We start from the raw sequence: 461,373 nt of genomic DNA on the forward strand, positions 1-461,373 counted from the left end.
GCAGGACTTTCTTTATTGCTGGAAGAGACTAATCCTCAAAACTCATCTGTGGAAACGGATTACTTTATCCGCAGGCATAAACGGCCTGTGCCAAGAGTAAGCGTCGGCAGATTATGCTCGAGTTTTAAACGGGCAGCTTTAAATGATGTTAGTGACGGATTGGCTAGTGAACTGAACGAGATTGCAGAAGCCAGCTGTGTTTCAATTGAAATTGATGAAAGCATGCTTCCAATTCATTCTGATTTGCCTAAGCTTCATCCTAACTGGAAAGAATGGGCTTTGTTTGGCGGTGAGGATTTTGAGCTGACAGGGACAGTTTCAAAAGAGGAGTGGGAAGTGTTGAAGCAGCAGTGCGCAGCACGTCAACTTCCCATTACAAAGATTGGCCATGTCAGGGAAAAAACAAAATCTAAAGTGATCCTAAAAACAGATCAAACATCAATGATCTTAGAGAAAAAGGGATATAATCATTTTAAATAAGACGGGTGACTCGTGTGAAGCAATTAAAATGGAGAACTGTAAATCCAGAAGAAACAAAAGCAATTGCCAAGCTTGCGGCAGCGTTTGCTAAACCGGGAGACGTCCTGACATTAGAGGGCGATTTAGGTGCAGGAAAAACGACTTTTACGAAAGGTTTTGCAGAAGGGCTGGGAATTACACGTGTTGTAAACAGTCCGACTTTTACAATTATAAAAGAATATAACGATGGCGTACTTCCTCTTTATCATATGGATGTGTATAGAATGGAAGATGAAAGTGAAGATTTGGGACTTGATGAATATTTTCACGGACAAGGTGTCTGTCTCGTTGAATGGGCTCATTTAATTGAAGAACAGCTGCCGCAGGAGCGACTGCAAATTGTCATCAAAAGAGCTGGTGATGATGAGCGGGAAATTACCTTTACTGCTGTCGGGAATCGGTATGAAATGCTTTGTGAGGAGTTAAGTAGACATGACAATATTAGCAATTGATACATCAAATTATACATTAGGCATTGCGCTGCTTCGAGAAGACACCGTTATAGCAGAATACATTACATATTTGAAAAAGAACCACTCTGTAAGAGCAATGCCTGCTGTTCATTCATTGCTGAATGATTGTGATATGGCACCGCAGGACCTTTCTAAAATTGTCGTTGCAAAAGGCCCTGGTTCATACACAGGAGTAAGAATAGGTGTGACGTTGGCCAAAACACTTGCCTGGTCTTTAGACATTCCAATAAGTGCTGTATCAAGTCTTGAGACGCTTGCTGCAAATGGCCGGCATTTTGACGGTCTGATCAGCCCAATCTTTGACGCTAGACGAGGACAGGTGTACACAGGTCTGTATCAATATAAAAATGGGCTTTTAGAGCAAGTTGTTCCAGATCAAAATGTGATGCTGGCAGATTGGCTGGAGAGGCTAAAAGAAAAGAATCGTCCTGTTTTGTTTTTAGGCCATGATACTTCTCTTCACAAGCAGATGATCGAGGATGTGCTTGGAACAAAAGGATTCATTGGAACTGCTGCCCAGCATAACCCGCGTCCTTCAGAATTGGCTTTTCTCGGGAAGGAAAAGGAAGCAGCTGATGTTCATGGGCTTGTCCCGGATTACTTGCGGCTGGCAGAAGCTGAAGCGAAATGGATTGAAAGTCAAAAGTAGGGTGATAGGATGAAAACAAAAGCAGCGGTCAGAAATATGCGGCTTGAAGATATAGATCACGTATACGAAATCGAAGCATCCTCCTTTACGTCTCCTTGGACGAAGGATTCGTTTTATCATGAGCTGCTGGAAAATCCGTATGCTCATTATCTCGTGATTGAAAAGGACGGCCATGTTGTTGGGTATTGCGGGATTTGGATTGTGATGGATGATGCCCAGATTACAAATATAGCGATAAAACCAGAGTATCGCGGCCAGTCTTTAGGAGAAACGCTTTTTCGCTCAGCTGTTGAACTGTGCAAAGAAAAAGACGCAAGGCGGCTTTCGCTTGAAGTGAGGGTTTCGAATCATCCTGCTCAAGGTTTATATAAGAAATTCGGGTTGCAGCCAGGCGGAATAAGAAAGAACTATTATACTGATAACGGGGAAGATGCGTTAATTATGTGGGTGACGATAAATGAGTGAGCAAAAAGACATGTACGTATTAGGAATTGAAACAAGCTGTGATGAGACTGCTGCAGCTATTGTGAAAAACGGGAGAGAGATCATTTCAAACGTAGTAGCCTCTCAAATTGAAAGCCATAAGCGCTTCGGAGGCGTTGTGCCGGAAATTGCTTCAAGACATCATGTTGAACAAATCACTTTGGTTATAGAAGAGGCGTTTCGCAAAGCTGGCATGACGTATAGTGATATTGATGCGATTGCAGTAACAGAAGGTCCGGGACTGGTGGGAGCGCTTCTTATCGGCGTGAATGCCGCTAAAGCATTGAGCTTTGCACATAACATTCCGTTAGTAGGCGTTCATCATATAGCCGGTCATATATACGCGAACCGTCTTGTAGAAGACATCGTGTTCCCGGCACTGGCATTGGTCGTTTCAGGAGGCCACACAGAACTGGTTTATATGAAGGAACATGGATCATTTGAAGTCATTGGGGAAACCCTTGATGATGCGGCAGGAGAAGCTTACGACAAAGTGGCGCGGACGATGGGATTGCCATATCCGGGTGGACCGCAAATTGACAAGCTAGCTGAAAAAGGGAATGACAATATTCCGCTTCCTCGCGCATGGCTTGAAGAAGGCTCTTACAACTTCAGCTTTAGCGGATTGAAGTCTGCGGTGATCAATACGCTTCATAATGCATCCCAAAAAGGGCAAGAGATTGCTCCGGAAGATTTGTCTGCCAGTTTCCAAAATAGTGTGATCGATGTCTTGGTAACCAAAACGGCGCGCGCGGCAAAGGAATATGATGTCAAACAGGTCCTTTTAGCCGGAGGAGTAGCTGCAAACAGAGGCCTCAGAGCTGCATTAGAAAAGGAATTTGCCCAGCATGAAGGGATTACGCTTGTCATTCCTCCATTAGCTTTATGCACGGATAATGCTGCGATGATTGCTGCTGCTGGTACAATTGCTTTTGAAAAGGGAATTCGCGGTGCATATGATATGAATGGCCAGCCCGGCCTCGAATTGACTTCTTATCAAAGTCTCACGAGATAATAGCGTGAGACTTTTTATCTGTTTGTTATTAACAGATAATTCACAATTTATCCACATGTCTGTGAGTAATTATAGAGATATAGATGGATAAAGGGCTGAAGTCGCTGTTAATAAAGTGGATAAATTCAGAATATTTTGTGGATAGTGTGTATAAAGCGCTTACTTTGTTTATTTATTAGGGGATGTTCTGTGGATAAAAAGCACCTCTAAAAAGAGGTGCTTGACTTTTTTAATCTCCTTCTGTGGATAGTTCTTCCCATTCGGACAAAAGAGATTCCAGCTCCTGATTAAGCTTCTCATTGTCTGCATGGATAGCTTGTACTTTTTCATGGTCCTGATAGACTTCTGGGTCACATAGCAATTCATCATTGCGGCTGATGTTCTCTTCAATGGTTTGAACAGTGGTTTCAATTTCTTCAATCCGACGGAGTCGTTGGCGCTCTTTCTTTTTCCATTCTTTTTCTTCCTCGTAGGAACGTTTGGAGTCAGACTTCACTGTAGCTGGCGTTTTTTCAGTTTCCTCTGGCTGATTTATTTTCTCCAATTCAAGCTGCTCTGTTTTTTTCTCTGTATAATAATCGTAATCTCCCAGATACTCCTCTATATGGCTTGAAGAAAGCTCCAATACTCTTGTGGCGATTCTGTTAATAAAATATCTGTCATGTGAGACAAATAACAGTGTGCCTGGATAATCAATCAGCGCGTTTTCGAGAACTTCTTTGCTGTCTAAATCCAGATGGTTCGTCGGTTCATCAAGGATGAGAAAGTTGGCTTTTTGAAGCATCAGCTTAGCTAGAGCCAATCTTGCTTTTTCGCCTCCGCTCAGTGAATGAACTGGTTTCAGCACATCATCTCCGGAGAATAAGAAATTTCCGAGACACGTTCTGATTTCTTTTTCTGGGAGCCCGGGGTACTCGTCCCACAGCTCATCAAGGACACGTTTAGAGGAAGTCAACTCAGCCTGTTCCTGATCATAATAGCCGACACTTACATTTGAGCCGTATGAGATCGTTCCTTGATCTGGTTTTAGGGTGTCTATTAATGTTTTCAGCAATGTCGATTTACCAATTCCGTTAGGGCCGACAAGCGCTGCGCTTTCTCCTCTTGTGAGCATGAATGACACTTCTGTTAAAAGCGGCGGCTGGTTTTCATAGCTGATTGTGAGATCCTGAACACGAAGGACTTCATTTCCGCTCTGTTTTGTAATATCAAAATGAAAGTTTGCGGATTTTTCATCGCCAAGCGGTTTTGACATGACTTCCATTCGCTCAAGCTGCTTTCTGCGGCTTTGCGCCCTTTTGGTGGTAGAGGCTCTCGCCAGATTTCGGTCTACGAAATCCTGCAGCTTTGCAATCTCGTCCTGCTGCTTTTCATACATTTTCAGATCTTTGTCATACTGCGCGGCTTTTTGGTCGAGATAAGCGCTGTAGTTGCCGTGATACTTTTTGCTTTCTGCTCTTGATACCTCGTATACCTGGTTTACTACTTTGTCCAAAAAGTAGCGGTCATGCGAAACGATGAGGATGGCGCCTGAATAGCCTTGCAAATAATGCTCAAGCCAGGTAAGCGTATCAATATCCAGATGGTTTGTCGGCTCATCGAGAATGAGCAAATCAGGCTGTGTTAACAGAAGCTTACCTAAAGCCAGTCTTGTTTTCTGGCCTCCGCTGAGGCTTTGAACCTGTGTAGAATCGTCAAAATGGCTGAAGCCGAGACCATGCAGCACAGATCTAACATCCGCTTCATATTGATAGCCGCCTTTATCTTTGAATTCCTGCTGAAGGCGGTCGTAGGTTTTCATGATGCTTTCTAATTCACCCGGGGCAGCTGCCGCCATTTTTTCTTCTATAGCCCGCATTTCCTTTTCCATTGCTTTTAAGTGGTCAAAAACAGTCAGCAGCTCTTCTTTTATGGTAAGCTTAGAATCCAAGCCAGTATGCTGGGCGAGATATCCCATTGTAATATCTTTCGGTTTAATAATTTCGCCCTTTTCATACGAAAGCTGGCCTGCGATAATTTTAAGGAGCGTGGATTTTCCGGCGCCATTTCTTCCTACAATGGCGATGCGATCACGATTTCTGACTTCCAGCTTTATATTGTTTAAAATAGTATCAGCACCAAACGATTTGGACAGCTGATTAACTTGTAAGATCATCATATTATTTCACCTCTGCTATAATAAGTTAAGTGTAGCTTATGAACCAGAAGTCAGCAAACAATACATTGGCCATATAAGACATAGAGAAGAAAATAGTGTATGATCTGTTTAAGGAGCGTTTTAATATGAATGGATTTTCTCATTTTAATGAACAGGGCAGAGCCCAGATGGTGGATATCAGCGAAAAATCTTCGACTGTCCGTACTGCGGCGGCTGTTTCAAGCGTACACATGAAGAATGAAGTGTACGAGAAAATACAAAGTCACGATATCGGCAAAGGAGATGTACTGGCTGTCGCGCAGGTGGCAGGCATTATGGCCGCAAAGCAAACGTCGAATATCATTCCGATGTGCCATCCGCTTTCATTGAGCGGGATAGATATATCGTTTGACTGGAAAATAAAAGAAGCAGAAGTTATACTTCATATAAAAGCACAGGTCAAAACGAAAGGGAGTACAGGTGTGGAAATGGAAGCGCTCACTTCTGCATCGGTGTGCGCTCTTACCGTTTACGATATGTGCAAGGCCCTTGATAAGGGGATGGTCATCGGCCCTACTTTCTTGCTGGAGAAGACAGGCGGGAAAAACGGTGACTTTAAAAGAGAACTATCCGAGTATAATTTGGAGGACCAAAAATGAATAAGGATCAATCAAAAATTCCGCAGGCGACGGCGAAACGGCTGCCGCTTTACTATCGCTTTTTAAAGAATCTGCATGCGTCAGGAAAACAGCGTGTATCATCCGCTGAACTCAGTGATGCCGTAAAGGTTGATTCTGCCACGATTCGGAGGGATTTTTCCTATTTTGGAGCTCTTGGCAAAAAAGGATACGGATATAATGTGGATTATTTGCTGTCTTTTTTCCGAAAAACGCTTGATCAGGATGAGATGACAGACGTCATCTTAATTGGTGTCGGGAACTTGGGAACAGCATTTCTTCACTATAATTTCACAAAAAATAATAACACAAAAATTTCTATGGCTTTTGATATAAATGAGAGTAAAATAGGAACTGAGGTAGGCGGCGTGCCCGTCTATAACCTTGATGACCTTGAACAACACGTAAAAGATGAATCAGTTGCCATTCTTACAGTGCCAGCAGTTGCCGCTCAATCCATTACAGACAGATTGGTCGCATTAGGAATCAAGGGAATCCTTAATTTTACGCCGGCCCGTTTGAATGTGCCGGAACACATTCGAATTCATCATATAGATTTAGCAGTTGAGCTTCAGTCACTGGTTTATTTTTTGAAGCATTACTCAGTTTTAGAGGAAATCGAATAGAGGGAAAGGAGGAGCCCAAATATGCCGATCGGTCCTGGAAGCCTTGCTGTTATCGCAATCGTTGCTCTGATTATCTTCGGTCCCAAAAAGCTGCCTGAATTGGGGAAAGCAGCGGGAGACACACTTCGTGAATTCAAAAACGCTACTAAAGGATTAACGAGTGATGAAGAGGAAAAAAAGAAAGAAGATCAGTAAGTTAGGATGACACGAATGAAAGTGAATCAAATGTCGCTGCTGGAGCATATTGCTGAGCTTCGAAAACGGTTGCTGATTGTAGCGCTGGCGTTTGTCGTTTTCTTTATTGCTGGATTTTTTTTAGCAAAGCCGATTATTGTGTATCTGCAAGAAACAGATGAAGCGAAGCAGCTTACGCTTAACGCGTTTAACCTGACAGACCCGCTTTATGTGTTTATGCAGTTTGCGTTTATCATCGGCATAGTCCTGACCTCGCCGGTTATTCTTTATCAGCTTTGGGCTTTTGTGAGCCCGGGTCTCTATGAGAAAGAGCGCAAAGTAACGCTCAGCTACATTCCGATCTCTATTTTGCTGTTTTTAGCGGGCTTATCTTTTTCATATTATATTTTATTTCCTTTTGTTGTTGATTTTATGAAGCGGATCTCTCATGACTTGAATGTCAATCAGGTGATCGGAATTAATGAATATTTTCATTTTCTTCTGCAGCTGACGATTCCGTTTGGACTGCTGTTTCAAATGCCGGTCATCCTCATGTTTTTGACCAGGCTCGGAATTGTGACACCGATGTTCTTGGCGAAAATCAGAAAGTATGCGTATTTTACGCTGCTGGTGATCGCAGCCCTGATTACACCGCCTGAGCTTCTGTCCCATATGATGGTCACAGTCCCGCTTTTGATTTTATATGAAATCAGTATCCTTATATCGAAGGCCGCCTATCGGAAAGCGCAGAAAAGCAGTGCTGCCGATCAGGACGTGTCTTCGGGGCAATAATAAAAAATCCATTTCTCATGAGAGAAATGGATTCAGCGTGTTGACAAACCCCCCGCATTCGTTGTCAAGCCTGTGCGTTGGTGCTCACGAATGAAAACATTCGCTCCGCTCCGATGCTCGCCTTTCCTAGACTTCAAGGGTTTTCAACCACGCTGAAAATGACAAAATCCTAAAACGAAAGCCGTTTTAGGATTTAATTTGAATCCATTTCTCATTCAGAAATGGATTTTCTTTATTTTTGGTTCTTTTTGATTTTAAATGAAAAGGCGAACATCTTAAAAGAAATGCTGATGTTGTAAGCGGCGAACACCATCAGCAGGATGGAGTAAAATGACCACATGCTGCCTGGCGAGCTTGCGGCAAGATAAGTAAAGATGCACCCTACGGCAAAGTAGATCATTCCCCAAACTACCGGGTTTCTCATAAAAATAATCCTCCAATAATCAATTGCATTTGTGTGCTCTGCTGTTCAAGGTAATTCCGAACAGGCTCAAGCTGCATGATGACGACGAATGTATTCATCATTAAATGGGCGAAAATCGGCACCCATATCCGTTTTGTTCTCGCATATAAAAATGCAAATGTAAAGCCCATTGCTGTATATAGAAGGAGATGCTTCAAATCAGCGTGAACAATACCGAAGATAACCGAGCTGATCAGTCCTGCAAAAAAGAAATTCGTTTTTTCGTACAGCGCGCCGAAAATGATTTTTCTGAAGATGATTTCTTCTAATATAGGCCCGACGATGGAAGAAACGATAATCATGAGCGGGACTGCCTGAATGACATCCAGAATCGCTTGTGTATTTTCTGATTCTCTTCCGATGCCAAAAACATAATATTCAATAGAGCCTGCTATTCCCTGAGAGAAAAGGGCAATGAAAAAACCGGCTATCGCCCAAAGGATAGAAAGTCCGATTGAGTCCTTCTGTCCGTTTCGCAGCGTTTCTTTCGGAACGGTTCTCAGAATGAGCAGAACAACAACGAGACAGGCGATAAAGCTGATAACGGACCATAATCCTTGTGCATGCAGCATATTTTCATCTGTAGGCTGTCCTCCGGCATAACCGAATTTAAATAACAAGGGAATCGCGATTAATGCGGAAAACTGCATGATGATATATGTCAAAATAATAAACCAATACTGTTTTCTCAAATGGTATGTACTCCTTTGTTAAGTGGGTTTCGTTCATCTACAGCTATTGTAACATAATCGGTACGGGGGTGAAAAAGCTAACGGAAAAGGGAGCGGAAAAGAATGATGTAAGCGTGAAAAATTTTTTATCTTATCACTTGAAATTGGAAGGGAGATTCTTTATTATAAGAATTGTGTTAGCACTCTTTAGTGCTGAGTGCTAAAATTACATATTCATACTATTGAGGAGGTTATTACATTGTTAAAGCCATTAGGTGATCGCGTTGTCATTGAACTCGTAGAATCTGAAGAAAAAACTGCCAGCGGAATTGTGTTGCCGGATTCTGCAAAAGAAAAACCGCAAGAAGGCAAAATCGTGGCAGCTGGTTCAGGTCGCGTGTTAGAAAGCGGAGAGCGCGTTGCTTTAGAAGTAAAAGAGGGCGACCGCATTATCTTCTCAAAATACGCAGGTACTGAAGTGAAATACGAAGGTACTGAATACTTAATCTTACGTGAAAGCGACATTTTAGCTGTTATCGGCTAATTCTTAAATAAACAATACTTAAAACATTTGAGGAGGTCTTGTAAACATGGCAAAAGAAATTAAGTTTAGTGAAGAAGCTCGCCGCGCAATGCTTCGCGGTGTCGATGCACTTGCTGATGCTGTTAAAGTAACTTTAGGACCAAAAGGACGCAACGTGGTTCTAGAGAAAAAATTCGGTTCTCCGTTAATCACAAATGACGGTGTAACAATCGCTAAAGAAATCGAGCTAGAAGACGCGTTTGAAAACATGGGTGCTAAGCTTGTTGCTGAAGTAGCCAGCAAAACAAACGACGTTGCCGGTGACGGTACAACAACTGCAACAGTTCTTGCGCAAGCAATGATCCGTGAAGGCCTTAAAAACGTAACAGCAGGCGCTAACCCTGTAGGCGTGCGTAAAGGTATGGAAAAAGCTGTAGCGGTTGCGATCGAAAACTTAAAAGAAATTTCTAAGCCAATCGAAGGCAAAGAGTCTATCGCTCAGGTTGCTGCGATCTCTGCTGCTGATGAGGAAGTCGGAAGCCTTATCGCTGAAGCAATGGAGCGCGTAGGAAACGACGGCGTTATCACAATCGAAGAGTCTAAAGGCTTCACAACTGAGCTTGAAGTTGTGGAAGGTATGCAATTCGACCGCGGATATGCGTCTCCTTACATGGTAACTGACTCTGATAAGATGGAAGCGGTTCTTGACAATCCTTACATCTTAATCACAGACAAAAAAATCACAAACATTCAAGAAATCCTACCTGTGCTTGAGCAGGTTGTTCAGCAAGGCAAACCATTGCTTCTGATCGCTGAAGACGTTGAAGGCGAAGCACTTGCAACACTTGTTGTGAACAAACTTCGCGGCACATTCAACGCAGTTGCTGTTAAAGCTCCTGGCTTCGGTGACCGCCGTAAAGCAATGCTTGAAGACATCGCTGTCCTTACTGGCGGAGAAGTCATCACAGAAGATCTTGGCCTTGACCTGAAATCTACTCAAATCGCTCAATTGGGACGCGCTTCTAAAGTTGTCGTTACTAAAGAAAACACAACAATCGTTGAAGGCGCTGGCGAAACAGACAAAATTTCTGCCCGCGTGACTCAAATCCGCGCTCAAGTGGAAGAAACAACTTCTGAGTTCGACAGAGAAAAATTACAAGAGCGTCTTGCGAAACTTGCTGGCGGCGTAGCTGTCATCAAAGTCGGCGCTGCGACTGAAACTGAGCTGAAAGAGCGTAAACTTCGCATCGAAGACGCCCTGAACTCAACTCGCGCAGCTGTTGAAGAAGGCATCGTATCCGGTGGTGGTACAGCGCTTGTAAACGTATATAACAAAGTCGCTGCAGTTGAAGCTGAAGGCGATGCTCAAACAGGTATCAACATCGTGCTTCGCGCGCTTGAAGAGCCAATCCGTCAAATCGCGCACAACGCTGGTCTTGAAGGATCTGTCATCGTTGAGCGCCTCAAAAACGAAGAAATCGGCGTAGGCTTCAACGCTGCAACTGGCGAATGGGTAAACATGATCGAAAAAGGTATCGTTGACCCAACGAAAGTTACACGCTCAGCTCTTCAAAACGCTGCGTCTGTAGCTGCAATGTTCTTAACAACTGAAGCCGTTGTCGCTGACAAGCCAGAAGAAAACGCTGGCGGCGGAATGCCTGACATGGGCGGCATGGGCGGTATGGGCGGCATGATGTAATCAAACGGCGAAAACCCTTGATATACCAAGGGTTTGAGCGTTTTTCATCACCCGTGCATAAATAACAAAAAGATAACATTCATTGAGGATGCTTCCAAAAGTCTACTGGACTTTAGAGGAAGCATCTTTTTTATTTATAAGGTGAAAAGTAGGTATATATTTTATTGTTGACTCCGCTTACTTCTTCAAAAATTGCAGGTATTAATTTAAAATGTCTTGCAAAAAAGCTTATTGATGAAGTTTGCCATATTATGATGAAACCCTTCTCAACTGAGAAGGGTTTTCTTGTCATACGCTTGCCACCTAGATATGAATACTATGAAAGAGGTGACCATAATGGATGAAGTGATTCAGAAAGTACAACTATGGGTAAATGCTGCTTATTCAGGAAAGCCTGGCTTCGTTCCAGCTCCTGAAAGTGGGAAAACTGGTTGGTCCACGATGTATGCTTTAACTAGGGCTTTGCAGATTGAACTTGGAATCTCTACACCTGCTGATAATTTTGGACCAGGAACTGAAGTGGCGTACAAATCATGGGGAGAAATGGAAATTGGGCGTGTGCCTACTGATGACAAAGGAAAAAGAATTGTACTAATTCTTCAAGGAGCAATGTATTGTAAAGGTTACAATCCAACTGGATTTACAGGAACTTTTGGAGAAGGGACTAAAGCTGCAGTAATTAAATTACAAACTGATGCGGGACTGCCTATTCGTGACGGGAAAGTTTATTCCTATATATTTAAAGCATTTTTAACTATGGATGCTTATGTGCTCACATCTGGTGGTAATTCTAGAATTAGAGAAATGCAAAGAGATCTTAATTCAAAATATTACAAAACATCTGGAGTCCAACCATGTGATGGTTACTACCAAAGAGGGACTAATAAAGCTTTAATATACGGTATTCAAACAGAAGAGGGAATTGCTCCCTCTCTACAAACGGGATCAATAGGGCCTTCTACGACCAACCTTTTACCAACCCTGAGCATAGGGAATACTAATGCAAACTTTGTTAAGCTCCTTCAATATGCATTATATGTAAATGATTTCAATCCAGGAGATTTCAATGGACAGTACAGCACACTATTAAAAAATGTAGTAAGTGAATTCCAACAGTTTGTTAAGTTGCCAGCCGATGGAGTTACAGGAAAACAAACTTGGCTTTCTTTGTTGCAGAGTAAAGGAGATCCTAATCGCAAGGGAACAGCTTGTGATTGTATAACAGAAGTTACGCCTGCTAGAGCTAAAGCTTTAAAAAATGCAGGCTATGAAACTATTGGTCGTTATCTTGTAGACATTCCAGGAGGATTGGAGAAAAAAATAAAACCTGGCGAATTAAAAACTATTTTTAATGCTGGTTTAACTGTTTTTCCGATATATCAAGCTTATGGGAATAATTCTAGACATTTCAGTGAAGCTCAAGGGAAAAGAGATGCTCAAGATGCTTTTACAGCTGCCAAAAATTATGGATTTAAAAATGGAACAACAATATATTTTGCCGTGGATTTTGACGCTTTAGGAGATGATATAACTAACAAAATTCTTCCACACTTTAAGGGTATTAATGAACAAATGAAATATCTGGGGAACCGTTACAAAGTTGGAATATATGGAGCCCGGAATGTTTGCAGTCAAGTATCGGAGAAAGGTTGGGCAACAACCAGTTTTGTAAGTGATATGTCCACGGGATTTAGTGCAAATTTAGGCTATCCATTGCCAAAAAATTGGGCATTCGATCAAATTTCAACTATTAGTGTTGGTTCAGAAGACAGTAAAATTGAAATAGACAATAATATTAAGTCGGGACTGGATAATGGGGCTTCAAGTCTTGATTTCTCAACTGATCTCAATCAAGAGCTATACAAGCAATTATATGAAATTCAACTTTTAGGACTTCAATTTACAAACAATGACATTAATCAAGCGAATAAGCTTACAACCAACTATTATCGCCGCAAAAGATATGAATCATTAATATGGACATTAACTTCTGGACAATTTGATAAAGACTTTGAGGAGTATGTTATTAATGCTGTAGGAGAAAATAGTTTTGTCTATGCAACTGATCCCGTTTCAAAATCTGAAGTTATTGATTTTCCTCATCTTATGGCTACATTATCTGCTTTATTGTATGCGAATCTTCCGTTAGTTGGAACTACACAGCAAGATTTAGCAGGGTGGGGTGGTGATTTATTTACTGTTGCTGCAGATGTATATAAAAATAGAGATAAGTATAGCGGCGACAATGAAACAAGAACATATAAAGCTGCTTACGACTTGATTGATACAAGAACATCGGCTGGTAACTTTGATAATTCGGATTTCCTTGGAGATATTGATGCTATTAACATCTCACAAATTTTATTTAATAATGACACTAAGCCAATTTTAAATGCAGTTCAAGAGTATTATAATAGTCTTGTTTTCTCAAGATATAAGCTATTTTATAAAAATAAATTTAATAGTAATGAAAATAATTTGAGACTGAATGCGAGTAATATCATGATTGGAGATAATCCTGATATTACAGCGGCAAGGGTAGCCCTAAGGGGTTCAATGCAAATGGAAGTCCCTTATTATACGAAAGAAGAGGGAGAAATTATTGCAAATGCTTTTGCTGATAAAATACTAGACCTTGTAGCAAGTGAATAGAAAACTTAGAGTAGAGTACCATATATCTCAAAAAATATGGTACTCTATATTTTAAGATCTTAAGAATATACAACAAATTATAAGTTAAAATTTCTTTTTGATTTAATGGAAGGAAAGAGAAAGGGGGAGACATGAGGAAATATTTAGGGATAGTGTCATTTATCATCCTGTTATTCACATTGTGTTTTCTACCCCACATCCATTGGGCGCTTGGAATTCTCGGAATAGTTGTGGGGAGTATTCTAGCATTCAAAGCACCTAAAGGGATTGCTAAGTATCTTTCTATTTTTATCCTAGCACTTTGTATTCTTTTACTCTTATTATTGATTGTAGCAGGCCTTTTGATGGCGGGTTTAGTGGGGAAGTAACGATATGTATAACCATACTACATTTGGTCATAACTAAAATTTAAGATGTATGCCAAAGCTATAAAAGATTACTAAAAGTAAGACTAAGCTCTCAAAAACTCGACAGCCCTTTTATTACTCAATGAAATATCCATTTTTAAAAAATAGTAGAATTCAAAGGTTGGTTTCTTTTTTAATATTAACACAAGAAATTCTTCCCGACATAAGCTGAATTTGATTTGCCTAAGCAAATCGTACAAAGAGGTTCACCTGTTTTATAAAAATTGATTGATACATAAATCTTTTTCATCATTATTAAGTTAAACCCTAATATGGTGAAATAAAGGAATCTGGGATTTCATTCAAATGATATTTACGGGTATCTTCATGGTATCCGTTTAGATAGACAGTCCTAAAGATAAATTTATTATAATAGGGCGTAACAGATGATTTCTTGAATTTGAATATCAACGACGATATAATATTCTGCACCGCTTACTATAAACTGGAAGAAATACACTATCTTTATAAAAATACAACCAACTTACAAGATGTTTTTGATAAAATTTTACTTTAGGCCATCAATCATAATATAATGGGCGGACATGTCTTCACTTATCTTAAAGCCAATGTCCAACAAGAGTAAATGCACAAGGTAAAAAATCGAAAAGATACACAAAAATCACATACACAATAACTGACCGAAAAGGCTATCGATGATATAGATCAATTCTAAAATATGTTCATAATACCCGCTGCTTTAGAACCGCACAAAGTCAAAGAACTGTCGAAAAGTCATCACCCAGCATGTATGAGAAGACCATAAGAAAAGAAGAGGTTGGAAAAAACCAATTTAAAGTCTCAGGAAAAAATTCTATGAAAAAATAGCGCGCATTTTGCAGGTGAAAACAATCACTTGTTCTTTATTACGAGCAGGCTAAAGAAATGTGTGCGAACAAATTCTTCCTCACCCGCCTAACGTGATTACTCACATCTCCCTAACCAAGCAGATCATAGTATATGGGAGCTTTTTTCTGTTTCAATTAAAGAAATCTTTATAAAACAAAAAGGCTTGTGGAGAAGTTGTTTCTATACAAGCTGAGTTTACCAATTTGGGTTTTATTGTACTAAGTTCCGTTTAATTGAATGACTCTAGATATACCGAAGTATGGCTGTTGATTTCATCCGAATGCTAAGATAACATTTATTCATGAATTTAGATACTTATATGTTTTAGGAATTCTTCTGTATTATTTTTTTAGCATGTATTTGCAATTTAATTTTGAAAGCAGGTACAAATCTGTTAAAATCCATTTTTGTTTAAAGATATTATTACAACTCAGAAATACTCTATATTAAGGTTCATGAAATATAAGAAACCTATAAATTTAATTTTTTCAATAGAGAGCATGAGGAAGTAGTGGGTAAATTTTCGAAATTTATAAAAGTTTATTTGTCTAGCACTTTCTTTTATTCGTGTATATGGATTTATTGGACACCTCGTCAAAGCTTTATAGATGATACTTCAAATTTTAAGCTTCATTTCAAATAGGTTAAAAGCAGATTTTGTTCAAAAAGAATCTTAAGTTTGCATTAAGATCGATATATTTCTATCAAACTTAATTATATCCTAGAAGAAAGATGTGGAAAAACCTTCGTTTTTTTAGAAAAATATGTTATTGTAAGTAGGGATTTAAAATAGTAAAAGAGAAGAGGAATTCTAAAGATGAAAAAGTTAGTAATGATCCTGTTTACAGCAGCTCTTTTAGGGGTTGTCATTTTTGCAGGTGGGTCAGAAGCATTAGCTATGGATTCGAAAGGTACAATCAAATTTAAAACAGATGCTAATACATATTCGAAAAGAGCTACTTCTATTGTGGTTACTGGTACTTTGGCTAGGGATTTAGATAATGGTTTTGCAGTAATTTTATCAAACAATAAAGGAAAAGAAATAACCAGAAAACAATTCTGGCATAGTATTGGTTCACGCAATTTTCGTGTGAGTTTTTCAACGAAAAATCTTCCAGCAGGAAAGTATGATGTGCATGTTGCACAAGATTGGGGTGGAAGATATTGGTCAGGTGAACTAAAACATTATATTACAGTACAGCATTAATGCTGATGTAATAAGTATTAACCTTTTGTTGTTAAAAAGTTCACTTTTGAATTTGTGTTCTATGAAATGTTTATTTATTCAAAAAAGGTAGCTTAATCAGTTGCTGTACTGATAAGATACCTTTTTTATCTTTAATAACAACCAGGACATGGGTATTTTTTAAAGCTCATACAACTAGCTACAATTTATTTATCTTTTAAAAGACAATATCCAATCGTTCCACCTCTCCCCGAATCCCAATCGCAGGCTCCCACGAATCAATCAAACGAATCGCTCTCTGATTAGCTTCCATCGCTTTCGTTTTCTCTCCTTTACGGTACAACAGCTGCGCCATCCCGTAAAAATAATAGATCAACTCAACCTGATTGGCGTTATGTTTGTCATAGAGCATTTGCTCAAAGGCTTCTTCCGCTTTCTCAAATTGACCACATTTCACGTAAGCGACACCCAGATTGAAATAGGCTTCTATCGTTTTTTCGCCGCCGTACGTGGAGCTTATCTCATTTGCCGCTTCGTATAATTGAATGGCTTCTACATGATAACCTCTCACAAAGCTTAAGTCACCGCGGACCAATAGAACTCTGTGTTGAATGGTAGGGGAAATCGGTTGATTTTCGATTTCGTTTAAAATGGTCTCTGCTTTTTCCTGTTGCCCGGCTTTTAAAAACAGCCTTGCTTTGAGTGCGTGTCCCCAAACCTTTAGATCATAGGCATCGTGAGCGTCTGATTGTTCAAGAATCTTCAGCCCGGCTTCTATTTGCTGAAGCGCTCCGTCTAAATCATTGACTTCCATCAATGCCCAGCCTGAGGTGTCGATTCGGAAGTACGCTTCTCGTGTGTGTTGGCCTAAGTGATGGGCGGCGTCGGCCGCTTTGCGTCCGTATTCGATTCGCAGGGGCAGGTTGATTCTGCTTAGAAAATGGCTAATGCGGGTGATGATTTCGATTAGGATTTCTTTTTGATCGGTTTCACTTGCCCATCTGATGACCTTTAAGATGTTTGGCCATTCTTGTTTCATTTGGTCTAAGTTCCGTCCCAGCAGATAGCTCCAATAGATAGAGTTGGGCTGTTCCCGCTTTAAATGGGTTTCGGCATAATCAACATAATAGTGCGCCCAGCGATTGCGGGCTTTTTTTTCATATTCGTGCTGTTCGGACAAGTGCTGTTCTCCGTAAGCGACAACGGTTTGGTGCGCTAAGTATTGTGTCCTTCCTTCGCTTCGTTCCGGCTGAATCACCGCATATGACCGCATTTGTTCCATAGCGTAATGAAAACGGCGGGCGTCTAATCCGGCGGCTGCCGCCAGGCTTTTTTCATCAGGCGGCTTGCTGAAAAAGCAAAGCGTCTGCCATAGCTTTCGCGTATCTTCATTGCATCTGTCCCAGGTGCGGCCAAAGAGGAATTCAAACAATTCCAGCAGTGAGTAGCCTGCTTTTCCAAGTTCATGTATCAGCTGCTGAGCGGGGATGTCATCGTCTGATATATAGGCGATGCTGAGTGCCATGGCTTTCGGGTTTCCGGCAGTCGCTGAAATGAATTCGTTTTTCAGGTCAGAAGATAGATGTATCAGCTGCTCCAGCTTTTCCCGTTTACGTGGGAGGTTGCATGTTTGTAAGCAGCGGTGCACTTCTTGCTGAAAAAATTCAAGGGCATCTGTTTGGTCAAGGCCGCTCAGCTGGATGGCCGTCATTTCTCCGAAGCTTTCTCGATAGGTTTGCTTTACGTTTTCCCGCGCTGTGAGGAGAACTTTCACGCCTTGCGGAAGGCTGGTGATAAATTCATGAATGTCACGTTCTGCAGTATCAATGCTGTCAACGATCAGCAGGATCGGTTTTTCTCTAGTGTAATTAGCTAACGCATTGCGGACGACGAATCGTTTTTCATTGATTGATTTATCGATTTGTTCTGTGCGTCCGAGCTGATAGGCGATCGTATTTAAAAAATCGCTAAAGCTCAATCCTTTCCAATCAGCGCTGACCCAAATGATACTGTTGAACACCGGCCAATCTGAAGTATCGTCGACACAGGAATAGGCGGCTTCAAGAGCGATTGTGGTTTTACCCATACCAGCCCAACCGGTGATTAAACAGATTGGTGACGGAGAAAGCATCCATTGCCGTATCGCTTCCATATCAAAGCTGCGTCCGATAAAGCGTCCGGACCAGCGTGAGGGTAAATTATGCGTGATAGGCTGTTCTGTAAGCGCATTCGTTTCATGGCCGGGTCTGTCATGAAACAGCCGTTTTACTACATTTTCAATTTCATCTTCACTCGGAGCCCCGAATGACCCGTCTTTTCGCAGTGTTTTTGCTTTTTTCAAACAAGACGCTGCCCATACAGGCAATGCGGGTTTGATGACTGGGATAGTGGTGGCTTCCAGCAAGTCGGTCAACCACTCGATATCCAAGTCGGTCTTTTCGAGAATGATCCAGATCATTCCGAACAGTTTTCCGTCGTCGATTCTTCCGGGAATGTAGTTTGCCCCCATCTGTCCGATCCAGCTTTTGATCGTGTTTGGGGAGACTCCCAGCTGGAGTGCGATTTTATCTATGTAAGACTGTCCTGTTTTTTCATTCTTTTTCCTTCTGACTTTATAATCAGGATGAAGTTTTAGCGTTTTGACGCCAGGTGCCAGCAGTTGTGCAAATTGTTTTCGGTTTTCAAGTTCAGCCATAAGCCTGCACCTCCTATTAGTACTATTTTATCAATCCAGCGTTTTTTGTATATGAAAAAATAAAAGTACAGTGTCGCTGTCCTTTTATACAGCAGGAAAGGCTGTTGAACGTCTTGAAAAGCAGATAAAATGGGGGCAGTAACAGAGAAAACAAAAATGTATGCACTTACATTTTATTTTCTAAAGAAAGGAACTTGCCAAATGACTCACACAGTACCTCAGAACATGAAAGCGGCTGTTATGAACAACACAAGAGAGATCAAAATCGAAACAGTGCCTGTGCCTGACATCAATCATGATGAAGTGTTGATTAAGGTGATGGCTGTCGGGATTTGCGGATCGGATCTGCATTACTATACAAATGGCCGAATAGGCAACTATGTAGTGGAGAAGCCATTTATCCTCGGACATGAGTGCGCGGGAGAAATTGCCGCTGTCGGATCAGCTGTCGATCAATTCAAAGTCGGTGACCGCGTTGCTGTTGAACCTGGTGTTACGTGCGGACGCTGTGAAGCGTGCAAAGAAGGGCGCTATAATCTTTGCCCGGATGTACAGTTTTTGGCTACACCGCCGGTAGACGGCGCGTTTGTCCAATATATTAAAATGCGTCAGGACTTTGTTTTTTTAATCCCAGACTCACTTTCTTATGAAGATGCTGCTTTGATCGAGCCGTTTTCTGTCGGCATCCATGCGGCGGCCAGAACGAAGCTTCAGCCCGGATCAACGATTGCGATTATGGGGATGGGCCCTGTTGGGTTAATGGCTGTTGCCGCAGCTAAAGCATTTGGGGCAGGCACAATTATCGCGACCGACTTAGAGCCGCTGCGGTTAGAGGCTGCGAAAAAAATGGGAGCGACTCATATTATTAATATACGTGAACAGGACGCACTTGAAGAGATTAAAACGATCACAAATGATAGAGGCGTTGATGTTGCTTGGGAAACAGCAGGGAATCCAGCGGCATTGCAATCCGCACTGGCTTCTGTGCGCCGGGGCGGAAAATTGGCGATTATCGGTTTGCCTTCACAGAACGAGATTCCGCTCAATGTGCCGTTTATTGCGGATAACGAGATTGATATTTACGGGATCTTCCGTTATGCCAATACGTATCCGAAGGGAATCGAATTTCTCGCTTCCGGCGTTGTGGACACGAAGCATCTAGTAACGGATCAATATTCGCTGGAGCAGACACAAGAGGCGATGGAGCGGGCGCTTCAATTTAAGAATGAATGTTTAAAAGTGATGGTGTATCCAAATCGCTGAGTGAACAGGGAGGATCTTCGTATTCTCCCTCTTGTTTACTGGAAATGAAAACGGATTCTTGGGGTGGGAAATATGATTGAAACAGAAAAAGTAACGGCAATGAAAGTGAAGCGTCAGTCAAAATCCAGCACCGGACTTTCCTGGTTTGAACGAATCGGCTATGGATTCGGCGATATGTCGTATAATATTATCTTTCAGTTTGTAAACGCATACTTATTATTCTATTATACAGACGTCGGCGGCATTCAGCCTGCGGTGATCGCAACTTTGTTTCTTGTTGTGCGTGTGCTGGATGCTATTTTTGACCCGATAATGGGACTGATTTTAGATAAAACAAATACAAGGTGGGGAAAAGCAAGGCCATATTTGCTGTGGGTGGCATTTCCTTTTGCGCTATTCACATTCTTATGTTTCACGACGCCTCATTTCGGTGAGACCGGAAATATGGTATATGCGTATATCACCTATATTCTGCTTGGGATGTCCTTTAGTATGCAAACGATTCCGGTGAACAGCTTAACGGGGCGGATGACGAATTCTGTGGAGGAACGGACGGTTCTGACCACAACCCGGATGATTTTGGTGTATATCGGCATTCTTTTATCCATTTCCTGTGCGACACCGCTTGCAACTGCTATCGGAGGAGAGGATCAGGCGTTTGGATTTCAAATGACGGCGCTCATCTACGCAGCGGTCAGCATTGTTTTGAATCTATTCAGTTTCTTTACTGTCCGGGAGCGGATTCAGCCTAAAAAGAGAAAAAAACAAGGGATCAAAAAGACGTTATCCGTTTTATTCCAAAACAAACCCTTGCTTATGTTAATTTCATCATTTTTGACTTTTGCGATCGGGTTTAATATTAAGCTCAGCACGATGGTGTATTATTTTACGTATAACGTAAACCATAAAGAGTTCGTGTTTATGGGCACCGTTTTATTTTTCGGAGCAGCGCTGATCAGCAATTTGTTTATTCCTTTCTTTTCTGAGAAGTGGGGCAGAAAACAAGTCATGATCATCACGGCAGCTCTATCGCTTATTTCTTATGCCGGCCTGCATTTTACGCCGTATTCTTCCATTACACTCATTTTCATTTGGCTTTTCGCTTCAGGATTTTTCACAACGCCTTTAAATACGCTTGCTTGGGGAATGGTTGCGGATTGTGTTGATTATGCGGAATGGAAAACCGGAATTCGCGCGGATGGTGTGGTGATTTCGAGCATGAGCTTTATTAATAAGCTGGGTGTTGCATTAGCCGGGTCATTTTCGGCCATTTATTTAGGGATCGCCGGGTATGTGGCGAATACAGACCAGACAGTTGCGTCATTGAATGCGATTAAAAATATGAATGCTTTGATTCCGGGATTTTTCATTTTGCTTTCTATTATTCTTATCGCCTTCTATCCTTTAACGGAAAAAAGATATAAACACATCATCTCTGAGCTGGAGCAAAGGTCTGCGAGATAAATATATGTAAAATTTTTAATATTCAATGTTGTATTTATGGCAGAAAGTAATATACTGAGACTGTAATCTAGACTTTATAAATGAGTGTGATAATATGCGTAGTCATTCTGTAGTTTGTATTGGGGAGTTGTTGATTGATTTCTTTTGTACCGATGTTGACGTTGATTTAATGGAAGGGCGCCAATTCTTGAAAAGTGCGGGCGGTGCACCGGCGAATGTGTCGGCAGCAATTGCCAAGCTGGGCGGAGACGCCGCTTTCAGCGGAAAAGTAGGAAAGGATCCGTTTGGGTATTTTCTGAAGCAAACATTGGACGCTGTACACGTCGATACCTCTATGCTGGTGATGGATGAGAAAGCGCCTACAACGCTTGCTTTTGTTTCATTAAAACAAAATGGAGAGCGTGACTTTGTTTTTAATAGAGGCGCGGACGCTTTGTTTACGCTGGAGGATATTGACCAGGAAAAACTAAACGGAGCGAAAATCCTTCATTTCGGCTCTGCGACGGCACTGTTATCGGATCCGTTTTGCTCAGCCTATTTACGGCTGATGTCGATTGCGAAAGACAATGGACAGTTTATTTCGTTTGACCCTAACTACCGTGAAGATTTATGGAGGGGAAGAGTCTCAGAGTTTGTAAGTGTTGCGAAAAAAGCGATCGCTGTAAGTGATTTTGTGAAAGTCAGTGACGAGGAGCTTGAGATTATAAGCGGTGTGAAGGATCATGAAAAGGGAGTTGCGATCCTTCATGAGATCGGAGCCAACATTGTCGCTGTGACACTTGGGAAAAGCGGAACGCTTCTTTCCAATGGAAAAGACCGTGAAATCATTCCAAGCATTCCGGTGACATCAATCGATTCAACAGGGGCGGGAGATGCTTTTGTCGGTGCGGCTTTATATCAATTGGCAAACACGGATCAGATTCAATCTGTAGATGCTGATTTTGTGAAACTGCGTGAGATTGTGGCATTTGCCAATAAGGTCGGAGCTCTTGTGTGCACTAAAATTGGAGCGATTGATGCACTGCCGAGCTTGGATGAGATTGAAGTTTCTTTGTAAACATTGAAGATGTTTCTTGAAAGTCTTTGGACTTTTGGAGGCATCTTTTTTTATTGTTTACATTTTTGTTCGGGTAAAAAGTTGTGTATTTTTTGTTTGGAATGTCATTTTTTATTAAAAAAGTGAAACTTTTAACGATAATAAATAGTATATGTAACAAGGGTTACCGAATTAGCTTTAGGAGGAACGATATAATGAGTATCATTGGAAGATTTAAAGATATTATGTCTGCGAATATCAATGCTTTATTGGACAAGGCTGAAAATCCGGAGAAAATGGTAGATCAATATTTAAGAAATATGAATAGCGATTTGGCTAAGGTTAAGGCAGAAACAGCAGCTGTTATGGCTGAGGAGCAGAGAGCAAAAAGAGAATATCACGAGTGCCAGGCGGATATGGAAAAGATGGAAAGCTATGCAATGAAGGCGCTGCAAGCCGGGAGTGAGAGCGATGCGAGAAAATTTCTTGAAAGAAAAACATCTTTGGAGTCAAAGCTTTCTGAGCTGCAGGCGGCCAATCAAATTGCTGCAACCAATGCCGCACAGATGAGAAAGATGCATGACAAATTGGTATCTGACATTGGAGAGCTGGAAGCACGTAAAAATATGATCAAGGCGAAGTGGGCAGTAGCGAAAACGCAAGAAAGAATGAACAAACTGGGCGCTTCTGTTTCAAGTACAAGCCAATCAATGTCTGCATTCGGCCGAATGGAGGACAAAGTAAATAAGGCACTTGATCAGGCCAATGCAATGGCTGAACTGAACAGCGCTCCGCAGGATGATATGGCTGATCTGACTGCAAAGTATGACACTGGCGGTTCAAGCCAGGTTGATGATGAACTTGCGGCGTTAAAAGCGAAAATGATGCTCGATAAGTAATACATAGGAGGCCGTAGCTTTCGGCTGCGGCGTCATTTTATCATAAGATGTGAGAGGGAACGGTAATGATAATATCTTATAAGTGTCCGAACTGCGGCAGTGATATGGCATTTGACAGTGAAACCGGCTCGTTATCCTGCGGCAGCTGCGGAAGACAGGACAATATTGAAAGCCTTCCGAAAGAAAACATTGCGGCACGGTTTTCTGATGATGAAGCAAAAGAATATCAATGTGAAAACTGCGGCGCCGTTTTGATCACGGAAGCTGAAACGACAGCAACGACGTGCAGCTTCTGCGGGGGTGCTGCAATACTTGCCGATCGATTATCAGGTCATTTGGCACCGGCGAAGGTCATCCCATTTACAATCAGTAAACAAGAAGCGGAGCAGGCATTTCGAAAGTGGTGCAAAAAAGGCCTTCTGACACCAAGAGGTTTCATGTCTGCCGATCGCATTAAAAGCATCACCGGCATGTATATTCCGTTTTGGATGTTTGATTTAAATAGTGAAGTACAGGTGAGAGCAAACTGTACCCGGGTCCACCGGTATGAAGAAGGGGATTATATTTGCACGGAAACAGAGCACTTTGAAGCGTTTCGTGATATCAATCTCGATTATTTGAAAATCCCTGTCGATGCCTCTGAAAAAATGAAAGACGAATTAATGGACAAATTGGAGCCTTATTCATACGAAGAGCTGAAGGACTTTCAAACGGCATATTTGGCCGGTTATATTGCGGAAAAGTACAATTATACCGATGAGGAGCTTTTTCCGAGGGCAAAAGAGAAAATCAGCAGTTATATAGATTCATACATCCATTCTACTTTTTCCGGATATACGTCAGTCAATGTGAGGGACAAACATATTCACACGAAAAACGTGAACAGCTTTTACGTTTTGCTTCCTGTTTGGATGGTCAGTTACGATTATGAAAGAGCGGAGCATATCTTTGCGATGAACGGGCAAACAGGAAAGGTTGTTGGAAAGCCGCCGATCAGTCGAGGAAAAGTGGCGGCATGGTTTAGCGGAATAGCAGGCGGGACATTTCTTGCGTTGAAGCTCGTCTCATTGATGATGGGAGGCGGATTTTGATGCGTGGATTTTTTGGGAAAGCGATCTTTGTTGTGCTGGCTGTTTTCATCATGATGCCCTTACTGGGTATCGAAGCGGCAAGAGCCTCTGAATCGCAGCAGCATGTGTACGATCGCGCTCATCTATTGTCAAAAGCGGAGATCGGAAAACTTGAATCTCTCTCAGCAGAGCTGGGTGCAAAGAGAGACACTGATTTCATCATTATTACGACCAAAAGCACAAACGGTGAAGATATTGCTGACTATACCGGCGATTTTTATGATCGTTACGGAAAAGGCAGTACAGCCATTCTGACCATTGATATGACAAACAGAGAAGTGTTTATCGCAGGCTTCAAAAAAGCCGAACAGTATTTGGACAACAGCAGGCTCAATAGCATCAGAAATACGATTTCATCTGATTTATCCAATGAAAATTATTTTAAAGCTTTTGAGACATATATTCAGCTTTCCTATAAAGATATGGGCATAAAACCGGGAGTAAACCCCGACAACATATTCTTTACATGGTGGTTTCAGCTGATTGCTGCCATCGCAGTCGGGGGAATCGCGGTTTCAATCATGCTTTATCATGCAGGCGGCAAAGTAACGGTTAATGGAAATACATATATGGATCAGCGTACGTCTGATGTGATTGATCAATACGACACTTATATTAGAACGACTGTAACAAGAGAAAGAAAACCATCAGATAAAGACAGCGGCAGCGATGGCGGTGTTACGAAAGGCGGCACGTCATACAGTGGGAGCCGGGGCAGTTTTTAAATGTAAGAAATAGAGAAAGGGAGAGGCGTAATGTCGTTTTTCAGAAATCAATTAGCGAATGTAGTAGAGTGGGAAGAATTTAGAGATGATATGATTTTTTATAAATGGAACAATCGTGAAATCAAAAAAGGGAGCCGTTTAATCATTCGTCCCGGACAGGATGCTGTCTTTTTGAACAATGGGCGGGTTGAAGGAGTCTTTCAAGATGATGGCGATTATGATATTGAATCAGAAATTATTCCATTCCTTTCAACGTTAAAGGGCTTTAAGTTTGGGTTTAACAGCGGCATGCGAGCTGAGGTGCTGTTTGTCAATACGAAGGAATTTACCGTAAGATGGGGAACAAAACAGGCGATAAATATTCCGGCAGCGGGAATGCCAGGCGGGATGCCCATTCGCGCAAACGGCACATTTAATTTCAAGGTGCAGGACTATATCAGCCTGATTGATAAAATCGCTGGCGTGAAAGATCAATATTTTGTACAGGATATTAAAACCCGTATCATTTCTATTCTGGATCAGCTTCTCATGAAGTGGATCACAAGAGAAGGGAAAGATATGTTTAATCTTCAAGCAAACGCTTTTGATATTGCCAAGGGAATTCAAGAGGACTTAGATATGCAATTAATAAGCGACGGGATGACGGTCACTCGTTTTCAAATCATGAGCTTTAATTATCCTCAAGAGGTTCAAGATATGATTACAAAGAACGCTTCCTACGGTATGGTTGGGGATGTGAACAGATACCAGCAAATATCAATGACGGATGGAATGGCATCCGGAAAGATGAGCGGAGGCGGAGCGGCTTCGGATATGGCTGGAATGATGATGGGAATGAATATGGCCAATCAGATGATGAACCAATCGAATCAGAATCATCAGGCACAGTCATCAGGCCCACAGTCAACTGGCAGCGGAAGCAAACCGAATTTCTGTCCAAACTGCGGAACAAAAACGGGCGAAGCTAATTTTTGCCCGAATTGCGGCCAGAAGCTTGTATAAGAATCATACAGTGAAAAGTCCGGAGTGATCAGACACTCCGGACTTTTTTATTTAGGAGAATAAGCGTTACCTATTGCTTGCTCCTGAACAGGCCATTTTCGAGCACCCGCTTGGATAATTCCCAGCAGCAATTGACGACGTTCCTTTATTGAATTGACGGCAATTTGAAATGTTTGCTTTGATAAAGCCGGTATGCCTGATTGTTGAAGCTTTGAGATGTCTGGTTCCGGCGGCGCTTGTTCTGCAGGGTGGATATAGGCAGTATGAACGGTATCCAGGTAGTTTTTGATACTTGAGCGCGCTTCTTTAATATGAAGCTGATTCGGCTGATATTGTTCAGGAATTCCGTATTTGAAAATGGTTAGAGCCTCATCCAATACAGCAACAGCTATAATGGATGATTCCTGATGCTGCGTGCTGTGGTAAAAATGAAGGATGGGGAAGGCGTTATGCTGAGCGGTCAGCTTTCCCAGTTCTGATGAGGCAGCGACAAGAAGAAAATCAATGTCGTGAAAATCTTTGCCATTCCATGCATTATGGACGATTTCTGTTCCGTCATGCCCTAGACTTAATACACTTTGGGCAAAGGAGCGTTTTTGATTAACAGCACTCAAGACGGAAATCAAATACGTGACAGAAAACGTGATGGTAAGCAGTCCTTGAGCTGTTTCAATAATCGTGACAAGCTTCCATAGGCCTCCGTTCGGAGCGAGGTCGCCATTTCCTAATGTAAACATGACATAGCCGGAAAAATAAATTCGGTCTGACCAGGAAGCCAGTTCTTTTGATTGAGTTTCCATAAGTGAGTGAGGGGCACTCGAGTAAATCAAAACCCACCCGCTCCAAAATAGACTGATCCATATCACTAACGTCAGGCATAACAGCAGAGGACCAGCCATACTTAGAACCTTTGCGTGGTCACCGCTGATTTTGCGGCAGCCCTTCCACAGCCAGGCAGACAGGCATCTTGTGATCGGACCTGCACCGCTCTCTAACCATAACGTGGTCCATAAAAAATCAATCATCCCCGCTGTCAATAATAAAAGGCCTGCAATGATATAACCCTCATTCATTTTGGTTGCCTCCCTTAAGTCAGCCTTCTTTTATTTTCTTCTCTATTTCCTTTTATCCTGAGTCTGAAACAATTGAACGAATGTTTGATTTTACAGAGAAAAACAGGAGAAGTTACCCAACACTTACTCATTTATCGATATGAACAGAAAATCACAGGATTTTTGACTTGATTCACACATTTTCATGAAGAAAAACGTTCATTTTCCCCTTGAATTGGTGATTTTCCTTTTATAGAGTAAAAATTTTCAGAAATTTATATTGACTGAAAGCGTTTTTATAATTATGATAATATCAGATGTAACAAAAATATCACTATAATATTACTACAATTGAACTATCAAGTGACTATTAAATGCCAAATGAACAAGGTTATGCACAAAGAAATGACCATTGTTCTTTTAGTGAGAAATGAAATCGCTTCCATTGTGACTGACATGCTGAGAAGAAGGGAAGGTTATGAGGTTATTGGATAAAAACATGAACAACTATTTTCTGAAGCCTGCTTACGAAATGTGAGGAAGGCAGCAGCCCTGGAATAAGTTTTTGACATACGCATTTTGAAAAAGACTGGGGGAAACAGTATGAATAAACAAGGCAATCAAATGTCATTTTTACGTACAATTATTTTAGTCTCGACTTTCGGCGGGCTTCTTTTTGGCTATGATACCGGTGTGCTCAATGGAGCTTTGCCGTATATGGGAGAGCCGGATCAGCTTAATCTCAATGCCTTCACAGAGGGCCTTGTCACCAGTTCACTTCTTTTTGGAGCCGCGCTAGGTGCTGTGTTTGGCGGCAGGATGTCTGATTTTAACGGCCGCCGCAAAAATATTTTGTTCCTCGCTGTTATATTTTTTATTTCAACGATCGGGTGTACGTTTGCACCAAATGTTACGGTCATGATTATTTCTCGTTTTGTGCTTGGTATTGCGGTAGGGGGTGCATCCGTAACGGTGCCTGCCTATTTAGCAGAGATGTCTCCTGTGGAAAGCAGGGGACGGATGGTGACGCAGAACGAATTGATGATTGTATCAGGACAGCTTTTGGCCTTTGTTTTTAATGCGATCCTTGGAACAACAATGGGAGACAACTCCCATGTGTGGAGATTTATGCTGGTCATTGCGTCACTTCCAGCCTTGTTCCTGTTTTTCGGCATGATCAGAATGCCCGAGAGTCCCCGCTGGCTTGTTTCTAAAGGAAGAAAAGAAGATGCTTTACGTGTATTGAAAAAAATCAGGGATGAAAAACGGGCAGCAGCTGAGCTGCAAGAAATTGAATTCGCTTTCAAAAAAGAAGATCAGCTTGAAAAAGCGACGTTTAAAGATCTTTCGGTCCCATGGGTGCGCCGTATTGTGTTTATTGGATTAGGGATTGCGATTGTACAGCAAATTACAGGTGTGAATTCGATTATGTATTATGGGACTGAAATTCTAAGAAATTCCGGTTTCCAAACGGAAGCCGCTTTAATCGGAAATATTGCGAATGGCGTGATTTCGGTATTGGCAACATTCGTCGGAATCTGGCTGCTGGGAAGAGTGGGGCGCCGGCCGATGCTGATGACAGGCTTGATCGGTACGACAACAGCATTATTGCTAATCGGGATATTCTCACTTGTACTTGAAGGATCACCGGCACTTCCATATGTAGTCCTTTCATTAACGGTCACATTTCTTGCTTTTCAGCAGGGCGCCATTTCACCAGTGACTTGGCTGATGCTATCTGAAATTTTCCCGCTTCGCCTTCGCGGACTGGGAATGGGTGTTACGGTATTCTGTCTGTGGATGGTGAATTTTGCAGTCAGTTTCACGTTTCCGATATTGCTGGCAGCCATTGGGCTGTCCACAACGTTCTTTATCTTCGTTGGATTAGGAATTTGCTCTGTCCTGTTTGTGAAGAAGTTTTTACCGGAAACGAAAGGACTTTCGCTTGAGCAGCTGGAGGAAAACTTCCGCGCTTATGATCACGGCGGGGCAAAGAAGGATTCTGGGGCTGAAGTGATTGGATAATTAAAAAAAGAATCCGCACCCGAGTGCGGATTCTTTTTGGTTTCAAATTAGTTAGGTCTGACAAGGATTTTGACCTGGTTTTTCTCTTTAATAAGAGCCCCGAAGCCTTCCTCGATCAAATCATCTAACACGATTTTTTTCGTTACGAGTTTGTCGGCTGAGAAATAGCCTTCTTTCATTAATGACAGTACAGCCGGGAAGATGTCGCGGTATCCGATAATCCCTTTTACTGAACGTTCTTTGATCACGATATCGTTCGGATGGATTTCAGCACCTTTTTCCCAAATGCTGACAATGACGGTTTCGCCGGCAATTGTAGTGGACTGGATGGCTTGTCGTAACACTACTGGGACACCAGTGACTTCGAATGCTACGTCAACACCGCCTCCTGTACGTTCTGCAATCTCAGCGACTACATCGTCTGTTTTAGACGGATCAACGATGATCGCGCCAAGCTCCTCAGCTTTTTGCTGGCGTTCAGGAGAAAGCTCAACAGCGTAAATATCAGTTGCACCGGCAGCCTTCAGCGCTTCAATGACAAGAAGTCCGATCGGGCCGCAGCCGAATACAGCCGCTTTGTCGCCTGCTTTGAGTTTGCTTGAGCGGACAGCGTATAGAGCAACTGCAGAAGGTTCAACGAGCGCGCCTTGTTCATATGATAATTCATCAGGAAGTTTGAACAAAAGCTCTTCATCTACAGAGACGTATTCAGAGAAACCGCCGCCTCCGCCGGCTAAGCCGAGGAATCCCATTTGTTCATCAAGGTTGTAGGCGCCTTGGTGGCCGTGTGTAGCAAAAATCGGCTCGACTACGACGCGGTCTCCAACTTTATAATTTTCAACGCCTTCTCCGACTTCGACAACTTCACCGGAGAATTCATGCCCCATTGTGACAGGTGCCGTTTCATTTGTTAATGGGTGCGGTTTGTCAACCGGAATAAAGATCGGGCCGCCTAGATATTCGTGTAAATCACTTCCGCAGATGCCGCACCATTTGACTTTGATCTTTACTTTTCCCGGCTCCGTTTTTGGCTCTTCGATATGTTCAATACGGATATCCTTTTGGTTATGCCATCTTGCTGCCTTCATGGATTACCACTCCTATAACTTTTGATGTGAGTAATTCCGCACCGGTCAATATGAACTGTTCACAAAATCGCCATTTTTAAAACCAAAAAAGAAATGAAATTTTTATATAATATAATCTACGTTTTTTTGAAAAAAGAAACTTTGAAGAAAAAAGGGTCTCGCACACTCTTTTTTCTTTATATGAGAGTATCAATCGTTTACATAGCTATGAATTTGGTTTGAACAATACGGTAATGGTTCGTTCATATTGAATGCGACAACTACTCTATCAATAATTATAACGCTAATACCGCTATTATAATAGGATAATCTTCCATGGTTTAATTTAGCAGAGGTAACTTTTTTGACTTTGTAACATTACTGTAAGGATATTGAAATAAAAAATAGCTGGTTGATCGTGTATAATCTTCCTAGATGTTAACAAACAGGGGGACGAAATGTTGAAGAAAGTCATTTTAGCCGCTTTTATCTTAGTAGGAAGTACTTTGGGAGCTTTTAGTTTTTCATCAGATGCCAGTGCGAAACATGTGAACGGAAATATTACTTGGTATAATGGAGTCGGGAAAAAAGGCTCTTCAGGTAAGAAACTTGGACATTGGGATTGTGCGACCAAAATCGGATTTGATGTTCCTAGAAACGGGACAAAAATCAGAGCTTATGCAAAAGCGAAGCCTAAAAAGGTGATTACGGTTTATAAAAATGATGTTGGCAGAATGCCTAATGCAGTGCTGGATGTTAGCCCTAAAGCGTTTAAAGCGCTTGGATATCCATTAAGCAAAGGTAAAGTAGCGGGGCATTACAGCTATTAATGTACATATATAATCTGGAAAGCAAGAAGTCACATTCTTGCTTTTTCTATTGGTGGAGATAAAAGATGAAAAAAATAATCATATTATTGTTAGCAGTGATGATAGCGGCAGCTGCCGCGGGGGTTGCGTTTTATGTTACAAAGGATAAAGGCCATGAAAAGGCTGCTGATGTTTCAGTCAATACCGAAAGCGGTGATGAGCTGCTGGTTTCAATTACAGATACGAAACTGCTGACAAAGTATTATGAAAATGACAAGGTGATCCATGAGGAGAAGCTGACCAGCTATCCGGCATTTGCCTTGGATCAAAAACAGCAGGTGCTCTATTATACGGGCAATAATGAACAGAATGAAATGAGGCTTTTTAAACTGGATCTAAAGTCTAATAAAAAGACGATGCTTTATAAAGGCGCGGAGAGTGCGGACAGTTTGTTTTTATCAAAGGACCGTTCAACCATCTATTTCCGCTTAGGAAAAGCGGACGAAAGCAATTTTCGGATCGCCGCTTTTGATCTAAAAACGAAAAAGTACAAAAATCTTTATCCTGCCGCTAATGATCAAGATGACACCGTCAGCAGCTTCTTTTATAACCAAAAAAACGATTCATTTGCATTGCTTCATTATTCTGTAGAAGAAGACTACAAGAAAACAGATGAAGCAAACGAAAAGGGCATCGACCCTGAACCGACAACGATTCATTTTGCGGAAGGCCGCCAAAATAAATTTAATGAGCTGAAAAGCCTGAACCAATTTATCAGCGATATTGCTGTTTCTGATGATGATAAACGTATTTTATTCACATCATATACGCAGAAAGGAACGGAGCAAACCGCTTCTATTCAAATGCTCAATGCGGATACGAAAAAATATGAAAGCATCATCTCAAATCAAAAATCATTTAAGCTGTTAATTGACGCACAGCCTCAGTTCTCTAAGGATGGGAAGAACATTTATTTTCTTGCCGAAGCCAAGGGGGCTAAAAAGCTGAAGGACGAAACAGGGCGTGAAGCTAAGGTGCGGACGATTTATTCCTATAGCCTTGAAGATAAGACCTTCAAAAAAGTATGGGAAAATCCGAACGGCATCATCAACAGCTTTTCGGTGATTAACTAATAAAAACCACTCGGCATAAGCTGAGTGGCTTTTTTAATGGATGAGGTGCAGGGCTAATGATCCGAGCCATTTAAAGATATGAATCAGAGGTACCGACAAAAACAGAAGTTCAACATACGAGTTCATTGCAACATTCAGCTTTTTGAACGCAGCTCTTTTTTTCAAGTCTTTTTGCTGCTGGTTTGAGATCACGTTATCACTCCTCTTTTATCCATATTATACCATTAAACAGACAAAAAGCCCTAAACGTTTACAGTTTTGGGCTTCTTTCTTCGTATTTGGCCTCTTGCAATGAGAGGCTTTTATTCTGAAATATAGAATTTTGTCTCCGTTCGGGGTTTGTTTGCTTGAAGGAGACTGCATTTGTTATAGGGAAGAACTAGCTTGTTTTCGTTTGGCTGTTGTTTTGGAGATTCACTAATGAACGGATGCCGTCGACCATTTTACTTCCGCACAAAGGGCACAATGGCGTATCACTGCTGGCGAAGTTTTTTCGGGTCCAGCCATTACAGTCTTCTTTTGTGCATTCCCAAGTACTCACATCTTCTTTTGGCAGCGGTTCTTGATTTCGTTTGTTATAGTAAGACATAAAGTCACTTCTTCCCTCATGTATTTTACTGCACATTTCTTATTGTCTCATACTTTTCCCTAATCTCCTAATTCCTTTTTCTTTATGACTTTCCAATAACCCCATCTAAAAAGGAGAGGAGTGTGCTGTTAAAAGCATCTGGCTCTTCTAAAAACGGGCAATGGCTGCTTTTAGAAAAGGTAACGAGTGTCGCGTTTGGAATATTGCTGCGCAAGTGTTCTCCAGCTGCTGTAGAGAAAAATTTCTTGTCTTCCCCGAAGCACAACAATGTCGGCACATTGATGTTTTGGAGGGTGCCCCGGTAATCAGCGGCCGTTTGGTTAAATAAAATCGTGCTAGAAATGGCAGCCGGCTGTTTGAGGATTTCTGCCAGCATCCATTCTGTTTCGGTCTCGGCAGGCGGTTCTGCGAACATATTCTGGATGAAGCTTCCGTAGAAAGGCAGCGGGTCAGTTTGAATGGCGTGCATCGCTGTTTTTAAGCCGTCAAAATCAAATGGACCGTGTTCCCAGCCCTCCCATTGATAGTCGGAAGCGGATTGATCGATGATCACAGCGGCTTGAATGTTATTATCATTCCCAAACTGATTGAGATAATCCCATACGACAAAAGCGCCCATTGACCAGCCGGCAAGAACGACATGGTCAAGCTCCATTGCATTTAGAAATTCCCTTATGTCACGGGCATATTGGGAAATGGTGTGCCCATGAAGCACTTTGTCAGATTCGCCGTGTCCTCTAAGATCAAGACGAATACATTGATAATTGGCAGAAAGCGCCGAAAATTGTTTGTGGAAAAATTGTCCGCTCATCAGCACCCCATGTATAAACAGGATCGGCGTCCCGTTCCCGTGTGTTTCATAGTAAAGGCGTGTCTGATCTTCTAATGTGATGTATGGCATGTTTCTCCTCCTTTAGTTTCCATCATGAGTATGGCTGGCTACTGTTGAGCTGATGATGGCAGCTGTCGCGGCTGCCTGCTGCGCTTGAATGGCTGTTTCGATAGCGGTGTATAGTCCTGATTCCATCAGCAGATTTTTCTCCATATGCTCACTGAGATAGAGGCTGACAGCAATTTTAAAATTCATTTCCTTTTGCCATTTAAAAGCTTTTTCCTGGTTTAATTCGTCAGTGATGCACAAAACGGTTTTGATATCTGGCTCCTCCAGAAAGGTGAGGAGAGCAAGGTCTGGATAATGATAATCCTTTGGTTTTTTGACAGATTCAGTGATCGATTGATATATCTGTTTGCAAGCGGAAACAAGCATTTCGGGCTCTTTTTCACTTTGCAAGGCCAGAATATGACTGACCTGATGTAAGTACTGTCCTTTTTTAAAGCCGTTGGCTGCCAGCAGCTGATAGCATGTTTCCGCCTTCTGTAGCGCCTGCAAACCTTCTCCGTTTTCTCCAAGCAGTACGGCAAGCGGAACATTCTGAGTTGAAGTGAGGAAATAATGATTTTTTTTCATCTGCTGATAAACAGCTAGCCCTATGTTCATCTGTTCTTTTTGGTTTGTCGTTTCAGATTTTCCGGTGAGCAAGATCAGAGCGGAAAGGTATGTGAACATATCCCGCTTATATCCTAGCTTCACCATTTCATTGTATACATCGATAAAAGTATGAAATGTTTGTTTTGCCTCATGCTGAAAATGAATGTCCAGAATAGATGCAACAGTAAAGCGGTGGTGTGAATTGAGTGTTGAGAAGCTGCCGATGTTTGATTTGATATAGCTGCTCAAATCATAAAAGCGCTGAAAATCAAACTCTCTTTTATTCACAATATATGCAGAAGAAATGAGCATTAATATCTGGTCTTGTGAAACTTTCCATTTTAATTTTGATTTTAATTCAGCATAAATGGAAATGTATTGCTTTATTTTTTCATGTAGGTCGTGTGTCAGCATAAAAAGCAGCTCCTTTTTGCTGTTTTTACGTAATACGATAAATAGGGCCGAAGGTTTCATAAAGAAAAAACTTGCCTGCTAGAGGCAAGTTTGTCGGATTATTTATGGGGATCTGTTATATCCATCGGTCTCATCATGTCATAGTCTTCATGCTCTAGAATATGGCAATGCCATACGTATCGTCCGCTGTACGGACCGAATGTCGCCGCGATTCTTAGGACTTCACCTGCATGCGCTTGAATGGTGTCTTTCCAGCCCTTTTCACTTGGCGGCGGCGGGACAGCCGGACCGGTATAGGACAATTCCCCGCTTTCTTGATAACGGGCGATATCAAACGGCCGCCGGTCTAATACACGGAAGGAGACTAGATGCAGGTGAATCGGATGTGTTCCGCGTGTTGGGTTGATAATGGACCATATTTCAGTTGTGCCGACTTTTGGTGCTTCTGTGACGGGATCGTGCCAGCGTTTGTTATTAAGCAGAAGGACGGGTCTGCCGTATTCGTCCTGGGTGCCTGCCAGTTTTAACGTTCTGATGTTTTGTATTCTTTCATGCTGTACCGAAGGGTATGAGGCGAGATACTTCGGCTTTCTGCTTTCGTCTTTTTGTGCCAATGGTTTTGTGACTCTGAATTGCATGATATTCGCATCTGTATCAGGATTGACGTCACCGCCGCAGCCCGCGCTGTTTGCCAAAATGATCGATTCTCCTTCATATGCTGTGAAGTCAATGATGATATCATAACGTTCAGCAGGCGCAAGGCTGAAAGAATTCAGTTTAACAGATCGCGGCAGGAGCCCTCCATCTGAACCAACCTGAATAAACTCTCCGCCATTATCGAGTGACAGGTTATAGGTTCTTGTATTGGAGGCGTTGATGACACGGAATCGGTATTTCCTCGGCTCGACCTCCAAGTATGGCCATACCTTCCCGTTGACGAGTATGGTTTCTCCGCAAAAAGCCGGAACGATTGAAGGATTAGGCAGTGACGGAGAAGGGTTTTCCGGTGCGCTCGGATAAAACAAAGAACCATCCTCATTGATCGTGCGGTCTGTGATAAGAAGCGGCACATCGTATTCGTCTGAAGGCAGTTTTAAGCGTTTTTCCTTTGGATCATGAATGATATAAGCACCGACAAGTCCGGCATAGACATTTAGCCTGGTGAGCGCCATGGCGTGATCGTGATACCACAATATAGCCCCGCGCTGCTGGTTTGGATAATGATAAACCTCTCTTTTGAAATAAGGTCCTGTTTGTTCAAAGTCTTTGGAAAACCAAGCCTCCGGATACCCGTCACTATCATCTGGCGTGACGCCGCCGTGTAAATGAACAACAGTCTTTACCTCGGGCTCTTCATGCTGGCTGTCACTGTGATGAATGGTGTGATCAATCGGAAGGAAATGCGTGGAAGGAAGATTGTTCATCCATTTTACATATACGTTTTCATTTCTTTTAACCTCAATGGTCGGCCCCGGAAATAAGCCGTTGTAGCCCCACAGGCGGGTTGGAGGGAGATCGCGATGGAGCTGATGAGTGCATTCCTCCATGGTGACTTCGTAGTATGTTTTTTCTTTTGATTGCTGTACTGGCTTTAGTGTATCTGGGATTGGGAGAGCATCCACAAATTTTTCAAGTGTCATTTTCATCTGTCCTTATCTAAATTTTCCAAATTGGTACTATAGTTAATGACAATAAGGACGTGATGGTTACAAAAAATCTTCGTGCTGCAGCCCGCCCGAAGAAGAAAATAACAAAATCCTAAACGGCAGGCCGTTTAGGATTTGATCAGCATTAAGGCAGGATATCGGGCTGCTGCTGTGTGACTGGGTTGGCAGCCGCTTTCTCGCTCACCTTGCGTTTTCTGAACACAAGGTAAGAAATCAGAACGATTCCCGTGATGACGCCTGTAAGCAGCAGCTCGTCTCTCATGGAATCAATAAACGCCATGGACACTAAAATTCCGCAAATGGCGATGATGGTCAAGTAGGTTAGGAAAGGGAAGAGCCACATTTTGATCTTCAATGCTTCTGGGTTTGTTTTTTCGAGTTTTTTCCGCATTTTCAGCTGGGAAACTGCGATGACTAGATAGACGAGTAAAGCGATTGCGCCTGATGAGTTGACTAAGAATAAAAAGACGGTATCCGGTGAAAAATAGTTCATTACGACCGCGATATAAGAGAAAAATGTCCCGGCCACAATGGCTTGTACGGGAACGCCTTTTTTGCTCAATTTCATAAAACGGCGCGGCGCTTCGTTTCTTTCTGCAAGTGAATACAGCATTCTGGATGTGGTATACAAACCTGAATTCAGGCAAGAGAGTACGGCTGTGAGGACGATAAAGTTCATAATCTGTGCGGCTGCGGGCACTCCTATATGCTCAAGTACAGCGACGAAAGGGCTTTCTAAAATATTTGCTGAATTCCATGGCAACAGCGCCACGACAATGGCGATTGAGCCCACGTAAAAGACGATGATGCGCCATACAACGGATCTGGTGGCTTTTGTCACAGATTCGATCGGGTTGGATGTTTCCCCTGCTGCAATGGCAACGATTTCAGTTCCCATAAAAGAGAAGATGACAACGACAATGCCGAGCAATACGGAGCTGATGCCCTCCGGGAAAAATCCGCCTTTGCCTGTAAGATTCGAAAAACCGACTGGCTCACTGCCCGGTGCAAAGCCAAAAATAAAGGCAAAACCAACGATTAGAAAAGCAATGATAGTCACAACTTTAATGAGGGAGAACCAATATTCAAACTCACCGAAAGACTTAACGGAGTAGACGTTTGTCAGGGTGAGCACAATGGTCAAGATCAAACTTGTCAGCCACAGCGGAATATCATGGAACCAGTATTGAATAATGCCAGCACCGGCAATGGCTTCGATCGCGATGACGATCACCCAGAAAAACCAGTACAGCCAGCCGATTGTAAATCCTGCCCACGGTCCGATGGCGTCGTGAGCGTATTGAGAAAACGATCCGCTCGTCGGGTTTACGGCAGACATCTCACCGAGCATTCTCATAATAAAAATCACCAATAATCCGGCTAACGCGTAAGAAACAACGGCACCCGGACCGGTCGAGTGAATCACTGAACCGCTGCCTACAAATAGGCCGGCTCCGATTACACCGGCAATCGAAATCATTGTCATATGGCGGGTCTTTAATTCCTTTTTTAATCCTGATTGAGACTGGTTCATAAGTTACCTCCTTTTAAAATGCAATCATTACTGAATATTATGATAATTGAAACTCTATCATAAATATACAGTTTGTCGAAAATTCGTGTAAGAAACATAAGATTTTATTTTAAATTGTTGGGTGCCGTGCTTTCGGCAGATAAACCTGTATAAAAATAGTTTTTTGGTGGATATTGTCTTGGATATTATGTTAGATTGCCAAAAGTATTGGCATCATTCGGATCGGAAGGCTATTTAGGAATGGAAAATAAAGTGATTTAAGGAAAAGTATTATATCATCGCGGTCTTGTTTTGTATTCTAATAATAGGAAATCGTGAATAGAGATATGACGAATTGAAAAAGGGACAATCCGGGGCTCCTTGCTACGGCTGCTGATAATGCATTTGTCAGTAGAGGCACGTTTATAGGAGTTATAGTTTTACACAGATAATTCGATAATTTCAGATATTTTCAATTGACAGAAACATTTTGTTAGGATAATCTATTATCTGTAAATACATTTAATTACAAGTATATAATTTAATGTATATTTGTAACTAAATTGCGTGATTATTCATGATTGTTTACCAATATCTAGAATAGGAAGGTGTAACAAATGAAGGTTGAAATTAAAAATTTAGAGACTAGGAAACTCGCTTATGAGGAAACTTATGCATGGACTTCAGCTCTTTTAAAGTCCTTGAGAAATTCAATGGACTTATTTAAGTTTGACGAAATTGTTCCAGCTCCCTTTTCAAGAAGATATGAGCCAGGTGCCAAGCATTCAGTTATCGTACTGGGGGATAAAACTTTACCCAACATTAGAGAAAATGGGGATCTTGCCCCATCTAACTCAAAAGTTGAGGTGGCGGGTGAACAGTATTATTACATGAGTGTTAGCCATGTTGTAGAAAAACAGATGGCAACAGAATATTTACCTAAGGTTTATTGCCTTGCCCCATGCCTTCGACTATTGATGGAAGGGGAAGAGCTATCTGCAAAACATATTTATTCCTTCTTTCAATTTGAAATTGAGTGGAGAACTGAGAAAATGGAAGAAGTTTTTGAATTAGGGGAGAAGATTCTTCATGAAGCAGGTAAAAAGATCTTATCTCTAATTAATAATAAAGATAATTTGACGGTAACACCTTTAGCGCAACGCAATGTAGAGAGCTTGGTGAAAGGTTCATATCCTAAAATAACATTTGAAGAAGCCTTAGAAAGAGTAGGACGATCTAAAGACTCAAAAGGGGATCTTACTTCTGAAGAAGACGCACTTCTCTCTAATCAATTCGACACACCTTTTTGGATTTATAACTATCCAGCAGGAGTCAGAGATTCAATTTATCACGAAAGTCCGAAAGGTGTTTTTCAAACTTACGATCTAATGTTACCTTTTGGCTATGGTGAACTAACCACTGGGGGTATCCGTCCAACTAGTGGAGAGGAGATTATTAACCAATCAAAAACTCTAGGCAATTCTTATCATCCAGAATATGCTCAATGGAAAGATAAATCACAAGTACAAACAGCTGGATTTGGAATTGGACTGGAGAGGTTATTAAAGTTTATCTCTGGTGCAGAAAGTATTTTAGATTTCATTCAATATCACGATGCGGGTCCAAACACGACTATTACACGTCCTATTACTCAAAAATAATAACTTCTAAAAAGGGGAAAGGGTAAGGAACTTACTTCTAACCCTCTTCTCTCTTTTGAGTCGTATAGAAGGGAGAATTAGAAAAAACGTGAAAACCCTATTTGTTATTGATTCTTCTGTTATTGGTCCAGAATACATTGTAAAAGCAGCAAAGGAAATGAATCTGAATGTTCTGTTCTTGACAAACTTAAATAGTCAGGAAGGAGATGCACTCTCTCAACTTACATCCTATAAGTTTATTAATTGTAATACTAATTCTTTTGAAGAGCTGTATGAAATCATAAAAACTTTTCCAAGAGAGGACATTGCAGGAGTTATCTCTTTTTTAGATAGCAAATTGGAAATTTGCACAAAATTATGCAGTGCTTTAAATATAAAGGGAATTGATCCAAAAATTGAATTACTTAAGGATAAGGCTTATGTCAATAAAATTATCCCGGAATTTACGCCTCTATCACTTTCTTTCAATACAGGAGCGATTCCTTATTCAGAGATAAAAAAAATGTTATCAACCTCACAGAATGGATTGATACTAAAACCAGCCTTTGCAGCTGGTGCTAAAGGTATAAGTGTATTAGAGGATGAAAGTGATATTGAGAATATAGAAAAATTATTTGATAATACCTTGCCTAAGCATCTACACCCTGACGAATATGTAGTTCAAGAAATAATAGACGGAGAACTTGTAAGCTTAGAGGGATACGTTTTAGAGAGTACAGTAATTCCAATTGGAGTAACCGGCAGAAGAAAAATGGAAAATTCAGAATCATCATTTATATTCCCTTATAATTCTATATCTCAGAAAGAATTGGGTAAGATTGTTCAAATTCTAGTGGAGAGAAGCGGGTATAGCAGAGGATTTTTTCATACTGAGTTTATTGTTTCAGAAAATCAAGCTAAACTAATAGATTGTAACTTTGGAAGGCCTGGTGGAGCAAATATTACTGAAATTATAGCTTGTTCATACGGAATTGAACCCCATAGCATTTACCGACAATCAATGGAGTTAGTTCTAAACGAAAAAGAGATAATTCCATCGGCTTTTTGGGGAGGAGAATGTAAGGATAGCTTAGGGATAGCTTACGGAATTCCTAATCAAGATAGAGTACTTGAAATTAAGTATGCGGAAAATATGAAATCTAAGCATACACAGGCCCAAAATTTAGGGGACGTAGTTTCTGCTATGGGAAGCAGTAATTGGAGTTGGCTAGGAATGCTTTCTGGACTAAAGGAAGATGTAATTAAAGATGTAGATTCTATAAGAGTAAAAACTCTACGTAACGGGTGGATAAAACCCGTGTACTATAATATGGGATTAAAGGAGCCTTTAGACTGCCTTGAAAAAGTCTAATAGTATCTATACATCTAAATTAATTTTGTTCCTTGGGTGTAGATTTGTATCAACAGTGTCCGAACAACTTCTGCTATTTGCTATCCCATTAATAATTTTTCAATACACCGGAGAGGCATCCAAATCAGGATTAGCCTTCCTTATAGAGTGGTTACCGGCAGTATTTTTACTCCCCTTTATAGGGGTGCTTGTAGACATATATAAAGAAAAGAAACTTTATATTATTGGTGATAGCCTGCGAGCATTAGTTTCCATATCAGGTTTCTTACTATTATTCTATATGCCAAGCCAAACATTTATAATACTCTCAGTTGCTGCATCTTTGTTTGCTATATTAAACTCATTAAACTTTGTCACCTTAGAAACAACTATCGGGAGGAATTTTGATAATAACGATATTCCTCGCATCCAATCGTTAATTCAAGGATTGGAGCTTAGCTCTCAAGTGATAGGACCAGCCTTGGCAAGTATATTGGTTCTATTTATAAAAGAGATGGATTTTCTTATTATTACTGGTATTGCATTTGCAATAACAGGTTTCGGAGTATTGGGTCTTCCCAATAAGGCTAAAAATATGGTTGTTAGGGAAACAAAGTCCTTTAAACGAGTTCTAGCTACAATTGGGGATGGGTTTAAGATTATAGCTAAAAATTTCTTTCTTCGATTGTTGGTGCTGGCAACAATGCTTATTAATCTTGTAATGGGGACTGTAATGGCTTTAAATCCAGCTGTAGCCCAAGGGGTTCTTGGTGCAACATCTAGAGAGTATTCATTATTGGCGATGTTTGGCGGGATCACGGGATCTATAGTAGTTTTGTTAATTCCTGTATTTTTGAAGAAAAGTAAGAATATTAATAATATAGGCATAGCATCTATTGTGTTATTAACATTATCTGGCGTTGTTTTGGGAATAGCCAATCAATTTTACATTTATGTTATCGGCTACGCTCTTTTGGTTTGTGGAATAGGAATTTTTAATGTATTTCTAAGAACAGAAAGAGTTAAGTTAATACCAAAACATCATTTAGGTAAGAGTATGGGAACTATTGTCTTCTTTAATCGCCTAAGCCTGCCCCTTGCTGGATTAATAACTGCTACCTTTACTAAAATCACAGGACCTCAAGAAGTAATATTGGGAGTTTCAATTTTTTGGATTATAGTAAACTCCACAATATTTACTTATTATTTTTATAATAAACGTCATGCTGCCCAAAAAGATGTTTTAGAATTGTAATTTTGAATAAAGGGGACAAGTATTATGACTAAACACATATGTATTATTAATCGCTGGTCAGTAGGATGGGATTCTGAAAAACCTAATTATGAAAAGATAATGAATCATAATGAATATAAAGTTAGTTATATTGTTGACGACGAAGGTAAGAAAGGTTTATCTCAAAATATTTTAAAGAACTCTATTATAGAGCTTGTTGAGGATATTAATTCTTTGGATAACATTCGTACAGCATTTGAAAAGATTGAAAAAATAGGCGGAAGTATAGATAGGTTAATAGCTTTGAGTGAATGGGATATCTTGAATTCAGGGAAAATAAGAGATGAAAAGAGATTAGAGGGGCTTTCTTTTGAACAGGCTTTAAATGCCAGAGATAAGGTGAAAATGAAAGAAATTGTTAGTCAATCCGGCTTAAGAACTCCTGAATTTAGTAAATGTGATAGTGTAGATGAGTTAGAACAATTTATTAAGCAAGTAGGTTTTCCTATTGTTATAAAGCCTAGGAGAATGGCTGCTAGTAAAGGAGTTCACATTCTTCATAATCAAAGGGATTATGAAGAAATATTGCCACACATAGAATTTAAGGACTTGGAATGCGAGGAATATTGTGATGGAACAGTATTTCACGTTGATGGATTAGTAAAGGATAATCAATTAAAATTTTGTATTCCATTTAGGTATATCAATCCACCAATAAAATTCTTTCAACAAAGCCCATTGGGATCGGTTTCTGTAGATAAGAATGAGACTATGTTATATGAGGGGCTCATCGACTTTACACAAAAGACAGTTAATGCCTTGGGAATAAACAATACTATGTTTCATCTCGAACTAATTGTAGATGAGAAAAGTGACAAGGTCGAACCCATTTTTATGGAGATTGGAGCCCGTATGGGAGGAGCAGATATACCAAGATGTGTAAGTTTATTGATTGGTAGAGATGCTGTAACTGAGCAGTTAAAAGTTGAATTAGGGGAAGAAGTTTCAGATGTGTGTATAGATGAAGGAGATTCTTCAGGCTATCTCTTAATTCCTTTCCCAGCAGAGCTACCTTGTTTAATGGAAAAAAACACCTCATTTAAAGGGAAATTGTCAACTCTAGTTGAAGAATATTTACGGGATAAAGGAGAAGTACTGGATGGGAGTGGCGGATATCTGAAAATTCCGGCTAGATATATTTTTAAAGGGGAATCAAATCAAGTTTATAAAGATGTAATGCAAGCTATAAGTGAACATCAGTATGAATATAAAAGCTTTGTAAAACAGTAATATTACAATAAAACGTAATTTTTATAAGTCAATTTATTATAAGCTGGAAGGAGAGAATTAAATTGTCAACTATACTTACCGAAGCGAAAAGTTCGTCTCCAGGTATGAGCGAAGGTGTAGTTTTAGAAATATCACAGAATGAAAAAGAACTAATTGAGGATTTAATAAAGGAAATTGATTTCAATCCAAATGTTATTAATAATTCTATCCTAAATAAATTACAGTTAGTGTCATATAATCTCCCAGACAGAGTAAAAAGTGCTCTAATTAATTTTAAGCGAAATTCTAACAGAGAAGGAACAATTTTATTTAAAAACTTACCCTTAGACGATATTTTACCTCAGACTCCTGATGATGGCAACCCTTCTTTAGATAAGATTTCTTATGTTAGTGAATTATGCCTAGTACTATTTATGCTTTATATGGGTGAGCCAATTGGGTATGCTGATGAAAAAAATGGACAACTCATTCATGATATTTGTCCAATTAAGGGGAAAGAAAGTGGTTTAGAGAACTCTGGATCTAAAGTTTTTTTTACTTATCATACTGAAGACGCCATACATCCATACAGACCTGATCATCTTGCTTTATATTGCTTACGATCAGACCATAAAAAAGAAGCACAAACAGAAACTGCTTCTATAGTAAATGCTTTAGAATTACTGCCAAGTTCAGCAGTATTAACATTAAGAGAGCCTCTATATAAATTAAGCCCGCCTGCTTCATTTAATTCGGATGACCTTTCAAAGATAGTGCCCGTGCTTTCAGGCAGCATTCAAGCACCAGAAATGGTTATACATTGTTCCTTAATGGAAGGAATAAATGAAGAAGCAAAATGGGCATTGGAATTATTAAAAGAAGCATTAAGTAAGGTTTCTATAAAAGTACCTCTTTGTCCCGGGGACCTTATTATTATTGATAATAGACTAGCAGCGCACGCACGCTCATCTTTTACCCCGCAATATGATGGGAATGATCGCTGGCTTCAAAGAATGTTTACAGTGAATGATCTAGGCCGATCTAGTTTTAGCAGAAGCCCCGGGAGTCATATATGCATACCCTTAAAATATGAACTCAGACTAAAGTAAATTATAGTTGTTTTATAATTGATAGCTCGCTTAATATAAGTTGCTTAAATCATACACTTAGATCAACGTTTATCGTTAACTAAGTGTATGGTTTATTTTAAATTGTTAACCTCTAAGATATTACAAAGGAGAGAACTAGAATGAATAAAAGTGAGATTTATAAAATTGGAATTCTTGCAGGGATGGGACCGAGATCAACAGGTCCATTTTTAGAATCTGTTCTGGATTACTGTGAAAGCTTATATGGAGCAAAGTTCGATAATGATTTTCCCCACATGATAATATATTCACTGCCAACACCTTTTCATCCTAAAAAGGCAATAGATGATGGCGAGATGTTAAAGGCACTAAAAGTCGGAATTGACTCGCTAAACAATTCTAACTGTTCGATTATAGCAATACCTTGTAACGTGGTTCATTCATATTACGAAGAATTGTGTAAAATGACTCATATACCTATATTAAATATTATTGATGAAACAGTAAACGAATTGGGGAATGAAGGGAATGAAGTCAGCTTACTTGCTACAAGAGGAACTGTGGAAAGTAATTTATATCAAGAAAAACTAAAGTTAAAAGGAAAAAATGTATTTTGGTACGATGAGTATCAAAAAAGAGTTGATGAATTAATTTTAAAAGCTAAAACATTAGGAGTTTGTTCAAAAGTAACGGATGAATGGAGAAATATAGAAGATATTCTTTTGACAGAAGGGATAAATGAAGTAGTTTGCGCTTGTACTGATTTATTTTTTTGTACTAATCATACTAAACTCAAGATATATGATTCTTCTCAGATACTAGCGAGAAGACTAGTAGAAAGATATATAAAAGAGGGTTTGGAGAGTGGGAAGAATGAATAGCACCTTGAAAGTAGGGGTTTCCTCTATTTCTAAAAATATCTCTCCTTTTAATATTTATTCATGTGATTATGAAATATGCAGAGCTCTTTTTCCCCCATTATTTAAGATGTCCAAAGAAGGGCAGTTATTGCCCAACCTTATTGAACAATGGGAAATTAACGATTGTGATAATGAATACCTCCTAGTACTTAGAAAAGATATTTCCTTTCACAATGGCAGAAAGGTTTTAGCTCGAGATATTGAGTTTTCTTTATGTAGAGGAATGATGAAGGGGGCAAGGTCCACCTTTTCAGAATTACTATCGGATATAGAAGGTTATGAAGAGGTAAGCAAGACAAATAAATATGTTCCAAATTTGTGTTCTGGCATAAAGGTTCTTAGTGATTACAAGCTAAAAATAAAATTAAAACATCTAAATTTGCTTTTTTTAAAGTACTTTACCCGAAGTGCCTTAAGTATTGTTCCTCGAGAAGAGTTTTTAGAAAATGATCTCTGGGTGTGGAAAGACAAGCCTATAGGAGCAGGAGCTTATTGCTATGAAAGCCTAAGTGAAGACGCTAAGGTTTTGACTTTAAAAAAGAATGAGAATTACTTTGAGGAAAGCATGAATTCTTTCGAGAAATTACAGTTTGTAGTATATACAGACATGAGTCAAGTTGATATGTTAACCGAAGTAGAAAACCAAACGGAAAATGAGTTTGAAATTTTAAAAAGCCCTATAAACGTCACGATAGCAATAGAATATTTTATTCTGCATGATGAAGATGATATGTGGAAGGAATTAAGAAGTTTAATTAACTTAGCTATAAACAAAGAAGATATATTATCTAGCATACCAAAAACGGAGAGGTCAATATATTCGCCTACTCATAGTTTTTTACCTGTAACTATTTTAGATGTTCCTAATAATGAAGAAGAATTAACAAATTTTCAAGTTGCTAAGGAAAATTTTCTTTTGAAATGGGGATATATTCCTCAATTAAGTATAATTATTTACGATAATTATACTGAACATTCTCATTTGCGTAAAATGCAGAATAAACTTTATAATTTATTGAGTGCAAAAGGCTTCGACGTAGTTAAAACAAGACTCTCTTCCTTAAATGAAAGCCTTTTAAATACTCAGCAGCATATATTAATTAGTTCCTCAAGTTTTAACTATAATGACCCGGAAGATTTATCTTTATTCTTTAGCAGTGATAAAGAAATCTATCGCGCTAATACTGCGACTCTTATTAATATTAGAGGTCTTCTAAAAGAGGCAAAAAAAGAAATTAATATTAAAAAGAGAAATAAAATGTATAGAGAGGTAGAGGGCTTAGTTATAGAAAATAGCTTAGTGTTTCCTATAGCTTTAACCTATGAATCTTACCTATTTCGTAAATCCAAAATGGACGGAAAAAGTTTTTTTCGTCAATTTTATCAGCCTGCATATGAATATATAAAACCATTAAAATTGGAAACTATATAATCCTAATGTGAAGAATAGAGTAACAAATAAAATCAAAAGCATATATTCTATTTGGCAGCGCTATTCCACCTTGCTTGGATTGATACGTTTTACGGCGTTTGTGATCGGTTTTCTCATTTACAAAAATGTCATGGGGTATTTTTGAAAAATCATCTCACTCATTGACAGATGGCTTCGACGTAAAGGACATTTCGGCTTATCAACAGACGATCGAAAAGATCTCGGGTGTGAGCCGGTTAAAAGACATTAAAGCAAGATACTTGGGCAGTACTGTCTATGTTGATGTGGCGGTTGAAGTATCCGCAGATTTAAATATTACGGAAAGCCACGATATAGTCAATGAAATTGAGCGGAGAATGAAGGAGGAGCATGCGATTGATTATTCGCATGTTCATATGGAGCCTTTAGAACACAAATAATTGAGCTTCCTGCCACAGGAAGCTTTTTTGTGTGTTTTGGCCAGCTTTATTGGAAACAATTTGCTAGAATCGTTTTTTTATACAGATCGCTTTTTGTGGTAAAGTTAGGTTACATTATGATGAATTTTGTAGATGACTAGGAGGAAAAGAATGTCATATCAAGAAGACCTGCATCCTTTGCTGGGGAAAGCAGTTGAACATATTAATAGAGTAATGGTTGGAAAACGAGACATCGCCATACTCAGCTTAGCAGCCCTTCTTGCCAAAGGGCATGTGCTGCTTGAGGATGTACCCGGAGTCGGAAAAACGATGATGGTCCGCGCGCTGGCAAAGTCTATCGGCGCCGATTTCAAAAGAATCCAATTCACTCCGGATTTGCTGCCATCTGATGTAACAGGGGTATCTATCTATAATGCGAAAACGATGGAATTTGAATATCGTCCCGGCCCGATTATGGGAAATATCGTGCTGGCCGATGAAATCAACCGTACCTCTCCGAAGACACAGTCGGCTTTGCTCGAAGCGATGGAAGAGGGAAGCGTCACGGTAGATGGCCATACGATGCAGCTTGCCGCTCCGTTTTTTGTGATGGCAACGCAAAACCCGGTCGAATATGAAGGAACCTATCCTTTGCCTGAAGCTCAGCTTGACCGTTTTTTATTCAAACTTCGGATGGGTTATCCGTCCTTTAATGAAGAGCTTGACGTCTTATCTCTTCAGGAAAAAAGCCATCCGATTGAGACGCTTGAGCCGGTCATTGCAAAAGAAGACTTCATCCGTTTACAGCGGGAAGTGCAAAATGTCCGTGCTGATGACAGCATTAAGGAATATATCGTTGAAATCGTGCAGAAAACGAGACAGCATCCTTCTGTTCAATTAGGCGTCAGTCCGCGCGGCTCAATCGCCCTCATGAAAGCGGCACAGGCATACGCGCTGCTGCATCATCGCGACTATGTCATCCCGGATGATATTCAATATTTAGCTCCTTTCACGCTGCCGCACCGGATGATGCTTCATCCTGAGGCAAAATTTGAAGGGATTCAGGCAGAAGCGATCGTAAGGGAGATCATGTCAGCTGTGAAGGTGCCGGTTCAAAGGTCGTCGGTCCGCTGATGAATAAGAAATGGCAATGGCTCGTATATGGTTGGAAGCTGATTATATTAACTTTATTGACGGCTGCTGTTTTTTCTTATGCGATGTTTCAGGGCGGCTTTGTCAGCTGGTTTTTGTTTTACGCGTTTCTCCCTTTTGTCTTGTATGCCGGGCTGCTGGCCTTGTATCCGCTCCGTTCTTTTCAGGCTTCAAGGCAAATGGATAGAACACAATTGCATGCGGGGGACAGGCTGGGCGTAACTGTTACGCTGAGAAGAAAGCTGCCGTTTCCGCTGATGTATATGGTAATTGAAGATTGCCTGCCAGAAGGAATTGAGTCCTTCAACCGAGACGGAGCCGCGGCCAAACGGCTCGTTTTTCCTTGGTTTAAACGGAGCATGACGATGTCGTATGAATTAGCTCGGGTACCGCGCGGAGAGCATCACTTTCATTCTGTCAGGGTGCGAACCGGGGATGTTCTTGGCTTGATTGAAAAAACAGCATTTTTTGAGCTGGATGATACCCTGTTTGTTTATCCATTCTTTCAGCGTTTTTCCTATCAGGTGAATGAGAGGCATCAGGAAGAGGGTGTAAGCGGTTCTTCTCCTATTCATCAGCACCATTCCTCAGTCGCAGCAAGTGTGCGGAATTATCAGCCGGGAGACCGGTTTGCTGCGTTAGATTGGAAGACTTCTGCACGGCGGAGCCAGCTGATGACGAAGGAATTTGAGCCTTCTCGCAGCAAAAATCTATTTCTGCTGATGGACCGTTTTTCCTCAGACGCATTCGAAGAGGTCGTTTCAGTGACAGCTTCGATTCTTCATTCTGTTTTAAAAAACGGCGCGGGCGCTGGCTTGGCTTCCATCGGAAAGGAAAAAAACATTTTCCCTATTCAGGAAGGGGATCAGCATTTTAAGCACATGCTTCGGCATTTAGCCATCGCTCATTGTGATGCGGCAGACCCGATAAGCCGATATGCACGGGAAGAGCTGGGAAAGCCATCTGTTCGCCAAGCTGATCAAGTTGTTGTCACGGGACAGTTAACGGAAGATATGCTGCACCTCGCAGAAATAGGAGGCGGCCGGGTTACGGTGATACTGGCAAAAGAGAAAGATGCTGAGCTCTCTCAAGCTGAAAATGTCATGATTGAACGCATGATGAAACGCCAAATCAGAGTTCGGGTCATGAGGGGCGGGCGAGTTTTGCGTGTTGTTTAGAAAGAGAGGTGACTGGTTCACATGCCGCACGATGATCACAAGGGAAGCCGTTTGAGCTTGCTGTTATTTTATTTTCTGGCTTTTTTATTGCTGTGGGAGTGGCTCAGGCCGCTGGACAGTTTTACTGAAACGAAACATACAGGCTTTTTTAGTGTCTTTATCGGCTTGACGTTTCTGCTGACTTTTTTCAGGATGAGGTGGTTTGTCACCGTTCCTTTTTGTGTCATATTTACATTGATCTCGATACACATCCTGTTCTATCAAGGATCTATATTCGACTTGAGCTGGGTCAGCTCTTTTTTGCAGGATGTCTATCTGAATATCACGCTGATTCAATCTGGGCAATGGAATGACATGATTCCTTCATTTCGGACCCTGCTGTTTTTTGTGCTGCTGTGGCTGCTGGTCTATCTCCTGCATTATTGGGTGATTTACCAGAGAAGAATTTTGTTTTTCTTTTTGATGACAGTAGCGTATATTACGATTCTTGATACCTTTACGCCATATGATGCCACTTTTGCCGTCATCCGTATCGTGCTGATCGGCTTCTTTATGCTGGGCCTTTTATACTTGGAACGCATTAAGCTGATGGAAAGAATCACACTGCCAAAAACATCTGTCCTGAAATGGTTTCTTCCTTTATCTGTATTGGTTTTGGCTGCAACGGGATTCGGACTCGCCGCTCCAAAATCAGAGCCGGCCTGGCCTGATCCGGTGCCTTTTCTTAAAAAAATCACTCATCAAGACCGCGTGTCTGCAGGGGAAAGCAAAATCGGATACGGGAATCATGATGAATCACTCGGCGGCCCGTTCCAGCAGGATGCTACACCTGTTTTTACATGGCAGGGAAAAGAGCGTACGTATTTCCGTGTGGAAACGAAGGACACGTATACCGGAAAAGGCTGGATTGAAACAGACACAGGCATGTCGTATCAGCTTAGCAATGGAAAAGTTGAAAATCTGTGGTTTGACCATAAGGTTGCGACAGAGCGCCGCACCGTCCGTGTAAAAATCGATAAGCACTACGGGTATAACCATTTGATGTATCCGATTGGTGCGGAAACCATTCAGCCAAAGCAGGCTGTCTCACTTGAAATGAACGGCAACACGGAGCAAATTTCTCCGATCAGTGAACAAGCCGGTGAAATCAGAAATATGGGGAATTATACTGTAACGTACAATTCCCCGGTCTATAAGCTGGATGAACTGAGAAAGGTAAAAGTGAGAAAAAACAGTGAGGAGTACACATTCAGCGATCGCTACATGCAGCTTCCAGATTCACTGCCAGAGCGGGTGAGAACCCTTGCGGTCAAACTGACTCAGGATCACGACAATATGTTTGATAAGGTGAAAGCGGTTGAGGACTATTTAGGGTCAAATGCGTTCACATATGAAACAGAAAACGTGACCATTCCTAAGAATGATGAAGATTATGTCGATCAATTTCTCTTTGAAACGAAAATGGGTTATTGTGATAACTTTTCTTCCGCCATGGTGGTGCTCTTGCGCTCGGCCGGGATTCCGGCCCGCTGGGTAAAGGGTTATACGTCCGGCGAATACAAAGAAGCAGGAAACAAAAATGGCAGCATCTACGAAGTGACAAATAACAATGCCCATTCCTGGGTAGAGGTGTATTTCCCGGAACAGGGCTGGGTTACATTTGAGCCGACTAAAGGGTTTACAAATCCGGCTGAATTTACTTCTTCTGACACAAAGGACTCCGGCAGCGATAACAGCAGCTCGCCGAAGAAAGCAAAAGAGAAACAGAAAGAAGAGAAAAAACAGCCGCAAAAAGAGGAAAAACAAAAGGAAAAGCGGGAGCCAGCTGTTTCTAAAAAGCCGTCCGCTTCGCATACCAATGCCGGTGCGGGCTTGTATGCAGCGCTTGCGGTTCTTGCAGTCCTCCTGGTGGCAGCTGTATTGCTGTATGTTTTCCGCTCGTTATGGATTCCTGTTTTCGCCGTGAGGAAATTGAAGCGGCGCAGCGATCAGCACGCGTTTTTTGAGGCATATGACGCGCTGCTGAAACAACTGAAGAGAAAAGGGCTGCCGAAACGAGGCAGTGAAACGCTGCGTGATTATGCAAAACGAATCGATGAAAAATACGACATAGAAGACATGTCAAAGCTGACATTAAGCTATGAAAGGGCGCTTTACAGAAATGAAGATTCTTCGGCGCTATGGAATGATTCGAGAGAGTTATGGGAAAATTTAATTAAAAGAAGATGGTCTTGACCACTTATCGACGTGTTGTTAGAATTAGTGAATATTATCGGAGTCTGGGAGCGAGTTGGCCTGACTCCGGCAAACGGCCTTGCCAAAGAGGACGGAGCGAGCTTCATATCTGTCCTCGTTTTTTTCTGTGTCAAAAAACTTAGAGGAGATTAGGTGACAACCATGACAAAGTTAGTGAATGAAATGATTCTTGTCCTTGATTTCGGCAGTCAGTATAACCAGCTGATTACACGCCGTATCCGTGAATTCGGTGTTTACAGCGAGCTGCATCCACATACATTGACGGCTGAAGAAATTAAAAAAATGAATCCAAAAGGAATTATTTTATCCGGCGGTCCAAACAGTGTGTATGATGAAAACTCTTTCCGCTGTGACGAGAAAATCTTCGAGCTTGATATTCCTGTTTTGGGAATTTGCTACGGCATGCAGCTGATGACTCATTACCTTGGCGGTAAAGTTGAAGCGGCAAGCCAGCGTGAATACGGAAAAGCAAACATCCGCATCGAAGGCACACCTGATTTGTTCAAAGATCTTCCAAACGAACAAGTGGTTTGGATGAGCCACGGCGATTTGGTTGTAGAAGTTCCTGAAGGTTTCACTGTTGACGCGACAAGCCATCACTGCCCGAACTCAGCAATGAGCAAAGCGGACAAAAAATGGTATGGCGTTCAGTTCCACCCGGAAGTGCGCCACTCTGAATACGGCAATGATCTTCTGAAAAACTTTGTATTCGGTGTTTGCGAATGCGAAGGCGAATGGTCAATGGAGAACTTTATCGAAATCGAAATGCAAAAAATCCGTGAAACGGTCGGAGACAAACAGGTTCTTTGCGCGCTAAGCGGCGGCGTTGATTCCTCTGTTGTTGCTGTTTTGATTCATAAAGCGATCGGCGACCAGCTGACTTGTATCTTTGTAGACCATGGTCTTCTCCGTAAAGGCGAAGCTGAGGGTGTTATGAAAACATTCAGCGAAGGCTTTAACATGAATGTGATTAAAGTAGACGCAAAAGATCGATTCTTAAACAAACTAAAAGGCGTTTCTGATCCTGAACAAAAACGCAAAATCATCGGTAATGAATTCATTTACGTGTTTGATGATGAAGCGGACAAGCTCAAAGGCATCGACTACCTTGCACAAGGTACGCTTTACACAGATATCATCGAGAGCGGTACAGCAACGGCGCAAACGATCAAATCTCACCACAATGTCGGCGGACTTCCTGAAGACATGCAGTTTGAGCTGATCGAGCCGTTAAACACGCTCTTCAAAGACGAAGTGCGCGCGCTTGGCACAGAGCTCGGCATTCCGGATGAAATCGTATGGCGTCAGCCGTTCCCAGGACCGGGCCTCGGAATCCGTGTTCTTGGCGAAGTAACAGAAGAAAAACTGGAAATCGTTCGTGAATCAGATGCAATCTTGCGTGAAGAAGTTGCAAATCACGGGTTAGAGCGTGATATCTGGCAATACTTCACTGTTCTACCTGACATCCGCAGCGTTGGTGTTATGGGTGACGCAAGAACATATGATTACACAATCGGAATCCGCGCCGTTACATCAATCGACGGCATGACATCTGACTGGGCGCGTATCCCGTGGGATGTGCTTGAAGTCATTTCGACACGTATCGTAAACGAAGTGAAGCACATTAACCGCGTGGTGTACGATATTACAAGTAAGCCGCCTGCGACGATTGAGTGGGAATAAGTAAATAACAAAGGAAAAACGTCCCTTTCAAAAGGGGCGTTTTTTTTGTTAACTTTTTGAAACCGTTTCGACAGTTTTCGTATCTAACAACATAGGAGGTGGATAAGGTGAAGGAAGAAAGATTGATTACAAAGGCGAGAAAAGGAAATGCTCGGGCCTTTGAAAAGCTTATGCTGGCACATCAGGAGACTTTATATAAAACAGCTTATCTCTATTTAAGAAATAAAGAAGATGCACTTGATGCTGTACAGGAAACAGCTTATAAAGCTTTTATCAGTATAGAAAAACTAAAAGAGCCAAAGTATTTTTTAACGTGGCTTACTCGAATATTGATCAATTCCATTTTTGCCATGAATAAAAAGAAAGGAGAATTGGTTCCGTTCGAGAAACATCACGATACTGGAATCGATCAAGGTAATATTGAGGAATATATAGACCTGCGAAATGCACTTGATACACTTGATGAACATGTTCAGCTCACGATTCAGCTCTATTATTTTCAAGATTATTCGATTTCAATGATAGCTGAACAAACAGGAATGGCAGAAGGCACAATTAAAACCCATTTACATAGAGCGAGAAAAGCATTGAAACAGGAGCTGGAAAAGGAGGATCAAAACAAATGGACAAACACCAAATGAAGCAGATGTATGATGACATAGCAGTGCCAAAGAAAGCACTCAAAAAGGCAATACATCAAGCTGTCGTTCGTGCTGAAAATGAAAGTAACACAAGGCGCCGTTTTAAATGGGCACGAACTATTACAAATGGAATGGCTATTGCTGCTGTGGTATGTATTTTGTATTTATCATCTGGTCTTTTTCTTCCCTCTGTAAACAAAGCGATGGGAAGCATACCCATTGTCGGACAAATTTATAAGGATTTTCAAGATAAAGTTGGTCTATCATTGTTTAAAAGCAATTTGGTCACAGCTTTAAATGAAAAAGCAGAGTCCAGGGGAATCACTGTTTCTGTAAACAGCTCCTATTACGATGCCGGACAGCTTGTTTATAACTTCACTGTTGATAACTTCCAGTCTGATGAAAAAGAGATCATGTATGATGTCGACGAAACGAGTTATAACGACAACTTTTCAATCAACTACGATTCCTTAATGCTTAAAAAATTAAATAACAAGCAATACGCAGGACAATTAAGGATTTATACAAATGGTACTGAAATAAAAAATGGGGAAACCGTGCCCTTTGTAATTACTCATATCAATGAAATACAGGGAAATTGGAGATTCAAACTGCCTATTACCAAAAAGAATGCGGGTTATTTAGAAAGCTCAAAAGTTATATCGGCTTATCATAATCGTTATCAATTTTCCAATATTCAAGTGGAAAACGGGAAACTTGGATCTGTCCTTCAATTTACAATCGATTATCAAGGCATAGCAAAGCATGATACGGTTGAAATTAACGAAGTTAAAGATGATTTAGGAAACACATATGAGATGTCAGAGTCAAACATCGAACTTGGAGATCGCATAAAGGTAAACGAGAGAACGGTAAGAGCAAAAGGACAAACACAGTTAGAATCACCAATTAATCCAAAGGCGAAAAAGCTAACATTAATTGCAGATATTAGATCTGAGGCTGAGGGTAGTGAAATAGTCCCGCTAAATGCAGGGATGCCGTATCGTCTTTCTGAAACAAAACATCAAAACATAGGGATTGAAATCGAGAACATTAAACAAGAAGGGAGGAAAGTATTGGTTCATTACCGCTTCACAGGAGTTGATACTTCAAGTATGTCAAAAGATGACTTAGTAAATATAGGTGAAATGATTGGCCTTGGTGATATGAAAAAAATGCAATCATGGTCTGATCCAATGGCCTATTATGAAGAAGGTTATTATTTGAAATGGAATAAAGCTGAAGTGCAAAATATGGACACAGCAGAAATGCTATCTACTTTTGAACTGGATGATGCCTATCTTGATAAGTTGTCTTTAAAGCATTTTGAGTTTAATGAATACGGTCTGTATATTGATAACGGCGTTTTAAATGACCTGATTCAACTAAAGCCATTCTCGTTTACTGTACCAGTGCATCAGGTGAGTCAGCCGACCGAAAAAAAATAATCATAAGTTGAAAAGCCGTATGTTGCCATACATACGGTTTTTATCATTGTTACCAATTTAGTCAATAGACGAATAAACCAATTTTTTTAATAAGTAATGTTCGTTGTTTATATTGTCAATTCAAAATGAACTTGGTACAATAGACACAGAAATCAAATAAGATGAATTCGTATAATCGCGGGAATATGGCTCGCAAGTCTCTACCAAGCTACCGTAAATGGCTTGACTACGTAAACATTTCTTTCGTTTGATATAAATAAAACACGTTTATTTATTCGAACTGAAATCCGTCTGTAGTCAAGCGTCCCAAAATTATTGGGGCGTTTTTTATTTGGCGATTTCAGGACAGAATAAATAGCAAAGAGTGAAGGGAGTCAAATAGCTTGAAAAAGTATTTTCAGTTTGATGAGCTGGGCACCAGCTATCGCAATGAAATCATTGGCGGATTAACGACTTTTTTATCTATGGCATATATATTGTTCGTCAATCCGATTACGCTTGCTTTGGACAGCGTGAAAGATTTTCCGGAGGCGCTGAGAATTGACCAGGGTGCGGTCTTTACGGCGACAGCGCTGGCGTCTGCAGCAGGCTGTATCTTAATGGGATTAATAGCGAGATATCCGATTGCCATCGCGCCGGGTATGGGGCTGAACGCGTTTTTTGCGTTTTCTGTTGTCCTTGGTATGGGCATTTCATGGCAGGCAGCTTTGTCTGGTGTTTTTATTTCAGGTCTTATTTTCGTTGCTCTTTCTTTAACAGGTTTTCGTGAAAAAATCATTAACGCCATTCCGCCTGAGCTGAAATTGGCAGTCGGTGCGGGGATCGGCCTGTTTATTACATTCGTTGGTTTGCAAGGCTCAGGAATCATTACTGCAAATCCTTCTACGCTCGTCACGATCGGAAATATTCACAGCGGTCCTGTGCTGTTAACGATTTTCGGTGTGATTGTCACGGTTATTTTAATGGTGCTTCGCGTGAACGCAGGCGTGTTTATCGGGATGCTGTTAACAGCGGTTGCCGGCATGATTTTCGGTTTGGTTCCGGTTCCGACTCAAATTGTCGGCAGTGTGCCGAGCCTTGCGCCGACTTTCGGACAAGCGTGGATTCACCTCCCGGATATTTTCTCCGTACAAATGCTGATCGTTATTTTAACATTCTTGTTTGTCGGATTTTTTGATACAGCTGGTACACTTGTTGCTGTGGCGACACAAGCTGGTTTAATGAAGGAAAATAAATTGCCGCGTGCGGGCCGTGCGCTTTTAGCTGATTCATCTTCTATTGTGATCGGTGCCGTGCTTGGTACGTCTACAACAACTTCTTATGTGGAATCAAGCTCAGGTGTCGCTGCTGGTGCCCGTTCAGGGTTTGCCGCAATTGTAACAGGGATTCTCTTTTTACTGGCTACGTTTTTCTCGCCGCTCCTATCAGTCGTTACATCAAATGTAACAGCTCCGGCGCTTATTATTGTTGGTGCATTGATGGTGGCGCCGCTTGGCAAAATCGCTTGGGATAAGTTCGAAGTGGCCGTTCCTGCTTTCCTTACCATGATCATGATGCCGTTAACGTACAGCATCGCGACTGGTATTGCCATCGGATTTATTTTCTATCCGATTACAATGGTGTGCAAAGGAAAAGCAAAAGAGGTTCATCCAATCATGTACGGGCTGTTTGTCGTATTTATCCTGTACTTTATCTTCTTAAAATAAGAATTGAAAAACCAGCTGCACCGGCAGCTGGTTTTTTTGTTGCAAAAGATAAAACCATTTCATACGATATACCGTCATGTAGATGTGCCGCCATGCTTTACTTAAATGGAAATGACTTGACTGTTCAGGAAGGCTTCGGTACCTTATATAAGTGTTTTATTTTCTTGCTGAATGGTATTCCGCCGTATTTTTTTGATAGGAGTTGCTGACATGACGGAAGAAAGAAAAGAAACGTTTGAAGAAGAAATTAACCAGAGTGAAAGAATAGATGCAGATGAAGAACCGCTATCGAGAATGTCCAGAAAGGCGAGCCGGCAAAGCAAGCAGAAGCAAAAACAAAAGCAGAAACCGCGCCAGGAACGCGGTGAATCAACTGTTAAAGACAAGCTTGCGTCTGTTTGGGCGGCCATCAACAGATATTGCGGTTTTGCGTTCTCGATTTTAAAATCACCGGCGAAAACTGTCGTAACGGATGGTTTTTCTCATTATAAGTACGGTCTGATTTCAATGCTTATATTCAGTATCATTTTTTCAATTGGGAATTGGTTTCAGTTAAAGGCAAGCTGGAATCGGCCGCTCGGTTTCGGAGAACGCCATCATGCTTTCTATGACGGGTTTTTAGTTGTTCTTGTGTATCTGCTGATCTTTTTCGCGGTAATGGTCTTTGCTATATGGGCTGTCTCCCGCTATATGATGAAGCAGAAGGTGACGTTCAGAGAAGCGGCTGCCGTATTGGGTTCATTGCTTGTACCGATAATTGCTGTTTCAATCCTTTGGCTGATCTTTGCGATCGTGAATGTCCCAATGCTGACAGTACTGTTTACGGTGCTGATCTTGTTTTCCATCTTTTTTATCATCGCGCTGTATGTACAGCGTGTGTACCAGGCGGCACAAGATGCACCAATTGATTATATCTATTGTGTATTTGCAGTGGTTGCGATAGCGCTGCTGTTTACTGCAGTGACTTGGCCGTTTATCTCTGAATATTTTACGGCGTCGCTGATTCCGCTTTAATGAAAAAACCGGCTAATCCTAGCCGGTTTTTTTATGTCACACTTTTTACAAATATATCTAAAAAACATAGTTGATTTGTAGGAATAACCCGTGTATGATGGGGAAAATGCTGAAAACGTCCAGCGCAAAAACCTTTATGTTTAAGGAGGATGATGGACATGGCTGATGTACTCCGCCGAGCAATTAAACAAAAGAAGCAATTTTTAAAAACCAAATTACTGCTCTCGGAATTTTATCAAGGAAGAGGGGAACAGCTTGCTGACTACACGCTGAGTGAGCTTGAGAAAGAATACAAGTCCCTTCAGAAAATGAAAAAAGAGATCTGACAATAGATATAAAGAGGTGAGTCTGCTGAAAAGCGGGCTTTTTTGTTTTGATTTTGAAAAGGCGAGAAAGAGGGTAAACTACTACTGTTCAACGCATAAAAGCATGTCGAAATATTTTGCTTAAGCTTACGGGCGAAGCTGATTGTAAACGGCTCATTTCTCTAGTAGAATATGAATGCTTTGTGCAAGCTGAAGAGTAGGGGGATGAATAAAATGATGCAAACCATCTTATCAAATGGGATAGCCATGGTTCTCATAATTCTCATTATTAATATTGTCTATGTGTCATTTTTTACGATAAGAATGATTTTAACGCTGAAAGGACAGCGTTATTTAGCGGCCGGCATCAGTACGATTGAAATACTGGTTTATGTGACAGGGCTGAGTCTGGTGCTCGATAACTTAGACCAGATTCAAAATGTGATCGCGTACGCGCTCGGTTACGGTCTTGGCGTAATTGTCGGCATGAAAATAGAAGAAAAATTGGCGCTTGGCTATATTATGGTCAATGTGATTACGAAGGAGCTCGATCTTGATCTTCCGAAGCAGCTCCGTGAAAAAGGCTACGGCGTGACAAATTGGGTGGCAGGCGGGCTTGAAGGCGACCGCACAGCCCTTCAGATCCTGACGCCGAGAAAATATGAACTCCAGCTATATGATACGATTAAAACACTTGATTCAAAAGCCTTTATTATTGCGTACGAACCAAAAACAATCCACGGCGGCTTCTGGGTCAAAGCGGTGAAGAAGAGGAGAATTAAAGAATAATGGCAAAGCCGAAGAAGAAAAAGTTTGAAGTGACAGAGCAGCAAACGATTGATGCGGTGCTTCAGCAAATGAAAGAAGAAGGATATCTGCCTGTAAGGCGAATGGAAGAGCCTATTTTTATGGAAAAAAAGGAAAATGGGTCAATTCAGATCGTTCCGTGCGGGAAAAAAATCGTATTTGAAGGGAAATTGATCTAAAACACGAACATTAGTAGAATGAATTTTTGTATCGTTCGATAATATCGTTGACATTATCCATGTCCGTTGTTAAGATAAACATGAAATCAAAACACGACCTCATATAATCTTGGGAATATGGCCCATAAGTTTCTACCCGGCAACCGTAAATTGCCGGACTATGCAGGAAAGTGATCGATAAAACTGACATGGATATATCGCAGAAGCGAACGACTGACGATACATGTACCATGCCCGGTTTGTATTGCTTCCTCATAAGTGCAATGCAGAGCGGGTATTTTTTATTTTCTGAAAACAAAAGCATTAGAAGGTGGGGAACAGAATGCAGCCGCTAGTAGGAATCATCATGGGAAGCACTTCCGATTGGGAGACAATGAAACACGCATGCGACATACTTGACGAACTCAATGTTCCGTACGAAAAAAAGGTCGTTTCCGCTCACCGGACGCCTGATTTCATGTTTGAATATGCTGAAACTGCTAGAGAAAGAGGCATCAAGGTGATCATTGCCGGTGCCGGAGGAGCGGCGCATCTGCCAGGGATGACGGCTGCGAAAACAACACTGCCAGTCATTGGAGTTCCGGTTCAGTCCAAGGCGCTGAACGGAATGGATTCACTTCTTTCCATCGTCCAAATGCCTGGAGGCGTGCCTGTTGCGACAACATCCATCGGCAAAGCGGGTGCTGTGAACGCAGGCCTGTTAGCGGCGCAAATTTTGTCAGCTTTTGACGAAGACCTTGCCCGTAAGCTGGATGAGAGAAGAGAAAATACAAAACAGACAGTGTTAGAAAGCAGTGATCAGCTTGTCTAAACAAATCATCTATCCGGGAGCTGTAATCGGCATTATCGGCGGCGGCCAGCTTGGGAAAATGATGGCTGTGTCCGCCAAACAAATGGGGTATAAAGTCGCGGTCGTTGATCCGGTGAAAGATTCGCCGTGCGGGCAGGTTGCGGATGTCGAAATTACCGCTCATTATAATGACCGTGAAGCGATTCGAAAATTGGCTGAAATCAGCGATATCATCACATATGAGTTTGAAAACATCGACTATGATGCGCTGCATTGGCTAAAAGATCATGCGTATCTCCCGCAAGGAAGTGAGCTGCTGCTCATTACCCAAAACCGTGAAACAGAGAAAAAAGCAATTCAAGCCGCGGGCTGTGAAGTCGCACCGTACAGCATCGTCAAAACAAAGGATGAACTGAAACAGGCGGTACAGGAGCTTGGGCTTCCGGCAGTGCTGAAAACATGCCGCGGCGGGTACGACGGCAAAGGCCAATTTGTGATAAAAGAAGCGGCGCAAATGGAGCAGGCAGCCGCTCTGTTAGAACACGGAACCTGCATTCTTGAAAGCTGGGTTTCTTTTAAAATGGAACTGTCGGTGATCGTCGTCAGATCGGTAAACGGTGAAATTTCAACATTTCCGACAGCTGAAAACATTCACCACAACAATATTCTTTTCCAAAGCATCGTGCCCGCACGGGTAGAGAAAGGGATTCAGCAGAAGGCTGCTGATCTCGCAGGTAAGCTTGCAGATGAGCTTAACCTTGTTGGACCGCTTGCTGTTGAGATGTTCCTGACAGAGGACGGAGAGCTTTTGGTCAATGAACTGGCGCCAAGACCGCACAATTCTGGGCATTATACGCTGGACCTTTGCGAGACGAGCCAGTTTGAGCAGCATATCAGAGCGGTATGCGGGCTTCCGCTTGGGAAGACAGATTTGCTGAAGCCGGGCATGATGGTGAATCTTCTCGGCGATGAAGTGAAGCTTGTTGAGGAAGACCCGGAGCTTTTAAAAGAGGCAAAGCTATATATATACGGAAAACATGAAATCAAAAAAGGCCGCAAAATGGGGCATATTACATTTATGAAGCAGCCTGAAGACGAATGGATTCAGGAGATCACAAATAAATGGATGAATAGAGACGGAGGACAAGCAGAATGATCGAACGTTATTCAAGACCTGAAATGTCCGCGATTTGGACGGATGAAAACAGATTTCAAGCATGGCTGGAGGTAGAGATTCTTGCCTGTGAAGCGTGGGCGGAGCTTGGCGTCATTCCAAAAGAAGACGTAAAGCTGATGCGCGAGAACGCGTCATTTGACATCAACCGCATTTTAGAAATCGAACAGGACACGCGCCATGACGTTGTCGCTTTTACACGCGCCGTTTCCGAATCACTGGGCGAAGAAAGAAAATGGGTGCACTACGGATTAACGTCAACTGACGTTGTTGATACGGCCCTTTCCTACTTATTAAAACAGGCAAACGATATTCTGCTCAAGGATCTTGAGAGATTTGTTGACATTATAAAAGAAAAAGCGAAAGAACATAAATACACAGTCATGATGGGGCGCACGCACGGCGTACACGCTGAGCCTACAACTTTCGGCTTAAAACTTGCGCTTTGGCATGAAGAAATGAAACGTAATCTTGAGCGCTTTAAACAAGCGAAAGCAGGCATTGAGGTTGGAAAGATTTCCGGCGCTGTCGGCACATATGCGAACATTGATCCATTTGTTGAGCAATATGTCTGTGAGAAGCTCGGATTGAAAGCTGCACCGATTTCCACTCAAACCCTTCAGCGTGACCGCCATGCTGACTATATGGCAACACTTGCTTTGATCGCGACAAGCATCGAGAAATTTGCTGTGGAAATCCGCGGACTGCAAAAGAGTGAAACACGTGAAGTTGAGGAATTTTTCGCGAAAGGGCAAAAGGGTTCATCTGCAATGCCGCATAAACGAAATCCGATTGGCTCTGAAAACATGACAGGCATGGCGCGCGTGATCCGCGGCTACATGATGACAGCTTACGAAAATGTTCCATTATGGCATGAGCGCGATATTTCTCACTCTTCAGCAGAACGGATTATTCTTCCGGATGCGACAATTGCGCTGAACTACATGCTGAACCGCTTCTCCAACATCGTGAAGAACTTAACGGTCTTCCCGGAAAACATGAAGCGCAACATGGACCGCACTCTCGGCCTTATCTATTCTCAGCGTGTGCTGCTTGCTTTGATTGACACAGGCCTTACACGTGAAGAAGCCTATGATACAGTTCAGCCGAAAGCAATGGAAGCGTGGGAAAAACAAGTGCCGTTCCGCGAGCTTGTGGAAGCGGAAGAGAAAATCACGTCACGTCTTTCTCCGGAAAAAATTGCTGACTGCTTTGATTACAATTACCATCTGAAAAATGTTGATCTGATCTTTGAACGTTTAGGTTTAGCATAGAAGAAGCTTTTAGCGGCTTCTTCTAAGCCGCCGCAGTTTGAAAATTCCCAACATTCGGGTTAGGAGGCCTTCCGTGAATATTGTGAAGAATGAACTTTTATACGAAGGAAAAGCAAAAAAGATCTACAAAACCGATGACGATAACACGCTGTATGTCGTGTATAAAGACTCCGCTACTGCCTTTAACGGCGAGAAAAAAGCAGAAATCAGCGGAAAAGGGCGCTTAAATAACGAGATTTCAAGCTTGATTTTCAAACATCTTCATGCAAAGGGCATTAACAATCATTTTATCGAGCGCATTTCTGAAACAGAACAGCTCATTAAAAAGGTAACGATCGTGCCGCTTGAAGTCGTCGTCAGAAATGTTGTGGCAGGAAGCATGTCCAAACGTCTCGGCATTCCAGAAGGCACGGAACTTGAACAGCCGATTATCGAGTTTTACTACAAAGATGACGCGCTGGGTGATCCGCTCATCACAGAAGATCATATTTGGCTTTTGAAGGCGGCGACTCCTGAGCAGGTAGAAACTATTAAGTCCATTACAAAAACAGTAAATGAAGAGCTTCAAAGCATCTTCGACGATTGTCATGTCAGATTAATAGATTTCAAGCTTGAATTCGGTTTAGATGCAGAAGGGCAAGTGCTTTTGGCGGATGAAATTTCTCCTGATACATGCCGCTTGTGGGATAAAGATACGAACGAAAAGCTGGATAAAGATTTATTCAGACGCAATCTGGGAAGCTTAACCGATGCATACGAAGAGATTTTCAAAAGACTGGGAGGCATTCATCATGTATAAAGTAAAAGTTTATGTCAGCTTAAAAGAAAGTGTACTAGATCCACAAGGGAGCGCTGTCCAGCATGCCTTGCACAGTATGACTTATAACGAAGTTCAAGATGTGCGCATCGGGAAATACATGGAGCTTACCATTGAAAAATCTGACCGTGATCTTGACGTGCTAGTGAAAGAAATGTGCGAAAAACTTCTTGCGAACACAGTGATTGAAGATTACAGATACGAGGTTGAGGAGGTAGTCGCACAGTGAAATTTGCGGTGATTGTGTTACCCGGCTCCAACTGTGATATCGATATGTATCATGCTGTAAAGGATGAGCTCGGCCATGAAGTGGAATACGTCTGGCATGAGGAAACAAGCCTTGACGGCTTCGACGGCGTGTTAATTCCGGGAGGATTTTCTTACGGCGACTACTTAAGATGCGGCGCTATCGCCCGATTTGCGAATATTATGCCAGCTGTCAAACAAGCAGCGGCTGAAGGAAAACCTGTTCTTGGCGTCTGCAACGGATTCCAGATTTTACAGGAGCTTGGCCTTTTGCCAGGCGCAATGAGACGCAACAAAGATTTGAAGTTCATTTGCCGTCAGGTTGAATTAATTGTTCAGAACGACGAAACCTTATTCACAGCTTCCTACGAAAAGGGACAATCGATTACAATCCCGGTTGCCCATGGTGAAGGGAATTTCTACTGTGATGACGAGACGCTTGCTTCATTAAAGGAAAACAATCAAATTGCTTTCACATACTGCTCTAATATTAATGGAAGTGTCAGCGACATTGCCGGTGTCGTGAATGAGAAAGGCAATGTATTAGGCATGATGCCTCACCCTGAGCGCGCGGTCGATGAACTGCTTGGAAGCGCCGACGGTCTTAAATTGTTCCAGTCTATCGTGAAAAATTGGAGGGAAACTCATGTCACTACTGCTTGAACCAAGTAAAGAACAAATAAAAGAAGAGAAACTGTATCAGCAAATGGGTGTCAGTGATGATGAGTTTGCATTGATAGAATCCATTCTTGGAAGATTGCCGAACTACACAGAAATCGGAATTTTTTCTGTCATGTGGTCTGAGCATTGCAGCTACAAAAACTCAAAGCCGATTCTGCGTAAATTCCCGACAAGCGGCGAGCGTGTGCTGCAGGGGCCGGGAGAAGGCGCTGGAATCGTTGATATCGGTGATAACCAAGCGGTTGTGTTCAAAATTGAATCACATAACCACCCATCAGCTATCGAGCCTTACCAAGGCGCTGCGACTGGCGTAGGCGGAATTATCCGTGATGTATTCTCAATGGGTGCACGTCCAATCGCTGTATTGAACTCTCTTCGATTTGGTGAACTGACTTCACCCCGCGTGAAGTACTTGTTTGAAGAAGTAGTAGCGGGTATCGCCGGATACGGCAACTGTATCGGCATTCCTACAGTCGGCGGAGAAGTGCAGTTTGACAGCAGCTATGAAGGAAATCCGCTCGTCAACGCAATGTGCGTCGGTTTAATCAACCATGAAGACATCAAAAAAGGCCAGGCAAAGGGTGTCGGCAACACAGTAATGTACGTAGGAGCGAAAACAGGGCGTGACGGCATCCACGGCGCTACGTTTGCTTCTGAAGAAATGTCAGACTCGTCTGAAGAAAAGCGTTCTGCTGTCCAAGTCGGCGATCCGTTTATGGAGAAGCTTTTGCTTGAAGCATGTCTGGAAGTCATCCAATGCGACGCCTTAGTCGGCATTCAGGATATGGGAGCTGCCGGTTTAACAAGCTCAAGTGCAGAAATGGCAAGTAAAGCCGGTTCTGGCATTGAAATGAACCTTGACCTGATTCCTCAGCGCGAAACAGGCATGACCGCGTATGAAATGATGCTTTCTGAATCACAAGAACGGATGCTTTTGGTTATTGAGCGCGGACGTGAGCAGGAAATCATCGATATTTTTGACAAGTACGATCTTGAAGCGGTTTCTGTCGGACATGTGACAGATGATAAAATGCTTCGCCTGACACACAAAGGAGAGGTTGTGTGCGAGCTGCCTGTTGATGCCTTGGCAGAAGAAGCACCGGTTTACCATAAGCCTTCTCAAGAGCCTGCTTACTATCGCGAGTTTTTGGAAACGGACGTTCCGGCTCCGCAAATTGAAGATGCGAATGAAACGCTGAAGGCCCTTCTTCAGCAGCCGACGATTGCGAGCAAAGAGTGGGTTTACGACCAGTATGACTACATGGTGCGCACGAATACAGTTGTCGCTCCTGGGTCTGATGCTGGTGTTCTCAGAATCCGCGGAACGAAAAAGGCGCTGGCGATGACGACAGACTGTAACGCGCGTTATCTCTATCTTGATCCTGAAGTCGGCGGGAAAATTGCTGTCGCTGAAGCAGCGCGCAACATCATTTGCTCAGGCGCAGAACCGCTTGCGGTCACAGATAACCTTAACTTCGGAAACCCTGAGAAGCCGGAAATCTTCTGGCAGATCGAAAAAGCGGCAGACGGCATAAGCGAAGCGTGCAATGTTCTCAGCACACCGGTTATCGGCGGTAACGTATCGCTTTATAACGAATCAAACGGCACGGCGATCTATCCGACACCTGTTATCGGCATGGTCGGCTTAATTGAAGATACAGCACACATTACAACACAGCATTTCAAACAAGCGGGAGATCTCGTATATGTGATCGGCGAAACAAAACCAGAGTTTGCCGGAAGCGAGCTGCAAAAAATGACAGAAGGCCGTATTTACGGCAAAGCGCCGCAAATCGATCTTGATGTAGAGCTGTCTCGTCAAAAAGCACTGCTTGACGCGATTAAAAAAGGCTTCGTTCAATCTGCGCATGATGTGTCTGAAGGCGGCTTAGGCGTAGCGATTGCGGAAAGTGTCATGACGACGGAAAACCTTGGCGCTATTGTGACTGTAGAAGGGGAAGCGGCATTATTATTCTCTGAATCTCAATCCCGCTTCGTCGTTTCAGTGAAAAAAGAACATCAAGCAGCGTTTGAAGCAGCTGTGAAAGATGCGGTTCATATTGGTGAGGTAACGGCTGACGGAATTCTGGCGATTCAAAACCAAGACGGACAACAAATGATTCATGCGCAAACGAAAGAGCTTGAACGCGTATGGAAAGGAGCTATCCCATGCTTGCTGAAATCAAAGGCTTAAATGAAGAATGCGGCGTTTTTGGGATTTGGGGACATGAAGAAGCCCCGCAGATCACGTATTACGGTCTCCACAGCCTTCAGCACCGAGGACAGGAGGGGGCGGGCATCGTAGCGACTGACGGTGAAAAGCTGACGGCTCACAAAGGCCAAGGGCTGATCACTGAAGTATTTCAAAATGGCGAACTCAGCAAAGTAAAGGGAAAAGGCGCTATCGGGCACGTTCGGTACGCAACGGCTGGAGGCGGCGGATACGAAAATGTTCAGCCGCTCCTCTTCCGTTCCCAAAACAACGGCAGCCTGGCGCTTGCTCATAACGGAAATCTTGTCAACGCCACTCAGCTGAAGCAGCAGCTCGAAAATCAAGGGAGCATCTTTCAAACCTCTTCGGATACAGAGGTTTTGGCTCACCTGATCAAAAGAAGCGGACACTTCACGCTGAAGGATCAAATTAAAAACTCGCTTTCTATGCTGAAAGGGGCCTACGCGTTCCTGATCATGACCGAAACAGAAATGATTGTCGCGCTTGATCCGAACGGGCTGAGACCGCTATCCATCGGCATGATGGGCGACGCTTATGTGGTCGCATCAGAAACATGCGCATTTGACGTCGTCGGCGCAACGTACCTTCGCGAGGTAGAGCCGGGGGAAATGCTGATCATTAATGATGAAGGCATGAAATCAGAGCGTTTTTCCATGAATATCAACCGTTCCATTTGCAGCATGGAGTACATTTATTTCTCCAGACCAGACAGTAATATTGACGGTATTAATGTGCACAGTGCCCGTAAAAACCTTGGAAAAATGCTGGCTCAGGAATCCGCAGTTGAAGCTGACGTCGTAACCGGGGTTCCGGATTCCAGTATTTCTGCGGCGATCGGCTATGCAGAGGCAACAGGCATTCCGTATGAGCTTGGCTTAATCAAAAACCGCTATGTCGGCAGAACATTTATTCAGCCGTCCCAAGCTCTGCGTGAGCAAGGCGTCAGAATGAAGCTGTCTGCGGTGCGCGGGGTTGTAGAAGGCAAACGCGTCGTGATGGTGGATGACTCTATCGTACGCGGAACAACTAGCCGCCGGATTGTGACGATGCTTAGAGAAGCAGGTGCGACAGAGGTGCATGTGAAAATCAGTTCACCGCCGATCGCTCATCCGTGCTTTTACGGCATTGATACTTCCACACATGAAGAATTAATCGCGTCTTCGCATTCTGTTGAAGAAATCCGTCAGGAAATCGGAGCCGATACCCTCTCATTTTTGAGTGTGGAAGGGCTGCTGAAAGGCATCGGCAGAAAATACGATGACTCGAATTGCGGACAGTGTCTCGCTTGCTTTACAGGAAAATATCCGACTGAAATTTACCAGGATACAGTGCTTCCTCACGTAAAAGAAGCAGTATTAACCAAATAAAACTTGAAAAATGACATAAAGGCAGCGCAGTTCGGCTGCCTTTCTCTTTCTGCCCTCGTTCGGGGAGATATTTTGAAAAGCGCCTTAAAGGAGTGAATAGGATGTCTGAAGCATATAAAAACGCAGGAGTTGACATCGAAGCCGGATATGAAGCTGTAAAACGAATGAAAAAACACGTGGAGCGCACGAAACGGCTTGGCGTTATGGGCAGCCTTGGCGGTTTTGGCGGCATGTTTGACCTGTCTGAGCTTTCTTATCAAAAACCAGTTCTCATTTCGGGAACGGACGGTGTCGGCACAAAATTAAAGCTCGCTTTTTCCATGGATAAACATGACACGATTGGCGTGGACGCTGTTGCAATGTGTGTCAATGACGTGCTGGCACAAGGTGCAGAGCCGCTGTTTTTCCTCGATTATTTAGCGGTCGGCAAAGCGGACCCTGTGAAAATTGAACAGATTGTACAAGGTGTGGCGGAAGGCTGTGAGCAGTCAGGTTCAGCCTTAGTCGGCGGTGAAACGGCTGAAATGCCGGGACTCTATACAGCTGATGAATACGATATTGCCGGTTTCTCAGTCGGAGTGGCAGAAAAGGACGAAATCGTGACTGGAGAAAACATCGAAGAGGGTCATCTGTTGATCGGCCTCAGCTCCAGCGGCCTTCACAGCAACGGCTTTTCCCTTGTCAGAAAAGTGCTTCTGGATGATGCGGAGCTGGACCTTGATACAACATATGAGCCGTTTGAACGCCCGCTTGGCGAGGAATTGCTTGAACCGACAAGGATTTACGTGAAGCCTGTGCTTGCCGCGGTCAAAAGCGGAAAAATCGACGGCATGGCGCACGTGACAGGCGGAGGATTTATTGAAAATATTCCGCGTATGCTTCCGGAAGGCTTAAGTGCGGAAATTGATCATGGCTCATGGCCGATTCCGCCAATTTTTTCTTTCTTGCAAGAGTACGGCAAGCTAAAGGAAGAAGACATGTTCAACGTCTTTAATATGGGTATCGGTTTTGTTTTGGCTGTCAAAGAAGAGCATCTGACAGATGTGATCGGAACGCTTGAAAGCCATGGCGAAAAAGCCTATTTAATCGGGCGTGTGAAAAAAGGTGAAGGCGTCACTTTCGGCGGTGCGGCACTTTCATGAAAAAGTTTGCGGTATTTGCATCAGGAAACGGTTCAAACTTCGAAGCCATCGTCACGCGTTTGAAGGAGGAGAACTGGGATGCGTCAGCAGCGCTCCTCGTTTGCGACAAACCGCAGGCGAAAGTCATCGAACGGGCGGAAGCATTCCACATTCCATCCTTTGCATTTGAGCCGAAGTCTTATGAAAACAAGGCTGCATTTGAAAAAGCCATTATTGAACAGCTTCGTCTTCACGAGGTTGAATTGATTGTTCTTGCCGGCTATATGAGGCTGATCGGTGATACGCTCCTTCAAGCATATGGAGGAAAAATCATTAACATTCACCCGTCGCTTCTTCCGGCGTTTCCTGGAATCGACGCAGTCGGACAGGCGTTCCGGGCGGGTGTGAAGGTGGCCGGAATCACCGTACATTATGTCGATGAAGGAATGGATACAGGTCCGATCATCGCTCAAAAGGCAATCGAAATTGATGAACATGATACATTGGAAACAATCGAACAGCGAATTCACAAGCTTGAGCATAAATGGTATCCGAGTGTGATTAAACAGCTATTAGGATTAAATAACAGAGGTGAAAAGGCATGACCATTAAACGTGCGTTAATCAGTGTTTCAGATAAAACAAATCTCGTTCCTTTCGTAAAAGAACTGACAGAGCTTGGCGTTGAAGTCATCTCCACAGGCGGAACGAAAAAGCTTCTTCAAGAAAACGGTGTGGATGTGATCGGAATTTCTGAAGTGACAGGCTTTCCTGAAATTATGGACGGCCGGTTAAAAACACTTCACCCGAATATTCACGGCGGTCTTCTGGCGGTTCGCGGCAATGAAGAGCATATGGCGCAGATCAATGAACACGGGATTCAGCCGATTGACCTCGTTGTTGTCAACCTCTATCCATTTAAAGAAACGATTTCTAAAGAAGACGTCACGTATGAAGAGGCGATCGAAAATATCGACATCGGCGGACCGGGCATGCTGCGTGCGGCATCAAAGAACCATCAGGATGTCACAGTTATTGTCGATCCGGCCGATTACAGCCCAGTGCTGAATCAAATCAAAGAAGAAGGCAGCGTATCTCTTCAGAAAAAACGCGAGCTCGCGGCAAAAGTATTCCGTCATACTGCGGCATATGATGCACTGATCGCTGACTATCTGACAAATGTTGTCGATGAAAAAGAACCAGAGCAATTCACTGTGACATTTGAGAAAAAACAATCGCTTCGCTATGGAGAAAACCCGCATCAGGAAGCAACTTTCTATCAAACAGCTCTTCCTGTCAAAGGCTCCATTGCGCAAGCAGAACAGCTTCACGGAAAAGAGCTTTCTTACAACAACATTAAAGACGCGGATGCGGCAGTTCAAATCGTTCGTGAATTCACTGAGCCGGCTGCGGTTGCTGTGAAGCATATGAATCCGTGCGGCGTAGGAACAGGAAAAACGATCGCAGAAGCGTTTGACAGAGCGTTTGAAGCGGATAAAACATCTATCTTCGGCGGCATTATCGCGCTGAACCGTGAAGTGGACAAGGCAACTGCCGAAGCGCTTCATAACATTTTCTTAGAAATCATCATTGCGCCTTCATTCAGCCAAGAAGCGCTCGACGTCCTGACTGCGAAGAAAAATCTCCGTCTGCTGACGCTTGACGTATCCGTCGCTGTTCAAAAGGAAAAACAGCTGACATCTGTTCAAGGCGGGCTGCTGATTCAAGATTTAGATATGCACGGCTTCGATGATGCTGAGATTAGCATTCCGACAAAAAGAGAGCCGAACGAGCAAGAGTGGGAAGACTTGAAGCTTGCTTGGAAAGTCGTGAAGCATGTGAAATCAAATGCGATTGTTCTCGCGAAGGACAACATGACAGTCGGCGTGGGAGCAGGCCAAATGAACCGCGTCGGATCGGCAAAAATCGCCATCGAACAAGCAGGGGAAAAAGCGAAGGGCAGCGCGCTCGGTTCGGATGCATATTTCCCAATGCCAGATACTGTCGAAGAAGCGGCAAAAGCGGGCGTTACAGCCATCATTCAGCCAGGCGGATCGATCCGTGATGAGGATTCCATCAAAAAAGCGGATGAATACGGCATTGCCATGGTATTCACCGGCATCAGACACTTCAAACATTAAGGGGATGAAAACGACGTGAATGTATTAATTATCGGTAAAGGCGGAAGAGAACATACGCTGGCGTGGAAGGCAGCGCAAAGCAGCCTCGTCGAGAATGTATTTGCCGCTCCCGGAAATGACGGCATGGAAGCTTCCGCACAGCTTGTAAACATTGAGGAAAGCGACCACGCAGGGCTTGTCTCGTTTGCAAAACAAAACCAGGTCGGCCTGACCATTGTCGGCCCTGAGGTTCCTTTAATCGAAGGTCTGGTGGATCAATTTGAAAAAGCGGGTCTGCGCGTGTTCGGCCCTTCAAAAGCCGCGGCGATCATCGAAGGAAGCAAACAGTTCGCTAAGGATTTAATGAAGAAATACGACATTCCGACCGCAGAATACGACACGTTTACATCCTTTGAAGAGGCGAAGGCATATGTGCAGGAAAAAGGTGCTCCGATTGTGATAAAAGCAGATGGACTTGCAGCTGGAAAAGGCGTTACTGTGGCTATGACAGAGGAAGAAGCAATTGCATGTCTGCATGACTTTCTTGAAGATGAAAAGTTCGGTGATGCGAGCGCGTCCGTTGTCATTGAAGAATATCTTTCTGGTGAAGAATTTTCTCTGATGGCCTTTGTCAAAGGGGAAAAGGTGTATCCAATGGTGATTGCCCAGGATCACAAGCGTGCGTTTGACGGAGACAAAGGCCCGAATACGGGCGGAATGGGCGCTTACTCTCCAGTTCCGCAAATTTCGGAAGAAACGGTCCGCCATGCTGTAGAAACGATCGTGAAGCCGGCCGCAAAAGCAATGGTACAAGAAGGCCGTTCCTTCACTGGCGTTTTGTACGCTGGATTGATGCTTACTGAAAACGGCTCGAAGGTCATTGAATTTAATGCCCGTTTCGGCGATCCGGAAACACAGGTCGTGCTTCCGCGCATGGAATCTGATCTGGTGCAGGTGCTTCTTGATCTTTTAGATGATAAGGAAGTTGACTTAAGATGGAAGGATACCGCTGCTGTTAGTGTGGTGCTTGCTTCTGAAGGATATCCGGAAAGCTACGCAAAAGGCACGCCGATCGGCAGCCTTGCTGCGGAAACTGAGCAGGTCGTGGTCTTCCATGCCGGAACGAAAGCAGAAGGCGGAGAGTTCGTTACAAACGGGGGGCGCGTCGCAAATGTGACGGCTTTTGATGAAACGTTTGAAGCGGCTAGAGACCGAGTGTACAAAGCGGTTGATGAAATTTTCAAACCGGGACTCTTTTTCAGAAAAGACATTGGGGCACGCGCTTTAAAGGCTGCCCAAAAATAAGTGAGGAAAACCCGCAGAATAGCTGCGGGTTTTTTGTTATCAAAAAGCGGGATGGCAGCTGGAAGAAGAAAGGACAACGAGCGTGGTTGGTTTTCCATGGGCCATCGAGGCGTCAATAAAATCCTCAAGCGTATGTACCGAATCAGTCACGACCTTTGTCACATAGCTGTACATCCCTGTGATGCGGTGATTTTCTGCTACATCAGGATGCGATGTTGCAAAGGCGGCGTAGTGCTTGCAGCTTTTTGGCTCCATGAGAATAAAAGCGGTGACATGCTTGTTTAGTTTTTCGTAACAGATATTCGCGCTGTAGCCGGTAATCACTCCTTTGTCTTCCAGCTTCCTGACACGCTCCGCCGCGCTTGGCGAGCTGAGTCCGACAAGCTTTCCCAGCTCAACCATCGTTAATCTGCCGTTTCGCTGCAAATGCGAGAGAATCTGAAGGTCTGTATCGTCCATTTGTCTGGCTCCTTTACATATTTAGGCGAATGAATGAAAATTCCTTTGATAGTAAGGTAATGCTGTTGATTTAACTTCATTGTAGCATATGGATGCCGTCTTATTTTTTCTATAATAAAGCCATCAATCAGAGAGGGGGCATCATGTTGCCAGAATTACAGCGCTCTATTACTTGGATACAAGGGACGGCGTTAACGATTGGGGCGGTTTTAGGATGCGGGATATTAATCCTGCCGTCTGTCACCGCGGACACGGCCGGCCCCGCTTCTTTATTTGTTTGGGTGTTCATGTCCTTCTTATCCTTTTTTCTTGTCGGCACGCTGGCCCGGCTTGTGAAAATAGCGCCTAGCGCGGGAGGAATCACGGCTTATGTGCAGCTGGCCTTTCAGAAAAAAGCCGGGGCTATTTTGGGCTGGATCATGTTAGGGTCCGTTCCGATCGGCGTTCCCATCATCGCTTTGACTGGCGCGCATTACGTCAGTTACGTCACAGAGGCGGCGGATTGGCAGGTTACATCGATTGCTGGTTGTATGCTGGCTATATCTATTTTGCTTCATATGAAAGGGATTCAACTATCAGCAAACATCAGTACACTCGTCATATGTGTCATCGTATTTCTGCTTGTCACTTCTATTGCTGTGTCATTGCCACACGTCACGATAGCAGAATTCAAGCCGTTTCTTCCGCATGGCTGGTCTGTTGCTGGATCTGTTTCTGTTATGATTTTTTTCTCTTTTGTAGGCTGGGAAATGATTACTCCATTGGCTGAGGAATTTCATCGCCCTGAAAAAGATGTCCCAATCAGCTTGTTCTTGGGAGCGTCTTGTGTGGCAGGGCTGTATATCATGCTGTCATTTGTGACGGTGGGAACTCATTCATACGGTGAGAATGGAGAAATTGCATCGCTTGCCATGCTCATCTCAAAAGGAGCAGGGGAAAGCGGTGTATATGTCACGGTATGTTTAGCGCTGTTTATTACATTCGCCACCATTCATGCCAATATTGCTGGTTTTTCCAGAATGGTGTACGCATTGGCGAGGGAGGGGCACATTCCCGTATATTTTGGAAAACTGAATGCGACAAAACGTACGCCTATTCGCGTTTTGACAGCGATGACTGCAGTGTTTGGTTTAGTGCTTGCAGCGCATGGCGTGTTTCAAATCGATTTGACAACTCTGTTGCAAGGGCCGAGCGCAGCTTTCATCGCATCTTACATATGTACAATGGCGGCAGCACTGAAAATCCTGAGCTGGAGAGATTTAGGCTGGTGGATGGCGCTCGGAGCGTTTGTGGCGTGCACAGTGATTTACTCATTCAGCGGCTGGGCACTTCTTTATCCGGCGGTGCTGGCAGCTGCAGGATATTTCTATATGAAAACAAAGGGTGGGCATAAAAAAAAGCTCGATCACGTTTCGTGATCAAGCTTTTTCATTTATCCGTTATGCTGGCCGTTATTTCCAGAATCGCTGTGTTGAAACATGTAGGTCACAGGGCAGAATCGAAGGATTCCCGAACCCGCTTTCATGGCCCCCATAAAGATGTAAAAGAGATGCATTCTGCACCAAGGTTTTTTCGTAAACTTTGCGCTGGCGGCTGACATAATCGTCAATCCGCAGGCGATTCTGAACACGGCATTGATGAGACTGATGTTTGGCTTCAAGGAAATCCGCTCCTTTTACTTAAAAAAGTTTTTTAATCGAACCTTCAAAAATTTGTAACGTTTTTATCGTGCGTGATGAGGAAGGATGTGATACCATGAGTCTAATACATGTAAAGGAGAGTATGTGAATGTCCGAACGCACCTTTAACTGGAAAAACAAAGACATCAGGGCACAGGTTGATGTTGTAGACTCAAAGCTGCTTCCAACGCTCCTTTTACGGAATGCTCTCGTCTTAAATCCATATGTAAAACAATGGCTGAAAAAAAACATTTGGATTTATCAGGACCGCATTGTTTATGTGGGTCATGAACTTCCGAATAGAGCCGAAGAAATTCATACAATTGATTGTGAAGGAAAATACATTGTGCCAGGTTATATTGAACCGCACGCACATCCTTTTCAAATATATAATCCCCAAACACTGGCGGAATATGTGTCTCAATACGGAACAACGACATTCGTGAATGATAACTTATTTTTGCTTTTGCAAAGCGGAAAAAAGAAAGCGCTTACGATTTTGAATGAACTCAAAAAACAGCCTGTCCAGTATTTTTGGTGGTCACGCTATGACCTCCAGACCGAGGTTTTGAACGAGGACCACGTCCTTCCGTTTGACGTCAGAAAACAGTGGATTGAACATCCGGATGTGATTCAAGGCGGAGAAATGACCGGATGGCCTCGCTTGGTAGATGGTGATGATTTAATGCTCCACTGCATGCAAGCTACAAAGAAACAGCGAAAACGCATTGAAGGGCATTTTCCCGGCGCTTCTGATAAAACGCTTACAAAAATGAAGCTGTTCGGTGCGGATTGTGATCATGAAGCGATGACAGGTGATGAAGTGATGAGAAGGCTGGAACTGGGCTATTATGTTTCCCTTCGGAACTCTTCCATTCGCCCCGATGTAAGAAAAATCTTGCAAGAACTGCATGAGAAGGGCTTCCGCTATTATGACCACTTCTTTTACACGACAGATGGCGCAACCCCGAATTTCTATAAAGGCGGCATGACAAACGAGCTGATTCGCATCGCGTTAGAAGAAGGCGTACCTGCAATCGATGCCTACAATATGGCATCATTTAATATCGCAAAGTATTACCAAATGGATGATTATTTAGGAGTTATCGGACCGGGTAGACTGGCATCGCTCAACATACTGGAAGATCCGTTAAATCCGAATCCCGTGACTGTTCTGTCAAAAGGGACCATTCTGCGTGAAGACGGCTGTAATTTGAAGGCGTTTACAAAGACGGACTGGCACAAAGGCGGTCTTGTCCCGCTTGAGCTTTCATATGATATGACGATGGATGACTTGCAGTTTTCTATGCCGATGGGCGTGAAAATGCGGAATGCGGTTATTATGGAGCCGTATATGATTGAGATCGACAATTCGATGGAACAGCTCTCGTTTGACCATGATGAAAGTTATTTGACGATGCTCGACAGACACGGGAAATGGCGCGTCAATACGATGATAAAAGGGTTTGCCTCAAGCGTGCAGGGATTTGTAAGCTCCTTTACGACGACGGGCGACATTGTCGCGATTGGAAAAAATAAAGCGGATATGCTGCTCGCTTTTGCCCGCATGAAAGAAATCGGAGGAGGAATTGTTTTAGCGGAGAACGGAAACATTCTGCATGAAATCCCGCTTGCGCTGTGCGGCTGCGCCTCTTCGGAAGCATATGAAGTCGTGCTTGAGAAGGAACAGAAGCTGAGAGATCTTTTGACTGAAAGAGGCTATGAGTTTTGCGATCCTATCTATACGCTGCTCTTTTTGCAAAGTACGCACCTTCCGTATATACGCATTACGCCAAGAGGAATCTTCGACGTCATGAAAAAAACTGTACTCTTTCCATCGATAATGCGTTAAAATATAAAAGAGCAGGGAGCCGACATATGAAAAAATGGATGACAGTTTGCGCGCTGTATTTCGTGTTTTTTCTGCTGGTATCCTGCCAGCAGAAGGATGCTGTCCCGGATACTGCAAAGAAGCTGAAAGCTCCTTTAACGGGGCTAAAGAGTGAACAGAAGGTGACTGAACGCCGGCCTGTTGCTGTTGTGGTGAACAATCACCCGAAGGCGAGGCCGCAGTCGGGTCTGTCTAAAGCCGACATTGTCATAGAAGCGCTAGCCGAAGGGCAAATCACAAGATTTCTGGCCATTTTCCAAAGCCAGATGCCTGAAACTGTCGGACCTGTGCGGAGCGCGCGGGAGTATTTCGTCACTCTCAGCAATGGCTTTGACAGCATATTTGTCCATCACGGCTGGAGTCCCGGCGCCAAAGAGCAGCTGGAATCCGGAGCTGCCGATTATATGAACGGATTGGATTTTGACGGAAGCTTATTTTGGAGAGCTGATTTCAGCAAACCGCCCCACAATTCCTATACGTCTTATGATTACATAAAAAAGGCGGCGGAACAAAAGGGATATGAGCTGAAGCAGGAAACAAATCCGCTGCTGTTTCAAACATCAGATGCAAAACCTGCAAATGAATCTTACAATGTTCGGGTAGATTATGGAACAAATAACGTTACAAATCTTGTCGAATACAACTATGATAAAAAAGCTGAATCTTATACAAGAAGCTCTGATGGTGTCATAACGACAGACCGGGAAACCGGAAAGCCGGTTGCAATGCAAAATATTTTCATTGTTGAAGCCAGCCATCATATTATTGATCAAGATGGAAGGCGGGACATCGACTTGGAATCAGGAGGAAAAGGTCTGTTGTTTCAGCACGGAAACGTCATTGAAACAGACTGGAAACAAGTGAATGGCAGAATTGTGCCGGTAAAAGACGGCAAGTGGCTTCCGTTTTTGCCAGGAAAGACTTGGATCAATATCGTACCTGATCTTGATGCGGCTTCCATTAGTAAAGGAGAAGGTGTGTAACGATGCAAATCGATAAATTACGCGGCAAAGAGCTGGACCAGTTATTTAACTCGATCTTATCGCTGAAAGACCTGGAGGAATGTTACCGATTCTTCGATGATCTATGCACAATTAACGAAATTCAATCGCTGGCTCAGCGCCTTGAAGTGGCGCGCATGCTTCGCGAAGGAAACACGTATCATAAGATTGAAACAGAAACAGGCGCTTCCACGGCTACGATTTCCCGTGTGAAACGCTGCTTAAATTACGGGAATGACGCTTATGAAATGGCGCTTGACCGTGTGAAGGAAACGGAAACTGAGTCTTCTTCAAAATAACATAGAACCGCCCTGCCGTTCGGCAAGGGCGGTTTCTTTATGAAACAAATTGATGGATCAGGTTGTCGATATCGATGAGACTGCCATCCTCTTTCCGATAGACAACATGCTCCTTGGAAAAGTGAATCGGCGAATTGATCCCTGCTGCGGCTGCGAGGTTAAACAGTCCCTCGCGCAGGGAAATGACGTAGTTGCAGACACGATGCTGTTTTTCCTCAACGCTCAACGCTTTTTGCAATTTCGGATCTGTCGTCGCCACACCTGCCGGGCAGGTGTTGGTGTGGCAGACGAGAGCGCGGATGCAGCCAACGGAAAACATCATGCCGCGTGCGATGTTGACAAAGTCAGCGCCGAGGGCTAAGGCGACCGCGATTTTATCAGGAGTCAGGAGCTTTCCGGAAGCAAAGATTTTCAGCTGGCTGCGCAAGCCGTACTGTTTAAGAAGCGTGTCAACAATAGGCAGCGCTGTCATAATCGGAAGGCCGACTGTATCCGCGAGCTCGTAAAAGGAAGCTCCGGTACCGCCTTCACTTCCGTCGATCGTGATAAAATCCGGATGCTTTCCGCTTTTCTGCATATGAGAGAAAAGCTCATGCAATTCTTCAGGATGCCCTGCGACCAGTTTGATGCCGACTGGCTTTTGTCCGACATCTCTAAGTTTTTCAATAAAGTCGAGCATTTCAGGAGGGTTTGAGAATTCATAAAAGCGGTTCGGGCTGTCAATCGACTTTCCAGGTTCGACATTCCGAATGTCTGCCACTTCCTCTGATACTTTGGCGCCGTCCACATGGCCGCCCCGGGTTTTCGCTCCTTGTGCCAGCTTTAGCTCAAACGCTTTAATCTGGTCAATCCTGCTTTTTCTTTTAAATTCCTCCCATGAAAATTCTCCGTTTCTTTTGCGCACGCCGAATAGGCCCGGACCGATTTGGCAAATGATATCGGCGCCGCCCTTTAAGTGATACTCAGACAATCCTCCTTCACCTGTATTCATCCAGGTTCCGCCTGCCTGATGGAGCCCTTTTGAGAGCGCCGTAACAGCCCGTTCTCCAAGAGAACCGTAGCTCATGGCAGACTGGCCGACTAATCCCTTCACATAAAATGGCTTCTCGCATGTATGCTCGCCAATCACCTGTACATCATCAGGATGGAGAAAATACGGGTCTGCCTTGATATGTTCGGCATGCTCCTTGCGTTTGAATAGATTGTCAGCATCCATTTTATAGATTTGGGTTTCAATTTTTGGCGTTTGATTTACGTGCATTTCTTCCCTTTGTTTTGGAAACATAGCGTTACGGATATAATAGCCAGGTTTATCAAAATCTCTTACAGATCCAAAGCCCATCATTCTGCTTTTGTATTTGCCGGAGATGACGGTTTGCTCATATTCCTTTCGTGAAAAAGGCTGCTCCTCATTGTCATTGCTGTATAAATACTGTCTGAGCTCCGGCCCGATTTTTTCAAGGATATACCGAAACCTTCCGATGACGGGATAGTTGCGAAGAATTGAGTGCTCCTGCTGTTTTTCATCCTTTATGTAGATCCAGGCAAACAAGACGATCGGGATAGCGATGATCCCTATGATAAATGCGATGAGTGCTATTATGATGGTTTCCATCTCTCAGCCTCCCTTTTTTATGTAACCATTTCCACAGTTGAACACTTTCCAAACAATAGCAGAAGGAATCTGGTGAAAAATGTGTGCTTCTGCCGATACAGGACTCCCATGCAGGTACTGCCATATGCTCTCTTTTTTTATGAAAATAGAATCAAAACACCTTTTTCAGTGAATAACGAGATTAACGGCTTTTTCCGTTTTTCCGCGCTATGTGAATTTGTTATAATGTTTAAATGGTAACAAACGAATGGAGGAACGTATGACGTGTACGATGTAACGGAGTGGAAGCATGTCTTTAAACTCGATCCAAATAAAGATTTGCCTGACGAACAGCTGGAGATTCTTTGCGAATCAGGAACGGATGCGGTCATCATCGGAGGAAGCGATGGTGTGACAGAGGATAATGTCCTGCGGATGATGTCTAAGGTAAGACGGTTTTTGGTGCCGTGTGTCCTTGAGGTATCAGCGATTGAAGCGATCGTTCCAGGCTTTGACTTATATTTTATTCCGAGTGTATTAAACAGCAAAAACGCGGATTGGATTGTCGGAATGCACCAGAAAGCCATGAAGGAATACGGAGAACTGATGTCTATGGAAGAAATCGTGGCGGAGGGCTACTGCATCGCAAATCCAGATTGCAAAGCCGCGGCACTGACTGAAGCGGACGCCGATCTGAATATGGATGATATTGTCGCCTATGCGCGTGTGTCGGAGCTGCTGCAACTGCCGATTTTTTATTTAGAATACAGCGGCATGCTTGGAGACATAGAAGCTGTCAAGAAAACGAAGGCTGTATTGGAAACGTCCACCTTGTTTTATGGCGGCGGCATCAAAGATGCGGAAACGGCCAAACAGTACGCAGAGCATGCGGACGTGATCGTTGTAGGCAATGCTGTGTATGAAGATTTCGACAGGGCTTTGAAAACAGTAGCGACTGTGAAAGGCGAGTAGTAAATTGTACGAATTTGGTTTATGATAGAACATATGTTTTGTATAGGCGGGTGAACAAATTTTGAATTATATTAGCAATCAATTACTAAGCGGTTTAAATCCCGTTCAGCAGGAAGCTGTCAAAACAACGGACGGGCCTCTTTTGCTGATGGCGGGAGCGGGAAGCGGAAAGACGCGTGTCCTGACACATAGAATTGCTTATTTAATGGCAGAAAAGCATGTGGCGCCGTGGAACATTCTGGCAATCACATTTACAAATAAAGCGGCACGCGAAATGAAAGAACGTGTGGAAAGCATCCTCGGACCCGGCGCGGACGATATCTGGATTTCCACATTCCACAGCATGTGCGTGCGGATCTTGCGCAGAGATATCGACCGGATTGGGATCAACCGAAATTTCTCCATTCTTGATACGGCTGACCAGCTTTCAGTGATCAAGGGGATTTTGAAGGAGCGCAATCTTGATCCGAAGAAGTTTGACCCGAGAAGCATCCTCGGTACGATCAGCAGTGCGAAAAACGAATTGACCGAACCGGAGGAATTCTCTAAAGTTGCCGGCGGCTACTACGATCAGGTGGTCAGCGATGTATATGCTGATTATCAGAAGAAGCTATTGAAAAACCAGTCGCTCGATTTTGACGATTTGATTATGACGACGATTAAACTGTTTGACCGAGTGCCGGAAGTGCTTGAATTTTATCAGCGCAAATTCCAGTACATCCATGTTGATGAGTATCAGGATACGAACAGGGCGCAATACATGCTCGTTAAGCAGCTTGCCGAGCGTTTCCAGAACCTTTGCGTTGTGGGGGATTCAGATCAGTCAATCTACAGATGGCGCGGCGCGGATATCACCAACATCCTTTCATTTGAAAAAGATTATCCGAATGCAAGCGTGATTTTGCTAGAACAAAACTATCGTTCAACGAAACGGATTTTGCGCGCGGCAAACGAGGTCATTAAAAACAACTCTAACCGCAAACCAAAAAATTTGTGGACGGAAAACGATGAAGGCATCAAAATTTCCTATTATCGCGGTGATAATGAATTCGGTGAAGGACAGTTTGTGGCCGGTAAAATTCATCAGCTTCACAGCTCAGGCAAGCGGAAGCTGTCTGATATCGCCATATTATACCGGACAAACGCGCAGTCCCGTGTGATCGAGGAAACGCTTCTCAAAGCGGGCTTGAACTATAACATTGTCGGCGGCACAAAGTTCTATGACAGAAAAGAAATTAAAGACATTCTTGCGTACCTGCGCCTCGTATCCAATCCGGATGACGATATCAGTTTCACGCGCATTGTCAATGTGCCGAAGCGCGGAGTCGGCGCGACATCACTTGAAAAAATCGCTTCGTATGCGGCCATAAACGGCTTGTCCTTTTTCCAAGCGATTCAGCAGGTTGATTTTATCGGCGTCAGTGCCAAAGCGGCAAACGCGCTTGACAGCTTTAGACAGATGATTGAAAACCTGACCAATATGCAGGATTACTTATCCATTACAGAGCTGACAGAAGAAATTCTTGATAAGACGGAATACAGAGAAATGCTGAAGGCTGAGAAATCGATCGAAGCCCAAAGCCGTTTAGAAAATATCGACGAGTTCCTGTCTGTTACGAAAAACTTTGAACAGAAAAGTGAAGACAAGACACTCGTTGCGTTCCTGACAGACTTGGCGTTGATCGCAGATATTGATCAGCTCGACCAGAAGGAGGAAGAGTCAGGCGGCAAGGATGCGATCACCCTGATGACACTGCACGCCGCGAAAGGACTGGAGTTCCCGGTTGTTTTCTTGATGGGGCTTGAAGAAGGCGTCTTCCCGCACAGCCGTTCACTCATGGAGGAAGCGGAAATGGAAGAAGAACGCCGCCTTGCGTACGTTGGGATTACAAGGGCGGAACAGGAGCTTTATCTGACCAATGCTAAAATGCGCACCTTGTTTGGCCGGACAAATATGAACCCGGAATCTCGCTTCATTGCTGAAATACCGGATGATTTATTGGAAAACCTAAATGAGAAAAAAGAAACAAGAGCGACGTCTGCGAGAAAAATGCAGCCGAGACGCGGCCCTGTTTCACGCCCGGTATCCTACGCCAGCAAAACAGGCGGCGACACCTTGAACTGGGCAGTCGGAGATAAGGCGGGCCATAAAAAATGGGGAACAGGAACTGTTGTCAGCGTGAAAGGCGAGGGAGAAGGGACGGAGCTCGATATTGCCTTCCCGAGCCCTGTCGGCGTGAAACGCCTGTTAGCAGCATTTGCTCCTATTGAAAAGCAGTAATTGAAGAGAGGAAAGGAAGAAGCAGATGGACAAAGAAACAGCGAAGCAGCGGGCAGAAGAACTGCGCCGCACCATCAACAAGTATAGCTATGAATATTACACCTTAGATGAACCGAGCGTCCCAGATGCCGAATACGACAGATTGATGCAGGAGCTGATTGCGATTGAGGAGGAGCACCCAGACCTCAGAACGCCTGACTCTCCTACGCAGCGCGTCGGCGGAGCCGTGCTTGAAGCGTTTCAGAAAGTCACCCACGGCACACCGATGCTCAGTCTGGGCAACGCCTTTAATGCTGATGATCTTCGTGATTTCGACCGCCGTGTGCGCCAAGCCGTCGGCGACGATGTGGCGTATAATGTGGAGCTGAAAATAGACGGTCTTGCTGTTTCTCTCCGTTATGAAGACGGCTATTTTGTCAGAGGGGCCACAAGAGGTGACGGAACGACGGGAGAGGATATTACGGAGAATCTGAAGACGATCCGCAATATCCCGCTCAAAATGAACCGTGAGCTGTCAATCGAAGTGCGCGGCGAGGCGTATATGCCGAAGCGTTCGTTTGAAGCTCTTAATGAGGAACGAATTAAAAATGAGGAAGAACCGTTCGCCAATCCGCGAAATGCCGCGGCGGGATCACTCAGGCAGCTCGATCCGAAAATTGCAGCGAAACGAAACCTCGATATCTTCGTCTACAGTATAGCGGAGCTTGACGAGATGGGTGTGGAGACGCAAAGCCAGGGGCTTGATTTTCTCGACGAACTCGGATTTAAAACGAATCAGGAACGAAAAAAATGCGGCGACATAGAAGAAGTCATTACGCTGATCGATGAGTTTCAGTCCAAACGCGCTGACCTGCCGTATGAAATAGACGGCATTGTCATTAAAGTCGATTCCCTCGATCAGCAGGAGGAGCTCGGTTTTACGGCGAAAAGCCCGCGCTGGGCCATCGCGTATAAGTTTCCTGCTGAAGAGGTCGTGACGAAGCTTCTCGATATCGAATTAAATGTCGGCAGAACGGGTGTGATCACGCCGACCGCGATTCTTGAGCCGGTAAAAGTTGCCGGCACAACGGTCTCAAGAGCATCCCTTCATAACGAAGATTTAATTAAAGAGAAGGACATTCGGATTTTGGATAAGGTTGTCGTCAAAAAAGCGGGCGATATCATCCCGGAAGTTGTGAATGTCCTCGTTGAACAGCGCACAGGAGAAGAAAAAGAATTCAGCATGCCGACGGAATGTCCTGAATGCGGCAGTGAGCTCGTCCGGATCGAAGGAGAAGTGGCGCTTCGCTGCATAAATCCTGAATGTCCGGCGCAAATCCGGGAAGGGCTGATCCATTTCGTTTCTCGCAATGCCATGAACATTGACGGGCTCGGCGAACGAGTGATCACACAGCTGTTTGAGGAAAACCTTGTCCGCAATGTGGCAGATTTATATAAGCTGACGAAGGAACGAGTCATCCAGCTCGAGCGCATGGGTGAAAAGTCCACTGAAAACCTGATCAGCTCCATCCAAAAATCAAAAGAAAATTCGTTAGAGCGTTTGCTGTTTGGGCTTGGCATCCGTTTTATCGGATCAAAGGCCGCAAAGACGCTTGCCATGCATTTTGAAAGCTTGGAGAACCTGAAAAAAGCCTCTAAAGAGGAACTTCTCGCGGTAGATGAAATCGGTGAAAAAATGGCTGATGCTGTGATCACCTATTTTCATAAAGAAGAAATGCTTGAACTCTTGAATGAACTTCAGGAGCTGGGCGTAAACACGCTCTACAAAGGCCCGAAAAAAGTAAAAGCAGAGGACAGCGACTCTTACTTTGCCGGTAAAACAATTGTTCTGACAGGAAAGCTGGAAGAGCTGTCAAGAAACGAAGCCAAAGCGCAAATCGAAGCGCTGGGCGGAAAGCTGACTGGAAGCGTCAGCAAAAACACAGACTTAGTCATCGCCGGAGAAGCGGCGGGAAGCAAGCTGACAAAAGCACAAGAGCTGAACATTGAAGTGTGGAATGAAGAACAGTTAATGGGAGAGCTAAAGAAATAAGAGGAGTGTTTTCTATTGAAAAAGACGTTGGCATTGGCGGCAACGGCGGCAGTATTAATGCTGTCTGCCTGCTCGTCAGGTTTCGGGGGGGAGAAGGAGGAAGAGATTACGCAAAAGACGGCGAAATCGTCAGAAAAAGCGATTGTCCCGAAATATAATATCTCTGACTCCTATTACAAAATGGTGCTGCCGTTTAAGGCAGGCAAAGCGCGCGGCTTAACAACGGAACAGCTGAACACAAGGCTGGACATTGACGAATTTGAAACAGGGCTGATGCGTCTTGCCCAAGATTCTTTCTCGACTGACGATTATCTGTTCCAAGAAGGACAATATTTAGATGAGGATACAGTATTAAGCTGGCTGGCCCGGAAAAAAACGGGCTCTGATTTGAAAAAAGCCGAAAAAGAAGATAAAAACTTCAAAAATGAAGGCTTGAACCCGGCGCTCCCGAGTTCTGGTTCAACAGAAGAAAAGAATGAAAGCAGCCCGATTTATTTAGCCTCCATGCTTGAGCACGATTATTTAGTCAGAAAAGACAAGAATTCTATCCAGCTTGGCGGCGTCATGATCGGACTGGCGTTAAACTCCGTGTATTACTATCGTGAAAAAACTGGCGACCCGCAAAAAGAAGTGGAGATTAAAGACAGCACGCTTCGCCAGCAGGGAGAAAAAATTGCACAGGAGGTTATTAACCGCCTCCGTAAAAAGGATAATTTGAAGAATGTGCCGATTACCGTCGCGCTCTACAAGCAGGCGTCAAAAACATCGATTGTGCCGGGGAACTTCATCGCCAAAACAGAGGTCAAAGCAGGCTCTACTGATATCTCAAATTGGGATGACATCAATGAAAAATATGTATTCTATCCGGCGGATACAACCACAGCAGAAAAGTACCCGGATGACACCGAGGTCTTTAAGCGGTTCAAAAATTCAATTGAAGAATATTTCCCGAACTATACAGGCGTTGTCGGTACAGCGCTGTATGAAAATGATGAAATGAAGAAAATGAAGATTGACATACCAATGCAATTCTACGGAAAAAGTGAAGTTGTCGCGTTTACCCAGTTTTTAACGGGTGAAGTGATGGACTACTACTCTAAGAGCTCAGTTGATGTCGAAGTCAATATCACGTCCTCAGACGGACAGGAAGCGGTCATTATCCGCAATGCTGGAGATAAAGAGCCGACTGTTCACATTTATAACTGATAGAAACCCCTTGTGCCATATTGGCACAAGGGTTTTTATGTTACAATTAACAGGAAAAGGGAAATCACTTTCGCTTCTGCCGAAACACAAATCAAGGGGAGGTATGTTGATGCTGGAAATCGTGTGAAAACAATCATTATCAAATCTATAGCAATGAAAGGATGTTAGACGTGCATAAAGATATCAAAAAAATATTTCATGAAGAGCAGGTTTTGGCAGAAGCTGCAGCGAGATACGGTTTCTCAAAAGATCAGGTGCGTTTTCTGGCTGATGCGGAAAACTATGTATATGAATGTATGAAAGACAATCAACCTTATATTTTAAAGATTACCCATACGATTCGGAGATCTTCTGATTATATAATGGGAGAGATGGAATGGCTCCGTCACCTTGCAATAGGGGGAATTTCAGTAGCCAAACCGCTCCCATCGCTGAACGGAAAAGACGTAGAAGCAGTGCCGGACGGAAACGGCGGGTCATTTTTATTGAGAGTGTATGAGAAAGCGCCGGGGCAAAAAGTGGATGAATCGGACTGGAATGAAACGCTATTTTATGAGCTTGGCAGATACACAGGCAGCATGCACAGCCTGACAAAAAGCTACAAATTGAGCAATCCCGCTTTCAAAAGACAGGAATGGGATGAAGAGGAGCAATTAAAGCTGAGAAAATATGTGCCTGAAGATCAGATAAAGGTGTTTCAGCAAGCCGATTCTTTGATGAATGAACTGCGGAGGCTCCCGAAAAGCCAGGACAACTACGGCTTGGTGCATGCGGATCTGCACCATGGCAATTTTAACTGGGATCATGGCAAAATCACGGCATTTGATTTTGATGATATCGGCTACAACTGGTTTGTTAACGATATTAGCATTCTTCTCTACAATGTCCTGTGGTATCCGGTTGTGCCATATGATGATAAAGCTGCGTTTACAGAAGAATTTATGACGCATTTTATGAAAGGGTACTGGGAGGAAAATGAGCTTGACCCTGCATGGCTGATGATAATACCTGATTTCCTCCGCCTTCGCCATATGCTGATTTACGGATTGCTGCATCAGATGTTTGACCTTAACACAATAGGAGAAGAAGAAAAAGAAATGCTGGCCGGTTTCAGAAGAGATATAGAGAATGGCACGCCGATTACAGCATTTGATTTTTCAGCACTGGTGTAGATAGAAGAAGCCAATGGGATTCCAGTCCCATTGGCTTTTATAATGTATCACACTTCACGCCGACTACGCCTTCAATGGCTTTAATGTCATAGTAGACATCGGTCGTGTATCTGTTTTTATGGACGCGGACCTTCACTTCCATAATTGGAAAATCCTTTTCGCCCAGGTCGTCGATCCGAACGGAGTGTGCTTTGATATCTCTTCTTTTCATTTCTTTTAAAATCTCTGTCATTTTGTCTTTATCAGAAAGTGACATTCTGATGCGGATGTCTTTTTCCTGCAGGCGGTCGGGGCCGATTTTTCTGACCACCCATGGGAGAAATTCCACGCTGATCAGGATGAACAGAAGACTGGCAAACGCTTCTTTATAAAAACCGGCTCCCGTAGCAAGCCCGAGCCCCGCTGCCCCCCAGATCATGGCCGATGTCGTCAGGCCGGAAATGACATCATTGCTTTTTCGCAGGATGACACCGGCGCCGATAAACCCGACGCCGGAGATGATTTGTGCCGGCAGACGAAGCGGATCCATCATGATGCGGTAGTATTTAGGGAAATGATATGCCGCATTAATACTGACGATCGTCAGCATGCATGAGCTGACTGCGATGACAATACAGGTTTTTAATCCGAGCGGCTTATTTTTTAATTCGCGTTCAAGCCCGATGACCATGCCAATCAATGTGGCAATGCCCAATTTCAATAAAATATCAGGATCAATATACCAGCTCAACAGCAAACTTCCCCCTTCTCTATGGTGTTTTTAAATAAATATGATTTTCTCACAGTATTTATAGCAAAACAAGGGCACAAAAGCCACCAAGCTGCGCTTGATGGCTTATTGCTTACTTTTTGCGTTTTAACAGCTTTTCCATGACACCGAATAATCGGTAAGAGGCTTTTGCAGGACGTTTTGTGATCATGCTGACAATGATGCCGGCAATCATACTGAGAATAAACCCAGGGATGATTTCGTACACACCGGTTGATTTTGCCAGGCCGGTTGTAATCCAGATCAACACGGTCGCAGCCCCGACAATCATGGCAGCAAGCGCGCCCCATTCGTTCATTCGCTTCCAATACAGACTGAGCAGAATCGCAGGTCCGAAAGCTGAACCGAAGCCGGCCCAAGCGTATCCGACCAAATCAAGAATGGTGCTGTTCGGGTTCAATGACAAGAGTACCGCGATAACGGCAATGATTAAGACGGACAATCGCCCGATCATGACCAATTCTTTATCAGAAGCTTTTCGTCTGAAAAATGACCGGTATAAATCCTCTGTAACAGCACTTGCTGTGACCAAGAGCTGTGAGGAAATCGAACTCATGATGGCAGCCAAAATAGCTGACAATAAGAACCCTGTAATTAATGGGTGGAACAAGATTTTAGAGAAGATAATGAAAATCATCTCCGGATCTTTTACAGCAACTCCGAATTTATGGGCGTATGCAACACCGATTAAACCCGTCAGCACGGAACCTAGAACTGTAATGATCATCCAGCTCATACCGATTCGGCGTGCAGGTTTTAAATCTTTAATGTCTTTAATGGCCATAAATCGGACGATGATATGAGGCTGGCCGTAGTAGCCCAACCCCCAGGCTAAATAGGAAATAATGCTAATGACGCTCGCGCCTTTAAAAATATCCAATAAATGTGGATTAACAGCGTCGATTTCATGGAAAGTCGGAGCAACGCCGCCCACATGGGTAAAAGCAACGATCGGCACAAGCACTAGTGCTGCAAACATGATCGCACCCTGCACGAAGTCAGTCAGACTGACAGCAAGGAAACCGCCAAACAGTGTGTATAATACGACAACTGCGGTGGTCAGAAACAAGCCTAATTTGTAATCCGCACCAAAAGCAGATTCAAACAGCCGTCCGCCAGATACCATACCGGAAGAGGTATACAATGTGAAAAAGATCATGATGATCAATGCAGATACGATTTTCAGCAGTGATGAAGAATGCTGGAATCGTTTATCAAAGAAATCAGGAATCGTAATCGCATCATCCGCCGCTTCTGTATAAGCACGCAGCCTTGGAGCCAGCAGCAAGTAATTTGAGTACGCCCCGATTGTAAGACCTAAAGCAAGCCATAAGGTGGACAGCCCTGTCGCAAACATCGCGCCGGGAACACCCATCAGCATCCATCCGCTCATATCGGCCGCGCCGGCAGACAAAGCAGTAACGAATGGTCCGAGGCCTCTTCCTCCAAGCATGTAATCATTGATGTCAGTGGTTTTCTTGAATGCATACCAGCCGATTAACAGCATGGCAATAAAGTAAATTCCTAAAGATATAATAATTTCAATACTCACGTTTTACCCTCTCTTCATTTCTAATAATGTTGCATCACCTCTCAAATTGATGGTGCCAGTTAAGCAGCCTGGCGTAAGTGCAAAACAAAAGAAATTCTTTTGCGGGTGCACTTGGTAACTTAACCTAACAAAGTATTCCCGGCCATTCAAGCGATGAAACATTGATCATAAGCTGGAAATACCGTTGCAAACCTAGAAGGGAATAAAGAATAAAACGCTTTCAAAAAATAATTAAAGTAAAAATATTCAGAAAAATATTTCGTTTCTCCTTCTCCTCATTTTAGTATAAAATATATAGGGTATTGTTTCGAAAACACAGGCCTGTCTCAAGGCGTTTTGTTGCTTTAAAGGGCTTGTTTTTGATATGATCAGTATTATATGACTTAACGGAGAAATATGTGGAGGTGGATCATATGTCACGAATTTCAATAGAAGAAGTAAAGCACGTTGCGCACCTTGCAAGACTTGCGATTACTGAAGAAGAAGCAAAAATGTTCACTGAACAGCTCGACAGTATCATTTCATTTGCCGAAGAGCTTAATGAGGTTAACACAGACAATGTGGAGCCTACAACTCACGTGCTGAAAATGAAAAATGTCATGAGAGAAGATGAAGCGGGTAAAGGTCTTCCGGTTGAGGATGTCATGAAAAATGCGCCTGACCATAAAGACGGCTATATTCGTGTGCCATCAATTCTGGACTAAAGGAGGGACACAAGAATGTCATTATTTGATCATAAAATCACAGAATTAAAACAGCTCATACATAAAAAAGAGATTAAGATTTCTGATCTGGTTGATGAATCTTATAAACGCATCCAAGCGGTTGATGATAAGGTACAAGCCTTTTTGGCATTAGATGAAGAAAGAGCGCGCGCATACGCGAAGGAGCTTGATGAGGCGGTTGACGGCCGTTCTGAGCACGGTCTTCTTTTCGGTATGCCGATCGGCGTAAAAGATAATATCGTAACAAAAGGGCTGCGCACAACATGCTCCAGCAAAATTCTCGAAAACTTTGATCCGATTTATGACGCTACTGTCGTTCAGCGCCTTCAAGACGCTGAAGCGGTCACAATCGGAAAACTGAACATGGACGAATTCGCCATGGGGTCATCTACCGAAAACTCTGCTTACAAGCTGACGAAAAACCCTTGGAACCTGGATACAGTTCCCGGCGGATCGAGCGGCGGATCTGCGGCTGCGGTTGCTGCGGGAGAAGTTCCGTTTTCTCTTGGATCTGACACAGGCGGCTCCATCCGTCAGCCGGCTTCTTTCTGTGGCGTTGTCGGATTAAAACCTACATACGGACGTGTATCTCGTTACGGACTGGTCGCATTTGCGTCTTCATTAGACCAAATCGGACCGATTACACGTACGGTTGAGGATAACGCGTTTTTACTTCAAGCGATTTCCGGCGTAGATAAAATGGACTCCACGAGTGCAAATGTGGACGTGCCTGATTTTCTTTCTTCATTAACTGGCGACATCAAAGGACTGAAAATCGCCGTTCCGAAAGAATACCTTGGTGAAGGTGTCGGCAAAGAAGCGAGAGAATCTGTCTTGGCAGCGCTGAAAGTCCTTGAAGGTCTCGGCGCTACATGGGAAGAAGTGTCTCTTCCGCACAGTAAATACGCGCTTGCGACATATTACCTGCTGTCATCTTCTGAAGCGTCAGCGAACCTTGCACGCTTTGACGGCATCCGCTACGGCTACCGCACAGACAACGCGGATAACCTGATCGACCTTTACAAGCAAACGCGCGCTGAAGGTTTTGGAAATGAAGTCAAACGCCGCATCATGCTCGGAACGTTTGCTTTAAGCTCAGGCTACTACGATGCGTACTACAAAAAAGCGCAAAAAGTGCGTACGTTGATTAAGAAGGATTTCGAGGACGTATTTGAAAAATATGATGTTATTGTTGGACCGACTACACCGACACCTGCGTTTAAAATCGGTGAAAACACGAAGGATCCGCTCACAATGTACGCAAACGATATCTTAACGATTCCGGTCAACCTTGCCGGCGTACCGGGAATCAGCGTGCCATGCGGATTAGCAGACGGTCTTCCGCTCGGCCTGCAAATCATCGGAAAACACTTTGATGAAAGCACTGTATACCGCGTTGCTCATGCATTTGAACAAGCGACAGACCATCATAAAGCAAAACCTGAACTGTAAGGGGTGAAAAGAATTGAACTTTGAAACGGTAATCGGACTTGAAGTCCACGTTGAGTTAAAAACAAAATCAAAAATTTTCTCAAGCTCTCCAACGCCATTCGGCGCGGAGGCGAATACGCAGACAAGCGTCATTGACCTCGGTTACCCGGGCGTCCTGCCTGTCCTGAACAAAGAAGCCGTTGAATTCGCAATGAAAGCCGCTATGGCGCTCAACTGTGAGATCGCAACGGATACGAAGTTTGACCGCAAAAACTATTTCTATCCTGACAACCCGAAAGCGTATCAGATTTCTCAATTTGATAAGCCAATCGGCGAAAACGGCTGGATCGAAATTGAAGTCGGCGGCAAAACAAAACGCATCGGCATCACGCGCCTTCACCTTGAAGAGGATGCCGGAAAGCTGACGCATACAGGCGACGGCTATTCTCTTGTTGACTTCAACCGTCAAGGAACGCCGCTTGTTGAGATCGTATCAGAGCCGGACATCCGCACGCCGGAAGAAGCGTACGCGTATCTTGAAAAGCTGAAATCCATCATCCAATATACAGGCGTTTCTGACTGTAAAATGGAAGAAGGCTCACTTCGCTGTGACGCCAATATCTCTCTTCGTCCGATCGGCCAAGAGGAATTCGGCACAAAAACAGAATTGAAAAACTTGAACTCCTTTGCGTTTGTTCAAAAAGGCCTTGAGCATGAAGAAAAACGCCAGGAGCAGGTTCTTCTTTCGGGCGGCGTCATCCAGCAAGAAACTCGCCGTTATGATGAAGCAACGAAGAAAACCATTCTTATGCGTGTCAAAGAGGGATCTGACGACTACCGTTACTTCCCAGAGCCAGATCTAGTCGAGCTCTACATTGATGATGAATGGAAGGAACGCGTAAAAGCAAGCATTCCCGAGCTTCCGGATGAGCGCCGCAAGCGTTATATCGAAGAGCTTGGCTTGCCTGCATATGACGCGATGGTTCTGACGCTGACAAAAGAAATGGCTGATTTCTTCGAAGAAACCGTTCAAAAAGGCGCTGAAGCCAAACAAGCGTCTAACTGGCTGATGGGTGAAGTGTCAGCTTACCTAAACGCTGAGCAAAAAGAGCTTGCCGAGGTTGCCCTGACACCTGAAGGCCTTGCCGGCATGATCAAATTGATTGAAAAAGGAACCATTTCTTCTAAGATCGCGAAGAAAGTGTTTAAAGAATTGATTGAAAAAGGCGGCGACGCTGAGAAGGTTGTGAAAGAGAAAGGCCTTGTTCAGATTTCTGACGAAGGTGTGCTTCTGAAGCTTGTCACTGAGGCGCTTGACAACAATCCTCAATCAATCGAAGACTTTAAAAACGGAAAAGACCGCGCGATCGGCTTCCTAGTCGGACAGATTATGAAAGCGTCCAAAGGACAAGCCAACCCGCCGATGGTCAACAAAATTCTGCTTGAAGAAATTAAAAAACGCTAATAAAAAAGCAGCCCGCAGAGGCTGCTTTTTTTATGGTCAAATTGAGATAAAGACTGAGATGAGGGCCCGGAGCCTTTCAACTTCTTTGTCGTTGGTTCCGGTCAAATTGAACAGCATGCCTTTAATAATCGGCTTGCGCGGTTTATCCTGAGTCAATTCTTCCTCGATAACATCAAGTGACACTGTGATATCCTCGGGCAGCGTGCTGTTTTCTTTCACTTTCTGAATGTCCTCAAGCAGCTGGTCCTTCCCCGCAGGCATCGGGTTGAAAATGTCTTTTGACACAATCGGATTGAGTGCAGAACGGCTCAGCCCCTGTACAAGATCATCCAGTCTCTCAATAATAAAGGCTGAGATTTCTTCTGCATCGATATTAAGCTCACCGTTAAATACCATCACGTTCATATAAGAATGCACAATGCCTCTTGCCATGATGGACAGATCTGCGACATACCGCTCGATTCCTTTGCCATAGGATACCAGCAAGGCGTTCCGGTACAGCTTATCCGTCTCCATGGTTACTTTGTAAAAGTATTGCTTGATTTCTTGATTTTCCGGAATGATATTTTCGGTAAGCAAAAGAACGATAAAATCTTTATGATCACGAAAATCCTCAAATTGTGCGCCAATTTGTTTTTTCAAAACTTCTTTAGGCGGCTTTCCTGCGAGATCTTCTTCTATATTTTTCATTTTGTTCATAGACATACCGATATAATATTCACAGGCAGATAACAGCAGCGCTTCTTTCGATTTGAAGTGCAAATAAAAAGCGCCCTTCGAAATGCCGCATTCACTGGCGATTTCTTGGATCGTCGTAGCTGCGAATCCTTTTTTCGCAAATAAACGAATGCTGGTTTTTATGATTCTCTCTTTTTTTTCATTCATGACGTGCTTCCCCTTAATCCTTGAAAAATTTAGTAAAATTTTCTGGTATATGAGTTGACGTTGTTGCGTTATAACGTTTAGTATTATATAGAATGACCAGTCAGTCAATAAAAAATGTAATGGAGGATATGATGAATCACGTTATTAATTTCGTTCTGAAAAACAAATTCGCCGTATGGCTGATGACGATTATTGTAACGGCAGCCGGCTTGTATGCGGGTATGAATATGAAGCAAGAGTCTATTCCTGACGTGAATATGCCTTACTTGACGATCAGCACGACATATCCGGGTGCGACACCAAGCCAAGTGGCTGATGAAGTGACCAAACCGGTTGAACAAGCCGTACAGAACTTGGACGGTGTCAGCGTTGTGACGTCGACGTCCTATGAAAACGCATCGTCGGTCATGATTGAATATGATTATGAGAAAGATATGGACAAAGCGAAAACAGAAGCAGCTGAAGCGTTAGAAAACGTCAGCCTGCCTGATGACGCGAAGGATCCGGAGATTTCACGCTACAGCTTGAACTCATTCCCGATTCTGACGCTGAGCGTGTCCAGTGATAAAGATAATCTGCAAGAGCTGACGAAACAAGTGGAGGACAGCCTCGTTTCTAAGCTTGAAGGCATAGAAGGCGTTGCGTCCGTCCAAGTATCAGGCCAGCAGGTGGAAGAGGTTGAATTCTCGTTCAAAGAAGACAAACTGAAGGAATACGGCCTTGATGAAGATACAGTCAAGCAAGTGATTCAAGGTTCAGATGTGACAACTCCGCTTGGATTGTACACATTCGGAAATGAAGAAAAATCTGTCGTCGTTAGCGGCGATATTGAAACAATTAAAGATTTGAAGAATATGAGAATCCCGACGGCATCTGCTTCAAGTGCAGGCAGCAGCGCAGCATCTCAAGCGGGTGCGCAGAGTGCTCAAACAGCTCAGAGCGCGCAAGCGGCAGCACAGGCGCAGCAAAGCGCAAGCACAGCAGTGCCGACGGTCAAACTTTCTGACATTGCTACAATTAAAGATGTGAAAAAAGCTGAATCCGTTTCACGCACAAATGGCAAAGACAGCATCGGCATCAACATCGTCAAAGCAAACGATGCGAATACGGTAGAGGTTGCCGACGATGTCAAAGCTGAGCTGAAGAAGTTCAAAGAAGACCATAAAGGCTTCAATTACAGCGCAACTCTCGACATGGCGGAGCCGATCACACAGTCAGTTGACACGATGTTAAGCAAAGCCATCTTCGGTGCTATTTTTGCGATTGTGATTATTCTCTTATTCTTAAGAGATATCAAATCAACATTAATTTCGGTAATTTCAATTCCATTATCATTGCTGATCGCACTCCTTGTGCTGCAGCAGCTTGATATCACATTGAATATTATGACGCTCGGCGCAATGACCGTTGCCATCGGACGTGTAGTCGATGACTCCATCGTTGTGATCGAGAACATTTATCGCCGAATGAGACTCAAAGACGAGCCGCTCCGCGGAAAAGCCTTGGTTCGTGAAGCGACGAAGGAAATGTTTAAACCGATCATGTCATCAACGATTGTGACAATCGCGGTATTCCTGCCGCTCGCACTTGTAGGCGGACAAATCGGTGAGTTGTTTATTCCGTTTGCCTTAACGATTGTTTTTGCGCTTGCCGCATCCCTGGTGATTTCGATCACGCTTGTGCCGATGCTCGCACACAGCCTGTTCAAAAAATCATTAACGGGCGCGCCGATTAAAGCGAAAGAACACAAACCTGGCAGACTTGCAAACATCTATAAAAAAGTATTGAACTGGGCGCTGAGCCACAAATGGATCACGTCTATCATCGCTGTTCTGATGCTCCTTGGAAGCTTGTTCCTCGTACCGTTAATCGGTGCCAGCTACCTGCCGTCCGAGGAAGAAAAAACGATGCAGCTCACATACAGCCCAGAACCGGGTGAAACGAAAAAAGAAGCCGAAAATGAAGCTGAAAAAGCGGAAAAAATCCTGCTTGACCGCAAGCATGTCGATACGGTTCAGTATTCATTAGGCTCTGGCAGCCCGCTTGCCGGAGGAGATTCTAACGGCGCGTTATTCTATATCAAATATGAAAGCGACACGCCTGACTTTGATAAAGAAAAAGATAACGTTCTGAAGGAAATCCAAAAGCAATCTGACCGCGGAGAATGGAAGTCACAGGACTTCAGTTCTTCAGGCAATAACAACGAATTAACATACTATGTGTATGGCGATTCTGAAAACGATATTAAAGACACGGTCAAAGACATTGAAAAAATCATGAAAGATGAAAAGGATCTGAAAAACGTAAACTCAGGCCTTTCCAGCACATATGATGAGTACACATTTGTCGCTGACCAAGAAAAACTAAGCAAACTCGGTTTAACCGCGTCTCAAATTTCTCAGGCCTTAATGTCACAAACATCGCAAGAACCGCTCACCACAGTGAAAAAAGACGGCAAAGAGCTTGATGTGAACATTAAGACAGAAAAAGACGAGTATAAGAGTGTGAAAGATTTAGAGAATAAAAAGATCACTTCAGCGACTGGCCAGGAAGTCAAAATCGGCGATGTGGCAAAAGTGAAAGAAGGATCAACATCAGATACCGTGTCAAAACGTGACGGAAAAGTCTATGCGGATGTCACAGGTGAGGTTACATCTGACAACGTCACAGCCGTATCAGCTGCTATCCAGAAGAAAATCGATAAGCTAGACCATCCTGATAACGTATCGATTGACACCGGCGGCGTATCAGCGGATATCGCTGATTCCTTCACGAAGCTCGGTTTAGCGATGCTGGCAGCAATAGCGATCGTTTACCTTGTGCTCGTGATTACCTTCGGCGGAGCGCTAGCGCCATTTGCGATTCTGTTCTCATTGCCGTTCACAGTCATCGGTGCCCTGGTCGGACTTTACGTATCAGGTGAAACGATCAGTCTGAACGCAATGATCGGTATGCTCATGCTGATCGGTATCGTTGTCACGAATGCCATTGTCTTAATTGACCGCGTGATTCATAAGGAAGCGGAAGGCCTGTCTACGAGAGAAGCGCTCCTGGAAGCCGGCTCTACACGACTCCGTCCGATCCTGATGACAGCCATTGCGACAATCGGCGCCTTGATTCCATTAGCACTCGGCTTCGAAGGCGGAAGCCAGGTCATTTCAAAAGGACTCGGCGTAACCGTTATCGGCGGTTTGATCAGTTCAACGCTTCTGACGCTCTTGATCGTGCCAATCGTATACGAAGTATTGGCGAAGTTCCGCAAGAAAAAACCGGGAACGGAAGAAGAGTAAAAAAAACAAAAAGCCTCAGCTCTGCTGGGGCTTTTGTGCGTTTTCACCTGTAAGATTATGTACATTTTGTTGCGATTTTTTTAACTCATAGTATAATTAAAGGTTGTTAGTGTAAAAATGGATCGGATACTCTTAAGTAGGATGATGAGATAATGAAACGTGCACGCATAATATACAATCCGACTTCAGGACGGGAGATCTTTAAAAAGCATCTTGCCCAGGTCCTGCAAAAATTTGAACAAGCCGGCTATGAAACCTCCACCCATGCGACGACATGCGCAGGAGACGCTACACACGCTGCCAAGGAAGCGGCATTGCGTGAGTTTGACCTGATCATTGCGGCAGGCGGAGACGGAACGATTAACGAGGTCGTCAACGGGCTTGCGCCTTTAGACAACCGTCCGACACTCGGTGTGATTCCAGTCGGCACAACAAACGACTTCGCCAGAGCGCTCGGCATTCCGCGCGAGGATATTTTAAAAGCGGCAGATACGGTCATTAACGGCGTTGCCCGCCCGATTGATATCGGACAGGTCAACGGCCAGTATTTTATCAATATCGCCGGAGGAGGCCGCCTAACGGAGCTGACGTACGACGTGCCAAGCAAACTCAAAACAATGCTCGGCCAGCTTGCTTATTATTTAAAAGGAATGGAAATGCTGCCTTCACTTCGTCCGACAGAAGTCGAGATTGAATATGACGGCAAGCTGTTTCAAGGTGAAATCATGCTGTTTTTGGTCACGCTGACAAACTCCGTCGGCGGGTTCGAAAAGCTCGCGCCGGATTCAAGCTTGAATGACGGCATGTTTGATTTGATGATACTAAAGAAAGCAAATCTTGCTGAATTTATCAGGGTCGCCACGATGGCGCTTCGCGGCGAACACATCAACGACCAGCACATTATTTATACAAAAGCGAACCGCGTGAAAGTCAATGTATCAGAAAAGATGCAGCTGAACCTGGACGGCGAGTACGGCGGCATGCTGCCGGGCGAATTCGTGAATCTGTACCGGCATATTCACGTCGTCATGCCGAAGGAGAAAGCGGAACAGCTGGATGACTAAAACTTGGCTTTGTAAGCCAAGTTTTTCTTTCGCTTAAAACAAGAGGTGAACATACATGAAAATGAAACCCCCAGTAGAAAAAAACGAATACTACGACGTGACATTTGAGGATTTGACCCACGAAGGAGCGGGCGTCGCAAAGGTGCAGGGCTTCCCGATCTTCGTGCCGAACGCCCTGCCGGAGGAAAAAGCCCAAATCAAAGTCACACGTGTCAAAAAAGGGTTCGCCTTCGGCCGCCTGATCGAGCTGAAGGAAGAAAGCCCGCATAGAACGGACGCCCCATGCCCGATTTACAAACAATGCGGCGGCTGCCAGCTTCAGCACATGACATACGAAGGCCAGCTCTTGTTTAAACAGAAACAAGTCAAAGACGTCTTAGAACGGATCGGCAAGCTGGACCTGTCAAACGTCACCGTGCACCCGACTCTCGGCATGGAAGACCCGTGGAACTATAGAAACAAAGCGCAGGTGCCGGTAGGAGAACGGGAAGGCGGACTCGTCGCCGGATTTTATCAGCAAAGAAGCCATGACATCATCGACATGAGCGCCTGCCTGATCCAGCAATCCAAAAACGACGAAGCCGTCCAAGCTGTCAAAGACATTTGCGCCAAATACGGCGTCAAAGCCTACAATGAAGAACGCCACAAAGGCTGGCTCCGCCACATCATGGTCAGATACGGCGTCGTGACGGGCGAAATGATGATCGTCTTCATCACAAGAACGAACGACTTCCCGCACAAAGCGAAGATCATCGAAGACATCACAGCAGCGTTCCCGCACGTCAAATCAATTGTGCAAAACATCAACCCAAACAAAACAAACGTCATTTTTGGCAACGAAACAAACGTCATCTGGGGCGAAGAATACATCTACGACCTCATCGGAGACGTCAAATTCGCCATTTCCGCCAGATCGTTCTATCAGGTCAACCCGGAGCAGACAAAAGTGCTCTACGACAAAGCGCTTGAGTACGCGGAGCTTCAAGGTGAAGAAACCGTCATCGACGCCTACTGCGGCATCGGAACGATTTCTCTATTTCTGGCGAAGAAGGCGAAAAAAGTGTACGGTGTAGAGATTGTGCCGGAAGCAATTGAGGACGCAAAGCGAAACGCAGAATTAAACGGCATCACAAACGCAGAATTTGCAGTCGGGGAAGCGGAAACCGTGATTCCAAAGTGGTATGAAGAAGGCATTACAGCTGATACGCTAGTCGTCGACCCGCCAAGAAAAGGCTGCGACGAAGCCCTCCTACGCACGATTGTAGAGATGAAACCGAAGCGGGTTGTGTACGTGTCCTGTAATCCTGGCACGCTTGCGAGAGACCTGCGGGTGCTTGAGGATGGCGGGTATCAGACGCTCGAAGTGCAGCCTGTGGATATGTTTCCGCATACGAATCATGTGGAGTGTGTGGCTGTGCTGAAAATCAGACAATGAAGTGGCTCTGTTAAGCACACAGACATAATAATAAAACAAACAAACCTTAGTTTATATAAACTAAGGTTTGTTTGTTTTTTGTAATCCTCTAAAGCTGTACCTACTGAAGTAATGTAGAGTATAAATGTAAACTAGCATAAAAGTAAAAGTTGACATATGCTCACAGGATGTATTTATTGAACAACGATATAATGATTTTAAGTTGTAGTATTTTTTTAGGTAAAGACTATAAGGTATATTATCCTCTTTATTGAAGTCTATTTGAACATAGGAATAGAAAAAGAGAGAATAGTTTCGTATTTTTTGAAGAAAATACAAAAAGTAATCTTGAAATTAAAATAATTATATGCAATAATAACCATTGTAAAATAAAAGGAGGAATTTAGATGAAAAAGAAAATTGTAGCTGGTGTTTTAGGATTAACATTATTAATGCCTCTTGGGGCTGGAGCTGCTTACAAAAGTTATACAGGATATGTTTTAGGAGGGAATAGTTCAAACAACTATACAGGATATCATTCAAAAGAAACTTCTAACCAACACATCATGAATACTGTTGAAAACTTCCAAAAAGCTTCCTCAGCCAATTTTTGGGCGCAACGAAGTGGTGCGGACACAGTATCTTCTAAATACAACCAGAAAAAAGGAAATACAACTAAAATCAAATTTGATGATACAGTTAATAAAGGGCAAAAAGTAAGATTGGCAATGGAAAATGCAAACTGGAAGCAATTCTCTAGAGCATTTGTAGCTGGAAGAGCGGATTTTAGATAAATAAAATATTAAAATAACATAAAGCACTTTATTTATAAAGTGCTTTATGTTATTTTGTTCTAAGAAAACTTTAACTTGAAAAAGAAGGAAGATAGGGATGAAAATATTATATGAGATTAAAAATTGTTTAGCTAGAAGAGAAATACATTTTATATTTAATTTGTTAATGATACTTTCTATTGTAGGTTTTTTAATGGAGTGTTTTGCAGTATATGATAAGAAGATGTCTTTTTTGAGATCTTCAGCAGAATCAAGTTTAATTCAGGGAACATATTCAGTATCAATAATGGGAACAATTTTAATTATGCTACCAATTTTGAGCGGTATTATTTTTTCTGATTCAATACATACTGAATTTAAATCTGGTGTTTATAAGATTATTTTAACTAGAGTGCCTAAGAAAATTTACGTATTAACAAAGGCAGTTGTAATTTTCGTTACTACATTTTTTGTATTTTTTATTCCTTTTATAATAAATCAGTTACTCTGTATCCTATTTTTTCCGAGCGAGGGCTATGACAATATTTATTCACTACCCCCTTATGATATAGGATTTCAAAATTTTCACTACGAGTATTTATTTGATTTCCTGAGAGTTCAACATCCAATTATATATGATTTATTTTTTGCTTTTTTAATTAGTCTTTTTGCTAGTTCTGTAGCTGTTTTAACATTTTCAGTCTACTTTTTTACTCTAGAAAAAAACCGAATGGTAGGAATTGTTTTAGTATTCGGAGCTTATATTGTATCTACTATTTTATTCAGTACTATAGGGCTTGATGGTTTCTCACTTTACGACCAAATTACACCTGGACACATAGGTGATTCGGTTGGATTAATACTTTGGTTCATTTTTTTATTAGTATTATCATCATTCTTAATTATCTCCAAGGGCGTAAGAAAAGAATGGGAGTTATAATTGGAGGTAAAAATGAATGAATGGATTCACTAAACAAATCATTATTAATTTTCTAAATAATAAAAAGAATTTAATGGTCTTTTTAGGTATTTTATTTTTGCAGCTATACAATACTATGAAAGTAAATCAAGAATATTACTCTTATGATTACCTTATTATACACCATTCTTTATTTAATAGTTCTCTATTACTTATTTTAATCTTACCAATATATATGTATTTTGTTATGGAATTATTCGGGGAATTTAACTACTTGTTGGTTTTCGTTAGATTTAAAAATGGTAAGCCATGGAGAGTTCAAAAAAGTATAGTTTTACTAGGTCTCTCTTTTTTGTTTACCCTCCTACTACACTCTGGAATGTTTCTATATTTAATCTTAAACAATTTTAATTCTTTGTTTAAATTAGAAGAAACTAGTTTAATTATTCTTGGTTTTGTTTTATGTACTATAGGTTTTTATTTAATAGGAGAGATTATACTTTTTCTTGAAATTATATTAAAAAACAAAATAATACTAATATCCAGTCTTTACATAGGTTTTTTAGTTCCAGAATTTATAAAAGGAATTTTTTATTTACCTGTATATAATTATTTTGATTTCATTTTCTACCTCAATATTAGTAATTATAAAAATATAGTTATGTGCTTAATTTTCAATTTAATATTAATAATAATATTAATAGTGAGTATTAGATTTATAATTTATTTTTTTGATAAAAAGAGAGATTTAATGAGATAGAAGGTGACCTAATATTAATGTTCCTTATAAAAATATATTTATGATACTTATTCTAAGTATACTAGTTAATCTATATCAATTGAATAGCTATCAATTTTATAGTTCTCCAACTAAAGATGTTGGTTTTTGGGTGTTATTAACATTCGGGTATTTAGAGCCGGATAACTTGCTAGAGATTATCCCTCTATTAGCTTGGTTTCTTCCTCAATTATTTTTAATCCTTAAACTTGGCAATTATATTGACCATGAAATGAATAGAAATGCTGTATACATATTCACAAGAACTAACAATAAAGTTGGTTGGCTTATAAAAAGGTATGTAGAAATTTTTATATATACTACTTTTTATTACTTTCTATTTTATTTATTTACTATTTTATTTAGCTTATCTATGCATTTGAATATACACCTGAATGATTTTGTTGTTATTTTGTTTTTATTCATTATGCAAATAATAACTATTTATTTCATTCTTGTAATTGTAAATACAATAACAGTATATCTTCCGACCAATTTGAGTTATGTGGTTTTTTTAGGAGGATATTTTATTCACATTTTAATAATTGGAACAGTTATCAATAAAATGCAAGATAAATTCGTTATCTCGAATATTTCACCTTTTATTAACTCGATGGTTGGTTGGCAAAACAATAGTATTATACATGACATACAAATAAAAAATTCTTTCTTTATTTTAAGAAGTTCAAATTCATATATTTTATTATCAATTATTGCAATTTTAAGTGTAATTATAATTTTAATAAGTGCTTTATTTTTTAGACGGAAAGATATACTTTAATTTAAAGGAGTACTAAAATTGATCGAATTAAATAATGTCAGTAAAATTATAAAAAAAAATAAAGTTTTAGATAATATTAATTTGAAAATTGAAAATAATAAAATTTACGGATTCTTAGGAAGTAATGGATCGGGAAAGACTATGCTATTCAGAGCTATATGTGGCCTTATACGTCCTACTACAGGTGAAATTAAAATCAATAATAAAATTCTGCATAAAGACATGGGAATTCCTGAAAGTTTAGGAGTTATAATTGAAACTGTTGGTTTTTGGGATAACTTAACTGGTTTTGAAAATTTGAAGTTGTTATCAAAAATTAAGAATAAGATAAATGATTCTGAAATAAAAAGTGCAATTACTAGAGTTGGGCTTAATATTGAAGATATAAGAACATATAAAAAATATTCCTTAGGGATGAAACAAAGATTAGCTGTTGCGCAGGCTATTATGGAAAAACCTAAATTATTAGTGTTAGACGAGCCTACCAATGCTTTAGATGAAGACGGTGTGGAACTAATAAGAAATATTATACGTCAAGAGAAAGAAAGGGGAGCAACAGTTTTAATTGCAAGTCATAATAAAGATGATATTAATTTACTTTCAGACAAAAAGTTCAGAGTGAAAGATGGACGATTAACTGAAATGGAAGGAAACATAAGTTAATGAAAACAGGTATTAAGATTTTATATTTATTTACTATTCTTTTGTTTGTTTCCAGTATTATATTCGGTTTAATTATGAAAAGTTCTTTAATTGATAATGTTAATATAAAAAAAGATTTACATGAGTTTGATGGATATACTGTGTCCCTAAATTATACACCTGAATATACAAATATATATTTTGATAATAATATCAATAATTTAAAAGAACTAATATCAAAATCTGATTTAGTAGTAGTAGGTACAGTCGGCGAAAATAGACAAAATTATAATCAAGCGCTCAAATCAAATTTTAAAGTTGAAAAAACAATAAAATCAAAGAGTAAAGATAATTTAAAGAATGTCGTGATATATGAACCGAGCAACTTTTCCTCTGGAACTTACAACGTTGAATCTGGATATAATGTTATGGAACCAAATAAAAAATATTTATTATTCCTAAAACACCTTAAAATTCCAAGCGGTTATAAATATAAAAATAATGAGGCATTGACATATATGCCTGTCTCAAGTTTTTATGGAAAGTATACTGTGAATGAAAATAAAGAACATACTAAACTAATTGATATTAATACAATTGAAACTAAAACTTATCATAATATAAAAGAATACGAGATCTTAACTGATGATAAAAATATTTTACAGAGGTTAAATGATTTAAAAGCTGAGATTAGTAAAGAAAAATTTCAGAGTAAGAATTGAAGTCTCTCATATTATCGAAAAGGGCTCTTAGGCTGTCAAGGAATATTTGACAGCCTATTTGAATTAATGTTAATTTTTATAGTTACTTTTTTGTGCGTGCTATACTTTTTGGTACGATTCTTCGATTGCCGCTGAAATGGCTTCATACGTTTTGATCAGGTGAGCCACAGCTCCTGTAATGGCTTCAACGGTTCCGCCCGGATCTGTGACCATATCCCACAGGCCTACGACCGCGTCTTTCCCGGAATCATAAAGGCCGACGGCAACCCCTTTGAAGCCTGCTTCAAGCTCACGGGTGTTTTCAATTTGGGTGAAGTATCTCTGTTGTTCTGCTGTCAGATTTTTATAGCCGATCGTTTTTGCCATTTCGTAGAATTCATCGGCATCTGCATAATCGTAGTTTTTCAGTCTTTCTTTCAGTTTTTCAATCTTGCGTTCCTTCGCTTCCTCTTTCTTAATCTTCAAGTAAGCATCCGTCCGCTTTTCAATGTCGCCTTTTTTCTTATGTATGTCACTCTCACGGTACGCCTTGGCGTTGTAGTGGATGGGTGTGGCGTTTTTGCCTTTGCCCGTTGCTTCTTGGAGCTTTTGGAAGTCGGATTTGATGAATTGTTCGTTTGGTTCTGACAGGGCGTATTCTGTCTTCAGGTCTTCGTCCAAGGCGTCCAATTTTTCCAGTGTTTTTTTGCGTTTGTCGTTGGCATCTGCCAGCTCGTCTTTGAAGGTTTCTGTTGAAAACAGGTCGAGCGGGAGGATGTCGTCGATATCGTTCAGGATGTCTTTCATGGCTTTTTTCTGTTCGGACATGATGGATTTTGATTTTTTATTGGCATTTTCCAGTTCGTGCTCCAGGAAGGATTCTTCGATGTATGCGTCTGAGAGGCCTTTGTCCTCGGCGGCTCCGGCGATGCTGTTGAAAAATGCGATTTTCATGTCGATGTAGTCGATCCATTGGTCGGTGACGCCAACGTGGTCATGATAGAAGGCTTTGATGTTGCTGGCGCCTTTTCCTGAAAATTCGCTGTCACTGAGATCAGCGACGCTTTTTAATGCTTTTCTCAAATTAACCATTTGCGTTCTTAGTTCTTTATACTCTTTTGCACGGTCTGTCGCTTCCGAAAGCAGTGTTTTCGCTTCAAATACTTTCATGACCATTTCCCTTCTTTTGTTCACTCAATATCAAAATTTTACCACGGGGTGGGATGATGGTGGGTGTGAGAGCGTGTTTTGGTGGAAAAATGAGTCATTTGGCATGTGTCTTTATTCGTGGAGGGATTGGCGGAAACATGGTCGAAATGTATTGTCGCTACACATTTTTTGGAAGTTTGTATTCTATATTGTTTTTAAGGAGCATGATGATGAAGAAAAAATGGATTACATTTGGTTTATTAGGGTTAATGGTATGCATCATCCTGTTTGTTCTGTATGTTCAGTTACGCAATAAAGACAGTATTCCTGTCCAATCTTCCGCCATCCACCCCGAAGAAGACCGCATCTTTTTTATTTACTCCAATCCTTTCATAAAAGAAAGCGTGCTGCTTTCAACCTCAACAGGCGAACGGTTTAACAGGCGTACGTTTAAGGTGGCGGATGTGCCTTATATTCAAACGAAATCTTATGCATCAACAGACCTTGTATTATTGGCGGAACACGAGCCTTTTTACTACACGCTGGAGAAGGATGTGATCAAAGAGCATCCGCTGTCAGATCCATTTGCGTTTTGGCATGAGGGGAAGGATGTGTCTGTTAAGGCCTATAATGTTGATACGACGGGGAATGAGATCCGCATAAATGATAAAAAAATGAAGAAGGAATATAGCTTTACCTTGCCTTCGCTTGTCACGATGGGTGCCAGTGATGAGAACTTTATTTATATCATTCAAAGCATGTCTATTTACGTGATTGAGAGAAAAACAGATGAAATCATTAAGACCCTGAGTTTAGCCTCATACGCTGATCAATTCGCAGATTCGGAGGAATTTATTGTCGCGAGCTCGGATCATAAATTGACTGTGATTGAAAAAGGGACATGGAAAACGACATATATTCCGTATCCTGATGATCTTGAATACGCTGATACCGTATACTATAACAAGGAAAGCGGCAGTTTTTACGTTGCGTACGAAGACAAAGAGGGGGAGGCGAACTTGCTGGAATATGGGGAGGATTTTTCTTTTCACACATACAGCTTGACATTCCCTTATATGGAGGGGAAGTTTAAGGGGAGTCAACTGTATGTTGTTGCCCAGGAAGAGCATAAAAAGGGCATTGGCGGGTATATGGGTGTGTTTGATATTCATTCTAAGAAGATGCTTTATCAGTTTGATTTGCCTGAGGAACAGGTGAAGGTGCAGGGTTTTGTTGTGGTTGAGTAAGCTCATTTCAGTCTCTTTCTGCTTCTGTAAAAATGAAATGTACAAACTGACAAAAGACCTATAAAATGAGAAAGCTACCATGAGAGAGCAGAAGGGTGAGAGAGACAATGAGTTATAAATTAGGTGCGATGCTTTTATCGATACTATTCCTATTATCGGCGTGTTCTGATAGCGGAGCTTCTGATAAAAATCAGGAAAAGCAAGCCGTGAAGAAAGCTAGCGTTGCGAAACTGACGGAGCAGGAAGTAAAATCAGCTTTGAAAAACGATATTGATTCGATCTTTAATGCATTTGATAAAGCGGGAAAAGAAAACGGCTGGAGCACGGCAAACAAGGCGGATTTCAACAAGCTGCGGCCTAGTGTGCTGCCTTATGCAACAGAAACGTTTGCAGATCAGACCTTAAAGGATTTGGCTGGGGAGTACTTTTGCGAGTGTGATGCTCCTTTTCAACCCGGCACTGATTTTGATGTGCGTTTTACATATGAACAGAACAAGAATAAGATAGAGGCTTCATCAATAGATCCGGCAACAGAATTAAACAACATGGGCACGTTATGGACGTTTGAATTGGTGAAGGAAGATGGCGATTGGAAGATCAACAAATGGGACAGCAAGTCGCTTCAAGGGGATGATATCAAGCTGACAAAAGAAGAAGCGAAAACGATTCTGTCGAGAAACGGTGAAACGGCAGAATTTGTGAAGTCCTATGAATCGAAGGCTGACGGCGGAACAGCTTATCTTTTCAATGTGAAAAGTTCAAATGGGGAAAGACAGGTGGCGATCAGCTCAAAGGATACCAGTCTGGTAAGTGATAATGAAAACGAGACTGAGACCCCGGAGCAAGAGACAGCTCAGAAGACTGCGGAAACCGCATCGCCCGATACAGCGGATACACAGAGCAGTGAGCACACAACAGGAAGCACAAAAGCAGATTATGCTGCCAAATTGTCAGCGACAGAACAGAAAGAAAAGCACAATGACTATCAAAGTGATTATCAGATGATTGAGGATTACGGCTACAATTATCAAATGTGGGACGGATTGCTGAACGAGATATACGGCGTGCTGCAAAAACAGCTTCCTGCTTCAGACATGGCGGCATTAAAAGTGAAACAGCGCCAATGGATAAAGGATAGGGATGCTGCGGCCCAGAAACGATATGATGAGGAGGGCGGCGGTTCATTATCCCGAGTCGTCCAAACAGAAGAGCTTGCCAAACAGACGAAAGAGCGCTGTTACGAGCTGGTGAATACGTATATGAAATAAGATTGACATGGACCCTTGTGTAAAGGGTTCTTTTTTACGAAAAAAAACAAATTGACAGGATGAAAAAACAATTTCTTCCTTCTGTATTGTTTTCAAAATTTGGGATTGATAGAATATGACATATCTCATAGAGAAGGAGGGAAGCCGTTGAGTCAAGCCATACCGTCTTCGCGTGTAGGTGTTAAGATTAATGAATGGTATAAAATGATTCGCCAGTTCAGTGTTCCGGATGCTGAGATTCTGAAAGCGGAGGTGGAGCAGGACATTCAGCAAATGGAAGAAGACCAGGATTTGCTGATCTATTATTCTCTGATGTGTTTTCGGCACCAGCTGATGCTTGATTATTTGGAGCCGGGACAAACATACGGGAATCGCCCTACCGTGACAGAGCTTCTTGAAACGATTGAGACCCCTCAGAAAAAACTCACAGGCCTTTTGCAATACTACTCTTTGTTTTTCCGCGGCATGTATGAATTTGATCAAAAAGAATATGTGGAAGCGATCGGGTATTATCGCGAGGCGGAGAAAGAACTGCCGTTTGTGTCAGATGAAATTGAGAAAGCGGAATTCCATTTTAAAGTGGCCGAAGCGTATTATCACATGAAGCAAACCCATGTGTCGATGCATCATATTCTTCAAGCCTTAGACATTTATCAAAAAAATCCCCTATACAGCATTAGAACGATACAAAGCTTGTTTGTGATCGCTGGCAACTATGATGATTTCAAACATTATGATAAAGCGCTCCCGCACTTAGAAGCGGCGCTGGATTTGGCAATGGACATTCAAAATGACAGGTTTATCGCTATTTCTCTATTGAACATCGCGAACAGCTATGACAGATCAGGAGACGATCAGATGGCTGTAGAACATTTCCAAAAAGCGGCGAAAGTAAGCAGAGAGAAAGTGCCTGATCTGCTTCCGAAAGTCTTGTTTGGATTAAGCTGGACATTATGTAAAGCTGGCCAAACACAGAAGGCGTTTCAGTTCATAGAGGAAGGATTAGACCATATCACAGCACGTTCTCACAAATTTTATAAAGAATTGTTTCTGTTCTTGCAGGCCGTGTACAAGGAGACTGTTGATGAACGAAAAATTCATGATCTTTTAAGCTATTTCGAAAAAAAGAACCTGCACGCTTACATTGAAGCATGTGCCCGGAGTGCTGCCGCTGTTTTTGAAAGCAGCTGTCACTTTGAACAAGCCGCTGCGTTTTATCGGAAAGTGCTGAAAGCCCAAGAAGATATTCTAAAAGGAGAGTGTTTATATGCCTATTAAGAAAAAAGTGATGATGTGCCTGGCTGTTACTCTAGTTTTCGGAAGCATGTCGTTTCCATTCCTGAAAAACTCCGGCGGATTTAAGGAATCAACAGATCGAAATACGACGTATATCGATCATTCCCCTTACAAACTTAGTGATCAGAAGAAAGCCCTTAGCTAGGGCTTTTTCTTGCTTTACGGAAGACGTTCCATTTTCCACATCGCGGCATTCCTTCTATTTCTAACGCAAGACACTCGAAACAACCAAACCATTTGAGGTATAATGGATAAAGTGAATAACAGTATTTAGATTGATATATTATGAAAGAGAGTGGAACATCATGGGCCGTAAGTGGAACAATATTAAAGAGAAGAAGGCGTCTAAGGACGCAAATACGAGTCGAATTTATGCGAAGTTTGGCCGTGAGATTTATGTGGCGGCGAAACAGGGCGAGCCTGATCCGGAATCCAACCAGGCGCTGAAGGTTGTGCTTGAGCGTGCGAAGACTTACAGCGTGCCGAAAAACATCATTGAACGTGCGATCGAGAAGGCGAAGGGCGGAGCGGAAGAGAATTACGATGAGCTTCGTTATGAGGGCTTCGGGCCGAACGGATCAATGATTATCGTTGATGCGCTGACGAATAATGTAAACCGGACGGCGCCGGAAGTGCGTGCGGCGTTCGGGAAAAACGGCGGAAACATGGGTGTGAGCGGATCTGTTGCTTACATGTTTGACGCGACGGCTGTAATCGGTGTGGAAGGCAAAACTGCTGACGAAGCGCTTGAAATCCTGATGGAAGCGGATGTTGATGTACGTGACATTTTAGAAGAGGATGACAGCGCGATCGTGTATGCCGAGCCTGATCAATTCCATGCGGTGCAAGAGGCGTTTAAAAACGCGGGTGTCGAGGAATTTACAGTAGCGGAGCTGACAATGCTTGCGCAAAGTGAAGTAACGCTTCCGGATGATGCAAAGGAACAGTTTGAAAAATTGATTGATGCATTAGAAGATTTGGAAGATGTTCAGCAGGTATATCATAACGTTGATTTAGGCGAGTAAGGAGTGAGCAGGCTGTTATGGCCTGCTTTTTTTGTCCTGGAAATTGTTTTAGCTGTATGTAGGCGGCCGCCTATACGATCAGTAAGATATTCTCATACTCTGGACTGTAACCTATGTGAAGGAGAGAGTGAATATGACTGATACAAGACATATGTATGGCGGACCTGGTTGTGGTCATTATCAGGGCTTTGGTATTGGCCACCCGGGCTATGGCATGCAAAGCACAGGCTATCCGGGCTATGGCATGTATGGAGGCCACCCGGGCTATGGCATGCAAGGCTACCCAGATCACGGCATACATGGAGGAGTCGGCGGCTATCCGGGATATGGTGGGTACGGCGGTTACCCAAGCGGCGGCTATGGAGGCTCTCCGGGAGCTGGAAGCTATCCGAGCATGCACCATGAAAATGATGGACATCACCACTATTATCACCATCATCATGATGGAAAAGATAATCTTCATCACCATCATCACCATGTTGGAAAGGATAATCATCACCATCATCATGATGGTCATTATGGCCACCATCACCACCATATGGGCCACTGGGGAAAAGACGGATATAAATAAAGAAGATGATGATAAAAAGAGGACACTCTTGCAGATCAAGAGTGTTTTTCACCTTTTTTCTTGACTGTTCAGTCTGGAAACTGGTAACATTTGTTTCAGGAGGTGACCGTTTTTTGGGGAGGAATAAAGAATTTGATACGGCGCTTGTTCTTCACAGGGCGATAGAGGTTTTCGGAGAGTATGGCTACGAAGGAACGTCTCTTCAGGATCTGCTCTCTCATTTAGGGATTGCGCGCCAAAGTTTGTATGATACGTATGGCACGAAGCGTGATTTGTTTTTGTCAGCTGTGAAAACGTATCTTGAAGGGAAAAACACTGCTGTTATGGAAAGGCTTGAAGCGCCAGGATCTGTAAAGGAAGCCATTCGTGATATTTTTCAAGAAGGTGTCAATGCTTTGAGGGATCCTGAACGGGCGAAGGCGTGCTATATCATTAACAGTGCGATTGAACAGATTCCGCATGACCCTGAGCTTGCCCGGTATTTTGAAAGACAATCCAAGCAGCTTGAGGACGCTTTTTATCAGGCGCTTTTAAGAGCGAAGGATCAAGGAGAATTGAATGGCGAAGATACTGATATATCTGCGCTTGCCCGGTACCTGAATCAAAGCAGGCTGTCTCTGACATTTGTTGCGAAAGTGACGGCTGATATGGATCGGCTTCAGGACCATGTTGACGTGAGTTTATCAGTGCTTGATTAACATGTGGTAAAGGATTCTTTGCCCATGTGTGTACTTTTTGGACTGAATAGTCTGGAAATAAAAATGAGGTGATGATGAATGTTGATGAATGAGTTTGAAAAAGCATGTGAAACATTGAGAAAGTTTATGGCTTATATGCTTGAGAAGGACATGAAGAGCTGGACGGAGCTTTGGGATGAGAATGCTGTATTTGAGTTTCCTTATGCGCCGGAGGGATCACCAAAAAGAATAGAAGGAAAAGCGGCCATTTACAATTATATTAAGGATTATCCTAAGCAGATCCATCTTTCTTCATTTACCACTCCGACAGTGTACCGTTCAGCAGACTCGAATACGGTGATTGCGGAGTTTCAATGTGACGGCCATGTGATTGAGACTGGACTGCCTTATCGCCAAAGCTATATCAGTGTCATCGAAACGAGAGACGGCCGCATTGTTCGTTATAAGGATTATTGGAATCCGCTTGTTGTAAAAGAGGCCTTTGGAGGATCATTTTTGCAAACAGAGGAGAGTGGAAAACGATGAAACAGAATCCGATTTTAATTACAGGCGGGACCGGCACAACCGGCAGCCGAATCGCCAGCCGTTTAATAGAGCTGGGGCACAGGGTGCGTATTGCGAGCCGGAAAAAGGGCGCGCTTGCTGATGCTGAGTATGTGTATTTTGATTGGAAGGACGCCTCCAGTTTTACGCCTGCTCTGGAACAGGTAAAACAGATCTATCTTGTTGCTCCGGTCGGTGTATTTGATCCGGCTCCCTGTGTGCTCCCCTTTTTAAAGGAGGCAAAGCGTCTCGGCGCAAAGCGGGTAGTGATGCAAAGTGCGTCTGTTGTCTCCGAGAACGGTCCCGTGTTTGGCGCGCTTCATCAGGCAGTGCGTGAGTTTCCAGAATGGACGGTGCTGCGGCCTTCATACTTTATGCAAAATTTCATCAATGTCCAGCATCGCATGTCGATTCAAACGGAGGGCCGCATCACAACGGCTTCGGGTGAAGGAAAACTTGGGTTTATTGACGCTGATGACATCGCAGAAACAGCCGTCAGGGCTTTGATTGATGATGTTCCTCATCAAACACATCATATTCTGACAGGACCCGAGGCGCTGAGCTATGCCGAAGCGGCAGAGATGATCGGTGCAGCGGCAGGACGCCGGGTGGAGCATGTCAGCATTTCTCGTTCCGAGCTGCAGCATAAAATGGAGGCAGGAGGTTTGCCCGCGGATTATGCCCATTTTATGGCGAAGCTTGATGAGGCAATCAGCCATGGTGCGGAACATCGGGTAACGGATACAGTGAAGCGTGTGACGGGAAAAGAACCTCGTTCGCTGTCAGAGTTTGCGGCTGCTCATGCTGCATATTGGAAACACTGACCTCATTTTGGACTGAATAGTCTAGAAAGACCTTCGGCTCTTCCGAAGGTCTTCTTATTGAAAAAGCTAAGCCGTGTTTCAGTCATAATCATGCCCCCTGCCTCATACCTATTAAGGTCATTGTTTTTGAGAAAGGAGGAGCCGGAATGAAGGATATGCAGCCGTTTACGCCTGTCAAATCATATACGCCCTTTCACAGCCGTTTTGATCCCTGTCCGCCTATAGGGAAGAAATATTACAGAACGCCCCCTAACCTTTATATGACCTTTCAGCCTGAGCACATGGAGCAGTTTTCGCCGATGGAGGCTTTGAGGAAAGGCACCCTTTGGAAGGATCTCTATGATTTTTATGAAAACCCTTATCGAGGGGGAGACGCACATGGCAAAAAAGGTTGATGCCGAATATTATCGTCAGCTAGAGCAAATACAGGCTGCTGATTTTGTGCTTGTTGAGCTGAGTCTTTATTTAAATACACATCCTCATGATGAAGATGCGCTGAAGCAATTCAATCAATATTCCGGCTATTCAAGGCACTTAAAAAGACAGTTCGAATCCTCTTACGGACCGCTTCTGCAGTTCGGCAACAGCCCCGCGGGCAAGGATTGGGATTGGGGAAAAGGGCCATGGCCGTGGCAAGTATAAGGAGGAATGCCTGAATGTGGGTGTATGAAAAGAAGCTGCAATACCCTGTCAAGGTCAGTACGTGCAACCCGACGCTGGCGAAGTATTTGATTGAGCAGTATGGCGGAGCGGACGGCGAGCTGGCCGCGGCTCTCCGGTATTTGAACCAGCGTTATACGATTCCTGATAAGGTCATCGGCCTTTTAACAGATATCGGCACGGAGGAGTTTGCCCATTTGGAAATGATTGCGACCATGGTCTATAAGTTAACGAAAGACGCTACACCGGAGCAGCTGCGTGAAGCGGGGCTTGGCGATCATTACGTCAATCACGACAGCGCGCTTTTTTATCATAATGCGGCGGGCGTGCCGTTTACCGCGAGCTATATCCAAGCGAAGGGCGATCCGATTGCCGATTTATACGAAGATATTGCCGCAGAAGAAAAGGCGCGGGCGACGTATCAATGGCTGATTGATATTTCGGATGATCCTGATTTAAACGATTCCCTGCGTTTTTTGCGTGAGCGTGAAATCGTACACTCTATGCGCTTCAGAGAAGCGGTTGAAATTTTAAAAGAAGAACGGGATAAAAAGAAGATTTTTTAATAGGCAGATTGGCCTCTCTTTCATACACCCTTTTACATACAGAGAAAATGGTCTGTTTTTGCAGTTTGGTCTGCATTATAATCAAGGGTGTGTGCAAGCTTACTTTTTGATTGGGAGGCCTTTATGTCAGCTTTTAAGATTGAGAACGAAACGATTGCAGATGAATTTTACGCGTGTCCGGCCGTCTATGAGGATGCAGAATCGATTACCGGGTTGCTCGTCCGAACAGCTGAATGGCTCCGAGATCGGGGTTCTAACCAATGGAGCGGACTTCTGAAAGGGCAAGATATACATGATATCACGGGGTCAATTGAAAAGGGACATGTGTTTGTGTTTAAAAAAGATGAAGAGCTTGCGGCTGTCGTGATGCTGCTGCCTGAACCGAGCGAGTGGGACCGGACGCTTTGGGGAGACGATGGGCATGAGGAGTCCATTTATTTGCACCGCCTCGCAGTAAGCCGCCGGTTTGCGGGACAGGGGCTTGGAGCCCGCGTCCTTCAGTGGGCGGAGACGGGCATACACTTTCCGGAAAAAACGCGGATCCGGCTTGACTGTGTCGCTGATAACGACGCCCTGCATTCCTTTTATCGGCGTATGGGATATGAATTCATGGGTGCTGATGCGTCCGGATATCATTTGTTTGAGAAAGAGATTACGGCAGAATAAGCGTCCTTTGCAGGGGGCTTTTTTGTCTTTTCTAAAAGGGAGGGCAGGCGATGTGTGGCCAATATTATTTGTGACAGGGATTGTGACGGCTTGTCTGCTGGCGTATCCGTTTTGATGCGGATGAGATTTCGTGACAAAAGTCGACCGGAATGGATGTTGGCCGTGCTGATCGTCCTTGGCATGTTTGCGATCTGGTACAGCCTCGTGTATGTACGCGGCTGGGAAGGGGCTACGCTCGGAATGCTTGGATTCAATGTCATTTTCGGGGCCATTGCCGGATATTTGGTCGATAAGGCCATCCGGCGTTACAGGAAAAGATAAAGCTGCTGCCGTCTCTCATCATGTCGAAATTTTCACAGAACGGCAGGAATTTTCTTTCGAAAGGAGAAATACATATTACTTTAAAATGAAAGCGTTTTCCGAAGCGGGAAGGTGATGTTGATGATACACAGTGTGACAAATGGGCTGAATCGTTTTTGTGCGTGGGTGATGAGACTGGCCTATTTGAATGTGCTTTGGATTTTGTTTTCTCTTGCAGGCCTGGTTGTGTTTGGGCTGATGCCCGCTACTGCCGCGATGTTTACAGTGGCGAGAGAATGGGCGAAGGGGAATACAGATGCCCCGGTGTTTTCTGTCTTTTTTCGGACGTTTAAAAAGGAATGGCGGGTATCACAGATCCTCGGGCTTATCGTTGTGACGGCTGCCCTGTTTCTGTTTGCGGATATGCGGATAGCGGCTCAAATGGACCAGCCTGTGCTCGTCAATGTATTCCTGAGCATCAGTTTGATTTTCGCGTTTATTGTGCTGTATGTGTTCCCGGTGTTTTCTCATTTTGATGTAAAAATCAGAGAGGTGCTGAGCATCAGCTTTTTGATTGCTTTCAGCCGTCCGGCGGTGACGCTTTTGATGGCAGCGGGCGCTGTCGGTGTGCTTTGTCTCGTTCTGTTTCATGTCACGTTTCTATTGTTTTTCAGCGGGAGTTTACTCAGCCTGATCTTAACGAAGCTGTCCTTTAAAGCGTTTCGGTCAATGGATCAGCGACAGGAGAAAGAAAAGGCGGCATGAAGAAAAGAGTTGCTGGCTGGTACAGGCGGATGAAGATTAAGGATAAGCTGTTTGTGTTTCTAACGTTGATTATGGCCGTATCCTTTCTGTTTGTATACAGCGGGGTCCAGTATGCCTTTCATGTGTATGATGAGCAGATTTACCGCAAGTCCTCGGAGGTGCTTCGGATGTCTTCTGAAAGGATCGAAGACGAGCTGAAGAAGATAGAGGATGTGTCATATGAAATCATTACAGACGAACAGATTCAGCGCATCCTGAGCATGCAAAATCGGGATGATACGTATGATCAATATCAAATGAAGCAGGAGCTGTGGGACCAGCTTGCGGGATATGCCAGCGATGAAAAGTACATCGATTCCATTCATTTGATTGATGCCCGCGGCTCAGAGTATTCAGCCGGAAGCAGTTCTTCAGATCTTTTGCAGCAGGAGCAGGAAGAGGTATTTAAGCGAGCGAAAGCGAAAAATGGAAGAAATCTTTGGATGACGCTCGGCGGTTCAGATCCTGTCTTGATTTCAGCACGGCAGATCAGGTCCTATCACCAGCTGAGTCTGAACGGGTTGGGCATGGTGCTGATCCAAGTCAATGTAAAACAGATGGTTCGTGATGTGCCGAAGGATTGGGGCGATTCAGTCGGAGACATTATGATTGCTGACCAAGGCGGGAATCTGGTGTATACGGCACATGCATCAGCGCATGTTCCTGAGGCAGCAAAAGAGACGCTGAAGCACCCCGGTTATGACTTGATAAAAAAGAATGGCAAACGTTACTTTATTTCTTATCTTCAATCATCCTACCAAAATTGGAGCTACTATAACGTTATCCCCTTTGATCAGATGTTCGCGAAAATTTCCTTTATGAAAACAGTGATCGGCACATGCTTTCTCCTCTTTTTCTGTGTGGTTTTGCTTTTCGGAAGGAAAATCGCCAACAGCATCACGGAGCCGATTGAACAGCTTGTGACCGCGATGAAATCGGTACAGCACGGCGGCATTGAAGCGAGTGTGTCGCTTTCTCTGCCGGAACATACACAGGATGAGGCCGGCATGCTGAACCGCCATTTTACTGTCATGATGAAACGGATTAATGAGCTGATGGAAGAAAATGTTGAAAAACAGCTCATTATTAAAGAAACCGAATTGAAAGCACTGCAAGCCCAGATCAATCCGCATTTTTTATATAACACGCTCGAGTCCATCAATTGGCTGGCAAAGGCGAATCAGCAAAAGCAAATCTCAAAAATGGTGGAATCGCTCGGTTTTCTTCTGCGAAACAGCATACATATGAAAAAGGATATCGTGACCATTCAGGAGGAGGCGGACATTGTACGTCACTATATGACCATTCAGCGATTTCGATTTGAAGAGCGCCTGAATTTCACGTTGGATATTGACGATGAGGTGAAGCATTGCCTCATTCCGAAACTGACGCTCCAGCCGCTTGCGGAAAATGCGATTCAATACGCGCTTGAACCCTTTACAAGACCGTGCGCCATCCGGATTCAGGCGAAAAAGGCGAAGGAATGTGTCTGTATTACGGTCGAAGATAACGGCCCTGGCATGGATGGACGGATTCTTGAATCAACGGGCGGAAGAGGAATCGGACTTTGGAATATTCGCGAGCGCATCAGCCTGACATTCGGAGAGCCATACGGATTGCGGATTCATAGTGAGCATGGAAAGGGGACGAGGATTGTGATCACAATACCGTGCCAAAATGAGGTGGTGTGATGTATAAAATTCTGCTGGCTGATGATGAGAGGATTATCCTTGATGGAATGGCAGGAATCATTGAGTGGGAGTCGCTTGGCGCCTCATTGATCGGTAAAGCGCAGAACGGACATGAAGCATATGAAAAGATTGTACATAAGCAGCCGCATATCGTCATCACAGACGTCAAAATGCCCGGCATGGACGGGCTTGAGCTGATCAAAAAGGTGTCAGCCGTCAGCCCGTCGGTGCAATTTATCGTCCTGTCCGGGTTTGGAGAGTTTGAGTACGCAAAGGAAGCCATGAAATATGGGGTGAAGCATTATTTGCTGAAGCCCTGCAATGAACAGCAGATTATCAGCTCGCTGGAGGAAATCATTGCTGAGCTGAAGCGGCAAGATGTGCACAAAAAGAAAACAGCCCATCTAAAACACGAGCTCGACCATATCCGTTCCTTTGCAGCCGATCAATACTTGGAAGGCTTGATCGCCGGTGTGGCCCAGCTGTCTCCGCCGCCTTCACTTGCCGGAAAAAAGATCCGCCTCTTGATCTTAAAAGGGGAACAATCTATTGATGCCACAGCCAGAGAGGCACTCGGGTCGGCACTGACAGCGGTTTGCAGCAGCGGAGAATGGACCGTGCTCGCCGTAGAGGAGAACGCCGCTGAAAAGGCGGCGGAGGTTTTTGCAACCCGCAAGCTGGCCATCAGTCAGGCGGGAGAACTCCGGCACGCGGGGCAGCTGTTTCGTGACACAGCTGAAGCGTCTGGTGACCTGCATGGGAGCGCAGTGATTTCAAAAATGATCAGGCTTATTGCCGACGAGCTCGGAAATCCGAATCTGTCCTTAAAATGGGCGGCGAAGGATATGCTGTTTATGAATCCTGATTATCTCGGGAAGTTATTTAAGCAGGAAACAGGCGAGAAATTTTCCCAATATGTTACACGAGTGCGTCTTGAACATGCGATGAAACAGATGAAAATGAGGCGGGATGCGAGTGTATCAGAAATTGCTGAAGAAATCGGGTTTGGCGATAATCCGAAGTATTTCAGTCTTGTTTTTAAAAAATATACCGGTCTGACACCGTCAGAATTCAGAAGAAAACAGGGAGGCGCTTCCGCAGGATAGCCATCTCTGTTTTTTTGACTTTCGCCACTGTTTTTTGAGTGTTTCGCCCTATCCGAACGCTTTAAAATAAAATGTAAGCACTTACATTAAAAGGGGGGATTGGTTTGAAGAAGATTTGTTACGTGCTGTTATCCCTTGTCTGCGTCTTTATTTTCAGCGGATGTTCAGCAGGTGAAGAGGCCTCGGGAAAAAAAGAAGACGTTACACTCAGAATCGCGTGGTGGGGCGGGCAGCCAAGGCATGATTATACAACAAAGGTAATTGAACTTTACGAAAAAAAGAATCCGCACGTCCATATTGAAGCGGAATTTGCGAACTGGGATGACTACTGGAAAAAGCTCGCGCCCATGTCTGCCGCCGGCCAGCTTCCGGATGTCATTCAAATGGATACCGCTTACTTAGCCCAATACGGAAAGAAGAACCAGCTGGAGGATTTAACGCCGTATACAAAGGATGGAACGATTGACGTCAGTTCAATCGACGAGAATATGCTGTCGGGCGGAAAAATCGACAATAAGCTATATGGATTTACGCTAGGTGTCAACGTGCTGTCTGTGATTGCCAATGAAGATTTGCTGAAAAAAGCCGGTGTGTCTATCAATCAGAAAAACTGGACGTGGGAGGATTACGAGAAGCTGGCGTATGATCTTCAGGAAAAAGCCGGTGTCTACGGTTCCAACGGAATGCATCCGCCTGATATTTTCTTCCCTTATTATTTGCGCACAAAGGGTGAGCGCTTTTATAAAGAAGACGGCACTGGCCTCGCGTATCAAGATGATCAGCTGTTTGTCGATTACTTTGAGCGGCAGCTGAGGCTGGTGAAAGCGAAAACGTCCCCAACACCTGATGAAAGCGCACAGATTAAAGGGATGGAAGACGATTTTATCGTCAAAGGCAAATCAGCGATTACATGGAACTACTCCAATCAATATTTGGGCTTTGCCCGGCTGACAGACTCGCCGCTGTCTCTCTATCTGCCGCCGGAGCAAATGAAGGAAAAGGCGCTGACACTGAAGCCGAGTATGCTGTTTTCCATTCCGAAAAGCTCTGAGCATAAAAAAGAGGCAGCGAAATTTATTAATTTCTTCGTGAATAATGAGGAAGCGAACCAGCTGATTAAAGGCGAGCGAGGCGTTCCAGTCTCCGACAAGGTGGCGGATGCGATTAAACCGAAGCTGAATGAGGAAGAAGCCAACATCGTGGAGTATGTAGAAACCGCGTCAAAAAACATCAGCAAAGCCGATCCGCCAGAGCCTGTGGGAAGCGCGGAGGTCATCAAGCTGCTGAAGGATACGTCAGATCAGATTCTGTATCAGAAGGTATCGCCGGAAAAAGCCGCCAAAACGTTCCGGAAAAAGGCCAATGAGATATTAGAGAGGAATAATTGACGGGAAATGGGGCTGACGCAATGAAAAAAAGCCGGAGTATAAGAAAAGACAATCTGGCGGGATATGCTTTTATTTCTCCGTTTATCATCGGGTTCCTATGCTTTACAGTAATTCCGATGGGGGCGTCCCTGTTTCTGTCCTTCACGAGCTATGACTTGTTTACGGCGCCGAAATGGATCGGGCTCGACAACTTTAAGGAAATGTTTACGGGTGACGAAAAGTATTGGCAGTCTCTGAAAGTGACGTTTACGTATGTGCTTGCCGGGGTTCCGCTCCGCCTCGGCTTCGCGCTTTTTATCGCTGTCATTTTAAACAATGCAGCAAAAGGAACGGCCATTTACAGAACGCTCTTTTATCTGCCTTCGATCATCGGCGGGAGCGTCGCCGTGGCGATTATGTGGCGCAATATTTTTGGCAATGACGGGGTCATCAATGCGCTGCTGTTTTTTGTCGGGATTGATCAAAAAATTCTTTGGTACCAGAATCCGACAAGTGCGCTGTGGACATTGATTCTGCTGTCCGTCTGGCAGTTCGGGTCGTCAATGCTGATTTTTCTGGCCGGGCTGAAAAACATTCCGTCTTCGTATTTGGAAGCGGCAAGTGTGGATGGGGCAAATCGGGTGCAGCGTTTCTTCAAGATCACACTTCCGATTCTTACACCGATTATTTTCTTTAATCTTGTGATGCAGACGATTTCTGCTTTTATGACATTTACACCTGCCTATATCATTTCGAAGGGCGAGGGCGGGCCGCTTGACGGGACACTTCTCTATTCGCTTTATTTGTTCCAGCGTGCGTTTAACTATTTTCAAATGGGCTACGCATCGGCGATGGCGTGGGTCATGCTTGTCATTGTCGGGCTGATTACGCTCATATTGTTTAAAACATCGTCATATTGGGTTCATTACGAGTCAAAGGAGGAATGACGGATGGAGCCGGTCAACGAGCCTGTCAGGAAAGCCCCGGTTTTTGAAAGAAAAAAAGCCGGGCGCGTCAGTCCCAAACGCATACTGTTCCATGTTTGTACAGGAACACTGGCGGTGTTACTGCTGTACCCGGTCATTTGGCTGTTTGTCAGCTCGTTTAAAGAAAGCGCCAGTATTTTTACAACCTCTCATTCACTCATTCCAGACCCTTTTATTCTCAGTAACTATGCTGAAGGGTGGAAGGGTATCGCGGGACAGCCGTTTCTGACGTTTATTAAAAACTCGGCGATCATTGTCGGACTGTCAACAATCGGTGCCGTCCTGTCATCGGCTGTCATTGCGTACGGATTTGCACGTATTCCATTTAAGGGAAAAAAGTTTTGGTTTGCGTGCATGATGGGGACGTTAATGCTGCCTCATGAAGTATTGATGATTCCGCAGTATATTATGTTTGCGAAATTAGACTGGCTGAATTCCTTTAAACCAATTGTCGTTCCGCAATTTTTCGGGCATGCGTTTTTTATCTTTCTGATGATCCAGTTTATCAGGACGATTCCCGAGGAGCTGGATGAAGCCGCGCGAATCGACGGATGTGGGCGCTTTGCCTGCTTTTGGCGGATCATTCTCCCGCTGATTGCCCCCGCGCTTGCGACGTCTGCGATTTTCTCCTTCTATTGGAAGTGGGAGGAGCTGATTCAGCCGCTCTTGTATTTGAATAAGCCGGAGCTTTACCCTGTTTCACTTGCGCTGAAGCTTTTTCTCGATACAGAGTCGGCTTCGAACTGGGGCGCGATGTTTGCCATGTCGGCCGTCTCGTTATTGCCTGTGATTCTTGTATTCTTTTTGTTTCAGAAATATATTGTTCAGGGCATCAGTACGACCGGATTAAAATAAAAAGGAGTGTTGCAGATGGCACAGCTTATTTTTGATGAAGAAAAGGTGACGTCGGTTATTGACCGGATCGTGAAACGGACATTTCAGATGGATTTTGCGTGGGATTGGCCGGGCGGCGTCGCGTTTTACGGCGTAGCGGAGGCCTATGAAGCGACAGAAAACGAGGAATATATCAATCTGTTAAAAACGTGGGTGGATGAACAGCTGGAGGATGGGCTGCCGCCGCTTTCGATCAACGGTGTTTCCATCGGGCATACGCTTTTGTTCCTTCACAAGGTGACGGGCGATGACGCGTATTTGGAAACAGCGGCCGAGATGGCGGAATATGTGCTGCATAAGGCGCCGCGCTTTGGCGAGGGTATCCTTCAGCATACGGTGAATGCGGCAGAATACGTATTCCCTGAACAGGCATGGGCGGATACGCTGATGATGGCTGGGCTGTTTATGCTGAGAATCGGGCGGGTCATGGAGCGTGAGGATTATTTTGAAGACGGCCTGCGCCAGTTTCACGGACATGAGGATGTGCTTCAGGACCCTGTCACGAATTTGTACTACCACGCCTGGGACAACAAAGCGAAAAATCATCTGTCGGGGATTTATTGGGGCAGGGCGAACGGCTGGGCGGCACTCACGATGGCAAAGGCGCTCCCGCTCATTGAGGTGACACATCCTTCCTTTATGATCATCGACGGATCGCTCAGAGACCAGCTGAGCGCGCTTGTCCGGCTTCAGGATGAATCAGGGCTGTGGCATACGATTTTGGATGATCCGGATTCTTATCTGGAGGTTTCGGCATCAGCGGGAATTGCTTCTGCTCTGATGTCGAGCGGAAAGCTGTATACAAAATATGTGCAGAAATCGCTTGCCGCCATTTTGGATGCGGTGGAAGAGGACGGACGGGTCAGCAAGGTATCGGCCGGGACAGCCGTCATGAAAAATGCCGAAGGATACAAACAGGTGCCTTACAAACGAATACAAGGATGGGGGCAGGGACTTGCGCTGACGTTTCTTGCTGATGTTTTGAAAACGAAAAAACGCGTGTATCAGTAAAGACAGCGGCGGGGGGAAAGGGATGAAAAAACAGCCTCAACAGAAGGAACGGGTTTCTCGCTGGAAGGGAACGTATTTCAAAAGAAACTTTGTCTTCATTTTGCTGATTGCCTGTATTCCCGGATTGCTGACTGGCGGCGCAATCTACTTTCTTTCAATCGACAAGGTGGAGAAAGAGCTGCAGAGATCGCATGAAACACAGGTGGCGCGTGAGGTCAGCCGAATGGATGAGAAGCTGGGAGTGCTTGAACTGGCACTCACCCAGATGGCCTACGATTCTTCACTGATGAACGGATTGGCCGAGAGGGATTTGGAGAAAGATTATACGTTCTCCTATCAATTAACGAAAAAGCTGTTTCTTTTGCGGGACCAGCAGCCGCTGATCGAGCAGGCTTCCATCTTTCTGAACAGCCCCCGGCCACTTGTGCTGAGCCCTGAATACAGCGCTTTGACAGAACAGGAGGCGCTTCGCAAGTATCGCTCGCTGCTTTCCTCAGACCACAGCATTTATTGGAAACGGTCGGGAAACCAAGCGATGCTGATCCAGCTCATTCCGGGCGCGGCGGAGAAACCGTTCGGCGCGATCATGCTGGCGGTTGATCCGAAAGAAATGGAATCAATCCTGCAAAGCTTGTCCCCCTATCCTGATGGCAGTGCGCTGCTTTTAGATCAAAATCGAGAGGTGCTGTTTCATGAGGGGGAAAAAGATTTTGAAAAGACTTTACTTCATGAGATAAAAAAACAGCCTGCTGAGAACGGCCATTTTCAGATGGAATGGGAAGGCAAGGTGTATTCTGTCTCCTTTGGAGAAATGAACCGGATGCATCAGCAATGGACCTTTGTGTCAGCGGCGCCTCTTTCAGCTATTACAGCGCCGATGGTGTTTTTATCAAAAGTGATCATCGTGATGCTGGTCATTTGCATCGGTTTGGCGGTATGCATGACATGGTATGCATCAAAAAAAATCTATCGTCCCATTCAGCATTTGCTTGGCTTGTTTACCGGAGGAGAGAAGAAAACATGGCAGGCGTCCGGGCAGGATGAATTCAAGTGGATTGAAAAGAGATGGCAGGATCTATCCCTTGAAAGCCGGAAGCTCCAAGAGCAGCTCCTGCGGCAGACGCCCCATATGAAAAAGAGTTTTTTGCAGCATCTCTTGCAGGGCGATTTTTACTATGACAACGAGGAAAGCCTCAGATTGCGGATGGAGGAGGCTGGCTGGAACATCGGCGGAAACGCGTTTCATGTGCTTGATCTACAGGTGACAGGGCTCCGTTGTGAAAAAAGCATCTTCCGTGAAGGTGATGAACAGCTTGCCGTGTTTACCCTGACCAATCTGGCTGAGGAATTGGCGGATAAACGCGTTTTTCAGCTCTCCATACTTGATATCGGCCGGCTTTCTGTCACCGTTCTTGTGATGAAAACAAACAGCTCTGATCTGAAGGCGTATATAACGGAGCTGGCACGCCAATTTGGGGATGTAACCGGACTATGCCTGACCTCGACATTGAGCAGCGAGACGGAGCGTGTCACGGAAATCCCTTCTTTATTTCAGAATGTGAAAAGCGGCAAATCCCGCAGGAAGTTTGCCAACCGGGATCAGGTCATTGATTTGCAGGCCGACTTCCCTCAGGAGGAGCAGTTCGCTCCTTATTACCCTTTTGAGCTGGAAAAACAAATTGTTCAGGCCATCCGGCTGGAAAGAAAACAGGAAGCCAAGGAACTGATAGATGGATGTATGAAGGAACTGTCGGAAAAAGCGGCCATAGACAGGCATGTGCACTCCGCCCTGATTCAGCTGTTTTCCCGCATTCAGGAGGATATTTTGCATTCCGGGCTCAATCCCAGCGAACTATTTCAGCATCGGAATCCGTTTCTTGATATTTCAGAATTGCGCGAACCTAATGAAGCGGCGGCCTGGCTAATGGATGCAGTGGTGACGCCTTACCTTTCCAAGCTTGAGGGCAGAAAAAACAGACAGCAAAAGCAGCTGGCAGAACGTGTGATTGCGATGATTCACGAACAGTATATGGCGGACATTTCATTGGAAAGCTGTGCCGATGCGCTTGGCATGAATTCATATACGTTAAGCAAGGCATTTAAGCAAGTGACCGGCATTAATTTTATCGATTATGTGACCCAGATCAGAATCGAAAAGGCGAAAGAACTGCTGGTCAATACGAATAAAAAAATTCATGACGTGTCAGAAGAAGTCGGCTACCGCCACAATTACTTCAACCGGATTTTCAAAAAACAGGTCGGCATGCCGCCGGGTGTCTTCAGGCAAATGTATCAGGAAACGCCGTGAAAGGAGAGAACATGTGATGAAGAAACCAATTCAAGTATTTTTAGCGGGAGATTCCACTGTGAGTGACTGCCCGCCTCGTGAAGCGCCGATGGCGGGGTGGGGGCAGGTATTCGGGCAATTGTTTTCAGAAGATGTGCTTGTCCGCAATCATGCCAAAGGTGGAGCGAGCACCAATTCTTTTGTGGAGGAAGGAAGGCTTCAAGCAATTGCCGAACGCATCACACAAGGCGATTATCTGTTGATTCAATTCGGCCACAATGACCAAAAACCGCGGGGGACGAAGCCGTACTCCACATTTCAGCAGTTTCTTACCTTGTTTGCAGATACGGCACGCGAAAAGGGCGCGCATCCTGTGTTCGTCACATCGGTGCAGCGCCGCCGCTTTGATGAAAACGGACGGATCGAGCATACGCTCGGTGAGTATCCCGATGCGATGAAAGCACTGGCGAAGGAGCTCGATGTACCTGTGATTGATCTGCTTGCGAAAACAAAGGTGCTGTATGAAGCATACGGGCCGGAGGAGTCGAAGCGATTGTTCGTTTGGTTTCAGCCGAATGAACATCCGAATTACCCGGACGGCATTGAGGACAATACGCATTTTTCGGAAGAAGGTGCAATGGAGGTTGCGAAGCTTGTGGCAGAAGGCATTGAAGAGCTCGGACTTCCGCTTAAGGACCACCTTGTGAGCCGGGAGGGGAAAGAACATGTATAAGGAAGGCGCGTGCCTGTACCACAATCCGCTCCGGTCAGTTAGTGATGTAAAGGACTGGCGGATGGAGGGAGGCGGACAGATCTCATTTGACGATCACAGCTTGCACCTGTCACATGTCCAGGACGAAGCGCACTTTGTCTTTTGGTGTCCGGAAACCTTTCCAGACGGCATCATTGTGACATGGGACTTCTCTCCGATCGAGCAGCCGGGATTGTGTATGCTGTTTTTTTCTGCTGCGGGAATGGGAGGCGAGGATTTGTTTGATCCAAGTCTCCAGAAAAGAACGGGAACATACCCCGAGTATCATTCGGGGGACATCAATGCGCTCCACCTGTCGTATTTCCGCAGAAAATACGCGGAGGAAAGAGCGTTCCGCACCTGCAATTTAAGAAAAAGCCGCGGTTTCCACCTCGCCGCAATGGGGGCCGATCCGCTGCCTTCTCCAGACGACGCTGATTCTCCGTATCGTATGAAGCTGATCAAAGACAAAGGCTATGTGCATTTTTCAATCAATGGTCTGCCCATTCTTGAGTGGATGGACGACGGCAGCACATATGGGCCTGTGTTAACAAAAGGAAAAATCGGGTTCCGGCAGATGGCCCCCATGAAAGCAGCTTACAGGGATTTTGCCGTACATCAAGCGGTGAGAAGATGAAGACGACTGTAACGGATGCGCTTTATGCAGGCTGCGAAGCGGTGGTGAAAATAGCATGGCTCAACGGGCTGTGGCTGTTGTTTACACTTTTGGGCGGCGTTCTTTTCGGATGGGCGCCGAGCACAGCCGCGATGTGTGCCGTTATAAGGAAATGGCTGATGGGGCAAAAGGATGTCCCAGTATTTCCGTTATTTTTCGATACCTATAAAAAAGAGTTTCTCAAGGTTAATGCGATCGGATTGGCGTTTTCGGCTCTTTTGCTCATATTGTCTGCCAACTATCATTATTTTTCTGCCAGTACGAATTGGCTGTCCTTTGCAGTAACAAGCTGCACGCTGCTTGCAGGGCTTTTGTATATCATCGCGCTGATGTATGTGTTTCCCCTTTATGTGCATTACCAGCTCCCGCTTCGCAAATATATTCCGCAGGCACTGCTGTTTGGCGCCATGAGGCCGCTGACAACCGGCTGTATGCTGATCGGGTGCGGATTTGTCCTTTATTTGCTGTATACGCTTCCTGGCCTGATTCCATTTTACGGCCCGTGTTTATTTGGGCTTGTGTTGATGTTTTTTGCTCTTAGGGGATTTCAAAAGACGGAGGCCCAGCATCATCAAGCCGGGTAACAAAAAAATGACAAATACGCAAAAAAGTGCAGTGTCCGAAATAGGCAGATGCAAAAAAGTGAAATTGAAGACAGCTCACACAGCGCATAAAATCCAATTTAAGTAAGCGCTTACAGATAAATGAGAAGGAGCTGTCTGATGATTACACGAAGGAAACGCATGTTTACCGCTGTTACGTTGCTGGTCTTGTTGATGATGGGAACCTCTGTATGTCCTGTGAAAGCTGAAGGGGCAGCGCGGCAGATGGAAGCGCTGAACCGGGGGCTTGTAGCGGTCAAGACGGACGGGGGCATTTTTGTCAGCTGGCGGTTTCTTGGAACCGAAAACGCATCTGTTTTGTTCAATGTGTACAGAGACGGGCAAAAACTGAATGCTTCGCCTGTCAAAACCACGAACTATGTGGATAAAAACGGATCGGCGGGCTCAACGTATACGGTTCGGGCTGTTGTAAACGGTACCGAACAGCAGGCTTCTGAAAAAGCCTCCGTATGGGCGCAGCCGTATCATTCCGTCCCGCTGGATAAACCGGCTGGCGGCACGACGCCAACGGGTGAAGCTTACACGTACAGCGCTAATGACGCAAGTGTTGGCGATGTGGATGGTGACGGGCAATACGAGCTGATCCTGAAATGGGACCCGTCTAACTCAAAAGACAATTCACAGGATGGCTATACGGGTGACGTGCTGATTGACGTGTATAAACTGGACGGCACAAAGTTATGGCGGATCAATCTCGGCAAAAACATCAGAGCGGGCGCGCACTATCCCCAGTTTATGGTGTATGACCTTGATGGTGACGGAAAAGCGGAAGTGGCAATGAAAACGGCAGACGGGACAAAAGACGGCACGGGCAAAGTAATTGGAAATGCCAATGCAGATTACAGAAATGAACAGGGGCGTGTGCTTTCAGGCCCTGAATATCTCACTGTGTTTCAAGGTTCAACCGGGAAAGAGCTTGTCACCGCAAATTTTGAACCGGCGCGCGGCAATGTGTCGGATTGGGGAGACAGCTACGGCAACCGTGTTGACCGTTTTCTCGCCGGCATTGCCTACCTTGATGGACAGCGGCCGAGCCTGATCATGACCAGAGGGTATTACGCTAAAACCATGCTAGTTGCCTATAACTTCAGGGACGGAAAGCTGTCAAAGCTTTGGACGCTGGACTCCTCAAAGTCAGGAAATGAAGCGTTTGCCGGACAGGGGAATCACAACCTGAGCATCGCGGATGTTGACGGGGATGGAAAAGATGAGATTATTTTCGGCTCAATGGCTGTTGATCATGACGGGAAAGGCATGTACTCGACCGGCTTAGGCCATGGGGATGCCCTCCATACAGGAGATCTTGATCCAGGCCGGCCGGGGCTTGAGGTGTTTCAAGTTCATGAGGACAAAAATGCAAAATACGGCTTATCTTTCCGGGATGCTGCAACCGGAAAAATCCTTTGGGGCGTTTATGCCGGCAAGGATGTAGGCCGGGGAATGGCTGCTGATATTGACCCGCGTTATCCGGGACAGGAGGTGTGGGCAAACGGTTCTCTTTACTCGGCGAAAGGGGTCAAAATCGGAAGCGGGGTTCCGTCCTCGACCAACTTCGGCATCTGGTGGGACGGCGATCTGCTCCGGGAGCAGCTGGACAGCAACCGAATTGATAAGTGGGATTATCAAAACGGCGTATCGAAAAATGTGCTGACTGCATCAGGCGCAGCTGCTAACAACGGCACAAAAGCAACACCGGCGCTTCAGGCTGATCTGCTCGGTGACTGGCGCGAGGAAGTCGTGTGGAGAACGGAGGACAGCAGTGCTCTGCGCATTTACACGACGACCATTCCGACTGAGCATAGGCTGTACACGCTGATGCACGATCCGGTGTACCGACTTGGCATCGCCTGGCAAAATGTCGCCTATAACCAGCCGCCGCACACAAGCTTCTTTTTAGGAGACGGCATGGCGGAACAGCCAAAACCAAATATGTATACGCCTTAACTGAAAGGGGGAAGGAACGGGCTGCGTGCAGCCCGTTCCCATCAAATGAAACCAAAAAAGAGGCAAATGGAATACTTGACCAGAGGTTTGATTGCAGTAAAGACAGAACAGGGCGTGTTTGTCAGCTGGCGTTTTCTCGGCACGGATCATGAGACGACGGCTTTTCACCTTTATCGGGATGGAAAGCGGATCACCCGCGATCCAATTGCTGAAAGCACCAATTTTCTCGATCAAAACGGAACGGCTGACTCTGTTTATCAAGTGGCGGCTGTCAATAAAGGACGGGAAGAAAAGCTTTCCAAGGAAGCTCTTGTTTGGCAGGAAAATGTTCTGGAGGTTCCGCTTGCCAGACCGGAAGGCGGTGTGACGCCGGACGGAAAGCCGTACACTTACAGCGCCAATGATGCCAGCGTCGGGGATGTGGACGGGGATGGAGAATATGAAATCATCCTGAAGTGGGACCCGTCCAATTCAAAAGACAACGCCCATGACGGGTATACCGGGGAGGTGCTCATAGATGCCTATAAACTGGACGGCACCTTTTTGTGGCGCATCAACCTTGGCAGAAACATCAGAGCGGGTGCTCATTACACACAATTTATGGTGTATGACCTTGACGGTGACGGAAAAGCAGAAATCGCCATGAAAACAGCTGACGGCACAACAGACGGGAAAGGACATATCATCGGTGATGAGCAGGCAGATTTTAGAAACGAACAGGGCAGAATTTTGTCCGGTCCGGAATATTTGACTGTGTTTAAAGGAGAAACCGGTGAGGCACTCACGACCGTGGAATATGAACCGCCCCGCGGCAAGCTGGAGGATTGGGGAGACGGATATGGAAACCGGATGGACCGTTTTCTCGCTGGAATCGCTTATTTGGATGGGGAGCGGCCGAGCCTTGTAATGGCACGCGGCTACTATACGAGAGCCGTGCTCGTGGCATACGATTTCAGAAACGGAAGGCTCAAAAAACGCTGGGTATTTGACTCCAACCAGCCGGGACATGAAGCGTACGCAGGACAGGGGAACCACAGCTTAAGCGTGGCGGATATCGACGGAGACGGAAAAGATGAAATCATATACGGCGCAATGGCTGTCGATCATGACGGAACCGGCCTGTACACAACGGGGCTCGGGCACGGAGACGCGATGCATGTAGGGGATCTGGACCCGTCACGAAAAGGGCTTGAAGTGTTCCAGGTGCATGAGGACGCCACAAAGCCGTACGGACTGTCGCTGCGAGATGCCGGAACCGGTGAGATATTATGGGGCGTCCATGCTGGAACTGACGTTGGCCGGGGCATGGCGGCTCATATTGATCCAAGCTACAAAGGGGCGCTCGTCTGGGGAATTGATCCGCCGGGCAATGATGGCAAGTCGTATGGGCTTTTCACGAGCAAAGGCGAAAAAATCAGCGACAAAGCGCCCCCTTCAGCCAATTTCGCCATCTGGTGGGACGGTGATTTGGTCAGAGAACTGCTTGATCATGACTGGGACGGAACGATCGGCAGGCCAAAGATTGAAAAATGGGATGCTGAAAACGGCTGTCTGAAGACGATATTTCAGCCGGCCGGCGTGCTGTCCAACAACGGCACGAAAGGAAACCCGGTTCTTCAGGCCAACCTGTTCGGAGACTGGCGGGAAGAAGTGATATGGAGAACGGAAGACAGCAGCGCGCTCCGTATCTATACAACGACACATCTCACCCGCCACCGCTTTTACACGCTGATGCATGATCCGGTTTACAGGCTCGGCATCGCCTGGCAGAATACCGCCTACAACCAGCCGCCGCACACGAGCTTTTACCTCGGAACGGGAATGAAAAAACCGCCGAAGCCCGCCCTGTACATAGCGGGAAGTAAAGCGGAGGCGCCGCTGTAGGAGGACTAAGGGATAAGACGTAAAGGCTGAACGCTACGACAAGATGATTAGAGAACGGGCAGGACGAACCAATGCACAAACGCTGTACGCACCGGTTTTTTCAAGGGAAGAGCTATCCGTGATGGAAGCTGTATAAAAAACGAGGGGGAATGAAAAATGGCAAATCATATTTATCTTGCCGGCGATTCGACTGTTCAAACGTATGGAGACAGCACAAATCAAGGGGGCTGGGGGCAGTTTCTCGGCTCGCATCTGCCGGAGCATATTCAAGTGATCAACAGAGCGATCGGGGGAAGAAGCTCGAAAACATTTGTGGAAGAGGGCAGGCTTCAGGCAATCCTTGATGTGATCGAGCCGGATGATTGGCTGTTCGTGCAGATGGGCCATAATGACGCGTCGAAAAATAAGCCGGAGCGCTACACCGAGCCCTACACGACCTATAAACAATATTTAAAGCAGTATATCGCAGGCGCGCGGGAAAAAGGCGCCCATCCGCTTCTCATTACCCCCGTAGCCCGCTTTCACTACGAAAACGGCGTGTTTTTGAACGATTTTCCTGATTACTGCATTGCCATGAAGCAGACGGCTGAAGAGGAGAATGTCCAGCTCATTGATCTGATGGAGAAAAGCCTTGCTTTCTTTACTGAGAAGGGCGAGGAAAAAGTGTACACCTATTTTATGATTTCAGAAGGGATTAATGATTACACGCATTTTACAAAAAAAGGCGCAAATGAAATGGCGAAACTTGTGGCAAAAGGCATAAAGGAGCTCGGCCTGCCATTGACAGAATCGATCATCAAAGAAAGGTGAAAATGGGATGAGAAAACTGTATCATGGTGCTTGCTATTATCCGGAATTATGGGATGAAGAGACGATTCAGCAGGACATTGACATCATGCGTGAAGTTGGCGTAAATGTTGTACGGATCGGTGAATTTGCCTGGTCTGTCATAGAACCGGAAGAAGGAAAAATTGACGTCGGTTTTTTCAAAGAAATCATCGCCCGGCTGTATGAAAGCGGGATCGAAACGATTATGTGCACGCCGACGCCTACCCCGCCAATTTGGTTCTCACACGGCCGGCCTGAACGCATGCATGTCAATGAAAAAAGAGAGATCATGGGGCATGGCTCCCGTCAGCATGCCTGTACGAACAACCCGTATTTCCGAAAAAAAGCCGCCATCATCACCACAGCCATCGCCAAGGAGCTTGGCCGGCTCCCGGGGCTGATCGGATGGCAGCTAGACAATGAGTTTAAATGCCATGTTGCAGAATGCATGTGTGAAACATGTTTGCGCTTATGGCATGACTGGCTCAAAAATCGCTACGGGGTGATTGAGCGCTTGAATGAAGCTTGGGTAACCGATGTTTGGAGCGAAACCTATCAGACGTTTGAGCAAGTCCCGCAGCCGGGACCGGCCCCGTTTCTGCATCACGCTTCCCTAAGCACCATGTATCAGCTGTTTTCGATGGAGATGATCGCTTCGTTTGCGGATGAACAGGCCAAAATCATCCGCTGCTATTCAGATGCGCCGATCACGCATAACGGATCAGTCATGTTCAGCGTGGACAATGAGCGAATGTTTCAGAATCTCGATTTTGCATCCTATGACACGTACGCTTCGCAGGAAAACGCCTCTGCCTTTTTATTGAACTGTGATTTATGGAGAAATCTGAAACAGGGGCGCCCGTTTTGGATTTTGGAAACGAGTCCGTCGTATGCCGCCTCGCTTGAAAGCTCCGCTTACCCGCACGCAGACGGGTATTTGCAGGCCGAAGCCGTATCGTCCTACGCCTTAGGAAGCCAGGGGTTTTGCTACTGGCTATGGCGACAGCAGCGTTCAGGCAGCGAGATTTCCCACGGTTCGGTTCTCAGCGCCTGGGGCGAACCTACCATCGGCTACCAAAATGTGCTGGCGGTTGAGCGGGCAAGAAAGGAAATCGAGCCTATTATTCTATCGACTGAACCCGTTCAAGCCGAGGCGGCGATGACTTACTCTGACAGAGCAAAAGCATTTATTAAAACTGAGCCTCACCGGGGACTCCGGCATCGTTCGCTTGTGACGCATTTTTATGAACGTATTCTCAACACGGGGATTCACCGTGACCTTATTCCGGAAGGCGCTCCGCTGGACGGCTACCGTTTGCTGTTTACGCCATTTGTGCCGTATTTGTCTTCTGAATTTATCAAAAAAGCTTCGGCATTCGCTGAAGCGGGCGGCATCTGGATCGCCGGTCCGCTGACAGGAGGGCGCACATGCGAGCATACCATTCATACCGCTTGCGGACTTGGCGAACTTGAGAAAACGTCAGGGATCAAAACACTGTTTACCTTTCCGATGAATGAGAACGTGAATACAGGAAAAGCGTTTGGCATCACGGCGCCGCTTGGGCTGTGGAGCGCGGTGTTTGACACAGAGAGCGGAAACACCCTTGGCACGGTTGAATCAGGACCGGGGGCGGGCCATGCTTTTCTGACGGAACGGAATTACGGCGAGGGGAAAATTGTCATGCTGGGCTCGCTTCCATCCGGGAAAGAAGGGGATGCGATGCTGGAAGCGCTCGTCAGGCATTACGCGGAGGAAGCTGTTATTTCCAGCCGGTCGGATGTTACGCCCGGCACGATCATTGCCCCGCGCAAAGGCGATAGCGGCCTTGTGTGGATCATCGTGAATATGGATGGAAAAGGAGGAAGTGTGACACTGCCGGAAGCGGGAGCAGATCTGTTGACGCACCGCTTGGAAAAGGCGGGGAGGCTGGCGGTCGGACCGCATGAATACCGTGTGATTCAATTTGACAATCACAGCTGATTCTTTGCATCGAATCAGCTTTTTTCTATGGAGGGAGAGACCGATGAAAAAGATCAAATGGTTATCAGGACAGCCAAAGGTGACAAGCGGCGTGACGTGGGGCGTGCCATGGAAAAAAGGAGAATTAAAAAAGGGTGACCGTCTGGCGCTTATGAATGAAAACGCGGAAACGCGATATGTGCAAAGCGAATCGTCGGCCTATTGGCCGGATGGGAGCATCAAGTGGACGAAGCACGCGGCGGTGTTTGGCGGTAAGGAAAACCAAAGCTTTATCGTGCAAAAAAGAGAAGTCCCGCAGCCAACTGAATCGCTCAGCATTCATGAGACAGAGCATGATATCCAAGTGGATACAGGAGCACTCGTTTGTACCATTCATAAAACAGGATCCGATTTCATTCAATCATTGCAGATCAACGGAAAGCCGATCGCCGCAGGTGGGAGGCTCGTTGCCATAAGAGAAACGAGAAACGAGTCGGCGGCGGAAACGGTTCTTTTGCATGAAAGGTCTGTCAGCTTTATCAAACGGTCGGCGATTGAGCAGAGTGGTCCTGTCAAAGCAGTAGTCAAAATCGAGGGAGTGCATGTGCTCCATAAAACGAATGAAGAATGGCTGCCGTTTGTCATCCGATTGGCGTTTTATGCCGGGCTGTCTGAGATCGGCCTTGTGCACACGCAGCTGATTGACAGGAACGGTAAACAAGAATTCATTAAGGGCCTTGGCATCGAATTTGCCCTTTTTTTGGAGGGGGAGCCGTACAACCGCCATTTCCGCTTTGCGGGAGAGAAAGGGATGTACAAAGAACCCGCCCAGCTGTTTGGCACACGTAAATTCAATGAACGATATCCGCTTTATGAAAAACAAATCAATGGCGAAATGCTGTCTCCAGATGAAGAGCATAAGGAATGGTTTGCACATGGCACACAGAATGCGGTTTGGGACGATGTGAAGCTTGTTCAGGATTCCAGCGATCATTACAGCCTCTCAAAACGGACCGGAAAAGATTATGCGTGGGTTGGAATGCTGCATGGCAGCCGGGCGAAGGGGCTCTGCTATGCGGGCGGCGAAAATGGCGGTGTGGCTCTTGGCCTGCGGTATTTCTTTGAGAAATATCCTTCAGCACTGGAAATCACAGGTCTTGCCGGCAGCCGCCCCAAAATGACTATCTGGCTTTGGCCTCCGGACGGCGAAGCGATGGATTTGCGGCATTATACAGGAAACACCCACGTGGCCAGCGCGTATGAAGGCTTTGATGAAATGCGCTCTGATCCGACAGGCATTGCGAACACAAATGAAATCAGCCTGGCGTGCTTTTCGCACATGCCGTCTGACGAAGTTCTCAATGCGCTCGCTGACAAATGGCAGGCGCCGCCGCTCATTGTATGCGAGCCGGACGTTTATTACGAATCAAAAGCACTCGGGGTTTGGAGCATCATTGACACATCCCATCCGCTCAAAAAAGAGCTGGAGGAACATCTCGATGCGGCCTTTCTGTTTTATAAAAAGGAAGTAGAGCAGCGCAGATGGTACGGATTTTGGCATTATGGCGATGTCATGCATACGTATGACCCGATCCGGCATATGTGGCGGTACGATCTCGGTGGATACGCATGGCAAAACAATGAGCTCGTTCCGGCCCTATGGCTGTGGCAGGCGTTTTTCCGCTCAGGCAGAGAGGATATGTTTCGCATGGCAGAAGCCATGACCCGCCATACGAGCGAAACGGACAGCTTTCACCTCGGTGAATACGCCGGGCTTGGTTCACGGCATAACGTTGTGCACTGGGGATGCGGCTGCAAGGAAGCGAGAATCAGCATGGCCGGGCTTTATAAATTCTATTATTATCTGACGGGTGATGAGCGGACGGGAGATCTTTTGACAGAAGTGAAGGATGCCGATTATGCCCTCGTCAAAACCGATCCGATGCGCGCTTTTTACGAGAAAGGCAAGCACCCGACTCACGCCAGAACGGGACCGGACTGGGCGGCGTTTTGCTCGAACTGGCTGGCGGAATGGGAGCGGACCGAAAATCCGGAATATCTCAAAAAAATCGAAACGGGAATCAACTGTCTGAAGCGGCTGCCGCTCCGCTTATTATCCGGCCCGACATTTGAATATGACCCGGCGACCTCGATGCTTCATCACATGGGAGACGGCATTGCGGGCGGATATCATATGATCATTGCCTTCGGCGCGCCGCAAGTGTGGATGGAGCTGGCTGAGCTTCTTGATGACCGGGAATGGGAGGATATGCTGAGTGAATTCGGCGAATTTTACACATTAAGTGATGAGGAAAAACGGAAAAAAAGCGGAGGCGCTCTTCATGACGGGCATTTTCACTGGCCGATGTTCGCCGCCGGTATGACAGCCTACGCCGCGAGAAAAAAGCAAGATCCTCATCTCGCCGCCAAAGCGTGGAATCTTTTGCTCGATGATAAGCTCAGCCATACGCCGCTTCCGATCAAACCGGAGCGCATCGAGACATGGACGCAGCTAGAGGAGCTTCCATGGGTGACAACGAACACTGTCTCTCAATGGTGTTTAAATGTCATAGCGGCGCTGGAACTGATCGGAGATTCCCTTCCGGCAAAAAAAGAAACATCGGGCAAAAAAGGATAACAGCCGGAATTTCATAGGAGAAATGGTGCAAAAAATGAAGATTGCAAGAATTTATGTAAGCGCTTTATATTGAGAGGGGCAAAGGGGAAATGCAAATTGAAAAAAGGGGGACTTACGCATCATGAAAATAAGAATGCGAAAAAAATGGATGGCCTTGCCGCTTGCTGCCATGATGATCGCCGGATGCAGCCATTCGGAAACTTCCAATTCAGCAAGCGGTTCGAAAGATACGATCAAAATTATGGCGCCGCTTTTATCGCCGGAAAGCCCGAGTGATAAGAGCCCTTCATTAAAAGCGCTCGAAAAATACACAGGCAAAGAGATTAAGGTCACATGGGTGCCTGATTCATCCTACAACGACAAATTCAACATCGTCATGGCTTCAGGAGAGATGCCTCACGCGATTGTTATTAAAGATAAGTCAGCCGGCTTTATCAAGTCTGTCAAAGCAGGGGCGTTTTGGGAACTGTCTCCTTATTTAAAAGACTACAAGAATGTAAGCCAGGCAGATGAAAAGATTTTGAAGAACAGCTCGGTGAACGGCGAGGTGTACGGAATCTACAGAACGAGGGACCTGATCAGGGCGTGTATGATTATCAGAACCGACTGGCTGAAAAATGTCGGTCTGGATATGCCGGAAACGCTTGATGATTTCTATGAAGTGCTGAAAGCCTTTAAGGAAAAAGATCCTGACGGAAACGGCAAGGATGATACGTACGGCATGGTCGTGCCGAAATGGATGGGACTCGGCAACGGAAGCCCATGGGATGTTCTGCAAATCTGGTTCGGCGCTCCGAACCGCTACGGTGTTGAAAACGGAAAGCTGATTCCGGATTTTACAACGAAGGAATACATGGATGCGCTCACGTTTTTTAAAAAGCTCTATGATGAGGGCTTGATCAATAAGGACTTTGCTGTCATGGATTCTGCGAAGTGGAATGATCCGGTTGTAAAAGGAAAAGCGGGTGTCATCGTTGATACAGGCTCAAGAGCGTCTCAAATCCAAAGCGCGATGGAGGAGGCGGATGAGTCGAACAAGGATATCATTGATATCGTCGGCTCGCTTGAGGGACCGAATGGCAAGCGCACCTTCCCGACATCTGGATATTCAGGCATGATCGCGATACCAAAATCAAGCGTCAAAACCGAAAAAGAGCTGAAAGAGGTGCTGTCCTTCCTCGATAAGATGAATGATAAGGAAGCGCAGATTCTCACGAACAACGGAGTGAAGGGCCGCAATTACGAGCTCAAGGACGGCGTATTCACCTCACTTGAAAAAAACAACAAATCTCTCCTGTATGAGCATGAAGGCTTGGCACAGTTCAGCATGTCGATTCCGAAAAGCGAGTATTACATCGAAGACCAGAAAACCAAGCTCTTCCAGCATCGCAAGGACATCATAACCGAAGGAGAAAAAATAGCGGTCTTTAACCCGGCTGAGTCGCTTGTATCTGATGTCTATACCCAAAAAGGAGCCCAGCTTGACAACATCATCCTCGACGCGAGAACACAATTTATCATTGGAGAAATTGATGAAAAAGGGTTCGATGATGCAGTGGAGCTTTGGAAAAAAAGCGGCGGCAATGACCTGATGAAGGACTTGAACAAATTGTATCAATCGTCAAAATAAACCGATGCGCCTGCCTTTCGGCGGGCGCCCCGGTACCACGAAAGGAGAACAGATATGGAAACAGTGCCGAAAAAGGGAGATGCACCTGTTCTCACCGCTGGAAAAGGCATCAGCTGGATGGCTGCGCTCAAACGGGACAAATGGCTTTATCTTCTTCTTATTCCCGGTCTGCTTTATTTCTTGATTTTCAAATACTTGCCGATGTGGGGCGTGCTGATCGCTTTTAAAGACTATTCGCCATATCTCGGCTTCTGGAAAAGCGAATGGGTCGGCTTTGATTATTTCAAAGACTTTTTTATGAATCCGGATTTTTTCCGGCTGCTGCGCAACACCCTCATGCTGGCGAGCCTGGATCTTTTGTTTGCCTTTCCCGCGCCTCTCATTTTGGCCCTGCTTTTGAATGAGGTAAGAAAGGCCGTGTATAAAAGATGTATCCAAACCTTTATTTACGTACCCCATTTTGTATCATGGACAATTGTGGTCAGCATCACCTTCGTTTTCTTTACTGTCGATACAGGTGTGATCAACAAATTGATTATGAATCTGACAGGTGAGCAGATTTCTTTCTTGTCGGATGCAGACTGGTTCCGGCCGATGATTGTGATGCAAAGCATTTGGAAGGAGACAGGCTGGGGAACGATTCTATTTTTGGCAGCGCTTGCTACGGTTGATCAAGAGCAGTATGAAGCGGCCATCATGGACGGAGCGGGGCGGTTCAGGAGAATGTGGCATATTACGATGCCGGCGATTAGAAGCACCATTATCGTTTTGTTGATTTTAAGAATCGGCAGCTTTTTGAATCTGGGCTTTGAACAGGTGTATTTGATGACGAACTCGCTCAACCGCAGTGTGGCTGACATCTTCGACACGTATGTGTACATGATGGGGATTACCCAAGGGGCGTATAGCTACAGCACGGCGGTCGGTTTGTTTAAATCAGTTGTCGGGATTATCTTGATTTTTGGCGCCAATTACATTGCGAAAAAGTTTGATCAGGAAGGATTGTTTTAGAGGAGGGGAGAGGTATGGCTGAAATTCATACGATGCACAACACCAAAGCCGGACGGGTGTTTGACGTCTGCAACATTCTGTTTCTCGGCGGTGTCGGCGCGATTACCATTTTGCCGTTTTTGTATATTATCGCCGGTTCCTTTGCGACAGAAGCGGAACTCGCCCAGCGGAGCTTCTTTATTTTCCCGAAAACCTTTACACTTGATGCTTACAAGTATGTGTTTTCGACACCGACGTTCCTTCGAAGCATGGGTGTGTCCATCTTCATCACCGTGGTCGGGACGGCTGTACAGCTGTTTTTCACCTTCACGATGGCGTATCCGCTGGCGAAGCGGCATGTGAAGGGACGGAATCTGCTGTTGAATCTGGTGATTTTCTCCATGCTGTTTTCAGGCGGCATGATTCCGACGTACCTTGTCGTAAAATCACTTGGCCTTTTGGATACGTATTGGGCATTGATTCTGCCGATGGCAATTAATCCGTTCAACCTTATTATTATCAAAAACTTCTTTCAGCAGCTGCCGCGCGAGCTGGAGGAATCAGCAAAAATTGACGGCTGTTCCGAAATCGGCGTCTTCTGGCGGATCGCCCTGCCACTGTCAAAGCCAGTTATTGCGACCTTTGCGCTGTTTTATGCGGTCGGGATTTGGAATGATTTCTTCCACGCTCTCTTATATATCAATGACAGTGCAAAATGGCCGCTGCAAATGGTGCTTCGCCAAGTCACAATTTTATCGGATTTAACGGCGACCAATGGTGATACGATGCAAAATGCAGTTCCGCCGGAGCAGGGAATTAAACTCGCTGTCATTGTCATTGCGACGCTGCCGATTTTGGCGGTCTATCCATTTTTACAAAAACACTTTGCAAAAGGAATGCTGATCGGTTCGGTGAAAGGCTGAGAAAGGGAGTGTTTCATATCAGTACATTAGATCAGATTAAGATTGCCTATATCGGCGGGGGGTCCCAAGGCTGGGCCAGAAGCCTGATGAGTGATTTGTCGATTGATGAACGGATGTCAGGCACGGTGGCGCTCTATGATCTTGATTTTGAAGCCGCTCAGAAAAATGAAGTGATCGGCAATCACAGCGGGAACGGCAGATGGAGATATGAGGCTGTTTCTACTTTGAAAAAGGCGTTATCAGCCGCTGATATCGTCATTATTTCCATTTTGCCGGGATCACTGGATGATATGGAAGTCGATGTCCACTTGCCTGAGCGCTGCGGTATTTATCAGTCTGTAGGTGATACTGTCGGGCCCGGAGGGATCATCAGGGGCTTGCGTGCTGTGCCGATATTTGCGGAAATTGCCCGGGCAATAAGAGACTACGCACCTGAATCATGGGTCATTAATTATACAAACCCGATGTCTGTCTGTACAAGAGTGCTGTATAAAGTGTTTCCCGGAATCAAAGCGATTGGCTGCTGCCACGAGGTATTTGGGACGCAAAAGCTATTGGTGGAAATGGTCACGGAAAGGCTGGGGATAGAGGTGCCGCGGCGTGAGGATATCCGCGTTAATGTGCTCGGCATTAACCATTTTACATGGATCACAAAAGCCTCTTACCGCCATATTGACCTGCTGCCTATATTCCGTGAATTCAGCGCGCACTATGGGGAATCAGGATATGAGCTGGAGGGGGAAAGCTGGAGGGACAGCGTCTTTTGTTCGGCACACCGTGTTGCGTTTGATTTATTTGAAACGTATGGCGCCATCCCTGCTGCAGGAGACAGGCATCTGGCAGAGTTTCTTCCCGGCCCATACCTCAAACAGCCTGAAGTATGGAGATTTCATCTCACACCTATATCATTCAGAAAACAAGACAGAGCTGAGAAACGACAAGAAACAGAACGGTTGATCGTGCAACAACGGGGCGTTGCTGAGAAAGCTTCGGGAGAAGAAGGCGTGAACATCATAGCGGCTCTTCTCGGATTGGGTGAACTCGTCACAAATGTAAATATGCCGAATCAAGGCCAGGTCTCAAACCTTCCTATACAAGCCATTGTCGAAACAAACGCATTCATCACAAGGAACCGTGTCCAGCCGATTTTTTCCGGAGCGCTTCCGAAAGGTGTGGAAATGCTGGCGGCTAGGCATATATCCAATCAAGAGGCAGTGTCGGAAGCAGGTCTAACAAAGGATACTGGCCTCGCGTTTCAAGCTTTCCTCAATGACCCGCTTGTCAGGATTGACCGCAGTGATGCAGAGCAGCTTTTCAATGACATGCTCCAATGCACCATGCAACGTTGAGCGGAGCTTTTCCGGTTTAGAAAAGAAACCATTGACCATACTGATAGTATAATCAAGAAGTAGGTGCTATCAATATGGGAGATTATTTAAGTGTTGCGGTAGAATTGGTCTGCGGTTTAGGCATTTTATTTATTATCTTAAAGCTTCTCGGGAAAACCCAATTTTCTCAAATTACGCCGTTTGACTTTATTTCTGCTTTAATTTTAGGAGAATTGGTCGGAAATGCCGTCTACGATCATGATATCAAAATAAAAGAAATCATTTTTGCTTCGCTGCTGTGGGGCGTGCTGATTTATGTTATTGAATTTATCACGCAAAAAATGAAATCATCGCGAAAGTTCTTGGAGGGTGAGCCGAATATCGTCATCCGCAAAGGAGAGCTTCAATATAAAGTAATGAAGAAAAATAAGATAGACATTAACCAGCTGCAAAGCCTATTGAGGCAAGCGGGGAGTTTTTCGATCCAAGAAGTAGAATATGCGATTCTTGAAACAAACGGGATGGTCAGCGTGCTTCCAAAATCAGACTTTGACAAACCGACAAATAAGGATTTGCAGATTCCTTCGAAGTCCGTTTCTCTGCCGATCACGTTAATCATAGATGGAGAGATTGTGCGGGATAATTTGAAGGAAGCAGGTGTGGGTGAACAGTGGCTGAAACAAGAATTGAAAAAGAAGAACATTGATAAGACAGAGGACGTGTTATTTGCAGAATGGCATAAAAATAAGCCGCTGTATACTGTAACGTACGAACAAAGCAGATCAACATGACTCTAAGAAAAAAGCTTGCAGCAAGGCGCAAGCTTTTTATTGATTGTATGTCCCTTGTTTGACAGCACGTACATGGTACATGCTCACTTCAGTGCTGATCAGATAGTCAGGCTTTGGTTTGCCTTTGTTTGCTTTATGGCCGGCGATATGCGCATCGCTTTTTTCCCATTGCTTCCAGTGATCCTCTGATTCCCAGCGAATCATGACAACAACTTCTTCATCACCGCGGCGCACATTTTTCTCAAGCACTGTCACATCAATTAAACCTTCTTGTTTTTCAATGATTCCTTCAGCGCTGAAACGTTCTATAACTTTATCTGCAAAGCCTTCTTTAACCGTCATTTTTCTCAACTGTACAAACATTTGTCTCACTCCAATCATTCTCACATATGAATAATTGTAAATGAAATTCATTCTCAATGTCAAAGAAAGCGCAGGGCGGAATCGAACCGCCGTGCGCAACAGTTTATTCTTTCAATAAAAACACATTTCCGTCTTCGTCCTTAAATTGAACGAAGGTGCCCCACTCCATTTGATTGGGCTCACCGAGAAATTCTACACCGTTTGTCTTCATTTTCTCGTATGTACCAAAGATGTCTTCGCATTCAAACACAATAGAAGCCTTCATTTGCTCTGAGCCTTTCATCATGGCTTTCGGGTAAATGACTAAACGAGTCTCGGCCCCTTTTGGCGCAACCTCCAGCCAGCTTGCTTCAGGTCCCATTGGGTGGTCCGCTGCAATATCAAAGCCTACCTTCTCTGTCCAAAATTGCTTCGCTTTCTGCTGGTCCTCGACATATACAGCAACAGTGCCAATTTGTTTGATCATAGGGAAACCTCCAAGTTGAAAAGATAATAATACTATAACCTGTTTACGGCCGAAGTAACATAAAAAAATCAGCCGGGAAACCGGCTGATTATTAAAATGAGCAGCTTACAACATCGATGTGATTTGTGTCTAAGGCGAAATAAACCCAGCGGCGCCGTGAGGAATCCCAATAAAAGCCGCCGACGGACCTTCTGCCAAGGATGATCGGGTAGAACCAAAATGAGCGGCCATTGGTTAACCAAACATAGGTAAATCGGAAAAGGCAAGGACGAATGGTGATTGGTTCAACTAACAAAACGGCTCCTTGAGACCCCTGCGGTTTTGGGGGTTTCGCTGGTATTTGGGAAGGAGGAGGTCCCTGCGGCGCACCGCCGAAGCCTGGGACGGCACCGCTGCCAATGCCAGGGCCGCCGCCGCCAAAGCCTGGAACAGCACCGCCGCCAATGCCAGGGCCGCCGCCAGAGCCCGGAACAGCACCGCTGCCAATGCCAGGCCATGGATATCGGTATTCATATTCAAAAGCAGGCCAAGGCTCATAAAAATGCCCCGCAAACATATAAGGATCAACATAATACATGTGATTACGTCCTTTCTCATTGTAAACTGTACATTGCAGTTTATGCGGGCGGACTCTTATTGGTGCATTCGCCTAAGGATATGAAGCTGGAATGCACTCAGAGAGCAGAATCATTTGATTTTTCCCTAGTCTTATTCACAATTCCGCTTTATCATTTTATAATGAAAGTGCTTCTATTACGAAAAAGGAGACAGACCGTGAATATCGATCAATTATTATATCAATATATCATAGACAACACTGCGGATATTACTGAGAAATGGTTCAGTTTGCGTTGCAAGCTAAAAGGCGAGCTATATTCCGCCAGCCATTTAAGTGAAGAAACGAAAACACTTTTAACCGAGCAGCATACATTTACCAATATAACAATCGCAAGCGCATTTCTGGAGGATCAAACCGATTTTCAAGAAAACATGACAAAATGGGCGGAAAACGTTGCGAAAAACAGGGTAGAGCAGGATGTTCAAGTTCATGAGGTCGTAGAAGCCATATCCAATTCAAGAATCTCATTCTGGGACGCAGTCGCCACATTTATAAAAGAGAATCAGGAGATTGTGACAAATGAGGATGCAGACCGATGGAACCGCATTGTGAATCAGTCGTTCGATAAGCTGATTATTGAATTCTCCGAGCAGTACCAAAAATTCATGCTGATGAGGCTCACATCTCAGCAGGAACTGATCTCAGAGCTTGGCTGCCCGGTCATTTCCATTGCCGATGGAATCGGAATATTGCCGCTTATTGGCTCCATTGATACAAAACGGGCACAGGTCATTTTAGAAACAGTGCCGGTTCGCTGTGTCGAGAGAAAAATCACAAGCCTCGTCGTTGATCTTTCGGGTGTTCCGATTGTGGATACTATGGTGGCTCAGCAATTGTACAACCTGTCTAAAACGCTTTTCTTATTAGGCGTCAAAGCCGTATTTTCAGGGATTCGCCCGGATGTGGCCCAAACATCGATTCAATTGGGGCTTGATTTTAGTGAATATGAAACGTACGGCACGCTGAAGCAGGCATTAGAAAATATGGGTGTCCGCTGTATTGTTGAGGAATTGGAAGAAAACAAATAGGAAGTTTCCAGGCATATGATTGTCCGTCACCGGGTGATCATATGCCTTTTTGATTTGAACAGAAATCACCATTGATTTATCAAAAAAAACATAATATTATAATTCTTATAAGAATACTGTGAATTGAATTAAAACCTATTCAACAGGGGGGAAGGTCTTTTGGTTTCAAAATCAACGATTGATCCGGAAGTGATTGAAAAAATAATCAGCTCGCTGGAAACACTCGATTTCGGCACCGTTCAGATTACGGTTCATGATTCTCAGATTACCCAAATTGAGAAAATAGAAAAGCACCGTTTTTCGCTGAAAAGGAAAGAATCAAAATGATAATGTAAAGGGCGTTTGTTTTCATTAAATTCTCCTTAAAACATATACATATTTCATCCAATTTTTATATAATAGACCTTTAAGATCATTTTTTAGGAGGATTTTTGACATGCAAGCTACGGTTCACGAGAGTAAGCAATCGATCATGCAACGCATTTTGACAGTCTTTGTCTTCACATTGCTGATCGCGACTGTCGGCCTTTTTATCGGCCAATTTGTTCCTGTCGCTTTGATGCTGCCGCTTTCTATTCTTGAAGTGGCGATGATTATTCTGGCCTTCTGGATGCGCAGAAGAAAAGCGGTCGGGTATGCGTTTGTATATACATTCGCGTTCGTTTCCGGCATTACCTTATTTCCGATCGTCAGCCATTACGCTTCCATCGCCGGCGCCTATGTCGTGCTTGAAGCCTTTGGTTCTACATTTGTCATTTTTGCCGTCTTGGGTACAATCGGCGCAAAAATGAAGAAGGATTTATCCTTCCTGTGGTCATTTCTGCTGGTTGCGGTGCTCGCACTCGCAGTGGTAGGGATTTTCAACATTTTCAGCCCGTTAAACTCAGCGGCGATGATGGCGTATTCCGTGATCGGAACCATCGTCTTTTCCCTTTACATTTTGTATGATTTGAATCAAATCAAACACCGCCACATTACGGAAGACTTGATTCCGGTTATGGCGTTATCGCTGTACCTTGACTTTATCAACTTATTCATCAACCTGCTCCGCTTCTTCGGCATTTTGAGCAGTGATGATTAATGAAAAAGCGCCTGTCATTGGATAGGCGCTTTTTGCTATACATAAAAAAGGCAGGTGGAGTGTTTATGAGTATCCTATCATTTTAAATACACTGGAGCAGGTCACAGTGCTGGAGCCATGGTACGAAGACCCGTCATCATCGGAGGAGACGCCGCCCACGCCGGCGCGCCGACCCTGGCGCAAGGAGCGGCAATGGCGATCGAGGATGCCATCGTCCTCGCCGAAGAACTCCAAAAACACGCCGACCACGAAACAGCATTACAGGCGTACTACAAAAGAAGAGCCCCACGAGCGCTCAAAGTCCAGAACCTATCATCGGAAATCGTACGCCGCGGGCTGAAAGGAGAGCCGGGAGCGGAAGAACTGATTGGGGAGTGCTATGCGGTGTTGAGGGAAGGGTATTAAATAGGAAAAGTCCAGAAAGTGATTTCTGGACTTTTTAGTCTTGCTCTGTTTTATTCCTTATCCGCTCAATCACCTCATGCAGCCCCTCAGGCTTATAAAACTCCACCGGTGAACTGCCTTTCTCAAACGAAATTGTCTCGGCTTCAATCAGCGCGACATAGCGTCCGTTTACTTTTGCGAGATGAATAGAATCGCCAAAATCCGCTAGCAATCCCCTAATCTCTGTTTCTCCGACTTTCATTTTCAGTTGGGCCTCTGGCGTGTGCTCGATGATTTGGGCGGAGGCTTTGATGACTTGATGGGTGTCGAGGCGCTCTTGGATTTCCCGTTTTTCGCTTGCTTCCCAAATCTCAATGTCGTGCTCGAACTGCTTGAGTTCTTCGCTGTTGTCTTCAAATGTCTCGTAGACGTGCTCCTGTACCATGTTCATGACCTGATTTTTCATGATTTCCGGCATCGATTCGCCGTACTCGACGAATTTCAGAAAGTCCTCAAAATAGCGGGCGTGTGAGGCCTGGTGGATTTTTAGCTCACCTTCCTCGACCATTCCTTCCTCTGGCATGTACGGGTATTGGATGCTTTTCATGTTTTTTGTCGTGATCGCCATTTCGACTTTTTTAATGAGAGAAGACGCGTCAGAGATGCGGGCGACCTTCGGCTCAAAGTCACATTTCATAATGAAGACAAATGACTCGTCAAAGTATTTTCTCGGCACGGCCGAAGCGACGAGAAACACGCCGCCGCGAACCGCGCTTGTGTCAAGGTACGTGCGGACGAACTGCTCGCTCAGCTCATTGAAGTCTTCTTTTGTTTCCGCCAGACGAGCGCGGTTGAACATGTTGTAGTTTGGGTTGGAATCGAGCTCGTGGCCGGGTTCGACGATAAAATGGCCGATTTTCGTCGGGACCTGCTCGGACTGCGGATGGCGGTCTGCTTTCCGTTTGACGATTTTTTTCAGTTCCCCGTCGAGAAAGTCCTTTAGCTCGCTTTCTTCAAATTCGCCCGTATCAAGGGTCTGGAAGTGCTTGAACTGTTTGTTCGCCTGCTCATCTTTGCCTTCCACCTGTATGACATAAAAGGATAAAAACCGAATTTCAAAATCCATATATAAACTCACCTTATTCGCGTATTGTACAGCTTCTCAAGTATAGAAAAAACAGCAATCATGCGTCAATTGGGAGAACGGAATAATCATGACCATGAAAGGGAAATGTAGTCAAATAGAAGGCATCTCATACGGAAAGGAATGGTTCGATGAAGGAAACAAGCCCGATTCCTCAGCCGAAGACGTTTGGGCCGCTAGGCAATTTGCCTTTAATCGATAAAGACAAGCCGACGCTTTCGCTGATCAAACTGGCGGAAGAACAGGGCCCGATTTTTCAAATCCATACACCCGCGGGCACGACCATTGTAGTGTCCGGCCACGAATTGGTGAAAGAGGTTTGTGATGAAGAACGGTTTGATAAAAGCATTGAAGGCGCCTTGGAAAAGGTTCGCGCATTTTCCGGTGACGGATTGTTTACGAGCTGGACGCATGAGCCTAACTGGAGAAAAGCGCACAACATTCTGATGCCGACGTTCAGCCAGCGGGCCATGAAGGACTATCATGAGAAAATGGTCGATATCGCTGTTCAGCTCATTCAAAAATGGGCCAGGCTCAATCCGAATGAAGCAGTCGATGTCCCGGGAGATATGACCCGGCTGACGCTCGACACCATTGGGCTATGCGGGTTTAACTACCGCTTTAACAGTTACTACAGAGAAACGCCCCACCCGTTTATCAACAGCATGGTGCGGGCGCTTGATGAAGCGATGCATCAAATGCAGCGGCTTGATGTTCAAGATAAGCTTATGGTCAGAACAAAGCGGCAATTCCGCCATGATATTCAAACGATGTTTTCGTTAGTCGACAGCATTATTGCAGAGCGCCGATCGAATGGAGACCAGGATGAAAAAGATTTGCTCGCCCGCATGCTGAATGTGGAAGATCCGGAAACGGGTGAAAAGCTCGACGACGAAAATATCCGCTTTCAGATCATTACGTTTTTGATTGCCGGCCATGAAACAACGAGCGGCCTGCTCTCCTTTGCGACCTACTTTTTATTGAAGCATCCTGACAAACTGAAAAAGGCGTATGAAGAGGTCGATCGGGTGCTGACGGATGCAGCGCCGACCTATAAACAAGTGCTGGAGCTTACATACATACGGATGATTTTAAATGAATCACTGCGCTTATGGCCGACAGCTCCGGCTTTCAGCCTTTATCCAAAAGAAGACACAGTCATTGGAGGAAAATTTCCGATCACGACGAATGACAGAATTTCTGTGCTGATTCCGCAGCTTCATCGTGATCGGGACGCTTGGGGAAAGGACGCCGAAGAATTCCGGCCGGAACGGTTCGAGCATCAGGACCAAGTGCCTCATCATGCGTACAAACCATTCGGAAATGGACAACGGGCCTGTATCGGCATGCAGTTTGCCCTTCATGAAGCCACACTTGTGTTAGGCATGATTCTAAAATATTTCACACTGATTGATCATGAGAATTATGAGCTTGATATCAAACAAACCTTAACACTTAAGCCGGGCGATTTTCACATCAGGGTTCAAAGCCGTAATCAGGAAGCCATTCATGCGGACGTCCAGGCAGCTGAAAAAGCCGTGTCTGATGAGCAAAAGGAGAAAACGGAAGCAAAGGGCGCATCGGTCATCGGTCTTAACAACCGCCCGCTTCTCTTACTGTACGGCTCTGATACCGGCACTGCAGAAGGCGTCGCCCGGGAGCTTGCTGATACTGCCAGTCTTCACGGCGTAAGGACAGAGACAGCACCTCTGAACGACCGAATTGGAAAGCTGCCGAAAGAGGGAGCGGTTGTCATTGTGACCTCGTCTTATAATGGAAAACCGCCAAGCAATGCCGGACAGTTCGTGCAGTGGCTTCAAGAAATCAAACCGGGTGAGCTTGAGGGCGTTCATTACGCGGTATTTGGCTGCGGCGACCACAACTGGGCGAGCACGTATCAATACGTGCCGAGATTCATTGATGAGCAGCTTGCGGAAAAAGGCGCGACTCGGTTTTCTGCGCGCGGAGAAGGTGATGTCAGCGGTGATTTTGAAGGGCAGCTTGACGAGTGGAAAAAAAGCATGTGGGCGGACGCCATTAAGGCATTCGGACTTGAGCTTAATGAAAACGCTGATAAGGAGCGAAGCACGCTGAGCCTTCAGTTTGTCAGAGGGCTGGGCGAGTCTCCGCTGGCTAGATCATACGAAGCCTCTCACGCATCCATTGCCGAAAATCGTGAACTCCAGTCTGCAGACAGCGATCGAAGCACTCGCCATATCGAAATTGCATTGCCGCCGGATGTTGAATATCAAGAGGGCGACCATCTTGGCGTATTGCCAAAAAACAGCCAAACCAATGTCAGCCGGATTCTCCACAGATTCGGTCTGAAGGGAACCGACCAAGTGACATTGTCGGCAAGCGGCCGCAGTGCGGGGCATCTGCCATTGGGCCGTCCTGTCAGCCTGCATGATCTTCTCAGCTACAGCGTCGAGGTGCAGGAAGCAGCCACAAGAGCGCAAATACGTGAACTGGCGGCATTTACAGTGTGTCCGCCGCATAGGCGTGAATTAGAAGAACTGTCAGCAGAGGGTGTTTATCAGGAGCAAATATTGAAAAAACGAATTTCCATGCTGGATCTGCTTGAAAAGTATGAAGCGTGTGACATGCCGTTTGAACGATTTTTAGAGCTTTTACGGCCGTTAAAACCGAGATATTATTCGATTTCAAGCTCTCCAAGAGTGAATCCACGGCAAGCATCAATCACAGTCGGTGTCGTGCGCGGCCCTGCGTGGAGCGGCCGTGGCGAATACAGGGGCGTGGCTTCAAATGATTTAGCTGAGCGTAAAGCCGGTGATGATGTCGTGATGTTTATCCGCACACCGGAATCCCGGTTTCAGCTTCCAGAAGACCCTGAAACGCCAATCATTATGGTCGGACCAGGCACAGGAGTAGCGCCATTCCGCGGTTTCCTTCAAGCCCGTGAAGTTTTAAAGCGGGAGGGGAAAACGCTCGGTGAAGCTCATCTCTATTTTGGATGCAGGAACGATCGTGATTTTATATACCGCGATGAGCTTGAGCAGTTTGAAAAAGACGGAATCGTCACTGTACACACAGCCTTTTCCCGCAAAGAAGGCATGCCGAAAACGTATGTCCAGCATCTCATGGCTGACCATGCAGAAACATTAATATCGATCCTTGACCGCGGAGGCAGGCTTTATGTATGCGGTGACGGCAGCAAAATGGCCCCGGATGTGGAGGCGGCCCTGCAAAATGCGTATCAGTCTGTCCATGGCACCGGGGAGCAAGAAGCGCAAAACTGGCTGAGACATCTGCAGGATACCGGTATGTACACCAAGGATGTCTGGGCAGGGATATAGATAATGAAGACTGGAGACATCCAGTCTTTTTTGTCCTTTCGAAAAAATGGTGATCGCGCTAAACATTGATGCATACAATAACTTCAGTCCGCCGGAAGGGCGGGCTGTCTGCAAAACCTATTTTTCGTTTTTGCTAGTTTATGTTATTCTTATACTCGGTATCTATTTCTTTTTTCAAAGGCACACATGACAAAAGAAATCCTTTTTTTATTTCCGAGAAAAAAATGTGAAACGAAATGAAGGTTTCTTTCGTCCAGTGATTGGTTTCCAAATGGTTGTAATAAAAATGATATGGTGCGAAACATAAATATTCCGGCTTGCCGCGGTGTATTTCTTGTTGTGTGATGCCTTGATTTTGTTTGGAAAGAAGGAATTGGAAGGCAGGATATAAAGAGCAGGTAAATATGAATGAAGAACTTAAAGTGTTTAAGAAAGTAGAGGTTGCCATGAAGAAACTTTTTTCTTACAAACTTAGCTTTTTTGTGCTGGCTGTTATACTGTTTTGGGCAAAAACGTATTTATCCTACAAGACTGAGTTTAATCTTGGGGTAAAAGGCACAACTCAGGAGATCCTCCTGATATTTAACCCATTCTCAAGCGCCGTCTTCTTTTTAGGACTGGCTTTGCTGGCGAAAGGGCGTAAATCAGCCATTATTATGCTGATTATCGATTTCTTGATGACATTTGTGTTATATGCAAATATTTTATTCTATCGTTTCTTTGACGATTTCTTGACGTTCCCGAACATTAAACAGTCCGGAAACGTTGGAAACATGGGAGACGGGATTTTCAGTATCATGGCCGGTCATGATATTTTCTATTTCTTAGATATTATCATTTTGATTGCGGTTTTGATCTGGAGACCTGAATTAAAAGAATACAAAATGAAAAAACGCTTTGCGTCTTTAGTGATCCTTTCTGGGGTCGCACTGTTTTTCATCAACCTGCACTATGCGGAAAAAGACCGTCCGCAGCTGCTGACAAGAACGTTTGACCGCAATTATATTGTGAAATATTTAGGTTTATACAACTACACCATTTATGACGGTGTACAGACGGCTCAAACAGAAACGCAACGGGCCTATGCAAGCAGCGATGATTTAACAAGCGTCGAGAATTACACGACGTCTCATTATGCGAAACCGAACGCCGAGTACTTCGGCTCTGCCAAAGGCAAAAATATCATTAAAATTCACCTCGAAAGCTTCCAGTCATTCCTGATTGACTACAAGCTAAACGGTGAAGAGGTGACGCCTTTCTTAAATAAACTTGCGCACGGCGGGGAAGATGTGACGTATTTTGATAACTTCTTCCATCAGACAGGCCAGGGAAAAACATCTGATGCCGAGCTGACAATGGATAACTCGATCTTCGGTCTTCCTGAAGGCTCCGCGTTTGTGACGAAAGGCGAAAACACTTACCAGTCGCTTCCTGCGATTTTAGACCAGAAGGAAGGCTATACAAGCGCCGTCCTTCATGGTGATTACAAATCGTTCTGGAACCGTGACCAGATTTACAAACATATCGGATATGACAAGTTCTTCGACGCAAGCACGTATGATATGTCAGATGAAAATGTGATTAATATGGGGCTTAAGGATAAGCCGTTCTTTACAGAATCGATTCCAAAGCTTGAATCTCTTAAACAGCCGTTTTATGCGCATTTGATTACATTGACAAACCATTATCCGTTTAACCTGGATGAAAAAGACGCGTCTCTTAAAAAAGCGACAACAGGCGATAACACAGTTGACAGCTACTTCCAGACAGCGCGTTACCTTGACGAAGCGCTTGAGCAATTCTTCAAGGAGCTGAAGGAAGCAGGCCTGTATGACAACTCAGTCATCATGATTTACGGTGACCATAACGGTATTTCTGAAAACCATAACCGAGCGATGAAAGAGATTCTTGGAAAAGAGATCACAGATTATCAAAACGCACAGAACCAGCGTGTGCCGCTGATGATCCGCGTTCCTGGCAAAAAAGGCGGAGTGAACCATACGTATGGCGGCGAAATTGACGTTATGCCGACACTTCTGCACTTAGAAGGAATTGATTCTCAGAAATATATCAACTTTGGTACTGATTTATTCTCTAAAGACCACGACGATACGGTGGCATTCAGAAACGGAGACTTCGTAACGCCGAAGTACACATCAGTCGACAATATCATTTACGATACGAAGACAGGTGAAAAACTGAAAGCGAATGAAGAAACGAAGAATCTGAAAACAAGAGTGAACCAGCAGCTGAGCCTTTCAGACAGTGTCCTGTACAAAGACTTGCTGAGGTTCCATAAACTAAGTGATTTCACAGCCGTTGATCCGTCTGACTATCATTACGGCAAGGAAAAAGAAATCAAATAAAGATGAGAAAGAGCCTTGAGCGGGCGCATTGCCTTCGCTCAAGGCTCTTTTTTTTGGTTATACAACCAACTTGAAAAAATAGATTCCATTTGGTCACCAAGGCTGGCTTTCTCTCATATCATTACAGTAGATTTTGAAACCGGTATTGAAATCGGACAAATTATCGGGGAAATGCCTTGATAGATTGTGAAGATGTACCAGGTTTCGAACTCAATATTCATAGAGATGAGGGGTAGAGATGAAAGCGGTCATTCTCTGCGGCGGAAAAGGAACGAGAATGAGTGAAGTCACGAATGACATTCCTAAACCGCTCGCCATGATAGGCGGCAAACCGATTCTATGGCATATTATGAAAATTTATCAGTACTACGGAGTAAACGAGTTTATTCTGCTGTTGGGCTATAAAGGAGAAAAAATCAAGGAATACTTTCTCGACTATGAATGGAAGCACAACAGCCTGACACTCGACAGCTCTACGGGAGAGGTACAGATCCTGGGGCAGCCTGAAACGTGGAAAATTACGTTTTTGGAGACTGGGGAAGATACGCTGACAGCCGGAAGAATCTTGCAGGCGAAAGACTATATCGGTGATGAAACATTTCTGCTCACCTATGGGGACGGGCTGGCCAATATCAATCTTTTCCATCTCATCAGCTATCATCAGACAAAAGGTGCTGCCGCGACTGTCACCGGCATTGACAAAGTCTCGCAGTTTGGCACCTTGACGGTTGAGGACGGCATGGCGAAAACATTTTCTGAGAAGACATCAAGTGACGGAATCATCAACGGCGGATTCTTCGTTTTCAGTCCCAAGGTTTTCGATTATTTGCCGAAGGACGGGAACACAATGTTCGAAGATGAACCGCTGAAGAACCTTGCCAAAGACGGGGAGCTTGCTGTGTACCGCCATTACGGATTTTGGACGGCCATCGATACGTATAAAAATCTCTTAGAAGTCAACAAAATGTGGAATCAAGGACAACAAGTATGGAAGGTATGGTGAATCGATTTGAGTTTCTGGAAAAATAAAAACGTATTTGTCACGGGATGTACAGGTCTTTTAGGAAGCTATTTGGTGAAAGAGCTGATCGAACAGGGCGCAAACGTGACAGGGCTTGTCAGGGATCATGTGCCTCAATCCAATCTTTATCAGGGAGAACATATCAAGAAAATGAACATCGTGCGGGGCTCTCTTGAGGACTTGGCTGTGATTGAACGCGCGCTTGGCGAGTATGAGATCGACACGGTCTTTCATCTCGCTGCACAAGCGATTGTCGGCGTGGCAAACCGCAACCCGATTTCTACCTTTGAAGCGAATATCCTCGGCACATGGAATATACTCGAAGCCTGCCGCAAGCATCCGTTAATTAAGCGGGTCATTGTCGCTTCAAGTGATAAAGCTTACGGCGATCAAGAAAACCTTCCATACGATGAAAACATGCCGCTGCAAGGCAAGCACCCGTACGACGTCTCAAAAAGCTGCGCAGATCTGATCAGCCACACCTATTTTCACACGTACGGGCTTCCGGTCTGCATTACGCGCTGCGGAAACTTATACGGCGGCGGAGATTTGAACTTCAATCGCATCATTCCTCAGACGATTCAGCTTGTGCTGAACGGGGAAGCGCCGGAAATCCGAAGCGACGGCACATTTGTACGGGACTATTTCTATATTGAAGACGCCGTTCAGGCTTATCTGCTTCTTGCAGAAAAAATGGAAGAAAACAATCTTGCCGGAGAGGCCTTTAACTTCAGCAATGAGATCCAGCTGACCGTACTTGAACTGGTAGAGAAAATATTAAAGAAAATGAACAGTAATCTGAAACCTAAGGTGCTGAATCAGGGAAGCAATGAAATCAAACATCAATATTTATCCGCGGAAAAAGCAAGAAAGCTGCTGAATTGGACACCGGCCTACACCATTGATGAGGGACTTGAAAAAACGATTGAGTGGTATACGGAATTCTTCAAAAAGTAATGTGAAACGAGGTGAACAAGACTGTGACCAGCGCGTATTGCACCGTTTTATCAAAAGGAAGATTATATCAGGCAGTCGCTTTGTTTAAGTCGTTAGAGCAAGTTGACCAAGACAGTCCCATTTTTATACTTTGCATGGATGAAGATACGCACCGCGTGTTACAGAAGCTGAAGATGAAGCAGCTGAACCTTGTGCCGGTGGCCGCTCTTGAAAATGAATTGCTATTGAAGCTGAAGGAAACTAGAGATCAAAGTGAGTATTGCTGGACGATGAAGCCGATCTTTCTGCAAGCTGTGCTGAACAGCAATCCTGAGCTGGAGCGTGTGACGTATATTGACGGGGATCTCTTTTTCTATGCAGATCCATCGCCGATTTTTGAAAACCAGCCGGACTGCTCGGTGCTGCTTTCACGGGGGGATATTGTAATCCCTTCTTTTGAGAAAGAGCAGATTGACATGCTGCAGCGTCTTTTAGGCAGATATAATTCCGGGTTTATCAGCTTCAAGCATGATGATGCAGGCACGGATTGCTTGGAGTGGTGGAAGGAACGCTGTCTTGAGGAATGCAAAAATGCACCGGGTGAAGGGAAATTCGGTGATCAAGGCTATTTGGATTATATGTCTGAGCTGTTTCCGAATGTGTGTGACATTACGACACCCGGCGTGAACATCGGCCATTGGAATTATGGGCAGCATACGTTTTCCTGGAAAGATGGCCGGATCGTGCTGGAGGATGGCAGTCCGCTGATCTTTTATCATTTCAGCGGATACCGAATCGTCAGCATCAATGAAATCAAACAGATTCATGAAACAACCCGCACAGATCTGCCGTTTGTGCATGAACTGTATCAAGAGACACTGCCGCATATCATTCAGCACATGAAAACGTTAGACCCTGAATTTAACGGTTTTGCTTCAAAAGATGACAACAAATAAATGAGTAAATACAGGAAGTGAAAATGAAGTGAAAGCAAGCGTTATTATTCCTGCATATAATTCAAAGGAGCGCCTTTACAACAGCCTTCTGTCATTAAACCAGCAGGAGTGCGATGAAGAATTCGAAGTCATTGTAGCGGACAATGGCTCTGAGGACGGGACGCTCTCGATGCTTGAGTCATTTCAAGCGGATTTTCCGCTGATCTTTACACGGATTAAAGAAAACAGGGGCATTGCGTACGGACGAAATCAGGCGCTTCGCAATGCCAGAGGAGACATCCTGATTTTCCATGACAGCGATATGCTTGCGGCAAAGGACCTTGTGGCAAAACATATTAAAGCCCATGAGAACGAAGAGAATCTCGTCGTGTGCGGGTTGTTTTGGAAACGGATCTACAGTTTTTATTATGAACGGTTTGAAGAAGAACATAAGGAACAGCTCGCAAAGCTCACAGATGAAATGCCGAAGAAAGACAAACAAAAGCTGCTGGAGGAAGCGGACATCAAAAACGGAAGCTTTCTTGATAAAAGCTTTGACCTCGATACCGACTTTATAGACGTGCTCAAGAAGATTTTAGATGAGTACGGCGATGACTTGATAGGCTATCATATGCCATGGCGCTTTTTTATCACGAATAATTCCTCTGTGAAACGCAAGCATGTGGTTGATCTCGGTTTATTTGACGAAGGCATTGTACGGTACGGGTTTGAGGATTATGACCTCGGGATCAGGCTTCATCAGGCCGGATTGACCTTCAGGCTTCGTCGCGATATTGTCAGTGTTCATCAGGAACATCCAAGCAATTGTAAGTCTGTAGACGATATTCGGGCAAACATTGCCTATATGTGCGATAAATACAATAACATCCGCTCCTTAGACGTTCATCTCGCATTTAATGGGCCGTTCCCGCCTGACATGACGAACAGAATCATGGCTGATATTCAAAAGCTGCTGGAATCACAGAAATATGATATGCTGCTGAATCTGTTTCTTGAGCTTCTACATGTTGTTAAAGAGCGCAACATTGATCCGGATTGGAGAAAGAAATCCCCAAGGGTGACGGCGAAAAGCTTTGATTTACAAACTGTCCGCAAGCTTCTGCCGAAAGCGAAGAAAAAGCTAGGCGTGAACGATTTTGCCAACGCACTGTATGCGCTTGTCAACGATTTGCTGCACGTGGATCTTAGATCATTGGATGTGGTATAAGTGAGTACATTTCATTTTTCAACGATAGTGTCAAGGACACATCTCTTTAAGCTCATGCCTATGATTCATTCTCTCCATGAGCATTGCGATGATTTTCATTTATATGTGCTGTGTGTCGACCGGAAAGCGTATGAATTGCTTCAGCACGTTCCATGGGAGCATGTAACCTTTGTGCAGCTGCATGAAATGGAAGACCCGGAGCTGCTGAAAGCGAAAAGCAACAGAACGTTTCATGAATATTGCTGGACGTTAAAGCCCGCCTTTTTGTTTCATGTGATGAGCAAGTGGGATGACGCTGAATACTTTGCCCATATGGATACGGATCTATTTTTCTTTTCTGATCCGGCACGTATTTTTGCAGAAAATCCAACGGCGTCTCTGTATTTGACTGATCATCGTAATTCGCCGCGCTTCATGTCCTACTACGACCGAACCGGACGCTTTAATACAGGCTTTGTCGGTGCCGGTAATACAAAGGAAGCATATGAAGCGGTGTGGCAGTGGAGACAGGACTGTATTGAATTTTGCACGGTCGAAATGGATACGGAACGAAAGACATATGGTGATCAAAGATATGTGGAGAAATGGCCGGCGCAGTTTAAAGGTGTTCATGTTGTCAAATCAATAGGAGCCAATACAGCGCTTTGGAATATCGAAAACTATAAGGTCGGGCAAAAGGACGGCCGCGTGCATATAGATGAAACGCCGCTGATTTTCTATCATTTCTCTGGGTTTACACTGGTGACAGAAAAAGAGTTTAATCTTTGCTGGTACTACCGGATTGAAGACGAAGCGACAATTGAGATGATTTATATGCCGTATATATTAAATCTGAAAAGATGGATTGATGAAATACAGTCGGCGTTTCCGGACTTTGCGGATGGCTTTATCCCGAAGCACGCAGTGCCTGACACTCATTTTATCCAGCTGGATTAAAAAACCCCTGCCGCCTGGCAGGGGTTTTTTCAGCTATGCCATTCTCTCAGCTTCTGGTCACTTGGCAATAGGAAGGCAAGGATGCCGAGAACAGGGAGAAAGGCAATGGCGATCATCGTCGGGGTCAGTCCCGCGGCGTCAATCAGAGCGCCCAGCGCCACAGCACCGATTGCGCCCATCCCGAAGGCAAGCCCGACGGTTAAACCGGACATTGTGCCAATTTTTCCAGGAACTAGCTCCTGTGCGTAGACGACCGTTACGGAAAAGCTCGACATCAGAACCAAGCCAATCAAGGCAAGCACGCCATAGGCGAGAACCGGGCCGGCAAATGGCAGCAAGATCGCCAGCGGCGCCGAGCATAACAGCGAACCGAGGATAACGAAGCGTTTTCCAAAACGGTCTGCAAGCGGGCCGCCGAGAAACGTGCCGATCGCGCCAAACAGCAAGAAGACAAAAATATAGCTTTGTGCCTGCTGAATGCTTACGTGATAGGTATCCATCGCGTAAAACGTGTAAAAGTTACCGATCGCACTCGTATACCAAGAACGAGCAAAAATGAGAAATATAATAATAATAAGAGCAGATACAACAGATTTGGTGATGGCCGTGTTTTCAGCCGTTTTCTTTTGCTTGCCTGATTTCTGGGCAAGGCTGCCGAGACGTGAGGCGTACCATTTCGCGATATACATGAGAAACATAACAGCAAGCGCGGCGACAAGCGTGAACCAAACAGCGCCGAATTGCCCGAGCGGCACAAGGATCAGCGCGGTGATCAGCGGGGCCATCGCCTGGCCTGAGTTTCCGCCCACCTGATAAATCGACTGGGCGAGCCCGCGTTTTGTGCCGGCGGCCATATACGCCACACGGGAGCCCTCCGGATGGAAAATGGCCGAGCCTAATCCAATGAAAAACACACAGCATAGGATCGTTATGAATGACGGGGCAAATGCAAGGCCCAAAATGCCAAGCATGCTGGCGGTCAAACCGACTGGCAGCGCATACGGCTGCGGCCGTTTATCGGTATACCAGCCGACAACAGGCTGCATGACGGATGACACCATGTTTAATGTGAAAGCGATGATGCCGAGCTGTGTAAACGTCAGGCTCATGGAGCGTTCCAAAATAGGGAACATGGCCGGAATCACAGCTTGAAGCGAATCGTTGAGCATATGGCAAATTCCGATAATAATCAAAATCGGATACACCGTGGTGCCTGGTTTTTGAATTGTTTTTTCTTTTACCGGGGCGGCGATAGCCAATTGAGTCTCCTCCTTACATATATAACCAAAGCATACCACCATATTATTCATAAGGTGAAGAATTTATCAAGAGGAAAAAAGACTCTTATAAAAGAAATACCGTCAGCCTGATTAGCAGCTGACGGTATTTTCGATATTCAAAATGTGATATAGCTCTTCAAGCTTACGAATCTCATAGGTTGGTATGATCTCTGGCACATTCGGCTTCATGTCAGGGTTCATCCAGCAAGTATCAAGCCCGGCGAGCTGTCCGCCTTTGATATCAGCAGTTAGTGAATCCCCGATGATTAATGTGTGCTCTGCTGAAAATTGAGGAATCCGTTCAAACACGTAATCGAAATATTCCTTCATCGGCTTTTGGAAGCCTGTGTCTTCAGAAACGAAAATGTCCTTGAAGAATGGAAATAATCCTGAATCACGGAGACGCTTATATTGTGTGTGAGACACGCCGTTTGTCACGATGTACAAATCAAACTGTTGCTGCAGATTTGAGATGAGATCAAATGCACCGTCAATAAGCTGATGTCCTTCTTCAAGAAAGCGGCGGTATTTTTGCTCAAGCAAAGCGCCGTCCGCCTCGTAACCGTACTCCTTGAGCAAAGCGGAGAAACGTGTGTTTACGACTTCATCCCGTGTCATCTTACCTTCTTCAAAGGCTCTCCAGAGACCTTGATTGATGGTTTTATACTGCGCCTTCATGTCATTTGTTAAAGGAATGTTCTGATTTTCAAACAGCAAACGCAGGGCTAAAGCTTCTGCCGCTTGAAAATCAAGGATGGTATCATCTACATCAAATAATAAAGTGCGGTATTGTTTCATCTGTGTGTCTCCCTTTCTCATGCGTACTCAAAGTATAGCACATAAAAAAAGGAAAAAGCCGGCGGGTGAGGCACCGCCGGCTAAAAAGAGATTATTTGTTTAATAAGCTGTGTTTTCTCGAATATAGGAAATAAACCAGCGTTCCGACAGCGATCCAGATGACAAATGAAAGCCATGTGACGCCGGGAAGGCTGTACATGAACCAAAGGCAGATGCCTGCGCTGATAATCGGCACAACCGGAACGAACGGCACTCTGAAGGACGCTTTGATTTCAGGATGTTTCTTTCTTAGCACAATGACAGCAATAGATATGACCGTAAACGCGGCAAGTGTTCCCATGTTCACCAGGTGGGCCAGCGTTCCGAGGTTAATAAAGCCGGCGATTCCCGCTGCAACGATCCCTGTCAGCCACGTGTTGCGGAACGGGGTTTTAAATGACGGATGAACCTTTGCGAACAATCCAGGCAGAAGGCCGTCTCTGCTCATGGCAAATGTCAAACGAACCTGAGCGTACAGCAAAGCGAGCATCACCGTCGTAATCCCGATAATCGCACCGACAGAAATAATTCCGGCAACAGCGTCCTGTCCGACAAATTTCAGCGCAAAGGATACAGGATCTCCGACATTCAATTTGGCATAAGGCATCATGCCTGTCAGCACAAGCGATACCGCGATGTACAGAACCGTACAGACGGCTAGAGCTGAAATAATGCCGACGGGCATGTTTTTTTGCGGATTTTTTACTTCCTCTGAGGCGTTAGAAACCGCGTCAAACCCAAGATACGCGAAGAATACAGTGGCAGCGCTAAGAATGACGCCTTTCATCCCGAATGGCATAAAAGGAGACCAGTTGTCCGGTTTCACATAGCCGATACCGACAATAATGAACAATAAAATGATCGCGATTTTCATCAGTACGATGACGTTGTTAAAGCGTGTGCTTTCCTTGACGCCTCTGCTGACAATCGCAGTGATGAGGAGAATGATCACCGCAGCCGGAAGATTAAATACGGCGCCCGCCGTGCTTCCCGGCGCTCCTGTCAGTGCAGCCGGAATATGAAGATTGAAGCCGGCAAGCAGTGATTGAAAGTATGAAGACCAGCCGGTGGCAACCGCTGACAGTGCAATGACATATTCAAGCATGAGATCCCATCCGATCAAAAAGGCGAGCAGCTCTCCAAGTGTCACGTATGAGTATGAGTACACGCTTCCCGAAATCGGAATGGAAGACGAAAACTCAGCATAACAGAAAGCAGCCAGCGCACAGGCGAGCCCCGCTAAAATAAACGATATGATGAGGGCGGGACCTGCACCGGTCGCTGCCACTGTTCCTGTAATGACAAAAATCCCTGTACCGATGACACAACCGATACCGAGCAAGGTTAAATCAAATGCGCTTAACGTACGGGCAAGGCTTTTTGACTTGCTCTGCGCACTCAATGTTTCAAGCGGTTTTTTTCTAAATAATGAACTCATCAAAAGTTCCTCCTGAAAATATTCAAAATATTCTAATCATTATATACAGTTCTTGTTGTATTATATTGTCGAAATTTGACGCAGTCAATAAAATATTTTTCTGCTTTAAATGATAGAAGCGAAACAGCGTTGTCGTATCATAGGATAGTAATTTTTACTAATCGTATATTCAATTTTATGCAAGATGAACCGATAGAAAAAATAGATTCGCCCATAATTTGATTTGCGGTTATAAAGGAGATGCTGACCATGTTTCAATATGAAGAGTTGAATAAACAGTTTATCGGCGGGAAATGGCAGGAGGGCAGCAGCCCAAATGTATTGGAAAACAAAAATCCTTATACTCAAAAAACATTCACAACATTCCGTAAAGCGACTGCTGACGATGTAGATGAAGCGTATCGGGCAGCGGCGCTGGCAAAGAAAAAATGGGATGCGGTCAACCCGTTTGAGAAAAGAACCATTTTAGAAAAAGCCGTCACGTATATTGAAGAAAATGAAGAAGCCATTATTTATTTGATTATGGAGGAGCTAGGCGGTACAAGGCTCAAAGCGGCTTTTGAAATCGGACTTGTCAAAAACATCATGAAAGAAGCGGCAACGTTCCCAATCCGCATGGAGGGGAAAATTCTTCCGTCCACAATAGATGGCAAGGAAAACAGATTATATCGCGTGCCGGCAGGCGTTGTCGGTGTCATCAGTCCGTTTAACTTCCCATTCTTTTTATCTATGAAATCAGTGGCGCCTGCACTCGGAGCCGGCAATGGCGTTGTGCTAAAGCCGCATGAGGAAACGCCGATTTGCGGCGGAACGCTGATTGCGAAAATTTTTGAGAACGCGGGAATTCCAGCGGGGCTGCTGAATGTTGTTGTCACAGACATTGCAGAAATCGGAGACAGCTTTGTTGAACACCCAGTGCCGCGGATCATTTCATTTACAGGTTCTACGAAAGTCGGCAGTTACATCGGCCAGCTTGCGATGAAGCATTTTAAAAAGCCGCTTCTTGAGCTTGGCGGGAACAGCGCCTTCATCGTACTTGAGGATGCAGATATAGAATATGCGGTCAATGCGGCGGTGTTCAGCCGATTTACACATCAAGGACAGATTTGCATGTCAGCCAACCGCGTGCTTGTTCATTCTTCTATTTATGACAAGTTCCTTGAGCTGTACCAGGCAAAAGTGGAATCGCTGAAAGTAGGCGACCCAATGGATCCTGATACGATTATCGGGCCATTAATCAACAGCAGACAGACGGACGGGCTGATGAAGTCTGTTGAGCAGGCAATTGAAGAAGGCGCTGTACCAGTGAAGCTTGGCGGATTTAACGGGACGATCGTGGAACCGACGATCTTAAAAGACGTCAAACCGTTCATGAGCATTGCCAAGGAAGAGCTGTTCGGACCAGTCGTCTCCTTTATGAAGTTTGATTCAGAAGACGAAGCGGTGGATATCGCAAACGAAACCCCGTTTGGCTTGAGCGGTGCCGTACATACGTCAAATCTTGAGCGCGGCGTGGCTTTTGCGAAACGCATTGAAACAGGCATGATTCACGTCAATGACACGACCATCAATGATGAACCGAATGTAGCCTTCGGCGGTGAAAAGCAATCGGGTCTCGGCCGTTTAAACGGTGAGTGGAGCCTCGAAGAATTTACAACGCTGAAATGGATTTCGGTCCAGCACGAAAAACGCAGCTTCCCTTATTAATGAAAAGGAGTGAATGGAATTGACCATAAATACGGAAAAAGAAACCGCAGATATTCTGGACGCATTTATCAAAGTAGCCCCTTATTTAAACAGCCTGGTTCAGGATGATATTACAATCGGCATTTATGATACGGAAAAACTGCTCGTGAATATACCGGCCAAAACCTTTTCGCTGAACGTAAAAGCCGGCGATCCGCTGCAGGAAGGGGATATCATCACAGATGCCATCCGCAGCAATCAGAAGAAGACGAGCATGGTTCCGAAAGAATTGTTCGGCTTCCCATTGATCGCGCGTGCCATCCCGCTGCACGACGAGAATGGAAGAGTCATTGGAGGCGTCGGCCTCGGAACGAGCCTTGAGGAGTCGTCAAAGCTGCATGATGTGGCGGAAAGCTTATCAGCTGTCGTTGAACAAACAGCCGCGGCTATTTCCGACATTTCTGAATCAATTAACGGGTTTTCAACTCAAATGTCGGGCATTTCCTCTCAGGCGAAAAAAGTAAGCGAAAGCGCCGGTGAAATCGCCGATATTTCAGTAACTGTTAAAGGCATCTCGGACCAAAGCAATCTGCTCGGCTTGAACGCCGCGATCGAAGCGGCAAGAGCAGGGGAGTCCGGAAAAGGCTTCTCTGTCGTCGCAGATGAGATCAGAAAGCTAGCAACGCATTCAAAAGAAAATGTCGGCCAAATTGACCAGATTACGAAAAAAATCCACAGCCTGCTGAAAGGGCTGGAGGAATCCATTGAGTCGATTAATCAGCATACAGACGGACAAGCCGCTGCCGTTGAACAAATTTCCGCCACAATGCAGGAGATTTCAGGAAGCGCGCAGCATCTTGCAAAAATGGCTGAAAAAGCGCTTGAGGAAGAGTAAGAGACCGGGGACAAATGTCCCCGGTCTTTTTCTATCCTGCATTTCCATGAAATTCGTCTGACGTTTTACTAGTTTTATTCCAGCGGCTGATTTAAAATGTACACATGAACTTACGTGAGGATTGATAGGAACCATGAGCATATTAAAAGCGGAAAATCTTTATAAAACATACGGAGATAAAACATTATTTGACCATATCTCCTTTCATATTGAAGAGAATGAGAGAATCGGATTAATCGGGCCGAACGGAACAGGAAAATCAACGTTGCTGAAAGTGATTGCCGGCTTGGAATCTATCGAAGAAGGAGAAATCACGAAATCCGGAAGCGTGCAGGTCGAATTTCTTCATCAAGACCCGGAGCTGCCTGCGGGGCAAACAGTGCTGGAGCATATCTATTCCGGTGAATCGGCTGTGATGAAAACCTTGCGTGAATATGAAAAAGCGCTGTATGAACTGGGGAAAGATCCCGAAAATGAACAGCGCCAGAAACACCTGCTGGCAACACAAGCGAAAATGGACGCAAACAATGCATGGGATGCAAACACCTTGGCAAAAACCGTATTGTCTAAGCTGGGCGTCAACGACGTAACAAAACCGGTCAATGAGCTTTCAGGCGGCCAGAAAAAACGGGTGGCCATTGCCAAAAACTTAATTCAGCCCGCTGATTTGCTCATTTTGGACGAGCCGACAAACCATTTGGATAATGAAACGATTGAGTGGCTTGAAGGGTATTTAAGCCAATATCCCGGCGCCGTCATGCTGGTGACGCACGATAGATATTTCTTAAACCGTGTCACCAACCGCATTTATGAGCTTGAAAGAGGCAGCCTCTACACGTACAAAGGCAACTATGAAGTGTTTTTAGAAAAACGCGCGGAACGGGAAGCGCAGGCTGAGCAAAAGGAAACGAAGCGGCAAAACCTGCTGCGCCGCGAGCTGGCCTGGCTCAGACGAGGAGCGAAAGCCCGCTCAACAAAACAAAAGGCGAGAATTGACCGGGTAGAGACGCTTAAAGAGCAGAAAGGCCCTCAGTCATCAGGTTCACTCGATTTTGCCATTGGCTCGCACCGTCTCGGAAAACAGGTTATTGAAGCGGAGAACGTCATGATCGCTTATGACGGCCGCATGCTCGTCGACCGTTTTAATGAACTTGTCATACCAGGTGAACGGATCGGGATCATCGGGCCGAACGGCATCGGGAAAACAACGCTGTTAAATGCCCTTGCCGGCCGTCATACGCCGGACGGAGGCGATATTACGATCGGACAGACGGTCAGAATCGGCTACTATACTCAGGATCATAGTGAAATGAACGGTGAGTTAAAGGTCATTGACTATATAAAAGAAACGGCGGAGGTCGTAAAAACGGCAGATGGCGATATGATTACAGCTGAACAAATGCTCGAGCGTTTCCTCTTCCCGCGTTCGATGCAGCAGACGTATATCCGCAAGCTGTCCGGCGGGGAAAAACGCCGTTTATACTTGCTTCAGGTTCTCATGCAGGAGCCGAATGTCCTGTTTCTCGATGAGCCGACGAACGATTTGGATACTGAAACATTAAGCGTTCTTGAGGATTATATTGACCAGTTCCCAGGCGTCGTCATCACCGTATCTCATGACCGCTATTTCCTTGACCGCGTCGTCGACCGTTTGATTGTATTTGAAGGAAATGGCGTCATTTCCCGCTTTCAAGGCTCCTACAGCGACTATATGGAGGAGTCAAAAGCGAAAAAAGCGGCCCCAAAACCGGCAGCTGAGGAAAAAACGGCTGAAGCCGAGCCGAAGAAAAAACGGAAAAAGCTTTCTTACAAAGACCAGCTGGAATGGGACGGCATCGAAGATAAAATTGCCCAGCTGGAAGAAAAGCATGAACAGCTTGAAGCTGACATCGCCGCAGCAGGCAGTGATTTTGGCAAAATCCAAGAGCTGATGGCCGAGCAGGCGAAAACTGCGGAAGAGCTTGAGGCTGCGATGGACCGCTGGACAGAATTGTCCCTCATGATCGAAGAACTGGAAAGCTAAAAAGCGTGGCCGCAGCAGGCCGCGCTTTTTTTCACATAATGGACAAAAACGAACCGGCCTGCTTATGTTAGGATAAAATTATGTGTCAGCGGCACATGGAAAACTAACGGAGATGATGAAGTATGACATGGGCGATCGTGATGTTAATTCTCATGAGTCTGGTGAAAATCGTATTAACCTGTCTTCCTACAGGCGTCATAGAATGGCTGCTCGGCAAATTTGAAGTGCACGCCAAGCTGAGTGACGAAAATGCGAGTCTCTCTCTAGATGGAAAACGCCTCGAGGGTGCAGAGAAGCAGAAAGTGATTGATCAATTTAACGAAGCTGTCTTCCTGGAAAAATATTATATCTATCCAGGTGATGAAGAGCGTTATTTACATCCGGAAAACGGCGGCACGCCGCTGGTAATAGATACAAAAAAAGGAAAAAAAGACGTGAAGCTGTTCGTGTACCGCTACGACGACCATATCGAAGTCGTGAAACAGTACAAGAAGAAAGTGATCGCGTATCGAGTGCTTTCTGAAAGCCTTCAAAAAGAGTCTCTGTCAGTGGCGGGAAGTTTAGCTTAAACAGGAAAGTGAAAGACGGGTGCTTTATGCTACTCGTCTTTTTTATTGTTTTTTAAAACTTAACGTTTACGTTAAGGTTCAAAAGGTGTATAATGGTAACAGAAACGGCGAAGGGGGATTTACCTTGGAATGGATGAAGATTGATCAAGTGGCCAAAAGAAGCGGACTGACAAAGCGGACCATCCGGTTTTATGAAGAAATCGGCTTGATTCCGGCGCCGAAACGGACAGACGGCGGCGTAAGGCTTTATTCAGAGGATGATATGGAGGAGCTTGAGAAAGTCATCAGCACAAAAGAGGTGCTCGGTTTTTCCCTTCAGGAGCTTCAGCATTTCATGGAAACAAGCCGCCAGCTAGAGTTAAACAAAGAGGGGTATTTGTTGTCACTGGATCCTAAGGAACGGAAAGAAAAACTGGAGGAAATTCAGGAAACCCTGAATCACCAGCTGAGTTTGATTGATGAGAAAATCCGCACATTCCAAAGCTTTAAAGAACGCCTGCAAGGCATGAAAGGCAAAGCGGAACGTGCCATTCAATCAATCGAATGAAAAGTTTGCCAAACGCTATTTTTGTAGCGTTTCTTTTAATGGAATAAAGATGGAGGTCAGGTCAAATGGATAAGACAACACAAGTGAATCAGAAAACAGGTTTGCTCAGCCAGCCGAAAGCGGTATGGGCTGTGGCGTTTGCCTGTGTGATTTCCTTTATGGGAATCGGGCTGGTTGATCCAATTCTTCCGGCCATTGCCGCACAATTACATGCTTCACCTAGTGAAGTATCACTCTTGTTTACAAGTTATTTGCTTGTAACCGGATTTATGATGTTTTTCTCAGGAGCCATTTCCAGCCGAATCGGCGCGAAATGGACATTAATTCTCGGACTTATTTTTATTATTGTGTTTGCGGGGCTTGGCGGCAGCTCAAGTTCAATCGCTCAGTTAGTCGGCTATCGCGGCGGCTGGGGGTTAGGGAATGCTTTGTTTATTTCAACAGCGCTTGCGGTCATCGTCGGTGTATCAGTCGGCGGCAGCGCCCAAGCGATTATTTTGTATGAGGCTGCGCTCGGTCTCGGGATTTCCGTCGGGCCGCTTGCAGGCGGAGAGCTTGGAAGCATTTCATGGCGCGCACCGTTTTTCGGAGTATCTGTCCTGATGTTTATTGCGTTAATCGCGATTTCTTTGATGCTTCCGAAGCTGCCGAAACCGGTGAAACGCGTCGGTGTGTTTGATGCGATGAAGGCGCTCAAATATAAAGGCCTTTTAACAATGGCGGTATCGGCATTCTTATACAACTTTGGATTTTTTATTTTGCTTGCTTATTCTCCGTTCGTTCTGGATTTAGATGAACACGGTCTTGGATATGTCTTCTTCGGCTGGGGCCTTCTGCTGGCGATTACGTCAGTCTTTACGGCGCCGCTCGTGCACAAAGCGCTGGGCACAGTGCGTTCGCTCGTCGTTCTCTTTATCGCCTTTGCGGCCATTCTCGTTATTATGGGGATCTGGACAGACCATCAGACTTTGATTATTACATGTATCGTTGTCGCTGGTGCTGTCCTCGGTATGGTGAATACGATCATGACAACCGCTGTGATGGGTTCTGCGCCGGTTGAACGTTCAATCGCGTCTTCAGCCTACAGCTCAGTCCGCTTCATCGGCGGCGCGCTCGCCCCGTGGATTGCAGGAATGCTGTCAGAACACTTTACTGCAAGCACACCATATACAGTAGGCGGAATCGTCGTTTTTGTCGGCATGCTTGTCCTTCTCATGGGACGTAAACATCTTGCTGGAATTAAGGCGGGACATTAATAACGAAAGACACTGCGAAGATGCAGTGTCTTTTTATTCGTTATAATGCATCATAATCGAATTGGTGAAGGAAAGGACAACCTTTATGACACAATTTTACTATTTTTCGGCTGAAAACTCCCTTTAGAAACCGGTTTTTTCGGTCAGCAAGAACGGCGTTCGCGGAAAGGGCATCCGCTTCGGTCAGACATTGATGCGGCTGGGATTTATCTTGCAGAAGCTGAGAATGTGTCCGTTCATTTACGATTGCCATTTCAAGTGATGGTTCATGCTGTAGAGGGGACGTTTGCCATGGATAAGGCAAAGCCAGACGAATATGATCAGAAATGTTTAGAAACGCTCTATCAATACATACACAGCGTCATGAAAAACAGCTTTTCGCCCAAGTGGTTTACCGCTTGGGCAGATGAGGAGGATTTTGAGCTGTCTGCCAAAAGAGAGCTGACACTTGATGAATTCACATCTCCATTGCAGCTCATTTTAAAAGACAGAGAGCTTTTGAGAATCGTTCAGAAAAATGGCAGTAAAAAACCCGCCCTTCATCAGGCGGGTTTTTTCGTAACATTAAAGCACTTTCGTCGTCCAAGACTCGCAGTTCCACGTTTCTGTCGCAATATCCATATAAAAGTCTGGCTCGTGGGAAATGAGCAGAATGGAGCCTTTATATTCTTTCAGGGCGCGCTTGAGCTCTTCCTTGGCATCGACATCCAAGTGGTTTGTCGGCTCATCGAGAACCAGCAGATTTGTTTCTGAGTTGATAAGCTTGCACAATCTGACTTTCGCTTTTTCGCCTCCGCTTAATACGGAGACGCGACTTTCGATATGCTTTGTCGTCAGTCCGCATTTTGCCAGAGCGGCACGGATTTCATACTGCGTATAAGAAGGGAATTCGCTCCATACTTCTTCGATGCACGTATTGTTGTTTGTTTCCTTGACCTCTTGCTCGAAATAGCCGGTATAGATGTGCTCACCGCGTTCTACAGAGCCTTCGAGCGGCTGGATTTCGCCAAGCAAACTTTTCAGCAACGTCGTTTTTCCGATCCCGTTTGCGCCGTAAAGGGCGATTTTTTGGCCGCGTTCCATGCGGAGGTTGAGCGGACGGGACAGCGGGGAATCGTAACCAATCACGAGATCCTTCGTCTCAAAAATCAGCTTGCCTGACGTTCTCGCCGGCTTGAAATGGAATTCCGGCTTTGGCTTTTCTGCCGCAAGCTCGATCATATCCATCTTATCGAGTTTCTTTTGGCGGGACATCGCCATGTTTCTCGTGCTGACGCGCGCTTTGTTGCGGGCGACGAAATCCTTCAGCTCTGCGACTTCCTGCTGCTGCTTTTTGTAGGCCGCTTCAAGCTGCTGTTTCTTCACCTCGTAGACTTCCATAAACTGATGGTAGTCGCCGACATAGCGTGTCAGCTCTTGATTTTCAACGTGATAAATCAGGTTGATGACACTATTCAAGAACGGAATATCGTGGGAAATCAGGATGAACGCGTTCTCGTATTCCTGCAGGTAGCGTTTCAGCCATTCAATATGCTGTTCATCAAGATAGTTGGTCGGCTCATCGAGAAGCAGAATTTCCGGCTTTTCAAGGAGAAGCTTAGCGAGAAGAACCTTTGTGCGCTGTCCGCCGCTCAAATCGGTGACATCTCGCTCTAATCCGATATCGCTCAAACCGAGACCGCGGGCAATTTCCTCCACCTTGGAATCAATGACATAAAAATCATTGTTTGTCAGCGCGTCTTGAATGACGCCGACTTCTTCAAGCAGCTTCTCGAGCTCGTCGGGATCAGCCTCGCCCATTTTGTTGTAAATCTCGTTCATTTCCTCTTCCATCGCAAATAAATAATGGAATGCGTCTTTCAGGACGTCGCGAATGGATTTTCCTTTTTCCAGCACGGTATGCTGATCCAGATAGCCGACACGGACATTTTTTGACCATTCGACTTTTCCCTCATCAGGTTCAAGCTTTCCGGTAATAATATTCATGAAGGTTGATTTTCCTTCACCGTTTGCGCCGATCAAGCCGACGTGCTCGCCTTTTAACAGGCGGAAGGAAACGTTATTAAAAATGGCCCGGTCCCCGAAGCCGTGGCTTAAATCCTTTACAGACAAAATACTCATGTTTACACCTCTATCGTTATCAAACACGCACAATCGGCGTGTAATATTCACCCTTTTGATTATAAAGGAGGATTCGGAATGTTGAAAGGTATAGGAAAGAAAAAGAAAAATTGCGTTCCGGGCGAGGTTTTGAGATACTATGGAATAGATTTCAGGAATTGAGGAGAACAAAATGACGCAAACTTGGCCATTTTTACATAATGCACAATCATTTATACAAGAGAATTGGAATGCTTCCGGCTTTCAAACGCCAACCCCTGTTCAGGAGCAGGCAGCCCAGCTGATCATGGACGGAAAGGATGTCATTGCAGAATCGCCGACAGGCACAGGGAAGACGCTGGCGTATGCGCTGCCGGTCTTGGAGCGGATCAAACCAGAGCAAAAGCATCCGCAGGCGGTGATTTTAGCGCCTTCCCGTGAGCTGGTGATGCAGATTTTTCAGGTGATTCAGGATTGGAAAGCGGGCTCAGAGCTGCGCGCGGCTTCCTTAATCGGCGGGGCGAATGTGAAGAAGCAGGTCGAAAAGCTGAAGAAACATCCGCATATCATTGTCGGCACGCCAGGCAGGGTATTTGAACTGATTAAAGCAAAGAAACTCAAAATGCATGAAGTGAAAACGATTGTACTTGATGAAGCGGATCAGCTTATCCTGCCGGAGCATCGCGAGACGATCAAACAAATTATTAAAACGACATTAAGAGACCGCCAGCTTCTATGTTTCTCTGCCACGCTTAAAAAGGAAACAGAGGATGTGCTCCGCGAATTGGCGCAAGAGCCTGAGGTGTTGAAGGTGCAGCGAAGCAAGGCGGAGGCAGGGAAAGTGAAGCATCAATACCTGATTTGCGACCAGCGCGACAAAGTGAAGCTGCTGCAAAAGCTGTCAAGGCTTGAAGGCATGCAGGCACTCGTATTTGTGAGAGACATTGGCAACCTGAGTGTATATGCGGAAAAACTGGCATATCACCACGTTGAACTCGGCGTTTTGCACAGTGAAGCGAAAAAAATGGAGCGAGCGAAAATCATTGCCGCATTCGAAGACGGAGAGTTCCCGCTTTTATTGGCGACTGACATTGCCGCACGCGGCTTAGACATTGAAAACCTGCCATACGTGATTCATGCTGATATTCCAGATGAAGATGGCTATGTCCACAGATCAGGACGAACAGGCCGGGCCGGAAAAGAAGGCAACGTGCTGAGCCTTGTGACGAAATTGGAGGAATCTAAGCTGAAAAAAATGGCGAAGAAGCTTGGTGTTGAACTGAGTGAAGCTGTGTATGCAGGCGGAAAACTGAAGACGAAATAAAAAGAAGGGCGAAAAGCCCTTTTTTTGTTGTAAAATAATAGAAAAAGTTTCGCGCAGGGGGTGGGAAGGTGGTTTCAATAGACAGGTTTCAAGCAGTGAAGGAGTCAGAGCTGAAAATTCTTGAACACTGGTTTGAGAATGAGGATACCAGACGGAGAATGGATGGGATGCTGCCATTAGATGAGTGGTATGCACGAGTAAATAATGATAAACACGATACTGTCATCATGGCGTATGATGGACAGCTGCCGGCAGGGGTGGTCGTTATTGAGTTCGGAGAGGAGCGGACGTATATTGGATTGATCGTCAATCCTTTGTACCGGCTTCAAGGATACGGAAAACGGATATTGCAAAAGCTGATGACCGAACCTGATTTTACTAGCGTGCGGGAATGGGTGGCATGCATTGAAGAAGACAATCGAATCAGTTTAGCTTGCTTTCAAGCAGCAGGATTCACTTTGGAAGATACGGAACCTGATGAAGATGGTTTTCTTACGCTGATTCTTCGCAGCTGATCTCATCGAAACACAAAAGGAGGGCAAAAAGCCCTCCCGTTTTCATCTTCATTCAGCTCGGATCACTGACCTTGATCAGCTGTTTCCCTTTATTTTCTCCCTTAAATAAACCGAGAAACGCGTCAGGAATGTTTTCGAAGCCTTCTGTGATGGTTTCCTCGTAATGGAGTTTACCAGCCTTCAGCCATTCGGCCAGCTGTTTTGCTCCCTCAGAAAAACGATCGGAGTAGTCGCTTACGATAAAGCCTTGCATCAGTGACTTCGTTTTAATGAGTTTTGATTGGACACGAGGGCCCATGTCATCTGCTTCGCTTTCTGCGTTATAGGAAGAAATGGCGCCGCACACCGGAATGCGGGCAAATTCATTGAGCAGATTCATCACCGCGTCTGAAATCGGTCCGCCGACATTGTCAAAATACACATCGACACCGTCAGGACAAGCGTTTTGAAGCGCTTTTTGGATATCATCCGCTGTTTTGTAATTGATGGCTTCGTCAAACTGAAGCTCCTGTTTTAAATAGTCGATTTTTTCATCAGAACCCGCGATACCGACAACTCGCGCGCCTTTGATTTTGGCAATTTGCCCGACTGTTGAACCGACGGCTCCGGCAGCTCCGGAGACAACCACGGTTTCGCCTTCCTTCGGGCGTCCGATGTCCAGCAATCCGAAGTATGCTGTTAAGCCGGTCATTCCCAAAATGCCGAGATAGGCCGAAGCGGGAGCAAGGCTTGTATCAATTTTTCGCAAGGCAGACTCGCTCACAGCGGAAAATTCCTGCCAGCTGAGATTTCCGATGACGATATCGCCTTTTTTCAGATGATTCCCGTCTGAAACAACTTCAGCGATAACCCCGCCAGAAAGCGCTTCATTTAAAGCGAACGGCTCAACATATGACTTCGTATCCTGCATACGGCCGCGCATATAAGGGTCAACCGAAACATAAAGCGTTTTGACAAGCACTTCCCCTTGCTTGGGTTCAGGAACCGGAATGGTTTCAAAGCGAAAGTCTTCATGAACAGGAATACCTTGTGGACGTCTTGCTAATTGAATTTGCTGCTGAGATGCTGTCATTTTCATCCTCCTATCACTTGGTTGACACCACTGTAACATGGACAGGAGAGGAAATACAAAAGGTAAGCCGGCATACAAAAAAGGAGAGGGGGCTCCTCTCCTTTTCATTTCGCCCGTAATTTCGGACACAGTCCCGTCGGCAGGCACATTGGCTTCTGGTCGATCGGGCTTCTCATGATGCAGCATTCCAAGCCGAAGACTTCACGGAAAAATGGCTGGGTGAACACATCTTCCGGTGTTCCGGCGTTGTATATTTTTCCGTCCAGCACACTGATTAGATAGTCAGCATATTGAGCAGCTTGGTTTAAATCATGGAGCACCATGACAACAGTGCGGCCATGGTCGCGGTTCAGCTTTTTCAGCAGTTCAAGTACTTCAATCTGGTGTGAGATGTCTAAATACGTGGTCGGCTCATCAAGCAAAAGCAAATCAGTGCCTTGTGCAAGTGCCATGGAAATCCAGGCTCTTTGTCTTTGGCCGCCTGAGAGGGCATCAAGTGTCCGATCCTTCAGTTCAATCATGCCCGTTGCTTCCAGCGCCCACTCTACCATGTCATGATCCTCTTGGGTATGCTTGGATAACAGCTTTTTGTGAGGATGTCTGCCAAAATAGCATAATTCCTCTACCGTCAATCCTTCAGGAGCCTGAGGAGATTGTGGAAGAATGGCCAGTTTTTTTGCGACTTCTTTTGATGGCTGGCGGTGGATGTCTTTTCCTTCTAGTAGCACTGTACCGCTTTTCGGAGCCATCAGCCTGGCGAGCGATTTGAGGATTGTTGATTTACCGCAGCCATTAGCGCCGATGAGCGCAGTGATTTTTCCTTCTTCTATCTTTAAGTCGACTCCGTCAATAATCACTGTACTGTCATATGAAAGAGTGAGCTGGTCTGCAGCCAGTTTTCCCATGGTATCCTCTCCCTACTGTTTCCTCGCTTCGAATTTCAATAAATATAAGAAATAAGGCGCGCCGATCACGGCTGTCAGTATTCCGGCAGGTATTTCAACCGGAGGCATGATGCCACGCCCTAACGTATCTGCAATTAATAATATAATAGCACCAATCAATGCCGATGCAGGCAGTAAATATTTAGCTTTTTCTCCGGTAAGCCGTCTGGCGATATGCGGAGCAAGCAAGCCGATAAAACCGATTGAGCCGACGACGGCTACACAGCTTCCCGCCAGCGCCACCGCGATGAAAATCAGAATGAATCTCAGCCGGTTTGCGTTTTCCCCGAGACCCTGCGCAAGCTCATCACCGAGTGACATAAGATCCAGCTTCGGTATGAGAATGCAGACGATCGGAAAAAGAATCAAAAGCCATGGCGCAAGCAGCTTGACTTCTTCCCAGTTTCTTCCCCAGAGGCTGCCTGTCAGCCAAATGAGTGCAGCATTCACGTCGCCCGGAAACTTGACCATCATATATTGCATTCCGGCGTGGCAGACCGCGCCTAAGGCAATGCCTGATAAAGCCAGTGAAGAGGGCTGAATGCTCTTTTTTCGGGCTATCATTAATAATAGTACAGCAATAATGGCGGCTCCGGCAAATGCGGAGAACGGAAGCACGTATACCGGCGACTCAGGAAAGATGAGAATCACAGCCATCGCCGCAAGTCCGGAGCCTTTTGAAATGCCGACAACGTCCGGGGAAGCGAGCGGATTTCGGATCACACCCTGTAAAATCGCTCCGGCAGCGGCAAGCCCAGCTCCGGCCAAAATCGCTAATATGATGCGGGGCAGACGATATTGCTGGATGATAAATTCAAAGGAATGATCCAGTCCCAGCAGATTCGTCACTACCGCATCAGGTGAAATGTATAATGCACCGATTCCAATGCTGATGACGGACAGAACGATCAAAATCACGGCCAATATGAGTATCGCCAGCAAGGGGCGTTTTTGTTTTCTGGTTGTTTTCTTCATTTCAGATGTCGCCCTTTCCTTGCCAAATATAAGAAAAACGGCGTTCCGATAATCGCGGTGACAATGCCGACCGGTGATTCATAAGGAAATGCAATCCATCTGGCCAGAACATCTGCGTACACCAGCAAAATGGCACCGAACAGTGCCGAAAACGGAAGCACGTATTGATAATGTTCTCCGATCAGCTTGCGGACAATATGCGGGACGAGCAGCCCGACAAAGCCAATCGGCCCGGCGACGGCTACGGAAGCGCCGGAAAGGATTAAAATAATCAAACTGATCAGAATCCGGATGCCGTTCATATTTTGTCCAAGCCCTTTTGCTGTTTCGTCTCCGAGACCGAGAACAGAAACAGAACCGGAAAATACGAGGGCAAGCCCGATGCCAATGACAGAAAACGGAGCGATGGTTATGACGTCCTGCCAGTTGCTGCCGTCGATTGCGCCTGTCATCCAGTACAGAACATCCTCACCTGACTCATTTAAAATAATGATGGCCTGTGTCATAGAGGAAAGGAACAAGTGCACGGCCATTCCTGACAGCGCCAGCTTGACAGGTGTCATTCCGCCGGATGAGGCAATCATATATACAATCGCGCCGCCTGCTGCCGCACCCGCAAAAGCGAATATAACAGATGAATAGGGCGATGCCGGCAGAATGACGAGAGAAGCAACGACAAAAAGCGATGCACCCGCATTCACACCGAAAATTTGGGGTGAAGCCAGAGGATTTCTGGTCATAGCCTGCATCAGCGCCCCTGCTACAGCTAGGCTGGCGCCGACAAAAACGCCGATTAATGTGCGGGGAAGGCGAAGAGTAGAGATGATGAGCTGTTCCTTTGAACCGTCCCATACAAAAAGATATTTCAATGAATCTATGATGCCGATGTCTGAGGCTCCTACTGAAAGATTCAGCCCAAGCCCAAATATAAAAATAATCAGTGCAATGATGAACATCATCAGTCTTGATGATGAGCGCCGTTTGGCTGAATGATACAACAGTCTCACTTCCTTACTGCGTCTGGTTGCAAAAACGAAGAAGCAAGGATTTCCCCTCGCTTCTCATTTGTCCTATTTATTATACACTTTTTTAAGCACATCTTTGGCGCTTGTTTCACTAGACTTGATGCCTCTGAATCTTGTCCAAGTGTCACGGTCCGCATCATAGACTTGTCCATTTTTCACCGCTTTGAGATTTTTCCAGAGCGGGTTCGTTTTCCACTCGTCTACAATGGTTTTGCCTTCGTTGGCTGAGATGAACAAAATATCAGGATCGATTTTGCTCAATTGCTCGAGGCTGACCTCTTGATAGGCGTTATCTGACTTCACAGCGTGTGTAAAGCCTAGCATTTTAAAGATTTCTCCGTCATAGGATGATGATGTATGAAGCTGGAAGGAATCCGCTCTTGCAACGCCGAGAACGATGTTGCGGTTTTCATCTTTCGGAAGTTCGGCTTTTAGATCGTTGATGACTTTTTTGTGCTCAGCAAGCTTTTCTTTTCCTTCATCTTCTTTATTTAATGCTTTAGCAATGGTCGTAAAGCTGTCGATCGTTTCGTCATATGTCGCTTCACGGCTTTTTAATTCAATCGTCGGGGCGATTTGTTTCAGCTGTTTATAAATGTTTTTATGGCGCTCAGCGTCAGCGATGATTAAATCAGGCTTCAAGGAACTGATGACCTCAAGATTGGGTTCGCTGCGTGTGCCTACAGATGTGTAATCAATGGAGCTGCCGACAAGCTTTTTAATCATATCTTTTTTGTTGTCATCGGCGATGCCCACCGGCGTAATGCCGAGATTGTGAACGGCATCCAAGAATGAAAGCTCAAGCACCACCACCCGCTTAGGTGTGCCGCTTACTGTCGTTTTTCCTTCTTCGTCATGGATCACTCTGGAATCCTTAGACTTGCTTTCGCCGCTTCCGTTGTTATTCTGGTTTGATGAACAGCCGGATACAATGAGGCAGGCGAGCAATAAAACACTCATGATGGCAATCAACTTGTTAGAATAGGTGCGCATGTCATTCTTCCTTTTTTTAGATTTAGTAATGAGAATCATTATCACATGTAACACTATAATAGCATGGCTTATCATGTCAATATTTTTTTAGTAAAGAAAGCTGCGTTTTTTACTGCTTTCTCATGAAAGCATCATCAGACACAAATAAGTGGTATGCAGCGTTACCGTGTCTTCGAGACAAAAACGCATGGGCGTTGGCTTTAGAGGTTTCGAACATATCAGCAGTGACATAAGGAAGGAGAGTGCTGAGATAACCGGACAATTTCTTTTCTATTTCATCTGTTAGTGCAAATTCAATGTCGCCGATATTCATGATAATCGAGAAAACAAAGTCGATATCGATATGAAAATGTTCCTCGGCAAAAACCGCAAGCTCGTGAATTCCTGGTGAACATCCGGCACGCTTATGGAAAATCTGTTTGACTAAATCACTCACAATCCAAGCATTGTATTGCTGTTCTGGTGAAAAGTATTGCATTAGACATACCTCCTGCTCGTACGGATAAAGGCAGCATTTCATGGTCGTGTGCTCCGTGCAGCGGCTTCTCTTTAATTTTGATTTTTCTGAAAATAGGTCCCGTTCCTATCACTTTACCATGGACGGAAAACAAATAGCTACTACCATTCCTCCTGTTTTTCTCTTTAATGTTCTGGAATCTGTTTCAGGTACAGACGATCGGGTATGAAAGAAATATAGAAAACATGAAGGAGGAATATCGACATGAAACCAGTTGTAAAAGAGTATACAAATGACGAACAGCTCATGAAGGATGTAGAGGAATTACAGAAAATGGGTGTTGCGAAAGAGGATGTATACGTCTTAGCTCACGACGATGACAGAACGGAACGCCTGGCAGACAACACGAATGCCAATACGATCGGAGCCAAAGAAACAGGTTTCAAGCACGCGGTGGGAAATATCTTCAATAAAAAAGGAGATGAGCTCCGCAATAAAATTCACGAAATCGGTTTTTCTGAAGATGAAGCCGCTCAATTTGAAAAACGATTAGATGAAGGAAAAGTGCTTCTCTTTGTGACAGATAACGAAAAAGTGAAAGCTTGGGCATAAAGCAAGGAAAAAACCAAAAGGCTATGACGGCCTTTTGGTTTTTTTGCGGTCTTTGCGGTGACATTTTGCAGAATGCCGCAATAGGATAGCGGAACATTTTCGGTTCTGAATGTCCCTCAATTTGCTATTATATTTTTGTGATAAATTGGAATAAAATCTCACAAAATAGAAAATGGGGGTACATAGTGGATGAAAAAAGTGATGTTAGCTACGGCTTTGTTTTTAGGATTGACTCCAGCTGGCGCGAACGCAGCTGATTTAGGCCACCAGACGTTGGGATCCAATGATGGATGGGGCGCGTACTCGACCGGCACGACAGGCGGATCAAAAGCATCGTCCTCAAATGTGTATACCGTCAGCAACAGAAACCAGCTTGTCTCGGCATTAGGGAAGGAAACGAACACAACGCCAAAAATCATTTATATCAAGGGAACGATTGACATGAACGTGGATGACAATCTGAAGCCGCTTGGTCTAAATGACTATAAAGATCCGGAGTATGATTTGGACAAATATTTGAAAGCCTATGATCCTAGCACATGGGGCAAAAAAGAGCCGTCGGGAACACAAGAAGAAGCGAGAGCACGCTCTCAGAAAAACCAAAAAGCACGGGTCATGGTGGATATTCCTGCAAACACGACGATCGTCGGTTCAGGGACTAACGCTAAAGTCGTGGGCGGAAACTTCCAAATCAAGAGTGATAACGTTATTATTCGCAACATTGAATTCCAGGATGCCTATGACTATTTTCCGCAATGGGATCCGACTGACGGAAGCTCAGGGAACTGGAACTCACAATACGACAACATCACGATAAACGGCGGCACACACATCTGGATTGATCACTGTACATTTAATGACGGTTCGCGTCCGGACAGCACATCGCCGAAATATTATGGAAGAAAATATCAGCACCATGACGGCCAAACGGATGCTTCCAACGGTGCTAACTATATCACGATGTCTTACAACTATTATCACGATCATGATAAAAGCTCCATTTTCGGATCAAGTGACAGCAAAACCTCCGATGACGGCAAATTAAAAATTACGCTGCATCATAACCGCTATAAAAATATTGTCCAGCGCGCGCCGAGAGTCCGCTTCGGGCAAGTGCACGTATACAACAACTATTATGAAGGAAGCACAAGCTCTTCAAGTTATCCTTTCAGCTATGCATGGGGAATCGGAAAGTCATCTAAAATCTATGCCCAAAACAATGTCATTGACGTACCGGGACTGTCAGCTGCTAAAACGATCAGCGTATTCAGCGGGGGAACGGCTTTATATGACTCCGGCACGTTGCTGAACGGCACACAGATCAACGCATCGGCTGCAAACGGGCTGAGCTCTTCTGTCGGCTGGACGCCGTCTCTGCATGGATCGATTGATGCTTCTGCTAATGTGAAATCAAATGTTATAAATCAAGCGGGTGCGGGTAAATTAAATTAAGAAAGTGAAAAACACAAAGGGTGCTAACCTTTGTGTTTTTTAATTAATTAAAATGTTTATTAACTTAGTTAAGGAGTAGAATGGAAAAGGGGATCGGAAAACAAGTATATAGGAGGAGACCTATTTATGGCTTCAGAAAAAGACGCAGGAAAACAGTCAGCAGTAAAGCTTGTTCCATTGCTTATTACTGTCGCTGTGGGACTAATCATCTGGTTTATTCCCGCTCCGTCCGGACTTGAACCTAAAGCTTGGCATTTGTTTGCGATTTTTGTCGCGACAATTATCGGCTTTATCTCCAAGCCCTTGCCAATGGGTGCAATTGCAATTTTTGCATTGGCGGTTACTGCACTAACTGGAACACTATCAATTGAGGATACATTAAGCGGATTCGGGAATAAGACCATTTGGCTTATCGTTATCGCATTCTTTATTTCCCGGGGATTTATCAAAACCGGGCTCGGTGCGAGAATTTCGTATGTATTCGTTCAGAAATTCGGGAAAAAAACCCTTAGACTTTCTTATTCACTGCTATTCAGTGATTTAATACTTTCACCTGCTATTCCAAGTAATACGGCGCGTGCAGGAGGCATTATATTTCCTATTATCAGATCATTATCCGAAACATTCGGATCAAGCCCGGCAAATGGAACAGAGAGAAAAATCGGTGCATTCTTATTAAAAACCGGTTTTCAGGGGAATCTGATCACATCTGCTATGTTCCTGACAGCGATGGCGGCGAACCCGCTGATTGCCAAGCTGGCCCATGATGTCGCAGGGGTGGACTTAACATGGACAAGCTGGGCAATTGCCGCGATTGTACCGGGACTTGTAAGCTTAATCATCACGCCGCTTGTGATTTACAAGCTGTATCCGCCGGAAATCAAAGAAACACCGGATGCGGCGAAAATCGCAACAGAAAAACTGAAAGAAATGGGACCATTCAAAAAATCAGAGCTTTCCATGGTTATCGTGTTTCTTTTGGTGCTTGTGCTGTGGATTTTTGGCGGCAGCTTCAACATCGACGCAACCACAACCGCATTGATCGGTTTGTCCGTTCTCTTATTATCACAGGTTCTGACTTGGGATGATATCAAGAAAGAACAGGGCGCTTGGGATACGCTCACTTGGTTTGCGGCGCTTGTCATGCTCGCCAACTTCTTGAATGAATTAGGCATGGTGTCTTGGTTCAGTAATGCCATGAAATCATCCGTATCAGGGTTCTCTTGGATTGTGGCATTCATCATTTTAATTGTTGTGTATTATTACTCTCACTATTTCTTTGCAAGTGCGACAGCCCACATCAGTGCGATGTATTCAGCATTTTTGGCTGTCGTCGTGGCAGCGGGCGCACCGCCGCTTTTAGCAGCGCTGAGCCTCGCGTTCATCAGCAACCTGTTCGGGTCAACGACTCACTACGGTTCTGGAGCGGCTCCGGTCTTCTTCGGAGCAGGCTACATCCCGCAAGGCAAATGGTGGTCCATCGGATTTATTCTGTCGATTGTTCATATCATCGTATGGCTTGTGATCGGCGGATTATGGTGGAAAGTACTAGGAATATGGTAGAAAGAAAAAGGCAGACGCGGTCTGCCTTTTTTTTATTTTCACTCCTTCGTAAGAAAACGGATTTTGAAAAATGAGAAAATTCCCTATAAAAATGATATGATCTAGGTAGAAAGGACGGCTGGTGCTGTGGTGAAAAAGCGGTTCCATTTTTCCCTGCAAACAAAAATAATGGGGCTGATTGCGGCTCTGCTGGTCTTTGTCATTGGTGTGCTGACTATTACGTTAGCCGTTCAGCATACACAGGGAGAACGGAGACAGGCAGAGCAGCTGGCGGTTCAAACGGCGAGAACCATTTCCTATATGCCGCCGGTTAAAGAGCTCATTGAGAGAAAAGGCGGACATGCGGCTGAGACGCAAGAGGTCATTGAACAAATGAAAGAACAGACTGGCGCGTTTGCCATTTATGTTTTGGACGAAAAAGGAGACATTCGCAGCGCCTCTGGAAAAAGCGGATTAAAGAAACTGGAGCGCAGCAGAGAAATTTTGTTTGGCGGTTCGCATGTTTCTGAAACAAAAGCGGATGGACGAAGAGTGATCAGAGGGAGCGCGCCGATTATAAAAGAACAAAAGGGATACAGCCAAGTGATCGGCAGCGTATCTGTTGATTTTCTGCAAACGGAGACAGAGCAAAGCATCAAAAAGCATTTGAGAAATTTGAGTGTGATTGCTGTGCTTGTGTTGCTGCTCGGATTTATTGGCGCCGCCGTGCTGGCGAAAAGCATCAGAAAGGATACGCTTGGGCTTGAACCGCATGAGATCGCGGCTCTATATCGTGAGAGGAACGCAATGCTTTTCGCGATTCGAGAAGGGATTATTGCCACCAATCGTGAAGGCGTCGTCACCATGATGAACGTATCGGCGGCCGAGATGCTGAAGCTGCCCGAGCCTGTGATCCATCTTCCTATAGATGACGTCATGCCGGGAGCAGGGCTGATGTCTGTGCTTGAACAAGGAGAAATGCTGCCGAACCAAGAGGTAAGCGTCAACGATCAAGTGTTTATTATCAATACGAAAGTGATGAATCAAGGCGGGCAGGCATATGGGATTGTCGTCAGCTTCAGGGAGAAAACAGAGCTGAAGAAGCTGATCGACACATTGACTGAGGTTCGCAAATATTCTGAGGATCTCAGGGCGCAGACTCATGAATTTTCAAATAAGCTTTATGCGATTTTAGGGCTGCTTGAACTTGGGGAGTATGATGAAGCCATTGATCTGATTAAAGAGGAATATGCGATACAAAATGAACAGCATGATCTTTTATTCCATAACATCCATTCGCAGCAGGTTCAGGCCATTTTGTTAGGGAAAATAAGCAAGGCATCGGAAAAGAAGGTCAAGCTGATGATTGATGAGAACAGCTCACTCGCGCCTCTTCCTGCACATATCGGCTTGTCCCATCTTATTACAATTATCGGCAATTTAATTGATAACGCTTTCGAAGCTGTAGCGGAGCAAAGCGTGAAGGAAGTTTTGTTTTTTATCACGGATATGGGCCATGACATTGTCATTGAAGTATCAGACACAGGGCCCGGTGTGCCGCCAGATAAGATGGAAGAAGTGTTTGAGAGAGGCTATTCTTCAAAGGGGATGAGGAGAGGCTACGGTCTGGCCAATGTGAAAGACTCAGTGCGTGAACTGGGCGGCTGGATCGAACTGGCGAATCAAAAAACTGGCGGGGCGGTATTCACTGTGTTTATACCGAAGGAGAAACAAAGGGGGAATCCATTTGATTCACATCGCGATTGCGGAGGATGATTTTCGAGTTGCGCAGATCCATGAGAGATTGATTAAACAGCTTGATGGATTCAAGATTATCGGCAAGGCGGCTAACGCAAAAGAGACATTGGCGCTTTTGAAGGAACACAAGGCTGATTTGCTTCTGCTGGATATTTATATGCCGGACGAGCTTGGGACCGCGTTGATTCCTGATATACGAAGCCGATTTCCTGAAGTGGACATTATGATTATCACAGCGGCAACAGAAACCCGGCATTTGCAGGAAGCGCTAAGAGCGGGGATTGCCCACTATTTGATCAAACCCGTAACGGCTGACAAGTTCAGGCAGGTGCTGCTTCAGTATAAAGAAAAAAGGAAGCTGCTCATGTCTCAGCCGGAGGTCAGCCAATCCATGATCGACCATATTTTTGGGAACGGTGTGAAGACAGCTTTGCCGGCAGAGGATTTGCCGACTGGCATTAATTCGATTACACTGCGAAAAATTAAGGAAGCGCTTCAGACTGCGTCAGAAGGATTGACAGCGGAGGAACTTGGGGAAAAAATGGGGGCGTCACGAACAACTGCCCGCCGTTATGCCGAGTACCTTGTGTCAAAGGAAGAAGCAAGAGCCGAGCTTGAATACGGGATTATCGGCAGGCCGGAGAGAAAATATTATTTGGCGGCGGATTAGATATGAAAAAATCTATAATCCTATTGATTATTCTATTGATCTTTATGCAGGGTGATATCAGGCAGGCGGCTGCGCCGCGCCTGCCGGACGGGCCGATAGAAATTGTCGTCCCTGCCGAACCTTCTGGCGGTTGGGATGTCACAGCGCAGGCGATCCAATCAGTTTTGAGGCAGAAGCAGATCGTGAAGGGTGATGTTCATATCGTCTATAAATCCGGCGGCGGGGGAGAGAAAGGCTGGAAATATGTCAACAAAAGCAGCAAACAAACCATCAGCATGACGTCCAGCCTAATATTGAGCAATGATCTTCTCGGGCAAAGTAAATTAAAAATGGCCGATTTTACGCCGCTCGCCATTCTCTCCAAGGAATGGCAGACGGTTGCATTGCCAAAAGGATCAGCGTTAACAAATGGCAAGGATGTGCTGAATGAGATCAACATGCATCCTGGCAAGGTGAGAATCGGCTTTGCCCCGGGGTTTGGCAATGATGATCAGCTCTCGTTCGTCAGAGCGGCAGATATGTACGGCATTGACGCGTTTGACATTCAATTCTCACAGTATGACAGCAGTGAACAGCTCATTCAGGCGCTGATCAGACATGAGATAGAAGCGGCTTCCATGACACTTTCTGAAGCGAAACCATATGAACGAAACGGCGATATCACGTTAGCCGCTGTAACGTCTGATAAAAGACTTCCCGGTTTTCCAAATGTACCGACGTGGAAGGAGCAGGGAATCCCGTTTGTTTTTTCTCATTGGAGAGGGATTTTGGGCCCGAAAAATATGTCTGAGGAAGAGATTTCTTACTGGGATCAAGCGCTAAAGGAGGTCACCTCTTCACCTGAATGGAAGCGGAAAATAAACGAACAGGACTGGGAAAGCTTTTATTTAAACAGCAGGGAAACGAAACGGTTTTTAGAAGAGCAATCTGCTTTTTATCAAAGCATCATGACAGGAAATTAAGATCCCGGCATCCCGGGATTTTTTTCATGCCGAAAATTGATCAAAAAGAACAAAACGGTTTTAAAAAATTAAAAATACAAAAAAACCAAATTATTTACTTGCGATTTGTTTTCCCATACGATGGCAAAAAGGCAAGACAAAAAGGGGAGTAAGGGAGAAAAATGTAAGCGGATTCATTAAGGGGGAATGGATGTGTTAGCAATCTTAGGCTTTCTCATGATGCTTGTGTTTATGGCATTGATCATGACAAAACGGCTTTCTGTTTTAACAGCATTGGTTTTGACGCCGATTGTGTTTGCGCTTATCGCCGGATTTGGATTTACTGAAGTTGGGGACATGATGATTTCGGGGATTCAGCAAGTCGCGCCGACTGCGGTCATGATTATGTTTGCGATCTTATATTTTGGAATTATGATTGATACAGGCCTGTTTGATCCGATGGTTGGCAAAATTTTAAGCATGGTCAAAGGAGACCCTTTAAAAATTGTTGTCGGGACAGCGGTTCTTACAATGCTCGTCGCCTTGGACGGAGATGGCTCGACAACGTACATGATTACGACAAGCGCCATGCTTCCGCTCTATTTGCTGCTAGGCATCCGGCCAATTATCTTGGCGGGAATCGCGGGAGTCGGCATGGGAATCATGAACACAATTCCATGGGGTGGTGCGACGCCGAGGGCGGCGAGTGCGCTGGGGGTTGATCCAGCTGAGCTTACAGGGCCGATGATTCCTGTCATTGCAAGCGGGATGCTTTGTATGGTGGCGGTTGCGTATGTGCTTGGAAAAGCGGAACGAAAGCGCCTTGGTGTGATTGAACTGAAACAGCCGGCCAATGCCAATGAACCGGCTGCTGCGGTTGAAGATGAGTGGAAGCGGCCGAAGCTTTGGTGGTTCAATTTATTGTTAACGCTTTCTTTAATAGGATGTTTAGTATCGGGTAAAGTCAGTTTAACCGTACTGTTTGTCATTGCGTTTTGTATTGCGCTGATTGTGAATTATCCCAATCTCGAGCATCAGAGGCAGCGCATCGCGGCGCATTCCAGCAACGTGCTGGCTATCGGTTCAATGATTTTTGCCGCGGGGGTGTTCACGGGGATTTTGACAGGCACGAAAATGGTTGATGAAATGGCGATCTCGCTCGTGTCCATGATACCGGAACAAATGGGCGGATTGATCCCGGCGATTGTTGCTTTAACAAGCGGCATTTTCACATTCTTGATGCCGAATGACGCGTATTTCTACGGGGTGCTGCCGATTTTATCAGAAACAGCTGTCGCATACGGTGTGGATAAAGTGGAAATTGCCAGAGCCTCTATTATCGGCCAGCCGATTCATATGCTGAGTCCGCTTGTGCCATCCACTCATTTGCTTGTCGGACTCGTCGGAGTTTCTATTGATGACCATCAAAAATTCGCATTGAAATGGGCGGTTCTCGCAGTGATCGTCATGACGGCTATCGCTCTATTGATCGGTGCGATCTCTATTTCCGTATGATAATTCAGGCGTAATGACACACACTAACGGCATACAACATTCCGGAGGTGTCATTATGAGTGATCCTTATATGCCGCTGACTTCAGTCAGAAGCGGAACGGGGTTCGAAGCGGCAAAAGGTGTGCACGGCCTGACTGTGCAAATTGCGAATGTTTATTTTATTCAGCTGCCTTCTGAACCTCACTCATTTGTTTTAATTGATGCCGGCATGCCTCAATCAGCCGGCATGATTGTCAATGAAGCCAAACAAAGATTCGGTGAAGGGTTTCAGCTGAAGGCGATTATCCTCACACACGGGCACTTTGACCATATTGGGGCAATCGAAGAGATCCTTGAACATTGGGATGTACCTGTTTATGTCCATTCTCGGGAAATGCCCTATGTAACAGGTAAAGAAGATTATCCTCCGGCTCGTCCTGACAGCAAGAGCGGGCTGGTCGCCAAGCTGTCGCCGCTGTTTCCGCGGCACTCCATCGATATTTCCTCACATGTCCAGGCACTGCCGGAAGACGGTTCAGTCCCCTTTCTTGACGAGTGGATGTGGATTGCGACACCAGGACACACGCCGGGCCATATTTCGTTATTCCGCGATGACGGCCGCGTGCTTGTGGCAGGTGATGCTGTTATTACAGTGGAACAGGAGAAAATGGCTGACGTCTTGATACAAAAACAGGAGCTTCACGGTCCGCCGGCTTATTTCACGCCTGACACAGAGACGGCCGCGGAGTCCATTCTAAAGCTGGCCGGTCTTGAACCGGAAGCGTTATTGACCGGGCACGGCATACCGATGACCGGCAAAAACTTTCGAAGTGACTTAACTGAATTGGCAAATCGGTTATCGTCTATTTGACACCCGCACCACGCGGGTGTTTTTTATTGTTTTCCAGGAAGTTGCAGAAAAATCATTTGTCTTGCCGCTTAAAAACGATACAATGAAAAGCATGAAGTGATGTGAAGGGGAGAGTTTGTTGGAAGAAAAAGAAATACTCTGGAACGAAGCGAAAGAGTTTATTGCCGCATGCTATCAGGAATTGGGAAAGGAGGAGGAAGTGAAAGACCGTCTCGAGGACATTAAAAGCGAAATTGACCTGACCGGAAGCTATGTACATACGAAGGAAGAGCTGGAGCACGGAGCGAAAATGGCTTGGAGAAACAGCAACCGCTGCATCGGCAGATTGTTCTGGAATTCGCTGAATGTTATCGACAGACGAGACGTCCGGACGAAGGAGGAGGTGCGTGATGCCCTCTTTCACCATATTGAAACCGCCACCAATAACGGGAAAATCAGACCGACCATTACGATTTTCCCTCCGGAAGAGAAGGGTGAAAAGCAAGTCGAGATCTGGAATCATCAACTGATCCGGTACGCTGGATATGAGTCAGACGGAGAAAGAATCGGAGACCCGGCTTCCTGTTCCTTGACAGCAGCCTGCGAAGAGCTCGGTTGGCGCGGAGAACGAACGGATTTTGACCTTCTGCCGCTCATTTTTCGCATGAAAGGCGACAAACAGCCTGTCTGGTATGAGCTGCCGCGTTCACTTGTGATCGAGGTTCCAATCACACATCCGGACATCGAGGCGTTTTCTGATTTGGAGCTGAAGTGGTACGGCGTGCCTATCATCTCTGATATGAAGCTTGAGGTCGGGGGCATTCATTATAATGCCGCGCCATTTAACGGCTGGTATATGGGCACGGAGATCGGAGCGAGAAACCTCGCAGATGAAAAGCGGTACGACAAGCTCAAAAAAGTAGCGTCCGTGATCGGCATCGCCGCTGATTACAATACGGATTTATGGAAGGATCAAGCGCTAGTTGAATTGAATAAAGCTGTGCTGTACTCGTATAAAAAGCAGGGTGTCAGCATCGTTGACCATCATACAGCGGCAAGCCAGTTTAAACGGTTTGAAGAACAGGAGGAAGAAGCGGGCAGAAAGCTGACGGGGGATTGGACGTGGCTGATTCCGCCAATTTCACCCGCTGCCACTCATATCTTCCACCGATCCTATGATAACTCAATCGTTAAGCCGAATTACTTTTATCAAGATAAGCCTTATGAGTAAACAATAGAAAATCGCTGATGGCCTTCAAGGCTGCGGGATTCAGTCACAGAGATGTCGGTAACCTTTGAGAAAGGGCTTCCGTTCTTTACAGCCTCAACAAACGATTGCAGGGCGTTTTCCGGACCCTCTGCCAAAATCTCGACACGCCCGTCATCACGGTTTTTGACCCAGCCGGCCAGTTTTCGCTTATCAGCTTCCATTTGAACAAAATAGCGAAAGCCCACACCTTGAACCCGGCCGTTTACAATGATTCGGTATTGAAGCATGTAAAAACCACCTTTTCTTTTTATGATAATCAATCATTTTACAACCTGTAAAGGGGATGTGTTTGTATGAAACCAGAGCGCTATTCAGTTCTTTCTCTTAATCTGGGAAAACCGCAGACGCTCGAATATGACGGAAAGAAAATCGAAACCGGCATCATGAAGCGGCCGGCTGAATCAGCCGTCATGCTGTATCGGGAGAATTTTGAAGGAGACGGACAGGCGGACCTCGTCAACCACGGCGGACCTGATAAGGCTGTCTGTGTCTATCCCGCGGAGCACTATCCGTTTTGGACGGAGTTTCTCTCCAGATCGCTCCCGGACGCCGCGTTTGGTGAAAATCTCACGGTGCAAGGCCTGACTGAGGAGGACGTTTGCGTAGGAGATGTCTTTCAGCTGGATGATGCCGTTGTTCAGGTCAGCCAGCCGCGTCAGCCGTGTATAAAACTGGCCAAAAAGTTTGGTGTGAAGGATATGGTGCTGAAAGTTCAGCAAACCGGATATACAGGATTTTATTTTCGCGTGCTGGAAGAGGGCAGGGTCGCTCCGGATGCAAAGCTCGAACTGCTGTCCAGAGGCGAAAAAGGCATATCCGTCCAATTCGCAAACCATATCAAATACCATGACACAAAAAATCTCACTGCCATTGAACGGATGTTAAGTGAAGAAGCATTGTCTGAAAGCTGGAGATCTTCCTTTATCAAAAAACGGGACAGGCTGCTTTCGATTCAATAAAAAAGCCGCGCATCTAAACGTGCGCGGCTTCACCATGTCAGGATTGTTTTTTCTTTGTTTCAAGCAGGTTGGCAAGAAAATAGGTTTTATAGCTTTGAAGCTTTCTTCCCTCATGGTGCGTGATCCCCTGCTTTTTTAGTTCTGCCACATACCAGCCTTTACTGCCGTAATGCATGTCAGAAAACTCCTTTCCCTATCTGATTTCGAAACGATTGGCATTGTAACATCTATAAAAAGATGCTGAAAAGAGATGCGGGGAAAACTGAGCCTTTCGCACTAGATGTACGAATGTTCTTCTGTATGTATATGCGGAGCAAAAGCCGAATATGATTTAATGGCCGGTTAGTTTGATCATGACAACGCCAAATGTCATAATGGCGAAAACAATGCCGATATATGTGAGCATCCCGTTTTTTTTCTTAACGCCGTAAACGGTCATAATGATGCCTTCAATGAAAAAAATGATGCCGAAAATAATAAACCACATGCAGATAAAGGCTCCTTTCACAGACATAATAGTAGTGTAGCATATCTGAATAGAGCCGGGCTGTGACAATATCAAGAAAGCCGGGCGCATATCGCCCGGCTCATGTTTTATTGTTTATCAACCAATTTGACCAGAAGCTGTGCCAAATGTTCTTTCTCATCTTCGTCCGCAACGCTCCAAAGCTCTTGCAGCAGCATTTCTTCACCGTTTTGCGGCTCTTCATGCTTTGCGAGGTAGTCTCCCAGGATCGCAGCGCTTTTTACAAGCTTGCCGTCATTCAATCCAAGCTTTTTGCCTCGGTTGACTTGTTTTTTCAGGTAGCCTTTAAATTCTTCAAAGTCTTTTAAAATGTCTTCTTTTATTGTGCCATGCATCGCGTTCATTTCGTTTTCAATTTGGATTTTTTCTTGATCTCTGTTCATTGCAAGACCTCCTCGTGCAGAATAATGATGTTTTACCTGCTATTGGAGGAGGTTAAACCTGCCGGAAGTCCGGAATGTGTTCTACAGTTTCGTCAAGATAATCGGTTCATCTTTTGTGATGACGATCGTGTGTTCAACTTGGGCAACCATGCTTTTATCCGGCGTCTTGAACGTCCAGCCGTCTCCAGCTTCAACAATCGTTTCTGCTTTCGTTGAAATAAACGGTTCAAGCGCGATGACTGTGCCATTTTTGAACAGTGCGTTATCAAACGGATCATAATAGTTCATGATGTGGTTCGGCGCTTCATGCAGGCTTCGGCCGATTCCGTGGCCGGTCAGGGTTTTGATGACGGTAAAGCCTTGAGAGCGTGCTTCATGATAAACGGCTCTTCCGATCTGGTTTTGGCGCTTGCCCGCTTTTGCCTGCTGAAGCCCCTTTTGAAAAGCGTTTTCCGCGCATTGGCAAAGCTTATGAAGGCGTTCTTCTCCTTCACCGAGCACAAATGAGATGCCTGTGTCGGAATAGAAGCCGCCAAATTCAGCGGAGATGTCGATGTTGACAAGGTCCCCTGTTTTTAAAATTTTGGATGTGCTTGGTATGCCGTGAGCCACTTCATCATTTACGCTGATGCATGTCACGCCTGGAAAATCATATTCCTTCTCAGGAGCTGAAACGGCGCCGTGCTCATCAAGCACAGCTTTTCCGATAAGGTCAAGGTCTTTTGTGCTCATGCCGGGCTCTGCCTTCCGCTTCATTTCTTCACGCGCAAGCGCGACGATTCTTCCGATTTTTTTCAGGCTTTCTAATTCTTGATCGTTTGTTACAATCATCTGTCATTCCCGCTTTCTTTTTAAATAATCTAGATTAAGCTTACCACAACTGTCTTAAAAATAGGAAACACACGGACCTGGGAAAAAAGAAATACCCCCGGGAAAATTGGTATAGATCACTAGATATCTTATATGGTATATTTGAAAAAAAAGGGTATGAGGGGGATGGGTATGCTTTCATTTTTACAAAAACTCGGGAAGTCATTTATGCTCCCGATTGCGGTTCTGCCTGCGGTTGGAATTATCCTTGCGCTTGGCAGAGAGGATGTATTTAATATCCCGTTTGTCTATCAGGCGGGGACGGCGGTTTTTGATCATCTGCCGCTTATTTTTGCGATCGGAATTGCCATCGGCATTTCAAAAGACAGCAATGGGGCCGCGGGTTTATCAGGGGCGATATCGTATCTGATGCTTGACGCGGCAACAAAGACAATTGATAAAACAAATAACATGGCGGTGTTTGGGGGAATTATTGCCGGTTTAATTGCCGGTTACACCTATAACCGCTTCAAGGATACCAAGCTGCCTGAATATCTCGGATTCTTCAGCGGCAGACGGCTTGTGCCGATTATAACAGCCATTATTACGATCATTTTAGCGGGCATATTCGGAGTCGTCTGGCCGCCGATTCAATCGTGTATAAACTCGTTTGGAGAGTGGATGCTCGGGCTCGGCGGTATCGGGGCAGGCATATTCGGCCTATTCAACAGGCTGTTAATTCCGCTTGGCCTTCACCATGTGCTGAACAATATTTTCTGGTTCCAATTCGGAGAATATAACGGAGTGACAGGGGATCTGGCGCGCTTTTTCGCGAAAGATCCGACAGCGGGCACATATATGACCGGATTCTTCCCAATCATGATGTTCGGTCTTCCGGCGGCGTGTCTGGCTATGGTTGTGACTGCGAAGTCGTCTAAACGGAAAGCGACGGCTGGAATGATGATTGGGTTTGCTTTAACGGCGTTTATCACAGGGATTACGGAGCCGATTGAGTTTGCATTTATGTTTTTATCTCCGCTTTTATACGCTGTTCACGCGGTCTTAACTGGGTTATCTTTATTTATCGTCAACTGGCTCGGCATCCGCTCAGGCTTCTCTTTTTCAGCCGGTGCTATCGATTATGTGCTCAGCTATGGAATCGCAGAAAAACCGCTGCTTCTGCTTTTGGTAGGTATATGCTATGCGGCAGTATACTTTATCGTGTTTTATGTACTGATTAAGGCTTTGAATTTAAAAACGCCTGGACGGGAAGACGATGATGTGGATGAAGTGCTGGATGAAAATACTGTTCAGGATGTAAATGAAAACATCATGCTGAAAGGGCTCGGCGGAAAAGAAAACCTTCAAACCATTGATCATTGCGCCACAAGGCTGCGACTGACTGTGAAGGATACCGCTTTGGTGGATGAAGCGCTGCTAAAGAAAGCAGGCGCAAAAGGGGTTGTCAAATCGGGCGGGCAATCGGTTCAAGTCATTATTGGCCCGAATGTGGAATTTGCGGCGGAAGAATTGAGAGCTGCTGTCAAATAAAAAAAGCGGAGAGGGCAACCTCTCCGCTTTTTCTTATTTATCTTCGTTATCCGTTGACGTTTCGGAAGAATCTTCGCCATGTTTTGTGTAATCATAATCGGAAGGATTCACCTTCTTAAAACCTTTCGGCTCGTAGAACCGCAGCAGGTCTCCGTTTATGATTTTATCGGACATTTCAAGTTCCTTCTTGACGAGCGAGTCTTCTGACTTGTCGACTTCGGATTCATCGAGTTCTTTTCCGGTTTTCGTGTCGTAATACTTACCGGATATTTTCGTGTACTTCGGTGAAATAAAGTCTCCGTTGCGGAACGGAATCACTTCACGGTGTTCTTTCGATAAAATATCAGAACCGGACATCAGATAGTCCTTCGTATCCACTCCGAGCAGATGCAGAATGGTAGGAGCCACATCAACGTCTCCGGCATATTTATGAACTTTCTCGCCCTTCACGCCGGCAGCGTGGATAAAGAGCGGCACCCGTTGAAGCTGGGCGTTGTCGTAATCAGTGATTTCATCCTTGCCAAGCACTTTCGCCATCGCTTTATTGTGGTTTTCAGAGATGCCGTAGTGGTCTCCGTACATCACAATAATCGATTTATCATATAACCCGTCTTTTTTCAGATCATTGAAGAATTGTTCAATGGACTGATCAAGGTAATGGGCTGACTGGAAGTAGTTATCGACGACAGAGTCACCAAAGTCTCCAGCCGGGAAGTCTGTATCCCCCTCATCCATTCCGAATGGGAAGTGGTTAGACAGGGTAATGAACTTCGTATAGAACGGCTGCGGCAGGCTTTCCAGCAGCGGCATTGATTCTTTAAAGAACGGTTTGTCTTTCATGCCGTAGTTTTTCGTGTTTTCTTCGTTCATGTCATAGTAAGCAGAATCAAAGAATTTATCAATGCCTTCCGCTTTGTACATTTCGTTACGGTTCCAGAACGTCTGCGTGTTCCCGTGGAAAGTAGCAGATGTGTAATTCTTAGACTTCAGAATCGCCGGAACGGATTGCAGCGTGTTTTGCGCTTTGTTTACGAAAACTGAACCTTGAGCCAGCGGGTACAGAGAGTTTTCCATCATAAATTCAGCATCCGATGTTTTACCTTGTCCCGTTTGGTGGAAAAAGTTATCAAAGTAGAACGTTTCGTTATCATGTGCCAGTTTATTTAAGAACGGTGTCACTTCTTTGCCGTCAATTTTATAGTCGATGATAAATGACTGCAAAGATTCAAGTGAAACGTAAATGACGTTTTTTCCTTCCGCTTTGCCGAAATACACGTTATTCGGCACATCGTAATTGGCTTTCATGTAGTTTTCTACTTCCGTCACGTCGCTGGAATCGGCAAGCGCGCGCTGGCTGTTGGACTTGATATTCTGTACAGCGTCATAAATCGTGAAATTGTATGTTCCCAAGTATTTCACAAGATAGTTCCGGTCGAATGATCTTGTCAGCAATTCAGGACGGTCTGATTCCGCAACTGCCAGGTTGATCAAGAACACAAGAATTGAAGACGCAAAAATAATTCGGAACGATTTTTTGCTTGACGTTTCGGCAGGCTTGTTTACTTTGATCGCCAAGATGATCAGGATGATCGTATCGATAAAGTAAAAGGCGTCAGTCGGTCTCATCAGCGAAAATGCGCTGTCACCGAGTTGGCCGCCGTTTGTTTTAGCCTGCATAATGACCGGAATTGTAATAAAATCATTGAAAAATCTGTAGTACACAATGTTGGCGTACAGTAAAAAAGACATTAAAAAATGAATCACTATAATGGCTGTCTGCTGTAATTTTTTCTTGAACAAGAGTCCAAAGCCAAGAAAGAACAAGCTTGAGCTAAGAGGATTCACAAAAAGCAATATTTTTTGTATCGTGTTGTCTATTCCTAAGTTGAAGTTCAGGACATAACCGACATACGTTTTGATCCATAACAGGACGACCGCAATTAAGAAGAAGGCCAGTCCTCTTTCTTTTATAAATGTTTTCATTGTTACACTCCTTTTTTCCGATCCAGTTCGAGCGAAACGATAGAAAAAACGAACGTATCCAATATAACACGAATCAGCAGATTAGAAAAGTGAAAATCGTATGATGGAGAAAGTGGCGAAAAACGCCGTCGAATCAACGTTTCGCTTTGATATTACCAAATGTAAAATAAGGTATCTTTCTAGAAATAAAGGAATAAAATGGTACATTGATAATTGTATGATAAAATATAAGGTATAGATAAAAAGAGGTGAAATGATGGATTTTTCCCATATTGTGTCTGAAGATAAAATTAAGCGCGCCATCAAAGACGGGGACTTTCAAAACCTCCCGGGAATGGGGAAGCCGCTGCCGAAGGATGACGCGGCACACTTGCCGGAATCGCTGCGCATGGGCTATCGTATTTTGAAAAACGCGGGAATGGCAGAGGACGAGGGCGCGCTCAAAAAAGAGCTTATGACCATCGACCATTTAATCGAAAAGTGCTATGACGAAAAAGAACGCGAGCAATTAATCAGAAAAAAATCTGAAAAGCAATTGCTGCTTGATAAGCTTGTCGACAAAAAAGGCATGTTTTCAAAGCCAGCATCCGCTTTTTATAAGAATAAAGTATATGACCGGCTTGGACGAAACAGACCTTCTTCCAGCTGATTTGTCTTGTCTGCAGGATGGCGATTGATAAAAGCCATCCTTTTTATGTTCCAAGTTCTATGTCAAAAGGTTTATGTTTTTCCATCTATGGGAAATGACCCATAAACGAAAAAAGGGTGATGGGATGGAACGACTATTGGTATGGATAGAGCATATATCTGATTGGCTGTGGGGGCCGCCGCTGATCATCCTGCTGACGGGGACGGGGGTGTATTTCACTATTTTGCTGAAAGGTTTTCAATTTCGCTATCCTTTATACATTTTCAAACAGACAATCGGCAGCGTAGGAAAAAAGCCGAAGGGAGAGGGCACAGTCACACCGCTTCAGGCATTGACCTCAGCCCTCAGTTCAACGATCGGTGCAGCGAACATTGTCGGTGTGCCCGCCGCTATTATGTTTGGAGGACCAGGAGCGGTTTTTTGGATGTGGCTTATTGCCTTATTTGCCATGGCGATTAAGTTTTCTGAAAGTGTTCTTGCTGTTCATTACAGAGAAAAAAATGAGCAGGGTGAATACGTCGGGGGACCGATGTATTACATAACAAAAGGGCTGCGCATGAAATGGCTCGGCGTATTCTTCTCTGTTGCGCTGATTGTGGAGCTGATCCCCAGCATTATGGTTCAGGGAAATTCGGTTTCAGTCTCGCTTGCCGAGACGTTTTCTTTCAATAAAATATACGCAGGAATCGGAATTGCATTTTTGATTGGGTTAGTGGTGATAGGAGGGGTAAAGCGGATCGGAAAAGTAACAGAGTTTGTCGTGCCTCTTATGGCAGGGGCATACGCGGGTGCCGGTCTCCTGATTGTTCTCATGAATCTATCATCAGTGCCGGCGTTTTTCTCTCTCGTCTTTTCAAATGCGTTTACCTCTTCTTCAGCAGTTGGAGGGTTCGCAGGTGCTGCGTTGGCGGAAACCGTTCGCTGGGGATTTGCCCGCGGGCTTTATTCTAATGAAGCCGGAATGGGAACAGCCCCGATTGCACATGCGGCAGCAATGACTGATCATCCTGTGCGGCAAGGGTTTTGGTCTGTGATCGGCATTGTCATTGACACCTTGATCATCTGCACGACCACCGCTTTTGTCGTTCTTGCATCTGGTGTCTGGACAGGGAAGAACGCCTCAAATGACCCGGCAGCACTGACGACGGCTGCATTTCAGCATTATTTCGGTTCTGGCGGAGGGTACTTCGTTTCGGTTTCCCTAGTCTTCTTTGTCGTATCAACCATTATGGTTGTCATTTTTTACGGCGTAAAGCAAGCTGAATTTCTGTTCGGGCGGCTGGCAGGACACGTAATCAAATTCGTTTATTTAGCGGCTATTATCATTGGTGCCGCAGGCGGAGCAAAAGCCATTTGGGGCTTTTTGGACTTAGCATTGGCTTTTATTCTCGTTCCAAATGTGATTGCGCTGTTGTTATTGAGCAGAAAGGTAAAAGCGCTGTACACCGAATTCTTTACATCTGAACAGTACTATTTGAAAGATATAAGAAAAACAAAACAGAATCCTGTTTATCAAACAAAAGAAGCTAAAAATTCCTAGTGTTTAGCTTTGGCGCCGAACAACGCTTTGCTTTTTATGATCAAATAAATGAGTAAAGGCAGCAAAAGAGAAATCACTACATTAATGATTGGTTTGATTCTGTTAAAGTCGATTAGCTGATTTGTATTTAAAAAGAACCAAAAGCCGCATACGACTGAGAACATGCCGGTTGGTGTATACATGGCTTTCGGGTCGATTTTTGAGTGTAAAAACGAAAGGCCGTATACCACGATATATAGGGAACCTGCTATCTTCACCATAATGACCGGAATCCAAAAGGCCGCGATGATCAGGTCTGAGCGATCCAGAAAATCCGTAATGCGGATCTGCCTGATGACCATATAAGCAGGATCAAAGAAAGTAGATGTCAGGTTGGGACCAAAGACAGAAATTGAAGAAAATAACATCACGGCCAGCAATAAAGCGCCCAACAGTATTGCGAAAATGGTGTATTTTAGCGGGACACTCCGGTTTGAGAAGAGAAGCGGAAGGATAATCAATTCCCCCATTGTCCCAAACGCGTAATAGCCTGATTGAAGGTATGGGATTAGACCTTCAAAAACAGGCGTCAAGTTTTGAAGCTCAATTTGTGTGGCCAGCGTAAATGGAAGGAACAAGACCAGGATGCCGAATGGAAATAGGAATATCTGCGCCATTCTGGTCAATGTTTCTTTTCCCTCTCTGGCAATACAGATCGCCACAAAGATAATAACACCGCCAAGAACAGCCATTGGTGTTCTCGGGAGAAATAAAATGTTAATCAAATTGATGAAAAAACGTAAATCATGAGCATTGATTAACAGGAAATACAAAGAAAACAGTAAAATGATAATCCGTCCTGCGATTGGTGAGGAATCGCTCAGCAGCTCATAGATATTTTTATCCTGATGCTTTTTCATCAGCCTATGCATGAGCCAGAGTGCCGGAATCACGATGACAACGCCGAGGATGTAGCTGTGCCAGGCATTTTGTTTTGCTGATTCGATCATGAGAATCGGAGCATGCTTTAATCCGACCGCTAACGTATACAGAGCTCCGAAAAATAATCCTTGGTATGCAGAGGTCTTGTCCATAAAGCACATCCTTTCTGTCATGTTCAAAACGGAATATATTTAAACAGGTGTCCCAGCCGCGGAAGCAGGGGATTCACTCTCATATAAATCCATAGAAAAGCACTTCCTGCAATCAGCAGGCTGAAGGCCCATTTTGTTAGATTGTTAGCGGAACGAAAATTCTTCCATTCATATGCGTATATGGCAATGCACACAATCAATGTCTGTACGATATAGCTGATCATGCTGACGCACCTCCATTAATGGCTGATCGTTTTGTATAGGACACCGCCCTGCTCAATCGTCACAATTGGGACGACGTGAACCTCCATATCCTTATATACCTCTTCCCATTCCTTTTTCAGCAGATTCTTCGTGGTTGCCGTGCTTCTGATGGTCCTGTCTTGAAAGCCGGCCGGGTCCGCCTTTAGCTTTTGCAAACGATGAACGGTGCTGATCACGTCCTTCTTTATGGTTCTGTTTAATGCTTTTTGAATGATGTAATACTGGTCATTTTCTCTCGTCTCATAGGTTGATTGGTTTTCCATAATAATTCCTTTGGCTCTGATCTCGATTGTCATTGACAGCTTTCCGTTTTTTTCAGCGGCATGAAAGGATGCATTGGACTTTTGAAGCTGAATGGATGCTTGTCCCATTTGATTCGGCAGGTCTACTATGAATTCTGGCTGGCGGGCTTGATTCACCAACATTAGGGCTGCTGTCATGTGTTCATCTTTGAAAATATCCATCAATCTGTCCTTTTTAAAGATCGCAAGCCCGTCAATTTTCAAATTAGATTTGCCTTTCCCTCCAGGTTTTGTTTTAGATGCAGAGATGACCGGTGCATACGGATCACTGCCTATTTCTACTAGATCAGACATGAATCTGCTTAAGAAAACGGGGCGGCTCGTTGCGATAATGGCCAACTCCCGAATCATTTCCGCCGGAAACTGTTCAAGCTGAACATCGGTGTTTAAAATGTCCCGCGCTTCTCCCCGGCTGACTAAAATGAGCGCCGTTAATCTGTTCTGCGGATTTCGCGTTAAAATATCAAAGACTGGGGCAACGCCGTCTCTCGCCATATCCTCTCCAATAATGACTGTACGTCTGTGGGACGTATTGATTGTCCGTGACAAGGAGGTTTGCAGCTTGTTGTTCGCTTCTCTGATCGTAGTGCCGGAAGCTGAATCAACATACCATGTTTTTGAACCGGCAGTTCCGCCTCCGCCTCCTGTTTGTCCGCCTAATTGGCCGACCAAGGGAATCTGCATGGCCACTCGATACTGATCTTTTTTCTTATCAATGGCTGAGCTGACAACAAATGCAATGTCATTGATTTCTGTCCGGTCCCAGCACCCTGTTAGAAGGATACAAATGAGAAGCGGCACAACACACTTATATATTGTTTTCTTCATCTTTTGGGTCCTCTCTTTTCGCTCCCTTCTGTCCGTTGCCGCGCGAATACGTGCCCGGCCTTCTGGTCATCGTCCACCAAGGCGCCCTGACAAAAATATCTTTTACTTCATCTCGTTTAAACGGAGAAATGCCGGATAAATAAGGAATACCGAAAGATTGCAGCTTGCATAAATGGAGTACTAAGATAATCGTGCCGAGCATAATGCCGAAAATCCCGAAAATACTCGCCAAAAACATAAGCGGGAAACGAAGCATCCTGATGGAGATAGCTAAGTTAAATCGCGGAATTGTAAATGACGCGATCCCTGTTAACGATACGATGATCACCATGGGGGCAGACACAATTCCCGCTTCAACAGCGGCTGTCCCAATGACAAGGGCCCCGAGAATACTGACGGTCTGGCCGATGGTTTTCGGCAGGCGCACTCCCGCCTCACGGAGAGCCTCAAAAGAAATTTCCATAATCAATGCTTCTATGATGGCGGGGAAAGGAATCGGTTCACGCGCGGAGGCCACACTGAACATTAAGTTTGTCGGCATTAAGTCCTGATGGTATGTAATAACGGCAACATAAATAGCCGGCAAATATAAAGCAACGAATAAAAACATATAGCGAAGCCAGCGGATTAAGTTAGACATCAAATAACGCTCATAGTAATCTTCACTGGCCTGCATAAGCTGCCAAAACGTAATCGGGCCTGTTAAGACAAAGGGCGTATTATCTGTGAAAATGGCAAATCGGCCTTCGAGAAGCTGGGCGGCGACGGTGTCCGGCCTTTCTGTGTATTGCAGCTGGGGGAATGGCGAGTACGTGTCGTCTTCGATAAATTCTTCAATATATCCGCTTTCTAAGACAGCATCAATCTTTATCTTTTTGATTCTTTTTTTTGCTTTGTCAATGACCTTTGGATCGGCAAGCCCGTCAATATAGGCCAAGACAACATCGGTTTTGGTTTTTGTGCCGATTTTAAATGAGATCATTTTAAGCTGAAACGTTTTGACGCGAAACCGCACAAGAGCGGTATTGACCCTGAGGCTTTCAGTGAAGCCCTCTCTTGACCCTCTGATGGTCGATTCTGTTATCGGCTCTTCAATGCTTCTTCTTTGTCCGCCTTTTATATTTAAGATCAGGCCTTTTGAGTGCCCGTCGGCAAATAAAACCGCGTTCCCCTCAATGATGGATGCAGCCACTTTACTCATACTCGTTTCTATTGCAACACTTGAAATTGATAGAGTATTTTGCAGCGCCTCTTCATGTTCATCTATTTGATCCGTCAAATGCATTAAGAAAGGGCGGAGGGCGTGATCCTGAATATGTTCAGATTTTACAATTCCTTCGATATAAACAATAAATCCGCACAGCCCGTTTCCAAAGTCAAATTGTCTAAATACGATGTCTGAGCAGCCTTCTGTTAATAAGGTCAGATTATCGAGGTTTTCCTTCAAATTGGGAGAGATCGGTCTGTCCTGATTGTCTTCAAGCTCTTTGATGAGCTGAAGCGCTTTGTCGCGTTTATTCATAGAGACTCACCCTGCTTTTTAATGTCACAATAAGTGCTTGTGACTTTTAGGGTAACCTTGTCTGTTTCATATATTCCAGACTAGGATGAAAGCGCTATAAAAAAGTGTTGACTACCTGTATATACAGGAATACAATATGATTATAAGTTGTATATACAAGTTATAAAAACGGATACGGAGGGGTTGGCATGGGGGAACTGAACAAATCGGCACGTCAGATTGTCGAAGCAGTCGGCGGTGCTGAAAATATTGCAGCGGCAACTCATTGTGTTACACGTTTGCGTTTTGCTTTAATAGATGAAAGCAAGGTTGACCAAGAGATGCTTGATCAAATTGATGTGGTAAAGGGATCATTCTCGACAAACGGACAGTTTCAGGTCGTAATCGGCCAGGGAACTGTCAATAAAGTATATGCTGAACTGGTCAAGGAAACGGGAATTGGCGAGTCAACAAAGGATGAAGTGAAGAAGGCCTCAGAAAAAAATATGAATCCTTTGCAGCGTGCTGTGAAAACGCTTGCAGATATTTTTATTCCAATATTGCCTGCGATTGTCACGGCGGGTCTTTTAATGGGGATCAATAACATTTTAACGGCGGAAGGCATTTTCTTCAGCACAAAATCGATTGTGCAGGTTTATCCGCAGTGGGCGGATCTTGCTAATATGATTAACCTGATTGCAGGCACGGCCTTTACGTTTTTGCCTGCGTTAATCGGATGGTCTGCCGTCAAGCGGTTCGGCGGCAATCCGCTTCTCGGCATTGTGCTCGGAGTTATGCTCGTGCATCCTGATTTGCTGAATGCGTGGGGATATGGCGCGGCAGAACAAAGCGGAGAGATCCCGGTATGGAATCTATTCGGCCTAGAGGTGCAGAAAGTCGGCTATCAGGGCCAGGTGCTCCCAATTTTGCTTGCTTCTTATATGCTGGCGAAGATTGAGGTATTTTTAACAAAACGCACACCTGAGGGCATACAGCTGCTCGTTGTCGCACCAATTACGCTTCTCTTAACAGGATTTGCCTCTTTTATCATTATCGGCCCGATTACATTTGCGATCGGTAATGTACTGACTTCAGGGCTTATCTCGGTGTTTGGTTCTTTTGCCGCACTGGGCGGTCTGTTATATGGCGGTTTCTACTCAGCGCTCGTGATTACCGGTATGCATCACACGTTTCTTGCAGTCGACCTGCAGCTCATCGGTTCAAAGCTCGGCGGCACCTTTTTATGGCCGATGCTGGCGCTTTCTAATATCGCACAAGGTTCGGCCGCTCTGGCCATGATGTTTATCGTGAAGGATGAGAAACAAAAAGGCCTCTCCCTCACATCAGGGATTTCTGCTTATCTTGGCATTACAGAGCCTGCCATCTTTGGGGTGAATCTGCGATACAGATTCCCGTTTATCATTGCAATGGTCAGCTCTGGCCTGGCCGGAATGTATATTTCTTCTCAAGGTGTGCTGGCAAGCTCCGTCGGTGTCGGCGGCGTGCCGGGGATTTTCTCAATCATGAGCCAGTACTGGGGCGCGTTTGCAATCGGGATGGCTATTGTATTGATCGTGCCGTTTGCCGGAACATACGCGTATGCGAGATTCAAACATAAATAACAAATGGGGAGCGGGACGTGTTGAACGTTCCCTTTTCCCGTTTTCAATTTAAATATGGTGGTGGAAACAGATGAAAACAGAACAAACGCCATGGTGGAAAAAAGCTGTGGTTTATCAAATTTATCCGAAAAGCTTTAACGATACGACAGGAAATGGTGTCGGCGATCTGAACGGCATTATTGAAAAGCTTGATTACTTAAAAACACTTCAGGTGGATGTGCTTTGGCTGACGCCGATTTATGATTCTCCTCAGCATGATAATGGGTACGATATTCGTGATTATTACTCGATTTATCCTGAATATGGTACGATGGAGGATTTTGAGCGGCTAGTGTCCGAAGCACATAAAAGAGACCTGAAAGTCGTCATGGACCTTGTTGTCAATCATACGTCAACAGAGCACAAATGGTTTCGCGAGGCGATCTCTTCAATAGACAGCCCGTACCGTGATTTTTATATATGGAAAGACCCGCAGGAAAACGGTTCTCTTCCGACAAACTGGGAATCGAAATTCGGCGGCTCGGCATGGGAGCTTGACGAAGCGTCGGGCCAATACTATTTGCATCTGTTTGATGTGACGCAGGCTGATTTGAATTGGGAAAATGAAGAGGTCAGAAAGCATGTCTATGACATGATGCATTTTTGGTTTGAAAAGGGAATAGATGGCTTCAGGCTTGATGTCATCAACCTGATTTCTAAAGATCAGCGCTTTCCGAATGCGGAGGACGGCGGCGACGGCCGCTCTTTTTACACTGATGGGCCGCGTGTGCACGAATTTCTGCATGAAATGAACGAAAAGGTGTTTTCGCATTACGACAGCATGACGGTCGGTGAGATGTCTTCAACAACCGTAGACCACTGTATCCGGTATACGAATCCTGACAATAAAGAACTTGATATGACATTCAGCTTCCATCATCTCAAGGTTGACTATCCCAACGGCGAAAAATGGGCTTTGGCGCCGTTTGACTTTTTGAAGCTGAAGGAGATCCTATCCGACTGGCAAACGGGGATGCACGCAGGAGGGGGATGGAACGCTCTGTTCTGGTGCAATCATGATCAGCCGCGCATTGTATCAAGATATGGAGATGATGGCGCATATAGGGTGAAATCGGCGAAAATGCTTGCTACGGCCATTCATATGATGCAGGGCACGCCTTATATTTATCAGGGCGAGGAGCTGGGGATGACGAATCCGAAGTTTACTGACATCAGCTCCTATCGGGATGTCGAATCGCTGAACATGTATCACGCCTTTAAGGACAAAGGAATGGCTGATCAAGAGATCACAGCCATTTTACAGGCGAAATCCCGTGACAATTCCAGAACCCCCGTTCAGTGGGATGCTACGGAGAATGGCGGTTTTACAACGGGCACACCATGGATACCGGTTTCAGGAAATTACTGGGAAATCAATGCTGAAGCGGCGCTGAGGGATCAAAATTCGGTGTTTTACCATTATCAAAAATTGATTCAGATTCGCAAAATGTATGACATTGTGACAGAGGGAACGTATGAGTTAATCGCAAAGGATGACCCGAACATTTTTGCGTATCTCAGACACGGCAGCAATGAAAAGCTGCTCGTGATCAATAATTTTTACGGGACAGAGGCGGCCTTTACACTGCCGGACTCTTTAGCGCCTGACGAATGGAAGGCAGAGGTGCTGTTGACGAACGATGAAGCAAGGGAAGGGCTTCAGAACATGACGCTTCGCCCGTATGAGTCCATTGTTTATCGTTTAACGAAACCGTGTTAAACTAAGCTGGGTGGTTCAAAATGAAGGTGAATAAATTCATCACAATTTATAAAGACATCGCACAGCAAATTGAAGGCGGCCGATGGAAAGCGGAGGAGATTCTTCCGTCTGAACATGAGTTGACCGCACAGTACGGTACATCAAGAGAAACGGTCCGAAAGGCGCTTCATATGCTCGCGCAAAACGGTTATATCCAGAAAATCAGGGGAAAAGGCTCCGTCGTGCTCAATCGTGAAAAAATGCAGTTTCCCGTTTCGGGCCTTGTCAGCTTCAAGGAGCTCGCGCAAACGCTTGGCAAAGAAACGAAAACAACTGTACACAAATTCGGGCTGGAGCCTCCGTCAGAGCTGATCCAAAAACAGCTCCGGGCCAATCTGGATGACGACATCTGGGAAGTCATCAGGTCTAGAAAGATTGACGGAGAACATGTGATTTTGGACAAGGATTACTTTTTCAGAAAGCATGTCCCTCACCTGACGAAAGAAATTTGTGAAAACTCCATATATGAATATATAGAAGGAGAGCTCGGTCTTTCGATCAGTTACGCCCAAAAAGAAATTGTCGCCGAGCCGTGTACGGACGAGGACAGAGAGCTGCTCGATTTACGCGGCTATGACCATATGGTCGTGGTGAGAAACTACGTCTTTTTGGAGGATACCAGTTTGTTTCAATATACGGAAAGCAGACACCGTCTCGACAAATTCCGATTTGTTGATTTTGCGCGGCGGGGGAAATGAGAGAGGCGCCTGCCTGCGGCAGCGCGCTTTTTTGTTTGGTATCAAAATTGATACTATCCAACAAAAATGTGCGTACTTTTACTTTTTATCATAATGGCTACAATAGAGATGAGAGTAACCTAAAGGAGAGGTGTTTTACATGGCAGATCTAAAGAAACAAATTCTGGATGCATACAATTTCAGGCATGCGACTAAGGAATTTGACCCGAATAAAAAAGTGTCAGACAGCGATTTTGAATTTATTTTAGAAACAGGAAGACTGTCTCCGAGCTCACTCGGCCTTGAGCCTTGGAAATTTGTCGTCGTCCAAAATCCGGAGTTCCGCGAGAAGCTTCGTGAATACACATGGGGCGCGCAAAAGCAGCTGCCGACCGCAAGCCATTTCGTCCTGATTCTTGCGCGTACAGCGAAGGATATCAAATATAATGCGGACTACATCAAACGTCATTTAAAAGAAGTAAAACAAATGCCGCAAGACGTGTACGAAGGCTATTTAAGCAAAACAGAAGAATTCCAGAAAAACGATTTGCATTTGCTTGAAAGTGACAGAACATTGTTTGACTGGGCATCAAAACAAACCTATATCGCGCTTGGCAACATGATGACTGCCGCTGCGCAAATCGGTGTTGATTCCTGCCCGATAGAAGGCTTCCAGTACGATCACATTCACCGTATTCTTGAAGAAGAAGGCCTTCTGGAAAACGGAAGCTTCGATATTTCTGTGATGGTGGCATTTGGCTACCGAGTGAGAGACCCTCGTCCGAAAACAAGATCTGCTGTTGAAGATGTGGTGAAGTGGGTTTAAATAAAGAAAGCTGCTCGCTTAGCGAGCAGCTCTTTTTTATGCCTGATTCGCTCTATTCTGTTTTCTCCTCTGATGTAAGTACATTGCGGTGCCGAGTGCGCTGATCAGAAATCCGGCCAACAGGATCGAGTACATGGATGTGGCTGTGTCCGGAAGCAGGCCGCCAGCCGGACCGTCTGTTCCTGATCCGCCCGAACCGTTTCCTCCAGAGCCGTTAGTCGGTTGAGTGCCGGGAGGCGTATCATTTCCTCCGTTCCCGTCAGTTGGCTGTTTTCCGCCTGGTTTGTCGGAGCCGCCGCCATGATTGCCGTCATCACCGCCTGTCGGTTGATCTGACGGGAATGCAGGCGGTTTGTTGTTCTCTCCGGAATTTAAGATCGTGTATTCGCTGAAGTGGTTTGTATATCCTGTCACCATATCATCGTCAACTGATCCGTTATCTGTCTTTATGAAAGCTTTCTTTTTCCTGTCGACATGATAAATGGCAGGGTTATGGGCTTCTTCAATATCAAACATGCGAAGCGAAAGCTGAACGGGCTCCTTGAATGATTTTATTTCTTTTCCTTTTTGCTTCACTGTAAAGTCATATACATCTGCCAGTGACACATCCAATTCTCCCGTCGACTTGATTCCGATTGCAGTGTCTGCTGATTTAAGGTTCGCCATTGGCATCTTCATGCTGTACCAGTAGTTGAACACCGTCAATGAAGGATCTGATTCTCTTTCTTTCAAAAGTTTGACCTGATCTTTTTTCATTTTAAGATTGATAGGCTTCTCTTGAGATCCTTCATGTGTTCCATAATAGACAAATGGCGTGTTGGCATTTTTAGCGTAAATCGCAAATTTGTCTTCATCAAGTGTCCAGCTGCCGTCCTTCTGCTTTGTCGGCAGGAATACTTCTTTGATCCGTCCTTCAAGCTTAGGAGAGACCTTGTTTCCTAGTTTTTTCAGCTGTTCGGTGAAAATCTCATAATCAACGTAGCCAAGGTCTTCACCATGGGAGGCTTCTGTAAAGACAGAATATCCGTCTCCTCCGGCACCGACAAAATTATTTGTTGCCACGCGGTAGGTATCATCCGTATTTATAGCAACTTTGTCTCCGTTAGGCGATTCAATTTTCACTTCTAACACACGGTGTCCAGGTTTGTTGTTTAATGTAAAGGTATATTCGATTCCGGCCACCTGAGGGAAAGCGCCGCCGCCATTTTCCACATTGCTTAGGCCTTGTTCAAGGGCTTCTTTAATTTGTTTTCCGGTTAAATCGGCCACGTAAAGCGTATTGCCGAACGGCATCACGTTAAGTACCTCGCCGAGTGTGATATCACCTTTGTCAATGCCGGCTCTGATGCCGCCGCCATTTGTTATTGCTATTCTGGCGCCGGCTGCTTCTTTTGCTTTTGCCAGCATGCCGTCCGCAATGAAGTTTCCGAGATTGGTTTCCTTCGTGCGCACATGCTCACGCTGGCCGTCAAGCGCCACATCCGTATAGCCGACTTTTTCATTTTTCACGTCTTCTAATTCACTTTTGAACTGATCAAGCTCTTGTTTTGCTTCTGCGTTTTCTTCTGTATGCTCATCAATTGGCAGCACGCTCAGATTTGATTTGTCTGTTTGCACAACGCCATTTTCATCAAACGCGACATCAACGCGCCCCAAGAATTGGCCGTATTCTTTTGCCTGCGCCACGATCGTCGGTTCTTCGTTGTTTACGACCTCCATTTTGTCAACGAGGGTGTGAGTGTGTCCGCCGATGATCAAGTCAATGCCTTTTACTTTTTTGGCTAGCTCAAGATCACGGTTATGACCGATATGGGTTAAAGCAATAATTTTATTTACCTGTTCTTCTTCCTGAATCGCTTTGACGGTGTTTTGTGCTGTTTCAAAGGCATCATTGAATACGATGCTTTTGCCCGGGCTTGATGTGGTGGCCGTATCTTCCGTTGTCAGGCCGAATACGGCGACTTTCTCCCCGTCAACGTCTAACAGAATGTAAGGATGGATGCCGGCCTCTTTCTTTTCACCTGCGGTAAAGGTTTGCGGCTTTTTGACAAATGATTTCAGTTTGGGCTCATTTGACACATCTACGTTTGCGCTGACAATCGGAAATTCCGGCGCTTCAAAGTGATAGCGGTTCGCCGGATCAACGGTCGCGCTGTTTCCGCTTAGAAAATCAGAAAGCACTGTCGGGCCTTTGTCAAATTCATGATTTCCGAAGGTCATGGCGTCATAGCCCATCATGTTCATCATTTTCAGATCGGCCAAACCGTTCCATTTTGTAAAATACAGATCGCCGGAAAACACATCTCCCGCATCAAGGAGAATGTTGTGATTTGTTTCGCTGCGTACTTCGTTGATTTTCGTCATTCGTCTCGCTGCATCATCGAGATGTGCGTGCGTATCATTGGTGTGCATGACGGTCAGATCCCACAGTCCGTCTTTAGGAGGATCTGGATTTGAATCATCATCGAATTGCAGCTTATACACACCATAGCCTTCATTCGCAGACTTGCCTACATAAGCGACATCGTCTGCTTTATCGGCAAATGGCTTGGCCAAAAGCGAGGATTCAAACGTCAGATTCGTGCCGGAAACAGGCGCGATTGACCAGTTGTTGTCTGCCTTTGGATTGACTGTTTTTTGTTCAATAATGTAATCCATCAGCACCTGCCTATTTTCAACTGCAGAGCCGTGGACAATTTTATCGCTTGTCAGATGAGGGAACCCGCCGCCTCCGGACGCACGATAGTTATTGGTGACTACGAGAAATTCCTGGCTTGGGCTGATCGGCTTGCCTTCATAGGAAAGGTTGATGATCCGGGATGAATCCGCATTGATCACTTTTCCGTTCTCATTGTATTTAGCCGGTTTTGTCACATCGACCTGATATGTGACACCGTCAATCACGTCAAAATTATAGGAGCGGAAATTCTCGTTCAGCAAGGCCTGATCGCCGCCTTTGGCTGGATCAATTTGGTTGAATTGGCCTGCTGACATCTCCAGCCAGTCCTTCACTTCGCTGCCTGTCAGCTTGACGATTTGAACAGTATTATCGTAAAGGTACAAGTCACCGACATTTTTAATCGCAAGATCTCCGGCTGGAATGTTTGTATAGTAATTGGCTCCGTTTCTGCCGCCTGCTTTAAACGGCGCTCCAGCGGATAAAATCGGCAGGTCCTTGTACTCAGTATCCTTCATTTCTTTTTGGGCATACCATTTTTGCGCGTCAGTCACGATCTGAATGGAAGGATCATCTTTGACCTGTGCAAAGAAGCTGTTAATATCTGCTTCGGTTTTGCCGACTGGCTTTCGGACATACTCCAGTGTGTTTTGGTGTGTTTGCTGAATGGTGTTTGTAACGGTCTCGTTTCTTGATGTGACGTTGCCAGCAATAGATTCAATACTTCCTTTGGAATCTGCTACCTTCCATGAGCCGTCCGCCTTTTCAAGCTTGAGGTCAATCACGCCTAAATATTTGCCCCAGCTGCTTGGCATGACGACAGGAATGCCGTTTATTGTTCCCTTTTCCACATTGAACTGAGCAACACCCGCATACTCGGCGGAAGGAAAGAGTCCGTGCTGATGGCCCGAGATAATCGCGTCAATGCCTTTCGTTTTGGTGGCAAGGTCAAACACGGCGTTTTCTGCACCTGATGATTGTGACTGCTTTTCAATGCCGGTGTGGGCGAGGGCAATAATGACATCTGCGCCTTCCGCCTTCATTTTCGGGATCGTTTCATTGGCGGATTCTACGATATCCTGCACCTGCACCTGCCCCTCGAGATTCTTTTTGTCCCATGTCATGATTTGCGGCGGGACAAAGCCTATGTAGCCGACTTTTACTTTTTGCTCATTACCGTTTTCATCAATGAGGGTTTTTTCATTAATCACATACGGCGTATAACGGTTTTCACCGCTAGTTGTTTTGACGTTGGCATTTACAATCGGGAAATCGGCTCCTTTGATTGTGCCGTCGAGAAAGTCGAGCCCGTAGTTGAATTCATGATTGCCAAGCGTTCCGGCGTCGTATTTCAGCGCATTCATGACGCTGATAATCGGATGGGTTTTCGTGCCGGAGATAATGTCGTCTTTTTGATATTTCACCGCGTATTCACCCAGCGGATTCCCTTGAATCAAGTCGCCGTTATCCACAAGCAGGGTGTTAGGGTTTTGCTCGCGGTGCTTTTGGATCAATTGCGCTGTTCTCGCCAGACCGAAATCCGCCGTTTCTTTGTCGCTGTAGTAATCGTAATCCATCATGTTGGCATGAATATCAGTCGTAGCCAAAATATTCAGATGCACCTGAGGAGCCGCGCTTTCTTCTGCATGAATGGGTGGTGTTGGGAGGATTAGGCTAAGTATCATAATTGGGGGCAAAAGAATACGGAGAATGTTTTCGACGTGTGTTCGTCTTTTCTGTATTCTCACCAGTTCTCCACCTTTCAACGAAATTTGTATTACAGCTCCTATTGTAAGAATATTTTGTAACTATTTGTAGGTGTTTCTTTATGATTATTGTAAAAGGGAGAAAAATGAGTATTATGTAGCAGTATCAAACGACAAATACTGGGTACTTATGCTTATCGTTTGTCACAATCGCGGAATGTTTATTTTAGTGTGGCTGGGGTAGAGTGTTTTATGTAGACATATAAAGCGGGAGGTTATGAATCATGGGGAAAAAAATTGCAGTTGTTTTGACAGATTATTTTGAGGACAGCGAGTACACTGAGCCTGCGAAAGCCTTTAAAGAAGCGGGACATGAACTGACTGTCATTGAAAATGAGAAAGGAAAAACAGTAAAAGGCAAGCAGGGAAATGCTGAAGTGACGGTTGACGCGTCCATTGACGACGTAAACCCTTCAGACTTTGATGCGCTTTTGATTCCCGGAGGATTTTCACCAGACCAGCTTCGCGCTGACGATCGTTTCGTCCAATTTGCAAAAGCGTTTATGACTGACAAAAAGCCGGTATTCGCTATTTGCCATGGCCCGCAGCTTTTAATCAATGCGAAAGCGCTCGATGGCCGAAAAGCGACAGGCTATACGTCCATTCGTGTTGACATGGAAAACGCCGGTGCCGACGTTGTGGACAAGGAAGTGGTTGTTTGCCAGGATCAATTGGTCACTAGCCGGACACCTGACGATATACCGGCATTTAACCGCGAGTCATTGGCATTGCTTGAGAAATAAGAAAAAACGGACGCTCTTGGGCGTCCGTTTTTTTGTTGCTTAGGCTTGAGCACCTGTCAGTTTCTTGTACCTGTAATACAAGAAAGCAGCTGCAGCCGTTCCGATGACCGCAATGCCGAAGTCGAATATGAAAATATGGGCGATGCCCCCCGCTTTTGCGATAAGCCCTGTTGCAATCGGCAGCAGAATCGATGCAAGGCTTGAAGCGGTCGCTACAATTCCGGTAACGGTTCCTTTTCGCTTCCAGAAAAGCTCTGTCATTAACGTAATGGTAATTTGAAACACACCCGCAGTTGAAAAGCCTAAGAAAAAGGCAGTGATGTCCAGCACAACTGGGATATGAACGGTCAGCATAACTGCGAGTGTACATAAAGTAATAATAGGATATAAGAGCGTTATGAAGACAGGTTTGACCCATCTGTTCAGCAAAACGGCTAATAATAAAACAGATGCCAGAGATCCTATACTATAATAGCTCAGCAATTGAACGGATGCTGATTCAGCTAAACCGGCTGCCTTTTGCGCGTAGCTCGGGAGCCAGATTTGAGAAACCGTAAATAAAGCCGTGGATGTAAAACCGATGATAATCAGTGCGGTGCCTTCTTTCTGAAAAACGGGTTCAGACAAGAAAACGGGAGATTCCTGTTGGCCGCTATTCGTTGGTTTCTTATGTTTTTTAGGAAACGAAAGCGTTGATAAATAAATAATATTCAGGAGATAGACCGCTGCCGGCAGATAAAAAGCAAATCCGTAAAACATGCTGTGGTCTGCTAAAAATGTGATCAAAAGCGGCAAAAGTGCGGCCCCGACAGACATAAAGGCTTTGACCAAGACATTCGCCGAACCGGAAGCAGACGGAAAGAGCTCGGTTAGGGCCGGATATGTTCCGGCATCCATCGCTGAATTTGCGACTCCGGCTAATAAGGCGAACACAAACGCCAGCTCATAGCTCGGTGATAAAGGAATACCGACTAAAAAGACGGCCATAATTCCCGCAGAAGCGACAACAAGCGGCTTTCTGCCGATTTTATCTGATAGAACGCCGGAAATGCCGTATGTCAGCAGTTTGCCAAACCCAATAGCGGCAATGACATAACTGATGCCGGTCGGATCGGTATTCCACTGTTTTGTTAATGAAGACATATTGGATGCGAGAATGATGTTGACCATCCCCAGAAAGAAGTAGTTGATATACATTCCGGATGCTGTTTTGATAGATGTCGTTTGCATGCTTGTACTCCTTCAAATCTTATTCGAACACTTTGCTGTTTACTGTTCTAAGGAAAATTGGTTTGGGGAAATGATAAAAAAGACTCGCCGAGTTTCCGGCCAGTCTCCATTATTTACGAAGCGAGGCTAATTCTTGAGCAATCGCCTGCATTTCACTTGGGCTGAATGATTCTTTTCTCATCACCATTCTGTGAAGGTACGTGAGGTCTTCAATCTTCTCATCACTGAAATCCTCCGCTTTGATTACGCCGACGTTCAGCATGTTCAGCTTTTGGGAAATCTCTTCAATCATTTGAGTTAATGTTTCTGTATTTGGGCTGGACAAATGGTTCCATCCTTTCTATGCGCAATATAGGTATGTTTTATTCTAACAGAATTCCATCAGAAAAAAACCCTATTCTAAAAGCAGGCTGTTCATTCCAAAAAAGTGAAGACATCAGTTGAAAAGGAAATGAACATCCTACTAAGATATTGATGAAGGTTTCTTTTTAGAGAAATAGGGGCAAAGAATAGGGAGGTTGGACAACATGATAAGCGTGTTATTTGTTTGTTTAGGAAACATTTGCCGGTCTCCGATGGCGGAAGCGATTTTTCGGGACCTGGCAGCCAAAAAAGGATTAGAGGAGAAAATCAAGGCGGACTCAGCGGGAATCGGCGGCTGGCACATCGGCAATCCGCCGCATGAGGGAACGCAGGAGATATTGCGCAGAGAAGGAATCAGCTTTGATGGCATGCTGGCGCGTCAAGTCAGCGAACAGGATCTGGACGATTTTGATTACATCATTGCAATGGATGCAGAAAATATCGGAAGTCTCAGAAGCATGGCGGGATTTAAAAACACCTCGCATATCAAAAGGCTTTTGGACTATGTTGAAGATTCAGATCTTGCCGACGTTCCCGATCCTTACTACACAGGGAATTTTGAAGAAGTCTGCCAATTAATCAAATCGGGCTGTGAGCATCTGCTTGCGTCTATTCAAAAAGAAAAACAATTGTGAGTGAAAGGAGAATTTGCATGAACAACGAACGTTTAATGCTGAAAGGGATATTTCTCGGAGCTGCGGCAGGCGCGGCGTTATCACTGCTCCATAAGCCGACAAGACAGGCGTGCGGCATGAGATGGCTGACATGCAAGCATAAACTTTCACTGTATAAAAGCAATCCGGAGCTGTTAAAAAACACTGTCATCACAAAAGTGGATGAGGCCAAAAAGCTCGCCCAAACGCTTTCAAAGGAAGTCGACTTTGTGAACCAGCAGGTGAAAGAACTGAAGAAAACAACGCCGCAAGTGATGGAACTCGTGCAAGAAACGAAAGAGCATTTTTCAAAAAAATGATCAAACATGCGAGGTGAGACGACATGAGTTTTTTGAAAGAGCTTTTCAGCAGATATACCCTTCATGAAGGACAAAGTAAATCAGCGGAGCTGGCGTATTTTTTTCTGTTGTCACTGTTTCCGTTTTTGATTTTTATGCTGACGCTCACCGCGTATCTTCCGCTTTCTACCGATGATGTTTTAGGAGTCATAGAACAATATGCTCCCGCCAGTGCGATGTCTCTCGTTGAATCCATTACCCATCAAACCTTAAATAATCGAAATGGCGGTTTGCTGTCATTCGGGATTATCGCCGCATTATGGTCTGCGTCTAATGGAATGAACGCGATCGTCCGGTCGCTGAACCACGCGTATGATGTGGAAGAAAACCGCTCTTTTATCATTGTTCGTCTAACCTCAATTTTTTTGACGATTGCCATGGTATTTACGATTTTAGTGGCTTTGCTTCTGCCGGTATTTGGCCGGGAGATTGGAAGGCTCGCTTCTGACTTTGTCGGCGCGTCGGATCTGTTTTTATCCGTCTGGGCCGCCATTCGCTGGGGTGTCAGCCCGCTTGTGCTTTTGATTGTTTTTTCCGCGCTGTATGTGATTGCGCCGAACAAAAAGCTGTCTCTCCGGTTTGTCATGCCGGGTGCGGTCTTTGCGACCATCGGCTGGATCGTTGTCAGCACATTGTTTTCATTTTACGTCAGCACGTTTGCGAACTATAGCGCCACTTACGGGAGCATCGGGGGAATCATCGTTCTGATGATTTGGTTTTACTTGAGCGGCATTTTAATTATCCTAGGCGGAGAAATCAACGCTCTTTTACATAAACGTAAAAAGCTTCCTGATGAAAATCCCTACCATTAGCGCACCCTATAAACGAACTTCGGTTCAAAAAGAAGTCGGGGGGATATCGTGATGACCAAGCATACGAAAAAAGGCGGAAGCCATAACAAACAAAATTCGAAAAGCAAATCGAGCCATAAAACAAGCGGAAGCGCCAACGGACAAAACGGCTACCATTAGCATAAAAGCCTCCTGACATGATGTCAGGAGGCTTTTTGATTAAGAAGATGAAGAATAGGTTTCAGCCGGTGACCAGCTTTTCGGTTTTCCCAGCACAAGGGCCAGCCACACAGCGCTAAGCGTGAGAGTAATGAAGTAGAACAAGTTTGCGCTTTCAAATGTCTGCATATACCAGCCGCCGGCAACCGGGCCGAGGATGCTGCCGAGACTGAATGTAATGCCGCAAAGCAGGTTTCCTGCCGGCAGGAGATGAGGTGGAAGAAGATCTGTCATATAGCTGATGCCAAGTGTAAAGGTTGATCCGACTGCCATTCCTGCAATAAAAAAGCAGCCGCCGATCACGTAAGGCGAAGGAAATACACCGGCGATGAAAAAGCAAAGAGCCCCAGTCAGTAAAATCACCAGCAGCACATTCCGCCTGCCGTATCTATCGCTGAGGATGCCGAGCGGAAACTGAAAGATAATGCTTCCAATCGCAAATGCGGGAAGGATGATCGCTACTGCGTCTACTGATATCCCCAAACGGAGCGCGTACACCGGAAAGCTTCCGTTCAGCGCCGTTTCCAGAAAGCCATAGCCAAATGTAGGCATAAAGGCAACCCACCCAAACAGCATGGCCTGATAAAATCGCCTGAAACTATTGTCTGATTTGGTTTCATGAGGACTGGTTTCCGGGTATGCATTTTGTAGAAAGAAAACAAAAAGCCACGCAAACAGACTGATGCAGCCGGACACGATAAAAGGAAGCGACGGACTCAGTTTGACAAGCGGCACCATGAACGGGCCTGCGGCAAAGCCAAGGCCAAAGGAAAGCCCGTAAATAGACAGGTTTCTTCCGCGATTTTGTTTTGATGACATGGAGGTCACCCACGTTTGCGTAGAAAAGTGAAGCATGTGGTCGCCGATTCCAATGAACAGGCGAAGCAGGAACCAGACCCAAACTGACTGAAGCCAAATAAATCCGAATAAGCTTAAAATGACAATGCTTCCGCCCATGACGATCAGCGGCTTGAACCCGAGCTTTCTGAGCGGCGCTTCCATAAACGGCGAAGCCAAAAGCACACCGATATACAGCCCGGTCGCGTGCAGGCCGTTGATAGCAGCGGATTCTCCATTTGTTTCAAAAATGATTGAAATGACAGGCAGCAGCATGCCTTGTGAAAACCCGGAAATGGATACGAGCAAGACAAGGATAAAGAAATGAAATCGTGACATCGTGTCAGTTCTCCTTATGTGGAATCTATGTTGATCGTACAATGTTTTCCAAAAGCAGGCAACCTGAAAAAAGCCTATATCACGCTATACATTTGCCCTCGTGTAATCATGAAGGTTTTTGTGAAGAATAAAAATAAAACAAGTCATAAAAAAGGAGCTATTTCACCATGAATCGTATCTTTTTTATTTTAGTGGCGGCCGGTGTTCCGCTTTCTGTGATTGGCAGTTTGATGCATTGGCCTTCCGCGGTTCTATTTGCCGTTTATTGTGTGACGATTATCGCGCTTGCAAGCTATATGGGGAGGGCGACAGAATCACTGTCCATCATTGCAGGACCGCGTATCGGCGGTTTGTTGAATGCCACCTTCGGGAATGCGGTGGAGCTGATTATTTCCCTTTTTGCATTAAAAGAAGGCCTGACAGGAATCGTGCTTGCCTCTTTAACCGGTTCAGTGCTGGGGAACCTGTTGCTGGTAGCGGGACTATCGTTTTTTGTCGGCGGTTTAAAATATAAGCGGCAGGAATTTAATATCCATGATGCCCGCCATAATTCCGGGCTTCTGATTTTTGCCATCATTGTCGCCTTTGTGATTCCGGAGGTATTCTCTGTTGGTATGGGAAACGCCAGCAAGCTCAATTTAAGCATCGGCATCAGCATCATTATGATTCTGTTATATGTGGCGGCGCTGTACTTTAAACTTGTCACGCATCGGGGCGTTTATCAGCCGAATAATGCCGCTCAGACTGAAGAAGAGGAAGAGCCGGAATGGTCAGGGAAGGTTGCGACGATTGTCTTGTTTGCGGCAACAATTGTTGTTGCATACATATCCGAAAACCTGGTCCATACCTTTCACTCGGTGGCTGAACAGTTCGGGTGGAGCGAGCTGTTTATCGGGGTCATCATCGTGGCGATTGTAGGAAATGCGGCGGAGCACGCGTCAGCGATTATTATGGCCTTCAAAAATAAAATGGACATTGCGGTTGAAATTGCAGTCGGCTCTACGCTGCAGATCGCTATGTTTGTCGCACCGGTTCTCGTTATCTGTTCTATCTTTTTTCCGACAAGCATGCCGCTTGTATTTACATTGCCTGAGCTTGTCGCGATGGTATCAGCGGTTCTCTTGATGATCGCGATTTCGAATGACGGGGATTCCAACTGGTTTGAAGGGGCGACACTGCTTGCTGCATATGTCATTATGGCGATCGGCTTTTTCCTTCTTTAACCTGAAAAAATGATGGATAACAACAAAGCGGGATGAAAAGACTAAGGGAAAATGCCATAGAAAGAGTGATATGATGAAAAAGCTATTTCATTCCACACTTATCGTGTTGTTATTCTTTAGTTTTTTCGGCGTTCAGCCCATCCACGCGAAAAAGCAGTTTAAGGTTCCTAATTCTGTCGCAAGCATTTCAAAGGAAAACACGTATCCGAATGCTTCACAGGATCAGCCAATGCTTCAGCCGAGCAAGCTGGCAAAGGAATTGCTCGATCATTCTGAGGTGAAGATTGAAAATCCGCACCTCATCAAAATGCTGAATGAATCCAACATATCCGGCACACCGCTTGCAGTAGGGTACCGGGCGACAATATTTCTCGGGAAATGGGCGCTCGGCTATGAATCAAATGAAACAGTCGCAAACTGGGAATATAAAAAAATCAATACAAACCGTGCGGATAACCGCGGCGGGAAAGAAACGGCTGAAATGCATTATGCCCAGGAACAGCAGTACAGAGTGAAGGGCGGCCTGACAGCTAAAGTTCCAAATGCGGAAGATGTCAAAAGCATGATGATGCAAAAAGCAATGAAGAAAACGAACCTTCCGCTTGCATTTGAGACGGTCATTGGGGCTGGCACAAAACGGGATCAGATTTATAAAGTCGCTCCTAAAAAAATCGGTTATCTACATGCATATGCACCGGCTGTGAATGAAAAAGGAAAAGTGACTTATGGAGAAGTGTACTTAGTGCTGAAAGGGAATAAACGAAAACTCGTCGTGAAAAATGTCACGTCACAGGGAATCGGCGCGTGGATTCCGGTTCAAGATCATGTCACGTTTGGCTTTCAGCTTTCCTCACTGCCAAGATAAATAAAAAACTGATTCCAACTCGGAATCAGTTTTTTTCTTTATTGGGTTCTCTCAATTCGGACCGCTTCCTCAAGCATTTGCACATTGTTTTGGTAGAGCTGGCGAACGAGAACCCGTCTTACTGCAAGGCTGGCACTGAAATAATCATCATCTTTCACCATGCCTTTAACCGTAAATTCGACGCCGCGATTGATTTTATTCAATGCGGTGATGCCGTGGATTTGAAACGGTTCTGTCGGATTGCCGAATTCATCCCGCTTCAATGAATCACGAAGCTCTTCATTCAGCATGTCACATGCCTCTTCCAACACGCTGTACACGCGGTCCGGATCTTCTTTAAAGCTGATAAGAAAGGATTCGGTAATCCGCATAAAATCAATATTATAGTTCTCTATTTGTCTGACCTCGCCGTTGCTGATGGTGAGCAGCTTCCCGCTCCATTCCCGGATTTGCAGCGAGCGGAGGCCGATTTCCTCCACTGTCCCGTTGAACAAGTTGTTGACGGTGACATAATCGCCTTTGTGCAGCTGGCGTTCATATATTAAGAACACACCAGCCAGCACATCTTTGATCAGCGATTGGGCGCCAAAACCGATCACGATACCTGCTACGCCCGCCCCGGCCAATATCTTGCCGAAATCATGCACAAATAAAGAAATAACGTAAAAGATAAAACCAATTGTCGCCGTATACTGGGTGACAGAACGGACAAGGCTTTCAATCGTTTTTTCCTTTTTTTCTTCAATAAAATCCGTCCGTTTAAAAAATAGCTGTACCAGCCGGTTGATGATAAAGACACCGATCCAAAGGATAACGGCAACGAGGAGAATATCGACGATTTTATTTTGAAAAATCTCCGTAAGTGTTTCTTTCATCCGCATCTAACTCCTGGCTTGACGTTTTGTGAAGTCTGTATCCTGATAATAACTGTTTTTAACAAGAACATTCGGTCCGAGGCACCGGACATTCGGGCAGTGGCAACTTAGTTCTTTCGCAAGCTTGGTCTCTCTCCACTTTTCATAGACGGAAGGGAGGCTGTCCGTCTGAATGTTGCCAAGCGGCGGGGTATCACCGAAATCGGTCACGATAATGTTTCCGTCGAAAATGTTCACATTCAGGCGGGACCGGCCGTCAGGGTCATTTCGCACTGTGACGTTTTTCGCCGCGCGAAGCCGGCGAAGCAGCTTTTGGTCGTCTTCGTCCGGACTGCAGGCATAAAACGGCAGCGTTCCGAACAGCATCCACGTATTTTCATCACGAATATCCAGCAAGCGGTGAATGGCCTGTCTCATCTCTTTGAGGCTGAGGGATTCAAGAGCGCTTGCGAAATCGCTTGGATACATTGGGTGGACCTCGTGACGCTGACATTTCATATCTTCTGTGATTTGGCGGTGAATATGCTCAATATGCGGAAGTGTTCGTTTGTTCAGCATCGTTTCCGCAGATACCATTACTCCGGCATCCACGAGCGTGCGGCTGTTTTCGATCATTTTTTCAAAATAGCGCGCGCGCTGTTCGAAGGTCGGTTTTCTGTCCATCATGGCAAAGCCGATTTCAGCAAAATCTTCAACTGTACCCCAGTTATGAGAAATATGTAGCACATCGAGATACGGAATGATCCATTCGTACCGCTCGATGTCGAGGGTCAGATTTGAATTAATTTGTGTCCGCACACCCCGTTCATGGGCATATTTCAATAAAGGAACAACATATTCTTTTACTGATTTCAACGAAAGCATCGGCTCTCCGCCTGTGATGCTGATGGATCTGAGGCGCGGGATTTCCTCCAGCCGTTTTAACAGAAGATCTATTGGCAGAGCATTCGGGTCTTTAGGCTGCAATGTATAGCCTACAGCACAATGCTCGCATCTCATATTGCACAGTGTCGTCGTTGTGAATTCAACGTTTGTCAGCTGCATGTCTCCGTATTGGTCAACATCCATATAGGCTTCCCAAGGGTCAAACTCGGGCGTAATCGGACGCAGCTTCGTGTTTTGTGTCATGACTATCTAACTCCTTTATAAATGGGCATACTAACGCTGCCAACAGTTAATTTTAGACCTGATTTGCCAAGATCGCAAGTAGCGCGGCGATTGAAAAACGGCAAAAAATGAGCTACCATAATAAAAAATGAATGGAGGAACAGAATGGGGAACGCCGTAAACAATAAAGATCAGCAGATTGATTATTTAAAGAACAGACTTGACATGTTTATGAACGTCATCGATTCATTAGACCCTGAAGCAACCGACGTTGAAGATATAGACAGGCTTATCAGCATGCTTGATGACCTGGAAGCCAAATACGAACGTTTTAAAAAAGATTGGGAATAAAACCGCGCGCCCGCCGCGGTTTTTTTATTGGCATAAAGCAACAGTATAAAACAAAGTCTCTATCTGTAAAATAAGAAAAAATGCAGAAGGAGCGCTGGCCATGAAGTGGATGTGTTCAATATGCTGCGCCGCCGTATTGCTTGCCGGAGGTGCAGCACAGGCGGAAGCGGTGCCGAATGAGCCGATTAATTGGGGCTTTAAACGAAGTGTCAATCATCAGCCGCCAGATGCCGGGAAGCAGCTGAACAGTTTAATTGAAAAATATGACGCGTTTTATTTAGGGAATACAAAGGAAAAAACGATTTACTTAACGTTTGATAACGGATATGAAAATGGCTATACGCCAAAAGTGCTTGATGTCTTAAAAAAACATCGCGTAACAGGAACGTTTTTTGTCACCGGGCATTTCGTAAAGGACCAGCCTCAGCTGATCAAACGAATGTCAGATGAGGGCCATATTATCGGCAACCATTCCTTTCACCATCCGGATTTAACGACAAAAACAGCTGATCAGATTCAGGATGAACTTGATTCAGTCAACGAAGAGGTTTATAAAATTACGGGAAAGCAGGACAATCTGTACTTGCGTCCGCCGCGCGGCGTGTTCAGTGAGTATGTACTGAAAGAAACGAAACGCCTCGGCTATCAAACCGTTTTCTGGTCGGTCGCTTTTGTTGATTGGAAAATCAACAACCAAAAGGGAAAGAAATATGCCTACGATCATATGATCAAACAGGCGCACCCGGGAGCCATTTACCTGCTTCACACCGTATCGAGGGACAATGCTGAAGCGCTGGATGACGCGATTACAGATCTGAAAAAACAGGGCTACACATTTAAAAGCATTGATGATCTGATGTTTGAGAAAGAAATGAGGCTGCCGTCTTTGTAAAAAAGAAAAACCTCTCCTTAAACGGGACTGACCCCATAAGATGAGACAAATAAAAACACCTTCAAGTTTGAAAACGGATGATTGTTATCCGAAATTAGACTTGGAGGTGTTTTTTCTATGGGGACAAGAGTGAGTTATCCGGTTGAAGTTAAACAGAAGGCTGTAGAAATGAGATTGGCAGGCGTGCCTATGAAAGAGATCATGCAGAAATTGAATATTAAGAATAAGACACAGGTTCAGACATGGGTTAGATGGCATAAGGCTGGGGATACACATCGATTCGAACAGCCTGTTGGAAAGCAATACACTTACGGAAAAGGTCCGGAGTATTCTTCCGAATTAGAGAAACTGCAGGCAGAGAATCGTTATCTGAGACAACAGAATGAAGTTTTAAAAAAGTACAACGAATTGGAAAGGAAGTTGATAGCGAAACGTCAGTCGAACTTGTAGAAGTATTGCACAGCACAATGACCGTGCAGGATATCTGTGTTCATTTAGGTATCTCACGTGCGTCTTATTATCGTTGGAAGAAGAATCTGACGAAAGATCATCCCAAGCGCCATTTGGAAAAACAAATCGGCACGTTGTGCCGAGAGCACAAGTATCGATATGGATATCGGAAAATCACAGCCATATTAAAAAAGGGAATGTGTATCAACCATAAAACGGTTCAACGTATTATGCAGGAAAATCAGTGGCAGTGCCGAGTTAAGGTGAAAAAGCGTAAGAAGAATGGGCAGCCATATGCCGTAGTCGATAATATATTGGATCGGAACTTTCAGTCTGATCGCCCTCTTGAAAAACTAGTAACGGACATCACTTATTTGCCTTATGGACAGAAACAATTGTACCTTTCCAGTATATTGGATTTATACAATGGAGAAGTGATTGCTTTTACGATTGGAGATAAACAGGACACAGATTTTGTTCTAAATACACTTGATCAGCTGCCAACACTTCCCGAGAACTGCGTGTTATATAGTGACCAAGGATCTGTGTATACATCTTACGAGTATCAGAAAGCTGTTAAAACAAAAGGCATTACCATGAGCATGTCCCGCAAAGGGACGCCCGCTGATAATGCCACCATCGAATCGTTTCATTCCTCATTAAAGTCTGAAACGTTCTATCTGAACAGCATTGATCGTACTACGACCGCCATCGTAGAACGCACTGTCACAGAATACATTCATTATTATAACAATATTCGTATTCAAACGAAACTAAACAACCAATCACCGATAAACTATCGGCAATTGGCTGTTTAAAAGGTGTTTTGATCCCTGTCTCAAAAACGGGGGTCAGTCCCAACGGAGAGGCTTTTCTTTATTTTATACATTTAATCAGTGCGGCCCAGTCCAGATCCCCGAAGCCTTTCTCAATCCCGCTTTCAAAATGGCTCTTGGCCAGCTCGGCAAGAGGAAGATTAGCAGAAACCCGTTTTGCGGCGGCGAGTGCCAGGTTGGTATCCTTCAGCCCTAAAGACATTTTGAAGCCGGCCGGCTCAAATTTCTGCTCGGCCATAATGGTTCCGTAATTTTGATAGACTGGAGAACCAAAGAGCGCGCTGGCGATTTCTAAAAATTGTTTTTGTTCTAAGCCGTATTTCTCCATCATTAAAAAGGATTCAGATAACGCCTCCAGCATGGACACAAGCAAGAAATTGATGCTGATTTTGGCTGCATTTGCCGTCTTGCTTTCTTCGCCGACATCAAATACCTGCTGGCTCAGGCTGTCGAGCAGAGGCTTGGCAGCTTGCTTTGCTTCTGCCGGTCCGGCTGTTATGATACGGAGCGCGGCTTTGGCTGCGGCATCCGGTCTGCCAAGAACAGGAGCGGCGAGAAAAAAATGTCCTTTCTCTGCATGAGCTGCTGCGAGCTTTTCTGAAAACTCAACACTGATTGTGCTCATCGAGATGTGAATGCCGTTCTCTGCTAATCCTTCAAGCAGCCCGTCTTCTCCGAATGTCACGGCGCTGACAGAATCATCATCTGCAAGCATTGTGATGACAATATCAGCGGACTTTGCCGCCAGCCGCGGCGTGTCAGCTGCCTGTGCGCCTTCTGTGACAAGGTCTTCCGTCTTTTGCTTCGTCCGGTTATAGACAGTCAATTCGTAGCCTGCTTGAAGAACATTTCGGGCAATGGGCTGTCCCATATTGCCGAGTCCGATGACAGCAATTTTCAATCTGATCACTCCCTGAATATTTTTTCCATTATAAACAATATGAACAGAATATGCATAGCGATCGGCTTACAACAAAAAAGAACAGCTGCTCGCTGTCCTCATTTAAAAATATTGAACCATCCTTTATGTACAAACCAAATCAGCATTCCAATCACAAGCGCGGCCATCAGGCCAAGTACAGCGAAATATCCGTATTTCCAATGCAGCTCCGGCATAAAGTCGAAGTTCATACCGTATACACCGGCAATAAAGGTGAGCGGGATGAAAATGGTTGATACGATCGTCAGTGTCATCATAATCGCATTCATCCGGTTTGAGTTTAGCGTCACGTAGCTGTCACGCAAGTCGGACGTCATGTCACGGTTGGATTCCACAATTTCAGACAACTTTAACAAATGATCATATATGTCGCTGAAATAGGCTTTCGTTTCCCGCTGCTCTTTCACATGGTCAAGGCTTAAAATCCGGTAGAGCAAATCACGCATCGGGATAATTGTCCGTCTCAAATGCAATAGGTCTGTTCTGAGATCAAACACCTCGTTCATCAGCGTCCCATACGTTTTGTGGGGACGGCTTTCTTCAATTTCATTCAGCCGGTCTTCAATTTTATACACGAGAGGAAAATATTCATCAACAAGCTGATCCATGATCATATAAGAAATATGCCCGGGCCCTTTTTTCAATATGTCCGGTGAAGCATACAAACGCTCCCGGACTTTAGCGATACCGGGCGTTTCGTGTAAATGAAAGGTGACGACAAATTTTTCGCCTTGAAAGATATCGACTTCCTCCATCTCAAGTGTTTCCTTATTCAGCGCATGAATCACGTAAAAACGATAGCCGTCATAATGGTCAAGCTTGGGCCGCTGCATATGCTGGAAGCAATCCTCAATGGCAAGCGGGTGAAAATGAAAAAAATCTCTCAATAACGCCGTTTCCGTATCCTCCGGGCCGTAAAAATCAACCCAGTACCATGCAATATCAGGCTGTTCCACTCGTTCGATCGGTATATTTTTCAGCAGCTGATGCTCTGTTGTGATTGCGGTAATGTTGATCATAAACAACCCTCCACCTGCCATTATATCATGCGGTCTTTATGAGAAAAGTATACGGTACTCTCTGCCTAATTCCAGCGGCATGTTATACTGAACAAAAACGGAAAAAAGGGTGGATCTCATGTGGAAGGAAAAAGTATCTGTCACGCCTCCGTATCATTTTGACCGCGTGCTGGACAGGCTGTCTTTAGACCCCCTCAATGCTGTTGATCGAGAGGCGAGGGAAGTCCGTGTGCCAATCAGAAATCAAGCGGGGACTGTATGTATTGTAAAGGTACAGGCGTTAGGCCATGCGGGCGAGCCTGAGTTCCTCGTCAGCGGGGAAACGGATCAGGGAGAAATGATGAAGGAAATCAAGCGGATTTTTCAATGGGAAAATCATTTGCAGCACGTTCTGGATCACTTTTCAAAAACGAGCCTGTCCGCCATTTTTGAAGAGCATGCCGGGACGCCGCTTGTTCTGGACTATAGCGTGTACAACTGCATGATGAAATGCATTATCCACCAGCAGCTTAATCTATCCTTCGCTTACACGCTAACAGAACGATTTGTTCATGCGTTTGGCGAGCAGAAGGATGGCGTGTGGTGCTATCCAAAGCCGGAAACGATTGCGGAACTCGATTATCAGGATCTGCGTGATCTGCAATTCAGCATGAGAAAAGCGGAATACACCATTGATACATCAAGGATGATCGCAGAAGGCACACTCAGCTTGTCAGAGCTGCCGCATATGGCGGATGAAGACATTATGAAGAAACTGATCAAAATCAGGGGTATCGGCCCGTGGACCGTGCAAAACGTCCTCATGTTCGGACTTGGCCGTCCCAATTTATTCCCGCTTGCCGATATCGGCCTCCAGAATGCCATCAAACGCCATTTTCAGCTGAACGATAAGCCGGCAAAGGATGTCATGCTGGCGATGAGCAAGGAGTGGGAGCCTTATTTAAGCTATGCGTCTTTGTATTTGTGGAGGAGTATAGAATAATTCGTCTGACAATGAAGGAAATCCTGCAAACGTGTTATACTAGAAAGATGTGAAAAAACCATTTCACTTTCTGCCTTCTGCAGAAAGCTTCATATAGAAACGGAGAGAACAACGTGAACCAACAAAAGAAACAGGCGCCCGTCGAACTGAAGGTCGGACAAACCTTTCCGCTGACGATTAAGCGTCTCGGCATTAACGGAGAAGGTGTCGGCTATTTTAAGAAAAAAGTCGTCTTCGTGCCCGGCGCGCTTCCTGGCGAAGAAGTTGTTGTGCAGGCCACAAAGGTCCAGCCGAAGTTTTCGGAGGGCCGCATTAAGAAAATCCGCAAGGCATCTGAGCACCGAGTGGCACCGCCTTGCCCTGTTTATGAACAATGCGGCGGCTGTCAGCTTCAGCACCTTGCATACAGCCAGCAGCTTCGGGAAAAACGCGATATCGTCATTCAGTCTCTTGAACGCCATACGAAGTTTAAAGTTGAAAACATGGAAATCAAAGAAACGATTGGCATGGACAACCCATGGAATTACCGCAATAAAAGCCAATTCCAGATCGGGCGCTCGCAAAGCGGCAGCATCATCGCCGGCTTATACGGCCTTGATTCTCATGACATCGTGCCGATTAAAGACTGTATCGTTCAGCATCCGGCAACGAACAAAACAACAGGCATCGTCCGCCGCATATTAGAGGACTTCGATGTGTCTGTTTATAATGAAAGAAAACGAAAAGGCGACGTTCGCACGATCGTGACGAGAGTCGGCTTTGAAACAGGTGAAGTGCAGGTCGTGCTTGTAACCGCAAAAGAAACGCTTCCGCACAAGGAAGAAATCGTCAAAGCGATTCAAAAGCGATTGCCAGAGGTCACATCCATTATTCAGAATGTAAACGGGGCGAAAACTTCAGTGATTTTTGGTGAGAAAACAAAACAGCTCGCCGGAAAAACAGTAATTCAAGAAGTGCTCGGCGACGTATCTTTTGAATTGAGCGCCCGCGCTTTCTTCCAGCTCAATCCGGAACAGACCGTCAAGCTGTATGATGAAGTGAAAAAAGCGGCGCAGCTGACCGGAAAAGAAAAAGTCGTTGATGCGTATTGCGGCGTCGGCACGATCGGCATGTGGGTGGCGGACGGAGCGAAGGAAGTCCGCGGCATGGACGTCATCAAGGAATCAATTGACGATGCCAAGAAAAACGCCAAAAAACACGGCATGGCAAATGCCACATACGTAACAGGAACAGCCGAGCACTGGCTCCCGAAATGGACGAAAGAAGGCTTCCGCCCGGACGTCGTCATCGTAGACCCGCCAAGAACGGGCTGTGACAGCACGTTCCTGGACACGATCAAAAAAGTCAAACCGAAACGCTTCGTCTACGTTTCCTGCAATCCATCCACGCTTGCGAAGGATTTGCAGACGCTGTCGAAGGACTATCGCGTGGACTATATTCAGCCTGTCGATATGTTTCCGCAGACGGCGCATGTTGAAGCAGTGGCGAGACTTGTATTGAAATCGTCTAACTAAAATAAGAAATACCTAATCAGACCTGGATTTCGGTAAAATAAACAATTCCGATTTCCGGGTCTTTTTCATGTGCAGCCCTTGTCCTGACTGTCTTTTCCCAATTTTATCTTCCTTCTATTCGCGGAGATCTTTATTTTAACTAGCGAAAAGAGTTGAAAAAACGTGTTGAAAAGCGGGTGAAAAACAGCGTTATTTAACCGGAAAAATTTCCTTCCAGTATGATTAAAATACATGAGTAGAATGATGTAAAATCATAGATATTTTTTCATAATTTGTAAAATTATATATTGACTTGCAGTTATGACGTGTGAAATATTGATTATAGGAATATAAGGAAAGGTATGGCGTATATCATTTCAAGAGTCATTCGATTTAAAAAGTTGAAACATTGTAATAAACGAAAGAGGTGAAAATGATGGCCAACCCCATTTTAAAATGAATAACGTATGAGCACTACAACAAATAAATAATAGTGCCGAGACGATAACAACTATTACAGTAATACCTACAATGGTTATATCCTTGCGACAATCATGCTTCATAATATAAATTTTAGATTGACACTTGGCTAAAAAGTATTGCAGAGAAGGAAATGGATAACTAAATGGATAAAGTATATAAAAAACGACCGTTATATAAAAGAAGTTGGTTTCAAACATTTTTGGCATTTTTAGTATCTCAGCTTTATTTTAATTTTGTAGAATTAACGGGATGGGGTCCTAATTATAGAGAAATGAATGGGTTCCCAGCAAACATAGTTGAACTGGATTTCTATCAAACATATCTTTCATTCTATGATAATCCATGGTTTAATATTATTACTGTTTTCTTGGGAGTTTTCACTATTATACAAATAATTACAGGTATAACAAAGGATATTCGAAATTAAAGCAATAACTTCTGATGACTTATTAATGATGAAAGAAAATGAACGCTTTCTTAATTATCTTATGAGTGAAGACTGCGACACTTAGTCAGCAGTCTATTTTATTGGTTCTGGATCAGGATTACCGAATTATAACCCTATACAAATATATAGTAGGTTGCCACTTGCTGCGTTGGTTATTTTCTAAATCATGAGCAAATCCCAAATGATTCAGATTGAAGTTCTTGAATTCTTTTAAATAAGGGTTTATTTTCTCTTCTCATCCTCTGTACTCCATGTGATTCACAAGTGGTAGCAGCTTAAGTAGTTTTTTTCATTCTCTCGAGTACTCAGTTATACCACCCCCAACTCAATTTGCTTAATCAAAGTTTATCTCTTGAAATTAGTTTTTCCGCAAATATGATATAGAGATACGGATATGGTGTAGTGTTAAATATCTTATCTTCAATAACAGGGCAATTATTTTGCGTTGGTAATATGGAGAACTCATATGATATTCTATTTAGGTTGGAATTCTTTTTATCCAAAAAGTTCAAAAGTAAGGCCACTGAGAAAGACGAAGGTCAGCGCCAGTGTTAACCACAATATATGGTGTAGATAATCATCCCACGTGAAATGTTCAAAATTTACTATAGATTGATAAGAAATGCTTTCGCATGCGATAAGTGTAAAAAGAAAGCATGGTCAGTTTTTTAATATTGGAGATACAGGTATAGCCGTACCCCCTAATGAAAGGATTTGATTTTTGTTATGACAGAAAATTTCTGGCGTGAACTACCACGGCCATTTTTTGTACTGGCACCAATGGAAGATGTGACAGATGTTGTTTTCCGGCATGTAGTAAGTGAAGCAGGCAGACCGGATGTGTTTTTTACAGAGTTCACAAACTCAGAGAGCTATTGCCACCCGGATGGGAAAGATAGCGTGCGCGGCCGTTTGACTTTTACAGAGGATGAACAGCCAATGGTGGCCCATATATGGGGAGATAAGCCTGAAAACTTTCGTAAAATGAGTATTGGCATGGCAGAGTTAGGATTTAAAGGGCTAGATATCAATATGGGCTGTCCTGTGCCTAATGTGACACAGAACGGTAAGGGAAGCGGTCTTATCCGCCGGCCGGAAGTTGCAGCAGAATTAATACAAGCTGCAAAAGCAGGGGGATTGCCCGTAAGCGTAAAAACAAGACTTGGTTTCACGGATGTAGACGAATGGCGCGAGTGGCTGACACACATTTTGAAACAGGATATTGCCAATCTTTCTATTCATCTGCGTACAAGAGCAGAAATGAGCAAAGTAGATGCGCATTGGGAGCTCATCCCAGAGATTAAGAAACTTCGTGATGAGGTGGCACCAGATACACTTTTGACGATCAATGGTGATATCCCTGACCGCCAAACTGGCTTAAAACTTGCTGAACAATACGGTGTTGATGGAATTATGATTGGGCGTGGTATTTTTACAAATCCATTTGCCTTTGAAAAGGAGCCGAAAGAGCATAACAGCAAGGAATTGCTTGATCTCTTAAGGCTGCATCTGGATCTTCATGATAAATATTCAGCATTAGAAGCCCGTCCGTACAAGCCTCTTCCTCGCTTTTTCAAAATTTATCTCCGCGGGTTCCGAGGGGCAAGTGAATTAAGAAATCAATGCATGAACACAAAGTCAACAGATGAAGTGCGTGCATTGCTCGACGACTTTGAGAGAAAGTATCTTGATGGGATAGAGTAACAGCAGTGCTTGATTCAAAAAAGGCTAACAAAATAAAGGGATTTTTACACCATTCTTGACTAAAATAAACCTGGATTTTCGGTAAAATAAACAATTCCGATTTCCGGGTCTTTTTTGTACGCAGCTTTTACTCAGCCTGTCTTTTCTCTAATTTATTGTCAGAAAATAATGGTATATTTAGTAGAGATATCTTATAAAGGGGGAGAGAAAAATGAAACGGCTATGCATCATCCCCTGCGGCAAGAAAAAATTCTGGGACGTCCAGCCTGATGCCGGGCCGGTAAGAGCAGAGTACGCTTATCTCAGCCCGTTTCATCAGGCGTGCGAGCGGTATGCGAAAGCATTTTTCGATGAGTGGGTGATTTTGTCGGCGAAGCATGGCTTTCTTCGCCCTGATGATCTCGTTTCGGGAAATTACGATGTCACTTTTGGCACCGGTCATCCGGAAATCATGACAGCGGACGAGCTGCGCCGCCAATTTCACGAAAAAGGCTTTTCTGATATCGAAGAGCTAGTCATGCTTGGCGGAAAAAAATATCGAAGCGTTCTAAACGCCGTCATCGGAGAGCACCAGCATATCAGCTGGCCGCTATCATCATACAAAGGCATAGGCTACATGCTCCAAGCGCTGAACCGGGCTGTAGAAGAAAAGCATGAACTGTAGCACGTACATATGTGGAAAAGAGTGGGAACATGAAAAAACTTGTGTGCCAGCGGGTTATCAAAAACAGATGCCGCAAAGATGGCGGAAACGGTCAGAAAAACGCTTAATGAAAAGGGATATACATACTCAAACGGCACGATAGACTGTATGCAGAAGGACGGGAACGGCGGTATTGGATATGTCAAATATTCAATTGATTTTCTTTCAAAAGCAGCTATTCAGTCAAACGATGCAGAGGAACTAGGAAGTTAAAAAGATTTCCAAGGAAATAAATACGTCGATCATTGTCAAAGGCCGGGTGATATCCGGTCTTTTTTTGCATGCTGTAAAACGAGACAAATGAATCAGTTTGAGACAAAACGAGACACACGTCTCAAACTGTCTCCAAAGTGAAGACGAGAAGACTGGTTTTACGGGCTCAAAAGACTGGCACACTTCTTGCATTTATAATGGTGAACCCTAAATAGAAGGAGGCGCACAAAATGGAATTGTTAAAACGAGAAGGCTTGTCATTAACTGAGGAAAAAGCGCTGTGGATGTACCAAAAGATGCTGGAGATCAGGGGCTTTGAAGACAAAGTGCATGAACTGTTCGCCCAGGGAGTGCTTCCCGGATTCGTTCATTTATATGCCGGTGAGGAAGCTGTGGCTGTAGGGGTGTGCGCTCATTTACATGATGGCGACAGCATTACAAGCACCCACAGGGGACATGGACATTGTATCGCCAAAGGCTGTGATTTGGACGGCATGATGGCGGAAATTTTCGGAAAAGCGACCGGATTGTGCAAAGGCAAGGGCGGTTCTATGCACATTGCGGATCTTGATAAAGGCATGTTAGGCGCAAATGGAATCGTCGGGGGCGGCTTTACGCTCGCATGCGGATCGGCGCTCACGGCTAAATATAAACAGACTAAAAATGTAAGCGTTTGCTTTTTCGGGGACGGGGCAAATAACCAAGGCACCTTCCACGAAGGGCTGAATTTAGCGGCTGTATGGAACCTTCCTGTCGTGTTTGTTGCTGAAAACAACGGCTATGGCGAAGCTACCCCATTTGAGTACGCATCAGCCTGTGATTCAATCGCCGATCGGGCGGCTGCTTATAACATGCCGGGGGTTACAGTTGACGGCAAAGATATTTTAGCAGTTTACCAGGCAGCCGAGGAAGCGATAGAAAGAGCAAGAAACGGCGGCGGCCCGTCTTTGATTGAATGTATGACCTACAGAAACTACGGCCATTTCGAAGGAGATGCCCAAACCTATAAAACGAAGGATGAAAGAGTTGAGCACCTTGAAGAAAAAGATGCCATTCAAGGTTTTAAAAACTACCTTTTAAAAGAAACAGATGCTAATAAGCTGTCAGACATTGAACAGCGTGTCAGCGAATCGATTGAAAAAGCCGTTTCGTTCAGCGAAGACAGTCCATATCCAAAAGATTCGGAGCTGCTGACAGATGTGTACGTGTCATATGAAAAAGGAGGAATGTAAGAGATGGCGAGAGTCATAAGCATGTCAGACGCGATCAATGAAGCAATGAAGCTTGCGATGAGAAAAGACGAAAATGTGCTTTTGATCGGTGAGGATGTCGCCGGGGGAGCGGCGGTCGATCATTTGCAGGATGATGAAGCATGGGGCGGTGTATTAGGGGTCACAAAGGGACTCGTACAGGAATTCGGGCGTACAAGAGTGCTGGACACTCCGATTTCTGAGGCGGGCTATATGGGTGCGGCTATGGCTGCGGCATCAACCGGTTTGAGACCAATTGCCGAGCTGATGTTTAACGATTTTATCGGCACGTGCTTTGATCAGGTGATCAACCAAGGGGCGAAATTCCGTTATATGTTTGGCGGAAAAGCGCAAGTGCCGATTACCGTCCGCACCACATACGGAGCAGGGTTCCGGGCCGCTGCCCAGCATTCGCAAGCGCTGTATGGCCTTTTCACGAGCATCCCTGGACTGAAGACGGTTGTTCCATCCAATCCGTATGATGCCAAAGGTCTTCTGCTTGCAGCAATAGAAGATAATGATCCGGTGTTCTTCTTTGAAGACAAAACGTCCTACAACATGAAGGGCGAGGTGCCGGAAGATTATTATACAATTCCCCTCGGAAAGGCGGACATCAAACGTGAAGGCAAGGATGTCACGCTATTTGCAGTCGGCAAGCAGGTCAATACCGCGCTTGAAGCGGCTGCACAGCTTTCAGAGAGGGGCATCGAAGCCGAGGTGCTTGATCCCCGCAGTCTGTCTCCTCTGGATGAGGATGCGATTTTCACATCGTTAGAAAAAACAAACCGGCTGATCATCATTGATGAAGCCAATCCGCGATGCAGCATTGCCACGGATATTGCTGCGCTTGTTGCTGACAAGGGCTTTGATTTGCTTGATGCGCCGATTAAACGGATTACAGCGCCGCATACACCGGTTCCGTTTTCACCAGTGCTTGAAGATCAATATTTGCCGACACCAGATAAAATTGTCAGCGTCACGCTTGAATTGCTTGGCGAGCCGGCAATGAATTAAAGGGGGGACACAAATGGCGGTAAAAGTAGTGATGCCAAAATTGGGAATGGCCATGAAACAAGGGGAAGTATCGATATGGAATAAAAAAGTAGGCGACCCGGTTGAAAAGGGAGAAAGCATTGCCAGCATTCAATCGGAGAAAATTGAAATGGAGATCGAAGCGCCTGAAAAAGGAACGCTGATCGATATCAAAGTGAAAGAGGGAGAAGAGGTTCCGCCCGGCACAGCAATCTGCTATATCGGGGACGCCAATGAGTCGGTGCAGGAAGAGGCGAGCGCGCCTGTTGCTGAAGACAGTGTGCCGCAAGCCGTTCAGCCCGTCAAACAAGAAAACAAACCCGCAGCCTCCAAAAAAGATCGAATGAAAATATCTCCAGTCGCCAGGAAAATAGCAGAAAAAGCAGGATTAGACCTAAAACAGCTGAAAGGAACTGGACCAGGCGGACGAATCGTGAAGGATGACGTGACAAAGGCCCTTGCTGAACAGAAAAAAGATCAGGCAAAGCCTGTGTCGGAGCAGAATGCGCAGGAAATCCCGGTGACAGGCATGAGAAAGGTCATCGCTGTCCGAATGCAGGAAAGCTTAGCAAACAGCGCGCAGCTGACGATCACGATGAAAGCTGATATCACCAAGCTTGCCACTCTTCAAAAACAACTTTCACCAACTGCTGAAGAGAGATACGGCACAAAACTGACGATCACTCATTTTGTCTCAAGAGCCGCCGTTCTCGCTCTGCAAGCTCACCCTGTGCTGAACAGCTTTTATCAAAATGAGCGCATCATCACACATCCCCATGTACACCTTGGTATGGCTGTAGCCTTGGAAAATGGCTTAGTGGTGCCTGTAATCCGCCATGCTGAAAAGCTACCGCTGATAGAACTGGCTCAATCCATCTCAGAAAATGCCAAAAAAGCACGCGAGGGACGTGCGGGAAGCGAAGAACTGCAAGGCTCTACCTTCTCCATTACAAACCTTGGCTCGTTTGGAGTTGAGCATTTCACACCGATACTAAATCCGCCGGAAACAGGCATTCTCGGCATCGGAGCAAGCTATGACACGCCGGTGTATCAAGGGGAGGAGATCGTCAGAAGCACGATCCTGCCGCTCAGCCTGACATTTGATCACAGAGCGTGTGACGGCGCCCCAGCCGCTGCATTCCTGAAGGCGATGAAAACATATTTGGAAGAACCCGCAGCATTAATTTTATAGGAAAAGCAGGTGAAAACGACATGACATTAGCCATTATCGGCGGCGGACCTGCAGGCTATGCGGCTGCGGTTTCCGCGGCACAGCAGGGCAGAAACGTGCTGCTCATTGACAAAGGCAAGCTTGGGGGGACCTGCTTGAATGAAGGCTGCATCCCGACAAAGTCTTTGTTAGAAAGCGCAAACGTTCTTGATAAAATCAAGCATGCCGACAGCTTTGGAATCGAACTTCCGGCAGGTGCGATATCAGTCGATTGGAGTAAAATGCAAAGCCGAAAACAACAGGTTGTCAGTCAGCTTGTCCAAGGCGTTCAGTACCTAATGAAGAAAAATCAAATACAGGTTGTAAAGGGAACAGCCTCCTTTCTTTCTGAAAGAAAGCTTTTGATCGAAGGAGAAAACGGAAAAGAAATCAGAGAGGCGGACCAAGTATTGATTGCCTCCGGATCAGAGCCAATCGAGCTGCCTTTCGCCCCGTTTGACGGCGAATGGATCATCGACAGCAAAGACGCGCTTTCTCTTTCCGAGATTCCGTCTTCACTAGTCATTGTCGGCGGCGGTGTCATCGGGTGTGAGTATGCAGGGCTGTTCGCCAGATTGGGATCGAAGGTGACCATCATTGAAACAGCGGACCAGCTGATCCCGGCTGAAGACGAAGATATTGCCCGTCTTTTTCAGGAGAAACTTGAGGAAGACGGTGTCGAAGTGCATACCTCATCCAGATTAGAGCGGGTGGATCGGACGGCCAAAACGGCAATATGGAAAAGCGGTCAGCGAGAGTTTAAAACGAAGGCCGATTATGTGCTGGTGGCTATCGGCAGAAAACCCCGTCTTGACGGATTACAGCTTGAACAGGCCGAAGTTGATTTTTCTCCAAAGGGCATTCCGGTGAATGGGCACATGCAAACGAACGTGCCTCATATTTACGCGTGCGGAGATGCTATAGGGGGCATTCAGCTGGCGCATGCCGCTTTTCATGAGGGCATCATCGCTGCTTCTCATGCTTCCGGAAGGGATGTCAAAATCAATGAGAAACATGTGCCGCGCTGCATCTATACGTCCCCGGAAATCGCGTGTATCGGAATGACAGAACGTCAGGCAAGAAGCATATACGGCGATGTGAAAATTGGCGAATTTCCTTTTTCCGCAAACGGCAAGGCGCTCATTAAACAGCAAGCGGAAGGAAAGGTCAAATTCGTGGCTGAACCGGAATTCGGCGAAATCGTAGGTGTCTCGATGATTGGCCCGGACGTAACCGAGCTCATCGGCCAAGCGGCAGCGATCATGAATGGTGAGATGACGGCAGATATGGCGGAGCATTTTATCGCCGCGCATCCGACTTTATCGGAAACATTGCATGAGGCGCTGTTAAGCACGATCGGGCTTGCAGTACATGCATAATAAAGGAAAAAGCAGGTGCATGGATATAAGGCGCCTGCTTTTTTATTGTTGAAAGCGCTTTATTTTTCCCCTACAATAGATGAAAACGGCGTGTAAGGGAGGAGCGATCAAGGAAATGAATTCGGTCCCAAACGATTTGCAAACCTGGAAACGTTTTGTGAAAGACGGTGTGCTTGACGAAGCCCGATTAAGAAAACGGATTGCCGAGTCATGGCATCGCTGCAAAAAAGCTGAGGTCAATCCTTATTTAGAAAAAGGCCCGAAGGTTTTACAGCAAACGGAGCTGGATCAGCAGTCAAAAAAACATTCATTCTTCTTGACGACCGCAAAGCCTTACCTCGAAAAACTGCTGCCTGCCATAAAAGAAATGGAAATGATGGCGCTGCTAATTGATTCAGACGGTGTTGTTCTGGCATTGGACGGCCATTCCCGCGCGCTCTATGAAGCCAAACGCATCAACTTTGTCGAAGGGGCATGCTGGACGGAAACGGCTGTCGGAACAAATGCGATTGGCACGGCGCTCCACATTAGCGAGCCGGTTGCGATACAAGGATCAGAGCATTACTCCATTGCTTCCCATCTTTGGAACTGTTCAGCCGCTCCGATTCACCATGAGGATGGCAGCCTTGCGGGTGTGATTGACATATCGTGTCCGGCTGCAGGCGCGCATCCTCATATGCTAGGTATTGCCACTGCGATCGCCTATGCAGCTGAACGGGAACTCGCAGCTAAAAGCCGTGAGAAAGAGCTCGAGCTGATCAGCCGTTTTGGAGAGAGGGCTGCATCCAGTGTGCCGATGGTGCTATGCAATATCAAGCAGCACATCATCAGTGCGAGCATACCGATTCGAACCTCTATGCCGGATTGGCAGGGCCGGCACCTGTATGAGTTGAAGGAACGGGGCTACTCAATCGAAAAAGCTGTCACCATAGGAGATGGCGGCACTTGTTTTTATCTTTCGGAACAAAAGAAAAAGAAGGTGTTTCGATTCAATGGAGTGATCGGGAAAAGCGGCCGATCGCAAGCGATGCTGATGAACCTTGAACGTGCAGCTGCGGCAGATGCAACGGTCTGTTTGTCGGGCGAAACTGGTACGGGAAAGGAAGTCGCGGCTCGCGCGCTTCATGAGAACAGTGAGAGACGGCACGGTCCGTTTGTTGCTGTCAATTGCGGAGCGATTCCGTCTGATTTGATTGAAAGCGAACTGTTCGGATATGCAGAGGGCGCTTTTACGGGAGCGAAACGAAATGGCTATAAGGGCGCCTTTCAAAAAGCGAATCAAGGCACATTATTTTTAGATGAAATCGGAGAAATTTCCCACTCGATGCAGGTTGCACTTTTACGGGTGCTTCAGGAACGCAAGATAACGCCAATCGGCGGGACGAAAGAAATTCCGGTTGATATCAGAGTTATTGCCGCCACACATTGTGATTTACGCGAGCTTGCCGAAAACGGAAAAATCAGAGAGGACTTGTTTTACCGTCTTCATGTCTATCCAATTGAACTCCCTCCATTACGCGATCGCACCGAGGATATCCCGGATCTCTTTGAGTACTACAAACAGAAGAATCATTGGCCAGGCGAACTTCCTTCTGATTTTTGTAATGTGCTGAAGCAATGGAAGTGGCCGGGAAATATTCGCGAGCTGTTTAATGTATTTGAACGTCTTTCTATCAGATTTCCGGACGGCCGGCTGAGGGATGAATCGCTTCCTGCTTTACTGGAAGCCGCTGGATTGCCGGCCAGCTCTGCAGAAAAAAAGCCAACTGCTGCCGGCGTGCTTACTTTTCGTGAGCAAATCCAAAAGGATATGATGATCAAAGCGCTTGAATCTGCAAAAGGAAACGTCTCTCAAGCCGCAAAAATCAGCGGGATCCCCCGAAGCACTTTCTACAAACGCCTAAAAAAATTCAACTTGTCCGCTGAATCATAAAGCATACTTCCTTCAGGAAATGGAAACGTTATGTATTGAAGGAGGGTGTTACGATGAATATTCAAAGGGCGAAAGAAATTGTAGAATCTCCCGACATGAAGAAAGTAACATATAACGGCGTTCCTATATACATTCAGCACGTGAATGAAGAAAACGGAACAGCAAGAATTTATCCGCTTGACGAACCGCAAGAGGAGCATGAAGTGCAGCTGACTAACTTAAAAGAGGATTAAACAAAAATGGCCCGCTTCATAAGCAGGCCATTTTGTTATCCGCGCGGCGCAAATAAAATAACACAGACACCGATGAGACAAATGAATGCGCCGATCCAGTCATACAGATCAGGTGTTTTCCGGTCAACAAGCCATCCCCACAGGATCGCAAGCACGATGAATACTCCGCCATAAGCGGCGTATACACGGCCGAAGGATGGGAAGGACTGAAACGTAGGAAGAATGCCGTATACAATGAGGATCAGCGCCCCGGCGATTCCGTAGCCGGCTGGCTTTGCCTCTCTCAGCCATAGCCAAACCAGATATCCGCCGCCAATTTCGGCAAGCCCTGCCGCGAGAAATAAAAGAATGGTAATCAGCATCATGAGCACTCCTCAATTTGCATTTATCTTTCATTATAGAGGAGGAGAGCTTTTAAAGCTTCGGATGATTCTCAAATTCCTTCAAATACGCTTTTCGCTGAACCTCTGTAAATTGGCTGATCCAATTGTTTTGAGCCTCTTCATTCAAATGGGGAAGGATATAGCGTTCAACCGCTTCGAAAAACAACGGATTCGGAATGATGTTCCAAGTGGGAATGCGAATGGTCTTCTGATCAACGGTTTGGATCAATATATCTTCCTGGAAAATTTCTTTTAGACTAAATTTATGGCGGCTCATCTCAATTTTCTTGATATCAGTAAACGTAACAGACACTTTGTCAGTGAACACTTCTCCATTTTTTCCTGTCTTGATGCGGAAAATGGTATTTCCCCGCGGGGTGAAAGCCGGAAAGAAGATGATAAATAAATATAAACAAAACAAGGTGAACAGAAAGCCAGCAGGAATGGCTAATAGGTAATATTTCGTTTGAAACGTAATACCCATATAAAAGAGCCACAAACATGCTAATCCCATACCGGCAGATCCGACAAAAGCCCATATTCTCAGGAACATTTTGCTTTTGACTTCAATGATTTCTTGGTTTTTCAATGCTTTTCTCCTTTTGTTAATTCAATTCTTATCATTTTGAAATGATTTGATTTACAACATCCTTATGAGCAGGGAGGATAGAAAATTCATTCTGGGTGATGCCTGTGACAAGCCAAGTATGGTGGGCCCCCGGCAGGACAAATGCCATGTCAGCCACTTCAGGAGTGTTATCTTTGCCATATGCCAGACGCATAAGTGTATCCATTTTCCCTTTCCGCAAAGCCAGATCATTTGCAAATCGGGTAACGTCCTCTTGGTGGTCATGTTTTTCAAGGAACTCTTTTAGATATGAAGGGTTGTCTGAAGCGCCCTCCAAGAGTTTTTCAAATTCATTTGATGTCAATGTCACAATCGATTCTCTTTTATCCTCTGTATCTATTATATGTAAAAACTCATCTGTCTTAGCAAGTAACCCTTCACTTGATTCCATTTTTGTAATGCGATGGACTTGTTCATCAAAAAGGAGTTCGTGAGAGTAGGTGCCGAATTTTGATACATGGCAGGACACATTCTGTTCGGCGCCTTGCCCGTTAAATTTAGAAAGCTTCACTGTATAGTCAGCGTCGTTTAATACATGGATAAACGGACAGTACTCGTCCTTTAACCGATATTGATGGTTCCGATATTCCGCTGCATCCTTAGCTAAGAGTGAGCGGCAAGCTGCTTCGAACAAAGCGCCGAGCTGTTCATCTTCTATTTCCGGAAAATAGGCCTGCTTCAAGGCCATCCCCTGTTCAAAAAACCCTTCGCTGTAAAAGCAAAACAAGAGTTCTTCTATGCTAATTGTAAACTGCTTCATTGTTTATTCTCCTATCCAAATGAAAATTTCCCTTTAAGGAAATGGGTTGCGCCGTGTATAAGCGAATCCGCTGTTTTCTTTGCTTTTTCCATTCCTTTTTTCGCGCTGTCTATCCCTTTATGTATCGATTTATTCGCCGCATCGATGCCGTCATTCACTGATTTGACGACTTTGCCGGCTGATTCCAGCCCTTTTTTGGCTGTATCAACGACAGCATGGATCGGTTCTTTCAGCTTTAAGGCTGCTTTTTCGGCAAAACCGGCTGTATATTTGGCGATTTGTTCTCCGACGACTCCGCCAATGTATGAACCTGCTGCCCCAAGAAGGACAGTACCCACAGGTCCTGCAAAGCTTCCAATTGCACCGCCGATGACAGCACCAGCTGTGGCACCGCCGGCAACAAAAATCGTATTATTCACAGCATTCCCGACAGCCTTGGCGTTTTCACGCTTGAGAACTTCGGGTTTGTCCTGGTATTTTGCATAATTTTCAGCAATTTTCACGCCTGCTCCGAATGTTTCGGTCGCACCGGTAATCAGTGTGGCGGTAATGGCATTTCCTTTCGCGAATCTCAAGCCCGTTTTTCCCACATCCTTCAAAGTGGAGCGTACGCCGGCTTCATTAAGGAATCCTTTTGTGTAGCTTCTGACGCTGTTTGAAAAATCCACCGTGTCCTGAGGGAAGTATTTTGTAAACTTTTTATGTACCAAATCTGAAAATGGACGGTTTGTCTTTTTCAACAAATATTTAGGATTCAAAAGCACTCTTGCCGCTTTTTGATAACGTGAGCTGTCAACAGCCCTGGAAATATCCAAGAGCAGTTTTGAGTGCTGGGCTGTATGCAAGCCGCTTGGCTGTTTCACAAATTTTGTAAGCCCTAATCCGTAATATTTTCCCTGTGTCAGCATAAGAGCGGTTAAGCTTGTCATCGTACCGTATTTGTCGTAGGCATTGTAGAGCTTTCGCAAAATATCATCTTGTTCCACAAATTTATCGCCCGTTTTTCTGATGAAAATCTCATTGTCACTTAGCTTAGTGACGAGCGCTTTTCCTGAGCTCCACGCATCGCCGACTCCGGAAAAACAGCTGCTGTAGCGGGGATCGCATTGCAAAATCATCTGCCCCAGCTCCACATGCAGGTCCTTATATTTGTTTTCCATATCAGTTAATTCAGTGACTACATCATTTGCAAGCTGTTCGAGCTTATCCGGATCAACTGCAATGTTTCCTGACACACCGTTCACCTCCCGAGTTTATGTCTTTCCTCTCTTGCTTTACGCTCCAGTTCTTCCATTCTGGCAATTTCAGCTTTTCGTTCTTCTATTTTGACAGCGGCAGCCTTCAGCTCTTGGCTTGTTTCAAGCAGCTCCTGTTCGAATTGATCGTAGGCGGCTTTCGTTTCCTCGAAATCCTGGTCAAATGAATCTCTTGCTTTTCCCTGCCAAGCATCTCCCAATGCAGATAACCGGGATTCAAGCAGCATTTTGGAGCTTCTGACCTCTTCTGCGGCCGCACTGTACTTGTTTGCCAGCTCAATGACTTTATATGAGTCCAACTTTTGTCCCCTGCCTTTTCTAAATTCACGCACAATTGGATGTTTTATATAAATGATTATAAATAATTCGGCATGTATCCGAATCGTACAAAAGAACCTTTTCATAAGAATTGGAAGGGCGTATATTCACTTAAAATTCACAGTTGGTGAGACTTTAAGATTACAAAAAAGGTAAAAAAAACAAATCCCTCAGACATAAGGCAAATGAGAAATTTCCCGCTCTATGGGAAAAAACACTAAAGTTGATCAAATGACCTAAGTGCGCCAAACGTGTTACAGGACGCGCTTTCTCATGGTATAAATGAAATTGTAAACGTTATCAAGGAGGTCGTCATATGAAGAAAAAATCATCCTCAATCGTAATAGCGGGCGGAGGGAGCACTTTCACTCCAGGGATCGTACTGATGCTCTTGGACCATTTGGAGGAGTTTCCGATCAGAAAGCTGAAGCTGTATGATAATGATAAGGAGAGACAGGATCGAATTGCAGGCGCCTGTGACGTTTTTATCAGAGAAAAAGCGCCTGATATTGAATTTGCAGCGACGACTGACCCGGAAGAAGCTTTTACAGATGTCGATTTTGTTATGGCGCACATCAGAGTAGGGAAATACGCGATGCGTGCGCTTGATGAGCAAATTCCGTTGAAGTACGGAGTTGTCGGCCAGGAGACGTGCGGGTCGGGCGGGATCGCATACGGTATGCGTTCGATTGGCGGTGTGCTTGAAATATTAGATTACATGGAAAAATACTCGCCTGATGCGTGGATGCTCAATTATTCCAATCCGGCGGCGATTGTGGCTGAAGCTACGAGACGCCTTAGACCAAATTCTAAAATTCTCAATATCTGTGATATGCCGGTTGGGATCGAAGACCGGATGGCGCAAATTCTTGGCTTATCCTCAAGAAAAGAAATGAAGGTCCGCTATTACGGATTAAATCACTTCGGCTGGTGGACATCAATTCAGGATCAAGAGGGCAACGATTTAATGCCGAAGCTGAAGGAGCATGTATCTCAATACGGCTATATTCCGAAAACAGAGGCTGAAGCGGTGGAGGCGAGCTGGAATGACACATTCGCCAAAGCGCGTGACGTGCAGGCCGCAGATCCTGACACACTGCCGAATACGTATTTGCAATATTATTTGTTCCCGGATGATATGGTGAAAAAATCAAATCCGAATCATACGCGGGCAAATGAAGTGATGGAAGGGCGCGAAGCTTTTATTTTCAGCCAATGTGACATGATTACACGTGAGCAGTCCACGGAAAACAGCGAAATCAAAATCGATGACCACGCATCATATATCGTTGATCTTGCCCGGGCGATTGCCTACAACACAGGTGAAAGAATGCTGTTGATTGTTGAAAATAACGGCGCAATTGCGAACTTTGACCCGACTGCGATGGTCGAGGTGCCATGCATTGTCGGCTCAAATGGGCCTGAACCGATTACCGTCGGCACCATTCCGCAATTCCAAAAAGGGCTTATGGAGCAGCAGGTATCCGTTGAGAAGCTGACTGTTGAAGCGTGGGCGGAGAAATCGTTCCAAAAGCTGTGGCAGGCGCTAATTTTGTCAAAAACAGTGCCGAACGCGCGTGTGGCAAGACTCATTCTCGAGGATTTAATGGAGGCCAACAAAGACTTCTGGCCTGAGCTTGATCAAAGTCCGACCCGCATATCATAACTGAAATTCCCCCATTTTCGAATCTGTAATTGTATATAATAGAAAGAAAATGGGGGGATCTGATATGCAGCTCGAAGAACTGATCAATCAGCACTACAGCAAATTGAATGACAACGATTTTCATATTTTAAAATATATATTGAATCATAAGCACACATGCTATCACCTTGGAATCGACGCGCTGGCCAAAGCTTGCAGTGTATCGCGTTCCTCAATTTTACGGCTTGCCCAAAAGCTCGGTTTCAGCGGTTACAGTGAATTTCGCGTCTTTTTAAAGTGGGAAGATCAGCCGGAAGAAGGCGAGAGTATGAGTTTTCAAAAGCTGCTTGATGATATTGAAGCAAATTTGAAGTTCTTACGGACAAAGGACATGACGGACATGTGCCAGCTGATTGATGCAGCGGACCGCATTTTCGTCTACGGTTCAGGAAATGCGCAAAAGATATGCGCCCGCGACCTGCAAAGAATGTTTATTCCGCGCCATCGCTATCTTATTTTAATTGAAGACACAAATGAATTTAATTTGATGCGCGATGATTTTAAAGTAAACGATCTGTTTATCGTCATTTCTCTTTCCGGAGAAACACCGGAGCTGATTCCTCAGGCAAGAATGCTTTCTGCAAAGGGTATTCCCTTTATTTCCATTACGAATTTAAAAAACAATGTCCTCGCCCAGCTGACTCCGCATAATCTTTATGCGACAAGCAAACCTGTGACATTAAGCGATAAAACGGAAATTGTCGCTTTTGCACCGTTTTTTCTCGTTGGCGAAGCATTGTTCCGCGCATATGTTGATTACAAAGAGGCAGAAAAAAATGACAATGAGTAGCAGGGGGTTCTGGTATGATGCAAAAAATTCAGCGCTTTGGAAGCGCGATGTTTGTGCCTGTTTTATTATTCGCGTTCGCCGGCATTATCGTCGGTATCAGCACGCTCTTTAAAAATAAAACCCTCATGGGCCCGCTCGCCGATCCTGACGGTTTTTGGTATCAGTGCTGGTATATCATTGAGCAGGGCGGCTGGACTGTCTTTAACCAAATGCCGCTCTTATTCGCCATTGGCATCCCGGTTGCTTTGGCGAAGAAAGCTCAGGCACGCGCTTGTTTGGAAGCGCTTACTGTTTACCTGACATTCAACTATTTTGTCAGCGCGATATTGACGGTATGGGGAGGAGCATTTGGCGTCGACATGAACCAAGAGGTCGGCGGAACGAGCGGGTTAACGATGATTGCAGGCATTAAAACGCTCGACACCAACATTATCGGGGCCATCTTTATTTCTTCGATTGTCGTCTTTTTGCATAATCGCTATTTTGATAAAAAACTGCCCGATTTTCTCGGCATCTTTCAAGGCTCAACATATATCGTGATGATTTCCTTCTTTATTATGATTCCGATTGCCTTGGCTGTGTCTTATATTTGGCCGATGGTTCAATCGGGAATCGGCTCGCTTCAAAGCTTCCTGGTTGCTTCTGGGGCGGTGGGCGTTTGGATATACACGTTTTTGGAACGGATTTTAATTCCAACTGGCCTTCATCACTTTATTTACACGCCGTTTATTTATGGCCCGGCTGTAGCGGAAGGCGGGATCGTCACGTATTGGGCACAGCATCTTGGCGAATATTCGCAAAGCGCCAAACCGCTGAAGGAGCTCTTTCCGCAAGGCGGATTCGCGCTTCACGGCAACTCGAAAATCTTCGGTATTCCGGGTATCGCTCTGGCTTTTTATGTGACAGCCAAAAAGGAAAAGAAAAAACTCGTCGCAGGGCTGCTGATTCCTGTCACACTGACAGCGATTGTCGCCGGGATTACAGAGCCGATTGAGTTTACGTTCTTATTCATTTCACCTTTCTTATTTGCGGTTCACGCCGTGCTTGCCGCCACAATGTCGACAGTTATGTATATGGCCGGCGTCGTAGGAAATATGGGAGGCGGGCTGATTGAGGCGGTAACCTTGAACTGGATTCCGCTCTTTGGCAGCCACGGTATGACATATGTGTATCAAATTTTGATCGGGCTCTCGTTTACAGCAATTTATTTTTTCGTCTTCAGATTTTTAATCCTCAAATTCAATATCGCTACACCAGGACGGGAAAAGGATGAACAGCAGGAAACAAAGCTATATTCGAAAAAGGAATATAGAGAACGAAAAAACAAGGAGGAAACGGCCTCCGCTGCTGAAACGGCTGATGACACCGCTTTTCTGTATATTGAAGCGCTGGGCGGAAAAGACAACATCACTGAAGTCACAAACTGCGCCACCCGCCTCAGAGTCAGTGTCAAGGATGAAACAAAGGTTGAACCCGACAGCGTATTCCGCGCGCTGGGCGCACACGGCGTTGTCAGGAACGGGAAGGCGTTTCAGGTAATTATCGGATTAAGCGTACCGCAGATGCGGGAGCGTGTGGAAAAATTACTAAATGAATAGGTGAAATTATTTGATCAGTGCGCTGTTTAAAGACAGCGCTTTTTTGTTTGTCATACGTTTGCCACTTATAAGTGCAAGGGATGTTATGTTTCTTAAAAACTGAAACCAATAGGGGGAGTAAAAATGGAAAATTATACAACGTTTTTAGGTCTTTACAAACCTGAAAGCACAGAAAGTATTGAGATTGATTCCAAGCTTGCCGAGAATTTCGAAACGATTGATAGTAAAATTGGGATTGCATTAAGTAATGGAATAACAACTTTTGAAAACTTAAATGAAAGACTCAAAATGTATGAGAACAGATTTGAGTACCTTGATGAACGAAACGTAATGGATTATGGAGCTAAAGGAGACGGGGTCACAGATGATACGCAAGCATTTCATGATGCGATGGCCGAAGGCGGTTATCTCATAAAAGTTCCTGCAGGCGTATTTAGGGTATCTGGCTTGCTCGTTCCTTCGAATACAATGCTGGTTGGAGCGGGTAAAAAAAGGACCATCATCAAGTTATTAGACGATACGCCAGTTGGTCACTCTGTACTCACCAATAGTGATCATACAAATGGTAATGAAAATATCTACATTGGACATTTGACACTGGACTGGAATAAAGATACGCGTCCTGCTGGATGGAAGATCCCTAAGGGGCCCACTTCAAGCTGCTTGCTTTTTGCAAATGTGGATTACTCTTTTGTAGAGCATGTTTTTGCAAAAAATGCCGGCCTTCACGGGTTTGATGCTACAAGCCCTAATTATAACAGACACGGAGAAAATGATGATCCTACCTTTTATCAGCCTGGTGGCTGCAACTTTGTAACCTTCTCATATTGCGAAGCAACAGGCTCTGGCGATGATAATTTCACATGTCACTTTGGAAAGCATACGACTTTCAGTCATTGTCTTTCTTACCATCCGATGGGGTTAAATGATGGGTCTTCAAATACAAACTGTTTTGAAATCGATGATGGCTCTCAGGATGTAATGGTTGATAGCTGCATCGCAATTGGAGGAGTTCGAGGATTTGAAATTAAAGCTCATGATTATGCTCCGGCTGCAAAAAGAGTTCAACTTGTGAACTGCCGTGCCTATGAAAATGCAATTAGTTTTTGCATTCGGCATATAGGACACCACACAGCAAGTGATCCTCAATCAGCATCAGCTCATGACGTTCAGCTGGCTAACTGTATCGCATATAACCCTAAGCCAAGTGATCTGTACAAAGGGGCAGGGCCGAATGCATTGCAAATTTCAGGTTACGATGGCGTCAATGTGGTTAATTTTCATGCTATATGCGATGATTCCTCCATTAACTATAAGGGAAATTCAGTCGTAAGCGTGTATTATAAAGGGCGTCTAATCAATTTAAAGAATATAACGATTCGAGGATTTAAAACTGCTGATAATGATCTTTATATTGTAGGTGGCGACAATTCTGTCGGCAAGGTAATGATTGATGGTGTCACATTGATCGATTCAGCCGAAAAGGGTGTTGTTTTTGGGAGCGGTATGTACGAGTCTGTAGTTAGTAATGTATGGGGGCAAAGATCGCCTAAAAATAACAGTGGTACAGTTGGGATTTTTTCTGTTGACCCTGATCTTAATGTTTCTAATTGTGACTTTTCAGGCTACGAAACAGATTTTAAGATTGGCGGCGTCGTGACGCCGTACTTTTTGTTTAAACATAAAGGAAGCGGGATTATTGGCTCTCGTGATTCCCACGCTACTGGAAATAATAATTTTGTAGCTGGATCTGTTCGAAGCAGAGCAACTGGGGCTGCTCAATCTTCTGTGATAGCCTCATATAATACGATCAATCCGAACTCAGACTCTGTTGCTCTAGGATGGGCAAGTGGGAGCACACCATCCTCATCAAACAGAAAGATAGAATTTCATGCAAAAGATGGAACGATTAAGGCTTCAGGAAGCATAAAAAGTTCCCAAACGTTCTCGGATTACGCTGAATATTTTGAGAGCCTAAGCGGTGAAAAAATTCCGGCAGGAACCCTAGTTACTTTGGAGGGTGATAAAATTAGACCTGCAAAAAAAGGTGACTTTATGCTTGGAGTTATTTCTGAAACAGCTGGTGTGATACTTGGTGAGTCAAGCTTCCATTGGTCTGGAAGATACCTGAAGAATGATTTTGGCGGGTATATTTATGAAAAACAGAAAGGTGCCAATGGCCAAATCGTCATGGCGCCTATGGAAAACCCTGATTATAAGCCAGATAAGAACTATGCCTCTAGGGAAGAGAGGGATGAATGGAATGTTGTGGGCCTTGTAGGACAGGTTTATGTAAGATGCGACAGCACAGTAGAAGCCGGAGACTTTATTCAAGCGCATAACAACGGAATTGCTACAAAAACGGTATCTCCTAAACAAAGGTGGCAGGTCATGAGAGTCATCAAAGAGTTCGACAAAAGTAAGGGATATGGAGTGGTTTTAGTTTTTATTCGGTAACATTAAAATGTACAGATTCTAAATAGAGTGCTTAACAATGCACTCTATTTAGAGTTTTAATTAGATTTTAGAAATTTTTCACCGCATTTTTATGAGATTATATTCCTCGCAAAAAGGTCTTCATTTTAAAATTCATCTTTTTCATTATTCCTACGGTTCCAGCAATCTTCCTAATTTATCTAAGTCTATCCAGCACCTCAACTTGAGTAGAGTAAAATCTTTGATATTTTTTAATGAACGCAGATCAGCAGTGAATAGCTCTTGACTAAAAGATAAAGTGATTTTGGTTATCGATAAATTCAGTGCTTTTCTATGCTTTCATAACACTTCATGACAGTAAAATTCTTTCATCAAGCCCTATAAACAATTAAAATAAAAAGTACATATTGCTAAAAGGGGTTTGGAGGCTTTTACATGCAAAAGGCTTTGTCGTTTTTAAAACCATATTCATTGCTGGCGGGAATTGCTCTGATTCTTATGCTGACGGAGCTTGCAGTTGAACTGATGCAGCCTTTATTGATCGCAAAAATCATCGACGATGGGATATTGAAGCAAGATCTGCGGCATGTATGGATATGGGGCGCGGTCATGATCGGGCTGACCGTGTTATCCTTTGCGGCGGGGATGCTGAATTCCTTTTATGCCGCCCATGTCAGCCAAAGCTTTTCCTATGATACGAGAAAAGGGCTTTTTCAAAAAATCCAGTCCTTCTCCTATTCCACATTTGGACAGTTTTCGTCCTCTTCTTATATTACAAGGCTGACAAACGACGTCACACAGGTTCAAAATATGATTTTTATGAGTTTGCGGTTTATGCTGCGGGCTCCCTTAATGATTGCAGGAGGCATTGTGCTGTCGCTTGCCGTTAATGTGAAACTCGGCTTTTTTCTGCTTGTGACCATTCCGATCCTGATCTTGTTTTTGCTATGGGTATTAAGGAAAGGCGGGGCACTGTTCCGCTCAGTGCAGAAAAGGCTGGATCAAGTGAACACCATCATGCAGGAAAATTTAATCGCAATCAAGCTGATCAAAGCGCTGCTTCGCGGCAGCCACGAAGTCAAACGATTTATCAAAGCCAACACAAGGCTGATGGAAAAAACGGTTTCGGCCTTTCAGCTTGTGGAATTCACGATGCCTGTACTGATGCTGATGATGAATCTCTGCATCCTTTTGATTTTGTGGGCGGGGTCCTACAGTATTACGAGCGGAAGCACTCAGGTTGGCGATGTTGTTGCGATAATTAACTACGCAACACGAATTACAGGTGCGCTTTCGATGTTTCCGTTTTTGATTATGATTTTCACCAGGGCGAAGGCTTCAGGGGATAGAATCGGTGAGGTGCTTGAAACAGAAGGCGACGAGCGGGAGGAAGGCATCATATCTGATCGTTTGTCAGGACGGATTGAGTTTCAGCATGTATCCTTTCGCTATCCTGAAATGGACAGAGAAGCGCTCAGGAATGTCTCATTTTCCGCAAAGCCAAGAGAAACGATCGCGATTCTCGGTGCGACGGGCTCGGGCAAGTCCACGCTTTTTCAGCTCATTCCGCGGCTTTATCAGCCGGATTCAGGCCGCATTTACATAGATGAAAAGCCGGTTCAAGATTTTCCGGCTGAAGGGCTGCGCAGGCAAATTGGATATGTACCTCAGGAAGTCCTCTTGTTTTCCGGCACAATCAAAGAAAACATCGCTTGGGGCAAAGAAAATGCTTCACTAGATGAAATAATGGATGCGGCCAAACATGCGCAAATTCATGAAACGATTTTGAAGCTCCCAAATGGATATGACACTGTTTTGGGGCAAAGAGGCGTCAACCTGTCCGGCGGCCAAAAACAGCGAATTTCCATTGCGCGGGCACTGATTCGAAAACCGGCTATCCTTCTATTAGATGACAGCACAAGCGCGCTTGATCTGCAAACGGAGGCGAAGCTGCTTGAAGCAATCAGCACATACCATTGCACAACTTTGATCATTACACAAAAAATAACCACGGCGATGAAAGCTGATCAGATTTTGCTGCTTGAGGACGGCGAACTGATTGAAAAAGGCACTCACAGTGAGCTGCTTTCTGAATCTCAGTTATACAAGCGCATTTACGAGTCACAATTCGGAAGGGAGGGGAGCGAGTCATGCTAAAAGACATCCGCAAGCCATTCCAATATCCCAAACTGCCAATTGACAAAAAAGAAGGCGCGAAAAAGCGGGCGAAAGCAAAGGATACAAAGGGCACACTGAGACGAATCTGGTCTTACTTGGCTGAAAGAAAAGGACTGCTGATCCTTGTCATGCTGATGGTTGTCATCAGCGCGATATTCGGGCTCCTTGGCCCCTTTGTGATTGGAAAGGCCATCGACCATTTTATCGTCGGGAAAACGGTCAGCGGCTTGATTCCCGTTTTGCTTCTTCTGCTCGCTATCTATATCATTCAGTCTCTGTCGCTTTGGTTTCAAAACTATTGGATGATTACGATCTCGCAGGGCACGGTTTTCAGAATGAGAAGCGAATTGTTCACCCATCTGCATGAGCTGCCGATTCCATTTTTTGATAAACAGCGGCACGGCGAGCTGATGAGCCGGGTGACGAATGACATCGAAAATGTCAGTTCTACCTTAAACACGTCAGTCATTCAAATTTTGTCAAGCGTGATCACCTTTGTCGGGACGATTGCGGTGATGCTGTACATGAGCCCGCTCCTTACATTGATTACGCTGACCATTATTCCGGTGATGGCAGCGAGCCTGAAATGGATCACCAACCGAACGGGAAAGCTGTTTAAAGAACAGCAGAAAAACCTTGGTGATCTGAATGGGTATATTGAGGAATCTGTTTCAGGCGCAAAGGTCATCAAAGCATATTCACGTGAGAAGCAGATTACTGCTGAATTCCTCGAAAAAAACGCTGCACTCAAAACTTCGGGCTTTTGGGCGCAGACGATTTCCGGGTTTATTCCGAAGGTCATGAACTCTTTGAATAACTTAAGTTTTACAATGATTGCGGCAATCGGCGGTTTGTTTGCGCTGAAAGGCTGGATCTCGATCGGCTCCATCGTCGTCTTTGCCGAGTATTCAAGACAATTTACACGCCCTTTAAACGATCTGGCCAACCAGTTTAATACGATGCTGTCCGCAATCGCCGGCGCTGAACGGGTGTTTGACGTGCTTGATGAAAAAGAAGAGCGCGAGGATGAAAAGAACGCCGTGCATCAGCCCATCCAAACAGGCAGCATTGAATTCCGGGATGTGTCCTTCGGTTACGATAAAGGGCAGCAGACACTGAAGCATTTACAGTTTACCGTGCCTGCGGGGCAGTCCATTGCGTTTGTCGGACCGACGGGGGCGGGGAAGACAACCGTCACCAACCTTCTCGCCCGTTTTTACGAGCCTAACGAAGGAAAAATTTTAATCGACGGTACAGATATTAAAACCCTTACTAGAGCGAGCCTGAGAAAAAACATGGGGTTTGTTCTTCAGGATTCTTTCTTATTTCAGGGAACGATCAGAGAAAACATTCGCTACGGCAGGCTTGATGCTTCTGATCAGGAAGTCGAAGCCGCTGCAAAAACAGCGAATGCCCATAGTTTTATTGAAAGGCTGCCAAAAGGGTATGACACCGTGCTGACGCAAAACGGTTCGGGCATCAGTCAAGGACAGAAGCAGTTGATTTCTATAGCGAGGGCGGTGCTTGCCGATCCGGTTCTTCTCATTTTGGATGAAGCGACAAGCAACATTGATACCGTTACAGAAGTCAACATTCAAGAAGCGCTCGCCCGTTTAATGGAAGGAAGAACAAGCGTCATCATTGCCCACAGGCTGAACACCATTCAAAGAGCGGACCAGATTGTGGTGCTTAAAGACGGTGAAATGATTGAAAAAGGCAGCCATGTCGAGCTGATTCGGCAAAAAGGATTTTACAGTGACTTATATGAAAGCCAATTTGAGAAATAGACCTTTGTCCTGCACAGAGGTCTTTTTTGTTACAGTTTTATAGTACTTTTATTTCATTTTCGTAAAATGTAACAAAATTACTTGACGTAAACAAGTTATGTATATATACTAGCTTACATTAAGTAAGTGATAACATTTATCAAGGAGGATAAAATGAATAAATCATTTGAAATTGGCACATTACTTTTAAGAGTTATTACAGGTATTATCTTTTTTGTTCACGGTTTATCAAAGTTTCAGGGGATGGAGGGCACCATCCAATTTTTCGGCAGCATAGGCCTTCCAAGCTTTATGGCGTATGTCATCGCAGCGATTGAACTCATTGGCGGAGTGCTTGTCTTCTTCGGATTGGCTACACGTATTGTCGGTGTCCTGTTCGCTCTTACACTGATCGGCGCCATCATCACTGTTAAGCTGAAAGCGCCATTCATGGGCAATGCAGAATTTGATTACCTTCTGCTTTTGACATCCATTCACCTGGCGCTTACTGGAAGTCGATTCCTGGCGCTGGACCCATTTGTGTTTAAAGGAAAAAAGAACGAAAACGTTTCAGCATAAGAAAAGAGGCATGCAGCATGACCAGCATTCATGAGGATACACACATTGGCTATGCCAAACTCACAATTCGCAGTCTGAAGCGTTCGCTTCAGTTCTACTGTAACGTTATCGGTTTTCAAGTCTTAAAAAAGACGGATCGCCAAGCTGAATTAACGGCTGACGGGAAACGCGTCCTGCTTATTCTTGAAGAAAATCCGAGCGCTGTCGTCTTGCCTGAACGGTCTGTGACAGGCCTTTATCACTTTGCGATTCTTCTTCCGGACAGGAAAGAACTTGGGATCGCGCTCGCCCGCCTGATTGAACACGGCATTGCTATCGGACATGGAGACCATGCTGTCAGCGAAGCGCTCTACCTGTCTGATCCTGACGGAAACGGCATTGAAATGTACGCTGACCGCCCCCGCAGCACGTGGCAGCGTGATCTGGAAGGAAACTACGTCATGACGACAACCGCTGTTGACATTGAGGGCCTTCTGGAAGAGGCAGGAGATGAGCGGAAAACATCGCTTCCGAACGATACAATCATCGGACACATTCATCTGCATGTCAGTGATTTGAAAGAAGCAAAGGCGTTTTATACAGATGTACTGGGTTTTGACATTGTCGGAAACTATGCGGGCATGTCCGCCCTCTTCGTTTCAGCCGGGGGGTACCACCATCATATCGGCTTAAACATTTGGGCGGGAAGAAATGCGCCGCCTAAACCGACAAATGCCAGCGGACTAGACTATTACACTGTTGTCCTGCCTCACCAAGAGGAGCTGGACTTAGTGGCAAACCGAGTCAAACATGCCGGGTATTCGATTGAAGAGTCGGAAAACAGCTTTCGTGTGAAAGACCCTGTTTCCGGCGCCTATATTACATTTGTGATTTAACTGCAATCCCCTTGCCGAAAAAACGGCAGGGGGATTTTTTATTTTTGTCCGCCTTGTTATGATGAGAGAACCACCAACTTGTTAGGAGGCGTTTACATGGAACTCGACCACCTTGTCACAGGCAAAATCGCTTTAAATCAGTATGTGCATCGCTTAGAGCAAAAGGATGTTTCATTTTACGTCCATTATTGGGGAGCAATGACGAACCACTATAACACACTGCTTCATAAGCATTCCTTTTATGAAATTTGTTACGTGGTAAGAGGTGAAGGATATTACCTTGAAGGCGATCGTACATATCCGCTTCGGGAACAGACGATTTTTTTGTCAAAGCCGGATCATTTGCACCAAATCAAAAGTGAAACAGGACTGTTCATTTTTTATGTCGCTTTTGAGCTGAGCGAGGATCAATCAAGCGCTGAATGGATCAACGTGATGGAAGAAGTGAAACAAAGCCCCCTTGTCACAGTGCAAATAAAAGATGGCGAACCTCCGGGCATTCTTTGGAAAACGTTAATGCTGCAAGCATCTCAGCCAGTCAATGCTTTTGACAAAGAGATCCTATCCCAATTGTCGCACGCATTGATCCTGTCATTAATCCAAACCTTTCTCCCGTCCGCCCGCCGCCCGAAAAACAAGCAGTTCATTCAAAGCTCATCTGCTTTGCTGACGGAGGTCAAACTGCACATTAAAGACAATCTGTCACAGTCTTTAAAGCTGACGGATGTTGCCGGCCATTTTCATATCTCAGGCAGGCACTTATCACGTTTATTTGCAGCAGAACTGGGTGTCAGCTACTCTGAGTTTGTCCAAAATGAAAAAATCAATAAAGCCGCCGCCCTGCTGAAGTCAACGAATCTATCGATAAAGGAAATAGCGGAAGAAATAGGATTCTCTGTACATTATTTTACACGCGTATTTTCTGCCAAAATCGGCAGCTCTCCAGGACTTTTCCGTTCCCTTTATAAAGACTCAAAAATGACCACATTTCAAATCAATAAACCTTTTCAAAAAATTGAACAGGCCAAGCCGCACGAATAAGATGTCCTGAAATGACAAAATAATGTCTCCATATGATAAAGACGCAAGAAATCTCGTTGTCTTATAATTTTTTAAGAAAGCGGTTTCTGTTTGAAAGCCGTCTTTTCTTAACATTTCTGTCCCATGTACATGATCGAATTGACATCGGTAATTTGCTGTACGATCGCGGATTCCTATCCCAATGAATAGACTGCGCCTGATCTACAGCTCTTGAAAATCTTTTAAAATATGTGCCTGAAACAAAAGGGCGGTCACTTGAACAGCTTGAGCATTCATTCCGCCAGTATGGCCGCCAAGCTGATCAGGACATGCCGACTCAATCGACTCACTTATCGTAATCTGCAGATATGAGGAGGAATCTATCAATGAAACTATCTTATGTAACAGACAGCCTAGGGCATTTGCCTTTTGAAGACATGCTCGATTTTGCCGCAAAGCTTGGGATCGATACACTTGAAATGACAACCGGGGGCTGGTCGCCTGCGCCTCACTTGAATCTTGATGAACTGCTGCAAAGCAGCCACAAAAGAGAAGAGTTTTCAGCAGCGCTGGAAAAGCGGAATATGACACTTTGCGCTTTAAACTGCTCGGGGAATCCTTTAGATCCAGGCGAACTGGGCAAATTGCACAGAGAAGTAACGGACAAAACGATGGAGCTGGCTGGATTATTAGGTGTCAAAAAAGTGATCATGATGAGCGGCCTGCCAGCCGGCGGCCCGGACGACAAAGTGCCGAACTGGATCACATACACAGTGAGCTGGCCTCCCGTTTTAAAAGATATCCTCAACTATCAATGGGAAGACGTTGCGATTCCGTATTGGAAGGAACTTGTCAAAAAAGCGGAAGCCTGCGGAGTTGAAAAAATCGCGCTTGAGAACTTCAGCTCTCAATTAGTCTATAATCCTGAGACACTCTTTCGACTCAGAAAAGCGGTCGGCCCGATGGTCGGTTTGAATCTTGATCCGAGCCACTTATTATGGATGGGTGCAGACCCGATCATCGCAGCAAGGGATCTCGGCGAAGCCATTCACCATGTTCATGGAAAAGATGTCAGAATTGAAAGATATTTAGCTGCGGTAAATGGGTTTTTAGAAACAAAAGAAGTGACAGATCCTGCGAACCGGGCATGGAATTACGTAGCAGTCGGCTGCGGACAGGATTTACAGTGGTGGAAGGAATTTTTTTCAGTTGTAAAAATGATGGGATATGATGATGAGGTTTCTTTAGAAATGGAGGATCTGACGATGTCACCTGAAGCGGGCATCCGCACTTCTGTAGAAGCATTAAAACAAACCATCAGCCAATAGGAGGTTTTCATGATGCTAAATGGAGAAAGAATCATCTCCAAGCCGCTGCGCTGGGCAATGGTAGGCGGAGGACGGCTTAGCCAGGTTGGGTATAAACATCGTACTGGAGCGCTAAGAGACAATACTGCTTTTCAATTAACTGCCGGCGCTTTTGATATCGATGCCGAAAGAGGAAAAGACTTCGGGATGAACCTTGGAGTGGATGCGGAACGCTGTTATCCCGACTATCAAACAATGTTTGCGGAGGAAGCGAAAAGACAGGATGGCATAGAGGTTGTATCGATTGCCACTCCGAACGGCACTCATTATGAGATCTGTAAGGCGGCGCTTGAAGCAGATCTGCATGTGATTTGTGAAAAACCGCTGTTCCTCACTTCAGAAGAGGGCTATGAAATCAAAGCGCTCGCAGAGAAAAAAGGGAAAATTGTCGGCGTGACGTATGGTTTTTCAGGCAATCAAATGCTTCTTCAAATGCGTGCGATGATTGAACAAGGAATGATCGGCGATATTCGCGTGGTTGACTTGCAGTACACACACGGTTTTTGTTCAGCAGATGAGGGCGAGAACATAAGCGCTGCACAGAAATGGCGTGTCGACCCTGCGATCGCCGGGCCAAGTTTTGTACTAGGCGATTTATCTACCCACACGTATTATATGTCACAGCTTATTCTGCCTAAGATGAAAATTAAAGAGCTACTGTGTGATCGACAGAGCTTCGTCGGCAGCCGCGCACCGCTGGAGGATAATGCCCATGTGCTGATGCATTATGAAAATGGAGCGGTTGGAACAATGTGGACATCGTCAATCAATGCCGGATGTATGGATGGCCATAGAATCCGGATTGTCGGCTCAAAGGCAAGCATTGAGTGGTGGGACAGCATGCCAAATGAACTGACGTATGAAGTGCAGGGAGAGCCGAGCCAGACACTCGTTCGCGGCATGCCGTATTTAGATGATGTTTGCAGCGCCGATGAACGACTAGGCGCCTTACACAGCGAAGGGCTGTCTGAAGCATGGGCCAATATTTATCTTAAATTTGCCATTGCGATAGACGCCAAAAACCGTGAAGAGGAAGAAATCTTGAATAACTTGGTTTATCCTGACATTGATGCAGGGATTGAGGGCATTCGCTGGATTGAGAACTGCGTGCGCTCGGCAAACCAAGGGTCAGTTTGGGTTGAATTTAAATAAATGAGGGGATGCGCCGCATATGACATAAAGTTCATATGCGGTTTTTATTTTCCAGAAACTCCTGTCAAAAATGCCCTGAGGCAGGTATGATAAGAAGGGAATTGGGTAACGGGAGTGATGAGCGTGAAGGCTCTTTTTTTTACGAGAATGTTCACCTTGATGGTGAGCTGTTTAATGTATCTGTCCATTGTGAAAGAGGATAACTGGTTTGGATATGTATTTATAGCAGCAGGTGCTGCCATGTATGCAGCCAATCATGTTTTGCTGACAAAAGAGACAAATGCCATCTGGTTCTGCCTGATTGATATTGCAATCGGCTTTTCGTTCGGATTTATCTTTCCCGGCACAGGTTTGTTCATTATTATGCTTTGTCCGGTTGCGGTCGCCTTTTTTCTGCGGGGGTTTCCTAAAAGAACAGCATGGTCTGTCTTATGTCTTTCCTCTATTTTATTTTTGACGGTCCTCATCCGTACATATGCGATGTTCGGCAATGAATTTGTCATTGATCATTTAACTAGCATGACATTCGTTGTCTTCTGCGGTGTCGTGGGCAAATTAATCCGCAAGCTGACGGATGCGCAGGAAACGGCAAAACAGCAGTACCGGGAACTGACAGAATCCCACTTGGCGCTGTCTTCCGCACATCAGGAGCTACATTTATATGCGAAGCAGGTTGAAGAGCTGACCGCCATTTACGAGCGGAACAGAATGGCAAGGGAAATCCATGATACAGTGGGGCATAAAATGACGGCCCTTCTCGTCCAGCTGCAGCTTTTGCGTGAATGGCAAAAAAGAGACAGCCAAAAAGCGGATGAGACAGTAGGTGTCTGTGAAACACTTGCCCGTGAAGCGCTTGATGATGTCCGCTTATCAGTACGCACTCTGCAAACTGAAAACGATCCTTCGCTAATCGAATCGCTGAAACAGCTGACAGAGGACTTTTGCAAAAATGCAGGAGTCACAACAGAATTTGCGGTCAGCGGTGATCCTGCAATTATCCCGCTGTCTCTCCATCCGACCCTGATCAGAACGGTGCAGGAAGCACTGACCAATGCCAAACGGCACGGCGGCGCCGCAGGTTGTTCGATACAGCTTGCCTGCACAACGGACAGCATCAGCCTTGTCATTAAGGATGACGGAAAAGGCAATCCCGAGGCAGCACTTGGATTTGGTCTCTTGAATATGAAAAAGCGGGCAGCGGAACATGGCGGTATGATCCGCTTTGAAAGCGAACGGGATCAAGGATTTACTGTAATCGCCGAATTTTCACTTGCCAATAAAAAATGGAGCTTCAGACCCGTGCAGCAAAAGGAGAGTTTATCATGATTAAGATCATCATTACCGACGATCAGGATATCGTCAGAGAAGGGCTGGCATCCTTGCTTCAGCTCCGAGAAGAGCTCGATGTGATCGCAACGGCGCGAAACGGACAGGAAGCCTTCGAAAAGGCGAAAGAGCTGGAGCCGGATATCGTGTTAATGGACATCCGCATGCCGGTCTCCAATGGTGTCGAAGGAACAAAATTGATTACAAGCTCTTTGCCCGGCGTAAAGGTTTTGATGCTGACAACCTTCAAGGACTCAGAGCTGATTGCTGAAGCGCTTGAAGAAGGAGCAAGCGGGTACCTATTGAAGGATATGTCGGCAGATACGATTGTAAAAGCGGTGATGACTGTTCATTCTGGCGGAATGGTGCTTCCTCCGGAATTGACTGCCCAAATGCTGAACGAATGGAAACGTGAAAAACAGCTGAAAGGAATAAATGAGATAGAAAAACCTAAGGAGCTGCTCGACTTGACCGAGCGCGAATTCGAAGTTCTGGCTGAGCTGGGGTACGGGCTGAATAACAAAGAAATTGCCGAAAAGCTTTACATTACAGAAGGCACAGTCAAAAATCATGTTTCAAATATCATCAGCAAGCTGGCTGTCAGGGACAGAACCCAAGCAGCCATTTACTCGGTCAGATATGGTGTATCTGTCTTTTGACATATGACGTTTTGCATATACGCTTCTCTGAAAAGGCCTTTTACAGGCCTTTTTTTCATGCCCTATGTTCTATCTGCCGCTACATGCCGCACGCCTTTCTTTCTTCTACAATGGCAATGGATCAAAAAAAGGAGTGAGACGACGTGCTGCAAGCAGAAAACATCAAAAAGGCATACGGAAAAAAAACAATCGTGAAAGGCATTTCTTTTTCCCTCAAAAAGGGGGAGTCGTTCGGTCTGCTCGGGCCAAACGGTGCGGGGAAGTCCACAACCATCTCGATGATTTCCGGCCTTGTGCCGCATGACAGCGGGAACATCACGGTGGGCGGCTATGTCATCGGAAAAGAAACGGCCAAAGCGAAACAAAAAATCGGCATTGTTCCGCAGGAAATTGCATTATATCCGACGCTGACGGCTCATGAGAATCTTATGTTTTGGGGGAAAATGTACGGACTTACGCAGGGTGAGGCCAAAAAAAGATCAGCTGAGGTCCTTGAATATGTCGGTCTGGCTGAGCGGGCTAAAGATAAGATTGAAACGTTCTCCGGGGGGATGAAACGAAGAATCAACATCGGTGCGGCTTTAATGCATAAGCCCGAGCTGCTGATTATGGATGAACCGACTGTCGGTATTGACCCTCAATCGAGAAATCACATTTTAGAAACGGTCAAACAGCTCAACGAAACGGGTATGACGGTGATCTATACGAGTCATTACATGGAAGAGGTTGAGTTTTTATGCGATCGGATCGGAATTATTGATCAGGGGGAAATGATTGCGATTGGCACAAAAACTGATTTGTGCAGCCGCCTTGGAGGCGATACCATCATTCAGCTCACGGTCAGCGGAATCGATGAAGCCTTTCTTTTGGCGATCCGTTCCCTGGCTCATGTGAATGATGTAACAGTCCAGGAGTCAGAGCTCAAAATTGACATTTCTCCGGCCCATCATGAGAAAGTCGTCACAAGTCTTCTTGCTGAAGCCGCTGCTCATCATATAAACCTGCTGTCTCTTCAGGTGCAGGAACCGAATCTGGAGCGCCTGTTTTTGAATCTGACCGGCCGCACGTTGCGGGATTAGGAGGGACGGCCATGAAAAAAAGCATATGGATCGCATGGAAAGATGTCAAAATCAGAATCACGGACAGAAAAGGGTTTATGATGCTTATCCTAATGCCGCTGATCCTAACCTGTATTTTAGGCGCGGCGCTCGGATCAGTTGTTGACGGAGGCAGCCGGATTGATGACATCAAAGTCGGCTACATTCCATCAGACCAGTCAGATGCAGCAAACATGTTTACAAAAGATGTTCTCAAAAAAATGAAGTCGATAAAGGTCACAAAAGCCAGCAGCGAAGACAAGATGAAAAAGCTGATTGATGAAAAGAAAATCGATGTAGGCATCGTCATCCTAAAAAATTGGGAAGCCGGCAAAACCTCAGCTGTTGTTAATGCCGCTCCTGATCAAACATTGAAAAGTTCCATCATTGAAACAGCTGCAAGCTCATTTATAGAGCAATATAAAGCGGTAAAGGAAGCCGCGTCAGGCTCAATGGACTACATCAGTAAAACGGAAGCTGTAAAGCAAGGAAAACTTGACCCTGCACAGTTTGCAGAAAAGCTGGCAAAGACGCTAGAAAAAGAAACAGGTGACAAGCTTACTATTGCGGAAAAATCTGTGGGCAGCAAAGCCGTTACCAGTTTTCAATACTATTCGGCGGCAATGCTTTGCATGTTTATGCTGTTTCATATCACAGTCGGGGCGAAATCATTTTTACAGGAAAAGGATACGGAGACGCTTGCCAGAATGATGATGACGCCTGCGCAAAAATCCGTCATTCTCTTCGGAAAATGGCTTGGGACGTATCTGTTTGCCATCATACAATTTTTCATATTTCTGATCGTCACAATCAATGTATTTGGTGTGGACTGGGGCGGTAATCTGCTGTTCGTGAGTGTACTCGGGCTTTCTTACGCCGCAGCTGTATCTGGTATTTCAATGCTGCTTGCGTCGTGCATCAGCGAAATGAAAACTGCAGATGCGATAGGCGGCTTCGGCATTCAATTGCTAGCGGTTCTCGGCGGGTCCATGCTGCCGCTGTACCAATTTCCGGACGTCTTGCAGTCTGTATCCAAAGCGGTGCCAAATCGCTGGGCGCTTGACGGCTTTCTTTCTTTAATGGAAGGGGGAGGCTGGGCTGACCTTCAAAAGCCTGTGCTTCTTTTTGCGGCGATCGGCTTTTGTTCACTTGTAATTGGTATCAGACGGCTTCATACAAGATAAGGAGGTACACTAGGGTGAAAAAAATCATAGCCATTTGCGGCATTGAGCTTTCTCTCATTTTTAAGAAGCCACAGAACTATTTGATCATGTTTGCTGCCCCGCTTTTGCTTACCTTTGTATTTGGGAGTATGCTCAGCGGCAATGATGATAAGGTGCGGCTTGCAATCGTTGATCAGGACGATACGATTCTCTCACAGCATTATATTCGGCAGCTGAAGGCACACGATGATATGTATGTATTCGAAAACATGTCTGAAAGCAAAGCGTCAGAAAAGCTGAAACAAAAGAAAATTGCCGGGATCATCGTCATTTCCCGCTCGTTCCAGACACAGCTGGAAAAAAGCAAAAACCCTGAGCTGATTTTCCGTCACGGCCCTGAGCTGTCGGAAGCGCCGATGGTCAAACAATATGCAGAAAGCACATTGGCAACGCTCAATATTCAGGTGACCGCGGCAAAAACGGCATCTCAGACAGCGGGAGAGAACTGGAAGGCGGCGTATAAAACGGTTTTCGCCAAAAAACATGAAGATACAGTTCCGGCTGTAAAACGGCAGACGCTCAGTGATAAAAAAGAGGGTGCGGAAGCAAGTGACACAGCCTCCAGAGCAGCAGGTTTTTCCATCCTGTTTGTCATGCTGACCATGATGGGAGCGGCTGGAACCATTTTAGAAGCAAGAAAAAACGGCGTCTGGTCCAGATTGCTTACAGCCTCTGTCAGCCGAGCTGAAATCGGTGCTGGGTATGTGCTTTCCTTCTTTGTCATTGGCTGGATTCAATTTGGCATATTGCTTCTTTCCACCCATTGGCTGTTTGGCATCAACTGGGGGAATCCGGCTGCGGTTATTGTATTAGTGTCACTTTTTCTATTGACCGTTGTCGGCATTGGATTGATGATAGCGGCCAATGTCAGAACGCCGGAACAGCAGCTTGCATTCGGTAACTTGTTCGTCATCGCAACATGTATGGTGAGCGGGATGTATTGGCCGATCGACATTGAACCGAAATTGATGCAATCCATCGCTGAATTTCTTCCGCAAAAGTGGGCGATGAGCGGGCTGACGGAGATTATCGCTAACGGCGCCCGCGTCACAGATATTCTCGGAATCTGCGGCAGCTTGCTTGTTTTTGCAGCAATCACTTTCGCAGCGGGGCTTAAGGCGCTCCGAGCCTAAAAAACATCTGCCGTTTAGGCAGATGTTTTTTTGCATGTGGGTACATTCGTATGGGTGCAGCCTGAACTGCGGTTATTCCTTATCGATCATAGCTAAAATTGATTCCAGCCAAGAAACGTAATTTTTCTCCCGCTCCAGCGCTTTCGTCAGCACAAGATAGTGGCCGAAGTCCGGTGAAGAAAATGACATCGGCTCTGCTGAAGCCATAAGCTTTTCATAGCTTCCCTGTAAGTCAGAAAGCTTGGCCTGGCGTTTTTGCAGCTGGTCTTTGAACAAATCAGAAGCCTCCTGGCGCGATAGACAAGAAATGAAATAAGCCTTCAGCATAAATTCATCTTTTACCGTCTCGGGTATCGGCTGGTGGCGGATCAGCCAGTCATGCAGCTCCTGCTTTCCGCAGTCTGTCAGGGTGTACATCTTTTTCTCCAGCCTTGTGCCCTGAATCGTTGTCCGGAACGTGATAAACCCTTCATCCGTCAGCTTTTTGAGCTCAGGGTAAATCTGGCTGTGCTTGGCGCTCCAAAATTGGCCGAGCTCCTCTTTAAAATAACTCGTAATATCATATCCGCTCAATTCGCCTTTTCGCAAAAGCCCTAATATGGCGTATTTTAATACTCTCATGCGATCCTCCATGTCTATGGCTGTTTCACAAAAAAGATGAGACCGTGCTCATCTGTGATCCTAACTGCCTATTCCCCTTATTATAGAAAAGGGAGAAAGGGAACACAACCGGGCTCTTTGGAAATGAAAATAAAATTTTTGTCAGAAGGTATTCGATTTATCTCCGTCAATGATATAAAAGAGATTTAAATTTAATTTTCAGAAAAAATATTAACTATATTGATTTTTTATGTATAATAGGAAATTGGTGGTATCAACATTTTAAGGGGGAATAAACGTGAAAAAAGTACTTATGTCATTCATTATTTGTTTATCGCTGATTCTATCTGTTTTAGCCGCTCCGCCGTCAAGTGCAAAAGCTGAATCAGTACATAATCCTGTCGTTCTTGTTCATGGAATAAGCGGGGCATCATACAACTTTTTCGCTATTAAAAACTACTTAATTTCTCAAGGCTGGCAAAGCAACAAACTGTACGCAATTGATTTTTATGATAAAACAGGAAACAACCTAAATAACGGCCCGCAGCTTGCTTCATATGTTGACCGTGTTTTAAAAGAGACGGGGGCCAAAAAAGTAGATATTGTGGCTCATAGTATGGGAGGCGCCAATACGCTGTACTATATTAAATATTTAGGCGGGGGCAATAAGATTCAAAATGTCGTAACGCTTGGAGGGGCTAATGGTTTAGTATCATCAACCGCGCTGCCGGGTACAGATCCTAATCAAAAGATCCTCTATACATCTATTTACAGTCTCAATGATCAAATTGTCATCAATAGCTTGTCTCGGTTACAAGGAGCGCGAAACATCCAGCTTTATGGCATCGGTCATATTGGCTTGCTCTCTAATAGCCAAGTGAACGGCTATATCAAAGAAGGGCTGAATGGCGGAGGCCTCAATACAAATTAATATCTTCATAAAAAACCTGCAGTCTATGTTACGGCAGGTTTTTTGCATTTTTCTAGCAATCTCGTCTGAGAAAGATACATCAAAAAGCCAGAGGGGTTTATGACCTTAGTCTATCATGCATACGTCAATTTATGACATCAGGCACTTTTTCAAATAGAACAGACATGTTAAGGTACAACCATCGATTTCTATCAATTTGAAATAAAAGGAGCGCTGTTATGCAAATTAAAGAAATTTTTATGATCCGCTGCATTTCGTGCTTAAGTGTCGTCTTGCTCCATATCATTTCAATGGTCCTGATGCTTCAGGCAGAAGCTCTTGCAGATATTTCTCACACTGTTGATTCTTTCCGCACACTCCTGATGTTCAGCACGCCCGCTTTTATTTTCATCTCTGAATTTTTACTGGCCCGTTCTTATCCTGATGGGGTGCCTGACGGTTTTTTAAAGAAGCGGGGAAAAGTGATTTTTGTTCCTTTTTTATTTATCGCGGCCATCGATGCGCTGCTGATGACCAGTGCGGTGGGGGGAGGGGTAACCTTTCTCGCGTTTGTGCAAAAATATCTGGCGAACGTATTCTTAGGAAACTTTATCGGATACTTCATTCTCGTCATCTTTCAATTTTACATTCTGCATATGATGTTTCATGAGTATTTGAAAAAAGCATCGCCGAAATGGGTGCTGTCTATCTCATTTGTGGTGACAGCCGCTTATTTAGGCTATTTCTCCGCAGCCAGCCCGGCTCCTGCTTCTGAAGAGGGAGGGGCATTTCCGTTCTTCTGGGTTCCGTTCGCAGGCTGGCTTTTCTACTTTTGTCTAGCCTACTATTGCGGAAAAGAATACAAGCGTTTTTTAGCGTTGCTGAACCAATACCGCTGGGTGGTGTACGGCGCCGCAATTGCTTCTGGGGCGCTGGTTGTCACTGTTTCTTATGTGGGTGAAATCGGCATGATCAGCTCGAAGCGGCCTGATATCATGCTGTATTCAACAAGCATGATTTTTCTGTGTTTTCACTTGTTCTCCAAAATGAAGCATGTGCCGAAAATCATGATGTTTATCAGCAACTATTCCTTTTCGATTTATCTGCTTCATGCTTATTTTATGATTATAGGCTACGTGTTGCTTTTGAATATGCCCGAAATTCCTGCCGTACCGGCTGTTCTCCTGTTGTTTGCCGTGTGCACAGCCGGCCCGATTCTGACCTCATGGGCACTGAATAAGTTCAAATATGGGTATTTATTTGTGGGGAAAATTTATCAGCCGAAACAGAAGAAGGTAACAGTCGAAGTGCGTGATCACGCAGGATGAAAAGCAAGCGGCAGGAGGGCTCCTGCCGCGTTTCTTTACTTCTCATCCGCTTGCAGAACTGTTTTTAAATATAGTTTTGCAGACTCAGCAAGTCCAGATACATCAGCTTTTTCTTCATCGAAATACAGGGCGTTTTGAATGATGCCGTCATTCATATTGAGGAAAAACTTGGCGATAGTCGCAAGAGGCTGAAGCGGCTGAAACTCTCCCTGATCGATCCCTTTTTGCAATAGCTTTGAAAATCTTTCCACAAAAAGATCATACCTTTTCTCCAAATACTGCCTACGTTCCTCATTCCGCCAAGCTGTCACTAAATATTCAAATTGCACCGGCGCCAGCGTATCTGCTACATCACGCAGGCCCTCAGTCAGTTCATCCAAATAGATTGAAATGGCGGACCAAACACTTTGGTGTTCAGCTGATTTATCAAGCTTTCGGAGTCCTTCATCCAGCCCTGTTTCAATAATGCGGCGAAACATCTCCTCAGTGCTTGAAAAATAAAGATAGACACCGCCCCGGCTGAAACCTGACTCTTCTACAACGTCCTTCATCGTCGTTAATTCGAATCCTTTACGTTTAAAAACCGTTTTGGCAGCCTCTAAAATCTTTGCCTGTCGTTTATCCTTGTGCTCCTTTGTTACTTTTGGTGACAAGATATCGCCTGCTTTCTGAAACTTTCTTACCTACAAGTGTAATCAACCCAATCAAGATCAGCAAGCAGCCACAGACAAGAAAAGCAAGTGAAACACCGATCCATTCCGCCAGCATGCCTCCGCCCGCCATGCCGAGGATGGAGGCGAGGGTTGTCGCGCTCTGAATGGCGCCAAACACCCTGCCGCTGTAATCAACCGGCACTGTTGTTTGCACGAGAATTTGAAATGGAATATGGACCAGACCAAAAGCCGCTCCCATGATGAAAAAAGCGAAAATAAAAAGAGCAATGCCGGCAATTCCCATTCCGCTCAGAAATGGCACACCTCCAGTTGCTAGTCCAAGCAGAAAGGTCCCAGCTGAGAAATAAAGAAAATAAGAGGTGATTCGCCGTCTGCCGGCAATTGCCGCCGTAAGGAGCATGCCGGCTCCGCTGACGGCCATGCACCAGCCTGCAAGCTCAGGCGGAGCGCCTGAAAAAGAACGGATAAGAATGATAGCCTGGGAATCACCAATCTGCAAAACAAAGAGAACGACGCAAGCTGTGAGGTGAGTAAGCCTATTAAAAGAAGCGGCATCCGTTTCAAATACTGAAGGCCTTCTTTAATAGAAGCAAGTGCTGATGTTTTTTCTTGAGGTGTATTGGCTTTTTGTAAAAAAGCATCTTTGGGGAGGAAAAACAAAATGACAGCGGAAAGAAGAAAGGCGCCGGCGTTAATATAGAAAACAGAATGTATAGAGACAGCAGCGATCAGCATGCCGCCAAGGGCAGGGCCGAAGATTTTTGCACTGTTATCAATGATGCTGCTGGCGGAAACAGCCTGCTGAATGTGTGCTTCCGGAGCCAATTCCTTAAGCTTTCCGTTTTTAGCAGGTGAAAAAAGTGAAGAAAAACAGCTCTGAAGGCATAGCAATACGTAAAGCTGCCAAAGCTCACTGACATAAACGCAGCTGATAACGGTGAGGGCACGTCCGATTTCAGACAGAAACATGATCGTTTTTCTGTCAAAACGGTCGGCAAGCAGACCCGATACAGGTCCGAGTACAATGACAGGCAAAGCAAACGACATCATTAAAAGCGACATATCTAATGGAGAAGCATGAAGCTGAAAAGCGGCTAATGTTAGCACGGCCAAAATGTGAAGCCAGTCTCCAAGTGAAGAAATGGTTTGCGAGGCTAACAGTGTCATCAGTCCTTTTTGATTGCGAAACAACGGTTTTTCCATGATTCATCCTCCTGATCATTAAAATGACACTTGTGTCGTTTTTATTGTATGGGAAAAAGACACAATACACAATCTTTTTCTTGTAAAATAAAGGAGAAGAGTGAAAAGAAGGGGGAACATGCATGACAACAGACAACCTAAGCTACCCAATAGGAGAATACAAGCCGAGAGAATTCATATCGAAGGAGCAAAAAGATGAATGGATTCAAGCGCTTGAAAAAGTGCCGGCCAAACTGAAGAAAGCCGTTGAAGGCATGACGGAAAGCCAGCTTGACACACCGTACCGGGACGGTGGATGGACCGTTCGGCAAGTTATTCATCATCTGGCTGACAGTCATATGAACAGCTATATTCGTTTTAAATTGAGCTTGACGGAAGAGACACCGGCTATCCGTCCGTATGATGAAAAAGCATGGTCGGAGCTAAAAGACTCGAAAACGGCAGATCCGAGCGGCTCACTCGCGCTTTTGCAGGAGCTTCACGGAAGATGGACGGCTCTGCTCCGCACTCTGACGGATCAGCAATTTAAGCGCGGATTTTATCACCCTGATACAAAGGAAATCATTAATCTGGAGAACGCGCTCGGCCTGTATGTCTGGCACTCACATCATCATATCGCTCATATTACGGAGCTTTCCAGACGGATGGGGTGGACTTAACGCTTTTGCCGGCGGAACACCGGAATACTGATAGCCGCAATCACCAGAAGTGAGATCACAGCAGCCGCTGCATATAAATGATCATAGCCGCTGGCGACACTCGCATGAATGGCGTCGCTTATCGCGGTTTTGACTTCAGGAACGGGAATGCGTTCGATTTGTTCTTGTAAAGAAGAAACATCAGAACTGTCGATCTCCGGAATCATCTGCATCGCCTTTTCTGAATATCCGCTGTCCGATAAGCGGCTGCTGATCTCATCACCTATTTGGTCAAACCCGGCTGTGATAAAACCTGCATAAAGAGTAGGCGCCAAGGTCAGTCCAATTTGCCTTACTAATGAAAGCGTGCCAAGAGCTGTACCCTTATTTGTTTTTGCCGCTTCTGATACAAGGACGTTCAGCGGAGCGCCTAACAGGAAGCCAAAACCGATCCCAGCTGCCACACTTGCGATCACAAACTCCCATTTTTCCGTCACCCAGAGCGGAAATAAAGCAAACCCCGCACATGAGATGATTCCCGAAAGAATAACGGTTTTTACAGGACCTTTTTTGTCGGTAAGCGCTCCGCCAAGCCAAGCGCCGATTCCGGAAGCCAACGCAAGCGGTGTCATCCAATAGCCTGCTTTTGCGGCAGGGACACCCAAATACTGTTCGACATATGACGGGATAAAAATGACTGCCGCCAAGAGCCCCCCGGATAACAAACCGATGATAAGCGTGCGCTGAAACATATGGTTTCGCAGCAGAGAATACGCCAAAATGGGATCGCCTCCTCGCATTTCAACTCTCTTTTCATACGAGATAAGCGCTGCAAAACAAAGTATGCCAAAAATCATACATCCATAAACCTCCGGATTCCCCAAGCTGTGTAAGAGATTTGCCCCGTCAAGGTTCGTCATGCCGTACATCACGGCTAAAATCGACAGGGATAGAAGGAAGATTCCGGCCGCGTCGAGGCGCTTAGCTTCAGGTGCTTTTGTTTCCGCGATAAAATATGCGCCGAAAACAACCAATAGCACGGCAATCGGCAAATTAATCAAAAATAGCCAATGCCAAGACCCGGTCCAATCAAGGAGAAAGCTTCCGATATTTGGCCCGAGCACAGCGGCCATCCCGTTCATTGCGCCAAGCAGCCCAAGCGCCTTCCCCTGTTTTTCTTTTGGAAGGGTCGCGAGAATGTGAGAGCTGCCGATGATGAAAATCCCGCCGCCTCCAAGCGCCTGAATCAGCCGCGATATCAGAAAGAGCGGGAAGCTTTGGCTCAAAGCAACAAGCAAAGAACCAAGTCCGAACAGGCAAACCTCAATGAGAAAGAGTTTTTTTCTGCCGTAGCGGTCGGAAAGCTTTCCGACGATTGGCACACTGACGCTAAGACCAAGCGTATAAAGGGTAATGCCCCATGATCCCCAGGAAGGAGAAACGGAAAACGACTCGTTTATCGTTGTTAAGGCAGCTGAAATAATTCCGTTATCTAGCGCAGCCATAAATACACCAATCGTAAACAGGCTGATCGCCCACTTTTGGCCTTTCTGCTCTGTTAATGCTTCAGACATATTCATCAACCCCTTTTTTATTCACTCGAAGTATATTATTCATTTTAAATGAACTAAATGTCAAATAAAAAAAGCCTGCTCCCGCAGTTTGCGGATGACAGACTTACAGATTTATTCTTTTTTCGCTTTTTCTAATGCTCTTGAAAGGATAGACAGCCCTTCGGAAACAGCCTGCTTTTCTTCAGGGGACAGCAGCTCTAATGAACGCTTCAATTTCAGGTGGCCTTTTTCATACAAACCCCGAAAAATCTTTTTCGCATTCTCTGTCAACTGAACAACCACAGAGCGGCGGTCCTCTTCAGAATGTGAGCGTTTGACAAATCCTGATTTTTCAAGCCGGTCAAGCAGCCCAGTTGTATTGGACAGGGAAGCCCCCATTTTTTCAGCAATGTCGCTCACTTTCAATGTTCCATGGTTGTTTAATAGCATCAGCACCTTCATTTGCGGCATGCTCATATCCAGCTTCATCCACTCGGACACATCACCGAGCCCGGCGGAAGTTAAGACTTTCATATAGAGCACCCATATTTCCCGTTCTTCCGATGAAAGAATGTTTTCGTTTAATACTGTTGTATCGTGTAAATTATATTCCATTTCATCACTTCCTCATCATTCACTCCTCTTACCATATTACTCGATTTTCATACCTGAAAGAAAGTGAGCAGAAACCGCATGCGGGACTTTGTCCGAAAAATAACGGTAGTGTATAATGAGTTGGAGATTATTGGGGGAGAGGATCGAACTAGAATATGATTGGAGAGACCATTGCTGATTAAAAAGAATGCTATATCAATATTAAAAATCGTTTTTCCTATTGCTGTTTTGCTATTTGTTATTTATCAATCGAAAAAAGAACTGACAAATCTGTCATTCAAACGTACGCTCATGGTCATCAACGGACTGGAACGAACGGACTTATTCATGCTTGTGTTGATCGGCTTGCTGGCTGTTGCGGCCATGTCGCTGTATGATTACGTCCTGAAATACTCACTGCGCCTATCGATCACAAACGGAAAAGTATTCAGGGTTTCCTGGATCGCCAATTCATTTAATAATGTGCTGGGCTTCGGCGGTTTAGCCGGCGTCGGGTTAAGAATGATGTTCTATAAGGAGCATACGAAAGACCATAAGGCACTCGTGAAAGGAATCGCCTGGCTCACATCATCTATGCTACTCGGATTATCTGTTTTCAGCATTTTCGTTGCTGCGAGAGTGCTGCCAGTTGATGAAGTGATTCATGAGAAGCCTTGGCTGTGGGCGGTCGTTATCGGTTTTGCACTGATATTGCCGTTATCTTTAGCGGTGTCCAAAATAAAAGACCGCAAAGCTGGGGACGAAGAGAATGCGGACAAAGTGAAAAATCCGATTTTCGCATATATTGGAGCTTCAGTTGTTGAATGGCTCATGGCCGGGATCGTCATCTATTTTGCTTTGTTCGCTATGGGCATTCATGCAGATATCAGGTATGTGTTCGGGGTGTTCGTCATTGCGGCGATCGGAGGAATGATCAGCCTCGTGCCGGGCGGCTTCGGCTCGTTTGACCTTTTATTTTTGCTGGGGATGGAGCAGCTTGGCTATCATCAGGAGGCCATCGTTACTTCTATTGTGCTGTACAGGCTCGCCTATTCATTTATCCCATTTATCTTGGGACTGTTCTTTGCCGCAGGCGACCTGACGGAAAATACAATGAAGCGGCTCGAAACGAACCCGCGCATCGCACCGGCAATTGAGACGACAAACGTTCTGCTTGTTGTTCAGCGTGCGGTATTAGTGAGAATTTTGCAAGGCTCGCTTTCCCTTATTGTGTTCGTAGCAGGCCTGATTGTCTTGGCCTCAGTTTCCTTGCCGATTGACAGGCTGACGGTTATACCGCACATTCCGCGCCCGGCGCTTTTGCTGTTCAACGGCCTGTCCTTAAGCTCAGCGCTCATTCTGCTAATTTTGCCGATCGAGCTTTATAAACGGACAAAACGTTCCTATACGATGGCCATTACAGCGCTTGTCGGCGGCTTTGTGTTCAGCTTTTTAAAAGGGCTTAACATCAGCGCGATATTCGTACTGCCGATGATTATCGTATTGCTTGTGCTATTGAAAAAACAATTTGTCCGCGAACAGGCATCCTATACACTGGGACAATTGATATTCGCTGTGGCGCTGTTTATTGTGGCGCTCTTTAACTACAATCTGATCGCGGGCTTTATTTGGGACCGGATGAAGAAGGTGCTGCGTCACGAATATTTCGTCCACAGCACCTCGCATATTACACATGCAACCATCATGGCGATCATCATTGTGCCACTGTTCTTCTTGATATTTACAGTGGTCTATCATAAGAGAACGAAACCGATCGGAGAGAAAGCTGACCCTGAGCGTCTTGCTGCGTTTCTCAATGAAAAAGGCGGCAACGCGCTGAGCCATCTTGGTTTTCTTGGAGATAAGCGGTTTTATTTTTCTAGTGATGGGAATGCACTGCTTCTATTTGGGAAAATCGCCAGAAGGCTGGTCGTGCTCGGCGATCCATCTGGCCAAAGAGAATCATTCCCGCTCGTGCTGGAAGAATTTCTGAATGAAGCGCATCAGAAGGGATTCAGTGTTTTGTTCTATCAAATTGAACGAGAGGACATGGCGCTGTATCACGATTTTGGCTACAACTTCTTTAAATTGGGCGAGGAAGCATATGTAGATTTAAATACATTTACCTTGACTGGGAAGAAAAAAGCCGGCCTTCGGGCAATCAATAACCGCTTTGAGCGGGAGGAGTATACTTTCCATGTGGATCATCCCCCATTTTCTGATGCGTTTTTGGAGGAGCTGAAGCAAATCTCAGACGAATGGCTCGGTTCGAAAAAAGAGAAGGGATTCTCGCTCGGATTTTTTGATCCTTCCTATTTACAGAAAGCGCCGATCGCCTATATGAAAAATGCAGAAGGAGAGATCGTTGCATTCGCAAATGTCATGCCGATGTACCAGGAAGGAGAGATATCAGTTGATCTGATGCGCTATCGCGGCGACGCTCCAAATGGCATTATGGACGCATTGTTTATCCGTATGTTTTTATGGGCAAAGGAAGAGGGCTGCACGTCATTTAATATGGGGATGGCACCCTTGGCCAATGTCGGCACTGCCTTTACATCCTTCTGGTCCGAAAGGTTTGCCGCTGTCATTTTTAATAATGTCAGATACATGTACAGTTTCAGCGGCCTAAGAGCCTTTAAAGAAAAATACAAACCGGAGTGGCGAGGGAAATACTTGGCGTATCGGAAAAACAGATCTCTTTCTGTCACCATGTTCCTCGTTACACGTCTAATTGGCAAAAGCAAAAAAGACTCCGTCTAATAAGACGGAGTCTTTTTTTTATTTCGTTTTTAAAAAATAGGTTTCAATATCATCAAGCAGGTAGTTTGCGGCTTTAATTCCGCCTGCGGTTGTCCACACGACGTCATCGACTTCATGTGCATTACCTGATTTCACGGCCTTTAGGTTTTTCCATAGTGAACTGCTTGTCCACTGATTGGCCCATTTTTCATTTTCCTTTGCATTATCGGCTTTATAAGTGAAATAAAACAGCACATCAGCATCCATATCAGGAATAGATTCTTTACTGTCGGTTGAGAACGTAAATTGGTCCTTTTGTTTCTTGAACAGTTCTACTTGTTTTTCAGGGCGTTTGAAGCCAAGCTGGTCTAAAATAATCCCAGGGAATGAATCGGTATAATAGATTCTTGACTCACCGGATAAAAAGCGTACGACAGAAACGGTTTTGTTTGTCTGGTCGCCCAGCTTGTTTTTTAAATCAGAAACGCGTTTATCAAAATCGGCAATGACTTCCTTGCCTTTGTCCGCCTTATTCACCGCGTTGGCGTATAGAGTCAGGTTATCCTTCCAGTTCCCGGCCAAAGATTCAGCGAAAACAGTCGGCGCAATCGCATTTAACTGATCATAAATTTTTTCCTGGCGCACTTTGTTTCCAATAATCAAATCAGGCTTTAATTCTGCGATGGCTTCTACATTCGGTTCCGTTTCAAGACCGACGTTTTTAACGCCTTTCATGTCATCTTTCAGATAGTCATACCACGGGTCGCCCTTCCATGACTTTACGGCTCCGACCGGCTTAATGCCAAGCGCTAAGAGCGCCTCTGTTCCTTCATTAGTTAAAACAACAATCCGTTTTGGATTGGCGGGAATGTTGTCTGATGTCCCCATTGCATGTTTGACCGTTCTTGTTTTGCTGCTTGACCCCTCGCTGTTACTTGAACTTTCTGAACTATTACAGGCAGAAAGTACTATAACGGCCATTAAAAATACGAATAGCATGCTGATATGCTTTTTCATCTTTTTCCTCCCAATATTGAAATTCATTATCATTTAGATCATAATAAGCAGTGTTAAGAGTGTCAATCCCTAATTGAGGATTATTCTCAAAAACAAACATTACATAGTAAATAACTAGGAGAATTAGATCATGATCTGCAAAAAGGCATCTTCAAAATGGATTGTGTTAGTATGTCTGATTTTCATTTTACTGACGGCTGTCTGCGCAAGCGTCGTGTACGGCTATACAGGTACGTCATGGAGACAGGTCTATCAGGCGTTTACTTCCTTCAACGGAACAAATGAGCATGTCATCATCAAGGATGTCAGGCTTCCGCGCGCTTTGGTTGCGACAGTCGTCGGCGCCTCGCTGGCAGCCGCGGGCGCTCTCATGCAGGCGCTCACAAAAAATCCGCTTGCGTCACCGGGGATTTTCGGGATTAACGCCGGTGCAGGTTTTTTTATTGTTGCCGGATCGTTTTTTCTGCATATTCAGTCACCTCAGGCATTAGTATGGAGCTCGTTTCTGGGGGCAGCATTTACCGCCGCGATCGTCTATGCAGCAGGCTCGCTTGGGAGGGAAGGGCTGACGCCAATCAAACTGACGCTGGCGGGAGCTGCCATGGCAGCCATGTTTTCTTCTCTGACACAGGGCTTGCTGTCTGTCAACGAACTCGAGCTTGCCCAGGTGCTTTTTTGGCTGACTGGCTCTGTGCAGGGCCGGAGTCTGGATCTGTTGATGACGATGTTTCCATATGCAGCGGCAGCGCTTGTGATCTGCTTCTTTCTCGGCCAAAAAATTAATCTCCTCGTTATGGGAGAAGATGTGGCAAAAGGACTCGGCCAAAAAACAGGCCTGCTGAAATTTGTGATGGCGCTTTGTGTTGTCATGCTTGCAGGGTCCGCTGTCGCCATTGCCGGGCCGATTTCTTTTATCGGCATCATTATCCCGCATTTTGCCCGCTTTGTCGTTGGTAATGATTATCGCTGGGTTCTGCCATTTTCCGCTGTTTTGGGTGCCATTTTGCTTGTTTGCGCGGATATCGGTGCGCGATATATCATTATGCCTCAGGAGGTTCCTGTCGGGGTCATGACCGCCATCATCGGAATGCCTGTGTTTGTGTACATCGCAAGAAGGGGGGCGAAGCTATGAAACTTCGTTTTGGCGTTACTGCGGCTGAAAAGAAAGCATGGATCGTCTTTTTAATTTTACTGGGGTTAACAGCTGCTGTACTCATCATAAGCGCAGGTCTCGGACAAAGGTTTATTCCTCCCTGGGATGTAGCAAAAACATTCTTTGGTGCAGGTTCCAAGCTGGATGAACTGATGATCATGTCGTTCCGCATGCCAAGAATTTTGACGGCTTTATGCGCCGGTGTCTGCTTGGCAGCGGCAGGCGCGATATTGCAGGGGCTCGTCAGAAACCCTCTCGCATCTCCGGATATTATCGGAATAACAGGAGGAGCGGCGGTAGCGGTCGTGCTTTTAATGATGTTCTTCTCAGACCGCAGCAGTTCACTTACGATCAGTCTGTCATGGCTTCCAGCAGCCGCATTTATCGGCGCATCGGCTGTCGGGCTCATCGTCTATTTACTGGCATACAAAAATGGCGCCTCCACATTTCGGCTGGTGCTTATCGGAATCGGATTTTCAATGTCGGCGCAGGCGATGACTACCCTGTTGATGATCAAAGGCCCGATTTACCGGGCATCACAAGCCAATGTATATATCACTGGGTCAGTTTATGGGTCAAACTGGCAGCATGTAAAAATAGCTATTATCTTATCTGTCATTCTCTTATTCATTTGTTTTGTCGCGCTAAAAAATATGAATATACAGGTGCTGGGTGAAGATATTGCGGCGGGTGCAGGAAGCGCTGTGCAGCGAAATCGTTTTTTCTTGCTACTTTTGAGTACGGCTCTTACTGGTTGTGCAGTTTCAGTTGCCGGCACAATCGGTTTTGTCGGGCTGATGGCGCCCCATATTGCAAGACGGCTTGTCGGCTCATCTTATGGCGCGCTGCTCCCAGCGTCGGCACTTATTGGAGCTCTGCTCGTTTTAACAGCTGATATCGTCGGCAGAACCTTATTTGCTCCGGTGGAAGTGCCGGCCGGCGTCTTTACAGCGGCTATCGGCGCCCCTTATTTTATTTATTTGCTCTATAAAACAAGAAATTCTTGATCGTTACACCCATTTTCTTAAAAAAGAAAATGGGTTTTTTGATAATGACTGAAGATTCGTAATTATTTTTGCTATACTGACAGAGACATTGATAAAGAAAGGGCGGCAGATGAATGAAAGAAGCAGAGGTATTAAAATATGAAGCATTTACAAGCAGTCCCGGCAAAGGAAACCCCGCAGGCGTCGTTTTGCAGGGAGACGATTATACGGAAGTTGAGATGCAGATCATAGCTGAGCGTGCCGGGTATTCAGAAACCTCCTTTATCCGAAAAAGCGAGTCGGCCGATCTTGAACTCCGTTACTTTACACCTGGACACGAAATGAATTTGTGCGGTCATGCGATAGTTGCGTCTCTTTACGCATTATGGGAGAAAGGAATGCTGGAGAGCGGTAAAACGTACAGCATCCAAACGAAAGCGGGTATCCTGCCTGTGAAGATTTCTGAAAAAGATGGCCGTATTCATATCTCGCTTGAACAGGCCTCTCCGCAATTCAAACCATTTACAGGCGATCGGAAAAAACTTGCGGACGCACTGGGTATCACCGAAGAGGATTTTCATGAAGACCTTCCGATTGTGTTTGGCAGCACTGGCATATGGACAGCCATCGTTCCGCTTAAATCATTGGAGGCTTCCAAAAAAATGGTGCCAGATAACAAACAATTTCCGGAAGTGTTAATTGATCTGCCAAAAGCTTCAGTCCATCCGTTTACCTTTGAAACCGTTCATCCCGACAGCGACCTGCACGGACGCCACTTTTCATCCCCGTATTCGGGAACGATTGAAGACCCCGTGACCGGCACAGCATCCGGCGTGATGGGGGCTTATATGAAACATTATGGCAATGCCGAGCAGCATAAATTTATCATTGAACAAGGGCAGGAAATTGGAAAAGACGGAAAAGTGGAGATCGAAATAAACGAAGCCGGCGGCCATGTGAAAGTGAACATGACAGGAACAGCCGTTTACTCAGAAACCCGTATTCTTAAAATCTAATACGGATGATGGTTTACAAAAAGATGCACTTTCCGTTATCATTATGAAATGATAATCATTTTCAATTGCATAGGAAGGTGAGACGGTATGCCTCAAACCGAACAAATACATCAGCATTCAGTACTGCGGGACATCATACGCAGCAGAAGATCGATTCGAAAGTTTAAACAAGAGCCAGTACCTTCAGCAGTCATTCTTGACATGCTTGAAACGGCAAAATATGCGCCAAATCACAGAGTGACAGAGCCATGGAGATTTATTTACGTTTCCAGTGAGACAGGTAAAGCGAACCTCATCAATACATTTGCAGCGTTCTCTAAGAAATCCAAGCCGGATATGACAGAGGAAAAGCTTCAAAATTTCAAAAACACACTTGGGCGCGTTCCGGGATTTCTCCTCGTCGTGTTTCAGGAAGATGAAAACGAAAGAGCGCGGGACGACGATTTTGCGGCAACAAGCTCGTTGATTCAAAATCTTCAGCTTCTTGCTTGGGAAAAAGGAATCGGCATGGTTTGGAAAAGCGGAAAAATCCTTTATGACAAAGAAGTCCATCAGGCCTTTGGTTTGCAGGATAATGAGCGTTTCGCCGCCATCATACAAACAGGTTATCCTGACGAGGCGCCGGAAGTGAAAAAACGCACACCGATCCGCGACCGGTTCACTGAAATGTAAAAAACCCCTTGTCTCAAACGGAGACAAGGGGTTTTTCATTAACGAGATTTCTTTTTCGCTCTGTTGTCGGCTGCTTTCGCACGCTCTTGCGCTTCGCGGTCATCTGCATCAGCAAGCTCGGTTGAATATTCTTCGTAAACGCCGTCAGTTTCCCTTTTTAATGCATCGGGAACTTGTGGAAGCTTTTGTTTGTTTTTATCACGGTTTTTGTGGATATGATTTCTGCCCATATCAAATTCCCCCTAAAAAGTGATATCAAACAAATATAGTATTTGGTTTTAAGGGGCTATGTATTCCTACTTCCGCTTAGCAGCTTTTTCCGCTTTTTTAAATTCGCCTGAATAAAGAACTTCCTGCATTTTTTTCAGGTTGGCGCCTTGCTGATGCTTCTCCCTCTTTTTTTCCATAAAAAGGACCTCCTTCAACCATGTTATTCTTAAGGTTGACCCTTCCTGCTGTTTTTATACAGTCTTTCGGTCTGCTATCAGCTGTGAGAGTGCAAATTCAAGATCCGAATATGTAAAACGAAATCCAGAGGTTATCGCTTTTTTAGGAAGAGCGCGCTGTCCTTTCACAATCAAAAGACTCATTTCACCCAATGCTTTTGATAAAAAGAATTCCGGGACGGGGAGCCAGTGCGGGCGGTGCTTCACCCGTGCAATCGCTTTTCCGAATTGCTTCATGTCCGCAGGATTGGGCGCGGTGACATTCATTGGGCCTGAGATGCAGGCGTTTTCCACCGCATATCGGATCATCTGGGCCGCATCCTCGACATGAATCCATGACAGCCACTGCCTTCCCGTTCCGATCGTTCCGCCGGCCAGAAACTTATAGGGGAGAATCATAAGCGGGAGAGCGCCTTTTTCTCCAAGCATCACGCCAAATCTTGCATAAACCGTCCGGATGCCCATCGCCTCAATATGCTGTCCTTCCTTTTCCCACAGGTGTGCAGTATGGCTGAGAAAATCCTCATCTGATGTTGCAGAATTCTCTGTGAAAGTTTTCTCAAGGCTTGTGCCGTAAATACCCACGGCACTGGCTTGGATCAATGTCTTCGGCTTCTCCTTCTGTTTCTGAATAAGCCTCTGCACTTCACGCGTTGCATTGATACGGCTGGAGAGAATGTGCTGCTTTGTTTTATTTGTCCAGCGGCCAAAAATCGATTTTCCCGCAAGATTTATCCAGACATCAATATGAGGAAGTTCCTGCTCCGGGGCGGCTCCTTCCGACAGCCATTGGACATATGTCATATTTTTTTGTTCAGTTTCCCTTGCGTTTCTTGATAAAATATAAACATGGTGTCCCTGGCGGGTAAGAACGCCTGTCAGATGCTGGCCGAGAAAACCGGTTCCGCCCGTCATTGCGATATTCATGAACATCTCTCCTCATCGTTCTAATAAATATACTTTACCTCATTGTAATAAAAGAAAACGCGTTTCAGGCCTGAGAAGGGAGATTAAGATGCCGTTTATTACAAAAATATCAACGCAAAAAAAGAATACGGAACGCTTCAATATTTTTCTGGATGATAAATACGCCTTCAGCGTGGACGCGGATGTGCTCGTGAAATTTGAGCTCAAGAAGGGAAAAGAACTCGATGATCTTGACATCATTGAGATTCAATACGGCGATGAAGTGAAGAAAGGCTTCAACCGTGCACTTGACTTTTTATCCTATCGAATGCGGTCGACGAAAGAGGTCGAGGACCACTTAAAGAAAAAAGAAACCTCGCCCCCCGTCATTGCGGAAGTCATCCATAGGCTTAACGATTACAAGTACTTAAACGACCAGGAATTTGCCGCAGCCTATGTCAGCACTCACAAAAAAACAAACGGAAAAGGCCCTGATGTTTTGTTCAGAGAGCTAAGAGCGAAGGGAATTGATGACGATACAATTAAGGAGGCGCTAAGTTCCTTTTCCTTTGAAGATCAGACAAGGGAAGCGGTCAAGCATGTTGAAAAGCTTCTCAAAAAAGATAAAAAGCTTTCGACGAAAGAACTCAAACAGCGCGCCCAGCTGCAGCTTCAGCGCAAGGGCTTCTCATTTGATGTTATCAGCGCGGCGATGGATCAGATTGAATATGAAAATGATGAAGACACAGAGAAAGAAGCGCTGCGCCTTCACGCGGAAAAAGCGTTTAGAAAATACCGCTATGACGGCTCATATGAAAGCGCCATGAAGGTCAAACAATTTTTATTCCGCAAAGGATTCTCACTCGATTTAATCGAGCAATTACTGCAGGAAGAGGAGTACTGAAATGGAGAAACGATACAGTCAAATGACACCTCACGAACTCAATACCGAAATCGCATTACTTTCTGAAAAAGCAAGAAAAGCCGAACAGCATGGAATCATAAACGAACTGGCAGTGCTCGAACGGAAAATTACGATGGCAAAAGCATATTTACTGAACCCGGAAGATTACTCACCGGGAGAAACATATCGTGTGGGAGATACTGAGGACGAGTTTACCATCAGTTATTTAAATGGCGTTTTCGCATGGGGATACAGAACCTCTTCCCCTCAGCAAGAGGAAGCGCTGCCAATCTCAGTATTGCAAGAAAAAGAATAAAGCGTAACAGGAGGCTGATGATCAGCCTCTTTTTGTTTGCAGCACATTTACACGAATTCTTAAAGAAAAAATCATTGAATTCACTTGAAAAATCTTTTAAGATGAAACTCGTTGTTTTTTAAAATCAAAGGAGGCGATGACGTTGAGTATCAAAAACCCATCTGTAAAATTTATTATATTTGTTCTTATGATTTGTACATTTTCAATCGGCTATACAGAATACGCGGTGATGGGTATTTTGACGTCGATTGCCAATGACTTTCATATACAGGTTTCATCCGCAGGGCTTCTTGTCACGGCTTATGCGGCAAGCGTTTGTTTGACAGGACCGCTCGTCACCATCATTTCCGTCAAGCTTCCGAGAAAGCCTGTGCTTCTTGGGCTGATGGCGATATTTATCCTTTCAAACCTGATGAGCGCACTGGCGCCGAATTTTACGGTATTGGCCATTTCAAGAATTTTATCTGCATCCATTCACGGCGCTTTCTTCGCGATTGCCATGGTATTCGCAAGTGAAATGGTTCCGCCGGAAAAGCGTGCTGCAGCTGCTGCTTCAATGAACGGCGGACTGACAGTGGCTCTAATGCTTGGTGTTCCATTCGGCTCTTATCTCGGAGATGTCCTGAATTGGAGAGCGGTGTTTTCCATCATTACGGCACTTGGTGTCATCGGATTTTTAGGCCTTATGGCTGCCGTGCCGAACAGAAAACCAAAAGTGATCCCAATGCTTATGAATGAGTGGGGGGTTTTTAAACACAAACAAGTGCTGTTTTCCTTCGCGATTACCATTTTAGGCTATTCCGGTGTCTTTATCGCCTACACCTTTATTGAACCCATTTTGAGGCATTCAGCCGGATTCAGCACGGTTGGCATTACAGGTGCTCTCTTTGCGTATGGATTGGGAGGCGTTGCCGGGAATTTCTTTGCTGGAAAAGTACCGCTGCCTTTGCTGACTCGGACGATGATCGGCGTAATGATCGGTTTAATCGGTGTTCTGGCTGTATTTCCTTACATCGCCATTTACCCGGCTGCAGCCATTGTGGCAACGTTCCTATTCGGGGCATGCGCATTCGGCACGCCGCCTCTTCTGCAAACAAAGGTCATTTCCTCATCTGAGGGCGGCACAACCATTGCCGCAGCTGTCAGCGTATCAGCATTTAACCTTGCCAATGCCCTTGGTGCATGGATCGGCGGAATGATTTTAAACGGAACAGGCTCTTATTCCTGGCTGTTTGCAGGAGGTGCGCTTATGACTGCATGCGGACTTGTGCTTTCTACCTTCGCACACTTATCAGAAAAGAAGAGCGTCTACGAATATCAAGTCAATAAAGGGTAAAAACAGCTGCAGTGTATGCAGCTGTTCTTCTTTACCGTTTGCCTGAGGCTCTCATTCTTTCTTGAGGATGCTGATTGATAGATCCGTCAGCACGCTTTGAAGCATAGTCGTCCTTTGCTCTCGGTTCACCCTGAAATTTGTTTTCGTTTTCGTAAGGAAATCCTTTTTCTTTATTTCGGACCATGTCATATCCCCCTAGGTTCGAGATCAAAAAGTTGCGTCTTTCCAGATGAAGACGTAAGGTTAGTATATGGAGAACACCACGTAATAAAGCGTTATTTTTTTCCTGAAGAAAGGAGACTGCACACATGAATATGTACATTGAGAAACTGACTAATCTGCTTCTGGAAAAGAACGAGATGATCAGCTATATACAGGCAAAAACGTGGGTGGAATTGTTATGGAGCGATTTCGAAGCAACCTATGCAAAAGCCGGACACGCCTATCAAGGTGAAAAAATGACTGAAAAAATCGTCACACAATGGATTGAAAACTATGGCGGCCAGCTCCACCTTTTTCAAAGCTCCCGTAACGACGTGAATGATTACTTAAATCAAAGCAGAGGCCTTTTGCATTAAAAACCTGCCGTTAACGACCGGCAGGTTTTTTCATTTTCTTAAAATTACCTTAACAGGAAGAAATCATAAACAAAACATGTTTCACCAGCCTGTCAATCAGGGAATACCACTTATATCTTGTCAAAATGCGAGGAGGAGCTTTATATGAAAAAGAAACAAGTAATGCTCGCTTTAACAGCTGCCGCAGGACTGGGTTTGACAGCACTTCATTCCGCTCCCGCAGCAAAAGCTGCGCCCCTTCACGACATATCTGTCAGCATGCCATCATCCGATTCTTACATCATAAAAACAGGAAAGCTGAATGTCCGGACTGAGCCAAATCATAAGGGTGACATTCTCGGCACTGTATCATCAGAACAAAAAGTAAAAGTCTATGGATTTGTAAATGCCGATTGGGCTCAAATTCATTTCAAAGGAAAAAAAGCGTATATTTCAACCCACTTTTTAATGAAAACCGCAAGCCAAGCGAAAACAATGAAACAGACAGCCTTCTATGCACCGACGCCCGAAAATGGAAAAGCTAAACAGCTCTCATCTGGAACAGAGGTGACAATACTTGGGTGGGGATTCAGTGAAAATGGAGGATTTGACTTCACTTGGGCGTTCGTCGATTATGGCGGAGTTAAAGGCTATATTCACACAAAGGATTTACAAATGCGATAAAAAGGCAGGCCGAGGCTTGTCTTTTTGCCTATGCATGAAACATTTCTCCTTTCTGCACGTAACAATGAGAAAGGAGATGATGATATGACGGGTTTAGTCGGCGGAGGGCTTATGATCATTGCGGGCATACTGATCAAACTGTTTCCTCCCAAATCGATCAACAGTGTGTACGGATACAGAACGAGACGATCAATGTCAGATCAAAGATTATGGAATGAAGCGAACCGTTACAGTGCATCATTAATGATCCTGTCAGGCTTGGTGATTGCGGGAATGGGTTTGCTGCTGGGATCAAACTTGTTTATTCTTCAGCTTATCCTGCTGATTGCCGCCTGTGTCGTAACATTTATGCTGACGGAGAAAAGGCTGAAAATCATGACGCACAGTCAAGGAGGAGATAGAAGTGGACGGAGTTAAATGCCAGTTTGTCAATACGAACGGAATCACGCTCCACGTTGCAGCCGCAGGACCGGAAGATGGCCCGTTAATTGTCCTGCTCCATGGATTTCCTGAGTTTTGGTACGGCTGGAAATATCAAATCAAACCGCTTGTTGATGCGGGTTACCGGGTCATTGCTCCTGATCAGCGGGGCTACAATCTCAGTGACAAACCGGAAGGAATTGATTCGTATCGGATTGATACATTAAGAGATGATATCATCGGGCTTATTACGCAATTCACTGATGAAAAAGCAATTGTCATCGGGCATGACTGGGGAGGGGCTGTTGCATGGCATTTGGCTTCCACACGCCCGGAATATCTTGAAAAACTGATCGCGATCAATATCCCGCACCCGCACGTCATGAAAACCGTAACGCCGCTTTATCCGCCGCAATGGCTGAAAAGCTCGTATATCGCATACTTCCAGCTCCCCGATATACCGGAGGCATCACTAAGGGAAAATGATTATGAAACATTAGACAAAGCGATTGGATTATCCGACCGTCCCGCGCTTTTTACATCCGAGGATGTCAGCAGGTACAAAGAAGCGTGGAAACAGCCGGGCGCACTGACAGCTATGCTGAACTGGTACAGAGCCCTCAGAAAAGGAAGCTTGGCAGAGAAACCCTCTTACGAAACAGTACCTTACCGAATGATCTGGGGAATGGAAGACCGCTTTTTGAGCAGAAAGCTTGCGAAAGAGACGGAAAGGCATTGCCCGAATGGACATCTCATCTTTGTTGATGAAGCTTCCCATTGGATTAACCACGAAAAGCCAGCCATCGTCAATCAGCTGATTTTGGAATATCTTAAGAACCAATAAGCCAAAATTTCTCTCATCCGTCTGTCATAATGGCAGACTTTTTCTGTGCGTTTTTTTTCATAGTCTGTTTTAAACATGACAAAATAACATTAAAAATCATGAATGTCACCATAAAATTGTAACAAAAAACAGGTTTAAACGACTTTAAAAAAAGGAATAGCCTTACTGAAGATTTGTGTAAAACTCCCCTAAGGCAATACTTAAAAAGAATAATAAAAAGAAGGTGCCTTAATGAAGCAAGGATTAATCTCGATTATTATCCCGTCTTACAATGAAGGGTATAATGTCAAACTCATTCATGAATCTTTAAAAAAGGAATTTAAAAACATTCATTATGACTATGAAATATTCTTCATAAACGACGGAAGTGTTGATGACACGCTTCAGCAGATCAAAGACTTGGCAACGACGTGCAGCCGGGTAAAATATATATCTTTTTCTCGAAACTTTGGAAAAGAAGCCGCAATTTTGGCGGGCTTTGAGCATGTTCAGGGCGAGGCGGTTATTGTAATGGATGCCGATCTGCAGCATCCGACATATTTGCTGAAGGAATTTATCAAAGGCTACGAAGAAGGGTATGACCAAGTCATTGCCCAAAGGAACAGAAAAGGGGACAGCTTTGTCCGCTCACTCTTATCATCAATGTATTACAAGTTCATTAATAAAGCGGTGGAAGTCGATTTGCGTGACGGTGTCGGTGACTTCAGATTGTTAAGCCGCCAAGCTGTGAATGCACTTTTGAAGCTGAGCGAAGGAAACCGCTTTTCAAAAGGCCTTTTTTGCTGGATTGGCTTTGATCAGAAAATTGTATTTTATGAAAATGTCGAACGAAAAAACGGCACCTCCAAATGGTCGTTCAGCAGTCTGTTTAACTACGGAATGGACGGCGTCGTTTCATTTAATCATAAGCCGCTGAGATTATGTTTTTATACAGGCATTTTCATCCTGCTGCTTTCCATCATTTATATCATTGCCACATTCGTTAAAATTCTGACTAACGGTATTTCTGTGCCTGGGTATTTTACCATTATCTCAGCAGTGTTATTTCTTGGCGGAGTACAGCTTTTAAGCCTCGGAATTATAGGCGAATATATCGGCCGAATCTATTATGAAACAAAAAAACGCCCGCATTATTTGATCAAAGAAGCGAATATCCCGAACAAAGACCTGCCTGAAACGAACGAATTAAAAAGCATGCGGCGTCTGACAAAAATGCACTGAAAATACCAAGCGCCATTGGCAGTGCTTTTTTTGCGTGTTTATTATCTTAAAAGCAAGACTGGAGAATTCATATGAAAAGAAAACATATCATGATCTATGCGGCCAGTTTGCTGGTGTCCGTTCTGGCACACGCTTTTTTTGTGAAAGAATGGGCGGAAGGCAGGTATATGACAGGTCCGGGTGACGGGCTTGCGCAAATGATCGTATTTAAAAAATTATTATTTGACCAATATACAAACGGGAATCTTTTCTACAATTATTCATTCGGACTTGGCGGCGGCACATTCAGTCAGCTCGGCTATTATTTTTCTGCTTCTTTTCTTTTTATTGCTGCGTCCGCCGCTGTTTGGCTGCTTCAAGCCGTCCAGCTGATCGGAGAAGCGGATACGCTTTTTTGGGCTGAGTCAGCTGTTTTTATCAGTATTTTCAAATTGAGTTTGATCATCTTTACGTCCGCTTCTGTTTTTCATTATCTTCTCAAGCACAGGGCGGCATCGTTCACGGGAGCTGTGTTATACGGCGTCTCAATTATTTATTTCCGTCACGAAGCATATTGGGAATTTTTTACCGATACAATGGTTTGGCTTCCGCTGCTTGTGCTTGGCGCAGAAAAAATTATTAGAGAGCGGCGCCCGGCGTGGTTTATCGTTGCGTGTTCGCTGACGTTAATCAATAATTTTTACTTTGCATACATAAACCTTATATTCATCGGAATCTATGTGCTGTTCAGATGGCTGATCCGTTTGGAACCACATGAAGAGAAAAGATGGATTCAAATCAGATTATTTCTGGTTTCAGGCTTCATTTCTTTTGGCATCAGTGCGGCGGCGTTTGTGCCGGTGGTATACGGTTATTTAAACAACCTGCGCCCTCCATACAGCCAGAAAATAGAGTGGCTCAATTTCGATGATAATATCTTATTTTCGAGCCGGATCATCATTGTGCCGGCCGCTTTTCTGCTGTTTTTGTTTATTATTTCTTTTTACAAAAACCGTGTGTTTCGTCTCTTTGCCGGATTGAGCCTGCTGTTTATTCTTTTTCATTTCAGTCCGTATGCGGCAAGCGTCTTTAACGGCTTTTCCGCCCCGCAAAACCGGTTTGAATATGTTCTGGCCTTTACCATTGCGGGAGCAGCTGCGGCTGGTTTGTCACAGCTGTCTGAATTGAAACGGAAAGAACTGCTCCCGGCCGCAGCTGTCGTCCTGCTTCTTTACTTGTATCATATTCAAAGGTATAAGCTCGATATATGGAAGCCTGCGAATGAAAGTATTCTATTGCTCTTACTCATGACAATCGCAGCCTTGTTTGCTGCAGCTTTTGCGAAAAAACGGGCAAAAATGGCTGTGTACGGTATAATCATTCTTTCTTCACTGTTTGTCGCCAACTCCTATCAAAAATACGCACTCTCAGAAGGCGGCGATTTGGACAGTGTGACAAAAGAATATCTTACAAGTGAGGAATACAGAGGGCGGGAATCATCTGAGCTCATTAGACGTTTACAGAAGGAAGACGATGATCCGCTCATGAGAATCGACTGGATGAACGGGGTCCGCAATAATACGCCAATCATTTACGGGTTTAATGGCTTCAGCGCGTATTCCAGCATTTTAAACAAAGATCTGCTGGCCTTCTATTGGAATGATTTAAGTATCGATATGGGCAGGGAAAGCGTTAGCCGTTACGCGTCATTGGGAGACAGGGCGAATTTATACAGCCTGCTTTACGGCAAATATTATATGACCGAAAAAACAAACGAAGCCAGCGTCCCGTACGGCTTCAAAAAGCATTTAGAAACAGAGCATTATGCAGTTTATGAGAATCAGTACATGCTTCCATTCGTCAAAACAGCCGATGCCATATACAGCGAAAGTGAGCTGGACCGATTGCCCGCTCTTGCGAAAGAACAGGCGATGCTGAAAGGAATCATATTAAAAGATCCATCAGGAAAAACGGAGCAGACACCAAAACCGTCCAATTTGATCACCAAGTCGGACATTACCGCAAAACAAGCCCAGTATCAAAACGGGCTGCTAACCGTAACTGGAGAAAACGGAGGAGAGCTGATCATCACCCCGAAACAGCCATCATCCGCTCAGGGAGACTACTATGTCAGCTTTTATTTGAAAAGCAAAGCAAAAGACAAAGGATTTACGTTAAAGGTAAATGATTATGTCACAACAAGGAAATCGAACAAATCGATATATAAAACCGGAGTAAATAATATAACGGTAAGAGTGCCTAAATCAGGACATATCTCAATCCATCTTCCGAAAGGAACCTATGAGCTGAGAAACATAGCGCTCTATGAAGAAAATTACCAAACGCTGAAAAACGCTGTAATGCAAAATAAAACAGAGACAGCAGACAAACTGAATTGGAACAAAAATCGACTGACCTTTGCATATCATCTGTCAAAAGACCAGTACATCATGCTTCCGATCCCATATGAAAAAGGCTGGGAGCTGAAGATCAACGGAAAAACACAGAAGATCGAAAAAGCGGATTATGCTTTTATAGGCTTCAAGGCGCAAAAGGGAGACAATCACATTGAGCTGACTTACTATCCGCCATACTTCAAAATATCGGCGCTCATATCTCTCGTCAGTCTGCTGCTTGCTGTTTTCTATATAAGACGTAAAAAGCCCGGCTCTATATAGAGCCGAGCTTTAATTTTTTCTGAAGTTTTTCTTCGCTGAATATCCATCCCGTATAGGACGAACGAATCGTGAGATCATGGCCGATGTGAACAATTGCGACAAACGGATAATGGCCTTTGCTCCGATAGCGCAGGTCGATAAATCTCACCTCATAATGATCTTTAAACGTATCCACTTCCCACCGGTAAACCGGAGAAAATGACAGAAACGCCGCGATGTTATCATCCTGCTTTGCCGCATGCATTACATCGGTTTCAGGAACAGGCACCCGATTAAATGTATCCAGAATCACGACATGTCCTTCCATGCTTCTTCCTACATAGAAAGCATGTGCTGTCGTCACTGCGATTCGCCATTGCCTGAATTTCATCGTTGGAGAAATAATAATGCTTTCGATCTCATCATGAATCATCTCATGAAGCTTCCGTTTAATTCTCAGCTGCATGATCAGGCGCACCAAGTAGTAGCCTGCCAATATGATATATAAGCTGAGAAACGTGATGCCGGGACTCCCGCCTGCATACCAAATCGCGATAGCTGCCAGATGGCTGATAAAAATAAACGGATCAAACGTATTAATCAGCCCGAGCGCAACCCATTTTTTCGAAAACGGACGAATGGCTTGTGTTCCATAGGCGTTGAATATATCAACAAAGACATGCAGAACGACTGCCAGCAGTGTCCACAGCCACAGGTGCAGAAAATCGGCCTGAGGATAAAATAAATACAGAATCGCCGGGATGATGACAGACCAAAACAAAACGGCGGGAATTGAATGGGTAAATCCTCTGTGATTCCTTATATAAACAGCATTGTTTTTAAGCTTTAACACAGTATCAATATCCGGAGCCTGAGAGCCCGCAAGCGTTGCGATCATAACAGCGTGAGCCATTGCCGGATCTGATCCGACAACAGGATCAAGCGTCGCAATACCGCCCAGTGCGATGCCCATAACGACATGTGTGCCCGTATCCATAGGTGACCTCCTTGCAGGATGATCCTGCACATTCACTTTGTAAGAAATTCCCCATTTTCATATACCCAATTTTTAAACTGATTCAATCGTTCTCATATGTTTCCGCTTTTTCTTTATTACTATTTAATGTAACATATTATCGTACTGTGCCCTTAGTGTACAACAAAAAACAGTCTAAAGAAAAGCGGGGCGCGAAAGACTGGGGAGAAACACATATGAACGTACTTGAAGACAAATTAAAACAAAAAGACATACAGCAATTTCGCGATGATTTAATCTCATGGTTTGAACGAGAGCAGCGCGTTTTGCCGTGGAGAGAGGACCAAGATCCTTATAAGGTGTGGGTATCTGAAGTGATGCTGCAGCAAACGAGAGTAGAGACAGTGATTCCTTACTTTCTCCGGTTTGTGGAACAATTCCCGACAGTGGAAGCGCTCGCTGATGCTGATGAAGAAAAGGTGCTGAAAGCATGGGAAGGGCTCGGCTATTATTCGCGAGTCAGAAACCTGCAAAGCGCGGTAAAAGAAGTGAAACAGGAATACGGCGGCATTGTCCCTCCAGACGAGAAAGATTTTGGCGGGTTAAAAGGCGTCGGTCCTTATACAAAGGGAGCGGTGCTCAGCATTGCCTACAATAAACCCATTCCCGCGGTTGACGGAAATGTGATGCGTGTCATGTCCAGAATTCTTTCTATTTGGGATGATATTGCCAAACCAAAAACAAGAACGATCTTTGAAGACGCCATACGGGCTTTTATTTCCAAAGAAAAACCATCTGAATTTAATCAGGGCTTGATGGAGCTTGGAGCCTTGATCTGTACGCCAAAATCACCCTCATGCCTGCTATGCCCGGTTCAGCAGCATTGCTCAGCATTTGAAGAAGGCACTGAACGGGAGCTTCCGGTAAAAAGCAAAAAGAAAAAGCCCGGGATCAAAACCATGGCTGCGATCGTACTGACTGATGAAGACGGACAAGTGTATATCCACAAACGGCCGTCTAAAGGTTTGCTCGCCAACCTGTGGGAATTCCCTAATCTTGAAACACAAAAAGGGATCAAAACTGAGCGTGAACAGCTCATTGCTTTCTTAGAAAACGAATATGGAATACAAGCTGATATCAGTGATCTGCAAGGTGTAGTCGAGCATGTTTTCACCCACCTGGTATGGAATATTTCAGTGTTTTTCGGTAAAGTAAAACAAGTGTCGGATACCAGCGAGCTGAAAATAGTAACGAAAGAAGAGCTCGAACAATTTGCGTTCCCGGTGTCACATCAAAAAATCTGGAAGATGGCAGTAGAAGCAGCCGCTATCTCGGCTGCTCCGTAAACCATTCTTAATCGTAAGAGACGCGCGTGCCGTGGCTGTAGTCCGCTTCATTGCGCTTCATTCCGCCGCGCGCTTCAATTTCTTGCGTTAATTCCCGGTATTTTGATTGGCCTTCTTCGTTCAAATAAGGCATAATTTGCTGAAAGGCATGATGAAAATAAGCGAGTTCACTGTTCTTCCAATCTTTTTTGGAAACCATGTTCAACTCGCTCATATCACGTCCGACATACATAACAGAAGACCCCCTTTAAAGTTCTTGCCATTATTGTTTGTGGAAATAAAAGAACTATACGCTACAAGGAGATGAGGAAAAATGGAACAAAATAAATGTGCACTCGTAACAGGAAGCAGCCGCGGTGTCGGAAAAGCGGCCGCGATCAGACTTGCTGAGAACGGCTATAACATCGTCATTAACTATGCACGCAGCAAAAAAGCAGCATTAGAAACAGCGGAAGAAATCGAAAAGCTTGGCGTTAAAGTGCTTGTCGTAAAAGCAAACGTAGGACAGCCTGCAAAAATCAAAGAAATGTTTCAGCAAATTGATGAAACGTTCGGCAGACTTGATGTTTTTGTCAATAATGCCGCTTCAGGAGTACTAAGGCCTGTCATGGAATTAGAAGAAACACACTGGGACTGGACGATGAACATTAATGCGAAAGCATTGCTTTTCTGCGCTCAGGAAGCTGCAAAGCTAATGGAGAAGAACGGAGGCGGGCATATTGTCAGCATCAGTTCATTAGGCTCTATCCGCTATCTTGAAAACTACACCACGGTCGGTGTATCAAAAGCAGCGTTAGAGGCTTTAACCCGTTATCTTGCGGTTGAGCTTTCACCAAAACAAATTATCGTCAATGCTGTTTCAGGCGGAGCGATCGACACAGATGCGCTGAAACACTTCCCGAATAGAGAAGATCTGCTTGAGGATGCGCGCCAAAACACGCCGGCGGGACGCATGGTCGAAATTAAAGACATGGTTGATACTGTTGAGTTTCTAGTGTCTTCCAAGGCTGACATGATCCGCGGACAGACAATTATCGTTGACGGCGGACGCTCACTGCTGGTTTAAAAATTTTTAAAAAAGAGGAATAGCTATACGATCACCTGCACATTCTAATGACCGTGGAGGTGATAACAATGGCTAACTCAAATAACTTCAGCAAAACAAACGCTCAACAAGTTAGAAAACAAAACCAACAATCAGCTGCTGGTCAAGGTCAATTTGGCACTGAATTTGCTAGCGAAACAAACGCTCAGCAAGTCAGAAAACAAAACCAGCAATCAGCTGGACAACAAGGTCAATTCGGCACTGAATTCGCTAGTGAAACTGACGTACAGCAGGTAAGACAGCAAAACCAATCTGCTGAACAAAACAAACAACAAAACAGCTAATCACTGAAACAGAAAAAAGCACTTCATCTTCGGGTGGAAGTGCTTTTTTCTGTTTGAAAAACGACAAAACTTGTGGAAGGTCTACAGAATGAGTCAAAGGGTTTGCTTTATGGAGATCGAAATGATTAAAGGAGGAAACGTTTATACTTTCATCAGGCTGAAGGAGGAACCGATGACGGAATTTGAAAAGCTGGTAAGTGAACAGATGAAAACGATGGATAAGCTTCTCGATCTCCAATCAGAGCTCGACCGCTGCAAACAAATTGAGGCGGAACTCCGGCATTTGGAAAGGGATGCAAGGCTGCGTGGGATTCAGGCTGAAATTGCGGTAAAACGGAAACACCTTGCCGATATACAGGATATGTTTCAAAAGCAGACAGAGCAGGTCATTCGTTCATATCGCAGCTCAGAAAAGCCGTCTTCCTTTGTGTAGTGCAGGAATGTGCCATTCCCCGGCCGGAATGGCTCTTTTATTTTCATTTTTCAATTTGTAACGTTATAATAGGTAAAAGACGTTGTCGGTAAGCAAATTTGGACATACTAACTGTAGGGCTTTATAGAAAGTAGGGGAGAAATATGGGCTATCCCAAGGAAGGAGAAACCATTCAAATTCACAGCTATAAGCACAACGGGCTGATTCATAGAATTTGGAATGAGACAACAATCTTAAAAAGTACAGAAATGTGTGTCATCGGAGCCAATGACCGGACGATGGTAACCGAATCAGACGGCCGGACATGGATAACCAGAGAGCCCGCAATCTGTTATTTTCACGCAAGACAATGGTTTAATGTCATCGGGATGCTGAGGGAAGACGGGGTTCATTATTATTGCAACATCAGTTCTCCGTTTGCCTATGATGGCGAAGCAATTAAATATATTGATTATGACTTAGATGTTAAGGTTTTTCCTGACATGACCTACAATATTCTCGATGAAGACGAATATGATGATCATCGGAAAGCCATGAATTATCCAAAAGAAATCGACAGTATTTTAAGAGACTACTTAAATACGCTGCTCCATTGGATTCACCAGCGTCAGGGACCGTTTGCGCCCGAGTTTGTCGATATGTGGTATGAACGGTATTTGCGCTATACAAAATAATGGTTACGTAAAAACCTGTTGCGGGGTACAACAGGTTTTTCACATGGGCTCACACACATCATGATAAAGAGAGAGGGGGAATCAACGTGGGGGTTATGAAACGCTACATGCAATTCGTCAAACCTTATAAGAAGCAAATTTTCGTTACAGTGTTAATCGGGATCGTAAAATTTTCCATTCCGCTTGCTCTCCCATTGCTTCTGAAGTACGTAGTTGACGACATTATTCAAGGAGGCGGCACGGCCAGTGACAAAACCACGTCATTGTTCACGATTATGGCGATCATGTTCGCCTTATTTTTAATTTTGCGCCCGCCTGTTGAATATTATCGGCAATATTTTGCCCAGTGGACTGCCAGCAAGGTGCTTTATGATATAAGAGCTAAGCTGTTTGACCATATACAAAAACTGAGCCTTCGTTTTTACGCGAATACAAGAACAGGGGAAGTCATTTCCCGAGTGATTAATGATGTAGAACAAACAAAGGATTTCGTCATCACAGGGCTGATGAATATATGGCTCGATATGCTGACGATTTTGATTGTAATCTCTATCATGCTCACACTGGACGTTAAATTAACGCTGATCTCTATCGTATTATTCCCATTATACGGAATCTCAGTGAAGTATTTTTACGGCCGTTTACGAAAGCTGACAAGGGAGCGCTCACAGGCTCTTGCTCAAGTGCAGGGGCATTTGCACGAACGCATTCAAGGCATGCCTGTCATCAGAAGCTTTGCGATAGAAGATCATGAACAGGCTCAATTTAATGAGAAAAACAGCCATTTCTTAGATAAAGCCATCCGCCACACGAATTGGAACGCCAAAACCTTTGCGGTCGTTAATACCATTACAGATTTGGCGCCGCTCATCGTCATAGCGTGCGCCGGGTATTTTGTCATTAATGGACCGCTGACAGTCGGAACAATGGTCGCGTTTGTCGGATATATTGACAGAATGTACAACCCTGTTAGAAGGCTGATCAATTCCTCTACAACTTTGACACAGTCAATCGCATCAATGGACAGGGTGTTTGAATTTATTGACGAGCCCTATGAACTCACTGACAAACCAAATGCGATAAAGGCCGATCAGATTCGCGGAGGAGTGGAGTTTCAAAACGTTTCGTTTCAATATGAGAAGGACAAAGAAAATATTCTTCATGATGTATCCTTAAAAGTAAATAGAGGAGAAACTGTAGCTCTCGTCGGCATGAGCGGAGGAGGAAAATCAACGCTCGTCAGCCTGATCCCAAGATTTTATGATGTAACAAGCGGCAGACTGCTGATTGATGGGACGGATATTCGCGATTATGAAGCAAGAAGCCTTCGCAACCAGGTTGGTATGGTGCTTCAGGATACCTTTTTATTTAGTGAAACGATTCGGGAAAATATCGCGATCGGCAAGCCTGATGCCACACTTGAAGAGATAATCGAAGCCGCCAAAGCTGCAAATGCCCATGAATTTATCATGAGTTTTCCAGAAGGATATGAGACCCGGGTGGGAGAACGAGGCGTTAAGCTTTCAGGCGGACAAAAGCAGCGGATCTCAATTGCGCGGGTATTCCTGAAAAATCCGCCGCTCCTCATTTTAGATGAAGCTACATCAGCTCTGGATTTGGAAAGTGAGCATTACATTCAAGAAGCGATGGACAAACTGGCGAAGGATAGAACAACTTTTGTTGTCGCCCACCGTTTATCGACAATCACCCATGCGGATAAGATTGTTGTCATGGAAAACGGCACAATCATTGAAATCGGAACCCATGATGAACTCATGGACTATGAGAGCCAGTACAAGCACTTATTTACCATTCAAAATTTGAACTAAAACATCAATCTTATATCCTTTTAACGAAGGATATAAGATTTTTTTGTATATAAAAAAACCCGGCTGTTTAACCGGGTTACTCTTCTGTTTCTATTTCGCAGTCTTTCGGATGATACGTTTGAAAACTTGTGATAAGTGTTTCCAAATGTTCAAGCTGCTCGCGATATTCTACGGCACTTGCCATAATATTAAGCATGTTGTAATCAATAAGCTCCTCATCCGTATTCTGCTGATTTTTTAAAAATGACTTTGTTAAAAGCTGCTTATATCGAATGCCTTCTTCATCTGCGTCATCATGCGGCTTGATTTTGCCGACAAACCTCATCAAAATCAGTTCATGCCAGTAAAGCAGGTAATCAAGCTCTTCAGTCAGTGTTTCCTGAAACTCTTCCGGCATATGATAGATCTCGTTTTCCAAACGATGCAGTTTCTTCAATGTATCAAGCGCCCGATTTGCAGTAATAATGGCCTGTCTGAACAAGACAAGCTTTCTTGATTTTACATAAGTCGTTTTCTTAAAGTAGCTTCTCTCTTCTTTATATAGCAGATATGTCTGATCAAGCTTGATCATTTTTTCTTTCAGTTTTTCAATATCCTCTTTCAAAATCGAATGCTCTGTTGACTGCCGCATGGACAGCCTTATCCACTTCATAATTTCTTCGGTGTTTTCGACGGTATTATGAATCAGCTTTGTTTCGTACTTAGGAGGCAAAAACACAAGGTTGACGATAAAGGAAGAAAGCACCCCTAAGATCACAGTGCTTGTTCTGATCAGCGCGAACATTAAAAAGTCGTCACCGGCGGATTCTAAAATCGCAATAACTGTTACAAGAGCAATCGAAATTGTATGTTCAATTTTAAGTTTCAGCATGATTGTAATGACAATAACTGCTGTTAACCCGATCATAATCGGGCTGGGTCCGAAAATAAGGCCGAACACTGTGGCAATCACAGCTCCGATGATATTTGCCTGAACCTGGTCAATAATAATGAGAAAAGAGCGGTAAATCGACGGCTGGATCGCAAATATCGCTGCAATCCCAGCGAAAATCGGCGCGGGAAGCCCGATCCACGAAGCCAAATAAAGGGCAAGTGTAATCGCAATCCCGGTTTTGAAAATGCGGGCACCAAGTTTCATTGGTTTGTGCGTGCATTCCTTTCTATAGTAAATTGTGTAACATAGCAAATGGCTAATCCTTAAAATTCCCGGTAAGTTTATTTGCTAAACAATTAAGTAATATACAGGGATCAACACAAATATTCAAGCTATTTTTCTAGAAAAAGACCAAAATCTTACACACTGTTTGAATCCATAAAAAAACAGGAGCTCAATGCTCCTGTCCAAGTTGTCTGATTCTAGTTTTTAAGGTGTTTAAAAGCATCCTCGACCGCTGCAAGCGTGTCTTTAATATCCTGCTCTGTATGTGCTGTTGTAATAAACCAGGCTTCATATTTAGAAGGTGCTAAATTAATTCCGCGTTCCAGCATCAGTTTGAAAAACGTCGCGAACGTTTCTCCGTCACTACGTTCAGCCTGCTCGTAATTTTCGACTTTCTCATCAGAGAAATAAATCGTGAGTGCGCCTTTTAACCGGTTGACAGTAATCGTGATGCCGTGTGTTTCTGCATGCTGTAATATGCCTTCCTCCAGCATAGCGCCAAGGTGATCAAGCTTTTCATACACGCCTTCCTCTTTGAGCACTTCCAGACAAGCGATGCCTGATAGGATGGAAGCTGGGTTCCCTGCCATTGTTCCTGCCTGATAAGCAGGCCCTAGCGGAGCTACCTGTTCCATGATTTCTTGTTTGCCGCCATAGGCGCCAATTGGAAGTCCGCCGCCGATAATTTTTCCGAGTGCTGTTAAATCCGGTTTCACCTGTAAGAGATCCTGCGCGCCGCCATACATAAAGCGGAAAGCCGTAATGACTTCATCGTAAATAACGAGAGCGCCTGCATTGTGTGTCAATTCATTTACTTTTTCTAAGAAGCCCTTTTTCGGCTCGACGATACCGAAGTTGCCGACAATCGGTTCAACGAGAACCGCCGCGATTTCACTGCCCCATTTATCAAGAGCCGCTTTATAGCTATCGATATCATTAAATGGAACTGTGATCACTTCGTTTGCAATGCTTTTCGGTACACCGGCTGAGTCTGGTGTGCCGAGAGTGGACGGGCCAGAGCCTGCGGCGACAAGCACAAGGTCCGAATGCCCGTGATAGCAGCCCGCAAATTTAATAATTTTTGTCCGGCCTGTATATGCGCGAGCCACGCGGATGGTCGTCATAACGGCTTCTGTTCCCGAATTGACGAATCTTACTTTGTCCATAGCGGGAATGGCTTCTTTGAGCATCTTTGCAAATGTAACCTCATGTTTCGTTGGTGTTCCATACAATACACCGTTCTCTGCCGCTTTTTTAATCGCTTCTGTAATATGCGGGTGGGCATGTCCTGTAATAATCGGACCGTACGCCGCTAAATAATCGATGTATTTGTTGCCGTCCACATCCCAAAAATAAGCGCCGCTTGCTTTCTCCATTGCAACAGGAGAACCGCCGCCGACTGCTTTATATGATCTAGACGGGCTGTTTACACCGCCGACAATGTGCTGTAATGCCTCATTGTGAAGTTCAATTGATTTTGTATGCAAGAATAAAAACCTCCTATATCTCCATGCGTCCTTTCTATTGTAGCATGCTTCCGAACAAGAACAATGGCTTCGGGATTCAGATTCAGCTGAGATAGTTGTAATCTGGACAAGAATTGGATACGCTTAATAAAAAAACATCCGGAGGTAACGTAATGACTATAGAAATCGGACAAAAAGCGCCTGATCTTGAGTTAAAAGGCGATCATGGGGAAACAGTAAAATTATCGGATTATAAAGGAAAGTACATCGTGCTTTATTTTTATCCAAAAGACATGACACCGGGATGTACAACTGAAGCATGCGATTTTCGGGACAGTCACGAAAGCTTCGCCGAACTGGATGCCGTCATTATCGGCGTCAGCCCGGACAGCCAGGAAAAACACGGAAAATTTAAAGAGAAGCATAACCTGCCATTTCGGCTTCTTGTTGATGACGAGCATAAGCTGGCAGAAGCGTTTGATGTGTGGAAGCTGAAGAAAAACTTCGGAAAAGAGTATATGGGAATCGAGCGTTCCACTTTTTTAATTGATAAAGAAGGCCGGGTCATTAAAGAATGGAGAAAGGTAAAAGTAAAGGACCATGTAGCCGAAGCGCTTCAAACCCTCAAAGATATGTCGGAAAAGTAAATCTCTATGAGCCTATGCTTACTTTTACCCTGATATCAATTGACAAATTATCGTAGGAAGAGTTACACTAATTATAAACATTACAATGTAAGAATTTTTTTTAGAAGAGAGGTGCATGACGGATGGCTGCACATGAACTAAAAGAAGCCTTAGAAACGTTGAAGGAAACCGGAGTTCGCATTACTCCTCAACGTCATGCGATTCTGGAATATCTCGTTAACTCTATGGCTCATCCAACAGCGGACGATATATATAAAGCTCTGGAAGGGAAATTTCCTAACATGAGCGTAGCGACAGTATATAACAATTTGCGTGTGTTCCGGGAATCAGGTTTGGTAAAAGAGCTCACATACGGTGATGCTTCCAGCAGATTCGATTTTGTGACATCCGATCACTATCACGCGATTTGCGAAAACTGCGGTAAAATTGTGGACTTCCACTACCCGGGCCTTGATGAAGTGGAACAGCTCGCTGCCCACGTCACGGGCTTCAAGGTAAGCCACCACCGTTTAGAAATTTACGGCGTCTGCCAAGAGTGTTCGAAAAAAGAAAATCATTAAAAATAAGCTGACCGCACGAGACGGTCAGCTTATTTTATTTCGACATTTTCTTTTTATTATAAGACTCATCAAATTCTTTTCCTTCTAATCCCTTATCTAAAGTCAGCGGCTCTCGGCAATGCATGCACATATCGACTCTTCCTAAAACCTTTGTCTCTTTTTCACAGCCCGGACAAATGACGCGAACCGCTTTGGTCGAAAGCATTCCGATCCAAAAGTAAACAACCGTGCTGAGACCAATGGATAAAAGTCCAAGTATCATAAACAAACTAGATAGCAAAACTGACTCTTTAAAAAAGATCCCGATGTACATAATGATAAACCCAACGAAAACCAAACTTAACGCAAATGTTCTGATTTTATTAATTTTGCTGGAGTATTTCGCCATGTCCATCCCCCTCTGATTTAACTATAGCACAAACCCGATGGGATTTTCTTCATGTTTTCGGGTGAACTGGAATTTATATATGGAGAGTTACTGTGAAATTGTTTATAATAGTTCAATGTGTTTAGAAAAAAGGAATTTCGTTTTAACCATAGAATTGAATCAAATAGAGAATAAAAAATTTGAACAATTGTATTGGAGGAATAGTGATGGAAAATCTTCTCCGTCCAATTTACCAAGAAAGAGCAAGTCATCCCAACACATTGGCTGTCATTATGATTGAGAGAAGAAACAAAACATCTTCCTTAACAGATAACTTTGATGCAGCTTTGCTGGTGATTGTAAAGGATGCTGATGAGCCAGTTTTTATAAAGCATTATGAATTTGATCATCAAACAGCTTCTTTGCATGTGGTAACAGATTCTCAGATTCAAGAATGGATTTTGCTCGGAACAAATAGAAGAATCATAGATTGGATTGTAAATGGCAGAGTTTTGTTTGACCGTAATGAATACGTAGTTGAACTGATTGACAGGCTGAATACATTTCCGTTTGCCGAACGTAAACTGAAGATCGGACTCGAATACGGTAAATTAATCAGAAGGTATGTTGAAGGGAAAGCTTTTTTTGAAGCCAATCAATTTTTAGATGCCTACAACGCCGTTGTTCATGCGCTGCATCATTTAGCACGTATTGAAGTAATCGACAGAGGATTCCATCCCGAAACCACGGTGTGGAGCCAAGTGCGCCAGATGGAGCCGCAAGTGTACAAGTTATATTCCGAGCTGATTGAAAGTCACGAGAGCCTGGAAAAAAGACTTGAATTATTATTCTTAGCAAATGATTTTCTCATCCATTCCAAAGCCGAGATCGGTTCGGCGCATCTTTTCGAAGTAATGAAAGAAAAAGACATTTGGCAATTCGGTGAGCTTCTTCAACATCATGACCTAAAGCACTTTACCCAAGATCTTGGCGTTATGCTTGATTACTTGACAGAAAAGGGACTTATCAACGTCTGCCAGATAGAAACGAAAGGACAGGCTGTCTATCACCGAGGATATTCTTTTAAAAAAGGTGTTGACTCTGATTCTTGACCGTGTTATATTATTAAACGTCGCTGATGCGCTTCTGAGAAAACAAGCTCACAGCGGCGGGAAAACAAATCAAAAAAACATTTGACAAAAGAAAGTCAAAATGTTATATTAGTAAAGTCGCTTCAACAAGAAGTGAAAATGATCTTTGAAAACTAAACAAGACAAAACGTACCTGTTAATTCAGTTTTTAAAAAAAACGCACAGCGATGTGCGTAGTCAGTCAAACTAGGGCCTGCACGACGCAGGTCACACAGGTGTCGCCGCAGGATGCGGTGAACTTAACTTGTGATCCATTTATCGGAGAGTTTGATCCTGGCTCAGGACGAACGCTGGCGGCGTGCCTAATACATGCAAGTCGAGCGGACAGATGGGAGCTTGCTCCCTGATGTTAGCGGCGGACGGGTGAGTAACACGTGGGTAACCTGCCTGTAAGACTGGGATAACTCCGGGAAACCGGGGCTAATACCGGATGGTTGTTTGAACCGCATGGTTCAAACATAAAAGGTGGCTTCGGCTACCACTTACAGATGGACCCGCGGCGCATTAGCTAGTTGGTGAGGTAACGGCTCACCAAGGCAACGATGCGTAGCCGACCTGAGAGGGTGATCGGCCACACTGGGACTGAGACACGGCCCAGACTCCTACGGGAGGCAGCAGTAGGGAATCTTCCGCAATGGACGAAAGTCTGACGGAGCAACGCCGCGTGAGTGATGAAGGTTTTCGGATCGTAAAGCTCTGTTGTTAGGGAAGAACAAGTGCCGTTCGAATAGGGCGGTACCTTGACGGTACCTAACCAGAAAGCCACGGCTAACTACGTGCCAGCAGCCGCGGTAATACGTAGGTGGCAAGCGTTGTCCGGAATTATTGGGCGTAAAGGGCTCGCAGGCGGTTTCTTAAGTCTGATGTGAAAGCCCCCGGCTCAACCGGGGAGGGTCATTGGAAACTGGGGAACTTGAGTGCAGAAGAGGAGAGTGGAATTCCACGTGTAGCGGTGAAATGCGTAGAGATGTGGAGGAACACCAGTGGCGAAGGCGACTCTCTGGTCTGTAACTGACGCTGAGGAGCGAAAGCGTGGGGAGCGAACAGGATTAGATACCCTGGTAGTCCACGCCGTAAACGATGAGTGCTAAGTGTTAGGGGGTTTCCGCCCCTTAGTGCTGCAGCTAACGCATTAAGCACTCCGCCTGGGGAGTACGGTCGCAAGACTGAAACTCAAAGGAATTGACGGGGGCCCGCACAAGCGGTGGAGCATGTGGTTTAATTCGAAGCAACGCGAAGAACCTTACCAGGTCTTGACATCCTCTGACAATCCTAGAGATAGGACGTCCCCTTCGGGGGCAGAGTGACAGGTGGTGCATGGTTGTCGTCAGCTCGTGTCGTGAGATGTTGGGTTAAGTCCCGCAACGAGCGCAACCCTTGATCTTAGTTGCCAGCATTCAGTTGGGCACTCTAAGGTGACTGCCGGTGACAAACCGGAGGAAGGTGGGGATGACGTCAAATCATCATGCCCCTTATGACCTGGGCTACACACGTGCTACAATGGACAGAACAAAGGGCAGCGAAACCGCGAGGTTAAGCCAATCCCACAAATCTGTTCTCAGTTCGGATCGCAGTCTGCAACTCGACTGCGTGAAGCTGGAATCGCTAGTAATCGCGGATCAGCATGCCGCGGTGAATACGTTCCCGGGCCTTGTACACACCGCCCGTCACACCACGAGAGTTTGTAACACCCGAAGTCGGTGAGGTAACCTTTTAGGAGCCAGCCGCCGAAGGTGGGACAGATGATTGGGGTGAAGTCGTAACAAGGTAGCCGTATCGGAAGGTGCGGCTGGATCACCTCCTTTCTAAGGATATTATACGGAATATAAGACCTTGGGTCTTATAAACAGAACGTTCCCTGTCTTGTTTAGTTTTGAAGGATCATTCCTTCGAAACGTGTTCTTTGAAAACTAGATAACAGTAGACATCACATTCAATTAGTAATACAAGATATCACATAGTGATTCTTTTTAACGGTTAAGTTAGAAAGGGCGCACGGTGGATGCCTTGGCACTAGGAGCCGATGAAGGACGGGACGAACACCGATATGCTTCGGGGAGCTGTAAGCAAGCTTTGATCCGGAGATTTCCGAATGGGGAAACCCACCACTCGTAATGGAGTGGTATCCATATCTGAATTCATAGGATATGAGAAGGCAGACCCGGGGAACTGAAACATCTAAGTACCCGGAGGAAGAGAAAGCAAATGCGATTCCCTGAGTAGCGGCGAGCGAAACGGGATTAGCCCAAACCAAGAGGCTTGCCTCTTGGGGTTGTAGGACACTCTGTACGGAGTTACAAAAGAACGAGGTAGATGAAGAGGTCTGGAAAGGCCCGCCATAGGAGGTAACAGCCCTGTAGTCAAAACTTCGTTCTCTCCTGAGTGGATCCTGAGTACGGCGGAACACGTGAAATTCCGTCGGAATCCGGGAGGACCATCTCCCAAGGCTAAATACTCCCTAGTGACCGATAGTGAACCAGTACCGTGAGGGAAAGGTGAAAAGCACCCCGGAAGGGGAGTGAAAGAGATCCTGAAACCGTGTGCCTACAAGTAGTCAGAGCCCGTTAACGGGTGATGGCGTGCCTTTTGTAGAATGAACCGGCGAGTTACGATCCCGTGCAAGGTTAAGCAGAAGATGCGGAGCCGCAGCGAAAGCGAGTCTGAATAGGGCGCATGAGTACGTGGTCGTAGACCCGAAACCAGGTGATCTACCCATGTCCAGGGTGAAGTTCAGGTAACACTGAATGGAGGCCCGAACCCACGCACGTTGAAAAGTGCGGGGATGAGGTGTGGGTAGGGGTGAAATGCCAATCGAACCTGGAGATAGCTGGTTCTCTCCGAAATAGCTTTAGGGCTAGCCTCAAGGTAAGAGTCTTGGAGGTAGAGCACTGATTGGACTAGGGGCCCCTACCGGGTTACCGAATTCAGTCAAACTCCGAATGCCAATGACTTATCCTTGGGAGTCAGACTGCGAGTGATAAGATCCGTAGTCGAAAGGGAAACAGCCCAGACCGCCAGCTAAGGTCCCAAAGTATACGTTAAGTGGAAAAGGATGTGGAGTTGCTTAGACAACCAGGATGTTGGCTTAGAAGCAGCCACCATTTAAAGAGTGCGTAATAGCTCACTGGTCGAGTGACTCTGCGCCGAAAATGTACCGGGGCTAAACGTATCACCGAAGCTGCGGACTGTTCTTCGAACAGTGGTAGGAGAGCGTTCTAAGGGCTGTGAAGCCAGACCGGAAGGACTGGTGGAGCGCTTAGAAGTGAGAATGCCGGTATGAGTAGCGAAAGAGGGGTGAGAATCCCCTCCACCGAATGCCTAAGGTTTCCTGAGGAAGGCTCGTCCGCTCAGGGTTAGTCGGGACCTAAGCCGAGGCCGAAAGGCGTAGGCGATGGACAACAGGTTGATATTCCTGTACCACCTCCTCACCATTTGAGCAATGGGGGGACGCAGGAGGATAGGGTAAGCGCGGTATTGGATATCCGCGTCCAAGCAGTTAGGCTGGGAAATAGGCAAATCCGTTTCCCATAAGGCTGAGCTGTGATGGCGAGCGAAATATAGTAGCGAAGTTCCTGATTCCACACTGCCAAGAAAAGCCTCTAGCGAGGTGAGAGGTGCCCGTACCGCAAACCGACACAGGTAGGCGAGGAGAGAATCCTAAGGTGATCGAGAGAACTCTCGTTAAGGAACTCGGCAAAATGACCCCGTAACTTCGGGAGAAGGGGTGCTCTGTTAGGGTGCAAGCCCGAGAGAGCCGCAGTGAATAGGCCCAGGCGACTGTTTAGCAAAAACACAGGTCTCTGCGAAGCCGTAAGGCGAAGTATAGGGGCTGACGCCTGCCCGGTGCTGGAAGGTTAAGAGGAGCGCTTAGCGTAAGCGAAGGTGCGAATTGAAGCCCCAGTAAACGGCGGCCGTAACTATAACGGTCCTAAGGTAGCGAAATTCCTTGTCGGGTAAGTTCCGACCCGCACGAAAGGCGCAACGATCTGGGCACTGTCTCAACGAGAGACTCGGTGAAATTATAGTACCTGTGAAGATGCAGGTTACCCGCGACAGGACGGAAAGACCCCGTGGAGCTTTACTGCAGCCTGATATTGAATGTTGGTACAGCTTGTACAGGATAGGTAGGAGCCTTGGAAACCGGAGCGCCAGCTTCGGTGGAGGCATCGGTGGGATACTACCCTGGCTGTATTGACCTTCTAACCCGCCGCCCTTATCGGGCGGGGAGACAGTGTCAGGTGGGCAGTTTGACTGGGGCGGTCGCCTCCTAAAAGGTAACGGAGGCGCCCAAAGGTTCCCTCAGAATGGTTGGAAATCATTCGCAGAGTGTAAAGGCACAAGGGAGCTTGACTGCGAGACCTACAAGTCGAGCAGGGACGAAAGTCGGGCTTAGTGATCCGGTGGTTCCGCATGGAAGGGCCATCGCTCAACGGATAAAAGCTACCCCGGGGATAACAGGCTTATCTCCCCCAAGAGTCCACATCGACGGGGAGGTTTGGCACCTCGATGTCGGCTCATCGCATCCTGGGGCTGTAGTCGGTCCCAAGGGTTGGGCTGTTCGCCCATTAAAGCGGTACGCGAGCTGGGTTCAGAACGTCGTGAGACAGTTCGGTCCCTATCCGTCGCGGGCGCAGGAAATTTGAGAGGAGCTGTCCTTAGTACGAGAGGACCGGGATGGACGCACCGCTGGTGTACCAGTTGTTCTGCCAAGGGCATCGCTGGGTAGCTATGTGCGGACGGGATAAGTGCTGAAAGCATCTAAGCATGAAGCCCCCCTCAAGATGAGATTTCCCATTCCGCAAGGAAGTAAGATCCCTGAAAGATGATCAGGTTGATAGGTCTGAGGTGGAAGTGTGGCGACACATGGAGCTGACAGATACTAATCGATCGAGGACTTAACCATATTTTTGAATGATGTCACACCTGTTATCTAGTTTTGAGAGAATAAGTTTTTTTAAAAAACACTTGATTTTCTCAAGAATACATAGTATAATGTTAAATGTCACTGAAAATGTCTGGTGATGATGGCGAAGAGGTCACACCCGTTCCCATACCGAACACGGAAGTTAAGCTCTTCAGCGCCGATGGTAGTCGGGGGTTTCCCCCTGTGAGAGTAGGACATCGCCAGGCAGACTTCATTCCGCAGTAGCTCAGTGGTAGAGCTATCGGCTGTTAACCGATCGGTCGTAGGTTCGAATCCTACCTGCGGAGCCATTATTGGAGAGCTGTCCGAGTGGTCGAAGGAGCACGATTGGAAATCGTGTAGGCGGTCAACTCCGTCTCAAGGGTTCGAATCCCTTGCTCTCCGCCACTGATACTTATACATAATTACAATTGAAAGTCTGGGCCCGTTGGTCAAGCGGTTAAGACACCGCCCTTTCACGGCGGTAACACGGGTTCGAATCCCGTACGGGTCATTATATGATGGAGGATTAGCTCAGCTGGGAGAGCATCTGCCTTACAAGCAGAGGGTCGGCGGTTCGAGCCCGTCATCCTCCACCATTATATCATCGCGGGGTGGAGCAGTTCGGTAGCTCGTCGGGCTCATAACCCGAAGGTCGCAGGTTCAAATCCTGCCCCCGCAACCAAATTTTAAAATGGTCCGGTAGTTCAGTTGGTTAGAATGCCTGCCTGTCACGCAGGAGGTCGCGGGTTCGAGTCCCGTCCGGACCGCCATTTAAATACTTAGGCTCGGTAGCTCAGTTGGTAGAGCAACGGACTGAAAATCCGTGTGTCGGCGGTTCGATTCCGTCCCGAGCCACCACCTATGCCGGTGTAGCTCAATTGGTAGAGCAACTGACTTGTAATCAGTAGGTTGGGGGTTCAAGTCCTCTTGCCGGCACTGTTTTTTTCAAAATTTAATGTGGAGGGGTAGCGAAGTGGCTAAACGCGGCGGACTGTAAATCCGCTCCCTCAGGGTTCGGCAGTTCGAATCTGCCCCCCTCCACCATTTATAGGGGCATAGTTTAACGGTAGAACAGAGGTCTCCAAAACCTCCGGTGTGGGTTCGATTCCTACTGCCCCTGCCAAATTTATGACATCTTGAGATTATGGCGGTTGTGGCGAAGTGGTTAACGCACCAGATTGTGGCTCTGGCACTCGTGGGTTCGATTCCCATCAATCGCCCCATATTATCATTGGGCTATAGCCAAGCGGTAAGGCAACGGACTTTGACTCCGTCATGCGTTGGTTCGAATCCAGCTAGCCCAGTCTCACTTTTTATATCAACTGCATATAATGTATTAAGTCCATTAAAAATGCGGAAGTAGTTCAGTGGTAGAACACCACCTTGCCAAGGTGGGGGTCGCGGGTTCGAATCCCGTCTTCCGCTCCAATTACGGCGGCATAGCCAAGTGGTAAGGCAGAGGTCTGCAAAACCTTTATCCCCGGTTCGAATCCGGGTGTCGCCTTCTTATTGCCGGGGTGGTGGAATTGGCAGACACACAGGACTTAAAATCCTGCGGTAGGTGACTACCGTGCCGGTTCAAGTCCGGCCCTCGGCACCAATTTTACTTACATGGTAAGTTGAATTGGTGTTTGTATTTTATCATTATAACTAATCATATTAATGATCTACATAAGTAGATCATTTTTTTAATGCTTTGATTTATCATAACAAGTTAAGTTCCGAGGCCTATTATAAAGCGGCTGTTTAGCTAGTCTTTCAACACTTTTATTTTATATTTCCAAAAAAACTTTTTTGAAATACGTTGACACTTTATGAGATCCATGATATATTTATATTCGTCGGTTAGATACGACGTAAAACTTGCCGGTGTGGCGGAATTGGCAGACGCGCACGACTCAAAATCGTGTTCCTTCTGGAGTGTCGGTTCGACCCCGACCACCGGTATACTGAAAAACCCGTTTCTTAACAGAAACGGGTTTTTATTTTTTATTAAAGAAAAGGAGCCTCAGCTCCTTTTTTTATTTACTCAGCGTATTGGTCTAGGATCTCTTCTAGCACCTCTTCTAGCTCTTCTGTATCTTCAAGCTCTGATTGGCTGAAACGGACGCGTACAAGCTGTTCTCCGTCATTATACATCTCTTCCAGCCACCCTCGGAGTCCTCTAGCTCTGCGGTCGACTTCGAAAATGATTTCCAAACCGTCTTCGTCTAAAAGGAAAATGAGCTCTAATTCATCAAGCATCTGACGATAATATCCGGAAGTCGGAACGAATTCGAATTCTTGAACGAACGGAAGACGACGCTGGAAGTAGGGCGCTTGTTCGCAGTCTGCTTCGTTAAGACGGAAGCCCAGGTTTTCGATTGCTTCAAGCACATTTTCAATCCAAGGGTGCGCTTCAACAAAAATGCGGTCATGATCGGATTTATCGATACCGCCTTGAATGTCAAGGTCTGTCACCACGGCAACCTCTACTTTCCCTACAGTGATCGGCGTATCTAGAGGCAGAGTGAATGTGAACGGAAATTGATGCTCTTCACCAGGCTGTATGGTAAATGAACCAGTGACCCGGAAAGAATGAATTGTAGCGTATTTCCGGTGCTCTTCATCGTCTTTTACAATGACATACCGTGTGCTAAGCTGTAAATCGATATACCGGATGTCCTGAGCGATTTTTCCGCCTTTGACATGTACCGTTCCCTGTACTTCTTCTCCTGGAAAATATGCGTCTTTTTCTAAAATTGTATCTACTTTTGCAGCTCCAATTCCGGCACTTGCCGCAAGCTTCTTAAAAAATGACATGTTAGATCTTCCCCTTTTTCTTTTTTCTCAACAGATATACGTAAGAAGGAGGAAAAAAGATTCGTTTGATTCATACTTTTTTCCTATTATTCGTCTCGGCCCAGGGACAGACTAAGAATAATATTGAAAATAAAGGAGTGGATGGAAGTGAATAAAGAAAGTTTGGTTGCAGATGAATTACACAGAATGTTTTTGGCTGGTGAGCTGCAAATCACAGTAGAGGAGGATATAAACAATATTTCCGAAAGGCTGAGAAACGGCGATCTCAGTTTAGACCGATTAAGCGGTGAAGACGCGTTTATAAAAGAAACGGTAAACGAGGCTTTAAGAAGAGTGGAGCAATAAAAAAGAGGCGGCATCTCATCTTTGAGATCCCGTCTCTTTTGGTGGTCTTTGCTGTAAGATAAAAGCGAATCGATTTGAAATTGCTCACCCGAGCCACCCCTTTTCTAACAGAAAATCTGACAGTTCATCTTGGAGATGAATGGCTGTATCTAATTGATCATGCAACGCTCTTCTGATGTGGGGATTTTCGGCTTCTGTTATTGCGACAGTGTATTTGTTAATGCTGGTTTTTATTGTTGTTAACAAATCAAGAATATCTTTGGGACAAAGACTTTGTTCAATGGGAAACCACCTCCTTTGTTTTTTTAGCAGCTCCTGATAAGAAAGTATTTGGCTTTGTTTCTTGCTTCTATACAAAATGCTATAATAAGCAACAAATTTGTTGGGGGGTGTGATGATGAAGCAGATTATTGCGATGGGGGGCGGGGGTTTTTCGATGGAGCCGGATAATTTGTCCCTCGATCAATATATCCTCAATCAATCAAAACGAGAGCAGCCTCGTATTTGTTTTTTGCCGACGGCGAGCGGAGATTCCCAAAACTATATTCAGCGGTTTTATCATGCATTTCAAACACTGGTTTGTGTGCCGTCTCATTTATCTTTGTTTAAGCCGCCATCAACAGATTTAGCTTCTTTTGTTATGGAAATGGACGTGATTTATGTTGGCGGGGGAAATACGCGGAATTTACTTGTGTTATGGAAAGAGTGGGGGCTGGACCATATTCTCAGGGAAGCATGGAAGAACGGTGTGGTCCTAGCTGGATTAAGTGCCGGTGCGATCTGCTGGTTTGAAGAAGGGGTGACAGATTCAGCCGGACCGCTGACAGGTTTGAAAAGTTTAGGTTTTTTGCAAGGGAGCTTTTTTCCCCATTATGACGGGGAAAAGGATCGGAGACCGGCATACCACCAGTTGATATCTAACAAGTTCTTATGCAGTGGCTATGCAGCGGATGATGGGGCTGCTCTCCATCTCATAAATGATCAGCTGTTTCAGACCGTGAGTTCAAGAGCGGGTGCAAAGGCATATCGGGTGATAATGGGGGAACATGAAGTATCTGAAATCCCGTTGCCGGTCAAATATTTGGGATGAATTAGCTGAATATTTTCTATATTCCTCTTTTTTTCAGATTGGTTTTATGTTAAGATGAGGGCGAAATCAATAGTTACTGGGGGTGCCCGCTTTCGGGCTGAGAGAGAAGGTAAGCTTCTTAACCCTTTGGACCTGATCTGGTTCGTACCAGCGTGGGGAAGTAGAGGAATAGTTTTTGTTATTGTCGTGCTGGGCAATAATATGTTTCTTTCTGACTGTAACCGGGTTCATTTATATGAATCCGGTTTTTTGTGCTGGTTATGGGCTTGATTTTGTCCTTTCAAACGTAGAGAGGGGAAGGAAAAGTAATGCAAAACAATTCAGTGCAGCAAGCCAACATTTCCATTATGTCAAGTTTTTCAGGTAGCAAGAAGGTATACGTGGAGGGTTCTTCTTCGGACATCCAAGTGCCGATGAGGGAGATCCTATTGAGTCCGACGACGGGATCGTTCGGCGAAGAGGAAAACGCACCTGTGCGTGTCTATGATACAAGCGGACCGTATACGGACCCTGAAGTAACCATTAATATTCAAGAAGGATTAAAGCCGCTCCGCCAAAAATGGATCACAGAGCGCGGTGACGTGGAAGAGTATGAAGGTCGGGCTATAAAACCAGAAGATAACGGTTATAAAAAAGCAAATCCAAACGTAAGCTACCCAGGATTAAAGCGGAAACCGCTGAGGGCGAAGGCAGGTCAAAATGTTACTCAAATGCACTATGCAAAAAAGGGGATCATTACACCTGAGATGGAATTTATCGCCATTCGTGAGCATGTGTCTCCTGAATTCGTCAGAGACGAGGTAGCCAGCGGCCGGGCGATTATTCCTTCAAACATTAATCACCCTGAAAGTGAGCCAATGATTATCGGCCGGAATTTTCATGTGAAGATTAATGCAAATATCGGGAATTCAGCGGTTACGTCATCCATTGAAGAAGAAGTGGAAAAAATGACGTGGGCCATCCGCTGGGGAGCAGATACAATGATGGATCTCTCTACCGGAAAAGATATTCATACGACGCGTGAATGGATTATCCGCAATTGCCCCGTGCCTGTGGGAACTGTTCCGATTTATCAGGCGCTTGAAAAAGTAAACGGCGTAGCGGAGGATTTAACGTGGGAGATTTATCGTGATACGCTAATCGAGCAGGCAGAGCAGGGAGTGGATTATTTTACGATTCACGCGGGTGTTTTGCTTAGGTATGTACCGCTGACTGCCAAACGGACAACTGGTATTGTGTCACGCGGGGGAGCGATTATGGCGCAGTGGTGTCTGGCTCATCATCAAGAAAGCTTTTTATACACACATTTTGAAGAAATATGTGAGATTATGAAAACGTATGATATTGCTTTCTCTCTTGGGGATGGTTTGCGTCCCGGATCAATTGCTGATGCCAATGACGAAGCGCAGTTTGCTGAATTAGAGACGCTTGGAGAGCTGACGCAAATTGCCTGGAAGCATGATGTTCAGGTGATGATTGAGGGTCCTGGACATGTTCCGATGCATAAAATCAAAGAGAACGTCGATAAACAAATGGACATTTGTAAAGAAGCGCCTTTTTACACATTGGGGCCGCTGACAACGGATATTGCCCCGGGATATGACCATATTACTTCAGCGATCGGAGCGGCGATGATCGGTTGGTACGGGACAGCAATGCTTTGTTATGTAACGCCGAAGGAGCATTTAGGGCTGCCAAACCGTGATGATGTTCGTGAAGGAGTCATTACATATAAGATTGCTGCGCACGCTGCAGACCTTGCAAAAGGGCATCCTGGGGCGCAAATCCGGGATGATGCGTTATCGAAAGCCCGTTTTGAATTCCGTTGGCGGGATCAGTTTAATCTATCTCTTGATCCGGAGAGAGCGCTTGAATACCATGATGAAACCTTGCCTGCTGAAGGAGCAAAAACCGCTCACTTTTGTTCCATGTGCGGTCCGAAATTTTGCAGCATGAGAATTTCACAGGATATTCGGGATTATGCGAAGAAAAACGATCTCAGTGAAGCAGAAGCCATAAATAAAGGATTAAAAGAAAAAGCAAAAGAGTTTGTCGATACGGGAAGCAATTTATATCAATAAAAAAGATGAAGATGGAGAATGCTCCATCTTCATTTTTTTTTAGAAAAACAGAGAGCGTCGAAGCGGCGGAATACTCTGTTCAAAGCGGAAAACATTTTCTGTATCATATTTCGTTTTGACACGGCGGAGTCGTTCAACGTTTTCGCCGTAATATGTTCTTGGCCAGTTTCTGATTTCGATATCTGGCCAATTTACGTAGTCTCCCATCGTTTCTCTCGATAGTCCGGATCATCCCGTGTTACGATACGTCCGGTCAATTTTGTCTTTTCCACACTCCCACCTCTCTTTCTCTCGTATTCTAGTTTCTCTAGCTTATGCGTTAGGGGAAAAGAGTGTATAAGGAAAAAGCGGGGATGCAATCTGATACAGTGTCAACACTCTCAAAAAATAGTTGACAGGTCGGTATTGTATGAATTAACATGGTCAGTACAAATTTTTCAAATTTATCGCGCTGATCGGAACACCGAAGGCTCTTATCGTTTAGATAAGGGCCTTTTTTGTATGAAAAAGGAGGGATTATTGATGGGAGTCAAAAAAGAAAAGGGGAGAAAACGATTCAGGAAGCGAAAAACCTACGGGAATCAGATTTTGCCGCTTGAGCTGCTGATTGAAAAAAACAAACGAGAGATTATAAACAGCGCGGAGCTAATGGAAGAAATTTATATGAAGATTGATGAGAAGCATACGCAATGTGTAACTAAATATAAAAAAACCCGCTGATTACAGCGGGTTTTTGCATTTCTACATTAAGCATCTTTTTTAATCGGCAATCCAAGGCCTTCTGCCACGCGTTTTCCGTATTCAGGATCCGCTTTGTAGAAGTGTTCGGTTTGGCGCAGCTTGATTTCTTCTTTTTCTACCGGCTTCATAGCATTAACGATATTTTCAACAAGGCGGGTACGTTCATCTTCACTCATTAAACGATACAGATCACCGGCTTGAGTGTAGTGATCGTTGTGATCGTAGCTTACGCTGTCAGCGATACCTTGTACCGGATATGCTGCTTGCTTATCCTCAGGTGACTCTTTTGGACCGCCGAAGCTGTTAGGCTCGTAATACACAGATCCGCCGCCGTTATCGTCAAAGCGCATTTGTCCATCACGCTGATAATTGTTTACTTTGTTGCGTGCGCGGTTGATTGGCAGCGCTTGATGGTTTGCACCGACACGGTAGCGGTGTGCATCATGATAAGCAAACAGTCGGCCTTGAAGCATTTTATCCGGTGAAACATCAATACCGGGCACGAGTGTTCCAGGTGAAAATGTCGCTTGTTCTACCTCTGCAAAGTAGTTTTCCGGATTTCTGTCTAGAACCATGCGTCCGACCTCGATTAACGGATAGTCTTTCTGAGACCAAACTTTTGTGACATCAAACGGATCGAAACGGTACGTGTTTGCATCTTCTAAAGGCATGATTTGCACATATAGTTTCCATGCAGGATAATCACCGTTTTCGATTGCATTGAAAAGGTCTTCTGTATGGTAATCAGGGTTTTCACCGGCAATTTTTGCTGCCGTATTGACATCAAGGTTTTTCACGCCTTGTTCCGTTTTAAAGTGATATTTAATCCATACGCCTTCGCCTTCGGCATTTGTCCATTTGAATGTATGGCTTCCGAAGCCGTGCATGTGGCGAAGTGTTGCAGGAATTCCGCGGTCAGACATCAGGATTGTCACTTGGTGAAGTGACTCTGGTGAAAGTGACCAGAAATCCCATACAGCCGTAGGATTTTTCAGGTGTGTTTTTGGATCTCTTTTTTGTGTATGGATGAAATCAGGGAACTTAATCGCATCGCGGATAAAGAATACAGGCGTATTGTTGCCGACGATGTCGTAGTTTCCTTCTTCAGTATAAAATTTAACAGCAAATCCGCGCGGGTCGCGAACTGTGTCAGCAGAGCCAAGTTCACCGGCAACTGTTGAGAAACGGATGAACAACGGTGTGCGTTTGCCGACTTCAGAAAGGAAAGCGGCTTTCGTGTATTTTGTTACGTCGTTTGTCACTTCAAAATATCCGTGTGCGCCTGCTCCTTTGGCGTGAACAACACGTTCAGGAACACGTTCTCGGTTGAAATGGGCCAATTTTTCGAGTAAATGTACATCTTGAATTAAAGTTGGTCCGCGAGAACCGGCAGTCATTGAGTTTTGATTATCTCCAACCGGAGCGCCCCAGCTAGTTGTCAGTTTATTTGAACTCATGTTATCACCTCTTGGAATTTATAAGAACATAATATCATCTCTAAGTAAAAAGTCAATATTATTTTATAATTATTATAAAATAGTTATCTCTATTAATCGATATCTAGTATCGAAATTGTTGAAAAACCTTGTTGTAACAGCTTTTTATGACACTTAATAATTTTTGGAGAAATAATTTTTCCTTCTCTATTTGCGAAACAAGCAGAGTAAGTGATAAACAAGGATATCAAAAATCATATTTAAAAAAGAGTTGACATATCGGAATAATTTGAATTAACATGTTATTCAAACAAAAAAACAATTGGGCAGCTGATCGGACCGCCGAAGGCTCTCATCTCTACAAGAACAGAGATGGGGGCCTTTTTGTTTTTTTTGAAGGCGGGGTTGGCAGAAAGAGAGGGATAAAAGTGGCTGTGACCATCAGCATCAAAGAAAAGGCATTTGTTCAAGAGGGCCGCAAAAACACGGTCTTAGAGAACATAGAATTATCAATCGCACCAGGCGAATTTCTAACGCTTATCGGACCGAGCGGGTGCGGAAAAAGCACCCTGTTAAAGATTATTGCAGGGCTTGATTCTGAATATGACGGGAGTGTTGAAATTAACGGCCGCAGCGTAACAGCTCCGGGTATTCAGCAAGGATTTATTTTTCAGGAACACCGCCTCTTTCCTTGGCTGACTGTTGAGCAGAATATTGCAGCCGACTTGAATTTGAAGGACCCAAAAGTCAAACAAAAGGTGGATGAACTGATCGAGATTGTCAGATTGAAAGGATCGGAAAAAGCATATCCGCGCGAGCTGTCAGGCGGCATGTCACAAAGAGTAGCCATCGCCCGGGCCCTTCTGCGGGAGCCTGAGGTGCTGCTTTTAGATGAACCGTTTGGTGCACTCGACGCTTTTACAAGAAAACACCTGCAGGACGTGCTGCTGGATATATGGAGGAGGAAAAAAACAACGATGATTCTCGTCACTCATGATATAGATGAATCTGTTTATTTAGGAAATGAGCTTGCGATCCTTAAGGCCAAACCTGGGAAAATCCATAAGCTGATGCCTATTCACCTGGCGTATCCGCGGAACCGGACGACTCCGGATTTCCAAGCGATCAGACAGAGAGTGCTGTCGGAATTCGAGAAAACAGAAGATTTGGAGTACGCAGAAGGATCAGGGATATAGAAAGGGCGGAAGCGGAAATGAAAAAAGGACTCATTGTATTGGTTGCCGTTATTTTTCTGCTCGCAGGCTGTGGAGCAAATGGAGCCAGCGGTGACCACAAACAATTGAAGGAAATTCGTATTGGTATTCAGCAAAGCTTAAGCCCGCTTTTGATCGCAAAGGAAAAAGGCTGGTTCGAAGATGCATTTGAAAAAGAAGGCATCAAAGTGAAATGGGTGGAGTTTCAAAGCGGTCCGCCCCAATTTGAAGGCCTTGCGGCAGACAAACTTGATTTTTCTCAAGTCGGTAATTCGCCTGTGATCGCTGGACAGGCGGCAGGCATTGACTTTAAAGAAATCGGTTTGTCTCAGGACGGCTTGAAAGCAAACGGCATCCTTGTCAATCAAAACAGCGGCATTCAAGACGTTAAGGACTTAAAGGGGACGAAAATTGCAGTCGCCAAAGGCAGCAGCGGGTTTGATTTTTTGTATAAAGCGCTTGATCAAGTGGGGTTGTCAGCTAACGATGTGACAATTATTCAGCTTCAGCCTGATGAAGCAGCTTCCGCATTTGAAAACGGATCTGTTGATGCCTGGTCCATTTGGGAGCCGTACTTGTCCTTAGAAACAATAAAACACGGAGCAAAAATCCTTGTGAACGGAGAAAGCACAGATTTATATTCACCGGGTTTTACTTTAGTAAGAACAAAGTTTTCAGAAGAGCATCCAGACGAAGTGGTCCGTTTTCTGAAGGTGTTTAATAAAGCCGTTGTATGGCAAAAGGAACATCTGGATGAAGCAGCGGACTTATATTCTGACATTAAAGATCTCGATAAAAAGGTCGTCGAAAATGTGCTGAAAAATACTGAACCTCTGAATGAGGTCATCAGTGACGACATTGTGAAAGCGCAGCAGGAAACAGCAGATTTTCAATTTCGAACAAAGGCGATAGATAAGAAGATTGATGTGAAGGATGTTGTCGATAACACTTTTATCAAAAAAGCATTAAAGGAACATTCCTCAGGAGGTGATCAATGATGAAAGCAGAGGCTGCGGGCTCGCTGCCCAAAACGAATGCGGAAGCGGTGCGAAAAAAGCCCGGAAGGAAGAGATACGGCTGGATGAAGGGGCTTTTACTGCCCGCTGTCATCATTGCCATATGGCAGGTCATCGGCGGGCTGGGGGTTGTGTCCGCTACAGTGCTGCCTACACCTGTTACGATTGTTCTGACCTTTAAGGAGCTTATTTTGTCCGGCGAGCTGTTCGGCCATCTGCAAATCAGCATTTATCGGGCGGCGCTTGGTTTTTTGCTTGGCACGGGACTTGGATTGATGATCGGGATTTTGGTCGGGTTCTCCAAACGGACGGAGCTGTATCTTGATCCGTCGTTGCAAATGCTTAGAACCGTACCTCATCTGGCCGTCACGCCGCTGTTTATTTTATGGTTCGGATTTGACGAAGTATCTAAAATTTTGCTGATTGCGCTCGGTGCCTTCTTTCCTGTCTATATCAATACGTTTAATGGCATCCGCGGGGTTGACGCGAAGTTATTTGAAGTCGCCCGGGTGCTTGAATTTAAATGGCATCAGCAGATATCCAAAGTGATATTGCCGGCAGCCCTGCCCAATATATTGCTAGGCATTCGATTATCGCTCGGCATTGCATGGCTCGGGCTCGTTGTGGCAGAGCTGATGGGCTCAAGCTCGGGAGTCGGCTATATGATCATGGATGCGAGACAGTTTTCACAAACGAATAAAGTCTTTGCAGGGATTATCATTTTTGCAGTGGTTGGAAAGCTGACGGATTCCTTTGTCAGGCTGCTTGAACGAAAGCTGTTAAAGTGGAGAAACAGCTACGAAGGATAAAAGATATAAAGGGGAGATGAATATGGAAATTCTTTGGTTTATACCGACTCATGGAGACGCGAGATATTTAGGATCTGAAAGTGATGGACGGACTGCGGATCATCTTTACTTTAAACAAGTCGCACAGGCGGCAGACAGGCTGGGATATACAGGAGTTCTTCTGCCAACGGGAAGATCGTGCGAGGACCCGTGGCTTACAGCGTCGGCACTGGCAGGAGAAACAAAGGACTTAAAGTTTTTAGTCGCGGTAAGACCTGGTTTAATGCAGCCTTCTTTAGCAGCCAGAATGACATCCACCCTAGACCGCATTTCAGACGGCCGGCTGCTGATCAACGTTGTGGCTGGGGGCGATCCGTATGAGCTGGCAGGCGATGGCCTGTTTATCAGCCATGATGAGCGCTACGAGGCAACAGACGAATTTTTAACCGTTTGGCGGAGACTTTTGCAGGGAGAAACGGTTTCCTATGAAGGAAAGCATATAAAAGTGGAAAACAGCAATCTGCTTTTCCCGCCGCAGCAAGAGCCGCATCCGCCCATCTATTTCGGTGGTTCGTCACAGGCTGGAATTGAAGCTGCCGCAAAGCATACAGACGTGTACTTGACATGGGGTGAGCCGCCTGAACAAGTAAAAGAAAAGATAGAGAGAGTCAAAAAGCAAGCGGAAAAAGAAGGGAGGTCCGTTCGATTTGGCATTAGGCTGCATGTCATTGCTCGTGAAACTGAACAAGAGGCATGGGAAGCGGCAGAGCGCTTGATCAGCCACTTGGATGATGACACCATTGCCAAAGCGCAGGCAGCTTTGAGCCGTTACGACTCTTCAGGCCAGCAGCGGATGGCCGTCCTTCATCAAGGCGATCGGACGAAGCTTGAAATCAGCCCGAATCTGTGGGCGGGGATCGGCCTGGTCAGAGGAGGGGCAGGAACAGCTCTTGTCGGTGATCCGCAGACGATTGCCGACCGGATAGCGGAGTACCAGGCACTCGGCATAGAATCGTTTATATTCTCAGGCTATCCGCATTTAGAAGAAGCGTATTATTTTGCAGAGCTTGTATTTCCGCTTTTGCCGTTTGAAAATGATCGGACGAGAAAGCTTCAGAACAAAAGGGGAGAAGCGGTAGGAAACACTTATTTTGTCAAAGAGAAAAATGTATGAGTTTAACTAAAATACAGCCCCCGAACATGGTATGATATTCAAAAAAAGGGGGCTTTTTTTCTGAAAACATTGAGAAGCGCGGCAGTCATTTGTCTCATAGCTATGCTGTCAGCATGCGGACATTCAAAACAGATGGAAATCAAAGCGGCGGACATATCAGATCTTGAAAAAAACAGAATGGATGTCGCAGCTTCACAGGCATTCACTGCCGAAGCCGTCAATATCGGTGAAGGTATTTCTTCAGCTGACATGTACATCGAACATTATCAAAAGGGAAAGCTTGTTGAGAGGTTTGGACCGGTTCGTGCAGATTATTCAGAGGAAAAAACCGATACCATACAATTTGTTTATTTTGAGAATGAAGAGGGGGAAGGAAAGAATAAACATACCACCATTCATTTTGGCATTGTAGATAAACAGGGAAATATAGCGGCTGATTCATCGGTGAAACGCGACGATAGCAGAACACAGGAAATGACTCAGAATATTTCATCGCCGGAACCAATTACTTTCGAGAAGCCTGCTTTGATCGGCAGCAGTATTAGAGGGACTGACGAGACAATGCACACCTCTGAACATAAAAAAGAGCTCATTAAGCATCAAGATGCGTTACTGTATTATGTGGAATTGCATCATTAGAATGGGCGGCTTCAGGCCGTCTGTTTTACAAAGCGGTATGCTTGCTTTTTTGAATGGTGCATGATACATTTTAAATCGTAACAATTTCGATTTAAAAGGGAGGCTATGTGACTTGGCTAAAAAATCAAAAGTGGCAAAAGAGTTAAAACGCCAACAGCTTGTTGAGCAATACGCTGGTATTAGAAGCGAGTTGAAGGAAAAAGGAGATTACGAGGCACTCAGCAAGCTGCCAAGAGATTCAGCACCGGGAAGGCTTCACAACCGCTGCATGGTAACGGGGCGCCCGAGAGCATATATGAGGAAGTTTAAAATGTCCAGAATCGCTTTCAGGGAGCTGGCCCATAAAGGCCAGATTCCCGGTGTGAAAAAAGCAAGCTGGTAAAAAAAACTCCGGCCGATTACAGCGCGCCGGAGTTTTTTTCGTTTTTCTTGAAAGAGATGACGTAGGAAAGGTGCTGGATGATCATGATGATAAACACAATAATAATAGGGAAAAACGGAATACGTGATTGAAATAGCGGATAAAAAATGAGAAGAACCGCTGCGGCAGGCAGCGAGAAGTATACAGCGATATATGACGCGCGACATGCTTTTGCCGTCATCATCTGCTCTCTTTCATCCTGCTCTTCAAACTCATCAGGCAGAAGAAGCTGCTTTCTGGCAGGGCGGCTTTTTTTCTGTAAGTACAAATAAACCGCAGACGCCGCAACAAACAGAATAAAGGGGGTGAGGTTTAATTCAAATACCATCCCGCCGCTCTTTGTGCGAAAAAAAGATGCAATGCCTTCTGACGCTTCAAAGTATGCAATCAGCGTCCAGCATGCAAGGCCAAATAACACAAGTTGAAAAGCTGCTTTTGTTTTCATGCTCATCTTAGTTTTCCTCCTCTAACCAAAAGACATCCTCCATTTTCATGGAGAAGGTTTTGCAGATTTTCAGTGCTAACAGCAGTGAGGGAACATAATCGCCTTTTTCGATAGCAGCCACAGTCTGTCTTGTGACGCCGACTGTTTCTCCTAGTTTTTCCTGAGAATAGCCGAAGCGTGCCCTCAGCTCTTTTACTTTATTTTTCATCATGACGTCTGTCCCCTTCACAATCTCGATTGATTATATTGTATAGTATACTTAACATTATGTAAATGGAACTTAACAACTTTACAAAAAGATAACTTTTTTTCGACAAAATTTTTATATTCCCTTGACGAAAAATAAATAAACATGTAATATAAAAAAAGTCAGAGCGGTACTGTTACTGACAACCACAAATGCGGGTGTAGTTTAGTGGTAAAACCTCAGCCTTCCAAGCTGATGTCGTGAGTTCGATTCTCATCACCCGCTCCATACATACGTTATTAACGCAGTGTTTCGTTTCTCAGATAAACGAAGTATTGCGTTTTTTTATGTAAAAAAGAACACGGTATTCGTGTTCTTTTACGTAAGCCAATGTACTGTATGGGTGCCGCCGTGAATTTGTTCAAACATTTTCGTTAATGATGATAAGAGGTTAACAGCGCTGCTTTTCTCAATCGATGGCGGGAAAAAAATGATTTGCAGCATATTCTTAGTCTCGTTTGAAACGGGATAGTGGTTGACGTTGTTTTTGAAATCGCCAAATACGCCGTTTTCATCAGAGAAAATCAATATGTTTTCTTTTTCTCCCAATGAGATCCGGACTTGCTCGTGAAGCTTGCCGGCATCATAAATCATAATGGGCAGAGAATATTTTAATGCGAAAAAATTGATTGTGTCATGGGCCGAGTCTTTACTTTCCATGAATTGTTCCTTGGATATCGGGACCAGCATGTCCTCCATTGGGGTTGTTTCTCCCTCAAATGAAGGGTTAAGCTGTTTAAAGAGTTCCTGCCATTCCTTGACGAAGGATTCATCGGATATACCGCAGTCCGCATAGTCGAAAAACAAGGATTCTTGAAACAGGCGGAGTCTGCCTTTCAGCATTTGCGGTGAGGAGCCGACTTCGATATTCTCATAAATGACAGCAGCTGCATGTAAGCCGGCCGCACGTTCAGTAATAACAGAATCAAGTTTGATATTCACTAGCATTCACTCCAGTTACGTGATATCAACCTATTATAAACGCTGTGTCGTTTTATCACAAAGAAAGGAGGCTGTGCAAAACATGAACGTTTATCAGCTCAAAGAAGAATTAATTGAATACGCGAAAAGCATTGGCGTGGACAAGATTGGTTTTACGACCGCTGATACTTTTGACAGTTTAAAAGACCGTTTGATTCTTCAAGAATCGCTCGGCTATCTCTCCGGCTTTGAAGAGCCGGATATCGAAAAAAGGGTGACGCCAAAGCTTCTTTTGCCGAAAGCGAAATCAATAGTGGCAATTGCTCTCGCATATCCTTCCAGAATGAAGGATGCGCCGAGAAGCACGAGAACTGAGCGCAGGGGCATTTTTTGCAGAGCCTCCTGGGGAAAAGACTATCATGATGTGTTGAGGGAAAAGCTTGATCTGCTGGAGGATTTTCTAAAAAGCAAGCATGAGGATATCAGAACGAAGTCAATGGTTGATACAGGTGAATTGTCTGATCGCGCCGTTGCGGAACGTGCCGGAATCGGATTCAGTGCGAAAAACTGTATGATCACAACACCCGAGTATGGCTCTTATGTGTATTTGGCGGAAATGATCACAAATATCCCTTTTGAGCCTGATGTGCCGATTGAAGATATGTGCGGGTCCTGCACGAAATGCTTGGATGCCTGTCCGACGGGAGCCCTGGTTAATCCCGGGCAGCTTAATGCGCAGCGCTGCATCTCTTTTCTAACCCAGACAAAAGGATTTTTACCTGATGAATTCCGGACAAAAATCGGAAACCGCCTGTACGGGTGCGATACGTGCCAAACGGTATGCCCTCTCAATAAAGGGAAGGATTTTCATCTTCATCCGGAAATGGAGCCTGATCCTGAGATTGCCAAACCGTTATTGAAGCCGCTTTTGACCATCAGCAATCGGGAATTTAAGGAGAAATTCGGGCATGTCTCAGGTTCTTGGCGCGGGAAAAAACCGATTCAGCGAAACGCCATTCTCGCGCTTGCGCATTTTAAGGATGCTTCCGCACTGCCTGAATTGGCGGAATTGATGCACAAGGATCCGCGTCCTGTCATCAGAGGCACAGCCGCATGGGCAATCGGAAAAATCGGAGACCCCGCATACGCGGAAGAGCTTGAAAAAGCGCTGGAAAAAGAGAAGGATGAAGAGGCAAAGCTGGAAATTGAAAAAGGAATTGAGTTGCTAAAAGCTTCAGGCATGACTAAACAAGGCCTGTCCTGACATACGTATAGAGCAGAAGGAAAAAACACTTGAGATCATCCAAGTGTTTTTTCTCTATAAAAAAGTATGGCGGGTGGGGTGAGCTTGAAGCACATTTTAGAACAATTAGCGGAGGAGCGGCTGGGCTTTCTGGTTAACGGGCATGCTATGAGACAGGAGTCTCAAGTCGGAGACCTTAAAGTCATGGAGCGTAAGAAAAAGCTTCTGGAAAAACGTAAAGTTGACATCATAAAAGCGAAAGCAAAGGCCGTGATTAATCATGTGCGGGTTGAGGATGACGGAACGACCTGCCTTTCGTATACCATCCATTACGAATACGTGTGTAAGGAACAAGATGACAGCTTGTATATAGAAGAGCACATAGAGGAGCGAATGGCTTTCCTGTATGATCACATTTTGATTAGTGATCAGGAAATTGCGAAAAAGCCGGCTGGATTTCATGAAGGGACCAGTATTATTGACTATTCTGAAGCTGAAGAGGAAAGAGAAGCGTTTGGCAGGGCTTTTCAATACGATCGTCTCGGCGCTGTCCAATATGCCGAGAAATTTTGGAACAAGCGCAATCCTGCTTATAAAAATTTCAGCGATAACTGTACAAATTTTATTTCTCAGTGTCTTCATGCAGGAGGCGCGCCGATGCGCGGTCATCCGAACAGGGGATCAGGCTGGTGGATGAAACAAAGCTCATGGAGCTACAGCTGGACGGTGGCTCACTCTATGAAAATGTATTTGTCGAATTCAAAGGCCGGACTGCGTGCGGTGCGGGTGAAATCAGCGGAAGAACTGATGCCGGGCGATGTGATTTGCTATGACTTCGAAGGAGACGGCCGGTTTAATCATACAACGATTGTCGTCGCAAAGGACAAAGGCAATATGCCGCTTGTCAACGCCCAGACTTATGACAGCCGGATGAGGTATTGGTCATATGAGGATTCTACGGCATACACGCCGTCAATACGATATGCCTTTTTTCATATCGTTGATGATACGACAAAAGAGTAATTAATGTTATAATGATGGGCGGATAAGAAAAACAGAGGTGAACATTGTGGCATTACATGTCGTTTTATATCAACCAGAAATTCCCGCTAACACAGGGAATATTGCACGTACTTGTGCAGCAACCAATACAACGCTACACCTGATTCGTCCGCTCGGCTTTTCAACGGATGATAAAATGCTGAAGCGTGCCGGACTCGATTATTGGGAGTTTGTTAACGTTGTGTATCATGATTCGTTAGAAGAATTGTTTGAGGCATATGAAAAAGGCCAGTTTTTCTTTATTACAAAATTTGGCCAGCAGCCTCATACATCATTTGATTACACTGATCTTGACGAGGATTATTTCTTCGTGTTCGGAAGAGAAACAAGCGGTTTGCCAAAGGATTTAATTCAAAATAATATGGACCGCTGCCTGCGTCTTCCGATGACAGAGCACGTCAGATCGTTAAATCTGTCCAATACTGCCGCGATTCTTGTTTATGAAGCGCTGCGCCAGCAAAATTACCGTGATTTAAAATAGTGAAAAAACCCGCTCATCGATGATGGGCGGGTTTTTTTGCGGATGTTGAAATGCTTTGTTTCGTTTTTGGGCTTAACAACGTAACAGTGTTATGTTACAATGTACCCATCAAAGGAGCTGGACTTATGGAAGAACAATTAATCTCTAAAAAAGAATTACTTGAAAGAACATCGATTTCATACGGTCAGCTGTATCGATGGAAGCGGAAAAACTTAATACCTGAGGAATGGTTTATTCGTAAATCCACATTTACAGGGCAAGAGACGTTTTTTCCGAGAGAGGAGATTTTAAAACGTATATCAATGATTCAAAAGATGAAAGAAAATTTGTCTTTGGATGAAATGAGGGAAATGCTGTCGCCGAAAATGAAGGATGTCAGCATGACCGCTGATGAATTGCTTCATAAAGGTTTGGTTTCAAGGCCTGCTCTTGAAGCCTATTCAGAAGACGGAGAAAGTCGGGTTTTTTCATCCAGCGATTTGCTTTCGCTGTATGTGCTTGAGGGACTGCTGCAGTCTGGAAATGTCAGCCTTGCAGAAGCAAAAATGGCTGCAGAGGTATTAAAGAAGCATGATACTGAAGAGATTGAAAAACAGACGGAGCTGATTGTGCTCCGCAAGCTCGGTGTCACAACTTGTTTTATAGCGGCTGCGGCGGACAGCATTTTGTTTGAATCATCCGTAAAGGTTGTGGAACGGATAGATTTATTAAAAGCTTCAGAGGAATTAAAAACAACATTTATGCAGGAGGGCCATCAATGGATGTAGTGGAAAAGCTGGTGATAAACGGATCAGGAAGTTCAAAGGGAGGAACATTTCAATCTGTTGAGATTAATGGCAGCGGGACAGTGGCCGGGGACGTGGAGTGTGACACTTTTTCTTTTAATGGAAACGGAAAAGCGGACGGCAGCGTCAAAGCGAAAGCGGTAACCATCAGCGGTTCAGGAAAGATACATGGAGACGTTGAAGCAGAATCTATCCGGATGAATGGCACTGGTTTTATTCAAGGAGAGGTATCTGCAAAACAATTGAAAATCGCTGGATCATCAACATTTGGCGGCACTGTCAAGGCTGATGCCATTGACATTAGCGGAAAAGCTGTCATGGAAGCAGATTGTGAAACAGAAACCTTTCAATCAGAAGGGAAATGCAAAATCAGCGGGCTTTTAAATGCAGACCAGGTGATCATTAAGCTTTCTGCAGGGGAAAGCTATGCGCGGGAGATCGGCTGCCGCCATCTTCAAGTGACCTGCAGAAAAGGAATGCTGACATTGCTCAGATTGATGCCGCAGCCTGTTCTAACAGCAGAGCTGATCGAAGGTGACGTGATTGAATTGACAAATACAAAGGCGAAAACCGTGCGCGGAAATAAAGTGGTCATCGGCCCGGATTGCCAGATTGAAACTGTCGAATACAGCGGGGACTATACCTGTGACCCAAGCGCATCGGTTGAAACATCTACAAAGTTGTAAGGAGGATCGTAATGGAGACAACAAAACTGGGAAATTTAAAATTATATGGCGCTGGGCATGCCGCAGGAGGCGCGTATCACAATGTCAGCATCAAAGGAGAAGGTGTAGTTGGAGAAGGGCTGTCTGCTGTAGGCTGCCGCATATACGGAACGGGCCTTTTTCTCGGAAAAGCAGAGACTGAGCGGCTGCGTGTGCTCGGAGAAAGTGAATGTAAAGGCGATCTGACAGCCGGCAAAATCAATATATATGGGACAATGAAAGTCAGCGGCTCACTTCAATTTGATCGATTCAATCTGAAAGGCCAGACTGAAATTGGCGGGAATATGACTGGAGAATCCTGCGATGTGAAAGGGAAGCTTAGCGTAAAAGGTGATTGTGAAACAGAAATGTTCCATGTCACAGGCTGTGTTGATGTATCGGGGTTATTAAATTCGGGTGAGATCAAGCTGGGATTGAGCCATGATATAAGCCATGTGCAGGAAATCGGCGGAACAACAATTACAGTGAAAAGACGCGCGAGTTTTTTTAACCGGAAGAAAGGGAAGCTGATCGCCGATGTCATAGAAGGCGATCGGGTTTATTTGGAGAATACCGAAGCGGCAGTCGTCAGGGGAAAAGAAGTGATCATCGGGCCAGGATGCAGCATCGGAACAATTGAGTACGAAAACAAATATGAATGCAATCCGCATTCACAGATTAAAGAAAAAACAAAACTATAAAACATTGTTCTGTTATATAAAAAGGGTGCTCTTTCAGGAGCACCCTTTTTTATTCTTTTCCAGGCTTGCTTTCGTATCCTGCGGTAAAAATTGATACTAAAAAAGTGACAATGACACCCATCATGATGATTGTTTTCACCGTCTCTCCCCCTCTTCAATTTTTCCGTGCTGTCCGAGTCTGGATGATTCTGTATTTTTCTTTATTATGAACGGTCGAAGTCTGCCTTGTCAACGATGTATAAGTATCTTTATTTTTAAGAAACCAAAGCATGTATCACGAGATGGCGGCATAGATTGTAACAAAGTACCTTATTTGCATAGTGTATCAAACATGATAGAGGAGGTCCTTATGGATATATTAAAGAAAATTGAACAGTACAGAGAGGAAGAGCAGCGGCTGAAATGGGAAGGAACTTTCGCCGATTATTTGGAGATTATTAAAGAAAATCCGATGGTCGCGCAATCTGCTCATTCTCGAGTTTTTAATATGATAAAAGACAGCGGGATAGAGGAGATTGACGGACGCAAGAAGTACAGTTTTTTTGACCGCGAGCTGTTCGGGCTTGAAGAATCTCTGGAGCGTCTTGTGGAAGAGTATTTTCATCCGGCTGCCAAACGTCTAGATGTCAGAAAGCGGATTCTATTGCTGATGGGGCCTGTGAGCGGCGGTAAATCCACGCTGGTCACGATGCTCAAAAAAGGTCTCGAAGCGTACACGCTGACAGATAATGGCGCTGTATATGCGATTAAAGGCTGCCCGATGCACGAGGACCCTCTACATTTAATCCCCCATCATTTACGCGATGACTTTTACAGGGAATACGGCATTAGAATAGAAGGAAGTCTTTCTCCTTTAAATGTCATGAGGCTGGAGGAAGAGTACGGAGGAAGAATTGAGGATGTGAAGGTGGAGCGCATCTTCTTTTCAGAAGATAAGCGTACGGGAATTGGAACATTCAGTCCCTCTGATCCGAAGTCTCAGGATATTGCCGATTTGACGGGGAGTATTGATTTCTCAACAATCGCCGAGTACGGTTCAGAATCGGATCCGCGCGCTTACCGGTTTGACGGAGAGCTGAATAAAGCGAACCGCGGGATGATGGAGTTTCAGGAGATGCTGAAATGTGATGAGAAATTTCTCTGGCATTTGCTTTCCTTGACACAGGAAGGGAATTTTAAAGCTGGGCGGTTTGCGTTAATTTCTGCTGATGAGCTGATCGTGGCTCACACGAATGAAACGGAGTATCGCTCATTTATTGCTAATAAGAAGAATGAAGCCCTGCACTCAAGAATCATCGTGATGCCGGTTCCTTATAATTTAAAAGTGTCTGAGGAAGAGAGAATTTATGAAAAAATGATCGCTGAGAGCGATGTGGCGGATGTTCATATTGCCCCGCATACGTTGAAGGTCGCCGCGATGTTCTCAATCCTTACCCGGTTAAAAGAGCCGAAGCGGTCGGATATTGATCTGGTCAAGAAAATGAGACTGTATGATGGAGAAAGTGTGGAAGGATATAATTCTGTCGACGTTGAGGATATGAAAAAAGAATATAATGATGAAGGCATGAGCGGCATTGATCCGCGGTACGTGATCAACCGGATTTCTTCAACGATTATCAGAAAAAATATGGAATCGATTAATTCTCTCGATGTCCTTCGCTCCTTAAAAGAAGGTCTTGATCAGCACCCATCAATTTCAAGCGAGGACAGGGAGCGGTATTTGAATTTTATTTCTGCCGCCCGCAAGGAATATGACGACATTGCGAAAAAGGAAGTTCAAAAAGCGTTTGTGTATTCGTATGAAGAATCAGCAAAAACACTTATGGACAATTACCTCGATAACGTAGAGGCCTATTGCAATAAAAACAAGCTTCGTGATCCTTTGACTGGAGAGGAAATGAACCCTGACGAAAAGCTGATGAGATCCATCGAAGAGCAGATCGGCATTTCGGAAAACGCCAAAAAAGCGTTCCGCGAAGAAATTTTAATCCGCATCTCGGCCTATGCGAGAAAAGGCAAGCGGTTTGATTACAATTCCCATGAAAGACTGCGTGAAGCTATCCAGAAAAAGCTGTTTGCTGATCTGAAGGATGTCGTTAAAATTACGACTTCAACAAAAACGCCGGATGAGCAGCAGCTGAAAAAGGTAAACGAAGTCGTGGCCCGTTTAATTGATGAGCACGGCTACAACTCGACGAGCGCCAATGAGCTGCTGAAATATGTCGGCAGCCTGCTGAACCGATAAGCAACGTGACCCGTCCGAATAGGGCGGGTTATTTTGTCCCATTTTCTAAATAGTTTGTCAATTAAATGTGCTTTTATGCATATGATGAATATAAATCTTTTCGAAAGACTTGTTTCATAATCTGGCACAAGCCGGAATACGTATGTATCACGACCACAAATGGTTAAGGAGGGGAATTCATGTCCCAAAATGACAGCGGCCATTTTTTGATTTCTGAGGAAAACTGGTCCCTCCATCGCAAAGGCTTCGATGACCAGCAGCGCCACCAGAAAAAAGTGCAGGAAGCGATCAAAAACAATCTTCCGGACCTCGTAACTGAGGAAAGCATTATTATGTCTAATGGAAAAGATGTAGTGAAGATCCCAATCCGTTCACTTGATGAGTATAAAATCCGTTATAACTATGATAAAAATAAACATGTAGGGCAAGGAGACGGCGAGAGCCAGGTTGGAGATGTTGTGGCCCGGGATGGTTCAGACAAAAAACAAGGGCCTGGAAAAGGGCAGGGTGCCGGTGATCAGGCAGGCGAGGATTATTATGAAGCGGAAGTTTCATTAATGGATTTAGAAGAAGCGCTTTTTAAAGAATTAGAGCTTCCGAATCTCCAGCAAAAAGAGCGGGACAATATCATTCATACAGATATCGAGTTTAATGATATCCGTAAAACAGGGTTAACCGGTAATATTGATAAGAAAAGAACGATGATGTCAGCCTTTAAACGAAACGCAATGTCAGGAAAACCGTCGTTCTACCCAATTTATCCGGAGGACCTGAAATATAAGACGTGGAATGACATCACAAAGCCCGAATCAAAAGCGGTCGTTTTAGCCATGATGGATACAAGCGGCAGTATGGGGGTTTGGGAAAAATACATGGCCAGAAGCTTCTTTTTCTGGATGACCCGTTTTTTGCGGACAAAATACGAGACTGTGGAAATTGAATTTATTGCCCATCATACAGAAGCAAGAGTGGTCTCGGAGGAGGATTTTTTCTCAAAGGGAGAAAGCGGCGGAACCATTTGTTCTTCCGTATATCGGAAGTCGCTTGAGCTTATTGATGAAAAGTACAATCCCGCCCGCTATAACATTTACCCGTTTCATTTTTCTGACGGTGACAACCTGACATCTGATAACGCGCGCTGTGTGAAGCTGGTCAATGATATTATGAAGAAGGCCAATCTGTTTTGCTACGGCGAGGTCAATCAGTACAACAGGCATTCAACGTTAATGTCTGCATATAAAAATGTAAAAGATGAGAAATTTAAGTACTATATTTTAAAACAGAAATCTGATGTTTTTCAGGCTCTTAAGAATTTTTTCAGAAATGAAGAGTCTGGTGTAAGCCATCAATTTTCGTAATGAAAAGCCCATTTCAGGGCTTTTTTTTATTTAATAAAAGCAAGAAAACGTTTGCGAAAAAAATACGGGAGAAAAAGAAATTTTTCCTTTGACAAATCTTCTTTCATTTATTAATATTTTATCTTGTGAACTATTATTGAGGAATGAGGTGAAAAGGAGTTGACTGAATCAGAACGTGCTTTGCTCACTTTTGAACAGCTCTTCGATACGTCTCGGGCGATATATAAAAAACAGAAGAAGATATTGGAGATTGTGCTTGAGCCTTTTGATATTACAGTCCTTCAATATTTGCTGATGTTTAAAATTCATCAAAGCGGAAGCACCCCGCTAAGCAAGCTGGCAATGTCGCTTGATCTTAAGCCTGCTTCTGTGACGCGGATGACAGATATTCTGTATAAGCGCCAATTGATGAATCGATATGACAGTCCGGATGACCGCCGTATCGTCATGATTCAGTTAACCGAAGAGGGGGAAGAACTGATAGAAAAAGCCGCTGTGCAATATGCAAAAATGGGTGCTGGCTTGTACCAAAAGCTTGATACCTCCCAGCTGCAGTATTTGCGCAAACTAGCCGGAAGCTTAACGAAGCTTGCTGAAGGCTGTTCAGAAAAAAGCGGTAATTAAAAACTTCTCACATATTTTCACCAGCTTTCCGCAAAATGATAGAGGATGAAACGAAAGGAGAAAACAAAATGAACAGAGGACGTTTAATTCTGACCAACATTATCGGTTTGATTGTTGTTCTTGCAATTATAGCTGGAGGTGCTTACTACTATTATCAAAGCACAAACTATGTAAAAACAGATGAAGCAAAAGTAGCGGGCGATATGGCTGCTATTACTGCTCCAGCAGCAGGTAAAGTATCTGACTGGGATCTGGACGAAGGAAAAACAGTGAAAAAAGGCGACACAGTTGCAAAAATCAAAGGTGAACAAACTGTTGACGTAAAATCCATTATGGATGGAACAATTGTGAAAAACGAAGTGAAAAACGGACAAACCGTACAAGCTGGTACAACAATTGCACAAACGATTGACATGGACAACCTATACATCACAGCAAATATTAAAGAAACAGATATTGCGGATATTGAAGTAGGAAATAGTGTAGACGTAGTAGTTGACGGAGACCCTGATACTACATTTGACGGTACTGTAGAAGAAATTGGTTATGCGACTAACTCAACTTTTGATATGCTTCCTTCTACAAATTCAAGCGGAAACTACACAAAAGTAACACAAAAAATTCCTGTGAAAATTTCAATCAAAAACCCATCTGATAAGGTGCTTCCTGGAATGAATGCATCTGTTAAAATTTCTGAGTAAAACAGATCAGTCATCAAACCATGAAAGGAGGTTGTCTTAGATGGCTACAGGCAAAGAAAAAAATGCAAAAAACCCTATGTCATTGCTGATTGTGCTAATGGCGGGTTTATTTTTGGCAATTCTAAACCAAACACTGCTTAATGTTGCAATGCCGCACTTAATGACTGAATTTGGCGTAAGTGCAACGACGATTCAGTGGCTGACAACAGGTTACATGCTTGTTAACGGTGTATTGATTCCGTTATCTGCTTTCCTGATTACACGATTTGGCCAGCGGAGTCTCTTTCTCGTCGCGATGTTTTGTTTTACGCTCGGTACGTTAGTCTGCGGTATCGCACCTAACTTCTCTACAATGCTGATCGGCCGTTTGATTCAGGCCGTGGGCGGAGGTATCTTGCAGCCGCTCGTTATGACAACCATTCTGTTAATTTTCCCGCCTGAAAGCAGGGGGAAAGGAATGGGGATTTTCGGGCTAGCGATGATGTTTGCTCCAGCGGTCGGCCCGACTCTTTCCGGGTGGATTATTGAGCATTATACATGGCGCATTATGTTTTACGGACTTGTGCCGATCGGCGCAATTGTTATCATTGTGGCTTTCTTCATCTTTAAAAATATGGTGGAGCCGCAAAAAATCAAACTCGATACTCTTGGCGCAATCCTCTCGATTGTCGGATTCGCCTCCTTATTATACGGAGTCAGTGAAGCCGGATCTGACGGCTGGACCGACCCGATTGTATTGTCTACAGTTATTATCGGAGCCATTGCAATTGTTGCTTTTGTTGTTCAGCAATTGCGCCATGATGATCCGATGCTTGATTTCAGAGTGTTTAAATATGACATTTTCTCACTCTCGAGTGTCATTAATATCATTATTACAGTGGCACTTTACACTGGTATGTTCCTTTTACCGATCTATCTGCAAAACCTGGTCGGCTTTACGGCGCTTCAATCCGGTCTGCTTCTGCTTCCAGGTGCGATCGTCATGCTGATCATGTCACCGATCTCAGGTATTTTGTTTGATAAATTCGGTCCGAGACCGCTTGCGATTATCGGGCTTCTCGTTACAGTGGTGACAACATATCAATATACGCAATTAACGATTGATACACCATATACACACATCATGCTGATCTACTCAATCCGTGCATTCGGTATGTCACTCTTAATGATGCCGGTTATGACAGCGGGTATGAACCAGCTTCCTGCCCGTCTGAACAGCCACGGTACGGCGATGAGCAACACGCTTCGCCAAATCAGCGGATCAATTGGTACAAGCTTAATTACGACGATTTATACAAACCGTACGACGTTCCATTATTCACAAATTGCAGATAAAACAAGCACGGCGGACCCGAACTTCCTCCATGCGTTCCAAAATGCAGTTTCGAATTTAATGGTGAATATGAATGTGTCTTATGATACGGCGAAAACATATGTGTACTCACATATTTATAAACACGCGTCACTCGATTCCAATGTCATGGGGATAAATGATGCCTTTATGTGGGCAACCTTATTCTGTGTAGCAGGTCTGATTTTAAGTATCTTCCTGCGTGACGTCAGAAAAGATAAATTGCGTAAGAAGAAAAAAGAGGAGCTTTCATTACTTCCTGCTCCAAAAGAAGCTAAGGAATCTTAATCTGTACAGGGAGGTTTCCTGAATGAAAATTTATGTAGTGTATGATAGTGAAGGCGAACATACTAAAGTGCTTGCAGAAGCAATCGCTGAAGGCGCGAGAGAAAACGACGCGGCTGAAGTGTTCATCGACCATGTAGATCAGGCTGATATCCGCAAGCTTAAAGATATGGATGCGATTATTTGGGGATGCCCAGGGCATTTCGGAACAATCAGCTCCGGTCTTAAAACTTGGATCGACAGACTCGGCTACTTGTGGGCTGAAGGCGAGCTGATCAACAAAGTCGGTGCTGTCTTCTGCACAACGGCAACAACACACGGCGGCTTGGAAATGACAATGCACAATTTAATCACGCCGATGTTCCACCAAGGCATGATTGTTGTCGGACTGCCTGGCAACGTGCCTGAAAACGCACTTTATGGCTCTTATTACGGAGCAGGTGTCACTTGTCCGGTAGACAGTGATGAGTTAATGTCTGAGGAAGGTATTCAGCTTGGACGCGCGTTGGGAAGACGTGTCAGCCAAGTCACAGGAAACCTAACAGCAGGACAGTAAGGAGAGGTTGAAATGGCCATTATTATAGCAATAATTGCTGCTGTCATTGTCATTGCGGCCCTTATTACATTTAACGTCCGCAACGCCTCACCTGGACCTGAGAAGCAAGAAGCAACCGATAGAATCGCACCTCCAGAAGAGGAAAAAAACGAAGCGCATTACCCTGCTGAAGCAAGGGCTGCCGAGCATACGCCATCCGTTGTCAAAAACGATTCTCCAAAAGAGAAGCGTGACACAATGGGTGATGATATTTACAGGCAGGCGCTGCAAAAGTTTAAGCATTCTGATGAAGCTCATGCAGAAGAAGAGGTCACTGAGGAAAGTGACAAAATGCAGGACCGCAGCTATCGTGATGCGCTGCTCTCTATGAAAAATAAGAAAAAGTAATGAAAAAGGCAAATCCGTTTACTCATGCGGGTTTGCCTTTTTTGCTGTTTCCATCAATTATGTTTTTATCAAATAAATCCATGGAATATGTTGTATTCCATCTTGATCTAGTGTACTATGTTACTCATACACCGAGGGTTTTTTCCGGGAGGTAAAGACATGAATTCTTTTTTAGGTTTATTAAAGAAAGATATCAAGCTTTCAAGAATGTGGCTGCTAGTATGGATATGCGGAATCATTTTCTTATTGGGAACAGGCCATATTATAGCTTCACGCACGAAAGAACCTCTAGTCATTTTTGGTTTTTTTGTTGCAGTTGCTTTTTTTCTGCTTTTCTTATCTCCTGTTTTTGTGTTTTATCACCTTCGCAAGGAAGGGAAATCACAGCTTTGGCTGTACAATCCAAATGGCGGCTTATGGCTGTTTTCTTCTAAATTGGCAGCATCTTTGCTCTATCAATTTGTGATTCAGTTGGCATTAACAGCCTATGGCATATGGATGTATCATATGCTCTCTGTAAAAAATCTGCTGGAGCATCAAGTTGATATAACGAGTACAGTGGCTTTGCTGAATATGTATGGGCTTATTTCTTCGTTAGATATGTCAGTAACAGTCATTGTGTTTTGGACTGTTTTTCACTCTCTCAGAAATTGGCGCGGAATGCGGTGGGCTGCGATGGTTCTGTTGGTCGCAATGTGGTTATTCTTCGATGAATACATCATAAGCCCTTTGGTTGAATCTCAAAAGCATTTCTGGCCTGTAACAGTCTATTGCAATTTTGATTTCCACTTCCACAATGTTTGGAGATTGGAATTAAAACCTATCCATCTGTCTGTGCTAGGGTTTCCTATTGCTATAGTCATCACGTTCTTGCTGCTCATTATGGCTTCAAAACTGCTTGATCGTAAAGTAGAGGTGTAAATATGGACAATCAATTCCAATCCTCGAAACCGATTTATCTGCAGATCGCTGATCAGATCTTTTATAGGCTGGTCAGGAAGGAGCTGCTCCCAGGAGACAAGCTTCCTTCAGTAAGAGAAATGGCGATTCAAACTAAGGTAAATCCCAATACAATTCAAAGAACTTACAGTGAGATGGAAAGGCTGGGTATTGTGGAGACAAGAAGAGGTCAAGGGACGTTTATTGCGGAAAAAGCAGAAATCGTAGACGAGCTGAAAGACAAGCTGACACGAGAGGTGCTGGAAGGCTTTGTCAAGCAAATGAAAGAGCTGGGGCTAACGAAAGAGGAAATGGTAGAAGGGATTAAAACATTCACAGAGGGAGGCTAAAATGGAAATCAAGCTAGAACATGTATCAAAAAAATACGGCCGCCATACGGCCGTCAATGATGTGTCAATCACCCTATCATCCGGACGGATTTATGGCCTGATCGGACCGAACGGCAGCGGCAAGTCAACGACCCTGAAAATGATGGCTGGCCTTCTGTTTCCGACTTCAGGATTTGTGAAAGTTGATGAAGAGCAGGTTACGAGAGAAATGGTGCGTCAAACGGCTTATCTTACTGAGCTTGATATGTTTTATCCGCATTTCACTGTTAAAGATATGGTGAATTTTTATCAGTCGCAGTTTACTGATTTTCAAACAGAACAGGCTTATAAGCTATTGAATGAGATGCAGCTGAATCCGGAAAAAAAGATCAAAAAGCTATCAAAAGGAAATCGGGGCCGGCTGAAAATCGTTCTTGCTTTAGCGAGACGGGCAGACGTCATCTTGCTTGATGAACCTTTTTCCGGGCTTGATCCGATGGTCAGGGATTCCATCGTAAACAGCCTTGTGTCGTACATTGATTTTGAGCAGCAGATTGTCGTGATTGCGACACATGAAATTGATGAAATTGAGACTTTGTTAGACGAAGTAATCATCCTCGCCAATGGAGAAAAAGTTGCGCAGCGTGAAGTAGAAGATATTCGTGAACAGGAAGGCATGTCTGTTTTGCAATGGTTTAAATCAAAAATAGAAGTTTGCTAGAAAGAGGAGGAATATGATGAAAACAGTGTTGGAATTGAAAAACGTGACTAAAAACATCAGAGGCCGAACGATCATTGATGATCTCAGTTTTACGATTCGTGAAGGCGAGGTATTCGGTTTTTTGGGACCAAACGGAGCGGGGAAAACGACAACCATCCGGATGATGGTGGGGTTAATGAAGCTGTCGAAAGGTGATGTCCTCATTTGCGGCCAATCAATTACGAAAGAATATGCCAAGGCGATTAAGCATATTGGAGCGATCGTTGAGAATCCCGAGCTGTATAAATTTTTGAGCGGATATAAAAACCTCCAGCAATACGCAAGGATGGTCAAGGGTGTCACGAAGGAAAAAATTGATGAAGTTGTTGAACTGGTCGGTTTAACAGACAGAATCCACGACAAGGTGAAAACATATTCTCTGGGGATGAGACAGCGTCTTGGCTTGGCACAATGCCTTCTGCACGATCCGAAAGTGCTAATTTTGGATGAACCGACAAACGGCCTTGATCCGGCGGGGATCAGAGAAATCAGGGATCATTTAAAGAAGCTGACCCGAGAAAGAGGAATGGCTGTCATCGTTTCAAGCCACCTGCTGTCAGAGATGGAACTGATGTGTGATCGAATTGCGATTCTGCAAAAAGGAAAGCTGATCGATATTCAAAATGTAAAAGATGAAAACATTGATGAGAACGATACATATTTCTTCCAGGTTGAGCAGCCGAATGAAGCCGCTATTGTTTTAAATCAGTACGATTTGGTGAGTAAGACAAATGGTGTAGAAATCAAACTGGTTAAAGAGGAAGTCCCTGCGGTTATTGAATTGCTGGTGATGCAGCAAATCCGTATTTATGAGGTCAAGGTCATAACAAAATCATTAGAGGACCGTTTCTTAGAAATGACAGGTGAAACAAAAGAGGAGGTTCAGCATGCTTAATTTGATTTATAATGAGTGGCTCAAAATTTTCAGCCGTGCCGGAACATGGGTGATGATCGGAATTCTGGGGCTGACAATGGTTGGATTTGCATTTTTGGCGAATCATTTTTCTGCTGGTGAATCAAATTCTCATTGGAAACAAGAACTTCAAGCACAAAACGCCGAATTAAAGAAAGAAATCAAAGAAGATCCTTCACTGAAAGATGGATATAAAGAAACAATCACACTCAACAACTATCGCATAGAGCATAATATCCCTAGTGACACAGGCTATACGGCATGGTCTTTTGTAACGGATTCAGCAGGTTTTACCATCCTTACCGGACTGTTTACCATTATCATCGCAGCCGGAATTGTCGCGAACGAATTTAATTGGGGAACGATTAAGCTATTAATGATTCGGCCGCTCAGCCGTTTTCAGATTTTGCTGTCCAAATATATTACGGTTCTCCTGTTTGGGCTCCTATTGCTGTTGATTTTATTTATCGGTTCTACTTTATTAGGGTTGATCTTCTTCGGGACGGGTGGTGAAACCGCCGCGAATATTCATTTAATCTATAAGGATGGCCATGTCATTGAGCAAAACATGATGGGGCATTTGGCCACAACGTATCTTTCTGAATCCGTCTCGGCTTTAATGGTGGCGACGATGGCGTTTATGCTGTCTGCGGTATTCAGAAACAGCTCTCTTGCGGTTGGTTTTTCCATCTTCTTGTTGGTTGCCGGTACGACTGCAACTGCATTTATTGCAGCGAAATTTGACTGGGCAAAGTATATATTGTTTGCTAATGTCGACTTGACTCAGTATGTGGATGGCACACCGTTAATAAAAGGGATGACTATGACGTTTTCTATCGTCATGCTGGCGATCTACTTTATCATCTTCCTGTTGCTTGCTTTCGGAATCTTCATGAAGCGGGATATTGCAAACTAATAAAGAAAGCTGTTTTGCTTATGCAAAACAGCTTTTTTGTCAAAATAAAAACTGCAGGTTTGCACCTGCAGTTTTTCATATCAATTTATGCTTACGCTTCTTTAGTAACGTTAGCAGCTTGTGGTCCGCGGTTTCCTTCAACGATTTCAAAAGAAACAGCTTGGCCTTCTTCTAAAGTTTTGAAGCCTTCGCCTTGAATAGCAGAGAAATGAACGAATACATCGTCTTGACCTTCTACTTCGATGAATCCGAAACCTTTTTCAGAGTTGAACCATTTTACTTTACCTTCTAACATGAAATTTCCTCCTAAAGCGATCATAACGCTTAAATTCACTATTCTTGCTCTTAACAAACTTTCAAGACGAAAACTCTTACAAAACTTTCTTCTTAAAGATAGTTCGAACAAAAATAATTACCTTTACTCTACCAGTAATCTTCAGAAAAAACAACTGCTTATTGAAACTTTTTTCGGAAAATACCATATTTATTTTTCAATTTGATATTTATTTGCGGAAATTCATCTGCTTTCTCGATATGTGATCATACGTTTGCCTTAGTATTCTTCATTTTGGGAAGATAGGTAATAGGAATTGACAACCTTATTGGATATGAGTAAGGTAAAAGTTAATCAATATTACAAATGACAACGTTTATCAACTAAGAGAGCGTATGATTTTTATGTCTGATATTGCTTGCATGCTCTAATACATAGATAGGAGTATGGTCACAATGAAAAAGTGGCTTATATGCAGTTTCGCCCTTGTTCTTCTCGTTTCATTTACTGCATGTTCACCGTCTGCAGAACATGAATCGATAAAAATCGGGATTGCTGAGTCTGACGGGGCAATATGGAACTATATTGCTCAAAAGGCTGAAGAGGCTGGGCTGGATATTCAACTGATCCCTTTTTCTGATTATGCGGAGTCTGATATCGCACTTGCTAACAAAGAAATTGATGCCAACGCCTTTCAAACCATTTCATATTTTCAGTCGTTCACTCAAAAATACAAACTTAATTTGGCACCGCTCGGGACGACATACATAACGCCCGTGGGCATTTATTCAAAACGATATGACCGAATCCGAGATATACCGCGGGGAGCTGTCGTTTCTGTTCCGGATAAAGCGTTCGATTTTGGCAGGGCGCTTACGGTGCTCCAGGAAGCGGGTTTGCTAACGCTGAAAAACGGATTTAACGGAACAGGTTCAGTTGATATGATTAAAGATAATCCGAGACACCTGAAATTAAAAGCTGTCCGGCAACAGGATGCAGTGAGCGGTGCCGACGTGTTTGTCATGAAACCATCAGAAGCAAAAAAAGCGGGCCTGAACCCGAAAAAGCATACGCTAAAGAGCGGCGGACTCATGTCTGAGGAAGAGATGAATTTGATTGTTGTCAGAGCGGAGGATCAAGATCGGGAAGCGCTGCAAACCATTCTTGAGCTTTATCAAGCTGATGATACAGCGGCATTTATAGAAAAAGAATATCAGGGAGATCTTGTTCCCGCTTTTCTGCCTTTGAAACGTCTTTCAGATTGGAAGAATGAATTCGTACATTGAATTCATTCTTTTTTTTCTGAAAAACACACTCTGTTCCGTCCCGTTTCTTTCGCTTTGTAAAGCATTTGATCGGCAAGAATGGGCAAGGATCCTGGCTGTTCCGTATTATTGGGGTAATGAGCGGCCCCTAGTGATATCGTAACTGAAAGCTCTTCGCCGTTTGTTAATACAATCGGTGCATCACTTACAGTGCTCCTGATCCGTTCAGCGATCCGGGCTGCTTTATCAAGAGAACAGTTCGGCAGGAGCACGGCAAATTCTTCACCGCCGATCCGAGCGGCAGGATCAGTATTTCGGATGCTCTGCTTCAGACGTAACCCCAGCTCTTTGAGCACCTGATCTCCTTCATGATGGCCATATTGGTCATTGATGGTCTTAAAATGATCGATATCCATATAAATCAGTGCAAATTGAAAATGCGGGGTATCGGCCGCCTGCTGATACAGAGCTTTTGTGGTTTCTTCAAACTTTCTTCGGTTATACACGCCTGTTAAAAAGTCAAAGTGCGCCTGAAACTTATATTGTTTAAAAAGAAGATGTGCATTTGTTTCATGATCAATAATATATAAACTGAGCATGCCGCCCGCTATTGATATGATCCAAAAATACAAATGAAGTTCGTATGAATGTAAATCTATAAGAAAATAAAAGGAAAAGGAGATCAAGCTATTTGTGATGATTAAAAGATAGAAAGCATGTTTTAGTTGAACTTTTTTTCTTCTAGAAACAATGAGTGACGGAATGGCAGCGATACAAATGATAATAACCGAGTATAGTGCAGATGTGTTCATCGTAATCAGCAAGCGGCCTGCAGTGATCATGGCCAGAGCCGTTGCCGTTGAAACCCAGCCTCCATAAAGAGCGGCAATCATAATAGGGATATTTCGAAGATCAATAATTGAATGCTGATAGGTAAATCCAAAAACCATCAGAATAACCCCGAGCAAACCGCAGGCCAGTCCTTTAACAGCTTGAAAAGATATGCTGTCTTTTTTATGTACTAGCCTTTCTTTAAACAGGTGGGTGAAGAGATAATTAAATGTGATTAAAATGGTCAAATTTACAAACAGTTCTTTCAGCAAATATTATCACCCTTATATAAGGTACTAAAGATGGAAGGGAAAGAAAAGAACAAAAAAGGCATTATATAAGGTTTTTTTACTTGAATTGATAAGTTGAAATAATTCGCACTTGACCCATCGGAATTAGTGTAATATAGTAAATGAGAAAATTTGAAGGGAGAGTTTACCTGCTTTGGAGACTTTACTGGTTGTATTACATGTATTTATTTTATTTTTACTTATCTTAGGGCTCTTTGTTATGCAGAAAAAACATGTTTCCTTCTCTAAACGTGTATTTACTGCGCTGGGGCTGGGGATTGTATTCGGATTTGCGCTTCAGCTGATTTACGGCCCGACTTCAAATATAGTCATTCAAACAGCCGACTGGTTTAATATTGCCGGGGGCGGATATGTCAAATTGCTTCAGATGGTTGTCATGCCGCTCGTCTTTATTTCGATTCTCGGTGCATTTACAAAGCTGAAGCTGACAAAAAATCTTGGGAAAATCAGCGGTTTGATTATCGGGATTTTAGTAGCAACAACAGCAGTTGCTGCAGCTGTCGGTATCGCGTCCGCGCTTTCATTTGATCTGCAGGCGATTCAGGTTGACCAAGGAAGTACAGAGCTTTCACGGGGACAGGAGCTTCAGCAGAAATCAGAGGATATGACAGCGAAAACGCTGCCGCAGCAGATTGTTGAACTGCTGCCTGGAAACCCGTTTTTAGATTTTACGGGAGCTAGACCGACTTCAACGATCGCTGTCGTTATTTTTGCCGCTTTTCTTGGAGTGGCATTCCTCGGCGTAAAACACAAACAGCCGGAACAGGCAGAAACATTTAAAAAATTGGTTGATGCCGTTTATGCCATTGTCATGCGTGTTGTCACACTCATTTTGAGACTGACGCCTTATGGGGTGCTGGCCATCATGACAAAAACAATTGCAACGAGTGATCTTGACAGTATTCTAAAACTGGGCATGTTCGTGATTGCTTCATATGCCGCGTTAATCACTATGTTTATCATTCATTTGCTGCTGCTGACGTTCAGCGGCTTGAATCCGGTGATTTATTTGAAAAAAGCGGTGCCTGTACTTGTATTTGCATTTACGTCAAGGTCTAGCGCAGGTGCTTTACCGCTGAATATTAAAACACAGAGAAGCATGGGTGTACCGGAGGGAATCGCAAACTTTGCCGGTTCGTTCGGTCTTTCGATCGGCCAAAATGGATGTGCCGGCATTTATCCTGCGATGCTGGCGATGATGATTGCTCCGACTGTCGGCCAAAATCCATTTGACCCGGTGTTTATTATCACTGTTATCGCAGTCGTTGCCATCAGCTCCTTCGGTGTTGCCGGAGTCGGCGGCGGAGCGACATTCGCGGCGCTTCTTGTTTTATCATCATTAAACATGCCTGTCGCGCTCGCCGGTTTATTAATCTCAATTGAACCGTTAATCGACATGGGGCGTACTGCTTTGAATGTCAGCGGAAGCATGACATCCGGTCTTATTACAAGTAAGGTCACAAAGGAAATTGATCAAGGGGCATTTCATGATCAATCCAGAGTGATTGAAGCTGAAGAAGCGTAACATATGAAAACGTGTAATCCGACAGGGGATTACACGTTAATAAGACCCATGGACCTTGTAATATAAAGGTTTCATGGGTTTCTTTTTCTTATTTTTTTGGGAAGATCAGCCGGCATTGCTGATCAATGGATTGATTTAATTGAAATGAAAATTGCTTTTTTAACGAGTATTCATGGTATCTTGGAAGACGCTAACTTATCTGAGGCACACATAAAAGATTCCTGCTAGAAGATGAGTATCCAAATCAAATTCAATCGTGCTTCATTGAATTAAAAAAGTTCATAATGAACCTCTTCGCATTATTTTCCTATTAACATTGAATACTTTCGATACACTTTATAGAAACTGGTGGCAAAGAAAACAACCATAAGGGCGGGAAGCGACCTCAAAAGAGCAAATGGAGTTTCAAATAAAAATGCTTTCCAAAACCATTCACCTTTCATACTCCAAAGACCTTCAGTTAAATATAAACCTGAATCCTTATAGATCATATAAGAAAAAAACAAACACATGAAACCTAAACCAGAAGAATAATTCATCAATCTTTTATAATAATTACTCTTTGATTGGCGATCCGAGAAGATTTCATTTTGACCATCATCTTCTTTTTGCCAATATCGAATTCCACTAAGCCAGGGGCCATTTATATAAATCCAACCGAAGTCTTCATATATCCCTTTGTAATCTTTGAACTTTTTCTTTGGTAAAATATCTTGGTAATCCAGTCGGATCACATATCTCTTGTCGGTTTTTTCGAAAGTGTATATTCCTAATCCACTAATATTTGTACAACGATAGCCTTTCTGTAATTGCTCGTTCAGCCATTGTTCCTCTTTTTCAATATCAAAAAACATCTTAAATTTCTTCATTCGATTCACTTCCTTCGTACAAGGATAAAATATGCAATAACCTGTTTTGTTCCATTTTTAAAATGGCGCTTCCTTCTTCAGTTATCATGTAAACTTTTCTCCGGCCTGACTCTCCAACAGGTTCAATCCAACCATGCTTATTCAAGTTTTCAATTGCACCGTATAATGTACCCGCTGCTAAAATAACAGTACCCTTACTTATCTTTTCTATCTTCTGCATTACGGCATAGCCATGGAGCGGCTCACGGAGAGCTAATAAAATATAATGCATGGTTTCAGACAACGGTAATAATTTGTGTTTCATATCTGCACCCTCTATTCAGTTTGACTATATAGTTCAACTTAATAATAATGTAATACAGTTCAACTGAATAGTCAACAGTATTTTCCAACGCTCGAGAAAATTCTAAATGTTGAGTGTTGAAGCAAGAAACAAAATGAATAGTGTTCTGTCCTTTTCAGCTTGATGAGGGAGCTAATAATGAATCGATAAAGATTGCTTCGGATAGAGTGGCAGCATAAACAAAAAAATCCTTCAAACGTTCTCATTGAACGAAAGAAGGATTTTTTTAGCTCATCAATTGCACTCCAAAACAGGCGGGGAAATATAGAAAATTTAAAAGGGAAAAACCACCTTAAAGGGCAATATAATTAACTATTTGAGCCCTTATGCAATCCAACAGGATTACACGTTTTTTTAACGGCCGGGTTCTAAGTCCTCCAGCATTTCCATCATCGTGTTGTCGTCCATGACATTCATTGCGCTTTGTTCAAAATGAATGGGTTCAGCATAATGCGGCTGTCTTTTTTTCGCGGCTGTCTCAGTTTGCCTAGTTTGAGACTGTGTATGCTGATTCTGTGGTTGCTGCAGTCCTGCGTGCTGGTGCTGACGGCCATTTTGCCGCTGGCTTTGATGTTGCGAACGGTCTTGGTTATCACCGCTGCCGCCGCCAAATGCTTGTTTGACCATGTTTCCTACATTAGAAGCATCAAACGTGCTATTTTCTGAATTTCGTCTGTTCATTTGTCCTGTGATAAACCCGCTGATTCTTTGGCGGATCTGAGGTGATAATGCAGCAATAAGCATAGTTGATCCTATGATCAATGCTGCGGGGCTGATTCCTCTTCGCTGGTTGAACAACATGATCCCTCCTTTGCAGTGTATTCATATTTTCCCCCTCGTTAGACAAATTAACCGTTATATTTCCCGGGAAAGCATTTCCTCCAGATTTGCATGCATAATTAAAGCCAGTTAGAAAAACCTATAAGTAAAGTGATAAAGGAGGAATTCACATGTTTGGAAAAAAACAAGTCCTTGCGTCTATGCTTCTTATCCCTTTGCTTATGACTGGCTGCGGTGTGGCCGACCAAGGTGAGGGCAGACGTGATAATAATGATGTAAGAAACGTAAATTATCGAAATCCGGCCAATGACGATATGCGCAATGTAAACAATCGGGATAACGTTGACAACAATGTTAATGATAATGTCAATAACAATCGTGTAAATGACGATAATAACAACGACCGAAAACTTGAGGTTGCTGATGAAGCAGCTGATAAAGTAACAGACCTAAAAGAAGTAAAGCATGCCGATATCATTGTGGCTGGAAATCAAGCCTACGTTGCAGTCGTTTTAACCAATGGAAATAAAGGTGCAGTAGAAGACAATTTGAAGAAAAAAATAGCCAAAAAGGTAAGATCTACTGACAAAAACATTGATAATGTTTACGTTTCAGCTAACCCTGATTTTGTAGAGCGTATGCAAGGATATGGAAAGCGTATTCAAAATGGTGACCCAATCGCCGGATTATTTGATGAATTTACACAAACTGTACAGCGCGTATTCCCTAACGCTGAATAAATGAAAAAAGCCGCACAAATTGTGCGGCTTTTTCTTTGCGTTAATGACACACTGCGAACTCAGGCTGCATAGAGTAAAAATAAAAAGGTACAAGACGGACCGGCTCAGGGAGGGAGACGTTTGCGGGATGGCATAGGAAAGCGTGCGGCATCCGCTCTATTCCTGTGCGGAGTCCTTGTGATGCTGGCTGTAAGCTCAGCCATCGTATCAAGCGCGATGTATATCCTGTCTTTTCCAGGTCAGGCATCTGGAATAACAAAAGAACAAGTGACGAAGCACATGAAGAAAGAGTCATTCAAACAGGCCGATATTTATTACACTTCTAAGGAAAAGTCCTTACTGCCATTGACGAAAGAAACGCTTGAATATGCGGTCAGTATTAATCAGATTATGATTGGATATTCGAATCAAAAGCCTATTGACATTATTTTTTTTCCTAATGAAAAACAGATGGAGGCTTACTCCGGTTTATTGGATGTAGTTGGTTTTTATTCTGAACGGGAGCAGCTGATCGGATTGTTGCCTGAAGAGAAAAAGAAACTGTTAGAAGGGGACGAGGTAGCGGTTTATTTGTACCAGAGATTGTTGATTCATGAATACTCGCACCATGCATTTCACCAGAAATTGAAGGAGCTTGAGACGGATCCCGATGAGTTTCCGTTATGGTTTCATGAAGGGTTAAGCGAGTGGATTGCGAACTATGAATTGCTCATAGATCCGATCACGTTTTCTGTCGTGCCCTTTGACCGTTTGCAGACTGATCGAGACTGGCAGGAAGCCAGAGCCGAATATAACACTGATGTCTATTTGCAAAGCTTTTATATGATCGATGAGCTGACGGACAAATACGGGAAAGACGTTATTTCAGAAATGATTAAGGAAACAGCAAAAAAAGGGGACTTTGAAAAAGGGTTTAAATCAGCAACAAAGGAAAGTCTTGATCAATTTGAAAAAGATTTTAAGAAAAAATTTGAAAAAAACAGTGCGGCATTGGATAGTATCTATCCAATGCCTTTGTTATTAGTGAAGTCCTTGCTGGCCCATTCCGCCTTGTGTCGGAGGCATTTGTCCTTGGGCAGGGGCGAATGAATTTCTCAGCTGTTCCATATCCTGCGCATCAAGCTGAGGAACCTGGTAATAGCCGTGTTTGTTTTGGTATAGGAAAATTTCAAATGCCATTTCAACATACTCCTGAATTTGCGCAGACAGTACGCGTCTTACGGCCGGATTTGTCATTTCCAGAGAAGCCATCGTCAGCATAGAAGCTTGTGCTTTAATCGCGCAAAGCATTTGTCGGCTGATGATGCTGTCATCAATATCATTCATGGATTGAACAGGTTTTTTAGGCTGTGACGGCTGCATGCCGTAAACAGTCTGGTTGTCTTCCTTCATCATATAAGTTGCTGTTTTTTGTGAAGGTTCGCTTCCTGTTTTGAAGCATTCTGCAGTTATATTGTATTGAGATGTGATGAATTGATGTTGACGATCAAGGATGTTTAATAATTCTTGATCCTTACAGAATTGTCTTAGCATCATAAACTGATCTAGCACAGTAAGTGTTCCGGAAAGCACCTCATGCATATCAAACATTTCATGTCCGCCGTGGTTTTTATGCGGTTTGCCAGGAATACCTTTGTTCATTTGGGATTGCTGCTGCTGATTGAACTGATCCAAACCGAATTCCTCCTTTTTTTTTCAGATCAGCTGTATTTTGTGTCAGTCTGCCGTGTATTATGCAGAAGCCTGAAAGGAATTATATGCTGTCTGTCGAAATGATAAGCAGACAAAATCGTTGTCATTATGTGTATATTAAGGGAGGAAATATGATGAGGCGTATTCTGCATATTGTGTTGATCACGGCATTGATGTTCTTAAATGTAATGTACACGTTCGAAGCTGTAAAGGCAGCTGAACCGCAACAGCCTATATCGATTGAGAAGGCAATACAGCAAAAAGAAGGACAGGCGCTTGTCGAAGGATATGCAGTCGGCCAGGCTGTTTCCCCGCAGCATTATAAGCTGACAAGCCCTTTTTCAAATGATTATAATGTCGCGCTGGCAGACCGTAAAAACGAGACATCGCCCGAACGCATCCTTCCTGTGCAAATCCCCTCCGCTTTCAGAAGCCAATTTGGGCTGCAAACCAATCCGCTTCTTCTTGGGAAAAAGATAACGGTTCAAGGAAAGCTTGAAAATTACTTTAATGCGACAGGACTTAAAAACGTTCAGTCGATGAACGTAACCGATGACACGAAAACTCCGCCGGCTGAACAGCCAGTGACCATAAATGAAGCACGGGGAAGGCTGAATGAAGAAGTAACGATAAAAGGGATCATTACAGCTGATCAAAACGCAATCGGAGGCGGGAAGCTGTCGACCTTTTTGCAAGATGAAACCGGAGGCATTAACATTTATTCGCCATCCCCTGAACAATTTCCCGAATTAAAAGAGGGTATGGATGTCACGGTGACAGGGAAAATCACGTCTTACCAGGGGCTGAAAGAAATCGTTCCAAGCTCATCAGGCATCAAAATCAACCAGTCAAACCAATCCCTCCCCGCCCCCAAACACTTAACAATCAATGAACTCATTAACGGCAGCCTAGGTGATCAGTATGAAGGACGCCTTGTGAAACTAACCGCTTTTGTTTCCTCAATTCCAAGTTCTCCTGCCGGCGGCGGTTACAATGTAACAATGATTGATGACGACCATCATGCAATAACGCTCCGGGTTATGAATGAAACAGGGGTGATAGACGAGCTTGATGAGGGCAAATGGTATGACTTTACCGGTGTGTTAAGCAGGTACCAAACCTTTCAGCTGCTTCCGCGAAAATCGGCTGACCTGAAGCTGCTTGAAGAGCAGCCTGCACCTCCGTCTGCGGAGGGAGAATATGAAGGGATTGTTGACCGGGTAGTTGACGGCGATACCATTCATCTTAAATCTCCGGTGCTTGGAACAACAAAAATCCGGTTTGTAAATGTAGATACACCCGAAACATATCACACGCCAAAAAATGACGCAGATGAAAATCAATTAAGATTTGGCAAAAAAGCATCTGACTATCTAAAAACGGTTCTGTCCCCGGGTGATAAAATTACTGTCAAGGTCGGAAGTGAAGTCAAGGACAGCTATGGCAGATTGCTCGGACAAGTCATAACCGAATCAGGTTCAAACGTGAACTTAGAGCTTGTGAAAAATGGCTATGCTCCGACGTATTTTATTTGGCCGGTTGACAATGAAGAGGATTATCAGCAGTTTCAGGCCGCAGTAGCCACTGCAAAAAAAGGCCAAAAAGGAATCTGGAATGAAAACGATCCGCTCATGGAAATGCCGTTTGAATTCAGAGCCAGAGAGCAAGGGAAAGGCTTGACAAGATATGTAGGGGATTCGTCGAATCAAACATATGTCCAGCCAGCTGACTGGAAGAAGGTAGCTGTGGAAAACAGAATTTTCTTCGCTTCAGCAAGTGAAGCGGAGAGCGCGGGATATAAAAAAAGGCAAACGGCACCTCAAGAACATGTGCCGCTTAGAATTCTCAGCATGAATGATTTGCATGGCAAAATCGATCAGCAATATGAGCTTGATCTTGATGGAAATGGAACTGCAGACGGCACGTTTGGACGCATGGATTATGCCGCCGCATATTTAAAAGAAAAAAAGGCTGAAAAGAAAAACTCGCTGATTGTGCACGCTGGAGATATGATCGGCGGAAGCTCTCCAGTTTCCTCTCTTCTTCAGGATGAACCGACTGTAGAACTGATGGAGGACATCGGATTTGATGTCGGAACCGTGGGAAACCACGAATTTGATGAAGGCACGGATGAACTGCTGAGGATCTTAAATGGCGGTGATCATCCGAAAGGCACAAGCGGATATGATGGACAGAACTTTCCCCTTGTATGTGCCAATTGTAAAATGAAATCAACTGGAGAGCCCTTTTTGCCGGCTTATGACATCATAAATGTGGAGGGCGTACCCGTTGCTTTTATCGGGGTTGTCACACAGTCGGCAGCTGGCATGGTTATGCCTGAAGGAATAAAAAATATCGAGTTTACAGATGAAGCAACAGCGGTGAATAAGGCGGCCAAAGAGCTGAAGAAAAAAGGCGTGAAGGCCATCGCGGTTCTCGCACATATGTCAGCTGAACAAAACGGCAACGCCATTTCCGGTGAGTCTGCTGATCTTGCAAACAAAACAGATTCTGAAATTGACGTGATTTTTGCCGCGCATAATCATAAGGTTGTTAACGGTGAAGTGAATGGAAAACTGATTGTTCAAGCGTTTGAATATGGAAAAGCGATAGGTGTCGTTGATGTAGAGATCGATAAAACGACAAAAGACATTGTCAAAAAGTCCGCGGAAATCGTATATGTTGATCAAAGTAAAATCGAACCGGATGTCAGCGCGTCAGCCATTTTAAAGAAATACGAAACAATTGCGGAACCGATTATCAGCGAGGTAGTCGGCGAAGCCGCTGTTGATATGGAAGGGGGGTATTCAAATGCCGGCGATACACCTCTTGGAAACCTGATTGCGGATGGTATGAAAGCTGCCATGAAAACGGATTTTGCCCTTATGAATGGCGGCGGCATACGTGAAGCGCTGAAGAAGGGCCCGATTACGTGGGGAGATCTTTACAATATTCAGCCGTTTGGAAATGTGTTAACGAAGCTTGAGATTAAAGGAAAAGATTTAAGAGAGATTATCAATGCTCAAATCTCACCGGTTTTTGGGCCTGACTACAGCATCAGCGGGTTTACGTATACGTGGGATAAAGAAACCGGAAAAGCAGTTGATTTGAAAACTGCAGATGGCACCGAGATCCAGCCCGATGCCACATATACATTGACCGTCAACAACTTTATGGCGACGGCGACAGGAACCAAATATCAGCCAATCGGACTGCTGGGAAAAAATCCGGTGACAGGGCCTGAGGATTTGGAAGCGACAGTTGAGTACGTGAAGAGTTTTGATGAGCCAATTGCGTATACAAAAGAGGGAAGAATTAAGCTTGCTGAAGTCAGTGATATTGAAGACCCTGTAACAGAAGACCCGATTACGGAAGAGCCTGGAGATGATCCGGGGACGGAGGATCCGATTAAAGAGGATCCAAGGCCAGGTGAAGATTTGCCTGATATAAAAGAAACTCCGGGAACAGCACCGGTTCATCAGCTGCCGCCTTCAGCCATTTCGAGATTCAATGAAATACCAATCAACAACACAAAAACCGCTGATACTGCTAATAGCATCAGCACATTGCCGTTACAAACCGAGACTGCGGAAAGCGGGTCTGATCATCCGCTTCCGGATACGTCAGCGGGCTACTATAACTTTATGGTAATCGGTGCGGCGGTGACATTGTCAGGAACTTATCTATATGTCAGAAGAAAAAGGAGCGCCTCCAGAACGTGAAAAAAGTTATTCCACTATTCATCATTGCTGCCGGCCTAGTGATCGCAGGCTATGGAGGCTTTAAATTGATCGATACGAATATGAAAACGGAACAGACATTAAAAGAAGCAAAACTGGCGGCTGAAAAGCCGCAGGAACCTTTGGGGACGAAAAATAGCACAGATCAAGCAAAGAACAAAGCATCATTTAAGCCTGAGACCGGCCAAGCGAGCGGCATTTTGGAAATACCGAAAATCAAGGCAGAGCTTCCGATCGTGGAGGGCACCGATGCTGATGATTTAGAAAAAGGTGTCGGGCATTACAAGGACAGCTATTATCCTGATGAAAACGGACAAATTGTGCTGTCGGGGCATCGAGATACCGTGTTTCGCCGGACGGGAGAGCTGGAAAAGGGGGATCGGCTCCGCATTCTCCTGTCATATGGAGAATTCACATATGAAATTGTAAAAACAAAAATTGTCGATAAGGATGACACATCTATTATCACGCTCCAGCATGAAAAGGAAGAGCTGATTCTGACGACCTGTTATCCGTTTTCATACGTCGGAAATGCCCCGAAGCGCTATATTATATATGGAAAGCGAGTGACTTAAAAAGCCGAGGCAGTGCCTGCGGCTTTTCTTCATGAAAAATATGTGCGGCAAAGGTTTTTCATATCAGCAGGGAAAGGGGCTTCAGCAACTATGAGCTCGTCTGTTATCGGGTGAACCGCTTGTACTTTATTGGCGTGCAGTGCCTGCCTGTTTAGCAGCTTGCTTCCGCCTCCGTAAAGCGAGTCTCCTGTCAACGGATGGCCGAGGCTCGCCAGATGAACACGGATTTGGTGTGTTCTGCCTGTTTCCAGCTCTAATTCAACGAGCGACAGCCGTTCTTTCGCATTGCTGGCCATTACCTTGAAATGAGTGACGGCTGTTTGCCCGCCTGGTGAAACCCGGCGTCTTGTCGGGTGTGATCGGTCTCTGCCGATTGGTGAATTAATTGTCCCTTTTTTCGTCCGTAGCTTACCTTCAGCGATGGCGGTATACGTACGCTTCAGCGTCTTTTTCTCTAACTGCTGGTCTAAGATGGCGTGTGCCAAACGATGCTTGGCAAAAACGATAGCGCCAGATGTATCCTGATCAAGACGATGGACGTGGCGCACCTTACATGTTTCGCCATTTATCTGATAATGATAAGCGATCAAATTAGCCAGTGTGCCGGTTTGCCCATCCTCATTCGGATGCGTCGCGATGCCAGCGGGTTTATTGACGATGAGCATATGATTGTCCTCATATAAAATATCAAGCTCGCCATACTCCGGAATGACCGAAGATGCTTCACTTTCCTGAAGATCAATGAACACACGGTCTCCCTTTTTTACAATCATATTGTTTAAGACGGATTCGTGATTGACCTTTATCTGTTGATGGGACATCCAGTCTTGTATCACTGGTTTAGAAGCTTTGAGCGCTGTTTTGAGTACGGAAAACAGCCATTGGCCGTCCTGTTTTTCATTGATGAGGATCTCAAGCCCTCTGCCTTTTTGGTTCATGTTAAATGGCTCCTTTTCGAAGCGGAAGGCTGCTGTTTCTCATAGGAAACACTTACCTTAGCTTTCGCGTTTTTTTCTGTGCTATTCTTGAGTAAGACTTAGGATATTCGATGGCAAGAAAGGTGATTGACGTGAGAATTGTGAACGCAGCAACTGCAGAACAGGAGAGCTTTATCAAGGAGCTGTCTATGGAGCTGATCCATGATGTATTTCCTCTTTATTTCTCCGAACTGGACATTCAGCGCTTTAAAAAGAAAGGCGTTCTGTCTTTAAATAACCATTATTACCAAGGAACATTAAAAGAAGCATTTCAAATTATGGCTTGTCTGCAAATGATACATATTATCCTGACCAAGCCTTCGCCGCACTCTGATTTGAGTGATCAGGCGATTTTTGAAAAAAACAGCAAGATGCTGAATGATTTTGGGATTTATTTTCCGTTTGCTTTTTCTGACTTTCAAAAGAAGACTAACAAAGCCTTTTTCGGTCAAAGAAGGCTGATATAATCATGCGGCAAGAGCTTTTCTATTTTTAGAAAAGCTCTTTTTTGTATCAGAGAAATCATATCATAAAACCTTTCCTCTAACTCCCTTTTTAAACGGCTCGTGTCTGAACATACTAATGATTGAAAGGGGTGCTGACAATGAGTTCAGTTAAAGATACAATGACAACGCAGGTGGCAACCGTTTCTCCGAATCAAACGATTCAGGAAGCGGCTTCTCTAATGAAACAGCATAACGTCGGGGCGATCCCCGTTGTAGAGCAAGGTGTTTTAAAAGGAATGCTGACTGACCGTGACATTGCATTAAGAACTACAGCTCAGGGCCGTGATGGCCAGACACCCGTTTCAGAAGTGATGTCAACAGAACTCGTATCAGGAAACCCTAATATGAGTCTGGAAGACGCGTCGCAGCTGATGGCCCAGCACCAAATCCGCCGCCTTCCTATTGTAGATCAAAACAATCTAGTCGGGATCGTTGCGCTTGGAGACCTGGCAGTCAATCAGATGTCGAACGAGTCTGCGGGATCAGCGCTGACAAACATTTCTCACCAAAACATTCATTAATAAGAAAGAGCTTGCAGTGTGCAGGCTCTTTCTTCACATAAAACCTTACTTTTTGAAAGCAGACTTGTTTCGGGGTATAGTGAGTGTATACATATGTCTCAATTCGGACTAAAGGAGTTGTACCCAGTGATTAAAGCGTTAATTTTTGATTTTGACGGGCTTATTCTAGATACAGAAACACACGAATATGAGGTTCTTCAGGAAATATTTGAAGAGCACGGCTCAGTGCTGCCGCTATCTGTCTGGGGAAAGGTCATCGGAACTGCTGCGGGTTTCCGGCCTTTTGACTATTTAGAAGAGCAGATCGGGGAAAAGCTGAACCATGAAGAGCTCACAAAATTGAGAAGAGAGCGGTTCGCCAAACGCATGGAAACAGAAAAAGCGAGACCTGGTGTCGAAGCGTATTTGAATGCGGCAAAGGATTTAGGCTTAAAAATAGGCCTTGCCTCCAGCTCTGATTATAAATGGGTGTCCGGCCATTTGAAGCAAATCGGCCTGTTTGATGATTTTGAAGTTATTCAAACGGCTGATGATGTGGAAGAGGTGAAGCCGAATCCTGAACTCTATTTATTGGCGGCAAAAAACCTCGGGGTATCGCCAGCGGAATGTCTCGCGTTTGAGGATTCTGTCAATGGTTCGATTGCTGCGAAACGTGCAGGTATGAAGTGTGTCATTGTCCCGAATAAAGTAACGGGTACCTTGATGTTTGAAGACTATGATCACAGGCTTGAATCAATGGCGGAGATGGAGCTCGCCCTATTGCTTGATCATCTGAACTCACAAAACTAGAAAGGAGCGAGTAGGTTGTCTGAGAAATTAGATTTGACCCGGTTTGAAAAGAAAATGGTTATCCGCAATATCGAAGAAAAAGACATCGACAAGATTATCGATCTTCAAAAGGACTGCTTTCCAGGAATGGAGCCTTGGAAGCGGGAGCATTTAATCAGCCATTTGGAGCATTTTCCAGAAGGACAGTTTTGTGCAGAATTCGAAGGTGAAATTATCGGTTCGTGCTCAAGTCTCCTGATTAACTTTGATGAATATGATGACCGTCATACGTGGCAGGACATTACAGATGACGGTTATATCACCAACCATAATCCTGACGGCTTGAATATGTACGGAATTGAAGTCATGGTGCACCCGAAATACAGACGAATGAAGATCGGCCACCGTTTGTACGAGGCGAGAAAGGACTTAGCCAGACGCTTAAACCTGAAAAGCATCATCATAGGCGGACGGATTCCAAACTATCACAAATATGCAGAGGAAATGACAGCGAGAGAGTATGTTGAACAGGTGACACGCCACCAAATTTACGATCCGGTTCTTTCTTTTCAGCTGATGAACGGCTTTACCCTTATGCGAATTAACCCGAACTATCTCCCGGATGATACAGCTTCGATCAAGTATGCGACGCTGATGGAATGGAATAATGTCGATTATCTACCGCAGCAGACAAAACGCTATTATAAATCGGCGTTCCCTGTTAGAATTTGTGTGATCCAATACGAAATGAAGAAAATTTATTCCTTTGAGGAATTTGCGAATCAAGTAGAATACTATGTCGATGTTGCTTCCGACGCAAGATCTGATTTTGCGGTGTTCCCGGAAATTTTCACAACCCAGCTGATGTCTTTCCTTGAGGAACGGTCACCGAGCTTGGCGGTGCAGAGAATTACCGAGTATACAGAAGATTACATCAGCCTGTTTACTGACTTGGCTGTGAAGTATAACGTCAACATTATCGGCGGATCTCATTTCGTCGAAGAGGAAGGCAAGATCTATAATATCGCTTACCTGTTCAGACGGGACGGAACAATCGAAAAGCAATACAAACTCCATATTACGCCGAATGAACGCAAATGGTGGGGGATCAGCGCAGGAGACCAGGTTCGCGTGTTTGATACGGACTGCGGAAAAATCGCGATCCAGATCTGTTATGACATTGAATTTCCTGAGCTTGCCCGGATTGCGGCTGATAAAGGAGCCAAAATCATCTTTACGCCATTTTGTACAGAAGACCGTCAAGGCTATCTGCGTGTCAGATACTGTTCGCAGGCTAGAGCGGTTGAAAATCAAATTTATACGGTTATCTCGGGAACGGTCGGAAACCTTCCGCAAACGGAAAACATGGATATCCAATACGCCCAGTCAGGCATCTTTGCCCCGTCTGATTTTGAATTCGCCCGAGACGGCATTGTCGGCGAAACAAACCCGAATATTGAAATGGTCGTCATCGGCGATGTTGACCTGGAAATTCTCAGAAGACAGCGCCAAAACGGTACAGTGCGCCAGCTAAAAGACAGACGGCGTGATATTTATCATATTCAATATAAAAAATAATCCCGAAAAAACCCGCCTGCATTGGCGGGTTTTTTTAAACAAAAGCGGAATTGTTTAGGTTTTCTTTAAATTAAAAGTAAATTGTATAGTGGAAAAGAAGGTGCCTTATGGAGTTTCTGTATTTTCGCCATTTCCTATATCATACAGAAAACGGCTAGGCTTCACATTGCTATTGCAATGGCTGTCCAAGTCGTTTCGAGTGCGACCTTTATCAGTACGATGCTGAGCATTGTCACTTTGCCTGTTTTGCTTTGGATGCTGCATCCTCTTTCTTCTTGAGAAAGAGGATGTTTTATTATTTACACGGTTTATTGACTCTGACCCGGTCTGGCTTTATATTGAAGGCAGGGAAATCATCACCAAGACATCACATAAAGAGAAGGTCTGTTTCAATTGAATTGGCATTATAGGGAACGCTAATGAAATGGAGATGATGGGGATGGAAAACATTCAGCAAAATCAGGGATTAAAGCAAAAAGATGAGCAATTTGTGTGGCATGCCATGAAGGGAGCGCATCAAGCGGACAGCCTGATAGCCCAGAAGGCCGAAGGAGCCTGGGTAACCGACATAGACGGACGCCGCTATTTGGATGCGATGTCCGGTTTGTGGTGCGTCAACATTGGTTACGGCAGAAAGGAGCTTGCGGAGGCTGCCTATGAGCAACTAAAGGAGCTGCCTTACTACCCGTTAACGCAAAGTCACGCACCCGCAATTCAACTGGCGGAAAAGCTGAATGAATGGCTTGGCGGCGATTATGTTATCTTTTTTTCCAACAGCGGATCGGAAGCAAACGAAACTGCTTTTAAAATTGCCCGCCAGTACCATCTGCAAAACGGCGACCACAGCCGTTATAAATTCATCTCAAGATATCGGGCATACCACGGCAATACATTGGGAGCGCTCTCAGCTACCGGACAGGCGCAGCGCAAATATAAATACGAGCCTTTGAGCCAAGGATTTCTGCATGCAGCTCCGCCAGATATATACCGGAATCCTGATGATGCAGACACGCTTGAAAGCGCAAATGAAATCGACCGCATCATGACATGGGAATTAAGCGAAACGATTGCCGGGGTCATTATGGAGCCCATCATTACAGGCGGGGGCATCCTAATGCCGCCGGACGGATATATGAAAAAGGTGGAGGACATTTGCCGGCGCCACGGAGCCCTTTTGATTTGCGATGAAGTGATCTGCGGGTTTGGACGGACAGGCGAGCCGTTCGGGTTTATGCACTACGGTGTGAAGCCTGATATCATTACGATGGCAAAGGGAATCACAAGCGCGTATCTGCCATTGTCAGCGACTGCTGTTAAACGGGACATTTTCGAAGCGTATCAGGGGGAAGCTCCTTATGACCGTTTCCGCCACGTGAACACGTTCGGCGGAAGCCCGGCAGCCTGTGCCTTGGCGTTGAAAAACCTGCAAATTATGGAGGACGAACAGCTGATTCAGCGATCCCGCGATCTTGGAGCAAAGCTTTTAGGTGAGCTTCAAGCTCTGAGAGAACACCCGGCAGTCGGGGATGTTAGAGGAAAAGGGCTGCTGATCGGAATCGAACTCGTCAAAGATAAATTGACTAAAGAGCCGGCTGATGCCGCCAAAGTAAACCAAGTGGTTGCGGCATGCAAAGAAAAAGGGCTGATCATCGGCAAAAACGGCGATACAGTCGCCGGTTACAACAACGTCATCCAGCTCGCGCCGCCATTTTGCCTGACAGAAGAGGACCTTTCCTTTATCGTGAAAACGGTGAAAGAAAGCTTTCAAACGATATAATATAAAAGTGATTTATTAAAGGAGAACATGATGAGTTTTCACAACCAGCCGATCTTACCGGCTATTCGCAATATGAAGCAATTTGATGAGTTTTTGAACAGTTCGTTCTCTTACGGTGTTATTCTTGATATTCATCTCGGCCAGCTGAAGGGCGTGATCAAAGAAGCGCAAAAGCACGGAAAGAACATGATGGTGCACGTCGATCTCATTCAAGGGATTAAGCATGACGAATACGGTGCGGAATTTATATGTCAGGATATCAAGCCCGCTGGGATTATTTCCACAAGATCGAACGTGATTGCCAAAGCGAAGCAGAAGAAAATTTATGCCATTCAGCGCCTGTTTTTGCTTGATACAAGCGCGATGGAGAAAAGCATGGAGTTTATCGGCAAGCATAAGCCTGACTTCATCGAAGTGCTTCCCGGCATCGTTCCGTCACTCATTCAGGAAATAAAAGAGAAAACAGGGATTCCCATCTTTGCCGGGGGTTTCATCCGTACGGAAGAGGATGTAGAGCAGGCATTGAAAGCGGGGGCTGTAGCTGTCACAACATCTAATGCCAAATTATGGAAAAAATATGAAAACTTTTTGACGGAAAGTGATTGACACCGCTTTCATGCACTGATACAATTGCACTAGGTTAATACATTGTGATGGAGAACTCGGAGACCACAGCAGCTCTTTACGGCAAATGTTTATGCACCCGTAAAGCGGTTTGTTGTGGTTTTTTTATTCTCTTCTTCTCTATCATGCTTTTTAATCGTGACTTTAGGAGGAATGTGCTATGACAGCATTTTGGGGAGAAGTCATCGGTACGATGCTGCTTATCATTTTTGGTGCAGGTGTTTGTGCAGGTGTCAATTTAAAGAAATCGCTTTCATTCCAGTCTGGCTGGATTGTTGTTGTATTTGGATGGGGATTGGGTGTTGCCATGGCGGCATACGCGGTTGGCGGCATCAGCGGCGCCCATTTGAATCCGGCGCTAACGATAGCGCTTGCATTTGTAGGAGATTTTCCATGGAAAGAGGTTCCGGTTTATATTGCGGCGCAAATGATCGGAGCGATCATCGGTGCGGTGATTATTTATCTGCATTACCTCCCGCACTGGAAGTCAACGGATGATCCCGCTGCCAAGCTGGGTGTTTTCTCAACAGGGCCCAGCATTCCGCATACATTTGCAAACGTTTTAAGCGAAGTGATTGGGACATTTGTCCTTGTGCTTGGAATCTTGGCCATTGGGGCAAATCAATTTACAGAAGGACTTAATCCTTTAATCGTCGGTTTCCTCATTGTAGCAATCGGTATTTCTCTGGGAGGCACCACCGGCTATGCTATTAATCCTGCGCGTGACTTAGGTCCGCGGATAGCCCACGCTTTTCTTCCGATTCCGGGGAAGGGCTCATCAAACTGGAAATACGCATGGGTTCCGGTAGTCGGCCCGATTTTAGGCGGATCATTCGGCGGCGTATTTTACAACGCTGCATTTAAAGGGCACATCACAAGCAGCTTCTGGATTGTAAGCGTTATATTGGTTGTGGTATTGTTAGGACTCTATGTTTATACGAAATCACATTCTGCTAAAACATTATCAAATTCTAAATATATTTAATCAAAGGGGAGACATCTTATGGAAACGTACATTTTATCCTTAGATCAGGGGACGACAAGTTCAAGAGCGATTCTGTTTAATAAAGAAGGCAAAATTGTCCACTCTGCTCAAAAGGAATTTACACAATACTTCCCGCATCCTGGCTGGGTTGAGCATAATGCCAATGAAATTTGGGGCTCTGTCCTCGCGGTTATCGCCTCAGTCATCTCTGAATCAGGAATCAGCGCTTCTCAAATTGCCGGCATCGGCATCACGAACCAGCGCGAGACGACGGTTGTGTGGGATAAAGATACAGGAAGTCCTGTCTATAATGCAATCGTTTGGCAGTCCAGACAGACGTCCGGCATTTGTGAGGAACTTCGTGAAAAAGGATATAATGATAAATTCAGAGAAAAAACCGGGCTTTTAATCGATCCATACTTCTCCGGCACGAAGGTGAAGTGGATTTTAGACAATGTGGAAGGCGCAAGAGAAAAAGCGGAAAAAGGCGAGCTGCTGTTTGGAACGATTGATACGTGGCTCATTTGGAAAATGTCAGGCGGAAAAGCGCATGTGACCGATTACTCCAATGCCTCAAGAACACTGATGTTTAATATTTACGATTTAAAATGGGACGATGAACTGCTCGACATTCTAGGCGTACCGAAATCCATGCTCCCTGAAGTGAAGCCGTCTTCCCATGTGTATGCGGAGACTGTTGATTATCACTTCTTCGGAAAAAATATTCCGATTGCGGGAGCGGCAGGAGACCAGCAGTCCGCATTGTTCGGCCAGGCATGCTTTGAAGAAGGCATGGGGAAAAACACATACGGCACTGGATGTTTCATGCTGATGAATACAGGGGAAAAAGCAATTAAGTCCGAACATGGGCTTTTGACAACAATTGCTTGGGGCATTGACGGAAAAGTTAACTATGCGTTAGAAGGAAGCATTTTTGTCGCTGGCTCTGCCATCCAGTGGCTTAGAGACGGATTGAGAATGTTCCAGGACTCTTCGCTTAGCGAATCTTATGCAGAGAAAGTGGATTCAACTGACGGCGTATATGTCGTTCCGGCCTTTGTCGGACTGGGAACGCCTTACTGGGACAGCGATGTGCGCGGTTCGGTTTTCGGCCTGACAAGAGGGACAACAAAAGAGCACTTTATCCGTGCGACACTGGAGTCATTGGCTTATCAGACAAAAGATGTGCTTGACGCAATGGAAGCAGATTCAAACATTTCATTAAAGACGCTTCGTGTAGACGGAGGAGCTGTAAAAAACAATTTCCTAATGCAGTTCCAAGGAGACCTGTTGAATGTTCCTGTGGAGCGTCCGGAAATTAATGAAACGACTGCACTTGGCGCGGCTTATTTGGCAGGTATCGCTGTGGGATTCTGGAAGGACCGTTCTGAAATCGCGAACCAGTGGAATCTGGATAAACGGTTTGAACCTGAATTAGAAGAAGAAAAACGAAATGAGCTGTATAAAGGCTGGCAAAAAGCCGTGAAAGCAGCTATGGCTTTTAAATAAAGTAATACTATGGTATAATGGTTACAAGTTAATAAGAACGGTCCTGAGATGAGGAGAGACCACAGCACCAAAGTGTAAGCATGCACTTTGGCTGTTGTGGTCTCTTTTTCTATTTACCGTGACAACAAGGAGGAAACGTAATGATGAAACATCAATTTTCAAGTCTTGAAAGAGATCGCATGCTGACAGACATGACGAAAAAAACATATGACCTATTTATTATCGGAGGAGGAATTACAGGAGCCGGAACAGCTCTTGACGCGGCATCAAGGGGAATGAAGGTCGCACTAAGCGAAATGCAGGACTTTGCGGCGGGAACATCAAGCCGATCAACAAAGCTGGTACATGGCGGCTTGCGCTATTTAAAACAATTTGAAGTGAAAATGGTCGCTGAGGTAGGAAAAGAGCGGGCGATTGTGTATGAAAACGGCCCGCATGTCACTACACCGGAATGGATGCTGCTTCCGTTTCATAAAGGCGGCACATTCGGTTCATTTACAACATCTATCGGGTTAAGAGTTTATGACTTCCTTGCAGGTGTGAAAAAGTCAGAACGAAGAAGCATGCTTTCAGCAAAAGAAACGCTGCAAAAAGAGCCTTTGGTGAAAAAAGACGGCTTAAAAGGCGGCGGGTATTATGTGGAATACCGCACTGACGATGCGAGACTGACCATCGAAGTCATGAAGGAAGCGGTGAAATTCGGGGCAGAGCCTGTGAATTACTCCAAAGTGAAGGAGCTTCTTTACGAAAAAGGCAAAGCCGTCGGCGTATTAATTGAAGATGTGCTGACAAAGAAAGAATATAAAGTGTATGCGAAAAAAATTGTCAATGCTACAGGCCCTTGGGTCGATCAGCTCAGAGAAAAAGACCATTCGAAAAACGGAAAGCATTTGCAGCATACAAAAGGCATTCACCTTGTATTTGACCAGTCTGTCTTTCCGCTGAAACAGGCTGTATATTTCGATACACCTGATGGCCGGATGGTATTTGCGATTCCTCGTGAAGGCAAAACATACGTGGGAACAACAGACACTGTTTACAAAGAGGCGCTGGAGCATCCTCGGATGACAACGGAGGATCGTGATTATGTCATCAAATCAATCAATTACATGTTCCCGGAACTGAATATCACTGCGAATGACATCGAATCCAGCTGGGCGGGGCTGCGTCCGCTGATTCATGAAGAAGGCAAAGATCCTTCTGAAATTTCACGGAAAGACGAGATTTGGACATCTGACTCAGGCCTGATCACCATTGCCGGCGGAAAACTGACTGGATACAGAAAAATGGCGGAGCACATCGTTGATCTTGTCCGTGATCGCTTAAAAGAAGAGGGCGAAAAGGATTTTGGACCATGTAAAACGAAAAACATGCCAATCTCTGGCGGGCACGTCGGCGGTTCGAAAAATCTCATGTCCTTCGTTACCACGAAAACAAAAGAAGGAATTGCAGCCGGTTTATCAGAAAAAGACGCAAAACAGCTGGCGATCAGATACGGCTCTAACGTAGATCGCGTCTTTGACCGGGTAGAAGCGCTGAAAGATGAAGCCGCGAAACGCAACATTCCGGTTCATATTCTTGCTGAGGCAGAATACAGTATAGAAGAAGAGATGACTGCAACCCCTGCTGACTTCTTTGTCCGCAGAACGGGACGTTTATTTTTTGATATCAATTGGGTAAGAACATATAAAGATGCCGTTATTGATTTTATGAGCGAGCGATTCCAATGGGATGAGCAGGCGAAAAACAAACATACAGAAAACCTCAACAAGCTTTTACACGATGCGGTCGTACCGCTTGAGCAATAAATCATAACGGGCTGTCTGCAGCCCGTTATTTCTTTTTACGTGGAAAGGGCCAGATCTCAGGTTATCAAGTGACAGAGGCACCCGCTTCATATAAAATAATGGCATAAGCTGATACATAGGAGGACGAATATGACTTGGAGAAAGAGCTATGAACGCTGGAAACAGACAGAACATTTAGATCCGGAATTAAAAGAGCGCCTTATTGAATTAGAGGGAGATGAACAGGCCCTTGAGGACTGTTTCTATAAAGACCTTGAATTCGGTACCGGCGGAATGCGCGGGGAAATCGGCGCCGGGACAAATCGGATGAATATTTACACTGTGCGCAAAGCATCGGCCGGGTTTGCGGCATACATCTCGAAGCAAGGTGAGGAAGCGAAAAAACGGGGCGTTGTCATTGCTTATGATTCCCGCCATAAATCTCCGGAGTTCGCGATGGAAGCGGCAAAAACACTTGCGACACAAGGCATCCAAACATACGTGTTTGATGAGCTTCGCCCGACGCCAGAGCTGTCATTCGCTGTCAGACAGCTGAACGCTTATGGTGGAATTGTGGTAACGGCAAGCCATAACCCGCCTGAATATAACGGCTACAAAGTATATGGGGATGATGGCGGTCAGCTGCCTCCAAAGGAAGCGGACATTGTCATTGAGCAGGTAAACGCGATTGAAAATGAGCTGACGATCACAGTAGACGAAGAAAATAAGTTAAAAGAAAAAGGCTTAATTAAAATCATCGGTGAAGATATTGATAAAGTTTATACAGAAAAACTGGCGTCGATTTCTGTACATCCTGAATTATCGGAAGAAGTAGATGTAAAGGTTGTTTTCACACCGCTGCATGGAACTGCAAATAAACCGGTCAGACGCGGTCTTGAAGCACTCGGCTACAAAAATGTAACGGTTGTCAAAGAACAGGAACTGCCGGATTCAAACTTCTCCACTGTTACATCGCCGAACCCGGAAGAGCATGCGGCATTCGAATATGCCATTAAGCTTGGGGAGGAGCAGAATGCAGATATTCTCATCGCGACAGACCCTGATGCTGACCGCCTCGGCATCGCGGTGAAAAACGATCAAGGCAAATATACAGTGCTGACAGGAAACCAAACCGGAGCGCTGCTGCTTCATTACCTACTTTCTGAAAAGAAAAAACAAGGCATCCTGCCTGATAACGGTGTTGTTCTCAAAACGATCGTCACAAGCGAAATCGGCCGTGCTGTAGCTTCTTCATTCGGCCTTGATACGATTGATACGCTGACAGGCTTTAAGTTTATCGGTGAAAAGATTAAGGAATACGAAGCATCAGGCCAGTATACCTTCCAATTTGGTTATGAAGAGAGCTACGGTTATTTAATCGGGGATTTTGCCCGCGATAAGGACGCCATTCAGGCTGCGCTTTTGGCAGTTGAAGTTTGCGCGTTTTATAAAAAACAGGGAATGTCATTGTATGAGGCGCTCATCAATCTCTTTAACGAATATGGTTTTTATCGTGAAGGGCTGAAATCCCTGACGCTGAAAGGCAAACAAGGAGCAGAGCAAATTGAAGCGATTCTTGCTTCCTTCAGACAAAATCCACCGCAGAAAATGGCGGGTAAACAGGTTGTCACAGCAGAAGATTACGCTGTAAGCAAACGGACGCTTCTGACTGAAAACAAAGAAGAAGCCATCGACTTGCCAAAATCAAATGTATTGAAATACTTCCTGGAAGACGGGTCTTGGTTCTGTCTTCGTCCTTCTGGAACTGAGCCGAAGGTGAAATTTTATTTCGCCGTAAAAGGGTCATCTTTGGAAGACAGTGAAAAGCGACTTGCCGTCCTTTCTGAAGATGTAATGAAGACGGTTGATGAAATTGTTGAGTCGACAGCAAAATAATTCAAGTATGAGCTGGGTCATTGTAAATGATCCGGCTTTTTCTTTTTCTCATCCAAAAGTCTGAAAGAAAATCATCCTACAAGTGAAGTAATGAAATACAAAAAACTGGTATAATCTTAAATACAAGATCAATGCCGGAGTGAGAAACGTGAGCAAAACGAGGATGGAAAAATTAAAAACGCTTAAAATGATTGCGGAAACCTTAAATCAAGGGCACGATATCAAAGCAACACTGGATGAGGTTTTAAAAGAGTTGCTGAGTCTGACAAACCTTCAATCCGGATGGATTTTTCTGATCGAAGAAGATGGAACTTATACGTTAGCGGCCGATGCGTATCTGCCTCCGGCTTTAAGCCGCAAGGAAAAAGTGCTGATGTGCGAAGGGGAGTGTTACTGCCTGACGAAATTCAATAACGGAGGGCTTAGAAAGGCTGCAAATATCATGAACTGCAAACGCATCGAATCAGCAGAAAACCTGCATTGTTTTGACACAGAAGGGATTACGCATCATGCAACTGTGCCTTTAGAAGATGGGGACAGAAGATTCGGATTGTTAAATGTAGCGGCGGCCGGAAAAACCATGTTTGATGAGGAAGAGCTGCATTTACTCGAGTCTGTCGCTTTTCAGATCGGAACGGCAATTCAGCGTATGAGGCTTTCTGAATATCAACAAAAAAATGCTCTTTTAATGGAGCGTAACCGCCTCGCTCAGGAGCTTCACGATTCAGTCAATCAAATGCTGTTTTCCGTCAGTTTAACTGCCAAAGCTGCGAAGACACTAACAAAAGATGAAAATTTACAGCAGATGATTGATTTCATCCAAAACCTATCACAGGACGCGCTCGCAGAAATGAAAGCGTTAATTTGGCAGCTTCGCCCCGGAGGATTGGAAAAAGGGCTGGCTGAAGCCATTAAAAGCTATGGTGCGCTCATTGGATTGAAGATCATTTTTACACAAAAAGGCTGTCCTGTTCTGACTGATGAGCAGGAGCATATGCTATGGCGTGTCGTACAGGAAGCTTTAAATAACTGCAAAAAGCATGCCGGAACGGATACGGCGTATGTTAGTCTGACTGCTTCTTTGTGCCATGCGGAGCTGGATATAATCGATCATGGGGCAGGATTTCGCTATGAAGCGCATGCCGGTCTGCCTTCACTTGGCATCAAGGGTATGAAAGAACGGGCGGAAAAAGCCGGCGCTAAGTTTTGGATTGAGTCAGCGCTTGGAACTGGAACAAAGCTGTCCATCAGGCTTCCGCTAAAAAGCCGAAAAGGAGGGGCGGTATGAAAATTGTCATTGCTGATGATCATCATGTTGTCAGAAAGGGTCTGCGTTTTTTCTTTGCCACCCAGGATGATATTGAAGTTGTCGGAGAAGCTGCAACCGGAATAGAAGCTCTCCGTATCATCGAAGAGACAAAGCCGGATCTTGTGCTAATGGATCTGTCTATGCCCGAGATGGACGGCATTCAAGCCATTAAAAAAGCAATACAGCAATTCCCGGAGACGAATATCATTGTGCTGACGAGCTACTCTGATCAGGAGCACGTCATCCCCGCGCTTCAGGCAGGCGCGAAGGCGTATCAATTAAAGGATACGGAGCCCGAGGAATTGGTGAAAACACTAAGACAAGTGCATGCTGGCGAATACAAGCTTTCTACAGCTATTATGCCCCATGTGCTGACACATATGAAAAATCAGCACGACCCGGAAAAAGAAAAATACTATCAATTAACAAGAAGGGAAAAAGACGTTCTGACTGAAATAGCGAACGGGAAAAGCAATAAAGAAATCGCAGCAGCCTTGTTTATTTCAGAAAAAACAGTAAAAACCCATGTATCGAATCTTTTAGCAAAACTTGAAGTGGCTGATCGTACGCAAGCAGCGCTTTTCGCAGTGAAATATAACCTGAATGGAGAGATCTCGAAATGAACATGTTAGTCATAAATGGCACGCCTAGAAAACATGGCAGGACAAGAATTGCAGCATCCTATATTTCAGCACTGTATCACACGGATTTGATTGATCTAAGTGAGTTTGTATTGCCGATTTTTAACGGTGAAGCGGATCAATCTGAACTGTTGAAGGTACAGGAGCTTAAACAACGCGTTACTAAAGCGGAAGCGATTGTATTATTATCGCCTGAATATCACAGCGGCATGAGCGGCGCTTTAAAAAATGCCTTGGATTTTCTAAGCAACGAACAATTCAAATATAAGCCCGTTGCATTATTGGCAGTAGCGGGAGGCGGAAAAGGCGGCATCAATGCGCTGAACAATATGAGAACTGTGATGCGGGGTTTCTACGCCAATGTCATCCCAAAGCAGCTGGTGCTTGATCCGGTGCATATTGATGTTGAAAATGCTACAGTGGCTGAAAACATTAAGGAAAGCTTAAAAGAGCTTGTCGAAGAACTCAGCATGTTCGCAAAAACAGGAAATCCCGGCGTCTAAACGCCGGGATTTGTTTATGTGAGAAGGGCTATTTGATCTTCATAAGTCAGCTCTGTGGCATGATCAATATAACGGAGAAGGGAATACAGCATCTTTTCTAAAACGGCGTAATCCTGTTCAAAATGATACGCATGCAGAAAATGCTCAATTCGTTTTGATAACAAATCGTCCTCTGTACGCACCATTAAAATTAATAAATTATCCCATTGAGAACGATGGGTGTAATAAAGCGCTTTATCGTAATCGGCATAATCCATGAATCGCTTCTCCTTTCTTGGGTGAGAAGTTCATGATTAGTTTATGCCGCATCCTCTGTTATTGACGGGGCAAAACTTGCCGTCTGCGTCAGTAAAGGGGTAGCAATATGAGGGAGACATAAAATCAAAATGCCTGAATGAAGATATCGCTTTTGGTAAACCTATGAGGGAACATATTCTGGGTACAGGAGACTGAAAAAATGAAATCTCTGCCGTATACCATTGCGCTTCTTTTTTGCGGATTGATTATCGTGTCAATGGCTGCAAAAGGTCATTCAACGGACACAAACGAGTCCGTTCAAAAGTGGGAACAGCTTGCCTGGAGCAAAATTCAGGATGAATATAAGGGCGCTTCATTTTCTGATTATGCTTATATGGGGCGTACAGAGGTGAATGATCAGCAGACGAAAGATGTCTTTCGGGTGACAGTCAGACAAAAAGATGACACTTTTTCTGTTCGGGCCGAAGTCTATTTTCATCCGGTGACAAATCATATGATCAGCATCAACGTCTTTAGGCTCTAATAAAAAACTGTACAGCCGTTAAGGCCGCACAGTTTCTGTTTTTAGAAATATCGTTTTGCACCGAGATAGCGCTGTTTCCAGTAAGAGTTATTCATATTGGAAATGACAACTCCGGAATCGTTGGCATTTATGAATTCCCCGTTGCCTAGGTAAATTCCGACGTGGGAAGGGCCGGCTTTATATGTTGTAAAGAAAACGAAATCTCCGACAGCAGGCTGGCTAACTGATTTCATTGTGTTCCAATATCCCGCTGCCGTTAATCTAGATACGGATGTGACTTTGTTCAGTACATAATAAATGAATCCGCTGCAGTCAAACCCGGACGGTGTCGTGCCTCCCCAGCGATACGGAACCCCAAGCTGCGCTTTAGCGGCCGAAATCATTGTGTTAATCTTCGCACTCGTTGAGCTGGTGGTGTTTGAAGAACCGGATGAAGACGATGATGAAGCTTTTCCGGAAATGACCAGCTTTTGGCCAACCTGCAAGACATCCGTTTTTAAATTGTTTTTCTCACGAATCTGCTGAGCTGTTACATTAAATTTTTGTGCAATCACCCATAAGGAATCACCGCTTTTCACCGTGTATGTAGTCGTCGTGCCGGAGCTTGCATTTGACGAAGAAGACGACGATGATGAAGAGCCTGAAGATGCTTTACCTGTCAGCTTCAATACTTGTCCAACGTAAAGCACATCTGATTTCAGATTGTTGATATTTCGGATTTGCTGTACAGTCAGGTTATAGTTGTTTGCGATTTTCCAAAGTGAATCACCGCTTTTAACGGTATATTTAGTTGTTGCTGAAGATTGGTTCGATTTGGATGAATTGTCTTTAGAAGACGTATCAGAGCCGCTTGATTTTGTTTTCAACACCTGATTCACGTAAATGGTGTCTGATTTTAAGTTGTTCAAGACCTTCAATTCAGCGATGGACATATTGACTTTGTTTGCAATTTTCCAAAGTGAATCTCCAAGCTGCACCTTATATGTTCCCGTAGAAGATGAAGAACTTGAACTCTTATTAGAACTGCTTTTTGAACTGGAGCTTGAACTCTTATTAGAGTTGCTTTTTTTACTGGAACTAGAGCTTGAAGAAACAGTACCGGACACCTTTAATTTCTGCCCAGCACGAATTAAATCGCTGCTTAGTCCGTTTAATTTTTTCAGTTCCTGTACCGTCATTTTAAACTCATTTGCGATCAGCCAAAGTGAATCTCCGCTTTTCACTGTGTAAACAGAACTTCCGCTCTTCTTGGTTGTTGAGCTTGAAGTAGATGAAGAAGTGCTGGATTTGCTGCCTGGAATAGTAAGCGTCTGGCCGATCGACAGAACAGTAGTCGAAAGATGATTGGCGGATGTGAGGGCCGCCACACTTGTGTTATAGGTTTGGGCCAGTTTCCATAAAGAATCTCCGCTTTTGACCTTAATCGTTGCTGCTTCAGCTGGTGTCACTACTAAAGTTGTGCCGACAATCGCAGATGCTGTCAGCCCTGCTGCTAATTTCTTTTTCATCTTAGCTCTCCTTTTTCCCCCAATGATTTTGCATTTGCTGTTTCTTTTTTATATCGGCACATTTGTCTCATCGTTTTGCCTTTTTATAAAAATAGCCAAATTATCTTAACAATAAGGGGGAAAAAGGGCATAAAAAAAGAAGGAATCTTAATCTATTCCTTCATTTTTAAAAGCTTCATGATATCTTCTTTGTTTTTGACGAGGTCGCGCAGTGTGTATTTGTCTAAAACTGCGAGGTAGGCTAAAAGCGCTTCATTCAGCACATGTTTTAAGCCGCAAACCGGGGAAATAACACAGAGATTCTTGTTCGCATCAAAACATTCAACAATATTAAAATCGTCCTCCGTTTTTCTGACAACCTCACCGATGTTGATGTCTTCAGGTTCCATGCCTAATCGTATGCCGCCGCCCCGTCCGCGTATCGTTTCTACGTAGCCGAGCTGGCCGAGCCTGTATATGACTTTCATGAGATGATTTTTTGAAATAGAATACGTTTCGGCAATCTGTTTTATATTTGAAAGTTCTCCGGGACGCTCTGCAGCCAGAAAAATCAACACTCTTAATGAATAATCTGTATAATTGGTTAACTTCATAATAAGACCTCAGAATAAGACATTTTCTATATCTTATCATAATCGATTGAAAAATGAAAAAAAAGGAATTGAAAAAACATGCACCCAGCTGGGTGCATGTTTTTTGCTTACATGTCATTCGGCGGATTTTGGTTTTTACGGTTTTTTTCGATTTCTGTGTTTTGCATTTTGCGTTCAAATGTAGACAGATAACGTGATGCAAAATCCTTACCGCCAAGGCCGAAGGATAAACCAAAAGCAAGTGCGAAGCCGCTAAGAACGATGATGAACGCGGAATTGACGATTGTCGCAGCGACACCAAGCTGATCCAGGGCCATAAAGAAAGCAAGTGCGATAATCGTATATTTAGCAATAGGTGCTAAAGACTTGAATTCCTGACCTTTTATCATGCTTGCGAGCACTTTTCTCACCAATTCTCCTGCGTAAAGGCCGAGTCCGAGAATGAATACGGCGACAAGGACATTCGGCAGATACGCGATGATGCCGGTGGCAACTTCTACGAGGAAGTGCAGCCGAACAATTTGAAGCGCCTCAGCTGTAAAGAGCAGAATGACAATGATTTGCGCAATCATACCGACAACTTGAGACAAGGACAGCTTTGCAGGCGTTCCGGCTTCCATGCCCATTTTCCCTAAGACAGAATCAAAGCCTGCGCGATGGAGCAGTCCGGACACCATGGATTTCACCCATTTTCCTGCCCAGATACCCGCTAAAACAAGCACGATGGCAATTATGATGTTCGGAAGCATGTTTAAAATCGTATTCAGCATAGAGACAGCTGGTTTTGAAATGCCGGCGACATCCAGCTGATCAAGCGCTGAAATGACCACCGGAATCATAATCAGCACATAAGCGATTGTTCCGATGACTGCTGAAAGGCTTGTGTCTTTTAAGTAAATTGATAAACCCATACGTGCCGCGAATCTTTCCGTGCCGATGCTTGCAAGGAAATTCGTAATGATATCACGGACAAGGCGGGCAACAAGCCAGCCGATTAATACGATAAGCGCCGCTGCAAATAATTTCGGCAGAAAAGCGAGCACGCTTTCCATCATATTTGTAAAAGGACCTGAAATGCCGCTGATTTTCAAAGAAGATAAGACCCCTGGCAGAAAAACAAGCAGCACGAGATAAAAGACAATTTGTGAAGCGGTATTGACAGCCTGGTGAATATCTTTTCCTTCAGACACCAAATTCCACTTGCGCAGTTTGTCACTCGTGTTCAGCTTCATCCCGATTTTTTTGACAAGGAAGCTCAAAACAGAGGCTGCAGCCCATCCTAACAGCAGAATGAGTCCGGCTTTCAGCACGCTTGGGATCGCAGCTGCAATCGCCGAAAGCATACTGACAAACGGCGATGCCACTGTTGTCAGGTGCAAAATGTTAAAGAATAAAATAAAGACGATGATCAGTGCGATAAAATAAACGACCTTGCTTATGACTTTTTCCGAGGAATAGCGTGAAGGCTTTTTCCCAGCAAAGAGCTTGTCGTCGATTTTTGTTTTGCTGAGTCCTTTGTATACCGCTTTTTCAATGATTTTAGCAATAGCCCAGCCGATTAATAAGACGAGTAAAGCAATGATTACGTTTGGCAGCTTACTGAGATAAGAAGAAAGCACGTCTGCTACATTCAATTGGTATCGCTCCTTTTTCGTAGTATGGTGTGTGTTTACCCACTGATCCAATAAGCAAACAGATGAATGTGCCGGAGGAATTTTTTCTTGCCCGAGTGAGACTATCATCTTTTGTCTGGCGGGCTCATACATTATAGATAAGTCCAAGTAGGGGGGATTCGGTTGAACGCGGAGGAGAAGAAGGGATTACAGCGGGCAATTGAGGAAATTACCGAAATTGCAAAAGGATTCGGCCTTGATTTCTACCCGATGAGATATGAAATCTGCCCGGCTGAAATTATTTATACATTTGGCGCGTACGGGATGCCGACAAGATTCAGCCACTGGAGCTTCGGCAAGCAGTTTCATAAGATGAAGCTGCACTATGATCTAGGGTTAAGTAAGATCTATGAGCTGGTCATTAACTCAGATCCATGCTACGCTTTTTTGCTGGACAGCAACTCACTGATCCAAAATAAATTGATTGTCGCACACGTTCTTGCCCATTGCGATTTCTTCAAAAACAACTGCCGTTTCCAAAACACGAAGCGCGATATGGTGGAAAGCATGGCGGCAACAGCTGAACGGATAAAACACTATGAACAGGTTCACGGGATAAAAGAAGTCGAATCTTTTTTAGATGCGATCCTTTCGATTCAGGAGCATATCGATCCGTCGTTGGTCCGACCAAAGCTCCAATGGAGTGTGGATGATGAGGAAGAGGAGATTGAAGAGGCAGCCACGCCTTACGATGATCTATGGTCTTTGGATGAAAAGAAACCGAAAAAACAAGTGAAAAAATCGAAAAAACCGTTCCCGCCGCGGCCTGAAAAAGATATCCTGCTTTTTATCGAGGAGCATTCCCGGGAGCTGGAGCCATGGCAGCGTGATATATTAACGATGATGAGAGAGGAAATGCTTTATTTCTGGCCTCAGCTGGAAACCAAGATTATGAATGAGGGCTGGGCTTCCTATTGGCACCAGCGAATTATACGTGAGCTTGATTTAACCTCTGATGAAGCGATCGAGTTCGCCAAGCTGAATGCAGGTGTCGTTCAGCCGTCCAAAACAGGCATTAATCCTTATTATTTAGGGCTAAAAATATTTGAAGACATTGAGGAGAGGTACAACAACCCGACGGAGGAAATGAAGAAAATGGGCGTGCAGCCTGACTCCGGCCGGGAGAAAATGTTTGAGGTCAGGGAGATTGAATCCGATATCTCTTTCATCCGCAATTATTTAACCAAAGAATTAGTCATGCGCGAGGATCTTTATTTATTTCAAAAACAGGGCCGAGATTATAAAATCATCGATAAACAGTGGAAGTCGGTGCGCGACCAGCTCGTAAGCATGCGGGTAAATGGCGGTTTTCCATATTTGACAGTAAACGACGGCGATTATATGAAAAATAACGAGCTCTATATTAAGCATTGGTATGAGGGAATAGAGTTAGATTTGAAATATTTGGAGAAAGTGCTCCCTTATTTATTCCAGCTTTGGGGAAGAAGCGTGCACATTGAGTCTGTGCTTGAGGATAAGGAAGTCATGTTTTCGTACGACGGAAAAGGTGTTCACCGCAGATATTTATAAAAAAGAGGATGCAGCGTTCTGCATCCTTTTTATTTTCCAGTTTTTAAAATCTTAAATATGATGTTTGCCTGGTCCGTATTGTTAATCAATCCGCGGAATTTTTCTTTTCCGGGGCCGTACGCGTATACCGGTACTTCTTCGCCGGTATGATCGGTACTCGTCCATCCGCTGTTGGAGCGGGTATTAAAAATCTTGATGATAGCTTTGTAGGCCCCTTTGCTTTTGTCAGCCTGTGCAGCTGCTTCAACGCTTTTGATTTCTTCAGATGTGAATTTCAGATTGGCATAGCGGGCGAGCACATCTTTAACCGGCTTGCCTTTACTGATTTTTTTGGCCATGAATTCAGGTGTTTTCTTAGCGGAGAGAATCGGTTCTGCGTGCCAATTCTTTTCCCCGTTCGCGCCAATGGTAAAGCCGCCGGTTGTATGGTCAGCAGCTGCAATCACAAGTGTATGTTTGTCTTTTTTCGCAAATTCAATCGCGGCTTTATAGGCCTGTTCAAAATCTTTAACCTCGCTCATGGCTCCTACGGTATCATTGTCATGGGCCGCCCAGTCAATCTGGCTCCCTTCGACCATCAAGAAAAATCCTTTTTTATTTTGGTTCAGGCGATCAATTGCTGAAACCGTCATGTCTTTGAGAGACGGTGTTTTACTGTCACGGTCGAGCGCTTTAGCAAGCCCTCCATCTGCGAAAAGCCCGAGCACCTGCTGATCTTTATTTTTTTTCAATGCTTGTTTCGTTGTCACATAGCTGTAGCCGGCTTGTTTGAATTCCTTTGTCAAGTTTCTATCCTTGCGGTTAAAATAAGATTTTCCGCCGCCGAGCAGCACGTCTATTTTATGTTTGCCTTTTATTTTGTCATCCATATAGCTGTTGGCGATTTGGTCCATATTTTTCCGTGATTCATTGTGGGCGCCATATGCGGCTGGAGTGGCGTGGTTAATTTCAGACGTGGCGACAAGCCCTGTTGACTTGCCTTGCTGTTTGGCCTCTTCAAGTACAGATTTCACTTTTTTTCCGTTTTTATCGACGCCAATTGCATTGTTATATGTCTTAACGCCTGTTGCTAATGCTGTTCCGGCTGCTGCTGAATCTGTAATATTATAGTCAGGGTCATCCGGATGCGTCATCATCATGCCTGTCAGGTTCCGGTCAAATTCTGTTAACTTCGGGTTATTCGGTGTGTCACCGTTATTTTTCATGGAACGGTAGGCTCTTATGTAAGGCGTCCCCATGCCGTCGCCTATCATCACAATGACATTTCTGATCTCAGCTTTGTCTTGTTTTTTGGCGCTGGCCTTTTCTGTTTGCTGCAGCTCAGCTCCGGCAAAAATTCCAGCTGTAAGGACAGAAACAGCGGCGATTGGCAGAAATTTTGATTTCATTTTTTGAAACAAATTCATTTTTTTCATGCCTCCTTTAATGTATTCCGTTTATCATGTTAGGAAAATTTTGTTAAATATGGCTGTTGATCATGTAAACAATAAGTAAAGCCTTGTAAGGAAATGAAAAAACACTTTTCGTTATCTTGCCTTATTTGATGTAAAGCATTCATTTTTCAGAAAAATCTTTACCTCTCTGTCTTTGCATGATATGTTTGTTTAAATAAAAAAACTGCGGATAACCGCAGCTCTCCTCGAATATTCTTTATCACTCATTTACCGGTATGTGAGCCGACCCCGAAAGTTTTTCATTTATTTCCTTTATGTTGAAAAACATCCCATAAAACATGACAAAAGCACTCATTTTTTGTCACCTTTGCAACGAAAATGAAATATTTAATACCCTTAAAAACTTTTTTTTAGAACGAATAATTAAGAAATTTGTCACATGAAGTCAAGACTATTTCTGATGGGAATCTATCCTTATAATAGAAATCAATAAGAATAATTAAAAAAAAGAGATACATATATAGAGAGTTAACATTTGGGGAGGAAAATATGAAAAAGCAAATCATTACAGCTACGACAGCAGTTGTTTTAGGATCGACGTTATTTGCAGGAGCGGCATCTGCACAAAGCATTAAGGTGAAAAAAGGCGACACGTTATGGGATCTTTCAAGAAAATACGACACAACGATCAGTAAAATTAAATCAGAGAACCACCTTCGTTCAGACATTATTTATGTGGGACAAACTTTATCGATTAACGGCAAATCTACAAGTTCAAAAAGCAGCAGTTCTTCTACCTCTTCTTCTACATACAAAGTAAAGAGCGGGGACAGCCTTTGGAAAATTTCAAAAAAATACGGCATGACAATCAATGAACTGAAGAAGCTGAATGGCTTAAAATCAGATTTGCTTCGTGTTGGACAAGTCCTGAAACTGAAAGGTTCAACTAGTTCAAGCAGCTCCAGCTCATCAAAAGTGTCATCGTCTTCCACTTCTACTTATAAAGTGAAGAGCGGAGACAGCCTTTCTAAAATTGCGAGCAAATACGGCACTACGGTTAGCAAATTAAAAAGCTTAAACGGCTTAAAATCAGATGTAATCTATGTCAACCAAGTATTGAAGGTGAAAGGAACAAGCACAAGCAGCTCAAAACCTGCTTCATCTTCATCATCTTCAAGCAGCAAAACGTCATCTACATCACTTAATGTGAGCAAACTGGTTTCTGATGCAAAAGCGTTAGTCGGAACGCCATATAAATGGGGCGGAACGACAACTTCCGGCTTTGACTGCAGCGGATTCATTTGGTACGTACTGAATAAACAAACAAGTGTGGGCAGAACAAGCACTGCAGGATACTGGAGTTCTATGAAGAGCATTGCCAGCCCGTCTGTTGGTGATTTCGTCTTCTTCACAACATATAAATCCGGCCCTTCTCACATGGGGATTTACATTGGAAACAACAGTTTCATTCATGCAGGGTCTGACGGCGTACAAGTCAGCAGCCTGAACAACAGCTACTGGAAGCCTCGTTACCTCGGTGCGAAAAGATTCTAATTTTTAGAGAAAACCCGTTCATTGGAACGGGTTTTTTTCATTAGACGGAGCACAGGCGTTTTGGTTGCTCCTAAAAATGAAAATGTGATAAAAAATCCAAGAATTTTTTTTCTTTCTTATTTTCATAAAGGGCAATCGCGTAAGCGCCTGCATAGGGCAGCTGTACAGACTGATAAGGAATTCTGATCATCTGTTTCTCTGCTAACTCACGCTTTACTGTAGATAAAGGCAGAAATGAAACTCCGAGTCCTTCCTTGATAAACCGTTTCGTTATATGTGTTTGAGTGACCTTCATTGTTCTCACAAATGGAAAAGTCATTCTGACTTGACGGAGCAAGTCGTCCCAGTAATCAGGATGATTGTGGGTCAAAAGCAGGTATTGTTCGAGCACCTCTTTGGCATCAATTTCGTTGTCTTCTATGAAACGCTTATCGGGCGGGGCAACAAGGACGACAGGGTCTTTGTATAAGCAGTGGCAGCTTAAAGAAGAAGACTGTACCTTTAAACAGCTTAGTCCGATATCTGCTTCCCCGGCTTTAATCAGTGACGCGATTTCCGCTGATTCGAAAATCGTAACCGCCATTTCTGTTTCCGTATTCATTGCTGTGTACCGCTTCATGACAGAAGGAAGCACTGTATCTGCAATAAGTGGAGAAACCGCGAGCTGTAAGGTTTGAGAGTAGCCTTGTCTCACTCTGTGAAGCTCTGCCATGCTGTTTTCATAATCATCAAGAAGCCTGAGCGCATACGGCAAATACGCCCTGCCTTCATCAGTCAGCTGGATTTGCCTGCCTTTACGCTCGAACAGCTTGCAGCTGATTTCTTTTTCTAATTGCTTGATATGTACGGTCACAGTGGGCTGAGATAAGAAAAGCGTTTCCGCTGTTTTTCGGAAGTTCTCATATTTTGCAGCGGTCACAAAGGTGTGAAGCCATTTGAAATCCATTTCTATTCTCCCTCTGATTAATATTTTTAATTAATTCCCTTTAAAATATTCATTATTTTTTAAATATTATATTTACTATAATAACAGAAAAGGATAGGGGGAATACAAATGGTACATTACGGATTAAAGGGAATTACATGTGTGGAAACATCCATCAGCCATATTGATGGTGAAAAAGGGCGTCTGATTTACAGAGGACATCATGCAAAAGACATCGCACTGAATCACAGCTTTGAAGAAGCGGCTTATTTGATTTTATTTGGAAAACTGCCTTCAACTGAAGAATTGCAGGTATTTAAAGATAAGCTGGCTGCGGAACGGAATCTTCCGGAACATATTGAGCGCTTGATTCAATCACTGCCAAACAACATGGACGATATGTCGGTGCTGAGAACGGTTGTTTCAGCATTGGGGGAAAATACGTACACATTCCATCCGAAAACAGAAGAAGCAATCAGGCTGATTGCAATCACGCCTTCCATCATTGCATACAGAAAAAGATGGACGCGCGGTGAACAAGCAATTGCACCTTCTTCCCAGTACGGACATGTCGAAAACTACTATTATATGCTCACAGGTGAACAGCCTTCAGAGGCAAAAAAGAAAGCGCTTGAAACCTATATGATTCTGGCCATGGAGCACGGCATGAACGCATCCACTTTTTCGGCACGAGTCACGTTATCAACAGAGAGTGATTTAGTGTCAGCCGTCACGGCTGCTCTCGGCACGATGAAAGGTCCGCTGCACGGAGGCGCTCCTTCTGCGGTGACAAAAATGCTTGAAGACATTGGAGAAAAAGAACATGCTGAAGCATATCTAAAAGAAAAACTCGAAAAAGGAGAGCGCTTGATGGGATTCGGCCACAGGGTGTACAAAACAAAAGACCCGCGGGCAGAAGCTTTGAGACAGAAAGCAGAACAGGTGGCCGGCAATGACCGTGATCTTGATCTTGCGCTGCATGTAGAAGCAGAAGCGATTCGTTTGCTAGAAATCTACAAACCGGGACGAAAGCTGTACACAAATGTTGAATTTTACGCGGCTGCAGTGATGAAGGCCATCGATTTTGACGATGAATTGTTTACTCCGACCTTTTCAGCAAGCCGAATGGTAGGGTGGTGCGCCCATGTGCTGGAACAAGCAGAAAACAACATGATTTTCCGCCCGTCAGCGAAATATACCGGTGCCATTCCCGAGGAAGTTCTTTCATAACATATTTTGGCGTTTATTCATTTCTGTCGTGTGGTAACGTTCAGTATCAACCACATGTCTAGGAGTGATGAATGTGAACCCAATGGACAGACAAACAGAAGGACAAGAACCGCAGCATCAGGACAGACAGCCGGGCATTGAGTCAAAAATGAATCCGCTGCCGCTGTCAGAGGACGAGGATTATCGTGGAAGCGGAAAACTGAAAGGAAAAGTCGCAATCATTACTGGAGGCGACAGCGGAATAGGGAGAGCAGCAGCTATTGCCTTTGCTAAAGAGGGGGCTGATATCTCCATTCTATACTTAGACGAGCATTCGGACGCAGAGGAAACACGTAAACGGATCGAAAAGGAGAATGTCCGCTGCCTGCTTATCCCGGGAGATGTCGGGGACGAGAACCATTGTGAACAAGCTGTGCGGCAAACAGTGGACCATTTTGGTAAACTCGATATCTTAGTGAACAACGCCGCTGAACAGCATCCCCAGGACAGCATTCTCAATATTTCAACAGAACAGCTGGAAAAAACCTTTCGCACAAATATTTTTTCCATGTTTCATATGACGAAGAAAGCTTTGCCTCACCTGCAAGAGGGGAGTGCCATTATTAATACGACATCGATTACCGCTTATGAAGGGGATACGGCGTTAATTGATTATTCCAGCACAAAGGGTGCGATTGTCTCCTTTACGCGTTCCATGGCGAAGTCGCTTGCAGATAAAGGCATCAGAGTGAATGCGGTGGCGCCCGGTCCGATTTGGACACCGCTTATTCCGGCGACATTCCCTGAGGAAAAAGTGAAACAGCATGGCTTGGATACCCCAATGGGAAGACCGGGACAGCCGGTTGAGCATGCAGGCGCCTATGTTCTGCTGGCGTCTGACGAATCTTCCTATATGACAGGGCAGACCATTCATGTGAATGGCGGCCGTTTTATTTCAACGTAATCAACGAAAAACCAGCTCCAGAGCTGGTTTTTTTGTATGGTAAAAAATTTCAAAATAAAAAATTTGTCGATTTTTCTAACAATTTTGTTTTCATTTTTGCAATTTTATATATAATATTGAGTAGGAGAAAGGAATGATTCGCGACCAGTACAAATATAGTAGAAAAAAAGAAAAATGACCATTGTTGCTCATGAATTCAGAAAATTCAAATAAAATATATAAAAATAGATGATCGGGAGTTGAAGGGGAATGAAAGGGAGCGTTTTTAGGAAGAAAAGCATTCAGGATTTAATCGCTGCGACGAGCGGGGAAAAATCTTTAAAAAGAGAATTAGGGGCATTTGATTTAACGTTGCTTGGAATCGGCGCCATTATTGGCACAGGGATTTTTGTTCTGACGGGAACAGGTGCAGTCACGGCCGGTCCCGGACTGACCATTTCATTTGTTGTGGCGGCGCTGGCTTGTTTATTCGCCGCCCTGTCTTACGCGGAATTTGCGTCAAGTGTTCCTGTTTCAGGTTCGGTGTATACATTCACTTATGCGACATTGGGAGAGCTTATGGCCTTTATTATCGGGTGGGATTTAATTTTAGAATACATGCTGGCGGTAAGTGCAGTGTCGGTCGGCTGGTCTGGTTATTTCCAATCGTTTTTATCTGGGCTCGGCATTCATCTTCCGGTTGCTTTAACAGCGGCACCGGGCGCAGTGAAAGGCACCTTTACCCTGTTTAATCTTCCTGCATTCGTCATTGTAATGGCGATCACATATTTGCTTTATTTAGGCATCAAAGAATCAAAAAGAGTCAACAATATCATGGTTATCTTGAAGATACTGGTTGTTCTGCTGTTTATCGCGGTGGCAGCCGTTTACGTGAAGCCGCACAACTGGCAGCCGTTTATGCCAATGGGCTTTGGCGGCGTATTCAGTGCAGCGGCGCTCGTATTCTTTGCTTTTATCGGATTTGACGCTGTTTCCTCTGCTGCGGAAGAGACGAAAAACCCCGCGAAAGATCTGCCAAAAGGCATTATTTTCTCTTTATTGGTTTGCACGATTTTATATGTCACTGTATCAGCAATCATGACTGGGGTTATCCCGTTTGCTCAATTTGCGGGTGTGGATCATCCGGTTTCTCTAGTTCTTCAAAGCGCAGGACAAAACTGGGTGGCTGGCATCATTGATATTGGCGCCGTGCTGGGAATGACAACAGTTATGCTCGTGATGCTTTACGGGCAGACACGCGTCATGTTTGCCATGTCGCGTGACGGACTTGTGCCAGGCTCACTTTCTAAAGTGCATCCAAAGCACAAAACACCTTATGTAGCCACTTGGTTTTTCGGAACGATGTCGGCGCTTCTCGGCTCACTTGTTCCGCTGGATGAACTTGCAAAGCTGGTAAACATCGGGACGCTGTCGGCATTTGTCCTGATTTCTGTGGCAGTTATCGTTTTGAGAAAGAAGCAGCCCGATCTTCCGAGAGCCTTTAAATGCCCGGGAGTTCCCGTGATCCCAGGCCTGGCGATTCTGTTCTGCCTGTTCTTGATTTTAAATCTGGGATGGGTGACGATTGTCCGCTTCCTAGTGTGGCTGTTAATCGGCTTGGTAATTTATTTCCTGTATTCAAGAAAGCATTCAAAATTAAATCAATAAATAACCTTTTGATAAAGAGAGCGGTCATACAGGCCGCTCTCTTTTCTGTTCTTGGCAAATGAATCTATAGAAATGAAGACAAAAATAAGAGATAATATAGGCTGGAAAGGAAGTGACGTTTATTGTCTGAGCAAAAACCAGTCCAATGGGCTTCGAAAATCGGTTTCGTCATGGCAGCGGCCGGCTCGGCTATCGGCTTGGGCGCGATTTGGAAGTTCCCTTACGTAGCGGGGACCAATGGGGGAGGAGCCTTTTTTCTTATCTTTGTGTTATTTACCATCCTCTTAGGCTATCCGCTTTTGGTGGGGGAATTTATTTTTGGAAGACGGAACCAGATGAATGCCATTGATGCATATAAAAAAGAAGCGCCACGATCAGCTTGGTTTCTTACGGGGTGGATCGGCGTAGCCGCGTGTTTCTTAGTGCTGTCGTTTTACAGTGTAATTGGGGGATGGATTTTGCTGTATATCGTAAAAACGGCGTCAGGCTCACTGTCCGGGCTTTCTCAAGCACAGTATGGCGATCTTTTTGCTTCTATTATCCAAAATCCGGTGCAGACGCTCGCGGCTCAGCTTGTCTTTATGGTACTTACTGTCATCGTTGTCGCAAGAGGGGTTCAAAAAGGGATTGAACGGGTAAGCGCGGTGATGATGCCGATTTTGTTTTTATTGTTTATTCTGCTCGTTCTTCGGTCTCTTACGCTTAATGGTGCGATGGAAGGCGTAAAGTTTCTGCTTGTGCCTCATTTCGGCGATCTGACTCCGGAATCCATATTATTCGCGCTGGGACAGGCCTTCTTTACGTTAACACTGGGGGTTTCGGTGATGGTGACCTACAGCTCTTATTTGCCGAAAACACAAAATATCCCTCGTTCGGCAGCCTCCATTGTCTTGATGAATATCATTGTGACACTCTTGGCAGGTTTGGCTATTTTTCCGGCGGTTTTCTCATTCGGTTTTCAGCCAAATGAAGGACCGACACTGCTGTTTACAGTGCTTCCGGCCGTTTTTGAACAGCTTCCGTTCGGCACGTTGTTTTTTATCGGCTTTCTCGTTGCATTTTTATTTGCAGCCTTAACCTCAGCATTTTCTATGGTTGAAATTATCGTTGCCACAATCGGAAAAGGGGACGAAAAGAAGAGAAAAAAACTGTCATGGACGAGCGGGCTTTTGATCTTTTTGGTCGGAATCCCATGCTGCTTGTCTTATGGCGTATTGAGTGATGTGCACCTATTTGGCAAAACATTTTTTGATATTGCCGATTTTACCGTCAGCAATGTTTTAATGCCTTCAGGCGCTCTGTTAATTTCTCTATTTATCCCGCTGAAAATTTCGAAAAGCGAACTCTTATCTGAAATGCGAAATGGATCAAATGCAGGTAAAGCATTCTTTTACACGTGGTTTTATTTGCTTCGTTTTATCGTGCCGCTTGCCATTATTATCGTGTTCTTAAATTTAATCGGGAATTTTATCATTTTAAAAAAACAGGCTCCGTTTCTGGGGCCTGTTTTTTATTTAATAAGATGATATCAATGGTGCCCATGCCGTTTTCAGTTTTTGGATGCCGAGCCTGATGTCCTCTTCTGACAAACCGCCATAACCGATTAAGACAGAAGCAAAAGGCGTCTGTTCTTTATATGAGGGAGACACGGGATAGATGGTTACACCGTGGTCTGCGGCTGCTTGTATTGCTTCTTCCTCACTTGCTGGAAACAAAAGGCGCAGCAGAATGTGAAGCCCCGAGTTCTTACCGAGAATCTCAACGGTGTTTCCCAGTTCAGAGCGAATGGCTTCTAACAGGATAGCGTGTTTTTTTCGGTATAAGCTTCTCATTCTATTTATGTGTTTTTGCCACTCTCCGGTTTCGATGAAGTCTGCCAGTGCCAATTGCGAGTGAACAGAGACGGTCTGCTTCATTAACTGAGCACTGTTTTTAATCGGTTCCATGAGTTCAGGGGGCACAATCATGAAGCTGAGCCGCAAAGAAGGCAGAAGTGACTTTGAAAAAGTGCCCAGATATATGACTCTGCCATTCGGATCAAGACCCTGTAAAGACGGAATGGGATGGCCGCTGTAGCGAAATTCTCCATCGTAATCATCTTCTATAATGAATGAATTTGTTCCTGCCGCCCATGCCAGCAGCTCCTGTCTGCGGGTAATCGTCATAATGGTCCCAATCGGAAACTGATGCGAAGGAGTCGTATACATGAGATAAGGATTCTGACGGTAGAGCTCATCCGGCAGGACGCCTTCTGCATCAGAACAAATCGGAGTGACATCCATGTGATTTGCTTCAAACATCCTTCTTGAACGGTGAAAGCCTGGTTCTTCAAAACCGATTTTTGTACCTGGCTTTAGCGAAAGGCAAAGAATTTGCAGAAGCACGGTGGTTCCTGCGCCGATGATAATCTGGCCGGGTTCGCAATTTACTCCCCGAGACAGCCTGACGAATCGGGCAATCATGTGCCTGAGTTCGTATTCTCCTTGAGGGTCGCCAGAGGTGTGAAACGATCCGGAATAGCGATCAAGACTTTTTACTATGCTTTTTCTCCATGCGTTAAAGGGAAAGAGGGTCGGATCAACGCTGCCCTGATGGAAGTCAATAGCAGGTGCGTTCTTTTCAGGTAATCCCGGCTGTACAGACTGCTGAAAATGGTCAGGAGCTGTCGGGAATCCTGGTTCTACTTCCGCCGCGAACCAGCCGATTTTCGGCTTGCTTTTGACATAGCCCTCAGCAGTTAATTGCTCATAAGCTCGTTCTATAGTTGCCGTGCTGACATCGAGCAAGCTGGAGAGCCTGCGTTTTGACGGAAGTCTTGTTCCCTTTGTGATTCGCGCATGTGAAATTTCTTGTTTAAAAAAGGTATAAAGCTGCTCATACAGCGGTGTTTTGCTCTTTTTATCAAGAAACGGCGTAATATCCATCTCATGTCTCCTTTGTAGCTGGCATGGTCATTTTTTCTGATATTGGCTATTTGGCAAATGCCATTTATTAGCTATGATCATTGTAACGAAAGGAAAGGGGATTGAGAAGATGATCCATATGAAACAATTAACCTCGAAAGAAGAATGGGCTGAGTCGTATCCGATTATGAGTGAATTGAGAACAGAACTGGATATAGAGACGTATTTACAAAGGCTTGAAGCCTGTGTGCAGAAAGAATCGTATATGCTGTTTGCCTTATATGAAAATACAGCAATCAGAGCGCTGTGCGGGGCTCTGCCGAGAGTTTCCATTCATAAAGGAGAGCACTTGTGGATTGCGGATCTTGTTACAACGGCACCTTGCCGATCAAAGGGATACGGCAAAATGCTTTTGGATTATACCTCAGACTGGGCGAGAAAAGCCGGACTCGGTTTTGTCAGTCTTTCATCTGGCCTTCAGCGTAAAGACGCACATCGATTTTATACAGATAAAATGGGTTTTACTATAGAAAGTTATTTGTTCCGAAAACCGGTATAACGAAAAAAAGACGCCTGAAAAGGCGTCTTTTTTAAAAGCCAAACTGTAAATTCGTATCTACAGATACAATGGTATACACACAAATAATCACAAAGAGATTAAGGATGACGCCGAGCAGGCCGGGGCCTGTGCGCCCTCTCTTGATGAAGAGTTCAACAACGCCAAACGGAACGGCAGCCATGGCGAATGGAAGCATTTGATAGGAATAAAACGTGACGTTGCTGATAATGGCCAAATTCAGCAACAGCAGGGACAGAACCGCTGTCCCGACAGAGATCCAGCCGAATACATTGTGTTCTTTAAAAATTCTTACCAGTTCCATAATTCCACCTCGCCGACATTCGCTGATTTTACAGATTTATTTTTCAGCATGCGCTGGATTTCCTTGGTTGGCCCTGTAACGACCGAACCGTATACATTGACACCGTTTTTCTCTACATAATCTAATCGGTTATCTACATTCAGGTCTTTCCGTTTTGAAATGACCTGAGCCCATTTTTCGTGTTTGGACATGAATTTCAGGGCGTTGATAAACTGATCGCCATTCGACTTGCCTTTTGTATTAAGGGCGGCCAAGAACTTTGAATCCTTCCCAGGATAGCCAAGAGGTTCTGTGGAAGCTGTCTTATTTGTGTTTTTCTCTGTTTCGATTGCGTTCCACAAAAAGCTCACATCATAGCCTTTGAATTTGTTATACACGTCTTTTGTCGGATATGCACGGTCATATGAAAGGTAGACCTCTGATACCGTTCCTTCGGGCAATGTGCTTAACGTTTTTTCTGCTTTTGCGGTCGTTTGTTCAGACTTGTTTGAAGGATGTGTAAAGTAATGGCCGGTTTTATTCACTTCTAAGTCATAGTAGTTTACTGCCGGCGCTTTTACTTTGTTATAAAACATTTCAACCCGTTCATTCCCTACGGCAGCCGTCTTCGTGCCAATCTGCTTTTGCAGCGGGAATTCCGTATTCATTCCAAATAGTTTCACTTGGCTTTTCAGTCCGGAAGTATCAACAAGAACATTCGGCATGGTCAGGGCTACAGTGACTGCGGCAGTTTCCATAAACTCATTGCCGGTGCTGTGTTTTCCACCCATTCCGTAATAGAGGTAGCTTCCCAGCGTACAAAGCGGCAAAATCATCAATGTCGAAATGACGGCAAGCACAGAAATTCGCAAATAAGACTTGCGTTTGCCGTAGGCTAAAATCGCTTTTTGTTTTTCAGGACTGATGCTGAGATCCCAATCGTTATCGTCCTCTAGTTCGCTGTCAATCAGTTCCTGATATACTTCGAGCTTCTCAAGTTCTTCCTCAAATGCAGTCATTTCCTGGTCGCTCATTTCCCCATTTTTATATTGATCAAAACGCTTTTTAAATTCTTCATTCATCATTAACACCTCTATTATAAAGTGCTTTCAGCCGCTGTCTGGCACGAAATAAAACACTTTTAAAATTCGCCTCTGAAATATTCATAATATGGGATGCTTCTTTGTAGTTTAACTCTTTTAAATAATATAGCGTTAAGGCCTCCCGATAATTATCGGGGAGCTCGGACATATAACCAGTCAGCACTTCCTTTATCTCTACCTGATGGGCAGGACTTTGAACAGCATTTTGAAAGAGGCTTCCGATTAAGTCATCAGAAATGGTTACTTCTTTCTTATGCTTTCTGACGTAATCAATGAAGGCGTTTCGCGCCACTTGAAAAAGCCAGGGCTTTACTTTGCTGTGATCATAGGAGTGAATGTGTATGTATGCCCGCATAAAGGTTTCCTGCAGCAAGTCTTCAGCAAGATGCTTGTCTTTTGTCATGGAGAGCAGGAACCTGTAAACATCATTCATGTACATTTGGTAAATTTCATCGATCGTCACTGCCTTTTCTCCCCTCTATGTTATACACGCATAAGAAAGGTTTAAAGTTGCACATTACATGCAAACGGCTTTTTTATACCTAATCAAACACCATTACTATATAGTACCCAAAAATGGCCCCAAAAGATAGTGCGGAGAAATGTTTAACATTTTTTCCAGAGGGGAAAAGATAGTGAAAAAGTGAAGGAGTGGCAAAATGGAATATACCAGTATAGCAGATACAGGAATAGAAGCCTCCAGAATCGGCCTCGGCACATGGGCCATTGGCGGAACGATGTGGGGAGGCACTGACGAAAAAACATCGATTGAAACAATCCGCGCCGCTCTTGATCAGGGGATTACACTGATTGACACCGCGCCGGCTTACGGCTTCGGGCAGTCCGAGGAAATTGTCGGAAAGGCAATCAAAGAGTACGGCAAAAGAGACCAGGTGATTCTCGCAACGAAAACGGCTCTGGACTGGAAGAACAACCAGCTGTTCCGCCATGCGAACAGAGCGAGAATTGTAGAGGAAGTTGAGAATTCTTTGAAGCGGCTTCAAACAGACTATATTGATCTTTATCAGGTGCATTGGCCCGATCCGCTTGTGCCAATTGAAGAAACGGCTGAAGTCATGAAGGAATTATATGATGCGGGAAAAATCCGGGCGATTGGCGTCAGCAATTTTTCAATTGAGCAAATGGATACATTTCGCGCCGTCGCACCTCTCCATACGATTCAGCCTCCATATAATCTGTTTGAAAGAGAGATGGAAGAGAGTGTTCTTCCTTATGCGAAAGATAACAAGATAACAACATTATTATACGGCAGTTTATGCAGAGGGCTGTTAACAGGAAAAATGACCGAAGAGTATACATTTGAGGGCGATGATCTGCGTAATCACGATCCAAAATTCCAGAAGCCCCGCTTTAAAGAGTATCTTTCTGCTGTCAATCAATTGGATAAGCTGGCGAAGACACGTTATGGAAAATCAGTGATTCACATTGCTGTCAGATGGATCTTAGATCAGCCGGGAGCGGATATCGCTCTTTGGGGAGCAAGAAAGCCTGGGCAGCTTGAGGCCCTATCTGAGATTACAGGCTGGACGCTGAACAGTGAAGATCAGAAAGATATCAATACTATATTGGAAAATACGATATCAGACCCTGTCGGACCGGAGTTTATGGCCCCGGCGACCAGAGAGGAAATATAACAAAAGCTGAGGATGAATCCTCAGCTTTTTGGCGTTTTAACGGGAGAAATCTTAAAAATTAGTACCAGGTAATAAAAAATGTTGTTATAATAGATGACAGAAAGAATCATTGATTACGACAAAGGAAGTGCGATATGTATAAGTTTTGTGCAAATGCTTTAAAAGTTATTCTTTCTCTTCGCGGAGGAGTGAAGGTGTATAACAAAGAAAACCTTCCGGCCGATTCAGGTTTTGTCATCGCGTGTACACATTCCGGCTGGGTTGATGTGATTACACTCGGAGTCGGGATTCTTCCTTATCAAATACACTACATGGCGAAAAAAGAGCTTTTTCAAAATAAATGGATCGGTTCGTTTCTGAAGAAAATTCATGCCTTTCCGGTAGATCGGGAAAATCCCGGGCCAAGCAGTATTAAAACGCCGATTAAGCTGCTGAAAGAAGGAGAGATCGTCGGTATCTTCCCAAGCGGAACAAGAACCTCTGAGGATGTGCCTTTGAAAAGAGGTGCGGTGACGATTGCGCAAATGGGGAAAGCGCCGCTTGTCCCCGCTGCATATCAGGGCCCCTCAAGCGGAAAAGAATTATTCAAAAAAGGAAAAATGAAGCTGATTATCGGTGAGCCTCTTCACCAGGCTGATTTTGCCCACCTGCCTTCAAAGGAAAGACTTGCAGCAATGACAGAGGCTTTGAATCAGCGTATTAAAGAACTAGAGAATAAACTTGATCAGCTATAAGGCGTTCTGAGAGATTGCCCTGAAACTGTGAAAATAAGAAAAGCACCTTATACAAGGTGCTTTTCTTATTATGCTTCCTGCTGGTTAGCTGTCTCCAGAAGTTCTTCTTCTTGAAGCTTTTTCACTTCAATATATGCGACGTGGTGGCCGTCAATTTCATTAATGATGAATTCGCAGCCCTCTTCGATGATGGAATCATCTTTTTCAACATCGTATTTTTGAGTAAGGAACCAGCCGCCGATTGTATCGACTTCTTCGTTCTCTAAATGAATGCCTAGCAGGTCGTTTACTTGGTCAATTAACACTTTTCCGTCAAGAATATAATGGCCTTCGCCGATTTTGCGGATTTCGCTAATTTCATCAATATCAAATTCGTCGCGGATTTCACCGACAATTTCCTCAATGATGTCCTCAACCGTCACAAGCCCGGCAGTACCGCCGTATTCATCAGACAATATGGCCATGTGGACCCTCTCTTTTTGCATTTTGACAAGCAGGTCTTGGATCGGCGCAGATTCAATGACATGAATGATCGGGTTGACGAATTGAGAAATGGTGGAATCAACAGATACCTCACCGCTGATGCAGGCGGTCAGCACTTCTTTAATGTTAATAACCCCGATAATGTTATCTTTATCGCCCTCTTCCACAGGGTAGCGGGTATATTTTTCAATCTGAATGATGTCCATCATTTCAGAAATCTTGATATCATGCGGAAGGCTGACAATTTCGGTCCGCGGAATCATAATTTCTTTCGCAAGCCTGTCGTCAAATTCAAAGATTTTATTCACATATTTAAACTCTGATTGGTTGATTTCACCGCTTTTATAGCTTTCAGACAAAATGATTCGCAGCTCTTCTTCTGAGTGAGCCAGTTCGTTTTCTGAAACGGTCTCCAGGCCAAAGGCTTTGGTCAATAACCGTGCGGAATTGTTCAAAAGCCAAATGAATGGGAACGCGATGCGGTAAAACCAAATCAGCGGTTTCGCAAACAGCATAGACACTGCTTCCGCCTTTTGGATAGCGACTGTCTTAGGTGCAAGTTCTCCGACAACAACGTGTAAGAACGTGATAATGGCATACGCAAAAATAAACGATATGACATGTGAAAGGGAACCTGGAACGTTCATTTGTACGAAAAGCGGGTGAAGCAGCCTTTCGATCGTTGATTCACCTAAAACCCCTAATCCGATGGAAGTCAATGTAATTCCGAGCTGACACGCAGATAAATATTCATCAAGATGCGTGGTCACTTTTTTTACGGCTATTGCTGCTTTATTTCCTTCCGCGATCAGCTGATCGATCCGTGAGCCTCTGATTCTGATAATGGCAAACTCAGATGCCACGAAAAATGCCGTCAGGGCGATTAAAACAGCAACTAAAATCAAATTCACTATGTCCAATTAGAACCTTCACTCTAGCAATGAGAATGAAGGTAACACCTCCTGTTAGATAAAATGGTTTTAACTTAACAGCAGCATAAATGATTGGAACACGGCGAGCTTTTCAGGCGGGAGTTTGCTTTTCAGCTTGTCACGATCCTCGGGCTTCAGCCGTTCAAACCGATGCAAGATTCCGGAGATGTTTTGATTCATATGATCAATTTCTAATGCCAGATTTCCAATTTCATCATCAAGTTTAGCTGAAGAGGGAAACTGGTTCTCCAGTCGATCTTTAATATCGGACAGGGCCAATCGCTGCTTCTTGCAATCTACAATAAATATAAGTCGTTTGAGTGCATTTTCGTCGTAGTAACGGTAATTTGAACAGGATCTGGCCGGCGTAAGCAGACCGAGATTCGTATAATAATCAACTGTCCGTTTCGTTACTCCGGCGAGTGCCGCTAGTTCACTGATGCGATAAGTCTCAGCCCCATCTATATCCCTCCCAACCATCACGTTATAGTTATGAGAATAGTTTAATATATGAACGGTGTCTTGCACAAGTTTATTGTTTTTTTCGGACCGGAATTGGAAGTTGTGGAATTCATCATCTGATTGAAGTAACATAGGAAGATAGAATTTTCAAATTTTTATATGCGGAAGGGACAGATGAAATTGGCTGGGTTATCCCGGGAAGTTGAAGAAAACTTAAATAAAGGATCATGGATTCGCAAGCTGTTTGATGAAGGTGCAAGGCTGAAGAAGGAGTTCGGGGAAGACCAGGTATTTGATTTTTCACTCGGCAACCCGATTGTTGAACCGCCTGAAGCTTTTAAGAGAGCGTTAATAGAGGAAGCTGAAAAAGGCAGCCACGGATACATACAAAACCAAGGGCTTCCTGCAGCCAGAGAAAAAGTCGCGCAATTTCTGGGGTCGCGTTTTGAAGCTGATTTCTCAGCGGAGCGTATCGTCATGACGGTGGGCGCGGGAGGCGCTTTGAATGTTGCGTTAAAAAGCATCGTAAACCCTGGGGAAGAGGTCATTATTCTCGCACCTTATTTTGCCGAATATAAGTTGTATATTGAGAACTACGGGGGAAAGCCCGTCAGCTGCCCGTTGACAGGCCGGTTTGAGATCGACATTGAAGCGGTAAGGCAATCGATCACTCCACAGACGAAAGGGCTGATCCTCAATACACCGCATAACCCCACAGGCACGGTTCTCAGCCAGAAAAATATAGACGATTTAGGCGCTTTATTAAAAGAAATAGAAGAGAAGAGCGGCCAGACGATTTATGTGCTGTTTGATGAACCGTACAGTCAATTAATCTATGATGAAGAGCTGGCAAATCCGTTTCAATCGTACCATCGTGTGATATTGGCCAGCTCATTCAGTAAAGATCTCGGCATAGCCGGGGAGCGGCTCGGGTATATCGGATTGGACAGCCGAATGCCGGATGCGGACCTTTTGATCAACGCTTTTGTGTATTGTAATCGAACGCTTGGATTTGTGAATGCCCCTGTCATGATGCAGCGGGCTGTGGCACGAATGGATGATTTAAGAGTAGACGCGAGCGCTTATAAAGAGCGCCGGGATTTAATGGTAGACATTTTAAAAGAAGCCGGTTTTGAATTTGAAATGCCAAAGGGAGGTTTCTTTGTTTTTCCGAGATCGCCGATTGAAGATGAAGTTGCATTTTGCGTGCATGCCGCCCAAAAATACAAATTATTAATTGTGCCGAGCAGCGGTTTTGGAATGAGCGGGCATTTCCGATTATCCTTCAGTGTGCCGATCGAGCAGATTAAAAACTCACGGGACATTTTCATTTCTTTATATAAAGATTTTGCTTAAGAAGGCAAAGAAAAGAAAACAGTTTTCAAGGCTGTTTTCTTTTTATATCCGCAAAATCCTTCCTCTTCCAATCCAGACAGGCGCAGAATTGACCATGATAAAAGTCTAAAAATTAAAAATCATTTTTGGAATGAGTTGTGTTACAATAAAATATACAATTTATAATCAAACTTTGACTTTTGGAGGTGGTATGATGGGGCCCTCTGCTTAGGCAACAATACACCGCGTACCTCAATGTTAAGGAAAAATGATTATATCAGGAGGTGACTCCTTATCCTTTGTTGAGAGGATAGGGTTAAATGGACGATATTGACAGTCTGATTTTAATTGGCGTGCTCATTGCTTTAACCGCGTTTTTCGTTGCAAGCGAGTTTGCGATTGTTAGAGTAAGGAGATCCAGAATAGATCAGCTTATCACAGAAGGAAACAAACGGGCGATACTCGCAAGGCGTGTCATTACAGATTTGGATGAATATTTATCCGCATCCCAGCTAGGCATTACATTGACATCAATCGGGCTTGGCGTACTGGGTGAGCCGGCCTTTGAACGGCTGCTGCATCCACTGTTTGAACCGCTCGGCTTGCCGGAATCGGTTTCACATGCAGTCTCTTTTGCAGTCGCGTACGGCTTGATCACGTTCCTGCACGTTGTTGTAGGTGAACTGGCCCCGAAAACGGTCGCGATTCAAAAGGCAGAACAGCTGACTTTACTGATAGCGGGCCCTTTGCGTTTATTCTATTTGCTCCTGTTTCCGTTTATTTGGATCCTCAATGGATCGGCGCGGCTTTTATGCGGGATGTTCGGTTTGAAGCCTGCGTCAGAACATGATGGTTCCCATTCTGAGGAAGAACTCAGGATGCTGTTATCTGAGAGTTTAAAAAACGGAGAGATTAATCCGTCTGAATATAAATATGTGAATAAGATTTTTGAATTTGATAATCGGATCGCCAAAGAAATTATGATACCGCGGAAGGAAATGGCTGCTGTGTCAACTGAGATGACGATGGCCGAGATGCTTGAAGTCATGCTGAAGGAAAAATACACGCGCTGGCCAGTCACAGATGGAGACAAAGACAGTGTGATCGGTTTGGTCAATACGAAGCATTTGTTTTCTGATTTGCTGTTTATGACAGAAGAAGAACGAATGAAGATGACGATCCATCCGTATGTGAGGCCGGTCATCGAAGTGATTGAAACGATCCCGGTTCATGACTTGCTGATTAAAATGCAGCGCGAGCGCATTCATATGGCTATATTGTCGGATGAATACGGAGGAACCTCGGGACTTGTGACGACAGAGGATATTCTTGAGGAAATTGTCGGAGAGATCAGAGATGAATTTGATGAAGATGAACAGCCGCTGATCCAAAAGCTTGGCGACGGCCATTATGTGATGGATGGAAAGGTTCGGATCGATCAGGTGAACAGCCTTCTTGGCGCATCGATTCAAGAAGACGTCGATACGATCGGCGGGCTGATATTAAAAGAAAACATCGATATTGAGGCTGGCGAATCCATTCGCATCGGTTCATATACGATAAAGGTGCTGAAGATGGATGGCCGATTAATCAAGCAAATCGATATAAAAGAAGAAGCCGGCAACACAACCGGGATTACGGCGCACCACAAGCTGCCGCTGCCTGAGCCTGTGATGCTGAACAGTGCAACCTTGAGCGAGAAATAAGCTCAAGGTTTTTTTACATTGTGATTGTCCAGCCGCACCAAAATGCCAAAAGCGACCCGCAAAGTGTCAGGGCGATGTACAAGATGCTTTCTATTACACGTTTGGCCATAAGGAGTTGAATACTTTCAACGCTGAAAGTGGAAAAGGTCGTAAAGGCGCCAAAAAACCCCGTGCCGATGATAAGCGAGACCGAAGCATTTGCAACGTGAAGTCCTGTAAATATTCCGAGCCCGAGAGCTCCGAGAATATTGACTGTCAGTATGCCAATGGGCAGGCTGAGACCTTTGGTTTTGGCGGTTATGACATTGCCAAGCCAGAAGCGAAGCATTGCGCCAAGTCCGCCCCCTATGAAAATACCCGCTAGTGTCATCTTTCCTGCAGCCCCTTTCTTTGCTGAATGCCTGCTATGCGCCGTCCCGCAAAAACACCAATCAGTGCAAATATGATCCCTGATATCAATGAGGCTGCCACATATAAAAGAGCCAATGAGGGTTGTTCTTGCAAAAGCATCACTGTTTCCTTAGAAAACGTGGACATTGTTGTGAAGCCTCCGCAAAAGCCGGTGCCTAAAAAAGCCGACAGCAGAGGCCGTTTTGCCCCGATCATAAAAAATCCGGTCAAAATGCCTAATAGAAGGCTGCCTGCCGCATTTTCCAGCCAGGTTGACGCCGGGAACTGACCGGTGTGTATCCATAAGTTTAATCCGTATCGGAGGCAGGCGCCAAGCGCGCCTCCGATAAAAACCGCGCTATATATTTTCATGTTTGCCATCCTTTATGACGAAATCCGGGTAATCTGTAACGATGCCGTCCACGCCCATGGCTTGTAATTTTGCCGCTGTCTTTTGATTGTTGACAGTCCATGCAAATATGGTTAAGCCATTTTTATGGACGGAGCCGATCATCAGACGGTTGAGCCGTGTGTATTTTATATTGACATAGTTTGCAAAAGAGCGGAAGGCCTTCATCTGATTTCTGGACAGCATGCCAAAGTTGGGCCTTGTAATGATGGCTGTCGGAATCGATGGATAAAGCTCGCGGAATCTTTGGACGGAGCGGAACTGAAAGGATTGAACAATATTATTGATAGAAAAAGAAAATTGCCCTAATAGCTGCCCCACCTCTTCTTCAATTCCGACTTGAGACGGATGGCCTTTTAGTTCAATTAAAAGGCCGATTTTTTTGTGGTAGCGCTTGAGCACCGCTTCCAGGGTCGGAATACGCTCTCCTTGAAAAGCGGGGCCGTACCAGCTTCCTGCATCGAGTTTTTGCAATTCCTCCAAGGTAAAATCCTTAACAAAGCCCGATCCGTTTGTTGTTCGGTCAACCCTGTCATCGTGTATCACAACAATCTGCCTGTCTTTTGTAAGCTGAACATCCAGTTCGATCATATCTGCATTCATTTTCACCGCAAGGTCAAATGCGGCAATCGTATTTTCCGGAGCGTAGCCGGATGCTCCGCGATGGGCAATGATGTACAAGCTAAGTCAGCTCCTCGTATGGGCATTTCTGTTATTGTATCAAATCCATATATGCACCGCGATACAAACTGGTGAATTTTTTCTGCCATATCGGAATGGTCCGGGCTGAGGAATGCGTATAACTAAAAAAAGACACTCAGCGTATCAGAACACATTTCGTCAGAAAATTAGGTCTTTCGACATGTTCACAACAAAATATGATCCTTTATAATAGCAAAAAAGGAGGCGAGATCATGGGAAAAGGGAGAATCAGAGTGGAGGAAAGAATTAAAGCCGAAACGGATGCTGAAATGCAAAAAGCAACTCTCCTTGATCAGACACAAACGAAAAAAGGTAAGTGACTGTCCCTATTGAATCTGGCTGATAGATGAATTGAGAAATGACCCCGGCGTTTCGCCGGGGTTTTGTGCTACAAAAGACATTTAAATGAACATCCTTACGAATATTTTAGTATAATAAACAATTGATTGGGATAGAGGGGAGACAGTCATGCCGGATTATCTGCAACAGTATTTTACGCTTGATATCATCATTCAAATCGGCATCAGCTTGGCGATTTTGCTGGTGTTTCTTATACTTAGAAAATTATTCACAAGATATTTCTTTAACCTGCTTTTTAATTTGACAAACCGGCCGAAAACAGAAATCTTTAAACAGGTGGTTCTGGCGTTTGATAAGCCGGCCAGATGGTTTTTTGTTGCCCTTGGGCTGTTTTTGGCGATCCGGTATTCACCGTTTTTAGATGAGCAAATGCCGGTCATCAGCAAAATATACCGCTCACTGATTGTGGCGCTCTTGTGCTGGGGTCTTTGTAATTTGACCGCAACATCGTCGTTTATCTTCCATAAGGTGAATCAGCGCTTCGAGCTTGACATGGATGACATTCTAGCCCCGTTTTTATCCAAATTGCTCCGTTTTGTAATCATTGCGCTCAGTGTCAGTGTGATCGCTCAGGAATTCAATTATGATGTCAACGGATTTGTAGCGGGCCTTGGTCTTGGCGGACTGGCTTTTGCGCTTGCCGCGAAGGATACCATCAGCAACTTCTTCGGCGGTATTATTATTATTACTGAAAAGCCGTTTACAATTGGTGACTGGGTGGAGACGTCGACAGTAACAGGATCAGTCGAGGATATTACCTTTAGGAGCACGAGATTCAGAACAGCACAGGGGGCACTTGTAACGGTGCCGAACTCTACGCTGTCGATGGAAGCGATCACGAACTGGACAAGAATGACCAAACGCCAGATTACGTTTTCCATCCATGTGTCCTACGCTACGCCGATTGAGAACCTTGAACGCTCCATTCATTCTCTCAGAACAATGCTCTTAGAGCATGAGGGCGTTGATAATGAAACAATCATGGTCAACTTCGATACGTTTGCCGACAGCTACTACAATTTATTTTTTAACTTCTATACAAAAACGACAGTTTGGGCTGAAAACCTTAATATTAGAGAGGATATCAACTATAAAATTATTGAGATTTTAGGTGCAGAAGGTGTCCAGTTTGCATATCCCGGCCAAATGGTTGTTGTCAAGCAAAAGCACGAAAGCGACCCATTCCAGGTGAATCTAAATAAAGAGGAAAAGGAACGGGCTTAAAAGAGAGACTTCGTCTGACAGAGGCGGAGTCTTTTTCATGGTAAAATAAGAGAAAAAGGCGGTGTTGAGTTGGAAGCATTCAAAAGTATTCTACATGAAGCACAGAGAATTGTTGTGCTGACCGGAGCGGGAATGAGCACAGAATCAGGGATTCCCGACTTTCGTTCAGCAGGTGGCATTTGGACGGAAGATGCCTCAAGAATGGAAGCGATGAGCCTTGATTATTTTTTAAGTCATCCGCGTCTGTTTTGGCCCAAATTCAAAGAATTGTTTCAGATGAAAATGAGCGGCAGCTTTGAACCGAATGAAGGACACTTGCTTTTAGCTGAGCTGGAGAAGCAAGGGAAGCAGGTCGATATTTTTACGCAAAACATTGACGGTCTTCATAAAAAAGCGGGGAGCAGGCATGTATACGAACTGCATGGTTCTATCCAGACAGCAGCTTGTCCGGCATGCGGCGCCCGATATGATCTTCCCCATTTGCTGGAGCGGGAGGTGCCGGAGTGCACGGCGGCCGGAAACAATGGGGACATTTGCGGAACGGTATTAAAAACCGATGTTGTTCTCTTTGGCGACGCCGTCATGCACTTTGACACCCTTTATGAAAAGCTGGATCAAGCAGATCTTTTATTGGTTATCGGCACGTCTCTCGAAGTGGCTCCGGCTAGATTTGTGCCTGAGGATGCAAGTCTGATTCCCGGCATGAAGAAAGTCATCATAAACCTTGAACCAACGTATTGCGACAGCTTGTTTGACATGGTCATCCATCAAAAAATCGGCGAGTTTGCCCGAAGTTTGGGCATAAAAAAGTGAGCCGCCTTATGCGCCTCACTTTTTTATTCATGAACAGGAACCATTGTGTCCTCTAACACTCCGAAGGAATATCCTTTTTCTTTTAATTTATTGATTAGTACCGGCAGCGCGTTTACGGTAGCGGGAAGATCATGCATGAGAATCACATTCGGGCGGCCTGAAGAGCTGTGTTCCATATTTTCAAGCTGCTCTAACACGGCCGTCACATACTTTGAATTTCGGTATTTCCAGTCCATGCTGTCAATCGTCCAATCCCAGTACACAAAACCGTCTTTCTCAAGATTGCGGATTTGTGAGGGGGTTAGTGACGGCTTGCTTCCGTAGGGCGTTCTGACAAGAGCGGTTTTATAACCTGTAATGTCCTGCAGCGTGTCACGCGCCTCCTGCATTTCTTTTAGCGGAGATGTCGGTGTTTGATAGAACAATCTGTTATTGTGGGTAACGCCATGTAAACCGAGTGCGTGGCCTTCCTTTTCTGCTCTTTTCACAGCTTGTTTGAATTCGTTCATCCGCGGTGACAGCATAAAAAACGTCGCTTTTACATCAGCGCTTTTCAGTACATCGAGCAAGCGGTTTGTAAAGGCTGACGGGCCGTCATCGAAGGTTAAGTAAACCGTTTTATCTCCCATGTCCTGCTTTGTCTGCAGATGTTTTATCAGCAGATCGGGGGAGTCGTTTTTCAGCTTAAGGCTTTCCTTCTCATCTCGAAGCTGTCCGTTAATTGTGACAGTGACTTCCTTTGCTTTCGTTGAACTGTTGGAATAACCCAAAATCACCATAAGCAAAAGCAGCACACATAAAACTGTTAAACTTGCAAATTTAAAAGCAAGCGAAACTGCAGAAGGAGAAGCCTCTCCTCTCGTTTGTCGCATAACAATCTCTCCATTGGCATAAAATCTCTACATAATGCTGTACAGCAGGCAGCTTATGAAGATGCCTTATGTTTACAACCTATGTATTACCAGTCAAGTATACAGGAATAAAACTGGAAAGCACATAGAAAATTTGTCGAAATGTCAGATTTTAAGGAAAAAATAAACTCCTTTCCGCTATAGATCTCTTGATCTTTCTGTTTTTCAGCTTGTCCAATATGGTAGAATTAGTGACAATGACAGCTTGAATTACATCAGGGACATCTCGAAAAGGGAGGGCTTTTATGAAGGTTTTAGTCAATGGCCGGCTGATTGGGCGCAGTGAAGCATCAATCGATTTGGAAGATCGCGGTTATCAGTTTGGTGACGGCATCTATGAAGTGATCAGGGTGTACAAAGGAGTATTGTTTGGCTTACGTGAGCATGCTGAGCGTTTTTTCAGAAGTGCTGCTGAAATCGGAATTTCACTGCCATTCAGTATAGAAGATCTCGAGTGGGACCTGCAAAAGCTTGTACAGGAAAATGCGGTCAGTGAGGGAGCGGTATACATTCAGACAACAAGAGGTGTGGCCCCGCGAAAACACCAGTATGAAGCCGGCCTCGAGCCGCAGACTACTGCTTATACGTTTACGGTGAAAAAACCGGAGCAAGAGCAGGCATACGGAGTGGCGGCCATTACAGATGAGGATCTTCGCTGGCTAAGATGTGATATCAAAAGTCTGAATTTACTGTATAATGTCATGACAAAGCAAAAGGCCTATGAAGCGGGAGCATTTGAAGCCATTTTACTTAGGGACGGCGTTGTTACGGAGGGTACATCCTCTAACGTTTATGCCATTATCAACGGCACGGTGCGAACACATCCGGCTAACCGCCTCATTCTCAATGGAATTACACGAATGAATATTTTAGGACTGATTGAGAAGAATGGGATTAAACTGGATGAGACTCCTGTCAGTGAAGAAGAGTTGAAACAGGCGGAAGAGATCTTTATTTCGTCAACGACGGCAGAAATTATTCCGGTTGTGACGCTCGATGGACAATCGGTCGGAAGCGGGAAACCCGGACCGGTGACCAAACAGCTTCAGGCTGCTTTTCAAGAAAGCATTCAACAGGCTGCTAGCATTTCATAAATGAACGAAGAAAAGAGCCCGCTTTTTACGGGACTGACCCCATAAGATGAGACAAATAAAAACACCTTCAAGTTTGAAAACGGATGATTGTTATCCGAAATTAGACTTGGAGGTGTTTTTTCTATGGGGACAAGAGTGAGTTATCCGGTTGAAGTTAAACAGAAGGCTGTAGAAATGAGATTGGCAGGCGTGCCTATGAAAGAGATCATGCAGAAATTGAATATTAAGAATAAGACACAGGTTCAGACATGGGTTAGATGGCATAAGGCTGGGGATACACATCGATTCGAACAGCCTGTTGGAAAGCAATACACTTACGGAAAAGGTCCGGAGTATTCTTCCGAATTAGAGAAACTGCAGGCAGAGAATCGTTATCTGAGACAACAGAATGAAGTTTTAAAAAAGTACAACGAATTGGAAAGGAAGTTGATAGCGAAACGTCAGTCGAACTTGTAGAAGTATTGCACAGCACAATGACCGTGCAGGATATCTGTGTTCATTTAGGTATCTCACGTGCGTCTTATTATCGTTGGAAGAAGAATCTGACGAAAGATCATCCCAAGCGCCATTTGGAAAAACAAATCGGCACGTTGTGCCGAGAGCACAAGTATCGATATGGATATCGGAAAATCACAGCCATATTAAAAAAGGGAATGTGTATCAACCATAAAACGGTTCAACGTATTATGCAGGAAAATCAGTGGCAGTGCCGAGTTAAGGTGAAAAAGCGTAAGAAGAATGGGCAGCCATATGCCGTAGTCGATAATATATTGGATCGGAACTTTCAGTCTGATCGCCCTCTTGAAAAACTAGTAACGGACATCACTTATTTGCCTTATGGACAGAAACAATTGTACCTTTCCAGTATATTGGATTTATACAATGGAGAAGTGATTGCTTTTACGATTGGAGATAAACAGGACACAGATTTTGTTCTAAATACACTTGATCAGCTGCCAACACTTCCCGAGAACTGCGTGTTACATAGTGACCAAGGATCTGTGTATACATCTTACGAGTATCAGAAAGCTGTTAAAACAAAAGGCATTACCATGAGCATGTCCCGCAAAGGGACGCCCGCTGATAATGCCACCATCGAATCGTTTCATTCCTCATTAAAGTCTGAAACGTTCTATCTGAACAGCATTGATCGTACTACGACCGCCATCGTAGAACGCACTGTCACAGAATACATTCATTATTATAACAATATTCGTATTCAAACGAAACTAAACAACCAATCACCGATAAACTATCGGCAATTGGCTGTTTAAAAGGTGTTTTGATCCCTGTCTCAAAAACGGGGGTCAGTCCCTTACAGCGGGGCTCTTTTTATTTTTTAACAAATCCAATCAAAATGGAGATCATCGGCGATATATAGAGGAAGAACGTAAACGGGATGTAGTCTATGACTGGAACATCAAGTGCGCTCGCCATAAATGCGCCGCTGACGCCCCAAGGAATCAATGGGTTAATTAATGTTCCGCCGTCCTCTAATGACCTTGTCAGAAATTTTCGCTGGATGTTTTGTTTGTCATATAAGGATTTAAATGATTGTCCCGGTATTAATATCGATAAATACTGTTCGCCGGTTGCCAAGTTGACGCCGATGCTTGAGCAGACAGTTGCTGCAACAAGACGGCCTTTTGAGCGGATGCCTTTCATGACGCCTTCCAATAGTGCAGAAATCAATCCGATTTTCTCCATCAATCCGCCAAGTGCAAAAGCAATCATAATGAGAGAGACAGAGCCCATCATGGATTGCAGTCCGCCTCTGTTGATAATTTTAGCGGCTGCCTCATTGTCAGTTTCGAAAGTTGTGCCATTTTGCAAAGCTGTCATAAACGCCTGCAGGCTGCTGTCGGGTACAAAAATAGCAGTCAAAATTCCCGAGGAAATAATTCCGGCAGTCAGAACGGGGATTACTGATACCCGTTTAATTGCCAGCAAAACGACTAAGAGCGGAGAAAGAAGGGCCCACGGTGTCACGTTTGCAGCATCTTTTATTCCGGTTATGACCTGCTGAATATTATCGGTTGAAGCAGCGTCCGCTGACACTGATGAACCGAGAAAGTAAAACAGAACGACAGTGATGAGCAAAGCTGGAATGGTTGTGCCCATCATATGGCGAATGTGTTCAAAGATCGGTATTTCGCCTATCCCGGCTGCAAAGTTGGTTGTGTCCGACATCGGCGACATTTTATCCCCAAAACAAGCGCCGCATATGACTGCGCCTGCTGTCCATTCAAGCGGAACGCCAGCCGCGCTCGCCACGCCAATCAGCGCTACTCCGATTGTGCTTACAGTTGTCAGGCTTGAGCCAACAAGTGTGCTGATGATCATACATGAAAACAAAGCAGTCAACAGAAGGTGGCTTGGTTCAATAAAGGCTAGGGCATAAACTGTCACAGTCGGTATTGCGCCGCTGTACATCCAGGCGCCGATTAAGATGCCGATCAGCGCTAGAACAATAATCGGCTGTACGCCGTTTTTGATCCCGTCTACAATCCCTTTTTCAATACTCTTCCAGGAAAATCCAAACCATAAAGCTGCTGCTGAAAGCATGACAACACTTAAAAACAGCGGGATATGAGGTTCTACATGAAGCAAGAATAAGCAAGAAATAATAATGCATAACATGAATATAAATAAACCGACGGCTAACGGAAACGTCAGCTTTTTTTGAGAATCCAAAATAACACCCCATATTTATCTTTAATGCTTTTGTGCTTTTGGGCACGAAAGCATTATAACAGAAAAAAACGAAAATCTATGTTTTTTCACAATTATGAATATAAAAGAAGTGAGCACAGGGCGTGCTCACTTTACAATCAGGACGGGTATATCCGATTTTGCTGAAAGCTTTTCACTTACACTTCCGAATATTAGCTTTTTCAGCCTGTTTTGGTCTCTGCTTCCGGTTACGATCATATCGGCAGAAATGCGGTTTGCATGCTCGATAATTGATTCAGCCGGATCGCCTTCTAATATATCGATATCTCCATCTGCCTGCTGTTCATTCAGCATCATTCTGGCTTCGGCGATGACTTCTTCCGTACGGTCTTCATAGATCATTGGCTCAGGTGATGTTACACCGATATCAGTGGATCAGGAACACTTGTCACGCCTCCGCTGATATAGCTTGCCTCAGCTGCGGGTCTGGGCGGGTCGATGACGGTCTGATTGTCTTTCATATCATGTGAATGGGCGACGGTAATAGTGGCATTTACGGTTTTAGCAAGATCAATGGCTGTCTGAAGCGCTTTCTTACTATTTTCACTTCCGTCAAACGCAACAATGATACGGTCAGCATGGAACATCCTTCTCACCCTTTCAAAGCGTCTTACAACACTACTACCCGAATTTGAGCACAATTAACCTTTTCCTATTCAAGTAATGATTGACAATAAAAGGTTTTGTTTATATGATGATAAAAAGATGAAATCAGAATGGAAGGAGGGTTTGCTATGCCAAGGAATTTGCATGTTTATCAAACAGTTTCATATTGGCGCGGCAAACCTTTTGTTCTGTTTTCGTGAACGGTTTTTTAGGTCGGACCGCGCGCTGAAAAGCGCTGTGCGTAACATATCGGTTAAAAAAGGCATGGAGCTGACGCTTCATGCCTTTTTTATATACAAAATCTATGGAAAGACAGGTGTATGGGATGTGAAGACAAATACAGAGGCGAGGGCTGTTCGTGCCAAATTGGATGAAAAAAGCTGCAAGGAAAAAATAGAAGGCGGCTGATGAGGAGATGGGGATAGATGTTTTCAGTTTTGAAAAAGCTTGGCTGGTTTTTTAAGGCGTACTGGCTGCGCTATACGATTGCGATTGTCCTTTTATTAGCAGTCAATATCATTGAAATGTTTCCGCCTAAGCTCTTGGGGAACGCCATAGATGATATGAAAGCAGGGGCGTTTACTGCGGAAGGGCTGCTGTTTTATATCGGTATCTTTTTTGTGCTGACGGCGGCCGTGTATATCATGTCTTATTTTTGGATGCATCAGCTGTTTGGCGGAGCGAATCTGATGGAGAAAATTCTTCGTACGAAGCTGATGGGGCATTTGCTGACTATGTCGCCGCCGTTTTATGAAAAAAACCGGACAGGCGATTTAATGGCACGAGGGACAAATGATCTTCAGGCCGTCAGTTTAACGACAGGGTTTGGCATCTTGACGTTAGTCGATTCTACGATGTTTATGATGACGATCTTTTTGACGATGGGGTTTTTGATCAGCTGGAAGCTGACCTTTGCCGCCATTATCCCGCTTCCAGTCATGGCGATTGCAATCAGTCTATATGGAAGTAAAATTCATGAGCGGTTTACTGAGGCCCAAAACGCGTTCGGGGCGCTGAATGACAGAGTGCTGGAATCTGTTTCAGGCGTGCGGGTGATTCGCGCGTATGTTCAGGAAACAAACGATGTTCGCCGGTTTAATGAAATGACCGCTGATGTTTATCAGAAAAATATGAAAGTGGCTTTTATTGATTCCCTGTTTGAGCCGACGGTGAAACTGCTTGTCGGCGCAAGCTATCTGATTGGGCTCGGCTACGGAGCGTTTCTTGTATTCCGGAACGAGCTGACGCTTGGAGAGTTAGTGTCCTTTAACGTTTATCTAGGCATGATGATTTGGCCGATGTTTGCAATCGGTGAACTCATTAACGTGATGCAGCGCGGCAATGCGTCATTAGACCGGGTAAATGAAACTCTTTCTTATGAAACGGATGTGACAGATCCAAAACAGCCCGCTGATCTTAAAGAGCCTGGAGATATCGTTTTCAGTCATGTCAGCTTTACATATCCAAGCTCAACAAGTGACAATCTTCAGGATATTTCATTTACGGTGCGAAAAGGGCAGACTGTCGGGATTGCAGGTAAAACCGGGAGCGGAAAAACGACAATTATTAAGCAGCTTTTGCGCCAGTATCCTCCAGGTGAAGGGAGCATTACATTTTCAGGCGTACCGATTCAGCAAATCCCTCTTGACCGGCTCCGCGGGTGGATCGGATATGTGCCTCAGGATCATTTACTGTTTTCACGGACTGTAAAAGAAAATATTTTATACGGAAAACAGGATGCAAGTGATAAAGAGGTTCAGCAAGCCATTGCCGAAGCACATTTTGAAAAAGATTTGCACATGCTTCCGTCCGGTCTGGAGACAATGGTCGGTGAAAAAGGCGTAGCACTGTCAGGCGGGCAGAAACAAAGAATTTCGATTGCGAGAGCACTCATGGCAAATCCGGAAATCTTGATCCTGGATGATTCGCTTTCCGCTGTAGATGCCAAAACAGAGGCTGCAATTATCAAGAACATCAGAGAAAACCGCAAAGGAAAAACGACAATGATTTTGACGCACCGATTATCCGCGGTAGAGCACGCCGACCTGATCCTTGTGATGGACGGCGGCGTCATTGCTGAGAGAGGCACGCATCAAGAACTGTTGGCCAATAATGGGTGGTACCGGGAACAATATGAAAGACAGCAGCTGTTCACTGCGGAAGAAGGGGGAGCAGGGGCATGAAAATAGGAAAAACGTTATGGAGATACGCACTTCTTTATCGAAAATTGCTGATCACAGCCGTCCTTTTGCTAGCTGTTGCCGTCGGTGCAGAACTGACTGGGCCCTTTATTGGCAAAAAAATGATAGACGACCATATCCTCGGCATTGAGAAAACATGGTATGAAGTTGCGGAAAAAGATAAAAATGCCGTTCAGTTTCACGGCGTCTCATATGTCAGAGAGGACCGCTTGCAGGAGCCTGTTTCAAAAGCAAAAGAAGCGCATATTTATCAAGTGGGAATGGCGTTCTATTTTGTTGATCAGGCTGTCAGCTTCGACGGGCATAGAACGGTTTCTGACGGGAAACTGACGATCACAAACGGAGACAAGAGCCGGGCATATGCTGCCGAAAAGCTGACTAAGCAGGAACTTTTCCAGTTCTATCAGCCGGAAATAAAGGGAATGGTGTTACTGATCTGCCTGTATGGGGGCTTGCTTGTGTTTTCGGTATTCTTTCAATACGGACAGCATTATCTGCTGCAGATGAGTGCCAATCGGATTATTCAAAAGATGAGGCAGGACGTGTTTTCGCACATACAGAAAATGCCGATTCGCTATTTTGACAACCTTCCGGCCGGAAAAGTCGTTGCGCGGATTACCAATGATACGGAGGCTATCAGGGATTTATATGTCACAGTGCTTTCAACATTTGTGACAAGCGGAATCTATATGTTCGGGATATTCACGGCTTTGTTTCTGCTTGATGTGAAGCTTGCGTTTGTATGTCTGGCAATTGTGCCGATTATCTGGCTGTGGTCGGTCATATACCGGAGATATGCGTCATATTACAACCAAAAAATCCGCTCGATCAACAGTGACATTAACGCAAAAATGAATGAGTCAATTCAAGGCATGACCATTATTCAGGCTTTCCGCCATCAAAAGGAAACAATGAGAGAATTTGAGGAATTAAATGAATCACATTTTTATTTCCAAAACAGGATGCTGAATTTAAACTCCTTAATGTCCCATAATCTGGTCAATGTCATCCGCAATCTTGCGTTCGTCTGTCTGATCTGGCATTTTGGCGGTGCGAGCCTGAATGCGGCCGGGATTGTTTCTATCGGTGTGCTGTACGCGTTTGTCGATTATTTGAACCGGTTATTTCAGCCGATCACAGGCATCGTCAATCAGTTTTCAAAGCTGGAGCTTGCAAGGGTCTCCGCCGGGCGTGTTTTTGAACTGCTTGAAGAAAAGAATACGGAAGAAGCGGGTGAACCGGCGAAGGAGCGTGCGCTGGGGCGGGTTGAATTTCGTGATGTGTCATTTGCGTATCAAGATGGTGAGGAGGTACTAAAGCATATTTCCTTTACCGCGCAAAAAAGTGAAACCGTAGCGCTCGTCGGCCATACTGGATCAGGAAAAAGCTCGATTTTGAATCTTCTGTTTCGTTTTTATGATGCGCAAAAAGGTGATGTCTTAATTGATGGAAAAAGCATTTACAACATGTCAAGACAGGAACTCAGGTCCCATATGGGCATTGTGCTTCAGGATCCGTACTTATTCTCGGGTACAATCGGATCTAACGTAAGTCTGGATGACGAAAGAATGACTGAAGAAGAAATAAAAAATGCACTGCGGCAAGTTGGTGCTGAGCCTCTTCTAAAGAAGCTTCCGAAGGGCATTAATGAGCCCGTGATTGAAAAAGGCAGCACGCTATCCTCGGGAGAGCGGCAGTTAATTTCTTTCGCTAGAGCTTTGGCGTTTGATCCCGCGATCTTGATTTTAGATGAAGCTACAGCGCATATTGATACAGAGACAGAGGCCGTAATCCAGAAGGCGCTTGATGTCGTCAAACAAGGACGCACCACCTTTGTCATCGCTCACCGGCTTTCAACAATCAGAAATGCTGATCAGATTTTGGTTCTTGATAAAGGAGAAATTGTTGAGAGAGGGAACCACGAGGAACTGATGGCATTAGAAGGCCAATATTATCAAATGTATGAACTGCAAAAGGGACAGAAACATTCCATTGCATAACGCTCAAAAAACCCAAAACAATCGTGTTTTGGGTTTTTGGTTTATGTAGTCAATAAGCCAGTCCGACACGGTATCCGACATACTTACCTGTAACGAGCTCACGATATAAAAAGTCCGCAGTATCGCCGACCGAAATGCTTGTGCCGCCCTCAGGCAAAACGTTACGCTCCGTACGATATACGCCGGTTGCTGTTCCGTCCGGGAGGTAAGTGGGGCAGATGATTGTCCAGTCTAATGATGATTCTTTAAGCATTTCGTATACTTTTGTATGCTCCTTGGCTGCGCGGGTCTGCTTTCGTTTCGATTCATTTGTTTCAAACCGGTATTTTCCCGGTTCATATCGGGAATCTAGGATCCCTGCGGTGCCGATCGTAATAAGCCGTTTGATATGCTGTTCCTCCATAGCGGAGAGAATGTGTGCCATAGCAGTTGACAAGGTATCATCACGATCTGTGCCTAGACAGCTGATCACGATTTCAGCATTCTCCATTATTTTTTTCACATCTTCTAAGCGGCGGGCGTTCCCCATGACGGTTCTGTCTTTTGAAAGGGGAAGATCAGCATGTTGAGATCTGATCAGAGCGAAAATATCAAATCTTTCATCTGCTGCAGCTTGTGTTAAAAAGGCCTGTCCGACGCGGCCGCTGGCTCCTAATAAAGCGATTTTCATCAAAAAACCTCCTCGCCTTTCATTATAAAAGGATGTTCTCAGTTTGAACAGCGCGGGAAAGAATACCTGTACAAATAAACAGAACGATGGGAAACATATTCATGAATCATGGATACACTTACGAACTGAACCAGCTCCCAATTCACAATGGTGATGAATGACACCCCGATTCCCTCCCTTTTTTTCTAGGATATGTGGAGCAGGAAAAAAGGGTGACAAAATAAAGAGAGCGCGGAAACCGCGCCCTCTATAGCCATATATTGAATTGTTATTGAACTCTGCCGCCCATTTGCTGCTGAGCGAAAGATACTAAACGTTTTGTGATTTCTCCTCCGACAGAACCGTTAGCGCGAGAAGTAGTGTCCGCTCCAAGGTTAACGCCGAATTCAGAAGCGATTTCAAGTTTCATTTGATCGATAGCCTGAGCTGCGCCAGGAACTAGTAAGTCATTTGAAGAGTTTTGGTTAGCCATGTGTAAAATCTCCTTTTTATTTAGTATGGTTGGGTTAACTGGAGTTGCACCAGATCTGTGAACCCTTATCGGGTGTCACTGCCGCCTCGGCGTAACCCAATGCTTTGCCGGCTTGTTACTACGTATTATGTTAAAATGGCCGGAAACTCATGCGGAGAATTGTGTGGTAAATCTTGAGAAAGCAAAAAAAGCTTAGCCGTTTAGGCTAAGCTAGTCATAAATATGAAAAAGCATCAGTTCATGTATCTCGTTTGTAAGAGCAGGCTCGTCAGCGCGGGCGGGAAACAAGTCTCCCCATTCAATCTCACCGCTCTTATGATAGATGCCTTCATAATGGGTCCCTTTATAATAAAATGATATTTTCCAACCGGGCAGCTTTTCTTTTGGGAACAACGGTTTCCAGCTGAAATGAGAAATCATAACGGCCACGCTCCTTACATTTGGTATCAATTGACCTGAATATAAACGGCTTATGTTCATTGTATCATTGTTCCAGAACATCATTGAAGAGGCCTTAATATGCAGTTTGTCCCAGCCTTGGATAAAGATAAGCCCGCTTTATTAAAAAAGCGGACAGGTTACGAAGGCCACAATGCTTCAGGAGATGTGATTGCCTTCTCAGATAAATAGGACGCGTATTCAAAGCTTCTTCGTTTTGTAAGAGAATCAACATGATGCAAATTTGGATGAGAAAAAATGCTTCGGCCCGGGCGCGAATTCGCTTCAAACATCCATACTTTACCGTTCTGATCAATGCCAAAATCGAAACCGATCTCCCCGATAAACCCCTCGATATGATCATGAAGGACATGGCTTGCCGTCAGTGCCGCTGCAGAAAGCTTTTTAATGACCTCAACTCTTTCAGCGGGATCATCGTATACTTCCGCAAGTGTCTTTACAGTGCCGCCGTTAGAAAGATGTGTTGTAATGCTGTTCTTTCCGGAAATTTTTACGGCAATTGCTGTCACTGTCCATTTTCCTTTTCTGTTTTTATTGGTATGGACACGGAAATCCGCTGGTTTGCCTTGAAATTCGATGAGATCAACACCTTGCTGAATGAGAAAGTCGGACGGGTTGTGCTGTTTTTGAAATTCTGCAAGGAATGAGGCGGCATCGGAATAATCAATCGAAGTAAATGTTTTGGCGTCATTCGTATGCTTTACCGTCAGGCCGCCATCTGTTCTTGTCAGCTGATAAATGCCGGTGCCGAGTGCTCCATTTGCCGGTTTGATATAGACTTTTTTGTATGCGCCACAGAGCTCATCTATCAGCTCCACAGATGGTGTCAGCTCGGATCTAGGCAAAAAGGGTGCCGTTCTCGGATCTTTTTCGAGCAATTGATGAACGTTCCATTTATTGAAAAACGTTTTATTAAACCATGGGATCTGATATTCATCGATCAGCCTCTTTTTTGTATGTTGCAAGAGAAGTGAATCTTCAATTTTTCGGTTCGGCAAACGATCATAAACGACGTTCGGCAATGGAACGATTTTTTTCTCCCAGCCGTTTTCCCTGTAAAGGAGGCCTTCAATCGTGCCTTCCTCCCAATTGATTTGGTGCGCGCCAAAAACGAAGCAGTAGCCTCCGGCTTGCTCGTGTAACGTGACAAGCTTAGAAAAAAAGAGGGAACGATCCTTAAATGGACGTTCAAGAGATACAGTAAACCCTGCCGTAAAGATGCCGACTAACGGCCCGATATGCACTGTATGATCATGAATCAGTATATCAGCCCTGCTTCGGTGGGGAAGCAAAAGCTCATGAAACAGATTTTCAGAGAGAAGCACGGTTTGTTCCAGATGCCGTCTGTAAGCAACGTGGCATCTGACAACCTTCGTTCCGAATGCGGCATGCAAAAGTCCGTCTTGCTTCAGCGAAGAGGGCAGAAACAGGGTGTTTTCACTGGTTTTGTCTATGCCGATCAAAAACCGTTTAGGATTCACGCGGAAGAACTCCTTTCTGGCTTTGCTCAGAAAACAGATATTGGCAGCGCTTTAGGGGACAAGTGTACAGCTGTTCTTTTTGCTCGGGAGAGACACGCAGGATTGACTTCCTGCCCGGTTTGGAATTGATATCTAAAATCCAAATTCTCCCGTCCTTTGCAAGACATATATCAAGACCGAGTTCAAACAACGGCCCGTAGCGCTCGTCAAGATAATACGGAACCGATTGGGTAATTGAAAACACATCATCTAGTAAAACCACTTGCTGTTTTTTCGGTATATCTTCAAACCAGGAGTCAAATGTCAGCGCATCAGATCCGCCTGACAAATTGGCCAGCAGCCCGTGTTTGTATCCGCGTCTTACTGCCTTTCCGACTGTATTCCATTCACCTGCTTCGTTTTTTTCCATAAACAGACGAATATCACAAGGGTATTGTTCCTTATCTTGAATGTTTAAGTAAGGCTGAAGCAAATATTGATGCTGAAGCACTTTTTTGCACCATGTTTTAAAAGAAGTCTGGTTGGAAAACGTTTTTGTCTGCTTATCCTTTCCGATGTGATAAGTAGCAGTGATGTTTTTCTTGCCCAGCTTCAAAAGAATCACGCCTCTGCCTCCCGCGCCGAATGCCGGTTTAAGGATGCAGGCTTTTTCTTTGGATAAAAAGGAGTGAATTTGTTCGTAGCGGTTCACCTTTATCGTTTCGGGAATATAGGGATTGATTACAGAGTGCTGCTGCAAATCGTGAAGGACGGTCCACTTATCGGGAAGACCCCGCCCGATAAATTCCGTTTTCGGATATTTTTTGAGCCACTCAACGATTGGTTTTGCTTTTTGGGAATGTGAATCCTTGCCGTAAAAACAGCGATCATAAATATAATCTGGAATCGCCATTTCAGTTTCGTTCCATGTGCTGCTGGCCGAATGATAGACCGATGCTTTGACACGCAGAGTGTCAGGTGAAATATCAAATGGTGTAAACCGGATGAAACGTATGCCGAATTCGGGTGCTCTTTTGGCCAGTTCTGCGGAATAATCCGCTTCATGCTGGCGGGATAAGGACATAAAACCGAGTGTTATCATGGTGAGACTCCCCCTTTTATTCAAAAGCTGCCGGCGGGTGTCCGCAGCTTTACACTAAATACATGTAAGACGAACGCAGCTGACGGTATTCTACTTTACAGAATACGATTCTCCACCTTGCCCTATTCCAAAAGAACAAGCTGATTTTCTAAGAATAGGAATTTGTCTCCTCGTTTGCTAAGTGATTGCATGAGCCTCTATAATACGTATAGGTACATAATCTATATGAAAAAAGCTGAAGCACAGATGGAGGAAGATGAATAGGAATGGGTATTGCAGGAACCTTTATTTTTATGATCGTGATCGGCGCTGCCATTGGAGCGGTGACCAATCATTTAGCAATTCAAATGCTGTTTAGGCCGTATAAAGCGTACTATTTGTTTGGGAAGCGAGTTCCTTTTACGCCCGGGCTGATTCCAAGACGGCGAGATGAACTTGCAAAACAAATGGGACTGATGGTAGTCAATCATCTCTTAACCCCTGAAGGCATTAAAAAGCGGCTCGTCTCTGATGCAGCCAAAACGCAGGCTCTTCGAGTGGGGGAACAGCTGATTCAAAAGCTGTCACTTTCTGAAGTGACAGTAAAAGAAGCGCTTGAAAAAGCCGGGATGAAGCGCCCCGAAAAAGCTGCTGATGCATGGATCAGCAGCTGGACCGATGATAAGCTGAATGAGCTTTTCCGCCAATACGGGGACCAATCGTTAAAAGAGCTGGTGCCTATAGAGGTGCAGGAAAAGCTTGAGGAAAAAATTCCGATGATTTCAGGATATATATTGTCACGGAGTGTCCGTTATTTTGAAAGTGATGAAGGAAAAATCCGTCTTGGCAATATGATTGATGACTTTTTAAAAGAGCGCGGCATGCTTGGAAGCATGGTGCAAATGTTTCTCGGCAATTCAAGCCTTGCGGATCGCGTGCTGCCGGAGCTGCTGAAATTCTTGCGGAATGAGGAAACAAATAAATTGCTTTCTGATCTCTTAAAAAACGAATGGGGCAAGCTGAGGGAGTATACGTTTAATGAAGCAGATGAAAAATGGAATGCAAAGGCGCTCATTTTCAGTTTGAAACGAAGAGTGCTGCAAGCATTTTCTACTGCCCCTTTCTTCGACAATACGATTGGCACGCTTACCGTCCGCTATGAATCTGAGCTGACCCAGCAAATGCTGCCGGCACTGTTAGACAAATTGCTTGAAGGGATTTCGTCCAACCTTGAAAGTGTCTTAAAACGGTTGCGTCTTGAGGAAATCGTCAAGGAGCAGGTGGATCAGTTCCCGGTGGAGCGTCTTGAAGAAATGGTGCTGTCCATTTCAAAAAAAGAATTTAAAATGATTACCTATTTGGGGGGCCTTCTCGGCGGAATGATAGGCGCGATTCAAGCACTGTTTGTCATCCTTTTTTAAGAAGAAATGGTTTTTGATTAATGAAAGGAGCTCCATAGTCTGTTATAGTGGAGTGGTATGTCAAACGGCAATGATGAAAGGAGCTATTTACAATGGCTGTTAATTTTTATGATGTAGCGTATGATCTGGAAAATGCATTACGCGGGAGCGAAGAGTTCACCCGTTTAAAAAACCTTTACGACGAAGTTAACGCAGATGAATCAGCGAAGCGCATGTTCGAAAACTTCCGTGATGTACAGCTTAGACTCCAGCAAAAACAAATGGCAGGAGAAGAGATTACACAAGAAGAAGTGACGCAGGCTCAAAAAACAGTTGCGCTTGTACAGCAGCACGAAAAAATTTCTCAGCTGATGGAAGCGGAGCAGCGCATGAGCATGCTGATTGGTGAATTGAACAAAATCATTATGAAGCCTTTAGAAGAGCTTTACGGCAGTGTTGAAGGCTAATCAGCAAAATCCCTTCTTGGATAAGAAGGGATTTTTTACTTATTCAGCAAACTTGGAAATCCAATGAATCTTTTACCTCTCCATTGATGATGACTGATAATGTATGAATTCCTTTGTAATGCTTTCTGGTGGTTAAATCCTTAAAGGATTGGATTCTTGTGTATGACTTTGTTTCGTTTTTTCGTATATTTGTTTCTGTTATTTTAAATACTTTCTGATGACGCTGGCCTCTTGCTTTTACAAAATCAATTGCGTACTCAATTCTTACTTTTTGATCCCTGTCTGAATGAATATAGAAAGAAAATTCAAGGCTTTCGCCAATAACTATACGTTTGGGCTGACATGTTAAATCATGTAGTTGTATCGAATCAGCATTTTCATAACCAAAAAGCGCTAAGGCCTGTTTATCACCCTTTTTTAATAGGGTCCGATAGGCATGTTTGATAATCCAGTCTGTATGGGGATGTGTTCCGTACCATTGATCTGCGACTTTTCTCAGTAAATGAGGATGCGTTTTTGATATATCATTAAGGTTGTTGGCCACGCTTTTCCTTACATATAAGGACTCGTCCTGCATCAGCTTTTCAAGGATCGGCAATACGGGGGAAGGGTCCGATTTCAAAGCCGGTATCGATTTTCCCCACGGCAGGCGGGGCCTGCTGCCTTCGCTCGCAAGTCTTCTCACGTGTTCATTTTTATGCTCAGACCATGCAAGCAATTGTGCAATCATCTTTTCTTGATCTAACAGCAAAAAAGGCCTTACAGCAAATTCTGAGGTGGAATATTGCGTAAAGTATTCCAATGCCTTTATTGATTCTTCCCAATGCGCTAACCCGTACTGTTCCACATAATCTGGAAATAAAATTCCGCTGAGTCCTTTAAAATGAGGGGCTGTATCCCGTAAAATTGCGAGCGCTTCAACGTATTGTTTTGGCAAAGTTTCGTATAAAGAAACTGTCACGCGGCGCATCCGCTCTTTTAAAGTGAGTTCAGGCCAGTCCTCCAGCCGTAATGTATCCAAGAATCTGTTTTTGTTAAAATCAGGATAGGATGACCTTACATGATGGATCAACTGAGATATCAGTTCTTCATTATATATTTCTTTTAAATCAGCCATATAAACACCGCTTTTTCGTTTATTATTTATATTGTATGGGAATGTACGTTCTGAATCAAGTGTATAGTCCTAAAAATTAACAACTGATCCTACCACGGATATACAAAAGTTGGTTACTTTTTTTAGTTAAAAAAACCCTTGTCATCGGAAAGGAAAACTGAGATAATAACATTGAAAGCGCCTACACTTACCTATTTCAAATGGATACGGTCGCATATCATGCCGTTATATAGAGGGGATAAGCAACAGAGAGTAAGTGTTCGGAGCGCATCATTGGTCAAACAAGGGGTTCCTGATACATGATTTTTCGTAAATCGAAATAACGATATTAGGGAGAATGGCTGCTTCGATCGTATCCTATCAACAAGCCATACATAAAGTCTGCTGAGCCAGGCTTTTTTTGCTTTAAGAAAAGGTTGTTCTAAACACAGAGACAGGGTCATATCCTATACACAAGTACAGTCATCAAGGAGGGGGACATCTCTGTGTCAAAACAATTGCTTGCCTTAAATATAGATGGAGCGCTGCTTCGGTCGAACGGGAAGATTCATCAGGCAACGAAAGACGCGATTGAATATGTAAAGAAAAAAGGGATTTACGTCACACTTGTGACCAACCGTCATTTTCGCTCAGCACAGAAAATAGCGAAATCGCTAAAGCTTGATGCCAAGCTGATCACCCATAGCGGGGCATATATCGCTGAGAAAATTGACGCCCCGTTTTTTGAAAAAAGAATTTCTGATGATCATACTTTTAACATTGTTCAAGTGCTGGAGAGCTATCAATGCAATATTCGGCTTCTTCACGAAAAGTATTCTATCGGAAACAAGAAAAAGGTGAATTCGAATTTATTGGGGAAAGCACTCATTCATCCGTCTGACCCGATCTTTTATCCAGTCCAGTTCGTTGAATCATTAAGCGATCTCCTCATGGATGAGCCGGTGAGTGCACCCGTCATCGAGGTGTACACGGAGCACGACATTCAGCATGACATTACAGAAACGATTACAAAAGCCTTCCCTGCGGTGGACGTGATTCGCGTAAACGATGAGAAGCTGAATATCGTCCCGAAAGGTGTCTCGAAGGAAGCGGGGTTGGCCCTCGTCGCTTCAGAGCTGGGCCTGAGTATGGATGATGTCGTGGCCATTGGGCATCAGTATGACGATCTGCCGATGATCGAACTTGCAGGTCTTGGGGTAGCGATGGGGAATGCCGTTCCGGAAATTAAGAGAAAGGCAGATTGGGTTACAAGGTCCAATGACGAGCAAGGTGTCGCTTATATGATGAAGGAATATTTCCGAATGCAGCAGCGAAAAGGATTTCTTGATAAGTTCCACATGAAACGTGTGTAAAAAAGCCGCTCGCACCCTGACAGGTGCGGCGGCTTTTTTGCCGGATTGATTTTAGCAGTTTATTTCTGTACACTAAAGAAAGTTTTGAATCTGATAAATTAGGTGATGAAGTTGCAAATTAAAATAGAAGGCATACATGATGACCGCCTGCATCGGCCTCTGCAAAATATTGCAAATTTGTTTTATGAAGAGTGCGAGCTTGCGTATGGCGGAGAGGAGCCCGCAGATTTTGTCATTTCTTTAGCGTTGTCACAAACGGATGAGCATGTGACGGTTTCGGGAGAAGTGAAGGGTACTGGCATAAAGGAACAGCATACAAAAATTTTTTCTCCCGGCATGACTGAAAAAGAAGCTTTTAAGCAAGTGAAAAACACAATTTCTTATGTGTATCTCAATCTTCTTCAGGCGCATACGGGCATTACGCAGAAGTGGGGAATCCTGACAGGAATCCGGCCCACAAAGCTGCTTCATAAAAAACTGCAAAGCGGAATGTCCAAGGAGCAAGCGCATGCTGAGTTGAAAAAAGACTATTTAATTCATGATGAAAAAATCATGCTAATGCAGGAAATTGTTGACCGTCAGCTGGCGGCAGTTCCGGATTTGTACCGAGTAAAGGATGAAGTCAGCATTTATATCGGCATTCCGTTCTGCCCGACAAAATGCGCGTATTGCACATTCCCTGCGTATGCCATCCAGGGACAGGCGGGCAGAGTCGGTTCATTCCTATGGGGACTGCATTACGAAATGCAGAAAATCGGTGAATGGCTGAAGGAGCATGATGTTAAGGTTACAACCATTTACTTTGGCGGCGGGACGCCGACAAGCATTACAGCGGAGGAGATGGATCTGCTGTATGAAGAAATGGTCCGCTCCTTCCCGGATGTGAAAAACATTCGTGAGATTACGGTGGAGGCCGGTCGTCCTGACACGATTACAGAAGAAAAACTCGCCGTTTTAAACAAATATGACATTGATCGGATCAGCATCAATCCGCAATCCTATGAAAACGAAACGCTAAAGGCGATCGGACGGCACCATACGGTTGAAGAGACCATTGAGAAATATCATCTGTCACGCCAGCACGGCATGAATAATATCAACATGGACTTGATTATTGGTTTGCCTGGGGAAGGCGTGAAGGAGTTCAGGCACAGTCTTTCAGAAACAGAAAAACTGATGCCGGAATCCCTTACCGTTCATACTCTTTCATTTAAACGGGCGTCAGAAATGACGAGAAACAAGCATAAGTACAAAGTTGCCGGCAGGGAAGAGGTTTCTCAAATGATGGAAGACGCGGTAGCCTGGACGAAAGAGCATGGGTACGTGCCTTATTATTTATACCGCCAGAAAAACATTCTTGGAAACCTTGAAAACGTCGGATACTCTTTGCCGGGACAAGAAAGCATCTACAACATTATGATTATGGAAGAGGTGCAGACGATTATCGGCATCGGCTGCGGCGCTGCTAGTAAATTTATTGATCGGGATACAGGGAAAATCACGCATTTTGCGAATCCAAAAGATCCGAAATCGTACAATGAGCGCTTCGAGCACTACACGGACGAAAAAATCAAATATTTAGAGCAGATTTTTGAAAAAACGACAAAGCAGCACTGATCACAGTGCTGCTTTTTTTTATCCCTGTTTTTTTGCGGGCTGAACCTCAGGCTTCCATTTAAATACCTTGTTCAGCAAGCGGTAAATTCGTTTTGATTCCTTTGTGACAAGCGGTCCCAAAATCGCCAGAATGAGGACATATAATGCGGCAAACGGCTTTAATGTGGCCGACAGTCCGCCTGCTATTCCGAGATTCGCAACGATAATCGAAAATTCTCCCCGCGATACGATCGTCAGCCCGATATTCGATGAAGCCTTATGAGAAAGCCCTGCGCGTCGTCCTGCCACCATTCCGGCGATAAAATTTCCCAGAATGGTCAAAATCACTGCACCCAACGCAAGCCAAACCGCTTCACCGAGCGAAAACGGATCGATGCTGAGGCCGAAGCTGAAAAAGAACATCGCACCGAAGAAGTCGCGAAACGGAACGACGAGGTGTTCAATCCTATCGGAATGCTCTGTTTCTGAAAAGACCAAACCGAGCAACAGCGCGCCGATTGCTTCCGCTACATGAATCGTCTCGGAAAACCCGGCGATAAAAAAGAGTGCTGCGAAAATGACGATAATAAACACTTCGTTTGAGCGAATGTCCAACAGTCTGTTCAACAGCGGCGGGAGTTTTCTTGCTGCGATAAAAAACAGCAGCATATAACCGAAGGCGATCAAAATGGACAAGAGCGCACTCCCTACGGATGTCGCATCACCTAGCACAAGGCCGGAAACAACGGACAGATATACGGCAAGGAAAATATCTTCAAACATGATGATGCCGAGAATCAATTCGGTTTCCGGATTGGCGGTTCTTTTTAAATCAACGAGCACTTTTGCGACAATCGCACTTGACGAGATTGTGATGACGCCTGCGAGGATGAGGACTTCCAGAAAGGAAAATCCGGTGATAAACCCGTAAAGCAGTCCGAGGCTGAAGTTAATCAAAATATAAATCGTCCCGCCGACCGCGATTGATTTTCCAGATTTGATTAACTTCCCGACAGAGAATTCGAGTCCGAGATAGAAGAGGAGGAACAGTACGCCCATTCGCCCGAAAAACTCGATGATTTCACTGCTTTGAATAAATGTTAGATCAATAATCCCTATTTTCGGCGCGTGCGGTCCAACAAGCATTCCCAGCACAATCAGAAACGGAATAATCGAAAATTTAATTTTATTGGCGATCACACTGGCGATTGCCACAAGGACAAGTGCAGTTCCGACTTCAAATACAAGATGGTCCATCGGGGCTCACACGCCCTCTCCAGAAAGAAAATCGTGAATCAGTTTCTTCAGATGCTTTCTCTCACCTGAGAGGACAAGGGTGTCATTTTCTTCAATAATCGAATCGGCTCCGGGATTTAGGAGCTTTTCCTGGTTGTGTTTGATAATGGCAATCACAGTGACATCGTAATTCTGGCGAACATCAAGCTCTCCGAGTGTGCGTCCGATCGATTTGGCGCCTTTTTCGACCTTAAACCATTCAATAATAAGATCGCTGAAGGCCATCTCGATGGACTCCAGAGCTTGCGGTTTATAGACCATACCCCCGAGAATAGCTGCAATTTGCCTTGCTTCAGTATCATCCAATGAAATATTTGAAAGAAGCTCATCCGGGTCCCGGTCATTAAACCGGTAAATTTCCCTTCTTCCGTCATCATGAATGATAATCGTCATTTTTTCGTGGCTTCTTGTTTCGATTTCAAACTTTTTGCCGATGCCCGGCAGATCGTTTTCTTTAATATTCAATGAAAATCCCTCCGAATGTAGTGTTGGCAGTATGGGGTGAGTTACAAATAAAACTTGAGCAAATTATATTCGGAGGTAATTAGACTGGTATTTGACAGGGACGGCCCAAGCCTTTTCCAGCCTGTTTATCAGCGGTTCGTCAAGTGGTTTGACAGAGAGCTGCCTGACAGACTGCGCCAGCGGGCTGTACTCTTTGATCAGCTCAGCCGGGTGCATGCTGCCCGGCGATGGCGTTTTTGCCGATTGTGTTTCCTGCGGATATGAGGACATAGGCACATAGCTGTCAGTGCTTGCTTCAAACTGGGAAGGCAGAACCACGTCCGAAGGGGGAAAGTACACCATAAATAAACTTAAAAGAAAACTGATCAGCAATTTATCCATGTTCCTTTCCTCCCTTCTCATCAAGATATCCCTTCTATTTCACTATATAAAACTTTATGTTTCCATTCAAACAATATGCATTTTTCAGTATCTATTGACCTTGAAAAATAAAAAGGTTTATTTGAGGATGGCGGGGAATGTATAGGAGAAAGAAAAAAGCAAGCGCATACATGGAGGTGCTTCATATGGAGTTTGTTCAATATGCATGTAATGGGGCCGTTGCAGAGATTATCCTGAATCGGCCTGATGCCCATCACGCCCTGAATGAACAGATGCTGTCTGAATTGAAGGAGGCAGTCGAAATGGCGGCTGCAAGCGAGGCGCTCATCGTTCTCCTGAGAGGAAGCGGGAAAGGCTTTTCGGCCGGCGGTGATATCAGGATGATGACGTCAGAGCATGACTCTGATCAATTTAAACGGCTGATGGATACGATTGAGGCTGTCACCCTGAATTTATATCAGATGAAGAAAGTGACAATTGCAGCCATTCATGGCGCTGCTGCGGGACTGGGCCTGAGTTTGGCGCTTTGTGCGGACATTGTGCTCGCTGAAAAAAACGCCGTCCTCGCGATGAATTTTATCGGCATTGGGCTTGTTCCGGACGGCGGAGGACATTATTTGCTGAAGAAAAGAATCGGTGAAGCAAAAGCGAAAAAACTGATTTGGAGCGGAAAAAAACTATCTGCCTCGGAAGCTGACGATATGGGGCTTCTTGATGGGACATTTGCCGGAGACCCTGCCGAAGGCGCAAGACCCATTATCGAAACCCTGTTGGCCTCCCCTCTTTTGGCGATGATCGAAACGAAAGCTATTTTTCAAAGCCTCCAAATTGAAGAACTGAAAAAAGTGCTATTCCTTGAGCGCAGCGCCCAAGAGAGAATGAGAAGGACCAAGGATCACCAAGAAGGAATCCGTGCCTTTTTAGAAAAACGGGAGCCGAAGTTTCAAGCGTAACAGATCAGCCGGAAAGCTGATCATCTGTGAAACAAAATCAGCTTTCCGGCTGCATTGACTAAACGATGAGTATGACTATGAAGCTCTTTTTCTTTTAAGAGGGCTTCACCATGCGTTTTTGCCGCTTCTTCATGTTCTGCCTCGAATTGCTCGTTTACCAGCGTGTTCCCCGAAGGATCAAATACGGTAAGGAAATAATCAGCCATCATGTTTCTCCTCCATTTTAAGGTTTATCAGTCTTTCTCCATTTATATTCTAAATAGGAAATCAAAATCCTTTATTATGCTTAATCCAAAATTAGTATATAATGGGTCAGGGAAGGAGGAGATTCAGTGCTTACAATTGATCACGTAACGAAGACATTTGGAGATTATAAAGCCGTTGACGGATTGGACTTAGATATTCCGGAACAGCAAATGTTCGGTCTATTAGGCGCAAACGGAGCGGGAAAAACAACGACGTTTCGCATGATCCTAGGATTATTAAGCATTACGGAGGGCTCAATCAGCTGGAAGGGCCGTCTTGTGAATTATCATATCAGCAACAAAATCGGTTATCTGCCGGAAGAACGGGGCCTTTATCCGAAAATGAAGGTAAGGGATCAGCTCGTCTATCTTGCCAGATTAAAAGGGATGGAGAAGCGGGAGGCTGTAAAAGAGCTCGGGACATGGCTTGAACGCTTCAATATCACAGATTACGAGAATAAGAAGGTGGAAGAGCTTTCAAAAGGGAATCAGCAGAAAATCCAATTCATTTCGGCAGTTTTGCATAAGCCGGAGCTCCTGATTCTAGATGAACCATTCAGCGGCTTGGACCCTGTCAATGTTGAGCTGTTAAAAGAGGCTGTGATCTCGCTGAAAAACAGCGGTGTTTCTATTTTATTTTCAAGCCATCGGATGGAACATGTGGAGGAGCTTTGTGAGAACCTTTGCATATTGCAGAAAGGAAAACCGGTTGTACAAGGCAAGCTGAAGGAGATCAAGCGTTCTTTCGGTAAAAAGAATGTTACCATTCACTCCGATGACGATTTGCGCTTTTTGCAGTCTCATGAAGGCATTCTTCAATGGAAGGAAACGGCAGACGGCGTCAAGCTGCAGATTGCCAATGAAGACATTTCTCAAGAGATTTTTGCGATGCTCCAAGGAAAAGGGTTTATCAGAAAGTTTGAGCTTGAAGAGCCGTCACTGCATGATATTTTTATAGAAAAGGTGGGGGCCGTCTATGAATAAATTTTGGATCATGCTTTCTCATACATACAAAAATAAGATTATGGCAAAATCCTTTATTATATCGACTGTCATCACGGTGCTGCTTGTTTTAGTTGTAACGAATCTGGAGTCGATCATTTCTTTGTTTCAAGGTGACGATGCGAAAGAAAAAATTGCCGTTGTTGATGAAACAAACGAATTATATCCGGTTTTTTCAAAGCAGCTGAAAGCGGTGGATACAGATGGCGATCTTGATGTGAAGCTGTCGAAGCAATCGGAGGATGAGGTCACAAAGCAAGTCAAAGATGAATCACTCGATGGCATGCTCATCATCAAACGAGATGAAAAAGGGACCATTTCAGGAACATATAAAGCGTTAACGATTTCTGATGAAAGCACGTATCAAACGCTGCAGCAGGCGCTGACGCAAACCAAAACAGCTGTCGGAACAGCGGAGCTCGGCGTGTCGCAGGAAACGATCAGCAGCCTTTATGCGCCCGTTACTGTGGGGCAGAAGGCGCTGAAAGAAGGGGCAAAGTCTGAGGAAGAGCTTGGTCAGACAGTAGGGCTTGTTTACATTATGCTGTTCGTCATTTATTTTTCGGTGATTATGTATGCCAGCATGATAGCGATGGAGGTCGCAACCGAAAAATCTTCGCGAGTTATGGAAATCCTGATCTCAAGTATGCCGCCGATCCAGCAAATGTTTGCAAAGCTGCTTGGTATCGGGCTTGTCGGGATCACACAGCTTGCTATTATTATAGGAGCCGGCTCTCTGTCGCTTAAGCTGAACGAAAAGAGCGAAACGGCTTCATCTGTCGGCGGATTCCTTAATTTGACCGATGTATCTGCAACCACTGTCATCTATGCTGTCATTTTCTTTTTGCTCGGATACTTTTTGTACGCGACACTTGCCGCGTTTCTCGGCAGTGTCGTCAGCAGAATAGAGGACGTGCAGCAAACGATCACGCCGATGACGCTTTTGGTTGTCGCCGGTTTTATGATCGCGATGTTCGGTTTGAATGCGCCTGACGCAGGATTTATCACGGTAACTTCGTTTATTCCGTTCTTTACGCCAATGATTATGTTCCTGCGCGTCGGCATGCTTGATATTCCGTTCTGGCAGGCGGCTGTCGGAATCGGAATCACACTGCTCACCATTGTCATACTGGCCGTTATCGGCGCCAGAATTTATAAAGGCGGTGTATTAATTTACGGCAATTCAAGCGCGTTCAAAGCGATCAAACAAGCGCTACGTTTAGCGAAAAACTGATTGGAAAACAGCCTGGGGATTCTCAGGCTGTTTCTTTATTGACAGAACGTGCATTCGCAAGAATTCGGTGCTAAAATAAGGGTACTTCATCCTGGAAAGGAGCAGAATGTTGACTGATCTAACCTTTATTCATGCGGCAGATCTTCATCTTGACAGCCCGTTTTACGGGATATCGCATCTGCCGGAGCCGATTTTTGCCCGGATTAAAGAAAGCACGTTTGCAAGCGTGAGACATATGATAGACGCCGCAGTGAGAGAACACGTTGATTTCATTTTGCTGGCGGGAGATCTGTTTGATGAAGCCAATCGAAGCTTAAAGGCTCAGCTCTTTTTGAAAAAACAGTTTGAAAGACTCAGAGAGTGCGGGATTTCGGTATACGTCATCTTTGGGAATCACGATCATCTTGGCGGGGAGTGGACGCCGATTGAATGGCCTGAGAATGTCCATATTTTTTCGTCCGCTGTTCCAGAAGAAAAATCGTTTTTTAAAGAAGGCAGGCGCATAGCAAGCATTTACGGCTTCAGCTATCAAGCCAGAGCAGTGACGGAAAACCAAGCTGCCCGCTATCGGAGATCAACTGACGCACCGTTTCATATCGGCATGCTCCACGGCACGCTGTCTGGATCTGAAGGACACGATCCGTATTGCCCGTTTACACATGACGACCTCGTGAAAAGCGGGATGGATTATTGGGCGCTTGGCCATATACATAAACGCCAAGTTCTATCTGCCGAGCACCCGGCAGTCATTTACCCGGGAAACACGCAAGCACGCCATATGAAGGAGACGGGAGATAAAGGCTATTATCTCGTTCGTGTGACTAACGGAGATATTTCTTATGAATTTCAGAGAGCGCATGATGTCCTGTGGGAAAAAGCGGCAGTTGATGTGACGGGGGCAAAGAATATGACCGCCCTCTTCCAAATGGTGGAGAACACGTTTTCGAAGCTGCGGCAAAAGGGGAGCCCTGTTTGTGTAAGGCTTGTTTTACAAGGGACGGCGCCGGAATGGCTGCTGGAGGCGCCAAAAGGCACCTTGGATGAGTTTCTTGAAGCTCTTCAGGAACAAGAAGCGGAAGAGGAACATTTCGTTTGGCCTCTTAGATTGGATGATGAGACTGAAAACGAAGCAAACCTAACAAACCTTGATCCTTTTTTTGGCGGTTTATTTGGAGACATTGATCGCAGCGATCTGTCAGACGTGCTGGAAGGGCTTGAGCGGCATCCAGTGTATAGAAGGCACGCGGACCGGTTTAGACAAGAGGAGGTAAAGGAAATAAAAGAGCAGGCACAGATATTATTGAAAAAACAGCTTAAGGTGCTTGATACATGAGGCGGTGACAGCTTTGCGAATTATATCTTTACATATCTACCAATACGGAAAATTTTCTAATCGGACCTTTCGCTTTTCCGCCTCTCCTGTCCAAGTCATCTACGGATTAAATGAGGCAGGAAAAACGACGATGATGTCATTTATTGAAAGCATGCTGTTCGGTTTTCCGAAAACGAAAAAATATGAACCGAAAACAGGCGGTGTCTACGGCGGTGTTCTAGAAGCTGAACATCCTGAGTATGGGGTGCTGAAGATCGAACGGACGAAAGGGACTGCCGAAAAACTAAGCGTGTACACAGAAAAGGGCGAAGTAAAGCAGGGAGATGTTTTAAAGCAGCTGTTCCAGGGCACAGACAGGTCGTTGTACAAAGCCATTTATTCGTTTGACGTATTTGGGCTGCAGGAAATTCACGCCTTTAATCGGGACAAGATAGGGGAATTTTTGCTCTTTTCCAGCTTGTTTGGTGCTGAAGCCGTATCAAAGCTTGATACAAGGCTGACGAAGGAAAGCGAAAGGCTCTATAAACCAAATGGGCGAAACCCTCAATTGAATCAGGAGCTGGAAACGCTTAAGCAGCTGGCAGTGAAGCTAAAACAGGCTGAAGCAGAGGAAGCGGGCTATCATCAGCTTCTCGAGGAAAAACGAACGCTTGAAGCCCGCCTTGCAGCCGCGGAAATCGAATTGAAAGAGACGGCAGGACATATCCGAATGATTGAGGGGGCGATTGAGCGAAAGCCGCTGCTAAATGAAAAAGCGACACTCGAACAGGTAATTGCAGAATGTCAGGAACATGCAGGACAATTTCCTGCTGACGGACTGCATCAGCTGGAAAAATATGAATCCCATCTTCACCCGAAATCAGCACAGCTTGAGGCGCTTCGGGTGAAGATGGCGGAGTTGGACAAACAGAGGCAAAAGCTTATCCCCGATAAAGAACTATTGGCGAAAGAAACGCTGATACAAGAGCTTTCGGCAGCGTTTCATATGTACCAATCCTGGGGAGAACAGCTGGCAGCCATTCAGGCACAGCTGCGCCAGGCGTCTGCGCAGACAGCGGCAGGGCTGGAACAGCTCAATAAAACGGATGAAAATGAGCTCCTGAATATGAACACCTCATATGATTATGAATGGCAGCTTCAGCAAGCGGTGCAGCAATATGTACAGGCAAGAGACAGAAAACGGCAGCTTGACGAGACGTTTGAACTTGCCCGGCATGAGCTGGAAGACGCGGAAAAGGCCGTTCGTGCCGCTTCGTCCGCGATTCTTGAAAACAGCCAAAGAAAAGATAAAGAAGCAGCTCTTAGAGCATATGATGAAACACAGGGGCAGCACCAAGAGCAAGCGAAGCTCAGAGAACAGCTAACGTTTTTTGAAAGACAGCAGGCTAAACAGAAAAAGACTGTCATTGCAGCTGGTATGTTGTTTATCGTTCTCTTTTCTCTGCTGCAGCAATGGATTCCTGCCATAAGTTTCGGCGCTGCACTTATTGTGTATTGGCTTGTATCAGGAAAACCGTCTTCTCGAAACAGCCGAGAGACAAGACAACCCATGACGGATATTTCACCAGCAGAAGCTGAAATGCTTAGAGAAGCGTTATGGGAGGATGACCGCAATAAGCAGCACCTTCTCACACAGCGTGCAGCGCTCCAGCAAAAGGAGGCGGCGTATGAAAGGGTCATCCAGCAGTTTGAACAGTGGGAAGCCGAAATGGCGCCGTCCTTTACACAGGTTGAGCGTTTTATGAATGAGCTCGGATTTAAGGAAGATCCATCATTTTTGCTTGAGGCATACAGCTTAATGAAGGATGTTAAAAAAGAAGTGAAGAAAAAGCATGAGCTGACCATTGAAGCAGGCAGGCTGAAAAAGCACCGGAGAACATTCGAAGAACGCGTCAGTATGCTTCGTCCCGTGAATCAGAGTCAGGATATCTCCATTTCGGACGCCCTTCACACATTGCGGAAAAACATTGAACGTGAAAAAGAAATTGAGAAGCAAAAAAAGGAAATTGAAACAGATATTCATTATACAAAGGAACAGATGCTTGAACTTGAGCAAGAAATACAGTATTTCCACGCACAGATCAAACAGTTATTTGCCGCGGCTGCTGCAAAAGACAGAGATGCGTTTTTTGCCATAGCCGACATCAGCAGGCAATTGAAGGATACGGAGAACAAGCTTCATCACGTAAACGCACAGCTTCAAGGCGGGCACCCGGAGGAACTTGAACTGGCGGATTCCAATACGCTTTCTGAATTGAAAGATAAGCAATTTGTTGAGAATGAAAGAAAAGAGCGGCTGACTGAGGAGATCGAGCAGCTCCGCAGCCAAATCGCACTGCTCTCAGTCAAACAGGAACAATTAGAGGCTTCGGGATTGGTCTCAGACCTCAAGCTTCAAACCGAAATGCAAAAAGAACGTGTAAAAGAAACGGCTAAAAAATGGGCCTCGATACAAATGGTCAAACAGGTGATCAAAAACAAATTGGAGCGGCATAAAAAAATCGAGCTTCCGCGCCTTCTGGAGACGGCAGGAGAATTCTTCCGCCCTCTGACTGACGGTAACTACCAAACCATTTATTTTTCCGAAACGGATGATTCGATCATGGTTATGCATCGCGATGGAACTGTCTATCATGCGGAAGAGCTGTCACAAGGGACATGTGAACAGCTGTATACAGCGATCCGATTTGCTTTGGCCGTTACGCGCCAGGGTGGGTCAAAGCTTCCGTTCCAGCTTGACGACAGTTTTGTTCATTTTGATCAGGAAAGGCTGAAACGTGTATTACATGTTCTGTATGATTTATCCGAAGGCGGTAGGCAGATTTTGTATTTTACATGCCATGAGCACGTAAAAGATGCATTTCATAGCAGCCAAATCATCCATTTGGTGTCATAAAAGAGGTTCTATAGCTGAAAATCGGTATGTGATATACTGGTATTATGTAAGATACGGAGGGAGCTTTAATAGAATGGCTAAAGGGATTATGCTACATGAGGTTGGCGAACAGGTGGACCAGTATCTATTGATTAAATCCTCGACGAAAGGGATTGCAAGCAATGGAAAACCGTTTTTGACGCTGATGCTGCAAGACCAGTCAGGCGATATTGAAGCGAAGCTGTGGGATGCCAAGCAAAGTGATGAAGTGACCTATGCGCCGCAGACGATTGTCAAGGTCGTCGGCGATGTTCATCATTATCGCGGACGCACCCAGCTGAAGCTAAGAAATATCAGACCGGTAAGCGAGCAAGAAAACGTCAATATTGATGATTTTTTAGAAACCGCGCCGATTCCGAAAAATGAAATGATGGACACCATCACTCAATATATATTTGAAATGAAAAATCCGAATATCCAGCGAATCACAAGGTTCTTGGTTAAAAAACACGAAGCTGAGTTTATGGATTATCCGGCGGCTACGAAAAACCACCATGAGTTTGTCTCAGGTTTGGCGTATCATGTTGTCTCTATGCTGAACCTGGCGAAAGCAATAGCAGATTTATATCCGTCTCTTGATCGTGATCTGCTTTACGCCGGTGTCATCCTGCATGATCTTGGAAAAGTGAAGGAGCTGTCCGGCCCTGTTTCCACTTCGTACACGGTTGAAGGCAATTTGCTCGGCCATATTTCCATCATGGTGACAGAGCTTTCAAAAGCGGCTGAGGAGCTTCAAATCGATTCTGAAGAGGTGTTAATTCTTCAGCATTTGATTTTGAGTCACCACGGCAAAGCAGAATGGGGCAGCCCGAAACCGCCGATGGTGAAAGAAGCGGAAATTCTTCACTATATAGACAATCTGGATGCAAAAATGAATATGATGGACAGAGCGCTTGAGCGCGTGAAGCCGGGCGAGTATACTGAACGCGTATTTGCACTGGAAAACCGTTCCTTTTATAAACCGACATTTCATAAATAACTTAAAAAGGACTGATGCTGACATATTCAGCTCAGTCCTTTTTGATGCGTCTTTCCCGCACATAACTCGTCTCATTCCCGCATATGGTTAAGAATAAAGAATCTATGCAAAGGGGGAGGAGCCCGTGTTATTTTTTCCATGGTGGGTGTATCTTTGTATTGTAGGCATCATTTTCAGCGCATATAAACTTGTGGCGGCAGCCAAAGAGGAAGAAAAAGTAGACCAGGCTTTTATTGAAAAAGAAGGGCAGATTTATATGGAGAGGATGGAAAAGGAGCGAGAACGCCGCAGTTCTCAGCAGCATGAAGAAGAAAATCAAAACCATTCCATCGCATAAAAAAAGCTGTGCGGCTCATTGAGCCTGCACAGCTTTTTTATTATTTAGAACTGCTTGAAGGTGAAGAAGTGCTGTTGCTTGTTGAAGATGTATTAAATGTGTCTTTCAGATCTTTATCTTTTACTTCGATGTCAGCTTTCTTCATGACTTTTTGAACAGCTTCCTGAACAGCTGCGTTGTCATTTAATTTTTGTTCAAGCACTTCAGATTTCAGTTCTTTTTTCATATCATCGTATTTGCCGCGTTCTTCTGTCTTTTTAATGATATGGTAGCCGTATTGCGTTTTGACAGGGTCACTGACTTCACCTGTTTTTAATTTGAATGCAGCTTTGCTGAATGTTTCGTCCATTTGGCCTTCTTTTGCAAACCAGCCTAGATCTCCGCCTTGTGAAGCAGAGCTGTCTGTTGAGTATTCTTTCGCAAGATCTTCAAACTTCTCGCCTTTTTTCAGCTTTTTCTCTACTTCTTCAGCTGTCTTTTTATCAGCAACAAGGATGTGGCTTGCACGGATTTTGCCTTTTAAGCCTTCCCAGTATTCTTTGATATCGGCGTCTGTAACTTTGATGTTATCTTTAGCCGCTTTTTGTGTCAGCAATTCATATTTTACTTGTTCTTTCAGGTAATCCTTGCCATATTGCTTTTCGAGGGCAGTATATTGATCGCCAAGCTGCGTTTTGTATTCTTTCAGCTTGTTGTCAATTTCTTTATCCGAAACTTTATACTTCTTGTCCAATACTTTTTCTTGCACTAGCTGTGTCAGTACGCTTGCGCCAGCTGTTTTCTTCATGTTTGTGTAAAGCTCGCCTTTTGTGACATCGCCTGCGTCTGTTTTTGCGATAACTTCTTTGTCGCCGCTGCTGCAAGCACTGAGAGCGAGGATGCTTGTAGCAGTGATAGCTGCTATTGCGATTTTCTTCATTGGTTTCAAACACTCCTAATCATTCCAAATTAAATTACCTATGCGTATCATAACATATTGTGGCTTTCTGTAAAAAGATTTTAAATAAAGGGCATTCGTCTAGTCAAACTTTTGCTGACGACATACTTATATATTGATCAAGAAAAGGAGGTATGTAACATGAGCGGAGGATACTCTAACGGATTCGCGTTGCTCGTAGTACTGTTCATTTTGCTTATCATCGTAGGTGCAGCTTACATCTACTAAGCAGCCCGAGGATCGCTTGCAACATAAGCGATCCTTTATTTTCACTAGCGCCTAATCGTTTCAAACATGAATTGCATAACATGTAATTGGTAAATAAAGCTTATTACAGGAGGTGCTTTTTAAGATGGGTGAAGTATTTGCAGGCGGATTCGCTTTATTGGTTGTGTTATTTATTTTATTGATTATCATCGGCGCTTCTTGGCTGTACTAATCAACATAAAAAAGCATAGCTGCTTAATCAGCAGCTATGCTTTCTTTCGTATTTACACTGTAAAGGAGATCTCCACAAACGAAGAGATCAGTAAAATTAATATAGATACATTAATAAATCGGAATACCTTATCTTGCCGCTCTTCAGGAATCTCTCTGACAAGGCATAATGTATTGGTGAGCCTGTTTATGAAATATAAAATAAACACGGCAGCCACGATAAAATAGAATAAAATGATGGGAGATTCCCCCTCTCTCTGAACTGTCCCATATTACATTACCAAATATTTATTAAAAAAGATAGAATGCAAATTGAAAAATCGCCACCAGCACCAGGGGTTGACTACTTTTCAACAAGAATATCCAAGCCGTCTGCTTCCTGATCAATAAAAGCGGTTTTCGGTGCTTTTATCAGCTTGAGAGCCAGCAGGAAATCAGGCAGACAGTAGCCGGCGTGAATGCCCGAGATCATGCAGAAATAATGAGCATGATTCGGAAATGCCAGTGCTGCGTAAAACAATACCGGTGTAATCAGCAAGAACGGGCTGACCAGTGAAATGAGCATTGTTGTTTTTGGTATACGTTTCCATGTGCGCATGCGCAATATGTAAAACTTTTTTTCTATTTTTCTTTTTTTGCAGATGATTGGCAGGACATGGATGACTTTATGTACAAATAAAATAACGACGAGCAAACCGCCGAATAAAGATACATATTCATCGCTTAAGCTTGTGCCAGGCCGCAGCAGCTCAAAAGCTAAAAAGGTAGATATAAAAACCAAAATCATAAAACATACAGCAGTTAATATTATGCGAACGGCGCCATAATCCTTCATGAGATTTATGGTCTTCCAGCAATTCATCAAAGTCATCCTTCCATACATCTTGAATAGAATCTCAAAATAATTTACTCCTCCCAAGAGAAAAAATCAATGCTTTTTTAAGAAAAAATATCATCCGGCAGGTATTTTTTTGAAACAAGCAAACAAACTGCGAAATATGGGGTTAGAACTTTCTTCTCAGTGAATTATCAGCTAAAATAAGATTAAAGATAGAAAGAAGTGGTGTGGATGGATTCGATGGATCATCGCATTGAGCGATTAGAATATTACATACAATTATTAGTGAAAACAGTAGATATGGACAGGTACCCCTTCTATGCGCTTCTCATTGACAAAGGGCTGAGCAAGGAAGAAGGGGAAGCGGTTATGAGGATATGCGATGAATTGTCGGAAGAGCTGGCAACACAAAAAGCGCAAGGATTTGTAACCTTTGATAAGCTCCTTGCGCTTTTTGCCGGACAGCTGAATGAAAAATTAGATGTTCATGAAACGATTTTTGCCCTGTATGAGCAGGGGCTTTATCAAGAGCTGATGGAAGTCTTTATCGACATCATGAAGCATTTTGATTAACTGTTTACAGGTTCGAGCTCTTCAGCCGGTTCATCCGCCGCACTGTCCTTTGCTTTTTTCTTCAGTTTTCCGTTTGCGCTTTCAAAGTCATTGTCAATATTGGTGAGTGACGTTTCGAAAATTTCCATAAAATCATCGCCGTAGATATGGCGTATCATACACATCATTTCTGCCACTTCAGGAAATTTTCCGAATAAATGATACAAAGGCTGTGACCCTTTAAAAACAGCGTTGCGTGTCGGATCAAATTCCTCAAGCAAGCTCCAGAATACCTCGGTACCTTCCTCAGTCAATTGGACATATGTGTTCCGTTTATCATTCAGCCGTTTGGAGAACTTTAAATATCCCCGTTCTTCCAGCTTTTTTGAAAAGTTGAATGCGGTTGATACGTGCATGACCCCGAATTTCGCGATTTCAGAAATGGAAGCTCCATTCAATTGATACGCAATCCATAAAATATGATGCTCATTAATATTCAGGTCATACGGTTTGAGCCATTGCTGCCAATCCTTCTCGATCGATTTCCAAAGAGCCTTGCTAAGCTGAGCCATTTTCTGGGTGAAGACCAGAGCTTCTTTCACATCATAGGGCGGTTCCACTCGATTCATTACGTCACCTGCTTCTCTTTTTCTTTTTCTCTATTATGCCAATAAAATAAAGATTAATAAAGATGAAAATGTAAGAATTTTTTAATAAATTCACAAACCATTGCGGCGGAAGGGTTTTTCGGCCAAAAAAAATACGGGTCCAATTTTGGCCCGCATTTTTTTCTTTTGAATAGGATATTAGTTTTGTAAGGTTTTCTCCAGCTGTCTGATTTTCTCTTCGATATCGGCAATTTCTTTTTGCAAATCCTGCTGGTGAGGCTTGATCTCTTCCTGCCATTTTTTAATTGACGTTTGGAGCTCGCCGCCCACGTCTTTAATAACATCCGTGCTTTCTTTTGCCGCTTTGATCAGCTGGTCTTTTAATGCAAGCCCGTCTGACTTTAAGCGTTTGATTGTTTCTTCAAAAGAATCATAATTGGTTTTCATTTTTTCACGCAGCTGCTTTCCTGAGGAAGGTGCAGTAAGAAGAACCGCTGCTCCTCCGATGATGCCGCCTACGAATAGTCCTGTTAATAGAGAACGTCCGCTCGCCATTACAATCACCCCGTCTTTTTCTTCAAATAGGATTCATTCAGCATTTTTCATTTTTGTTGAAAGCCTGAACTTCTATACATAGCTTGCTTTATTTTAGCATATTTTTTAAGTGAAAAGGAGGGAGAAGGTTGTCTGTCTTTTTAATTGTGTTATCCTGCATCACCCTTGCCTTCGCTTCAGGCGCTGTTTACTATATCAGACTTCTCAGCCAGGCTGCTTCTTATCCGCCCAAGAAAGTCATCCGGCAGAAAGCGCTTGTTTGTTCAACCGGAACCGCCTTTACACTATGTCTTATCTTTTTCACAAAACTCCTCGCTTAAAACATGCTGACATGCTGCGAGCGCTATGTTCAAAAAAACCTCTCCCGGAAGCGGAAGAGGTTTTGTGTGACAATTATTTAGCAGCTTCCATAAAGCTTGAACGTCTTAAAATGGTTTGCACAATCGGATAAATAATGATCATTGAGATTGTATTCAGCACAGCGGCCGGCAGAACAACAGCCGCGAACAATGCGGCGAAACCGCCCGGCAAACCGACGATCAATAAAGCTGACGATAGAAACACAATTCCTGATAAGATGGTCCCGATCACTGTCAGCACAGCGGCTGCACCTGTTTTTCGGCTCTTTCTGAACAAGAGAAACAGGGAGAAGAACAGAAACGCTGATACGGGTTTATCAATGATGTTAGGGATCTGTCCAGCTGGAAACGCGGTTGTAAGCGCGGAAATGATTCCGGTCACAATCCCGATGACGAGTACATTTTGCACCCGCGGGAACAGCAGAATGCCCATGAACATCATGATCAGCATCATATCTGGTTTCATGCCGCCTAAAAAGGGCGGAATAATGGAATGAAGCGCTGCGCCGATTGCGGCAAACAGAGCCATAATGACTAACTCTTTTGTTTTCATAACTATGCTCTCCTCTGCTAAGCTTTTTGCCCTCCAATAATATGCTCATCATTTATTGCGAAGGCTTTACAGAATGTGTTATGTAAACAGTATACCAAACGGACGGTTTACATAGCCAGACTTTTTACTCATTTTCCTGCTGGAATTTCTTCATGAACGCAGCTAATTTTTCACAGTCTTCGAGAGAGACCGCGTTATAAATAGAAGCGCGGCAGCCTCCCACCGAACGGTGTCCGCCAAGGCCGATCATCTTCGCATCTTTTGCTTTCTGAACGAATGTTTTCGTTAATTCGTCATCCCGAAGCGTGAAGGTGACATTCATGTGTGAGCGGCTGTCTTTTCTGGCATGTCCTTTATAGAAGCCGTTGCTTTCATCAATACAGCTGTAGAGAACCTGCGCTTTTTGTTCATTGCGCTGTTCAACAGCTTCCACACCGCCGTTTTCCTTGAGCCATTCCAGAACAAGGCTCAGCATATAAATCGCAAATGTCGGCGGAGTGTTGTAGAGTGAATCCGCTTTGACATGCGTGGAATATTTCAGGATTTTTGGGACGTTCGCATTTTCATTTTTCAGCCAGTTTTTTTTCATGATGACTACAGTCACGCCGGAAGGGCCGAGGTTCTTTTGGGCGCCACCGTAGATCACATCAAATTTAGACACATCGATTTTTCTGCTTAAAATATCGCTGGACATGTCGGCTACGAGCGGAATTGGAGAATTCGGAAACTCCTGCCACTGAGTGCCGAAAATTGTATTGTTGGATGTGATATGTAAATATGCGCCGTCTTTTACATTTGTAAGGTCAACCTCTGGAATATAGCTGTAATTGTCTGTTTCACTAGTAGCGATGATAGACGTGTTCCCGAACAGTTTCGTTTCTGCCAGTGCTTTTTCAGACCAAGCGCCTGTCATGACAAAATGTGCGGTTTTTTCAGGTGTTAAAAAGTTCATCGGAAGCATTGAGAATTGAAGGCTTGCCCCGCCTTGAAGAAACAAGATATCGTAATCTTCCGGAATGCCCATCAGTTCAATTAAGAGGCTTTTCGCTTTTTGGTGCACCGCTTCATACTCTTTGCTGCGGTGGGAAAGCTCCATAACAGACATGCCGGATTCGTTAAAATCAATAAATTCTTTCTGTGCTTTTTGCAGAACTTCCAGTGGCAGCGCTGCAGGACCTGCGTTAAAATTCGTTGTACGTTCCATTATGATCTCTCCCTGTTTTCCACGTTAATGTATAAAATAATACAATTATCCTATCACAAAAATTCAGTTTTTTGATAAAAAATTAGAATTATCAAAAGAAATTGACGGATGTTTGCGAAATGTTCACAAAATAAAATAACCTCATCTTATGATGAGGCCAGGCGTTTTGCGATAGAGGAAGAGATGTTCTGCAGATCCTCCGGTTTATAATCATCAGCATGCGTTTTCCAAACCGCTCCGAAACCATCTCCTTTTCCGTAGCGAGGGATAATATGCATATGGTAGTGGAACACAGATTGTCCAGCTTTTTCGCCGTTATTGTTCAGCGTATTTAAGCCGATCGGTTCAAATTCATCCCGGATAGCGCGGGCGATTTTCGGAACAGCATGGAAATATTGTTTTGCTAATTCATCTGTAAATTCATATACATTCTCAATATGTGTTTTCGGAATGACAAGCGTATGGCCTTTTGTCACTTGGCTGATATCAAGAAAGGCAAGTACATGTTCATCTTCATACACCTTTGCGGATGGAATGTCGCCGGCGATAATTTTACAAAAGATACAATTCTCTGCACAATGCATGAGGGTTCCTCCTTATGAAATTGTTTAGTATGTATACACTCATCGTACCACAGAAATGCAGAAAATAGAAAACAGGATGAACGGCGAGCGTTCACCCTGAATGCAGAGGAAGAGCTTATATGAAGAAAATGTGTTATGCCTTTGGTAAGCACCTCATTTGTCAATAAAATGAAGACTTGTTTAATGCCTAACGATTCCTGCGATAAACACCTCATTTGACAATTTGCTTCATACATGAAGAATTCATCAATTCAGTGAAGAGAAATGGTTTGAGCATTGGACATGTTTATTTTCTATCCAACTGTTTCTAAGACGTCTTTGACAAACACCTCATTTTTCAGTTGATATGCTTTTCCTCTACAACTATTAAGATGTCCAGAACCCTGTCTCTTTATGACAGCAAATTCATCATTTGTTAAAAGGGAATTGTTTCAAATCAGGCCTTGTTTTTGGTACTATGAAGAAAAACACTATAAGGGGAGAAACTATGTCTCTGCTATCGGTAAAAGACTTGACCGGCGGATATACAAGGAATCCGGTTTTAAAAAACGTATCATTCACCCTTGAACCGAATCAAATTGTCGGATTAATCGGGCTGAATGGTGCTGGTAAAAGTACAACAATCAGACACATCATCGGGCTGATGGACCCGCATAAAGGTTCAATCGAATTAAACGGTAAAACGTTTGCTGAGGATCCGGAAGGCTACCGTTCACAATTTACCTATATACCTGAAACACCTGTTTTATACGAAGAATTGACGCTGATGGAGCATCTTGAACTAACAGCCATGGCATATGGACTGTCAAAAGAAACGATGGAGAAAAGGCTGCCTCCGCTACTAAAGGAATTCCGAATGGAAAAGAGGCTGAAGTGGTTCCCGGCCCATTTTTCTAAAGGAATGAAGCAGAAGGTTATGATTATGTGCGCATTTTTGGCAGAGCCTGCGCTCTACATTATTGATGAGCCTTTTCTAGGGCTTGATCCGCTTGCCATTAACGCGCTGCTTGAACGGATGAATGAAGCGAAAAAAGGCGGGGCGAGCGTACTGATGTCAACACACATTTTGGCAACGGCAGAACGCTATTGCGATTCGTTTATTATTTTACATAACGGCGAGGTGCGGGCGCGCGGCACGCTGTCAGAGCTCAGAGAGCAGTTTGGAATGAAGGACGCGGCGCTGGACGATTTGTATCTTGAGCTTACAAAGGAAGACGCTGGCCATGAATAATATGCTTGATATTTGGCAGTCGCGGCTGCAGGAGCATATCAAAGAAACAAGAACATACATGAAATATATGCTCAACGATCACCTCGTCATTGTTTTGATTTTTTTTCTAGCGGGCGCTGCAAGCTGGTACAGCAAATGGATACGGGACATTCCCGCTCACTTTCCGTCCTTTTGGGTGATGGCTGTGCTGTTTTCGCTCGTGTTGACAAGCTCTTATGTGCGAACGCTTTTGAAGGAGGCTGACCTTGTTTTCTTATTGCCACTTGAAGCAAAAATGGAGCCTTACTTGAAGCAGGCGTTTGTCTACAGCTATGTGTCTCAGCTGTTTCCGCTTATTGCGCTGAGCATCGTTGCGATGCCGCTTTATTTCGCAGTCACACCGGGGGCTTCGCTCGTATCGTATGCCGCGGTCTTTGTCCAACTGTTGCTGCTGAAAGCGTGGAATCAGGTAATGGAATGGCGCACGACTTTCCAAAACGACCGCAGCATGAAACGGATGGACGTCATCATTCGCTTTGCGGCGAATACACTCGTTCTTTATTTTGTTTTCCAATCTGTTTATATGTATGCGCTTCTCGTCTATGTCATTATGGCTGTTCTTTATCTGTATATGTCTTCCGCAGCAAAACGGAAAACTTTTAAATGGGAAAGCCATATTGAGTCCGAATTGAGACGAAAGCAGCGTTTCTATCGGATTGCCAACCTGTTTACTGATGTGCCGCATTTGCGAAAGCAAGCCAAACGCAGAGCTTATCTCGACTTTTTGCTGCGGCTTGTGCCGTTTGAACAGCGCAAAACATTTGCCTATATGTTCACCCGCGCCTTTTTGCGTTCGAGTGATTATTTGGGCATTCTTGTAAGATTAACGATCGTTTTCGCGCTGATCATTATGTATGTCTCAGCTAGCCCACTGATTGCAGCGGTTTTGACTGTATTTGCCATTTTCATTACGGGCATTCAGCTTCTGCCGCTCTTCGGCCACTTTGACCATCTGGCGCTTCAAGAGCTGTACCCTGTGAAAAAAGAAACAAAGCTGAAAAGCTATTTCTCTCTATTAAAAACTGCACTTAGTATTCAAGCGCTGCTGATGTCTGTTGCATCTGCCTATGCAGCCGGCTTGACCGGTTTTCTGTACGCGCTGATCGGTTCTGCCGTTCTGATTTTTGTTGTTTTGCCTGCTTATATGACAACCAGGCTGAAAAAGCACGGAAAGCTGTGAACTGAAAAGAGGTAATCAAATGACAGATAATCAGCTGCTGATGCAGGAAGCTTTGCAATGGAAAATGCATTTTTTGCGAAAGGGTTCCATGTTTGAACGCTTTTCGAAGCGTGTGCAGACGAAGGTGAATGAACGGATTCCTGAAAAAATCCATACGGTCGTCACCGAGAGTGTGAAAAAAATGGTAGAAGCGACAATGGCCGGCTCCAATATCATCACTTATAAAAAGGATACAAGCGCACTGTCGCTCAGTGAAAAAAACGAATTGGCGAAAAAAACGATTGTTTCTTATCAGAAAGTGGCAGCTGCTGAGGGAGTCGGCACCGGAGCGGGCGGCATTTTTTTAGGCATTGCTGATTTTCCGCTGCTGCTTTCAATTAAGATGAAGTGTTTATTTACCTTGTCTTCCATTTACGGCTTTGATGTCAAGGATGCACAAGAAAGGATGTTTTTGCTGCTCGTATTTCAGCTTGCATTTTCGAGTGACGATGGCCGTAAATCGCTTTTTTCTGTCATCGAAAATTGGGAGACGGAGAAAAAGAGCATCGACTGGAGAGTGTTCCAGCAGGAATATCGCGATTATATCGACGTCGTGAAGCTTTTTCAGCTTTTGCCGGGCGTAGGAGCGGCAGTCGGCGGAATTGCCAATTATAAGCTGCTTGCTCAGCTTGGAGAAACGGCAAGACATGTTTTTCATCTGAGGATATTAAAGGAAACAGCCGGAGAATAAACACTCCGGCTGTTTTTTTATAGCTGATGATAGGTGATCGCAGCGCCGGCAAGGACCTTGGCCGCTGTCAGCATTGCTTTTTCGTTGATATCAAATTTCGGATGGTGGTGGGAAAAGACTCGCTCTGGCTGTTCAGGAGCGGCACCTGTAAAGAAAAAAGTGCCTTTCACGTTTTGTAAGTAATAAGCAAAATCCTCGCCGCCCATTTGCGGTTCACCGTCAATGACCTGCTGAACGCCCTCGGTATTCTTTGCGGTGCTCACCAAGTGGCTCGTTTCGGCAGGATGGTTCACAACCGCCGGATAACCCTGTTCATAGGTGTACTCATAGGACGCGCCGTGCATGCTGCATATTCCTTTTACAACCGCTTCAATTTCTTTCTCCAGAATGTCCCGGACATTTTCATCAAAAGAACGCGCTGTGCCGATGAGTACTGCTTGGTCTGCGATGACATTAAACGGATTGTCAGCGATGAAGGAGCCTGTCGAAATGACGGCGGATTGAATCGGATTGACTTTGCGGCTGACAATGTGCTGCAAAGAGGAAACGATTTGCGAACCGATCAGGACGGCGTCTTTTGTATCATGCGGATGAGCGCCGTGGCCGCCCTTTCCGAAAACTTTAATCGTAAATCGGTCCGCCGCCGCCATTACGGCGCCGGGGCGGCAGAGAATAGTTCCGAGCGGCTCAGTTGCCCAAAGATGAGTGCCGAATATCACATCCGCGTTTTCGAGGCAGCCGTCATCGATCATTGGCTTTGCGCCTCCCGGATAATATTCTTCTGCATGCTGGTGGATCATCACAAATGTTCCCTTCAGTTCATGTCTGTTTTGGTGAAGGACCTTGGCCACTGCGAGAAGAGCTGCGGTGTGGCCGTCGTGGCCGCATGCATGCATGACACCAGGCACTTTGGAGGCGTAAGGGACATCTTTTTCATCTTGAATGGGGAGAGCGTCAAAGTCGGCCCTCAAAGCGACTGTAGGGCCGGATTCGCTTCCTTCTATATATGCTAAAACCCCTCTGCCGCCAACGTTTGTGCGGATTGGGACTCCTAACGATTCATAATAGGAAGCAATAAATGCGGCGGTTTTTTCTTCTTGAAATGAAAGCTCAGGATACATATGAAAATGGCGCCTGATCTCAACCATTTCTTCAAAACAGCCGTCGAGCTGTTTGTTTATCTCTTTCTGCAGTGTGGATATGGACAAAGCCGCTTCCCCCTTTTCTATGTTTTCCATGATTGTATAGAAAAAGTCTGAATATTTCAACTCATGCTGTTTTAAAGCATCATCACAGCTGCGAGGGTTGTCACCAAAAGGCCAATCGCGACGGGAATGAAGTTTTTTCTGGCAAGCTCAAAAGGATCAACTTTGCAAATGGCCGCCGCGGGAATCAACGCCCATGGGACCAGTGTTCCTCCGCCCACCCAGATGGCAGAGATTTGTCCGAGCGCGGTCAGAATGGCGGGATCGGCATGGAGAGCGGACGAAAAGAGCTTTGCGATGGAGCCGGCGAGAGAAATGCCAGAAAATCCTGAGCCGTCAAGGCCTGTTATGGCTCCAGCGGCAGTTAATGCAGCGGCGGCAAGCTCCTTTGACATAGGCATCATATGGGATAAAGCAATGCCAAGATCGTTGACAATGCCGTGGGAACCTTTAGGGAGTGAAGTGCCCAGTATGCTCTCATAGCCTGAGTCGCCAAGATAAAAGAAAGCGGCAATCGGGATGACGGGGCCGAAAACCTTAAAACCAAACTTAAATCCGTCAATAAAATAGCCGGTGATTTTTTCAAGCCCTTGATGCTTATACACGAAAAAATGAACGGTAAGGAGGATACAGATTGCAGACCCGCCAATTAACGCGGTGGCATCATTTCCTTGTAGGTTAAACAAGAGCATGCAGGCGATATCTGCAAGAAAGGCAAGCGGAATCAAAAAAGCCAGTATGGACCGCAGGCGTTTTGGCAAGTACAGCGAGTTGTCTTGTTCGCCGGAAAGAACGGGGGAAAAAGAAGCGGGATGCTCCTGTTTTTTGCGTTCGCGCTGAATCATGATAAAGGCAGCGGTTGTTGTGGTCACACCCATAATCAGCACAAGCGGAATGCTGGCCGAGACGACATCACCGACTGGAATGCCTGCTGCATCCGCAGTCAGCTTTGGCGCCGCCTGAATGACAAAGTCTCCTGACAGGGCAAAACCGTGTCCGAATAAGTTCATGGCCATGGCCGCGGCAAGAGGCGTCAAACCGGCACGTGCGGCTGCGGGGAGCAGGACGGCGCCGATTAAAGCGACACCCGGAGAAGGCCAGAAGAAGAGAGAAATGGCGAACATCAGGCCTCCAATCAGCCAATAGGCAGTCACAGGCCCTCTCACAAGGCTTGCAAAGGGAGAAATCATCGCTTCATTTATCCCTGTTTTTGTTAACAAATCACTCATCGAAACGATAAAGCAAATGATGAAAATCGTGGGCAGCAGTTCGCCGGCCGCATAGATAAAGCTGTGGAATAAACTGCTGACAGAAGCTGAAAGTGAATGGCTGGCCCATAGCGATATGATAAAAATGCCGAATAGAGAAATAAATGTCGTGTCTTTTCTCAGCAGCATAAATAGGATAATTGCACCGATAAAAAACACATACAGAACATGGACAGACAAAATCCCGACTTCCATCATCGATCACTCCTTCCGCTTACAGATTATTCATAGGCGGGCGGAAGGTGCCGGGACAGAGGGGAGGGTTATGATGGAAGATGAACATTGATTTGTTTCAGCTGCTCAATCAGATGATGCCTTAATACTCTATTCGCTTTTTGCTGATGTTTTGGGAAGCATTCAGGAGAAAAAATGATGCACAATTCAGCAAGCCAGTTTTTTCTATAGGCGATGATGCTTTCCGATGGCTCTACATATGAACCATCCTCGTGCTGCATCTCGTACTCATCAAATCCGAACTGAAAACCGCAGCACGGGCAGATTTCATGAGAATGATTGCCTTCATGATCATATGGCGGTTCAGCCAATCCCTTAAACCCGCAGACTGGGCAAGTATGCTTCATTTTGCTTTCCTCCCAATAAAATAAGCTGCCGGACATGCCGGCAGCTATTCGACAGCGAAATATGTGGTGACATAGGAAGGCCGGGAGAAGATGGACGTTGTGTCAATTCCGGCAGATGTATCGCGTTTTTTGTGGGCTTCTTTGTAAGAACCGGACTGCTGCCAGTCTTGAAAGGCGCTTTCCGTTTCCCACAAGGTCAGAATGACATAGGTGTCACTGTCAAGCGGACGGAGCACTCGAATGGCTTCAAAGCCAGGCTCGTTTTCGACTTTTCCCGCTCTGTTTTTAAATCTGTTTTCAAACAGCGGACGCCCTTCCTGAGTGACGGCAATATTGTTCAATACTGCAAAACCGGGATGCATAATCTCTCCGACTTGGTCAATGACTTCATAAGCGTGTGGTGCCTGGAAAACGGTATCTCCGTTTGTTTCATGAATCAAAATGGCGTTTTCCTGCCCCTGCATCAAAAGGATATTTTCTGAGGGATGCTTCTCTACGATCGTTTTTAAAAAATCGGCTGTCCCATATGTAATATAAACCTTCATATCAGCCACCTCCTGCTTGCTAGTATATCAAAACAATGGTATAAGTTTCTATTGGCGAGTGCTTCGAACATAATTCCAAACAATTTTTCCCATACTACCTTTAGAAAGGCGAGGTGAGTTCATGTTTAAGATAAAGAAAAAGAAACTTTTTATACCTATCATTATTTTAGTGTTAACTGCTTTTCTCGCTTTAATAGGATATATTTCAATTATTTTTCTCGGCCATTATGTCATAGATGAAAAAAAGCTTATTCTTCATGCTTCTTCAAAAATTGTTGATCAAAACGGAGATGAGGTTGCAAGCCTGTATACAGAAAATCGCGAGCCGGTCTCGATCAATGAGATTCCAAAGCAGGTCAGAGAAGCGTTTATCGCTGTTGAGGATAAAAGGTTCTATGAGCATCACGGCATTGATGCAAAATCTGTCGGAAGGGCAGTGTATCGCGATATATTAGCAGGCGGAAAGGTGGAAGGCGGAAGCACGATCACCCAGCAGCTTGCCAAAAATATTTTTCTGACACATGACAAAACATTTCTAAGAAAAACAAAAGAAGTGATCATTGCGATCAATCTTGAACGGGATTACAGCAAGGACAAGCTGCTTGAAATGTATTTGAACCAGCTTTACTTCGGACACGGGGTCTACGGCATACAAGCGGCGTCCCACTATTATTTTAATAAAGAAGTAAAAGATTTGACTGTATCTGAAGGCGCTGTTTTGGCCGCTATTCCGAAGGCGCCTTCTACGTACTCTCCGATTTTGCACCCTGATAAAAATAAGGAGCGGCGTGATACAATTCTAGGTATGATGAATGACCAAGGCTATATCAGTGCGAAAGAGGCTGTCACCGCACAGGGCCGAACGCTTGGACTGCACGTGAAGAAACAGTCGGAAACACCTTGGTTTGACAGCTACATTGACCTTGTGATCAAAGAGGCGGAAGACAAGTATTCCATTTCCGGAGAGCAGCTTCTTCAAGGCGGATACACGATCAAGGTGCCGCTCGATTCGAAGCTGCAGAAGACGGCTTACCAGGTGATGAAAGAGGGAAGCTATTATCCCGGAACAGATCAGAATGCCGAGGGAAGCGCGGTCTTTATTAATAACAAGACAGGCGGTGTAGAAGCGGCCATCGGCGGAAGGGATTACACATCCAAAGGATATAACCGTGTCACAGCTGTCCGCCAGCCGGGTTCCACATTTAAGCCGCTTGCCGTATACGGACCGGCGATGCAGGAAAAGAAATTTAAGCCATATTCTCTATTGAAGGATGACTTGCAGTCCTACGGAGATTATACGCCGAAAAACTACGACAGCCGGTATGAGGGCGAAGTCACTATGTCTGACGCCATTACGTACAGCAAAAACGCGCCGGCTGTCTGGACGCTGAATGAGATCGGCGTCGAAACAGGAAAATCTTATTTGAAAGCAAATGGCATTGATATCCCTGATGAAGGCCTTGCTCTTGCTCTAGGCGGCTTGGAAAAAGGCGTTTCGCCGCTCCAGCTTGCCGGCGCGTTTCATACATTTGCCGCGAATGGAACGTATACTGAACCCTTCTTTATCTCGAGCATAATAGATGAAGACGGAGAAACAATAGCCGATCATAAAGAGGAAGGAAAGCGGGTTTTCAGCAAGCAGACGTCTTGGAATATGACGAGAATGCTGCAGCAGGTAGTCAAAAAGGGAACGGCCACGTCCGGCACCTATCACGGGGACCTGGCGGGAAAAACAGGTTCTACATCTTATACAGGCGTCTCCGGCGCGACAAAGGACGCCTGGTTTGCAGGCTATACGCCGAAAATAACCGGGGCAGTCTGGATGGGCTATGACAAAACGGATCAAAGCCATTATTTGAAAGCCGGGAGCTCATACCCGACGCGGCTGTTTAAGGATATTTTGACACAGGCAGGAGAAACCGGTTATGTGTTCACAAAGCCTAAAAACGTTAAAGAACTGGAAAGCCCGATTGAGCTGAAGCCGGTCAAAACACTCACAGCCGATTACACATTTAAAGCAGCGGGGCTCTTTACTATTGAATTAAAGTGGGACGCTCAAGAGGATGATCGGGCCGTATACAGAATTTATGTAAACAAGGACGGCAAGGAGACGCTTCTTGATTCGGTTGAAGGGAAGGGAAGCTATGAAATTCCTTATGCCAACTTATTTTCGGGCGCGTCTTATAAAATTGTGCCTTATAATACACAGACAAAAAGAGAAGGGGAAGGAACCGATTACGTTCAGCCAAAATTGTTTTCCTCTTAATGGAATTCGGCGATTTTTTGAACTTTGAGCTACATTTCTATACCATTTGCCTAAAACAAGGTATAGTGTAATAAGTCAAGAAATACGAACGTATGGTTGCCGTATGAAAGGTGGAAATCAGATGAGTAAACGAGAAACGTTTAACGAGACGTTTTTAAAAGCTGCGCGGGGAGAAAAAGCGGATCACACGCCTGTGTGGTATATGAGGCAAGCAGGGCGCTCACAGCCGGAATACCGCAAGCTGAAGGAAAAGTACGGATTGTTTGAGATCACCCATCAGCCCGAACTTTGTGCGTATGTCACAAGACTGCCGGTTGAGCAATACGGAGTCGATGCTGCAATCCTTTATAAAGATATCATGACGCCGCTGCCGTCAATTGGTGTGGATGTTGAAATCAAAAACGGGATCGGTCCTGTGATTGATCAGCCAATCCTGTCTCTGGCGGACATTGAAAAACTCGGCCAAATTGATCCGAAACAGGACGTGCCGTACGTGCTTGAGACAATTAAACTGCTTGTCAATGAGCAGCTGAACGTCCCGCTCATCGGTTTCTCAGGTGCGCCTTTTACGCTTGCAAGCTATATGATCGAAGGCGGCCCGTCGAAAAACTACAATAAAACAAAAGCCTTCATGTACAGCATGCCGGATGCATGGAATCTGCTGATGTCCAAGCTTGCCGACATGATCATCGTGTACGTGAAAGCGCAGATTGAGGCAGGCGCAAAAGCGATTCAAATCTTTGATTCGTGGGTCGGCGCATTGAATCAGGCAGATTACAGAACATACATCAAACCCGTAATGAACCGGATTTTTTCAGAGCTCGCAAAGGAGAATGTGCCGCTGATCATGTTTGGCGTTGGCGCAAGCCATCTTGCAGGTGATTGGCATGACCTTCCTCTCGATGTTGTCGGGCTTGACTGGAGACTCGGCATTGATGAAGCCAGATCAAAAGGAATTACTAAAACAGTGCAGGGCAACCTGGACCCGTCCATTTTGCTTGCGCCATGGGAAGTCATTGAGAAGAAAACAAAGGAAATACTTGATCAGGGTATGAAATCAGACGGCTTCATTTTCAATCTTGGCCATGGGGTATTTCCTGACGTCAGTCCCGAGGTTTTGAAAAAACTGACAGCATTTGTCCATGAATATTCACAAAACAAAAAAATGGGTCAATATTCCTAAGCATATCTTTTGGTATCTTAATGATATCCTGTCAAAATGTTTGTATCAGATCATTAAAGAGGGTGTAAACAGTGAGTAGAAAGAAAATGGGGCTTCTCGTGATGGCGTACGGCACGCCTTATAAGGAAGAAGATATTGAACGTTATTATACACATATCAGAAGAGGCAGAAAGCCTGAACCTGAAATGCTTCAAGATTTGAAAGACAGATACGAAGCGATTGGCGGCATTTCACCGCTTGCCAAAATCACAGAAGAGCAGGCGCATAATCTGGAACAGCACTTGAATGAAATTCAGGATGAGATTACGTTTAAAGCGTATATCGGACTGAAGCATATCGAGCCGTTTATTGAAGACGCCGTAGCAGAGATGCATAAGGATGGCATTACAGAAGCAGTCAGCATCGTGCTGGCGCCACATTTCTCCACGTTCAGCGTTCAGTCCTACAACAAACGTGCCAAAGAAGAGGCTGAAAAACTCGGCGGCTTAACGATTACGTCAGTTGAAAGCTGGTACGATGAACCGAAGTTCGTGACATATTGGGTTGACCGAGTGAAGGAAACATATGCGTCAATGCCTGAGGATGAAAGAGAAAACGCAATGCTTATCGTATCCGCACACAGCCTGCCAGAAAAAATCAAAGAATTTGGAGACCCGTACCCGGACCAGCTGCATGAATCGGCGAAATTGATTGCTGAAGGCGCAGGCGTTTCCGAATATGCTGTCGGCTGGCAAAGTGAAGGGAACACGCCTGATCCTTGGCTCGGACCCGATGTTCAGGATTTAACACGTGATTTATTCGAACAAAAAGGCTATCAAGCATTTGTATATGTTCCTGTTGGATTTGTCGCGGATCACTTAGAAGTGCTTTATGATAATGATTATGAATGCAAAGTGGTTACTGACGATATCGGCGCAAGCTATTACCGGCCGGAAATGCCAAATGCCAAGCCTGAATTTATTGATGCTTTGGCAACAGTCGTATTAAAAAAATTAGGATGTTAAAGAAGGCGATGAACATGAGTGACGGCAAAAAACATGTAGTCATCATCGGCGGCGGCATTACCGGTTTAGCCGCCGCCTTCTATATGGAAAAAGAAATCAAAGAAAAGAATCTGCCGCTTGAGCTGACACTTGTTGAGGCAAGTCCGAGAGTCGGCGGGAAAATCCAGACTGTCAAGAAAGACGGCTATATCATCGAAAGAGGGCCAGACTCATTTCTGGAACGAAAGAAAAGCGCCCCGCAGCTTGTTAAAGACTTAGGTCTTGAGCATTTGCTTGTCAACAATGCGACTGGACAATCCTATGTGCTTGTAAACCGCACCCTGCATCCAATGCCGAAGGGCGCTGTAATGGGGATACCGACAAAAATTGCGCCGTTTGTTTCTACGGGTCTGTTTTCCTTGTCCGGGAAGGCGAGAGCTGCTATGGATTTCATCCTGCCTGCAAGCAAAACAAAGGATGATCAGTCATTGGGAGAATTCTTCCGCAGACGTGTCGGAGATGAAGTGGTCGAGAACTTAATCGAGCCGCTTCTCTCAGGGATCTACGCAGGCGACATTGACAAGCTCAGCCTGATGTCGACATTCCCGCAATTTTACCAGACGGAACAAAAACATAGAAGCCTGATTCTCGGCATGAAAAAAACAAGGCCTCAAGGCTCAGGCCAGCAGCTGACGGCAAAAAAACAAGGGCAGTTCCAGACTCTGTCAACCGGTTTGCAGACCCTCGTAGAAGAGATCGAAAAGCAGTTAGAGTTGACGAAGGTGTATAAAGGCACAAAAGTGACCAAACTCAGCCATAGCGGCTCTGGCTATTCGCTCGAACTGGATAACGGCGTCACACTTGATGCTGATTCAGTAATTGTGACTGCTCCGCATAAAGCGGCTGCGGGAATGCTTTCTGAGCTTCCTGCCATTTCTCATTTGAAAAATATGCACTCCACATCCGTGGCAAACGTCGCTTTAGGTTTCCCTGAAGGCTCCGTCCAAATGGAGCATGAGGGCACGGGTTTTGTCATTTCAAGAAACAGTGACTTTGCGATCACAGCCTGTACGTGGACGAATAAAAAATGGCCGCACGCAGCGCCGGAAGGCAAAACGCTGCTTCGGGCATATGTCGGAAAAGCCGGAGACGAATCCATTGTCGATCTATCAGATAATGACATTATCAACATTGTGTTAGAAGACTTAAAGAAAGTCATGAACATAAACGGCGAGGCGGAAATGACATGTGTCACCCGATGGCATGAAAGCATGCCGCAGTACCATGTCGGCCATAAGCAGCGTATCAAGGAGCTGCGTGAAGCACTTGCATCTGCGTATCCGGGTGTTTATATGACAGGCGCTTCTTTCGAAGGTGTCGGCATTCCCGACTGCATTGATCAAGGAAAAGCTGCCGTGTCTGACGCGCTTACCTATTTATTCAGCTAAAACCTCCGCTTTATCGCGGAGGTTTTTTGATGTGCAATGGCAATATTGTGTAAAAAAATGATTGAATTGAACGGAAGGTTATGATACATTTGCATATGTACTTAATGACTAAAATGTTCAAACGGTCAGTTTCGAGGTGAATACAATGTCAATAGATCGAAAAAAGCTCATTTTGGAGGCGGCTACAAAGTCTTTCACGCAGTTCGGGTATAAAGCGACGACAATGGATCTTGTCGCAAAACTTGCGAACGTGGGGAAGGGAACCATTTATACTTTTTTCAAAAACAAAGAAGAGCTGTTTGACGAGATTTTCACTACTTTATTAAAGGAAATGAAGCAAAAAGCGGATGAAGCGATGGAGCCGAACCTTCCGTTCCATGAAAATGTGCACAGAGCGCTGTTTGCCATTCTGGAGTTCAGGAAAACACATCAGCTGACGATTAAAATTTTCCAAGAGAATGCCGAGATTGGTACAATGGCTGTTCAGGAAGTGATCCAGAAAATGGAGCGAGCCATACTGTCTTATATCAAAAGTAAGATTGAAGACGGGATCAAAAGCGGCGCAATCAAGCCGTGCGACCCTGAGCTGACAGCCTTTGTGATGCTGAAGCTTTATATCGCGCTCATTTTTGACTGGGAAAAACAACACCCCCCGCTTGATAAAGAGACAATTGCGGGACTGCTTGAATTGTATGTTGTCAAAGGATTGTCAGCGAACTAGATAATCCTTTCTCTTTGCAAGAAAATGACCATTTTTCATGATGAGTCAGTTTTAGAATGGAGGCATCAGGATGAACACAATACGAAGTCAGTGGAAAGACATCGTAACAAGTAAAAAATTATTGATTCCCATCATTGCCATTTTGTTTGTCCCGCTTATTTACAGCGGCGTATTCTTAAAGGCTTATTGGGACCCGTACGGCACAGTTGACCAGCTGCCTGTCGTTGTCGTCAACCAAGACAAGGGAGCAACGTATGAAGGAGAAAAACTTCAAATCGGTGATGATCTGGTCAAAGAATTAAAGGATAATAACAACTTTGATTGGCATTTTTCCAATGATCTCGACCAATCGTTAAAGGACTTATTGAATCAAAAATATTATTTAGTTGTCGAGATTCCTGAGGATTTTTCTAAGAATGCCAGCACTGTATTAGACAAAAATCCGAAAAAATTGGATCTGAAATACCACACAAATGCAGGTTCTAACTATGTAGGGGCAACGATCGGCGAAAAAGCGATTGATAAACTGAAAGCCTCTGTTTCAAAAGAAGTAACCGAGCAATATACGAAAGTTATCTTTGATAACTTTAAAGATATCGCAAAAGGTTTGAGCGACGCGAGCAGCGGCGCGAAAAAAATTGATGACGGCACAAAGGATGCGAAAAACGGAAGCGCCCAGCTGAAAGAAAATCTGGCGAAGCTGAAGGAAAGCACCGCTACCATCAGTGACAAAACAGCGCAGCTTGCAGATGGAGCGGCTCAGGTGACGAGCGGCATCCAATCACTTGACAGCTCGCTCGGTAAATTCCAAGACAGCAGCAACCAGATTTATGATAAATCTGGTCAGCTTGCAGCAGGATCAGGCAAGATAACGGGCAAGCTAAATGAACTGAATGCCGGCCTTCAAAAGGTGCAGCAGGGCTTGCCTAATCTGACAAACGGGCTGGATCAGCTCAACAGTAAAGCGCAAGAAGAGTCGGAAAAAGCAGCAAAAGCGGAAAAACTCATAAATACGCTCGATTTAACACAGCTTGAAACAGCTGTGAACAATCTGGAAAAGTCAGAAACAGCGATGAAGGAATTTAAAAAACAGCTGTCTGACTTTGAAAACAGCTTAAAAAACCGTGATCAGGCATTCAAAAATCTCATCAACTCGAGTGATTTCTTAACAGCGGAGCAAAAAAGCCAGTTGATCAATTCTGTTGAAAAGCAGCTTCCGAAAGTTGATGCGCCTGATTTTGATGAAATTTTAAGTGGGCTTCCTTCAGCTGATCAGCTGCCTGACATCGCAACGATAAAAAGCTCATTGGAAGATGTGAAAGCGGAGGTTGCCCAGGTGAAGGCATTGCCGGAAGCTACCTCTAAGCTTTATAACGGCGCAAAAGCCACTCAAGATGCGATTGACAAATTAACTGCTGGATCTGAGAAGATATACAATGGTTCACAGCAGCTGACAGAAAACCAAAATAAACTGACAGCGGGCATCGGTGAATATAATAAGCAGTTCGCAAAAGCAAAAGCGGGCTCAGAGCAATTGGTGACAGGAAGCAGCCAAGTATCCGGCGGATTGTTTAAGCTGTTAGACGGGTCTAAACAGGTCCAAAGCGGATCATCAAAACTTGCAGACGGATCTGCATCACTTGATACAGGTTTAGGCAAGCTATTGGACGGCACAGGAGAGCTGTCTAGTAAGCTGAAGGATGCGGCTGACCAAACAGGAGATATCGATGCTGATGATCAAACATATGGCATGTTTGCGGATCCGGTTAAAACCAAAGATGATGCCATTCATTCCGTTCCTAACTATGGAACAGGGCTGACACCTTATATCCTGTCAATGGGCTTGTATGTCGGCGGCATCATGCTGACGGTTGTCTTCCCGCTGAAGGAAGCGTCAGGACGTCCGAGAAACGGTTTTGAGTGGTTCTTCAGCAAATTCAATGTCATGATGCTTGTAGGAATCATTCAATCATTGATTGTGGCGACGGTTCTTCTATTGGGAATTGGTCTCGAGGTAGAGAGCACGTGGAGATTTTACGTGTTTACGATCATTACGAGTCTCGCTTTCCTGGCGATGATTCAATTTTTGGCTACCACGATGGGCAACCCGGGGCGATTTATCGCAGTCATTATTTTAGTGCTGCAGCTGGGAGCGAGCGGAGGAACCTTCCCGCTTGAATTGCTTCCGAATTTCTATCAGGTCATCCACGGCGCATTGCCGATGACCTACAGCATTAACGGATTCAGAGCAGTCATTTCAAACGGTGACTTTGGCTACATGTGGCAGATGGCCGGCGTCTTAATCGGCATCGCCCTCGTCATGATTGCACTAAGCATTACTTACTTTACAATGTTAAGCCGGAAGGAAGAATCATCAGAAGAACAGCCGGCTTCATAAAGAAAAAGAACTTGTTTCCTTGGGGGACTGACCCCATAAGATGAGACAAATAAAAACACCTTCAAGTTTGAAAACGGATGATTGTTATCCGAAATTAGACTTGGAGGTGTTTTTTCTATGGGGACAAGAGTGAGTTATCCGGTTGAAGTTAAACAGAAGGCTGTAGAAATGAGATTGGCAGGCGTGCCTATGAAAGAGATCATGCAGAAATTGAATATTAAGAATAAGACACAGGTTCAGACATGGGTTAGATGGCATAAGGCTGGGGATACACATCGATTCGAACAGCCTGTTGGAAAGCAATACACTTACGGAAAAGGTCCGGAGTATTCTTCCGAATTAGAGAAACTGCAGGCAGAGAATCGTTATCTGAGACAACAGAATGAAGTTTTAAAAAAGTACAACGAATTGGAAAGGAAGTTGATAGCGAAACGTCAGTCGAACTTGTAGAAGTATTGCACAGCACAATGACCGTGCAGGATATCTGTGTTCATTTAGGTATCTCACGTGCGTCTTATTATCGTTGGAAGAAGAATCTGACGAAAGATCATCCCAAGCGCCATTTGGAAAAACAAATCGGCACGTTGTGCCGAGAGCACAAGTATCGATATGGATATCGGAAAATCACAGCCATATTAAAAAAGGGAATGTGTATCAACCATAAAACGGTTCAACGTATTATGCAGGAAAATCAGTGGCAGTGCCGAGTTAAGGTGAAAAAGCGTAAGAAGAATGGGCAGCCATATGCCGTAGTCGATAATATATTGGATCGGAACTTTCAGTCTGATCGCCCTCTTGAAAAACTAGTAACGGACATCACTTATTTGCCTTATGGACAGAAACAATTGTACCTTTCCAGTATATTGGATTTATACAATGGAGAAGTGATTGCTTTTACGATTGGAGATAAACAGGACACAGATTTTGTTCTAAATACACTTGATCAGCTGCCAACACTTCCCGAGAACTGCGTGTTATATAGTGACCAAGGATCTGTGTATACATCTTACGAGTATCAGAAAGCTGTTAAAACAAAAGGCATTACCATGAGCATGTCCCGCAAAGGGACGCCCGCTGATAATGCCACCATCGAATCGTTTCATTCCTCATTAAAGTCTGAAACGTTCTATCTGAACAGCATTGATCGTACTACGACCGCCATCGTAGAACGCACTGTCACAGAATACATTCATTATTATAACAATATTCGTATTCAAACGAAACTAAACAACCAATCACCGATAAACTATCGGCAATTGGCTGTTTAAAAGGTGTTTTGATCCCTGTCTCAAAAACGGGGGTCAGTCCCTTGGAAACAAGTTCTTTTTTTGTTACATTCCCCATTTAATAAGCAATCCTGTATAGGTTAATCCGCCGCCAAATCCGAAAAGCAAAACGATTTGATCTTTTTTCAGCTTCCCGGCTTTCACTGCGAGATCGAGCGCCAAAACAATTGAAACCGAAGACGTGTTTCCATAGTGCTCAACACTAGTGAGCGTTTTTTCAATCGGGAACGGTGTTTTTTCACAAATTGACTCGATCATGCGCAAGTTGGCGCTGTGAGGAACAAACCAATCGAGATCATCAGAGCTGAGTCCTGCTTTATGTAAAAGCCGTTCAAATTCGCCAGGGACGGTTCTTGCGGCCCATTTATATACCTCGCGTCCGTTTTGCACCATTTTTCCAGAACCGACGAGCTGCACACCGTTTATTTCATTTCGCAGTCCGGCACGATACAAAATATCGCCGCCGTTCCCGCTTGTTCCTTGTACAGACGCAAGAAATCCCGGCGTCTCTTCATCTCGTTCCACTAACAGCGCACCCGCCGCATCGCCGAACAGAACGCATGTCGTTCGATCGGTATAATCCGTTACCTTTGATAACGTCTCTCCGGCGATCACGAGAATTTTTTGATGAAGGCCAGATGTGATCAATCCATTTGCCAAATGGAGGCCGTAAGTCAGCCCGGCGCATGTCGCATTAATATCCAGCGCGCCGGTGCTTTCCCAGCCGAAATATTCCTGTACGCGGCATGCCGTACTCGGAAAGGCGTAATCGGATGTGGTTGTGGCAACGAGGATCATATCGACATCATCAAGTGTTCCTTTATAACGGCTCTTGAGATTCTTCACCGCTTCTATGCATAAATCAGAGGTAAATTGATGTTCATCCGCAATCCGGCGTTCTCTCATTCCTGTGCGCTGAACGATCCATTCATCAGAGGTATCAACGATCTTTTCTAAATCTACATTGGTTAAACGTCTGCTCGGCGCATAGGTGCCGATAGCTGTAATTTTTGCTTTTGACATATGAATCACTCCTTATGGTCAGATTATAACACTAGATATTAGTATCTGGTACTAAAAAGAAGGTTTTTTTACAAAAAAAGAGAAGTGTAGAATAGGGAATCTATGAAAAAGAAAAAGGAGGCTGAAAAATGGTCAGTCAAGAAGCAGTAGTCTTTTTGGCATTATCCGGGGCTATTGCGTTTCTGTTGCCAATCGGGCTGATTGTATGGTTTAAGCGAAAGTATGGCGCCTCGCTTAAAGTGTTTTTTATTGGCGCTCTCACGTTTTTTGTCTTCGCTCAGCTGCTGGAAGGCGGCGTTCATGTTTATGTACTGCAAGTGAATGAAATGACGAAAGAAGCGATGCAACATCCATTATGGTATGGCATTTACGGCTGCTTGATGGCCGGAATTTTTGAGGAGTGCGGAAGGTATATGATGATGCGATTTTTTATGAAGCGCCATCATACCTGGGCGGATGGTCTGGCTTTCGGGGCAGGCCATGGCGGGCTTGAAGCCATCCTGATTACAGGTTTGTCCTCTATCTCACTTATTGTATACGCATTTGCAATCAATAGCGGGACGTTTGAACAGCTTTTAGTCAATGGCGACGTCAAACAGGCGCTTTTGCCGATACAGGAGCAGCTGCTGCATACTCCTTCGTATGAATGGCTGCTGGGCGGAATAGAAAGAATCAGTGCCATTGCCGTCCAGATTGGTCTGTCTCTGCTTGTTTTGTACGCGGTTAAAAGCCGCCGGCCGTTGTTTTTGTTGTATTCTATTCTTTTACATGCACTGTTTAATGTACCGGCGGTTTTATATCAGAGAGGAATCATAGAGCATGCTGCAGCTGTTGAAATCATTATTGCTCTTATAGCGGCTTTATCAGTTTATTGGATTGTAAAAGCAAAAAGGGTGTTTCAATAAAAGGTCCAAGCAGCAGCAATGCCCGCTTGGAAAAATGTGAATGGAAATATTCATTAAGCATGGGTCATCAGAATATTTCTGATTCAGTCTTTAGCAATGACAGCAAGAATGTCTGTGTTTTTTACAAGAGAAACAATGGTGTTTCTTTTTCTTCTTCTTCTCGCAAGGGTCATGGCATTCTTTCTTTTTCTTGCAATGGTCGTGGAAATCTTTATCGAACCACTCGTCAAAGAACCAAAAATCATCGAACCAATCGTGACAACGACATTTCTGTTCATGTGAATGACGACAGCACATAGATATCCCTCCTCTTCCCATGCTCTCTACAGCATATGAGAGATTGATAGGAAAAGATTGGACGGGTCCCTCGGGAAAAGAGTATATTTTAAGTAGAAAATAAAAGGAGGAATGCCCTATGACGTCCGTACGTAAAACGATGGAGCTCATTAAAGAACTTGTATCGATCCCAAGTCCGACAGGAAATACATATGAGGTGATCAATTATATTGAAAGCCTTTTAAAAGAATGGAAGGTAGAAACGGTTCGGAACCACAAGGGCGGCTTAATTGCAACGCTTCCAGGACGCGACACATCCCGGCATCGTATGCTGACAGCGCACGTTGACACCCTCGGCGCTATGGTGAAGGAGATTAAAGCGGACGGCCGGCTGAAAATCGACTTAATCGGCGGGTTCCGCTACAACTCGATTGAGGGGGAGTATTGCCAAATTGAAACCGCCTCGGGAAAAACATACACAGGCACAATTTTAATGCATCAAACGTCTGTGCACGTATACAAAGACGCGGGAAAGGCTGAGCGGAATCAAGAGAATATGGAGATCCGCCTAGATGAACCTGTTCACTGCCGGAAAGATACGGAGGAGCTTGGCATTGGCGTCGGAGACTTTGTGTCGTTCGATCCACGTGTCGAGATCACATCAAGCGGATTTATTAAATCGCGCCATTTGGATGACAAAGCAAGCGTCGCCTTATTGCTCCGCTTAATTCATCAAATTCAAACAGAAGACATTGAGCTGCCGTATACAACCCATTTTCTTATTTCCAATAATGAAGAAATCGGTTACGGCGGAAATTCGAATATTCCTCCTGAAACAGTTGAATATTTGGCGGTTGATATGGGGGCTATCGGTGACGGGCAGGCGACTGATGAATATTCAGTATCAATCTGTGTGAAGGATGCGAGCGGGCCGTATCATTATCAGCTCAGAAAGCATTTAGTTCAATTAGCCGAGAAGCATCATATCGACTATAAGCTTGATATATATCCGTACTACGGGTCTGATGCGTCAGCAGCGATCAAATCAGGGCATGATATTGTGCATGGCCTCATAGGGCCGGGAATTGATGCTTCCCATGCATTTGAACGCACCCATAAATCATCTCTTCGCCATACCGCTAAGCTTCTGTATTACTATGTACAGTCACCAATGGTATAAGGGGGAGGACCAATGAAGATTTATAAGCTGAAAAGCACATTCGGCTGGGAAGGTGATGACGGGTTGGGAGAACAGCTGATTCAGCAGATCCTTGCCGGAGAAAAAACCGCCACGTGCGCGCCGAAATCATTGTATTCAAAAGATGAATTGAGGGACGTTTATCAAACAGCGGGTCAGCTTGTTACCGTTTATGATAAACATGACAATCCAAGATGCAATATAAAAGTAACAGATGTCTTTGAAACCACCTTTGGTGCGCCTGATATGAGGTTAGTCAAAGGAGAGGGCAATGGAGACCGAATTGAGGAGTTTCAAGAGGATCATCAGATGGCATGGGCGGAACTGATCAAAAGCGGTGAACTGGAGCTGAATGAGGATACTGTTTTGATTACAGAACTGTTTGTGCTTGTTAAAGATTAAAAAAACCTGCGGGGCAAGAACCCCGCAGGCTTTTCATTAACCAGAAATGGTTGCGTTTTGTTCTGTTTTCGATTGGGACATAACAGTTTCTGCTTTCGCAGGATTAAACATGCCTTCCCATTTAGACATCACAACGGCAGCAAGCGCGTTACCAGTCAGGTTGACAACTGTACGTGCCATATCCATGATGCGGTCTACGCCGGCAATAAAGGCAAGTCCTTCAGCCGGAACGCCGATGGTGCCAAGCGTTGCAAGCAAGACAACAAAAGAAGTACCAGGCACGGCAGCCATCCCTTTAGATGTCACCATTAAGACGAGCACAAGCGTAATTTGGTGCCAAATCGTCAAATCAATGCCATATACCTGTGCTAAAAAGAGTGCGGCAATAGATTGATAGAGAACGGAACCGTCTAAGTTAAACGTGTAACCGATCGGAATGACAAATGAAACAATGCCTTTCGGACATCCGATTTTCTCCATTTTTTCCATGATACGCGGAAGAACCGTTTCAGAGCTGGACGTACTGAACGCCAGTAAGATCTCGTCCTTCATGTAAGCAAGAAACTTGAAGATACTGATGCCGGCAATTTTTGCGACAATCCCGAAAATAACAATTAAGAAGAAAGCAAGCGCGACATAAACCAATCCGACGAGCTTTCCGAGAGAGATAAGAGAACCGAGTCCGAATTTAGACACAGTCACACCGATAAGAGCGAAAACGCCGAATGGCGCCACTTTCATCACAAGGTTTACAACGTGGAACATGGCATGGGATACACCTTCAAAAAAGGCTAATACAGGCTTGCCTCTTTCACCGATCGCGGAAATACCCAATGCAAATAGTACTGTAAAGCAGATGATGGCTAGAAGATCCCCTTCGACCAATGACTGGAAGAAGTTTGTCGGCACAATATGGAGGAACGTTTCCGCCACTGATTTATTACTTTGTTCTTTTTCAGTTTCAACATATTGACTGATGTCCGATTTTTGAGCTTCGTGTATATTAACTCCTGTACCCGGATGGAAGATGTTTGCAAGGGCTAGTCCGAGAATAATGGCAAAAGTCGTGATGATCTCGAAGTACAGAATCGTTCTGAAGCCTAATTTACCGACTTGCTTTCCATTTCCTGCACCGGCTACACCGATGATTAAGCTGGAGACAACAATAGGAATCACTATCATTTTGATTAAGCGTAAAAAGAGATCCCCGATTGGCTGCAGGTAAGTAGGCAATGCTGGGTTGCCATACCAAATGACGCCAACAATGACACCTAGAATAAGTCCAACGAATATTTGTGTGGCTAATCCAAACTTAATTCTTTTCATAGATTACCTCCCAAAAAACAAAGTATCAACATATATCATGAATAGACATATATTTAATCTCACTATTAGATCAAATTATAATAGATAAGAAATCAATTCGTCTATAGTAAATTATATTTCGAAAATAAAGAATATTCAATGACATAATGATAATCACCAGAATTATCTAAAAACAGGTGAGCTTTGACCTAACCTGACTATTATTTCAAAATTAAGAGATATGTGAAAAAATAAGAAAATCCCACGCGTAAGGCGCGGGATTTTCGCTCATTACAAATCGTTTACTTTTATACAGTCATTGCAGATATTACCATAGCACTCATGCTGCTCTTCTATCTTTTTTCCGCATTCCGCACACTTTTTCGAAGGCAGGTTTCTAAAAAATTCTGTGATTTTCCCCAGCATAACCAATCCCTCTTTCCCCTTTGTAGTGATTTCATTGTAATATAACAGATTGAAAAAATCAATAACTGTTTTGATACAATGTTTAAAACATGCTTTTTTCAAGAAAAATGGGTATATTGAAGGAGGATCAATTTTTTTGAAAAGATAGGAGGACATTATGAAAGTTACAGTTATCGGATGCTATGGCGGTTTTCCGGCCGCAAATGAAGCGACGTCAGGCTATTTGTTTCAATCAGGTGATTACTCTCTGCTTGTTGATTGCGGCAGTGCCGTATTGTCTAAGCTGTTCGGATATGTGCCGGCGGAAAAGCTGGATGCGGTCGTTCTGTCTCATTATCACCATGACCATATCGCTGATATCGGGCCGCTTCAATTTGCCAAGCAAGTCGGTTCGTTTCTCGGCAAAGGAGAGCATACGCTTCCGATTTACGCACATGATGCTGATATAGAACAGTTTCAAAAGCTTACATATAAAACACATACAAAAGGGATCGCCTATCAGCCGGATCAGCCGCTGACTGCCGGTCCGTTTACGATCACCTTTTTAAAAACGATTCACCCGGTGACGTGCTATGCCATGCGGATTACTGACGGCAGCCACACTGTCGTTTATACTGCTGATTCCAGCTATCAGGATTCATTTATACCGTTTTCGAAAGATGCTGATTTATTGATCTCGGAATGCAATTTTTATGCCGATCAAGACGGAACAAGTGCAGGCCATATGAACAGCCTGGAAGCCGGGCGCATTGCAAACGAAGCGGGAGCGGGAGAACTGCTGCTGACACATTTGCCGCATTTTGGCGTGCATGACAACCTTCGCAAAGAAGCGAAAACCGTTTTTAACGGAGAAGTGAATATTGCGAAATCAGGTTTTGTGTGGGAAGGATAAAGGAGGAGCACCATGTTATTTATAGACAATCAAAATATCAATGATCCGCGGATCAATCTTGCTATCGAGGAGTACTGTGTCAAGCATTTAGACCCTGAACAGCAATATTTGCTCTTTTATGTGAATCAACCGTCTATTATCATTGGGAAAAACCAAAATACAATAGAAGAAATCAATACAAAATATGTTGAGGAAAACGGGATTATCGTCGTCCGCCGTTTATCAGGCGGGGGCGCTGTGTACCATGATCTGGGGAACTTGAACTTCAGCTTTATTACCAAGGATGACGGGGACAGCTTTCATAACTTTAAAAAATTCACTGAGCCGGTGATTCAGGCGTTACATCAGCTTGGGGTTGAAGCCGAATTAAGCGGCCGGAACGACATTGTAGTAGATGGCCGGAAAATATCCGGAAACGCTCAGTTTGCAACGAAAGGCCGTATTTTCAGCCACGGCACCCTCATGTTTGATTCAGCCATTGATCATGTTGTATCAGCATTAAAGGTGAAAAAGGATAAAATTGAATCAAAAGGCATCAAATCGATCAGAAGCCGAGTAGCAAACATTAGTGAGTTTCTCGATGATAAAATGACCACCGAAGAATTCCGCAGCCATTTGCTTCGCCATATTTTTAACACAAACGACATTGGAAACGTGCCGGAGTATAAGCTGACGGAAAAAGATTGGGAGACCATTCATCAAATTTCGAAAGAGCGCTATCAGAATTGGGATTGGAACTACGGCCGCTCGCCAAAATTTAACCTTAATCATTCGAAGCGTTATCCGGTTGGATCGATCGATTTGCGCCTGGAAGTCAAGAAAGGCAAAATCGAGGACTGCAAAATCTTCGGAGATTTCTTCGGTGTCGGTGATGTATCTGAAATTGAAAACCTGCTGGTCGGAAAACAATACGAACGCAGCGTCATCGCTGATGTGCTCGAAGGTGTGAATCTCAAGCATTACTTTGGGAACATTACGAAAGAGGATTTCCTTGATCTGATTTATTAAGGCAAAACACATCGTTTGAAAGAGCGGTTGTGTTTTTGAAATAATGGAGGCAGGAGGGATTCACATGAAAGTGTTTTTAATCGGAGCGAACGGACAAATCGGGCAAAGACTCGTCTCTTTATTCCAAGATAATCCTGATCATTCCATCAGAGCGATGGTCAGAAAAGAAGAACAGAAAGCGTCTCTTGAAGCTGCCGGTGCAGAAGCTGTGCTTGCGAATCTGGAGGGCAGCCCGGAAGAAATCGCCGCTGCGGCAAAAGGCTGTGACGTGATCATTTTCACAGCCGGTTCCGGCGGCAGCACAGGCTATGATAAAACGCTGCTGGTGGATCTTGATGGAGCGGCAAAAGCCATTGAAGCTGCGGACATTGCCGGAATCAAACGGTTTATTATGGTCAGCGCCCTGCAAGCCCATAACCGTGAAAATTGGAATGAGGCACTCAAACCTTATTATGTGGCCAAGCATTATGCTGATAAAATTCTGGTAGCGAGCGGTTTAACCTATACGATTATCCGTCCGGGAGGCCTTCGCAATGAGCCTGGAACGGGAACTGTTTCAGCAGCGAAGGATCTGGAGCGGGGATTTATTTCCCGTGATGACGTTGCAAAAACGGTCATTGCCTCTTTAGATGAGAAGAATACGGAAAATCGGGCCTTTGATCTGACAGAAGGAGATACGCCGATTGCCGAAGCATTGAAGAAACTATGACAGTACTGACACTCAGGGCTTTTTGCTCTTGAGTGTTTTTTTCTGTTTCTCTATAATGGAGGAGAAAGCTTGGCTTCAACAATGAATGACTATTCATTCACTTTAAGGGGTGGGAGAATGAATCTTGTTTCAAAATTGGAAGAAACAGCATCTGAGAAGCCCGACAGCATCGCATGCAGGTTTAAAGATCACAAGATGACGTATCAAGAGCTGAATGAACATATTCAGCGATTTGCGGACGGCCTTCAGGAAGCCGGTATGGAGAAAGGGGACCATCTAGCTTTGCTGCTTGGCAATTCGCCTGATTTTATCATCGCGTTTTTTGGCGCTTTAAAAGCTGGGATCGTGGTTGTTCCCATCAATCCGTTGTACACGCCGACAGAAATTGGTTATATGCTGACAAATGGTGATGTAAAGGCGATCGTGGGCGTTAGCCAGCTTTTGCCGCTTTATGAGAGCATGCATGAATCGCTGCCAAAGGTTGAGCTCGTCATTTTATGCCAGACGGGAGAGGCCGAGCCGGAAGCTGCGGACCCAGAGGTCAGGATGAAAATGACAACGTTTGCAAAAATATTGCGGCCGACATCTGCCGTTAAACAAAACCAAGAACCTGTCCCTGATGATACCGCGGTTATTTTATATACGTCAGGAACGACTGGAAAACCGAAAGGCGCGATGCTGACTCATCAGAATTTGTACAGCAATGCCAACGATGTCGCAGGCTATTTGGGAATGGATGAGAGGGACAATGTGGTCTGCGCTCTTCCCATGTTTCACGTGTTTTGTTTAACCGTCTGCATGAATGCACCGCTGATGAGCGGCGCAACTGTCTTGATTGAGCCTCAATTCAGTCCGGCATCTGTTTTTAAGCTTGTTAAGCAGCAGCAGGCGACCATTTTTGCCGGTGTACCTACGATGTATAATTACTTGTTTCAGCATGAAAACGGAAAGAAAGATGATTTTTCTTCCATCCGGCTGTGCATTTCGGGAGGCGCGGCCATGCCAGTCGCGTTGCTGACGGCGTTTGAAGAAAAATTCGGTGTTACCATTTTGGAAGGCTACGGGCTCTCGGAAGCATCACCCGTCACGTGCTTTAACCCGTTTGACAGGGGCAGAAAGCCGGGCTCCATAGGGACAAGTATCTTACATGTCGAAAACAAGGTCGTAGATCCGCTCGGACGCGAGCTGCCTGCTCACCAGGTCGGCGAATTGATCGTGAAAGGCCCCAATGTGATGAAGGGCTATTATAAAATGCCGATGGAAACAGAGCATGCCTTAAAAGACGGCTGGCTTTATACGGGGGACTTGGCAAGACGGGATGAGGACGGCTATTTTTACATTGTTGACCGGAAAAAAGACATGATCATTGTAGGAGGATACAATGTGTATCCGCGGGAGGTGGAGGAGGTGCTGTACAGCCATCCGGACGTCAAGGAGGCGGTTGTCATCGGCGTGCCGGACCCCCAAAGCGGGGAAGCGGTAAAGGGATATGTGGTGCCGAAACGCTTTGGGGTAACAGAAGAGGACATCATGAAGCACTGTGAAAAGCATCTGGCAAAATACAAGCGGCCTGCCGCCATTACGTTTCTTGACGATATTCCGAAAAATGCGACGGGGAAAATGCTCAGACGGGCACTGAGAGATATTTTGCCCCAATAAAATGAAAAAGCGAAGCGGTTAGCTTCGCTTTTTCATTTTCAATCCTTTGCTTCTTTTTTAATAATATTTAGCAGCGCCTTTGTATCATTTTTGCTTAATTTGTAGTATGTGCCATCCTTCAAAAAAACGGCTTGCTGGCTGCCGTCAATCCATAGTCTGAATGAGTCATACCGGTCTTTATGAAACTTGATTGTCCCTTCGTAATCAGGGGCTGATGTTTTTTCTGTCTTCACCTGTTTTCCCTGATTCATAATATCCAGCATATCTTTGACGTGCTGTCTTTTTTCAATCTCGATATCTTCCTGGCCGCTTGAAGACAGTGTGATCAAATCCGCGTCTACCGATTGATACACATCGCCTGATCGGCTGTAAAGATAGAAAAATGCTATAAACACAAGACCGATTACCACGATGGCTGCCACTATTTTTTTCATTTTCATCACTCCAAACATTGTTAGTTTTCCCAGCGATCGGGCTTTCCATGCTTAAAAGGGTGGAAAAGTGCGGAACACAGCTTGGTTCTAAGAATTTGAATTTATGATTAGAATAGAAGTAACGGGTTGATGTGAGGAGTGAGGCGTTATGCGCAAGTGGATTGCGGCAGCAGGACTTGCTTACGTGCTGTACGGGCTGTTTTTTTATTGGTATTTTTTCCTGTCGGGTGATTCCGCAATACCGGAAGCCGTGAAAGGGACGCAGGCTGATCCGGCTTCTTTCATGAAGCCGTCTGAGTTGGCAGTGGCCGAGCAGTATTCGAATGTCAAGAATTTTTTATTTTTTATCGGGGTACCACTTGATTGGTTTCTGTTTTTTGTTCTGCTGGTCAGCGGTGTTTCAAAGAAAATCAAGAAATGGATGGAAGCGGCCGTGTCTTTTCGGTTTTTGCAGACCGTTGGTTTTGTCTTTGTGCTTTTGCTGATTACAACATTGGTGACGCTGCCTTTAGATTGGATAGGCTATCAAGTATCGCTTGACTATAACATTTCCACACAGACAACGGCCAGCTGGGCTAAGGATCAGGTTATCAGCTTTTGGATCAGCTTTCCAATCTTTGCGCTTTGCGTTCTCGTTTTTTATTGGCTGATCAAAAGGCATGAAAAAAAATGGTGGTTATACGCCTGGCTGTTAACAGTGCCGTTTTCGCTTTTTCTGTTTTTTATTCAGCCGGTCATTATCGATCCTTTATACAATGATTTTTATCCGCTGAAAAACAAAGAGCTTGAAAGCAAAATTTTAGAGCTGGCAGATGAAGCCAATATTCCGGCTGATCATGTATATGAAGTGAACATGTCAGAAAAAACAAATGCGCTGAATGCCTATGTTACAGGAATTGGGGCCAACAAACGGATTGTATTGTGGGATACGACGCTGAACAAACTTGACGATTCAGAAATTCTGTTTATTATGGGCCACGAAATGGGCCATTATGTCATGAAGCACGTCTATATCGGACTGGCCGGCTATTTGCTCGTGTCGCTCGCTGGATTTTATGTCATTGATAAGCTTTACAAGCGGACGGTTCGCCTAACCCGCAGCATGTTTCATTTAGAAGGGCGGCATGATCTTGCGGCACTTCCGCTGTTATTGCTTTTGTTTTCTGTTTTGAGCTTTGCGGTGACGCCTTTTTCTAATGCTGTCTCGCGTTATCAGGAGAATAAGGCTGACCAGTATGGGATCAAGTTGACAGAGAACAGAGAAGCCGCTGTTAAAACGTTTCAGGATTTGGCCGTGACGGGGCTGAGCCAGGTTGATCCTCCGGTGCTTGTGAAGATTTTCAGAGGCAGCCATCCGTCGATCATGGAACGGATTCAACATGCGGAGAAAGAAGAGAATGCGTCGGAACATTAGGATGCTGACAAATAAAAAGAAGCAGGTATGGAGGAACCTGCTTCTTTTTACTATTATTGTGCAGCTGCTTGTACGTTGATTAACCCTTTTCCATAGTAGAAAGAGTTTCCAAGATATGTTGCAGTGCTTTCTAAACGATCACGGACTTGCGCGTTTGTCCAAGTCGGATGCTTAGAAAGAATTAGCGCTGCTGCTCCGGCAACGTGAGGAGTCGCCATTGACGTTCCGTTGTAAGCACCGTAAGTGCCTCCAGGAAGTGTGCTTTGGATGGACACGCCAGGAGCCATTACATCAAGCTCAGAACCTGCGCTTGAGAATGAAGCTCTTTGGTTGCTGCTGTTTACCGCACCTACCGCAATGGTAGAAGGATATTTTGCAGGGTAGCCGACTGTGCTTGTGCTGCCCGATGAACCTTCGTTTCCGGCAGCGGCAGCAACGACGATACCGCTGGAAACTGCTTTATCAACGACTGTTTTCAGAGCTGTAGATCCAGAAGGTCCGCCAAGGCTCATGTTGATAACATCCATATTGTTGGAAATAGCCCACTCAATGCCGTTAATAATCCAGCTGTATTGGCCGCTTCCTGTTGAGTCAAGAACTTTTACTGCATATAACGATGCGTTTGGCGCTACGCCCAGAACACCGATTGTGTTATTAAGAGCGGCAATCGTACCGGCTACATGTGTGCCGTGAGAACTGCCGTCCTGGTATGGGTTTGTTTCAGAAGGTACGAAGCTTGCTCCGCCTCTGACGTTTAAGTCAGGATGAGAAGAGTCAATTCCGCTGTCGATAACAGCTACTTTTACGTTAGAGCCTGTGTAGCCTTGAGAGTGAAGAGCCGGCGCTTTAATTTGAGAAATGCCGTAAGGAACAGATTGCGCATATTCATGTGCAATATGATCTTCTTCCACATATGCAACGCTCGGATCTTGTTTCAATTCTTTTACAGCTTTTTCATCCAATGTTGCTGCGGCTGCGTTAACATACTTAAACTGCTTTTGAACCTTTCCGCCTTTTTCAGAAATAACATCCTTTTTCTTGGCGGAACTCATGGCACTCATTGTCTGTTTAAATCCAACAATGTATTTCTTTTCTGTACTGCTTTTTCCGGCAGCCTGCGCAGACATGTTGCTG

General features: G+C 44.6%; 434 protein-coding genes, 17 tRNA genes, 3 rRNA genes, 15 pseudogenes and 3 riboswitches (2 of these 472 cut by a window edge). Of the genes and pseudogenes, 337 read left to right on the top strand and 132 right to left on the bottom strand.

The annotated features are described in order from the left end of the window. The 5 genes in view from thiL to tsaD are tightly spaced (at most 14 nt apart) and all read left to right on the top strand, a layout consistent with a single transcriptional unit that may run on beyond the window. Positions 1 to 480, top strand: partial view of a thiamine-phosphate kinase gene (thiL, locus tag NYE49_RS03300; RefSeq protein WP_047182178.1) — the 3' end only. 498 nt of this gene lie to the left of the window's left edge; only the last 480 of its 978 coding nucleotides appear in the window; the start codon falls outside the window, past its left edge; the stop codon is at positions 478 to 480. Positions 481 to 494: 14 nt separating this feature from the next. Further along, positions 495 to 971: a tRNA (adenosine(37)-N6)-threonylcarbamoyltransferase complex ATPase subunit type 1 TsaE gene (tsaE, locus tag NYE49_RS03305; protein ID WP_015382920.1), complete on the top strand. Its 477-nt coding sequence runs from the start codon at positions 495 to 497 to the stop codon at positions 969 to 971. Then, the gene (gene tsaB / locus NYE49_RS03310; protein ID WP_015382921.1) at positions 952 to 1,641 is read left to right on the top strand and encodes a tRNA (adenosine(37)-N6)-threonylcarbamoyltransferase complex dimerization subunit type 1 TsaB; all 690 of its coding nucleotides are present in this window, start codon (positions 952 to 954) and stop codon (positions 1,639 to 1,641) included. The genes tsaE and tsaB overlap by 20 nt, the downstream gene beginning before the upstream one ends. A 9-nt stretch (positions 1,642 to 1,650) precedes the next feature. After that, positions 1,651 to 2,106, top strand: a complete 456-nt coding sequence (gene rimI / locus NYE49_RS03315; RefSeq protein WP_047182179.1) for a ribosomal protein S18-alanine N-acetyltransferase — start codon at positions 1,651 to 1,653, stop codon at positions 2,104 to 2,106. Further along, positions 2,099 to 3,139, top strand: coding sequence for a tRNA (adenosine(37)-N6)-threonylcarbamoyltransferase complex transferase subunit TsaD (gene tsaD, locus NYE49_RS03320; RefSeq protein WP_015382922.1), 1,041 nt, complete (start codon positions 2,099 to 2,101; stop codon positions 3,137 to 3,139). The genes rimI and tsaD overlap by 8 nt, the downstream gene beginning before the upstream one ends. A gap of 229 nt (positions 3,140 to 3,368) precedes the next feature. On the opposite strand, the gene NYE49_RS03325 is transcribed toward tsaD, so the two are convergent. Then, positions 3,369 to 5,297 (bottom strand): ABC-F family ATP-binding cassette domain-containing protein, encoded by a 1,929-nt coding sequence (locus NYE49_RS03325; protein WP_047182180.1) that lies wholly within the window; start codon positions 5,295 to 5,297, stop codon positions 3,369 to 3,371. Between the two features lie 125 nt (positions 5,298 to 5,422). Here NYE49_RS03325 and moaC point away from each other — a divergent pair, with 125 nt between their 5' ends. The 4 genes from moaC to tatC are packed head-to-tail and all read left to right on the top strand — an operon-like array spanning position 5,423 to position 7,545. After that, positions 5,423 to 5,935 (top strand): cyclic pyranopterin monophosphate synthase MoaC, encoded by a 513-nt coding sequence (gene moaC / locus NYE49_RS03330; protein ID WP_047182181.1) that lies wholly within the window; start codon positions 5,423 to 5,425, stop codon positions 5,933 to 5,935. Then, entirely contained in the window at positions 5,932 to 6,579 is a 648-nt protein-coding gene (locus tag NYE49_RS03335; RefSeq protein ID WP_003234073.1) for a redox-sensing transcriptional repressor Rex, read from the top strand. Before moaC ends, NYE49_RS03335 begins: the two co-directional genes overlap by 4 nt. Positions 6,580 to 6,600: 21 nt before the next feature. Next, positions 6,601 to 6,774, top strand: a complete 174-nt coding sequence (tatAY, locus tag NYE49_RS03340; protein ID WP_003234072.1) for a sec-independent protein translocase protein TatAY — start codon at positions 6,601 to 6,603, stop codon at positions 6,772 to 6,774. A 6-nt stretch (positions 6,775 to 6,780) separates the two neighbouring features. Further along, on the top strand, positions 6,781 to 7,545 hold the full coding sequence (gene tatC, locus NYE49_RS03345; protein ID WP_080344162.1) for a twin-arginine translocase subunit TatC: 765 nt from the start codon (positions 6,781 to 6,783) through the stop codon (positions 7,543 to 7,545). 232 nt (positions 7,546 to 7,777) lie between these two features. Here the strand turns inward: tatC and NYE49_RS03350 are convergent, their stop codons facing one another. Continuing rightward, on the bottom strand, positions 7,778 to 7,969 hold the full coding sequence (locus NYE49_RS03350) for a YdiK family protein (protein WP_003225680.1): 192 nt from the start codon (positions 7,967 to 7,969) through the stop codon (positions 7,778 to 7,780). Next, on the bottom strand, positions 7,966 to 8,700 hold the full coding sequence (locus NYE49_RS03355) for a type II CAAX endopeptidase family protein (RefSeq protein ID WP_003234069.1): 735 nt from the start codon (positions 8,698 to 8,700) through the stop codon (positions 7,966 to 7,968). The genes NYE49_RS03350 and NYE49_RS03355 overlap by 4 nt, the downstream gene beginning before the upstream one ends. 238 nt (positions 8,701 to 8,938) lie before the next feature. On the opposite strand from NYE49_RS03355, the gene groES reads away from it, so the two are divergent. The 4 genes from groES to NYE49_RS03375 all read left to right on the top strand — a co-directional run bounded on the left by groES (position 8,939) and on the right by NYE49_RS03375 (position 16,016). Next, positions 8,939 to 9,223 carry a co-chaperone GroES gene (gene groES, locus NYE49_RS03360; RefSeq protein WP_003155970.1) on the top strand — a complete coding sequence of 95 codons (285 nt, stop codon included), beginning with the start codon at positions 8,939 to 8,941 and terminating at the stop codon, positions 9,221 to 9,223. A gap of 46 nt (positions 9,224 to 9,269) precedes the next feature. Next, positions 9,270 to 10,901: a chaperonin GroEL gene (groL, locus tag NYE49_RS03365; protein WP_015382926.1), complete on the top strand. Its 1,632-nt coding sequence runs from the start codon at positions 9,270 to 9,272 to the stop codon at positions 10,899 to 10,901. Between the two features lie 336 nt (positions 10,902 to 11,237). Beyond that, positions 11,238 to 13,553 (top strand): glycoside hydrolase domain-containing protein, encoded by a 2,316-nt coding sequence (locus NYE49_RS03370; protein ID WP_047182183.1) that lies wholly within the window; start codon positions 11,238 to 11,240, stop codon positions 13,551 to 13,553. A 2,073-nt stretch (positions 13,554 to 15,626) separates the two neighbouring features. Then, entirely contained in the window at positions 15,627 to 16,016 is a 390-nt protein-coding gene (locus tag NYE49_RS03375; RefSeq protein WP_047182184.1) for a hypothetical protein, read from the top strand. A 196-nt stretch (positions 16,017 to 16,212) separates the two neighbouring features. Here the strand turns inward: NYE49_RS03375 and gutR are convergent, their stop codons facing one another. Further along, positions 16,213 to 18,690, bottom strand: a complete 2,478-nt coding sequence (gene gutR / locus NYE49_RS03380; RefSeq protein WP_174616615.1) for a glucitol operon transcriptional regulator GutR — start codon at positions 18,688 to 18,690, stop codon at positions 16,213 to 16,215. A 201-nt stretch (positions 18,691 to 18,891) separates the two neighbouring features. Here gutR and gutB point away from each other — a divergent pair, with 201 nt between their 5' ends. The 7 genes from gutB to NYE49_RS03415 all read left to right on the top strand — a co-directional run bounded on the left by gutB (position 18,892) and on the right by NYE49_RS03415 (position 26,209). Beyond that, positions 18,892 to 19,953, top strand: a complete 1,062-nt coding sequence (gene gutB / locus NYE49_RS03385) for a sorbitol dehydrogenase (RefSeq protein WP_047183537.1) — start codon at positions 18,892 to 18,894, stop codon at positions 19,951 to 19,953. A 72-nt stretch (positions 19,954 to 20,025) separates the two neighbouring features. Further along, positions 20,026 to 21,417, top strand: coding sequence for an MFS transporter (locus NYE49_RS03390; RefSeq protein ID WP_342410924.1), 1,392 nt, complete (start codon positions 20,026 to 20,028; stop codon positions 21,415 to 21,417). A gap of 94 nt (positions 21,418 to 21,511) precedes the next feature. Further along, positions 21,512 to 22,474 (top strand): carbohydrate kinase, encoded by a 963-nt coding sequence (locus NYE49_RS03395; RefSeq protein ID WP_342410925.1) that lies wholly within the window; start codon positions 21,512 to 21,514, stop codon positions 22,472 to 22,474. A gap of 194 nt (positions 22,475 to 22,668) precedes the next feature. Continuing rightward, positions 22,669 to 23,352, top strand: coding sequence for a PspA/IM30 family protein (locus tag NYE49_RS03400; RefSeq protein ID WP_047182188.1), 684 nt, complete (start codon positions 22,669 to 22,671; stop codon positions 23,350 to 23,352). A 65-nt stretch (positions 23,353 to 23,417) separates the two neighbouring features. Beyond that, positions 23,418 to 24,443: a TFIIB-type zinc ribbon-containing protein gene (locus tag NYE49_RS03405; protein WP_047182189.1), complete on the top strand. Its 1,026-nt coding sequence runs from the start codon at positions 23,418 to 23,420 to the stop codon at positions 24,441 to 24,443. Beyond that, entirely contained in the window at positions 24,443 to 25,207 is a 765-nt protein-coding gene (locus tag NYE49_RS03410; RefSeq protein WP_015252670.1) for a YgcG family protein, read from the top strand. The genes NYE49_RS03405 and NYE49_RS03410 overlap by 1 nt, the downstream gene beginning before the upstream one ends. Before the next feature lie 30 nt (positions 25,208 to 25,237). Next, complete coding sequence (locus NYE49_RS03415) at positions 25,238 to 26,209, top strand: SPFH domain-containing protein (RefSeq protein ID WP_047182190.1); 972 nt, start codon at positions 25,238 to 25,240, stop codon at positions 26,207 to 26,209. Between the two features lie 47 nt (positions 26,210 to 26,256). Here NYE49_RS03415 and NYE49_RS03420 read toward each other — a convergent pair whose 3' ends face one another. Beyond that, positions 26,257 to 27,282 (bottom strand): potassium channel family protein, encoded by a 1,026-nt coding sequence (locus NYE49_RS03420; protein ID WP_047182191.1) that lies wholly within the window; start codon positions 27,280 to 27,282, stop codon positions 26,257 to 26,259. Positions 27,283 to 27,864: 582 nt separating this feature from the next. On the opposite strand from NYE49_RS03420, the gene iolT reads away from it, so the two are divergent. Next, complete coding sequence (gene iolT, locus NYE49_RS03425; protein ID WP_019712787.1) at positions 27,865 to 29,286, top strand: myo-inositol transporter IolT; 1,422 nt, start codon at positions 27,865 to 27,867, stop codon at positions 29,284 to 29,286. A gap of 47 nt (positions 29,287 to 29,333) precedes the next feature. Here the strand turns inward: iolT and bdhA are convergent, their stop codons facing one another. Continuing rightward, a complete protein-coding gene (gene bdhA, locus NYE49_RS03430; RefSeq protein ID WP_029946299.1) occupies positions 29,334 to 30,374 on the bottom strand; it encodes a (R,R)-butanediol dehydrogenase in 1,041 nt (346 codons plus the stop codon). 437 nt (positions 30,375 to 30,811) lie between these two features. Between bdhA and walM the strand changes: the two genes are divergently transcribed. Both walM and NYE49_RS03440 read left to right on the top strand, forming a co-directional pair. After that, complete coding sequence (gene walM, locus NYE49_RS03435; RefSeq protein WP_003234013.1) at positions 30,812 to 31,183, top strand: cell wall metabolism protein WalM; 372 nt, start codon at positions 30,812 to 30,814, stop codon at positions 31,181 to 31,183. A gap of 65 nt (positions 31,184 to 31,248) precedes the next feature. Further along, a complete protein-coding gene (locus tag NYE49_RS03440) occupies positions 31,249 to 32,295 on the top strand; it encodes a PD40 domain-containing protein (RefSeq protein WP_047182192.1) in 1,047 nt (348 codons plus the stop codon). 33 nt (positions 32,296 to 32,328) lie between these two features. On the opposite strand, the gene NYE49_RS03445 is transcribed toward NYE49_RS03440, so the two are convergent. From NYE49_RS03445 to gabP, 6 genes are all read right to left on the bottom strand, one after another. Further along, complete coding sequence (locus NYE49_RS03445) at positions 32,329 to 32,487, bottom strand: hypothetical protein (protein WP_003243985.1); 159 nt, start codon at positions 32,485 to 32,487, stop codon at positions 32,329 to 32,331. A gap of 187 nt (positions 32,488 to 32,674) precedes the next feature. Beyond that, entirely contained in the window at positions 32,675 to 32,884 is a 210-nt protein-coding gene (locus NYE49_RS03450) for a cold-shock protein (RefSeq protein WP_003234008.1), read from the bottom strand. Between the two features lie 82 nt (positions 32,885 to 32,966). Next, entirely contained in the window at positions 32,967 to 33,785 is an 819-nt protein-coding gene (locus NYE49_RS03455) for an alpha/beta hydrolase (RefSeq protein ID WP_047182193.1), read from the bottom strand. A gap of 12 nt (positions 33,786 to 33,797) precedes the next feature. Next, the gene (locus tag NYE49_RS03460) at positions 33,798 to 34,787 is read right to left on the bottom strand and encodes a DUF4003 domain-containing protein (RefSeq protein WP_047183538.1); all 990 of its coding nucleotides are present in this window, start codon (positions 34,785 to 34,787) and stop codon (positions 33,798 to 33,800) included. Positions 34,788 to 34,885: 98 nt separating this feature from the next. After that, on the bottom strand, positions 34,886 to 36,427 hold the full coding sequence (cotA, locus tag NYE49_RS03465) for an outer spore coat copper-dependent laccase CotA (RefSeq protein WP_047183539.1): 1,542 nt from the start codon (positions 36,425 to 36,427) through the stop codon (positions 34,886 to 34,888). Between the two features lie 151 nt (positions 36,428 to 36,578). Then, positions 36,579 to 37,988, bottom strand: a complete 1,410-nt coding sequence (gene gabP, locus NYE49_RS03470; protein ID WP_003233998.1) for a GABA permease — start codon at positions 37,986 to 37,988, stop codon at positions 36,579 to 36,581. A 596-nt stretch (positions 37,989 to 38,584) separates the two neighbouring features. Here gabP and NYE49_RS03475 point away from each other — a divergent pair. The 31 genes and pseudogenes from NYE49_RS03475 (at position 38,585) to purD (ending at position 72,795) form a co-directional block, all read left to right on the top strand. Beyond that, positions 38,585 to 39,628 carry an amino acid--tRNA ligase-related protein gene (locus NYE49_RS03475; RefSeq protein ID WP_047182194.1) on the top strand — a complete coding sequence of 348 codons (1,044 nt, stop codon included), beginning with the start codon at positions 38,585 to 38,587 and terminating at the stop codon, positions 39,626 to 39,628. A gap of 88 nt (positions 39,629 to 39,716) precedes the next feature. Further along, positions 39,717 to 40,979 carry an ATP-grasp domain-containing protein gene (locus NYE49_RS03480; protein WP_047182195.1) on the top strand — a complete coding sequence of 421 codons (1,263 nt, stop codon included), beginning with the start codon at positions 39,717 to 39,719 and terminating at the stop codon, positions 40,977 to 40,979. Continuing rightward, a complete protein-coding gene (locus NYE49_RS03485) occupies positions 40,966 to 42,213 on the top strand; it encodes an MFS transporter (protein ID WP_047182196.1) in 1,248 nt (415 codons plus the stop codon). Before NYE49_RS03480 ends, NYE49_RS03485 begins: the two co-directional genes overlap by 14 nt. Before the next feature lie 24 nt (positions 42,214 to 42,237). Further along, on the top strand, positions 42,238 to 43,482 hold the full coding sequence (locus NYE49_RS03490) for an ATP-grasp domain-containing protein (protein ID WP_047182197.1): 1,245 nt from the start codon (positions 42,238 to 42,240) through the stop codon (positions 43,480 to 43,482). Between the two features lie 62 nt (positions 43,483 to 43,544). Then, complete coding sequence (locus NYE49_RS03495; protein WP_047182198.1) at positions 43,545 to 44,570, top strand: TauD/TfdA family dioxygenase; 1,026 nt, start codon at positions 43,545 to 43,547, stop codon at positions 44,568 to 44,570. A 140-nt stretch (positions 44,571 to 44,710) separates the two neighbouring features. Continuing rightward, positions 44,711 to 45,430: an amino acid racemase gene (locus tag NYE49_RS03500; RefSeq protein WP_047182199.1), complete on the top strand. Its 720-nt coding sequence runs from the start codon at positions 44,711 to 44,713 to the stop codon at positions 45,428 to 45,430. Next, the gene (locus NYE49_RS03505) at positions 45,423 to 46,901 is read left to right on the top strand and encodes an ABC transporter substrate-binding protein (RefSeq protein ID WP_047182200.1); all 1,479 of its coding nucleotides are present in this window, start codon (positions 45,423 to 45,425) and stop codon (positions 46,899 to 46,901) included. Before NYE49_RS03500 ends, NYE49_RS03505 begins: the two co-directional genes overlap by 8 nt. A gap of 51 nt (positions 46,902 to 46,952) precedes the next feature. Then, a pseudogene (locus tag NYE49_RS03510) lies at positions 46,953 to 47,320 on the top strand (cation diffusion facilitator family transporter); the annotation flags it as partial. Between the two features lie 150 nt (positions 47,321 to 47,470). Next, a complete protein-coding gene (locus NYE49_RS03515; protein ID WP_041333563.1) occupies positions 47,471 to 48,433 on the top strand; it encodes a MoxR family ATPase in 963 nt (320 codons plus the stop codon). Beyond that, positions 48,433 to 49,629, top strand: a complete 1,197-nt coding sequence (locus tag NYE49_RS03520) for a DUF58 domain-containing protein (protein WP_047182201.1) — start codon at positions 48,433 to 48,435, stop codon at positions 49,627 to 49,629. Before NYE49_RS03515 ends, NYE49_RS03520 begins: the two co-directional genes overlap by 1 nt. A gap of 21 nt (positions 49,630 to 49,650) precedes the next feature. Beyond that, complete coding sequence (locus NYE49_RS03525) at positions 49,651 to 51,864, top strand: DUF4129 domain-containing transglutaminase family protein (protein WP_047182202.1); 2,214 nt, start codon at positions 49,651 to 49,653, stop codon at positions 51,862 to 51,864. Positions 51,865 to 52,026: 162 nt separating this feature from the next. After that, positions 52,027 to 53,568, top strand: a complete 1,542-nt coding sequence (gene guaA, locus NYE49_RS03530) for a glutamine-hydrolyzing GMP synthase (protein ID WP_031315522.1) — start codon at positions 52,027 to 52,029, stop codon at positions 53,566 to 53,568. 107 nt (positions 53,569 to 53,675) lie between these two features. Next, positions 53,676 to 54,209 (top strand): sigma-70 family RNA polymerase sigma factor, encoded by a 534-nt coding sequence (locus tag NYE49_RS03535; RefSeq protein ID WP_015482893.1) that lies wholly within the window; start codon positions 53,676 to 53,678, stop codon positions 54,207 to 54,209. After that, positions 54,191 to 55,657: a DUF4179 domain-containing protein gene (locus NYE49_RS03540; RefSeq protein WP_047182203.1), complete on the top strand. Its 1,467-nt coding sequence runs from the start codon at positions 54,191 to 54,193 to the stop codon at positions 55,655 to 55,657. The genes NYE49_RS03535 and NYE49_RS03540 overlap by 19 nt, the downstream gene beginning before the upstream one ends. A 147-nt stretch (positions 55,658 to 55,804) precedes the next feature. Continuing rightward, positions 55,805 to 55,906, top strand: a riboswitch (purine riboswitch). Positions 55,907 to 56,040: 134 nt separating this feature from the next. Beyond that, positions 56,041 to 57,363: a hypoxanthine/guanine permease PbuG gene (gene pbuG, locus NYE49_RS03545; protein WP_015252659.1), complete on the top strand. Its 1,323-nt coding sequence runs from the start codon at positions 56,041 to 56,043 to the stop codon at positions 57,361 to 57,363. 210 nt (positions 57,364 to 57,573) lie between these two features. Next, entirely contained in the window at positions 57,574 to 58,377 is an 804-nt protein-coding gene (locus NYE49_RS03550; RefSeq protein ID WP_047182204.1) for a hypothetical protein, read from the top strand. Between the two features lie 158 nt (positions 58,378 to 58,535). After that, positions 58,536 to 58,703, top strand: a complete 168-nt coding sequence (locus NYE49_RS03555; RefSeq protein WP_015482895.1) for a Fur-regulated basic protein FbpA — start codon at positions 58,536 to 58,538, stop codon at positions 58,701 to 58,703. A gap of 213 nt (positions 58,704 to 58,916) precedes the next feature. Next, positions 58,917 to 59,471 (top strand): DUF5698 domain-containing protein, encoded by a 555-nt coding sequence (locus NYE49_RS03560; protein WP_015482896.1) that lies wholly within the window; start codon positions 58,917 to 58,919, stop codon positions 59,469 to 59,471. Continuing rightward, positions 59,471 to 59,668 (top strand): NETI motif-containing protein, encoded by a 198-nt coding sequence (locus tag NYE49_RS03565; RefSeq protein ID WP_003219403.1) that lies wholly within the window; start codon positions 59,471 to 59,473, stop codon positions 59,666 to 59,668. The genes NYE49_RS03560 and NYE49_RS03565 overlap by 1 nt, the downstream gene beginning before the upstream one ends. Before the next feature lie 79 nt (positions 59,669 to 59,747). Then, positions 59,748 to 59,849: riboswitch (purine riboswitch) on the top strand. Positions 59,850 to 59,990: 141 nt separating this feature from the next. After that, entirely contained in the window at positions 59,991 to 60,479 is a 489-nt protein-coding gene (gene purE, locus NYE49_RS03570; protein WP_003244134.1) for a 5-(carboxyamino)imidazole ribonucleotide mutase, read from the top strand. Beyond that, positions 60,472 to 61,614: a 5-(carboxyamino)imidazole ribonucleotide synthase gene (gene purK, locus NYE49_RS03575; protein WP_047182205.1), complete on the top strand. Its 1,143-nt coding sequence runs from the start codon at positions 60,472 to 60,474 to the stop codon at positions 61,612 to 61,614. Before purE ends, purK begins: the two co-directional genes overlap by 8 nt. Then, positions 61,611 to 62,906 carry an adenylosuccinate lyase gene (gene purB, locus NYE49_RS03580; protein ID WP_029726598.1) on the top strand — a complete coding sequence of 432 codons (1,296 nt, stop codon included), beginning with the start codon at positions 61,611 to 61,613 and terminating at the stop codon, positions 62,904 to 62,906. The genes purK and purB overlap by 4 nt, the downstream gene beginning before the upstream one ends. A gap of 73 nt (positions 62,907 to 62,979) precedes the next feature. Then, a complete protein-coding gene (gene purC, locus NYE49_RS03585) occupies positions 62,980 to 63,705 on the top strand; it encodes a phosphoribosylaminoimidazolesuccinocarboxamide synthase (RefSeq protein ID WP_047182206.1) in 726 nt (241 codons plus the stop codon). Beyond that, a complete protein-coding gene (gene purS, locus NYE49_RS03590; RefSeq protein WP_003219409.1) occupies positions 63,698 to 63,952 on the top strand; it encodes a phosphoribosylformylglycinamidine synthase subunit PurS in 255 nt (84 codons plus the stop codon). The genes purC and purS overlap by 8 nt, the downstream gene beginning before the upstream one ends. Then, positions 63,949 to 64,632 (top strand): phosphoribosylformylglycinamidine synthase subunit PurQ, encoded by a 684-nt coding sequence (gene purQ, locus NYE49_RS03595; RefSeq protein WP_047182207.1) that lies wholly within the window; start codon positions 63,949 to 63,951, stop codon positions 64,630 to 64,632. The genes purS and purQ overlap by 4 nt, the downstream gene beginning before the upstream one ends. Beyond that, positions 64,616 to 66,844 (top strand): phosphoribosylformylglycinamidine synthase subunit PurL, encoded by a 2,229-nt coding sequence (gene purL / locus NYE49_RS03600; RefSeq protein WP_047182208.1) that lies wholly within the window; start codon positions 64,616 to 64,618, stop codon positions 66,842 to 66,844. Before purQ ends, purL begins: the two co-directional genes overlap by 17 nt. Continuing rightward, on the top strand, positions 66,820 to 68,250 hold the full coding sequence (gene purF, locus NYE49_RS03605) for an amidophosphoribosyltransferase (RefSeq protein WP_003233947.1): 1,431 nt from the start codon (positions 66,820 to 66,822) through the stop codon (positions 68,248 to 68,250). Before purL ends, purF begins: the two co-directional genes overlap by 25 nt. 101 nt (positions 68,251 to 68,351) lie before the next feature. After that, positions 68,352 to 69,392 carry a phosphoribosylformylglycinamidine cyclo-ligase gene (gene purM / locus NYE49_RS03610; RefSeq protein WP_003233945.1) on the top strand — a complete coding sequence of 347 codons (1,041 nt, stop codon included), beginning with the start codon at positions 68,352 to 68,354 and terminating at the stop codon, positions 69,390 to 69,392. Continuing rightward, on the top strand, positions 69,389 to 69,976 hold the full coding sequence (purN, locus tag NYE49_RS03615; RefSeq protein ID WP_015382999.1) for a phosphoribosylglycinamide formyltransferase: 588 nt from the start codon (positions 69,389 to 69,391) through the stop codon (positions 69,974 to 69,976). The genes purM and purN overlap by 4 nt, the downstream gene beginning before the upstream one ends. After that, the gene (gene purH / locus NYE49_RS03620; protein ID WP_047182209.1) at positions 69,973 to 71,511 is read left to right on the top strand and encodes a bifunctional phosphoribosylaminoimidazolecarboxamide formyltransferase/IMP cyclohydrolase; all 1,539 of its coding nucleotides are present in this window, start codon (positions 69,973 to 69,975) and stop codon (positions 71,509 to 71,511) included. The genes purN and purH overlap by 4 nt, the downstream gene beginning before the upstream one ends. Positions 71,512 to 71,526: 15 nt before the next feature. Next, positions 71,527 to 72,795, top strand: coding sequence for a phosphoribosylamine--glycine ligase (gene purD / locus NYE49_RS03625; RefSeq protein WP_342410932.1), 1,269 nt, complete (start codon positions 71,527 to 71,529; stop codon positions 72,793 to 72,795). A 39-nt stretch (positions 72,796 to 72,834) separates the two neighbouring features. Here purD and NYE49_RS03630 read toward each other — a convergent pair whose 3' ends face one another. Next, positions 72,835 to 73,254, bottom strand: a complete 420-nt coding sequence (locus tag NYE49_RS03630; RefSeq protein ID WP_342410933.1) for an Lrp/AsnC family transcriptional regulator — start codon at positions 73,252 to 73,254, stop codon at positions 72,835 to 72,837. Positions 73,255 to 73,397: 143 nt separating this feature from the next. On the opposite strand from NYE49_RS03630, the gene NYE49_RS03635 reads away from it, so the two are divergent. Further along, positions 73,398 to 74,672, top strand: a complete 1,275-nt coding sequence (locus NYE49_RS03635) for an amino acid permease (RefSeq protein ID WP_047182211.1) — start codon at positions 73,398 to 73,400, stop codon at positions 74,670 to 74,672. A gap of 14 nt (positions 74,673 to 74,686) precedes the next feature. On the opposite strand, the gene NYE49_RS03640 is transcribed toward NYE49_RS03635, so the two are convergent. Continuing rightward, the gene (locus tag NYE49_RS03640) at positions 74,687 to 74,914 is read right to left on the bottom strand and encodes a DUF2892 domain-containing protein (protein ID WP_047182212.1); all 228 of its coding nucleotides are present in this window, start codon (positions 74,912 to 74,914) and stop codon (positions 74,687 to 74,689) included. A 128-nt stretch (positions 74,915 to 75,042) separates the two neighbouring features. On the opposite strand from NYE49_RS03640, the gene NYE49_RS03645 reads away from it, so the two are divergent. From NYE49_RS03645 to NYE49_RS03655, 3 genes are read left to right on the top strand one after another with little or no spacing between them, the layout of a single operon-like run. Continuing rightward, positions 75,043 to 76,785 (top strand): adenine deaminase, encoded by a 1,743-nt coding sequence (locus tag NYE49_RS03645; protein ID WP_047182213.1) that lies wholly within the window; start codon positions 75,043 to 75,045, stop codon positions 76,783 to 76,785. A gap of 26 nt (positions 76,786 to 76,811) precedes the next feature. Continuing rightward, positions 76,812 to 77,807 (top strand): DUF3048 domain-containing protein, encoded by a 996-nt coding sequence (locus NYE49_RS03650; protein ID WP_342410934.1) that lies wholly within the window; start codon positions 76,812 to 76,814, stop codon positions 77,805 to 77,807. Between the two features lie 2 nt (positions 77,808 to 77,809). Then, positions 77,810 to 78,124: a YerC/YecD family TrpR-related protein gene (locus NYE49_RS03655; protein ID WP_003219429.1), complete on the top strand. Its 315-nt coding sequence runs from the start codon at positions 77,810 to 77,812 to the stop codon at positions 78,122 to 78,124. A gap of 37 nt (positions 78,125 to 78,161) precedes the next feature. Here NYE49_RS03655 and NYE49_RS03660 read toward each other — a convergent pair whose 3' ends face one another. Further along, entirely contained in the window at positions 78,162 to 79,739 is a 1,578-nt protein-coding gene (locus NYE49_RS03660) for an FMN-binding glutamate synthase family protein (protein WP_047182215.1), read from the bottom strand. A 264-nt stretch (positions 79,740 to 80,003) separates the two neighbouring features. Here NYE49_RS03660 and NYE49_RS03665 point away from each other — a divergent pair, with 264 nt between their 5' ends. The 5 genes from NYE49_RS03665 (at position 80,004) to NYE49_RS03685 (ending at position 87,381) form a co-directional block, all read left to right on the top strand. Next, entirely contained in the window at positions 80,004 to 80,690 is a 687-nt protein-coding gene (locus tag NYE49_RS03665; protein WP_047182216.1) for a heptaprenylglyceryl phosphate synthase, read from the top strand. Between the two features lie 61 nt (positions 80,691 to 80,751). Next, positions 80,752 to 82,971, top strand: coding sequence for a DNA helicase PcrA (gene pcrA / locus NYE49_RS03670; RefSeq protein WP_015383008.1), 2,220 nt, complete (start codon positions 80,752 to 80,754; stop codon positions 82,969 to 82,971). Positions 82,972 to 82,996: 25 nt separating this feature from the next. Then, entirely contained in the window at positions 82,997 to 85,003 is a 2,007-nt protein-coding gene (gene ligA / locus NYE49_RS03675) for an NAD-dependent DNA ligase LigA (RefSeq protein ID WP_047182217.1), read from the top strand. A gap of 15 nt (positions 85,004 to 85,018) precedes the next feature. Next, a complete protein-coding gene (locus NYE49_RS03680; RefSeq protein ID WP_342410935.1) occupies positions 85,019 to 86,209 on the top strand; it encodes a CamS family sex pheromone protein in 1,191 nt (396 codons plus the stop codon). Positions 86,210 to 86,370: 161 nt separating this feature from the next. Then, positions 86,371 to 87,381, top strand: coding sequence for a phosphotransferase enzyme family protein (locus NYE49_RS03685; protein WP_080344163.1), 1,011 nt, complete (start codon positions 86,371 to 86,373; stop codon positions 87,379 to 87,381). 37 nt (positions 87,382 to 87,418) lie between these two features. Here the strand turns inward: NYE49_RS03685 and NYE49_RS03690 are convergent, their stop codons facing one another. Together NYE49_RS03690 and opuE are read right to left on the bottom strand one after the other, a co-directional pair. Continuing rightward, positions 87,419 to 88,117 (bottom strand): MgtC/SapB family protein, encoded by a 699-nt coding sequence (locus NYE49_RS03690; RefSeq protein ID WP_010886431.1) that lies wholly within the window; start codon positions 88,115 to 88,117, stop codon positions 87,419 to 87,421. A 106-nt stretch (positions 88,118 to 88,223) separates the two neighbouring features. Next, positions 88,224 to 89,702 (bottom strand): proline transporter OpuE, encoded by a 1,479-nt coding sequence (gene opuE / locus NYE49_RS03695; protein ID WP_047182219.1) that lies wholly within the window; start codon positions 89,700 to 89,702, stop codon positions 88,224 to 88,226. 413 nt (positions 89,703 to 90,115) lie between these two features. Here opuE and gatC point away from each other — a divergent pair, with 413 nt between their 5' ends. Genes gatC through gatB form a run of 3 tightly spaced genes read left to right on the top strand, consistent with a single transcriptional unit; the run spans position 90,116 to position 93,323 of the window. Continuing rightward, positions 90,116 to 90,406 (top strand): Asp-tRNA(Asn)/Glu-tRNA(Gln) amidotransferase subunit GatC, encoded by a 291-nt coding sequence (gatC, locus tag NYE49_RS03700; RefSeq protein WP_003219442.1) that lies wholly within the window; start codon positions 90,116 to 90,118, stop codon positions 90,404 to 90,406. A 15-nt stretch (positions 90,407 to 90,421) separates the two neighbouring features. Next, positions 90,422 to 91,879, top strand: coding sequence for an Asp-tRNA(Asn)/Glu-tRNA(Gln) amidotransferase subunit GatA (gatA, locus tag NYE49_RS03705; RefSeq protein ID WP_003242878.1), 1,458 nt, complete (start codon positions 90,422 to 90,424; stop codon positions 91,877 to 91,879). Between the two features lie 13 nt (positions 91,880 to 91,892). Further along, positions 91,893 to 93,323: an Asp-tRNA(Asn)/Glu-tRNA(Gln) amidotransferase subunit GatB gene (gene gatB, locus NYE49_RS03710; RefSeq protein ID WP_047182220.1), complete on the top strand. Its 1,431-nt coding sequence runs from the start codon at positions 91,893 to 91,895 to the stop codon at positions 93,321 to 93,323. On the opposite strand, the pseudogene NYE49_RS03715 reads toward gatB, so the two are convergent. Then, positions 93,320 to 94,208 (bottom strand): annotated as a pseudogene (locus tag NYE49_RS03715) (TetR/AcrR family transcriptional regulator). The gene gatB and the pseudogene NYE49_RS03715 sit on opposite strands and share 4 nt — an antisense overlap. A gap of 131 nt (positions 94,209 to 94,339) precedes the next feature. Here NYE49_RS03715 and srfP point away from each other — a divergent pair. The 8 genes from srfP to NYE49_RS03755 all read left to right on the top strand — a co-directional run bounded on the left by srfP (position 94,340) and on the right by NYE49_RS03755 (position 104,591). Continuing rightward, entirely contained in the window at positions 94,340 to 97,498 is a 3,159-nt protein-coding gene (srfP, locus tag NYE49_RS03720; RefSeq protein ID WP_047182222.1) for a surfactin resistance protein SrfP, read from the top strand. Positions 97,499 to 97,650: 152 nt separating this feature from the next. Further along, on the top strand, positions 97,651 to 98,562 hold the full coding sequence (locus NYE49_RS03725; RefSeq protein WP_003233894.1) for a diacylglycerol kinase: 912 nt from the start codon (positions 97,651 to 97,653) through the stop codon (positions 98,560 to 98,562). A 55-nt stretch (positions 98,563 to 98,617) separates the two neighbouring features. Continuing rightward, entirely contained in the window at positions 98,618 to 99,997 is a 1,380-nt protein-coding gene (rlmD, locus tag NYE49_RS03730; RefSeq protein ID WP_047182223.1) for a 23S rRNA (uracil(1939)-C(5))-methyltransferase RlmD, read from the top strand. Between the two features lie 386 nt (positions 99,998 to 100,383). Then, on the top strand, positions 100,384 to 100,770 hold the full coding sequence (locus NYE49_RS03735) for a hypothetical protein (protein ID WP_047182224.1): 387 nt from the start codon (positions 100,384 to 100,386) through the stop codon (positions 100,768 to 100,770). A 97-nt stretch (positions 100,771 to 100,867) separates the two neighbouring features. Further along, positions 100,868 to 101,689 carry a hypothetical protein gene (locus NYE49_RS03740; protein ID WP_342410936.1) on the top strand — a complete coding sequence of 274 codons (822 nt, stop codon included), beginning with the start codon at positions 100,868 to 100,870 and terminating at the stop codon, positions 101,687 to 101,689. A 16-nt stretch (positions 101,690 to 101,705) separates the two neighbouring features. After that, on the top strand, positions 101,706 to 102,428 hold the full coding sequence (locus tag NYE49_RS03745) for a hypothetical protein (RefSeq protein WP_047182226.1): 723 nt from the start codon (positions 101,706 to 101,708) through the stop codon (positions 102,426 to 102,428). Between the two features lie 817 nt (positions 102,429 to 103,245). Then, the gene (locus tag NYE49_RS03750) at positions 103,246 to 103,890 is read left to right on the top strand and encodes an ATP-binding cassette domain-containing protein (protein ID WP_047182228.1); all 645 of its coding nucleotides are present in this window, start codon (positions 103,246 to 103,248) and stop codon (positions 103,888 to 103,890) included. Beyond that, on the top strand, positions 103,890 to 104,591 hold the full coding sequence (locus NYE49_RS03755; RefSeq protein WP_047182229.1) for a hypothetical protein: 702 nt from the start codon (positions 103,890 to 103,892) through the stop codon (positions 104,589 to 104,591). The genes NYE49_RS03750 and NYE49_RS03755 overlap by 1 nt, the downstream gene beginning before the upstream one ends. Positions 104,592 to 104,696: 105 nt before the next feature. Here the strand turns inward: NYE49_RS03755 and NYE49_RS03760 are convergent. Continuing rightward, positions 104,697 to 105,740 (bottom strand): annotated as a pseudogene (locus NYE49_RS03760) (T7SS effector LXG polymorphic toxin); the annotation flags it as partial. A 209-nt stretch (positions 105,741 to 105,949) separates the two neighbouring features. Here NYE49_RS03760 and NYE49_RS03765 point away from each other — a divergent pair. From NYE49_RS03765 to NYE49_RS03935, 35 genes and pseudogenes are all read left to right on the top strand, one after another. Beyond that, positions 105,950 to 106,966: a hypothetical protein gene (locus tag NYE49_RS03765; RefSeq protein ID WP_047182230.1), complete on the top strand. Its 1,017-nt coding sequence runs from the start codon at positions 105,950 to 105,952 to the stop codon at positions 106,964 to 106,966. 107 nt (positions 106,967 to 107,073) lie between these two features. Beyond that, positions 107,074 to 108,234, top strand: coding sequence for a lysozyme inhibitor LprI family protein (locus NYE49_RS03770; RefSeq protein ID WP_047182231.1), 1,161 nt, complete (start codon positions 107,074 to 107,076; stop codon positions 108,232 to 108,234). Between the two features lie 147 nt (positions 108,235 to 108,381). Then, complete coding sequence (gene rapH / locus NYE49_RS03775) at positions 108,382 to 109,512, top strand: response regulator aspartate phosphatase RapH (protein ID WP_342410937.1); 1,131 nt, start codon at positions 108,382 to 108,384, stop codon at positions 109,510 to 109,512. Then, positions 109,502 to 109,675, top strand: coding sequence for a phosphatase RapH inhibitor PhrH (gene phrH / locus NYE49_RS03780; protein ID WP_342410938.1), 174 nt, complete (start codon positions 109,502 to 109,504; stop codon positions 109,673 to 109,675). Before rapH ends, phrH begins: the two co-directional genes overlap by 11 nt. Positions 109,676 to 109,835: 160 nt before the next feature. Further along, positions 109,836 to 110,555, top strand: coding sequence for a YebC/PmpR family DNA-binding transcriptional regulator (locus NYE49_RS03785; RefSeq protein WP_003242611.1), 720 nt, complete (start codon positions 109,836 to 109,838; stop codon positions 110,553 to 110,555). Between the two features lie 133 nt (positions 110,556 to 110,688). After that, on the top strand, positions 110,689 to 111,126 hold the full coding sequence (gene yeeK, locus NYE49_RS03790) for a spore coat protein YeeK (protein WP_080344165.1): 438 nt from the start codon (positions 110,689 to 110,691) through the stop codon (positions 111,124 to 111,126). Between the two features lie 113 nt (positions 111,127 to 111,239). Next, positions 111,240 to 111,824, top strand: a complete 585-nt coding sequence (locus tag NYE49_RS03795) for a TetR/AcrR family transcriptional regulator (protein ID WP_047182233.1) — start codon at positions 111,240 to 111,242, stop codon at positions 111,822 to 111,824. 78 nt (positions 111,825 to 111,902) lie between these two features. Then, entirely contained in the window at positions 111,903 to 112,349 is a 447-nt protein-coding gene (locus NYE49_RS03800; RefSeq protein ID WP_047182234.1) for a nuclear transport factor 2 family protein, read from the top strand. Beyond that, positions 112,346 to 113,208: pseudogene (locus tag NYE49_RS03805) on the top strand (NAD-dependent epimerase/dehydratase family protein); the annotation flags it as partial. The gene NYE49_RS03800 and the pseudogene NYE49_RS03805, both read left to right, overlap by 4 nt. Positions 113,209 to 113,337: 129 nt before the next feature. Next, the gene (gene cotJA / locus NYE49_RS03810) at positions 113,338 to 113,586 is read left to right on the top strand and encodes a spore coat-associated protein CotJA (protein ID WP_003219489.1); all 249 of its coding nucleotides are present in this window, start codon (positions 113,338 to 113,340) and stop codon (positions 113,584 to 113,586) included. Continuing rightward, a complete protein-coding gene (gene cotJB, locus NYE49_RS03815; RefSeq protein WP_003219491.1) occupies positions 113,570 to 113,833 on the top strand; it encodes a spore coat protein CotJB in 264 nt (87 codons plus the stop codon). The genes cotJA and cotJB overlap by 17 nt, the downstream gene beginning before the upstream one ends. A gap of 14 nt (positions 113,834 to 113,847) precedes the next feature. Further along, complete coding sequence (cotJC, locus tag NYE49_RS03820) at positions 113,848 to 114,417, top strand: spore coat protein CotJC (protein ID WP_003233850.1); 570 nt, start codon at positions 113,848 to 113,850, stop codon at positions 114,415 to 114,417. 123 nt (positions 114,418 to 114,540) lie between these two features. Continuing rightward, complete coding sequence (locus NYE49_RS03825) at positions 114,541 to 115,083, top strand: GNAT family N-acetyltransferase (protein WP_047182236.1); 543 nt, start codon at positions 114,541 to 114,543, stop codon at positions 115,081 to 115,083. A gap of 22 nt (positions 115,084 to 115,105) precedes the next feature. Next, a pseudogene (locus NYE49_RS03830) lies at positions 115,106 to 115,404 on the top strand (YesK-like family protein). 114 nt (positions 115,405 to 115,518) lie between these two features. Then, complete coding sequence (locus NYE49_RS03835; RefSeq protein WP_342410939.1) at positions 115,519 to 116,148, top strand: YesL family protein; 630 nt, start codon at positions 115,519 to 115,521, stop codon at positions 116,146 to 116,148. Continuing rightward, positions 116,145 to 117,878 (top strand): two-component system sensor histidine kinase YesM, encoded by a 1,734-nt coding sequence (yesM, locus tag NYE49_RS03840; RefSeq protein WP_342410940.1) that lies wholly within the window; start codon positions 116,145 to 116,147, stop codon positions 117,876 to 117,878. Before NYE49_RS03835 ends, yesM begins: the two co-directional genes overlap by 4 nt. Then, positions 117,878 to 118,984 (top strand): two-component system response regulator YesN, encoded by a 1,107-nt coding sequence (gene yesN / locus NYE49_RS03845; protein WP_015383036.1) that lies wholly within the window; start codon positions 117,878 to 117,880, stop codon positions 118,982 to 118,984. The genes yesM and yesN overlap by 1 nt, the downstream gene beginning before the upstream one ends. 104 nt (positions 118,985 to 119,088) lie before the next feature. Continuing rightward, positions 119,089 to 120,372, top strand: a complete 1,284-nt coding sequence (locus NYE49_RS03850; RefSeq protein ID WP_015482921.1) for an ABC transporter substrate-binding protein — start codon at positions 119,089 to 119,091, stop codon at positions 120,370 to 120,372. Beyond that, positions 120,369 to 121,298, top strand: a complete 930-nt coding sequence (locus NYE49_RS03855) for a sugar ABC transporter permease (protein ID WP_003233835.1) — start codon at positions 120,369 to 120,371, stop codon at positions 121,296 to 121,298. The genes NYE49_RS03850 and NYE49_RS03855 overlap by 4 nt, the downstream gene beginning before the upstream one ends. 3 nt (positions 121,299 to 121,301) lie before the next feature. Beyond that, a complete protein-coding gene (locus NYE49_RS03860; protein WP_047182239.1) occupies positions 121,302 to 122,192 on the top strand; it encodes a carbohydrate ABC transporter permease in 891 nt (296 codons plus the stop codon). Positions 122,193 to 122,207: 15 nt separating this feature from the next. Further along, positions 122,208 to 123,242 carry a rhamnogalacturonyl hydrolase YesR gene (gene yesR, locus NYE49_RS03865; RefSeq protein WP_047182240.1) on the top strand — a complete coding sequence of 345 codons (1,035 nt, stop codon included), beginning with the start codon at positions 122,208 to 122,210 and terminating at the stop codon, positions 123,240 to 123,242. Positions 123,243 to 123,264: 22 nt separating this feature from the next. Further along, positions 123,265 to 125,550: a transcriptional regulator YesS gene (gene yesS, locus NYE49_RS03870; RefSeq protein ID WP_047182241.1), complete on the top strand. Its 2,286-nt coding sequence runs from the start codon at positions 123,265 to 123,267 to the stop codon at positions 125,548 to 125,550. A 13-nt stretch (positions 125,551 to 125,563) separates the two neighbouring features. Beyond that, on the top strand, positions 125,564 to 126,262 hold the full coding sequence (gene rhgT / locus NYE49_RS03875; protein WP_080344167.1) for a rhamnogalacturonan acetylesterase: 699 nt from the start codon (positions 125,564 to 125,566) through the stop codon (positions 126,260 to 126,262). Further along, positions 126,255 to 126,917: a YesU family protein gene (locus NYE49_RS03880; RefSeq protein WP_342410941.1), complete on the top strand. Its 663-nt coding sequence runs from the start codon at positions 126,255 to 126,257 to the stop codon at positions 126,915 to 126,917. Before rhgT ends, NYE49_RS03880 begins: the two co-directional genes overlap by 8 nt. Next, complete coding sequence (locus NYE49_RS03885; RefSeq protein ID WP_326225673.1) at positions 126,914 to 127,540, top strand: YesL family protein; 627 nt, start codon at positions 126,914 to 126,916, stop codon at positions 127,538 to 127,540. The genes NYE49_RS03880 and NYE49_RS03885 overlap by 4 nt, the downstream gene beginning before the upstream one ends. A 120-nt stretch (positions 127,541 to 127,660) precedes the next feature. Beyond that, on the top strand, positions 127,661 to 129,523 hold the full coding sequence (gene rhgW / locus NYE49_RS03890; RefSeq protein WP_342410942.1) for a rhamnogalacturonan lyase: 1,863 nt from the start codon (positions 127,661 to 127,663) through the stop codon (positions 129,521 to 129,523). A gap of 45 nt (positions 129,524 to 129,568) precedes the next feature. After that, complete coding sequence (gene rhgX, locus NYE49_RS03895; RefSeq protein ID WP_342410943.1) at positions 129,569 to 131,407, top strand: rhamnogalacturonan exolyase; 1,839 nt, start codon at positions 129,569 to 129,571, stop codon at positions 131,405 to 131,407. A 156-nt stretch (positions 131,408 to 131,563) separates the two neighbouring features. Continuing rightward, positions 131,564 to 132,217: a rhamnogalacturonan acetylesterase gene (locus NYE49_RS03900; protein WP_003233813.1), complete on the top strand. Its 654-nt coding sequence runs from the start codon at positions 131,564 to 131,566 to the stop codon at positions 132,215 to 132,217. A gap of 7 nt (positions 132,218 to 132,224) precedes the next feature. Further along, on the top strand, positions 132,225 to 134,216 hold the full coding sequence (gene yesZ / locus NYE49_RS03905; RefSeq protein WP_342410944.1) for a beta-galactosidase YesZ: 1,992 nt from the start codon (positions 132,225 to 132,227) through the stop codon (positions 134,214 to 134,216). A 43-nt stretch (positions 134,217 to 134,259) separates the two neighbouring features. Then, positions 134,260 to 136,833, top strand: a complete 2,574-nt coding sequence (locus tag NYE49_RS03910) for a hypothetical protein (protein WP_047182248.1) — start codon at positions 134,260 to 134,262, stop codon at positions 136,831 to 136,833. Positions 136,834 to 136,954: 121 nt separating this feature from the next. Beyond that, positions 136,955 to 138,463: an extracellular solute-binding protein gene (locus tag NYE49_RS03915; RefSeq protein WP_047182249.1), complete on the top strand. Its 1,509-nt coding sequence runs from the start codon at positions 136,955 to 136,957 to the stop codon at positions 138,461 to 138,463. Positions 138,464 to 138,517: 54 nt separating this feature from the next. Next, positions 138,518 to 139,474: a sugar ABC transporter permease gene (locus NYE49_RS03920; RefSeq protein ID WP_047182250.1), complete on the top strand. Its 957-nt coding sequence runs from the start codon at positions 138,518 to 138,520 to the stop codon at positions 139,472 to 139,474. A gap of 14 nt (positions 139,475 to 139,488) precedes the next feature. After that, entirely contained in the window at positions 139,489 to 140,376 is an 888-nt protein-coding gene (locus NYE49_RS03925; RefSeq protein WP_003242715.1) for a carbohydrate ABC transporter permease, read from the top strand. Positions 140,377 to 140,384: 8 nt separating this feature from the next. Continuing rightward, positions 140,385 to 141,725, top strand: a complete 1,341-nt coding sequence (gene lplD, locus NYE49_RS03930; protein WP_015482932.1) for an alpha-galacturonidase LplD — start codon at positions 140,385 to 140,387, stop codon at positions 141,723 to 141,725. Between the two features lie 74 nt (positions 141,726 to 141,799). Continuing rightward, on the top strand, positions 141,800 to 142,495 hold the full coding sequence (locus NYE49_RS03935; RefSeq protein ID WP_047182251.1) for a DUF421 domain-containing protein: 696 nt from the start codon (positions 141,800 to 141,802) through the stop codon (positions 142,493 to 142,495). A gap of 36 nt (positions 142,496 to 142,531) precedes the next feature. Here the strand turns inward: NYE49_RS03935 and hmoA are convergent, their stop codons facing one another. The 3 genes from hmoA to NYE49_RS03950 all read right to left on the bottom strand — a co-directional run bounded on the left by hmoA (position 142,532) and on the right by NYE49_RS03950 (position 143,901). After that, positions 142,532 to 142,858 (bottom strand): heme-degrading oxygenase HmoA, encoded by a 327-nt coding sequence (gene hmoA, locus NYE49_RS03940; RefSeq protein ID WP_003243958.1) that lies wholly within the window; start codon positions 142,856 to 142,858, stop codon positions 142,532 to 142,534. A gap of 103 nt (positions 142,859 to 142,961) precedes the next feature. Beyond that, the gene (locus NYE49_RS03945; protein WP_003233803.1) at positions 142,962 to 143,324 is read right to left on the bottom strand and encodes a VOC family protein; all 363 of its coding nucleotides are present in this window, start codon (positions 143,322 to 143,324) and stop codon (positions 142,962 to 142,964) included. A gap of 91 nt (positions 143,325 to 143,415) precedes the next feature. Then, positions 143,416 to 143,901 (bottom strand): hypothetical protein, encoded by a 486-nt coding sequence (locus NYE49_RS03950; RefSeq protein ID WP_047182252.1) that lies wholly within the window; start codon positions 143,899 to 143,901, stop codon positions 143,416 to 143,418. A gap of 197 nt (positions 143,902 to 144,098) precedes the next feature. On the opposite strand from NYE49_RS03950, the gene NYE49_RS03955 reads away from it, so the two are divergent. The 5 genes and pseudogenes from NYE49_RS03955 to NYE49_RS03975 form a co-directional block, all read left to right on the top strand. After that, the gene (locus tag NYE49_RS03955; RefSeq protein ID WP_047182253.1) at positions 144,099 to 144,971 is read left to right on the top strand and encodes an STAS domain-containing protein; all 873 of its coding nucleotides are present in this window, start codon (positions 144,099 to 144,101) and stop codon (positions 144,969 to 144,971) included. A gap of 159 nt (positions 144,972 to 145,130) precedes the next feature. Further along, complete coding sequence (locus NYE49_RS03960; protein WP_003244522.1) at positions 145,131 to 145,298, top strand: YezD family protein; 168 nt, start codon at positions 145,131 to 145,133, stop codon at positions 145,296 to 145,298. Between the two features lie 109 nt (positions 145,299 to 145,407). Beyond that, positions 145,408 to 146,052 carry a Bax inhibitor-1 family protein gene (locus NYE49_RS03965; protein WP_003244397.1) on the top strand — a complete coding sequence of 215 codons (645 nt, stop codon included), beginning with the start codon at positions 145,408 to 145,410 and terminating at the stop codon, positions 146,050 to 146,052. Continuing rightward, positions 146,052 to 146,120 (top strand): annotated as a pseudogene (locus NYE49_RS03970) (hypothetical protein); the annotation flags it as partial. The gene NYE49_RS03965 and the pseudogene NYE49_RS03970, both read left to right, overlap by 1 nt. Further along, positions 146,120 to 146,457: pseudogene (locus tag NYE49_RS03975) on the top strand (FAD-dependent monooxygenase); the annotation flags it as partial. The pseudogenes NYE49_RS03970 and NYE49_RS03975, both read left to right, overlap by 1 nt. Before the next feature lie 34 nt (positions 146,458 to 146,491). Here NYE49_RS03975 and NYE49_RS03980 read toward each other — a convergent pair. After that, on the bottom strand, positions 146,492 to 147,562 hold the full coding sequence (locus NYE49_RS03980) for a DUF3900 domain-containing protein (protein WP_047182254.1): 1,071 nt from the start codon (positions 147,560 to 147,562) through the stop codon (positions 146,492 to 146,494). Between the two features lie 149 nt (positions 147,563 to 147,711). Here NYE49_RS03980 and cypD point away from each other — a divergent pair, with 149 nt between their 5' ends. The 8 genes from cypD (at position 147,712) to NYE49_RS04020 (ending at position 158,319) form a co-directional block, all read left to right on the top strand. Beyond that, a complete protein-coding gene (gene cypD, locus NYE49_RS03985) occupies positions 147,712 to 150,897 on the top strand; it encodes a bifunctional P-450/NADPH--P450 reductase (RefSeq protein WP_047182255.1) in 3,186 nt (1,061 codons plus the stop codon). Positions 150,898 to 151,343: 446 nt separating this feature from the next. After that, entirely contained in the window at positions 151,344 to 153,263 is a 1,920-nt protein-coding gene (ltaS1, locus tag NYE49_RS03990) for a lipoteichoic acid synthase LtaS1 (protein WP_047183542.1), read from the top strand. A 15-nt stretch (positions 153,264 to 153,278) separates the two neighbouring features. Then, positions 153,279 to 153,443: a hypothetical protein gene (locus NYE49_RS03995; RefSeq protein ID WP_170948347.1), complete on the top strand. Its 165-nt coding sequence runs from the start codon at positions 153,279 to 153,281 to the stop codon at positions 153,441 to 153,443. A 58-nt stretch (positions 153,444 to 153,501) separates the two neighbouring features. Next, a complete protein-coding gene (locus NYE49_RS04000; RefSeq protein ID WP_015383060.1) occupies positions 153,502 to 154,266 on the top strand; it encodes a glucose-1-phosphate cytidylyltransferase in 765 nt (254 codons plus the stop codon). Positions 154,267 to 154,272: 6 nt separating this feature from the next. Next, positions 154,273 to 155,241: a GDP-mannose 4,6-dehydratase gene (locus NYE49_RS04005; RefSeq protein ID WP_003244102.1), complete on the top strand. Its 969-nt coding sequence runs from the start codon at positions 154,273 to 154,275 to the stop codon at positions 155,239 to 155,241. A 23-nt stretch (positions 155,242 to 155,264) separates the two neighbouring features. Continuing rightward, positions 155,265 to 156,176 carry a putative nucleotide-diphospho-sugar transferase gene (locus NYE49_RS04010; protein ID WP_017695588.1) on the top strand — a complete coding sequence of 304 codons (912 nt, stop codon included), beginning with the start codon at positions 155,265 to 155,267 and terminating at the stop codon, positions 156,174 to 156,176. Between the two features lie 28 nt (positions 156,177 to 156,204). Then, the gene (locus NYE49_RS04015; protein ID WP_047182256.1) at positions 156,205 to 157,383 is read left to right on the top strand and encodes a glycosyltransferase family 2 protein; all 1,179 of its coding nucleotides are present in this window, start codon (positions 156,205 to 156,207) and stop codon (positions 157,381 to 157,383) included. Further along, positions 157,384 to 158,319, top strand: a complete 936-nt coding sequence (locus tag NYE49_RS04020) for a hypothetical protein (RefSeq protein WP_342410945.1) — start codon at positions 157,384 to 157,386, stop codon at positions 158,317 to 158,319. 29 nt (positions 158,320 to 158,348) lie between these two features. Here NYE49_RS04020 and NYE49_RS04025 read toward each other — a convergent pair whose 3' ends face one another. The 3 genes from NYE49_RS04025 to NYE49_RS04035 form a co-directional block, all read right to left on the bottom strand. After that, the gene (locus NYE49_RS04025) at positions 158,349 to 159,578 is read right to left on the bottom strand and encodes an MFS transporter (protein WP_047182258.1); all 1,230 of its coding nucleotides are present in this window, start codon (positions 159,576 to 159,578) and stop codon (positions 158,349 to 158,351) included. 111 nt (positions 159,579 to 159,689) lie between these two features. After that, entirely contained in the window at positions 159,690 to 160,397 is a 708-nt protein-coding gene (locus NYE49_RS04030) for a YjjG family noncanonical pyrimidine nucleotidase (protein ID WP_047182259.1), read from the bottom strand. Between the two features lie 91 nt (positions 160,398 to 160,488). Continuing rightward, the gene (locus tag NYE49_RS04035) at positions 160,489 to 161,874 is read right to left on the bottom strand and encodes an amino acid permease (RefSeq protein WP_003233771.1); all 1,386 of its coding nucleotides are present in this window, start codon (positions 161,872 to 161,874) and stop codon (positions 160,489 to 160,491) included. Between the two features lie 249 nt (positions 161,875 to 162,123). Between NYE49_RS04035 and yfmT the strand changes: the two genes are divergently transcribed. The 7 genes and pseudogenes from yfmT to NYE49_RS04070 all read left to right on the top strand — a co-directional run bounded on the left by yfmT (position 162,124) and on the right by NYE49_RS04070 (position 169,295). Further along, on the top strand, positions 162,124 to 163,581 hold the full coding sequence (gene yfmT / locus NYE49_RS04040; RefSeq protein ID WP_342410946.1) for a benzaldehyde dehydrogenase: 1,458 nt from the start codon (positions 162,124 to 162,126) through the stop codon (positions 163,579 to 163,581). Between the two features lie 13 nt (positions 163,582 to 163,594). Further along, complete coding sequence (locus NYE49_RS04045) at positions 163,595 to 164,455, top strand: methyl-accepting chemotaxis protein (RefSeq protein ID WP_003233767.1); 861 nt, start codon at positions 163,595 to 163,597, stop codon at positions 164,453 to 164,455. A 133-nt stretch (positions 164,456 to 164,588) separates the two neighbouring features. Further along, the gene (locus NYE49_RS04050; protein ID WP_342410947.1) at positions 164,589 to 166,478 is read left to right on the top strand and encodes an ABC-F family ATP-binding cassette domain-containing protein; all 1,890 of its coding nucleotides are present in this window, start codon (positions 164,589 to 164,591) and stop codon (positions 166,476 to 166,478) included. A 122-nt stretch (positions 166,479 to 166,600) separates the two neighbouring features. After that, positions 166,601 to 167,047, top strand: coding sequence for a YfmQ family protein (locus NYE49_RS04055; RefSeq protein WP_342410948.1), 447 nt, complete (start codon positions 166,601 to 166,603; stop codon positions 167,045 to 167,047). A gap of 124 nt (positions 167,048 to 167,171) precedes the next feature. Next, positions 167,172 to 167,594 carry a MerR family transcriptional regulator gene (locus NYE49_RS04060; protein WP_014479143.1) on the top strand — a complete coding sequence of 141 codons (423 nt, stop codon included), beginning with the start codon at positions 167,172 to 167,174 and terminating at the stop codon, positions 167,592 to 167,594. Positions 167,595 to 167,659: 65 nt separating this feature from the next. Further along, positions 167,660 to 168,850 (top strand): MFS transporter, encoded by a 1,191-nt coding sequence (locus tag NYE49_RS04065; RefSeq protein ID WP_342410949.1) that lies wholly within the window; start codon positions 167,660 to 167,662, stop codon positions 168,848 to 168,850. 291 nt (positions 168,851 to 169,141) lie between these two features. Further along, positions 169,142 to 169,295: pseudogene (locus NYE49_RS04070) on the top strand (hypothetical protein). Positions 169,296 to 169,414: 119 nt separating this feature from the next. Here the strand turns inward: NYE49_RS04070 and NYE49_RS04075 are convergent. After that, positions 169,415 to 170,971 (bottom strand): ABC-F family ATP-binding cassette domain-containing protein, encoded by a 1,557-nt coding sequence (locus tag NYE49_RS04075; RefSeq protein WP_014476110.1) that lies wholly within the window; start codon positions 170,969 to 170,971, stop codon positions 169,415 to 169,417. A 172-nt stretch (positions 170,972 to 171,143) separates the two neighbouring features. Here NYE49_RS04075 and NYE49_RS04080 point away from each other — a divergent pair, with 172 nt between their 5' ends. Further along, positions 171,144 to 172,274 carry a DEAD/DEAH box helicase gene (locus NYE49_RS04080; protein WP_032726670.1) on the top strand — a complete coding sequence of 377 codons (1,131 nt, stop codon included), beginning with the start codon at positions 171,144 to 171,146 and terminating at the stop codon, positions 172,272 to 172,274. A gap of 68 nt (positions 172,275 to 172,342) precedes the next feature. Further along, positions 172,343 to 172,789 carry a GNAT family N-acetyltransferase gene (locus tag NYE49_RS04085; protein ID WP_217020656.1) on the top strand — a complete coding sequence of 149 codons (447 nt, stop codon included), beginning with the start codon at positions 172,343 to 172,345 and terminating at the stop codon, positions 172,787 to 172,789. A gap of 52 nt (positions 172,790 to 172,841) precedes the next feature. Here the strand turns inward: NYE49_RS04085 and NYE49_RS04090 are convergent, their stop codons facing one another. From NYE49_RS04090 to NYE49_RS04115, 6 genes are all read right to left on the bottom strand, one after another. Next, entirely contained in the window at positions 172,842 to 173,861 is a 1,020-nt protein-coding gene (locus NYE49_RS04090) for an NADP-dependent oxidoreductase (protein WP_342410950.1), read from the bottom strand. Between the two features lie 104 nt (positions 173,862 to 173,965). Beyond that, on the bottom strand, positions 173,966 to 174,766 hold the full coding sequence (yfmF, locus tag NYE49_RS04095) for a Fe(3+)-citrate ABC transporter ATP-binding protein YfmF (RefSeq protein WP_003233737.1): 801 nt from the start codon (positions 174,764 to 174,766) through the stop codon (positions 173,966 to 173,968). A 12-nt stretch (positions 174,767 to 174,778) separates the two neighbouring features. Continuing rightward, complete coding sequence (yfmE, locus tag NYE49_RS04100; protein WP_047182267.1) at positions 174,779 to 175,780, bottom strand: Fe(3+)-citrate ABC transporter permease YfmE; 1,002 nt, start codon at positions 175,778 to 175,780, stop codon at positions 174,779 to 174,781. Next, the gene (gene fecD / locus NYE49_RS04105) at positions 175,777 to 176,778 is read right to left on the bottom strand and encodes a Fe(3+) dicitrate ABC transporter permease FecD (protein ID WP_015482945.1); all 1,002 of its coding nucleotides are present in this window, start codon (positions 176,776 to 176,778) and stop codon (positions 175,777 to 175,779) included. The genes yfmE and fecD overlap by 4 nt, the downstream gene beginning before the upstream one ends. Before the next feature lie 72 nt (positions 176,779 to 176,850). Next, positions 176,851 to 177,798, bottom strand: a complete 948-nt coding sequence (gene yfmC, locus NYE49_RS04110; RefSeq protein ID WP_047182268.1) for a Fe(3+)-citrate ABC transporter substrate-binding protein YfmC — start codon at positions 177,796 to 177,798, stop codon at positions 176,851 to 176,853. Between the two features lie 109 nt (positions 177,799 to 177,907). Next, on the bottom strand, positions 177,908 to 178,276 hold the full coding sequence (locus NYE49_RS04115; protein WP_003233730.1) for a YfmB family protein: 369 nt from the start codon (positions 178,274 to 178,276) through the stop codon (positions 177,908 to 177,910). Between the two features lie 243 nt (positions 178,277 to 178,519). Here NYE49_RS04115 and NYE49_RS04120 point away from each other — a divergent pair, with 243 nt between their 5' ends. The 10 genes from NYE49_RS04120 (at position 178,520) to nosA (ending at position 188,805) form a co-directional block, all read left to right on the top strand. After that, a complete protein-coding gene (locus NYE49_RS04120; RefSeq protein WP_003233729.1) occupies positions 178,520 to 178,867 on the top strand; it encodes a general stress protein in 348 nt (115 codons plus the stop codon). A gap of 189 nt (positions 178,868 to 179,056) precedes the next feature. After that, a complete protein-coding gene (locus tag NYE49_RS04125) occupies positions 179,057 to 180,319 on the top strand; it encodes a pectate lyase (protein ID WP_003244025.1) in 1,263 nt (420 codons plus the stop codon). A gap of 126 nt (positions 180,320 to 180,445) precedes the next feature. Continuing rightward, positions 180,446 to 181,882 carry an anion permease gene (locus NYE49_RS04130; protein ID WP_047182269.1) on the top strand — a complete coding sequence of 479 codons (1,437 nt, stop codon included), beginning with the start codon at positions 180,446 to 180,448 and terminating at the stop codon, positions 181,880 to 181,882. A gap of 126 nt (positions 181,883 to 182,008) precedes the next feature. Beyond that, positions 182,009 to 183,637, top strand: coding sequence for a two-component sensor histidine kinase CitS (yflR, locus tag NYE49_RS04135; protein WP_047182270.1), 1,629 nt, complete (start codon positions 182,009 to 182,011; stop codon positions 183,635 to 183,637). Beyond that, positions 183,609 to 184,289 (top strand): two-component response regulator CitT, encoded by a 681-nt coding sequence (gene citT / locus NYE49_RS04140; RefSeq protein ID WP_003242754.1) that lies wholly within the window; start codon positions 183,609 to 183,611, stop codon positions 184,287 to 184,289. The genes yflR and citT overlap by 29 nt, the downstream gene beginning before the upstream one ends. A 2-nt stretch (positions 184,290 to 184,291) precedes the next feature. Then, positions 184,292 to 185,251: a tripartite tricarboxylate transporter substrate binding protein gene (locus NYE49_RS04145; protein WP_342410951.1), complete on the top strand. Its 960-nt coding sequence runs from the start codon at positions 184,292 to 184,294 to the stop codon at positions 185,249 to 185,251. A gap of 26 nt (positions 185,252 to 185,277) precedes the next feature. Further along, on the top strand, positions 185,278 to 185,403 hold the full coding sequence (locus NYE49_RS04150) for a hypothetical protein (RefSeq protein WP_015383084.1): 126 nt from the start codon (positions 185,278 to 185,280) through the stop codon (positions 185,401 to 185,403). Between the two features lie 40 nt (positions 185,404 to 185,443). Beyond that, the gene (gene citM, locus NYE49_RS04155) at positions 185,444 to 186,745 is read left to right on the top strand and encodes a citrate transporter CitM (protein ID WP_003242978.1); all 1,302 of its coding nucleotides are present in this window, start codon (positions 185,444 to 185,446) and stop codon (positions 186,743 to 186,745) included. Between the two features lie 55 nt (positions 186,746 to 186,800). Further along, the gene (locus tag NYE49_RS04160) at positions 186,801 to 187,595 is read left to right on the top strand and encodes an MBL fold metallo-hydrolase (protein ID WP_015383086.1); all 795 of its coding nucleotides are present in this window, start codon (positions 186,801 to 186,803) and stop codon (positions 187,593 to 187,595) included. 118 nt (positions 187,596 to 187,713) lie between these two features. Further along, positions 187,714 to 188,805 carry a nitric oxide synthase gene (gene nosA / locus NYE49_RS04165; RefSeq protein ID WP_047182272.1) on the top strand — a complete coding sequence of 364 codons (1,092 nt, stop codon included), beginning with the start codon at positions 187,714 to 187,716 and terminating at the stop codon, positions 188,803 to 188,805. Here the strand turns inward: nosA and NYE49_RS04170 are convergent. After that, a complete protein-coding gene (locus NYE49_RS04170; RefSeq protein WP_015383088.1) occupies positions 188,796 to 189,071 on the bottom strand; it encodes an acylphosphatase in 276 nt (91 codons plus the stop codon). The two genes, nosA and NYE49_RS04170, sit on opposite strands and share 10 nt — an antisense overlap. 66 nt (positions 189,072 to 189,137) lie before the next feature. On the opposite strand from NYE49_RS04170, the gene NYE49_RS04175 reads away from it, so the two are divergent. Beyond that, entirely contained in the window at positions 189,138 to 189,803 is a 666-nt protein-coding gene (locus NYE49_RS04175) for an MOSC domain-containing protein (protein ID WP_342410952.1), read from the top strand. 37 nt (positions 189,804 to 189,840) lie between these two features. On the opposite strand, the gene NYE49_RS04180 is transcribed toward NYE49_RS04175, so the two are convergent. The 4 genes from NYE49_RS04180 to map all read right to left on the bottom strand — a co-directional run bounded on the left by NYE49_RS04180 (position 189,841) and on the right by map (position 191,543). Beyond that, positions 189,841 to 189,978, bottom strand: a complete 138-nt coding sequence (locus NYE49_RS04180; RefSeq protein ID WP_003239885.1) for a YflJ family protein — start codon at positions 189,976 to 189,978, stop codon at positions 189,841 to 189,843. A 156-nt stretch (positions 189,979 to 190,134) separates the two neighbouring features. Beyond that, positions 190,135 to 190,290 (bottom strand): hypothetical protein, encoded by a 156-nt coding sequence (locus NYE49_RS04185; RefSeq protein ID WP_003244572.1) that lies wholly within the window; start codon positions 190,288 to 190,290, stop codon positions 190,135 to 190,137. A 107-nt stretch (positions 190,291 to 190,397) separates the two neighbouring features. Then, on the bottom strand, positions 190,398 to 190,712 hold the full coding sequence (locus NYE49_RS04190) for a DUF3243 domain-containing protein (protein WP_015383089.1): 315 nt from the start codon (positions 190,710 to 190,712) through the stop codon (positions 190,398 to 190,400). A gap of 81 nt (positions 190,713 to 190,793) precedes the next feature. Continuing rightward, positions 190,794 to 191,543, bottom strand: a complete 750-nt coding sequence (gene map / locus NYE49_RS04195) for a type I methionyl aminopeptidase (protein WP_047182274.1) — start codon at positions 191,541 to 191,543, stop codon at positions 190,794 to 190,796. 171 nt (positions 191,544 to 191,714) lie between these two features. On the opposite strand from map, the gene nagE reads away from it, so the two are divergent. Further along, positions 191,715 to 193,073, top strand: coding sequence for an N-acetylglucosamine-specific PTS transporter subunit IIBC (nagE, locus tag NYE49_RS04200; protein WP_047182275.1), 1,359 nt, complete (start codon positions 191,715 to 191,717; stop codon positions 193,071 to 193,073). Between the two features lie 33 nt (positions 193,074 to 193,106). Here the strand turns inward: nagE and ltaS are convergent, their stop codons facing one another. Next, on the bottom strand, positions 193,107 to 195,056 hold the full coding sequence (gene ltaS, locus NYE49_RS04205; protein ID WP_015383091.1) for a lipoteichoic acid synthase: 1,950 nt from the start codon (positions 195,054 to 195,056) through the stop codon (positions 193,107 to 193,109). A gap of 100 nt (positions 195,057 to 195,156) precedes the next feature. Between ltaS and NYE49_RS04210 the strand changes: the two genes are divergently transcribed. The 3 genes from NYE49_RS04210 to NYE49_RS04220 all read left to right on the top strand — a co-directional run bounded on the left by NYE49_RS04210 (position 195,157) and on the right by NYE49_RS04220 (position 197,245). After that, positions 195,157 to 195,294, top strand: coding sequence for a hypothetical protein (locus NYE49_RS04210; protein WP_080344169.1), 138 nt, complete (start codon positions 195,157 to 195,159; stop codon positions 195,292 to 195,294). An 18-nt stretch (positions 195,295 to 195,312) separates the two neighbouring features. Further along, positions 195,313 to 195,705: a DUF1992 domain-containing protein gene (locus tag NYE49_RS04215; RefSeq protein WP_003233692.1), complete on the top strand. Its 393-nt coding sequence runs from the start codon at positions 195,313 to 195,315 to the stop codon at positions 195,703 to 195,705. Positions 195,706 to 195,829: 124 nt separating this feature from the next. Continuing rightward, positions 195,830 to 197,245 carry a sodium:alanine symporter family protein gene (locus tag NYE49_RS04220; RefSeq protein WP_047182276.1) on the top strand — a complete coding sequence of 472 codons (1,416 nt, stop codon included), beginning with the start codon at positions 195,830 to 195,832 and terminating at the stop codon, positions 197,243 to 197,245. On the opposite strand, the gene NYE49_RS04225 is transcribed toward NYE49_RS04220, so the two are convergent. The 4 genes from NYE49_RS04225 to NYE49_RS04240 are packed head-to-tail and all read right to left on the bottom strand — an operon-like array spanning position 197,242 to position 201,234. Then, a complete protein-coding gene (locus NYE49_RS04225; protein ID WP_015383092.1) occupies positions 197,242 to 198,318 on the bottom strand; it encodes an endospore germination permease in 1,077 nt (358 codons plus the stop codon). The two genes, NYE49_RS04220 and NYE49_RS04225, sit on opposite strands and share 4 nt — an antisense overlap. Positions 198,319 to 198,341: 23 nt before the next feature. Continuing rightward, the gene (locus NYE49_RS04230) at positions 198,342 to 198,542 is read right to left on the bottom strand and encodes a hypothetical protein (RefSeq protein ID WP_003233686.1); all 201 of its coding nucleotides are present in this window, start codon (positions 198,540 to 198,542) and stop codon (positions 198,342 to 198,344) included. Between the two features lie 15 nt (positions 198,543 to 198,557). Then, the gene (locus NYE49_RS04235) at positions 198,558 to 199,712 is read right to left on the bottom strand and encodes a Ger(x)C family spore germination protein (protein ID WP_217020667.1); all 1,155 of its coding nucleotides are present in this window, start codon (positions 199,710 to 199,712) and stop codon (positions 198,558 to 198,560) included. Beyond that, on the bottom strand, positions 199,693 to 201,234 hold the full coding sequence (locus NYE49_RS04240; protein ID WP_032726656.1) for a spore germination protein: 1,542 nt from the start codon (positions 201,232 to 201,234) through the stop codon (positions 199,693 to 199,695). The genes NYE49_RS04235 and NYE49_RS04240 overlap by 20 nt, the downstream gene beginning before the upstream one ends. Positions 201,235 to 201,422: 188 nt before the next feature. On the opposite strand from NYE49_RS04240, the gene treP reads away from it, so the two are divergent. The 4 genes from treP (at position 201,423) to NYE49_RS04260 (ending at position 206,136) form a co-directional block, all read left to right on the top strand. After that, complete coding sequence (treP, locus tag NYE49_RS04245) at positions 201,423 to 202,835, top strand: PTS system trehalose-specific EIIBC component (RefSeq protein WP_003233682.1); 1,413 nt, start codon at positions 201,423 to 201,425, stop codon at positions 202,833 to 202,835. A gap of 70 nt (positions 202,836 to 202,905) precedes the next feature. Then, entirely contained in the window at positions 202,906 to 204,594 is a 1,689-nt protein-coding gene (gene treC / locus NYE49_RS04250; protein ID WP_342410953.1) for an alpha,alpha-phosphotrehalase, read from the top strand. Positions 204,595 to 204,614: 20 nt separating this feature from the next. Beyond that, positions 204,615 to 205,331, top strand: a complete 717-nt coding sequence (treR, locus tag NYE49_RS04255) for a trehalose operon repressor (RefSeq protein WP_003233679.1) — start codon at positions 204,615 to 204,617, stop codon at positions 205,329 to 205,331. A 139-nt stretch (positions 205,332 to 205,470) separates the two neighbouring features. Further along, positions 205,471 to 206,136 carry an NAD(P)H-dependent oxidoreductase gene (locus NYE49_RS04260; RefSeq protein ID WP_014476144.1) on the top strand — a complete coding sequence of 222 codons (666 nt, stop codon included), beginning with the start codon at positions 205,471 to 205,473 and terminating at the stop codon, positions 206,134 to 206,136. 36 nt (positions 206,137 to 206,172) lie between these two features. Here NYE49_RS04260 and NYE49_RS04265 read toward each other — a convergent pair whose 3' ends face one another. Further along, entirely contained in the window at positions 206,173 to 210,561 is a 4,389-nt protein-coding gene (locus tag NYE49_RS04265; RefSeq protein ID WP_342410954.1) for a multifunctional 2',3'-cyclic-nucleotide 2'-phosphodiesterase/3'-nucleotidase/5'-nucleotidase, read from the bottom strand. Between the two features lie 242 nt (positions 210,562 to 210,803). Here NYE49_RS04265 and yfkM point away from each other — a divergent pair, with 242 nt between their 5' ends. Continuing rightward, complete coding sequence (gene yfkM, locus NYE49_RS04270; RefSeq protein WP_047182280.1) at positions 210,804 to 211,322, top strand: general stress protein 18; 519 nt, start codon at positions 210,804 to 210,806, stop codon at positions 211,320 to 211,322. A 39-nt stretch (positions 211,323 to 211,361) separates the two neighbouring features. Here the strand turns inward: yfkM and NYE49_RS04275 are convergent, their stop codons facing one another. Beyond that, positions 211,362 to 212,552, bottom strand: a complete 1,191-nt coding sequence (locus NYE49_RS04275; protein ID WP_003243812.1) for an MFS transporter — start codon at positions 212,550 to 212,552, stop codon at positions 211,362 to 211,364. A 109-nt stretch (positions 212,553 to 212,661) separates the two neighbouring features. Continuing rightward, the gene (locus NYE49_RS04280) at positions 212,662 to 212,877 is read right to left on the bottom strand and encodes a DUF1128 domain-containing protein (protein WP_032723004.1); all 216 of its coding nucleotides are present in this window, start codon (positions 212,875 to 212,877) and stop codon (positions 212,662 to 212,664) included. 202 nt (positions 212,878 to 213,079) lie between these two features. On the opposite strand from NYE49_RS04280, the gene yfkJ reads away from it, so the two are divergent. From yfkJ to NYE49_RS04295, 3 genes are read left to right on the top strand one after another with little or no spacing between them, the layout of a single operon-like run. Continuing rightward, positions 213,080 to 213,550: a protein-tyrosine-phosphatase gene (gene yfkJ, locus NYE49_RS04285; protein WP_069837366.1), complete on the top strand. Its 471-nt coding sequence runs from the start codon at positions 213,080 to 213,082 to the stop codon at positions 213,548 to 213,550. Between the two features lie 17 nt (positions 213,551 to 213,567). Continuing rightward, positions 213,568 to 213,888 (top strand): hypothetical protein, encoded by a 321-nt coding sequence (locus NYE49_RS04290; protein WP_003233665.1) that lies wholly within the window; start codon positions 213,568 to 213,570, stop codon positions 213,886 to 213,888. A gap of 23 nt (positions 213,889 to 213,911) precedes the next feature. Then, on the top strand, positions 213,912 to 214,739 hold the full coding sequence (locus NYE49_RS04295; RefSeq protein WP_014479170.1) for a YihY family inner membrane protein: 828 nt from the start codon (positions 213,912 to 213,914) through the stop codon (positions 214,737 to 214,739). Between the two features lie 198 nt (positions 214,740 to 214,937). Here NYE49_RS04295 and NYE49_RS04300 read toward each other — a convergent pair whose 3' ends face one another. After that, complete coding sequence (locus NYE49_RS04300) at positions 214,938 to 216,113, bottom strand: MFS transporter (protein WP_003233661.1); 1,176 nt, start codon at positions 216,111 to 216,113, stop codon at positions 214,938 to 214,940. Between the two features lie 167 nt (positions 216,114 to 216,280). On the opposite strand from NYE49_RS04300, the gene cax reads away from it, so the two are divergent. Further along, positions 216,281 to 217,336 (top strand): calcium/proton exchanger, encoded by a 1,056-nt coding sequence (cax, locus tag NYE49_RS04305; protein WP_003242902.1) that lies wholly within the window; start codon positions 216,281 to 216,283, stop codon positions 217,334 to 217,336. A gap of 70 nt (positions 217,337 to 217,406) precedes the next feature. Then, on the top strand, positions 217,407 to 218,201 hold the full coding sequence (locus tag NYE49_RS04310) for a YfkD famly protein (protein ID WP_003233657.1): 795 nt from the start codon (positions 217,407 to 217,409) through the stop codon (positions 218,199 to 218,201). 38 nt (positions 218,202 to 218,239) lie between these two features. On the opposite strand, the gene mscC is transcribed toward NYE49_RS04310, so the two are convergent. Next, entirely contained in the window at positions 218,240 to 219,082 is an 843-nt protein-coding gene (gene mscC / locus NYE49_RS04315; protein ID WP_010886444.1) for a mechanosensitive ion channel protein MscC, read from the bottom strand. Continuing rightward, a complete protein-coding gene (yfkAB, locus tag NYE49_RS04320) occupies positions 219,083 to 220,204 on the bottom strand; it encodes a radical SAM/CxCxxxxC motif protein YfkAB (protein WP_047182283.1) in 1,122 nt (373 codons plus the stop codon). 144 nt (positions 220,205 to 220,348) lie between these two features. Here yfkAB and NYE49_RS04325 point away from each other — a divergent pair, with 144 nt between their 5' ends. The 3 genes from NYE49_RS04325 to NYE49_RS04335 all read left to right on the top strand — a co-directional run bounded on the left by NYE49_RS04325 (position 220,349) and on the right by NYE49_RS04335 (position 222,694). Next, positions 220,349 to 220,534: an SE1561 family protein gene (locus NYE49_RS04325; RefSeq protein WP_003223132.1), complete on the top strand. Its 186-nt coding sequence runs from the start codon at positions 220,349 to 220,351 to the stop codon at positions 220,532 to 220,534. A gap of 100 nt (positions 220,535 to 220,634) precedes the next feature. After that, complete coding sequence (gene pdaA / locus NYE49_RS04330) at positions 220,635 to 221,426, top strand: delta-lactam-biosynthetic de-N-acetylase (RefSeq protein ID WP_003244439.1); 792 nt, start codon at positions 220,635 to 220,637, stop codon at positions 221,424 to 221,426. A 117-nt stretch (positions 221,427 to 221,543) separates the two neighbouring features. Continuing rightward, positions 221,544 to 222,694 (top strand): IS3 family transposase gene (locus NYE49_RS04335; RefSeq protein ID WP_342410955.1). Its coding sequence is split into 2 segments (ribosomal slippage): positions 221,544 to 221,817 and positions 221,817 to 222,694, totalling 1,152 coding nucleotides; the frame shifts between segments, so codons are not numbered across the junction. A gap of 58 nt (positions 222,695 to 222,752) precedes the next feature. Here the strand turns inward: NYE49_RS04335 and NYE49_RS04340 are convergent. Next, positions 222,753 to 223,613: an NAD(P)-dependent oxidoreductase gene (locus NYE49_RS04340; RefSeq protein WP_047182284.1), complete on the bottom strand. Its 861-nt coding sequence runs from the start codon at positions 223,611 to 223,613 to the stop codon at positions 222,753 to 222,755. A 98-nt stretch (positions 223,614 to 223,711) separates the two neighbouring features. Continuing rightward, positions 223,712 to 224,671 (bottom strand): magnesium/cobalt transporter CorA, encoded by a 960-nt coding sequence (corA, locus tag NYE49_RS04345; RefSeq protein WP_029317480.1) that lies wholly within the window; start codon positions 224,669 to 224,671, stop codon positions 223,712 to 223,714. 118 nt (positions 224,672 to 224,789) lie between these two features. On the opposite strand from corA, the gene NYE49_RS04350 reads away from it, so the two are divergent. The 12 genes and pseudogenes from NYE49_RS04350 (at position 224,790) to NYE49_RS04405 (ending at position 237,734) form a co-directional block, all read left to right on the top strand. After that, positions 224,790 to 225,653: a DNA-3-methyladenine glycosylase gene (locus NYE49_RS04350; protein ID WP_047182285.1), complete on the top strand. Its 864-nt coding sequence runs from the start codon at positions 224,790 to 224,792 to the stop codon at positions 225,651 to 225,653. A 113-nt stretch (positions 225,654 to 225,766) separates the two neighbouring features. Beyond that, entirely contained in the window at positions 225,767 to 227,167 is a 1,401-nt protein-coding gene (gene rlmD / locus NYE49_RS04355) for a 23S rRNA (uracil(1939)-C(5))-methyltransferase RlmD (protein WP_015383110.1), read from the top strand. Positions 227,168 to 227,771: 604 nt separating this feature from the next. Further along, complete coding sequence (locus tag NYE49_RS04360) at positions 227,772 to 228,056, top strand: YfzA family protein (RefSeq protein WP_047182286.1); 285 nt, start codon at positions 227,772 to 227,774, stop codon at positions 228,054 to 228,056. 747 nt (positions 228,057 to 228,803) lie between these two features. After that, positions 228,804 to 229,781, top strand: coding sequence for a tRNA-dihydrouridine synthase (locus tag NYE49_RS04365; RefSeq protein WP_047183545.1), 978 nt, complete (start codon positions 228,804 to 228,806; stop codon positions 229,779 to 229,781). A gap of 211 nt (positions 229,782 to 229,992) precedes the next feature. Next, positions 229,993 to 230,445, top strand: a complete 453-nt coding sequence (locus NYE49_RS04370; RefSeq protein ID WP_047182287.1) for a DUF6884 domain-containing protein — start codon at positions 229,993 to 229,995, stop codon at positions 230,443 to 230,445. A gap of 45 nt (positions 230,446 to 230,490) precedes the next feature. Then, positions 230,491 to 230,697: pseudogene (locus tag NYE49_RS04375) on the top strand (hypothetical protein); the annotation flags it as partial. Positions 230,698 to 230,927: 230 nt separating this feature from the next. After that, positions 230,928 to 231,929 (top strand): acetoin:2,6-dichlorophenolindophenol oxidoreductase subunit alpha, encoded by a 1,002-nt coding sequence (gene acoA / locus NYE49_RS04380; protein ID WP_015383114.1) that lies wholly within the window; start codon positions 230,928 to 230,930, stop codon positions 231,927 to 231,929. A 3-nt stretch (positions 231,930 to 231,932) separates the two neighbouring features. Further along, a complete protein-coding gene (gene acoB, locus NYE49_RS04385; RefSeq protein ID WP_124048459.1) occupies positions 231,933 to 232,961 on the top strand; it encodes an acetoin:2,6-dichlorophenolindophenol oxidoreductase subunit beta in 1,029 nt (342 codons plus the stop codon). A 13-nt stretch (positions 232,962 to 232,974) separates the two neighbouring features. After that, positions 232,975 to 234,171 (top strand): acetoin dehydrogenase complex dihydrolipoyllysine-residue acetyltransferase, encoded by a 1,197-nt coding sequence (gene acoC / locus NYE49_RS04390; RefSeq protein ID WP_047182290.1) that lies wholly within the window; start codon positions 232,975 to 232,977, stop codon positions 234,169 to 234,171. Positions 234,172 to 234,191: 20 nt separating this feature from the next. Continuing rightward, on the top strand, positions 234,192 to 235,568 hold the full coding sequence (gene acoL, locus NYE49_RS04395) for an acetoin dehydrogenase complex dihydrolipoyl dehydrogenase (RefSeq protein WP_047182291.1): 1,377 nt from the start codon (positions 234,192 to 234,194) through the stop codon (positions 235,566 to 235,568). Between the two features lie 115 nt (positions 235,569 to 235,683). After that, the gene (gene acoR / locus NYE49_RS04400) at positions 235,684 to 237,501 is read left to right on the top strand and encodes an acetoin dehydrogenase operon transcriptional activator AcoR (RefSeq protein WP_047182292.1); all 1,818 of its coding nucleotides are present in this window, start codon (positions 235,684 to 235,686) and stop codon (positions 237,499 to 237,501) included. 53 nt (positions 237,502 to 237,554) lie between these two features. Then, a complete protein-coding gene (locus tag NYE49_RS04405) occupies positions 237,555 to 237,734 on the top strand; it encodes a small acid-soluble spore protein H (RefSeq protein WP_015383119.1) in 180 nt (59 codons plus the stop codon). A 35-nt stretch (positions 237,735 to 237,769) separates the two neighbouring features. On the opposite strand, the gene NYE49_RS04410 is transcribed toward NYE49_RS04405, so the two are convergent. Genes NYE49_RS04410 through NYE49_RS04430 form a run of 5 tightly spaced genes read right to left on the bottom strand, consistent with a single transcriptional unit; the run spans position 237,770 to position 241,060 of the window. Continuing rightward, entirely contained in the window at positions 237,770 to 238,099 is a 330-nt protein-coding gene (locus NYE49_RS04410) for a YnfA family protein (protein WP_015383120.1), read from the bottom strand. Positions 238,100 to 238,148: 49 nt separating this feature from the next. Continuing rightward, positions 238,149 to 238,706 (bottom strand): YfjD family protein, encoded by a 558-nt coding sequence (locus NYE49_RS04415; RefSeq protein ID WP_174616569.1) that lies wholly within the window; start codon positions 238,704 to 238,706, stop codon positions 238,149 to 238,151. 31 nt (positions 238,707 to 238,737) lie between these two features. Next, on the bottom strand, positions 238,738 to 239,505 hold the full coding sequence (locus tag NYE49_RS04420; protein WP_003243767.1) for a hypothetical protein: 768 nt from the start codon (positions 239,503 to 239,505) through the stop codon (positions 238,738 to 238,740). An 11-nt stretch (positions 239,506 to 239,516) separates the two neighbouring features. After that, a complete protein-coding gene (locus NYE49_RS04425) occupies positions 239,517 to 240,740 on the bottom strand; it encodes a hypothetical protein (RefSeq protein ID WP_003243998.1) in 1,224 nt (407 codons plus the stop codon). 5 nt (positions 240,741 to 240,745) lie between these two features. Next, positions 240,746 to 241,060 carry a WXG100 family type VII secretion target gene (locus tag NYE49_RS04430; RefSeq protein WP_003243177.1) on the bottom strand — a complete coding sequence of 105 codons (315 nt, stop codon included), beginning with the start codon at positions 241,058 to 241,060 and terminating at the stop codon, positions 240,746 to 240,748. A gap of 335 nt (positions 241,061 to 241,395) precedes the next feature. On the opposite strand from NYE49_RS04430, the gene glvA reads away from it, so the two are divergent. From glvA to lnrN, 17 genes and pseudogenes are all read left to right on the top strand, one after another. Further along, complete coding sequence (gene glvA / locus NYE49_RS04435) at positions 241,396 to 242,745, top strand: maltose-6'-phosphate glucosidase (protein ID WP_174616568.1); 1,350 nt, start codon at positions 241,396 to 241,398, stop codon at positions 242,743 to 242,745. A 64-nt stretch (positions 242,746 to 242,809) separates the two neighbouring features. Continuing rightward, positions 242,810 to 243,574, top strand: a complete 765-nt coding sequence (gene glvR / locus NYE49_RS04440) for a MurR/RpiR family transcriptional regulator GlvR (RefSeq protein WP_100506796.1) — start codon at positions 242,810 to 242,812, stop codon at positions 243,572 to 243,574. 14 nt (positions 243,575 to 243,588) lie between these two features. Next, entirely contained in the window at positions 243,589 to 245,172 is a 1,584-nt protein-coding gene (gene malP / locus NYE49_RS04445; protein ID WP_063335701.1) for a PTS maltose transporter subunit IIBC, read from the top strand. Between the two features lie 123 nt (positions 245,173 to 245,295). After that, entirely contained in the window at positions 245,296 to 247,629 is a 2,334-nt protein-coding gene (locus tag NYE49_RS04450; protein ID WP_043940076.1) for a peptidase G2 autoproteolytic cleavage domain-containing protein, read from the top strand. A 414-nt stretch (positions 247,630 to 248,043) separates the two neighbouring features. Beyond that, positions 248,044 to 249,765: an ABC transporter ATP-binding protein gene (locus tag NYE49_RS04455; protein WP_268556126.1), complete on the top strand. Its 1,722-nt coding sequence runs from the start codon at positions 248,044 to 248,046 to the stop codon at positions 249,763 to 249,765. Next, the gene (locus tag NYE49_RS04460; protein WP_047182298.1) at positions 249,759 to 251,573 is read left to right on the top strand and encodes an ABC transporter ATP-binding protein; all 1,815 of its coding nucleotides are present in this window, start codon (positions 249,759 to 249,761) and stop codon (positions 251,571 to 251,573) included. The genes NYE49_RS04455 and NYE49_RS04460 overlap by 7 nt, the downstream gene beginning before the upstream one ends. Before the next feature lie 153 nt (positions 251,574 to 251,726). Next, the gene (gene catD / locus NYE49_RS04465; RefSeq protein WP_015252533.1) at positions 251,727 to 252,131 is read left to right on the top strand and encodes a DoxX family oxidoreductase CatD; all 405 of its coding nucleotides are present in this window, start codon (positions 251,727 to 251,729) and stop codon (positions 252,129 to 252,131) included. Positions 252,132 to 252,148: 17 nt separating this feature from the next. Then, entirely contained in the window at positions 252,149 to 253,006 is an 858-nt protein-coding gene (gene catE / locus NYE49_RS04470; protein WP_047182299.1) for a catechol 2,3-dioxygenase, read from the top strand. 96 nt (positions 253,007 to 253,102) lie between these two features. Then, positions 253,103 to 254,047 (top strand): AraC family transcriptional regulator, encoded by a 945-nt coding sequence (locus tag NYE49_RS04475; RefSeq protein WP_047182300.1) that lies wholly within the window; start codon positions 253,103 to 253,105, stop codon positions 254,045 to 254,047. A gap of 206 nt (positions 254,048 to 254,253) precedes the next feature. Beyond that, positions 254,254 to 254,385: pseudogene (locus NYE49_RS04480) on the top strand (hypothetical protein); the annotation flags it as partial. 27 nt (positions 254,386 to 254,412) lie between these two features. Next, entirely contained in the window at positions 254,413 to 255,354 is a 942-nt protein-coding gene (locus NYE49_RS04485; protein WP_047182301.1) for a sugar phosphate isomerase/epimerase, read from the top strand. A gap of 9 nt (positions 255,355 to 255,363) precedes the next feature. Next, positions 255,364 to 256,545 (top strand): Gfo/Idh/MocA family oxidoreductase, encoded by a 1,182-nt coding sequence (locus NYE49_RS04490; RefSeq protein ID WP_080344172.1) that lies wholly within the window; start codon positions 255,364 to 255,366, stop codon positions 256,543 to 256,545. A gap of 123 nt (positions 256,546 to 256,668) precedes the next feature. After that, the gene (lnrJ, locus tag NYE49_RS04495) at positions 256,669 to 257,871 is read left to right on the top strand and encodes a two-component system sensor histidine kinase LnrJ (RefSeq protein WP_080344173.1); all 1,203 of its coding nucleotides are present in this window, start codon (positions 256,669 to 256,671) and stop codon (positions 257,869 to 257,871) included. After that, positions 257,868 to 258,530, top strand: a complete 663-nt coding sequence (lnrK, locus tag NYE49_RS04500) for a two-component system response regulator LnrK (protein WP_015383129.1) — start codon at positions 257,868 to 257,870, stop codon at positions 258,528 to 258,530. Before lnrJ ends, lnrK begins: the two co-directional genes overlap by 4 nt. 143 nt (positions 258,531 to 258,673) lie before the next feature. Beyond that, complete coding sequence (lnrL, locus tag NYE49_RS04505; RefSeq protein ID WP_342410956.1) at positions 258,674 to 259,609, top strand: linearmycin resistance ATP-binding protein LnrL; 936 nt, start codon at positions 258,674 to 258,676, stop codon at positions 259,607 to 259,609. A gap of 11 nt (positions 259,610 to 259,620) precedes the next feature. Next, positions 259,621 to 260,811 (top strand): linearmycin resistance permease LnrM, encoded by a 1,191-nt coding sequence (lnrM, locus tag NYE49_RS04510; protein ID WP_342410957.1) that lies wholly within the window; start codon positions 259,621 to 259,623, stop codon positions 260,809 to 260,811. 14 nt (positions 260,812 to 260,825) lie between these two features. Continuing rightward, positions 260,826 to 261,983: a linearmycin resistance permease LnrN gene (gene lnrN / locus NYE49_RS04515; protein WP_217020695.1), complete on the top strand. Its 1,158-nt coding sequence runs from the start codon at positions 260,826 to 260,828 to the stop codon at positions 261,981 to 261,983. Between the two features lie 72 nt (positions 261,984 to 262,055). On the opposite strand, the gene padR is transcribed toward lnrN, so the two are convergent. Beyond that, positions 262,056 to 262,604 (bottom strand): transcriptional regulator PadR, encoded by a 549-nt coding sequence (padR, locus tag NYE49_RS04520; RefSeq protein ID WP_217020696.1) that lies wholly within the window; start codon positions 262,602 to 262,604, stop codon positions 262,056 to 262,058. 277 nt (positions 262,605 to 262,881) lie between these two features. Between padR and estB the strand changes: the two genes are divergently transcribed. After that, the gene (estB, locus tag NYE49_RS04525) at positions 262,882 to 263,514 is read left to right on the top strand and encodes an esterase EstB (RefSeq protein ID WP_251188104.1); all 633 of its coding nucleotides are present in this window, start codon (positions 262,882 to 262,884) and stop codon (positions 263,512 to 263,514) included. A 218-nt stretch (positions 263,515 to 263,732) separates the two neighbouring features. Beyond that, entirely contained in the window at positions 263,733 to 264,821 is a 1,089-nt protein-coding gene (locus NYE49_RS04530) for an acyltransferase family protein (RefSeq protein ID WP_342410958.1), read from the top strand. 35 nt (positions 264,822 to 264,856) lie between these two features. Here the strand turns inward: NYE49_RS04530 and NYE49_RS04535 are convergent, their stop codons facing one another. Genes NYE49_RS04535 through NYE49_RS04545 form a run of 3 tightly spaced genes read right to left on the bottom strand, consistent with a single transcriptional unit; the run spans position 264,857 to position 266,698 of the window. Further along, the gene (locus NYE49_RS04535) at positions 264,857 to 265,474 is read right to left on the bottom strand and encodes a TetR/AcrR family transcriptional regulator (RefSeq protein WP_042978133.1); all 618 of its coding nucleotides are present in this window, start codon (positions 265,472 to 265,474) and stop codon (positions 264,857 to 264,859) included. After that, on the bottom strand, positions 265,440 to 265,916 hold the full coding sequence (locus NYE49_RS04540; RefSeq protein WP_342410959.1) for an MFS transporter: 477 nt from the start codon (positions 265,914 to 265,916) through the stop codon (positions 265,440 to 265,442). Before NYE49_RS04540 ends, NYE49_RS04535 begins: the two co-directional genes overlap by 35 nt. Next, positions 265,808 to 266,698, bottom strand: a complete 891-nt coding sequence (locus tag NYE49_RS04545) for an MFS transporter (protein ID WP_342410960.1) — start codon at positions 266,696 to 266,698, stop codon at positions 265,808 to 265,810. The genes NYE49_RS04540 and NYE49_RS04545 overlap by 109 nt, the downstream gene beginning before the upstream one ends. A gap of 122 nt (positions 266,699 to 266,820) precedes the next feature. Between NYE49_RS04545 and bstA the strand changes: the two genes are divergently transcribed. Continuing rightward, positions 266,821 to 267,357, top strand: coding sequence for a bacillithiol transferase BstA (bstA, locus tag NYE49_RS04550; protein WP_174616567.1), 537 nt, complete (start codon positions 266,821 to 266,823; stop codon positions 267,355 to 267,357). On the opposite strand, the gene NYE49_RS04555 is transcribed toward bstA, so the two are convergent. Together NYE49_RS04555 and NYE49_RS04560 are read right to left on the bottom strand one after the other, a co-directional pair. Then, the gene (locus tag NYE49_RS04555; protein ID WP_342410961.1) at positions 267,354 to 268,910 is read right to left on the bottom strand and encodes an MFS transporter; all 1,557 of its coding nucleotides are present in this window, start codon (positions 268,908 to 268,910) and stop codon (positions 267,354 to 267,356) included. The genes bstA and NYE49_RS04555 overlap by 4 nt on opposite strands. Before the next feature lie 111 nt (positions 268,911 to 269,021). Further along, positions 269,022 to 269,504: a MarR family transcriptional regulator gene (locus NYE49_RS04560; protein WP_003233577.1), complete on the bottom strand. Its 483-nt coding sequence runs from the start codon at positions 269,502 to 269,504 to the stop codon at positions 269,022 to 269,024. Positions 269,505 to 269,675: 171 nt separating this feature from the next. Here NYE49_RS04560 and mprF point away from each other — a divergent pair, with 171 nt between their 5' ends. After that, positions 269,676 to 272,246, top strand: a complete 2,571-nt coding sequence (mprF, locus tag NYE49_RS04565; protein ID WP_342410962.1) for a bifunctional lysylphosphatidylglycerol flippase/synthetase MprF — start codon at positions 269,676 to 269,678, stop codon at positions 272,244 to 272,246. An 18-nt stretch (positions 272,247 to 272,264) separates the two neighbouring features. Here the strand turns inward: mprF and NYE49_RS04570 are convergent, their stop codons facing one another. After that, a complete protein-coding gene (locus NYE49_RS04570; RefSeq protein WP_042975711.1) occupies positions 272,265 to 273,242 on the bottom strand; it encodes an iron-siderophore ABC transporter substrate-binding protein in 978 nt (325 codons plus the stop codon). A gap of 130 nt (positions 273,243 to 273,372) precedes the next feature. On the opposite strand from NYE49_RS04570, the gene NYE49_RS04575 reads away from it, so the two are divergent. From NYE49_RS04575 to NYE49_RS04590, 4 genes are all read left to right on the top strand, one after another. Then, positions 273,373 to 274,374 carry an iron ABC transporter permease gene (locus NYE49_RS04575; RefSeq protein WP_003242478.1) on the top strand — a complete coding sequence of 334 codons (1,002 nt, stop codon included), beginning with the start codon at positions 273,373 to 273,375 and terminating at the stop codon, positions 274,372 to 274,374. Continuing rightward, the gene (locus tag NYE49_RS04580) at positions 274,371 to 275,402 is read left to right on the top strand and encodes an iron ABC transporter permease (RefSeq protein ID WP_003233568.1); all 1,032 of its coding nucleotides are present in this window, start codon (positions 274,371 to 274,373) and stop codon (positions 275,400 to 275,402) included. The genes NYE49_RS04575 and NYE49_RS04580 overlap by 4 nt, the downstream gene beginning before the upstream one ends. Before the next feature lie 113 nt (positions 275,403 to 275,515). After that, positions 275,516 to 276,397 carry a PhzF family phenazine biosynthesis isomerase gene (locus tag NYE49_RS04585; RefSeq protein WP_342410963.1) on the top strand — a complete coding sequence of 294 codons (882 nt, stop codon included), beginning with the start codon at positions 275,516 to 275,518 and terminating at the stop codon, positions 276,395 to 276,397. 87 nt (positions 276,398 to 276,484) lie between these two features. Further along, the gene (locus NYE49_RS04590) at positions 276,485 to 277,069 is read left to right on the top strand and encodes a nitroreductase (RefSeq protein ID WP_003243940.1); all 585 of its coding nucleotides are present in this window, start codon (positions 276,485 to 276,487) and stop codon (positions 277,067 to 277,069) included. Between the two features lie 38 nt (positions 277,070 to 277,107). On the opposite strand, the gene NYE49_RS04595 is transcribed toward NYE49_RS04590, so the two are convergent. From NYE49_RS04595 to NYE49_RS04605, 3 genes are all read right to left on the bottom strand, one after another. Then, positions 277,108 to 277,299, bottom strand: coding sequence for a YfhD family protein (locus NYE49_RS04595; RefSeq protein ID WP_003233561.1), 192 nt, complete (start codon positions 277,297 to 277,299; stop codon positions 277,108 to 277,110). A 66-nt stretch (positions 277,300 to 277,365) separates the two neighbouring features. Next, on the bottom strand, positions 277,366 to 277,476 hold the full coding sequence (locus NYE49_RS04600; RefSeq protein ID WP_003223230.1) for a YfhE family protein: 111 nt from the start codon (positions 277,474 to 277,476) through the stop codon (positions 277,366 to 277,368). 54 nt (positions 277,477 to 277,530) lie between these two features. Beyond that, positions 277,531 to 278,442, bottom strand: a complete 912-nt coding sequence (locus NYE49_RS04605) for a TIGR01777 family oxidoreductase (RefSeq protein ID WP_342410964.1) — start codon at positions 278,440 to 278,442, stop codon at positions 277,531 to 277,533. An 88-nt stretch (positions 278,443 to 278,530) separates the two neighbouring features. Between NYE49_RS04605 and recX the strand changes: the two genes are divergently transcribed. From recX to NYE49_RS04620, 3 genes are all read left to right on the top strand, one after another. Further along, positions 278,531 to 279,325, top strand: a complete 795-nt coding sequence (gene recX, locus NYE49_RS04610) for a recombination regulator RecX (RefSeq protein ID WP_003243354.1) — start codon at positions 278,531 to 278,533, stop codon at positions 279,323 to 279,325. A 1-nt stretch (position 279,326) separates the two neighbouring features. Next, complete coding sequence (locus NYE49_RS04615) at positions 279,327 to 279,641, top strand: YfhH family protein (RefSeq protein ID WP_342410965.1); 315 nt, start codon at positions 279,327 to 279,329, stop codon at positions 279,639 to 279,641. 142 nt (positions 279,642 to 279,783) lie between these two features. Next, a complete protein-coding gene (locus NYE49_RS04620) occupies positions 279,784 to 280,977 on the top strand; it encodes an MFS transporter (protein WP_342410966.1) in 1,194 nt (397 codons plus the stop codon). A 31-nt stretch (positions 280,978 to 281,008) separates the two neighbouring features. Here NYE49_RS04620 and NYE49_RS04625 read toward each other — a convergent pair whose 3' ends face one another. Then, on the bottom strand, positions 281,009 to 281,161 hold the full coding sequence (locus NYE49_RS04625; protein WP_003223241.1) for a small, acid-soluble spore protein K: 153 nt from the start codon (positions 281,159 to 281,161) through the stop codon (positions 281,009 to 281,011). Positions 281,162 to 281,285: 124 nt separating this feature from the next. Here NYE49_RS04625 and NYE49_RS04630 point away from each other — a divergent pair, with 124 nt between their 5' ends. From NYE49_RS04630 to NYE49_RS04655, 6 genes are all read left to right on the top strand, one after another. Further along, positions 281,286 to 281,555, top strand: coding sequence for a YfhJ family protein (locus NYE49_RS04630; protein WP_003243789.1), 270 nt, complete (start codon positions 281,286 to 281,288; stop codon positions 281,553 to 281,555). A gap of 144 nt (positions 281,556 to 281,699) precedes the next feature. Next, complete coding sequence (locus tag NYE49_RS04635) at positions 281,700 to 282,218, top strand: SH3 domain-containing protein (protein ID WP_015252515.1); 519 nt, start codon at positions 281,700 to 281,702, stop codon at positions 282,216 to 282,218. An 84-nt stretch (positions 282,219 to 282,302) separates the two neighbouring features. After that, the gene (gene spdL, locus NYE49_RS04640; protein ID WP_335450310.1) at positions 282,303 to 282,635 is read left to right on the top strand and encodes an SdpC immunity protein SpdL; all 333 of its coding nucleotides are present in this window, start codon (positions 282,303 to 282,305) and stop codon (positions 282,633 to 282,635) included. Further along, positions 282,622 to 283,482 carry an epoxide hydrolase EphM gene (gene ephM, locus NYE49_RS04645; RefSeq protein WP_342410967.1) on the top strand — a complete coding sequence of 287 codons (861 nt, stop codon included), beginning with the start codon at positions 282,622 to 282,624 and terminating at the stop codon, positions 283,480 to 283,482. The genes spdL and ephM overlap by 14 nt, the downstream gene beginning before the upstream one ends. Positions 283,483 to 283,713: 231 nt before the next feature. Continuing rightward, complete coding sequence (locus NYE49_RS04650; protein WP_123374140.1) at positions 283,714 to 284,703, top strand: glycosyltransferase family 2 protein; 990 nt, start codon at positions 283,714 to 283,716, stop codon at positions 284,701 to 284,703. Between the two features lie 71 nt (positions 284,704 to 284,774). Beyond that, positions 284,775 to 287,360 carry a YfhO family protein gene (locus tag NYE49_RS04655; RefSeq protein ID WP_047182318.1) on the top strand — a complete coding sequence of 862 codons (2,586 nt, stop codon included), beginning with the start codon at positions 284,775 to 284,777 and terminating at the stop codon, positions 287,358 to 287,360. Here NYE49_RS04655 and NYE49_RS04660 read toward each other — a convergent pair. Beyond that, positions 287,353 to 288,336: a metal-dependent hydrolase gene (locus NYE49_RS04660; RefSeq protein ID WP_014476212.1), complete on the bottom strand. Its 984-nt coding sequence runs from the start codon at positions 288,334 to 288,336 to the stop codon at positions 287,353 to 287,355. The two genes, NYE49_RS04655 and NYE49_RS04660, sit on opposite strands and share 8 nt — an antisense overlap. 215 nt (positions 288,337 to 288,551) lie before the next feature. Between NYE49_RS04660 and mutY the strand changes: the two genes are divergently transcribed. Next, positions 288,552 to 289,661 (top strand): A/G-specific adenine glycosylase, encoded by a 1,110-nt coding sequence (gene mutY, locus NYE49_RS04665; protein ID WP_015482977.1) that lies wholly within the window; start codon positions 288,552 to 288,554, stop codon positions 289,659 to 289,661. Positions 289,662 to 289,668: 7 nt separating this feature from the next. Here the strand turns inward: mutY and NYE49_RS04670 are convergent, their stop codons facing one another. Then, on the bottom strand, positions 289,669 to 289,893 hold the full coding sequence (locus NYE49_RS04670; RefSeq protein ID WP_003233542.1) for a hypothetical protein: 225 nt from the start codon (positions 289,891 to 289,893) through the stop codon (positions 289,669 to 289,671). Positions 289,894 to 289,974: 81 nt separating this feature from the next. Between NYE49_RS04670 and fabL the strand changes: the two genes are divergently transcribed. The 5 genes from fabL (at position 289,975) to NYE49_RS04695 (ending at position 293,986) form a co-directional block, all read left to right on the top strand. Next, positions 289,975 to 290,727: an enoyl-[acyl-carrier-protein] reductase FabL gene (fabL, locus tag NYE49_RS04675; RefSeq protein WP_003223262.1), complete on the top strand. Its 753-nt coding sequence runs from the start codon at positions 289,975 to 289,977 to the stop codon at positions 290,725 to 290,727. A 68-nt stretch (positions 290,728 to 290,795) separates the two neighbouring features. Then, positions 290,796 to 291,050 (top strand): gamma type acid-soluble spore protein SspE, encoded by a 255-nt coding sequence (gene sspE, locus NYE49_RS04680; RefSeq protein ID WP_014476214.1) that lies wholly within the window; start codon positions 290,796 to 290,798, stop codon positions 291,048 to 291,050. 172 nt (positions 291,051 to 291,222) lie between these two features. Further along, on the top strand, positions 291,223 to 291,483 hold the full coding sequence (locus tag NYE49_RS04685; protein ID WP_003242708.1) for a YgaB family protein: 261 nt from the start codon (positions 291,223 to 291,225) through the stop codon (positions 291,481 to 291,483). Between the two features lie 143 nt (positions 291,484 to 291,626). Further along, entirely contained in the window at positions 291,627 to 292,157 is a 531-nt protein-coding gene (locus NYE49_RS04690; RefSeq protein WP_003223272.1) for a DUF402 domain-containing protein, read from the top strand. A gap of 86 nt (positions 292,158 to 292,243) precedes the next feature. After that, on the top strand, positions 292,244 to 293,986 hold the full coding sequence (locus tag NYE49_RS04695) for an ABC transporter ATP-binding protein (RefSeq protein WP_047182319.1): 1,743 nt from the start codon (positions 292,244 to 292,246) through the stop codon (positions 293,984 to 293,986). Between the two features lie 76 nt (positions 293,987 to 294,062). Here the strand turns inward: NYE49_RS04695 and NYE49_RS04700 are convergent, their stop codons facing one another. Both NYE49_RS04700 and NYE49_RS04705 read right to left on the bottom strand, forming a co-directional pair. Continuing rightward, positions 294,063 to 295,124, bottom strand: coding sequence for an aromatic acid exporter family protein (locus NYE49_RS04700; RefSeq protein WP_014663280.1), 1,062 nt, complete (start codon positions 295,122 to 295,124; stop codon positions 294,063 to 294,065). Positions 295,125 to 295,342: 218 nt separating this feature from the next. Continuing rightward, a complete protein-coding gene (locus NYE49_RS04705) occupies positions 295,343 to 296,632 on the bottom strand; it encodes a glutamate-1-semialdehyde 2,1-aminomutase (protein ID WP_047182320.1) in 1,290 nt (429 codons plus the stop codon). Positions 296,633 to 296,784: 152 nt separating this feature from the next. Here NYE49_RS04705 and bcp point away from each other — a divergent pair, with 152 nt between their 5' ends. Beyond that, complete coding sequence (gene bcp, locus NYE49_RS04710; RefSeq protein ID WP_015482979.1) at positions 296,785 to 297,258, top strand: thioredoxin-dependent thiol peroxidase; 474 nt, start codon at positions 296,785 to 296,787, stop codon at positions 297,256 to 297,258. 122 nt (positions 297,259 to 297,380) lie between these two features. Continuing rightward, complete coding sequence (gene perR / locus NYE49_RS04715; protein WP_003223285.1) at positions 297,381 to 297,818, top strand: peroxide-responsive transcriptional repressor PerR; 438 nt, start codon at positions 297,381 to 297,383, stop codon at positions 297,816 to 297,818. 34 nt (positions 297,819 to 297,852) lie between these two features. Here the strand turns inward: perR and NYE49_RS04720 are convergent, their stop codons facing one another. Then, on the bottom strand, positions 297,853 to 298,206 hold the full coding sequence (locus tag NYE49_RS04720) for a YgzB family protein (protein ID WP_014113119.1): 354 nt from the start codon (positions 298,204 to 298,206) through the stop codon (positions 297,853 to 297,855). A 206-nt stretch (positions 298,207 to 298,412) separates the two neighbouring features. Here NYE49_RS04720 and NYE49_RS04725 point away from each other — a divergent pair, with 206 nt between their 5' ends. The 20 genes from NYE49_RS04725 (at position 298,413) to NYE49_RS04820 (ending at position 306,189) form a co-directional block, all read left to right on the top strand. Then, a complete protein-coding gene (locus tag NYE49_RS04725) occupies positions 298,413 to 299,297 on the top strand; it encodes a nucleotidyltransferase-like protein (RefSeq protein WP_003243727.1) in 885 nt (294 codons plus the stop codon). Positions 299,298 to 299,591: 294 nt separating this feature from the next. Next, a 16S ribosomal RNA gene (locus NYE49_RS04730) occupies positions 299,592 to 301,141 on the top strand. Between the two features lie 170 nt (positions 301,142 to 301,311). Beyond that, positions 301,312 to 304,239: ribosomal RNA gene (locus NYE49_RS04735) — 23S ribosomal RNA — on the top strand. Between the two features lie 111 nt (positions 304,240 to 304,350). Continuing rightward, positions 304,351 to 304,466, top strand: a 5S ribosomal RNA gene (rrf, locus tag NYE49_RS04740). Together the 16S, 23S and 5S rRNA genes with 16 tRNA genes alongside form the textbook arrangement of a ribosomal RNA operon. 9 nt (positions 304,467 to 304,475) lie before the next feature. Next, positions 304,476 to 304,550 (top strand) — tRNA-Asn (locus tag NYE49_RS04745). Positions 304,551 to 304,555: 5 nt separating this feature from the next. Next, positions 304,556 to 304,647: transfer RNA gene (locus tag NYE49_RS04750), tRNA-Ser, on the top strand. Positions 304,648 to 304,681: 34 nt separating this feature from the next. Then, positions 304,682 to 304,753, top strand: a tRNA-Glu gene (locus NYE49_RS04755). Positions 304,754 to 304,762: 9 nt separating this feature from the next. After that, positions 304,763 to 304,838, top strand: a tRNA-Val gene (locus tag NYE49_RS04760). A gap of 9 nt (positions 304,839 to 304,847) precedes the next feature. Beyond that, positions 304,848 to 304,924: transfer RNA gene (locus NYE49_RS04765), tRNA-Met, on the top strand. 11 nt (positions 304,925 to 304,935) lie between these two features. Further along, positions 304,936 to 305,012, top strand: a tRNA-Asp gene (locus NYE49_RS04770). Positions 305,013 to 305,024: 12 nt separating this feature from the next. Next, positions 305,025 to 305,100, top strand: a tRNA-Phe gene (locus NYE49_RS04775). Positions 305,101 to 305,105: 5 nt separating this feature from the next. Then, positions 305,106 to 305,178: transfer RNA gene (locus NYE49_RS04780), tRNA-Thr, on the top strand. Positions 305,179 to 305,201: 23 nt separating this feature from the next. Then, positions 305,202 to 305,286 (top strand) — tRNA-Tyr (locus NYE49_RS04785). 5 nt (positions 305,287 to 305,291) lie between these two features. Further along, positions 305,292 to 305,365, top strand: a tRNA-Trp gene (locus NYE49_RS04790). Between the two features lie 24 nt (positions 305,366 to 305,389). Beyond that, positions 305,390 to 305,465, top strand: a tRNA-His gene (locus tag NYE49_RS04795). Positions 305,466 to 305,474: 9 nt separating this feature from the next. After that, positions 305,475 to 305,546 (top strand) — tRNA-Gln (locus tag NYE49_RS04800). Positions 305,547 to 305,595: 49 nt separating this feature from the next. Then, positions 305,596 to 305,670: transfer RNA gene (locus NYE49_RS04805), tRNA-Gly, on the top strand. A 5-nt stretch (positions 305,671 to 305,675) separates the two neighbouring features. Then, positions 305,676 to 305,746: transfer RNA gene (locus NYE49_RS04810), tRNA-Cys, on the top strand. 7 nt (positions 305,747 to 305,753) lie between these two features. Continuing rightward, positions 305,754 to 305,842: transfer RNA gene (locus tag NYE49_RS04815), tRNA-Leu, on the top strand. Between the two features lie 265 nt (positions 305,843 to 306,107). Continuing rightward, a tRNA-Leu gene (locus tag NYE49_RS04820) sits at positions 306,108 to 306,189 on the top strand. A gap of 78 nt (positions 306,190 to 306,267) precedes the next feature. Here the strand turns inward: NYE49_RS04820 and spo0M are convergent. After that, the gene (gene spo0M, locus NYE49_RS04825) at positions 306,268 to 307,044 is read right to left on the bottom strand and encodes a sporulation control protein Spo0M (protein ID WP_003233481.1); all 777 of its coding nucleotides are present in this window, start codon (positions 307,042 to 307,044) and stop codon (positions 306,268 to 306,270) included. A 141-nt stretch (positions 307,045 to 307,185) separates the two neighbouring features. Here spo0M and NYE49_RS04830 point away from each other — a divergent pair, with 141 nt between their 5' ends. Next, positions 307,186 to 307,389 (top strand): hypothetical protein, encoded by a 204-nt coding sequence (locus NYE49_RS04830; RefSeq protein ID WP_014479229.1) that lies wholly within the window; start codon positions 307,186 to 307,188, stop codon positions 307,387 to 307,389. Between the two features lie 84 nt (positions 307,390 to 307,473). On the opposite strand, the gene NYE49_RS04835 is transcribed toward NYE49_RS04830, so the two are convergent. Further along, the gene (locus tag NYE49_RS04835; protein ID WP_015383160.1) at positions 307,474 to 307,746 is read right to left on the bottom strand and encodes a spore coat protein; all 273 of its coding nucleotides are present in this window, start codon (positions 307,744 to 307,746) and stop codon (positions 307,474 to 307,476) included. A gap of 40 nt (positions 307,747 to 307,786) precedes the next feature. On the opposite strand from NYE49_RS04835, the gene NYE49_RS04840 reads away from it, so the two are divergent. Next, positions 307,787 to 308,479: a Type 1 glutamine amidotransferase-like domain-containing protein gene (locus NYE49_RS04840; RefSeq protein WP_174616680.1), complete on the top strand. Its 693-nt coding sequence runs from the start codon at positions 307,787 to 307,789 to the stop codon at positions 308,477 to 308,479. A gap of 68 nt (positions 308,480 to 308,547) precedes the next feature. Next, positions 308,548 to 308,655, top strand: a riboswitch (TPP riboswitch). A gap of 132 nt (positions 308,656 to 308,787) precedes the next feature. Next, entirely contained in the window at positions 308,788 to 310,560 is a 1,773-nt protein-coding gene (thiC, locus tag NYE49_RS04845) for a phosphomethylpyrimidine synthase ThiC (RefSeq protein ID WP_043857146.1), read from the top strand. Positions 310,561 to 310,599: 39 nt separating this feature from the next. Here thiC and NYE49_RS04850 read toward each other — a convergent pair. Further along, positions 310,600 to 310,782: pseudogene (locus NYE49_RS04850) on the bottom strand (BBE domain-containing protein); the annotation flags it as partial. Between the two features lie 300 nt (positions 310,783 to 311,082). On the opposite strand from NYE49_RS04850, the gene senS reads away from it, so the two are divergent. Next, positions 311,083 to 311,280, top strand: coding sequence for a transcriptional regulator SenS (gene senS, locus NYE49_RS04855; RefSeq protein ID WP_003245192.1), 198 nt, complete (start codon positions 311,083 to 311,085; stop codon positions 311,278 to 311,280). A gap of 26 nt (positions 311,281 to 311,306) precedes the next feature. Here the strand turns inward: senS and katA are convergent, their stop codons facing one another. Next, entirely contained in the window at positions 311,307 to 312,758 is a 1,452-nt protein-coding gene (katA, locus tag NYE49_RS04860; protein WP_047182324.1) for a catalase KatA, read from the bottom strand. A gap of 407 nt (positions 312,759 to 313,165) precedes the next feature. Here katA and NYE49_RS04865 point away from each other — a divergent pair, with 407 nt between their 5' ends. From NYE49_RS04865 to rpsN, 6 genes are all read left to right on the top strand, one after another. Continuing rightward, the gene (locus tag NYE49_RS04865) at positions 313,166 to 313,933 is read left to right on the top strand and encodes an ABC transporter ATP-binding protein (RefSeq protein WP_021479704.1); all 768 of its coding nucleotides are present in this window, start codon (positions 313,166 to 313,168) and stop codon (positions 313,931 to 313,933) included. 17 nt (positions 313,934 to 313,950) lie between these two features. Then, entirely contained in the window at positions 313,951 to 314,949 is a 999-nt protein-coding gene (locus NYE49_RS04870; RefSeq protein WP_015383166.1) for an aliphatic sulfonate ABC transporter substrate-binding protein, read from the top strand. Beyond that, positions 314,946 to 315,776, top strand: coding sequence for an ABC transporter permease (locus NYE49_RS04875; RefSeq protein ID WP_080109032.1), 831 nt, complete (start codon positions 314,946 to 314,948; stop codon positions 315,774 to 315,776). Before NYE49_RS04870 ends, NYE49_RS04875 begins: the two co-directional genes overlap by 4 nt. 22 nt (positions 315,777 to 315,798) lie before the next feature. Next, positions 315,799 to 316,929: an FMNH2-dependent alkanesulfonate monooxygenase gene (gene ssuD, locus NYE49_RS04880; RefSeq protein ID WP_174616655.1), complete on the top strand. Its 1,131-nt coding sequence runs from the start codon at positions 315,799 to 315,801 to the stop codon at positions 316,927 to 316,929. Positions 316,930 to 317,031: 102 nt separating this feature from the next. Continuing rightward, complete coding sequence (locus NYE49_RS04885) at positions 317,032 to 317,568, top strand: hypothetical protein (protein ID WP_174616679.1); 537 nt, start codon at positions 317,032 to 317,034, stop codon at positions 317,566 to 317,568. Between the two features lie 112 nt (positions 317,569 to 317,680). Then, entirely contained in the window at positions 317,681 to 317,950 is a 270-nt protein-coding gene (gene rpsN / locus NYE49_RS04890) for a 30S ribosomal protein S14 (protein WP_015383171.1), read from the top strand. A 16-nt stretch (positions 317,951 to 317,966) separates the two neighbouring features. Here rpsN and NYE49_RS04895 read toward each other — a convergent pair whose 3' ends face one another. Beyond that, positions 317,967 to 318,440: a hypothetical protein gene (locus NYE49_RS04895; RefSeq protein ID WP_047182327.1), complete on the bottom strand. Its 474-nt coding sequence runs from the start codon at positions 318,438 to 318,440 to the stop codon at positions 317,967 to 317,969. A 1-nt stretch (position 318,441) separates the two neighbouring features. Continuing rightward, entirely contained in the window at positions 318,442 to 318,642 is a 201-nt protein-coding gene (locus tag NYE49_RS04900; RefSeq protein WP_047183550.1) for a helix-turn-helix transcriptional regulator, read from the bottom strand. Between the two features lie 193 nt (positions 318,643 to 318,835). Here NYE49_RS04900 and NYE49_RS04905 point away from each other — a divergent pair. After that, a tRNA-Gly gene (locus NYE49_RS04905) sits at positions 318,836 to 318,909 on the top strand. A gap of 90 nt (positions 318,910 to 318,999) precedes the next feature. On the opposite strand, the gene NYE49_RS04910 is transcribed toward NYE49_RS04905, so the two are convergent. Then, complete coding sequence (locus NYE49_RS04910) at positions 319,000 to 319,623, bottom strand: B3/4 domain-containing protein (protein WP_047182328.1); 624 nt, start codon at positions 319,621 to 319,623, stop codon at positions 319,000 to 319,002. Between the two features lie 82 nt (positions 319,624 to 319,705). Between NYE49_RS04910 and queG the strand changes: the two genes are divergently transcribed. The 19 genes from queG to NYE49_RS05005 all read left to right on the top strand — a co-directional run bounded on the left by queG (position 319,706) and on the right by NYE49_RS05005 (position 335,942). Beyond that, a complete protein-coding gene (gene queG / locus NYE49_RS04915; RefSeq protein WP_029317521.1) occupies positions 319,706 to 320,866 on the top strand; it encodes a tRNA epoxyqueuosine(34) reductase QueG in 1,161 nt (386 codons plus the stop codon). A 66-nt stretch (positions 320,867 to 320,932) separates the two neighbouring features. Beyond that, entirely contained in the window at positions 320,933 to 321,868 is a 936-nt protein-coding gene (locus tag NYE49_RS04920; protein ID WP_015252502.1) for an amidase domain-containing protein, read from the top strand. Positions 321,869 to 321,905: 37 nt separating this feature from the next. Continuing rightward, positions 321,906 to 322,388, top strand: coding sequence for a tRNA (uridine(34)/cytosine(34)/5-carboxymethylaminomethyluridine(34)-2'-O)-methyltransferase TrmL (gene trmL / locus NYE49_RS04925; protein ID WP_003233442.1), 483 nt, complete (start codon positions 321,906 to 321,908; stop codon positions 322,386 to 322,388). 125 nt (positions 322,389 to 322,513) lie between these two features. Further along, positions 322,514 to 323,155: a YhbD family protein gene (locus tag NYE49_RS04930; RefSeq protein ID WP_015482991.1), complete on the top strand. Its 642-nt coding sequence runs from the start codon at positions 322,514 to 322,516 to the stop codon at positions 323,153 to 323,155. Next, positions 323,146 to 323,859, top strand: coding sequence for a polymer-forming cytoskeletal protein (locus NYE49_RS04935; protein ID WP_015383176.1), 714 nt, complete (start codon positions 323,146 to 323,148; stop codon positions 323,857 to 323,859). The genes NYE49_RS04930 and NYE49_RS04935 overlap by 10 nt, the downstream gene beginning before the upstream one ends. Positions 323,860 to 323,870: 11 nt before the next feature. Next, positions 323,871 to 324,578 carry a polymer-forming cytoskeletal protein gene (locus NYE49_RS04940; RefSeq protein ID WP_015383177.1) on the top strand — a complete coding sequence of 236 codons (708 nt, stop codon included), beginning with the start codon at positions 323,871 to 323,873 and terminating at the stop codon, positions 324,576 to 324,578. Between the two features lie 349 nt (positions 324,579 to 324,927). Further along, positions 324,928 to 326,823 (top strand): serine/threonine protein kinase PrkA, encoded by a 1,896-nt coding sequence (gene prkA / locus NYE49_RS04945; protein ID WP_014476240.1) that lies wholly within the window; start codon positions 324,928 to 324,930, stop codon positions 326,821 to 326,823. Between the two features lie 179 nt (positions 326,824 to 327,002). After that, entirely contained in the window at positions 327,003 to 328,181 is a 1,179-nt protein-coding gene (yhbH, locus tag NYE49_RS04950; protein WP_003233432.1) for a sporulation protein YhbH, read from the top strand. 159 nt (positions 328,182 to 328,340) lie between these two features. Continuing rightward, positions 328,341 to 328,805, top strand: a complete 465-nt coding sequence (locus NYE49_RS04955; protein ID WP_003233431.1) for a MarR family transcriptional regulator — start codon at positions 328,341 to 328,343, stop codon at positions 328,803 to 328,805. A gap of 35 nt (positions 328,806 to 328,840) precedes the next feature. Further along, on the top strand, positions 328,841 to 329,506 hold the full coding sequence (locus tag NYE49_RS04960) for an HlyD family efflux transporter periplasmic adaptor subunit (protein WP_014476241.1): 666 nt from the start codon (positions 328,841 to 328,843) through the stop codon (positions 329,504 to 329,506). Between the two features lie 40 nt (positions 329,507 to 329,546). Then, on the top strand, positions 329,547 to 331,145 hold the full coding sequence (locus NYE49_RS04965) for an MFS transporter (protein ID WP_003233429.1): 1,599 nt from the start codon (positions 329,547 to 329,549) through the stop codon (positions 331,143 to 331,145). Positions 331,146 to 331,167: 22 nt separating this feature from the next. Next, positions 331,168 to 331,698 (top strand): NAD(P)H-dependent oxidoreductase, encoded by a 531-nt coding sequence (locus NYE49_RS04970; protein ID WP_003233428.1) that lies wholly within the window; start codon positions 331,168 to 331,170, stop codon positions 331,696 to 331,698. A gap of 12 nt (positions 331,699 to 331,710) precedes the next feature. Further along, the gene (locus NYE49_RS04975) at positions 331,711 to 332,085 is read left to right on the top strand and encodes a hypothetical protein (RefSeq protein ID WP_015383179.1); all 375 of its coding nucleotides are present in this window, start codon (positions 331,711 to 331,713) and stop codon (positions 332,083 to 332,085) included. Then, the gene (locus NYE49_RS04980) at positions 332,085 to 332,240 is read left to right on the top strand and encodes a hypothetical protein (protein WP_015383180.1); all 156 of its coding nucleotides are present in this window, start codon (positions 332,085 to 332,087) and stop codon (positions 332,238 to 332,240) included. Before NYE49_RS04975 ends, NYE49_RS04980 begins: the two co-directional genes overlap by 1 nt. Positions 332,241 to 332,244: 4 nt before the next feature. Beyond that, entirely contained in the window at positions 332,245 to 333,006 is a 762-nt protein-coding gene (locus NYE49_RS04985) for a hypothetical protein (protein ID WP_003245465.1), read from the top strand. Between the two features lie 2 nt (positions 333,007 to 333,008). Further along, positions 333,009 to 333,374 carry a GntR family transcriptional regulator gene (locus tag NYE49_RS04990; RefSeq protein WP_015252495.1) on the top strand — a complete coding sequence of 122 codons (366 nt, stop codon included), beginning with the start codon at positions 333,009 to 333,011 and terminating at the stop codon, positions 333,372 to 333,374. Position 333,375: 1 nt separating this feature from the next. Further along, a complete protein-coding gene (locus tag NYE49_RS04995) occupies positions 333,376 to 334,074 on the top strand; it encodes an ABC transporter ATP-binding protein (protein ID WP_174616654.1) in 699 nt (232 codons plus the stop codon). A gap of 16 nt (positions 334,075 to 334,090) precedes the next feature. After that, positions 334,091 to 335,008, top strand: a complete 918-nt coding sequence (locus tag NYE49_RS05000) for an ABC transporter ATP-binding protein (protein WP_174616678.1) — start codon at positions 334,091 to 334,093, stop codon at positions 335,006 to 335,008. Next, positions 335,001 to 335,942 (top strand): ABC transporter permease, encoded by a 942-nt coding sequence (locus NYE49_RS05005; RefSeq protein WP_174616653.1) that lies wholly within the window; start codon positions 335,001 to 335,003, stop codon positions 335,940 to 335,942. Before NYE49_RS05000 ends, NYE49_RS05005 begins: the two co-directional genes overlap by 8 nt. Before the next feature lie 91 nt (positions 335,943 to 336,033). Here NYE49_RS05005 and cspB read toward each other — a convergent pair whose 3' ends face one another. After that, positions 336,034 to 336,237 carry a cold shock-like protein CspB gene (gene cspB / locus NYE49_RS05010; protein ID WP_003224086.1) on the bottom strand — a complete coding sequence of 68 codons (204 nt, stop codon included), beginning with the start codon at positions 336,235 to 336,237 and terminating at the stop codon, positions 336,034 to 336,036. A 434-nt stretch (positions 336,238 to 336,671) separates the two neighbouring features. Between cspB and NYE49_RS05015 the strand changes: the two genes are divergently transcribed. Continuing rightward, positions 336,672 to 337,502, top strand: a complete 831-nt coding sequence (locus NYE49_RS05015; protein ID WP_015482994.1) for a MetQ/NlpA family ABC transporter substrate-binding protein — start codon at positions 336,672 to 336,674, stop codon at positions 337,500 to 337,502. Between the two features lie 2 nt (positions 337,503 to 337,504). Here the strand turns inward: NYE49_RS05015 and dgcK are convergent, their stop codons facing one another. Beyond that, positions 337,505 to 338,584 carry a diguanylate cyclase DgcK gene (gene dgcK / locus NYE49_RS05020; RefSeq protein ID WP_015383186.1) on the bottom strand — a complete coding sequence of 360 codons (1,080 nt, stop codon included), beginning with the start codon at positions 338,582 to 338,584 and terminating at the stop codon, positions 337,505 to 337,507. A 172-nt stretch (positions 338,585 to 338,756) separates the two neighbouring features. Here dgcK and tcyP point away from each other — a divergent pair, with 172 nt between their 5' ends. Both tcyP and NYE49_RS05030 read left to right on the top strand, forming a co-directional pair. Then, the gene (gene tcyP / locus NYE49_RS05025) at positions 338,757 to 340,148 is read left to right on the top strand and encodes an L-cystine transporter TcyP (protein ID WP_003244685.1); all 1,392 of its coding nucleotides are present in this window, start codon (positions 338,757 to 338,759) and stop codon (positions 340,146 to 340,148) included. 108 nt (positions 340,149 to 340,256) lie between these two features. Further along, positions 340,257 to 340,367 (top strand): annotated as a pseudogene (locus NYE49_RS05030) (hypothetical protein); the annotation flags it as partial. An 80-nt stretch (positions 340,368 to 340,447) separates the two neighbouring features. Here NYE49_RS05030 and NYE49_RS05035 read toward each other — a convergent pair. The 3 genes from NYE49_RS05035 to NYE49_RS05045 all read right to left on the bottom strand — a co-directional run bounded on the left by NYE49_RS05035 (position 340,448) and on the right by NYE49_RS05045 (position 342,161). Then, entirely contained in the window at positions 340,448 to 341,017 is a 570-nt protein-coding gene (locus tag NYE49_RS05035; protein WP_047182332.1) for a DUF2812 domain-containing protein, read from the bottom strand. Next, positions 341,004 to 341,321: a helix-turn-helix transcriptional regulator gene (locus NYE49_RS05040; protein WP_047182333.1), complete on the bottom strand. Its 318-nt coding sequence runs from the start codon at positions 341,319 to 341,321 to the stop codon at positions 341,004 to 341,006. The genes NYE49_RS05035 and NYE49_RS05040 overlap by 14 nt, the downstream gene beginning before the upstream one ends. A 393-nt stretch (positions 341,322 to 341,714) precedes the next feature. After that, entirely contained in the window at positions 341,715 to 342,161 is a 447-nt protein-coding gene (locus NYE49_RS05045; protein ID WP_047182334.1) for a hypothetical protein, read from the bottom strand. Positions 342,162 to 342,310: 149 nt separating this feature from the next. On the opposite strand from NYE49_RS05045, the gene NYE49_RS05050 reads away from it, so the two are divergent. After that, a complete protein-coding gene (locus NYE49_RS05050) occupies positions 342,311 to 342,880 on the top strand; it encodes a YhcN/YlaJ family sporulation lipoprotein (RefSeq protein ID WP_015383188.1) in 570 nt (189 codons plus the stop codon). A 120-nt stretch (positions 342,881 to 343,000) separates the two neighbouring features. After that, positions 343,001 to 343,969, top strand: a complete 969-nt coding sequence (locus NYE49_RS05055) for a hypothetical protein (RefSeq protein WP_047182335.1) — start codon at positions 343,001 to 343,003, stop codon at positions 343,967 to 343,969. Here NYE49_RS05055 and NYE49_RS05060 read toward each other — a convergent pair. Further along, on the bottom strand, positions 343,901 to 344,554 hold the full coding sequence (locus NYE49_RS05060) for a spore coat protein (RefSeq protein ID WP_009966881.1): 654 nt from the start codon (positions 344,552 to 344,554) through the stop codon (positions 343,901 to 343,903). The two genes, NYE49_RS05055 and NYE49_RS05060, sit on opposite strands and share 69 nt — an antisense overlap. A gap of 83 nt (positions 344,555 to 344,637) precedes the next feature. Between NYE49_RS05060 and yhcR the strand changes: the two genes are divergently transcribed. Next, positions 344,638 to 348,294 carry an endonuclease YhcR gene (yhcR, locus tag NYE49_RS05065; RefSeq protein ID WP_080344176.1) on the top strand — a complete coding sequence of 1,219 codons (3,657 nt, stop codon included), beginning with the start codon at positions 344,638 to 344,640 and terminating at the stop codon, positions 348,292 to 348,294. Continuing rightward, positions 348,291 to 348,887 carry a sortase SrtA gene (srtA, locus tag NYE49_RS05070; protein ID WP_047182337.1) on the top strand — a complete coding sequence of 199 codons (597 nt, stop codon included), beginning with the start codon at positions 348,291 to 348,293 and terminating at the stop codon, positions 348,885 to 348,887. Before yhcR ends, srtA begins: the two co-directional genes overlap by 4 nt. Before the next feature lie 29 nt (positions 348,888 to 348,916). Here srtA and NYE49_RS05075 read toward each other — a convergent pair whose 3' ends face one another. Beyond that, on the bottom strand, positions 348,917 to 349,825 hold the full coding sequence (locus NYE49_RS05075) for an RluA family pseudouridine synthase (RefSeq protein ID WP_003233404.1): 909 nt from the start codon (positions 349,823 to 349,825) through the stop codon (positions 348,917 to 348,919). A gap of 110 nt (positions 349,826 to 349,935) precedes the next feature. Between NYE49_RS05075 and NYE49_RS05080 the strand changes: the two genes are divergently transcribed. The 13 genes from NYE49_RS05080 (at position 349,936) to yhdA (ending at position 364,268) form a co-directional block, all read left to right on the top strand. Continuing rightward, positions 349,936 to 350,331, top strand: coding sequence for a YhcU family protein (locus NYE49_RS05080; protein ID WP_003233401.1), 396 nt, complete (start codon positions 349,936 to 349,938; stop codon positions 350,329 to 350,331). Positions 350,332 to 350,468: 137 nt separating this feature from the next. Further along, positions 350,469 to 350,891, top strand: a complete 423-nt coding sequence (locus tag NYE49_RS05085) for a CBS domain-containing protein (RefSeq protein ID WP_003245462.1) — start codon at positions 350,469 to 350,471, stop codon at positions 350,889 to 350,891. Positions 350,892 to 351,017: 126 nt separating this feature from the next. Then, entirely contained in the window at positions 351,018 to 351,680 is a 663-nt protein-coding gene (locus NYE49_RS05090) for an HAD family hydrolase (protein ID WP_047182338.1), read from the top strand. Between the two features lie 15 nt (positions 351,681 to 351,695). Next, on the top strand, positions 351,696 to 353,237 hold the full coding sequence (locus NYE49_RS05095) for a bifunctional GNAT family N-acetyltransferase/carbon-nitrogen hydrolase family protein (protein ID WP_003245514.1): 1,542 nt from the start codon (positions 351,696 to 351,698) through the stop codon (positions 353,235 to 353,237). A 424-nt stretch (positions 353,238 to 353,661) separates the two neighbouring features. Continuing rightward, positions 353,662 to 355,014, top strand: coding sequence for an aspartate aminotransferase family protein (locus NYE49_RS05100; RefSeq protein ID WP_003233390.1), 1,353 nt, complete (start codon positions 353,662 to 353,664; stop codon positions 355,012 to 355,014). A 27-nt stretch (positions 355,015 to 355,041) separates the two neighbouring features. After that, a complete protein-coding gene (gene glpP, locus NYE49_RS05105; protein ID WP_080344178.1) occupies positions 355,042 to 355,620 on the top strand; it encodes a glycerol uptake operon antiterminator GlpP in 579 nt (192 codons plus the stop codon). Between the two features lie 178 nt (positions 355,621 to 355,798). Further along, the gene (glpF, locus tag NYE49_RS05110; protein WP_003233386.1) at positions 355,799 to 356,623 is read left to right on the top strand and encodes a glycerol uptake facilitator protein GlpF; all 825 of its coding nucleotides are present in this window, start codon (positions 355,799 to 355,801) and stop codon (positions 356,621 to 356,623) included. A gap of 18 nt (positions 356,624 to 356,641) precedes the next feature. Next, positions 356,642 to 358,132 carry a glycerol kinase GlpK gene (gene glpK / locus NYE49_RS05115; protein WP_003233384.1) on the top strand — a complete coding sequence of 497 codons (1,491 nt, stop codon included), beginning with the start codon at positions 356,642 to 356,644 and terminating at the stop codon, positions 358,130 to 358,132. Between the two features lie 140 nt (positions 358,133 to 358,272). Next, entirely contained in the window at positions 358,273 to 359,940 is a 1,668-nt protein-coding gene (gene glpD / locus NYE49_RS05120) for a glycerol-3-phosphate dehydrogenase (RefSeq protein ID WP_015383198.1), read from the top strand. Between the two features lie 129 nt (positions 359,941 to 360,069). Continuing rightward, positions 360,070 to 361,815, top strand: coding sequence for a phosphoglucomutase (gene pgcA / locus NYE49_RS05125; RefSeq protein WP_029726344.1), 1,746 nt, complete (start codon positions 360,070 to 360,072; stop codon positions 361,813 to 361,815). A gap of 148 nt (positions 361,816 to 361,963) precedes the next feature. Beyond that, the gene (yhcY, locus tag NYE49_RS05130; protein WP_063334950.1) at positions 361,964 to 363,103 is read left to right on the top strand and encodes a two-component system sensor histidine kinase YhcY; all 1,140 of its coding nucleotides are present in this window, start codon (positions 361,964 to 361,966) and stop codon (positions 363,101 to 363,103) included. Continuing rightward, positions 363,100 to 363,747: a two-component system response regulator YhcZ gene (gene yhcZ, locus NYE49_RS05135; protein ID WP_100506256.1), complete on the top strand. Its 648-nt coding sequence runs from the start codon at positions 363,100 to 363,102 to the stop codon at positions 363,745 to 363,747. Before yhcY ends, yhcZ begins: the two co-directional genes overlap by 4 nt. After that, positions 363,744 to 364,268, top strand: a complete 525-nt coding sequence (gene yhdA, locus NYE49_RS05140; protein WP_174616651.1) for an FMN-dependent NADPH-azoreductase — start codon at positions 363,744 to 363,746, stop codon at positions 364,266 to 364,268. Before yhcZ ends, yhdA begins: the two co-directional genes overlap by 4 nt. Positions 364,269 to 364,282: 14 nt before the next feature. Here yhdA and NYE49_RS05145 read toward each other — a convergent pair whose 3' ends face one another. Then, positions 364,283 to 364,525: a YhdB family protein gene (locus NYE49_RS05145; protein WP_003233373.1), complete on the bottom strand. Its 243-nt coding sequence runs from the start codon at positions 364,523 to 364,525 to the stop codon at positions 364,283 to 364,285. Positions 364,526 to 364,725: 200 nt separating this feature from the next. On the opposite strand from NYE49_RS05145, the gene NYE49_RS05150 reads away from it, so the two are divergent. Beyond that, entirely contained in the window at positions 364,726 to 365,049 is a 324-nt protein-coding gene (locus tag NYE49_RS05150; RefSeq protein ID WP_014476269.1) for a YqzG/YhdC family protein, read from the top strand. A 41-nt stretch (positions 365,050 to 365,090) separates the two neighbouring features. Here the strand turns inward: NYE49_RS05150 and lytF are convergent, their stop codons facing one another. From lytF to NYE49_RS05165, 3 genes are all read right to left on the bottom strand, one after another. Next, positions 365,091 to 366,557, bottom strand: a complete 1,467-nt coding sequence (gene lytF, locus NYE49_RS05155; protein WP_015483006.1) for a peptidoglycan endopeptidase LytF — start codon at positions 366,555 to 366,557, stop codon at positions 365,091 to 365,093. A gap of 152 nt (positions 366,558 to 366,709) precedes the next feature. Next, entirely contained in the window at positions 366,710 to 367,150 is a 441-nt protein-coding gene (gene nsrR, locus NYE49_RS05160) for a nitric oxide-sensing transcriptional repressor NsrR (protein WP_014479293.1), read from the bottom strand. A gap of 107 nt (positions 367,151 to 367,257) precedes the next feature. Then, positions 367,258 to 368,916: a mechanosensitive ion channel gene (locus NYE49_RS05165; protein WP_174616650.1), complete on the bottom strand. Its 1,659-nt coding sequence runs from the start codon at positions 368,914 to 368,916 to the stop codon at positions 367,258 to 367,260. Between the two features lie 30 nt (positions 368,917 to 368,946). On the opposite strand from NYE49_RS05165, the gene spoVR reads away from it, so the two are divergent. Continuing rightward, positions 368,947 to 370,353, top strand: coding sequence for a stage V sporulation protein SpoVR (gene spoVR / locus NYE49_RS05170; protein ID WP_014479295.1), 1,407 nt, complete (start codon positions 368,947 to 368,949; stop codon positions 370,351 to 370,353). Between the two features lie 29 nt (positions 370,354 to 370,382). On the opposite strand, the gene phoA is transcribed toward spoVR, so the two are convergent. After that, the gene (phoA, locus tag NYE49_RS05175; protein WP_174616649.1) at positions 370,383 to 371,768 is read right to left on the bottom strand and encodes an alkaline phosphatase PhoA; all 1,386 of its coding nucleotides are present in this window, start codon (positions 371,766 to 371,768) and stop codon (positions 370,383 to 370,385) included. A gap of 528 nt (positions 371,769 to 372,296) precedes the next feature. Between phoA and lytE the strand changes: the two genes are divergently transcribed. Next, positions 372,297 to 373,301: a peptidoglycan endopeptidase LytE gene (lytE, locus tag NYE49_RS05180; RefSeq protein ID WP_174616648.1), complete on the top strand. Its 1,005-nt coding sequence runs from the start codon at positions 372,297 to 372,299 to the stop codon at positions 373,299 to 373,301. A gap of 70 nt (positions 373,302 to 373,371) precedes the next feature. On the opposite strand, the gene citR is transcribed toward lytE, so the two are convergent. Beyond that, positions 373,372 to 374,247 (bottom strand): transcriptional regulator CitR, encoded by an 876-nt coding sequence (citR, locus tag NYE49_RS05185; RefSeq protein ID WP_003233357.1) that lies wholly within the window; start codon positions 374,245 to 374,247, stop codon positions 373,372 to 373,374. A gap of 108 nt (positions 374,248 to 374,355) precedes the next feature. Between citR and citA the strand changes: the two genes are divergently transcribed. From citA to NYE49_RS05205, 4 genes are all read left to right on the top strand, one after another. Next, the gene (gene citA, locus NYE49_RS05190; RefSeq protein ID WP_047182345.1) at positions 374,356 to 375,456 is read left to right on the top strand and encodes a citrate synthase CitA; all 1,101 of its coding nucleotides are present in this window, start codon (positions 374,356 to 374,358) and stop codon (positions 375,454 to 375,456) included. 73 nt (positions 375,457 to 375,529) lie between these two features. Beyond that, positions 375,530 to 376,399, top strand: coding sequence for an SDR family oxidoreductase (locus tag NYE49_RS05195; RefSeq protein ID WP_100506252.1), 870 nt, complete (start codon positions 375,530 to 375,532; stop codon positions 376,397 to 376,399). 249 nt (positions 376,400 to 376,648) lie between these two features. Beyond that, entirely contained in the window at positions 376,649 to 378,046 is a 1,398-nt protein-coding gene (bcaP, locus tag NYE49_RS05200) for a branched-chain amino acid transporter BcaP (RefSeq protein WP_003245791.1), read from the top strand. 122 nt (positions 378,047 to 378,168) lie between these two features. Then, a complete protein-coding gene (locus tag NYE49_RS05205) occupies positions 378,169 to 379,572 on the top strand; it encodes a sodium-dependent transporter (protein ID WP_342410970.1) in 1,404 nt (467 codons plus the stop codon). Here NYE49_RS05205 and NYE49_RS05210 read toward each other — a convergent pair. Then, positions 379,561 to 380,970 (bottom strand): PLP-dependent aminotransferase family protein, encoded by a 1,410-nt coding sequence (locus NYE49_RS05210; protein ID WP_047182347.1) that lies wholly within the window; start codon positions 380,968 to 380,970, stop codon positions 379,561 to 379,563. The genes NYE49_RS05205 and NYE49_RS05210 overlap by 12 nt on opposite strands. Before the next feature lie 109 nt (positions 380,971 to 381,079). Between NYE49_RS05210 and NYE49_RS05215 the strand changes: the two genes are divergently transcribed. Continuing rightward, positions 381,080 to 381,508, top strand: coding sequence for a GNAT family N-acetyltransferase (locus NYE49_RS05215; protein ID WP_047182348.1), 429 nt, complete (start codon positions 381,080 to 381,082; stop codon positions 381,506 to 381,508). A 31-nt stretch (positions 381,509 to 381,539) separates the two neighbouring features. On the opposite strand, the gene NYE49_RS05220 is transcribed toward NYE49_RS05215, so the two are convergent. The 3 genes from NYE49_RS05220 to sigM are packed head-to-tail and all read right to left on the bottom strand — an operon-like array spanning position 381,540 to position 383,375. Next, positions 381,540 to 381,830, bottom strand: a complete 291-nt coding sequence (locus NYE49_RS05220; protein WP_003233341.1) for an anti-sigma-M factor — start codon at positions 381,828 to 381,830, stop codon at positions 381,540 to 381,542. Beyond that, the gene (locus NYE49_RS05225) at positions 381,818 to 382,894 is read right to left on the bottom strand and encodes an anti-sigma factor (RefSeq protein ID WP_010886459.1); all 1,077 of its coding nucleotides are present in this window, start codon (positions 382,892 to 382,894) and stop codon (positions 381,818 to 381,820) included. The genes NYE49_RS05220 and NYE49_RS05225 overlap by 13 nt, the downstream gene beginning before the upstream one ends. Next, the gene (gene sigM / locus NYE49_RS05230; protein WP_003224177.1) at positions 382,884 to 383,375 is read right to left on the bottom strand and encodes an RNA polymerase sigma factor SigM; all 492 of its coding nucleotides are present in this window, start codon (positions 383,373 to 383,375) and stop codon (positions 382,884 to 382,886) included. Before sigM ends, NYE49_RS05225 begins: the two co-directional genes overlap by 11 nt. 196 nt (positions 383,376 to 383,571) lie before the next feature. Here sigM and akrN point away from each other — a divergent pair, with 196 nt between their 5' ends. Both akrN and NYE49_RS05240 read left to right on the top strand, forming a co-directional pair. Beyond that, entirely contained in the window at positions 383,572 to 384,567 is a 996-nt protein-coding gene (akrN, locus tag NYE49_RS05235) for an aldo/keto reductase AkrN (RefSeq protein WP_047182349.1), read from the top strand. Between the two features lie 134 nt (positions 384,568 to 384,701). Beyond that, positions 384,702 to 385,301: a 1-acylglycerol-3-phosphate O-acyltransferase gene (locus NYE49_RS05240; RefSeq protein ID WP_003233335.1), complete on the top strand. Its 600-nt coding sequence runs from the start codon at positions 384,702 to 384,704 to the stop codon at positions 385,299 to 385,301. Between the two features lie 68 nt (positions 385,302 to 385,369). Here NYE49_RS05240 and NYE49_RS05245 read toward each other — a convergent pair whose 3' ends face one another. Together NYE49_RS05245 and cueR are read right to left on the bottom strand one after the other, a co-directional pair. Continuing rightward, a complete protein-coding gene (locus NYE49_RS05245; protein WP_009966903.1) occupies positions 385,370 to 386,704 on the bottom strand; it encodes a hemolysin family protein in 1,335 nt (444 codons plus the stop codon). Between the two features lie 60 nt (positions 386,705 to 386,764). Then, positions 386,765 to 387,196: a Cu(I)-responsive transcriptional regulator gene (gene cueR, locus NYE49_RS05250; RefSeq protein WP_010886460.1), complete on the bottom strand. Its 432-nt coding sequence runs from the start codon at positions 387,194 to 387,196 to the stop codon at positions 386,765 to 386,767. A gap of 156 nt (positions 387,197 to 387,352) precedes the next feature. On the opposite strand from cueR, the gene NYE49_RS05255 reads away from it, so the two are divergent. Together NYE49_RS05255 and NYE49_RS05260 are read left to right on the top strand one after the other, a co-directional pair. Continuing rightward, a complete protein-coding gene (locus tag NYE49_RS05255) occupies positions 387,353 to 388,534 on the top strand; it encodes a pyridoxal phosphate-dependent aminotransferase (RefSeq protein ID WP_047183551.1) in 1,182 nt (393 codons plus the stop codon). A gap of 299 nt (positions 388,535 to 388,833) precedes the next feature. Further along, positions 388,834 to 390,219, top strand: coding sequence for a hemolysin family protein (locus NYE49_RS05260; protein ID WP_015483017.1), 1,386 nt, complete (start codon positions 388,834 to 388,836; stop codon positions 390,217 to 390,219). 13 nt (positions 390,220 to 390,232) lie between these two features. Here the strand turns inward: NYE49_RS05260 and crcB are convergent, their stop codons facing one another. The 3 genes from crcB to NYE49_RS05275 are packed head-to-tail and all read right to left on the bottom strand — an operon-like array spanning position 390,233 to position 391,699. Further along, a complete protein-coding gene (crcB, locus tag NYE49_RS05265) occupies positions 390,233 to 390,589 on the bottom strand; it encodes a fluoride efflux transporter CrcB (protein WP_041335608.1) in 357 nt (118 codons plus the stop codon). After that, the gene (locus NYE49_RS05270) at positions 390,586 to 390,981 is read right to left on the bottom strand and encodes a CrcB family protein (protein ID WP_015483018.1); all 396 of its coding nucleotides are present in this window, start codon (positions 390,979 to 390,981) and stop codon (positions 390,586 to 390,588) included. The genes crcB and NYE49_RS05270 overlap by 4 nt, the downstream gene beginning before the upstream one ends. Beyond that, the gene (locus NYE49_RS05275; protein ID WP_047182350.1) at positions 390,968 to 391,699 is read right to left on the bottom strand and encodes a glycerophosphodiester phosphodiesterase family protein; all 732 of its coding nucleotides are present in this window, start codon (positions 391,697 to 391,699) and stop codon (positions 390,968 to 390,970) included. The genes NYE49_RS05270 and NYE49_RS05275 overlap by 14 nt, the downstream gene beginning before the upstream one ends. 233 nt (positions 391,700 to 391,932) lie before the next feature. Between NYE49_RS05275 and NYE49_RS05280 the strand changes: the two genes are divergently transcribed. From NYE49_RS05280 to srtN, 3 genes are all read left to right on the top strand, one after another. Then, complete coding sequence (locus NYE49_RS05280) at positions 391,933 to 392,040, top strand: YhdX family protein (RefSeq protein ID WP_009966908.1); 108 nt, start codon at positions 391,933 to 391,935, stop codon at positions 392,038 to 392,040. Between the two features lie 148 nt (positions 392,041 to 392,188). Beyond that, entirely contained in the window at positions 392,189 to 393,304 is a 1,116-nt protein-coding gene (gene mscY, locus NYE49_RS05285; protein WP_015383218.1) for a small-conductance mechanosensitive channel protein MscY, read from the top strand. 69 nt (positions 393,305 to 393,373) lie between these two features. Then, positions 393,374 to 394,117, top strand: a complete 744-nt coding sequence (gene srtN, locus NYE49_RS05290; protein ID WP_014476294.1) for a sirtuin NAD-dependent deacetylase — start codon at positions 393,374 to 393,376, stop codon at positions 394,115 to 394,117. A 23-nt stretch (positions 394,118 to 394,140) separates the two neighbouring features. Here srtN and NYE49_RS05295 read toward each other — a convergent pair whose 3' ends face one another. Further along, complete coding sequence (locus tag NYE49_RS05295; protein ID WP_342410971.1) at positions 394,141 to 394,989, bottom strand: polysaccharide deacetylase family protein; 849 nt, start codon at positions 394,987 to 394,989, stop codon at positions 394,141 to 394,143. A gap of 284 nt (positions 394,990 to 395,273) precedes the next feature. Between NYE49_RS05295 and dat the strand changes: the two genes are divergently transcribed. After that, on the top strand, positions 395,274 to 396,122 hold the full coding sequence (dat, locus tag NYE49_RS05300) for a D-amino-acid transaminase (RefSeq protein ID WP_047182352.1): 849 nt from the start codon (positions 395,274 to 395,276) through the stop codon (positions 396,120 to 396,122). Between the two features lie 123 nt (positions 396,123 to 396,245). Next, positions 396,246 to 397,396 (top strand): IS3 family transposase gene (locus tag NYE49_RS05305; RefSeq protein WP_144413657.1). Its coding sequence is split into 2 segments (ribosomal slippage): positions 396,246 to 396,519 and positions 396,519 to 397,396, totalling 1,152 coding nucleotides; the frame shifts between segments, so codons are not numbered across the junction. A gap of 58 nt (positions 397,397 to 397,454) precedes the next feature. Here the strand turns inward: NYE49_RS05305 and nhaC are convergent. Together nhaC and NYE49_RS05315 are read right to left on the bottom strand one after the other, a co-directional pair. Continuing rightward, positions 397,455 to 398,816, bottom strand: coding sequence for a Na+/H+ antiporter NhaC (nhaC, locus tag NYE49_RS05310; RefSeq protein WP_047182353.1), 1,362 nt, complete (start codon positions 398,814 to 398,816; stop codon positions 397,455 to 397,457). A 126-nt stretch (positions 398,817 to 398,942) separates the two neighbouring features. Continuing rightward, positions 398,943 to 399,442 (bottom strand): annotated as a pseudogene (locus NYE49_RS05315) (universal stress protein). Positions 399,443 to 399,605: 163 nt separating this feature from the next. Between NYE49_RS05315 and NYE49_RS05320 the strand changes: the two are divergent. The 3 genes and pseudogenes from NYE49_RS05320 to bmrD all read left to right on the top strand — a co-directional run. Then, positions 399,606 to 399,764 (top strand): annotated as a pseudogene (locus NYE49_RS05320) (hypothetical protein); the annotation flags it as partial. A 122-nt stretch (positions 399,765 to 399,886) separates the two neighbouring features. Next, positions 399,887 to 401,644, top strand: coding sequence for a multidrug ABC transporter ATP-binding protein BmrC (gene bmrC / locus NYE49_RS05325; RefSeq protein WP_047182354.1), 1,758 nt, complete (start codon positions 399,887 to 399,889; stop codon positions 401,642 to 401,644). Beyond that, positions 401,641 to 403,662 carry a multidrug resistance ABC transporter ATP-binding protein/permease BmrD gene (gene bmrD, locus NYE49_RS05330; RefSeq protein WP_047182355.1) on the top strand — a complete coding sequence of 674 codons (2,022 nt, stop codon included), beginning with the start codon at positions 401,641 to 401,643 and terminating at the stop codon, positions 403,660 to 403,662. Before bmrC ends, bmrD begins: the two co-directional genes overlap by 4 nt. Positions 403,663 to 403,711: 49 nt before the next feature. Here the strand turns inward: bmrD and NYE49_RS05335 are convergent, their stop codons facing one another. The 6 genes from NYE49_RS05335 to spaC form a co-directional block, all read right to left on the bottom strand. Next, positions 403,712 to 404,332, bottom strand: a complete 621-nt coding sequence (locus NYE49_RS05335; RefSeq protein WP_047182356.1) for an SDR family oxidoreductase — start codon at positions 404,330 to 404,332, stop codon at positions 403,712 to 403,714. A gap of 38 nt (positions 404,333 to 404,370) precedes the next feature. After that, a complete protein-coding gene (locus NYE49_RS05340; RefSeq protein WP_003245136.1) occupies positions 404,371 to 404,496 on the bottom strand; it encodes a hypothetical protein in 126 nt (41 codons plus the stop codon). A 104-nt stretch (positions 404,497 to 404,600) separates the two neighbouring features. After that, positions 404,601 to 404,804, bottom strand: a complete 204-nt coding sequence (sspB, locus tag NYE49_RS05345) for a beta type acid-soluble spore protein SspB (RefSeq protein ID WP_003233287.1) — start codon at positions 404,802 to 404,804, stop codon at positions 404,601 to 404,603. 210 nt (positions 404,805 to 405,014) lie between these two features. Next, positions 405,015 to 405,233, bottom strand: a complete 219-nt coding sequence (locus NYE49_RS05350) for a YheE family protein (RefSeq protein WP_010886462.1) — start codon at positions 405,231 to 405,233, stop codon at positions 405,015 to 405,017. A gap of 149 nt (positions 405,234 to 405,382) precedes the next feature. Continuing rightward, entirely contained in the window at positions 405,383 to 406,744 is a 1,362-nt protein-coding gene (gene yheD, locus NYE49_RS05355; protein ID WP_015383228.1) for a spore coat associated protein YheD, read from the bottom strand. Then, the gene (gene spaC / locus NYE49_RS05360) at positions 406,734 to 407,825 is read right to left on the bottom strand and encodes a spore coat associated protein SpaC (RefSeq protein WP_003233283.1); all 1,092 of its coding nucleotides are present in this window, start codon (positions 407,823 to 407,825) and stop codon (positions 406,734 to 406,736) included. The genes yheD and spaC overlap by 11 nt, the downstream gene beginning before the upstream one ends. Positions 407,826 to 408,091: 266 nt before the next feature. Here spaC and NYE49_RS05365 point away from each other — a divergent pair, with 266 nt between their 5' ends. After that, positions 408,092 to 409,225, top strand: a complete 1,134-nt coding sequence (locus NYE49_RS05365; RefSeq protein WP_047182357.1) for a DUF445 domain-containing protein — start codon at positions 408,092 to 408,094, stop codon at positions 409,223 to 409,225. Between the two features lie 92 nt (positions 409,226 to 409,317). Then, the gene (locus NYE49_RS05370) at positions 409,318 to 409,671 is read left to right on the top strand and encodes a YlbF family regulator (RefSeq protein ID WP_003224239.1); all 354 of its coding nucleotides are present in this window, start codon (positions 409,318 to 409,320) and stop codon (positions 409,669 to 409,671) included. Between the two features lie 43 nt (positions 409,672 to 409,714). Here the strand turns inward: NYE49_RS05370 and NYE49_RS05375 are convergent, their stop codons facing one another. Continuing rightward, positions 409,715 to 410,788: a DNA alkylation repair protein gene (locus tag NYE49_RS05375; protein WP_047182358.1), complete on the bottom strand. Its 1,074-nt coding sequence runs from the start codon at positions 410,786 to 410,788 to the stop codon at positions 409,715 to 409,717. A gap of 485 nt (positions 410,789 to 411,273) precedes the next feature. Here NYE49_RS05375 and NYE49_RS05380 point away from each other — a divergent pair, with 485 nt between their 5' ends. Further along, positions 411,274 to 412,140: a Cof-type HAD-IIB family hydrolase gene (locus NYE49_RS05380; RefSeq protein WP_003233277.1), complete on the top strand. Its 867-nt coding sequence runs from the start codon at positions 411,274 to 411,276 to the stop codon at positions 412,138 to 412,140. A gap of 111 nt (positions 412,141 to 412,251) precedes the next feature. Beyond that, positions 412,252 to 413,757 (top strand): coproporphyrinogen III oxidase, encoded by a 1,506-nt coding sequence (locus NYE49_RS05385; RefSeq protein ID WP_014476306.1) that lies wholly within the window; start codon positions 412,252 to 412,254, stop codon positions 413,755 to 413,757. 18 nt (positions 413,758 to 413,775) lie between these two features. Here NYE49_RS05385 and khtU read toward each other — a convergent pair whose 3' ends face one another. The 3 genes from khtU to khtS all read right to left on the bottom strand — a co-directional run bounded on the left by khtU (position 413,776) and on the right by khtS (position 415,899). Next, positions 413,776 to 414,993, bottom strand: a complete 1,218-nt coding sequence (khtU, locus tag NYE49_RS05390) for a K(+)/H(+) antiporter subunit KhtU (RefSeq protein WP_047182359.1) — start codon at positions 414,991 to 414,993, stop codon at positions 413,776 to 413,778. Between the two features lie 6 nt (positions 414,994 to 414,999). Further along, positions 415,000 to 415,497: a K(+)/H(+) antiporter subunit KhtT gene (khtT, locus tag NYE49_RS05395; RefSeq protein ID WP_015383233.1), complete on the bottom strand. Its 498-nt coding sequence runs from the start codon at positions 415,495 to 415,497 to the stop codon at positions 415,000 to 415,002. Positions 415,498 to 415,560: 63 nt separating this feature from the next. After that, positions 415,561 to 415,899: a K(+)/H(+) antiporter modulator KhtS gene (gene khtS / locus NYE49_RS05400; RefSeq protein WP_080030652.1), complete on the bottom strand. Its 339-nt coding sequence runs from the start codon at positions 415,897 to 415,899 to the stop codon at positions 415,561 to 415,563. A 164-nt stretch (positions 415,900 to 416,063) separates the two neighbouring features. On the opposite strand from khtS, the gene NYE49_RS05405 reads away from it, so the two are divergent. Then, the gene (locus NYE49_RS05405) at positions 416,064 to 416,831 is read left to right on the top strand and encodes an enoyl-CoA hydratase (protein ID WP_015483023.1); all 768 of its coding nucleotides are present in this window, start codon (positions 416,064 to 416,066) and stop codon (positions 416,829 to 416,831) included. A 20-nt stretch (positions 416,832 to 416,851) separates the two neighbouring features. Here the strand turns inward: NYE49_RS05405 and NYE49_RS05410 are convergent, their stop codons facing one another. After that, complete coding sequence (locus NYE49_RS05410; RefSeq protein WP_003233264.1) at positions 416,852 to 417,037, bottom strand: YhzD family protein; 186 nt, start codon at positions 417,035 to 417,037, stop codon at positions 416,852 to 416,854. Positions 417,038 to 417,163: 126 nt separating this feature from the next. Here NYE49_RS05410 and NYE49_RS05415 point away from each other — a divergent pair, with 126 nt between their 5' ends. The 6 genes from NYE49_RS05415 (at position 417,164) to yhaL (ending at position 424,896) form a co-directional block, all read left to right on the top strand. Next, the gene (locus NYE49_RS05415) at positions 417,164 to 418,060 is read left to right on the top strand and encodes an ABC transporter ATP-binding protein (protein ID WP_342410972.1); all 897 of its coding nucleotides are present in this window, start codon (positions 417,164 to 417,166) and stop codon (positions 418,058 to 418,060) included. Continuing rightward, positions 418,053 to 419,312: an ABC transporter permease gene (locus tag NYE49_RS05420; RefSeq protein ID WP_015383237.1), complete on the top strand. Its 1,260-nt coding sequence runs from the start codon at positions 418,053 to 418,055 to the stop codon at positions 419,310 to 419,312. The genes NYE49_RS05415 and NYE49_RS05420 overlap by 8 nt, the downstream gene beginning before the upstream one ends. Positions 419,313 to 419,418: 106 nt before the next feature. After that, positions 419,419 to 420,645 (top strand): exonuclease SbcCD subunit D, encoded by a 1,227-nt coding sequence (locus tag NYE49_RS05425; protein ID WP_015383238.1) that lies wholly within the window; start codon positions 419,419 to 419,421, stop codon positions 420,643 to 420,645. A 4-nt stretch (positions 420,646 to 420,649) separates the two neighbouring features. Next, positions 420,650 to 423,541 (top strand): DNA repair/recombination ATPase SbcE, encoded by a 2,892-nt coding sequence (gene sbcE, locus NYE49_RS05430; protein ID WP_080344263.1) that lies wholly within the window; start codon positions 420,650 to 420,652, stop codon positions 423,539 to 423,541. Positions 423,542 to 423,614: 73 nt separating this feature from the next. Next, positions 423,615 to 424,559, top strand: coding sequence for a 3'-5' exoribonuclease YhaM (yhaM, locus tag NYE49_RS05435; protein WP_003245698.1), 945 nt, complete (start codon positions 423,615 to 423,617; stop codon positions 424,557 to 424,559). Positions 424,560 to 424,683: 124 nt separating this feature from the next. Beyond that, the gene (gene yhaL, locus NYE49_RS05440; protein WP_003233252.1) at positions 424,684 to 424,896 is read left to right on the top strand and encodes a sporulation protein YhaL; all 213 of its coding nucleotides are present in this window, start codon (positions 424,684 to 424,686) and stop codon (positions 424,894 to 424,896) included. A 40-nt stretch (positions 424,897 to 424,936) separates the two neighbouring features. Here yhaL and prsA read toward each other — a convergent pair whose 3' ends face one another. Next, positions 424,937 to 425,815: a peptidylprolyl isomerase PrsA gene (gene prsA, locus NYE49_RS05445; RefSeq protein WP_015383240.1), complete on the bottom strand. Its 879-nt coding sequence runs from the start codon at positions 425,813 to 425,815 to the stop codon at positions 424,937 to 424,939. A gap of 159 nt (positions 425,816 to 425,974) precedes the next feature. On the opposite strand from prsA, the gene yhzE1 reads away from it, so the two are divergent. Together yhzE1 and yhzE2 are read left to right on the top strand one after the other, a co-directional pair. Next, positions 425,975 to 426,061 carry a sporulation protein YhzE1 gene (yhzE1, locus tag NYE49_RS05450; protein ID WP_003327753.1) on the top strand — a complete coding sequence of 29 codons (87 nt, stop codon included), beginning with the start codon at positions 425,975 to 425,977 and terminating at the stop codon, positions 426,059 to 426,061. Between the two features lie 124 nt (positions 426,062 to 426,185). Beyond that, the gene (yhzE2, locus tag NYE49_RS05455; RefSeq protein ID WP_003155248.1) at positions 426,186 to 426,272 is read left to right on the top strand and encodes a sporulation protein YhzE2; all 87 of its coding nucleotides are present in this window, start codon (positions 426,186 to 426,188) and stop codon (positions 426,270 to 426,272) included. 52 nt (positions 426,273 to 426,324) lie between these two features. Here the strand turns inward: yhzE2 and NYE49_RS05460 are convergent, their stop codons facing one another. Together NYE49_RS05460 and NYE49_RS05465 are read right to left on the bottom strand one after the other, a co-directional pair. Next, entirely contained in the window at positions 426,325 to 426,507 is a 183-nt protein-coding gene (locus NYE49_RS05460) for a hypothetical protein (protein WP_024571667.1), read from the bottom strand. Positions 426,508 to 426,614: 107 nt separating this feature from the next. Further along, entirely contained in the window at positions 426,615 to 427,133 is a 519-nt protein-coding gene (locus NYE49_RS05465) for a DUF3267 domain-containing protein (RefSeq protein WP_003245590.1), read from the bottom strand. A gap of 207 nt (positions 427,134 to 427,340) precedes the next feature. On the opposite strand from NYE49_RS05465, the gene NYE49_RS05470 reads away from it, so the two are divergent. After that, a complete protein-coding gene (locus tag NYE49_RS05470; protein ID WP_009966921.1) occupies positions 427,341 to 427,682 on the top strand; it encodes a YhaI family protein in 342 nt (113 codons plus the stop codon). Here the strand turns inward: NYE49_RS05470 and NYE49_RS05475 are convergent. Both NYE49_RS05475 and NYE49_RS05480 read right to left on the bottom strand, forming a co-directional pair. Continuing rightward, positions 427,679 to 428,290: an HTH-type transcriptional regulator Hpr gene (locus tag NYE49_RS05475; protein WP_047182361.1), complete on the bottom strand. Its 612-nt coding sequence runs from the start codon at positions 428,288 to 428,290 to the stop codon at positions 427,679 to 427,681. The two genes, NYE49_RS05470 and NYE49_RS05475, sit on opposite strands and share 4 nt — an antisense overlap. 177 nt (positions 428,291 to 428,467) lie before the next feature. Next, positions 428,468 to 428,824, bottom strand: coding sequence for a YtxH domain-containing protein (locus NYE49_RS05480; RefSeq protein ID WP_003245875.1), 357 nt, complete (start codon positions 428,822 to 428,824; stop codon positions 428,468 to 428,470). 128 nt (positions 428,825 to 428,952) lie between these two features. On the opposite strand from NYE49_RS05480, the gene NYE49_RS05485 reads away from it, so the two are divergent. Further along, the gene (locus NYE49_RS05485) at positions 428,953 to 429,144 is read left to right on the top strand and encodes a hypothetical protein (RefSeq protein WP_014476318.1); all 192 of its coding nucleotides are present in this window, start codon (positions 428,953 to 428,955) and stop codon (positions 429,142 to 429,144) included. Positions 429,145 to 429,217: 73 nt separating this feature from the next. Here NYE49_RS05485 and trpP read toward each other — a convergent pair whose 3' ends face one another. The 3 genes from trpP to NYE49_RS05500 form a co-directional block, all read right to left on the bottom strand. Further along, positions 429,218 to 429,736, bottom strand: a complete 519-nt coding sequence (gene trpP, locus NYE49_RS05490; protein WP_003233236.1) for a tryptophan transporter TrpP — start codon at positions 429,734 to 429,736, stop codon at positions 429,218 to 429,220. 124 nt (positions 429,737 to 429,860) lie between these two features. Beyond that, positions 429,861 to 430,940: a 3-phosphoserine/phosphohydroxythreonine transaminase gene (gene serC, locus NYE49_RS05495; protein WP_047182362.1), complete on the bottom strand. Its 1,080-nt coding sequence runs from the start codon at positions 430,938 to 430,940 to the stop codon at positions 429,861 to 429,863. Positions 430,941 to 431,086: 146 nt separating this feature from the next. Then, positions 431,087 to 431,524, bottom strand: coding sequence for an HIT family protein (locus tag NYE49_RS05500; protein ID WP_003233231.1), 438 nt, complete (start codon positions 431,522 to 431,524; stop codon positions 431,087 to 431,089). Positions 431,525 to 432,011: 487 nt separating this feature from the next. Between NYE49_RS05500 and ecsA the strand changes: the two genes are divergently transcribed. Genes ecsA through NYE49_RS05515 form a run of 3 tightly spaced genes read left to right on the top strand, consistent with a single transcriptional unit; the run spans position 432,012 to position 434,704 of the window. Continuing rightward, entirely contained in the window at positions 432,012 to 432,755 is a 744-nt protein-coding gene (ecsA, locus tag NYE49_RS05505) for an ABC transporter ATP-binding protein EcsA (protein ID WP_003233230.1), read from the top strand. Beyond that, positions 432,748 to 433,974 carry an ABC transporter permease EcsB gene (gene ecsB / locus NYE49_RS05510; protein ID WP_017695369.1) on the top strand — a complete coding sequence of 409 codons (1,227 nt, stop codon included), beginning with the start codon at positions 432,748 to 432,750 and terminating at the stop codon, positions 433,972 to 433,974. Before ecsA ends, ecsB begins: the two co-directional genes overlap by 8 nt. A gap of 19 nt (positions 433,975 to 433,993) precedes the next feature. After that, positions 433,994 to 434,704: an EcsC family protein gene (locus NYE49_RS05515; protein WP_047182363.1), complete on the top strand. Its 711-nt coding sequence runs from the start codon at positions 433,994 to 433,996 to the stop codon at positions 434,702 to 434,704. Positions 434,705 to 434,721: 17 nt separating this feature from the next. On the opposite strand, the gene sndC is transcribed toward NYE49_RS05515, so the two are convergent. The 4 genes and pseudogenes from sndC to hmoB form a co-directional block, all read right to left on the bottom strand. After that, positions 434,722 to 435,912: an N-acetyl amino acid acetylase SndC gene (gene sndC, locus NYE49_RS05520; RefSeq protein WP_047182364.1), complete on the bottom strand. Its 1,191-nt coding sequence runs from the start codon at positions 435,910 to 435,912 to the stop codon at positions 434,722 to 434,724. Between the two features lie 71 nt (positions 435,913 to 435,983). Then, complete coding sequence (locus NYE49_RS05525) at positions 435,984 to 437,375, bottom strand: hypothetical protein (RefSeq protein WP_174616545.1); 1,392 nt, start codon at positions 437,373 to 437,375, stop codon at positions 435,984 to 435,986. A 65-nt stretch (positions 437,376 to 437,440) separates the two neighbouring features. Beyond that, positions 437,441 to 437,758, bottom strand: a pseudogene (locus tag NYE49_RS05530) (hypothetical protein). A 44-nt stretch (positions 437,759 to 437,802) separates the two neighbouring features. Continuing rightward, a complete protein-coding gene (hmoB, locus tag NYE49_RS05535; RefSeq protein WP_015483033.1) occupies positions 437,803 to 438,303 on the bottom strand; it encodes a heme-degrading oxygenase HmoB in 501 nt (166 codons plus the stop codon). A gap of 121 nt (positions 438,304 to 438,424) precedes the next feature. On the opposite strand from hmoB, the gene NYE49_RS05540 reads away from it, so the two are divergent. The 7 genes from NYE49_RS05540 to NYE49_RS05570 all read left to right on the top strand — a co-directional run bounded on the left by NYE49_RS05540 (position 438,425) and on the right by NYE49_RS05570 (position 448,570). After that, positions 438,425 to 440,569: a transglycosylase domain-containing protein gene (locus NYE49_RS05540; RefSeq protein ID WP_047182366.1), complete on the top strand. Its 2,145-nt coding sequence runs from the start codon at positions 438,425 to 438,427 to the stop codon at positions 440,567 to 440,569. Positions 440,570 to 440,690: 121 nt separating this feature from the next. After that, positions 440,691 to 441,752: a uroporphyrinogen decarboxylase gene (gene hemE, locus NYE49_RS05545; protein ID WP_047182367.1), complete on the top strand. Its 1,062-nt coding sequence runs from the start codon at positions 440,691 to 440,693 to the stop codon at positions 441,750 to 441,752. 71 nt (positions 441,753 to 441,823) lie between these two features. Further along, entirely contained in the window at positions 441,824 to 442,756 is a 933-nt protein-coding gene (gene hemH, locus NYE49_RS05550; RefSeq protein ID WP_047182368.1) for a ferrochelatase, read from the top strand. 14 nt (positions 442,757 to 442,770) lie between these two features. Next, positions 442,771 to 444,183, top strand: a complete 1,413-nt coding sequence (gene hemY, locus NYE49_RS05555) for a protoporphyrinogen oxidase (protein ID WP_047182369.1) — start codon at positions 442,771 to 442,773, stop codon at positions 444,181 to 444,183. Positions 444,184 to 444,328: 145 nt separating this feature from the next. Then, positions 444,329 to 444,904, top strand: coding sequence for a TetR/AcrR family transcriptional regulator (locus NYE49_RS05560; protein ID WP_014479348.1), 576 nt, complete (start codon positions 444,329 to 444,331; stop codon positions 444,902 to 444,904). Positions 444,905 to 444,974: 70 nt separating this feature from the next. Then, positions 444,975 to 447,302, top strand: coding sequence for a YhgE/Pip domain-containing protein (locus NYE49_RS05565; RefSeq protein WP_047182370.1), 2,328 nt, complete (start codon positions 444,975 to 444,977; stop codon positions 447,300 to 447,302). A 117-nt stretch (positions 447,303 to 447,419) separates the two neighbouring features. Then, a protein-coding gene (locus NYE49_RS05570; protein WP_342410955.1) for an IS3 family transposase occupies positions 447,420 to 448,570 on the top strand; the annotation gives its coding sequence in 2 pieces (ribosomal slippage) (positions 447,420 to 447,693 and positions 447,693 to 448,570; 1,152 coding nt in all). A 63-nt stretch (positions 448,571 to 448,633) separates the two neighbouring features. On the opposite strand, the gene fabHB is transcribed toward NYE49_RS05570, so the two are convergent. Further along, positions 448,634 to 449,611, bottom strand: coding sequence for a beta-ketoacyl-ACP synthase III FabHB (fabHB, locus tag NYE49_RS05575; protein WP_047182371.1), 978 nt, complete (start codon positions 449,609 to 449,611; stop codon positions 448,634 to 448,636). 128 nt (positions 449,612 to 449,739) lie between these two features. Between fabHB and NYE49_RS05580 the strand changes: the two genes are divergently transcribed. The 4 genes from NYE49_RS05580 (at position 449,740) to NYE49_RS05595 (ending at position 452,392) form a co-directional block, all read left to right on the top strand. Beyond that, positions 449,740 to 450,516: a YhfC family intramembrane metalloprotease gene (locus NYE49_RS05580; protein ID WP_047182372.1), complete on the top strand. Its 777-nt coding sequence runs from the start codon at positions 449,740 to 449,742 to the stop codon at positions 450,514 to 450,516. Between the two features lie 114 nt (positions 450,517 to 450,630). Beyond that, positions 450,631 to 450,798: a hypothetical protein gene (locus NYE49_RS05585; RefSeq protein WP_172398294.1), complete on the top strand. Its 168-nt coding sequence runs from the start codon at positions 450,631 to 450,633 to the stop codon at positions 450,796 to 450,798. A gap of 133 nt (positions 450,799 to 450,931) precedes the next feature. After that, a complete protein-coding gene (locus tag NYE49_RS05590) occupies positions 450,932 to 451,972 on the top strand; it encodes a M42 family metallopeptidase (protein WP_038428732.1) in 1,041 nt (346 codons plus the stop codon). 12 nt (positions 451,973 to 451,984) lie between these two features. Beyond that, positions 451,985 to 452,392 carry an ASCH domain-containing protein gene (locus tag NYE49_RS05595; RefSeq protein WP_047182373.1) on the top strand — a complete coding sequence of 136 codons (408 nt, stop codon included), beginning with the start codon at positions 451,985 to 451,987 and terminating at the stop codon, positions 452,390 to 452,392. Between the two features lie 36 nt (positions 452,393 to 452,428). Here NYE49_RS05595 and gltT read toward each other — a convergent pair whose 3' ends face one another. Together gltT and yhfH are read right to left on the bottom strand one after the other, a co-directional pair. Beyond that, on the bottom strand, positions 452,429 to 453,718 hold the full coding sequence (gene gltT, locus NYE49_RS05600) for a glutamate/proton symporter GltT (protein ID WP_003245579.1): 1,290 nt from the start codon (positions 453,716 to 453,718) through the stop codon (positions 452,429 to 452,431). A gap of 270 nt (positions 453,719 to 453,988) precedes the next feature. Beyond that, complete coding sequence (gene yhfH / locus NYE49_RS05605) at positions 453,989 to 454,123, bottom strand: protein YhfH (protein ID WP_003244802.1); 135 nt, start codon at positions 454,121 to 454,123, stop codon at positions 453,989 to 453,991. A gap of 157 nt (positions 454,124 to 454,280) precedes the next feature. Here yhfH and NYE49_RS05610 point away from each other — a divergent pair, with 157 nt between their 5' ends. The 4 genes from NYE49_RS05610 to lcfB all read left to right on the top strand — a co-directional run bounded on the left by NYE49_RS05610 (position 454,281) and on the right by lcfB (position 458,391). Further along, a complete protein-coding gene (locus tag NYE49_RS05610) occupies positions 454,281 to 455,015 on the top strand; it encodes an MBL fold metallo-hydrolase (protein ID WP_047182374.1) in 735 nt (244 codons plus the stop codon). Positions 455,016 to 455,027: 12 nt separating this feature from the next. Then, a complete protein-coding gene (lplJ, locus tag NYE49_RS05615) occupies positions 455,028 to 456,023 on the top strand; it encodes a lipoate--protein ligase LplJ (protein ID WP_014479356.1) in 996 nt (331 codons plus the stop codon). Positions 456,024 to 456,087: 64 nt separating this feature from the next. Then, positions 456,088 to 456,732 carry an SDR family oxidoreductase gene (locus NYE49_RS05620; RefSeq protein WP_047182376.1) on the top strand — a complete coding sequence of 215 codons (645 nt, stop codon included), beginning with the start codon at positions 456,088 to 456,090 and terminating at the stop codon, positions 456,730 to 456,732. Positions 456,733 to 456,849: 117 nt separating this feature from the next. Next, on the top strand, positions 456,850 to 458,391 hold the full coding sequence (lcfB, locus tag NYE49_RS05625; RefSeq protein ID WP_047182377.1) for a long-chain-fatty-acid--CoA ligase LcfB: 1,542 nt from the start codon (positions 456,850 to 456,852) through the stop codon (positions 458,389 to 458,391). A gap of 38 nt (positions 458,392 to 458,429) precedes the next feature. Here the strand turns inward: lcfB and NYE49_RS05630 are convergent, their stop codons facing one another. Beyond that, entirely contained in the window at positions 458,430 to 458,825 is a 396-nt protein-coding gene (locus NYE49_RS05630; protein ID WP_003245187.1) for a hypothetical protein, read from the bottom strand. A gap of 148 nt (positions 458,826 to 458,973) precedes the next feature. On the opposite strand from NYE49_RS05630, the gene NYE49_RS05635 reads away from it, so the two are divergent. Next, positions 458,974 to 460,239 carry a M48 family metallopeptidase gene (locus tag NYE49_RS05635; RefSeq protein ID WP_047182378.1) on the top strand — a complete coding sequence of 422 codons (1,266 nt, stop codon included), beginning with the start codon at positions 458,974 to 458,976 and terminating at the stop codon, positions 460,237 to 460,239. 53 nt (positions 460,240 to 460,292) lie between these two features. Here the strand turns inward: NYE49_RS05635 and aprE are convergent, their stop codons facing one another. After that, on the bottom strand, positions 460,293 to 461,373 hold the 3' portion of the coding sequence (gene aprE, locus NYE49_RS05640; RefSeq protein WP_046340224.1) for a subtilisin AprE. Its footprint extends 65 nt past the window's final position; only the last 1,081 of its 1,146 coding nucleotides appear in the window; its start codon lies beyond the right edge, outside the window; the stop codon is at positions 460,293 to 460,295.

The sequence above is a fragment of the Bacillus sp. FSL L8-0358 genome (assembly GCF_038593095.1).
GTDB classification, from domain to species: Bacteria; Bacillota; Bacilli; order Bacillales; family Bacillaceae; genus Bacillus; species Bacillus subtilis.

Excerpts from the sequence above, each read along its gene's own strand:
- NYE49_RS04900 (WP_047183550.1), bottom strand. The coding sequence starts at position 318,642 with ATGAAAAATAAAGTAAAAGAGCTGAGGGCACGCTTCGGCTATTCTCAG.
- NYE49_RS03935 (WP_047182251.1), top strand. The coding sequence starts at position 141,800 with ATGGGAGATTATTTAAGTGTTGCGGTAGAATTGGTCTGCGGTTTAGGC.
- NYE49_RS04560 (WP_003233577.1), bottom strand. The coding sequence starts at position 269,504 with ATGGAATATAATTTACACGATACAACAGTATTAAACGAAAACATTCTT.
- NYE49_RS04240 (WP_032726656.1), bottom strand. The coding sequence starts at position 201,234 with ATGAATAAACGCGACAAAGCGCTTCAGCTCATCAAAGAGCTTGAAGAC.
- NYE49_RS04940 (WP_015383177.1), top strand. The coding sequence starts at position 323,871 with ATGGAGACAACAAAACTGGGAAATTTAAAATTATATGGCGCTGGGCAT.
- cypD (WP_047182255.1), top strand. The coding sequence starts at position 147,712 with ATGAAGGAAACAAGCCCGATTCCTCAGCCGAAGACGTTTGGGCCGCTA.
- yhzE2 (WP_003155248.1), top strand. The coding sequence starts at position 426,186 with ATGGGTGAAGTATTTGCAGGCGGATTCGCTTTATTGGTTGTGTTATTT.
- NYE49_RS05045 (WP_047182334.1), bottom strand. The coding sequence starts at position 342,161 with ATGTTGTTCAACCAGCGAAGAGGAATCAGCCCCGCAGCATTGATCATA.
- trpP (WP_003233236.1), bottom strand. The coding sequence starts at position 429,736 with ATGAAAACAAAAGAGTTAGTCATTATGGCTCTGTTTGCCGCAATCGGC.
- srfP (WP_047182222.1), top strand. The coding sequence starts at position 94,340 with ATGAATCACGTTATTAATTTCGTTCTGAAAAACAAATTCGCCGTATGG.
- akrN (WP_047182349.1), top strand. The coding sequence starts at position 383,572 with ATGGAATATACCAGTATAGCAGATACAGGAATAGAAGCCTCCAGAATC.
- khtS (WP_080030652.1), bottom strand. The coding sequence starts at position 415,899 with ATGAGAAGGGAGGAAAGGAACATGGATAAATTGCTGATCAGTTTTCTT.
- NYE49_RS03455 (WP_047182193.1), bottom strand. The coding sequence starts at position 33,785 with ATGCCATACATCACATTAGAAGATCAGACACGCCTTTACTATGAAACA.
- NYE49_RS04175 (WP_342410952.1), top strand. The coding sequence starts at position 189,138 with ATGAAACCAGAGCGCTATTCAGTTCTTTCTCTTAATCTGGGAAAACCG.
- yhdA (WP_174616651.1), top strand. The coding sequence starts at position 363,744 with ATGAACATGTTAGTCATAAATGGCACGCCTAGAAAACATGGCAGGACA.
- NYE49_RS05260 (WP_015483017.1), top strand. The coding sequence starts at position 388,834 with ATGGACGATATTGACAGTCTGATTTTAATTGGCGTGCTCATTGCTTTA.
- NYE49_RS04090 (WP_342410950.1), bottom strand. The coding sequence starts at position 173,861 with ATGACAGCATCTCAGCAGCAAATTCAATTAGCAAGACGTCCACAAGGT.
- NYE49_RS03860 (WP_047182239.1), top strand. The coding sequence starts at position 121,302 with ATGGAGCCGGTCAACGAGCCTGTCAGGAAAGCCCCGGTTTTTGAAAGA.
- NYE49_RS04045 (WP_003233767.1), top strand. The coding sequence starts at position 163,595 with ATGGAATTGACCATAAATACGGAAAAAGAAACCGCAGATATTCTGGAC.
- NYE49_RS03765 (WP_047182230.1), top strand. The coding sequence starts at position 105,950 with ATGAAGAAAAAATGGATTACATTTGGTTTATTAGGGTTAATGGTATGC.
- NYE49_RS04475 (WP_047182300.1), top strand. The coding sequence starts at position 253,103 with ATGGAACTCGACCACCTTGTCACAGGCAAAATCGCTTTAAATCAGTAT.
- NYE49_RS04405 (WP_015383119.1), top strand. The coding sequence starts at position 237,555 with ATGAATATTCAAAGGGCGAAAGAAATTGTAGAATCTCCCGACATGAAG.
- glvA (WP_174616568.1), top strand. The coding sequence starts at position 241,396 with ATGAAGAAAAAATCATCCTCAATCGTAATAGCGGGCGGAGGGAGCACT.
- NYE49_RS04935 (WP_015383176.1), top strand. The coding sequence starts at position 323,146 with ATGGATGTAGTGGAAAAGCTGGTGATAAACGGATCAGGAAGTTCAAAG.
- spaC (WP_003233283.1), bottom strand. The coding sequence starts at position 407,825 with ATGATAACACTCGGTTTTATGTCCTTATCCCGCCAGCATGAAGCGGAT.
- NYE49_RS05015 (WP_015482994.1), top strand. The coding sequence starts at position 336,672 with ATGAAAAAGTGGCTTATATGCAGTTTCGCCCTTGTTCTTCTCGTTTCA.
- tsaB (WP_015382921.1), top strand. The coding sequence starts at position 952 with ATGACAATATTAGCAATTGATACATCAAATTATACATTAGGCATTGCG.
- NYE49_RS05420 (WP_015383237.1), top strand. The coding sequence starts at position 418,053 with ATGAATAAATTTTGGATCATGCTTTCTCATACATACAAAAATAAGATT.
- NYE49_RS04670 (WP_003233542.1), bottom strand. The coding sequence starts at position 289,893 with ATGTATGTCGGACGTGATATGAGCGAGTTGAACATGGTTTCCAAAAAA.
- tatAY (WP_003234072.1), top strand. The coding sequence starts at position 6,601 with ATGCCGATCGGTCCTGGAAGCCTTGCTGTTATCGCAATCGTTGCTCTG.
- NYE49_RS03785 (WP_003242611.1), top strand. The coding sequence starts at position 109,836 with ATGGGCCGTAAGTGGAACAATATTAAAGAGAAGAAGGCGTCTAAGGAC.
- acoC (WP_047182290.1), top strand. The coding sequence starts at position 232,975 with ATGGCGGTAAAAGTAGTGATGCCAAAATTGGGAATGGCCATGAAACAA.
- glvR (WP_100506796.1), top strand. The coding sequence starts at position 242,810 with ATGCAGCTCGAAGAACTGATCAATCAGCACTACAGCAAATTGAATGAC.
- purE (WP_003244134.1), top strand. The coding sequence starts at position 59,991 with ATGCAGCCGCTAGTAGGAATCATCATGGGAAGCACTTCCGATTGGGAG.
- NYE49_RS04995 (WP_174616654.1), top strand. The coding sequence starts at position 333,376 with ATGGAAATCAAGCTAGAACATGTATCAAAAAAATACGGCCGCCATACG.
- NYE49_RS04485 (WP_047182301.1), top strand. The coding sequence starts at position 254,413 with ATGAAACTATCTTATGTAACAGACAGCCTAGGGCATTTGCCTTTTGAA.
- catD (WP_015252533.1), top strand. The coding sequence starts at position 251,727 with ATGAATAAATCATTTGAAATTGGCACATTACTTTTAAGAGTTATTACA.
- NYE49_RS05210 (WP_047182347.1), bottom strand. The coding sequence starts at position 380,970 with ATGGATATTACGCCGTTTCTTGATAAAAAGAGCAAAACACCGCTGTAT.
- NYE49_RS05540 (WP_047182366.1), top strand. The coding sequence starts at position 438,425 with ATGTTTAAGATAAAGAAAAAGAAACTTTTTATACCTATCATTATTTTA.
- NYE49_RS03500 (WP_047182199.1), top strand. The coding sequence starts at position 44,711 with ATGAATAAAAGTGAGATTTATAAAATTGGAATTCTTGCAGGGATGGGA.
- cotJA (WP_003219489.1), top strand. The coding sequence starts at position 113,338 with ATGAAGGATATGCAGCCGTTTACGCCTGTCAAATCATATACGCCCTTT.
- NYE49_RS05465 (WP_003245590.1), bottom strand. The coding sequence starts at position 427,133 with ATGAATTGCTGGAAGACCATAAATCTCATGAAGGATTATGGCGCCGTT.
- NYE49_RS05085 (WP_003245462.1), top strand. The coding sequence starts at position 350,469 with ATGAGTTCAGTTAAAGATACAATGACAACGCAGGTGGCAACCGTTTCT.
- NYE49_RS04365 (WP_047183545.1), top strand. The coding sequence starts at position 228,804 with ATGACAGAAAATTTCTGGCGTGAACTACCACGGCCATTTTTTGTACTG.
- NYE49_RS04650 (WP_123374140.1), top strand. The coding sequence starts at position 283,714 with ATGAAGCAAGGATTAATCTCGATTATTATCCCGTCTTACAATGAAGGG.
- purB (WP_029726598.1), top strand. The coding sequence starts at position 61,611 with ATGATCGAACGTTATTCAAGACCTGAAATGTCCGCGATTTGGACGGAT.
- mscY (WP_015383218.1), top strand. The coding sequence starts at position 392,189 with ATGCCGGATTATCTGCAACAGTATTTTACGCTTGATATCATCATTCAA.
- NYE49_RS03735 (WP_047182224.1), top strand. The coding sequence starts at position 100,384 with ATGAAAAAGAAAATTGTAGCTGGTGTTTTAGGATTAACATTATTAATG.
- glpP (WP_080344178.1), top strand. The coding sequence starts at position 355,042 with ATGATGAGTTTTCACAACCAGCCGATCTTACCGGCTATTCGCAATATG.
- yhaM (WP_003245698.1), top strand. The coding sequence starts at position 423,615 with ATGGCTAAAGGGATTATGCTACATGAGGTTGGCGAACAGGTGGACCAG.
- yhfH (WP_003244802.1), bottom strand. The coding sequence starts at position 454,123 with ATGCTGGGGAAAATCACAGAATTTTTTAGAAACCTGCCTTCGAAAAAG.
- hmoA (WP_003243958.1), bottom strand. The coding sequence starts at position 142,858 with ATGTTTGTACAGTTGAGAAAAATGACGGTTAAAGAAGGCTTTGCAGAT.
- NYE49_RS03440 (WP_047182192.1), top strand. The coding sequence starts at position 31,249 with ATGAAAAAAATAATCATATTATTGTTAGCAGTGATGATAGCGGCAGCT.
- NYE49_RS05080 (WP_003233401.1), top strand. The coding sequence starts at position 349,936 with ATGGCAAGAAAGGTGATTGACGTGAGAATTGTGAACGCAGCAACTGCA.
- NYE49_RS04990 (WP_015252495.1), top strand. The coding sequence starts at position 333,009 with ATGGACAATCAATTCCAATCCTCGAAACCGATTTATCTGCAGATCGCT.
- NYE49_RS03565 (WP_003219403.1), top strand. The coding sequence starts at position 59,471 with ATGGCAAAGCCGAAGAAGAAAAAGTTTGAAGTGACAGAGCAGCAAACG.
- yesS (WP_047182241.1), top strand. The coding sequence starts at position 123,265 with ATGAAAAAACAGCCTCAACAGAAGGAACGGGTTTCTCGCTGGAAGGGA.
- map (WP_047182274.1), bottom strand. The coding sequence starts at position 191,543 with ATGATTGTAACAAACGATCAAGAATTAGAAAGCCTGAAAAAAATCGGA.
- NYE49_RS03370 (WP_047182183.1), top strand. The coding sequence starts at position 11,238 with ATGGATGAAGTGATTCAGAAAGTACAACTATGGGTAAATGCTGCTTAT.
- NYE49_RS04145 (WP_342410951.1), top strand. The coding sequence starts at position 184,292 with ATGAAAAAATCTATAATCCTATTGATTATTCTATTGATCTTTATGCAG.
- ltaS (WP_015383091.1), bottom strand. The coding sequence starts at position 195,056 with ATGAAAACATTTATAAAAGAAAGAGGACTGGCCTTCTTCTTAATTGCG.
- spdL (WP_335450310.1), top strand. The coding sequence starts at position 282,303 with ATGACGGGTTTAGTCGGCGGAGGGCTTATGATCATTGCGGGCATACTG.
- yfmT (WP_342410946.1), top strand. The coding sequence starts at position 162,124 with ATGTTTCAATATGAAGAGTTGAATAAACAGTTTATCGGCGGGAAATGG.
- NYE49_RS04225 (WP_015383092.1), bottom strand. The coding sequence starts at position 198,318 with ATGGACAAGACCTCTGCATACCAAGGATTATTTTTCGGAGCTCTGTAT.
- NYE49_RS04930 (WP_015482991.1), top strand. The coding sequence starts at position 322,514 with ATGGAAGAACAATTAATCTCTAAAAAAGAATTACTTGAAAGAACATCG.
- NYE49_RS03650 (WP_342410934.1), top strand. The coding sequence starts at position 76,812 with ATGAAAAAATGGATGACAGTTTGCGCGCTGTATTTCGTGTTTTTTCTG.
- yesZ (WP_342410944.1), top strand. The coding sequence starts at position 132,225 with ATGAGAAAACTGTATCATGGTGCTTGCTATTATCCGGAATTATGGGAT.
- sspB (WP_003233287.1), bottom strand. The coding sequence starts at position 404,804 with ATGGCTAACCAAAACTCTTCAAATGACTTACTAGTTCCTGGCGCAGCT.
- NYE49_RS04655 (WP_047182318.1), top strand. The coding sequence starts at position 284,775 with ATGAAAAGAAAACATATCATGATCTATGCGGCCAGTTTGCTGGTGTCC.
- purH (WP_047182209.1), top strand. The coding sequence starts at position 69,973 with ATGACCATTAAACGTGCGTTAATCAGTGTTTCAGATAAAACAAATCTC.
- NYE49_RS04055 (WP_342410948.1), top strand. The coding sequence starts at position 166,601 with ATGACATGGGCGATCGTGATGTTAATTCTCATGAGTCTGGTGAAAATC.
- NYE49_RS03520 (WP_047182201.1), top strand. The coding sequence starts at position 48,433 with ATGAATAAGAAATGGCAATGGCTCGTATATGGTTGGAAGCTGATTATA.
- yesM (WP_342410940.1), top strand. The coding sequence starts at position 116,145 with ATGAAGAAAAGAGTTGCTGGCTGGTACAGGCGGATGAAGATTAAGGAT.
- NYE49_RS04350 (WP_047182285.1), top strand. The coding sequence starts at position 224,790 with ATGTGGAAGGAAAAAGTATCTGTCACGCCTCCGTATCATTTTGACCGC.
- yfmE (WP_047182267.1), bottom strand. The coding sequence starts at position 175,780 with ATGAAGAAAACAACCAGAAAACAAAAACGCCCCTTGCTGGCGATACTC.
- treP (WP_003233682.1), top strand. The coding sequence starts at position 201,423 with ATGGGGGAACTGAACAAATCGGCACGTCAGATTGTCGAAGCAGTCGGC.
- glpF (WP_003233386.1), top strand. The coding sequence starts at position 355,799 with ATGACAGCATTTTGGGGAGAAGTCATCGGTACGATGCTGCTTATCATT.
- NYE49_RS05280 (WP_009966908.1), top strand. The coding sequence starts at position 391,933 with ATGGGAAAAGGGAGAATCAGAGTGGAGGAAAGAATTAAAGCCGAAACG.
- ecsB (WP_017695369.1), top strand. The coding sequence starts at position 432,748 with ATGAATAATATGCTTGATATTTGGCAGTCGCGGCTGCAGGAGCATATC.
- NYE49_RS04720 (WP_014113119.1), bottom strand. The coding sequence starts at position 298,206 with ATGGCGAAATACTCCAGCAAAATTAATAAAATCAGAACATTTGCGTTA.
- NYE49_RS03725 (WP_003233894.1), top strand. The coding sequence starts at position 97,651 with ATGAAACGTGCACGCATAATATACAATCCGACTTCAGGACGGGAGATC.
- gatA (WP_003242878.1), top strand. The coding sequence starts at position 90,422 with ATGTCATTATTTGATCATAAAATCACAGAATTAAAACAGCTCATACAT.
- NYE49_RS04420 (WP_003243767.1), bottom strand. The coding sequence starts at position 239,505 with ATGAAGCAGTTTACAATTAGCATAGAAGAACTCTTGTTTTGCTTTTAC.
- NYE49_RS04120 (WP_003233729.1), top strand. The coding sequence starts at position 178,520 with ATGAAACCAGTTGTAAAAGAGTATACAAATGACGAACAGCTCATGAAG.
- purF (WP_003233947.1), top strand. The coding sequence starts at position 66,820 with ATGCTTGCTGAAATCAAAGGCTTAAATGAAGAATGCGGCGTTTTTGGG.
- NYE49_RS04310 (WP_003233657.1), top strand. The coding sequence starts at position 217,407 with ATGATGAAAAAGCTATTTCATTCCACACTTATCGTGTTGTTATTCTTT.
- NYE49_RS05225 (WP_010886459.1), bottom strand. The coding sequence starts at position 382,894 with ATGATGAATGAAGAATTTAAAAAGCGTTTTGATCAATATAAAAATGGG.
- sspE (WP_014476214.1), top strand. The coding sequence starts at position 290,796 with ATGGCTAACTCAAATAACTTCAGCAAAACAAACGCTCAACAAGTTAGA.
- NYE49_RS03325 (WP_047182180.1), bottom strand. The coding sequence starts at position 5,297 with ATGATGATCTTACAAGTTAATCAGCTGTCCAAATCGTTTGGTGCTGAT.
- NYE49_RS03835 (WP_342410939.1), top strand. The coding sequence starts at position 115,519 with ATGTTGATGATACACAGTGTGACAAATGGGCTGAATCGTTTTTGTGCG.
- mscC (WP_010886444.1), bottom strand. The coding sequence starts at position 219,082 with ATGCGGATGAAAGAAACACTTACGGAGATTTTTCAAAATAAAATCGTC.
- NYE49_RS03400 (WP_047182188.1), top strand. The coding sequence starts at position 22,669 with ATGAGTATCATTGGAAGATTTAAAGATATTATGTCTGCGAATATCAAT.
- NYE49_RS04975 (WP_015383179.1), top strand. The coding sequence starts at position 331,711 with ATGGCCATTATTATAGCAATAATTGCTGCTGTCATTGTCATTGCGGCC.
- yfkM (WP_047182280.1), top strand. The coding sequence starts at position 210,804 with ATGGGGAAAAAAATTGCAGTTGTTTTGACAGATTATTTTGAGGACAGC.
- gabP (WP_003233998.1), bottom strand. The coding sequence starts at position 37,988 with ATGAACCAGTCTCAATCAGGATTAAAAAAGGAATTAAAGACCCGCCAT.
- NYE49_RS03660 (WP_047182215.1), bottom strand. The coding sequence starts at position 79,739 with ATGGAAACCATCATAATAGCACTCATCGCATTTATCATAGGGATCATC.
- prsA (WP_015383240.1), bottom strand. The coding sequence starts at position 425,815 with ATGAAGAAAATCGCAATAGCAGCTATCACTGCTACAAGCATCCTCGCT.
- NYE49_RS03950 (WP_047182252.1), bottom strand. The coding sequence starts at position 143,901 with ATGTATTATGTTGATCCTTATATGTTTGCGGGGCATTTTTATGAGCCT.
- NYE49_RS04125 (WP_003244025.1), top strand. The coding sequence starts at position 179,057 with ATGAAAAAAGTGATGTTAGCTACGGCTTTGTTTTTAGGATTGACTCCA.
- NYE49_RS04540 (WP_342410959.1), bottom strand. The coding sequence starts at position 265,916 with ATGGCCGTCAGCGGAGCCGGCATGCTCCTTACGGCGGCAATTGCCGGC.
- NYE49_RS04065 (WP_342410949.1), top strand. The coding sequence starts at position 167,660 with ATGGATAAGACAACACAAGTGAATCAGAAAACAGGTTTGCTCAGCCAG.
- acoR (WP_047182292.1), top strand. The coding sequence starts at position 235,684 with ATGAATTCGGTCCCAAACGATTTGCAAACCTGGAAACGTTTTGTGAAA.
- NYE49_RS04290 (WP_003233665.1), top strand. The coding sequence starts at position 213,568 with ATGAACAACGAACGTTTAATGCTGAAAGGGATATTTCTCGGAGCTGCG.
- fabL (WP_003223262.1), top strand. The coding sequence starts at position 289,975 with ATGGAACAAAATAAATGTGCACTCGTAACAGGAAGCAGCCGCGGTGTC.
- ligA (WP_047182217.1), top strand. The coding sequence starts at position 82,997 with ATGGACAAAGAAACAGCGAAGCAGCGGGCAGAAGAACTGCGCCGCACC.
- NYE49_RS05475 (WP_047182361.1), bottom strand. The coding sequence starts at position 428,290 with ATGAATCGAGTGGAACCGCCCTATGATGTGAAAGAAGCTCTGGTCTTC.
- NYE49_RS04080 (WP_032726670.1), top strand. The coding sequence starts at position 171,144 with ATGACGCAAACTTGGCCATTTTTACATAATGCACAATCATTTATACAA.
- recX (WP_003243354.1), top strand. The coding sequence starts at position 278,531 with ATGCCGTTTATTACAAAAATATCAACGCAAAAAAAGAATACGGAACGC.
- NYE49_RS04725 (WP_003243727.1), top strand. The coding sequence starts at position 298,413 with ATGGAAAATCTTCTCCGTCCAATTTACCAAGAAAGAGCAAGTCATCCC.
- NYE49_RS04615 (WP_342410965.1), top strand. The coding sequence starts at position 279,327 with ATGGAGAAACGATACAGTCAAATGACACCTCACGAACTCAATACCGAA.
- serC (WP_047182362.1), bottom strand. The coding sequence starts at position 430,940 with ATGGAACGTACAACGAATTTTAACGCAGGTCCTGCAGCGCTGCCACTG.
- NYE49_RS04965 (WP_003233429.1), top strand. The coding sequence starts at position 329,547 with ATGGCTACAGGCAAAGAAAAAAATGCAAAAAACCCTATGTCATTGCTG.
- NYE49_RS04370 (WP_047182287.1), top strand. The coding sequence starts at position 229,993 with ATGAAACGGCTATGCATCATCCCCTGCGGCAAGAAAAAATTCTGGGAC.
- NYE49_RS04980 (WP_015383180.1), top strand. The coding sequence starts at position 332,085 with ATGAAAAAGGCAAATCCGTTTACTCATGCGGGTTTGCCTTTTTTGCTG.
- NYE49_RS04295 (WP_014479170.1), top strand. The coding sequence starts at position 213,912 with ATGAGTTTTTTGAAAGAGCTTTTCAGCAGATATACCCTTCATGAAGGA.
- glpK (WP_003233384.1), top strand. The coding sequence starts at position 356,642 with ATGGAAACGTACATTTTATCCTTAGATCAGGGGACGACAAGTTCAAGA.
- citA (WP_047182345.1), top strand. The coding sequence starts at position 374,356 with ATGGTACATTACGGATTAAAGGGAATTACATGTGTGGAAACATCCATC.
- cotA (WP_047183539.1), bottom strand. The coding sequence starts at position 36,427 with ATGACACTTGAAAAATTTGTGGATGCTCTCCCAATCCCAGATACACTA.
- NYE49_RS03910 (WP_047182248.1), top strand. The coding sequence starts at position 134,260 with ATGAAAAAGATCAAATGGTTATCAGGACAGCCAAAGGTGACAAGCGGC.
- NYE49_RS05165 (WP_174616650.1), bottom strand. The coding sequence starts at position 368,916 with ATGTATGAGCCCGCCAGACAAAAGATGATAGTCTCACTCGGGCAAGAA.
- NYE49_RS05240 (WP_003233335.1), top strand. The coding sequence starts at position 384,702 with ATGTATAAGTTTTGTGCAAATGCTTTAAAAGTTATTCTTTCTCTTCGC.
- NYE49_RS05375 (WP_047182358.1), bottom strand. The coding sequence starts at position 410,788 with ATGGCTGATTTAAAAGAAATATATAATGAAGAACTGATATCTCAGTTG.
- NYE49_RS03630 (WP_342410933.1), bottom strand. The coding sequence starts at position 73,254 with ATGGACGATACAGACCTTCAGATTCTCTCGCATTTGCAGCGAAACGGC.
- NYE49_RS04590 (WP_003243940.1), top strand. The coding sequence starts at position 276,485 with ATGCCTCAAACCGAACAAATACATCAGCATTCAGTACTGCGGGACATC.
- prkA (WP_014476240.1), top strand. The coding sequence starts at position 324,928 with ATGGATATATTAAAGAAAATTGAACAGTACAGAGAGGAAGAGCAGCGG.
- treR (WP_003233679.1), top strand. The coding sequence starts at position 204,615 with ATGAAGGTGAATAAATTCATCACAATTTATAAAGACATCGCACAGCAA.
- nagE (WP_047182275.1), top strand. The coding sequence starts at position 191,715 with ATGCTTTCATTTTTACAAAAACTCGGGAAGTCATTTATGCTCCCGATT.
- bmrC (WP_047182354.1), top strand. The coding sequence starts at position 399,887 with ATGTTTTCAGTTTTGAAAAAGCTTGGCTGGTTTTTTAAGGCGTACTGG.
- pgcA (WP_029726344.1), top strand. The coding sequence starts at position 360,070 with ATGACTTGGAGAAAGAGCTATGAACGCTGGAAACAGACAGAACATTTA.
- phrH (WP_342410938.1), top strand. The coding sequence starts at position 109,502 with ATGCCTATTAAGAAAAAAGTGATGATGTGCCTGGCTGTTACTCTAGTT.
- lytE (WP_174616648.1), top strand. The coding sequence starts at position 372,297 with ATGAAAAAGCAAATCATTACAGCTACGACAGCAGTTGTTTTAGGATCG.
- NYE49_RS05635 (WP_047182378.1), top strand. The coding sequence starts at position 458,974 with ATGCGCAAGTGGATTGCGGCAGCAGGACTTGCTTACGTGCTGTACGGG.
- NYE49_RS03540 (WP_047182203.1), top strand. The coding sequence starts at position 54,191 with ATGGACAAACACCAAATGAAGCAGATGTATGATGACATAGCAGTGCCA.
- NYE49_RS04585 (WP_342410963.1), top strand. The coding sequence starts at position 275,516 with ATGAAAGAAGCAGAGGTATTAAAATATGAAGCATTTACAAGCAGTCCC.
- NYE49_RS04570 (WP_042975711.1), bottom strand. The coding sequence starts at position 273,242 with ATGAAAAAGCATATCAGCATGCTATTCGTATTTTTAATGGCCGTTATA.
- NYE49_RS05595 (WP_047182373.1), top strand. The coding sequence starts at position 451,985 with ATGAAGATTTATAAGCTGAAAAGCACATTCGGCTGGGAAGGTGATGAC.
- NYE49_RS05255 (WP_047183551.1), top strand. The coding sequence starts at position 387,353 with ATGAAATTGGCTGGGTTATCCCGGGAAGTTGAAGAAAACTTAAATAAA.
- perR (WP_003223285.1), top strand. The coding sequence starts at position 297,381 with ATGGCTGCACATGAACTAAAAGAAGCCTTAGAAACGTTGAAGGAAACC.
- NYE49_RS04490 (WP_080344172.1), top strand. The coding sequence starts at position 255,364 with ATGATGCTAAATGGAGAAAGAATCATCTCCAAGCCGCTGCGCTGGGCA.
- NYE49_RS03505 (WP_047182200.1), top strand. The coding sequence starts at position 45,423 with ATGAATAGCACCTTGAAAGTAGGGGTTTCCTCTATTTCTAAAAATATC.
- lnrM (WP_342410957.1), top strand. The coding sequence starts at position 259,621 with ATGAAAAAAAGCATATGGATCGCATGGAAAGATGTCAAAATCAGAATC.
- NYE49_RS04050 (WP_342410947.1), top strand. The coding sequence starts at position 164,589 with ATGAGCATATTAAAAGCGGAAAATCTTTATAAAACATACGGAGATAAA.
- NYE49_RS03980 (WP_047182254.1), bottom strand. The coding sequence starts at position 147,562 with ATGGATTTTGAAATTCGGTTTTTATCCTTTTATGTCATACAGGTGGAA.
- NYE49_RS03550 (WP_047182204.1), top strand. The coding sequence starts at position 57,574 with ATGACGGAAGAAAGAAAAGAAACGTTTGAAGAAGAAATTAACCAGAGT.
- treC (WP_342410953.1), top strand. The coding sequence starts at position 202,906 with ATGAAAACAGAACAAACGCCATGGTGGAAAAAAGCTGTGGTTTATCAA.
- NYE49_RS03800 (WP_047182234.1), top strand. The coding sequence starts at position 111,903 with ATGTTGATGAATGAGTTTGAAAAAGCATGTGAAACATTGAGAAAGTTT.
- NYE49_RS04230 (WP_003233686.1), bottom strand. The coding sequence starts at position 198,542 with ATGATCAGCTATATCGTACAGACATTGATTGTGTGCATTGCCATATAC.
- lplJ (WP_014479356.1), top strand. The coding sequence starts at position 455,028 with ATGTTATTTATAGACAATCAAAATATCAATGATCCGCGGATCAATCTT.
- NYE49_RS03900 (WP_003233813.1), top strand. The coding sequence starts at position 131,564 with ATGGCAAATCATATTTATCTTGCCGGCGATTCGACTGTTCAAACGTAT.
- NYE49_RS04075 (WP_014476110.1), bottom strand. The coding sequence starts at position 170,971 with ATGAGTATTTTGTCTGTAAAGGATTTAAGCCACGGCTTCGGGGACCGG.
- ecsA (WP_003233230.1), top strand. The coding sequence starts at position 432,012 with ATGTCTCTGCTATCGGTAAAAGACTTGACCGGCGGATATACAAGGAAT.
- NYE49_RS03915 (WP_047182249.1), top strand. The coding sequence starts at position 136,955 with ATGAAAATAAGAATGCGAAAAAAATGGATGGCCTTGCCGCTTGCTGCC.
- rimI (WP_047182179.1), top strand. The coding sequence starts at position 1,651 with ATGAAAACAAAAGCAGCGGTCAGAAATATGCGGCTTGAAGATATAGAT.
- NYE49_RS04625 (WP_003223241.1), bottom strand. The coding sequence starts at position 281,161 with ATGGTCCGAAATAAAGAAAAAGGATTTCCTTACGAAAACGAAAACAAA.
- iolT (WP_019712787.1), top strand. The coding sequence starts at position 27,865 with ATGAATAAACAAGGCAATCAAATGTCATTTTTACGTACAATTATTTTA.
- NYE49_RS04210 (WP_080344169.1), top strand. The coding sequence starts at position 195,157 with ATGATGGAGAAAGTGGCGAAAAACGCCGTCGAATCAACGTTTCGCTTT.
- NYE49_RS03415 (WP_047182190.1), top strand. The coding sequence starts at position 25,238 with ATGTCGTTTTTCAGAAATCAATTAGCGAATGTAGTAGAGTGGGAAGAA.
- NYE49_RS05270 (WP_015483018.1), bottom strand. The coding sequence starts at position 390,981 with ATGAAAATATATAGCGCGGTTTTTATCGGAGGCGCGCTTGGCGCCTGC.
- NYE49_RS04150 (WP_015383084.1), top strand. The coding sequence starts at position 185,278 with ATGCCGAAAATTGATCAAAAAGAACAAAACGGTTTTAAAAAATTAAAA.
- NYE49_RS04215 (WP_003233692.1), top strand. The coding sequence starts at position 195,313 with ATGGATTTTTCCCATATTGTGTCTGAAGATAAAATTAAGCGCGCCATC.
- NYE49_RS04275 (WP_003243812.1), bottom strand. The coding sequence starts at position 212,552 with ATGCAAACGACATCTATCAAAACAGCATCCGGAATGTATATCAACTAC.
- citR (WP_003233357.1), bottom strand. The coding sequence starts at position 374,247 with ATGGATTTCAAATGGCTTCACACCTTTGTGACCGCTGCAAAATATGAG.
- NYE49_RS04115 (WP_003233730.1), bottom strand. The coding sequence starts at position 178,276 with ATGCAATACTTTTCACCAGAACAGCAATACAATGCTTGGATTGTGAGT.
- yesR (WP_047182240.1), top strand. The coding sequence starts at position 122,208 with ATGGCACAGCTTATTTTTGATGAAGAAAAGGTGACGTCGGTTATTGAC.
- NYE49_RS04260 (WP_014476144.1), top strand. The coding sequence starts at position 205,471 with ATGGCAGATCTAAAGAAACAAATTCTGGATGCATACAATTTCAGGCAT.
- rhgW (WP_342410942.1), top strand. The coding sequence starts at position 127,661 with ATGAGAAGGAGCTGTCTGATGATTACACGAAGGAAACGCATGTTTACC.
- yfkAB (WP_047182283.1), bottom strand. The coding sequence starts at position 220,204 with ATGACACAAAACACGAAGCTGCGTCCGATTACGCCCGAGTTTGACCCT.
- NYE49_RS03525 (WP_047182202.1), top strand. The coding sequence starts at position 49,651 with ATGCCGCACGATGATCACAAGGGAAGCCGTTTGAGCTTGCTGTTATTT.
- NYE49_RS03555 (WP_015482895.1), top strand. The coding sequence starts at position 58,536 with ATGGCTGATGTACTCCGCCGAGCAATTAAACAAAAGAAGCAATTTTTA.
- NYE49_RS03460 (WP_047183538.1), bottom strand. The coding sequence starts at position 34,787 with ATGCTGACACACGACCTACATGAAAAAATAAAGCAATACATTTCCATT.
- NYE49_RS04690 (WP_003223272.1), top strand. The coding sequence starts at position 291,627 with ATGGGCTATCCCAAGGAAGGAGAAACCATTCAAATTCACAGCTATAAG.
- NYE49_RS05100 (WP_003233390.1), top strand. The coding sequence starts at position 353,662 with ATGGAGATGATGGGGATGGAAAACATTCAGCAAAATCAGGGATTAAAG.
- NYE49_RS03745 (WP_047182226.1), top strand. The coding sequence starts at position 101,706 with ATGAATGGATTCACTAAACAAATCATTATTAATTTTCTAAATAATAAA.
- guaA (WP_031315522.1), top strand. The coding sequence starts at position 52,027 with ATGACAAAGTTAGTGAATGAAATGATTCTTGTCCTTGATTTCGGCAGT.
- NYE49_RS04235 (WP_217020667.1), bottom strand. The coding sequence starts at position 199,712 with ATGAAGAAAACAATATATAAGTGTGTTGTGCCGCTTCTCATTTGTATC.
- padR (WP_217020696.1), bottom strand. The coding sequence starts at position 262,604 with ATGAGAGTATTAAAATACGCCATATTAGGGCTTTTGCGAAAAGGCGAA.
- tsaD (WP_015382922.1), top strand. The coding sequence starts at position 2,099 with ATGAGTGAGCAAAAAGACATGTACGTATTAGGAATTGAAACAAGCTGT.
- NYE49_RS04300 (WP_003233661.1), bottom strand. The coding sequence starts at position 216,113 with ATGTCACGATTTCATTTCTTTATCCTTGTCTTGCTCGTATCCATTTCC.
- purN (WP_015382999.1), top strand. The coding sequence starts at position 69,389 with ATGAAAAAGTTTGCGGTATTTGCATCAGGAAACGGTTCAAACTTCGAA.
- NYE49_RS04595 (WP_003233561.1), bottom strand. The coding sequence starts at position 277,299 with ATGGGCAGAAATCATATCCACAAAAACCGTGATAAAAACAAACAAAAG.
- queG (WP_029317521.1), top strand. The coding sequence starts at position 319,706 with ATGAACGTTTATCAGCTCAAAGAAGAATTAATTGAATACGCGAAAAGC.
- glpD (WP_015383198.1), top strand. The coding sequence starts at position 358,273 with ATGATGAAACATCAATTTTCAAGTCTTGAAAGAGATCGCATGCTGACA.
- walM (WP_003234013.1), top strand. The coding sequence starts at position 30,812 with ATGTTGAAGAAAGTCATTTTAGCCGCTTTTATCTTAGTAGGAAGTACT.
- NYE49_RS03450 (WP_003234008.1), bottom strand. The coding sequence starts at position 32,884 with ATGTCTTACTATAACAAACGAAATCAAGAACCGCTGCCAAAAGAAGAT.
- bmrD (WP_047182355.1), top strand. The coding sequence starts at position 401,641 with ATGAAAATAGGAAAAACGTTATGGAGATACGCACTTCTTTATCGAAAA.
- NYE49_RS03925 (WP_003242715.1), top strand. The coding sequence starts at position 139,489 with ATGGCTGAAATTCATACGATGCACAACACCAAAGCCGGACGGGTGTTT.
- yfmF (WP_003233737.1), bottom strand. The coding sequence starts at position 174,766 with ATGGGAAAACTGGCTGCAGACCAGCTCACTCTTTCATATGACAGTACA.
- NYE49_RS03395 (WP_342410925.1), top strand. The coding sequence starts at position 21,512 with ATGCGTAGTCATTCTGTAGTTTGTATTGGGGAGTTGTTGATTGATTTC.
- bdhA (WP_029946299.1), bottom strand. The coding sequence starts at position 30,374 with ATGAAGGCAGCAAGATGGCATAACCAAAAGGATATCCGTATTGAACAT.
- NYE49_RS05630 (WP_003245187.1), bottom strand. The coding sequence starts at position 458,825 with ATGAAAAAAATAGTGGCAGCCATCGTGGTAATCGGTCTTGTGTTTATA.
- NYE49_RS05075 (WP_003233404.1), bottom strand. The coding sequence starts at position 349,825 with ATGAACCAAAAAGGCAGAGGGCTTGAGATCCTCATCAATGAAAAACAG.
- NYE49_RS04545 (WP_342410960.1), bottom strand. The coding sequence starts at position 266,698 with ATGGAAAAACCGTTGTTTCGCAATCAAAAAGGACTGATGACACTGTTA.
- spo0M (WP_003233481.1), bottom strand. The coding sequence starts at position 307,044 with ATGTCATTTTTTAAGAAGCTTGCGGCAAGTGCCGGAATTGGAGCTGCA.
- NYE49_RS05365 (WP_047182357.1), top strand. The coding sequence starts at position 408,092 with ATGGGTATTGCAGGAACCTTTATTTTTATGATCGTGATCGGCGCTGCC.
- NYE49_RS03515 (WP_041333563.1), top strand. The coding sequence starts at position 47,471 with ATGTCATATCAAGAAGACCTGCATCCTTTGCTGGGGAAAGCAGTTGAA.
- NYE49_RS05215 (WP_047182348.1), top strand. The coding sequence starts at position 381,080 with ATGATCCATATGAAACAATTAACCTCGAAAGAAGAATGGGCTGAGTCG.
- moaC (WP_047182181.1), top strand. The coding sequence starts at position 5,423 with ATGAATGGATTTTCTCATTTTAATGAACAGGGCAGAGCCCAGATGGTG.
- NYE49_RS05335 (WP_047182356.1), bottom strand. The coding sequence starts at position 404,332 with ATGAAAATCGCTTTATTAGGAGCCAGCGGCCGCGTCGGACAGGCCTTT.
- NYE49_RS05580 (WP_047182372.1), top strand. The coding sequence starts at position 449,740 with ATGGTCAGTCAAGAAGCAGTAGTCTTTTTGGCATTATCCGGGGCTATT.
- NYE49_RS05040 (WP_047182333.1), bottom strand. The coding sequence starts at position 341,321 with ATGAAACACAAATTATTACCGTTGTCTGAAACCATGCATTATATTTTA.
- NYE49_RS03405 (WP_047182189.1), top strand. The coding sequence starts at position 23,418 with ATGATAATATCTTATAAGTGTCCGAACTGCGGCAGTGATATGGCATTT.
- crcB (WP_041335608.1), bottom strand. The coding sequence starts at position 390,589 with ATGACACTAGCGGGTATTTTCATAGGGGGCGGACTTGGCGCAATGCTT.
- yhcZ (WP_100506256.1), top strand. The coding sequence starts at position 363,100 with ATGAAAATTGTCATTGCTGATGATCATCATGTTGTCAGAAAGGGTCTG.
- cspB (WP_003224086.1), bottom strand. The coding sequence starts at position 336,237 with ATGTTAGAAGGTAAAGTAAAATGGTTCAACTCTGAAAAAGGTTTCGGA.
- gatC (WP_003219442.1), top strand. The coding sequence starts at position 90,116 with ATGTCACGAATTTCAATAGAAGAAGTAAAGCACGTTGCGCACCTTGCA.
- NYE49_RS03825 (WP_047182236.1), top strand. The coding sequence starts at position 114,541 with ATGTCAGCTTTTAAGATTGAGAACGAAACGATTGCAGATGAATTTTAC.
- catE (WP_047182299.1), top strand. The coding sequence starts at position 252,149 with ATGACCAGCATTCATGAGGATACACACATTGGCTATGCCAAACTCACA.
- lcfB (WP_047182377.1), top strand. The coding sequence starts at position 456,850 with ATGAATCTTGTTTCAAAATTGGAAGAAACAGCATCTGAGAAGCCCGAC.
- bcaP (WP_003245791.1), top strand. The coding sequence starts at position 376,649 with ATGAAAGGGAGCGTTTTTAGGAAGAAAAGCATTCAGGATTTAATCGCT.
- NYE49_RS04885 (WP_174616679.1), top strand. The coding sequence starts at position 317,032 with ATGCTGTCAGCATGCGGACATTCAAAACAGATGGAAATCAAAGCGGCG.
- NYE49_RS05560 (WP_014479348.1), top strand. The coding sequence starts at position 444,329 with ATGTCAATAGATCGAAAAAAGCTCATTTTGGAGGCGGCTACAAAGTCT.
- NYE49_RS05425 (WP_015383238.1), top strand. The coding sequence starts at position 419,419 with ATGTTGACTGATCTAACCTTTATTCATGCGGCAGATCTTCATCTTGAC.
- NYE49_RS03390 (WP_342410924.1), top strand. The coding sequence starts at position 20,026 with ATGATTGAAACAGAAAAAGTAACGGCAATGAAAGTGAAGCGTCAGTCA.
- yfkJ (WP_069837366.1), top strand. The coding sequence starts at position 213,080 with ATGATAAGCGTGTTATTTGTTTGTTTAGGAAACATTTGCCGGTCTCCG.
- NYE49_RS04410 (WP_015383120.1), bottom strand. The coding sequence starts at position 238,099 with ATGATGCTGATTACCATTCTTTTATTTCTCGCGGCAGGGCTTGCCGAA.
- NYE49_RS04870 (WP_015383166.1), top strand. The coding sequence starts at position 313,951 with ATGAAAAAAGGACTCATTGTATTGGTTGCCGTTATTTTTCTGCTCGCA.
- hmoB (WP_015483033.1), bottom strand. The coding sequence starts at position 438,303 with ATGAAGGTTTATATTACATATGGGACAGCCGATTTTTTAAAAACGATC.
- NYE49_RS03410 (WP_015252670.1), top strand. The coding sequence starts at position 24,443 with ATGCGTGGATTTTTTGGGAAAGCGATCTTTGTTGTGCTGGCTGTTTTC.
- NYE49_RS04360 (WP_047182286.1), top strand. The coding sequence starts at position 227,772 with ATGGATAAAGTATATAAAAAACGACCGTTATATAAAAGAAGTTGGTTT.
- NYE49_RS04600 (WP_003223230.1), bottom strand. The coding sequence starts at position 277,476 with ATGGAAAAAAAGAGGGAGAAGCATCAGCAAGGCGCCAACCTGAAAAAA.
- fabHB (WP_047182371.1), bottom strand. The coding sequence starts at position 449,611 with ATGTCAAAAGCAAAAATTACAGCTATCGGCACCTATGCGCCGAGCAGA.
- mutY (WP_015482977.1), top strand. The coding sequence starts at position 288,552 with ATGAACGTACTTGAAGACAAATTAAAACAAAAAGACATACAGCAATTT.
- NYE49_RS05000 (WP_174616678.1), top strand. The coding sequence starts at position 334,091 with ATGAAAACAGTGTTGGAATTGAAAAACGTGACTAAAAACATCAGAGGC.
- NYE49_RS04700 (WP_014663280.1), bottom strand. The coding sequence starts at position 295,124 with ATGAAACTTGGTGCCCGCATTTTCAAAACCGGGATTGCGATTACACTT.
- pdaA (WP_003244439.1), top strand. The coding sequence starts at position 220,635 with ATGAAGTGGATGTGTTCAATATGCTGCGCCGCCGTATTGCTTGCCGGA.
- NYE49_RS05565 (WP_047182370.1), top strand. The coding sequence starts at position 444,975 with ATGAACACAATACGAAGTCAGTGGAAAGACATCGTAACAAGTAAAAAA.
- yhbH (WP_003233432.1), top strand. The coding sequence starts at position 327,003 with ATGTCCCAAAATGACAGCGGCCATTTTTTGATTTCTGAGGAAAACTGG.
- yfmC (WP_047182268.1), bottom strand. The coding sequence starts at position 177,798 with ATGCGCACCTATTCTAACAAGTTGATTGCCATCATGAGTGTTTTATTG.
- NYE49_RS03945 (WP_003233803.1), bottom strand. The coding sequence starts at position 143,324 with ATGATCAAACAAATTGGCACTGTTGCTGTATATGTCGAGGACCAGCAG.
- NYE49_RS03335 (WP_003234073.1), top strand. The coding sequence starts at position 5,932 with ATGAATAAGGATCAATCAAAAATTCCGCAGGCGACGGCGAAACGGCTG.
- bstA (WP_174616567.1), top strand. The coding sequence starts at position 266,821 with ATGACAACAGACAACCTAAGCTACCCAATAGGAGAATACAAGCCGAGA.
- NYE49_RS04580 (WP_003233568.1), top strand. The coding sequence starts at position 274,371 with ATGAAACTTCGTTTTGGCGTTACTGCGGCTGAAAAGAAAGCATGGATC.
- acoB (WP_124048459.1), top strand. The coding sequence starts at position 231,933 with ATGGCGAGAGTCATAAGCATGTCAGACGCGATCAATGAAGCAATGAAG.
- NYE49_RS04660 (WP_014476212.1), bottom strand. The coding sequence starts at position 288,336 with ATGGATACGGGCACACATGTCGTTATGGGCATCGCACTGGGCGGTATT.
- NYE49_RS04635 (WP_015252515.1), top strand. The coding sequence starts at position 281,700 with ATGAAAAAGAAACAAGTAATGCTCGCTTTAACAGCTGCCGCAGGACTG.
- NYE49_RS03880 (WP_342410941.1), top strand. The coding sequence starts at position 126,255 with ATGTATAAGGAAGGCGCGTGCCTGTACCACAATCCGCTCCGGTCAGTT.
- NYE49_RS03885 (WP_326225673.1), top strand. The coding sequence starts at position 126,914 with ATGAAGACGACTGTAACGGATGCGCTTTATGCAGGCTGCGAAGCGGTG.
- NYE49_RS05050 (WP_015383188.1), top strand. The coding sequence starts at position 342,311 with ATGTTTGGAAAAAAACAAGTCCTTGCGTCTATGCTTCTTATCCCTTTG.
- cueR (WP_010886460.1), bottom strand. The coding sequence starts at position 387,196 with ATGGTTGGGAGGGATATAGATGGGGCTGAGACTTATCGCATCAGTGAA.
- NYE49_RS04170 (WP_015383088.1), bottom strand. The coding sequence starts at position 189,071 with ATGCTTCAATACCGAATCATTGTAAACGGCCGGGTTCAAGGTGTGGGC.
- nsrR (WP_014479293.1), bottom strand. The coding sequence starts at position 367,150 with ATGAAGTTAACCAATTATACAGATTATTCATTAAGAGTGTTGATTTTT.
- NYE49_RS04630 (WP_003243789.1), top strand. The coding sequence starts at position 281,286 with ATGAATATGTACATTGAGAAACTGACTAATCTGCTTCTGGAAAAGAAC.
- NYE49_RS03655 (WP_003219429.1), top strand. The coding sequence starts at position 77,810 with ATGCAAATCGATAAATTACGCGGCAAAGAGCTGGACCAGTTATTTAAC.
- corA (WP_029317480.1), bottom strand. The coding sequence starts at position 224,671 with ATGATCAACATTACCGCAATCACAACAGAGCATCAGCTGCTGAAAAAT.
- acoL (WP_047182291.1), top strand. The coding sequence starts at position 234,192 with ATGACATTAGCCATTATCGGCGGCGGACCTGCAGGCTATGCGGCTGCG.
- NYE49_RS05590 (WP_038428732.1), top strand. The coding sequence starts at position 450,932 with ATGACGTCCGTACGTAAAACGATGGAGCTCATTAAAGAACTTGTATCG.
- NYE49_RS05370 (WP_003224239.1), top strand. The coding sequence starts at position 409,318 with ATGGCTGTTAATTTTTATGATGTAGCGTATGATCTGGAAAATGCATTA.
- NYE49_RS04325 (WP_003223132.1), top strand. The coding sequence starts at position 220,349 with ATGGGGAACGCCGTAAACAATAAAGATCAGCAGATTGATTATTTAAAG.
- NYE49_RS04960 (WP_014476241.1), top strand. The coding sequence starts at position 328,841 with ATGATAGAGGATGAAACGAAAGGAGAAAACAAAATGAACAGAGGACGT.
- katA (WP_047182324.1), bottom strand. The coding sequence starts at position 312,758 with ATGAGTTCAAATAAACTGACAACTAGCTGGGGCGCTCCGGTTGGAGAT.
- dat (WP_047182352.1), top strand. The coding sequence starts at position 395,274 with ATGAAGGTTTTAGTCAATGGCCGGCTGATTGGGCGCAGTGAAGCATCA.
- gutB (WP_047183537.1), top strand. The coding sequence starts at position 18,892 with ATGACTCACACAGTACCTCAGAACATGAAAGCGGCTGTTATGAACAAC.
- NYE49_RS04130 (WP_047182269.1), top strand. The coding sequence starts at position 180,446 with ATGGCTTCAGAAAAAGACGCAGGAAAACAGTCAGCAGTAAAGCTTGTT.
- NYE49_RS05295 (WP_342410971.1), bottom strand. The coding sequence starts at position 394,989 with ATGCGACAAACGAGAGGAGAGGCTTCTCCTTCTGCAGTTTCGCTTGCT.
- gltT (WP_003245579.1), bottom strand. The coding sequence starts at position 453,718 with ATGAAAAGAATTAAGTTTGGATTAGCCACACAAATATTCGTTGGACTT.
- lnrK (WP_015383129.1), top strand. The coding sequence starts at position 257,868 with ATGATTAAGATCATCATTACCGACGATCAGGATATCGTCAGAGAAGGG.
- NYE49_RS03965 (WP_003244397.1), top strand. The coding sequence starts at position 145,408 with ATGCAAGCTACGGTTCACGAGAGTAAGCAATCGATCATGCAACGCATT.
- NYE49_RS03770 (WP_047182231.1), top strand. The coding sequence starts at position 107,074 with ATGAGTTATAAATTAGGTGCGATGCTTTTATCGATACTATTCCTATTA.
- phoA (WP_174616649.1), bottom strand. The coding sequence starts at position 371,768 with ATGAAAAAAATGAATTTGTTTCAAAAAATGAAATCAAAATTTCTGCCA.
- malP (WP_063335701.1), top strand. The coding sequence starts at position 243,589 with ATGATGCAAAAAATTCAGCGCTTTGGAAGCGCGATGTTTGTGCCTGTT.
- yeeK (WP_080344165.1), top strand. The coding sequence starts at position 110,689 with ATGACTGATACAAGACATATGTATGGCGGACCTGGTTGTGGTCATTAT.
- NYE49_RS04840 (WP_174616680.1), top strand. The coding sequence starts at position 307,787 with ATGAAGCAGATTATTGCGATGGGGGGCGGGGGTTTTTCGATGGAGCCG.
- NYE49_RS04970 (WP_003233428.1), top strand. The coding sequence starts at position 331,168 with ATGAAAATTTATGTAGTGTATGATAGTGAAGGCGAACATACTAAAGTG.
- ltaS1 (WP_047183542.1), top strand. The coding sequence starts at position 151,344 with ATGAAGAAACTTTTTTCTTACAAACTTAGCTTTTTTGTGCTGGCTGTT.
- NYE49_RS05410 (WP_003233264.1), bottom strand. The coding sequence starts at position 417,037 with ATGGCTGATTATTTCCTTACCGTATTTGATCCTTCGGGGAACACGCTG.
- NYE49_RS03740 (WP_342410936.1), top strand. The coding sequence starts at position 100,868 with ATGAAAATATTATATGAGATTAAAAATTGTTTAGCTAGAAGAGAAATA.
- NYE49_RS04575 (WP_003242478.1), top strand. The coding sequence starts at position 273,373 with ATGATCTGCAAAAAGGCATCTTCAAAATGGATTGTGTTAGTATGTCTG.
- NYE49_RS05035 (WP_047182332.1), bottom strand. The coding sequence starts at position 341,017 with ATGAAGAAATTTAAGATGTTTTTTGATATTGAAAAAGAGGAACAATGG.
- bcp (WP_015482979.1), top strand. The coding sequence starts at position 296,785 with ATGACTATAGAAATCGGACAAAAAGCGCCTGATCTTGAGTTAAAAGGC.
- NYE49_RS04455 (WP_268556126.1), top strand. The coding sequence starts at position 248,044 with ATGCAAAAGGCTTTGTCGTTTTTAAAACCATATTCATTGCTGGCGGGA.
- NYE49_RS04000 (WP_015383060.1), top strand. The coding sequence starts at position 153,502 with ATGAAAGCGGTCATTCTCTGCGGCGGAAAAGGAACGAGAATGAGTGAA.
- NYE49_RS05610 (WP_047182374.1), top strand. The coding sequence starts at position 454,281 with ATGAAAGTTACAGTTATCGGATGCTATGGCGGTTTTCCGGCCGCAAAT.
- lytF (WP_015483006.1), bottom strand. The coding sequence starts at position 366,557 with ATGAAAAAGAAATTAGCAGCAGGGCTGACAGCATCTGCGATTGTCGGC.
- NYE49_RS04190 (WP_015383089.1), bottom strand. The coding sequence starts at position 190,712 with ATGAACAGAGATCAAGAAAAAATCCAAATTGAAAACGAAATGAACGCG.
- NYE49_RS04220 (WP_047182276.1), top strand. The coding sequence starts at position 195,830 with ATGGAACGACTATTGGTATGGATAGAGCATATATCTGATTGGCTGTGG.
- NYE49_RS04830 (WP_014479229.1), top strand. The coding sequence starts at position 307,186 with ATGGAAGTGAATAAAGAAAGTTTGGTTGCAGATGAATTACACAGAATG.
- hemE (WP_047182367.1), top strand. The coding sequence starts at position 440,691 with ATGAGTAAACGAGAAACGTTTAACGAGACGTTTTTAAAAGCTGCGCGG.
- NYE49_RS04555 (WP_342410961.1), bottom strand. The coding sequence starts at position 268,910 with ATGTCTGAAGCATTAACAGAGCAGAAAGGCCAAAAGTGGGCGATCAGC.
- NYE49_RS05470 (WP_009966921.1), top strand. The coding sequence starts at position 427,341 with ATGGATTCGATGGATCATCGCATTGAGCGATTAGAATATTACATACAA.
- gutR (WP_174616615.1), bottom strand. The coding sequence starts at position 18,690 with ATGGCTGAACTTGAAAACCGAAAACAATTTGCACAACTGCTGGCACCT.
- NYE49_RS04685 (WP_003242708.1), top strand. The coding sequence starts at position 291,223 with ATGACGGAATTTGAAAAGCTGGTAAGTGAACAGATGAAAACGATGGAT.
- yhcR (WP_080344176.1), top strand. The coding sequence starts at position 344,638 with ATGCTGTCTGTCGAAATGATAAGCAGACAAAATCGTTGTCATTATGTG.
- NYE49_RS05480 (WP_003245875.1), bottom strand. The coding sequence starts at position 428,824 with ATGGCGAGCGGACGTTCTCTATTAACAGGACTATTCGTAGGCGGCATC.
- khtU (WP_047182359.1), bottom strand. The coding sequence starts at position 414,993 with ATGGACCATCTTGTATTTGAAGTCGGAACTGCACTTGTCCTTGTGGCA.
- NYE49_RS04450 (WP_043940076.1), top strand. The coding sequence starts at position 245,296 with ATGGAAAATTATACAACGTTTTTAGGTCTTTACAAACCTGAAAGCACA.
- cax (WP_003242902.1), top strand. The coding sequence starts at position 216,281 with ATGAATCGTATCTTTTTTATTTTAGTGGCGGCCGGTGTTCCGCTTTCT.
- NYE49_RS05150 (WP_014476269.1), top strand. The coding sequence starts at position 364,726 with ATGAAATCTCTGCCGTATACCATTGCGCTTCTTTTTTGCGGATTGATT.
- NYE49_RS03350 (WP_003225680.1), bottom strand. The coding sequence starts at position 7,969 with ATGAGAAACCCGGTAGTTTGGGGAATGATCTACTTTGCCGTAGGGTGC.
- NYE49_RS04460 (WP_047182298.1), top strand. The coding sequence starts at position 249,759 with ATGCTAAAAGACATCCGCAAGCCATTCCAATATCCCAAACTGCCAATT.
- yesN (WP_015383036.1), top strand. The coding sequence starts at position 117,878 with ATGTATAAAATTCTGCTGGCTGATGATGAGAGGATTATCCTTGATGGA.
- rlmD (WP_047182223.1), top strand. The coding sequence starts at position 98,618 with ATGAAAATGAAACCCCCAGTAGAAAAAAACGAATACTACGACGTGACA.
- hemY (WP_047182369.1), top strand. The coding sequence starts at position 442,771 with ATGAGTGACGGCAAAAAACATGTAGTCATCATCGGCGGCGGCATTACC.
- purM (WP_003233945.1), top strand. The coding sequence starts at position 68,352 with ATGTCTGAAGCATATAAAAACGCAGGAGTTGACATCGAAGCCGGATAT.
- NYE49_RS04875 (WP_080109032.1), top strand. The coding sequence starts at position 314,946 with ATGATGAAAGCAGAGGCTGCGGGCTCGCTGCCCAAAACGAATGCGGAA.
- NYE49_RS05515 (WP_047182363.1), top strand. The coding sequence starts at position 433,994 with ATGACAGATAATCAGCTGCTGATGCAGGAAGCTTTGCAATGGAAAATG.
- NYE49_RS05005 (WP_174616653.1), top strand. The coding sequence starts at position 335,001 with ATGCTTAATTTGATTTATAATGAGTGGCTCAAAATTTTCAGCCGTGCC.
- NYE49_RS03685 (WP_080344163.1), top strand. The coding sequence starts at position 86,371 with ATGTTAGACGTGCATAAAGATATCAAAAAAATATTTCATGAAGAGCAG.
- NYE49_RS04920 (WP_015252502.1), top strand. The coding sequence starts at position 320,933 with ATGGCGGGTGGGGTGAGCTTGAAGCACATTTTAGAACAATTAGCGGAG.
- NYE49_RS03755 (WP_047182229.1), top strand. The coding sequence starts at position 103,890 with ATGAAAACAGGTATTAAGATTTTATATTTATTTACTATTCTTTTGTTT.
- ssuD (WP_174616655.1), top strand. The coding sequence starts at position 315,799 with ATGGAAATTCTTTGGTTTATACCGACTCATGGAGACGCGAGATATTTA.
- NYE49_RS03490 (WP_047182197.1), top strand. The coding sequence starts at position 42,238 with ATGACTAAACACATATGTATTATTAATCGCTGGTCAGTAGGATGGGAT.
- NYE49_RS03475 (WP_047182194.1), top strand. The coding sequence starts at position 38,585 with ATGAAGGTTGAAATTAAAAATTTAGAGACTAGGAAACTCGCTTATGAG.
- NYE49_RS04035 (WP_003233771.1), bottom strand. The coding sequence starts at position 161,874 with ATGAGTTCATTATTTAGAAAAAAACCGCTTGAAACATTGAGTGCGCAG.
- senS (WP_003245192.1), top strand. The coding sequence starts at position 311,083 with ATGGGAGTCAAAAAAGAAAAGGGGAGAAAACGATTCAGGAAGCGAAAA.
- NYE49_RS04185 (WP_003244572.1), bottom strand. The coding sequence starts at position 190,290 with ATGTGGTTTATTATTTTCGGCATCATTTTTTTCATTGAAGGCATCATT.
- NYE49_RS03375 (WP_047182184.1), top strand. The coding sequence starts at position 15,627 with ATGAAAAAGTTAGTAATGATCCTGTTTACAGCAGCTCTTTTAGGGGTT.
- NYE49_RS03635 (WP_047182211.1), top strand. The coding sequence starts at position 73,398 with ATGTTGCCAGAATTACAGCGCTCTATTACTTGGATACAAGGGACGGCG.
- NYE49_RS03420 (WP_047182191.1), bottom strand. The coding sequence starts at position 27,282 with ATGAATGAGGGTTATATCATTGCAGGCCTTTTATTATTGACAGCGGGG.
- NYE49_RS03560 (WP_015482896.1), top strand. The coding sequence starts at position 58,917 with ATGATGCAAACCATCTTATCAAATGGGATAGCCATGGTTCTCATAATT.
- NYE49_RS05525 (WP_174616545.1), bottom strand. The coding sequence starts at position 437,375 with ATGATGGAAGTCGGGATTTTGTCTGTCCATGTTCTGTATGTGTTTTTT.
- NYE49_RS04180 (WP_003239885.1), bottom strand. The coding sequence starts at position 189,978 with ATGCATTACGGCAGTAAAGGCTGGTATGTGGCAGAACTAAAAAAGCAG.
- groL (WP_015382926.1), top strand. The coding sequence starts at position 9,270 with ATGGCAAAAGAAATTAAGTTTAGTGAAGAAGCTCGCCGCGCAATGCTT.
- NYE49_RS05620 (WP_047182376.1), top strand. The coding sequence starts at position 456,088 with ATGAAAGTGTTTTTAATCGGAGCGAACGGACAAATCGGGCAAAGACTC.
- purS (WP_003219409.1), top strand. The coding sequence starts at position 63,698 with ATGTATAAAGTAAAAGTTTATGTCAGCTTAAAAGAAAGTGTACTAGAT.
- NYE49_RS04530 (WP_342410958.1), top strand. The coding sequence starts at position 263,733 with ATGCAAATTAAAGAAATTTTTATGATCCGCTGCATTTCGTGCTTAAGT.
- NYE49_RS04605 (WP_342410964.1), bottom strand. The coding sequence starts at position 278,442 with ATGAATATCGCAATGACGGGCGGAACCGGTTTTCTCGGCCAGCATCTG.
- cotJB (WP_003219491.1), top strand. The coding sequence starts at position 113,570 with ATGGCAAAAAAGGTTGATGCCGAATATTATCGTCAGCTAGAGCAAATA.
- yhzE1 (WP_003327753.1), top strand. The coding sequence starts at position 425,975 with ATGAGCGGAGGATACTCTAACGGATTCGCGTTGCTCGTAGTACTGTTC.
- acoA (WP_015383114.1), top strand. The coding sequence starts at position 230,928 with ATGGAATTGTTAAAACGAGAAGGCTTGTCATTAACTGAGGAAAAAGCG.
- NYE49_RS05500 (WP_003233231.1), bottom strand. The coding sequence starts at position 431,524 with ATGCATTGTGCAGAGAATTGTATCTTTTGTAAAATTATCGCCGGCGAC.
- NYE49_RS05405 (WP_015483023.1), top strand. The coding sequence starts at position 416,064 with ATGGAGTTTGTTCAATATGCATGTAATGGGGCCGTTGCAGAGATTATC.
- NYE49_RS04160 (WP_015383086.1), top strand. The coding sequence starts at position 186,801 with ATGAGTGATCCTTATATGCCGCTGACTTCAGTCAGAAGCGGAACGGGG.
- thiC (WP_043857146.1), top strand. The coding sequence starts at position 308,788 with ATGCAAAACAATTCAGTGCAGCAAGCCAACATTTCCATTATGTCAAGT.
- NYE49_RS03645 (WP_047182213.1), top strand. The coding sequence starts at position 75,043 with ATGTCCGAACGCACCTTTAACTGGAAAAACAAAGACATCAGGGCACAG.
- NYE49_RS04985 (WP_003245465.1), top strand. The coding sequence starts at position 332,245 with ATGAATTCTTTTTTAGGTTTATTAAAGAAAGATATCAAGCTTTCAAGA.
- NYE49_RS05220 (WP_003233341.1), bottom strand. The coding sequence starts at position 381,830 with ATGGAACTGGTAAGAATTTTTAAAGAACACAATGTATTCGGCTGGATC.
- NYE49_RS03920 (WP_047182250.1), top strand. The coding sequence starts at position 138,518 with ATGGAAACAGTGCCGAAAAAGGGAGATGCACCTGTTCTCACCGCTGGA.
- purL (WP_047182208.1), top strand. The coding sequence starts at position 64,616 with ATGTCACTACTGCTTGAACCAAGTAAAGAACAAATAAAAGAAGAGAAA.
- NYE49_RS04895 (WP_047182327.1), bottom strand. The coding sequence starts at position 318,440 with ATGAGCATGAAAACAAAAGCAGCTTTTCAACTTGTGTTATTTGGCCTT.
- NYE49_RS05145 (WP_003233373.1), bottom strand. The coding sequence starts at position 364,525 with ATGGATTATGCCGATTACGATAAAGCGCTTTATTACACCCATCGTTCT.
- cotJC (WP_003233850.1), top strand. The coding sequence starts at position 113,848 with ATGTGGGTGTATGAAAAGAAGCTGCAATACCCTGTCAAGGTCAGTACG.
- rhgX (WP_342410943.1), top strand. The coding sequence starts at position 129,569 with ATGAAACCAAAAAAGAGGCAAATGGAATACTTGACCAGAGGTTTGATT.
- tatC (WP_080344162.1), top strand. The coding sequence starts at position 6,781 with ATGACACGAATGAAAGTGAATCAAATGTCGCTGCTGGAGCATATTGCT.
- NYE49_RS04030 (WP_047182259.1), bottom strand. The coding sequence starts at position 160,397 with ATGAAACAATACCGCACTTTATTATTTGATGTAGATGATACCATCCTT.